The 457,871-nt window shown below is 67.1% G+C and carries 426 protein-coding genes, 6 tRNA genes, 1 other RNA gene and 5 pseudogenes (2 of these 438 only partly in view); 254 read left to right on the forward strand and 184 right to left on the reverse strand.

What is annotated here, in order from left to right:
- Positions 1–606, forward strand: the 3' portion of a protein-coding gene (locus Y900_RS20750; RefSeq protein WP_036344251.1) for a dihydrolipoamide acetyltransferase family protein. It extends 489 nt beyond the left edge of the window; only the last 606 of its 1,095 coding nucleotides appear in the window; its start codon lies off the left edge, out of view; it ends in the stop codon at positions 604–606.
- A 73-nt stretch (positions 607–679) separates the two neighbouring features.
- Here Y900_RS20750 and Y900_RS20755 read toward each other — a convergent pair whose 3' ends face one another.
- Together Y900_RS20755 and Y900_RS20760 are read right to left on the reverse strand one after the other, a co-directional pair.
- Positions 680–1,459 carry an ArsR/SmtB family transcription factor gene (locus Y900_RS20755; RefSeq protein ID WP_036344252.1) on the reverse strand — a complete coding sequence of 260 codons (780 nt, stop codon included), beginning with the start codon at positions 1,457–1,459 and terminating at the stop codon, positions 680–682.
- A 45-nt stretch (positions 1,460–1,504) separates the two neighbouring features.
- Complete coding sequence (locus Y900_RS20760; RefSeq protein WP_036344253.1) at positions 1,505–2,251, reverse strand: enoyl-CoA hydratase; 747 nt, start codon at positions 2,249–2,251, stop codon at positions 1,505–1,507.
- Between the two features lie 46 nt (positions 2,252–2,297).
- On the opposite strand from Y900_RS20760, the gene Y900_RS20765 reads away from it, so the two are divergent.
- Positions 2,298–5,624 carry an ATP-binding protein gene (locus Y900_RS20765; RefSeq protein ID WP_036344254.1) on the forward strand — a complete coding sequence of 1,109 codons (3,327 nt, stop codon included), beginning with the start codon at positions 2,298–2,300 and terminating at the stop codon, positions 5,622–5,624.
- On the opposite strand, the gene Y900_RS20770 is transcribed toward Y900_RS20765, so the two are convergent.
- Positions 5,614–6,303: a hemerythrin domain-containing protein gene (locus Y900_RS20770; RefSeq protein ID WP_036344256.1), complete on the reverse strand. Its 690-nt coding sequence runs from the start codon at positions 6,301–6,303 to the stop codon at positions 5,614–5,616. The genes Y900_RS20765 and Y900_RS20770 overlap by 11 nt on opposite strands.
- Positions 6,304–6,460: 157 nt before the next feature.
- On the opposite strand from Y900_RS20770, the gene Y900_RS20775 reads away from it, so the two are divergent.
- The 5 genes from Y900_RS20775 (at position 6,461) to Y900_RS20795 (ending at position 12,619) form a co-directional block, all read left to right on the forward strand.
- Positions 6,461–7,120 (forward strand): cysteine hydrolase family protein, encoded by a 660-nt coding sequence (locus tag Y900_RS20775; RefSeq protein WP_036347395.1) that lies wholly within the window; start codon positions 6,461–6,463, stop codon positions 7,118–7,120.
- Positions 7,121–7,123: 3 nt separating this feature from the next.
- Complete coding sequence (fdrA, locus tag Y900_RS20780) at positions 7,124–8,680, forward strand: acyl-CoA synthetase FdrA (protein ID WP_036344258.1); 1,557 nt, start codon at positions 7,124–7,126, stop codon at positions 8,678–8,680.
- A complete protein-coding gene (locus tag Y900_RS20785; RefSeq protein ID WP_036344260.1) occupies positions 8,677–10,089 on the forward strand; it encodes a YlbE family protein in 1,413 nt (470 codons plus the stop codon). The genes fdrA and Y900_RS20785 overlap by 4 nt, the downstream gene beginning before the upstream one ends.
- Positions 10,086–11,450, forward strand: a complete 1,365-nt coding sequence (locus Y900_RS20790) for a carbamate kinase (protein ID WP_081845182.1) — start codon at positions 10,086–10,088, stop codon at positions 11,448–11,450. Before Y900_RS20785 ends, Y900_RS20790 begins: the two co-directional genes overlap by 4 nt.
- 77 nt (positions 11,451–11,527) lie before the next feature.
- Positions 11,528–12,619: a GGDEF domain-containing protein gene (locus Y900_RS20795; protein WP_036344262.1), complete on the forward strand. Its 1,092-nt coding sequence runs from the start codon at positions 11,528–11,530 to the stop codon at positions 12,617–12,619.
- Here the strand turns inward: Y900_RS20795 and Y900_RS20800 are convergent.
- Positions 12,616–13,461, reverse strand: a complete 846-nt coding sequence (locus Y900_RS20800; protein ID WP_420329778.1) for a sigma-70 family RNA polymerase sigma factor — start codon at positions 13,459–13,461, stop codon at positions 12,616–12,618. The genes Y900_RS20795 and Y900_RS20800 overlap by 4 nt on opposite strands.
- Before the next feature lie 98 nt (positions 13,462–13,559).
- On the opposite strand from Y900_RS20800, the gene Y900_RS20805 reads away from it, so the two are divergent.
- Positions 13,560–13,787, forward strand: coding sequence for a DUF1059 domain-containing protein (locus tag Y900_RS20805; RefSeq protein ID WP_237752713.1), 228 nt, complete (start codon positions 13,560–13,562; stop codon positions 13,785–13,787).
- Between the two features lie 15 nt (positions 13,788–13,802).
- Here Y900_RS20805 and Y900_RS32165 read toward each other — a convergent pair whose 3' ends face one another.
- Together Y900_RS32165 and Y900_RS20815 are read right to left on the reverse strand one after the other, a co-directional pair.
- Positions 13,803–14,378, reverse strand: coding sequence for a hypothetical protein (locus Y900_RS32165; RefSeq protein WP_131536233.1), 576 nt, complete (start codon positions 14,376–14,378; stop codon positions 13,803–13,805).
- Between the two features lie 126 nt (positions 14,379–14,504).
- Entirely contained in the window at positions 14,505–15,365 is an 861-nt protein-coding gene (locus Y900_RS20815) for a cyclopropane mycolic acid synthase family methyltransferase (protein WP_036344268.1), read from the reverse strand.
- 372 nt (positions 15,366–15,737) lie between these two features.
- Between Y900_RS20815 and Y900_RS20820 the strand changes: the two genes are divergently transcribed.
- Positions 15,738–16,130, forward strand: coding sequence for a hypothetical protein (locus Y900_RS20820; protein ID WP_051660179.1), 393 nt, complete (start codon positions 15,738–15,740; stop codon positions 16,128–16,130).
- Positions 16,131–16,329: 199 nt separating this feature from the next.
- Here the strand turns inward: Y900_RS20820 and Y900_RS20825 are convergent, their stop codons facing one another.
- The gene (locus tag Y900_RS20825; protein WP_109751111.1) at positions 16,330–16,680 is read right to left on the reverse strand and encodes a hypothetical protein; all 351 of its coding nucleotides are present in this window, start codon (positions 16,678–16,680) and stop codon (positions 16,330–16,332) included.
- 69 nt (positions 16,681–16,749) lie between these two features.
- Here Y900_RS20825 and Y900_RS20830 point away from each other — a divergent pair.
- Both Y900_RS20830 and Y900_RS32460 read left to right on the forward strand, forming a co-directional pair.
- Positions 16,750–17,071, forward strand: a pseudogene (locus Y900_RS20830) (Fe-Mn family superoxide dismutase); the annotation flags it as partial.
- 17 nt (positions 17,072–17,088) lie between these two features.
- Complete coding sequence (locus Y900_RS32460) at positions 17,089–17,244, forward strand: hypothetical protein (protein ID WP_157838264.1); 156 nt, start codon at positions 17,089–17,091, stop codon at positions 17,242–17,244.
- Here Y900_RS32460 and Y900_RS20835 read toward each other — a convergent pair.
- Positions 17,216–17,908, reverse strand: coding sequence for a YcnI family protein (locus Y900_RS20835; RefSeq protein ID WP_036344269.1), 693 nt, complete (start codon positions 17,906–17,908; stop codon positions 17,216–17,218). The genes Y900_RS32460 and Y900_RS20835 overlap by 29 nt on opposite strands.
- Positions 17,909–18,197: 289 nt before the next feature.
- Here Y900_RS20835 and nicT point away from each other — a divergent pair, with 289 nt between their 5' ends.
- Positions 18,198–19,316, forward strand: coding sequence for a Nickel transporter NicT (nicT, locus tag Y900_RS20840; RefSeq protein ID WP_036344270.1), 1,119 nt, complete (start codon positions 18,198–18,200; stop codon positions 19,314–19,316).
- Positions 19,317–19,391: 75 nt separating this feature from the next.
- Here the strand turns inward: nicT and Y900_RS20845 are convergent, their stop codons facing one another.
- Positions 19,392–20,318: an undecaprenyl-diphosphate phosphatase gene (locus Y900_RS20845; RefSeq protein WP_036344271.1), complete on the reverse strand. Its 927-nt coding sequence runs from the start codon at positions 20,316–20,318 to the stop codon at positions 19,392–19,394.
- Between the two features lie 168 nt (positions 20,319–20,486).
- Between Y900_RS20845 and Y900_RS20850 the strand changes: the two genes are divergently transcribed.
- Positions 20,487–21,365 carry a phosphatase PAP2 family protein gene (locus Y900_RS20850; RefSeq protein WP_081845183.1) on the forward strand — a complete coding sequence of 293 codons (879 nt, stop codon included), beginning with the start codon at positions 20,487–20,489 and terminating at the stop codon, positions 21,363–21,365.
- 349 nt (positions 21,366–21,714) lie between these two features.
- Here the strand turns inward: Y900_RS20850 and Y900_RS20860 are convergent, their stop codons facing one another.
- Positions 21,715–21,918: a three-helix bundle dimerization domain-containing protein gene (locus Y900_RS20860; RefSeq protein ID WP_237752613.1), complete on the reverse strand. Its 204-nt coding sequence runs from the start codon at positions 21,916–21,918 to the stop codon at positions 21,715–21,717.
- Positions 21,919–22,202: 284 nt separating this feature from the next.
- Between Y900_RS20860 and Y900_RS20865 the strand changes: the two genes are divergently transcribed.
- Together Y900_RS20865 and Y900_RS20870 are read left to right on the forward strand one after the other, a co-directional pair.
- The gene (locus Y900_RS20865; RefSeq protein WP_036344274.1) at positions 22,203–22,841 is read left to right on the forward strand and encodes a porin MspA; all 639 of its coding nucleotides are present in this window, start codon (positions 22,203–22,205) and stop codon (positions 22,839–22,841) included.
- 367 nt (positions 22,842–23,208) lie between these two features.
- Positions 23,209–23,886 carry a response regulator transcription factor gene (locus Y900_RS20870; RefSeq protein ID WP_036347412.1) on the forward strand — a complete coding sequence of 226 codons (678 nt, stop codon included), beginning with the start codon at positions 23,209–23,211 and terminating at the stop codon, positions 23,884–23,886.
- On the opposite strand, the gene Y900_RS20875 is transcribed toward Y900_RS20870, so the two are convergent.
- The 6 genes from Y900_RS20875 to Y900_RS31050 all read right to left on the reverse strand — a co-directional run bounded on the left by Y900_RS20875 (position 23,859) and on the right by Y900_RS31050 (position 30,585).
- Positions 23,859–25,256, reverse strand: a complete 1,398-nt coding sequence (locus Y900_RS20875; RefSeq protein ID WP_237752714.1) for a sensor histidine kinase — start codon at positions 25,254–25,256, stop codon at positions 23,859–23,861. The genes Y900_RS20870 and Y900_RS20875 overlap by 28 nt on opposite strands.
- Positions 25,257–25,509: 253 nt before the next feature.
- A complete protein-coding gene (locus tag Y900_RS20880; protein ID WP_036344276.1) occupies positions 25,510–28,167 on the reverse strand; it encodes an ABC transporter permease in 2,658 nt (885 codons plus the stop codon).
- Positions 28,164–28,859, reverse strand: a complete 696-nt coding sequence (locus Y900_RS20885; RefSeq protein ID WP_036347417.1) for an ABC transporter ATP-binding protein — start codon at positions 28,857–28,859, stop codon at positions 28,164–28,166. Before Y900_RS20885 ends, Y900_RS20880 begins: the two co-directional genes overlap by 4 nt.
- 26 nt (positions 28,860–28,885) lie before the next feature.
- On the reverse strand, positions 28,886–29,599 hold the full coding sequence (locus tag Y900_RS20890; protein ID WP_337588783.1) for an ABC transporter ATP-binding protein: 714 nt from the start codon (positions 29,597–29,599) through the stop codon (positions 28,886–28,888).
- Positions 29,596–30,195: a hypothetical protein gene (locus Y900_RS20895; RefSeq protein WP_036344280.1), complete on the reverse strand. Its 600-nt coding sequence runs from the start codon at positions 30,193–30,195 to the stop codon at positions 29,596–29,598. The genes Y900_RS20890 and Y900_RS20895 overlap by 4 nt, the downstream gene beginning before the upstream one ends.
- 147 nt (positions 30,196–30,342) lie before the next feature.
- Complete coding sequence (locus Y900_RS31050) at positions 30,343–30,585, reverse strand: hypothetical protein (protein WP_081845185.1); 243 nt, start codon at positions 30,583–30,585, stop codon at positions 30,343–30,345.
- 613 nt (positions 30,586–31,198) lie between these two features.
- On the opposite strand from Y900_RS31050, the gene Y900_RS20900 reads away from it, so the two are divergent.
- Together Y900_RS20900 and Y900_RS20905 are read left to right on the forward strand one after the other, a co-directional pair.
- On the forward strand, positions 31,199–31,996 hold the full coding sequence (locus Y900_RS20900) for an FkbM family methyltransferase (RefSeq protein ID WP_157838265.1): 798 nt from the start codon (positions 31,199–31,201) through the stop codon (positions 31,994–31,996).
- A 389-nt stretch (positions 31,997–32,385) separates the two neighbouring features.
- A complete protein-coding gene (locus Y900_RS20905) occupies positions 32,386–33,075 on the forward strand; it encodes a response regulator transcription factor (protein ID WP_036344282.1) in 690 nt (229 codons plus the stop codon).
- Here the strand turns inward: Y900_RS20905 and Y900_RS20910 are convergent.
- Positions 33,036–34,436 (reverse strand): HAMP domain-containing sensor histidine kinase, encoded by a 1,401-nt coding sequence (locus tag Y900_RS20910; RefSeq protein WP_051660442.1) that lies wholly within the window; start codon positions 34,434–34,436, stop codon positions 33,036–33,038. The genes Y900_RS20905 and Y900_RS20910 overlap by 40 nt on opposite strands.
- A gap of 257 nt (positions 34,437–34,693) precedes the next feature.
- Here Y900_RS20910 and Y900_RS20915 point away from each other — a divergent pair, with 257 nt between their 5' ends.
- A complete protein-coding gene (locus Y900_RS20915) occupies positions 34,694–34,948 on the forward strand; it encodes a hypothetical protein (protein WP_036344283.1) in 255 nt (84 codons plus the stop codon).
- Between the two features lie 56 nt (positions 34,949–35,004).
- On the forward strand, positions 35,005–35,367 hold the full coding sequence (locus Y900_RS20920) for a hypothetical protein (protein ID WP_036344284.1): 363 nt from the start codon (positions 35,005–35,007) through the stop codon (positions 35,365–35,367).
- Positions 35,368–35,411: 44 nt separating this feature from the next.
- Here the strand turns inward: Y900_RS20920 and Y900_RS20925 are convergent, their stop codons facing one another.
- Positions 35,412–36,278: a ZIP family metal transporter gene (locus Y900_RS20925; protein ID WP_237752614.1), complete on the reverse strand. Its 867-nt coding sequence runs from the start codon at positions 36,276–36,278 to the stop codon at positions 35,412–35,414.
- Positions 36,279–36,352: 74 nt separating this feature from the next.
- On the opposite strand from Y900_RS20925, the gene Y900_RS20930 reads away from it, so the two are divergent.
- Positions 36,353–37,618 (forward strand): COG4705 family protein, encoded by a 1,266-nt coding sequence (locus Y900_RS20930; protein WP_036344285.1) that lies wholly within the window; start codon positions 36,353–36,355, stop codon positions 37,616–37,618.
- A gap of 40 nt (positions 37,619–37,658) precedes the next feature.
- Here Y900_RS20930 and Y900_RS20935 read toward each other — a convergent pair whose 3' ends face one another.
- The 5 genes from Y900_RS20935 to Y900_RS20955 form a co-directional block, all read right to left on the reverse strand.
- Positions 37,659–38,471 carry an ABC transporter permease gene (locus Y900_RS20935; protein WP_420329779.1) on the reverse strand — a complete coding sequence of 271 codons (813 nt, stop codon included), beginning with the start codon at positions 38,469–38,471 and terminating at the stop codon, positions 37,659–37,661.
- A gap of 299 nt (positions 38,472–38,770) precedes the next feature.
- The gene (locus Y900_RS20940) at positions 38,771–39,913 is read right to left on the reverse strand and encodes a sulfotransferase family protein (RefSeq protein WP_036344286.1); all 1,143 of its coding nucleotides are present in this window, start codon (positions 39,911–39,913) and stop codon (positions 38,771–38,773) included.
- Positions 39,910–40,692: an SDR family oxidoreductase gene (locus tag Y900_RS20945; RefSeq protein WP_036344287.1), complete on the reverse strand. Its 783-nt coding sequence runs from the start codon at positions 40,690–40,692 to the stop codon at positions 39,910–39,912. The genes Y900_RS20940 and Y900_RS20945 overlap by 4 nt, the downstream gene beginning before the upstream one ends.
- 3 nt (positions 40,693–40,695) lie before the next feature.
- Entirely contained in the window at positions 40,696–41,823 is a 1,128-nt protein-coding gene (locus Y900_RS20950; protein WP_036344288.1) for a hypothetical protein, read from the reverse strand.
- 181 nt (positions 41,824–42,004) lie between these two features.
- The gene (locus Y900_RS20955) at positions 42,005–42,466 is read right to left on the reverse strand and encodes an SRPBCC domain-containing protein (RefSeq protein WP_237752615.1); all 462 of its coding nucleotides are present in this window, start codon (positions 42,464–42,466) and stop codon (positions 42,005–42,007) included.
- A gap of 252 nt (positions 42,467–42,718) precedes the next feature.
- On the opposite strand from Y900_RS20955, the gene Y900_RS20960 reads away from it, so the two are divergent.
- Complete coding sequence (locus Y900_RS20960) at positions 42,719–43,693, forward strand: Fic family protein (protein WP_237752616.1); 975 nt, start codon at positions 42,719–42,721, stop codon at positions 43,691–43,693.
- 95 nt (positions 43,694–43,788) lie between these two features.
- Here the strand turns inward: Y900_RS20960 and Y900_RS20965 are convergent, their stop codons facing one another.
- From Y900_RS20965 to Y900_RS20980, 4 genes are all read right to left on the reverse strand, one after another.
- Complete coding sequence (locus Y900_RS20965) at positions 43,789–44,067, reverse strand: type II toxin-antitoxin system RelE family toxin (protein WP_036344290.1); 279 nt, start codon at positions 44,065–44,067, stop codon at positions 43,789–43,791.
- Positions 44,064–44,348: a type II toxin-antitoxin system Phd/YefM family antitoxin gene (locus Y900_RS20970; RefSeq protein ID WP_192827533.1), complete on the reverse strand. Its 285-nt coding sequence runs from the start codon at positions 44,346–44,348 to the stop codon at positions 44,064–44,066. The genes Y900_RS20965 and Y900_RS20970 overlap by 4 nt, the downstream gene beginning before the upstream one ends.
- Before the next feature lie 125 nt (positions 44,349–44,473).
- Positions 44,474–44,547, reverse strand: a tRNA-Arg gene (locus tag Y900_RS20975).
- Between the two features lie 95 nt (positions 44,548–44,642).
- Positions 44,643–44,996: a hypothetical protein gene (locus Y900_RS20980; RefSeq protein ID WP_036344293.1), complete on the reverse strand. Its 354-nt coding sequence runs from the start codon at positions 44,994–44,996 to the stop codon at positions 44,643–44,645.
- Between the two features lie 250 nt (positions 44,997–45,246).
- Between Y900_RS20980 and Y900_RS20985 the strand changes: the two genes are divergently transcribed.
- Positions 45,247–46,452, forward strand: coding sequence for an alpha/beta hydrolase (locus tag Y900_RS20985; protein WP_036344294.1), 1,206 nt, complete (start codon positions 45,247–45,249; stop codon positions 46,450–46,452).
- Positions 46,453–46,454: 2 nt separating this feature from the next.
- Here the strand turns inward: Y900_RS20985 and Y900_RS20990 are convergent, their stop codons facing one another.
- The 3 genes from Y900_RS20990 to Y900_RS21000 form a co-directional block, all read right to left on the reverse strand.
- Positions 46,455–47,129, reverse strand: coding sequence for an SDR family oxidoreductase (locus Y900_RS20990; RefSeq protein WP_036344295.1), 675 nt, complete (start codon positions 47,127–47,129; stop codon positions 46,455–46,457).
- Between the two features lie 97 nt (positions 47,130–47,226).
- On the reverse strand, positions 47,227–47,529 hold the full coding sequence (locus tag Y900_RS20995) for a hypothetical protein (protein ID WP_036344296.1): 303 nt from the start codon (positions 47,527–47,529) through the stop codon (positions 47,227–47,229).
- Positions 47,526–47,750, reverse strand: a complete 225-nt coding sequence (locus tag Y900_RS21000) for a hypothetical protein (protein ID WP_036347430.1) — start codon at positions 47,748–47,750, stop codon at positions 47,526–47,528. The genes Y900_RS20995 and Y900_RS21000 overlap by 4 nt, the downstream gene beginning before the upstream one ends.
- Before the next feature lie 110 nt (positions 47,751–47,860).
- Here Y900_RS21000 and Y900_RS21005 point away from each other — a divergent pair, with 110 nt between their 5' ends.
- Entirely contained in the window at positions 47,861–48,109 is a 249-nt protein-coding gene (locus Y900_RS21005; RefSeq protein WP_036347432.1) for a hypothetical protein, read from the forward strand.
- Here Y900_RS21005 and Y900_RS21010 read toward each other — a convergent pair.
- Positions 48,106–50,898: an aminotransferase class I/II-fold pyridoxal phosphate-dependent enzyme gene (locus Y900_RS21010; RefSeq protein ID WP_051660183.1), complete on the reverse strand. Its 2,793-nt coding sequence runs from the start codon at positions 50,896–50,898 to the stop codon at positions 48,106–48,108. The two genes, Y900_RS21005 and Y900_RS21010, sit on opposite strands and share 4 nt — an antisense overlap.
- A 231-nt stretch (positions 50,899–51,129) precedes the next feature.
- On the opposite strand from Y900_RS21010, the gene Y900_RS21015 reads away from it, so the two are divergent.
- The 4 genes from Y900_RS21015 to Y900_RS21030 are packed head-to-tail and all read left to right on the forward strand — an operon-like array spanning position 51,130 to position 58,543.
- Positions 51,130–52,614 (forward strand): wax ester/triacylglycerol synthase family O-acyltransferase, encoded by a 1,485-nt coding sequence (locus tag Y900_RS21015; protein WP_036344297.1) that lies wholly within the window; start codon positions 51,130–51,132, stop codon positions 52,612–52,614.
- Positions 52,614–54,206, forward strand: a complete 1,593-nt coding sequence (locus Y900_RS21020) for an HAD-IB family hydrolase/lysophospholipid acyltransferase family protein (RefSeq protein WP_051660184.1) — start codon at positions 52,614–52,616, stop codon at positions 54,204–54,206. Before Y900_RS21015 ends, Y900_RS21020 begins: the two co-directional genes overlap by 1 nt.
- A complete protein-coding gene (locus Y900_RS21025; RefSeq protein ID WP_036344298.1) occupies positions 54,203–56,530 on the forward strand; it encodes a glycerol-3-phosphate 1-O-acyltransferase in 2,328 nt (775 codons plus the stop codon). The genes Y900_RS21020 and Y900_RS21025 overlap by 4 nt, the downstream gene beginning before the upstream one ends.
- Positions 56,531–56,545: 15 nt before the next feature.
- Positions 56,546–58,543: a bifunctional copper resistance protein CopD/cytochrome c oxidase assembly protein gene (locus Y900_RS21030; protein WP_036344299.1), complete on the forward strand. Its 1,998-nt coding sequence runs from the start codon at positions 56,546–56,548 to the stop codon at positions 58,541–58,543.
- Positions 58,544–59,045: 502 nt separating this feature from the next.
- Here Y900_RS21030 and Y900_RS33125 read toward each other — a convergent pair.
- Together Y900_RS33125 and Y900_RS33130 are read right to left on the reverse strand one after the other, a co-directional pair.
- Positions 59,046–59,534, reverse strand: coding sequence for a hypothetical protein (locus tag Y900_RS33125; RefSeq protein WP_237752617.1), 489 nt, complete (start codon positions 59,532–59,534; stop codon positions 59,046–59,048).
- A gap of 378 nt (positions 59,535–59,912) precedes the next feature.
- Positions 59,913–60,089, reverse strand: coding sequence for a hypothetical protein (locus tag Y900_RS33130; RefSeq protein ID WP_237752618.1), 177 nt, complete (start codon positions 60,087–60,089; stop codon positions 59,913–59,915).
- Between the two features lie 461 nt (positions 60,090–60,550).
- Here Y900_RS33130 and Y900_RS21040 point away from each other — a divergent pair, with 461 nt between their 5' ends.
- The 6 genes from Y900_RS21040 (at position 60,551) to Y900_RS21065 (ending at position 69,437) form a co-directional block, all read left to right on the forward strand.
- Positions 60,551–61,006 carry a single-stranded DNA-binding protein gene (locus tag Y900_RS21040; protein WP_036344300.1) on the forward strand — a complete coding sequence of 152 codons (456 nt, stop codon included), beginning with the start codon at positions 60,551–60,553 and terminating at the stop codon, positions 61,004–61,006.
- A gap of 113 nt (positions 61,007–61,119) precedes the next feature.
- On the forward strand, positions 61,120–62,793 hold the full coding sequence (gene ettA, locus Y900_RS21045) for an energy-dependent translational throttle protein EttA (protein ID WP_036347439.1): 1,674 nt from the start codon (positions 61,120–61,122) through the stop codon (positions 62,791–62,793).
- A 53-nt stretch (positions 62,794–62,846) separates the two neighbouring features.
- Positions 62,847–67,667, forward strand: a complete 4,821-nt coding sequence (locus Y900_RS21050) for an NAD-glutamate dehydrogenase (protein ID WP_036344301.1) — start codon at positions 62,847–62,849, stop codon at positions 67,665–67,667.
- Positions 67,660–68,073 carry an acyl-CoA thioesterase gene (locus tag Y900_RS21055; protein WP_036344302.1) on the forward strand — a complete coding sequence of 138 codons (414 nt, stop codon included), beginning with the start codon at positions 67,660–67,662 and terminating at the stop codon, positions 68,071–68,073. Before Y900_RS21050 ends, Y900_RS21055 begins: the two co-directional genes overlap by 8 nt.
- Complete coding sequence (locus Y900_RS21060) at positions 68,070–68,753, forward strand: DUF8185 domain-containing protein (protein ID WP_237752619.1); 684 nt, start codon at positions 68,070–68,072, stop codon at positions 68,751–68,753. The genes Y900_RS21055 and Y900_RS21060 overlap by 4 nt, the downstream gene beginning before the upstream one ends.
- 9 nt (positions 68,754–68,762) lie before the next feature.
- The gene (locus tag Y900_RS21065) at positions 68,763–69,437 is read left to right on the forward strand and encodes a DUF1345 domain-containing protein (protein WP_051660186.1); all 675 of its coding nucleotides are present in this window, start codon (positions 68,763–68,765) and stop codon (positions 69,435–69,437) included.
- Here Y900_RS21065 and Y900_RS21070 read toward each other — a convergent pair.
- Positions 69,434–70,990 carry a glycoside hydrolase family 13 protein gene (locus Y900_RS21070; RefSeq protein WP_036344303.1) on the reverse strand — a complete coding sequence of 519 codons (1,557 nt, stop codon included), beginning with the start codon at positions 70,988–70,990 and terminating at the stop codon, positions 69,434–69,436. The genes Y900_RS21065 and Y900_RS21070 overlap by 4 nt on opposite strands.
- 9 nt (positions 70,991–70,999) lie before the next feature.
- Positions 71,000–71,410 carry a globin gene (locus tag Y900_RS21075; RefSeq protein WP_036344304.1) on the reverse strand — a complete coding sequence of 137 codons (411 nt, stop codon included), beginning with the start codon at positions 71,408–71,410 and terminating at the stop codon, positions 71,000–71,002.
- 130 nt (positions 71,411–71,540) lie between these two features.
- Between Y900_RS21075 and Y900_RS21080 the strand changes: the two genes are divergently transcribed.
- The 3 genes from Y900_RS21080 to Y900_RS21090 are packed head-to-tail and all read left to right on the forward strand — an operon-like array spanning position 71,541 to position 72,896.
- Complete coding sequence (locus tag Y900_RS21080) at positions 71,541–72,173, forward strand: HNH endonuclease (protein ID WP_036344305.1); 633 nt, start codon at positions 71,541–71,543, stop codon at positions 72,171–72,173.
- Positions 72,174–72,190: 17 nt separating this feature from the next.
- On the forward strand, positions 72,191–72,430 hold the full coding sequence (ctaJ, locus tag Y900_RS21085; protein ID WP_036344306.1) for an aa3-type cytochrome oxidase subunit CtaJ: 240 nt from the start codon (positions 72,191–72,193) through the stop codon (positions 72,428–72,430).
- On the forward strand, positions 72,417–72,896 hold the full coding sequence (locus Y900_RS21090; protein ID WP_036344307.1) for a DUF5130 domain-containing protein: 480 nt from the start codon (positions 72,417–72,419) through the stop codon (positions 72,894–72,896). The genes ctaJ and Y900_RS21090 overlap by 14 nt, the downstream gene beginning before the upstream one ends.
- Positions 72,897–72,944: 48 nt before the next feature.
- On the opposite strand, the gene Y900_RS21095 is transcribed toward Y900_RS21090, so the two are convergent.
- Positions 72,945–73,286: an HNH endonuclease gene (locus Y900_RS21095; RefSeq protein ID WP_036347444.1), complete on the reverse strand. Its 342-nt coding sequence runs from the start codon at positions 73,284–73,286 to the stop codon at positions 72,945–72,947.
- Positions 73,287–73,309: 23 nt separating this feature from the next.
- Positions 73,310–75,871: an aminopeptidase N gene (pepN, locus tag Y900_RS21100; RefSeq protein WP_036344308.1), complete on the reverse strand. Its 2,562-nt coding sequence runs from the start codon at positions 75,869–75,871 to the stop codon at positions 73,310–73,312.
- An 85-nt stretch (positions 75,872–75,956) separates the two neighbouring features.
- On the opposite strand from pepN, the gene Y900_RS21105 reads away from it, so the two are divergent.
- The 4 genes from Y900_RS21105 to Y900_RS21120 are packed head-to-tail and all read left to right on the forward strand — an operon-like array spanning position 75,957 to position 79,417.
- Complete coding sequence (locus Y900_RS21105; protein ID WP_036344309.1) at positions 75,957–76,565, forward strand: mycothiol-dependent nitroreductase Rv2466c family protein; 609 nt, start codon at positions 75,957–75,959, stop codon at positions 76,563–76,565.
- Positions 76,566–76,614: 49 nt separating this feature from the next.
- Positions 76,615–78,024: a purine-cytosine permease family protein gene (locus Y900_RS21110; RefSeq protein ID WP_036344310.1), complete on the forward strand. Its 1,410-nt coding sequence runs from the start codon at positions 76,615–76,617 to the stop codon at positions 78,022–78,024.
- Positions 78,021–78,467, forward strand: a complete 447-nt coding sequence (locus tag Y900_RS21115) for a nucleoside deaminase (RefSeq protein WP_036344311.1) — start codon at positions 78,021–78,023, stop codon at positions 78,465–78,467. The genes Y900_RS21110 and Y900_RS21115 overlap by 4 nt, the downstream gene beginning before the upstream one ends.
- On the forward strand, positions 78,464–79,417 hold the full coding sequence (locus Y900_RS21120; protein ID WP_036344312.1) for an isopenicillin N synthase family dioxygenase: 954 nt from the start codon (positions 78,464–78,466) through the stop codon (positions 79,415–79,417). Before Y900_RS21115 ends, Y900_RS21120 begins: the two co-directional genes overlap by 4 nt.
- Here the strand turns inward: Y900_RS21120 and Y900_RS21125 are convergent.
- Positions 79,370–80,302 carry an aldo/keto reductase gene (locus Y900_RS21125; protein ID WP_036344313.1) on the reverse strand — a complete coding sequence of 311 codons (933 nt, stop codon included), beginning with the start codon at positions 80,300–80,302 and terminating at the stop codon, positions 79,370–79,372. The two genes, Y900_RS21120 and Y900_RS21125, sit on opposite strands and share 48 nt — an antisense overlap.
- Positions 80,303–80,382: 80 nt before the next feature.
- On the opposite strand from Y900_RS21125, the gene Y900_RS21130 reads away from it, so the two are divergent.
- From Y900_RS21130 to Y900_RS21145, 4 genes are read left to right on the forward strand one after another with little or no spacing between them, the layout of a single operon-like run.
- Positions 80,383–80,931 carry a TetR/AcrR family transcriptional regulator gene (locus Y900_RS21130; RefSeq protein ID WP_036344314.1) on the forward strand — a complete coding sequence of 183 codons (549 nt, stop codon included), beginning with the start codon at positions 80,383–80,385 and terminating at the stop codon, positions 80,929–80,931.
- Between the two features lie 10 nt (positions 80,932–80,941).
- A complete protein-coding gene (locus tag Y900_RS21135) occupies positions 80,942–81,421 on the forward strand; it encodes a ribose-5-phosphate isomerase (protein ID WP_036344315.1) in 480 nt (159 codons plus the stop codon).
- Positions 81,422–81,424: 3 nt separating this feature from the next.
- On the forward strand, positions 81,425–82,216 hold the full coding sequence (locus tag Y900_RS21140; protein WP_036344318.1) for an Fpg/Nei family DNA glycosylase: 792 nt from the start codon (positions 81,425–81,427) through the stop codon (positions 82,214–82,216).
- A gap of 36 nt (positions 82,217–82,252) precedes the next feature.
- Entirely contained in the window at positions 82,253–83,941 is a 1,689-nt protein-coding gene (locus Y900_RS21145; protein ID WP_036344320.1) for a cation:proton antiporter, read from the forward strand.
- A 10-nt stretch (positions 83,942–83,951) separates the two neighbouring features.
- On the opposite strand, the gene Y900_RS21150 is transcribed toward Y900_RS21145, so the two are convergent.
- Together Y900_RS21150 and Y900_RS21155 are read right to left on the reverse strand one after the other, a co-directional pair.
- Positions 83,952–84,803: a hypothetical protein gene (locus Y900_RS21150; RefSeq protein ID WP_036347445.1), complete on the reverse strand. Its 852-nt coding sequence runs from the start codon at positions 84,801–84,803 to the stop codon at positions 83,952–83,954.
- Positions 84,804–84,857: 54 nt separating this feature from the next.
- Complete coding sequence (locus Y900_RS21155) at positions 84,858–86,039, reverse strand: serine hydrolase domain-containing protein (protein ID WP_036344321.1); 1,182 nt, start codon at positions 86,037–86,039, stop codon at positions 84,858–84,860.
- Positions 86,040–86,165: 126 nt separating this feature from the next.
- Here Y900_RS21155 and Y900_RS21160 point away from each other — a divergent pair, with 126 nt between their 5' ends.
- Positions 86,166–87,896, forward strand: a complete 1,731-nt coding sequence (locus tag Y900_RS21160; protein WP_051660445.1) for a metallophosphoesterase — start codon at positions 86,166–86,168, stop codon at positions 87,894–87,896.
- On the opposite strand, the gene Y900_RS21165 is transcribed toward Y900_RS21160, so the two are convergent.
- The 5 genes from Y900_RS21165 to Y900_RS21185 all read right to left on the reverse strand — a co-directional run bounded on the left by Y900_RS21165 (position 87,887) and on the right by Y900_RS21185 (position 97,188).
- Positions 87,887–89,536 (reverse strand): PecA family PE domain-processing aspartic protease, encoded by a 1,650-nt coding sequence (locus Y900_RS21165; RefSeq protein ID WP_036344324.1) that lies wholly within the window; start codon positions 89,534–89,536, stop codon positions 87,887–87,889. The two genes, Y900_RS21160 and Y900_RS21165, sit on opposite strands and share 10 nt — an antisense overlap.
- A 17-nt stretch (positions 89,537–89,553) precedes the next feature.
- Positions 89,554–91,515, reverse strand: a complete 1,962-nt coding sequence (locus tag Y900_RS33480; RefSeq protein ID WP_131536239.1) for a hypothetical protein — start codon at positions 91,513–91,515, stop codon at positions 89,554–89,556.
- Positions 91,516–91,714: 199 nt separating this feature from the next.
- The gene (locus Y900_RS21175; protein WP_036344327.1) at positions 91,715–93,118 is read right to left on the reverse strand and encodes a PecA family PE domain-processing aspartic protease; all 1,404 of its coding nucleotides are present in this window, start codon (positions 93,116–93,118) and stop codon (positions 91,715–91,717) included.
- A 296-nt stretch (positions 93,119–93,414) separates the two neighbouring features.
- Positions 93,415–95,451 (reverse strand): PE family protein, encoded by a 2,037-nt coding sequence (locus Y900_RS33485; RefSeq protein WP_157838266.1) that lies wholly within the window; start codon positions 95,449–95,451, stop codon positions 93,415–93,417.
- 375 nt (positions 95,452–95,826) lie between these two features.
- The gene (locus Y900_RS21185; protein ID WP_036344329.1) at positions 95,827–97,188 is read right to left on the reverse strand and encodes a flavin monoamine oxidase family protein; all 1,362 of its coding nucleotides are present in this window, start codon (positions 97,186–97,188) and stop codon (positions 95,827–95,829) included.
- Between the two features lie 85 nt (positions 97,189–97,273).
- Between Y900_RS21185 and Y900_RS21190 the strand changes: the two genes are divergently transcribed.
- On the forward strand, positions 97,274–98,644 hold the full coding sequence (locus tag Y900_RS21190) for a hypothetical protein (RefSeq protein WP_036344332.1): 1,371 nt from the start codon (positions 97,274–97,276) through the stop codon (positions 98,642–98,644).
- A 47-nt stretch (positions 98,645–98,691) separates the two neighbouring features.
- On the opposite strand, the gene Y900_RS30405 is transcribed toward Y900_RS21190, so the two are convergent.
- The gene (locus tag Y900_RS30405) at positions 98,692–99,363 is read right to left on the reverse strand and encodes a hypothetical protein (RefSeq protein WP_131536242.1); all 672 of its coding nucleotides are present in this window, start codon (positions 99,361–99,363) and stop codon (positions 98,692–98,694) included.
- Positions 99,364–99,500: 137 nt separating this feature from the next.
- Between Y900_RS30405 and Y900_RS21200 the strand changes: the two genes are divergently transcribed.
- Entirely contained in the window at positions 99,501–100,211 is a 711-nt protein-coding gene (locus Y900_RS21200) for a hypothetical protein (protein ID WP_036344336.1), read from the forward strand.
- Positions 100,212–100,221: 10 nt separating this feature from the next.
- Here the strand turns inward: Y900_RS21200 and Y900_RS21205 are convergent.
- Positions 100,222–100,295: transfer RNA gene (locus Y900_RS21205), tRNA-Gly, on the reverse strand.
- A 133-nt stretch (positions 100,296–100,428) separates the two neighbouring features.
- Between Y900_RS21205 and Y900_RS21210 the strand changes: the two genes are divergently transcribed.
- From Y900_RS21210 to Y900_RS31075, 7 genes are all read left to right on the forward strand, one after another.
- Positions 100,429–100,502, forward strand: a tRNA-Pro gene (locus Y900_RS21210).
- A 53-nt stretch (positions 100,503–100,555) separates the two neighbouring features.
- Positions 100,556–101,995: a trigger factor gene (gene tig / locus Y900_RS21215; RefSeq protein ID WP_036344338.1), complete on the forward strand. Its 1,440-nt coding sequence runs from the start codon at positions 100,556–100,558 to the stop codon at positions 101,993–101,995.
- A gap of 105 nt (positions 101,996–102,100) precedes the next feature.
- Positions 102,101–102,688 (forward strand): ATP-dependent Clp protease proteolytic subunit, encoded by a 588-nt coding sequence (locus Y900_RS21220; RefSeq protein ID WP_102805706.1) that lies wholly within the window; start codon positions 102,101–102,103, stop codon positions 102,686–102,688.
- Entirely contained in the window at positions 102,681–103,328 is a 648-nt protein-coding gene (locus Y900_RS21225) for an ATP-dependent Clp protease proteolytic subunit (RefSeq protein WP_036344341.1), read from the forward strand. The genes Y900_RS21220 and Y900_RS21225 overlap by 8 nt, the downstream gene beginning before the upstream one ends.
- A gap of 35 nt (positions 103,329–103,363) precedes the next feature.
- Complete coding sequence (locus Y900_RS32805; protein WP_036344342.1) at positions 103,364–103,636, forward strand: hypothetical protein; 273 nt, start codon at positions 103,364–103,366, stop codon at positions 103,634–103,636.
- A gap of 121 nt (positions 103,637–103,757) precedes the next feature.
- A complete protein-coding gene (gene clpX / locus Y900_RS21235) occupies positions 103,758–105,038 on the forward strand; it encodes an ATP-dependent Clp protease ATP-binding subunit ClpX (RefSeq protein ID WP_036344343.1) in 1,281 nt (426 codons plus the stop codon).
- Positions 105,039–105,056: 18 nt separating this feature from the next.
- Positions 105,057–105,320 carry a hypothetical protein gene (locus tag Y900_RS31075; protein ID WP_081845190.1) on the forward strand — a complete coding sequence of 88 codons (264 nt, stop codon included), beginning with the start codon at positions 105,057–105,059 and terminating at the stop codon, positions 105,318–105,320.
- Between the two features lie 6 nt (positions 105,321–105,326).
- On the opposite strand, the gene fdhD is transcribed toward Y900_RS31075, so the two are convergent.
- Genes fdhD through Y900_RS21255 form a run of 3 tightly spaced genes read right to left on the reverse strand, consistent with a single transcriptional unit; the run spans position 105,327 to position 109,378 of the window.
- Positions 105,327–106,151 carry a formate dehydrogenase accessory sulfurtransferase FdhD gene (gene fdhD / locus Y900_RS21245; protein WP_036344345.1) on the reverse strand — a complete coding sequence of 275 codons (825 nt, stop codon included), beginning with the start codon at positions 106,149–106,151 and terminating at the stop codon, positions 105,327–105,329.
- Complete coding sequence (locus Y900_RS21250; RefSeq protein WP_036344347.1) at positions 106,139–108,481, reverse strand: FdhF/YdeP family oxidoreductase; 2,343 nt, start codon at positions 108,479–108,481, stop codon at positions 106,139–106,141. The genes fdhD and Y900_RS21250 overlap by 13 nt, the downstream gene beginning before the upstream one ends.
- A gap of 36 nt (positions 108,482–108,517) precedes the next feature.
- Complete coding sequence (locus Y900_RS21255; RefSeq protein WP_131536244.1) at positions 108,518–109,378, reverse strand: hypothetical protein; 861 nt, start codon at positions 109,376–109,378, stop codon at positions 108,518–108,520.
- A 390-nt stretch (positions 109,379–109,768) separates the two neighbouring features.
- Between Y900_RS21255 and Y900_RS21260 the strand changes: the two genes are divergently transcribed.
- From Y900_RS21260 to Y900_RS21270, 3 genes are all read left to right on the forward strand, one after another.
- Positions 109,769–111,943 carry a glutamine synthetase III family protein gene (locus tag Y900_RS21260; RefSeq protein WP_036344351.1) on the forward strand — a complete coding sequence of 725 codons (2,175 nt, stop codon included), beginning with the start codon at positions 109,769–109,771 and terminating at the stop codon, positions 111,941–111,943.
- A 106-nt stretch (positions 111,944–112,049) separates the two neighbouring features.
- The gene (locus Y900_RS21265; RefSeq protein WP_036344352.1) at positions 112,050–112,418 is read left to right on the forward strand and encodes a carboxymuconolactone decarboxylase family protein; all 369 of its coding nucleotides are present in this window, start codon (positions 112,050–112,052) and stop codon (positions 112,416–112,418) included.
- Positions 112,419–112,445: 27 nt separating this feature from the next.
- Positions 112,446–113,066: a DsbA family oxidoreductase gene (locus Y900_RS21270; RefSeq protein WP_036344353.1), complete on the forward strand. Its 621-nt coding sequence runs from the start codon at positions 112,446–112,448 to the stop codon at positions 113,064–113,066.
- Between the two features lie 6 nt (positions 113,067–113,072).
- On the opposite strand, the gene Y900_RS21275 is transcribed toward Y900_RS21270, so the two are convergent.
- Positions 113,073–113,405, reverse strand: coding sequence for a rhodanese-like domain-containing protein (locus tag Y900_RS21275; protein WP_036344354.1), 333 nt, complete (start codon positions 113,403–113,405; stop codon positions 113,073–113,075).
- 273 nt (positions 113,406–113,678) lie between these two features.
- Between Y900_RS21275 and Y900_RS21280 the strand changes: the two genes are divergently transcribed.
- Genes Y900_RS21280 through trxA form a run of 3 tightly spaced genes read left to right on the forward strand, consistent with a single transcriptional unit; the run spans position 113,679 to position 116,693 of the window.
- Complete coding sequence (locus Y900_RS21280) at positions 113,679–115,058, forward strand: MBL fold metallo-hydrolase (protein ID WP_036344355.1); 1,380 nt, start codon at positions 113,679–113,681, stop codon at positions 115,056–115,058.
- A 22-nt stretch (positions 115,059–115,080) separates the two neighbouring features.
- Complete coding sequence (locus Y900_RS21285; protein ID WP_036344356.1) at positions 115,081–116,283, forward strand: NAD(P)/FAD-dependent oxidoreductase; 1,203 nt, start codon at positions 115,081–115,083, stop codon at positions 116,281–116,283.
- A 50-nt stretch (positions 116,284–116,333) separates the two neighbouring features.
- Entirely contained in the window at positions 116,334–116,693 is a 360-nt protein-coding gene (gene trxA, locus Y900_RS21290) for a thioredoxin (RefSeq protein WP_036344358.1), read from the forward strand.
- Between the two features lie 102 nt (positions 116,694–116,795).
- Here the strand turns inward: trxA and Y900_RS21295 are convergent, their stop codons facing one another.
- The 9 genes from Y900_RS21295 to iolC are packed head-to-tail and all read right to left on the reverse strand — an operon-like array spanning position 116,796 to position 125,871.
- On the reverse strand, positions 116,796–117,515 hold the full coding sequence (locus Y900_RS21295) for a dienelactone hydrolase family protein (RefSeq protein ID WP_036344359.1): 720 nt from the start codon (positions 117,513–117,515) through the stop codon (positions 116,796–116,798).
- A 26-nt stretch (positions 117,516–117,541) separates the two neighbouring features.
- The gene (locus tag Y900_RS21300) at positions 117,542–118,309 is read right to left on the reverse strand and encodes an SDR family oxidoreductase (protein WP_036344360.1); all 768 of its coding nucleotides are present in this window, start codon (positions 118,307–118,309) and stop codon (positions 117,542–117,544) included.
- A 37-nt stretch (positions 118,310–118,346) separates the two neighbouring features.
- Positions 118,347–119,228, reverse strand: a complete 882-nt coding sequence (locus tag Y900_RS21305) for a sugar phosphate isomerase/epimerase family protein (protein WP_036344361.1) — start codon at positions 119,226–119,228, stop codon at positions 118,347–118,349.
- 1 nt (position 119,229) lies between these two features.
- Complete coding sequence (locus Y900_RS21310; RefSeq protein ID WP_036344362.1) at positions 119,230–120,261, reverse strand: Gfo/Idh/MocA family protein; 1,032 nt, start codon at positions 120,259–120,261, stop codon at positions 119,230–119,232.
- 19 nt (positions 120,262–120,280) lie between these two features.
- A complete protein-coding gene (locus Y900_RS21315) occupies positions 120,281–121,183 on the reverse strand; it encodes a sugar phosphate isomerase/epimerase family protein (protein ID WP_036344363.1) in 903 nt (300 codons plus the stop codon).
- An 11-nt stretch (positions 121,184–121,194) separates the two neighbouring features.
- A complete protein-coding gene (gene iolD / locus Y900_RS21320; RefSeq protein ID WP_036344364.1) occupies positions 121,195–123,144 on the reverse strand; it encodes a 3D-(3,5/4)-trihydroxycyclohexane-1,2-dione acylhydrolase (decyclizing) in 1,950 nt (649 codons plus the stop codon).
- A gap of 2 nt (positions 123,145–123,146) precedes the next feature.
- Entirely contained in the window at positions 123,147–124,022 is an 876-nt protein-coding gene (gene iolB / locus Y900_RS21325; protein WP_036344367.1) for a 5-deoxy-glucuronate isomerase, read from the reverse strand.
- Between the two features lie 6 nt (positions 124,023–124,028).
- Complete coding sequence (locus Y900_RS21330; RefSeq protein WP_036344368.1) at positions 124,029–124,907, reverse strand: Cgl0159 family (beta/alpha)8-fold protein; 879 nt, start codon at positions 124,905–124,907, stop codon at positions 124,029–124,031.
- Entirely contained in the window at positions 124,900–125,871 is a 972-nt protein-coding gene (gene iolC / locus Y900_RS21335; protein ID WP_051660190.1) for a 5-dehydro-2-deoxygluconokinase, read from the reverse strand. The genes Y900_RS21330 and iolC overlap by 8 nt, the downstream gene beginning before the upstream one ends.
- A 103-nt stretch (positions 125,872–125,974) precedes the next feature.
- Between iolC and Y900_RS21340 the strand changes: the two genes are divergently transcribed.
- A complete protein-coding gene (locus Y900_RS21340; RefSeq protein ID WP_420329835.1) occupies positions 125,975–126,757 on the forward strand; it encodes a GntR family transcriptional regulator in 783 nt (260 codons plus the stop codon).
- Positions 126,758–126,834: 77 nt separating this feature from the next.
- Here Y900_RS21340 and Y900_RS21345 read toward each other — a convergent pair whose 3' ends face one another.
- Positions 126,835–127,608 (reverse strand): TIM barrel protein, encoded by a 774-nt coding sequence (locus tag Y900_RS21345; protein WP_192827534.1) that lies wholly within the window; start codon positions 127,606–127,608, stop codon positions 126,835–126,837.
- A 132-nt stretch (positions 127,609–127,740) separates the two neighbouring features.
- Here Y900_RS21345 and Y900_RS21350 point away from each other — a divergent pair, with 132 nt between their 5' ends.
- The 3 genes from Y900_RS21350 to Y900_RS21360 are packed head-to-tail and all read left to right on the forward strand — an operon-like array spanning position 127,741 to position 130,627.
- Entirely contained in the window at positions 127,741–128,730 is a 990-nt protein-coding gene (locus Y900_RS21350) for a substrate-binding domain-containing protein (protein ID WP_036344371.1), read from the forward strand.
- A gap of 17 nt (positions 128,731–128,747) precedes the next feature.
- Positions 128,748–129,806, forward strand: coding sequence for an ABC transporter permease (locus tag Y900_RS21355; protein ID WP_036344373.1), 1,059 nt, complete (start codon positions 128,748–128,750; stop codon positions 129,804–129,806).
- A gap of 17 nt (positions 129,807–129,823) precedes the next feature.
- Entirely contained in the window at positions 129,824–130,627 is an 804-nt protein-coding gene (locus Y900_RS21360) for an ATP-binding cassette domain-containing protein (RefSeq protein ID WP_420329836.1), read from the forward strand.
- 1 nt (position 130,628) lies between these two features.
- On the opposite strand, the gene Y900_RS21365 is transcribed toward Y900_RS21360, so the two are convergent.
- The 5 genes from Y900_RS21365 to Y900_RS21385 all read right to left on the reverse strand — a co-directional run bounded on the left by Y900_RS21365 (position 130,629) and on the right by Y900_RS21385 (position 135,246).
- Positions 130,629–131,135 (reverse strand): nitroreductase family deazaflavin-dependent oxidoreductase, encoded by a 507-nt coding sequence (locus tag Y900_RS21365; RefSeq protein WP_370505944.1) that lies wholly within the window; start codon positions 131,133–131,135, stop codon positions 130,629–130,631.
- Positions 131,136–131,176: 41 nt separating this feature from the next.
- Positions 131,177–132,154 (reverse strand): Gfo/Idh/MocA family protein, encoded by a 978-nt coding sequence (locus Y900_RS21370; RefSeq protein ID WP_036344377.1) that lies wholly within the window; start codon positions 132,152–132,154, stop codon positions 131,177–131,179.
- Positions 132,155–132,215: 61 nt separating this feature from the next.
- Positions 132,216–133,088, reverse strand: coding sequence for a sugar phosphate isomerase/epimerase family protein (locus Y900_RS21375; protein WP_036344378.1), 873 nt, complete (start codon positions 133,086–133,088; stop codon positions 132,216–132,218).
- Positions 133,085–134,089, reverse strand: a complete 1,005-nt coding sequence (locus tag Y900_RS21380; protein WP_036344379.1) for a Gfo/Idh/MocA family protein — start codon at positions 134,087–134,089, stop codon at positions 133,085–133,087. Before Y900_RS21380 ends, Y900_RS21375 begins: the two co-directional genes overlap by 4 nt.
- Positions 134,086–135,246 (reverse strand): phytanoyl-CoA dioxygenase family protein, encoded by a 1,161-nt coding sequence (locus tag Y900_RS21385; RefSeq protein WP_036344380.1) that lies wholly within the window; start codon positions 135,244–135,246, stop codon positions 134,086–134,088. The genes Y900_RS21380 and Y900_RS21385 overlap by 4 nt, the downstream gene beginning before the upstream one ends.
- Positions 135,247–135,327: 81 nt before the next feature.
- Between Y900_RS21385 and Y900_RS21390 the strand changes: the two genes are divergently transcribed.
- From Y900_RS21390 to Y900_RS21420, 7 genes are all read left to right on the forward strand, one after another.
- Positions 135,328–136,332 carry a LacI family DNA-binding transcriptional regulator gene (locus Y900_RS21390; protein ID WP_036344384.1) on the forward strand — a complete coding sequence of 335 codons (1,005 nt, stop codon included), beginning with the start codon at positions 135,328–135,330 and terminating at the stop codon, positions 136,330–136,332.
- A 101-nt stretch (positions 136,333–136,433) separates the two neighbouring features.
- Positions 136,434–137,282 carry a PfkB family carbohydrate kinase gene (locus Y900_RS21395; protein WP_237752620.1) on the forward strand — a complete coding sequence of 283 codons (849 nt, stop codon included), beginning with the start codon at positions 136,434–136,436 and terminating at the stop codon, positions 137,280–137,282.
- 280 nt (positions 137,283–137,562) lie between these two features.
- On the forward strand, positions 137,563–139,509 hold the full coding sequence (locus tag Y900_RS21400; RefSeq protein WP_036344385.1) for a 2-oxoacid:acceptor oxidoreductase subunit alpha: 1,947 nt from the start codon (positions 137,563–137,565) through the stop codon (positions 139,507–139,509).
- Positions 139,506–140,582, forward strand: coding sequence for a 2-oxoacid:ferredoxin oxidoreductase subunit beta (locus tag Y900_RS21405; RefSeq protein ID WP_036344386.1), 1,077 nt, complete (start codon positions 139,506–139,508; stop codon positions 140,580–140,582). The genes Y900_RS21400 and Y900_RS21405 overlap by 4 nt, the downstream gene beginning before the upstream one ends.
- 8 nt (positions 140,583–140,590) lie before the next feature.
- The gene (gene mobA, locus Y900_RS21410; RefSeq protein WP_081845191.1) at positions 140,591–141,169 is read left to right on the forward strand and encodes a molybdenum cofactor guanylyltransferase; all 579 of its coding nucleotides are present in this window, start codon (positions 140,591–140,593) and stop codon (positions 141,167–141,169) included.
- A gap of 761 nt (positions 141,170–141,930) precedes the next feature.
- Entirely contained in the window at positions 141,931–142,266 is a 336-nt protein-coding gene (locus Y900_RS21415; protein ID WP_036344388.1) for a transglycosylase family protein, read from the forward strand.
- A gap of 181 nt (positions 142,267–142,447) precedes the next feature.
- Positions 142,448–142,939, forward strand: a complete 492-nt coding sequence (locus Y900_RS21420) for a transglycosylase family protein (protein WP_036344389.1) — start codon at positions 142,448–142,450, stop codon at positions 142,937–142,939.
- 25 nt (positions 142,940–142,964) lie between these two features.
- Here Y900_RS21420 and Y900_RS21425 read toward each other — a convergent pair whose 3' ends face one another.
- Positions 142,965–144,131: an FAD-dependent oxidoreductase gene (locus Y900_RS21425; RefSeq protein ID WP_036344390.1), complete on the reverse strand. Its 1,167-nt coding sequence runs from the start codon at positions 144,129–144,131 to the stop codon at positions 142,965–142,967.
- 36 nt (positions 144,132–144,167) lie between these two features.
- On the opposite strand from Y900_RS21425, the gene Y900_RS21430 reads away from it, so the two are divergent.
- The 12 genes from Y900_RS21430 to proB all read left to right on the forward strand — a co-directional run bounded on the left by Y900_RS21430 (position 144,168) and on the right by proB (position 159,814).
- Positions 144,168–146,153, forward strand: a complete 1,986-nt coding sequence (locus tag Y900_RS21430) for a S9 family peptidase (RefSeq protein WP_036347456.1) — start codon at positions 144,168–144,170, stop codon at positions 146,151–146,153.
- 24 nt (positions 146,154–146,177) lie between these two features.
- Positions 146,178–147,437 (forward strand): saccharopine dehydrogenase family protein, encoded by a 1,260-nt coding sequence (locus Y900_RS21435; protein ID WP_036344392.1) that lies wholly within the window; start codon positions 146,178–146,180, stop codon positions 147,435–147,437.
- A 64-nt stretch (positions 147,438–147,501) separates the two neighbouring features.
- Positions 147,502–148,095 carry a DUF937 domain-containing protein gene (locus tag Y900_RS21440; RefSeq protein ID WP_036347457.1) on the forward strand — a complete coding sequence of 198 codons (594 nt, stop codon included), beginning with the start codon at positions 147,502–147,504 and terminating at the stop codon, positions 148,093–148,095.
- Between the two features lie 65 nt (positions 148,096–148,160).
- Positions 148,161–150,824 (forward strand): valine--tRNA ligase, encoded by a 2,664-nt coding sequence (locus tag Y900_RS21445; protein WP_036344393.1) that lies wholly within the window; start codon positions 148,161–148,163, stop codon positions 150,822–150,824.
- On the forward strand, positions 150,821–152,251 hold the full coding sequence (gene folC / locus Y900_RS21450; RefSeq protein WP_051660191.1) for a bifunctional tetrahydrofolate synthase/dihydrofolate synthase: 1,431 nt from the start codon (positions 150,821–150,823) through the stop codon (positions 152,249–152,251). The genes Y900_RS21445 and folC overlap by 4 nt, the downstream gene beginning before the upstream one ends.
- Positions 152,248–152,670 (forward strand): DUF4233 domain-containing protein, encoded by a 423-nt coding sequence (locus tag Y900_RS21455; RefSeq protein ID WP_036344394.1) that lies wholly within the window; start codon positions 152,248–152,250, stop codon positions 152,668–152,670. Before folC ends, Y900_RS21455 begins: the two co-directional genes overlap by 4 nt.
- A 71-nt stretch (positions 152,671–152,741) precedes the next feature.
- Positions 152,742–153,155: a nucleoside-diphosphate kinase gene (ndk, locus tag Y900_RS21460; protein ID WP_036347461.1), complete on the forward strand. Its 414-nt coding sequence runs from the start codon at positions 152,742–152,744 to the stop codon at positions 153,153–153,155.
- A 285-nt stretch (positions 153,156–153,440) separates the two neighbouring features.
- Entirely contained in the window at positions 153,441–156,416 is a 2,976-nt protein-coding gene (gene rne, locus Y900_RS21465; RefSeq protein WP_036344396.1) for a ribonuclease E, read from the forward strand.
- Between the two features lie 159 nt (positions 156,417–156,575).
- Positions 156,576–156,899: a 50S ribosomal protein L21 gene (rplU, locus tag Y900_RS21470; protein WP_036344397.1), complete on the forward strand. Its 324-nt coding sequence runs from the start codon at positions 156,576–156,578 to the stop codon at positions 156,897–156,899.
- A 19-nt stretch (positions 156,900–156,918) separates the two neighbouring features.
- Complete coding sequence (gene rpmA / locus Y900_RS21475) at positions 156,919–157,182, forward strand: 50S ribosomal protein L27 (RefSeq protein WP_036344398.1); 264 nt, start codon at positions 156,919–156,921, stop codon at positions 157,180–157,182.
- 86 nt (positions 157,183–157,268) lie between these two features.
- Positions 157,269–158,717 carry a GTPase ObgE gene (gene obgE, locus Y900_RS21480; RefSeq protein WP_036344399.1) on the forward strand — a complete coding sequence of 483 codons (1,449 nt, stop codon included), beginning with the start codon at positions 157,269–157,271 and terminating at the stop codon, positions 158,715–158,717.
- Complete coding sequence (gene proB / locus Y900_RS21485) at positions 158,714–159,814, forward strand: glutamate 5-kinase (protein WP_036344400.1); 1,101 nt, start codon at positions 158,714–158,716, stop codon at positions 159,812–159,814. Before obgE ends, proB begins: the two co-directional genes overlap by 4 nt.
- Here the strand turns inward: proB and Y900_RS21490 are convergent.
- Positions 159,811–160,647 carry an NAD-dependent protein deacetylase gene (locus Y900_RS21490; protein ID WP_036344402.1) on the reverse strand — a complete coding sequence of 279 codons (837 nt, stop codon included), beginning with the start codon at positions 160,645–160,647 and terminating at the stop codon, positions 159,811–159,813. The two genes, proB and Y900_RS21490, sit on opposite strands and share 4 nt — an antisense overlap.
- Positions 160,648–160,666: 19 nt before the next feature.
- A complete protein-coding gene (locus Y900_RS21495) occupies positions 160,667–161,242 on the reverse strand; it encodes a YdcF family protein (RefSeq protein ID WP_036344403.1) in 576 nt (191 codons plus the stop codon).
- Positions 161,243–161,450: 208 nt separating this feature from the next.
- Between Y900_RS21495 and Y900_RS21500 the strand changes: the two genes are divergently transcribed.
- Positions 161,451–163,493, forward strand: coding sequence for an NAD(+) synthase (locus tag Y900_RS21500; protein ID WP_036344405.1), 2,043 nt, complete (start codon positions 161,451–161,453; stop codon positions 163,491–163,493).
- A 36-nt stretch (positions 163,494–163,529) separates the two neighbouring features.
- Here the strand turns inward: Y900_RS21500 and Y900_RS21505 are convergent, their stop codons facing one another.
- Both Y900_RS21505 and Y900_RS21510 read right to left on the reverse strand, forming a co-directional pair.
- Entirely contained in the window at positions 163,530–164,351 is an 822-nt protein-coding gene (locus Y900_RS21505) for an enoyl-CoA hydratase/isomerase family protein (protein ID WP_036344406.1), read from the reverse strand.
- A 33-nt stretch (positions 164,352–164,384) separates the two neighbouring features.
- The gene (locus Y900_RS21510; RefSeq protein WP_109751114.1) at positions 164,385–165,236 is read right to left on the reverse strand and encodes a ribokinase; all 852 of its coding nucleotides are present in this window, start codon (positions 165,234–165,236) and stop codon (positions 164,385–164,387) included.
- A 55-nt stretch (positions 165,237–165,291) separates the two neighbouring features.
- Here Y900_RS21510 and Y900_RS21515 point away from each other — a divergent pair, with 55 nt between their 5' ends.
- The 3 genes from Y900_RS21515 to Y900_RS21525 are packed head-to-tail and all read left to right on the forward strand — an operon-like array spanning position 165,292 to position 168,890.
- Positions 165,292–166,542, forward strand: coding sequence for a glutamate-5-semialdehyde dehydrogenase (locus tag Y900_RS21515; protein ID WP_036344407.1), 1,251 nt, complete (start codon positions 165,292–165,294; stop codon positions 166,540–166,542).
- A gap of 19 nt (positions 166,543–166,561) precedes the next feature.
- Positions 166,562–167,440, forward strand: coding sequence for an AAA family ATPase (locus Y900_RS21520; protein ID WP_036344408.1), 879 nt, complete (start codon positions 166,562–166,564; stop codon positions 167,438–167,440).
- Positions 167,441–167,444: 4 nt separating this feature from the next.
- Positions 167,445–168,890: a vWA domain-containing protein gene (locus Y900_RS21525; RefSeq protein ID WP_036344410.1), complete on the forward strand. Its 1,446-nt coding sequence runs from the start codon at positions 167,445–167,447 to the stop codon at positions 168,888–168,890.
- A gap of 87 nt (positions 168,891–168,977) precedes the next feature.
- Here the strand turns inward: Y900_RS21525 and Y900_RS21530 are convergent, their stop codons facing one another.
- Positions 168,978–170,129 (reverse strand): PE-PPE domain-containing protein, encoded by a 1,152-nt coding sequence (locus Y900_RS21530; protein ID WP_237752621.1) that lies wholly within the window; start codon positions 170,127–170,129, stop codon positions 168,978–168,980.
- 180 nt (positions 170,130–170,309) lie between these two features.
- Here Y900_RS21530 and nadD point away from each other — a divergent pair, with 180 nt between their 5' ends.
- Genes nadD through Y900_RS21555 form a run of 5 tightly spaced genes read left to right on the forward strand, consistent with a single transcriptional unit; the run spans position 170,310 to position 173,644 of the window.
- Positions 170,310–170,975 (forward strand): nicotinate-nucleotide adenylyltransferase, encoded by a 666-nt coding sequence (nadD, locus tag Y900_RS21535; RefSeq protein ID WP_420329780.1) that lies wholly within the window; start codon positions 170,310–170,312, stop codon positions 170,973–170,975.
- Entirely contained in the window at positions 170,972–171,355 is a 384-nt protein-coding gene (gene rsfS, locus Y900_RS21540; protein ID WP_036344412.1) for a ribosome silencing factor, read from the forward strand. The genes nadD and rsfS overlap by 4 nt, the downstream gene beginning before the upstream one ends.
- On the forward strand, positions 171,352–172,020 hold the full coding sequence (gene gpgP, locus Y900_RS21545) for a glucosyl-3-phosphoglycerate phosphatase (RefSeq protein ID WP_036344413.1): 669 nt from the start codon (positions 171,352–171,354) through the stop codon (positions 172,018–172,020). The genes rsfS and gpgP overlap by 4 nt, the downstream gene beginning before the upstream one ends.
- Positions 172,010–172,777: a diglucosylglycerate octanoyltransferase gene (gene octT, locus Y900_RS21550; protein ID WP_036344414.1), complete on the forward strand. Its 768-nt coding sequence runs from the start codon at positions 172,010–172,012 to the stop codon at positions 172,775–172,777. Before gpgP ends, octT begins: the two co-directional genes overlap by 11 nt.
- Positions 172,778–172,780: 3 nt before the next feature.
- On the forward strand, positions 172,781–173,644 hold the full coding sequence (locus Y900_RS21555; RefSeq protein ID WP_036344416.1) for a DegV family protein: 864 nt from the start codon (positions 172,781–172,783) through the stop codon (positions 173,642–173,644).
- Here the strand turns inward: Y900_RS21555 and Y900_RS21560 are convergent.
- Together Y900_RS21560 and Y900_RS21565 are read right to left on the reverse strand one after the other, a co-directional pair.
- On the reverse strand, positions 173,631–174,179 hold the full coding sequence (locus tag Y900_RS21560; protein WP_036344417.1) for a YceI family protein: 549 nt from the start codon (positions 174,177–174,179) through the stop codon (positions 173,631–173,633). The genes Y900_RS21555 and Y900_RS21560 overlap by 14 nt on opposite strands.
- Positions 174,180–174,269: 90 nt before the next feature.
- Entirely contained in the window at positions 174,270–175,328 is a 1,059-nt protein-coding gene (locus tag Y900_RS21565) for an NAD(P)H-dependent amine dehydrogenase family protein (protein WP_036344419.1), read from the reverse strand.
- Between the two features lie 121 nt (positions 175,329–175,449).
- Between Y900_RS21565 and Y900_RS21570 the strand changes: the two genes are divergently transcribed.
- From Y900_RS21570 to holA, 3 genes are read left to right on the forward strand one after another with little or no spacing between them, the layout of a single operon-like run.
- The gene (locus Y900_RS21570; RefSeq protein WP_036344420.1) at positions 175,450–176,253 is read left to right on the forward strand and encodes a ComEA family DNA-binding protein; all 804 of its coding nucleotides are present in this window, start codon (positions 175,450–175,452) and stop codon (positions 176,251–176,253) included.
- Positions 176,250–177,782: a ComEC/Rec2 family competence protein gene (locus Y900_RS21575; protein ID WP_036344421.1), complete on the forward strand. Its 1,533-nt coding sequence runs from the start codon at positions 176,250–176,252 to the stop codon at positions 177,780–177,782. Before Y900_RS21570 ends, Y900_RS21575 begins: the two co-directional genes overlap by 4 nt.
- Positions 177,742–178,716 carry a DNA polymerase III subunit delta gene (gene holA / locus Y900_RS21580; protein ID WP_036344423.1) on the forward strand — a complete coding sequence of 325 codons (975 nt, stop codon included), beginning with the start codon at positions 177,742–177,744 and terminating at the stop codon, positions 178,714–178,716. The genes Y900_RS21575 and holA overlap by 41 nt, the downstream gene beginning before the upstream one ends.
- Position 178,717: 1 nt before the next feature.
- Here holA and rpsT read toward each other — a convergent pair whose 3' ends face one another.
- Complete coding sequence (rpsT, locus tag Y900_RS21585) at positions 178,718–178,978, reverse strand: 30S ribosomal protein S20 (protein WP_036344424.1); 261 nt, start codon at positions 178,976–178,978, stop codon at positions 178,718–178,720.
- A gap of 149 nt (positions 178,979–179,127) precedes the next feature.
- On the opposite strand from rpsT, the gene Y900_RS21590 reads away from it, so the two are divergent.
- The 3 genes from Y900_RS21590 to Y900_RS21600 are packed head-to-tail and all read left to right on the forward strand — an operon-like array spanning position 179,128 to position 182,626.
- Complete coding sequence (locus Y900_RS21590; protein WP_192827535.1) at positions 179,128–180,810, forward strand: circularly permuted type 2 ATP-grasp protein; 1,683 nt, start codon at positions 179,128–179,130, stop codon at positions 180,808–180,810.
- A complete protein-coding gene (locus tag Y900_RS21595) occupies positions 180,810–181,787 on the forward strand; it encodes an alpha-E domain-containing protein (protein ID WP_036344425.1) in 978 nt (325 codons plus the stop codon). The genes Y900_RS21590 and Y900_RS21595 overlap by 1 nt, the downstream gene beginning before the upstream one ends.
- Positions 181,787–182,626 carry a transglutaminase family protein gene (locus Y900_RS21600; RefSeq protein ID WP_036344426.1) on the forward strand — a complete coding sequence of 280 codons (840 nt, stop codon included), beginning with the start codon at positions 181,787–181,789 and terminating at the stop codon, positions 182,624–182,626. The genes Y900_RS21595 and Y900_RS21600 overlap by 1 nt, the downstream gene beginning before the upstream one ends.
- On the opposite strand, the gene Y900_RS21605 is transcribed toward Y900_RS21600, so the two are convergent.
- Both Y900_RS21605 and Y900_RS21610 read right to left on the reverse strand, forming a co-directional pair.
- Positions 182,566–184,119, reverse strand: coding sequence for a PepSY-associated TM helix domain-containing protein (locus Y900_RS21605; RefSeq protein WP_036344427.1), 1,554 nt, complete (start codon positions 184,117–184,119; stop codon positions 182,566–182,568). The two genes, Y900_RS21600 and Y900_RS21605, sit on opposite strands and share 61 nt — an antisense overlap.
- A gap of 27 nt (positions 184,120–184,146) precedes the next feature.
- Positions 184,147–184,977, reverse strand: a complete 831-nt coding sequence (locus Y900_RS21610; protein ID WP_036344429.1) for a ribonuclease Z — start codon at positions 184,975–184,977, stop codon at positions 184,147–184,149.
- Between the two features lie 240 nt (positions 184,978–185,217).
- Between Y900_RS21610 and glnT the strand changes: the two genes are divergently transcribed.
- Genes glnT through Y900_RS21625 form a run of 3 tightly spaced genes read left to right on the forward strand, consistent with a single transcriptional unit; the run spans position 185,218 to position 188,098 of the window.
- A complete protein-coding gene (glnT, locus tag Y900_RS21615) occupies positions 185,218–186,585 on the forward strand; it encodes a type III glutamate--ammonia ligase (protein ID WP_036344430.1) in 1,368 nt (455 codons plus the stop codon).
- Positions 186,585–187,328 (forward strand): creatininase family protein, encoded by a 744-nt coding sequence (locus Y900_RS21620; protein WP_036344431.1) that lies wholly within the window; start codon positions 186,585–186,587, stop codon positions 187,326–187,328. Before glnT ends, Y900_RS21620 begins: the two co-directional genes overlap by 1 nt.
- Before the next feature lie 29 nt (positions 187,329–187,357).
- Positions 187,358–188,098 (forward strand): TetR/AcrR family transcriptional regulator, encoded by a 741-nt coding sequence (locus Y900_RS21625; RefSeq protein ID WP_237752622.1) that lies wholly within the window; start codon positions 187,358–187,360, stop codon positions 188,096–188,098.
- A 9-nt stretch (positions 188,099–188,107) separates the two neighbouring features.
- Here Y900_RS21625 and Y900_RS21630 read toward each other — a convergent pair whose 3' ends face one another.
- Entirely contained in the window at positions 188,108–189,112 is a 1,005-nt protein-coding gene (locus Y900_RS21630) for an aldo/keto reductase (protein WP_036344435.1), read from the reverse strand.
- A 119-nt stretch (positions 189,113–189,231) separates the two neighbouring features.
- On the opposite strand from Y900_RS21630, the gene Y900_RS21635 reads away from it, so the two are divergent.
- Complete coding sequence (locus Y900_RS21635; protein WP_036347472.1) at positions 189,232–189,666, forward strand: CBS domain-containing protein; 435 nt, start codon at positions 189,232–189,234, stop codon at positions 189,664–189,666.
- Between the two features lie 3 nt (positions 189,667–189,669).
- On the opposite strand, the gene Y900_RS21640 is transcribed toward Y900_RS21635, so the two are convergent.
- The gene (locus Y900_RS21640; RefSeq protein ID WP_237752623.1) at positions 189,670–190,266 is read right to left on the reverse strand and encodes a type II toxin-antitoxin system PemK/MazF family toxin; all 597 of its coding nucleotides are present in this window, start codon (positions 190,264–190,266) and stop codon (positions 189,670–189,672) included.
- A 43-nt stretch (positions 190,267–190,309) separates the two neighbouring features.
- On the opposite strand from Y900_RS21640, the gene lepA reads away from it, so the two are divergent.
- The 3 genes from lepA (at position 190,310) to Y900_RS21655 (ending at position 193,758) form a co-directional block, all read left to right on the forward strand.
- Positions 190,310–192,244 carry a translation elongation factor 4 gene (lepA, locus tag Y900_RS21645; RefSeq protein ID WP_081845193.1) on the forward strand — a complete coding sequence of 645 codons (1,935 nt, stop codon included), beginning with the start codon at positions 190,310–190,312 and terminating at the stop codon, positions 192,242–192,244.
- Between the two features lie 62 nt (positions 192,245–192,306).
- A complete protein-coding gene (locus Y900_RS21650) occupies positions 192,307–193,008 on the forward strand; it encodes a sensor domain-containing protein (RefSeq protein WP_051660193.1) in 702 nt (233 codons plus the stop codon).
- Between the two features lie 39 nt (positions 193,009–193,047).
- Positions 193,048–193,758 carry a sensor domain-containing protein gene (locus Y900_RS21655; protein WP_036344438.1) on the forward strand — a complete coding sequence of 237 codons (711 nt, stop codon included), beginning with the start codon at positions 193,048–193,050 and terminating at the stop codon, positions 193,756–193,758.
- A gap of 60 nt (positions 193,759–193,818) precedes the next feature.
- Here the strand turns inward: Y900_RS21655 and Y900_RS21660 are convergent, their stop codons facing one another.
- Positions 193,819–195,030: a multidrug effflux MFS transporter gene (locus tag Y900_RS21660; protein WP_036344439.1), complete on the reverse strand. Its 1,212-nt coding sequence runs from the start codon at positions 195,028–195,030 to the stop codon at positions 193,819–193,821.
- Between the two features lie 70 nt (positions 195,031–195,100).
- Between Y900_RS21660 and Y900_RS21665 the strand changes: the two genes are divergently transcribed.
- Positions 195,101–195,547: a MarR family winged helix-turn-helix transcriptional regulator gene (locus Y900_RS21665; protein WP_036344440.1), complete on the forward strand. Its 447-nt coding sequence runs from the start codon at positions 195,101–195,103 to the stop codon at positions 195,545–195,547.
- Positions 195,548–195,614: 67 nt separating this feature from the next.
- Here Y900_RS21665 and Y900_RS21670 read toward each other — a convergent pair whose 3' ends face one another.
- Positions 195,615–197,585 (reverse strand): glycoside hydrolase family 15 protein, encoded by a 1,971-nt coding sequence (locus Y900_RS21670; protein WP_109751248.1) that lies wholly within the window; start codon positions 197,583–197,585, stop codon positions 195,615–195,617.
- Between the two features lie 151 nt (positions 197,586–197,736).
- On the opposite strand from Y900_RS21670, the gene Y900_RS21675 reads away from it, so the two are divergent.
- The 6 genes from Y900_RS21675 to Y900_RS21695 all read left to right on the forward strand — a co-directional run bounded on the left by Y900_RS21675 (position 197,737) and on the right by Y900_RS21695 (position 202,043).
- Positions 197,737–197,931, forward strand: coding sequence for a hypothetical protein (locus Y900_RS21675; protein ID WP_036344442.1), 195 nt, complete (start codon positions 197,737–197,739; stop codon positions 197,929–197,931).
- Between the two features lie 127 nt (positions 197,932–198,058).
- Positions 198,059–198,151 (forward strand): Ms4533A family Cys-rich leader peptide, encoded by a 93-nt coding sequence (locus Y900_RS33760; RefSeq protein WP_420329781.1) that lies wholly within the window; start codon positions 198,059–198,061, stop codon positions 198,149–198,151.
- Positions 198,152–198,273: 122 nt separating this feature from the next.
- Positions 198,274–199,311 carry a sulfate ABC transporter substrate-binding protein gene (locus Y900_RS21680; protein WP_036344443.1) on the forward strand — a complete coding sequence of 346 codons (1,038 nt, stop codon included), beginning with the start codon at positions 198,274–198,276 and terminating at the stop codon, positions 199,309–199,311.
- A complete protein-coding gene (gene cysT, locus Y900_RS21685; RefSeq protein WP_036344444.1) occupies positions 199,308–200,189 on the forward strand; it encodes a sulfate ABC transporter permease subunit CysT in 882 nt (293 codons plus the stop codon). The genes Y900_RS21680 and cysT overlap by 4 nt, the downstream gene beginning before the upstream one ends.
- Positions 200,186–200,998: a sulfate ABC transporter permease subunit CysW gene (gene cysW / locus Y900_RS21690; RefSeq protein ID WP_036344446.1), complete on the forward strand. Its 813-nt coding sequence runs from the start codon at positions 200,186–200,188 to the stop codon at positions 200,996–200,998. The genes cysT and cysW overlap by 4 nt, the downstream gene beginning before the upstream one ends.
- A 22-nt stretch (positions 200,999–201,020) precedes the next feature.
- On the forward strand, positions 201,021–202,043 hold the full coding sequence (locus Y900_RS21695; RefSeq protein WP_036344447.1) for a sulfate/molybdate ABC transporter ATP-binding protein: 1,023 nt from the start codon (positions 201,021–201,023) through the stop codon (positions 202,041–202,043).
- Here Y900_RS21695 and Y900_RS21700 read toward each other — a convergent pair.
- Genes Y900_RS21700 through Y900_RS21710 form a run of 3 tightly spaced genes read right to left on the reverse strand, consistent with a single transcriptional unit; the run spans position 202,040 to position 205,160 of the window.
- Positions 202,040–202,798, reverse strand: coding sequence for a sirohydrochlorin chelatase (locus Y900_RS21700; protein WP_036344448.1), 759 nt, complete (start codon positions 202,796–202,798; stop codon positions 202,040–202,042). The two genes, Y900_RS21695 and Y900_RS21700, sit on opposite strands and share 4 nt — an antisense overlap.
- Positions 202,777–203,490: a phosphoadenylyl-sulfate reductase gene (locus Y900_RS21705; RefSeq protein WP_051660194.1), complete on the reverse strand. Its 714-nt coding sequence runs from the start codon at positions 203,488–203,490 to the stop codon at positions 202,777–202,779. The genes Y900_RS21700 and Y900_RS21705 overlap by 22 nt, the downstream gene beginning before the upstream one ends.
- Entirely contained in the window at positions 203,487–205,160 is a 1,674-nt protein-coding gene (locus Y900_RS21710; protein ID WP_036344452.1) for a nitrite/sulfite reductase, read from the reverse strand. Before Y900_RS21710 ends, Y900_RS21705 begins: the two co-directional genes overlap by 4 nt.
- A 306-nt stretch (positions 205,161–205,466) precedes the next feature.
- Here Y900_RS21710 and hemW point away from each other — a divergent pair, with 306 nt between their 5' ends.
- Entirely contained in the window at positions 205,467–206,642 is a 1,176-nt protein-coding gene (gene hemW, locus Y900_RS21715) for a radical SAM family heme chaperone HemW (protein ID WP_036344454.1), read from the forward strand.
- 77 nt (positions 206,643–206,719) lie between these two features.
- Here the strand turns inward: hemW and Y900_RS21720 are convergent, their stop codons facing one another.
- Both Y900_RS21720 and Y900_RS21725 read right to left on the reverse strand, forming a co-directional pair.
- A complete protein-coding gene (locus Y900_RS21720) occupies positions 206,720–206,953 on the reverse strand; it encodes a hypothetical protein (protein WP_036344455.1) in 234 nt (77 codons plus the stop codon).
- 148 nt (positions 206,954–207,101) lie between these two features.
- Positions 207,102–209,321, reverse strand: a complete 2,220-nt coding sequence (locus tag Y900_RS21725; RefSeq protein WP_036344457.1) for a SulP family inorganic anion transporter — start codon at positions 209,319–209,321, stop codon at positions 207,102–207,104.
- Between the two features lie 369 nt (positions 209,322–209,690).
- On the opposite strand from Y900_RS21725, the gene Y900_RS21730 reads away from it, so the two are divergent.
- Positions 209,691–210,470 carry a response regulator transcription factor gene (locus Y900_RS21730; RefSeq protein WP_036344458.1) on the forward strand — a complete coding sequence of 260 codons (780 nt, stop codon included), beginning with the start codon at positions 209,691–209,693 and terminating at the stop codon, positions 210,468–210,470.
- Positions 210,467–212,002 (forward strand): sensor histidine kinase, encoded by a 1,536-nt coding sequence (locus tag Y900_RS21735; RefSeq protein WP_051660195.1) that lies wholly within the window; start codon positions 210,467–210,469, stop codon positions 212,000–212,002. Before Y900_RS21730 ends, Y900_RS21735 begins: the two co-directional genes overlap by 4 nt.
- On the opposite strand, the gene Y900_RS21740 is transcribed toward Y900_RS21735, so the two are convergent.
- On the reverse strand, positions 211,957–212,280 hold the full coding sequence (locus Y900_RS21740) for a type II toxin-antitoxin system VapB family antitoxin (protein WP_036344460.1): 324 nt from the start codon (positions 212,278–212,280) through the stop codon (positions 211,957–211,959). The two genes, Y900_RS21735 and Y900_RS21740, sit on opposite strands and share 46 nt — an antisense overlap.
- Positions 212,281–212,468: 188 nt before the next feature.
- Here Y900_RS21740 and hrcA point away from each other — a divergent pair, with 188 nt between their 5' ends.
- From hrcA to era, 7 genes are all read left to right on the forward strand, one after another.
- Positions 212,469–213,506, forward strand: coding sequence for a heat-inducible transcriptional repressor HrcA (gene hrcA, locus Y900_RS21745; protein ID WP_036344462.1), 1,038 nt, complete (start codon positions 212,469–212,471; stop codon positions 213,504–213,506).
- Between the two features lie 57 nt (positions 213,507–213,563).
- Positions 213,564–214,706 carry a molecular chaperone DnaJ gene (gene dnaJ / locus Y900_RS21750; protein ID WP_036344464.1) on the forward strand — a complete coding sequence of 381 codons (1,143 nt, stop codon included), beginning with the start codon at positions 213,564–213,566 and terminating at the stop codon, positions 214,704–214,706.
- A 12-nt stretch (positions 214,707–214,718) separates the two neighbouring features.
- Positions 214,719–215,477 carry a 16S rRNA (uracil(1498)-N(3))-methyltransferase gene (locus Y900_RS21755; RefSeq protein ID WP_036344466.1) on the forward strand — a complete coding sequence of 253 codons (759 nt, stop codon included), beginning with the start codon at positions 214,719–214,721 and terminating at the stop codon, positions 215,475–215,477.
- Positions 215,478–215,594: 117 nt separating this feature from the next.
- Positions 215,595–216,623 carry a PhoH family protein gene (locus Y900_RS21760; protein ID WP_036344467.1) on the forward strand — a complete coding sequence of 343 codons (1,029 nt, stop codon included), beginning with the start codon at positions 215,595–215,597 and terminating at the stop codon, positions 216,621–216,623.
- A gap of 11 nt (positions 216,624–216,634) precedes the next feature.
- On the forward strand, positions 216,635–217,171 hold the full coding sequence (gene ybeY / locus Y900_RS21765) for an rRNA maturation RNase YbeY (RefSeq protein ID WP_036344468.1): 537 nt from the start codon (positions 216,635–216,637) through the stop codon (positions 217,169–217,171).
- On the forward strand, positions 217,168–218,460 hold the full coding sequence (locus tag Y900_RS21770) for a hemolysin family protein (protein WP_036344469.1): 1,293 nt from the start codon (positions 217,168–217,170) through the stop codon (positions 218,458–218,460). The genes ybeY and Y900_RS21770 overlap by 4 nt, the downstream gene beginning before the upstream one ends.
- Entirely contained in the window at positions 218,453–219,379 is a 927-nt protein-coding gene (gene era / locus Y900_RS21775; protein ID WP_036344470.1) for a GTPase Era, read from the forward strand. Before Y900_RS21770 ends, era begins: the two co-directional genes overlap by 8 nt.
- On the opposite strand, the gene Y900_RS21780 is transcribed toward era, so the two are convergent.
- Positions 219,376–220,827 carry an amidase gene (locus Y900_RS21780; protein WP_036344471.1) on the reverse strand — a complete coding sequence of 484 codons (1,452 nt, stop codon included), beginning with the start codon at positions 220,825–220,827 and terminating at the stop codon, positions 219,376–219,378. The two genes, era and Y900_RS21780, sit on opposite strands and share 4 nt — an antisense overlap.
- Before the next feature lie 64 nt (positions 220,828–220,891).
- On the opposite strand from Y900_RS21780, the gene recO reads away from it, so the two are divergent.
- The 3 genes from recO to Y900_RS21795 are packed head-to-tail and all read left to right on the forward strand — an operon-like array spanning position 220,892 to position 222,972.
- A complete protein-coding gene (gene recO / locus Y900_RS21785) occupies positions 220,892–221,713 on the forward strand; it encodes a DNA repair protein RecO (protein ID WP_036344473.1) in 822 nt (273 codons plus the stop codon).
- Positions 221,673–222,587 (forward strand): decaprenyl diphosphate synthase, encoded by a 915-nt coding sequence (locus Y900_RS21790; protein WP_192827536.1) that lies wholly within the window; start codon positions 221,673–221,675, stop codon positions 222,585–222,587. The genes recO and Y900_RS21790 overlap by 41 nt, the downstream gene beginning before the upstream one ends.
- 1 nt (position 222,588) lies before the next feature.
- Positions 222,589–222,972 carry a hypothetical protein gene (locus Y900_RS21795; RefSeq protein ID WP_036344474.1) on the forward strand — a complete coding sequence of 128 codons (384 nt, stop codon included), beginning with the start codon at positions 222,589–222,591 and terminating at the stop codon, positions 222,970–222,972.
- 1 nt (position 222,973) lies between these two features.
- Here the strand turns inward: Y900_RS21795 and Y900_RS21800 are convergent, their stop codons facing one another.
- Together Y900_RS21800 and Y900_RS21805 are read right to left on the reverse strand one after the other, a co-directional pair.
- Positions 222,974–223,381, reverse strand: coding sequence for a Fur family transcriptional regulator (locus Y900_RS21800; RefSeq protein ID WP_036347483.1), 408 nt, complete (start codon positions 223,379–223,381; stop codon positions 222,974–222,976).
- Between the two features lie 11 nt (positions 223,382–223,392).
- Positions 223,393–223,698, reverse strand: a complete 306-nt coding sequence (locus Y900_RS21805) for an ArsR/SmtB family transcription factor (protein ID WP_036344475.1) — start codon at positions 223,696–223,698, stop codon at positions 223,393–223,395.
- Positions 223,699–223,826: 128 nt separating this feature from the next.
- Between Y900_RS21805 and Y900_RS21810 the strand changes: the two genes are divergently transcribed.
- A complete protein-coding gene (locus Y900_RS21810) occupies positions 223,827–225,236 on the forward strand; it encodes a glycine--tRNA ligase (RefSeq protein WP_237752625.1) in 1,410 nt (469 codons plus the stop codon).
- Between the two features lie 7 nt (positions 225,237–225,243).
- On the opposite strand, the gene Y900_RS21815 is transcribed toward Y900_RS21810, so the two are convergent.
- On the reverse strand, positions 225,244–227,241 hold the full coding sequence (locus Y900_RS21815; protein WP_036347486.1) for a TPM domain-containing protein: 1,998 nt from the start codon (positions 227,239–227,241) through the stop codon (positions 225,244–225,246).
- 44 nt (positions 227,242–227,285) lie between these two features.
- Between Y900_RS21815 and Y900_RS21820 the strand changes: the two genes are divergently transcribed.
- From Y900_RS21820 to Y900_RS21830, 3 genes are read left to right on the forward strand one after another with little or no spacing between them, the layout of a single operon-like run.
- Positions 227,286–228,554, forward strand: a complete 1,269-nt coding sequence (locus Y900_RS21820) for a deoxyguanosinetriphosphate triphosphohydrolase (protein WP_036347488.1) — start codon at positions 227,286–227,288, stop codon at positions 228,552–228,554.
- Positions 228,555–228,563: 9 nt separating this feature from the next.
- Positions 228,564–230,504: a DNA primase gene (gene dnaG, locus Y900_RS21825; protein WP_036347490.1), complete on the forward strand. Its 1,941-nt coding sequence runs from the start codon at positions 228,564–228,566 to the stop codon at positions 230,502–230,504.
- A 55-nt stretch (positions 230,505–230,559) separates the two neighbouring features.
- Positions 230,560–230,877 carry a DUF7155 family protein gene (locus Y900_RS21830; protein ID WP_036344476.1) on the forward strand — a complete coding sequence of 106 codons (318 nt, stop codon included), beginning with the start codon at positions 230,560–230,562 and terminating at the stop codon, positions 230,875–230,877.
- A gap of 12 nt (positions 230,878–230,889) precedes the next feature.
- Here Y900_RS21830 and Y900_RS21835 read toward each other — a convergent pair whose 3' ends face one another.
- Positions 230,890–231,138 (reverse strand): hypothetical protein, encoded by a 249-nt coding sequence (locus tag Y900_RS21835; protein ID WP_036344477.1) that lies wholly within the window; start codon positions 231,136–231,138, stop codon positions 230,890–230,892.
- Positions 231,139–231,289: 151 nt separating this feature from the next.
- Between Y900_RS21835 and Y900_RS21840 the strand changes: the two genes are divergently transcribed.
- From Y900_RS21840 to Y900_RS31815, 4 genes are all read left to right on the forward strand, one after another.
- A tRNA-Asn gene (locus Y900_RS21840) sits at positions 231,290–231,365 on the forward strand.
- Between the two features lie 371 nt (positions 231,366–231,736).
- Positions 231,737–231,919, forward strand: coding sequence for a hypothetical protein (locus Y900_RS21845; protein WP_036344479.1), 183 nt, complete (start codon positions 231,737–231,739; stop codon positions 231,917–231,919).
- Positions 231,916–232,563 (forward strand): cytochrome b N-terminal domain-containing protein, encoded by a 648-nt coding sequence (locus Y900_RS31810; RefSeq protein WP_036344480.1) that lies wholly within the window; start codon positions 231,916–231,918, stop codon positions 232,561–232,563. The genes Y900_RS21845 and Y900_RS31810 overlap by 4 nt, the downstream gene beginning before the upstream one ends.
- Positions 232,564–232,566: 3 nt before the next feature.
- Positions 232,567–233,523: a hypothetical protein gene (locus Y900_RS31815; protein WP_036344482.1), complete on the forward strand. Its 957-nt coding sequence runs from the start codon at positions 232,567–232,569 to the stop codon at positions 233,521–233,523.
- A gap of 30 nt (positions 233,524–233,553) precedes the next feature.
- On the opposite strand, the gene Y900_RS21860 is transcribed toward Y900_RS31815, so the two are convergent.
- From Y900_RS21860 to Y900_RS21875, 4 genes are all read right to left on the reverse strand, one after another.
- Positions 233,554–233,817 (reverse strand): cytochrome C oxidase subunit IV family protein, encoded by a 264-nt coding sequence (locus Y900_RS21860; protein ID WP_036344484.1) that lies wholly within the window; start codon positions 233,815–233,817, stop codon positions 233,554–233,556.
- Entirely contained in the window at positions 233,817–234,395 is a 579-nt protein-coding gene (locus tag Y900_RS21865; protein WP_036344486.1) for a cytochrome c oxidase subunit 3, read from the reverse strand. The genes Y900_RS21860 and Y900_RS21865 overlap by 1 nt, the downstream gene beginning before the upstream one ends.
- Positions 234,392–235,048 (reverse strand): hypothetical protein, encoded by a 657-nt coding sequence (locus Y900_RS21870; protein WP_036347491.1) that lies wholly within the window; start codon positions 235,046–235,048, stop codon positions 234,392–234,394. The genes Y900_RS21865 and Y900_RS21870 overlap by 4 nt, the downstream gene beginning before the upstream one ends.
- A 98-nt stretch (positions 235,049–235,146) precedes the next feature.
- A complete protein-coding gene (locus Y900_RS21875; protein WP_036344488.1) occupies positions 235,147–237,063 on the reverse strand; it encodes an acyl-CoA dehydrogenase family protein in 1,917 nt (638 codons plus the stop codon).
- Positions 237,064–237,165: 102 nt separating this feature from the next.
- Between Y900_RS21875 and Y900_RS21880 the strand changes: the two genes are divergently transcribed.
- Positions 237,166–237,894 (forward strand): VIT1/CCC1 transporter family protein, encoded by a 729-nt coding sequence (locus Y900_RS21880; protein WP_036344489.1) that lies wholly within the window; start codon positions 237,166–237,168, stop codon positions 237,892–237,894.
- A gap of 16 nt (positions 237,895–237,910) precedes the next feature.
- Entirely contained in the window at positions 237,911–238,798 is an 888-nt protein-coding gene (locus Y900_RS21885) for a bestrophin family protein (RefSeq protein WP_036344490.1), read from the forward strand.
- 28 nt (positions 238,799–238,826) lie between these two features.
- Here the strand turns inward: Y900_RS21885 and Y900_RS21890 are convergent, their stop codons facing one another.
- Both Y900_RS21890 and Y900_RS21895 read right to left on the reverse strand, forming a co-directional pair.
- The gene (locus Y900_RS21890) at positions 238,827–240,038 is read right to left on the reverse strand and encodes an MFS transporter (protein WP_036344492.1); all 1,212 of its coding nucleotides are present in this window, start codon (positions 240,036–240,038) and stop codon (positions 238,827–238,829) included.
- Positions 240,039–240,055: 17 nt separating this feature from the next.
- Positions 240,056–240,532, reverse strand: a complete 477-nt coding sequence (locus tag Y900_RS21895; RefSeq protein WP_109751117.1) for a MarR family winged helix-turn-helix transcriptional regulator — start codon at positions 240,530–240,532, stop codon at positions 240,056–240,058.
- Between the two features lie 136 nt (positions 240,533–240,668).
- Here Y900_RS21895 and Y900_RS21900 point away from each other — a divergent pair, with 136 nt between their 5' ends.
- Together Y900_RS21900 and Y900_RS21905 are read left to right on the forward strand one after the other, a co-directional pair.
- Positions 240,669–242,735: a DUF2232 domain-containing protein gene (locus tag Y900_RS21900; RefSeq protein WP_036344494.1), complete on the forward strand. Its 2,067-nt coding sequence runs from the start codon at positions 240,669–240,671 to the stop codon at positions 242,733–242,735.
- Complete coding sequence (locus Y900_RS21905; RefSeq protein ID WP_036344496.1) at positions 242,732–243,556, forward strand: CbiQ family ECF transporter T component; 825 nt, start codon at positions 242,732–242,734, stop codon at positions 243,554–243,556. The genes Y900_RS21900 and Y900_RS21905 overlap by 4 nt, the downstream gene beginning before the upstream one ends.
- Here the strand turns inward: Y900_RS21905 and Y900_RS21910 are convergent.
- From Y900_RS21910 to Y900_RS21920, 3 genes are read right to left on the reverse strand one after another with little or no spacing between them, the layout of a single operon-like run.
- Positions 243,553–244,827 carry an extracellular solute-binding protein gene (locus Y900_RS21910; RefSeq protein ID WP_036344497.1) on the reverse strand — a complete coding sequence of 425 codons (1,275 nt, stop codon included), beginning with the start codon at positions 244,825–244,827 and terminating at the stop codon, positions 243,553–243,555. The genes Y900_RS21905 and Y900_RS21910 overlap by 4 nt on opposite strands.
- Entirely contained in the window at positions 244,824–245,636 is an 813-nt protein-coding gene (locus Y900_RS21915; RefSeq protein WP_036344498.1) for a carbohydrate ABC transporter permease, read from the reverse strand. Before Y900_RS21915 ends, Y900_RS21910 begins: the two co-directional genes overlap by 4 nt.
- Entirely contained in the window at positions 245,623–246,504 is an 882-nt protein-coding gene (locus Y900_RS21920; RefSeq protein ID WP_036344499.1) for a carbohydrate ABC transporter permease, read from the reverse strand. The genes Y900_RS21915 and Y900_RS21920 overlap by 14 nt, the downstream gene beginning before the upstream one ends.
- A 38-nt stretch (positions 246,505–246,542) precedes the next feature.
- Between Y900_RS21920 and Y900_RS21925 the strand changes: the two genes are divergently transcribed.
- Genes Y900_RS21925 through Y900_RS21935 form a run of 3 tightly spaced genes read left to right on the forward strand, consistent with a single transcriptional unit; the run spans position 246,543 to position 250,280 of the window.
- A complete protein-coding gene (locus tag Y900_RS21925; protein ID WP_036344501.1) occupies positions 246,543–248,060 on the forward strand; it encodes a TldD/PmbA family protein in 1,518 nt (505 codons plus the stop codon).
- The gene (locus tag Y900_RS21930; protein ID WP_036344503.1) at positions 248,057–249,430 is read left to right on the forward strand and encodes a metallopeptidase TldD-related protein; all 1,374 of its coding nucleotides are present in this window, start codon (positions 248,057–248,059) and stop codon (positions 249,428–249,430) included. Before Y900_RS21925 ends, Y900_RS21930 begins: the two co-directional genes overlap by 4 nt.
- Positions 249,431–249,437: 7 nt before the next feature.
- The gene (locus Y900_RS21935; RefSeq protein WP_036344505.1) at positions 249,438–250,280 is read left to right on the forward strand and encodes a carboxymuconolactone decarboxylase family protein; all 843 of its coding nucleotides are present in this window, start codon (positions 249,438–249,440) and stop codon (positions 250,278–250,280) included.
- Here Y900_RS21935 and Y900_RS21940 read toward each other — a convergent pair.
- On the reverse strand, positions 250,262–251,302 hold the full coding sequence (locus tag Y900_RS21940; protein ID WP_109751118.1) for a threonine aldolase family protein: 1,041 nt from the start codon (positions 251,300–251,302) through the stop codon (positions 250,262–250,264). The genes Y900_RS21935 and Y900_RS21940 overlap by 19 nt on opposite strands.
- 61 nt (positions 251,303–251,363) lie before the next feature.
- On the opposite strand from Y900_RS21940, the gene Y900_RS21945 reads away from it, so the two are divergent.
- Both Y900_RS21945 and Y900_RS21950 read left to right on the forward strand, forming a co-directional pair.
- Complete coding sequence (locus tag Y900_RS21945) at positions 251,364–251,861, forward strand: GAF domain-containing protein (protein WP_036344506.1); 498 nt, start codon at positions 251,364–251,366, stop codon at positions 251,859–251,861.
- A gap of 54 nt (positions 251,862–251,915) precedes the next feature.
- A tRNA-Ile gene (locus tag Y900_RS21950) sits at positions 251,916–251,989 on the forward strand.
- A 263-nt stretch (positions 251,990–252,252) separates the two neighbouring features.
- Here Y900_RS21950 and Y900_RS21955 read toward each other — a convergent pair.
- The 5 genes and pseudogenes from Y900_RS21955 to mbp1 form a co-directional block, all read right to left on the reverse strand.
- Positions 252,253–253,698, reverse strand: coding sequence for an alpha/beta hydrolase (locus Y900_RS21955; protein WP_036344508.1), 1,446 nt, complete (start codon positions 253,696–253,698; stop codon positions 252,253–252,255).
- 9 nt (positions 253,699–253,707) lie between these two features.
- Positions 253,708–254,092: pseudogene (locus tag Y900_RS21960) on the reverse strand (MarR family transcriptional regulator).
- A gap of 276 nt (positions 254,093–254,368) precedes the next feature.
- Entirely contained in the window at positions 254,369–254,629 is a 261-nt protein-coding gene (locus Y900_RS21965; protein ID WP_036344510.1) for an MmyB family transcriptional regulator, read from the reverse strand.
- Between the two features lie 137 nt (positions 254,630–254,766).
- On the reverse strand, positions 254,767–254,922 hold the full coding sequence (locus Y900_RS31825; RefSeq protein WP_096311763.1) for a hypothetical protein: 156 nt from the start codon (positions 254,920–254,922) through the stop codon (positions 254,767–254,769).
- 153 nt (positions 254,923–255,075) lie between these two features.
- On the reverse strand, positions 255,076–255,306 hold the full coding sequence (gene mbp1, locus Y900_RS21970; protein WP_036344511.1) for a microaggregate-binding protein 1: 231 nt from the start codon (positions 255,304–255,306) through the stop codon (positions 255,076–255,078).
- A 182-nt stretch (positions 255,307–255,488) separates the two neighbouring features.
- On the opposite strand from mbp1, the gene Y900_RS21975 reads away from it, so the two are divergent.
- Both Y900_RS21975 and Y900_RS30410 read left to right on the forward strand, forming a co-directional pair.
- Positions 255,489–256,631 carry a zinc-binding dehydrogenase gene (locus Y900_RS21975; protein WP_036344512.1) on the forward strand — a complete coding sequence of 381 codons (1,143 nt, stop codon included), beginning with the start codon at positions 255,489–255,491 and terminating at the stop codon, positions 256,629–256,631.
- Between the two features lie 136 nt (positions 256,632–256,767).
- Positions 256,768–257,391, forward strand: a complete 624-nt coding sequence (locus Y900_RS30410; protein ID WP_051660196.1) for a cupin domain-containing protein — start codon at positions 256,768–256,770, stop codon at positions 257,389–257,391.
- A 65-nt stretch (positions 257,392–257,456) separates the two neighbouring features.
- Here the strand turns inward: Y900_RS30410 and Y900_RS21985 are convergent, their stop codons facing one another.
- The 3 genes from Y900_RS21985 to Y900_RS21995 are packed head-to-tail and all read right to left on the reverse strand — an operon-like array spanning position 257,457 to position 263,018.
- Positions 257,457–260,828, reverse strand: coding sequence for an ATP-binding protein (locus tag Y900_RS21985; RefSeq protein ID WP_036344513.1), 3,372 nt, complete (start codon positions 260,826–260,828; stop codon positions 257,457–257,459).
- Entirely contained in the window at positions 260,821–261,540 is a 720-nt protein-coding gene (locus tag Y900_RS21990; protein WP_036344514.1) for a DUF4194 domain-containing protein, read from the reverse strand. Before Y900_RS21990 ends, Y900_RS21985 begins: the two co-directional genes overlap by 8 nt.
- Entirely contained in the window at positions 261,537–263,018 is a 1,482-nt protein-coding gene (locus Y900_RS21995; RefSeq protein WP_036344517.1) for a DUF3375 domain-containing protein, read from the reverse strand. Before Y900_RS21995 ends, Y900_RS21990 begins: the two co-directional genes overlap by 4 nt.
- A gap of 1,315 nt (positions 263,019–264,333) precedes the next feature.
- Here Y900_RS21995 and Y900_RS30415 point away from each other — a divergent pair.
- Together Y900_RS30415 and purU are read left to right on the forward strand one after the other, a co-directional pair.
- The gene (locus Y900_RS30415; RefSeq protein WP_051660197.1) at positions 264,334–266,073 is read left to right on the forward strand and encodes a PGRS repeat-containing protein; all 1,740 of its coding nucleotides are present in this window, start codon (positions 264,334–264,336) and stop codon (positions 266,071–266,073) included.
- Positions 266,074–266,204: 131 nt separating this feature from the next.
- Entirely contained in the window at positions 266,205–267,119 is a 915-nt protein-coding gene (gene purU, locus Y900_RS22005) for a formyltetrahydrofolate deformylase (RefSeq protein ID WP_081845195.1), read from the forward strand.
- Between the two features lie 81 nt (positions 267,120–267,200).
- Here the strand turns inward: purU and Y900_RS22010 are convergent, their stop codons facing one another.
- Both Y900_RS22010 and Y900_RS22015 read right to left on the reverse strand, forming a co-directional pair.
- The gene (locus Y900_RS22010; protein WP_051660198.1) at positions 267,201–270,062 is read right to left on the reverse strand and encodes an MMPL/RND family transporter; all 2,862 of its coding nucleotides are present in this window, start codon (positions 270,060–270,062) and stop codon (positions 267,201–267,203) included.
- Between the two features lie 167 nt (positions 270,063–270,229).
- Entirely contained in the window at positions 270,230–270,616 is a 387-nt protein-coding gene (locus Y900_RS22015; RefSeq protein ID WP_036344519.1) for a DUF2237 family protein, read from the reverse strand.
- 88 nt (positions 270,617–270,704) lie between these two features.
- Here Y900_RS22015 and Y900_RS22020 point away from each other — a divergent pair, with 88 nt between their 5' ends.
- A complete protein-coding gene (locus Y900_RS22020) occupies positions 270,705–271,961 on the forward strand; it encodes an AAA family ATPase (protein ID WP_081845196.1) in 1,257 nt (418 codons plus the stop codon).
- Positions 271,962–272,030: 69 nt separating this feature from the next.
- Here the strand turns inward: Y900_RS22020 and Y900_RS22025 are convergent, their stop codons facing one another.
- From Y900_RS22025 to Y900_RS22040, 4 genes are all read right to left on the reverse strand, one after another.
- Positions 272,031–272,759, reverse strand: coding sequence for a TVP38/TMEM64 family protein (locus tag Y900_RS22025; protein ID WP_036344520.1), 729 nt, complete (start codon positions 272,757–272,759; stop codon positions 272,031–272,033).
- Positions 272,760–273,569: an acyl-CoA thioesterase gene (locus Y900_RS22030; RefSeq protein WP_036344522.1), complete on the reverse strand. Its 810-nt coding sequence runs from the start codon at positions 273,567–273,569 to the stop codon at positions 272,760–272,762.
- Positions 273,566–274,057: a winged helix-turn-helix transcriptional regulator gene (locus tag Y900_RS22035; RefSeq protein WP_036344524.1), complete on the reverse strand. Its 492-nt coding sequence runs from the start codon at positions 274,055–274,057 to the stop codon at positions 273,566–273,568. The genes Y900_RS22030 and Y900_RS22035 overlap by 4 nt, the downstream gene beginning before the upstream one ends.
- An 86-nt stretch (positions 274,058–274,143) precedes the next feature.
- Positions 274,144–275,802 carry a glycoside hydrolase family 183 protein gene (locus Y900_RS22040; RefSeq protein WP_036344525.1) on the reverse strand — a complete coding sequence of 553 codons (1,659 nt, stop codon included), beginning with the start codon at positions 275,800–275,802 and terminating at the stop codon, positions 274,144–274,146.
- Between the two features lie 384 nt (positions 275,803–276,186).
- On the opposite strand from Y900_RS22040, the gene Y900_RS22045 reads away from it, so the two are divergent.
- Positions 276,187–276,408 (forward strand): hypothetical protein, encoded by a 222-nt coding sequence (locus tag Y900_RS22045; protein WP_036344528.1) that lies wholly within the window; start codon positions 276,187–276,189, stop codon positions 276,406–276,408.
- Here the strand turns inward: Y900_RS22045 and Y900_RS22050 are convergent.
- A complete protein-coding gene (locus Y900_RS22050) occupies positions 276,392–276,865 on the reverse strand; it encodes an SRPBCC family protein (RefSeq protein ID WP_036344529.1) in 474 nt (157 codons plus the stop codon). The genes Y900_RS22045 and Y900_RS22050 overlap by 17 nt on opposite strands.
- 91 nt (positions 276,866–276,956) lie before the next feature.
- Between Y900_RS22050 and Y900_RS22055 the strand changes: the two genes are divergently transcribed.
- Positions 276,957–278,081: a phosphotransferase family protein gene (locus Y900_RS22055; protein ID WP_036344531.1), complete on the forward strand. Its 1,125-nt coding sequence runs from the start codon at positions 276,957–276,959 to the stop codon at positions 278,079–278,081.
- A 174-nt stretch (positions 278,082–278,255) separates the two neighbouring features.
- Here the strand turns inward: Y900_RS22055 and Y900_RS22060 are convergent, their stop codons facing one another.
- Both Y900_RS22060 and Y900_RS22065 read right to left on the reverse strand, forming a co-directional pair.
- Positions 278,256–281,144, reverse strand: a complete 2,889-nt coding sequence (locus Y900_RS22060) for an MMPL/RND family transporter (protein ID WP_036344533.1) — start codon at positions 281,142–281,144, stop codon at positions 278,256–278,258.
- Positions 281,141–281,572, reverse strand: coding sequence for an MmpS family transport accessory protein (locus tag Y900_RS22065; RefSeq protein ID WP_036344534.1), 432 nt, complete (start codon positions 281,570–281,572; stop codon positions 281,141–281,143). Before Y900_RS22065 ends, Y900_RS22060 begins: the two co-directional genes overlap by 4 nt.
- A 334-nt stretch (positions 281,573–281,906) precedes the next feature.
- On the opposite strand from Y900_RS22065, the gene Y900_RS22070 reads away from it, so the two are divergent.
- Positions 281,907–282,245, forward strand: coding sequence for a DUF732 domain-containing protein (locus Y900_RS22070; protein WP_036344535.1), 339 nt, complete (start codon positions 281,907–281,909; stop codon positions 282,243–282,245).
- Positions 282,246–282,255: 10 nt separating this feature from the next.
- Complete coding sequence (locus Y900_RS22075) at positions 282,256–282,711, forward strand: SRPBCC family protein (RefSeq protein WP_036344536.1); 456 nt, start codon at positions 282,256–282,258, stop codon at positions 282,709–282,711.
- On the opposite strand, the gene Y900_RS22080 is transcribed toward Y900_RS22075, so the two are convergent.
- The 6 genes from Y900_RS22080 to Y900_RS22105 are packed head-to-tail and all read right to left on the reverse strand — an operon-like array spanning position 282,708 to position 288,800.
- Positions 282,708–283,448, reverse strand: coding sequence for an SDR family NAD(P)-dependent oxidoreductase (locus Y900_RS22080; protein WP_036344538.1), 741 nt, complete (start codon positions 283,446–283,448; stop codon positions 282,708–282,710). The two genes, Y900_RS22075 and Y900_RS22080, sit on opposite strands and share 4 nt — an antisense overlap.
- 15 nt (positions 283,449–283,463) lie before the next feature.
- Entirely contained in the window at positions 283,464–283,877 is a 414-nt protein-coding gene (locus Y900_RS22085; RefSeq protein WP_036344539.1) for a hypothetical protein, read from the reverse strand.
- A 12-nt stretch (positions 283,878–283,889) separates the two neighbouring features.
- A complete protein-coding gene (locus Y900_RS22090) occupies positions 283,890–285,482 on the reverse strand; it encodes a dipeptide ABC transporter ATP-binding protein (protein ID WP_036344540.1) in 1,593 nt (530 codons plus the stop codon).
- The gene (locus Y900_RS22095) at positions 285,479–286,336 is read right to left on the reverse strand and encodes an ABC transporter permease (protein ID WP_036344541.1); all 858 of its coding nucleotides are present in this window, start codon (positions 286,334–286,336) and stop codon (positions 285,479–285,481) included. The genes Y900_RS22090 and Y900_RS22095 overlap by 4 nt, the downstream gene beginning before the upstream one ends.
- The gene (locus Y900_RS22100) at positions 286,333–287,274 is read right to left on the reverse strand and encodes an ABC transporter permease (RefSeq protein ID WP_420329837.1); all 942 of its coding nucleotides are present in this window, start codon (positions 287,272–287,274) and stop codon (positions 286,333–286,335) included. The genes Y900_RS22095 and Y900_RS22100 overlap by 4 nt, the downstream gene beginning before the upstream one ends.
- On the reverse strand, positions 287,274–288,800 hold the full coding sequence (locus Y900_RS22105) for an ABC transporter substrate-binding protein (protein ID WP_036344544.1): 1,527 nt from the start codon (positions 288,798–288,800) through the stop codon (positions 287,274–287,276). Before Y900_RS22105 ends, Y900_RS22100 begins: the two co-directional genes overlap by 1 nt.
- Before the next feature lie 327 nt (positions 288,801–289,127).
- On the opposite strand from Y900_RS22105, the gene crtI reads away from it, so the two are divergent.
- The 5 genes from crtI (at position 289,128) to Y900_RS22130 (ending at position 294,953) form a co-directional block, all read left to right on the forward strand.
- Positions 289,128–290,651 carry a phytoene desaturase family protein gene (crtI, locus tag Y900_RS22110; RefSeq protein WP_036344545.1) on the forward strand — a complete coding sequence of 508 codons (1,524 nt, stop codon included), beginning with the start codon at positions 289,128–289,130 and terminating at the stop codon, positions 290,649–290,651.
- Positions 290,652–290,653: 2 nt separating this feature from the next.
- Positions 290,654–291,574, forward strand: a complete 921-nt coding sequence (locus Y900_RS22115) for a phytoene/squalene synthase family protein (protein WP_036344546.1) — start codon at positions 290,654–290,656, stop codon at positions 291,572–291,574.
- Between the two features lie 129 nt (positions 291,575–291,703).
- Positions 291,704–292,429, forward strand: a complete 726-nt coding sequence (locus Y900_RS22120; RefSeq protein WP_036344547.1) for a class I SAM-dependent methyltransferase — start codon at positions 291,704–291,706, stop codon at positions 292,427–292,429.
- Positions 292,426–293,961, forward strand: coding sequence for an FAD-dependent oxidoreductase (locus Y900_RS22125; RefSeq protein ID WP_036344548.1), 1,536 nt, complete (start codon positions 292,426–292,428; stop codon positions 293,959–293,961). The genes Y900_RS22120 and Y900_RS22125 overlap by 4 nt, the downstream gene beginning before the upstream one ends.
- On the forward strand, positions 293,958–294,953 hold the full coding sequence (locus Y900_RS22130; protein WP_036344549.1) for a Rieske (2Fe-2S) protein: 996 nt from the start codon (positions 293,958–293,960) through the stop codon (positions 294,951–294,953). Before Y900_RS22125 ends, Y900_RS22130 begins: the two co-directional genes overlap by 4 nt.
- Here the strand turns inward: Y900_RS22130 and Y900_RS22135 are convergent.
- Entirely contained in the window at positions 294,950–295,885 is a 936-nt protein-coding gene (locus Y900_RS22135; RefSeq protein ID WP_036344550.1) for an NADP-dependent oxidoreductase, read from the reverse strand. The genes Y900_RS22130 and Y900_RS22135 overlap by 4 nt on opposite strands.
- Positions 295,886–295,977: 92 nt before the next feature.
- Here Y900_RS22135 and Y900_RS22140 point away from each other — a divergent pair, with 92 nt between their 5' ends.
- From Y900_RS22140 to Y900_RS22150, 3 genes are all read left to right on the forward strand, one after another.
- Positions 295,978–296,472, forward strand: a complete 495-nt coding sequence (locus Y900_RS22140; RefSeq protein WP_036344552.1) for a MarR family winged helix-turn-helix transcriptional regulator — start codon at positions 295,978–295,980, stop codon at positions 296,470–296,472.
- A gap of 44 nt (positions 296,473–296,516) precedes the next feature.
- Entirely contained in the window at positions 296,517–297,587 is a 1,071-nt protein-coding gene (locus Y900_RS22145) for an NAD(P)H-dependent amine dehydrogenase family protein (RefSeq protein ID WP_036344554.1), read from the forward strand.
- Between the two features lie 97 nt (positions 297,588–297,684).
- Entirely contained in the window at positions 297,685–299,412 is a 1,728-nt protein-coding gene (locus tag Y900_RS22150; RefSeq protein ID WP_036344555.1) for an Hsp70 family protein, read from the forward strand.
- On the opposite strand, the gene Y900_RS22155 is transcribed toward Y900_RS22150, so the two are convergent.
- Both Y900_RS22155 and Y900_RS22160 read right to left on the reverse strand, forming a co-directional pair.
- The gene (locus Y900_RS22155) at positions 299,409–300,515 is read right to left on the reverse strand and encodes a class I SAM-dependent methyltransferase (RefSeq protein ID WP_036344556.1); all 1,107 of its coding nucleotides are present in this window, start codon (positions 300,513–300,515) and stop codon (positions 299,409–299,411) included. The genes Y900_RS22150 and Y900_RS22155 overlap by 4 nt on opposite strands.
- 1 nt (position 300,516) lies before the next feature.
- On the reverse strand, positions 300,517–300,756 hold the full coding sequence (locus Y900_RS22160) for a LapA family protein (protein WP_036344557.1): 240 nt from the start codon (positions 300,754–300,756) through the stop codon (positions 300,517–300,519).
- A 101-nt stretch (positions 300,757–300,857) separates the two neighbouring features.
- Here Y900_RS22160 and Y900_RS22165 point away from each other — a divergent pair, with 101 nt between their 5' ends.
- Positions 300,858–301,580 (forward strand): SHOCT domain-containing protein, encoded by a 723-nt coding sequence (locus tag Y900_RS22165; protein WP_036344559.1) that lies wholly within the window; start codon positions 300,858–300,860, stop codon positions 301,578–301,580.
- An 11-nt stretch (positions 301,581–301,591) separates the two neighbouring features.
- A complete protein-coding gene (locus Y900_RS22170; protein WP_036344561.1) occupies positions 301,592–302,746 on the forward strand; it encodes a zinc-binding dehydrogenase in 1,155 nt (384 codons plus the stop codon).
- On the opposite strand, the gene Y900_RS22175 is transcribed toward Y900_RS22170, so the two are convergent.
- Entirely contained in the window at positions 302,743–303,366 is a 624-nt protein-coding gene (locus tag Y900_RS22175; RefSeq protein WP_036344562.1) for an MBL fold metallo-hydrolase, read from the reverse strand. The two genes, Y900_RS22170 and Y900_RS22175, sit on opposite strands and share 4 nt — an antisense overlap.
- The gene (locus tag Y900_RS22180; RefSeq protein WP_036344564.1) at positions 303,363–304,448 is read right to left on the reverse strand and encodes an S-(hydroxymethyl)mycothiol dehydrogenase; all 1,086 of its coding nucleotides are present in this window, start codon (positions 304,446–304,448) and stop codon (positions 303,363–303,365) included. The genes Y900_RS22175 and Y900_RS22180 overlap by 4 nt, the downstream gene beginning before the upstream one ends.
- Before the next feature lie 69 nt (positions 304,449–304,517).
- Here Y900_RS22180 and Y900_RS30425 point away from each other — a divergent pair, with 69 nt between their 5' ends.
- The 4 genes from Y900_RS30425 (at position 304,518) to Y900_RS22200 (ending at position 307,394) form a co-directional block, all read left to right on the forward strand.
- Positions 304,518–305,471, forward strand: a complete 954-nt coding sequence (locus tag Y900_RS30425) for a tetratricopeptide repeat protein (RefSeq protein WP_131536248.1) — start codon at positions 304,518–304,520, stop codon at positions 305,469–305,471.
- Positions 305,472–305,481: 10 nt separating this feature from the next.
- The gene (locus tag Y900_RS22190; protein ID WP_036344565.1) at positions 305,482–306,309 is read left to right on the forward strand and encodes a serine hydrolase domain-containing protein; all 828 of its coding nucleotides are present in this window, start codon (positions 305,482–305,484) and stop codon (positions 306,307–306,309) included.
- A 108-nt stretch (positions 306,310–306,417) separates the two neighbouring features.
- A complete protein-coding gene (locus tag Y900_RS22195) occupies positions 306,418–306,930 on the forward strand; it encodes a DUF3145 domain-containing protein (protein ID WP_036344566.1) in 513 nt (170 codons plus the stop codon).
- A gap of 29 nt (positions 306,931–306,959) precedes the next feature.
- A complete protein-coding gene (locus tag Y900_RS22200) occupies positions 306,960–307,394 on the forward strand; it encodes an SRPBCC family protein (RefSeq protein WP_036344567.1) in 435 nt (144 codons plus the stop codon).
- Here the strand turns inward: Y900_RS22200 and Y900_RS22205 are convergent.
- Together Y900_RS22205 and Y900_RS22210 are read right to left on the reverse strand one after the other, a co-directional pair.
- Positions 307,391–308,293 (reverse strand): diacylglycerol kinase, encoded by a 903-nt coding sequence (locus tag Y900_RS22205; protein WP_036344568.1) that lies wholly within the window; start codon positions 308,291–308,293, stop codon positions 307,391–307,393. The genes Y900_RS22200 and Y900_RS22205 overlap by 4 nt on opposite strands.
- Complete coding sequence (locus tag Y900_RS22210) at positions 308,290–309,867, reverse strand: FAD-binding oxidoreductase (protein ID WP_051660450.1); 1,578 nt, start codon at positions 309,865–309,867, stop codon at positions 308,290–308,292. Before Y900_RS22210 ends, Y900_RS22205 begins: the two co-directional genes overlap by 4 nt.
- Before the next feature lie 50 nt (positions 309,868–309,917).
- On the opposite strand from Y900_RS22210, the gene Y900_RS22215 reads away from it, so the two are divergent.
- A complete protein-coding gene (locus tag Y900_RS22215; RefSeq protein ID WP_036344570.1) occupies positions 309,918–310,499 on the forward strand; it encodes a TetR/AcrR family transcriptional regulator in 582 nt (193 codons plus the stop codon).
- Entirely contained in the window at positions 310,496–312,031 is a 1,536-nt protein-coding gene (locus Y900_RS22220) for a glycerol-3-phosphate dehydrogenase/oxidase (protein WP_036344571.1), read from the forward strand. Before Y900_RS22215 ends, Y900_RS22220 begins: the two co-directional genes overlap by 4 nt.
- Here the strand turns inward: Y900_RS22220 and Y900_RS22225 are convergent, their stop codons facing one another.
- The 7 genes from Y900_RS22225 to aceE all read right to left on the reverse strand — a co-directional run bounded on the left by Y900_RS22225 (position 312,032) and on the right by aceE (position 321,657).
- Positions 312,032–313,453: an acyl-CoA carboxylase subunit beta gene (locus Y900_RS22225; RefSeq protein ID WP_036344573.1), complete on the reverse strand. Its 1,422-nt coding sequence runs from the start codon at positions 313,451–313,453 to the stop codon at positions 312,032–312,034.
- Positions 313,454–313,507: 54 nt separating this feature from the next.
- Positions 313,508–314,779 carry a 3-oxoacyl-ACP synthase KasB gene (gene kasB / locus Y900_RS22230; protein ID WP_036344574.1) on the reverse strand — a complete coding sequence of 424 codons (1,272 nt, stop codon included), beginning with the start codon at positions 314,777–314,779 and terminating at the stop codon, positions 313,508–313,510.
- Positions 314,780–314,812: 33 nt separating this feature from the next.
- Complete coding sequence (gene kasA / locus Y900_RS22235) at positions 314,813–316,063, reverse strand: 3-oxoacyl-ACP synthase KasA (RefSeq protein ID WP_036344575.1); 1,251 nt, start codon at positions 316,061–316,063, stop codon at positions 314,813–314,815.
- The gene (gene acpM / locus Y900_RS22240; protein ID WP_005144687.1) at positions 316,060–316,356 is read right to left on the reverse strand and encodes a meromycolate extension acyl carrier protein AcpM; all 297 of its coding nucleotides are present in this window, start codon (positions 316,354–316,356) and stop codon (positions 316,060–316,062) included. Before acpM ends, kasA begins: the two co-directional genes overlap by 4 nt.
- A 99-nt stretch (positions 316,357–316,455) precedes the next feature.
- The gene (locus Y900_RS22245) at positions 316,456–317,376 is read right to left on the reverse strand and encodes an ACP S-malonyltransferase (RefSeq protein WP_081845198.1); all 921 of its coding nucleotides are present in this window, start codon (positions 317,374–317,376) and stop codon (positions 316,456–316,458) included.
- 151 nt (positions 317,377–317,527) lie between these two features.
- Positions 317,528–318,811: a PucR family transcriptional regulator gene (locus Y900_RS22250; RefSeq protein ID WP_036344577.1), complete on the reverse strand. Its 1,284-nt coding sequence runs from the start codon at positions 318,809–318,811 to the stop codon at positions 317,528–317,530.
- A gap of 56 nt (positions 318,812–318,867) precedes the next feature.
- The gene (gene aceE / locus Y900_RS22255) at positions 318,868–321,657 is read right to left on the reverse strand and encodes a pyruvate dehydrogenase (acetyl-transferring), homodimeric type (protein WP_036344578.1); all 2,790 of its coding nucleotides are present in this window, start codon (positions 321,655–321,657) and stop codon (positions 318,868–318,870) included.
- Between the two features lie 148 nt (positions 321,658–321,805).
- Here aceE and Y900_RS22260 point away from each other — a divergent pair, with 148 nt between their 5' ends.
- The 6 genes from Y900_RS22260 to Y900_RS22285 all read left to right on the forward strand — a co-directional run bounded on the left by Y900_RS22260 (position 321,806) and on the right by Y900_RS22285 (position 324,495).
- Positions 321,806–322,375 (forward strand): Rv2240c family protein, encoded by a 570-nt coding sequence (locus tag Y900_RS22260; RefSeq protein WP_237752626.1) that lies wholly within the window; start codon positions 321,806–321,808, stop codon positions 322,373–322,375.
- A gap of 83 nt (positions 322,376–322,458) precedes the next feature.
- Entirely contained in the window at positions 322,459–322,887 is a 429-nt protein-coding gene (locus Y900_RS22265) for a DUF3052 domain-containing protein (RefSeq protein ID WP_036344580.1), read from the forward strand.
- The gene (locus tag Y900_RS22270) at positions 322,884–323,342 is read left to right on the forward strand and encodes a peroxiredoxin (protein ID WP_036344581.1); all 459 of its coding nucleotides are present in this window, start codon (positions 322,884–322,886) and stop codon (positions 323,340–323,342) included. Before Y900_RS22265 ends, Y900_RS22270 begins: the two co-directional genes overlap by 4 nt.
- Positions 323,343–323,355: 13 nt before the next feature.
- A tRNA-Val gene (locus tag Y900_RS22275) sits at positions 323,356–323,430 on the forward strand.
- Between the two features lie 23 nt (positions 323,431–323,453).
- Entirely contained in the window at positions 323,454–323,834 is a 381-nt protein-coding gene (locus Y900_RS22280; RefSeq protein WP_036347513.1) for a VOC family protein, read from the forward strand.
- 61 nt (positions 323,835–323,895) lie between these two features.
- Positions 323,896–324,495: a hypothetical protein gene (locus Y900_RS22285; RefSeq protein WP_036344583.1), complete on the forward strand. Its 600-nt coding sequence runs from the start codon at positions 323,896–323,898 to the stop codon at positions 324,493–324,495.
- Here Y900_RS22285 and Y900_RS22290 read toward each other — a convergent pair.
- On the reverse strand, positions 324,492–325,172 hold the full coding sequence (locus Y900_RS22290; protein ID WP_036344584.1) for a FadR/GntR family transcriptional regulator: 681 nt from the start codon (positions 325,170–325,172) through the stop codon (positions 324,492–324,494). The genes Y900_RS22285 and Y900_RS22290 overlap by 4 nt on opposite strands.
- Positions 325,173–325,239: 67 nt before the next feature.
- On the opposite strand from Y900_RS22290, the gene Y900_RS22295 reads away from it, so the two are divergent.
- Together Y900_RS22295 and Y900_RS22300 are read left to right on the forward strand one after the other, a co-directional pair.
- Positions 325,240–326,439, forward strand: coding sequence for a CynX/NimT family MFS transporter (locus Y900_RS22295; RefSeq protein WP_051660451.1), 1,200 nt, complete (start codon positions 325,240–325,242; stop codon positions 326,437–326,439).
- Between the two features lie 38 nt (positions 326,440–326,477).
- Positions 326,478–327,407, forward strand: coding sequence for an NAD(P)H-dependent flavin oxidoreductase (locus Y900_RS22300; RefSeq protein ID WP_036344586.1), 930 nt, complete (start codon positions 326,478–326,480; stop codon positions 327,405–327,407).
- Here Y900_RS22300 and Y900_RS22305 read toward each other — a convergent pair.
- Positions 327,394–328,497: an NAD(P)H-dependent amine dehydrogenase family protein gene (locus tag Y900_RS22305; protein WP_036344588.1), complete on the reverse strand. Its 1,104-nt coding sequence runs from the start codon at positions 328,495–328,497 to the stop codon at positions 327,394–327,396. The two genes, Y900_RS22300 and Y900_RS22305, sit on opposite strands and share 14 nt — an antisense overlap.
- A 115-nt stretch (positions 328,498–328,612) precedes the next feature.
- Here Y900_RS22305 and Y900_RS22310 point away from each other — a divergent pair, with 115 nt between their 5' ends.
- The 3 genes from Y900_RS22310 to Y900_RS22320 are packed head-to-tail and all read left to right on the forward strand — an operon-like array spanning position 328,613 to position 331,863.
- Positions 328,613–329,590: an LLM class flavin-dependent oxidoreductase gene (locus tag Y900_RS22310; RefSeq protein ID WP_036347517.1), complete on the forward strand. Its 978-nt coding sequence runs from the start codon at positions 328,613–328,615 to the stop codon at positions 329,588–329,590.
- The gene (locus tag Y900_RS22315) at positions 329,587–330,654 is read left to right on the forward strand and encodes an NAD(P)H-dependent amine dehydrogenase family protein (protein ID WP_036344590.1); all 1,068 of its coding nucleotides are present in this window, start codon (positions 329,587–329,589) and stop codon (positions 330,652–330,654) included. The genes Y900_RS22310 and Y900_RS22315 overlap by 4 nt, the downstream gene beginning before the upstream one ends.
- A gap of 12 nt (positions 330,655–330,666) precedes the next feature.
- On the forward strand, positions 330,667–331,863 hold the full coding sequence (locus Y900_RS22320) for a cytochrome P450 (RefSeq protein ID WP_036344591.1): 1,197 nt from the start codon (positions 330,667–330,669) through the stop codon (positions 331,861–331,863).
- A 2-nt stretch (positions 331,864–331,865) separates the two neighbouring features.
- Here the strand turns inward: Y900_RS22320 and Y900_RS22325 are convergent, their stop codons facing one another.
- Complete coding sequence (locus Y900_RS22325) at positions 331,866–333,095, reverse strand: TetR/AcrR family transcriptional regulator (protein ID WP_036344592.1); 1,230 nt, start codon at positions 333,093–333,095, stop codon at positions 331,866–331,868.
- A gap of 134 nt (positions 333,096–333,229) precedes the next feature.
- Here Y900_RS22325 and Y900_RS22330 point away from each other — a divergent pair, with 134 nt between their 5' ends.
- The 5 genes from Y900_RS22330 (at position 333,230) to Y900_RS22350 (ending at position 338,654) form a co-directional block, all read left to right on the forward strand.
- Positions 333,230–334,138: an SDR family oxidoreductase gene (locus Y900_RS22330; RefSeq protein ID WP_036347520.1), complete on the forward strand. Its 909-nt coding sequence runs from the start codon at positions 333,230–333,232 to the stop codon at positions 334,136–334,138.
- 28 nt (positions 334,139–334,166) lie between these two features.
- Positions 334,167–335,615 carry an aldehyde dehydrogenase family protein gene (locus Y900_RS22335; RefSeq protein WP_051660452.1) on the forward strand — a complete coding sequence of 483 codons (1,449 nt, stop codon included), beginning with the start codon at positions 334,167–334,169 and terminating at the stop codon, positions 335,613–335,615.
- Positions 335,616–335,628: 13 nt separating this feature from the next.
- Complete coding sequence (locus Y900_RS22340; protein ID WP_036344594.1) at positions 335,629–336,897, forward strand: cytochrome P450; 1,269 nt, start codon at positions 335,629–335,631, stop codon at positions 336,895–336,897.
- The gene (locus Y900_RS22345) at positions 336,894–337,775 is read left to right on the forward strand and encodes a mycofactocin-coupled SDR family oxidoreductase (RefSeq protein WP_036344595.1); all 882 of its coding nucleotides are present in this window, start codon (positions 336,894–336,896) and stop codon (positions 337,773–337,775) included. The genes Y900_RS22340 and Y900_RS22345 overlap by 4 nt, the downstream gene beginning before the upstream one ends.
- A gap of 114 nt (positions 337,776–337,889) precedes the next feature.
- Complete coding sequence (locus Y900_RS22350) at positions 337,890–338,654, forward strand: spirocyclase AveC family protein (RefSeq protein WP_036347522.1); 765 nt, start codon at positions 337,890–337,892, stop codon at positions 338,652–338,654.
- A gap of 46 nt (positions 338,655–338,700) precedes the next feature.
- Here Y900_RS22350 and Y900_RS22355 read toward each other — a convergent pair.
- The 3 genes and pseudogenes from Y900_RS22355 to Y900_RS22365 form a co-directional block, all read right to left on the reverse strand.
- Positions 338,701–338,931, reverse strand: a pseudogene (locus Y900_RS22355) (VOC family protein); the annotation flags it as partial.
- Positions 338,932–338,956: 25 nt separating this feature from the next.
- The gene (locus tag Y900_RS22360) at positions 338,957–340,666 is read right to left on the reverse strand and encodes an amidohydrolase (RefSeq protein ID WP_036344596.1); all 1,710 of its coding nucleotides are present in this window, start codon (positions 340,664–340,666) and stop codon (positions 338,957–338,959) included.
- Positions 340,667–340,683: 17 nt separating this feature from the next.
- Positions 340,684–341,499 carry an oxygenase MpaB family protein gene (locus Y900_RS22365; protein ID WP_036347527.1) on the reverse strand — a complete coding sequence of 272 codons (816 nt, stop codon included), beginning with the start codon at positions 341,497–341,499 and terminating at the stop codon, positions 340,684–340,686.
- Between the two features lie 45 nt (positions 341,500–341,544).
- On the opposite strand from Y900_RS22365, the gene Y900_RS22370 reads away from it, so the two are divergent.
- Positions 341,545–342,507: a cobalamin biosynthesis protein gene (locus Y900_RS22370; protein ID WP_036344597.1), complete on the forward strand. Its 963-nt coding sequence runs from the start codon at positions 341,545–341,547 to the stop codon at positions 342,505–342,507.
- On the opposite strand, the gene Y900_RS22375 is transcribed toward Y900_RS22370, so the two are convergent.
- Genes Y900_RS22375 through Y900_RS22385 form a run of 3 tightly spaced genes read right to left on the reverse strand, consistent with a single transcriptional unit; the run spans position 342,461 to position 344,437 of the window.
- On the reverse strand, positions 342,461–343,279 hold the full coding sequence (locus Y900_RS22375; protein ID WP_036344599.1) for an SURF1 family cytochrome oxidase biogenesis protein: 819 nt from the start codon (positions 343,277–343,279) through the stop codon (positions 342,461–342,463). The two genes, Y900_RS22370 and Y900_RS22375, sit on opposite strands and share 47 nt — an antisense overlap.
- On the reverse strand, positions 343,279–343,773 hold the full coding sequence (locus Y900_RS22380) for a low molecular weight protein-tyrosine-phosphatase (RefSeq protein ID WP_036344600.1): 495 nt from the start codon (positions 343,771–343,773) through the stop codon (positions 343,279–343,281). Before Y900_RS22380 ends, Y900_RS22375 begins: the two co-directional genes overlap by 1 nt.
- Positions 343,766–344,437 (reverse strand): HAD-IA family hydrolase, encoded by a 672-nt coding sequence (locus Y900_RS22385; RefSeq protein WP_036344601.1) that lies wholly within the window; start codon positions 344,435–344,437, stop codon positions 343,766–343,768. Before Y900_RS22385 ends, Y900_RS22380 begins: the two co-directional genes overlap by 8 nt.
- 44 nt (positions 344,438–344,481) lie before the next feature.
- On the opposite strand from Y900_RS22385, the gene Y900_RS22390 reads away from it, so the two are divergent.
- From Y900_RS22390 to Y900_RS22400, 3 genes are read left to right on the forward strand one after another with little or no spacing between them, the layout of a single operon-like run.
- A complete protein-coding gene (locus tag Y900_RS22390; protein WP_036347529.1) occupies positions 344,482–345,630 on the forward strand; it encodes a Nif3-like dinuclear metal center hexameric protein in 1,149 nt (382 codons plus the stop codon).
- Positions 345,627–346,358 (forward strand): zinc ribbon domain-containing protein, encoded by a 732-nt coding sequence (locus tag Y900_RS22395; protein ID WP_036344603.1) that lies wholly within the window; start codon positions 345,627–345,629, stop codon positions 346,356–346,358. Before Y900_RS22390 ends, Y900_RS22395 begins: the two co-directional genes overlap by 4 nt.
- A gap of 2 nt (positions 346,359–346,360) precedes the next feature.
- Positions 346,361–347,446: a bifunctional RNase H/acid phosphatase gene (locus Y900_RS22400; RefSeq protein ID WP_036344605.1), complete on the forward strand. Its 1,086-nt coding sequence runs from the start codon at positions 346,361–346,363 to the stop codon at positions 347,444–347,446.
- 1 nt (position 347,447) lies between these two features.
- Here the strand turns inward: Y900_RS22400 and Y900_RS22405 are convergent, their stop codons facing one another.
- Positions 347,448–348,017 carry a type II toxin-antitoxin system RelB family anti-toxin gene (locus Y900_RS22405; protein ID WP_036344606.1) on the reverse strand — a complete coding sequence of 190 codons (570 nt, stop codon included), beginning with the start codon at positions 348,015–348,017 and terminating at the stop codon, positions 347,448–347,450.
- Positions 348,018–348,065: 48 nt separating this feature from the next.
- Between Y900_RS22405 and Y900_RS22410 the strand changes: the two genes are divergently transcribed.
- Entirely contained in the window at positions 348,066–348,686 is a 621-nt protein-coding gene (locus Y900_RS22410; RefSeq protein ID WP_192827538.1) for a class I SAM-dependent methyltransferase, read from the forward strand.
- Positions 348,687–348,705: 19 nt separating this feature from the next.
- An RNA gene (gene rnpB / locus Y900_RS30510) (RNase P RNA component class A) lies at positions 348,706–349,094 on the forward strand.
- A gap of 9 nt (positions 349,095–349,103) precedes the next feature.
- Here rnpB and Y900_RS22415 read toward each other — a convergent pair.
- Complete coding sequence (locus Y900_RS22415) at positions 349,104–350,624, reverse strand: CYTH and CHAD domain-containing protein (protein ID WP_036344609.1); 1,521 nt, start codon at positions 350,622–350,624, stop codon at positions 349,104–349,106.
- 344 nt (positions 350,625–350,968) lie between these two features.
- Between Y900_RS22415 and Y900_RS22420 the strand changes: the two genes are divergently transcribed.
- Entirely contained in the window at positions 350,969–352,333 is a 1,365-nt protein-coding gene (locus Y900_RS22420; protein ID WP_036344610.1) for a magnesium transporter MgtE N-terminal domain-containing protein, read from the forward strand.
- Positions 352,330–353,655, forward strand: coding sequence for an NRAMP family divalent metal transporter (locus Y900_RS22425; RefSeq protein WP_081845200.1), 1,326 nt, complete (start codon positions 352,330–352,332; stop codon positions 353,653–353,655). The genes Y900_RS22420 and Y900_RS22425 overlap by 4 nt, the downstream gene beginning before the upstream one ends.
- On the opposite strand, the gene Y900_RS22430 is transcribed toward Y900_RS22425, so the two are convergent.
- Genes Y900_RS22430 through Y900_RS22440 form a run of 3 tightly spaced genes read right to left on the reverse strand, consistent with a single transcriptional unit; the run spans position 353,652 to position 356,991 of the window.
- Complete coding sequence (locus Y900_RS22430; protein ID WP_036344611.1) at positions 353,652–355,652, reverse strand: 5-oxoprolinase/urea amidolyase family protein; 2,001 nt, start codon at positions 355,650–355,652, stop codon at positions 353,652–353,654. The genes Y900_RS22425 and Y900_RS22430 overlap by 4 nt on opposite strands.
- On the reverse strand, positions 355,649–356,260 hold the full coding sequence (locus Y900_RS22435) for an urea amidolyase associated protein UAAP2 (RefSeq protein ID WP_036344612.1): 612 nt from the start codon (positions 356,258–356,260) through the stop codon (positions 355,649–355,651). The genes Y900_RS22430 and Y900_RS22435 overlap by 4 nt, the downstream gene beginning before the upstream one ends.
- Positions 356,257–356,991 carry a DUF1989 domain-containing protein gene (locus Y900_RS22440; RefSeq protein ID WP_036344613.1) on the reverse strand — a complete coding sequence of 245 codons (735 nt, stop codon included), beginning with the start codon at positions 356,989–356,991 and terminating at the stop codon, positions 356,257–356,259. The genes Y900_RS22435 and Y900_RS22440 overlap by 4 nt, the downstream gene beginning before the upstream one ends.
- A gap of 151 nt (positions 356,992–357,142) precedes the next feature.
- Here Y900_RS22440 and Y900_RS22445 point away from each other — a divergent pair, with 151 nt between their 5' ends.
- Both Y900_RS22445 and Y900_RS22450 read left to right on the forward strand, forming a co-directional pair.
- Entirely contained in the window at positions 357,143–357,751 is a 609-nt protein-coding gene (locus Y900_RS22445; RefSeq protein ID WP_036344615.1) for a TetR/AcrR family transcriptional regulator, read from the forward strand.
- A gap of 10 nt (positions 357,752–357,761) precedes the next feature.
- A complete protein-coding gene (locus Y900_RS22450) occupies positions 357,762–358,544 on the forward strand; it encodes an enoyl-CoA hydratase/isomerase family protein (RefSeq protein WP_036344616.1) in 783 nt (260 codons plus the stop codon).
- On the opposite strand, the gene panB is transcribed toward Y900_RS22450, so the two are convergent.
- The gene (panB, locus tag Y900_RS22455) at positions 358,541–359,383 is read right to left on the reverse strand and encodes a 3-methyl-2-oxobutanoate hydroxymethyltransferase (RefSeq protein WP_036344618.1); all 843 of its coding nucleotides are present in this window, start codon (positions 359,381–359,383) and stop codon (positions 358,541–358,543) included. The two genes, Y900_RS22450 and panB, sit on opposite strands and share 4 nt — an antisense overlap.
- A 173-nt stretch (positions 359,384–359,556) precedes the next feature.
- Between panB and Y900_RS22460 the strand changes: the two genes are divergently transcribed.
- The 7 genes from Y900_RS22460 (at position 359,557) to Y900_RS22490 (ending at position 370,092) form a co-directional block, all read left to right on the forward strand.
- Complete coding sequence (locus Y900_RS22460; protein ID WP_036347533.1) at positions 359,557–360,951, forward strand: WS/DGAT/MGAT family O-acyltransferase; 1,395 nt, start codon at positions 359,557–359,559, stop codon at positions 360,949–360,951.
- 58 nt (positions 360,952–361,009) lie between these two features.
- Positions 361,010–362,554 carry an alpha/beta hydrolase gene (locus Y900_RS22465; RefSeq protein ID WP_036347535.1) on the forward strand — a complete coding sequence of 515 codons (1,545 nt, stop codon included), beginning with the start codon at positions 361,010–361,012 and terminating at the stop codon, positions 362,552–362,554.
- Between the two features lie 82 nt (positions 362,555–362,636).
- Entirely contained in the window at positions 362,637–364,178 is a 1,542-nt protein-coding gene (locus Y900_RS22470; RefSeq protein WP_420329782.1) for an alpha/beta hydrolase, read from the forward strand.
- A gap of 58 nt (positions 364,179–364,236) precedes the next feature.
- Positions 364,237–365,577, forward strand: coding sequence for a type I glutamate--ammonia ligase (gene glnA / locus Y900_RS22475; RefSeq protein ID WP_036344619.1), 1,341 nt, complete (start codon positions 364,237–364,239; stop codon positions 365,575–365,577).
- 43 nt (positions 365,578–365,620) lie between these two features.
- The gene (locus Y900_RS22480) at positions 365,621–368,599 is read left to right on the forward strand and encodes a bifunctional [glutamine synthetase] adenylyltransferase/[glutamine synthetase]-adenylyl-L-tyrosine phosphorylase (RefSeq protein ID WP_109751123.1); all 2,979 of its coding nucleotides are present in this window, start codon (positions 365,621–365,623) and stop codon (positions 368,597–368,599) included.
- 9 nt (positions 368,600–368,608) lie between these two features.
- Positions 368,609–369,235: a PaaI family thioesterase gene (locus tag Y900_RS22485; RefSeq protein ID WP_036344620.1), complete on the forward strand. Its 627-nt coding sequence runs from the start codon at positions 368,609–368,611 to the stop codon at positions 369,233–369,235.
- A complete protein-coding gene (locus Y900_RS22490) occupies positions 369,232–370,092 on the forward strand; it encodes a TIGR03619 family F420-dependent LLM class oxidoreductase (RefSeq protein ID WP_036347542.1) in 861 nt (286 codons plus the stop codon). The genes Y900_RS22485 and Y900_RS22490 overlap by 4 nt, the downstream gene beginning before the upstream one ends.
- Positions 370,093–370,118: 26 nt before the next feature.
- On the opposite strand, the gene Y900_RS22495 is transcribed toward Y900_RS22490, so the two are convergent.
- Entirely contained in the window at positions 370,119–370,415 is a 297-nt protein-coding gene (locus Y900_RS22495; RefSeq protein WP_036344622.1) for a helix-turn-helix transcriptional regulator, read from the reverse strand.
- A gap of 138 nt (positions 370,416–370,553) precedes the next feature.
- On the opposite strand from Y900_RS22495, the gene Y900_RS30430 reads away from it, so the two are divergent.
- Genes Y900_RS30430 through Y900_RS22515 form a run of 4 tightly spaced genes read left to right on the forward strand, consistent with a single transcriptional unit; the run spans position 370,554 to position 375,570 of the window.
- A complete protein-coding gene (locus Y900_RS30430; protein WP_051660204.1) occupies positions 370,554–372,047 on the forward strand; it encodes a proton-conducting transporter transmembrane domain-containing protein in 1,494 nt (497 codons plus the stop codon).
- On the forward strand, positions 372,044–374,608 hold the full coding sequence (locus Y900_RS22505) for a DUF2309 domain-containing protein (protein ID WP_036344623.1): 2,565 nt from the start codon (positions 372,044–372,046) through the stop codon (positions 374,606–374,608). Before Y900_RS30430 ends, Y900_RS22505 begins: the two co-directional genes overlap by 4 nt.
- Positions 374,605–374,928: a P-II family nitrogen regulator gene (locus tag Y900_RS22510; RefSeq protein WP_036344624.1), complete on the forward strand. Its 324-nt coding sequence runs from the start codon at positions 374,605–374,607 to the stop codon at positions 374,926–374,928. Before Y900_RS22505 ends, Y900_RS22510 begins: the two co-directional genes overlap by 4 nt.
- A gap of 30 nt (positions 374,929–374,958) precedes the next feature.
- Positions 374,959–375,570 carry a carbonic anhydrase gene (locus Y900_RS22515; protein WP_036344625.1) on the forward strand — a complete coding sequence of 204 codons (612 nt, stop codon included), beginning with the start codon at positions 374,959–374,961 and terminating at the stop codon, positions 375,568–375,570.
- Between the two features lie 13 nt (positions 375,571–375,583).
- Here Y900_RS22515 and Y900_RS22520 read toward each other — a convergent pair whose 3' ends face one another.
- Both Y900_RS22520 and glnA (Y900_RS22525) read right to left on the reverse strand, forming a co-directional pair.
- Positions 375,584–375,991: a DoxX family protein gene (locus Y900_RS22520; RefSeq protein ID WP_036344626.1), complete on the reverse strand. Its 408-nt coding sequence runs from the start codon at positions 375,989–375,991 to the stop codon at positions 375,584–375,586.
- A 120-nt stretch (positions 375,992–376,111) separates the two neighbouring features.
- Positions 376,112–377,548 carry a type I glutamate--ammonia ligase gene (glnA, locus tag Y900_RS22525; RefSeq protein ID WP_036344627.1) on the reverse strand — a complete coding sequence of 479 codons (1,437 nt, stop codon included), beginning with the start codon at positions 377,546–377,548 and terminating at the stop codon, positions 376,112–376,114.
- Positions 377,549–377,727: 179 nt separating this feature from the next.
- Between glnA (Y900_RS22525) and Y900_RS22530 the strand changes: the two genes are divergently transcribed.
- Both Y900_RS22530 and Y900_RS22535 read left to right on the forward strand, forming a co-directional pair.
- A complete protein-coding gene (locus Y900_RS22530) occupies positions 377,728–378,192 on the forward strand; it encodes an RDD family protein (RefSeq protein ID WP_036344628.1) in 465 nt (154 codons plus the stop codon).
- 46 nt (positions 378,193–378,238) lie between these two features.
- Positions 378,239–379,522: an HNH endonuclease gene (locus tag Y900_RS22535; protein WP_036344629.1), complete on the forward strand. Its 1,284-nt coding sequence runs from the start codon at positions 378,239–378,241 to the stop codon at positions 379,520–379,522.
- Here Y900_RS22535 and Y900_RS22540 read toward each other — a convergent pair whose 3' ends face one another.
- Genes Y900_RS22540 through sucB form a run of 6 tightly spaced genes read right to left on the reverse strand, consistent with a single transcriptional unit; the run spans position 379,523 to position 386,451 of the window.
- On the reverse strand, positions 379,523–381,316 hold the full coding sequence (locus Y900_RS22540; RefSeq protein WP_081845201.1) for an amidohydrolase: 1,794 nt from the start codon (positions 381,314–381,316) through the stop codon (positions 379,523–379,525).
- A gap of 19 nt (positions 381,317–381,335) precedes the next feature.
- Positions 381,336–382,088 (reverse strand): DUF4191 domain-containing protein, encoded by a 753-nt coding sequence (locus Y900_RS22545; protein WP_036344630.1) that lies wholly within the window; start codon positions 382,086–382,088, stop codon positions 381,336–381,338.
- 42 nt (positions 382,089–382,130) lie between these two features.
- Positions 382,131–383,063, reverse strand: a complete 933-nt coding sequence (lipA, locus tag Y900_RS22550; RefSeq protein ID WP_036344631.1) for a lipoyl synthase — start codon at positions 383,061–383,063, stop codon at positions 382,131–382,133.
- Positions 383,060–383,734, reverse strand: coding sequence for a lipoyl(octanoyl) transferase LipB (gene lipB / locus Y900_RS22555; protein ID WP_036344632.1), 675 nt, complete (start codon positions 383,732–383,734; stop codon positions 383,060–383,062). Before lipB ends, lipA begins: the two co-directional genes overlap by 4 nt.
- 13 nt (positions 383,735–383,747) lie before the next feature.
- The gene (locus Y900_RS22560; protein WP_036344633.1) at positions 383,748–384,668 is read right to left on the reverse strand and encodes a TIGR01777 family oxidoreductase; all 921 of its coding nucleotides are present in this window, start codon (positions 384,666–384,668) and stop codon (positions 383,748–383,750) included.
- A 4-nt stretch (positions 384,669–384,672) separates the two neighbouring features.
- Positions 384,673–386,451 (reverse strand): 2-oxoglutarate dehydrogenase, E2 component, dihydrolipoamide succinyltransferase, encoded by a 1,779-nt coding sequence (gene sucB / locus Y900_RS22565; protein ID WP_036344634.1) that lies wholly within the window; start codon positions 386,449–386,451, stop codon positions 384,673–384,675.
- A 165-nt stretch (positions 386,452–386,616) separates the two neighbouring features.
- Between sucB and Y900_RS22570 the strand changes: the two genes are divergently transcribed.
- Both Y900_RS22570 and Y900_RS22575 read left to right on the forward strand, forming a co-directional pair.
- Positions 386,617–386,952, forward strand: coding sequence for a hypothetical protein (locus Y900_RS22570; RefSeq protein ID WP_036344635.1), 336 nt, complete (start codon positions 386,617–386,619; stop codon positions 386,950–386,952).
- Positions 386,952–388,700 carry an SDR family oxidoreductase gene (locus tag Y900_RS22575; protein ID WP_036344636.1) on the forward strand — a complete coding sequence of 583 codons (1,749 nt, stop codon included), beginning with the start codon at positions 386,952–386,954 and terminating at the stop codon, positions 388,698–388,700. Before Y900_RS22570 ends, Y900_RS22575 begins: the two co-directional genes overlap by 1 nt.
- Here the strand turns inward: Y900_RS22575 and Y900_RS22580 are convergent.
- Positions 388,697–390,220, reverse strand: a complete 1,524-nt coding sequence (locus Y900_RS22580) for a leucyl aminopeptidase (RefSeq protein WP_036344638.1) — start codon at positions 390,218–390,220, stop codon at positions 388,697–388,699. The genes Y900_RS22575 and Y900_RS22580 overlap by 4 nt on opposite strands.
- 40 nt (positions 390,221–390,260) lie before the next feature.
- On the opposite strand from Y900_RS22580, the gene gcvT reads away from it, so the two are divergent.
- Positions 390,261–391,364: a glycine cleavage system aminomethyltransferase GcvT gene (gene gcvT / locus Y900_RS22585; protein WP_036347547.1), complete on the forward strand. Its 1,104-nt coding sequence runs from the start codon at positions 390,261–390,263 to the stop codon at positions 391,362–391,364.
- Positions 391,365–391,426: 62 nt separating this feature from the next.
- Positions 391,427–392,530, forward strand: a complete 1,104-nt coding sequence (locus Y900_RS22590; RefSeq protein ID WP_036344639.1) for a branched-chain amino acid aminotransferase — start codon at positions 391,427–391,429, stop codon at positions 392,528–392,530.
- Here the strand turns inward: Y900_RS22590 and Y900_RS22595 are convergent.
- The 5 genes from Y900_RS22595 to Y900_RS22615 are packed head-to-tail and all read right to left on the reverse strand — an operon-like array spanning position 392,527 to position 395,955.
- Complete coding sequence (locus tag Y900_RS22595; protein ID WP_036344640.1) at positions 392,527–392,970, reverse strand: pyridoxamine 5'-phosphate oxidase family protein; 444 nt, start codon at positions 392,968–392,970, stop codon at positions 392,527–392,529. The two genes, Y900_RS22590 and Y900_RS22595, sit on opposite strands and share 4 nt — an antisense overlap.
- Entirely contained in the window at positions 392,960–393,709 is a 750-nt protein-coding gene (locus tag Y900_RS22600) for an adenosylcobinamide-GDP ribazoletransferase (protein WP_036344641.1), read from the reverse strand. The genes Y900_RS22595 and Y900_RS22600 overlap by 11 nt, the downstream gene beginning before the upstream one ends.
- 2 nt (positions 393,710–393,711) lie before the next feature.
- Entirely contained in the window at positions 393,712–394,761 is a 1,050-nt protein-coding gene (cobT, locus tag Y900_RS22605) for a nicotinate-nucleotide--dimethylbenzimidazole phosphoribosyltransferase (protein WP_036344642.1), read from the reverse strand.
- Positions 394,761–395,288, reverse strand: coding sequence for a bifunctional adenosylcobinamide kinase/adenosylcobinamide-phosphate guanylyltransferase (locus Y900_RS22610; RefSeq protein ID WP_036344643.1), 528 nt, complete (start codon positions 395,286–395,288; stop codon positions 394,761–394,763). The genes cobT and Y900_RS22610 overlap by 1 nt, the downstream gene beginning before the upstream one ends.
- Positions 395,289–395,301: 13 nt before the next feature.
- Positions 395,302–395,955 carry a DUF3043 domain-containing protein gene (locus tag Y900_RS22615; RefSeq protein WP_036347548.1) on the reverse strand — a complete coding sequence of 218 codons (654 nt, stop codon included), beginning with the start codon at positions 395,953–395,955 and terminating at the stop codon, positions 395,302–395,304.
- A gap of 23 nt (positions 395,956–395,978) precedes the next feature.
- Here Y900_RS22615 and Y900_RS22620 point away from each other — a divergent pair, with 23 nt between their 5' ends.
- The gene (locus tag Y900_RS22620) at positions 395,979–397,034 is read left to right on the forward strand and encodes a glycerate kinase family protein (protein ID WP_036344644.1); all 1,056 of its coding nucleotides are present in this window, start codon (positions 395,979–395,981) and stop codon (positions 397,032–397,034) included.
- Positions 397,035–397,129: 95 nt separating this feature from the next.
- Positions 397,130–397,495: a HesB/IscA family protein gene (locus Y900_RS22625; RefSeq protein WP_036344645.1), complete on the forward strand. Its 366-nt coding sequence runs from the start codon at positions 397,130–397,132 to the stop codon at positions 397,493–397,495.
- A 39-nt stretch (positions 397,496–397,534) separates the two neighbouring features.
- Here the strand turns inward: Y900_RS22625 and Y900_RS22630 are convergent, their stop codons facing one another.
- On the reverse strand, positions 397,535–398,176 hold the full coding sequence (locus Y900_RS22630; RefSeq protein ID WP_036344646.1) for an Rv0361 family membrane protein: 642 nt from the start codon (positions 398,174–398,176) through the stop codon (positions 397,535–397,537).
- 147 nt (positions 398,177–398,323) lie between these two features.
- Between Y900_RS22630 and Y900_RS22635 the strand changes: the two genes are divergently transcribed.
- Positions 398,324–399,307 (forward strand): carbohydrate kinase family protein, encoded by a 984-nt coding sequence (locus Y900_RS22635; protein WP_036347549.1) that lies wholly within the window; start codon positions 398,324–398,326, stop codon positions 399,305–399,307.
- Between the two features lie 45 nt (positions 399,308–399,352).
- Here the strand turns inward: Y900_RS22635 and asnB are convergent, their stop codons facing one another.
- On the reverse strand, positions 399,353–401,284 hold the full coding sequence (gene asnB / locus Y900_RS22640) for an asparagine synthase (glutamine-hydrolyzing) (RefSeq protein ID WP_036344648.1): 1,932 nt from the start codon (positions 401,282–401,284) through the stop codon (positions 399,353–399,355).
- 103 nt (positions 401,285–401,387) lie between these two features.
- Here asnB and ctaC point away from each other — a divergent pair, with 103 nt between their 5' ends.
- From ctaC to Y900_RS22660, 4 genes and pseudogenes are all read left to right on the forward strand, one after another.
- Positions 401,388–402,473, forward strand: a complete 1,086-nt coding sequence (gene ctaC, locus Y900_RS22645; RefSeq protein WP_051660205.1) for an aa3-type cytochrome oxidase subunit II — start codon at positions 401,388–401,390, stop codon at positions 402,471–402,473.
- Positions 402,474–402,483: 10 nt separating this feature from the next.
- The gene (locus tag Y900_RS22650; protein WP_036344649.1) at positions 402,484–402,903 is read left to right on the forward strand and encodes a cytochrome c oxidase subunit 4; all 420 of its coding nucleotides are present in this window, start codon (positions 402,484–402,486) and stop codon (positions 402,901–402,903) included.
- 172 nt (positions 402,904–403,075) lie between these two features.
- A pseudogene (locus tag Y900_RS22655) lies at positions 403,076–403,905 on the forward strand (MmpS family transport accessory protein).
- Positions 403,906–403,907: 2 nt separating this feature from the next.
- Complete coding sequence (locus tag Y900_RS22660) at positions 403,908–404,600, forward strand: DUF2561 family protein (RefSeq protein WP_036344650.1); 693 nt, start codon at positions 403,908–403,910, stop codon at positions 404,598–404,600.
- 143 nt (positions 404,601–404,743) lie between these two features.
- On the opposite strand, the gene qcrB is transcribed toward Y900_RS22660, so the two are convergent.
- From qcrB to ctaE, 4 genes are read right to left on the reverse strand one after another with little or no spacing between them, the layout of a single operon-like run.
- Complete coding sequence (gene qcrB, locus Y900_RS22665; protein WP_036344652.1) at positions 404,744–406,438, reverse strand: cytochrome bc1 complex cytochrome b subunit; 1,695 nt, start codon at positions 406,436–406,438, stop codon at positions 404,744–404,746.
- A complete protein-coding gene (gene qcrA, locus Y900_RS22670; protein ID WP_036347551.1) occupies positions 406,435–407,589 on the reverse strand; it encodes a cytochrome bc1 complex Rieske iron-sulfur subunit in 1,155 nt (384 codons plus the stop codon). The genes qcrB and qcrA overlap by 4 nt, the downstream gene beginning before the upstream one ends.
- Positions 407,586–408,431, reverse strand: a complete 846-nt coding sequence (gene qcrC / locus Y900_RS22675) for a cytochrome bc1 complex diheme cytochrome c subunit (protein ID WP_051660206.1) — start codon at positions 408,429–408,431, stop codon at positions 407,586–407,588. The genes qcrA and qcrC overlap by 4 nt, the downstream gene beginning before the upstream one ends.
- An 11-nt stretch (positions 408,432–408,442) precedes the next feature.
- Positions 408,443–409,054, reverse strand: coding sequence for an aa3-type cytochrome oxidase subunit III (gene ctaE, locus Y900_RS22680; RefSeq protein ID WP_036344655.1), 612 nt, complete (start codon positions 409,052–409,054; stop codon positions 408,443–408,445).
- Between the two features lie 112 nt (positions 409,055–409,166).
- Between ctaE and trpD the strand changes: the two genes are divergently transcribed.
- Entirely contained in the window at positions 409,167–410,249 is a 1,083-nt protein-coding gene (gene trpD, locus Y900_RS30435) for an anthranilate phosphoribosyltransferase (protein WP_051660207.1), read from the forward strand.
- Here the strand turns inward: trpD and Y900_RS31085 are convergent.
- Positions 410,187–412,058 (reverse strand): annotated as a pseudogene (locus Y900_RS31085) (DEDD exonuclease domain-containing protein); the annotation flags it as partial. The gene trpD and the pseudogene Y900_RS31085 overlap by 63 nt on opposite strands.
- A 77-nt stretch (positions 412,059–412,135) precedes the next feature.
- On the opposite strand from Y900_RS31085, the gene Y900_RS22690 reads away from it, so the two are divergent.
- The 6 genes from Y900_RS22690 to Y900_RS22715 all read left to right on the forward strand — a co-directional run bounded on the left by Y900_RS22690 (position 412,136) and on the right by Y900_RS22715 (position 417,648).
- The gene (locus Y900_RS22690) at positions 412,136–412,357 is read left to right on the forward strand and encodes a hypothetical protein (RefSeq protein ID WP_102805459.1); all 222 of its coding nucleotides are present in this window, start codon (positions 412,136–412,138) and stop codon (positions 412,355–412,357) included.
- Between the two features lie 177 nt (positions 412,358–412,534).
- Positions 412,535–413,707 (forward strand): peptidoglycan hydrolase RipC, encoded by a 1,173-nt coding sequence (gene ripC / locus Y900_RS22695; RefSeq protein WP_051660208.1) that lies wholly within the window; start codon positions 412,535–412,537, stop codon positions 413,705–413,707.
- Between the two features lie 31 nt (positions 413,708–413,738).
- Positions 413,739–414,554, forward strand: a complete 816-nt coding sequence (locus tag Y900_RS22700) for a hypothetical protein (RefSeq protein ID WP_036344658.1) — start codon at positions 413,739–413,741, stop codon at positions 414,552–414,554.
- Positions 414,555–414,565: 11 nt separating this feature from the next.
- Positions 414,566–415,714, forward strand: coding sequence for a glycosyltransferase family 4 protein (locus Y900_RS22705; protein WP_036344659.1), 1,149 nt, complete (start codon positions 414,566–414,568; stop codon positions 415,712–415,714).
- Between the two features lie 11 nt (positions 415,715–415,725).
- Entirely contained in the window at positions 415,726–416,376 is a 651-nt protein-coding gene (locus Y900_RS22710) for a cutinase family protein (RefSeq protein ID WP_051660454.1), read from the forward strand.
- Between the two features lie 45 nt (positions 416,377–416,421).
- Positions 416,422–417,648 carry an acyltransferase family protein gene (locus tag Y900_RS22715; protein ID WP_081845204.1) on the forward strand — a complete coding sequence of 409 codons (1,227 nt, stop codon included), beginning with the start codon at positions 416,422–416,424 and terminating at the stop codon, positions 417,646–417,648.
- Between the two features lie 382 nt (positions 417,649–418,030).
- On the opposite strand, the gene Y900_RS22720 is transcribed toward Y900_RS22715, so the two are convergent.
- Positions 418,031–419,830 (reverse strand): AMP-dependent synthetase/ligase, encoded by a 1,800-nt coding sequence (locus tag Y900_RS22720; protein ID WP_036344660.1) that lies wholly within the window; start codon positions 419,828–419,830, stop codon positions 418,031–418,033.
- A 65-nt stretch (positions 419,831–419,895) separates the two neighbouring features.
- On the opposite strand from Y900_RS22720, the gene Y900_RS22725 reads away from it, so the two are divergent.
- From Y900_RS22725 to Y900_RS22745, 5 genes are all read left to right on the forward strand, one after another.
- Entirely contained in the window at positions 419,896–420,285 is a 390-nt protein-coding gene (locus Y900_RS22725) for a polyketide cyclase / dehydrase and lipid transport (protein WP_036344662.1), read from the forward strand.
- Between the two features lie 94 nt (positions 420,286–420,379).
- Positions 420,380–420,814, forward strand: a complete 435-nt coding sequence (locus tag Y900_RS22730; protein ID WP_036344663.1) for an SRPBCC family protein — start codon at positions 420,380–420,382, stop codon at positions 420,812–420,814.
- Complete coding sequence (locus tag Y900_RS22735) at positions 420,815–422,068, forward strand: ArsA family ATPase (RefSeq protein WP_036344664.1); 1,254 nt, start codon at positions 420,815–420,817, stop codon at positions 422,066–422,068.
- The gene (locus Y900_RS22740; RefSeq protein ID WP_036347562.1) at positions 422,065–422,430 is read left to right on the forward strand and encodes a hypothetical protein; all 366 of its coding nucleotides are present in this window, start codon (positions 422,065–422,067) and stop codon (positions 422,428–422,430) included. Before Y900_RS22735 ends, Y900_RS22740 begins: the two co-directional genes overlap by 4 nt.
- 106 nt (positions 422,431–422,536) lie before the next feature.
- Positions 422,537–423,280 carry a lysophospholipid acyltransferase family protein gene (locus Y900_RS22745; RefSeq protein WP_036344666.1) on the forward strand — a complete coding sequence of 248 codons (744 nt, stop codon included), beginning with the start codon at positions 422,537–422,539 and terminating at the stop codon, positions 423,278–423,280.
- Here Y900_RS22745 and Y900_RS22750 read toward each other — a convergent pair.
- On the reverse strand, positions 423,222–424,532 hold the full coding sequence (locus Y900_RS22750) for a glycosyltransferase 87 family protein (protein ID WP_036344667.1): 1,311 nt from the start codon (positions 424,530–424,532) through the stop codon (positions 423,222–423,224). The genes Y900_RS22745 and Y900_RS22750 overlap by 59 nt on opposite strands.
- 148 nt (positions 424,533–424,680) lie before the next feature.
- Between Y900_RS22750 and Y900_RS22755 the strand changes: the two genes are divergently transcribed.
- From Y900_RS22755 to Y900_RS22765, 3 genes are read left to right on the forward strand one after another with little or no spacing between them, the layout of a single operon-like run.
- The gene (locus Y900_RS22755) at positions 424,681–425,496 is read left to right on the forward strand and encodes a hypothetical protein (RefSeq protein WP_051660455.1); all 816 of its coding nucleotides are present in this window, start codon (positions 424,681–424,683) and stop codon (positions 425,494–425,496) included.
- A 10-nt stretch (positions 425,497–425,506) separates the two neighbouring features.
- Complete coding sequence (locus Y900_RS22760) at positions 425,507–426,016, forward strand: polyadenylate-specific 3'-exoribonuclease AS (protein ID WP_036347565.1); 510 nt, start codon at positions 425,507–425,509, stop codon at positions 426,014–426,016.
- Between the two features lie 32 nt (positions 426,017–426,048).
- Complete coding sequence (locus Y900_RS22765) at positions 426,049–427,437, forward strand: class II 3-deoxy-7-phosphoheptulonate synthase (protein ID WP_036344669.1); 1,389 nt, start codon at positions 426,049–426,051, stop codon at positions 427,435–427,437.
- On the opposite strand, the gene Y900_RS22770 is transcribed toward Y900_RS22765, so the two are convergent.
- Positions 427,434–428,666: a protein kinase domain-containing protein gene (locus Y900_RS22770; protein WP_036344670.1), complete on the reverse strand. Its 1,233-nt coding sequence runs from the start codon at positions 428,664–428,666 to the stop codon at positions 427,434–427,436. The genes Y900_RS22765 and Y900_RS22770 overlap by 4 nt on opposite strands.
- 37 nt (positions 428,667–428,703) lie before the next feature.
- Here Y900_RS22770 and Y900_RS22775 point away from each other — a divergent pair, with 37 nt between their 5' ends.
- Positions 428,704–429,108, forward strand: coding sequence for an Rv2175c family DNA-binding protein (locus tag Y900_RS22775; RefSeq protein WP_036344671.1), 405 nt, complete (start codon positions 428,704–428,706; stop codon positions 429,106–429,108).
- On the opposite strand, the gene Y900_RS22780 is transcribed toward Y900_RS22775, so the two are convergent.
- The 4 genes from Y900_RS22780 to Y900_RS22795 all read right to left on the reverse strand — a co-directional run bounded on the left by Y900_RS22780 (position 429,026) and on the right by Y900_RS22795 (position 433,055).
- Complete coding sequence (locus Y900_RS22780) at positions 429,026–430,585, reverse strand: alpha-(1->6)-mannopyranosyltransferase A (RefSeq protein WP_036344672.1); 1,560 nt, start codon at positions 430,583–430,585, stop codon at positions 429,026–429,028. The genes Y900_RS22775 and Y900_RS22780 overlap by 83 nt on opposite strands.
- Positions 430,586–430,589: 4 nt before the next feature.
- Positions 430,590–431,648, reverse strand: coding sequence for a bifunctional (2E,6E)-farnesyl/geranyl diphosphate synthase (gene idsA2 / locus Y900_RS22785; protein ID WP_192827606.1), 1,059 nt, complete (start codon positions 431,646–431,648; stop codon positions 430,590–430,592).
- 97 nt (positions 431,649–431,745) lie between these two features.
- Positions 431,746–432,432 carry an LppM family (lipo)protein gene (locus Y900_RS22790; RefSeq protein ID WP_036344673.1) on the reverse strand — a complete coding sequence of 229 codons (687 nt, stop codon included), beginning with the start codon at positions 432,430–432,432 and terminating at the stop codon, positions 431,746–431,748.
- Between the two features lie 23 nt (positions 432,433–432,455).
- Complete coding sequence (locus tag Y900_RS22795) at positions 432,456–433,055, reverse strand: GNAT family N-acetyltransferase (protein WP_036347569.1); 600 nt, start codon at positions 433,053–433,055, stop codon at positions 432,456–432,458.
- Between the two features lie 272 nt (positions 433,056–433,327).
- Between Y900_RS22795 and Y900_RS22800 the strand changes: the two genes are divergently transcribed.
- The 21 genes from Y900_RS22800 (at position 433,328) to Y900_RS22900 (ending at position 456,610) form a co-directional block, all read left to right on the forward strand.
- Positions 433,328–433,741, forward strand: a complete 414-nt coding sequence (locus Y900_RS22800) for an SCO2097 family morphological protein (RefSeq protein WP_036347571.1) — start codon at positions 433,328–433,330, stop codon at positions 433,739–433,741.
- A 363-nt stretch (positions 433,742–434,104) separates the two neighbouring features.
- The gene (mraZ, locus tag Y900_RS22805; RefSeq protein ID WP_036347573.1) at positions 434,105–434,536 is read left to right on the forward strand and encodes a division/cell wall cluster transcriptional repressor MraZ; all 432 of its coding nucleotides are present in this window, start codon (positions 434,105–434,107) and stop codon (positions 434,534–434,536) included.
- The gene (rsmH, locus tag Y900_RS22810; protein ID WP_081845205.1) at positions 434,511–435,707 is read left to right on the forward strand and encodes a 16S rRNA (cytosine(1402)-N(4))-methyltransferase RsmH; all 1,197 of its coding nucleotides are present in this window, start codon (positions 434,511–434,513) and stop codon (positions 435,705–435,707) included. Before mraZ ends, rsmH begins: the two co-directional genes overlap by 26 nt.
- Positions 435,707–436,900, forward strand: a complete 1,194-nt coding sequence (ftsL, locus tag Y900_RS33145; protein ID WP_036344675.1) for a cell division protein FtsL — start codon at positions 435,707–435,709, stop codon at positions 436,898–436,900. The genes rsmH and ftsL overlap by 1 nt, the downstream gene beginning before the upstream one ends.
- Positions 436,897–438,816: a peptidoglycan D,D-transpeptidase FtsI family protein gene (locus Y900_RS22820; RefSeq protein WP_081845206.1), complete on the forward strand. Its 1,920-nt coding sequence runs from the start codon at positions 436,897–436,899 to the stop codon at positions 438,814–438,816. Before ftsL ends, Y900_RS22820 begins: the two co-directional genes overlap by 4 nt.
- Positions 438,817–438,853: 37 nt before the next feature.
- Complete coding sequence (locus tag Y900_RS22825) at positions 438,854–440,395, forward strand: UDP-N-acetylmuramoyl-L-alanyl-D-glutamate--2,6-diaminopimelate ligase (protein WP_036344676.1); 1,542 nt, start codon at positions 438,854–438,856, stop codon at positions 440,393–440,395.
- Entirely contained in the window at positions 440,392–441,873 is a 1,482-nt protein-coding gene (locus tag Y900_RS22830; protein WP_036344677.1) for a UDP-N-acetylmuramoyl-tripeptide--D-alanyl-D-alanine ligase, read from the forward strand. The genes Y900_RS22825 and Y900_RS22830 overlap by 4 nt, the downstream gene beginning before the upstream one ends.
- Entirely contained in the window at positions 441,870–442,949 is a 1,080-nt protein-coding gene (gene mraY, locus Y900_RS22835; protein ID WP_036344678.1) for a phospho-N-acetylmuramoyl-pentapeptide-transferase, read from the forward strand. The genes Y900_RS22830 and mraY overlap by 4 nt, the downstream gene beginning before the upstream one ends.
- A 1-nt stretch (position 442,950) precedes the next feature.
- Positions 442,951–444,411, forward strand: coding sequence for a UDP-N-acetylmuramoyl-L-alanine--D-glutamate ligase (gene murD, locus Y900_RS22840; protein ID WP_036344679.1), 1,461 nt, complete (start codon positions 442,951–442,953; stop codon positions 444,409–444,411).
- Between the two features lie 14 nt (positions 444,412–444,425).
- Positions 444,426–446,102 (forward strand): putative lipid II flippase FtsW, encoded by a 1,677-nt coding sequence (ftsW, locus tag Y900_RS22845; protein WP_036347578.1) that lies wholly within the window; start codon positions 444,426–444,428, stop codon positions 446,100–446,102.
- A complete protein-coding gene (gene murG / locus Y900_RS22850) occupies positions 446,099–447,208 on the forward strand; it encodes an undecaprenyldiphospho-muramoylpentapeptide beta-N-acetylglucosaminyltransferase (protein ID WP_420329783.1) in 1,110 nt (369 codons plus the stop codon). Before ftsW ends, murG begins: the two co-directional genes overlap by 4 nt.
- A complete protein-coding gene (gene murC, locus Y900_RS22855; protein ID WP_036344680.1) occupies positions 447,205–448,689 on the forward strand; it encodes a UDP-N-acetylmuramate--L-alanine ligase in 1,485 nt (494 codons plus the stop codon). The genes murG and murC overlap by 4 nt, the downstream gene beginning before the upstream one ends.
- Entirely contained in the window at positions 448,665–449,654 is a 990-nt protein-coding gene (locus tag Y900_RS22860) for a cell division protein FtsQ/DivIB (RefSeq protein ID WP_420329838.1), read from the forward strand. The genes murC and Y900_RS22860 overlap by 25 nt, the downstream gene beginning before the upstream one ends.
- Positions 449,655–449,841: 187 nt before the next feature.
- Complete coding sequence (ftsZ, locus tag Y900_RS22865) at positions 449,842–451,008, forward strand: cell division protein FtsZ (protein ID WP_036344681.1); 1,167 nt, start codon at positions 449,842–449,844, stop codon at positions 451,006–451,008.
- A 30-nt stretch (positions 451,009–451,038) separates the two neighbouring features.
- Complete coding sequence (gene pgeF / locus Y900_RS22870; protein ID WP_036344682.1) at positions 451,039–451,743, forward strand: peptidoglycan editing factor PgeF; 705 nt, start codon at positions 451,039–451,041, stop codon at positions 451,741–451,743.
- The gene (locus Y900_RS22875) at positions 451,740–452,486 is read left to right on the forward strand and encodes a YggS family pyridoxal phosphate-dependent enzyme (RefSeq protein WP_036344683.1); all 747 of its coding nucleotides are present in this window, start codon (positions 451,740–451,742) and stop codon (positions 452,484–452,486) included. Before pgeF ends, Y900_RS22875 begins: the two co-directional genes overlap by 4 nt.
- 64 nt (positions 452,487–452,550) lie before the next feature.
- Positions 452,551–453,231: a cell division protein SepF gene (locus Y900_RS22880; protein ID WP_036344684.1), complete on the forward strand. Its 681-nt coding sequence runs from the start codon at positions 452,551–452,553 to the stop codon at positions 453,229–453,231.
- Between the two features lie 124 nt (positions 453,232–453,355).
- On the forward strand, positions 453,356–453,646 hold the full coding sequence (locus Y900_RS22885) for a YggT family protein (protein ID WP_036344685.1): 291 nt from the start codon (positions 453,356–453,358) through the stop codon (positions 453,644–453,646).
- 236 nt (positions 453,647–453,882) lie between these two features.
- On the forward strand, positions 453,883–454,701 hold the full coding sequence (wag31, locus tag Y900_RS22890) for a DivIVA-like cell division protein Wag31 (protein ID WP_036347584.1): 819 nt from the start codon (positions 453,883–453,885) through the stop codon (positions 454,699–454,701).
- A gap of 26 nt (positions 454,702–454,727) precedes the next feature.
- Complete coding sequence (locus tag Y900_RS22895) at positions 454,728–455,195, forward strand: phage holin family protein (RefSeq protein ID WP_036344686.1); 468 nt, start codon at positions 454,728–454,730, stop codon at positions 455,193–455,195.
- Between the two features lie 62 nt (positions 455,196–455,257).
- A complete protein-coding gene (locus Y900_RS22900; protein ID WP_036344687.1) occupies positions 455,258–456,610 on the forward strand; it encodes a TIGR01777 family oxidoreductase in 1,353 nt (450 codons plus the stop codon).
- Between the two features lies 1 nt (position 456,611).
- On the opposite strand, the gene Y900_RS22905 is transcribed toward Y900_RS22900, so the two are convergent.
- Positions 456,612–457,871: the 3' portion of a pyruvate kinase gene (locus Y900_RS22905; RefSeq protein ID WP_036344688.1), read on the reverse strand. It continues 591 nt past the right edge of the window; only the last 1,260 of its 1,851 coding nucleotides appear in the window; its start codon lies off the right edge, out of view; the stop codon is at positions 456,612–456,614.

Consider the following 457,871-nt stretch of genomic DNA (forward strand, 5'->3'; position numbering starts at 1 on the left):
CGGATTCCCGACGCGCACGCCAGCGTCCAAGTGGACGGCACGGCGCTGCTGCGCCTCCGTGACCAGCTCGAAGTGACGCCGTTCGTTCTGACGTTGCGGTTACTGATGATCGCGCTCGGGCGCCATCCCATGCTCAACGCCACCTGGGTGGAAGCCGAAGCGGGACCGGAGATCCGGTTGCACCCCGACGTTCGGCTGGGTGTCGCAGTGGCCACCGAGCGGGGTCTGGTGGTTCCGGTCGTCGACACCCGTGGACGTTCAACCCGGCAGTTGGCCGTCGCTGTCGACGAGTTGGTCGAGCGGGCGAGGGCGGGCACTTTGGCGCCAGCTCAGCTCAGCGGCTCGACGTTCACCGTGTCGAACTTCGGAGCGCTGGGCCTCGATGACGGGGTTCCGGTGATCAACTACCCGGAGGCGGCGATCCTCGGAATGGGCTCACTGAAGCCGCGGGCCGTAGTCGTCGACGGCGCGGTAGTAGCCCGGCCGACCATGACGCTCACGTGTGCGTTCGATCATCGCGTCGCCGATGGGGCGCAGGCCGCCGCATTCCTGACCGATCTGCGCGGACTCATCGAATCCCCGGAGACCGCGCTACTCGATCTGTAAGCCGTTGACGCCGAGCGTGTGGGTAGTCGTCGACGAATCGACCGTTCAGCAACGACAAATCGCACGCTCGACGTCAGGCGTGGGCGTGAAACTCCCACGGCGCGGTGGGCAATACGTCGCCGGTCTCCAACAGCGTTTTGAGATTGGCGAACACCGTCGGCCAGCCCAGCCCGACCGACTCCCGGTCCGCGGGAGACTGGAAATTCGTATGAGTCACAGTCAATTTGACGATGTCGCGGAAGGGCTCGATCTCGAACGTGACGATGCTTTCCGCGGCGGTCGGATCGTCGCTGGGCTCACCGAAGCCGAAGACCAGTCGGCGCGGCGGATCGACTTCCATCACGGTGCCGGCGACGTCGACGATGCCGGACCCGTCGGACCGGACATGCTCGACGCGGCCGCCGACCTGCCACTCCGAGACTTGCGCATGACCCCAGAACTTCGCGGTGAGCTCGGCGTCGGTGAGGGCATGCCACACCTGTTCCGCGCTGGCGTGGATGTAGGTGGTGTAGACGTAATCGGGGATGGTGTCTGACATTGCGCTCTCCTCCGCGTACTGCTTGATCGTGGCCAGGGCCGCCAGCCGAGGCTCTTCGAACTTCCAGATCCAGCGGGTCTGGAGTTGGTGGATCGGTACCGCATTCAGGTAGTGGAGCTTGCGGCGGCCATCGCGCACCGACGTCACGAGGTTCGCGCTCTCGAGAACCTCGAGGTGCTGGCTGACCGACTGCCTGCGCATGTCGAGCCCTTCGCAGAGCTCGCCGAGTGTCAGCCCGGCACGCTCATGAAGCATGTCGAGCAGCCGTCGCCGGCCGGGGTCGGCCAACGCCTTGAAGACCGCGTCCGCGTCCACGGTCGAATTATGCAGGCGATTGCCTGCCTATTGCAACAGGGCAGCTCAGCGCCGCTGCGCGGCGGCCAGTCTGGCCTTGAACTCCGGCGATTCGATGGAGGTGGCCTGCGGGCCCAGCTCGATGTCCTTGGCCGCCTCGTGGTGGTCGGTGTCGAGGAAGCCGGGGATGGCGGTTGCGCGCATCGACGCCTTCGTGGACAGCACGACCTCCCGCGGTGCGGCTGCAGGCCCAGCGGCCAGCTCGAGCGCAGCCGCGACGGGATCCTCGGCGACGGTCAGCGCAAGACCATGCCGCACCGCGGCCTCGGCGTCGAAGCGCATACCGAACAGGAGCGCCGCACGAGCGACCTGCGGGCCGACCGCACGCTGCAGCATCCAGGTCGCCCCGCCGCCGGGATGGATACCGAGCTTCTGGAACCGGGGATCGAACAATGCGTGCGGCCCCGCGATGCGGACGTCTGCTGCCAGCGCCAGATTCAGCCCGGCACCCACGGCCGCGCCGTTGACCGCCGCGATGGTCGGCAGTGTGCACCGGCCGACAGCCATGAAGCCGGCGTAGATGCGCTCGAGCCCTTCCTTGGCAGCTGCGCCGAGGGCGGACAGGTCCGCGCCCGCGCAGAAAGCCTTACCCGCGCCCGTGACCACCACGGCGTGAGCCTCGGCCTCGGCCGCCTCGACGGCATCGCGCAGCTGCTGTGACATCGCGTCGGTGACGGCGTTACGCCGGTCGGGATCGTTGACGGTGATCAGCGCGACGCGATCGACGACCTGATAAAGGACCAGGTCAGACATTGCAAGTCTCCATCTTGGGGAGGCTAGCAGTTAGGGTCGGATCATCATGGCGGCCCCGCATCAGCAACCTGTCCGGATAGCCGTCTTGGGTCCGGTCCGGGCCTGGCACAATTCGACGCCGGCTGATGTGGGCGGACCACGCCAGCGGTCCCTGCTCGCGCGACTGGCGCTGGCCAATGGCCAGGTGGTGTCGGTCGACCGACTCATCGAGGATCTCTGGCACGGCGAGCCCCCGCCGAAAGCACTGTCCGCACTTCAGGCCTACGTCTCGCATCTGCGGCGGGTACTCGAACCGGACCGCGCGCGGCGGGCCCCGGCCGAAGTCATCGTCAGCGCCGCCCCCGGTTATCGGCTGGCGCTGCCCGCTGATTCCGTCGACGCGTGGTGGTTCGACGAGCAGGTCCGCACCGCGGAGGCCGAACCCGACCCGACGCCGCGCGTTGATCTCCTCAACGACGCCCTCGAGCAATGGGCCGGTGAACCCTACGCCGAGGTGTCCGACGCTGCCTGGGCTATCGCCGAGATCGCCCGCCTCGCGGAATTGCGGCTCGCTGCAATCGAATTGCGGGCATCGGCCCAGCTGGCGCTGGGCCACCAGAGTGCCGTGATCGGCGCGCTGGAACCAGTGGTCCTCGAACACCCCACCAGAGAGGGGGCGGCCGCCATCCTGGCCACCGCGCTGTACCGGGCTGGTCGGCAGGCCGCCGCATTGGCGGTGTTGCGCAGTACCCGCGATCATCTCGCCGGCGAACTGGGACTCGAACCGGGGCGGGCGCTGCGCGATCTCGAACGCGACATCCTCAGCCACGCCGCGCATCTCGATGACGATCAACCGGCGGCCCTGTCGCTCCCGCACGCGCAGGAACACGTGCCGAATATCGCCGAACCCTCAGCGCCCCATGGGCGTTCCCGCGAATTGACGGCGATCGACGCTGCCGCCCGCGATGCCCGCCTCGGCGGCAGCCGCCTGGTGTGGGTCGGCGGCGAGGCGGGGGCCGGAAAGACCACTGTCACAGGCGCAGCCGCGGCTCGGTTGCGCGCCGCCGGGTGGACGGTCGCGGCCGGACGATGCCCTGAGGTCGACGGCGCGCCGCCGGGGTGGGCCTGGACGGAAGTGCTGCGGCACTTCAGCGATTCCTTCGCCGCTGCCGATCAACGTCACATCCGCGCCCTCGCCCCACTGCTGCACGAGGGCGACGCGGATGACCAAAGTACTTTCTGGACAGCGCATGCCGTCGCGGATGTGATCGGCCGCTCCGCCACCGTCCAACCGGTCGCGGTGCTCCTGGACGATCTACACCGAACGGACGGCCTCACCCTGGAACTGCTGCGGTTGGTCGTCCACGAATTGCAGGACCGACCGGCCCTGGTCGTGGCCACCTACCGGCCGTCGGAGTCGGGAACCGAACTGGCGGCGGCACGAGCGGCGCTCGCTGTGCGCACGGTCGCGCACCTCAGCATCGGCGGTTTGGGGGCGGAGGCGACGGCGGCTCTCGCCGCCGACTGCGGCTTGACCGATCTCACCGAGAACGAGTTGCGGTTGTTGTACGACCGCACCGGCGGCAACCCGCTCTTCGTGCGGGAACTCGCGCGGCTGATGATGTCGGAGGGACTCGATACCGCTCGGGTTGCGGTGCCGACCGGGGTGGGGGATGTGCTGCGGCGCAGACTCGTTCGTCTTCCCGGTGTGACGGTGACCGCCCTGCGTCAGGCCGCTGTGCTCGGCCGGGACATCGACGTCGATCTGCTCGCCAAACTCGCCCAACGCGATCCCGACGATGTGCTCGAGGCGCTCGAACCGGCCGTGCTGGTCGGTCTGCTGGAGGAGCCCGGTCCGGGTCAGGTCCGATTCGCGCACGCACTAGTGCGCGACACGCTGTACGAAGACACGTCCCTGCTGCGGCGCTCTCGTCTACACGCGGCCGTGCTGGACCTGCTGCTGGCCCGGTCGACGGATCCAGCAGCACTGGCCTATCACGCGGTCGCGGCCGCGACACCGGCCAGCGCGGCGGCCGCCGCCGAACTGGCGATGGCCGCAGGCCGCGACGCGGACCGGGTTGGCGCCCCTGCCGAGGCCTCCCGGCAATGGCAGGCCGCAGTCCGGATGCTGGAGCTGGCGAACCGCGCGGAGGCCGGGCCGCCGGATGTCGATCGAATCATCGAGGCCTACTGCGGCTGGGTGGCCGCAGCGGCTCGGGTCGGTGATGTGGTCGCCGCCCGCGAGGCTCTGAAAGAGGCGCTGCCGCTTGCCGATGGGTCCGACGAACGCGCCGCCCGGGTTTTGACGGCGTGGGATGCGCCGTTGATCTGGCGGGTGCGGATCAGCGATCACGCCGACGCCGATATCGTAGGCCCGCTGCAACGGGTGCTCCGCGGTGAGCTGCCGCCTGCGGTCCGGGTGCGGCTGCTCACCACGTTGTTCGCCGAGTTGGAGGGCGCCGACCATGACGCCGCGCTCGCCGCGAGCGCTGAGGCGCTCACGTTGGCGCGCGGGCTGTACCAACGAGATCCGCAGGCGAACGGCCGCCTGCTGTGTGCGGCGCTCAATGCTCGTGCCTATGCCGCGCTTGGTCCGGATCTGGCCCACGAGCGCGAGCGGCTGACCGACGAATTCCTTTCCGTCGCAGAGGCATCCGCCGCCGTCGACTACCAGGCCGTCGCGCACTGGCTGGCGTTCCTCACCGCGGCCGGCCGCTCCGATCTGGTTGCCGCCCTTGACCATGTCGACCTTGCGGTCGCCCGAGCCGGCACCGGCCAGCTAGCGCCGCTGCTGACCGTGTTGGAGGTGTTCACCGCTCAGCTGAGCGTGCTGGCCGGCCGGATCGACGACGGCGAGCGCCGCTACGTCGCGGCCGCCCGCCGGTTGGCCGAGCAGGGCACGGCCAACGGCGCGCAGATGGGGTTGGTCGGCCGGTTCACCGCCGGTCTGGCCCGGGGGGAACTGGCGCCGCTGGCCGACGACCTGCTTGCCGTGCATACCTACGTCTCGACATCCATCGCCGATGGCGCCGTGCTGGCACTGATCAGCGCCGGCATTGAGGGCGAGGCCCGGCGGATCTGGGCGAACCAACAGCCGGTCGAGCGGTCCTACTACTGGCTGGCCATGACGACACTGCGGGCGCACGCCGCCGTCGCGCTCGGTGACGCTGCCGCCGCGACCCGGTGTGCTGAAGAACTGCAACCGTTTTCGGGCCGGATGGCGGGACTGGACAACGGCAGCCTGCTGGCCGGCCCGGTCGATGATGCGCTGGGCGCCGTCGCCGAACTGCTGGGCGACGACGGCGCCGCGCAACGGTACCGGGACGACGCCGCCGCACTGCGGACTCAGCTTGCGGCCGAGGCGGCCCGGCTGGTCGACCGAGTCAGCCGCTGAACACCTCGTTCTCGAATCTCCGGTGCCGCCTGGCCAATACGGCCAAGAGCAGACGGAGAACAGGGCTGACTTCTTTGGCCACGGCCGCCCGTTCGTCGTCGGTGGCCGCCCCCACCGTTCGTGGCCCGTCGAACGTCAGCCGCCCCGTCCGCTGTGCCATCTTCTCCACGACCTGCCAATCGGCCACCGACACATGCCGGCGGATCACCGGGAAGATGTCGCGTTCCTCCTCGGCGATGTGCTCAGTGAGCAGGTTGCGCAGATCGGCCAGCTCGGCGCCCAGCAGCGCGGCGGTGCGGCGATCACCCCCGGCGACCCGGAACGCGTTCGCCCGATGCGTGATGATCTCCAGACGCGGATCCAGCGCGGCGTGGTCGTCGGTCAGCTCGGTCAGGTCGACGATGTCTTTCGCGCAGGCGTCGATCACCGGCCACAGCACGGTGTCCTCGACCGTGTGGTGGTGGTGGATGGATTCGCAGAGCAAGTCGGTGTAGCGGGCGATCGCCTGGGCGCGCCGGGTCGAGCAGCGCTGCCGGCCCTCGCCGATGTCGGTCACCGTGGCGGCCAGACGCCCGACGTCGGTGAGCATCGCCCGGTGCGCCAGCGTGATGCCGATCAGGTCGGGCTCGGGGTCATGCGGCTGGCGGGGGGTGACGGTGACGGGCTGTGGTGTTTTCATGCGACGACCATGGCCGGTCGCACTTGTAAGACACTTGCGATCGACTTGCGGTCCGTCGAGGGACATTGTTTACACCGCCGAAATGTTCACCCGCGCGATCGGCTGCCGGTTACGTTTCAATGAATCCGCCAGACCGGCCATCAGAAGGGAACCACAGTTGGCAACGATCAACGCCGAGCCCTTCCCGCTCGATATCGACATCGCGAGCACCGCGCTGGTGATCATCGACATGCAGCGCGACTTCGTGCTGCCCGGCGGATTCGGCGAGGCGCTGGGCAACGACACCTCACTGCTGTTGGCTGCCGTTGAACCGATCGAGCGGGTACTGGCCCAGGCTCGCAAGATCGGCATGCTGGTCATCCACACCCGGGAGGGGCACCGCCCCGACCTGACCGACTGCCCGCCGGCCAAGCTGCACCGCGGCGGCAAGACGTTCATCGGCGAACCCGGGCCCATGGGCCGCATCCTGGTCCGCGGCGAGCAGGGCCACGACATCATCGACCAGCTGTATCCCATCGACGGCGAACCGGTGATCGACAAACCCGGCAAGGGCAGCTTCCACGCCACCGACCTCGGCCAGATCCTGGCTGACCGCGGCATCAAGACTCTGGTGGTCTGCGGGGTGACCACCGAGGTCTGCGTCCACACCACCGTTCGCGAAGCCAACGACCGCGGGTTTGAATGCCTGGTGCTCAGCGACTGCGTGGCGTCGTATTTTCCGGAGTTCCAGCGGGTGGCGCTCGAGATGATCAAGGCGCAGGGTGCCATCTTCGGGTGGGTGGCCGACGCCGACGAGTTCATCGCGGCGACCTCCTGACGCATGGGCACCAGTTCGCGTTTCTATCCCAACCTCTACAAGGACTCGGTGTCCTTGATGACGGTGTCGGCGCGGGTGACGTCGATACCCGGCATCGAGGCCGCGTCGGTGGTGATGGCGTCGGCCACCAATGTCGACAACCTTGCCCGAGCCGGCCTCGGCGCGTTCGATGTCCGGCCCAACGATGTGATCGTCGCGGTGGCCGGCAGCCAGGAAGCCTGCGACGAAGCGCTCGCCGTGGCCGACTCACTGCTGTCGGCGTCGCCTCCCGACAGCGGCGAACAGGCGTCGGCGACCCCGACCACCAGCATCCAGATGGCCGTCGCCACCGATCCCGCGCTCAACCTGGCGCTGATCTCGGTGGCCGGCGATTACGCCGCCGCCGAGGCGATGAAGGCACTGCGGCTCGGCTTGGACGTAATGGTGTTCAGCGACAACGTCACACCGGACGCCGAGCTGGCGCTCAAGGACTACGCCCAGGCCCATGACCTGATGGTGATGGGCCCGGACTGCGGCACCGCCATCATCAACGGCATCCCGCTGGGTTTCGCCAACGTGGTGCGACGCGGCCCGATCGGGGTGGTCGGCGCCTCCGGCACCGGCACCCAGGAGGTGACCGTCCGGATCCATCAGAACGGTTCGGGGGTCTCGCACGCGCTCGGCACCGGCGGCCACGACCTGGCTGAGGCGATCGGCGGTATCTCCATGCTGCACGGTTTGGCCGCGCTCGACGCCGACCCCGCCACCACGGTGATCGCGCTGGTGTCCAAGCCGCCATCACCGACGGTGGCCGCGAAAGTGCTTGCCGCAGCCCAGGACAGCGCCAAACCGGTGGTCGTCATTTTCCTCGGCGCCGATCCGGCATCCATCACCCGTGACGGCGTGTACGGCGCGGCGTCGCTTGCGCAGGCTGCGGACATGGCCGTCGAACTGGCCGCTGGCGGGCAACCGACCGCAACCGATATCGCCATCTCAGCCGAGATGAGCCGAACCTTGAACGGTCTCGCGAGCGCGATGGCGCCCAGCCAGCGATACGTCCGCGGCATCTTCTCCGGCGGCACCTTCTGCTACGAAGCGCAGCTGATACACCACGCCCACGGCGTGACCGCCCGGTCGAACACCCCGGTGGCCGGCAACACCGCGCTGGCCGACCTCCGCACGAGTCAGGGGCACACCATCCTCGACATGGGCGACGATGAATTCACCCGCGGCAAGCCACATCCGATGATCGACCCATCGCAGAAGGACGCCCGCATCCGAGCCGAGATCGCCGACCCCGCCACGGCGGTCGTGTTGTTCGACGTGGTGCTGGGGTACGGCTCGGCCGACGACCCGACGGCAGAACTGGTTTCGATCATCGAGACCGGCGCGGCCGCGGCCCGTGCCGAGGGGCGGACCGTTGCCTTCGTCGGCTACGTCTGCGGCACCGAACTGGATCCGCAGGACCGCACCAAGGCCGTCGCCGCCCTGCAGTCGGCCGGTGTGCTGGTCGCGTCGAGCAACGCGGAGGCGGCCCTGTGGTCCGCGACCCTGGTCGTCGCGCGGGGAGGAGATCGATGAAAGAGCTTCTCCAACAGGATCTCAGCGTCGTCAACGTGGGACTGCAGAGTTTCGCCGCGAATATCACCGCAGCCGGCGGCCGGGCCACCTCCGTCACCTGGGCTCCGCCGGCGGGCGCCGACCCGGCGTTGGGCTGGACGCTGGCGACCTTGATCGGTGACCCGCGCATCGAGGCCGCCAACACCATCGCCTTCGAGCGGTACCTGGGTGCGCAACCTCGACTGGTCGACCTGGTCCGCGCCGGGGAGGTGATGGCCGGGCTCGGTCCCGGTGAACGCCGCATCCTGCATGCCGGGCCGCCGATCGACTGGCCCGACATGTGCGGGCCGCAGCGCGGTGCCATCGCCGGGGCGATCCTCTACGAAGGCTGGGCCGATGACCTCGATGCCGCCGAAAAGCTGGCGGGCAGTGGGGAAGTGGCACTCGAGCCGTGCCACGAGCACGGTGCGGTCGGACCGATGGCCGGCATCATCAGCCCGTCGATGCCGGTGTGGGTGGTGGAGAACACTGCTAGCGGGAACCGCGCCTACAGCAACCTCAACGAGGGCCTGGGCAAGGTGCTGCGGTTCGGCGCCAACTCGCCCGACGTGCTCGAGCGGCTGCGGTGGCTGGGCAGCGACTTCTTCACCACCATGCAGGTCGCGGTGCGCGGGCTCGCCGATCCCGATCTCAAACCACTGATGGCACAAGCCCTGCACATGGGAGACGAGCTGCACAACCGCAACGCCGCCGCGTCCGGTCTGCTGTTCAAACGGTTGACACTGGCACTGCTGGGATCTGATCTCGCCTCCGACGCGGTGCGGCGTGCATTGGAATTCGTCGCAGGCAACGATCACTTCTTCCTCAACATCTCGATGGCCGCGGCCAAGTCGATGTCGGACGCCGCCGCCGGCGTGCCGGGCAGCAGCATGGTCACCGTGATGGCCCGAAACGGTATCAACTTCGGTATCAAGCTGTCCGGCAACGGAAATCAGTGGTTCCAGGCTCCCGCCAATCCCGTTGACGGACTGTACTTCCCGGGGTACACGGTCGATGACGCGGCCGCCGACCTTGGCGACTCGGCGATCACCGAGACCAACGGGCTGGGTGGCTTCGCGATGGCCGCCTCACCGGCGATCGTCCAGTTCGTCGGCGGCACCCCGGCCGACGCGACCGCCAACAGCCGCCGAATGCTGTCCATCACGCTGGGCACCAACCCCGCATTCACCCTGCCGCCGTTGAACTTCGGCGGAACGCCCGCCGGAATCGACGCCCGCCTGGTCGCCGACTCCGGCATCCTGCCCATCATCAACACCGGGATCGCGCACCGGCAGGCAGGTGTCGGGCAGATCGGCGCGGGCATCACCACCGCGCCCATGGACTGCTTCACCGGTGCTCTGGCAGCGCTGGCGTCGGGACTGCAGAAGTGAGCACCGCGATCGTCGCGTTCGGCGGCAATGCGTTGGTCACCGACGCCGAACACGACTCCATTCCCCAGCAGTACGACACGGTCAGCCGCACCGTCGGCCCGCTGATCGACATGGTGGAGCAAGGCTGGAAACTCGTTGTCTCCCATGGCAACGGCCCACAGGTCGGTTTCATTCTGCGGCGTTCGGAGCTCGCCAAGGACGAGGTGGATCCCGTTCCGGTCGACTACGCCGTGGCGGACACCCAAGGCGCGATCGGGTACATGTTCGTCAAAGCCCTGCATAACGAGCTGGCCCGCCGTGGTCTGTCGCGACCGGTGGTGGCCCTCGTCACCCACTCGGTGGTCAGCGTCGACGACCCGGCCTTCACCAACCCCACCAAACCGGTCGGCTCGTTCTTGACCGAGGAGCGGGCCAGGGCGCTGGCGGAGAATCTGGGCTGGACCATCGCCGAGGACGCCGGCCGCGGCTGGCGGCGCACGGTGGCCTCACCGCGACCGACCACCATTCTGGAGACCGACGTGATCCGGCGGCTGCTCGATGACGGCGCCATCGTCATCGCGGTCGGCGGCGGCGGCATCCCGGTGGCGCTCGAATCCGACGGCACTGTCGTCGGCGTGGAGGCCGTCGTCGACAAGGACATCGCCTCGGGGCTGCTGGCCCACGAGTTGGGTGCCGACCTGCTGCTGATCCCAACCGGGGTCGCGCGGGTGGCCATCGGGTTCGGCACGCCCGCCGAGACCTGGCTGGACACCATCACCGTGCGTCAGGCCCGTGACTACATCGCGTCAGGCCAATTCGGTAAGGGGTCGATGGAACCGAAAGTGGAAGCGGTGGCCGATTTCGTCGCCGCGACGCCAGGTTCGGTCGGCGTCATCGGTGCCGCGGAGGAGATCCCGGCCATCCTGGCCGGTACGTCGGGCACCCGGATCGTCGGCGACGCGACGGCTCCCGCAGTTGATGAGAAAGGAAGTGACGCAGTGCTGTTGGCGGTCAACGGAACACTGATGCGGGGGCTGAAACTGTCACCCAACATGGCTGCCGCCGGAGCCACGTTCCTGCGGGAGGCCACCACCGAGCCGGTGTACCGGCTGTGGACGATCAACGACGAGCATCCGGCGATGATTCGCGTCACCGATGGTTCGGGCGTGGGTGTGGCCGTGGAGGTGTGGGAGGTGCCCGCGGCGGGTCTGGCCGGGATCCTGCTCGCCGAGCCACCCGGACTGTCGATCGGCAAGGTAAACCTGGAGGACGGCTCGACGGTGCTCGGCGTGATCGGGGAGCCCGCCCTGGTCGAGGGGCAGCGGGAGATCACCGAGTTCGGCGGGTGGCGGGCCTACACCGCCGCCGGCGGGGGTGTGTGACCAGAAAACGTAGCCAACGTCGGTGGTGACCGATAGCATCCGCCACACACACTGACCATTACTACGAGGGCCTTCGCATGGGTGAGCGCGAGTTCGCCATCGCTACCGCAGTGCTACGCGCGACCGGCTATTTGAATGCAATCCGCATCTTCATCGGGGTGGCGTGTATCAGCCTGGGGCTGCTGAGCTCTCTGGAGCAGATTCAATCCATCCAGCCGCTGGGACCGCACGGCCTGTTGGCGCGTGGTGTTCACCTGCTTCTGCTGTTGTCGGCCCTGCTCATCGGTGGTCTGTGGCTGGCCCGGCCGTGGCCGGGGTATCAGCGGGCGGTCGCGTTCGCCGTCTGGGGTGATGTCGCGCTCGCGGTGTCTGGTGCCACGCTTGCCGCGCCCGAGGCGCGGTTGGCGGCCACCGTCTACATGTGCCTGATCGGTGTGTTCGCCGCCGTGCTGCTGGGGTATCGGGTGCTGTTCCTGCACTGCGGTTTCGCGACCGCGACAATTCTGGCCTTCACATGGGTGGGGGTGCAGTTCGACGGGGGGCGGCCCGCCGAGCTCTCGCTGTACTTCATGCCCGCGCTGACGACCGTGGTCGTGATGCCGGCGATCGCGGCGATGGTCATCGAGGGCACCCGCCGCAGTCTCAGCGCCACTGCGTATGCGGCCAACCGTGATTCGCTGACCGGGCTGCTGAACCGGCGGGGTCTCTACGCCGAGACCGGCACCACGTGGGCTCGGAGTCCGCGCGGTTCGGTGCTTGCCGTCGTGGTGATCGACCTCGACGGGTTCAAACGGCTCAACGACGACCACGGGCACGGCACCGGTGATGCCACGCTGCAAGTAGTGGCCGCGCAGCTGACGAAGCTGATCCGCACCCGCGATATCGCCGCACGGATTGGCGGTGACGAATTCGTGCTCGTGGCAAGCCTTTTGGACGATCACGACCTGGACAGTTTCGTCAGGCGGGTGCAGGCGCTGAGGTTGCGTGATCCGAGAGGGCTGTTTCTCAGTTTCAGCGTCGGGATCACTTGGGAGCACGTCGACGGTGTAGTCGATCTCGACTCGATTCTGCATCGCGCCGACGACGCGATGTACCGCGCGAAGCGGGTCGGTGGCGGCACCGTCGTGGTGGTTGAACCGCCGGGCGCCGAGGAGCAGGCCGCGGTTTAACCCCGCGTCGCGGCGCCCTCTCGGCGGCGCACGCCGGCCAGCACGTCGGGCTCGGCGCGGAACTGAAGACGGCGTACCCGCCCGTCCTCGATGACGAAGTCAAACGCGACCTTGACCTCACCGCGGTGAATCCAGGCCGACCCGGGCCGGTCCTCGACGAAGACCGGAAACGCGGCGGCGGCGGCGCCGTTGAAGAAGCGGGCCACCTCGGCGCGGCCCTCCATGTGGGCCGGTGTGCCGAGGGCGGCCGCCGCGGCGTCCGCGGAGACCGTCACGTCGGGTGCGAGCAGTTGCAGCAGCCGGGTGAAGTCACCCTCGCGCGCCGCGGTCATGAACGCATCGACGACCTCCCAGTCGGCGAGGGCGTCCTCGGGGGATGCCGGGCGCACCTTGGCTCGCGCCCGAGACGCCAGCTTGCGGGCGGCGACGGGGGTGGTGTCGAGCATCGATGCGATCAGCTCGAAGTCCACGCCGAAGCTGTCATGCAGGACGAAGGACACCCGTTCGACGGGTGTCAGCCGGTCGAGCACTACTTGTAGCGCGATGCCGACGGTGTCGGCCAGCACCACGTCGTCGGCGGGGTCGGGTGCGGTCTCCTCGACCTCGATCGACTCGGTCGGCACCGGTGTGCGGGCTCGCAGCCGGTCGAGGCACAGCCGAGAGGTCACGGTGGTGAGCCAGCCCGCAAGGTTGTCGATCGGTTCGTCGGTGGCATGCAACCTTAGCCACGCCTGTTGGACGACGTCCTGGGCTGCGTCGGCGTCGCCCAGAATCCGCCCCGCGATGCGCTGCAAGCGCGGGCGCTCGGCCTCGAAGCCGTCGTGCAGCTGATCATCACTCACCATGGCGGTCACACTTTCGTCGTCGGTCGCGTCAACATCTTGACGCGCCCGGACGACCGGGTGTGACATCGACAGGAGGAGTTGGCCCCGTGAAGACCATGACCTGCCAAGACCTGGGTGGCCCATGCGGTTTCGAGCACCGCGGTGACACCGCCGACGACATCATCAAGGCGCAGGACCAGCACCTCAAGGATGTGGTCTCCGGTGGCGACGACTCCCATGTGCCCGCGCGCGAGGACATGAAGGGCCGCTGGCGTCACCCCATCAAGTCGATGGGGTGGTACAACGACGTCAAGAAGCGGTTCGCGGAACTGCCGGAGAACTGAGCCGGCGATAGGTCCTCAGAACCACAGGGGGGATCTGACCAAGTACGCGAAAATGTAGAGCGCTAACGGGATTTCGACGGGAAGCGCGACGACGAACACGACCGCGATGACGGCGCTGCCGACGCCGGCGGCCACCGTCTCGATGGCGCGTGCAACGGTGTTGGCTGCGCTGATGACGGCCCCCGAGACGGCGTGTTCGACGCTGTGGACCGCACGAACGACGTTGAAGTGCTGGATATCGCTGCCCAGCATGACGATACGTCCGAGCAGGTCAGTGATGTTCGGGACCGCACTTGCGTGAGCGGTCGGCGGGGCGCTGGTGGTCGTCGTGGGCAGGGTGACCGCTGCCACCGGCCTGGGCTTGGGGTCGGCGACGCCTGCCACGGTGCTCGCAGCCAACACGGTCGCCGACGTCTTCGGACGCGGCGAACTCTGGGCGGCGGGACGGGTCGAATGACTCGCCGAGACATGGTGTCGCGCTGAGGTGCCGGCACCTGCGTCGGCGCTTGCCGTTGCTGAACACGCCAGCGCTGCCGCACCGATACCGATCGTCAGCGCACCCGCGCCCAACCACGCCGAAAAACCAACCACAGCAACCCCCCATGTGCCGAACCTGCCTGCGCGTCCAGAATACGAGGACATGGTGGCCTCGGACAGCAAATTTGCGTGCTGGTCGAGGTGTGTCGGTGGTGCCGCCTCACAGTGGTCGCCGCAGGCTCACTTTTCGAGAGTGAACTGGTTGATGTCGATCGATCCGTTGCGGAACAGGTCGGCACAGCCGGTGAGGTACTTCATGAATCGGTCGTACACCTGCTGCGACTGCACCTCGATGGCCCTGTCGCGGTTGGCCGCCAAGTTGGCCGCCCAACTCTCCAGCGTCAGAACATAGTGCGGCTGCAGGGAATGGGTGCGGGTCAAGGTGAATCCGGTCTTGGCCACGTGTTCTTCGATCAGGGCGGCCGAGGGCAACTGGCCGCCCGGGAATATCTCGGTGACGATGAATTTGATGAACCGGCACATCTCGAAGGTCAGCGGCAAGCCTCGCCGGTGCATCTCATACGGGTGGAACCCACAGATGGTGTGCAGCAACATCACACCGTCGTCGGGCAGCGCGTCGTAGGTCTTCTCGAAAAACGCGCCGTACTTGCGGTGGCCGTAGTGCTCCATGGATCCGATGGAGATGATGCGGTCGACCTTCTCGTCGAAGTCCTCCCACCCTTGCAGCCGCACGTCGAAAGCGCGTCGGGTGGGGATGCGGGCCAGCCGAGCCTCCGCGGCGTCACGCTGAGTCCGGCTCAGCGTGAGCCCGATGACGTTGACGTCGTAGCGCTCGATGGCCCGCTGCATGCCGGCCCCCCAACCGCAACCCACGTCGAGCAGAGTCATGCCGGGCTCCAGCCGCAGCTTGGACAGCGCCAGGTCGAACTTGGCGATCTGCGCCTCGTCGGTGGTCATGCCGGCGCGCTCGTAGTACCCGCAGGTATAGCCCATGGTCGGGCCGAGGAAGAGGGCATAGAACTCGTCGGAGATGTCGTAGATCGACTGCATCAGGTCGAAATCGGCTTCGAGCGCAGTCACGGCGACACCCCCCAGGCTTGAGTTTGCTGACACGTTTGCCACTCAGCGTAGATGAAAGCTCCCGAGCACGCTCGGTCTTAGGGGGCGCTGGAATCCGTGTCGACTGCTAGCTAGTCTGTCGACTTAGCCAGATGCCGGATGTCGGTTGCTGTGCCGCGGGCCCGCGCCGGCCCGCCATCCAATGCCCGCGGGACGGTTTCTGTACCGTCCAGACCTTGGAACTATCGGCTCGTCGATCCCGACTATGGGTTGGTATGCGGGACGGCATGAAGGGACGGCGTGGAAGATTCGCGGACGGAATCGTTACGACATGCGCTTGCCGGAGTAGAAGGCCGTGTCCTGGACGAAGTCTGGATTCACAGACAGCGGCGGGTGGGTTACGCCGCATTGACGATCCTGCTTCTGGTCTCGATCATGCTGTGGTGCTACGGCTCGGTCGGAGACGTATCTGTACCCCGGTTCAACCGGGTGCCCGCGATCAGCACTTCCGCGCTGGCCATTGCCGCCGGGACATCCGCGCTGGCATTGAGCGTGCGGCGCTTCCGATGGTGCTGCGCGGCGGCCTACACCTGTGGCCTCTCGACGGCCATCGGCACCGGTGCTTTGTGGTGGGTGCGTACGGGACGTCCGGAGGCGCCCATGGCGTGGCTGATAATCGCGGATGTCGCCGTGGGGCTGCTGACAGCTTGCTGGCTGTCGGTCATCGTGAAGCCGATCGAACTATCGCAGCCCCAGATGCGCGCCTACCTCGGTGTTGACAGCTGATCAACGTCGAAGCTTGCAGCGTACGAGGGCTCCTCGCCCGGAAAGCCCGTCCAAATCCGGTGCAAAGATTGGACGATTTGAATCCGAACCGGAATAGCCTCTTGGATTTGATCACAACCGCGAAAGTCGCTGTACCGAAAGAGAACTCGCTGTGGTACCGAGAAGTAGCAGCAAGTGGGGCGGCACGGCAGGAGCGGTGTTATTGACGCCCTCGACCGCCTGGCGGTCCTTCGCCGATCTTGGCCCCTGGATGCACGCGAGTGCATGAGCGCCCGTGCAACGTCCCGTCGATCACGGACCCACGCATGACCGCGAGGCCACCGCCCTCATTGATGGCATCGCCTCGGCAGCAGCCGCGGTGCTTGGCCACGCCGCCCGGCTCCACCACCAGTCGTTCCACCATGCCGATGATCACGGCGTAGCCGCGGGAAGCGATGGTGAGCGTGCCGCCGACGTAGCCAACCAGCAGGAGCTTCCCGCCGTCACTTACGCGGACGTCACCGCTGGTACTGCCGACCTGGACGCGGGGGCCGGAAATGACCGTGGTCATAGTGTCGACGATACGGTGTCGAATAAACCTCAGCGTTCAGTGCATCGGGATCCGAAGCCCGCCATCGGCGATGTCCGCTACGGTTCGTTCGATAAGTTCCGCGCCCAATTCACCGCGGCCGCCAATGGTTTGCAGGGTTCCGGTTGGGCTGTGCGGGCTACGACACTCTTGGCGACAAGCTGCTGACCTTCCAACTCTACGATCAGCAGGCCGATGTCCGGTTCGGCATCATCCCGCTGCTGCAGGTCGATATGTGGGAGCACGCCTACTATCTGCAGCACAAGAACATCAAAGCCGGCTACGTGAAAGCGTTTTGGATGTCGTCAATTGGGCTGACGTCCGGAGCCGGTTCGCTGCGGCGGCGCCCAAGACCGCGGGCCTGATCTTCTAAACTGCCCCGTTTGTCTGATGGCCGACGACGACAACTGCGTCGACGGCGGATCGGTGGCGATGCGCACCGCGTGCGCTGACGCAGTGGGTGCACCGGCGAGAGCGGTGATCGAGAGTGCCGCAAGGACCGCCGCCGCCGTCGACTTCATGACCGTCGCCGTGTCACCAAGGTGAGGACCACACTGGCGGCCGCGATGACGAGCGCGGCTCCGGCCAACCAGCGCGAGGTGTTGTCCGACGTAGGCGCCGGCGCCGTCGGTGATGCAACGGGGGTGGGACTGGCCGACACCGTTGGAGACGGCTTATCTGCGGGAGACTTCGGCTCCGACCCCAAAGCCAGTGTGGGAGCTGGGTGTTCGGGTTCGGCGCCGCCGGGCGGGTTGGCCTGATCCCAGCGCACGATGGTGCCGTCGCCGTAGGTCTGGGTGGTGGGGAAGCTTGCGCTGTCGCCGGTGGGGAGCATAACTGCTACGCGGAACAGGGCGAACTGGTCGGGCGGTATCCCGGCGCCGGGTGCTGCGGTCCAGGTGATGGATTTGACGGTGCCCGCCGCCACGTTGCGGTCCAGGCGGGCGGTCCACCCCGGGATCTGTTCGGCGCTGACCTCGGTCAGGTCGGGAAGGGCAACGGTGACCTCGGTCGTGGCTGCTCCCTTCTCAGATTCGTTGGGCACTGAAAATGTCAGGATCGCGTCCCCGCCCGGGTTGGTGTGGTCGGCGTCGACGTGAACGTGTGCCCACGCGGGTGCCGCAGCCAGCGCGGCGATGGCGCCGAGTGTTGACACACCAGCGATCACACGTGCTGCCTTGCCGGTCGTGCTGTTGCTGCTGTTCCTCATTGCGGTGCGCTGGCCTTTCCCTGGGACAGTGAGAGTTTGATATCCCGGTTCAATAGTCGGCGCACTACCTCGCGCAGTTCCCTAGGAGTCTGCTGTGTGCTATCGCGAGGCGGCGTATGTCGGATATGTTGCTGTCGTTCAATGCGAGCGGTTGCGGAAACCGGTGTCATTCCGGTGCGGTCGCGCCACTGTGTCCGACGGAGCCGAGAAATTCTCGCCGCCGAAGGGAGCCAGACCCGGCCACTCGCGCTTCGCCACGACGGGGCGCAGTTCCCTTGAAGGATGACTCATGCCGGAAGATCTTCCAGCCGCCACGCCGAACGCTCTTCGACGGCTCGTCGCCGTCTGGACCAAACGGGATTGGGTACAGGTCGGTGCTCTCCTCGCGGTGATTGCAACGCTGCATATAGTCGGTTTCGGCACGTTGCTCATGTTTGTCGCCCCCAACCACTACCAGGTCGGGGCCGAGGTTTTCGGAGTCGGACTGGGCGTGACCGCCTACACCTTCGGTCTGCGCCACGCCTTCGACGCCGATCACATCGCAGCCATCGACAACACCACCCGAAAACTGATGGCTGACGGCAGCAAGCCGAAATCGGTCGGGTTCTGGTTCGCCATGGGGCACTCGGCAATGGTCCTCGTGATGGCGGTGCTGGTGATCGCGGGAACCAAAGCCGTCAGCACGCTACTCGATGAAGAGTCGCCGGTGCGTCGGGCATTGGGCCTGGGTGGGACGCTGGCATCGGGTGGGTTTCTCTACCTCATCGCCGCTATCAACATCGTCGCGCTGATGGGGATCTGGCGAGTGTTCGTCGCGCTGCGCAACGGCACGTTCGACGAGCGTGAACTCGAAGGAGCACTGGACAACCGCGGGTTCCTGGCCCGGGTCTTGCGCCCGATCATGAAGAGAATCAAGCGGCCGACCGGGATGTTCCCGGTCGGTCTGCTCTTCGGGCTGGGCTTTGACACCGCCACCGAGGTAGCGCTTCTCGCCTTGGCCGGCTCGGGCGCCGCCGCCGGCCTGCCCTGGTATGCCGTGCTCGTGTTGCCGGTGCTGTTCGCCGCCGGCATGAGCGCGATGGACACCGCGGACGGCCTGTTCATGACCGTGGCTTACGACTGGGCCTTCGCCAACCCGATTCGCAAGATCTACTACAACTTCACGATCACCGGTCTATCGGTCGCGGTGGCCCTGTTCATCGGCACGATCGAACTGGTGTCGGTGCTCCATGACGACCTCGGTCTGATCGACCCGGTGACCACATGGATCAGCTCCATCAATCTCAACAATGCCGGCTTCGCGATCGTCGGATTGTTTGCGGTCACGTGGTTGTGCGCCGTCACTTACTGGAAGGTTTCAGGAGTCGAAAAGCGTTGGCAGAGCGCTGCTTCTAGCAATGTTCTGTGACACTCTTATCGGTATCTGGGGCGGCTTGTGGGCGATAAGAAGTCTGGAGGCGGTCGGCCACGCGCGGCGCCGAGGTCACCCGATGGTCAGCCATAGCAAGCTTGCGGTCCCGGCCAGTACGCAATAGATAGCGAACGGTGTGAGAGTGCGAGTTTCGAAGTACCGAGTCAGAAATCGCACCGCAAAGTAGGCCGAGACAAATGAGGCAAGGCTCCCGAGCAAAACCTGGCCGTGAATGCCGTTGCCCAGAGGACCGAACAAATCAGGGATCTTCAGCAGGCCGGCAGCCAAGATTATCGGTGTCGCCAGAAGGAAGGAGAACCGCGCCGCTTCCTCGTGGGACAGTCCGCGCGCCATGCCGGCGACCATGGTGACGCCCGAGCGACTGATGCCGGGCAGCAGTGCCAGAATTTGGGCGCAGCCGACGAGAACGCCGTGCGGTAGTGAAAGTTGGGCGAGCCGATCGTCTACAGCGTTGCCCAGCGAACCGGATTCCCGCTGACCGGCGGAGTCGGCGGAGTTGACGGACGCCAAAGCTGGTGTGCGGCGCCGAATCATCTCGCCGCCGTACAGCACCAGGCCGTTGAGTATCAGAAAGACTGCGGCCGGAACAGGTTTACCCAGCGTTGTGCGGAACACATGCTCGAGCGCAAGACCTGATAACCCCACGGGAATTGTTGCGAGCACGATCAACCATGCCAGCCGCTCCGCCGGAGTCTGGATTCGGCGGTAGCGCACAGACGTGACGAACCCCGACACGATGCGGACCCAGTCACGCCAGAAGAAGACCAGCAGGGCTGCGGCCGTAGCCACATGTAGACCGACAATGAAGGCTAGGTAAGGCGATTCGGGGGTCGAGACATTGAGGTCGGCCGCCCACCTCCCACCGATAATTGCCGGCAGGAGGACCGAGTGACCGAGGCTGGAAACCGGGAACAGTTCGGTGACGCCTTGAAGTGCACCGACTATCAACGCTTCGGCATAGCTCAGGTGTGAACTCATGGAGATGGTTACTTTCGCGTCGGCAGACTGGGTCGGTGGCTAGTCCATGGCGCACATTACCGCGACGCTGCACGCCGAGCCCAAACCTTCTCAGCGGTCTCTCAGTGGCGCTGCTCTGAAATATCTTGGGGACGCCGGTGGTCACCGTTGCTGATTGGATAGTCGAACGTGGAGCATGGTTACGGCGTTGGGACGGCAGGCTTCGGGGTCGTCAGCATCGGTGTGTTCGTGGTGTTGGCAGTGATCGCGGCGGTGGCGATTGGAACTGCACGACATCCCGAGTGGCGTCAGGCCCTCGCCCGTGTAAGCGACGTGATCCCAATCCGCCGGATTTTGGAGTGGACGACGGCGCGGCTTGGGCCGCCTACCTTCTCGCTGCGGACTCGGTTGCAACTGCAGGGCATCGCAGGCGTGGCGCTGATCGTAGGTCTGGTCGCCGTCACGGCAATGGCTGTTGGGTTCACCGACCTACTCGACGATGTGCTGGAGGGCGACGGACTGGCGGTTGTCGATCGCCCTTCGGCGGGCTGGCTGGCCCAACACCGAGACGTGTGGTTGACCCGGGTGCTGATACCGGTCACCCACTGGGGCGGCCCGGCCGGTCAGGCGGTGTGGTTGGTGCTGGTGTGTGCACTGGCGGCGACGCTCGGCAGATCCTGGCTGCCGGTCCTGATCGGTGCCATCGGTGGCGGGGGCATCACGGCAGTGGCCCTCATCGCCAAGCATCTGGTCGGCCGACCGCGCCCACCATCGCCCTTCGCACTGATACCCGCGTCGGGTTTCTCGTTTCCCTCCGGTCATGCGACGGGTGCGGCGGCAATCGGCTTGTTGGCGGCATGGATACTGTGCCGATGGGTCGTTAGACGTTGGGCCGCACAGGTTTTGGTGTGGGCGGCCACCTCCGCCGCGATCGCCCTGATCGGCTTCTCCCGCTTATACCTGGGCGTTCATTTCGTGACCGATGTCTTCGCGGGGTGGCTGCTCGGAGCGGCTTGGGCTGTGGTGGTCGTGCTCGCCGGGTGGTGGTGGTCGGCGGTGCGTCGCTAACGCACGTGATCCTTGGGCGTCAGTCAGTTCGGGGTGGGTCACTCTGGTGTGTCGGAAAACGAGTCGTGAGCGCGGACAGCATCTCAATGACGCTGAGTCGGGTCGCGGTCACGGCGCGCAGATCGCCCTGTATTCGGAAAACATCGAGCGATCTGTTGTGGCGCGAGTGCTCGTCGAGCTGCGCTTGCAGTTTCGCGGCCTGGCCGTCAAGAGCTGTCAGTTCGCGTTCTAATTGCTCGCGGAAGTGGCCGGCCTGGGCTCGGTCAGCGGCCCAATACGCGGCGGGCTCCGCAGAATTCTCAGCAGTCATCGCCCATGTACGGTAGCCCGCCGCGCACTCCGATATCCGCTACGACCCCACAAGCTCCGACAGACGGTTGACTGCATGCCGCTCGACAAAGAGTGGGATGAAGTCGCGGATCGGACGGTCATCGAAGCGACCGTACTCTTCGTTGACGGTGCGGTTGACCTGCTCGCGACCAATTTGGGGGTAAGCAAGTGCCAGGCGCTCGACCAGCTGGTCGATGATGTGTTGCTCGGCCGGTATCCCCACGATGACCACATTGCGGGCGCAGCCGTCTGCAGGTCAAGAGGGCTAAAGACCCCAGTTGGGAGCGCCCGAGGACCGATCTGTTGAACGTCAGCCAGCAGCGAGGCCGAGCGGCGTTCAGCGTCCTCTCAGCACGGTGGTGGGATGCTCGCCGCCCGGACGTTCAGTGTTGAGCGCCCGGCCATTGAGCTATCTAGCCGTTCGTGCACTTGCGATCGACAGCTCGGGAGATTTCCACAGGGTGGCCGGCTTCCAGGTGCGGTCGCGACAAACGGTGACGGAGGAGCATGAAGATCATCGGTCGAGTGTGGGTGGCGATGATCGCCGCCGTCGCGACACTGTTCGTCGGGACAGGTACCTCGCACGCAGGTTTGGATAATGAGCTGAGTCTGGTCGACGGCGGTGGCCGCACGATGACGATTCAGCAGTGGGACACCTTCCTCAACGGTGTGTTCCCGTTGGACCGCAACCGGCTGACTCGGGAGTGGTTCCACTCCGGCAAGGCTGTCTACAGCGTGGTCGGCCCGGGTGCCGACCAGTTCGCGGGCACCTTGGAGCTGGGCTACCAGGTGGGCTTCCCGTGGTCGCTGGGTGTGGGCATCAACTTCAGCTACACCACCCCCAACATCCTGCTCGACGATGTAAGCATTTCCCCGAGGAACTTCGCGCCCTTGAACCAGGTGATCACCCCGAACCTGTTCCCGGGTGTGTCGATCTCCGCCGACCTGGGCAACGGTCCCGGTATCCAGGAAGTCGCCACGTTCTCCGTCGACGTCTCGGGCCCCAACGGCTCGGTCGCGGTGGCCAACGCCCACGGCACCGTCACCGGTGCTGCCGGCGGCGTGCTTCTGCGCCCCTTCGCCCGCCTGATCTCCAAGGCCGGTGACAGCGTCACCACCTACGGCGAACCCTGGAACATGAACTGACAAAATTGAAACTGCCCCTGCTCAGCGAATTCTCAACACTGTTGTGCCATCGTCGGCATCGTCGGAAAGCGACGAGTCGGGGCCGACCCGTGATAAACCCCTCTGGAAACGATGATTCGGTGGACTGAACCTTTGGGCATCATGCCACCTGTGATGAGTGGCTAAAGGGCGGTAGGTTGACTGCTCTGTTCGGTGGTGAGGATGGCCGGACGCCGCTCAGCCGATCTGCGCCGACGAGTCATTGCAATCGTCTCGGGTCGGGCAGCACCGCCGGCAGGCAGAAGACCCGGGGGTAAACGGGCCGCCTCGAATACCGGTCGGTTCGGCTGTATTGGACGAACCGTTCATGGATTTCGTGGAGGACGTTGTGCGCATCTTGGTCGTCGAGGACGAGCCGCGGCTGGCCGAGTTAATTCGTCGCGGTCTGGTGGCCGAGGGCTTCGTCGTGCAATTGGCCGGGGACGGTCGCGTCGGACTCGATGAGGCACTCGGCGGCGGATTCGATGTGCTGGTTCTCGACATCATGTTGCCCTCGATGAGCGGCTACGAAATTGTGCGCGAACTGCGCAAGGCCCAGGTGTGGACCCCCGTGCTGATGTTGTCGGCGAAGGACGGGGAATATGACCTGGCCGATGCATTCGACCTCGGTGCGGATGACTACTTGATCAAGCCATTCTCCTTTGTGGTGCTGATTGCTCGGTTGCGGGCACTTATGCGCCGCGGCGCACCCGCACGGCCGCCCGTCTTGCGCGTCGACGATCTCGAGCTGGATCCTGCCCGCCACCGAGTGACCCGAGCGGGCATCGAGGTGGACTTGACGCCTCGCGAGTACGGCGTGCTCGAGTACTTGATGCGGAACGCAGATACGGTCGTCACCAAAGACGAAATACTGAGGGCGGTGTGGGACGTCAACTACGGAGGGGACGACAACATCGTCGAGGTCTATGTCGGGTATCTACGGCGCAAACTCGATGTACCTTTCGGCACTCAGACCATTCATACCGTGCGCGGCGTGGGTTACCGGCTGTCCTCGGCCGGTGCGTAACTGTGGGTGTCGGCGGGCAGCGTCACCGTGACGCACGCCCCGCCTCCTGAATTTCCGATGCTGACGGTGCCATGGTGAGCGGCCACGATTTCGGCAACGATGGCCAACCCGAGGCCGCTACCACCAGCATCGCGGGTTCGGGCGGCATCGAGGCGGACGAACCGTTCAAACACCCGCTCGCGCTGGTCGGCTGGGATGCCCGGGCCGTCGTCGGCGATGCGTATGACGGCGGTGTCTCTCACTCGCTCACAAACGAGTTCGACAGTGCTGTGGGCATGCCGGGCCGCGTTGTCAACCAGATTACGCACCACGCGCGCGAGCTGTCTGCGGTCGCCGCTGACCCGGACGGCGCCGATCCGCGCCTGCACCGTCAATCGCGGGTTCCCTTGGAGGCGAACCTTTTCGGAGGCGATGATGTCGTCGATGTCGACATTGTCGGTGCGGATAGCAAGTTGATGTTCATCGGCGCGGGCTAAGAGCAGTAGGTCGTCCACCAAGTCGCGCATGCGGCGGGCTTCAGGAATCAATGTCTGGTCGACGAGTTCGGAGTCGAGCAGATCGGGTCGATTGTGGGCCAGCTCCAGCGCGGTGCTGATCGCCGACAACGGACTGCGCAACTCATGGGACACATCGGAAATGAACCTGCGCTGTGCGCTATGACCGGCCTGCAGCCGAGTCAGCATGTGGTTCATGGTCTGTGCCAGATGGGCGATCTCGTCGCCGGTCGGTGGCACGGGAACGCGTTCGTCGAGTTGTTCGGTACTGATCGTGTCGACACGAGCGCGGATGCGTTCGACGGGATGTAGCGCCCGCCCCACCAGGAAGTAGGTCGCCCAAGCGACTAGCGCAACTACGAGCGGTCCGCTGACGGCCAACAACATTCCGACGGTAGCCACCGTCGTTTCGACGGGTTCACGATCCCCGCCGACGAGGACGGTGACCGGTCCCGACGGAGTTGCTGCGCCGCGCGCAGTGACCCATAAGTCGCCGCGGTCGCCGGGCAACTGGATGCGCCCGAGTCTCACGGTTTGCCCGGGTGGCACAGCCACAGGCGCAATAGGTGACTTGGGGGCTCCGGCTGACGCGAGCCGGACCGCGCCCCGATCGTCGAGGACCTGAATGAGACCGACCTGGCCGTCGGTACTCAACAGCCCGGGGTCGAGTTCGGCGGGGCCGTCGGTGCGCATTTGTTCGACGAGTTGACCGGCGCGTGTCTGAGCCGCAGCTTGGGTGGATCGCTGCAATGTGTTGTAGAGGACGAACAGCATGGCTGCCGATGCGGCGCCCAGCCCAAGCGCCACCATGACGGCGGCCGCTACGGCCGATCGGGTTCGCACCGACCAGCGCGACAGCCGGCTCGCCACCGTGATCAGTCTTGCACGATCCGTCGTCAACTCCGGGCTGCCTTCAACCGGGGGAGATCCGTAAGCACCTGCACTTGCCGTGCCTCCTCGTTGTCAGACTGGCGCTGTCAGCCGTGCCGCGGCCGGTTCCGCGCCTGCAACGGCGGCGCGAGGTCGTGATGGTCGATTCTTCGGCACCGATGACCACACGGCCGGATGATCATGCTGATTCGTCTGAGCCCGCACACCCCGATCGGTGAATCGGTCCGTTCTATACGGGTCATTGGTCGCGAATGAGTCCGCGCGCAGGGTGGCGGGCGAACAGAACCACCGCTCCGGCACTGACTGCGACCAGAGCCCCGACCGTCACCGCCGCGGTGGCCCCCAGGTAGGCCCACGGAACGGCCACGGTGTGGGGCGGCGGGTCGAACACCCCGCTCAATACTTTGACCAGCATCACCGACAGGACTGAACCGGTGAGCCCACCGGCCACGATCCCGAAGGTGGTCAGAACCGCGGTTTCACTGAACACCATCGCGCGCAGGTGGCCACTGCGGGCGCCCAGCGCCGAAAACAGGGCGTAGATGCGGCGTCTGTCGCTCAGACCGAGTCCCAGTACGAGCGCGCCCGCCCCGACTGCCAGCACCAGCGCGAAGGATAGTTCGATGCGGGTCAGCCCCGACAGGTCCACTGCGGTCAGGCTGGACCCGACTTCGGCCCGCACTGCGTTGATGTCGGTCACGGTCGCCGCGGTCCCCACTGCGGCGCGTATGCGGGCCGCGGCCGCGGAGGTGTCGCGGCCGCCAGTATCGATCAAATAGACGTTGGGGGCCGCCGTGCCGGTGTGCGCGGCGAGGTAGTCGGCGTTGGCAACCAGGAAGCTGTCCTTGGGGGCGGTGGGAAACTCGGTGACAACCCCGGCGTAGCGGAAGGTGACTGGACGTGGTTGTTGGGTGGAGGCGTCGATGATGCGCAACGTCACGTGGTCGCCGAGACGTAGCTGGAAGTCGTGCACCGTTTCCGCCGAGAGCAAGATCGAGTCGGGCTTGGTGACCAGAGCGTTCATCTGCGCCCTTGCGGTCGATTGCGGAAAGTAGCTGTCCTGCAGTGCGGTTGCACGAGTGATCGAGTCCGGGCGCACCCCGTAGAGATCTTGCAAGTCGGTGCCGATGTAGGCGAACCGGTGCGCCATCGGTTCCACCGCACGCACCCCGGGGACCGCGGCGAGCCTGCTGGTGACTTCCGCGGGTAACGGTGCTGTCGCAGTCACGGTGACATCGGCACCGTTGGTCAGTTGGGCGTCGACTTCGGCCTGATGGCGGTAGGTGGCGTTGAATGTCGCCGTGGACACCGCGAACGAAACCGCCAAGGCGAGCATCACGATGGCACCCACCAGCGTGCGGCGCGCACGGGATATACCTGAGGCGATGGTGCCCGCCAAGTCACCGGCGAAAGGCCGCAGGGCCGAGGCGATCAGAGGGCGGCCGCTGCCGAGCAGCAGGTCGGCCAGCCGCCAGGTGAGCAGCCCGGCGCCGATCCACAGCAGCGCCGGGCCGGCGAACGCCCAGTAGGAGACCGAGATCGCTGGCACCCCTTCGGGGGCCAATACCAGCTGATACCCGCGTCCTGTGGTGGCGTGGAACACCACCGCCGCGCCACCCAGGATGATGCCGTCGATGCCCAACCGTGCCCAGACCGGCATGCTGCGTGTGTCCAGGCGCGACCGCGCGTCGGCGACGGTTCGTGCGCGCACCTCGCGCCTTAACGGCACCAGCACGGCCGCGGCCGCCACCGCCATCCCGGCCGCCGTTGCGGCCGCCGGCCACTCCACGGCGGCCGCGACCGTGCTTCCGAACCGAGGCGACCCGAAGGCCAGCCAGTTGACCGCCGCTGCGACGGCCAGCCCGGCCACCGCCCCGACCCCGCCGATCGCAGCCACCTCGGCAGCGGCCAACCCCAACAGCTGGGGAGTGGAGGCCCCCCGCGCCCTCAGCAAGGTCTGCTCGGCGCGGCGTCGGTCGGCGCCGGCGGCCGTGACAGTCGCGGTCAGCAGGGCGGCCAACACGGCACCGGGCAGCCCGAGGAACACGAACAGTACCTTCGCATAGGCGGCATCACTGCGGGCGGCGTCCAGCGCCGCACCGAGGTTGTCGCCGACGAGCACGGCCCCGGCGCTGCGCGCTTCCAGGTTGCGTGCCGCGGCACGCACTGTCGTGTAGGCGCTGCCGGGGTCGGCCGGAAGGGCATGGGCGCGTCGTAGATGGATCTGGGTGGAAAGTAGATCCGGGCGGCTGGCAGCCAGTGGATCGAACAGCTTGTGCCACTGCGTTTCTGGAAGCAGCACCACGTTGTCGGGCGGTGCGGCCGGCTGCGCGGTCGGTGCAGCACCGACTGTTTGGAACAATGAATTCGCCTGCGGCAGTTCTACGATCCCGGCCACGGTCACCGCAGCGGCAGGCAGTCCGGCACGACCGATGTTGATCGTGTCACCCGGAGCTACGTGCAGGTTGGCCGCGGTCTGCTGAGCCAACAGCACACCGGCGCCCGCACCGGTCAAGGTGCGGATCTGGTTTGGGAACAGGTTTCGGTAAGTCGACGGGACGCCTAGCACGACACCGGGGCCGGTGGTTTGTGTGCTGCCTGCGACAGTGGCCGACAACCCAACGGTTTTGGCGAATTCGACCCGCGCGTGGGCCCTCACGCCGGCTGTGGCGGTTACGAGTCGGGCTGCGGCCGCGACGTCAGCGCCGGGGGTGAACTGGACCTGCCAGTCCACAGCCACACTGTGCACCGCGCGTTGAGTCATCGTGGCTTGTGAGGTGGCCAGAAACGATCCCAACGTGGCGATCAAGGCGACCGCGACCGCGACCCCGGCGGAGGCCCCGACGACGCGGGCACGTTGACGGCGCAGCAAACCGGTGAGCCACACCGCGATCATCCTTGGTCCTGACTGCCGGTGGCAACGCGTAAGCGGCCGTCGCGCATCGTCCACTGACTGGTCAGCCGCCTGGCCACCACGGGGTCGTGAGTGGACACGATCAGCGCAGCGCTCAGATCGTCGGCGGCGCGCAGCAAGACGTCGATCACCATCGCGGCGGCGGCGTGGTCGAGTTGGCCGGTGGGTTCATCTGCCAGGATCAGCCGCGGTGTGTCGGCCAGGGCGCGGGCAATGGCGACGCGTTGCGCCTGCCCGCCTGATAGCGCGTCGGGTAACGCCTCGCTCAGGGCGTCGATGCCGAGCCTGGCCAGCGCTTCGTGAGCGCGGTCGGTGGCGACGCGCTCTGAGAAGCCGGCGAATAGCATTGGCAGGCGAACATTTTCGATCACATCGAGGTTGGGCGCCAAACTGCGGCCCTGGAATACCAGACCCACCTTTTGACGGGCCGCGTTGGACTCAGTGCACAACCATCTGACGGTTCCTGCGGTGGGTTCATCCAGACCGGCCAGCAGGTGTAACAGGGTGGACTTGCCCGATCCCGACGGCCCCGTCAACGCGATACGGTCATGGCAGGAAATCGCCACGGTCACACCGCGCACGGCCACCACAGTTCCAGTGCCCGAACCGAAGCAGCGCGTCAGCCGCTGGGTGCATACGACGGTCGACTCGTTCACTCCCGGTGCTGCCTGCATTGGTACATCTGCCTTGCGGACGTTCTTCACGACATGACCTGTCCGTCGCAGAGGGTGATAACCCGGTCGGCGCTCGCGGCGACCGCCGAGCTATGGCTGGCGATGATGATCGCGGTCCCGCCCGTAGCCAGCTCCCGCAGTACGCGCAAAACGTCGGCTTCGGTTGCGGTGTCGAGCTCTCCGGTTGGTTCATCGGCCAGCACCACCGCCGGATCATTGGCAAGCGCGACAGCCAGCCCGGCTCGTGCCAGCTCCCCGCCCGACAGCTGCTCCGGGTACGCATCGGCGCGTTCGGCGATACCCAGCGATGCCAGCAGCATCGTCGGGTGATTGCGGACGCTGCGCCCGTCGACTCGTTGGACCAACCGCACGTTCTGTTCAATGGTCAATGGCATCAACAAGTTTCGATCCTGATACACCAGTCCGACGTGACGGGAGCGAAGCGCACAACGCATCCGTTCGGACTGATGACTGATCCGCTGCCCCAGTAGCCGAACGGTGCCGCCGTCAGGTTCGTCAAGGCCGGCCAGACAGCCCAGCAGAGTGGATTTACCCGAGCCGGATGGACCGACCACCGCGACCACCTCACCGGGGTTCAGCGTCAGCGACACCCCACGCAGTGCCAGTGTCTCCTCGTCGCCGGCGCGGAAGAACCGGTACAGCGAGGCGGCCTCCATGACCGGCGCGCTGTCCTGGACGCCCGTATGGGAACGGGGCTGTACCGCTGGTGGCGTGCTCACCGCAGCCACCTGAACGAATCGGTGATCGTGCGCCATGGGTCGACGGTGTCTGATCCCGTTGGGGCGGCTAGCGTGACCGCCGCGCCGCGCCCTCCGTGAGCGTATTCGTAACGGGTGACGTCCTGACGGACCGACTTACCGGTGACCGGGTTTGGCGCCGAATCGGCCTGATAGCGGATGACGATTACCGGGCCCGCCGACCGTTGAGCGGTAGTGACGTCTGCTGTGGTGAATCCTGGCGTGTGCGCGGCGATTTCGGGCACCTCGACGGTGCGAGCGTATGTTTCGGAAGGTTGGTAAAAGCCGTCGTGTGGGGCGACGGTCATGGTGTTGTACTTGTCGCTGAAGGTGACCGTCGACCCTGAAGCGGTGCGTGCCCATCCTTCGGGGTACTTCAGCGTGTATGACCCGTCGGCAGAAGTGTAAGAGACGAAGGCCTGATTGTCGGGAATGTCGCCAGCCGGGTTCGACTCGGTAACCGGCTGTACGGCACCGGCCGAAGGCGTTGGCGCCGACGATGGGCCGCGGGCGCCGCACGCGGCGGCCACGCTGATGACTACAACGCCGCCGGCCATCGCCGCCAGCATGTGCTTCATGACAGGCATGCTCTCCTCGATTCTGATGGGATGTCGCGGCGCGGGACGCCCGGTATGGCGAAGCACCGGAATAGGTGTCCCGCGCCGCGAGGTGGCTCCGGCGGCGCAGCGGCCGAGGCTAGGCGGGGCCGATATTGTGTGGTGCCCTCAGCACGGCGCGTCGGGGACCTCGGGTCCGCCTTGGTCGCCGTGTTGGGCGTTGTCGGTGTCCGGTGCGCCCGGCTGATCGGGCGTGTCTCCGGGCTCGGGAGCGTCGCATTGTTGCGAGGTCGAAGGCGGAGGAGGAGGCGTGGGTGCGGCATGCGCCAGTGCCGCGCCGGTCCCGCCGATCGTCGCAGCGCCCAAGACCGCGCAAATTCCGGCGATTAGGCGCCCTGTGGTTCTCCTCATGCGTTATCTTTTCCTTCCTGTTCAAATCGGCCCTTGCGGTGCGCGATGAACTCACCGTGCCCGCTGCTTGCTGAACATTCGCTGTGCGCAGCTGAGGACGACGCATTGCCGGCCGCCGGCCGTGCGATGCGCTCGCAAACCGTTGTGGCACTGCGGTTCCACCGTGATCGGCCCGATTCGTATGCCCTGCGCCGAGATGGGGGTGGTGCGTCGGGTTCTTGCCAGCCGAGGGGGTTTGTTCGTCATTAGGCTCGGCAGCGCTGCCTGCTCGACCCTGTGAATTAGCCGATGATCGGCTGAAATGCTTTGGTATTCAGCGTCTTCTCAGCGCCGGCTTGCCACGGTGTCGTCGTCGGATTCGGCGATGCGCTGTGCGGTTCCGGCCGCACCGCCGACGGCCGCAGATTGGATAGTGATGATGGCTGCGCGTGTTCTGCGTGCGATGGTCCGGCTGCTGCAGACCTCAAAGGAGTCGGTACCGCTCGCCGAGAAGGTATTCCGCGGTGCACTGCTTTTACCTGTCTTTTCGTTGCTGTCCTTGCTTTTGCGGGGCCGTGCTCGGTTGGGCTGTTCGGTTCTTGTGGCGGGTCGAACGCGTTTCGGTGCCACCGTCATGTGCCGCCTGCCTGACCTCATCGCCACCTACGTATGGGTCTTTGGGGAGTGGGAACCAGATTTGACGCGGTTTATCGTCAATAGGCTCCGCGACGGTGACGTCTTCATCGACGTCGGTGCGAATGTCGGCTACTACTCTCTGCTGGCAGCACGGTCCGTAGGCGTCAACGGGAACGTGGTCGCCGTGGAGGCCTCGCCGGTGATGTTTGACCAATTGCGTCGAAATACTGGTGCTGACAGGCTCGGCGATCGCGTTCGCCTGGTGAACAAGGCCGCTGCGGCGAAATCGGGGAAGCTGACTGTGTTCTCCGGGCCACGGCACAACACCGGGATGTCGACGACGCTGTCGACGCGAGGACTTGACGTCGAGGCGACCATCGAAGCGCTGCGGCTCGACCAAATCTTCACATGCGAGGAAGCCGCGTCAATCCGGATCGTCAAGATCGATGTCGAGGGTGCCGAACCGGACGTCTTAGCGGGAATGAGCAACCTGATCGGAGTGCTTCGCTCCGATGCTGAGATCGTCGTCGAGCTCTCCCCCCAGTGGTGGCCCGACCCACACTTGCGGCCGATCGACGTGCTGCGCCCATTTGTCGATGCCGGCTTCAACGTCTACAAGATGAAAAACAGCTACAACGCATGGCGATACTTGTGGCCCAATGACGTGAGCAACGCAATCCGGGTTCGCGACGATCTCACCAGGCGAGTCGCACGACTCGACATCGTGCTATCCCGCCTCGACGGCGACTTCCTGACCATCGAACCGAGCGTCGCAGGCCAAAACCACTGGTACTGAGGACCACCGCCAGATGTCGAGTGACTCGTCAAGCCGCTTGACGCGACCAGAGGGTCCGCTTCGCGATGGTTTCTCGGAGTTCGGCTACCAGGTGGGCTACCCGTGGCAGCTGGGTGTGGGAACCGACTTCAGCTACACCAGCTCCGGCTCAGCGAATTCTCAGCACCGTTGTGCCACCGTCGGCATCGTCGGAAAGCGACGAGTCGGGGCCGACCCGTCGCGCCAGGGTCGTAAAGCCCCCGATGGAGGCCGGCGCGCCGCCGTGGAGATCCGTTGCGCTCTCGTTGACCCCGATGCGCGGAAACCTTCACCCTTAGCGGTGGCGCGTCGGCCGTTCGGGATACTGGCCGTGTGCTGTTGGTGTGTCCAGTCGAGGGAGTTTCTGCCGGGTGAAAATTCTGCTCGTCGAAGACGAACCCCACGTCGCATCCAGCCTCAAGCTTGGTTTGGGCGCGGAGGGATTCATTGTCGTTCACGCCGCAACCGGCACCGAGGGTTTATGGGAGGCGACCGAAAACCACTTCGACGTCATTGTTCTGGACATCATGGTGCCGGAGTTGAGCGGTTATGAGGTGCTCCGTCGCCTGCGTGCACGCAGCGTTTGGACTCCGGTGTTGATGCTGACTGCGAAGGACGGCGACTACGACCAGGCGGACGCGTTCGAGCTGGGTGCAGACGACTACCTGATCAAACCGTTCTCATTCGTCGTCCTGGTCGCTCGGCTCCATGCTCTGGCTCGCCGTGGTGCGCCGGAGCGCCCGGTCGTGATGACCGCAGGTGATCTCACGCTGGATCCGATGCGCCATGTGGTGGAGCGAGCCGGTACTCCAATTGACCTGAGCCCCAGAGAGTTCAGCCTTTTGGCGTACCTGATGCGCAACAAGGATGCGGTCTGCACGAAATCTGAGATTCTGCATCGTGTCTGGGATCCGCATTACGAAGGGCCCGACAACATCGTCGAGGTCTACATTCGCTACCTTCGGCGCAAGATCGACATTCCCTTCGGAGCCAACACCATCGAGACCATCCGTGGGGTGGGCTACCGGCTCGAATCCGGAGTCGTTGCGGCCGGCAGCTGAACCGTCACCACCGTCCCGCCGCCCGGTCGAGCGGAGATGGTGATGTGACCGCTGTGAGCAGCAACGATTTCGGCCACAATGGACAAGCCCAATCCGCTTCCGCCACCGCCACGCGAGCGAGAACTGTCCAGGCGCACAAACCTGTCGAACACGCGCACACGGTCGGCCACAGGAATTCCCGGACCGTCGTCGGCGACAGTCACGGTCGCATCACCGTTCTCGTTATGAATCGCCACATCGATCTGCGACGTTGCGTGACGCGCGGCATTGTCGAGCAAATTACGTACCACTCGAGACAACGCGGCAGCATCACCGTCAATCTCGACGGGATCTGCGGCGATTCGGACGGAATGCCGACAATTGCGCCGCAGACGCATTACCTCGCCGGTAGCGACCTCATCTAGGCGAACGGGCTCGCGGTGGAAGGGCAGGCCGCGTTCGTCGGCGCGGGCCAACAACAGCAAGTCCTCGACCAGAGCGCGCATGCGTTGCGCCTCGGGAACCAATGTGTCCCTGGCCAATTGGACATCTAGCAGTTCTGGATGTGCTACTGCCACGTCGAGAGCGGAGATGATCGCCGTCAACGGGCTGCGCAACTCGTGCGAGGCGTCGCCGACGAACTGACGCTGCGCGACATGACCGGTTTCGATGCGGTCAAGCATGTCGTTCATGGTGACGGCCAGAGCCGAGATCTCGTCACGACCCGGCGGGACCGGAACACGCTCGGCGAGATCAGCGCTGCTGATCGCCGCGACCCGCGCGCGCATATCGTCCACTGAGCGCAGAGACCGCCGGACCAGGCGATAGGTTGCGACAGCCGCGACGGCGACGACGACCGGCGCGGCTAGCAGTAGCAGGATGATTGCAGTCCAGACGGTGGATTCCGCCGCGTCGTCGCCGCCGGCGACCACGACAATGAACGGCCCGTGCGGTGTCGTGATCGACTGCGCGCTGATACGCATGTCGCGGTCGGGGGAGTCCGTCGGCGCCATCCCTGTCCGCAGCGTGGCGCTGACTTGATCAAGGGGCACTAACGGGGTGTCGGAGATGCTGTCGGATCGGCGGAGAACTCTCCCGTCGGGGGTGAGGACCTGCACGGCGTCAATACGCTGATCGGTGGCCAACAGCGGGTCGTCGAGGTCGTCGGGAGTGTCCTCGCTCAGGCCGGCAGACACATCGCGTACCCGTGACGCGGCAGCTGCGTCCACACCCGCAATCAGCGAACGATAGAAGATGCCGGTCAACGCCGCGCCAGTGAGCGTGAATGCGACGAAAACGACGGTTCCGGCGATGAGGGCCGAGCGGGCCGCGATACTCCAGCGAGCTGGTCGTGATCGCAGTCTCGGCAAGGGCCGCGACAGGTTGGACGTTGATATGACCGCGCCGTTCACCCCATTACTGTGCAGCAGCGTCGCGCTGACGGCAGCGATACGTGAGGCGACCTCGTAGCGGCGTCGCCGGACTGAGCGAGTCAACGTCCGGTTCCCAGCAGATCCCCATCAACCTTTGGCATTACTGCCAGGTTGAGCTCAGCATTGGCTCAGGACGTCGCAATCACACTTGCGTCGTGTCCAGCAGCCGAAGACGACTACCCAATAAGTTCGCCGGAGCGCGCAGCGTGGCCGCTCTCGCGGGTCTCACGGCAATCGCGGCGGCATGCGTTCTCACGGCAACCCAGCGCTACGACGACCCAGGCACCGTTGAGATGCCTGTCGCAGGATCGGGCAGCGCCCCGGTGAACACCAGCTACACACAGCCCGTCGAGGGTGACATGACGGCGATGAATACCGGTGCCACCGCGGTGGATACGACCACACCACCTACCGCTTTGCCGACCTCGAAGGCCGTTCCGGCAATCAAGGCGGGTCATTGACCGCCGCTCGCTCTTCCAAGGCTGGACGTCGTACCCGCGTCGCAGTCCTCGCGGTCGTGGCCGCCTTTTTGCCGATCGGGGCCATCGCCACTGCTCAGGCATCGCCGAACGTCGTAGGTCAGAAGTACTCCGATGCAAGCTCCGCGCTGTCTTCGGCCGGCTACACGGCCGTTGTGTCGGTCACGGTCGGTGACCACTTGCATTGGCCCGACTGCGTAGTCGTTCGCCAGCAAGACCGCACCGCGAAGCCTCCTCCCAACAGCGGTGGCTCCGGAACCAAGCAGACCCTCGTGTCGTTGAACTGTGACGCCGGTGTGGCCTCTGCAGTCGAGCCCGGCAATTCGTTGGGCAGCCCCGAAGGTCGCGCAGCCAAGGCGGCCGAACAGCAAGCAGCGCAACAAGCCGCCGCTGCTCAATAGATCGCACGGACCAGCGATCCTCGGTAGATGCGTTCGCTGCGCAGTCAGGCGCCGGCGGCGGTGATAATCGCGTCAGTGGCGAATCCTGCCACGACTCCGAGGAAGACTCCCCAGGCAGTCACTGCCTTGAGGTCCGAAGTACGCGCCACGGCGAGCAATTCGATGACTACATAGAGGATGGAGCCTGCAGCCAAGCCCAAAAATGCGACCGACACTTCTTCGCTGACGAAACGCTGGCCCACAAGTGTGCCGACAAACGTCGGGCCGCCACCGACGAGCCCCAGTAAGGCCAGAAATCCCCACGACGGACGTTGCCCCGTCAGCGGAGCGACGATGCCGAACCCCTCGGTGGCGTTGTGCAGCGCGAAGCCGATGACAAGCAGCACCGCCAAGGACAACTCACCCGTTGCCGCCGAGTTGCCGATCGCCAAGCCTTCGGCGAAGTTGTGCAAACCGATACCGCTCGCGATCATGATCGCCAGCCGCCTTGCGTGCGTTGTTTTCGTCGTGCCGCCAACATCCGTTGGTGCAGAGGAGATCTCGTTGGTTGCCCGGCTTCGCCTTCGCCATCCATCGACCCATACCAACCCGATAAGCCCAGTGCCGAATGTCGCTGCCAGAAGTGCGCCGTTCACGAGCGCATGGCCGATCTGTTTGGCTGCCAGCGCTCGGTCGACCGGCTCCCAAGCATGCGCTAGCACGTCCCACAGCAGGAAGACGAGAATTCCGATCGCGACCGCATTCAGGGCGGTTTTCAGGTTCGGCATCGGTGCGCGCAACCGCCCGATCGGCAGTCCTAGGAAAATCGTGAACCCGGCGAAGCCGCCGAGTAGGGCAATCTGGCTTGCCGACATGCTCCTCGCTTCGATCTTTTTCGCGATTTGTGAATCACTGATGATGGTGAGCCTCACCTAAGCACAGAGGTCACCGGCCGGGCTAGTGCCTCTCAGTGATTACTCAGCGACAGCTACCTACCGTTCGTGGCGTGACGGAGACGACGAAGACGGACACATCCAGGACCGGGCGCGACCTTCTCAGCAAGGTTCCCGAAGTCACCGTGTGGTTTTGGCTCATCAAGGTCCTTTGCACCACCGTTGGCGAAAGCTTCGCTGACTGGATCAACATGACCCTCGGCGTCGGCTTGATCACCACCGCGTTGATCTTCACTGCGGTGCTCGCCGTCGTGCTGACATGCCAGGTGATCTTGACTCGCTATGTGCCGTTTGCGTATTGGCTGAGTGTCGTCGTGCTCTCGGTGACCGGCACGCTATACACCGACATCCTCACCGACCATCTCGCCGTGCCGCTTGCGCTGAGCACAGCCGTGTTCGCCGCCGCATTGGGTGTCGTGTTTGCCCTCTGGTATTCGCGCGAGCGGACGCTGTCGATTCACAGCATCGTGACACTGCCGAGAGAGCTCTTCTACTGGCTGGCCGTGTTGATCACCTTCGCCCTCGGGACAGCCGTGGGGGACTGGACGTTGCAGCTGACCGGCTGGAGTCCAGGCATGGCTGTATTGCTGCCCGCAGGTCTGATCGGCGCCATCGCCATCGGTTGGCGTCTGGGTGCCAACGCGGTGCTGTCCTTCTGGCTGGCCTACATCCTGACGCGTCCGCTGGGCGCGAATCTTGGTGACTGGCTTGGGTTGCCGTGGTCGCAGGGCGGCCTTGGCATCGGCACTGCCATCACCAGTGCGGCCTTTCTTGTCGCAATCCTCGCGGTGGTCGGCTATCTCGCGTTCAGTCGCGTCGACGTACTGGAGACCTACGACCGCAGCCACACACCAACAGTTGCAACGAATCCCGGTCGAGAGCGTGTACTACTCGGCTATTACCTGATCCTCGCGGTGGCCACCGTGGCGCTGCTAGCCTGGGCCGGCTCGCAAACTCACGAGCGCCCCGGCAGCGAGGAGGAGCCGGACCTCCCGGCGACGAGCGCGCCGGCATTGCCGGGCAACACGGGACCTGCGAGTGCCCACTTTCCAGCGCCCGAGATCGCACGACTTCGCTCGATCGTGGATGCCGCCCAAGCGAAGGTCAGGGCCGGCGACCAGAGCGGTGCCAGAACCAAGATGACGGATCTCGAAACCGCTTGGGACGCCGATGAATCAACGCTACGGCCGATGGACGAAGCTGCGTGGCGCAATCTTGATGGCCAGATCGACAAAGCCTTGCACGCTGTGAGGGCAGCCCAGCCTGACGTTGCGAGCGAAGACTCAAGTCTTACCGCGCTGTCCAATTCGCTTGGTTGACTTGTCATCTCACACGCCGTTAGCAACAGCGCGCCATATTTCAGTGAGGTGTATCAGAGGCGGATCGTCTGCGCCAGAACGACAAAGGCCACCGGCGCGATCCGGGTTCGCGGCCGGCGCGACGTATGGCGCCACGGGCGACCAGTTCGAGCGTGACAGCGACGGCACACGTCTGGGACACCAGGATGGACAGCAGGATCAGGATTTGGACCGCACCGGCCTGGGTTGCCGAACCGGTACTCAGTAGCACGCCGACGAAGGCGCCGGGAAGCGTCACCAGACCCACCGTCCTGGTTTGATCAAGGTTGGGCAAGAGTGCGTCCGCGGCCGTAGGGCCGATCATCTCCATGCGAGCAAGCCGGTCGGTGAATCCCAGAGCGAGTAGCGCTTCGACCTCTCCGGCACGGGTGCCGAGAGTATCCAGTGCGCGACGGGCAGCCACCGAGACCGCAGTCATGGTACTGCCCAGGAGAATTCCGACGATCGGCACCAGAGCGACCCCTGTGAGAGGTACGAGACCCGACGCCAGCAACAGCGGCACCACCACGATCATGCCCGTCGCAAGTGCGGCCGCGAGCAGCCAGGAGCCATCGGACTGGCTACGGCGCGCCGCAGTGACTGCAGCGGCGACGAACATAACCGACAGCACAGCCAGAGAGGTCCCCAGACTGCGCAGCGCGGCGGTGAGAATCGCAGCCACCACGGTCAGCTGGACTACTGCGCGAACTGCGGCGCGTGGCACCGTCCACGCCGAGCCCAGCGAAGTCGACCAGTAGACCGCCGCGGCCGTGATCACCATCAGAACGCAGATGATGACCAGCGTCGGGCCCACGATATGTTGGGACAGCTGCACTCCACCCATTGTGTCGGATGGGGCCTTCACCGGTGGTTGGTCTTCGCTTGTGTCATCCGCGGGCGGCCCAACTCACTGTGGGAATCTGACGACCGGTCGTTCCTGAACCCACGACTGCACTCCGGTTCGCGAGTCGTCGAGCCATGACCCCGGGTGCTTGTCCGCTTCCGGGCACTTTGGGAGGTGGGATCCGAATCGTCCTGCTTCATAACGTCCTGCCACGGCTACTACCACCTCTGATCAGCGCGCCCGAGCCTCGCCGTTGCTAATCGCAGCTTGTGCGCCGATCATGCTGACGACTACGTCGCAAACCTTTCGTGGACTTGCTCGGCAGTCAACCCGTAGTGGTTCAGTGTGTACCTGTGCTTGGGTGCGCGGTGGCTCTCGCTGCCTTCGGCATGGGCCACATGCATGGCAGAGATTGCTTCGTCGCTTAGTGTCAGCCCGAAGTGTCGGTAAACCCCGCAGGCCACGGCGACCGGATCGGCGACGAAATCGAAGTAGTCGATGTCGCAGAATTGCCCCGGGTTGTAGTTCGTGCGCGCGGTGTTGAATAGCTCGATACCCCGGGCCCAGGTATCCAGGACATCGTGGCCGATCTGTGCCCCGAGGAACGTGTTCGACCAACCTTCGGTGCTGTGCTCTGCCAATGAACACATTGATGCCAACAGGGTTTCGGGTGGGCGGTGGCATTGAACGATCAGCGCGTCGGGGTAGACCGCCATGATCGCATCGAGTGAGAACAGATGGCTCGGGTTTTTCAGGACCCAACGTTTGTGCGGTTCGTTGAGTCCGATCAGCTGAAGGTTCCTGCGATGCCGTTCATAGGATGATGTCCAGTCTTGGGTAGCCAGCCAGCGTGTGTAAGTGGGCACGTGGGCAAGTGATTCGAAGGACACTGAGTGCAGCGACTGCCGGAGAAGCTGCCAGCATTCCTCTAGAACGTCTTCGGAGATGTAATGCAGGCCTAGGAAGTCTGGATTCTCCTGGTGGGCCTTGGCGTAGTACGCCTTGAGACTCTGATATTCGGGAATGGTATTCCACTGACCGCGCGGCGGTCGTGGCTGCGGGTACTCAGCCAGCCAGAGTTCGAGCCCCTGATGGCGGGGGTCGGCGCCGAGGAGACGGTGCAGCGCCGTCGTCCCGGTTCGGGGTAACCCGGTCACAAAGATGGGCTGAATGATTGCTACCTCGGCGTAGTCGGGGTGTCGCTTCCAGGCCGCCTCGCTCAGCAGGCGCGCCACCAATGCCGATCGCAGGTAATGGCGCGTCATGGTGGCGCCCAGCGGTGTGAAATCTGCTTCCCGCGAGTATGATTCGAGCAAGACGCTCAGGGCTTCGGTGAAATTGTCGGAGGTATCTCCGAAGTCGCTGTGGCCGGCCACTTCGGTGGCCGCGTCGCATAATGCTTCTACAGTTCCGATTTCGGTTGACGCAGTCATGCTTTGTGCTCCCCACAGTTGACGTCGACGGTCTGGCCGGTGATGCCATTGGCCAGATCGCTGATCAGAAAGATGATTGCCGAGGAGACATCGTCCTCGGTGACCAGGCGCTTGAGGTCTGATGGCGCTGCGGCGGCAGCATAGACGGCGTCGAGAGATACGCCGGAGGTTTCTGCTTGCTGCTGGAAGTAGTCCTTGAGTACCTGGCCCCAGATATAACCGGGCGCAACGGAGTTGACGCGTATTCCGCTGCCGCCCAACTCACTTGAGAGGGACTGGGACATCGCCAGCAATGCCGACTTGGCCAGCTTATACGGGCCGTACTGTGGTTCTGAATGCCGAATGACCATTGAACTGAGGTTCACAATGGATCCCCGCGATTCGGCGAGGGCAGGGCTGAAAGCCTGGATGGTGCGCAGGGCGCCGAGGACCGTCAGCTCGAAAGAGTCGCGAATATGGGTGAAAGTGGTTCCGGCGAAGGGCTTCATGGAGGGATACATGAAGGCGTTGTTGACCAGTCCATCGATCTTGCCGTAGGCGCACAAGGCTTCTTGGGCAAGTGCGTGGACGTCGCCGTCCACCGTGATGTCGGTAGGCACGGAGACAGCCCGCCGACCTAGGTTGGTTACGTTCTTGGCGACCTCATCAAGTCGGGACGCTGATCGCGCCGCTAACACCAGATCGGCACCCTCCTGGGCGCAGCGCGTGGCCAGCGTGGTGCCCAGGCCGGGGCCGACCCCCGTGATCACCACAACCTTGTCCTGCAACAGTCCCGCCATGGTTCAGCCCAGCATTCTTTCGGCAATCTGGCTCTGGCGCTGCGCTATTCGTGCCTGCCACTTCTCGACTGAAATCCTGTTGTGGTCGATGAACGGTAGAGCGCCGGCGACAGCTGAATTGCTGACGAGTTCGACCGTGGGACCGTCGGCCTCGCTCAGTTCGCGCGACAAACGTTGCCATCGAAACTGAAAATAGCCGCGACGGTGACCAAGCGTTTCGACCCAGTTGGTCACACCGGGGTTCTGGTCACTGACGACGATACGCACGAATCCATCCGGGTCGGCCTGCATCTGCGAGCCGTTCAGCGACGTCTGATGGTTGATGTAGTCCAACGAGGTGTACCACATGTTGCCCAGTTGGAAGCCCAGGTAGGGGGCATCGCTGGTCGGTATCGTGATGACGAGAGCCTGATCTGCATCGAGGTCGAAGTGCCCAGCCGAGGAGTATTGGGTGGTGAGGCCACCGGGGGTTGAGCGCGGCGCCACGGCGGTGTTGACGGGAAGGTTCAGATAGAACCACTGGGGAAACTGTAGCCAGGTCTTCACCCGATTCACCAACTGCTCTGCGGCGCTCCTGAATTGGCGCTCGATAAGTTCTGGCGTCAAGGCCGGGGGAGCGCTACCCACAGTGTCGGTTCGATGAACAGCCAACGCTCCCCGTCGTTGCGACCAGTCACCGAACACCTCTCGAATGACGAGCTGGCCGGGCCGCTGCGGGACGAATCGCCACTCGAAGTGTCCATTGGTGGCGATGTTGAGTTCGCGGTCATCAAAGGCCACCTCACTTTCCGGCACAGTGTCGTCGGTGTATTCGCCCGCCAGGTACTGGAAGCTCAAATCGGTTGTGGTTCCCCGAATTCCGTTGACGACATACTCGAATCCGGCCTGCATCCTTGTTCCGAAATACAGGGTGTCGGGGTTGTCGAGGCCCATCTTGGTGAAGGGTCCGGTGCCGGTGAGGAGAACGGGATGATCAGTGGAAGAGTAAAAGGCATGATGGGTGCATGCGGCTATGCCGCCGGCCAGATACTGCAGCCCTTCGGCAAGGTCGTTGTCGTTCTCAATGTGTGGCGCTGCTCTGACCAAGTTTTCGGCTTCGGTAATCGCCTTGGTTAGTGGGTCGGAGTTCATGTCGGCGACGCTAGTGACGGGTGTCTCGCGCGTCAGTGGGGAACGTCCACTCAGCGGAATACTTTCTGGGTAATGTTGGTTAATTCACCCCAGATTAGGTGTGTGTCCGCACGGATCGCGCGCGCTTCAGGCCTTCGTGGGTTTGCCGGAAAGTGCGTTCGTCGCTCGAAGGCGCGCTGCTTCAGGCCTTGATGTTTCTCTGGCGGGCGAAGACCTGTTCGCTGCGTTGCTTCAAGGCAAGTGCGGTGTCATCGAAGGCGCGTTTCACCCAACCTCCGGTCTCGTTCATAATCTCGTGGGCGTGGTCGCCCAGAAAGGCGTCTGTGGAGTAGTAGCGGCATCTGTTGGCATCGACGGCCTCGATGACCTGATCTCGGCGAGCGGCATAGGGGGATTCCTCGGTGGCCACCAATTCCCAGGACAGTAACCGTTCAGGCACTATCGCGCAGACGTACTCGGTATTGGTGAATGTGCCTTCCCCACGGGCATAGTCGGCCAGCAGCATCTCTACGGGGGCGCCCATGCGGAGCGTGGATACTGCGGATAGGCAGAACGGATTCCACAACGGATAGCGTTCGAGATCGACCAGTACGCGCCACACGACATCTGTGGGGGCATCGATGTCGACGGTGATCGAACGCACCAGAGTCTGCGGGTCATAGTGCGGTATCGGAAAATATGACATCGGATCGCTCCTGCGAGAAGTGCTGCGGCGGAGAGCTATCCGGCGCAGATCAATAAGGAGTCGTACCGTGCCACAGCCCGATCAACTGTGGCGCCGCCGAGGCCGCTGAGCGGGAATTTGCGCTGCGATGTGCCCGAGCTCCTTCACGCCTCCGCGCGCCAAATCGGCGAGGCCGAGTTGCCCGGTGGAAAGGCAAAGCGGAACGCGGCCGTGGTCGTGGTCAACACTGCGGCGATACAAGCAGCGGTCGCCATGTCCGAGACCGTGGACGCCGATGCGATCCGCGCGATGCACCGAGCATTGATGGTCAACGATGCCCGCCATACGCCTGGCGGGTTCCGCACCGAGCCAGTGTGGATCGGAGGTGGATCGACCCCAATCGGCGCGACGTTTGTCGGCCCGCGCCATGAGTTGATTCCTGCGGCGATCGACGATCTGATCGCTTACACGCAACGGGTCGATGTGCCCGCGCGGCCGCAAATCGCAGTGACCCGCGCACAATTCGAGACCATTCACCCCTTCACCGACGGCACCGGCCGCGCTCTGGCGCAAGCCCTACTGCGCAACAAGGGCCTGACGCGTCAGGTCACGGTGCCCGTCTCAGCCGGCCTGCTCGCCGACACCGACGCGTACTTCGCCGCGCTGTTGAGCTACCGCGACGGTGACGCCACGCCGATTGTCCAGCGCTTCTCCCAAGCCACCGTCCCGGCGATCGCCAACGGGCGACAACTGGTCCGCGAACTTCGCGAGATCCGGGAGAACTGGAACGGCGTGATCACCGCGCGGTCCGACTCCGCGGTGTGGAGGGTCGCCGATTTGTTGACCCGCGCCCAGTCGTCAACGCCGCGCTGCTGGCGCGGGAGTTGGGCATGGAGTCCACCAACGCTCACCGCTACCTCAATCCGCTCACAGAGGCGGGAATCCTCATCGAGACAACCACTGGATCCCGCAACCGAGTGTGGCGCTCGCCCGAAGTGCTCGCCGCGCTCGATGCTTTCGCCGAACGCGCCGGCCGGCGAGGCTGATACGCGAGAATTTACCTCGGACATATCTGGTCGGCAGGGGGTGTCGTCGTGCTGCTTCGGATGGTGCGTGAGCTGCATTCTCAAACCCAGGCTTCGCATGCTCATCATCGAGGCCGCAAAACATCTCGGACGTGACATTTCGGACGTGTCGATGCCGTGATAACCCAACGCTGATTTCGCGCCTATGCCACATGTGATGCAGCAGCGCGGGTACCGATGCCGGGCCATTGTCGGGGGGCTTGAACGGCAACGCGATTACTGAGTTCGGTAGGCGTCTGCTCGGCTGAACACGCCCACGACCGTGACGCGGCGATGCTCATCGTTGATGCGGTAGATCACGCGATAAGTACCTCGACGGGCACTGTGGCGATCCTCGAGTGGTGGCCGCAGACGCTTGCCAACCCGATGGGGATTGTCCAGGAGTGGACCGGTGATGAACTCGTAGGCTGCGAACGCGACAGACTCCGGAAGGGTTTCGGCCAGCTGACTTCGCACGATCGGAGCAACAACCAGTTCGTATCGCCGTTCGATCACTTCCCGGCTCGACGTGCGTGCATCGCTGCGGCAAGTTGGTCTTGGGTCTCACCTTCGCCGCGGGCCAGTTGAGCGTCGGCCTCGCTCAGGGCCCGCACCGCGGCTGAGTCGGACAGGACGGCGATGGTCTCCTCGAGTGACTCCAAATCGTCGACAGCGAGAATGACCGCAGCCGGCCGTCCATGGACCGTGACGGTGATCCGTTCGTGTTGCTCTCCGACCCGGGCCACCAACTCGGATAGGTGGGCTTTCGTCTCAGCCAACGAGGTGGTTTCTGTCATGGTCACAAGTATGACCATAAATCGCCGGTGCGTCCACGTGTGCCGAAGCCTTTGGAGCGGCCGCCGCGGGCCGAATAAACGCCGACCGACTTTATTCAGCACGACTAAATACCACCTCTGACCAGCGCCCCCGGCAGGAATCGAACCTGCGACCTAGGGATTAGAAGGCCCTTGCTCTATCCGACTGAGCTACGGAGGCAGCGCGTCGACAGTCTAGCGGTGCAGATTTGCGAGGAGGGGCGCGTGTAGCTCTGTGTGAATTGGAATCTGGCTGAGCAAAGATCCGCGGAACTGTCAGTCGGCTCCGAAACGGGACTCCAGCGCGTCCTGCAAACGGCGCACTTCCTTGAGCTTTTCACGCAGCCGCAGCACCGGCTCGGGTGTCCGAGAGGCACCCCAGCCGGCGTCGCAGCGATTGGTCCAGCGGTGCTGGGCCACCGCGATCAGTTCCTCGAGATCGTCGATCTCGGCCTGCATCAGCTCGGCGAACCGTCCAGCTTGAGCTGCGTCATTGGGGTGAATAGGCCGCGTCATCGGGGGACGCGGAAACTGCCGCGTCAGCCGCACGGGCGGACCCGCGGTGAACGTCGACTCGACACGGGCGGCCAGTCCACCGGCGAAGCTAGAAGCGGGGTCCTCGAGAAGCATTCACAAATCGTCCTGTGAATCGCTCGACGTTTCCTGTCAGATGGGTTCGTGGCCAACGCGGGGCCACCGTCTGTTCACTTTGCCAGCCCGGTTTCCTGGGCAAACGGGGTGACGGAAAAATAGAACCTGAGAATTCCTCAGGTTCAGCCGAAGTTGGGTTATGGTGTGACGACTGGCACACGCAGGCCCCTCCGCATCCGCGGTTGGCAAACGCGTTAGGCGGGCTAAGGACAAGGGGGTCTGGCAGCTCATGAGCAGTCCAATCGAGCAGGTCGCCGCGCGTTGCACGCAGGCGTTCAATACCGGGTCACTGTTGCTGCGCGGCTCGCCGGCCGCCGCCGGCTGGGTGCTGGGATGGCTCAACGCCGAGTTCGCGCCTCAGGTCCTCACCGGTCACGCACTCGCGACCGTCTCGCCGCTGCAGCGGGTCGCCTGCGCACTGGCCGTCCAGAAAGCCGACAAGGTGCTCGATGCGGCGCTGGAGGAGACCTTCGGGAAGGACTACGCCTCCCAGGTGCGGCATCCGCTCGACCAGGAGCCGGGACACCGGCCCAACGTCGCAGCCGTCCTCGACGCCATGCACCATCGACGCCGGTACGCGGCCACCACCCGGAACATCTCCTACGGCCCCCGAGGCCGCGACAACACCCTCGACATCTGGCGCCGCCCCGATCTGCCCGAGGGATATCGCGCGCCGGTTCTCATTCAGGTCCCGGGCGGTGGGTGGTCGGTGAATGACAAACGCGGCCAGGCCTATCCGTTGATGGCGCGGATGTCCGAGCTTGGCTGGATCTGCGTCACCATCAACTACAGCCGCAGCCCGCGCAACGCCTTCCCGTCGCACATCATCGACGTCAAGCGGGCGATCGCCTGGGTCAAGGCCAACATCGCCGAGTACGGCGGAGACCCGGACTTCGTTGCGATCACCGGGGGGTCGGCCGGCGGCCACCTGAGCTCACTGGCGGCGCTGAGCGCGGGGGATGAGAGCCTGCAGCCCGGCTTCGAGAACGCCGACACGAGCGTGCAGGCCGTCGCGCCCTACTACGGCGTGTATGACCTCACCACCACCGACAAGATGCATCCGCTGATGATGCCGCTGCTCGAGCATGTCGTCGTCCAGCGTCGGTTGGAAGACAATCCCCAGGTGTACCGGGACGCGTCGCCGATGCATCGCATCCATCGTGACGCTCCACCGTTTTTCGTGCTGCACGGTGAGAGCGACGCCGTCATCCCGAGTGCACAAGCACGTGATTTCGTTGCGGCACTTCGCTATTCGGGACCGGCTACGGTGGCCTATGCCGAGCTACCCAAAGCTCACCACGCCTTCGACACGATTGCGACGCTGCGCTGCCAACTCGCGGCCGAAGCCGTTGCGAGCTTCATGGGCATCGTCTACGGCCGCCATGTCGCGGCGCGCGAAGGTTCTGAGAGAGTCGCAGTCGGCTCAGCGAGCTGAGCTTAGGCCACAGTCATCAAGTAGTCCGCGGCGCCGGCGTAGACGATCGTCGACGGATTCGGGGTGACTGCGGCGTTGACGATCTTGGTCGCGAACCCCTCGACCGTCGGCAGAGCTCCCATGGTGCCATCGCCGGAGACCACGGTGAGGTGTATCCCGGCATGGTCCAGCTCGGAACGCATTGCATAGAGCGCGGTTTCGCCGGCTCGCTTGCTGGCGGCCACTCGCCCGTATCCCTTCGCCACCGCCTTGTGCGGATAGAAGTGGGCCTGATGGCTGGTGACGAATACGATCCGCGAGCCGGCCGGCATCAGCGGCATCGCCAGCAGCGCAAGGCGGCGCTGGGCGTCGCGATTGAGTCGCATCGCGTACCCCGGATCCGCGCCGATCTCCAGACCGCCCGACGCGTTGAGGATCAATGCATCCAGCCTGCCGAAGTGCGCGGTGACGTACTGCATCATCGCCTCGACCTCGACGGCGTCGGTGATGTCGGCAGCCAGAGCAGTGGCGCTGCCGCCCGCAGCTCGAATGGCGTCGACCACGTCGTTGGCCCGCTGGGCCTTCTCGCGGTAGTGCACGATCGCGTGGGTGTCGGGTGCGGGGAGCTGACGTGCGACTTCGGCTCCGATTCCTCGGGATGCACCAGTGATCAACACGACGCGGGCGGGTGGCTGCATTGCGGGTTCCTTCCGTTGCGGCTTCACCCACCGTACACGAACTCTAAGAAAAATAAGGTAAAAATAAGATAACGCTGAGGCTACGGAAGGCGTGTCGCTAGCTCGCCGCGACGGCCTCCTGTGGCCGCAGCAGCGGCACCACCAACACGATCACGATCAGCCAGCCCAACGCTGCCACCGGGATTGCCCACCCCCGCCGCATCGCCAGCGCGTGCTGGCATTGGACGGCCTTGCCTGCGAACGTCGCCTGAACCAGGTCGGAGCTAAAACCGCTGCCGCACTTGATCTGTACGCCCCATGGATCGAAATCGGGGAGATACACCGGCCACCGCAGCGCGAACAGGCCGAACGTCAGCAGCACCACTGCGACGACGGCCGCCAGGATCTGCCGAACGGTCACGTCATGCAGACATTGGCGACCAGCAGCACCGGCCACGACACGATGGACCCCAGAAACGACACCACGAGGTCGGCGCCGCGCATCGAGTGTAGATGGTCAGTGTGGGTTGACGACCACACCAGACCCACTGCGAGATAAGGGATCCCGATCAACAGGTTGATGCCGATCAGTTCCGCGATCGTCAGTTTGTAGTTCAACACCGACCGAATTTTCGTCAGCATCATGTCCTCCCGCCCCGGGTCAGGCCAATGCTAGTGAGTACGGCCGCCCGGGAGAGTCATTTGTGAGAAACTATGTTCTCAGATTTGGGGGAGGGCTTGTGGACCAGTTGATGACCAGATTGCGCCGACTGCTCAGCTACGAGATCACCGTCGAGGCAGTGATCGAAATCGCGATGTGGCTTGCCATTCCCTATCTGGTGATCGGCCTTATCTGGGGTTTCTTCCACGCCGATGCGGTGCAGCAACTCGAGGTCCAGCTCGGCCGAGTGGTGCCGGCCGGAGCCGAGGTGGGTGCCTACGGGTTGGCCGCGCTGCTGTGGCCGGTGCTGCTCCTGCTGCCGCCGCTCTGCGTGGCCTAATCGCAACCCGGCTCGAGCGCGCCGTCGCCGCTCGCCGACACCAGCGTCCGATGGCCGTTGGATTCGGCGGTCACCGCACCAGAGGCGATTTCCATCGCCTTCTCGGTGTAGACCCGGTAGCCGTAGTCGGGTCGGTAGCCGTGGATCTCGGGTGTGTCCAGGTCGCGGATGAACGCCAAGATCTGCGGGCTGAAAAGCTGCCCGGGAACCAGCACCGGGAACCCGGGCGGATACGGCGTCACGAACGTCGCCGACACCACCTGCCGGCCCCCGCCCAGCCGCTCGTCTATCTCGCTGTCGCTGAGGTATTCACAGTTGGCGTCGTTGTAGGACAGATAGAACGCCGGCCGCACGTCCCCTTCGGGCGTCTGGTCGCCGTTGCGGAACGCGGCGTGGAACCCGCTGAAGTCCGGCAGCGGGATGGACTGACGCATCAGCCGGTGTACCCGGCGTTCGAACCGGCCGCGCTCGCCGAGGCTCATCTCCGAGACGTGCTCCTCGAGTTCGCGGGCGATCTTCACCAACACCTCGACCAGGAACGCGACCGAGCTGCGCGTGGTGCCGATGTTCGTCATGAACAGAACGGTGTTTCGCGACGTCTTGTTGATCTGCACGCCATGGCGGTCCATCAGCTGCTGACGCTTGAATTGATCGCCGTCGTAGCCGGTGTTGCCGATAGACAACGTGATTCGCGACGGGTCGAGGACGAATTCATCGGCCTCCCAGGCCGCCATCATGTTGCGCAGCCCGGATCGCAGCGGCTGGGCGATGTGCGAGGGCCGGTATTGATCCGGGATCAGGTCCGACGTGCGCAGGCACGAAAAGTATTTGTGCAACAGCGGGTGGTTGTCGATGGCGTCGCGCAGCTGCATCGCATTCTCCAGCTGACGCTGGACCAGTTCGACGCCTTCGAGGGCGACTTGCCGGCGCCCCAGATCGAGCGACGCCAGGATCTGGTAGTTCGGCGACGTGGAGGTGTGCGCCATGTAGGCCTCATGGAACGACTCGGCGACCTTCTGCTCGAAGTCCTGGTCGAAGACGTGGATCATCGAACCCTGCCGCAGCGCCGTCAGTGTCTTGTGGGTGGACTGGGTGGCATACACCCGAACCCGGGCCCGGGCGGGATCCGGATGCAGTCTGGTGGCCAGCAGCTCCTCGTCCGTCATGGTGGACGAGGCATCGAGGGTCGACTCATAGTGCGCGGTGTAGGACGGATCCTGGAGCTTCTCGCGCAGCGCCTTGGCTGATGCCATCGCGGTTCGGGTGCGGTATACCGGATGGAATCGCGCGAAGGCGAACCACGCTTCGTCCCAGAGGAATACGAGGTCGGGTTTGATGGCCAGGCATTCCTCCATGACCCGCGTGACGTCGTAGACGATCCCGTCGAATGTGCAGTTGGTCAGGGAGATCATCTTGACGCGATCGAGCTTGCCGGCCGCCCGCAACGCCAACAGCTTGGACTTGATCTCGTGCAGCGGCACCGCGCCATACATCGAATACTGCTCCAGCGGATACGCCTCGAGATAGACGACGTGCGCGCCGGCCAGCATCATCCCGTAGTGGTGGGACTGGTGGCAGTTCCGGTCGAGCAGCACGATGTCGCCGGGTGCGACGAGGGCTTGGGTGACGACCTTGTTCGCCGTCGAGGTGCCATTGGTGACGAAATAGCTGTGGCGTGAGCCGTAGGTCTCGGATGCCAGTTCCTGCGCTTCACGCAACGGCCCGGTGGGATCGAGCAGCGAATCCAGGCCGCCACACGTGGCCGATGTCTCGGCCATGAACACGTCGAGCCCGTAGAAGCCGACCATGTCTTTGATCCAGTGCGAGGTGACGATCGACTTGCCCTGCGAGATCGGCAGCGCATGGAACACGCCGGTCGGTCGGTGGCTGTACTGCTTGAGCGCACTGAAGAACGGTGTCCGATAGCGCGCGGCAACCCCGTGCAAGATCGACAGGTGCAGCTCGAGCATGCCTTCGCGGGCGTGGAACACCCGGCGGAAGTGCTGGCCGAGACGCCCGGCGATGTCCTCGACCTCGATCTCGGTCATCAGGTACAGGTCGAGTTCGGGTCGCAGTTGCGCCAGTGACGTGGCCAGGATCTCGGCCCGGTCGTCGGGCGACTGGTGGTCGGCGAGTTCGCCGGTGAGCTCGGCGTCGATGAACTCCGCCAGGGTGGACAGGTCGCGGGTGGACTGATGGGAGAACCGGCGCCGGATCACCACCGCCTGCAGATTCACGTTGAGCCGGGCGGCGATCAACGCCTCGTCGCCGCTGCCCACCACAACGAGCTCGTAGATGAATTCGTCGTCGGGCCTGCGCCAGCTGCGGACCTCCTTGCGCAGCGCACGCTCCTGGGCCTCGGTCATCTTTTCAACGACGAGCACTTCGAAGTACGGCTGTTCGCGGTGGTTCGCGGGCTGGCTCTCCAGGTGCCGCGGATCGGTCGGGAACAGGTCCGCGGCGTCGACGCCGGTGTGGTCGTGGCCCGACCGGTACGACTCGGTGGTCAGTGCCCGGTTGACATGCGTGACGAGGGCGGCGAACTTGTCATAACTGCCTGCGGCGAACAGCCGCTGCACCCGGGCGAATTGCGGCGATCCCGGGAACGCCCAGTACGGCTCCAGCGGCGTGAGGTCGGTCAGCAGATCCCGGCAGATGCCGACGTACTTCTCTTTGAGCGCACCGGTGGTGGTTGTCCGCGTGAGCCGGTCGGCGGCTTCGTCGAGTCGGCACCAGGCGTCCGCCCGCAGTTGTCCGACACTGTTGTATGCGCGCGAGATATCCGCCATGCGAGGCCCTTTCACAATTCTCGGTGACCAGCGTGGCAGAGCGGGTATGTGGCGCGCACCAACTACAAGCCAACCGTGGCCGTCGATCCGCTGACGCAGGGGTGTCCACCCTGACCCGAAGACGTCCCACAATCGAGACCCGCCACCTCCGCGCGCCGACTAGCGTGGTTAGGGGCGTCCACGGTGTCGTGAACGCCGACGGTGCGGGGTGTTGAGCAGGAGGAGGGATCGATGAGCGGGACCGTCGACGTCAACGGTCTGCCGGACGAGCTCGGCCCCCTCGACATGCTGCTGCATCGCGGCGAGGCCAATCCGCGGACCCGGTCGGGAATCATGGCGCTGGAAATTTTGGACAGCACGCCGGATTGGACCCGGTTCCGGAACGCGTTCGAGAACGCGTCGCGCAAGGTGCTCCGACTGCGCCAGCGGGTCGTCGTACCGACATTGCCGACTGCCGCACCGCGCTGGGTGGTCGACCCCGACTTCAACCTCGACTTCCACGTCCGCCGGGTGCGCGTCCCCGAGCCCGGCACTCTGCGTGAGGTGCTCGACCTCGCTGAGGTGAGCCTGCAGTCGCCGCTGGACATCTCGCGGCCGCTGTGGACGGCCACCCTGGTCGAAGGACTCGAAGGCGGCAAGGCCGCCACCCTGCTGCACCTCAGTCACGCCGTCACCGACGGCGTCGGCGCCACCGCGATGTTCGCCGAGATCTATGACCTCGAACGCGAGCCGGCGCCGAGGCCTGCTCCGCCACTTCCGGTGCCGCAGGACCTCACGCCCAACGACCTGATGCGCGAAGGGCTCAACCAGTTACCCGGCGCCATCGTCGGCGGGCTGCTTGGCGCCGTCGCCGGCGGCTTGGGCGTGGTTGGCCGCGTGGTGCGCAACCCCGGCACCGCCGTGTGGGACGTCGTCGACTACGCCCGCTCCGGACGTCGGGTGGTGGCCCGCGCCGCCGACCCGTCCCCGCTGCTGCGCCGGCGCAGCCTGTCGTCACGCAGCGAGGCGATCGAAATGCGGCTGTCCGACTTACGCGCGGCCGCTCACGCCGCGGGCGGCTCGATCAACGACGCCTACCTCGCCGGGTTGTGCGGGGCGTTACGGCGCTACCACGAAGCGCTCGGCGTACCGGTGAACAGCCTGCCGATGGCGGTGCCGGTGAGCCTGCGGGCCGAGGCCGACCCGGCCGGCGGCAACCGGTTCGCCGGGGTCAACCTTGCCGCACCGATCGGCGTGGTGGACCCGGCGGTGCGGATCCAGAAGATTCGCAAACAGATGACCTCTCGGCGCGAGGAGGCGGCCATCGATTTGATGGGCGCCATCGCGCCAGTCGTCGGGCTGCTTCCCGACGCCGTCCTCGAGGCGATGAGTGGCGCGGTCATCGCCTCGGACGTGCAGGCCAGCAACGTGCCGGTCTACGCCGGCGACACCTACATCGCCGGTGCAAAAGTGCTGCGGCAGTACGGTATCGGTCCGCTGCCCGGCGTCGCGATGATGGTGGTACTGGTCTCTCGCGGCGGGTTCGCGACGATCACCGCGCGCTACGACCGCGCCTCGATCACCGACGAGGACCTGTTCGCCCAGTGTCTGCGTGACGGTTTCGACGAGGTGCTGTCGCTGGCCGGCGATCCGCCGCCGCGCGTGGTGCCCGCATCCTTCCCCGATGACGTCAACGACTCCGCCCAACCCAGCCCGAACGGATCGGTGGCTTACTGATGAGCGATACGGAGATGCGCCTGCCCGGCTCGGTTGCCGAGGTGATGGCCAGCCCCGAGGGACCGCAGATCGGGGCCTTCTTCGATTTGGACGGCACGCTGGTGGCCGGGTTCACCGCCGTCATCCTGACTCGGGAGCGGTTCCGCAGCCGTGACATGGGTATCGGAGAACTCATCACGATGATCGCGGCGGGCCTGAACCATCAGCTCGGCCGACTCGAATTCGAAGAGCTGATCACCAAGGCGTCGCAGGCCCTCCGGGGACGCGCATTGAGCGATCTGCACGAGATCGGCGACCGGATGTTCGTGCAGCAGATCGAGAAGCGGATCTATCCCGAGATGCGCGAACTGGTGCACGCGCACATGGAACGCGGTCACACCGTCGTGCTCAGTTCCTCGGCGCTGACCCTTCAGGTCGAACCCGTGGCCCGCTTCCTCGGCATCGAGAGCACGCTGACCAACCGATTCGAGGTCGACGAGAACGACGTGCTGACCGGCGAGGTGGTGCGGCCCATCCTGTGGGGCCCCGGCAAGGCCAACGCTGTCCAGAAGTTCGCCGCCGACAACGACATTGACCTCAAACAGTCGTACTTCTACGCCGACGGCGACGAGGACGTCGCGCTGATGTATCTGGTCGGCAACCCGCGGCCGACCAACCCCGAAGGCAAGATGGCTGCGGTGGCCCGCCGGCGCGGCTGGCCGATCCTGCGGTTCTCCAGCCGCGGCAGCGGCGGCCTGATGGGCCAGGTGCGCACGCTGCTCGGCGTTGGCGCGCTGGTGCCCGCCGCGACCGGCGCCATCTGGTGGGGGACGCTGACCCGCAGCCGGCGGCGTGGCCTGAACTTCTTCACCACCGCGTTCCCGAACCTGCTGTTGGCCGTCAACGGGGTGAAGCTCCACGTCCTCGGCGAAGAGAACCTGCGCAAGCAGCGGCCTGCGGTGTTCATCTTCAACCACCGCAACAACGCCGATCCCGTCATCACGGCGTCGCTGTTGCGGGACAACTGGACCGGCGTCGGCAAGAAGGAACTGAAGGACGACCCCGTCGTCGGCACGCTGGGCAAGCTGGTCGACACCGTCTTCATCGACCGGGACGACCCCAAAGCCGCCCTCGAAACCATGCACGAGGTCGAGAATCTGGTTGCGAAGGGTCTGTCGATCATGATCGCGCCCGAAGGCACCCGGTTGGACACCCGGACCGTCGGCCAGTTCAAGAAGGGGCCCTTCCGGCTGGCCATGGCCGCAGGAGTTCCGGTCGTTCCGATCGTGATCCGCAACGCCCAGGTGATCGCCTCACGGGATTCCTCGACCATGAATCCGGGCGAAGTGGATATTGTTGTGTATCCACCGCTTTCGGTCGCGGACTGGACGTTGGACGACCTGTCGGAGCGGATCGAAGGCGTTCGTCAGCTGTATCTGGACACGCTGAAGAACTGGCCGACCGACGAGGTGCCGATGCACGACATCTACCAGAAGGCGCCGGCGAAAAAGGCTGCCAAGAAAGCGCCCGCCAAGAAGGCGGCAGCGAAGAAGGCGCCGGCCAAGAAAGCCGCCACCAAGTCGCAGTCGCCGAGCGCCAAGGGCCGTCGATGACCCACACCGACCACTTGGCCGACTTCAGCACCACCGACGACGCGCTGGTGCTGGCATCGGTGTCGTCGAAGGCCGAGTTCGAGCTACTCAACGACTGGCTGCACGCGCAACGGCGGGCACACCCCGACACCAAGGTCGAGGTGCTGCGCCTGCCTGCCGGCGATCCGCCGCCCGGCGTGGTGGCCCAACTCGTCGAAGAACTGGGTGTCGGGGAGGACCGGCTGGTCGTCCCGGTGCGGGTATTCTGGGTGCCCGGTGGGCTGCCAACCCGGGTCAAGGTCGTCGGCCTGATCTCCGGACGGGACACCTACCGGCCGCCAGAAGTGCTGCAGCGCAGAATTCTTCGCCGCGATCCGTCCCGCGCACGCATCGTCGCCGGCGAACCGGCGAAGGTCTCCGAGCTGCGCCAGCAATGGCACGAGAACACCGTCGGCGACAGCCCCCGGGACTTCGCCCGCTTTGTGTTGCGCCGCGCCAGGCTCGCGATCGAGCGGATGGAGTTACGGCTCCTGGGCCCGGAATACAAGTCGCCGCAGTTGATCACTGACGAACTGATGTCCTCCACGCGATTCATGGAGGGCCTGGAGAAGATCCCCGATGCCGACCCCGCCAAAGCCGAGGAGATGCTCAACGAGCTCGCCACGGGCTGGAGCAGGTTCTCGGTCGACCTGATCCCCAACCTGGGGCGAGCGATCTTCAGCCGGGGCTTCGATCCCCGAATCGACTACGACAGCATGGAAATCGAGTCGATGCGGCGCGGCCTCGAAGACCATCCGGCGGTCTTGCTGTGGTCGCACCGGTCCTACCTCGACGGCGTCATCGTCCCGGTTGCGATGCAGGAGAACCGGCTTCCGCCGGCGCACACCTTCGCCGGGATCAACCTCTCGTTCGGGTTCATGGGTCCGCTGATGCGCCGCTCCGGCGTGATCTTCCTGCGCCGCAAGCTTGACGACCCGGTGTACAAGTACGTGTTGCGGCAGTTCGTCGGCTACATCGTCGAGAAGCGATTCAACCTCAGCTGGTCGATCGAGGGCACCCGGTCACGCACCGGAAAGATGTTGCCGCCCAAGCTCGGACTGCTCGCCTACGTCGCCGATGCGTATCTGGACGGCCGCAGTGAAGACATTCTGCTGCAACCGGTGTCGATCAGCTTCGACCAGTTGCACGAGACCACCGAATACGCGGCCTACGCCCGGGGTGGCGAGAAGACGCCGGAGAGCGCCGAATGGCTGTACAAGTTCATCAAGGCTCAGGGCGAACGCAACTACGGCAAGATCTACGTCCGCTTCCCCGAAGCGGTTTCGATGCGCCAATACCTCGGGGAACCGGGCGGCTCGATCGCCTCGGATGAGGCCGCTAAACGGCTGGCCATGCAGAAGATGGCCTTCGAGGTGGCCTGGCGGATTCTGCGGGTGACACCGATCAACGCCAGCGGCCTCGTGTCGGCGCTGCTGCTCACCACCCGCGGCCGTGCGTTGACGCTCAACCAGCTGCACCACACCTTGCAGGACTCGCTGGATTACCTTCAGCGCAAACAGAACCCGGTCACCAACAGCGCGCTGCGGCTACGAACGCCGGACGGGGTGCGGGCCGCGGTCGACGCGTTGTCCAACGGTCATCCGGTGACCCGGGTCGACGGCGGTCACGAGCCGGTGTGGCGCATCGCGCCGGAGCACGAGCACGAGGCGGCCTTCTACCGGAACACCCTGATCCACGCATTCCTGGAGACGTCGATCGCCGAACTGGCGCTGGCTCATGCCGGCCGCGCACCCGACGGAGACCGGGTGGAGGTGTTCTGGGATCAGGCGATGCGCCTGCGCGACTTGCTGAAGTTCGACTTCTACTTCGCCGACTCCGCGGCCTTCCGCGAGCACCTCGCCGAAGAGATGTCGTGGCAACGCGATTGGGAGGTCCAGGTCGCCGCGGGCGGCGACGCGGTGGACAACCTGCTGCGCGACAAGAAGCCGCTGATGGCGCACGCCATGCTGCGGCCGTTCATCGAGGCCTACACGATCGTCGCCGACGTGCTGTGTGACGCACCGAGCGACGTCGAAGAGAAGGAGCTCACCAAGATGGCCCTGGGCGTGGGCGCCCAGTACGCCGCCCAGGGCCGAATCCGCAGCAACGAGTCGGTGTCGGCGCTGCTGTTCACGACAGCGCGGCAGGTTGCCGCAGACCAGAATCTGCTGCAGGCCGGGCCGGATCTGCGGGAGCGGCGAGCGGCGTTCCTGCACGAACTGCGCAGCATCCTGACCGACATGGACCGCATCCACGAGTTCTCCAGTGCCCAGTTCTATGCCCGTGAGCTCAGGCAGCGCGAGTAGCCATACGCTGAAACGATGACCGCACCTGCCGCCAGCCGCCCCGCGGTCTGGCCGGTGCTGTCGATGGTGGCGCTGCTGGCCGGCATCACCGCCGCGGGCATCGGCGCGCTGTCTCTCGCTGATGCGTTGACGGCGACCGGACTGCCCGATCCCGGGCCCGTCACCACGCTGGGCCTGCCCTTCGTACAGGCCGCCGGCGAGATCGCGGCGGTGCTTGCGGTGGGCTCGTTCCTGTTCGCGACGTTCTTCGTCCCGCCGCAGGGCAGCGGAGTGCTCGACGTCGCCGGCTACCGCGCGTTGCGGATCGGGGTCGCCGCATCCGGGGCGTGGGCGGTCTGCGCGGCGCTGCTCGTCCCGCTGACCGTCTCCGACGTGTCGGGCCAGCCGCTGCGCGAGCACCTCAACCCGGTGCAGCTGTGGTCGGTGGCCGGCCTGGTCGACACTGCCGGCGCCTGGCGCTGGACGGCGTTCCTGGCCTTGGCGGTCGCCATCGCAGGCAGGGCGGTGTTGCGCTGGTCGTGGACGCCGCTGCTGCTGGCCGGTTCGCTGATCACGCTGGTGCCGCTCGGCTTGACCGGGCACTCCTCGGCCGGTGGATCTCACGACGTCGGCACCAACAGCCTGATGATCCACCTGCTCGCGGGCGCCCTGTGGGCCGGCGGGCTGCTGGCCCTGCTGGTGCATGCATTGCGTGACGGCGAGCATGCCGACCTGGCGGCGCGGCGATTCTCCGCGGTCGCTCTCTGGTGCTTCGTGGCGATGGGGCTCTCCGGGGTGATCAACGCGTTCGTCCGGATTCGGCTCGGCGATCTGTTCGCCTCGGACTATGGCCGGCTCGTGGTGGCCAAGATCGTCGCGCTGTGCGTGCTGGGTGCGATCGGGTGGCGGCAACGCCGCGGACCGGTGGCCGCGCTGCAGGCCGACCCGCAGGCCCGCGGTGTGCTGGTGCGGCTGGCGTCGGTGGAGGCCCTGATCTTCGGCCTCACGTTCGGCATCGCGGTGGGTCTGGGGCGCACCCCGCCGCCGCCCCCGCTGGTGGCCAACCCGTCACCAGCCGAAGTCGGGATCGGTTACGACCTGGCCGGGCCGCCCACCGTCGCGCGGATTCTGCTGGACTGGCGCTTCGACCTGGTCTTCGGCACGGCGGCACTCGTGTTCGCCGCGGTGTATCTGGCCGGCGTGATCCGGTTACGCCGCCGCGGTGACTCGTGGCCACCGGGCCGGATGTTCGCGTGGTTGCTGGGCTGCGCGGCGCTGCTGTTCACCACGTCCTCGGGTGTGGGCCGCTACATGCCGGCCATGTTCAGCGTGCACATGACGGCGCACATGCTGCTGTCGATGTTGATTCCGGTCCTGCTGGTGCTCGGCGCACCGGTGACGCTGGCGCTGCGGGCGCTGCCCGCCGCGGGTAAGGGCAACCCGCCCGGCCCACGCGAGTGGCTGCTCGACGGTCTGCACAGCAAGTGGTCGCGATTCTTCACTCACCCGGTGGTGGCCACGATCGTGTTCGTCGCCGGGTTTTACGGCCTCTACTTCGGCGGCATCTTCGACGCTGCGGCCGGCCTGCACGGTGCGCACGTCTTGATGAACCTGCACTTTTTGATCAGCGGCTACCTCTTCTACTGGGTGGTCATCGGCGTCGACCCCACGCCGCGTCCGTTGCCGGCGGTGGCCAAGATCGCGATGGTGTTCGCCTCGCTGCCACTGCACGCTTTCTTCGGCGTGGTGATGATGGGCATGGATCAGGTGCTGGGGGAGAGCTTCTACCGTTCGCTGAAGCTGAGCTGGCATACCAACCTGCTCGCCGATCAGCATCTCGGTGGCGGAATCGCTTGGGCGGCAGGCGAAATTCCGCTCGTGGTGGTGATGATCGCGTTGCTCATCCAGTGGAGCCGAAGTGATCGGCGCACCGCCAAGCGGCTCGACCGCGCCGCCGAGCGCGACGACGACGCCGACCTGACCGCCTACAACGCGATGCTGGCGAAGCTGGCGCAGCGCGAGAACAACTCCTGACCGGCTTGTCTAAACCGGATTTCCGTAGCGCCGCGGTTCGGTAGACGGCGTCGAGTCTGGTTGTGGTTCTGGGGTCGTCACAGAAAGCGACGGTTGCAGGGACGACTCCGGAAGATCGCCGATACGTTTAGGAAGATTCTCGAGGGGCCAGCCTGACCAACGGACGGCGTCAGGATCGTCGCCAGGCTGGAGCGAGGAGTTGCCTGGCCATCCTTCTTCGAGATCGAGTAGGTAGTAATACAACGCGGGATCGTCATTCTCGTTCCACGGCCCGGGGTCAACAAGCGACCGTGTGGTGTCCCGGACCAGACCCCATGTGATGTTCGACGGAGGAGCTGTGTAGACCAGGTACATCATGGGCCCCTCAGTCCACGCGTGCGAGACTCGGAAGACATAGTGACCGGGGCGGGCTCGCGGCGCGTTCTTTGCATTCTCAATTGCAATGTGCCGCAACAGATCATGCAGGACCTTCGCGGCAAATGTGCCCGTGCCGGCGAGGGAATCAGTTGATGGGCACATTGTTATTCACCCACGGCGGTGTCCAAGTCCAGTTGGGTCCGAGTTCCACTACGCCACTCCCTCCAGCAATGGGATACATCGTGATGAGCCCCTTCTGCCCGCCACCGGGCACAGTAGGGCTCCCGTTCACATTGGCCACGATCCTCATCGTCAGGCTTTCGCCAGTGTCATTGCAACTGGGTAATCCGAGTGGCCCGGACGTGCAGTGGGTCCGATTGATCGGCACCTCGTAAACGAGTGTGCCATTCGTGTTGTTGATTGGCCGACTGTGAGAGATGAGGTCTTTGAACACGTTCGGATTGATCACACCATGCCGCCAGTAGGCCTTATCGAAGCCGAAACCTTGTTGTGTTTGTGCATCGTAATAGCCGCGACGCATGACGACGTGATTGCCGTCGAGGTCGGTCGCCTCGGCAACTACGTCGTTGATTGGATAAGGGGAGGACGGCGGCGGGGCCTCCTTGAAGTCCACCGCGTGAACCCCCCGTTCTCCGGAGGCTCGATGAACCGGTGACTCGTCAACCCCGCTGTGGTGCTTGTGATCTTCGATGCAAGCTCTTTGTCGGTGGCACTTAGGGCGAAGGCGCGACCGGCGATGGCGGCAGCATGTGCTCGGGCAGCCGCGATGCGCATACCGCCTGGACGGCTGCGATCTGTCACCGCCAGATCCTCTGCCACGGTGAATCCCGCCTCGCGCGCGTCAGCGATTGCGTTGATTGCGTCGCGTTTTAGGGAATTGAGTTGATCAGCGCCGCGGCGGGCGATATCGGCGGCTTCCTGCAGGCTATCGGCGATACCTCCGATCTGAACTAGGTCGGAAAACGCTCGATGCTGGGCGGCTTCGGCGGCCTCACGATGCCACGCCGGTCCCGCCGGGGAAGAGGCTGGCTTGCCGCACTTGAGTAAACGAATCTTCCCAAAGCTCGGCGGTGCGCGTCCAATCAGCGGCGGCTTTCTGCAGGTGCTCGGTATCCCAACTCAAAATCTGCGACAAGCTGGGCACGCCGGTGGCGTCGATGGCGGGCATCTAGGCCTGCATCGGGTTGCCCAGTGCGCCGATACGCAGAGCGGAGTCAGCTTCCGTCGTCGCGAATTGTGTTGCAGACGTCGTTAGTCGGATGCCGGTCTCCTGGACGCGATGCGCCAAGACTGCTGCTGTGACTTGCACCGCTGCGTACGTGGTGGTGACTGCTGCTGAAGTTGCCTGCGTTGGCGGCGCTTGGCTTGCGACGGGGACGTGGTTGGCTAACCGAGCTGAGGATTTGCGCACTGCGCTGCGAGGGTTCGCAGGCCTTCGTCGCAAACCTCGAGATGCTCCATCTGGCGAAGTCTAGAACTGGTGCCCGGCCCCGACCAGTCACCCGTCGCTCATCCCCAGTCCGGCTTTCATCCACAGCCAGGCCCCAGCGGGGCTCGCGGGGGAATGCGGCTGTCGGGGTCCGGCGGCTCACTGGAGGCGCAACCACGCGAATCGAAAGGACCCAAGCCATGTTCGAAACCCATCTCACCGTCGTCGGCCGCATCGTCACCGATCTCCGCCGCCGTGTCGTCGGCGACCAAGAACTGATCAGCTTCCGGGTGGCCAGTAACTCCCGGCGCCGTGCGGGCGACGGCACCTGGGAACCCGGCAACTCGTTGTTCATCACCGTCAACTGCTGGGGCAAGCTGGTCACCGGCGTCGGCGCCGGCCTGTACAAAGGCGCCCCGGTGATCGTCGTCGGCGACGTGTTCACCAGCGAGTACGACGACAAGGAAGGCGTCCGGCGGTCTTCCCTGGAGATGCGCGCCACGGCGGTCGGCCCCGACCTGTCGAGGGCGATCATCCGCTTCGAGCAGCCCCCGACCAAGCCGGCCGAGCCGGTCGACGCCGAACCGCTCGCCGAGGACCAGCCCGACGCCGCCGGGGGTGTCGAGGAGACGGCTGATCTGGCCTTTTCGGCGTAGCGGAGGCGCTGGCCGCGCTGGCGTCGTCCAGCGCGGCCGCGAGGCCGACGCGTGGCGCGCCTAGGATGGTCGGCGAGCATTTCACGACGAAGACGGAAGGCACCCCCGCGGCAATGGCCGAATACATCTACACGATGCGCAAGGTCCGCAAGGCACACGGCGACAAGGTCATCCTCGATGACGTCACGCTCGCCTTCCTGCCGGGAGCCAAGATCGGCGTCGTCGGCCCCAACGGTGCGGGTAAGTCCAGCGTCCTGCGGATCATGGCCGGCCTGGATCAGGCCAACAACGGCGACGCCCTGCTGGCCCCGGGCGCCACGGTCGGCATCCTCATGCAGGAGCCGCAGCTAGACGAGACCAAGACCGTCCGGGAGAACGTCGAAGAGGGTGTGGCCATCAAGGCCAAGCTCAACCGGTACAACGAGGTGGCCGAGCTGATGGCCACCGACTACACCGATGAGCTCATGGACGAGATGGGCAAGCTCCAGGAGGAACTGGACGCCGCCGACGCCTGGGACATCGACTCGCAGTTGGAGCAGGCGATGGACGCCCTGCGCTGCCCGCCGCCCGATGATCCGGTGACGCATCTGTCCGGTGGCGAGAAGCGCCGTGTGGCGCTCTGCAAGCTGCTGCTGTCCAAGCCGGACCTGCTGCTGCTCGACGAGCCGACCAACCACCTCGACGCCGAGAGCGTGCTGTGGCTCGAACAGCACCTCGCCGCGTACCCGGGCGCCATCCTGGCCGTCACCCACGACCGGTACTTCCTGGACAACGTTGCCGAATGGATCCTGGAACTCGACCGCGGCCGCGCCTATCCATACGAGGGCAACTACTCGACCTATCTGGAGAAGAAGGCCGAGCGCCTCGAGGTGCAGGGCAAGAAGGACCAGAAACTGCAGAAGCGCCTCAAGGAGGAACTGGCCTGGGTGCGCTCCGGTGCCAAGGCCCGGCAGGCCAAGAACAAGGCGCGTCTAGGCCGGTACGAGGAGATGGTGGCCGAGGCTGAGAAGACCCGGAAGCTCGACTTCGAGGAAATCCAGATCCCGGCTCCGCCGCGGCTGGGCAGCGTGGTGGTCGAGGTCGACCACCTCGACAAGGGGTTCGAGGGTCGCACGCTGATCAAGGACCTCTCGTTCACGTTGCCCCGCAACGGCATCGTCGGCGTCATCGGTCCCAACGGTGTCGGTAAGACCACCCTGTTCAAGACCATCGTCGGACTGGAACAGCCCGACAGCGGAACCGTGCGGGTGGGCGACACCGTCAAGCTGAGCTATGTCGACCAGAGCCGAGCCGGTATCGACCCGAAAAAGACCGTGTGGCAGGTGGTTTCGGACGGCCTCGACTACATCGAGGTCGGCCAGAACGAGATTCCGTCGCGGGCGTACGTGTCGGCGTTCGGGTTCAAGGGCCCCGATCAGCAGAAGCCGGCCGGCGTGCTCTCCGGTGGTGAACGCAACCGGCTCAACCTGGCGCTGACCCTCAAAGAGGGCGGCAACCTGATCCTGCTCGACGAGCCGACCAACGACCTCGACGTGGAAACGCTGTCCTCGCTGGAGAACGCGCTGGAGAACTTTCCGGGCTGCGCTGTGGTGATCAGCCACGACCGCTGGTTCCTGGACCGCACCTGCACGCACATCCTGGCGTGGGAGGGCGACGACGACAACGAGGCCAAGTGGTTCTGGTTCGAAGGTAACTTCGGTGCCTACGAGGAGAACAAGATCGAGCGAATGGGAGCCGACGCGGCCCGTCCGCACAGGGTCACCCACCGCAGGCTCACACGCGACTAATGTTGGCGGCTGCGGACCAGCGTCGGTTCGCACGCCGATCAGGAGTCGCAGGTATGACGGTTGACCCCAAAGTTACCGAGTCACTGGGTGAGGCCTATCTCGCCACCTATCGCGGGCCGCACGGCGGGGCCCCCGACGTGGACGCCACCGACACCGGTCCACTGGTCGCGACGGCCGCCGAGCAGGCGGTGCCCCACGAGCTGATTGCCGCCCAGGAGCGGCTTGCCCGCGACCGGTCCGTCGGCGAGACACTGGTCGCGGTTTATCCCGGCGACGATCCCGGCGGGTTCGGGCCCGCGCTGCAGCTCGTCACCGACCAGGCCGCCATGCTGCTGGATTCGGTCACGGTGCTGCTGCATCGGCTCGGCGTCAGCTATGTCGCATTGATGAACCCGGTGTTCCGGGTTCGGCGAAGCGCAACCGGAGAGCTACTGGATGTGCGGCCTGCATCGATCGACGAACCGGCAGGCCCGGAGTCCGACGGGATCGACGAATCCTGGATCCACGTCCAACTCTCGCCGTCGGTGAACCGCAAGGCGCTGGCCGAGGCGGAGCGGATGCTGCCGATGGCAGTCGCCGACGCCCGGCAGGTGGCGCTGGATTCGACGGCGCTGTCCGCCGCGCTGCACGACCTCGCCCGCGACATCGACACCGACGAGGGAACCCGATTCGTCGGCCCGGACCGCAGCGACGTCGCCGACCTGCTGCGCTGGCTGTCCGACGGTCACTTCATCCTGCTTGGCTGCCAGGACTGCACGGTGCGCGACGGGGTCGCCACCGTCGTCGAATCCAGCAGGCTGGGTGTGGCGCGGTTACGCACCGAGGTGCTGCCCGAGCTCACCAACCCCGGCGATGTGCTGGTCCTGGCGCAGGCCACCATGCCCAGCTTTCTTCGCTACGGGGCGTACCCATACATCGTGGTGATTCGCGAGCACTCGACGTCAGGCGATGTGGAGCACCGGTTCGTCGGGCTGTTCACGGCGGCGGCGATGAGTGCCAACGTGCTTGACATTCCACTGATTTCGCGGCGTGTGCGCGACGTGCTGGCCATGTCGAAGAGCGATCCCAGCCACCCGGGGCAGCTGATGCTCGACATCATCCAGACCATTCCGCGCTCGGAGCTGTTCTCGCTGACCGCCGAGCAGCTGCTGGCGATGGCGACCGCCGTCGTCGACCTCGGCTCGCGCCGTCGGGCCCTGCTGTTTCTGCGGGCCGCCCAGCTCGGCCACTTCGTGTCCGCCCTGGTGTATCTGCCTCGTGACCGCTACACCACCGTGGTGCGGCTGGCGATGCAGGACATACTGGTGCGTGAGTTCGGCGGCCTGAGCATCGACTACACCGCGCGGGTCAGCGAATCGCCCTGGGCGGTGGTTCATTTCACTGTGCGGCTGCCGGACAGCTCAACACGTGAGTCGATCGACGACAGCGAGCGGAACCGCACCCGCGTGCAGGGTTTGCTCACCGAGGCCCTGCGCACCTGGGGTGACCGGCTGATCGGTTCGGCGCGGGCCGGCAAGATCGATCAGGCGATCGCCGAACACTACGCCGAAGCGTTGCCCGAGACATTCAAGCAAGCCGTGACGTCGACCGAGGCGATCACCGACATCGGCTTCATCGAAGCGTTGCATGAGGATTCGGTCAAACTGCAGTTCGAGGAAGGCGACGAGGGCAATGAGGCCTTCCTCACCTGGTACCTGGGTGGATCTACGGCGTCGCTGAGTCACCTGCTGCCGATGCTGCAGTGCATGGGGGTGCTGGTGCTCGAGGAGCGCCCGTTCACCGTGGTGCGCCCGGACGGGCTGAAAGTCTGGATCTACCAGTTCAAAATCCGGCCGGATGCGTCCATGCCTACCGCCGCCACCCAGGAGGAGTGGGACGCCACCGCGCAGCGGTTCGCCGACGCCGTCACCGCCATCTGGCAGGGGCGTGCCGAGATCGACCGATTCAACGAACTGGTGCTGCGTGCCGGGCTCACCTGGCAGCAGGTCGCGGTGCTGCGCGCTTACGCGAAGTACCTGCGGCAGGCGGCTTTTCCCTACAGTCAGTCGCACATCGAGTCGGTGCTCAACGGCAACCCGGGCACCGCGCGTTCACTGGTCACCCTCTTCGAGGCGATGTTCGACCCGGACTCCGCCGACAAGGGCCTGGACGCGCTCGCCGCGGCCGACGCGGTGGCCGCCGACATCGATGCACTGGTCAGCCTCGACACCGACCGGGTGCTGCGGGCGTTCGCCACGATGATCCAAGCGACGCTGCGGACCAATTACTTCGTCACCAGTCCCGACTCAGCACATGCGCAGAACGTGCTGTCGCTGAAACTCGATCCGCAACTGATCGACGAATTGCCGCTGCCCCGACCGAAGTTCGAAATCTTCGTGTACTCACCTCGGGTCGAGGGCGTGCATCTGCGGTTCGGTCATGTGGCGCGCGGCGGCTTGCGCTGGTCGGATCGCCGGGAGGATTTCCGCACCGAGATCCTCGGCTTGGTCAAAGCCCAGGCCGTCAAGAACGCGGTGATCGTGCCCGTCGGCGCCAAGGGCGGATTCGTCGTCAAGAGGCCGTCCGCACCCCTCGGCGATGCCGCTGCGGACCGGGATGCGTTCCGCCACGAGGGAATTGCCTGCTACCGGCTGTTCATCGCAGGCTTGCTCGACGTCACCGACAACGTCGACCGGGCGACCGGTCAGGTCATCACCCCGCCCCGGGTGGTCCGCCGCGACGGCGACGACGCCTACCTCGTCGTCGCCGCAGACAAGGGCACCGCCACCTTCTCCGACATCGCCAACGACGTTGCCCAGTCGTACGGCTTCTGGCTGGGCGACGCGTTCGCCTCCGGCGGTTCGGTCGGCTACGACCACAAAGCGATGGGCATCACCGCGAAAGGCGCCTGGGAGTCGGTCAAACGGCATTTCCGCGAAATGGGCGTGGACACCCAGAGCCAGGACTTCACCGTCGTCGGGGTGGGTGACATGAGCGGCGACGTCTTCGGCAACGGAATGCTGCTGTCACACCACATCCGGTTGATCGCCGCATTCGACCACCGGCATATCTTCATCGATCCCGACCCGGACGCGGAGCGCTCGTGGCAGGAGCGGCGTCGGCTGTTCGAACTGCCCCGGTCGAGCTGGGAGGACTACGACCCCAGCCTGATCAGTGCGGGCGGCGGGGTGTTCAGCCGCCAGCAGAAGTCGATTCCGGTCAGCCGGCAGATGCGTGCGGCGCTCGGCTTGCAGGGCGAGGCCGACGAGGTCACCCCGCCCGCGCTGATGAAGGCGATCATGCAAGCCCCGGTGGATCTGTGGTTCAACGGCGGCATCGGCACCTACATCAAAGCTGAGTCCGAATCCGATGCCGAAGTCGGCGACCGTGCCAACGACACCATCCGGGTAAATGGAAACCAGGTGCGCGCCAAGGTGATCGGCGAGGGTGGCAACCTCGGTGTGACCTCACTGGGCCGGGTCGAGTTCGATCTGTGCGGTGGCCGCATCAACACCGACGCCATGGACAACTCCGCCGGCGTGGACTGCAGCGACCACGAGGTAAACATCAAGATCCTGGTCGACTCGCTGGTCACCGCAGGCAAGGTCAGCGCCGGCGAGCGCACCGAACTGCTGGCCTCGATGACCGACGAGGTGTCGCGGCTGGTCCTGACCGACAATGTCGACCAGAACGATCTGATGGGGACCAGTCGGGCCAACGCCGCGGCGCTGCTCAACGTGCACGCCCGCCAGATCGTCGAACTCGAGGAGCGGCGCGGGCTCAACCGGGGGCTGGAGGCGTTGCCGTCGAAAAAGGAGATCCGTCGCCGCCAAGAGGTCGGAATCGGGCTGAGCTCACCGGAACTGGCGACCCTGATGGCGCACGTGAAGCTGTCCCTCAAGGATGACGTGCTGGCCAGCGAGCTACCCGACCAGGAGGTGTTCGCCGCACGGCTACCGCAATATTTCCCCAGCCAGCTGCGTGACCACTTCACAACCGAGATCCGGGGCCACCAGCTGCGCCGCGAGATCACCACGACGATGTTGGTCAACAATGTCGTCGACACCGGCGGCATCACTTTCGCCTACCGGGTCACCGAGGACACCGGTGTGGGCTACGTCGACGCGGTCCGCACGTTTGTGGCCACCGACGCGATCTTCGGGATCACCAAGGTCTGGCAGCGCATCCTCGACGCGTCGCGAGCCGGGTTGCCGGTCAACGTCTCCGACCGGATGACCCTCGATCTGCGTCGCCTGCTGGATCGGGCGTCGCGCTGGCTGCTGAACTACCGGCCGCAGCCGTTGGCGGTCGGCGCTGAGATCAACCGGTTCGCCGCGACGCTGGCTGATCTGACACCGCGGATGTCGGAATGGCTGCGCGGCGACGACAAGGCGATCGTGGCCAAGGAGGCCGGCGAGTTCGAAGCGCACGGCGCCCCGGCCGATCTGGCCTACACGGTGGCCAGCGGCCTGTACCAGTACAGCCTGCTCGACGTGATCGACATCGCCGACATCGTCGACCGGGACCCCGCCGAGGTTGCCGACACCTACTTCGCCCTGATGGATCACCTGAGCACCGACGGTCTGCTGACCGCGGTGTCCGGACTTCCTCGCGACGATCGCTGGCACGCCTTGGCGCGCTTGGCTATTCGCGACGACATCTACGGGTCGGTACGGGCTCTGTGCTTTGACGTGCTGGCGGTCGGCGAACCCGAGGAGACGGGGGAGGAGAAGATCGCCGAGTGGGAGCACACCAACGGATCGCGGGTCGAGCGGGCACGTCGCACGCTGGCCGAGATCTATGCCGACGACGAACGTGACCTGGCCACACTGTCGGTGGCGGCACGCCAGATCCGAAGCATGACCAGGACGAGCGGAACAGGGTCAAGTGGTTAACGGATTCACCACCGGCGTGCACGTGCGCTGGTCGGACATCGACATGTATCAGCACATCAACCACGCCACGATGGTGACGATCCTGGAGGAGGCGCGGGTCGACTTCCTGGCCGAGCCGTTCGCCGAGGACATCACGACCATCGGGCTGCTCATCCACGAGGTGCAGGTGCTCTACAAAGGTCAACTGCGGTTGGAAGACTCGCCGCTGCAGGTGACGATGTGGACCAAGCGGTTGCGCGCGGTGGACTTCACCCTCGGCTACGAGGTGCGTTCGCGCAATGCCGCGCCGGACTCGCGGCCGTCGGTGATCGCCGAGACGCAGCTGGCTGCCGTGCACATCAAAGAGCAACGGCTGGTGCGGCTTTCGTCCAAGCATCGGGACTACCTGCAGCGCTGGCAGCGATGACCGGCGGGCAGGAGCGGAGCGACCGGGGGCTGTCACCCCCCGAACGCGCATTGGTCATTCCGGATGCTGCCGTTCGCAGCGATCTGGCAGTGTTTGTCGAACATGCGCTGCGCCTCGACGAAGCCGCGGTGGTCCGGCTGCGGGCACGTGCCGACGGCGTGGTGACGGCCTGGGTGGCCACCGGGTTCGACGTGCTCGCGGTACGGGCAGTGGCCGGTGAGCTCAAACCCGCTGACTTGTCCTGCGGGGCTGATGAATTGGCCCGTGGCCTCCGTAATCCCGAGGTGTCCGGCCGGGTGGATCCCGGCTTTCCCATGGATTCCGCGTGGCGCGGCGCGCTGCCGCCGGACACCGGCTTCACCCACCTCGATGATGTGCCTGCCGCAGTTCTGATCGACCTGGCCCAGCGGGGTGCCGACCTGGCCAAGCAACACAGCAGCGCGCACGGACCGCCGGCGTCGCTGCTGGATCAGGACGTACTGCAAGTGAGTTCGGGTGACACCGAGGTCGGTGTGCCGATGCGGTGTGTGTTCGCCTTGACTGCAATGGGATTCATGCCGGAACCTCCGGGTGAAGACGAGATCGTCCGGGTGCGGCTGTCCCAAACGTGGTTGCGGATCGACGCGCGGTTCGGTTCGGTGTATCGCCGGCGCGGCGACCCCGCCCTGGTGCTGCGTTAGTATCCGCGCGTGGCTGACAACGTCCACGGCACTCTGCCGTTCTGGAGTCGCCCGGCCGCCCGGGTGGCGGTCGGGGGTGCGGTCGGCGCGGTCGTGACTGCCGTGCTCTGGCGCCAGAACGGCTTGCTGTCGCTGCTCGGCGGATGGACGGCGCTCGCGCTGATCTTCACCGGCTGGACGTGGCTGGCACTGTGGGGCTTCAATCACAAGGAGACCAAGCAGCACGCCAGCCAGGAGCAACCGCTGCCATGGGTCGTCACGGCGCTGGTGCTCGGTGGCGCGGCCGCCAGCCTGGTCGGGGTCTGGGTCCTGTTGGGCCGCAGCCAGGATGCCGCAGGCGGGGTCCGCCACGATGCCGGTGCGGGCTGGATGGCCGTCGGCAGCGTCGTGCTGTCCTGGCTGACCATCCACACGCTGTACGCGATCATCTATGCCAAGCATTATTTCGACCCGAAGCAGCCGGGCGGCATCGATTTCAACAGCCCGCCCGGCCAGAAAGACCAACCCTGCTTCAAGGACTTCTTCTACGTCGGCTTCGCCGTCGGGATGAGCTTCGCGATCTCCGACACCAACCTGACCTCGACGCGGATGCGGGCCACCGCGCTGGGCCATGGACTGCTGTCGTTCGTGTTCGGCTCGATCATCGTGGCGTCGGTGGTGAACCTGCTGGCCGCGGGCGTCTAGCCGGTCACGATCCACGCCGCCGAATCCGGTGGCAACTGCCCGCCGACCAATGGCGCACTGGCGGCGAGCAGCTCGCCGGCCGGCAGCTGCAGTGGGGTGCCGCCGGTGTTGAGTACGCACAACACCCCGGCCGATACGAACGCCAGCGCGTCGTCGCGCAGCTGCAGCCACTCCACGTCGAACTCGGTGAAGTGAAAGTGGCTGTGCCGCAGCCGAAGGATCGTGCGGAAGAACAGCAGTGTCGAATCCGGTTCGGCGAGTTGGCGTGCGACGGTCACGGTGGACCAGTCCGGCGGCATCGGCAGCCAGGTGTCTGGGTTGGACGAGAAGCCGAACGGCGGTGTATCGCCCGACCACGGCATCGGCACCCGGCAGCCGTCGCGGCCGCGTTCGGTGTGCTTCGAGCGTTCCCACACCGGGTCCTGCAGCGCCGCGTCGGGCAGGTCGACGTTGGGCAACCCCAGTTCTTCGCCGTTGTAGAGGAACACCGCCCCGGGTAGCGCCAGCATGACCATCGCCATCGCACGGGCCCGGGCGAGCCCGGTGGTGCCGTCGCCGTAGCGGGAGACCTCACGCTCCACGTCGTGGTTGGACAGCGTCCAGGTCGGGCTCGCGTCGGCCAGCGCCGCCGCGGCCAACGCGTTCTCGATCGCACCGCGAACGCTGGCCGGATCGAATTCGGCTCGTACCAAACGGAAATTGAAGCCCATGTGCAATTCGTCGGGCCGCAGATACTTGGCGAAGTCCGCGTTGTCGAACACCCAGATCTCGCCGATCGTCACAGCATGGGGATAGTCGTCGAGCACCGAGCGGATACCGCGGTGGATCTCGTGGACACCCTCGTGGTTGAACCGCGGATCGTGGTCGTCGAGGGTGAGCATCGCGACGTCCGGGTTCGTCATGTCCGGCAGGCCGGGCGGTTTGGCCATGCCGTGCGCGACGTCGATGCGGAAGCCGTCGACCCCGCGGTCCAGCCAGAACCGTAGTGTCTTCTCCAGATCCGCGAATACTTCGGGGTTGTCCCAGTTGAGGTCCGGCTGTTCGGAGTCGAACAGGTGCAGGTACCACTGGCCGTCGGCGACCCGGGTCCAGGCCGGCCCGCCGAACACCGATACCCAGTTGTTGGGCGGCTGGGTACCGGCCGGTCCCAGGCCGTCGCGGAAGATATAGCGTTCCCGTTCAACGCTTCCCGGTGCGGCGCCAAGCGCGGCCTGGAACCAGGTGTGCTGAGAGCTCGTGTGGTTGGGCACCAGATCCATGGTGATGCGGATGCCGCGGGCATGCGCCTCGGTGATGAGCCGCTCCAGCGCGCCGAGTCCGCCGAAGAGCGGGTCGACGTCGCGAGGGTCGGCCACGTCGTAGCCGTGATCGGCCATGGGGGAGACCATCACCGGGTTGAGCCAGATGGCGTCGACGCCGAGCTCGCTCACGTGATCGAGGTGCGCGGTGACGCCCTCGAGATCGCCGACGCCGTCACCGTTGCTGTCGGCGAAGGAGCGGGGATAGACCTGATAGAAAATCGCGTTCGTCCACCACGGGACGGCTTCGGTCATCGGTGTCCTCTAGAACGGGGAATTGACCATCGACTGCGCGGCCATCTCGAGGTAGGCCAGCAGCTCCCGCCGGTGCGCGTCATCGAGCGTCTGGGAGTCGATTGAGGCTACCGCGGTGTGCATGCACCGCAGCCACGCGTCGCGCTCGATGAAACCGATCTTGAACGGGACGTGGCGCATCCGAAGCCGGGGATGTCCACGAAGGTCTGAATAGGTACGCGGGCCGCCCCAGTACTGCTCGAGGAACATGCGCAGCCTGATCTCGGCATCGTCGAGCTCGTCGGGGGGATACAGCGGAAGCAGCACCTCGTCCTCGCGAACCTGCTCGTAGAAACGGGACACGATCGTGCGGAAGGTGTCATGGCCGCCCACGGCGTCGTAGAAGGTCTGCCCATCCCCGTCGGCCTGAGTCTCTGTCACCCCACCATTGTGTACACCTGCCTCAGACGGAGCCCACGTCACCCGATGTTCACGGATTCGACCTGCGAACACCGAACAAATAGCCGTGCGATCGCGGCGGATCCGTGGTGCACTGGTTGGCGGAGGACGCATGTCGCAGCGCAAACGGAACCGCGGTCACCGCGCCGCGGCGGGCCCGATCGGGTCCGTAGCCGGTTCCAGCCTGCACGCCGACCCTCACATACCCAGCCCGGCCGACGGATCAGTGTGGGGACGTCGCCGGGTGCTGTTGCTGAATTCAACCTACGAACCGCTGACGGCGCTCCCCATGCGCCGGGCGGTGATCATGCTGCTGTGCGGCAAGGCCGACGTGGTGCACGACGACCCGACCGGGCCGGTGATCCACTCGGCGACGCGGGCGATCGTGGTGCCGTCGGTGATCCGGCTGCGCAGCTTCGTCCGAGTCCCGTACCGGGCCCGCATCCCGATGACCCGGGCCGCGTTGATGCACCGCGATCGGTTCCGCTGCGCATACTGCGGCGGCAAGGCCGACACCGTCGACCACGTGGTGCCGCGTAGTCGCGGTGGTGAGCATTCCTGGGAGAATTGCGTGGCCGCCTGCGGGACGTGCAACCACCGCAAGGCCGACAAATTGCTGAGCGAGCTGGGCTGGACGTTGCGGCTGGTGCCGATGCCGCCGAAGGGCCAGCACTGGCGGTTGTTGTGCACCATCAAAGAACTCGACCCCGCTTGGGTGCGCTACCTGGGTGAGGGCGCGGCCTGACTGCTACGGTTTGCAACGTGAATGCTGCCGTCATCCACGGTCTATTCGTGGGCATCCCGTTTGGGCTCGCCGCTGTGCTGGCCTTGCTGTTCATCCCCGGCAAGAGCAAGCACCCCAAGACCTACAAGCTGTCCGAACCTTGGACGCACGCGCCGATCCTGTGGGCGGCCGTCGACGAGGTGGTTCCCGGCGGTGGCCATCATGGTCACGGCGCGGCCGAGGTGAACGTGGGAGGTGGAGCAAGTGGCAAGTGGTGACCACGGCACCGCGGTAGCGACCGTCGATCCGGCCAACCTGCCCTACGGCTGGGCGGTGACCACCAGCGGCCGCCTGTCCGGGGTGACCGAGCCGGGCGAGTTGTCGGTGCATTACCCGTTCCCGATCAGCCAGCTGGTCGAACTGGACGATGCGCTGAAGTACGGCAGCCGGCAGTCCAAGGCCCGCTTCGCCGTCTATATCGGCGACCTGGGTGGCGACACCGCGGCCCGGGCCCGGGAGATCTTGGCCGACGTGCCGACGCCGAACAACGCCGTACTGCTGGCGGTGTCGCCGGATCAGAAGGCCATCGAGGTGGTCTACGGCGCGGACGTGCGCGGCCGTGGAGCCGAGTCGGCTGCCCCGCTCGGGGTGTCGGCGGCCGCGTCGGCCTTCAAAGAGGGCAACCTGATCGACGGCTTGGTCAGCGCGGTGCGGGTGATGTCGGCGGCCATCTCCAGGCCGTAAACGAATTCGGCGCGCAACCGTGCGCTCAGCGCACGTGGGCGCGCCGGATCACGCCTGCAGTTCGGCGCGGATGCGCACATACCGTTCGAGGAACAGGCGTTCGTCGAGCCGCTTGCGGCGCAGCCAGCCGGTGACCTCGTCATTGCACTTGCTGGCGTTGCACGCCCCGCACGCGGGCACCACGTTGTCGATCGTGTAGCGCCCGCCCCGCGATATTGCCATGACGCAGTCCCGTTGCAGCGGTTTGCCCGTCGCCCCGCAGTACGCGCAGCCGTTCCAGGCGAGCTTCAGCGTCGCCCATTGTTCGTCGGTCAGGTCGTTGACCACCGCTTTCACCCGTCGGGTGCGTCTGCGCGCCGCGCGTGCTCGTCGGGTGTTCCTGGCTGCCATGGCCTGATCCTGGCAGCGCAGGTTCACTCCGCGTCGAAGGCGCGCGCTTTCAGTGAGCGTTCGATACCGGCCCGGCCTTCCAGCACGAGCCTGCGCAGCGCCGTCGGCAACTCGCCGGCCAGGAAGTTGTCCGCGGCGAGCAGGGCTTCGGAGCTGATGTCCCACGACGGGTACAGACCGATCACCACGGTCTGGGCCACCTCACTGGAGCGCCGCTCCCACACCCCGGGGATCGCCGCGAAGTAGCGCTCGGTGAACGGCTGCAGCAGCGCGCTCTGACCGGTCTGGACGAAGCCGCCGATGATCGCGCGTGCGGTGATGTTCGGCAGGGTGTCGTCCTCGATGACCTGCTGCCACGCCGCATTCTTGACATCGAGCTGCGGGCGGGCCGCTGCCGCCGCGGCCGCGTGCCTGCGACCGGCAGCGGTCGGATCACGCTGGGCCTCGGCATCGAGGAACGGGGTCTGCACACCGTCGCCGTCGATGTCGCCGGACGCGGCCAGCGCCGTGACGATCCGCCACCGCAGATCGGTGTCGATCACCAGACCGGGCAGATTCACCTCGGCCGGCTCGTTGTCCAGCAGGGTCGCCAGCACCGCGACGTGATGCAGTTGCAGCACCGACGTGCACAACGCGTTGACGAACGCGAGCTGATGATCCGATCCGGGCGAAGACTCCCGCGCCAGGTCCAGCAGCCGGTCGGCGAACGCCGGCCAGCCGTTGGCGCACGCCCACTGCGGATCGGCATACGAATTCAGTGCGGTCTGCGCCTGCAGCAGCAGCCGCTGTGCCACCCCGACCTCGGTCTCGGCCTGCACGCCACTCATCACCAGCGCGACGAAATCACGAGCCTTCAGTTCGGCGTCGCGGGTCATCTCCCACGCTGCCGACCACACCAGCGTCCGCGGCAGCGGCTCTTCGATATCGGCGATCCGGCTCAGCGCGGTCCGCAGCGAATCGTCGTCCAGCCGCAGCGAGCAGTAGGTCAGGTCGTCGTCGTTGACCAGAACCAGCTTGCCGCGGGAAACGCCCTGCAGCGCAGGGACTTCGGTGACGGGCCCGGAGATATCGAGCTCTTCGCGGTGCACCCGCACCAACTTGCCCGTCGTCGGGTCGTCGTCGTAGATGCCGACGGCCAGCCGGTGCACCCGGGTCTCGCCGGCCCCCGGCGCCGCACCGCCCTGATTGATCGCGAACCGAGTGAACCGGCCCTCGTCGTCGACGTCGAAGTCGGCGCGCACCGTGTTCAATCCGGTGGTCTTGAGCCACTGGCGGCCCCAGTCGGACAAGTCGCGCCCGGACGCCTTCTCCAACGCACCCAGCAGGTCGTCGAACGTCGCGTTGCCGAAGGCGTGCGCGGCGAAGTAGTCCCGCAGCCCGGCCAGGAAGTGCTCCAGCCCGACGTAGGCGACGAGCTGCTTGAGCACGCTGGCGCCCTTGGCGTAGGTGATGCCGTCGAAGTTGACCTCGACGGCGTGCAGATCCGGGATGTCGGCGGCCACCGGATGGGTAGACGGCAGCTGGTCCTGGCGGTAGGCCCATGACTTCTCCACATTGGCGAAGGTGGTCCACGCCTGGTCGTACTCGGTGGCCTCGGCCTGGCACAGCACCGAGGCGAAGGTGGCGAACGACTCGTTGAGCCATAGGTCGTCCCACCACGTCATCGTCACCAGATCGCCGAACCACATGTGCGCCATCTCGTGCAGCACTGTCTCGGCGCGGCGCTCGTAGCTGTAGCGGGTCACCTTCGACCGGAAGACGTAGTCCTCCAGGAACGTCACCGCGCCGGCGTTCTCCATTGCGCCGGCGTTGAATTCGGGCACGAACAGCTGGTCGTACTTGCCGAACGCATACGGCACCCCGAAGTTGCGGTGGTAGAAACCGAACCCCTGCTTGGTTTCGGTGAACAGCCGCTCGGCGTCCATGTACTCGGCGAGCGACGAGCGACAGAACAGCCCGAGCGGGATGTCGCCGTGCTCGTCGGTGTAGACGTCGTCCCAGCGGGCGTACGGGCCGGCGATCAGCGCCACGAGGTAGGTGCTCATCCGCGGGGTGGTGGCGAAGGTGTGCACACCGTCTTCGACAGAGACCGTCGCGCCGTTGGAGATCACCTGCCAGTGCGACGGCGCGGTCACCGTCACGTCGAACGTGGATTTGAGGTCGGGCTGGTCGAAGCAGGCGAACATCCGCTTGGCGTCCGCGGTTTCGAACTGCGAGTACAGGTACACCTCGCTGTCGACCGGGTCGACGAAGCGGTGCAGGCCTTCACCGGTGTTGGAGTACCGGCAGTCCGCGTCGACCACCAGGATATTGGTCTTCTCCAGGCCCTGCAGCGCGATGCCGGTGGACTCGTCGTATCCCGACACGTCGATGTCGCGGCCGTTGAGCACCGCACTGTGCACGGTGTCGGCGGCCAGGTCGATGTAGGTGTCGGCGCCGGGTGTCGCCTCGAATTCGACGGTGGTGGTGGATCGGAAAGTCGTTTCGGAGCCGGTCGTCAGGTCGAGAGCGATGGAGTAGTTGCCGACGGTGACCAGAGCAGCGCGCTCGATGGCCTCGTCACGAGTCAGGTTGGGTAGTGCCACGCGTCCAACCTAGCGGCAGTGGGAACAGTGTTCTATTGGAAGGAGTTGAGTTGGAAGTCTGCGTCCATCGCTGGGAGGAGCCCGCATGTCCGAGAAGTCAGTAGCCGGTTTTTGGTTCGATCCGCTGTGCCCGTGGTGTTGGATCACGTCCCGCTGGATTCTCGAGGTCGAAAAGGTTCGCGACATCGACGTCGACTTCCGGGTGATGAGCCTGGCTGTGCTCAACGAAGGACGGGACCTGCCCGAGCAGTACCAGGAAATGATGAAGAAGGCCTGGGGCCCCGTCCGCGTCGCCATCGCTGCCGAGCAGGCGCATGGCCGCGAGATCCTGTCGCCGCTGTACACCGCGATGGGCACCCGGATCCACGACCAGGACAACAAGGATTTCGATGTCGTGATCGCCGAGTCGCTTGCCGAGGTGGGACTGCCCGCCGAGCTCGCAGAGGCGGCCACCTCCGACAAGTACGACGACGAACTGCGCAAGAGCCATCACGAGGGCATGGACGCCGTCGGCGAGGACGTCGGCACCCCGACCATCCACATCAACGGCGTGGCGTTCTTCGGCCCTGTCCTGTCCCGCATCCCGCGCGGCGAGGAAGCCGGCAAGCTGTGGGACGCCTCGGTCACGTTCGCGGCCTACCCGCACTTCTGGGAGCTGAAGCGGACGCGGACCGAAGCCCCGCAGTTCGACTGATATTTCCCCTCCGGTTGCGCGCCGGCTCGGTAGGGACAATTTTTAGTCCATGACAGTGGCTGATCCGACCGAGCCGAGCGTGCAATCCGACGGCACCTACCGCGACAAGCTGGTGGCCGTCGAGCCCGGTGGCAACGAGTTCATCGCGCACGAGGATCGGCACGGGCACCCGCGCCAGCTGTTCTGGACGTGGACCTCACCCAATCTGGAGTTCGCGACGATCTTCGTCGGCGTCCTGGCGGTGGCCGTCTACGGCATGACCTTCTGGCAGGCCGTCGCCGGCATCGTGATCGGCACGGGGCTCGGCGCGATCGCCCACTACTTCCTGTCCGCGCGCGGTCCGTTGCACGGCGTGCCGCAGATGGTGTTGGGCCGCTTGGCGTTCGGGTTCAAAGGCAACGCGGTGCCCGCCGTGCTGATGTCGGTGACGGCCGGGGTCGGCTGGTTCGCCACCAACAGCGTCAGCGGTGCGTTCGCGCTGTCCACCCTCTTCGGCATCGGACCGCTGGCGGCACTGGTCATCGTCGTGCTGATCCAGACCGGGTTCGCATTCTTCGGCCACAATCTCGTCCAAGCCTTCGAGCGCTGGTCGTTCCCGGTGCTCGCGGTGATCTTCGCGGTCGCCTCGGTCATGATCCTGACCAAATCCCACTTCGACGCACCTGCGATCGACGGCGGCGTCGGCGGTCTGGGCGGGTTCCTGTTGACTGTGGGCACCGCCTTCGGCTATGCCGCCGGCTGGACGCCCTATGCCGCCGACTACACCCGGTATCTGCCGGCCACCGTGTCGACGGCGCGCACCGGGCTGTTCGCCTCACTGGGGCTGTTCCTGTCGTGCACGATCCTCGAGATCGTCGGCGCCGCATCGGTGACCATCGGCCCGGCGCTGTCCGACAATCCGACCGAAGCGTTCACCAGCGAGCTGGCCTCGCCACTGGCCAAGGCCACCCTGCTGGCCATCGCGGTGGGTGCAATAGCGGCAAATGCGATCAATATCTATTCCGGCGCAATGGCTTTCGTCACCATCGGGGTCAAGCTGCCGCACCATATCGCCCGCGCTCTGGTCACGGTGTTCTTCGGCGTCGCGGGCTTCTGCATCGCATGGTGGGCGCTGGCCGACGCCGCCGCGAGCTACGAGGCCTTCCTGCTGATCATCGCGTACTGGATCGGACCCTGGCTGGGCGTGGTGTTCGCCGACCAGTACCTACGCCGGGGCCAGCCCATCGCCGCATTCCTCTACGACCGCAGCTACGCGAACTGGGGCGGATTCGCGTCGTTCGGCCTCGGCCTGGTGGTGTCGGTGTTGCTGTTCTCCAACCAGGAGAAGTTCGTCGGCTACATCGCCAGAGCGGTACCCCAGCTCGGCGACATCACCTTCTTCGTAGGCTTCCTGATCGCCGGGGCAAGCTATCTTGTGCTATGCCGATCGAAGATCACCGCCGAACGCACCGCGGTATGACGCCGGAAGCGATGCTCGACGTCGCCTACGACGAGGCCCGAAAGGGATTGGCGGAAGGCGGAATTCCGATCGGGGCGGCGTTGTTCAGTGCCGACGGGGAGTTGCTGGGCAGCGGCCACAATATGCGTGTGCAGCTCGACGATCCGTCGATCCACGGGGAGACTTCGGCGTTTCGCAACGCCGGCCGCCAGACCGACTACCGCTCCACGATCATGGCCACCACGCTGTCGCCGTGCTGGTACTGCTGCGGTCTGGTCCGCCAGTTCAACATCGGGGCGCTGGTGATCGGCGACGCCCGGACCATCGTGTGGGGGCACCCGGAACTGGCCGAACTCGGCGTGAAGATCACCGTGCTCGACGACGACCGCTGCTTCGACATGCTCAATCAGTTCATCGCCGACAAACCGCATCTGTGGAACGAGGACATCGGAGTCGCCGAGTGATCGCCACGATCGACATCGCCCGCTGGTACGCCGGGGGAGAGCAGGCCGACGCCGTCGCCGCCGAACTCGACGCTGGGTTGCAGCAGGCCGGTTTCATCCTGGTGACCGGGCACGGCATCGATCCGGAGCTGGCCGCCGGCGTTCGGGCCGCGTCGCGAACGTTCTTCAGTCTGCCCGACGACGTCAAGCGCCGATACTCGGTGCCGGTCGGCGGCCACGGCTGGATCGCTCCGGGCGCTGAGGCCAATGCCTACGCCGAGGGCACGGAGACGCCGCCCGACCTCAAGGAGAGCTACAGCCTGGGCGCTGAAACGGCGGTCGGCGACCCCGAGGTCGACCGGATCTGGTTCGCGCCCAACGTCTGGCCCGCCGAGGTGGCCGAGCTGCAGCCGCTGGTCAACGAGTACACCGCGGCAGTGCACCAACTGGCCGACGACCTGCTGGCCCTGATGGCGCACGCGCTCGGGCTGGCGGAGAACCCCTTCGTCGCCCTGGCCGACAGGCCGACCTGGACGATGAACATCAACCACTACCCACCGGTCAGCGTGGTCGGCGAGCCCGAACCGGGCCAGTTCCGGATCGGCCCGCACACCGATTTCGGTACCGTGACGATCCTGGACCGGGAGCCCGGAGCTGGTGGGCTGCAAGTCTTTTCCGAAGCCGATGGATGGGAAGACGCGCCGTACGATCCCGCCGCGCTGACCATCAACATCGGCGACCTGCTCGAGTACTGGAGCGGGCGGCGTTGGCCGTCGGGTCGGCACCGGGTGCTGCCCCCGCAGCCGCATGCTCCCGAAGAGGATCTGATCTCGCTGATCTACTTCTACGAGGCCAACTATGACGCCCTCGTCACGCCACTGGAGCCGCCGGTCGGGCGGGTGCCCGGGCTGTCGCCGGTGACATCATCGGCGTTCATCAAGGAACGGCTGGACGCCATCACCGTTGGCTGACGTTTGGCCCGGAATCACGTCGAGATCGGCAATGTCACTCTCGCTCAACGTGATAGCGCCGGCAGCGGCATTCTCCTCGAGATGCCCGACGGACCCCGTGCCGGGTATCAGCAGAACGTTCGGCGCGTGGGCGAGCAGCCACGCCAGACCGATCTGAGCGGGCGTCACGCCACGTTCGGCGGCGATCCGAACCACTTCGGGGTTGTCGGCGACTTTCGGGAAACCGGCGAAGCCGGACCCGAGTGGAAAAAACGGAACCCACGCGATGTCGTTGTCCGCGCAGAACTGCAGGCAGTCTTCGTGGGTCCGGTCGAGCAGACTGTAGGCGTTTTGGACACATACGATCTCGGCGCCAACGGCCCGCTGCACTGTCTCCAACGCGACGTTGCTGATGCCGATCGCACCGATCTTGCCCTCGTCGCGCAGCGCGATCAGCTCGGCGAGCTGATCGTCGAGGTCCACGATCTGGTCACCGTCGGCGATCAGCCCGGGCCCGATATCGGCACGGCGTAGGTTCACCACGGGAATCTGGTCCAAGCCGAGACCATCGAGGTCGAGTTCGACGGAAGCGCGCAATTCGGCGGGCTTCTGCGCAAGCGCCAGTGGTACGTCGGCGTCTGGAACTGCCCGCGCCCCAACCTTGCTCACGATCACAAGGTCGTCGCGATACGGGGCGAGTGCGCGCCGGATTCGGCGGTTGACTTCCCCATCGCCATAGAACGAGGCGGTGTCGATGTGGTTGACGCCCAATTCGACTGCTCGGTGAAGCAACGACACGGCGTCGTCGATCGCGACGCTCTCGAGGCTCATGGCGCCGTACCCCACGCGGGCCACCGAGCGATCGCCGAGCGGGGCCGTGCCGCCGGGCGCTGATGTAGATGTCATGGCAATCCTGTCATGTCATAATCGGCAATGCGGAGGATCCTCCGCTTAATCAACCGTAACAAAACGGAGGAGCCTCCGCTATGGCGGAACGAGTGCGGGCCGACGCCCTGCGCAACCGCGAGCGCCTGCTTGAGGTCGCCACGGCGGCGTTCGCCTCCGGCGAGGACCAGGTCACGCTCGAGGCGATCGCTCGCAGGGCCGGGGTCGGAATCGGCACGCTGTACCGCCATTTCCCCAGCCGGGAGGCTCTCACGGAGGCGGTGTACCGCACCGAGTTGGCCGAGGTTGCAGCCGCGGCAACCCAGCTGGCGGACCAGCACCCGCCGGCGATCGCTCTGCGCCGATGGATGGACCGCTACGCCGAATTCGTCGCCACCAAGCGTGGAATGGCCGAGTCGCTCCGGGTGATGCTGGACTCCGGCGCTGTGCTGCGCTCGGACACCATGGCGAGCATCGTCGGGGCCGTCGACCTGCTGCTTGCGGCCGGGGTGGCCGAGGGCAGTCTGCGGGCCGATGTGCGCGCCGAAGACGTGGTGTCCAGCCTGTTGGGCATCTTCCTGACGAGCGGATCAAGCGAGCAGGCTCAGCGGATGCTGGACCTTCTCGCGGCTGGAGTGGCCGCCCGTTAGGGTTACGGCCATGCGTGTCTACCTCGGCTCTGACCATGCCGGATACGAACTCAAGCAAGCCATCATCGAGCACCTGAAAAACGGTGGTCACGAGCCGATCGACTGCGGCGCGTTCACCTACGACGCCGAGGACGACTACCCGGCGTTCTGCATCGCCGCAGCGACCAAGACGCTGGCCGACCCGGAGAGCCTGGGCATCGTGATCGGCGGGTCCGGCAACGGCGAGCAGATCGCGGCCAACAAGGTGCCCGGCATCCGCTGCGCGCTGGCGTGGAGTGTTGAGACCGCCTCGCTGGCCCGCGAGCACAACAATGCTCAGGTGATCGGCATCGGTGGCCGTATGCACCCGGTGGAGGATGCGCTGAGCTTCGTCGACGCGTTCATCAACACCCCGTGGTCAAAAGCCGAACGCCACCAACGCCGTATCGACATCCTCGACGAGTACGAGCGCACCCACGTCGCGCCCCCGGTGCCCGGCGCCCCGGCCTGACCCGTGCCGGAAGGGCACACCCTTCACCGGCTCGCGCGGCTGCACCAGCGCCGGTTCGCAGGCGCCCCGGCGGCCGTGTCGAGTCCGCAGGGCAGGTTCACCGATGCCTCGATCGTCGACGGCCGGGTGTTCACCCACGCCTCGGTCTGGGGCAAGCACCTGTTCCACCACTACGACGGCGGTCCGATCGTGCACGTCCACCTGGGGCTGTACGGCACCTTCACCGAGATGCCGGTGCCGATGCCGCTGCCGGTCGGTCAGGTGCGTATGCGGATCGTCGGCGATGAGTGGGGCACCGACCTGCGCGGTCCGACCGCATGCGAGGTGCTCGACGAGGCGCAGGTTGCGGCCATCGTGGCCCGGCTCGGGCCCGACCCGCTGCGCCGGGATGCCGACCCCGCGCTTCCGTGGGCCCGAATCTCCAAGTCCCGCAAGACCATCGGCGCCCTACTGATGGACCAGAGCGTGATCGCCGGAGTGGGCAACGTCTACCGCAGCGAATTGCTCTTCCGGCATCACCTCGACCCGTACCGGCTGGGCCGGGACGTCTCCGAGGCCGAGTTCGCCGACGCCTGGACCGACCTGGTCGAGTTGATGAAGGTCGGCGTTCGGCGAGGCAAGATCGTGGTGGTGCGGCCCGAACACGATCACGGTGCGCCGTCGTACGCCCCGAACCGTCCGCGCACCTACGTCTACCGGCGCGCCGGTGAGCCCTGCCGGGTGTGCGCGACCCCGATCCGGACCGCCGAATTGGAAGGCCGCAACGTGTTTTGGTGCCCGACCTGCCAGGTGTGATCAGCGCCGCCGGACGGCACCCGCGAGAATGCTTGTATGGAACTGATTCTCGTCGTCGTCGGCGCCATCGTCGTCGCGGCGATCGCCAAGAACCGTGGCTTGGAACCTGCCCTGATGATCGTCGTTGTTGGCATCGCCGCGTCGTTCCTGCCGGGCTTTACCGCGCCTGAACTGGACTCCCATGTCCTGCTCTCGGTGGTCCTGCCGCCGCTGTTGTACTCCGCGGCGCTGGACTTCTCGTTTCCGGCGTTCATGCGCAACATCAAGCCGATCCTCGGCCTCGGGGTGGGCCTGGTCGTGGTCACCGCGTTTGCGGTGGCCGCGGTGTCCGCGTGGCTGGTCGTGGTGCCGTTGACGTTCGCGACCGCGCTGGTGCTCGGCGCCATCGTCGCGCCGCCAGACGCGGTCACCGCCGTCGCCGTCGGCCGCAAGCTGGGCCTGCCCAAGCGGGTGATGACGATCCTGACCGGGGAGAGCCTGATCAACGATGCCGCCGCGCTCGCGTTGTTCTCGATCGCCGTCGCCCAGGTCGCGGGCACCCACACCTTCATCGCCAACCCGCTGCTGCTGTTCGGCTACAGCGCGCTGCTCGGTCCGGTGGTGGGCGTCGCGCTCGGCTACGTGACCCTGTGGATTCGCGAACGCCTCAACAGCGCCAGCCTGGAGACGATCCAAGGCCTGGTGGTGCCGTTCGCCGCCTACATCACCGCCGAGCGATTCCACGCCTCCGGCGTGCTGGCCGTGGTGGCGGCCGGGTTCATCGTCGGCAGCGGCACCCTGAGCGCCGGCTACCAGACCAGGCTGCAGGAACGCTACGTCTGGCACTCGGTGGACGTGCTGCTGGAGGCGTTCGTCTTCGCCTACATCGGGCTGCATCTGCGCTTTGTCCTGGAGGATCTGCGCGATGCCCACGAATCGCTGGCGGAGGTCGGCATCGCGGCACTGGTGGTGCTGACGATCGTGCTCGTGATCCGTCCACTCTCGGTGTTCGTGATGTTCGGCCGCGGAGTGCTGTCCCGGCACGTCGACCGCAGGCTGAGTGTGCCGATTCCCGAGGGTGGCCGCGGCGCACTCGGCGTCCGCAAACCCGGCGAGCCAAAAGGTAAGTGGCGCTCCATGATCGACCACACTGCGTTGACGTGGCAGGAGAACGTCGTGGTGTCGTGGACCGGGATGCGTGGTGTGGTGACGTTGGCCGCCGCGGCCGGTATCCCGCCGACCGTGGCCAGCGGCGAGCCGTTCCCGGAACGGGCCACCATCCAGGCGATCGCGTTCGCGGTGGCGGTGGGCACACTGCTGCTGCAGGGATGGACGCTGCCGCCGCTGATCCGCCGTCTGCACCTGTCCTCGCGGGAGGACGACCGGATCTACGACCGCGAGGAGACCTACAAGACCGAGCACACCGTGCACATGGCCGCCGACGAGGTGCTGGCCCAGTTCGAGGCCGCGCCGCCGGCGGGCCTCGACCCGCACGTGCTGACCGACATCCGCAACTGGATCGCTCGCCATTCCAAGGATGCCGATGAGATGCCCGACCCCGAGGAGCACGATCTCCGCGCGGAGGTGTTCTCCACCCTGTACCGCAATGTGCTTGCCGCACAACGTGCTGCGCTGATCACCGAACGCGACGAGGGACGCATCGACGATGAGGCCGTTCGCGCGATGCTCGACAGGCTGGACTTGCAGGAGGCCAGCGTGACCGCCCGGATGGAGAGCCGGATCTAGTTTCCCGGGGCTAGAAGTCGCCGAACCCGCCGCCGAAGTCTCCGCCACCGAAGTCGCCGCCACCCCAGCCGCTGCTGTCGCCGAGGCCGCCGCCGTCCCAGCCGCCGCCGTCGCCGCCCCAGCCACCGCCGTCGCCGCCCCAGCCGCCATCCTGGCCACCGGCGTCCAGACCCTGGTCGAAACCCTGGCCGTAGCCCTGGTCGAAACCCGAACCGAATCCGTTCTCGAATCCCGAAGCGCCGTAGTCGACGCCGTGCATGCCGGAGAACAGTGCGTCGAACAACAGCACCGATCCGACACCCCACGCGCCGGCCACCAGGGCCGTCTTCCACCACGGCTCGGAGTACCAGCCCGCCGGCACCGGACGGCCCGCGACCTGACCGCCGGGGTAGTAGTTCGGGGTCCGCTGGCTCGGTGTGGGGGAGGCCTCGATCTCGCGGCCATCGAACTGCACTCTGCGGTCCTCGGTCACCGCGCCCGCGGCCTTCTGGCCGGACACTGTCTCCAGTTCGGGGCCTGGATCCATACCCATCGCGGTGCGGGCGGCGCGCACGTAGTACAGCCCTTCGATCGCGCTTTCCTTGGCCAGCATTGCCTGCTTGGCGGTGGTGGCCTGATCGATCTGAGAGGAGGCGGCGGTGAATCGCTCGGATGCGTCGGCCAGCGCTTGGGTGGCGGCCTCGTTGTTGCCGGACAGATTGAGCACCTGGCCGCCGAGGCGCTCGATCACCCGGCGAGCATCGGCCTTTGCGTCGGCCAGCGCAGCCGCGCTGCGATTGCCCGAGGCCCGCGACGAACTCACCACCGCCAGCACGATCACGCCGATGACGACCAGGATGAGCACGACCAGCACACCATTCATGGCGTCCACAGTACCGATCCTGTGAAAGTGCTCCGGAGAACGAGAATTAGCTCGTCAGAGCACGCCGAGGGTGCGGTACACCTCGTCGCTGAGCGCGGTACTGCGCGGATCGGCATTGCATTTGGTGGCGTCGAAATAGTTCATCACGTATGCGTAGCCGATGCGGTGCTCGAGGTCGACGAACCCGTAGGAGCCGCCCGAGCCGCCGTGGCCGAAGCTGCTCAGGTTCGGGCCTGCCACACCGCGTTGATTGAGCATGTAGCCCAGGCCCCAGCCGTGATCGGCGACCCGGGGCCCGAGCACGACGTCGGGATCAAAGCCGCCCTGCGAAACCCGCACCGCCTCCAGATGATCGCGGCTGAGCACCTTTTCCTGCGCGAGCCCGTTGTAGAACGTGGCCAGGCCGAGCGCCGACACATGGCCGTTTGTGCTCGGGAACTCACTGACACGCCATCGCTCGAGCTCGTGGGAGCCCAGCTCGTCATCGGGGACAAAGCCCATCGCGACGGCCATCCCGGCCATCGGATGCTCGGCGAGTGAGGTCGGATACCCCGGTGCCTGGCCATTGGCCAGGACATCGCGAATGTGGGGCTTGTTGATCATCTCCGCGCAACGGTGGTGTTCGGCGGTAGGCAGACCGATGTGGACGTCGATGCCCATCGGTTCGGCGATCTCGGTCCGCAGGTACTGGCCGATCGTGCGCCCGGTGACCCGGCGGACGACCTCGCCGAGAATGAACCCGAAGCTGACCATGTGGTAGCCCTGGGCTGTGCCCGGCGGCCACCACGGCTCGGCGGCGGCCAGGTCGGCGCACACCCGGTCCCAGTCGGTGGTGTCGCTCCAATGCATGCGGGTGCGAGGCCCGATCACCCCTGACCGGTGCCCGAGCACCGACGCGATCGTGATGTCCTGCTTGCCGTTCGACGCGAATTCGGGCCAGTACCGGGCAACCGGGGCGTGCAGGTCGAGCTCGCCGCGATCGGCGAGCAGGTGCACACATGTGCTTGTCAGCCCTTTGGTGCCGGAGAACACGCTGGCCAGCGTGTCTTGGCGCCACCGCTGGCGCCGGTGGGCATCGGCGTAGCCGCCCCACAGATTGACCACCAGGTCTCCGTCGACCCACACGGCGACCGCTGCGCCGACCTCATCACGAGAGGTGAAGTTCGCCTTGAAAGCATCGCGCACCGCGCCAAAACCCGCGGCGCACGCACCGCCGATGGGAATGTGGTCGCTCAACGCGCCTCCTGGCCGCCGGTTATCGCCTGAATCTACGGCGGTCAGGTTAGCCAGCAAAGTTGTGAGGACGATTGGAGCGGAATCGAAACCACCCTGTAATTAGCGCCGATGCCGGCGGATTTGTTCATGTGGATTTTCCGGGCGGTTTGGCGTTCTCGCAGGACCGTACGTCACGATCCTGATGTGGAGATTCCCGATACGGGCATTCCGCCGGCGCTTGCGGGCCGGATGACGATGGCCGAGCAGTACGAATGGCATCAGAGGTATCTGCGCGCGCGCCCGGTGTCGCGGCGCAACTTCCTGCGCGGGTCGGCGGCGGCGGCAGCCGTGGCGGCGCTGGGAGCCGCCCCGTTCGGGCGCCGCGCATACGCCCAGGACGCGCCGCTGGCGGTGGCCGGCCGGCGGGTCGGCTACGGCACCGACGCCGCGAGTCAGCTGCGGCTGGCCGGCCAGTTGTCGCGCAATCCAGGCGCCACCAAGGTTTTCCTCGACCACGGCCCGACGCCCGGGCTGGGTGCGACGGTAGAGGCCGAGGTGCGCAACCTGGTGACCCAGATCCCGGACAGCAGCGGCGGGGTGCTGTCGGCCGAGCAGTTCTACGTCCACGCGCCGGTGGACGGACTGCCCGGGCGTGCCCCGCACTTCTACCGATGGCGCACCGACGACGGGTTCGTCAGCGACGTGCGCTCAGCCGCGACCGCCATGCCCAGTGCGCGAGATGCGGTGGGCTGGTTCCGGTTCACCATGATGGGGGACCAGGGGACCGACGAGACACCGCTTGCCCCGCCCGGTCTCACCCGCGGCGACTACGACGACAGCTACTACAAATCCGACAACGATCCCACCGTGTCGCACACCGGCAATGTGCTGGACCAGATCGTGGCGGCGCGTCCCGACTTCCACGTGCTCGCCGGTGACATCGCCTATGCCGACCCGTCCGGAACGGGTAAGCCGCCGCAGTTCGTCCGAAAGGGCGAGCCGCCCAAGGGTTTCGACAAGTTCAACCCTTATGTCTGGGATGTGTATCTGAACTCCATCGAGGCCAGTGCCTCGACGACGCCGTGGATGTTCGCCACCGGCAACCACGACATGGAAGCCGCCTACCCGGTGCACGGCTACGGCGGCCACCTCGCACGGCTCGACTTCCCGGGCAACGGTCCGTCCGGGTGCCCGTCGGTCTACTCGTTCACCTATGGCAACGTCGCGGTGCTCTCGCTGGACGCCAACGATGTGAGCTATGAGATCACCGCCAACAAGGGTTATTCCGGCGGTGCTCAAAATAGTTGGGTGGAAAGGACGTTGGCGGCGCACCGGGCCGATCCCGACATCGATTTCATCGTCTGCTTCTTCCACCACTGTGCCTATTCGACCACCGAGGCGCACGCCAGCGACGGCGGTGTGCGGGCCGCGTGGGTGGGGCTGTTCGACCGCTACCAGGTGGACCTGGTGCTGCAGGGCCACAACCACGTGTTCGAACGGTCCGACCCGATCCGGGGTGGCGGCCCGACCCGGGCGGCCGAAGACAATGCGATCGTCTACCCGGAAACCGACGGCACCGTCTACTACACGGTGGGGTCAGCCGGACGGCCGCGGTACAACTTTCAGCCCGGCGAACCGGAGAGCTACCGCGGCAACGTGGCGCCCGACACGTTTGTCCCCAACAGCTATGTCTGGACGACCGACGGCCATAAGCAGACCGAAGCGGTCGGCTGGTCCAGGGTGCGCTTCCGCAACTACGCCTTCATCCTGGTCGATGTGCGACCCGGCAACCTGATGAGCGAGATGGACGTGACCGCCGTCGACGAGTACGGCCGCGAGTTCGACAAGCTGACCTACCGCCGGCAGGTTCAGAAGTAGTCGAAGTGGGTTGCGCCCAGCCGATCTGGAGTTCCGTAATCGATATACATCGGCCCGAGGTTCCATGGGATGCGACCCGTGTTCGGTTTGGTTCCGGTCTGCGTCACCTCGTCGTACAGGGCTGGGCTGTTCGTGCCGTTGACGACATAGGTGTACAGCAGGGTCTGGCCGTCGGCTGAGTACACCGAGACCTTGGTTCCAGGTTTGAGGTTTGTCCCGTCGCGAGCGTCTCCGGCGACAGAGAACGGTAGATTGCCGGTCTCCCCGCCGGAGTCGACGTTGATCCTGACGGTCGTCTTCGGCTGGTCGTTGATCTGTATCTGGACGTCACCGACCGGAGTGCCGGAGACCGACCCCTTGGACGGCAGTGGGTTGGGGCCGAACACGACCAGTCCCCATGGGCCGATCAGCTTCTCGTACATCAGCATTCCGTCTTTGGTCTCGCCCGGCAGCAGCGCGTTCAGAGTCGGCCCGGAACCGACATTGGCGCCGATTCCCAACGTGCCCGCCGTACCCTGGGGCGCGGTCCCGTAGTTGTCGAACGCGTTTTCCGAGTCGGCATCGACGATCCGGATATTGCCCGGTGCCGTGATCGCCCCGCCGCCAAAGTCGATTGTCGTGGAGTAGGTGTGATAGTTGTAGAACACCGAATTCTCATCGTCACCGTAGCCGCCGCTATCGGATCCGGTCGACGGCCCAAGGTCTTTCTGTCCCACATACTTTCGTAAGATCGTCAGACCGGACGACCCGGTGTCGAGCTGTATTGGCACGACGGGGCCGCCGTTGACCGAGATGTATACGATCTCCGCGGCGCCTTGCGTCCGCAACAGGTGCACCGAGTAGACCATGCCATTGGTCTTTGCCAGGCTGATGAGATCTCTGGCTTGCGTTGCGGCGGTAGGGGATCCGAGAATTCCCACCAGAGGAACGGTCGAGTCGGCGGCGTTCAGAGCGAGGCCCGCCGCGGTCGGCAGCATCATGGTCGCCAGTAGCGACAGCTGGGCGAGTTGGTGGACGACGGGAACGCCCGTGGTGTTGGCGACTGCTGCCTTCACGCCGTCCATCGAGTTCTGCCACGTGTTGAGCGCCCAGGCCGCTTCCGTCAAAAACATCTGTGGCACAACAGAAGCGGCGCCAGCGACGATGTTGCCGGTTCCCCATGTCTTTGCTTGCAGGACACTCTGGGTCTGGGCGATCTCCTGCAACGCCAACTTCACCGCGCTGCCGGGGACGACGACTCCGTTTCCAGGGAGGAAGGACTGATTGCCGTATCCAGGATTGTCCTGCGCGGCGGCCGAGGTGGTCGAGGTGGTCGAGTCGACGGTCGCGGTCGGCTTGGCGGTGCCAACACCGACGCTGCGCTGTGCTGCGGTCGCGGGGGCGGACGTCGACTTGCTGCTGGACGTGGTCGGAATGCGGTCGCCCGCCGGTGCCCCGGCGGTTCGGGGACGCAGATGCCCGGAGCCCGTTTTCGCTCCAGACGCGGAGGAGCTCGAATCACTCTTGGTCGCCGCGGTACCCGGGTGCCCGGTATCCGCGGACGCGACCGCGCTGCCGGCGGCCATCGCAGCACCGATGCCCAGAGTGACCGCGCCTGCGCCAAGCCAGGCGTACGGTTGGCGTGTTCGGTTGTGCTTCATCGCAATTCCCCACCTAGTTATTGGCCGTCATGGCCTGAGCGGCCTGACGAGCCCCCGAACCCGCCGAGACCACCGCCTTGACCCTTGCCCGGTTTTGCGTTCTGTGGTGTGGAGGCGGTCGCGTTGCCCCCGTTGCCGCCGTTTCCGCCGGTGCCTCCGAACAAGCCGCCGTACGCACCGCTTCCCGCGGTCCCGCCCGTTGCAGTGCCGGTTCCGTCGGTGGTCGCGTTGCCGCCGTTGCCGCCGCGGCCGCCGGTGCCGAGGATCAGGCCGCCCTGACCGCCGGGCGATGCGTTGCCGGCCGAGGCGTCACCATTGCCGGTCGCTGTCGCGTCGCCGCCGTTGCCGCCGCGCCCACCAGTCCCCAAGATCGTGGTCGGGCCGCCCACATTGTTTCCGCCGTTTCCGCCCTCGCCGCCCTTGGCCGAGCCGTTGCGTGAGGTGGCTTTACCCCCGTCACCACCGGGCCCGCCCGAGCCGATGACGGCGAAACCCGCCGCACCGCCGTGGCCGCCGGTGGCGGTGGCGGCATCGGTTGCCGTTGCGTCGCCACCGGCTCCGGCGCTCCCGCCGGAGCCGACTTTGGTGCCACCGCCCTGGCCGCCGACCCCGCCGTGTGCGCCCCGGTCAGAGTCGGTGCTCGTCGACTCGGCAGCGCCGCCACTTCCCCCCGCACCGCCATTGCCGACAGTGGAGGAGCCGCCCCCGCCACCGGCGCCACCAGATGACGATGACTGAGCGGCTCTGCCGCTGCCGCCGTCACCGCCCCTTCCCGCAGTTCCTTGGATGGTGTTGCCGCCGCTGCCGCCGTTGCCGCCCACCACACTCGCGCTCACGTCTGTACTGGTGGAGTCGGCCGTGCCCCCCGAGCCGCCTAAGCCTCCGTTGCCGTAGGTGGACGATCCACCGGTGCCGCCATTGCCGCCGAAAGAACCACCGTTCTGGGAGGTGGCATCGCCTCCACTGCCCCCGGTGCCCCCCGTGCTGAAGGACGAGGACCCTCCGACTCCGCCTGCCCCACCGCCGCCTTCGCCGCTCACGGAGTCTGCGGCGCCACCGGCGCCACCGGCGCCGGCGATACCGAAGGTTGCCTTACCGCCGGCGCCACCCGCGCCGCCGGTGGGTTGGCCGTCGAAACCGTCATGGGCGCTGCCGCCGTCGCCGCCGGCGCCGCCGTCACCGCTGAACCAGCCACCGTTTCCGCCTTTACCGCCGGCGCCACCCGTCTCGACGGTGACTGCCTGACCCCGGTTGTCATCGGCACCACCGCTGCCGCCATTGCCGCCATTGCCCAGCATCGCCCCGCCATTGCCACCGTTTCCGCCCTTGGTGGCCGCCGACGTGCGATTGCCGTCGGCGTCATAGACCGCGGGGGCGCCCGCACCGCCATCGCCACCGTTACCCAGAAACAGGCCGCCGTGTCCGCCGTTGCCGCCGGCCGTGGCGGCAGTGACGAGCGTGCCGTTCTCGTAGACGGCCTGCACTCCCGCGGCGCCGTCGCCACCGTTTCCGAAGAACAGGCCAGCGTTGCCGCCGCGCCCTCCGTTGGCCCCGTTACCGCCGTTACCCCACAGCAGGCCGCCGTTGCCACCATTGCACGCACTGCCGGTGCAGTCGGCCGGCGCGTCCAGCCCGTTGCCGATCAGCCATCCGCCCGGACCTACGATGGGCCGCATGGTGCCGGCCGCTGCTGCCAGCGCGAGCGGCGGGGAGACCGACGTTGCTGACGCCTTCGAGCTGTGCCTGAAGAGCCAGATGTCGTTGTCGGTGGGTGCGGCCGGAGCCTTTGGGATGAAGGCGAATTCGATCGAGGTCAGTTGCACCTCGGACTGCGCCGGTCTCGGTGGCGTGGCACCGATCACGGCAGCCATGCCGCCGGTCAGCGCAGCGCCGGCGACTACGGCCGGCGCGAGCGGAAGCAATTTCCGCAGTGGTATCCGACGATCCAGCGAGCCACGACCGGCCACGAATACCCCCAAGCGTCATCCGCACGATTGGCGTAAGAAGTTTGCCAGGGGCTCGCGAGATGCAAGGATTAAGTTAGGGCCGGTAAGTAGCCAAGTCAAGCATTGTGGGCAATCAATTTCGACGGCGCCACATGTCGTTCACCAGGGAAGGTGTGGCCCCTGCTGCGACTCCTGCAAACAGCGGGCGAGTCGCAGGCATGCTCGTGGCTGCTCACCAGATGTCGAAGTGCATGGCGCCCAGCCGATCTGGGGTGCCGTAGTCGATGTACATCGGCCCCTTCTGCCACGGGATGTTGCCCGTGTTCGGGAACGTGCCCTGCTCGACATTGCTGTCGTAGAGCTGCGGGCTGTTCGACGGGGTGGTCGCGGTCCCCGCTGTGACGGTGTAGCTGTACAGCAACGTCTGGCCGTCCGCCGTGTAGACCGAGATCTTTGTTCCCGACTTGAGGCTGTTGGTCTGCACATCTCGGGCAGAACCGACCACGTAGTACGGGAGGCTGCCGTATACGCCACCGGAATCGACGTTCCCCTTCAGCAGATACTTGTCTCCGTCGTCAACCTTCACCACGAAGTTGCCCACTGGGCCGCCATCAATCCTGCCCCGGGACGGAAGCGGATTCGGCCCGAACACCACGACACCCCAGGAGCCGATGATGTTCTGGTACATCATCACGCCGTCCTTGAGCTCACCGGGCAACAACGCGGGGACCGTGGGGCCGTCGCCCGTGTTGGCGCCAATGCCCAACGTTCCCACTGCGCCGATCGAGGCACTACCGTAGTTCTCATAGGCTGCTTCGTCGCTGGGGTCGACGACCTTGATATTGAACTTCGAGGTGGTCGCGCCGCCGCCGAAGTCCACCGCCGCGGAGTACTCGTTGTACTTGTAGTACACCGAGATGGCGTCGTTGCCGTAGCCGCCGATGCCCCAGCCGAGCGAGGGGCCGAGATCCTTCTGCCCGACGTACTTTTGGAGGATCGTCAGGCCGGAGGACCCTGTATCGAGTTGCACGGGCACGACTGGTCCGCCGTTGACCGAGATGTAGACGATCTGCTGTGAGGTGTTGACCGTGCGCATCAGGTGCGCGGAGTAGACCATGCTATTGGTCTTCTCCGCACCGATCTCCGCTGCGGCTTGCCGTGCAGCGCTGGCCGATCCGAAGATTCCCACCAGCGGAACGGACACCTGCGCCGCGTCGAGTGCCATGCCCGCGGCTGTCGGCAGCATCAAGGTCGCCAGCAACGACAGCTGGGCTAGCTCGTGGGCGACCGGAACGCCCACCGTTCTGGCCACTGATGCCTGAACGCCGCCGATCGAGTTCTGCCATGTGTTCAGCGCCCACGCGGCTTCGGCCAAGAACATTTGTGGCACAACGGAAGCCACTCCGGCTACCAGATTCCCCGTACCCCACGTCTGAGCCGTCAGTGATGTCTGGGTGTGGGCTATCTGCTGCAACGCGAACGTCACCGCACTGCCGGGGACGATGACTTCGTTTCCGGGTAGATACGACTGTTCGCCGTAACCGGGGGAGGGGGCTGCCTCCGCGGCGGGATCGGCTTGGGCAGTGGCACTGTCGCGCTGGGACTTGGCGGCTGCCGGTTGCGACGAAACAGTCACTGCTCCAACGGTTTTAGAGCCTGTACTGCCGGCCTGGGGACGGCTGGGTGGCCTCTTGCGGCCGGCCGTGGGCGCAGTGTCGGCGCGGGGGCGCTGGTGTGCCACCCGGGGCCCGGCTTTGCCACCGGAGTCGGATGCGCTCGACGAAGTGCCTCCGGAAGACGCGCTCGCCGCGGTGTCGGCGGACGCGACCGCGCTACCGGCCGCCAGGGCCGCTCCGATACCCACCGTGACCGCGCCCGCGCCGAGCCAGGCATACGGCTGCCGTGTCCGTGTCATCGCTTTCCCCCGAGACGTCACTGCGCGCTTTTTCCGTTGGCTTTTCCGTTGTGGCCGCTCTGACCTGCCTTGCCGCCGTTGCCTGCGGCGCCCCCGTTCGCACCTTTACCGCCGCGGGCGTTGCCGTCGGTCGGGGCAGTCGCGTCGCCGCCGGCGCCACCGGTGCCGCCGGTGCCGCCGAAGATTCCGCCGTAACCGCCCTCGCCACCGCCACCGCCGGTGGCGATCTTGGTGGGATCCTCAGTGGTCGCCTTGCCGCCGGTGCCGCCGCGGCCCCCGGAACCCATGATCAGCGCGCCTTGACCGCCGGGCCCGGCGACGCCGCCCTTGGCGTTTCCGTTTGTGCTGGTCGCGTTCCCGCCGTTGCCGCCGCTGCCGCCGGTGCCCAGCACTGTTGTCGGGCCGGTCGGGTTGTTGCCGCCGGCACCGCCGTTGCCGCCGACCGCATCGCCATAGGTGGTGCTGGATTTACCCCCGCTGCCGCCGTAACCACCTGTGCCGGTGATCGCCAGGCCGCCGGTACCGCCCCGACCGCCCGTCGCCCTGGTGTAGTTGGTTCCCGTCGCCTCGCCGCCGTCGCCTGCGCCGCCGCCGGTGCCCAGCCGGGTGTTCCCGCCGTTGCCGCCGTTGCCTCCGGTGGCGTAACTGAAGGGCTGCGGATCATAAGGACTGTTCGTGTCGGGGGGCTGGACGAAAAGGTTGTTGGAGCTTGCGGCGCCACCGTCGCCCCCGCTGCCGCCGGTACCCGCGGTGGACGATCCGCCGGCACCTCCGTTGCCACCCGTGGACACGCCTTGGTCGGCCGTGCTGTTGCCGCCGGCGCCACCTCTGCCCGCCGTGCCGAGCGTGGTGGTTCCGCCGTTACCGCCGTTACCGGCCTTGCTGAGCGCCTGGTACTTGGTGGCCGTGGAGTCCGCGTTGCCACCGGATCCACCCGTGCCCCCGATACCGACGCTTGACGAGCCACCCGCACCGCCGTTGCCGCCCAACGCGGTCCACGTTCGGGAGGTGCCGTTACCGCCACTGCCGCCGTCGCCGCCGCCGCTCAGCCATGAGGATCCGCCGGCGCCGCCCGCGCCGGCATAGCTGATCTCGTTGTCGGACTTGGCATTTCCGCCAGTTCCGCCGCTACCGCCGGGGCCGAAGATGCCGCGGCCGCCTGCGCCGGCCTTGCCGCCGTTGCCATTGGCGTTCACAGCCTCGCCGGCACCGCCTGCGCCGCCGGCCCCGCCCGCGTTCAGGGAGCCGCCACCGGCGCCGCCGGCGCCGCCGGTTCCTGCGGCGTTGACGCCCGTGCCGCTACCGCCGTCGCCGCCGCGGCCACCGACACCGAAGGTCGCGTGGCCGCCGGCCCCACCTTTTCCGCCGGTGGCAAACCCGGAGGAGGTATCGGAGGCGTCGCCGCCCCGGCCGCCGTTGCCGCCGTTGCCGAAGATGGCGCCCCCCGCGCCGCCGTTGCCGCCGGCCGCACCCGTCTCGCTGACGGCGTAGCCGGTGTTGACGTCTTGACCGCCGCCACCGCCGTTGCCGCCGTTGCCGAAGAGTGCGCCGCCCGCGCCGCCGTTGCCGCCGGCAGTCGCTGCGTACTTGAGGTTCCCATTGGTGTCGTAGAACGACGCCGCACCGTCGCCACCGTCGCCGCCGTTACCGCCGAAGAGGCCGCCCCGGCCACCGTTGCCGCCGACTGTCGGTGCGGCCAGCGGGTTTCCGCCGTCGTCGGCCGCTCCGTCGCCGCTGCCGCCGTCACCGCCGTTGCCGAAGAACAGCCCTGCGCTGCCGCCATTGCCACCGTGCATGCCGTTGCCGCCGTTGCCCCACAGCAGGCCGCCGTTGCCACCATTGCAGGCTGCGCCCGTGCAGTCATACGGCGCGTCGATACCGTTTCCGATCAGCCACCCACCCGGACCGACGATGGGCCGGATGTTCGGTTTGGCAGGGGCGGTGATCGTGGCGCCGGCCGTCGAGGATGCATTCGAGTTGTGGTCGAGCAACCACAATTGGTCGTCAGAGGCGTTCGCGGGGCTCTGCGGTGCTAAGACGAACTCAGTCGACATCAAGGCCACGGCGGGGTGCGAGGCCTCGGTCGAGGGGGAACTGAGTGCGACGGCGAGGCCGCCGGTTAACGCTGTCCCAGCAAGGACTGAATAGGTCGCGACAGGCAGAACCAATTTTCGACATTGCGCAGAGCGGCGTTCGGCCACGCTAAATCCCCCCGTGTATGCAATCTTCGCTGAAACCGTCAGAATTTGCTGACAGCTCACAGACGCAAACGTAAGTTAGTTTAGGTAAAGAGCGGAGTCAAGGGTTTGGCCGGTCGCGTCGGCCTGCGCAGGCGATCGCGATCACCGACCGTGCGCGGGAGCTCCGACTGGTGATCGATCGCCGGCGGTTGGTCTCGCTACCGCCAAATGCTTTGGCAGTCAATACTATTAGGCGAACGCCGGCTCCTTCGCCATGACTTCCTTGGCCGCGCGTTCTCCGGAGCGCACCGCACCGTCCACCCAGCCGTGCATGACTCCGGATGTCTCGGTGCCCGCCCAGTGGATTCGGCCGCAGGGCTCGGTGATCGCCGGCCCGAATTCGGTGAGCACACCTGGCGGGCAATGACTGAGCATTCCTCCGCCGGAATATCGTTCGACGCTCCAGTCCTGGTCGAGGTAGGCCACCGGGGTGGCGGCCCGTTGACCGAAGCGCTCCACCAGCTGGGCCAGCACATCCTTCTTGCGTGCGTCCGGATCCATCTTTGAATACCGGCGGCCCTCGGGGCCTTCGGTGATCACACACATCACCCCGGGCCGCGGCGCGTCGGTGGAGGCGTCGATGGTCAGCGTCGCCAGCGTTCCGGGTGCGAAAGTCTGGCCCGTCAGCCCGTCTTGTCGCCAGAACGGCTCGTCGTACACGATGTTGATCTTCACGACGGCACCACTTGGGATGCGCTGATGCAGGAAGGCCCGGTCCACCGGAAGCATCGGCTCGTAGCAGATGTGGCTGGCGATCGCGATCGGTACCGCCACGATCACCCGGTGCGCCCGCACGCTCCTGCCGTCGGCCTCGACAGTGACACCGTCGCCGTCCTGAATGATCCGCCGCACAGGCTGATTCAGATGCAGCGAGCCCCCGAGCGCGGCGGCCATTTTGCCGGACACCGCCCCCATGCCGCCGACGATGCGGGAATCCTGCGACCCGTCCTTGATGCCGAGCACGAACGATGGGCCGCCGCCGGACGCCAGCTGGCGGAGCACGAACAACATCGACGTCTCCGACGCTGCCGATGTGTACAGGCCGGCAATCGCCGCTTCAAGCAAGGCGTGTGCGGGCTTGGAGAGGGTGCGGTCGATGAGCCAGGACGCGTAGGTGATGCGGTCGAGCTTGTCGGCGTTCTTGGCTTCCCACGGCGCCTCGAGGGGGATCGTCTTGCACAGCCGGGTCAGGTCCAGGAAAACCGCGCCCATGTTGAGCGCCGCCCAGGGACTCATCGTCAACGGGATGGTCCCCTCATAGCGATAGTGCTTGCCGTCGACGAGCATCATCGCTTCGCCATCGGTGTACTGCTTGTAGCTGCCGACGCCAAATTCCTTCATCAACCCGTAGATGGCATCTTGGCCCGGTCCTATCCAGGCGCCGCCCCGGTCGATCCAGATACCGTCCGGGCCCTCGACGGTGAAGGTGCGACCGCCGACGCGATCACGGGCTTCCAACAGGGCCACCGATCGGCCCGCCTGTCTGAGTCGCAAGGCAGCAGTCAGCCCGGCAAAGCCTGCGCCGACCACGCAGAAATCCACATCGGCCATGGCTCATGGTGCGCTTCGCTGTATACATCCGGTGAGCGTTTGGCAAAGTATTGACCTGCCCGCCGCACGGTCCCCCGGGAGGACGATGAGCATCGACGAATCGGTACGAACCGCCGTGGTGTTCGTGCACGGTTTGCTCGAACGCCGACCAATGGATGTCCTCGACTTATTGGCGAAGACGGCGTTGACGCCGGACGGCGACCGATGGGAGTACACCCCGCAGCCGATGGAGATCACGGACTCGTACGAGGCGCGCCGCTACGCCGCGCCGTCGGGCGTCGATCTCTATGAGTACGACTGGTCGTTCCTGATGGTGAACGGCCGGTATGCGGGCTTCATCCCCGCCCTGGCGCGGGTGTTGATACGTCGCCCCCGTCACGTGCCCGACGAGTTGTTCGGCATCTGGCGTGTGGTCGTTCTGACCGTGCTCATCCCGCTGGCCGTCATCGTCGCGCTGTTCGTCGTCGGTGGCTATTTCCTGCATACCGGGGTGGCCGGCTGGATCATCGGCGTCGCCACCAGCGTAGTGGTCCTGACTGTCGCGGTGGCCGTGTTCCGCCTTCTCCCACGAGCGTTGACCCGCAGCTTCTTGACCACGGGCTTCGTCAACGTCGCGCGCTACTTCGACATAGCACCGGAATCGCACGCCGCGAGGCGCGCGATCCGCGGCGGGCTCGTTGACCTGTTGTACACGCTGCAGCAGGGGCATTATGCGCGGGTGGTCGTGGTAGGGCACGGCATCGGCGGTTACATCGCCTATGACGCCCTCACCACGTTGTGGGCCGAGATGCACGAGCTGCGGGCCGCTTCAGGTCCGGCGCCGAGCCGGTCGACGGAGGCTGACGACTCGACCGAGGACTTCCAACGCCAGCAATTCTGCCGCTGGCAGGACCTCCGGAGGCTGGGAAACCCATGGCGGATAACTGATTTCGTGACCGTCGGCACGCCGATGGCGTTAGCCGACGTGTTCGTGGCCAGGCCGCCGATCCTCAGCGGCTGCGGTCGCGTCGACGGGCGGCGCGCACTGTTCGGCTCGTTGATCCGCCGGGGTGTGGTGTGTAGTTGTCCGCCGCTGGACCATGATTCCGGGGAGTCGACGACGTTGGGTGGCCTGTCGCCGTTCGCAGTGACCCGCTGGACGAACATCTGGTTCCCGGTGCGGCGGGGCGCGATTCGCGGCGACTGGTTCGCCGGGGCGCTGGCGCCGTTGTTCGGAACAGGCGTCCGCGATATCGCCGTCAGCGGCAGTCTCCCCGAACGGCTGACCCCCGGGCTCGCGCACACCCGGTATTTCAAGTATCCCGAGAAGGACGCTGACGGTGACTTGGCGTTCGAGCTTCGGAAAGCCCTTGCCCTCGAGGATCATTCGGGACTGGATGTGTCTGTCGGCGCGCCCGACCCCGATCCCGCGACCGTCGGCCGGCTGGTGTACCGGTCATGGCAACGCAGTATGTGATACCAGGTGTTGGCTCCGCCCATCGAGCCTGGGCCCCGTAGCCCGCGCTACGAGGAGCGGTTGCCGCGCTTGCTGCCGCCCTTGCCGGCCGCCGCTGCGGCCGACGCCGTCGGCTTCTTGGCGCCGCGGACTTTTGCAGCCCCCGGGCCAGGAGCCGTCCGGCCGCTCGACGCAATGGAGCGCCCGGTGCCGCTGGTGGCCCGTGCGGGTGTCGCGACGCGGCCGGCCGCCTTGATCTGCGCCTGCGCCGAGGAGGAGGCGCTGCAACTCTGGCCGGCGAAACACACCGGGAACTTCGGCACTCTCGGGACCTGGAACACCCTCAGCACCGGATTGACGAGGTCGGCGAAGCCGTTCCAGGCGTAGGCGGTCGCCGCGAATGCCACGACAAGGCCGCTGAGCCCGATGGCCGCAAGACCGGGGCCCGCACCGAGACCGAGACTGTTGAGGTACTCCAGGATCGAGGCCGCGAAGGCGAGGAAGTCCGGGGGCGCGGTGGTGCTGTTGGCGGCCTGGCTCGACGATGTCGAGCGGGGCGCCGCCGTCGCGACGACGGCGCTGACGGCGGTCACATCGACGGACGCCAACGCGACCGGATGCACTTCATTGCGCGGGATCGAGGCATTCGGCGGCACTGTCACCAGACCTAGGGCAACGATTGCGGCGGCGGCTGCCGCGGCATACGGACGGACAACCCTGCTCTGGAGTTCTGGGCGCATCATCACCTTTGGTCGTCGGCCCCCTACGGCGAATCGATCATGACACCGGCGCATCCGCCCTGAGTCGATTTCCCGAACAATATTTGCGCGCCCGTCAGTCCCGTTTGGGCGCTCAGCGAAGTGGACATGATGGGACGGTGAAACTGCTTCCGACCCCCGACGTGGCGCTGGCCGACTCCGACGTCGAAGACGCACTGGGCCGGGCCGTCGCGGTCATCAATCCGCTGCTCGATGTGTTGTGGTGGACCGACCCGCTCGGAATCAAGCGCCAAGACCCGCCGAACGTCGTCTCCCGGGTCCTCAATGCGGCCGATGTGCCCGGCACCTTGGCCTGGGACGATCTGGACACCGATGACCGGATCGCGTGGTGGGTGTGGCGGGTCGGGGCGCTGAACACCGTCGTGGTGGCGGTGCCCGGGCTGCTGGGAGTCATCGGACGACGACTGCCGATCCAGGACCTCCTCGGCTTCGCCAACCAAGCCATCGTGCTGTGTGCCGTGGCCCGCGAACTGGGTGTCACCGACTACCGGCGCCAGACCCGGATGCTCGCCTCGGTGCTGTGCGAGCGGGATCTGGCGGTCGTGGTGCACGACCCGGACCGGGCCTCGGCGATGGCGATCCCGTTCACCCCGCAGGGCATCGCCTCGGCGGTCTGGAAATTGGTCGGAGTCCTCGACGCCGTCGGCGACGAGCTCGGGAAGCGGCCGCACCCGCGTGCGCCGTTCCGGTATGTGGCCATGCTGCCCGGGCTGGGCGCGGTGGCCTCGTACCTCGGCGAAATCGGTGCCCTGTCCCGGGCCGCGAAGCGGGGGCGGAAGTGGGTTGACCAGCAAAAACCGCCCAGATAGGGCGGTTCGGTGGAGCGGGCGACGGGAATCGAACCCGCGTAATCAGTTTGGAAGACTGAGGCTCTACCATTGAGCTACGCCCGCGTGTTTGCGCGAGCCCAAATGTACCGGTCGACCTGATCAAATCCGAATCGGCCCACCTGGAAGCGCGTCGCCGAGGTCGATTGCCGCTGAGCAGGCATCGGGCCGTAGGATTCGGGCGCAAGAAATACAGCACCGGGGTGTAGCGCAGCTTGGTAGCGCATCCGCTTTGGGAGCGGAAGGCCGCAGGTTCAAATCCTGTCACCCCGACACGCCCAACGAAGTCCCGCAACGAGAACAAGACTGAACCGAGGAGTACCGCCGTGAAGAGCACCGTCGAGAAGTTGAGCCCGACCCGGGTTCGCATCAATGTGGAGGTGCCCTTCACGGAATTGCAGCCCGACTTCGACCGGGCCTACAAGGAGCTCGCCAAGCAGGTCCGGCTGCCCGGCTTCCGCCCCGGCAAGGCGCCGGCCAAGCTGCTCGAGGCCCGTATCGGCCGCGGTGCGGTGCTGGAGCAGGTCGTCAACGACGCGCTGCCCAGCCGCTACAGCGAAGCCATCACCGCCACTGAGGTGACGCCGCTGGGTCAACCCGAGATCGAGGTGACCAAGATCGAGGACGGCGAGGAACTGGTGTTCACCGCCGAGGTCGACGTGCGGCCCGAGATCGAACTGCCCGATCTGAGCGCGCTCACCATCGAGGTCGAGGCGATCGAGATCAACGACGAGGAAGTCGACGCCGAACTGGAATCGCTGCGCGCCCGCTTCGGCACCCTCAAGGGCGTCGAGCGGCCAGCCCAGACCGGCGACTTCGTGTCGATCGATCTGTCGGCGACCGTCAACGGCGAAGAGCTTCCCGACGCCGCCACTGAAGGCCTCTCCCACGAGGTGGGCTCCGGTCAGCTGATCGACGGTCTCGACGACGCCATCGTCGGGCTGTCCGAGGGGGAGTCGAAGGTCTTCACCACCAAGCTCGCCGCCGGCGAGCACGCCGGCGCCGACGCCGAGGTCACCGTCACCGTCAAGTCGATCAAGGAGCGCGAGCTTCCCGAGGCCGACGACGAGTTCGCCCAGCTGGCAAGTGAATTCGACACCATCGACGAGCTGCGCGAGAACCTCGTGGAGCAGGTCAAGCGCGTCAAGCGCATCCAGCAGGCCGAGAAGATCCGCGACAACGCCCTCGAGTTGCTCCTGGAGAAAACCGAGGTCCCGTTGCCCGAGGCCATCGTGCAGGCCCAGGTCGACCAGACCGTGCACAACGCGATCCACGGGCTCGACCATGACGAGGACAAGTTCGCGGAGACGCTCGAAGCCGAGGGCAGCTCGCGCGAGAAGTTCGACGCCGAAACCCGCGAGGCCGCGGAGAAGGCCGTCAAGACGCAGCTGCTGATGGACGCGATCGCCGACGACCTCGACATCCAGGTCGGTCAGAACGATCTGACCGAGCGGCTGGTGCTGATGTCGCGGCAGTACGGCATCGAGCCGGCGCAGCTGCTACAGATCCTGCAGCAGAACAACCAGCTGCCTGCGATGTTCGCCGACGTGCGCCGTGGCCTGACGGTCGCCGCGGTGGTCGAGGCGGCCACCGTCACCGACAGCGAGGGCAACGTCGTCGACACCGCCGAGTTCTTCGGCCCGCCGGCCGGAGCCGAAGACGACGAAGTGGTGGCCGACGCCGACGACGTCAACGTCGACGAGGTCGCCGAAGACGCCGAGGCCATCGAAAACGACGTTGAGCAGGAAGCCGAGAAGTCCGAATAACGCCGACAGCGAAAGCGCACTCTCCCGGGAGTGCGCTCCGCTGTGGGTTCGTTAGGGTCGGGTAGAACCAAGTCCGTAGAAAGCAGGTATCAAGTCGTGACTCATATGCGTTCGGGCGCGCCAGGGCTGAACCTCACTGACTCGGTGTACGAGCGATTGCTCGCCGAGCGCATCATCTTCCTGGGGTCCCAGGTGGATGACGACATCGCCAACCGGTTGTGCGCGCAGATCCTTCTGTTGGCTGCCGAGGATCCGACCAAGGACATCAACCTCTACATCAACTCACCGGGCGGCTCGATCAGCGCAGGCATGGCGATCTACGACACGATGGTGCTCGCGCCGTGCGACGTCGCCACCTACGCGATGGGCATGGCCGCGTCGATGGGTGAGTTCCTCCTCGCGGCGGGCACCAAGGGCAAGCGCTACGCGCTGCCGCACGCCCGCATCCTGATGCACCAGCCGCTGGGCGGGATCACCGGCGGTGCGGCCGACATCGCCATCCAGGCTGAGCAGTTCGCGCTCATCAAGAGGGAGATGTTCCGGCTCAACGCCGAGTTCACCGGCCAGACCATCGAGCGCATCGAGGCCGACTCCGACCGTGACCGCTGGTTCACGGCTCAGGAAGCGCTGGAGTACGGCTTCGTCGACCACATCATCACCCACGCGAACTTCAACGGAGCGACCAATGCCTGATTACACTGACGCGCGGCTCACGCCGCAGGGCCGCTACATCCTGCCGTCGTTCGTCGAGCACTCCAGCTGGGGCGTGAAGGAATCCAACCCCTATAACAAGCTGTTCGAGGAACGCATCATCTTCCTGGGTGTCCAGGTCGACGACGCGTCGGCCAACGACATCATGGCTCAGCTGCTGGTCCTGGAGTCGCTTGATCCCGACCGCGACATCACCATGTACATCAACTCACCGGGTGGCTCGTTCACCTCGCTGATGGCGATCTACGACACCATGCAGTACGTGCGTGCCGACATCCAGACGGTGTGCCTCGGGCAGGCCGCCTCGGCTGCCGCGGTGCTGCTGGCCGCGGGCACCCCGGGCAAGCGCCTCGCGCTACCCAACGCCCGGGTGCTGATCCACCAGCCGTCGCTCGGCGGTGTCATCCAGGGCCAGTTCTCCGACCTGGAGATCCAGGCCGCAGAGATCGAGCGCATGCGGACCCTGATGGAGGAGACGCTGGCCCGACACACCGGCAAGGATCCGGCAGTGATCCGCAAGGACACCGACCGCGACAAGATCCTCACCGCGGCCGACGCCAAGGAGTACGGGATCATCGACACGGTCTTGGAGTACCGGAAGCTCTCGGCTCAGAACGCTTGATGACGGTGCCTGCCGGGGCCTCCTAGCGGCATCCGATGTTCGCGCCCGCCGCGGCCCACCGGGTCGCGGCGTTCGCGTCGAGGCCGCAGTTCGGTTCGGGTTCGCGCTCGGCGGAGCCGGCTCAGCGACCACCCGCCTCCGCAAGCTCGGCCGGTATCGTGGAGATCGGCGAACACCAGGACGAAACACCACGGTCGGCGCAGCTCAACGCCTCTCGGTTTGGTAACAGCGGCGACACGCCAAAACGTTCCGAGGCGACGAGAGCGGTGTCAGGGGATATGTTCACCATCACGCACGAATACCACTGACGCGATTCGTCTTTATCTGTCGCACCGCGGCAGAGCAAGCGGGTAGCGTCGGGACAGAGCCCAACGCGGACTTGATAGCAACGATCGAAGACCCGGCGAAGGAAAGTAGGACCCCACCACCATGGCGCGTATCGGAGACGGCGGTGACCTGCTGAAGTGCTCGTTCTGCGGTAAGAGTCAGAAGCAGGTGAAGAAGCTCATCGCGGGTCCGGGTGTCTACATCTGCGACGAGTGCATCGACCTCTGCAACGAGATCATCGAAGAGGAGTTGGCCGACGCCGACGACGTCAAACTCGATGAGCTGCCCAAGCCGGCCGAGATCCGCGAGTTCCTGGAGAGCTACGTCATCGGTCAGGACACCGCCAAGCGCACCCTGGCTGTCGCGGTCTACAACCATTACAAGCGCATCCAGGCGGGCGAGAAGCATCGTGACTCCCGCTCCGAGCCGGTGGAGTTGGCCAAGTCCAACATCTTGATGCTCGGCCCGACCGGCTGCGGCAAGACCTACCTGGCGCAGACGCTGGCCAAGATGCTCAACGTGCCGTTCGCGATCGCCGACGCCACCGCGCTGACCGAGGCCGGGTATGTGGGCGAGGACGTCGAGAACATTCTGCTCAAACTGATCCAGGCCGCCGACTATGACGTGAAGCGCGCCGAGACCGGCATCATCTACATCGATGAGGTCGACAAGATCGCCCGCAAGAGCGAGAACCCGTCGATCACGCGCGACGTGTCTGGCGAGGGTGTGCAGCAGGCGCTGCTGAAGATCCTCGAGGGTACGCAGGCATCGGTTCCCCCGCAGGGCGGCCGTAAGCATCCGCACCAGGAGTTCATCCAGATCGACACCACCAACGTGCTGTTCATCGTCGCGGGTGCCTTCGCCGGGCTGGAGAAGATCGTCTCCGACCGTGTCGGCAAGCGCGGTCTGGGCTTCGGTGCCGAGGTGAAGTCCAAGGCTGAGATCGACACCCAGGACCACTTCGCCGAGGTGATGCCCGAGGACCTGATCAAGTTCGGGCTGATCCCGGAGTTCATCGGTCGTCTGCCGGTGGTGGCCTCGGTGACCAACCTGGACAAGGAATCCTTGGTGCAGATCCTGTCCCAGCCGAAGAACGCCTTGGTCAAGCAGTACACCCGGTTGTTCGAGATGGACGGTGTCGAGCTCGAATTCGCCAACGACGCCCTCGACGCCATCGCCGATCAGGCGATCCATCGCGGTACCGGTGCCCGCGGTCTGCGCGCGATCATGGAAGAAGTCCTGCTGCCGGTGATGTACGACATCCCCAGCCGCGACGACGTCGCCAAGGTCGTGGTGACCAAGGAGACCGTCCAGGACAACGTCCTGCCGACGATCGTGCCGCGCAAGCCTGCGCGCCCCGAGCGCCGCGACAAGTCCGCCTAGGCGTCGTACCGTCTCTACGTGAAGAGACTCCGCCACCGATCCGCGGTGGCCGCGGTAGCCGTCATTGTTGGCATGCTGGGTATCACCACGGCGTGTAGCCCCAACGAGAAGCCTGCGCCGAGCACCAGTACGACGACGACCACCACCACCCCGCCGGTAAGCACCAGCGTGCCTGCGCCGCCCTCGCCGACGGAAAAGGGCTCGGACGGTGGCGGACCCAACAGCTTCTCGCCGACGGTCAAGGCCCCGCCGCCGCCGACGGCGATTCCCGGGAACAACTGACGCCGGTCAGTGACGGATGCGGTCGGCCCGACTGTAGATGTTCATCGACTCCCCACGCAGGAACGCGACCAGCGTCAGACCCGACTGGGTGGCGAGGTCGACTGCCAGTGAGGACGGCGCGGACACCGCGGCCAGCACCGGGATGCCGGCCATCACCGCCTTCTGGGTCAGCTCGAAAGACGCTCGGCCGCTGACCAGCAGCACCGCGCCGCTGAGCGGGACGTGATTGGCTTCCAGCGCCCACCCGATGACCTTGTCGACGGCATTGTGGCGGCCGACGTCCTCGCGTACGGCGAGCAGCGCGCCGTCGGTCGTGAACAGCGCCGCGCCGTGCAGTCCGCCGGTGCTGGCGAAAACCTTTTGCGCCGAGCGTAGTTGGTCCGGCATCGCGGTCAGCACTGAAGCCTCGACCGTCGCCGGGTCGTCGCCGGGGGAGTGCTGGCTGGTGAGTCGCACCGCGTCGATCGAGGCCTTGCCGCACACCCCGCACGACGAGGTGGTGTAGAAGTTTCGGGTCACATCGACGTCGGGCATCGGTACGCCAGGGCGCAGCGTCACGTCGAGGACGTTGTAGGTGTTCACCCCGTCGGCCTCCGCGCCGCGGCAATACTGCACGGTGAGCACGTCGTCGCGCTGGGCGATGAGCCCCTCGGTCAGCAGAAAGCCCTGCGCCAGTTCGACGTCGGATCCCGGTGTGCGCATGGTGACCGTCAGCGGCGTCCCGTTCACCCGGATCTCCAGCGGCTCCTCGACCACCAGGGTCTCCGGGCGCTCGGTCGCGGTACCGTCGTAGAGGTGACTGGCCCGCCGGCGCGCGGTCACCCGGCCCATGCGGCGCCTTCCTCGGGGTCCTGGCCGCCCGGTTCCAGTCGGATGACGACCGCCTTCGACACCGGCGTATTCGACCGGGCGGCAACGTGATCCAGCGGTACCAGGGGGTTGGTCTCGGGGTAGTAGGCGGCGGCGTTACCGACGGGCGTGGAGTAGGGCACCACCAGAAAGTCCTTGGCGCGGCGCTCCTGCAACCGTCCCGCGCCGTCGGTGAACTCCGACACCAGGTCGACGCGGTCACCCTCGGCGAGGCCGAGGGACTCGATGTCGGCGGGGTTGACGAACACGACGCGACGCCCGCCCTTCACGCCGCGATAGCGGTCGTCCAGGCCGTAGATGGTGGTGTTGTACTGGTCGTGGCTGCGCAGCGTCTGCAGTACCAGTCGCCCCGACGGTACCGGCACCCACTGCATCGGGTTCACCGCGAAGTTCGCCTTGCCTGTCACGGTGGGGAACTCACGGGAATCCCGTGGCGGATGCGGCAATTGGAAACCGTCGGGCTGGCGCACCCTGCTGTTGTAGTCGGCGCAGCCCGGCACAACCGCGGCTATCGCGTCGCGGATGGTGTCGTAATCGGCGGCGAAGCTCTCCCACGGGACCGGGTGATCGGCGCCCAGCACGGTGCGGGCCAGCTGGCAGATGATCGCGACCTCGCTGCGGACCTGGTCGCTGGGCGGTGTCAGGCTACCGCGGGACAGGTGCACCATCGACATCGAATCTTCAACCGAGACAACTTGTTTGTGACCGTTCACCAGGTCGCGGTCGGTCCGGCCCAGGGTCGGCAAGATCAACGCCGTGCGACCGTGCACCACATGGCTGCGATTGAGTTTGGTCGAGATCTGCACGGTCAGCGCGCAGGTGCGCAGCGCGGACTCGGTGACCGCGGTATCCGGGGTGGCCGAGGCGAAGTTGCCGCCCATCGCGAGGAACACCGAAGCTCGACCGTCGCGCATCGCCCGGATCGCGTCGACGGTGTCGAAGCCGTGCTTGCGGGGACTGACGATGCCGAATCGGGTGTCGAGCGCGGCAAGGAACGGCTCGGGCGCCTTCTCCCAGATCCCCATCGTGCGGTCGCCCTGGACATTGGAGTGACCACGCACGGGACACACACCGGCACCGGGCTTTCCGATCATGCCACGCAGCAACAGCAGGTTGGTCATCTCGGCGATCGTCGCGACGGCATGGGTGTGCTGGGTGATACCCATGGCCCAGCACACGATCGTGCGCTGCGAGGCCGCGAGCATGCCGGCGACCCGGTCGAGCTGCGCGCGGTCGATACCGGTGGCGTCGGTGACGGTGTCGAGGTCGACCGTGCGGGCCTCGGCGATGTAGTCGCCGAATCCGTGACAGTGAGCGTCGACGAACGCACGGTCGATCACACTGCCGGGGGCACGGTCGTCGGCCTCCACCAGCAGCCGGCCCAGCCCCTTGAACAGAGCGAGGTCACCGCCCAGGCGAATCTGGACGAACTCGTCGGCGATCGGCACACCATGCCCGACCACCCCGTGGACCTTCTGCGGATCCTTGAAACGGATGAGGCCCGCCTCGGGGAGCGGATTGACGGCGATGATCTTGGCGCCGTTGGCTTTTGCCTTCTCCAGCACATACAGCATCCGCGGATGGTTGGTGCCGGGATTCTGCCCGGCGATCACGATCACGTCGGCGTGCTCGATGTCGTCGACGGTCACCGAGCCCTTGCCGACCCCGATGGAATCGATCAGCGCGGTGCCCGATGATTCGTGGCACATGTTGGAGCAGTCGGGCAGGTTGTTGGTGCCGAAGCTGCGCACCAGCAACTGGTAGAGGAACGCGGCCTCGTTGCTGGTGCGGCCGGAGGTGTAGAACACGGCCTCGTCCGGGGATGCCAGGCCGGTGAGGTGGTCGGCGATCAGCCGGTAGGCGTCGTCCCACGCGATCGGGGTGTAGTGCTGTGCATCGGGGCGAAGGACCATCGGGTGAGTGAGCCGCCCCTGCTGGGACAGCCAGTACTCGGGCTTGGCGGCCAGCTCGGCCACCGAATGACGGGCGAAGAACTCCGGCGTGAGCCGGCGCTTGGTGGCCTCCTCGGCCACCGCTTTGGCGCCGTTCTCGCAGAACTCGGCGAGCTTTCGATTGTCGTGTTCCTCGGGCCACGCGCACCCCGGACAGTCGAAGCCGTGGCGTTGGTTGATCCGTGCCAGGGTGGCCAGGGTTCGGACGGGACCCATTTGCTCCAGCGCGCGCTGCATGGTGACCAGCACCGCCTTCGCCCCGGCGGCCTCGTCTTTGCGCTCGCTGACGTTGACGGCTCGTTCGTCATAGTCGGCGGGGATGTCGCGGCCGGTGCTCATGTCCTCAAATCTAGGCCGCTGCGCCGGCCGCCGACACTAACGGGCGGACTCGGCAGTCCCCTTGTTGCCCGTCGGGCGGGCGTCGCGTGCTCGAGTCGAATCACTGGGCCGGCTGTTGGCGGTGGCTGTGGCGGACCCCGCGGCGGGAGACGAGTGCCTGGGTCGGGCTCCTGCGACGCCCCGCGCCGACGTGGGGGAGGCGGTGGCGCGCGTGGTGCTCGTGTCGACCTTGGTGGTATCGCCGGCTGCCGGGAGGCCGCTCGGAGCGCGGAGGGCCCGGACTGCGGCCGGCGCCATTGTTGCCGCGGCGGATCCGCCGGTCAGGGTGGCCGAAATGGACTGCAGCACGTTCCTGACGACGTCGACCATCATGGCGATGCCCTTGGCTGCGGCGGTCACCACCTCGGTGATGCCGGCTTGCGCGGCCGCAGCGAATCCATCCGAACCCGCTGCGGCGGCGGTCTTGATGAAGGCATCGACCACCGCGCCGAGGACCGGTAAGGCCGCCTCGGGAATGGCCGCGAGAACCGTTATCGCACCGCTGATCACGTTGGGCGCCAACGCAATCATCGGGCCGATCTGCGTCAGAATGCCCGACAGCGGTGAGCTCAGGTCGCCGCCGGCCGGCGGGGACAACAGCAGGCTGACATTGACCATTGCCTCGCCCAGTGGCGTGCCTTGAGCCAGCTGATCGAGCAACTCTGTATTGATGAACTGCATCGTTGCCGCAGCGTCAGGGTTGAACGCGGCCAGCGCGGTCATGATCGCCAAAACCTGTGGCAGGCCGAAGGGTAACGACACGCTGGGGACTGCAGCAGCCGACGCCGGCTGCAGGTTGTGCCATGCAGCAGCGCTGTCCAGGCTGGTGAGTTGGAACGCGCTAGTGTGCGTGGCCACCGGTGAGATCGGCGAACCGTGCGGATCGAGTGTCGGCGTCCCTGCCACGACGACACAGACGGCTAACGGTGCGATGACGGTTGATCGGAACATATCTACCCCCAGAGGTTGAATTCAAATCTCCCTGTACCCGGTATACGACGTTTGAATCCTTGCTGAACAAAAATTTGGCAACTCGTCAATATTTCTTTTTTAGCTGATCTACGTGCGCAAATCCCAGTTGAACCCGGTATTTGTTTGCTCAATTTTAGTTTGCGAAAAGTTGTTGCGGATCAGGCCGCATTCTGTCGTTGACGCAGGCGTAACGAGATCGGCATGGAAGCGACCTAACGTGGGCCGGTCACACGCCCGCGAGCAGACGGGGGCGTCTTGGGTGCAGAGGAAAGACAGTTGAGCGGAAACGCGGCCCGCCTTCAGGCGATCGTCAATGTCGAGGCGTACGAGCCTCCCCCTTTCAGCTTCGATCCGGGCGAAGCGCCAGGCGAGATCTTCGGCGCCAACGTCTTCACCCTGGCCGAAATGCGGCTTCGGCTGCCTAAATCGGTGTACAAGTCGGTCGTCGCGACCATCGAGAAGGGTGCGAAGCTCGATCCGGCAGTCGCCGACGCCGTCGCCTCGGTGATGAAGGACTGGGCATTGTCGAAGGGCGCGACCCACTACGCGCACGTCTTCTACCCGATGACCGGTCTCACCGCCGAAAAGCACGACAGCTTCCTGGAGCCTGTGAGCGACGGCGCGACACTCGCCGAATTTGCAGGTAAGACCCTGATTCAGGGCGAGCCCGACGCATCGAGCTTCCCGTCGGGCGGTCTGCGCAGCACGTTCGAGGCGCGCGGGTATACCGGCTGGGACGTCACCAGCCCGGCCTACATTCTGGAAAACCCGAACGGCAACACCCTGTGCATCCCGACCGTGTTCGTGTCGATGACCGGTGAGGCTCTCGATTTCAAGACCCCGCTGCTGCGTAGCCAGCAGGCGATGGGTGCACAGGCTGAGCGAATCCTGAAGTTGTTCGGCCACAAGGATTTCGATCACATCGTGTCGTTCTGCGGTCCTGAGCAGGAGTACTTCCTGGTCGACCGGCACTTCTTCCTGGCTCGTCCCGACTTGATCAACGCCGGCCGCACGCTGTTCGGTGCGAGACCGCCCAAGGGTCAGGAATTCGACGACCACTACTTCGGCGCCATTCCCGACCGGGTGCTGGCGTTCATGATGGACACCGAGCGAGAGCTGTTCAAGCTGGGCATCCCGGCCAAGACCCGCCACAACGAAGTCGCGCCAGGCCAGTTCGAGATCGCGCCGATGTTCGAGCGGGCCAACATCGCGGCCGACCACCAGCAGCTGCTGATGACGACGTTCCGCAACATCGCCAAGAAGCACGGCATGGAGTGCCTGTTCCACGAGAAGCCGTTCGCCGGTGTCAATGGTTCTGGCAAGCACGTCAACTTCTCGATGGGCAACGCTCAATTCGGCAGTCTGCTGGTGCCGGGTGATACCCCACATGAGAACGCCCAGTTCCTGGTGTTCTGTGCCGCAGTGATCCGTGCCGTGCACAAGTTCGGTGGGTTGCTCAGGGTCTCCGTGGCCTCGGCCACCAACGATCACCGACTTGGCGCGAACGAGGCACCGCCGGCCATCATCTCGATCTTCCTCGGCGCTCAGCTGGCCGACGTGTTCGAGCAGATCGCCAAGGGAGCGGCCACCTCGTCAAAGGGCAAGGGCGTCATGCACATCGGTGTCGACACACTGCCCGAGCTGCCGACCGATCCGGGCGACCGAAACCGGACCAGTCCATTTGCGTTCACCGGCAACCGATTCGAGTTCCGCGCGCCGGGCTCCGGGCAGACGATCAACGTCCCGATGATCATCCTCAACACCATCATGGCCGATTCGCTCGACTACATGGCCACCGTGCTGGAGACGGCCGTCGCAGGCGGCGAGAGCTTCGACGAGGCGGTGCAGAAGCTGCTCACCGAGATCATCACCGAGCACGGTTCAGTCGTGTTCAACGGCGACGGATACTCGGAGAACTGGCAGATCGAGGCGGCCGAGCGCGGCCTGCCGAATCTCAAGACGACACTCGATGCCATTCCGCAGCTGGTGACACCGGAGGCGATCGAGGTCTTCGAGCGGTACGGGGTCTTCAACGCCCGGGAGCTGCACAGCCGCGAAGAGGTCCGGTACGAGACATATGCCCTTACGGTCAGCGTCGAAGCCAAGTTGACCCTCGAGATGGGCTCGACGGTGATCCTGCCTGCGGCCGTTCGGTACCAGACCGAGTTGGCGCAGAACGTCGCGGCGCTGAAAGCAGCCGGGGTGGAGGCGGACACCACCTTGCTGGAGACCGTGTCCCCGCCGATTTCGGAGCTGACCGCCGCGTTGGCCGCACTCAAGGAAGCGCTGGGTGCACACGGCGGCGACACCGCAAAGGAGGAGGCCGAGCACGCGGCGAGCTTGCTGCCGCTGATGGATGCGGTGCGTGCGGCCGCGGACACGTTGGAAAGCCTTGTTGCCGACGACCTCTGGCCGCTGCCCACCTACCAGGAGATGCTCTACATCCTCTGAAGTTGCGATATCGATGCCGACGCCCGGGAATCTCGGGCGTCGGCATCGTCATCGTAGGGTCGAAAGTCCCTGCTGTTTTACATGCCTGCGACATAGGGTTGCGCGCATGACGGATCATGATCACCACTCGGATGTGCTCAGCGAACTGAACCCACAGCACCGGGCCCTGCGCCAGATGATTCCCGAGGTCTACGACGGGTTCGGTGCGTTGAGTCGGGCGGCGATGGGCGGCGGCGCGGTTGAGGCCAAGATCAAGGAACTGATCGCGATGGTGATCGGAGTCGTCCAGGGCTGCGACGGATGCATCGCCTCGCACGCCCGTGGTGCGGCCCGCGCGGGTGCCACCAAGCAGGAGGCGGCCGAGATCATCGGTGTCAGCATCATGATGCACGGCGGCCCGGCCACCATCTACGGCGCGCGCGCCTACACGGCTTTCTGCGAATTCGCCGACGCCGCTGGACCTCAGCCGTCGTAGCGCCTTGGTTTAACGTAGGAGGCGATCATGCGCACCGTCGAGGTCTTTGCCGACGTCCTGTGTCCATTCACCCACGTTGGGCTGCGGACGCTGATCGACCGCCGCGGTGACCGTGGACTGGCCGAACCACGCCTGCGTATCCGAGCCTGGCCGCTCGAATTGATCAACGGCAGCCCGCTTGACCCCGACCACGTCGGCGCTGAGATCTCGGCGCTGCGGTCGTCGGTGCGTCCCGACCTCTTCGGGGGCTTCACGCTCGATGCTTTCCCGAGAACGTCGATGACCGCATACGCGCTGGCCGCTGCTGCTGACCGCGTCGGCGACCCCGTGCTGATCGAAGGAGTCGGCTTGGCGCTGCGCAACGCGCTTTTCGAAGAGGGGCTTGATATCGGGCGAACTGAGGTGGTCGAATCCATCGCCGATCGCTTCGGCCTGGCACCTCTCGACGCGGAGTCGACGTTTGTTGCGGTCCAAGCTGATTGGGATGAGGGCCGCGCTCGGGGTGTGGTGGGCTCACCGCACTTCTTCACCGAGGACGGCGGGGACTGGTTTTGCCCCGGGCTGGCAATCAGCCGCGACGATGTCGGCAACTTCGTCGTCGCCTGGAAACAGGGCACGGAGGCGTTCGTCGAACGCGTCTTCGGCTGATCGCAGTCAGATGACGGTGCCGGGTGCACCGTTATCGCGGATCACCGGTTGCCCGATCCGCTGCCAGGCCCCCATACCGCCGACCAGGTTGTAGACGGTCAACCCGGCAGCTGTGAGTTTCGTTGCCGCCGAGCCGGATCGGTTCCCCGACCGGCACACCGCCACAATCGGCGCGGCTGTTTCGAAGGTGCGCGCGTCCAAGTCGCCGAGTCGCACATGAATCGCTCCAGGAGCGTGTCCGGCGCTCCACTCGTCGTCCTCGCGAACGTCGAGCAGGACGGCGCCGGCGTTGTTGACAAGCTCCATCGCGCCGGTGGGGTCGATCTCCAACACATTCATCACACTCGCCTTTCGCTCGAATGGCCGATCGATTTGCCGGCCGGGATGCCTGGGATGCCGGAAGGGGCGGTGTTCACCGCGGACCGTCCTGGCTTCCTTCGATAGTTACATCATATACCCATGGGGGTATATTGACGACGGGTTCAGGGCCGCAGATTGTCTGGTCCGTCACAGTTCGAAGCGTCGGAATAAGATACCCCCTGGGGTACATTATGATACCCATAGGGGTATAGCCAATATGGCGATGCCGACAGACCAAGAAGGAAGACGGCGATGATTCTGCAGCAGTACTACCTGGACTGCCTGTCCCACGCTTCGTACCTGATCGGTGATGAAACCACCGGCCGTGCAGTCGTTGTCGACCCGCAGCGTGACGTGGCGGAGTATGTGGCCGATGCCAAGAAGCGTGGGTTGACCATCGAGTTGGTGATCGAAACCCATTTCCACGCCGATTTTCTGTCCGGCCACCTGGAGCTGGCCGCGGCGACCGGGGCGAAGATCGTCTACTCCTCGGTCGCGGAGACCGAGTTCGACTCCATGGGGGTTGCCGACGGCCAGCGATATTCTCTCGGTGACGTCACGCTGGAGTTCCGACACACTCCCGGCCACACGCCGGAGTCGATGAGCGTGGTGATCTACGAGCACGCCGGCGATTCCGTTCCCTATGGCGTGATGACCGGGGACACCTTGTTCATCGGCGATGTCGGCCGGCCTGATCTACTCGCCTCGATTGGATTCACCCGCGAGGAGCTCGCCGACAAGCTGTACCACTCGCTGCACGACAAGCTGATGACGCTGCCTGACGCGACGCGGGTGTATCCCGCACACGGTGCCGGCTCGGCCTGCGGCAAGAACCTGTCCACGGATCTGTGGTCGACGATGGGTGACCAGAAGGCGACCAACTACGCGCTGCGCGCACCCGACAAGGCGACGTTCATGAGCCTCGTCACCGAGGGTCAGCCGCCCGCGCCCGGGTATTTCGTCTACGACGCCATCCTCAACCGCAAGGATCGCGGACTGCTGGATGAGACCAAGATGCCGCCCGCCATGACCTACGACCAGGTCCGTGCCGCGATCGACAGCGGCGCCGTCCTCGTGGACGGGCGAACCCCTGAGGAATTCGCCCAAGGCCATCTTCGCAGCGCGATCAACATCGGACTCGAAGGTCGTTACGCCGAGTTCGCCGGATCGGTGCTTCCGTCCGACGTCGACATCGTTCTCTTGACCGAACCCGGTCAGGAACTGGAAGGCAAAAACCGGCTCGCCCGGATCGGTTTCGACCGGGTGATCGGCTACCTGGACAAGCCTTTCGAAGTGATGTTCGAGAATCGCGGCGACGTTGCGGTTGCCTCCCGGCTGACCGCCCAGGCATTCGATCAGCGCGCCGCCGAGCTGGCCGATCTACAGATTGTCGATGTGCGCAACCCCGGTGAGGTCGCGGCGGGCGCCGTTCCGAATGCCATTGCGATTCCGGTCGGCCAGCTGCCTTCCCGATTGGATGAACTGGATCCCACCAAGCCCACCGTCGTGTACTGCGCCGGCGGCTACCGGTCGTCCGTCGCCGCGAGCTTGTTGCGGCAGAACGGTTTCCCCGATGTGAGCGACATCCTGGGCGGCTATGGCGCCTGGGACGACGCCCACCAGAACGCCTGATTTTCCGAGGAGGACAACCACCATGACCATCACAGCCAAACACCAGATCCTGATCGTCGGCGGCGGAACTGCCGGTATCACCGTCGCGGCGCGGATGCTCCGCAAGGGCTACACCGACGTCGCCGTGATCGAACCGTCGAGCAAGCACTACTACCAACCGTTGTGGACGTTGGTCGGCGCCGGACAGGCGAAGGCCTCGACGACCGAGCGCGACGAGTCCTCAGTCATGCCCAAGGGTGCCACCTGGATCACGAACGCCGCCAGTGCCTTTGCCCCCGAGAACAACACGGTGACGTGCGTCGACGGAGCGACCTACGAGTATGACGTGCTCGTCGTGAGTCCGGGCATCCAGCTCGACTGGAACCGCACCGAGGGCCTGGAGGACGCCCTGGGCCGCGACGGGGTTTCGTCGAACTACCGGTTCGACCTCGCACCGCGCACCTGGGACTTCATCCGCAACCTGCGTTCGGGCACCGCGGTGTTCTCCGTTCCGTCCGGCGCCATCAAGTGCGCCGGCGCGCCGCAGAAGATCGCCTACCTGGCATCGGACTATTGGCGAAAGCAGGGAGTGCTCTCCGACATCGACGTCCACCTGGTCATGCCGGGTGCGCGGCCGTTCGGCATTCCGGCGATCGCGGACAGCCTCGACAAGGTCATCGCCGACTACGGAATCACCTTGCACACCAATTCCGAAGTGACGTCGGTCGACGCCGCGGCGCGCAAGGTCGGCATCACCAGCGTCGCTCCCGGTGGGACGGACACCATGCTGCCCTACGACGTATTGCACGCCGTCCCGCTGCAGTCGGCGCCGGACTGGATCAAGACCAGTCCGCTGTCGACCGGTGACGCGACGGGTTACGTCGATATCGACAAGCACACGATGCAACACGTGCGGTACCCAAATGTGTTCAGTCTGGGTGACGTTGGTTCGTCGCCGAACTCAAAGACGGGTGCCGCGATCCGCAAACAGGCCCCCGTGGTCGCCGATAACATCGAGGCGTTCTTGACGAAACAGCCACTGCGGGCATCGTATGACGGTTACTCCTCGTGCCCGATCGTCACCTCGTCGCATGCGATGCTGCTCGCCGAGTTCGACTACGACCTGCAGTTGGAACCCACCTTCCCTCTGCTCAATCCGACGACGCCGCACCGCGCCTACTGGTACCTGAAGAAATACGGGCTCCCCTTCATGTACTGGAATCTGATGCTCAAGGGCCTGGCTTAGCAATTCGCTTGCAACACAGAAGACTTGCATCGCAAAGGAAAGGAATCACAATGACAACCAGCAACCTGACCGCCGCCGACTTCGAAGCGACGGTTACCGAGAATCCAGTTGTGCTCATCGACTTCTGGGCTTCCTGGTGCGGCCCGTGCCGCGCCTTCGCTCCGATCTTCGACCGCTCGTCGAAGTCGCACCCCGACGTGGTTCACGCCAAGGTCGACACGGAAGCGCAGCAGGAACTCGCCGCAGCACTGGAGATCCAAGCCATCCCGACGATCATGGCGTTTCGCGACGGCATCCTCGTCTACCGCCAGCCGGGTGCGATGCCGGCTGCCGCACTCGAGGACCTGATCACCCGGGTCAAGGAACTCGACATGGAAGACGTCCGCGCCAAGGTCGCCGCGAAGTCCTGAATGGTGTTCGGCCCCAACACCTGAACTCAATCTTTCAGCCGCGGCCGACTTCGACCTCGAGTTGCCCGAGAGCGGGACGCTCGACGGTCGTACTCAGGAGCCTCAGCTACCGGCCGGCCCGGAATCCCTGAGGTGTTCGCCGAAGAACGCGAACACCCGCTGCCAGGCGTCCTCTGCTTCGGGGCGTGAGTAGTTCATCTTCACCACGCGTTCGATGACCTTCACCGGTCGCGGGGTGTCCCAGTTGTTCATGAAGGAATGCCCGACGGTCGGATATTCCTTGATGTCGCGCGGCACGTCGTTGGTCGACAGCAGGTCTTCCAGTTTGTCGGCCGCACCCTTGAGCATCCAGTCCATGGCGCCGTAACTGGCCACGGTCGGGCACGAGTTCGGGATCGCCGAGATGTCCGAGGGCCATTCCCCGTAATTGGGGGCCGAGGCGTCGAAGTGTCCGGTCGGTGCCAGCACGAGGCAGAACCCACCGCCCATGCAGAATCCGATCACGCCGACTTTGCCGTTGCACGCCGGGTCGGCCATCAGGTGGTCGCGGGCGGCGATGAGGTCATCGACGGCGGTCCCTTTGCCCTTCTTGAACGCCTGCAGGGTGCGCACCACGCAGAGCAGCCGATTGCCCCGGTGATACAGCGCCGGGGTGATCGCGAGGTAGCCGTTGTCGGCGAACCGGTCGGTGATGCGTTTGATGTCACCCGTCATGCCCATCGCGTCGTGCACGATCACGACGCCGGGCCACGGTCCGTCGCCGGCCGGCCGTGCTTGATAGGCAGGCAGCGGGCCCGCCGGAGCGGGAAACGTGGTCTCCATGGAAGGGCATCTTGCCCGTTAGGTGATCAACTCCGCCAGGGGTTGTTGCCGGCGTCCCAGGCTTTCTGGATGTCCGGGTAGATCGACGTCTGATCGGTGGGTACCGAATTCTTCGTCATCCGGGTGCGCTCGTCGGCCAGGACCTCGGGCGAGCCGCCCTCGATGGCGTCCATGGTCTGGGCCGCGACGTCCTCGGGTGCGATCTTCGGGCCGTCGATCACCGCGGCCATATCGGTGTCGATGAACCCGGCGTGCACACCGACGACATGCGTGCCCTGGCCGTGCAACTCGATCCGCAGCGCGTTGGTCAACGCCCACTCGGCGGCCTTGGAAGCCCCGTAGGAGGCGTTGAAGGGAGAGACGAAGAAGCTGACCACCGAGAGCATGTTCACCAGTGCGCTGCCGCCCGGCTGTGCGGCCAGCACGGGCGCGAACGCGCGTGCCATCGCCAGCGTGCCGAAGTAGTTGGTCTCCATCTCGACCCGGGCGGCATCGGGATCCTCGGCGGTCAGGAACGGCGACTGCAGCATGGCGCCGGCGTTGTTGATCAACACCGACACGTCGGCGCAGGCCTGCGCCGCGGCGCGCACGGCGTCAGCGTCGGTGATGTCCAGGGCGACCGGTACCACCCGCGAATCGTCGAACGCGACGCTGCTCGGGTTACGGGCGGCGGCGTAGACCTTGGTGGCGCCGCGGTCCAGCAGCGCCTGGGTGAACGCCCGGCCGAGGCCGCGGTTGGCGCCTGTGACCAGTGCGATGCTGCCGTCGATGGCTTTGCCGTTGGTTGCGGCCATGGTCTGCTCCTCGGTGTCGGTTACCAGGGGTCAACACCTACCGGCAGGCGCGGTATTTCGCGACGTAGTCCGTCATCGTCGCCAACTGGTAGCGCGAGACCTCGTGCGCGTTCTCGTCTTCGGCGAACACCGAGGAAACCATCACGGTGTCGGACCGGTCGTAAAAGCCGATCTCGGCCAGGCCGGAGAAAAACTCCTCCCAGTCGATGTCACCGTCACCGATCTTGAGGTGCTGATGCACTCGTACCGGGCTGCCCGGCGGATTGGTGATGTAGCGCAGGCCGTGGCTGCGGTGATGGTCCATGGTGTCGGCCACGTGCACCAGCCGCAGCTTGTCGCGGGCGGCCCGCATAATGTCGCCCATGTTCCCGCCCATGTGGAAGGCGTGGCACGCGACGAAGACCATGCCGATATTGGGGGAGTTGACCCCGCGGATGATCCGCAACGCCTCCATCCCGTCCTCGACGAAGTCGTCGGGGTGCGGATCGATTCGGACGTCGAGTCCTTCGCGCTCGATGATCGGCAGCAGTTCCTCCATGGACCGGAAGAACGACCGCTCCGACTCTTCGGCTTTTTCGGGGCGGCCGGCGAACTCGGTGTTGATCACATTCACGCCGAGGTCCACAGTGATCTGGATGACGCGCTTCCAATTGCGTACCGCGGCTTCGCGAGCATCCTCGTCCGGCGCCGACCAGCGCAGTACCGGCAACACCGAGGCGATCCCGACTCCTGCGTCGGCGCAGGCCTTACGGAACGTGGCCACCAGCTCGTCGTCGGCGCGTGGGTGGTTGAAGAACGGGATGAAATCGCGATGCGGAGTCAGCTGCAGGTACTCATAGCCCAGATCGGCGACCAAGCGCGGAAATTCGAGTAGCGCGTGATCGTGGTGGAACGGGGTGGGATCCAGGGCGATCTTCATCTCACGCGCCCGCGATCGTCTCGCGGGCCACCATCGTGACCTCCACGGGCTTGCCGCTGTTCAGCGACTGCACGCCGGCCTCGCACACCGCCGCGGCGGCGTAGCCGTCCCACGCCGACGGGCCGTCCACGTAATTTCCGGTCGACGACCCGTGCCGCACGGCGTCCACCCAGCGCTGGAATTCCGTGTCGTAGGCCTGGCCGAAGCGTTCCCGGAAACCGGGCGTGATCTGGCCACCCCAGGTGCCCGGCGCGGTCTTGCGGATCAGGCCGACGTCCAAACCGATCATGGCGCTGCCCTTTTCGGCAACCACCTCGGTGCGCACCTCGTAGGCGACACCGGTGGTCACGAACAGCTCGACATCAACATGCTTACCGGATGCGGTGCGCATGATGGCGATCTGCGGGTCGGCCACCCCGTCGGGCGCACCCGGGTTGGCCGACGGCGTGATGATCTGGATGGCGATGATCTCCTCGTTGAACAGGAAGCGCGTCACATCGACCTCGTGCACCAGCGAGTCGCGGACGATCATCGCGCTGTCGAATGACGGCGGCACGGCGGGATTGCGGTGCGCACAGTGCAACACCAGCGGGCGGCCCAGCTCGCCGGAGTCCAGCATCGCCTTCAGCGCGGCGTACTCGTGGTCGAAGCGGCGCATGAAACCGACTTGGATGAGCCGCTTTCCGAGCTCGGCCTCACGTTTGACCACCTCCAACGAGGTCTCCACATCGGTGGTCAGCGGCTTCTCGCACAGCACCGGCTTGCCGTGCTCCAGGCAGGCCAGCAGTTGCTTCTCGTGGGCGGGTCCCGGCGTGGCCAGCACGACGGCGTCGACGTCCGGGTCGGCGATGGCGTCCAGCGGATCGGCGACCACCCGGCAACCCGGCAGGCCCGCAGCGATCTGCTCGGCCTTGTCCGTGAGGTAGTCGTTGACGACGGCCACATGGGCACCGGAGATCGTCGACGTCAGGCGGGCGACATGGTCGGCGCCCATGATGCCGACACCGAGTACGGCGACACGAAGGTCAGACATGGGGTGAATCTCTCCTGAACTAGAACCGGACGGACGGGACGCCGCAGGACCCGAGGTAGGTGCGGGTGCGCTTGGCGATGGGCAGCGGAGCGTCGACCTCGCACGGGTACATGTCTTGTTCGACGATCGCGAACACGTCGATGCCGAGCTTCTCGATCTCGGCGAGAAGCGGTGGCATGTCCGGGATTCCGCGTGGCGGCTCGGTCATTGCGCCGAGCTTGACGGCCTCGCCGAACGGCAGGTCCTCGGCTTCGACCTTGGCCCGCACTTCCGGATCGACCTGCTTGAGGTGAAGGTAGCCGATGCGCTCGGGTGCGCGGCGGATGATCGCGATGTTGTCGCCGCCGCAATAGGAGATGTGACCGGTGTCGAGGCACAGGTTCACGAACCCGCCGTCGGTGCCGTCGAGAAAGCGGTAGACGTTCTCCTCGGTGTCGACGTGACTGTCGGCGTGGGGGTGATACTGCGCCCGAACCCCGTACTGCTCGAACATCGCCTTGCCCAGTTCGTTCATCCCCTGGGTCTTCTTGCGCCACTGCTCGGGTGTCAGAGTTCGGTCTTCCAGCACCGCGCCGGACGACGGGTCGCGCCACATCTCCGGGATCACCACGACATGCTTACCGCCCACGGCGGCAGTCAGTTTCGCGACGTCCTCGATCTGTTTCCAGACTGCGGACCACGAATCGTCGTGATGCAGGTGTTCGAAGACCGTTCCCGCCGAAAGCTTCAGGTTGCGCGCCGCCAGCTCATCCGAGAGTTGCTGAGGATCGGTCGGAAGGTAGCCGAACGGGCCCAGCTCGATCCACTGGTAGCCCGATGCGGCGACTTCGTCGAGGAACCGGGAGTAAGGGGTCTGCTGGGGATCGTCCGGGAACCACACACCCCAGGAGTCCGGTGCTGATCCGACGACAATGGTGCTCACGATGGGCGTCCTTAGCGATCTGACGGGTTGATAAGGGGGCGTTGGACTTTCTTCCAGTCCGCATACCTCTGGTAGGCCTGTTGAGTGGAGGCCAATGTTGATTCCTGGCTGACCGGTACGTCCCACCAGCTCTGGCTGTCGGGTGCGTAGATCAGGGGATCGGTCTCCACATGAATGACGGTGACGCGCTCCGCTGCCTTGGCCGTCTTGACCGCGTCGGTGAACTCCGCGGCCGTGCCCACCTTGATGACGTCGGCGCCCAGGCTGGCGGCATTCGCGGCCAGATCGACCGGCAGCGTGTCGCCGTCGAGCCGGCCGTCGTCCGTCCGGTACCGGTAGGCGGTACCGAATCGTTGCGAACCCAGTGATTCGGAAAGCCCACCGATGGAGGCGAATCCGTGGTTCTGCACCAGGACCGGGATGATCTTGATGCCCTCCTGGACGGCGGTCACCAGCTCGGTGGCCATCATCAGGTAGGAGCCGTCGCCGACCATGACGAACACGTCGCGGTCGTCGTCGGCCATCCGAACGCCGATACCGCCGGCGATCTCGTAACCCATGCACGAGTAGCCGTATTCGACGTGATAGCCCTTGCGGTCGCGGGCGCGCCACAGCTTGTGCAGATCGCCGGGCATCGACCCGGCCGCGCACACCACCACGTCACGAGGATCCGAGAGTGTGTTGACCAGGCCAATGGCCTGATTCTGGTTGAGCGCCGCGCCGTCCTCGCAGGCGTACACCGACGACACGGCATCGTCCCACTCGGCGGCGAGTTCGGTTACCCGGGAACGATATTCGTCGCTGACGGTGTAGCCCTTGAGTGCGGGACCCAACGCGTCGATGGCTTCCCGGGCATCCGACACCATACTGACGCCGCCCTGTTTCACCGAATCCAGCGAGGCGACATTGATGTTGACGAACCGGACATCCGGAGTGTTGAACGCGGTGCGCGATGCCGAGGTGAAATCGCTGTAGCGGGTTCCGATCCCGATGATCACGTCGGCGTCGGCGGCCAGCGCGTTGGCCGCCGTGGTTCCCGTCGAGCCGACGGCCCCGACCGATTGCGGATGGTCGAAGCGCAGTGACCCCTTGCCGGCCTGGCTTTCGGAGACCGGGATGCCGGTCTGCTCACAGAACGCGGCCAGCGCGTCTTCGGCTTCCGAATAGTGCACGCCGCCACCGGCGATGATCAGCGGCTTGGTCGCGGCGGCGATGATCTCGGCGGCGCGGGTGATCACCGTACGTTCCGGCATGGGGCGGGCGACGTGCCACGTGCGTTCGGCGAACAGCGATTCCGGCCAGTCGTGGGCTTGCGCTTGCACATCCTGGGGGATCGATACGGTGGCCGCTCCGGTTTCGACCGGGTCGGTGAGCACGCGCATGGCACCCAGAAGTGCGGCGGGCAGCTGCTCGGGTCGCCACACCCGATCGAAGTAGCGTGACAACGGCTTGAACGCATCGTTGACCGTGACGTCACCAGAGGACGGCAGCTCGAGCTCCTGCAGCACGGGTGAACTGACCCGGGTGGCGAAGGTGTCGGCAGGCAGCAGCAGTACCGGCAGCCGGTTGATGGTCGCCAACGCCGCACCGGTGAGCATGTTGGTGGATCCGGGTCCGACGCTCGCGGTGACGGCCCAGGCCTCCAGGCGGTCCTTCTGCCGGGCGTACGCGACGGCGGTGTGCACCATGGCCTGCTCGTTGCGGCCCAGCACGTACTTGAGACCCGGCTGGCGACCGGCCGCCAGCGATTCGACTTCGTCCTGCAGCAGCGCCTGACCCAGGCCGGCCACGTTGCCATGGCCGAAGATGCCCAGGCATCCGGCGAAGAACTTCCGGCGTACCCCGTCACGCTCGACGTACTGGTTGGCGAGGAACCGAATGGTGGCCTGTGCCACGGTGAGTCGCACGGTACCTTCGGAGTCGGCCAGCTTCTCGGTCGACTTCGGCGCGGTCGATACCACGATCAGACTCCTTGCCCGGACGGGCTGCCCATCGGCAGCCGGGGATCGACCTGCTGGTGTTCCCAGCTGCCGCGCAGCCAGGTGTGGTTCGGGTCGTCACAGATCAGCCAGGCCCGGTTCGGTCCGGAGCCTGCCATCACGTTGAGGTAGTACATGTGGTGGCCGGGCGCGGCGATCGACGGACCGTGGTAGCCGTGCGGTACCAGCACCACGTCGCCCGAGCGGACCTCTTCGAGCACCTCGATAGGGCGCTGCGGGGTGCCGTAGACACGGTGATAGCCGAAGCCGGGGGTGCCTGCCGGGCTGTCGGCGATCTCGAAGTAGTAGATCTCCTCGAGCTGCGTCTCGACGTCGCTGTTCTCCTCATGCTTGTGCGCGGGATAGCTCGACCAATTGCCGCCGGGGGTGATGACCTCGCAGGCGATCAGCGAGTCGGCCTCGAACGTGGTTGCGGTGCCGAAGTTGTGCACCTGGCGGCTGCAGTTGCCGGCCCCGCGTAACTCGACGGCCACGTCGGCTGCCGCGACCCGGCGGTTCGGGAAGGACCGGGTGGCGCGCGCCCCACAGATCGCGAAGCGGCCTTCGCCGATCAGCGTGAACGTCTGGTCGATGCCGAGGTAGACCATGTCGGCAGGACCGTCGAAAACCGATTCGCGCCGTGACAGCTCGAATGTGTCTCCGCCACAGTCGATCCTGCCGCCCCCCGATAGCGGCAGGATCATCACCTCGGTACGGCCGGTGGTCAGCTCGATGGTTTGGCTGTCATCCAGTCCCACCACCTGCAGCGAGGACTCCGCCCATCCCGCGGACTCGGGCGTCACGTCGACGGTGAAGGGCAACTCGGCGCTGCGGGCGGGAATATAGTACTTACTGTTCATCCGTTGTCACCTCACCATCGCCACGGCTGTCGCGACCGCGGAACTCACATCGTCATCCGTCGGATACAGCAGAGTGCGGCCGACGATCAGACCCCGCACCGACGGCAGCGACAATGCCTTCTCCCAACTGGCGAACGCCTCGTCGGGATCGGCGGGGTCGCCGCCCAGCAGGAGAGTCGGCAAGGTCGTGGAGTCCATCACTCGCTCCATCTCGTCGACGACCGGCAGCTTCATCCAGGTGTATGCCGACGTCGATCCCAGCCCCTGGCTGATGTGGATGGACTTGATCACCGCATCGGGGCTCAGGTCGTTGCGCACCTTGCCGTCGACCCGGCTGGACAGGAACGGTTCGAGCATCGCAATCAAGCCGTGCGCGGCCAGCTCGTCGACGGCCTGCGCGCATGCGGCCAGGGTGGCGACTGTGCCCGGATCGGCGAGGTCGATGCGGCACAACATCTTTCCGCCGTTCATCTTCGCCGCGGCAGTTGACGCGGCGGTCGCGGCCGTCATGCGGTCGTCGAGCTCGAAACAGGCGCCGGCCAGGCCGCCGCGATTCATCGAGGAGAAGACCACCTTGTCCTCGAGTGCGCCGAGCAGCAGCAGGTCGTCGAGGATGTCGGAGGTGGCCAGCACTCCGTCGACGCCGGGGTCGGCCAGTGCCGAGCGCAGCCGGTCGAGTAGGTCGGTCCGGCTGTTCATCGCGGTGGGCCGTGCGCCGACGGCCAGGGCGCCCCGGGCCGGATGGTCGGCGGCGACGATCATCAGCCGTCCGTTGCCGCGCATGACGGGCCGGGTGGTGCGCTCCTGCCATGCCCGCGCGATCGCGGCCGGGTCGGCGACTCGCAGATCGGTGATGTCCGCGTAGTCCTTGCAGGCGCTAGACATTGACGGCCCCCACCGCCGTCTGGTCGGCGAGCTCGGCCACCTCGTCGGTGGTCGGCATCGCCGTCGAGCATTCCAGCCGTGATGCGACGATCGCGCCTGCGGCGTTGGCGTAGCGCAGCGTCTTCTCCAGCGGCCAACCACGCAGCAGGCCGTGGCACAAGCTGCCGCCGAAACTGTCGCCCGCTCCGAGTCCGTTGACGACGTCGACGTCGACCGGGGGCACCGTCACCGAGGCGCTGCGGGTCTTGCCCAGCACCCCGCGCGGGCCCTGCTTGACGATCGCCAGCTGGACGCCGAGGTCGAGTAGCGCGTCGGCAGCCTTGTGCGGGTTGGTTTCCCCGACGGCGATCTGACACTCTTCGCGGTTGCCGACAGCGACTGTCACGTGGGCCAGTGCACGCTGAACCTGCGCGGTGGCGGCGGCGGGGGAGTCCCAGAACATCGGCCGGTAGTCGAGGTCGAGAACCGTCAATGGTGTGCGTGCGCGCGCCTCCCAGGCCGCGAAATGCGCACCGCGGCTTGGCTCTTCGGACAGGCCCGTCACCGTCGACCAGTACAGCCGGGCGTTGCGCACGGCGTCGAGATCGATGTCGGCGGCGGTGATCTGCAGATCGGGCGCCGAGGGCTTGCGGTAGAAGTACAGCGGGAAGTCGTCCGGCGGGAAGATCTCGCAGAAAGTCACCGGAGTCGGGTATTGCGGGTCGATGGTGACGTAGCGGTTGTCCACGCCGAGGCGGCTCAGCTCCGCACGGACGAACCGGCCGAACGGATCTGCGCCGGCTCCGGAGATCAGCGCGGTGCGGTTGCCCAGTCGCGCGGCGGCCACCGAGACGTTGGCTGCGCTGCCGCCGAGGAACTTGCCGAAGGATTCCACGCGTTCGAGACCGACGCCGATCTGCAGCGGATAGATGTCGACGCCACTGCGCCCGATGGCGAGTACGTCGAACGGTGCGTCAGTAGTCACGTCAGCTCTCTTCAGGGCTCGGTGGGGACTTGTGTACGAGGGTGCCCCGCGTCACAGCGCTATGTCAATACTTTGTCCTGACATTCTATCTTTAGCTCAATCGATGTTAGAGTGCAGCTACTGTTGGGTTTTCGAGTTCGAGATCGGAGTCGATGTGCCGTTGCCGGTTGAACTGGACAGGTCAAGCCCCGTTCCTTTGTACTACCAGCTCTCTCAGGCGATCGAGGCGGCAATCCGTAGTGGCGAACTCGCGCCGGGCGACCGTTTCGAAAATGAACTCGCATTGGCCAAGAGGTTGACGCTGTCGCGGCCCACGACGCGGCGGGCAATCCAGGAACTCGTCGACAAGGGTCTTCTGGTCCGCAAGCGGGGCGTCGGAACCCAGGTCGTCCAGAATCCGGTCCATCGCCGCGTCGAACTGACGAGCCTGTTCGACGACCTGTCCCGGGCAGGACAGGACCCCACCACCCAACTGCTGGAATACCACGTCGGCCCGCCGAACGAGGACGTCGCGCGTGAACTGAGTCTTGCCGAGGGTCGCGAGGTCGCCTGCATCAAACGACTCCGCTGCGCCAACGGTGAGCCGCTGGCCCTGATGACCAATTACCTTCCGGTCGAGATCGCCCCGGATGCCGAGGAACTGGAACGCAGCGGGCTGTATCAGTCACTGCGTGGCCGCGGCGTCCATATCCGGCTGGCCAGCCAGCGCATCGGCGCGAGGGCGGCCAGCCGAAGTGAAGCACGACTGCTCGACGAGAAGCCGGGCGCGCCGCTGCTGACCATGGACCGCACGGCATTCGACGATTCCGGCCGCGCCGTCGAATTCGGTACACATTGCTATCGCGCCGCCCGGTATTACTTCGACACCACGCTCGTCGACCGCTGATGTTCTAGTTCTTGCGCGAACAGACAGAAACTCCCCCGAACGTTCGGCGTATCGGGGGAGTTTCTGTCTGTTCGGCGTCAGGAAAACGCGGCGCGGAACGCCGCCAGCGCCTCGTCACTGTCACCGGCCGCCCATGCCTCCAGGCCGATCGTGCCGCGATAACCCATGTCGCGCAACGCCCTTGCGATTGCGGGGTAGTGGACCTCGCCGGTGCCCGGCTCGCATCGGCCCGGTACGTCAGCCACCTGGATCTCGCCGATCGCCGAGCCGCACCGGTGCACCAGCTCCACGAGATTCCCCTCGCCGATCTGGGCGTGGTAGAGGTCGAGCATCATCTTGACGTTCGGGTGGCCGACCCCCTCGACGAGCGCGAGCGTGTCCTTGGCGCGGGCCAGGGGGACACCGGGGTGATCGACGATCGTGTTCAGGTTCTCCACGCAGAACGTCACGCCCGCGGCTGCGCCGAGATCACCGATCCGCTCCAGCGTGCGCTGCGCGGTCAGCCACATCTGCCCCGAGGCCCGCTGCCGTGGCCGGGCGGCCTGACCGTCGACGAGTTCTGCGGTGTGCAGATTCAACCGCGGCACGCCCAGCGTCTCAGCGGCTTTGATGCTCAGCTCGGCGGTCTGCACGACTTCGTCGGCGCGCGCTGGGTCGATCAGGTCGCCGTGCAGGTAGCCGGTCATCGATGAGAACCGCGCGCCGGTTGCGGCGAGTGCCGTGAGGTCCTTGTCGTGCCAGCTCCAGATCTCCACCGCGAAGCCCAGCCCGTGGATGCGTCGCACCCGCTCGAGAAGCGGCAGGTCGCGAAACATCATCTCAGCGCATACCGCCAGGTCAAAGTCGCTCACCCCGGCACCCTAGCATTTGACCTGCAGTCCGAATGTCCTAACAAAGTATTGACTTTCTGCTGTGAGCCGTATTACATCGAGGCAAGGGCGTGTCGTGGGCGACGAAGACCGCGATGGAGACAAGGAGTCGGCATGAAGTTCAATCGGCTAGCGGCCGTGGCAGGGGCGAGTGCGCTCGTGATCGGGCTGGCTGCCTGCTCCGCCACCGGCGGCAAACCGCGGGACAACGGCAGCGGTTCGGGCGGCGGCACCGTCGACACCCCCCGTGTCACCGTCGCGATGATCACCCACGAGGTACCAGGCGACTCCTTCTGGGACCTTGTCCGCAAGGGCGCAGAGACCGCGGCCAAAAAGGACAACATCGAGCTCCGCTACTCGAACGATCCTGAGGCGCCGAATCAGGCCAACCTGGTCCAGAGCGCAATCGACAGCGGCGTCAAGGGTATTGCCGTGACTCTGGCCAAGCCCGACGCGATGGCCCCCGCCGTCAAGGCGGCCGAGGCCAAGGGTATTCCGGTGGTCGCGTTCAACTCCGGCTACGACAACTGGAAAGCCATGGGCGTCCAGGAGTACTTCGGCCAAGACGAGAAACTCGCCGGTGTCGCGGCGGGCGAGCGACTGACCGCAGACGGTGCCAAGAAGGTCCTCTGCGTGATCCAGGAGCAAGGCCAGGTCGCCCTCGAATCCCGCTGCGCGGGCGTCACCCAGGGCTTCAAGGGCCAAACCGAATTGCTCAACGTCAACAGCAAGGACATGCCCTCGGTCGAGTCGACGATCACCGCGAAGCTGCAGCAGGATCCGTCGATCGATACCGTCGTCGCGCTCGGCGCGCCGATCGCACTGACCGCCGTCGTATCCAAGAACAATGCGAACAGCAAGGCCAATATCGTCACCTTCGACACCAACGCGGCGCTCGTCGACGCGATCCAGAAGGGCGACGTCCAGTGGGCCGTCGACCAGCAGCCCTACTTGCAGGGTTACCTTGCCATCGACTCGCTGTGGCTGTTCCTCAACAACAAGAACTTGATCGGTGGCGGCCAGGCGACCCTGACCGGCCCGTCGTTCATCGACAAGTCCAACATCGACGCCGTGGCCGAATTGGCCAAGGGCGGAACCCGATAGCGACCCTGGGAATAGACATGAGTACGCAAGCAGATCTCGAGATCGGTGACCGCAAAGTCGTTCGGGACGAGCGGGTAAAGGAACGGAATCGGCTGCAGCGGCTGTTGATTCGGCCTGAGATGGGCGCGGGCATCGGCGCAATCGGGATCTTCGTCTTCTTCCTCATCGTGGCCGACCCGTTCCGGCAGGCCTCGTCCCTGGCCACCGTCCTCTACGCCAGCTCGACCATCGGGATCATGGCCTGTGGCGTCGCGGTTCTGATGATCGGCGGTGAGTTCGACCTGTCGACGGGCGTGGCGGTGACATTCAGCTCGCTCGCGGCGTCGATGCTGTCCTACAACCTGCACCTCAATCTATGGGCGGGTGCCGGCCTCGCCCTGATCCTGGCGCTGGGCGTCGGGTTCTTGAACGGCTTCCTGGTGATGAAGACCAAGATCCCGTCATTCCTCATCACACTGAGCACGTTCTTCATGCTCGCCGGCATCAACCTGGCCGTCACCAAACTCCTTGCCGGGCAAGTCGCCACGCAAAGCGTCAACGACATGCAGGGTTGGGACTCGGCGCAGAAGGTGTTCGCCTCGTCGTTCACCCTGTTCGGCGTCAGCATCCGCATCACCGTGGTGTGGTGGCTGGTGTTCACCGCGGTGGCCACCTGGGTGTTGTTCAAGACCAAGATCGGCAACTGGATCTTCGCGGTCGGCGGCGATGCCGAAAGCGCTCGCGCGGTGGGTGTTCCGGTGACCAAGGTCAAGATCGGGATGTTCATGTTCGTCGGCTTCTGCGCCTGGTTTGTCGGCATGCACCTGCTGTTCGCGTTCAATACGGTGCAGTCCGGGCAGGGCATCGGCAACGAGTTCTTCTACATCATCGCCGCGGTGATCGGTGGCTGCCTGCTGACCGGTGGTTACGGCACCGCCGTCGGAGCCGCCATCGGTGCGTTCATCTTCGGCATGACGAACCAGGGCATCGTTTACGCGGGCTGGAACCCCGACTGGTTCAAGTTTTTCCTCGGCGCGATGCTGCTGTTCGCGGTGATCGCCAACAACGCTTTCCGTAATTACGCCGCCAAGAGGTGAGAGAAGTGACCGCAACCATGGATCGACCCACCGAAGAAGCCCCGTCCGGCGGCAAAGTGCCACTCGTCGAGCTGAAGAACGTCGGCAAGACCTACGGCAACATCACCGCGCTCAAAGACATCTCGCTGCGGGTGCATGCCGGTGAGGTGACCGGCATCCTCGGCGACAACGGCGCGGGCAAGTCGACGCTCATCAAGATCATCGCCGGATTGCATCAGCCCACCGACGGTGAGCTGCTGGTCGACGGCGAACCGACGAAGTTCAGCTCGCCTGCCGACGCGCTGGGCAAGGGCATCGCGACGGTGTACCAGAACCTCGCTGTCGTCCCGCTGATGCCGGTGTGGCGAAACTTCTTCCTGGGTCAGGAAATTCGTAAGAAGAGTTTCCCGTGGGCGCTGGACGCCAACGCGATGCGGGCCACCACGCTGACCGAGCTGGCGAAGATGGGTATCGAGTTGCCCGACGTCGACGTGCCGATCGGTTCGCTGTCCGGCGGGCAACGCCAGTGTGTGGCGATCGCCAGGGCCGTGTTTTTCGGGGCGCGGGTGCTGATCCTCGACGAGCCGACGGCCGCACTCGGCGTCAAGCAATCCGGGGTGGTGCTCAAATACATCACCGCCGCCAAAGAGGCCGGCTTCGGCGTCGTGTTCATCACCCACAACCCGCACCATGCGCACATGGTCGGCGACCATTTCGTGCTGCTGAACCGGGGCCGTCAGAAGCTCGACTGCAGCTACGACGAGATCACCCTGGAACACCTGACCCAGCAGATGGCCGGCGGTGACGAGCTCGAGGCGCTGTCCCACGAGCTGGGCCGCTGATCTACCGCGGCGTCAGCGCGAACAGTCGCAGCTCCCGGTCGGTCCGGGTGCGGTAGGCCTGGTACATCGGATAGGCCAGGAAGCGTGCCAAACCGGCGTCCCGCTCGGGCCCGGTCACCAAGGTGGCCGTCACCGGGATCTCGATCCCGTTGATGGCGACGACGGCCTCCGGGTTGGCCAGCAAGTTCAGGCTCCAAGCCGGGTGATGCTGCTGGCCGAAATTGCTGCCGAGCACCAGCAGGCGCTCGCCCTCGCGGAGGTAACTCAACGCCGACAACCGCGGCTGGCCGGACTTGCGGCCCGTCGTGGTCAACAGCAGTTCGGGCATCGAGGTCGGGCCGAACAAGGTGTATTTACCCTTGGTCGCCCGCAGCACGCGACGGTCCAGGGGCACGAGTGCTCTGATGACACGCGAGCCCACCGCCGTCGAGGCGAACGCGAGCGCAGGCTTGAACAGAGGCGAGATGTCTTCCCGGCCCCAGTGACCGTCAGGAAAGCGTTGCGGCATACCTGCCATCGTGCCCGATGGCCGCCCGGCGGAGGACCCGTTCAGCGCGGTGACATGCCCGCCGCCCGGTAGGCGGCATCGACATAATGCATGTTCTGCACGGCATCGTCGACGCCGATCGGCAACGGCACATGGTCCAGGAGGTGGGCGGCGAACGCGTCGAGTTGGTAGGTGTACGACGCTCGGGTGCCCAGGTGCTCCACCCGCGTTCCGCCCGGCGTGCGGATGGTGATCCGATCGTCGGTGTGCGGCTTGATGAAGTCGTGGGCAAGTGCATCACCCTTGGAGCCGACCAGCTTGACGGTGAACGAAAACGCCTCGGCGGTCATGGTGTTGGCACTGCAGCCGGTGGCGCCGGACGGGAACCGCAGCTCGACGTCGCACCACTCGTCGACGCCGGGGCCGCGCTGGGAGGCGTGGGCGGCGGTGATCGCCGGACGGCCCAGACCGCGGGCGCCGAGCTGGCGCATGATGTGCAGGCCGTAGCAGCCGAGGTCCATCAGTGCCCCGCCGGCCAGATCCAGCGACCAGCGCGGGTCATCAGGCGCGGGCGCCGGCATCGCCATCCGGACCTCCACGTGCCGGATCTCGCCTAGCTCACCGTCGGTTGCCAGTTCGAACATCCGCTGGGTCACCGGATGGAACAGGTAGTGGAACCCCTCCAGCATGCTCACCCCGGCAGCTGTGGCGGCGTCGGCGACCTGCTGTGCCTCGATGTGGTTGCGCGCGAACGGTTTCTCGGTCAGCACCGGCTTGCCCGCCTTGATCGCCGCCAGATTCCACGGGGCGTGCAGGCTGTTGGCCAACGGGTTGTAGACCACATCGACTTCCGCGTCCCCGACCACGTCGGCGTAGCTGTCTGCGATGCGCTCAACCCCGTACGTGTCGGCGAACCGGCGGGCGCGCTGTGGATCTCGGGCAGCCACCACCACGAGCCGGTGACCGAGATCCCGGGCCGGCCCGACGATCGCGTTCTCGGCGATCCGGGATGCGCCGAGCACCCCGATGCGCAGGCTCATGCAGTCCCCTCGCAGGCTCGGGCACTGCATGCCCGCTGATGGTTCGCTCCGCAAGCGTCGCTCACGCCGGCACGCCGCCCGCGACCTGCTGCAGATAGGCGACGCTGGTCAGTACGTCCCGTAACGGACCCTCGCCGGCCGGCTCGCCGTCCAGGATGGTGTCCTGCTCGAGGACGAACCAGCCGTCGAAGCCGTTGTCCCGCAAAGCCGCAACGATGCCCGCGATGTCCACGTCACCGGTGCCCAGCGGGGTGTACATGCCCTGGGCGACCGCATCGGTATAGGTCAGTTCGCCGGACTGCACCCGGGCGGCCAAGGCCGCGTCGACGTCCTTGAGGTGAGCGTGCGCAATGCGCTCCGGCACCGTGCGGGCCAGCTGCAACGGATCGGTGCCACCGATCAACAGGTGCCCGGTGTCCAGGCACAGCGAGATCGACGACCCGGCCAGCACCCGGCCCACCTCGTCGCCCTTCTCGACCATCGTGCCGACATGCGGGTGCAGCACGGCGGCGACACCGCGTGCGGCGGCGGCGGCCGCCAGCCGGTCGAGGTTGGCGAGCAGCGTCGACCACTGTTGGTCGTTCAGATCGGGCCGTGAGTCATAGCCGTCGGTACCGGTTACCGCGGCCAGTACAAGCATCGAAGCATTCACCGCCACAAGGGAATCCAGCAGGCCGGTGATATCAGGCACCGGATCGTGGTCGGCATCGTGCAGCACCACGGGTGCGAAGCTGCCGACACAACTCAGGCCGTGGCGGCCCAGCAGCGCGGTCAGCTCGCCGGGGTCGGCGGGCAGGAAACCCTCCGGGCCGAGCTCGGTGGCCGACAGGCCGGCTTGGTGCATCTCGGACAGCACCCGCTCGGGGTCGAGTTGATGACCCCAGCCGGGCACTTCGCACACACCCCAGGAGATGGGGGCTCCGGCGATCTTCACTGGCGTACCTCCTCGATGCGGACCGGTGCGCCGCGGCGCAGCGATTCGGTGGCGGCTTCGGCAATCCAGGCGACCTCGACGGCGTCGGCCACGGTGGCACCGCGCACCGGCGCGCCCTTGACGACGTCGACGAAGCCACTCAGTTCGGTGCGGAACGCCTCGGTGAAGCGGTCCATGAAGAAGTGGTGCGGCTGACCGGTCGGAAAGTCGTTGTGGGGATCGGCATTCCGTACCGGTACACCCTGGTCCCAGCCGGCGACCACGGTGTCGTTGAACCCGTGCACCTCCAGCCGGCAGTCGTAACCGCGGCCGTTGTAGCGTGCGTTGGAGATGACGCCGAGCGCGCCACCGTCGAACCGGACCACCACTGCTGCCGTGTCGACGTCACCGTATTCGGCGAACAGCGGATCGCCCTGCGCGGTGCCGGTGGCGTACACCTCGACGGCTTCCTGGCCGGTGATCCAGCGGACGGTGTCGAAATCGTGGACCGCGCAATCGCGGAAGATGCCACCCGACCCGGCGATGTACTCCATCGGCGGGGGAGCCGGGTCCATCGTGGTGCTGCGGACGGTGTGCAGCGTGCCCAGCGCGCCACGGTCCACCGCGGCCTTGGCGGCTGCGAACGCGGTGTCGAAGCGCCGCTGATAGCCGATCTGCACCGGAACGCCGGCCCGCATGATGGCCTCGGCGACCCTGGCGCTTTCGGCTGCGGTGGAGGCCACCGGCTTCTCGCAGAACGTCGGCAACCCGCGCTCGACGGCGGCCAGCGTCAGTTCCGCGTGCGCCGGGGTGGCGGCTGCCACCACGACCCCGTCGATACCCGACGACAGCAGCGCGTCGACCGAATCAACCGACCGCACGCCGTACTTCGTCGCCACCTGAGCGACGACGTCGGGACGCTCATCGGTGACGACGAGACCGTCGACCCCGTCGAGTTGGCTCAGTGTGTCGGTGTGGAAGGCCCCGATCCGGCCGAGGCCGATCACGCCGAGGGTGGTCATGGGATTCTCCGTTCGTTCTGGTCGCACAGCGCGACGTCGAGGGCTTCGGGGGACAGATCGTCGGCCAGCGCGGCGAGCACGACGTCGACTTGGCTTGGCGGCGCCAGACTTCCGATCGGCTGGTCGCGGTCCAGGTTGGTGGGGAAGGGGTAACCCTCCGCGGTGGCCACCACGGCGTTGAGCATCTCGGTCGCCGGTCGGCCGGCGGCCTTCATGGCGCGCAGCGCCGGGTACACCGAACGCACCATCGCGGTGCGGTCCAGGGCTTCCATCGCCCGGCCGAACGGCGAGGAGATCTGCAACAGGTTGGCCATCCGGCGAATCGCGGCCGAGGTGTTGGCGCCCGCTGCGTGATAGAGCGCCGGATTGAAGAACACCGCATCGCCCTTGCTCAGCGGGATCTGCACGTGATGCGTGGCGAAGTAGTCGATGAACTCCGGTGAATTGAATGCCACATAACCGCCCTCGAACAGCTGCGAATACGGCAGCAGCATGGTCGGCCCGCTCTGCAGCGGCATGGCGGTGTGGGCGACAGCTCCCTGCAGTGTCAGCGTCGGCGACAACCGGTGCACGTGCGCGGGATACTCGGCGAGCTGGCCGGGCGCGACGAATCCGAGATGGTAGTCGCGGTGCGGAACCTGTGCGGCGCCACCGGGATTGACGACGTTGACCTGAGAGGTGAGCTGATATCGCGGCCCGAGCCAGGCCTGGCAGACCAGGGCCAGCAGGTCGTTGGCGTAGTAGTCGGCGTACGCCGCGGGGGAGTGCAAAGCCAGCTTCTGGGCGGCGTTCCACACCCGGTCGTTCGCACCCGCGGCACCGAAGTGGTCCCCGGCCGCACCGCCGGTGCGCCGCTGATCGGCGATCAGTGCCGCGAAGGCCGCGCTGGCGGCGTCGACGACCGTGGCCGAGAAGGCACCGGTGAACACGACGACGCCGGGACCGTCGGCCAGTGCGGTGATGAGTTCGGCCTGCAGGGCGCGCCGGTCGACGTGGGCCATCTCCGCGGCGGCGTACACGAGGACGTTCCGCCGAACCTCGGCGGCGTGCGGGTACGCCGAGAGATCAGTCTCGCGCTCGGTCAGGGTACGCAGCTCGTCGAGTTGGTAAGCGCGTTCGGTCAACCAGGGTTGAACCCCCGCACGCACATCGGCCATGGCGAAAGTGTTGCTGTGACTCAAGCCGCAATCAACACCAGAAATCCATCAAAAACCCATCAGAAGGATAGGGTGCGAGACATGGCGCACCGCTTCAAAGTCCGCGAGATCGCCCAACAGTCCGGACTGTCCGAAGCCACCGTCGACCGGGTGCTCAACGACCGGCCCGGCGTACGGGCGGCCACCCGCGCCGAGGTGCTGCACGCCATCGAGGATCTGGATAAACAACGATCCCAGTTGCGGCTCAACGGACGTCGCTTCCTGCTCGACGTGGTGATGCAGACCCCGCGGCGGTTCTCCGACGCCTTCCGCGCCGCGGTCGAAGCCGAACTGCCCGCATTCGCCCCAGCGATGCTGCGCGCGCGGTTTCACCTATGGGAGTCCGGGTCGACAGACCAGATGGCGGACACGCTTGCCCGGATCAAGGGCAGCCACGGGATCGTGCTCAAGGCGCAGGATGAACCGGAGGTGGCCGAGGCCGTCGACCGTCTGGTCGCCGCCGGTGTCCCGGTGGTGACCTACACGACCGACATCCCGGCCAGTGCGCGCTGTGCGTACGTGGGCATCGACAACCACGGAGCCGGAACCACGGCGGCCTATCTGATGGACCAGTGGCTGGGTGACACGCCGGCGGACGTGCTGATCACGTTGAGCCGCACAGTGTTCCGAGGTGAGGCCGAACGTGAAGTGGGCTTCCGGACGGCCCTGCGCAGATCCGGCCGCGGCATCGTCGAGGTCGGCGACAGCGACGGTATCGACGCCACCATCGAACGCCTGGTGATCGACGCACTCGAGCGCAACCCCGACGTCGCAGCCGTCTACTCCGTCGGCGGCGGAAACACCGCGACGGTGGCGGCGTTCGACCAATTAGGGCGCGCGTGCCGAGTCTTTATTGCTCATGACCTCGACGCCGACAACCGGCGGCTGCTGCGGGAGGGCCGCATCTCGGCGGTGCTGCACAACGACCTGCGCGCCGACGCCCGGCTCGCGATGCGGCTGATCCTGCAGCAGCACCGCGCGTTGCCCACCGAGCCCGCGCGCCCCGTCCCGATCCAGGTGATCACCCCGTACAACCTGCCTGCCTGAACTCGGCAAGTCGTCGATTCGAAGAAACCGCGACTAGCATTCCGCGCCGACGGCGACGATGAATGGCGCCCAACTGACGAAGCACCCAAGGAGACCGACCCGTGTCACGACATCGCGCTGAGCTCGCCGCCGGCGTGACCGTGCTGGGCAATCTGGCCGTCGATGTGATCAACGGCGGCCCGAAAACGCCTGGCGGGTGCGCGTCGTTCTCCGGTGTCGCGATGGCGGCCGCGGGCGGCCCGGGCGGGATCGTGGCGCTGGCCGCCGACGAGGACCACTCGCTGTACGAGCCGCTGCTCGAGAGGTTCGGGTCGCTGATCCGGATCCTTCCTGCCGACTGCACGAGCGCGTTCCGGCTGGATTATGAGGACGTCGATCACCGCCGAATGTCGGTCGACGCCATCGGCCCGGTGTGGAGTGCGGCCGAGGTGGAGTCGGCGGACCCCGACACGACGTGGGTGCACCTCGCCCCGCTGCTGCGCACCGACTTTCCCGCCGAGACACTGGCTCTGCTGGCCCAGCGCGGCCACCGGGTCGCCTACGACGGCCAGGGTCTGGTCCGTGCCGACCAGCTCGGGCCACTGGTGGTGGACCGTCACTACCCGCCCGAGCTGTTGGATCACCTCAGCATCCTCAAGCTGGCCGAGGACGAGGCCGTCATCGTCGCCGACGGCCCCTTCGACGAGTCCACCGCCGCCCGCCTCGCGGTGCCCGAAATCCTGGTGACCTACGGATCCGAGGGCTGCGACATCTATACCGGTGACACAAAGGTTCGGGTGCCGGCCGCCTGGCGAGTCGACGGCGTGCAGACCACCGGCGCCGGTGACATGTTCACCACCTGTTACGTGGCAAATCGGGCAGCCGGGGCCGACCCGCGCGCCGCGGCCGCCGCCGCGAGTGAACTCGTCGCGGGTGAACTCGAGAAACGCCTCGGGGCGCGCCGTAACTGAGAGCTACCGGCGAGTAGCGACTTCTCTTAGAGAACGACGTTCTCGGCAAGTGACGAACGACACACTTTTGTCTCACCGCGCCGTCGATCGTGTCCGTGAGCTGTGACTTCGATGCAGGCCGCACGGCGTGTCACGAGCAAGCCCCGGTCAGCCATGCCTAAGAAAGTGCAATAATCGGTACTGCGAGTGACAGCAACTCCTGGGCTGTCGATTCCGCCGGCGCGTCCACCCGATAGCGACGCGGGATCTACACCCGGCGGACAGGACGAAAGGCGGGGACGTGGGTCCGAACGGCAACGGGGCTGCGGGCAACCGGCAGAAGCTGGAAAAAGTCGTCATCCGGTTCGCCGGTGACTCCGGAGACGGAATGCAGCTCACCGGTGACCGGTTCACCTCCGAAGCCGCGCTCTTCGGCAACGACCTTGCAACTCAACCGAATTACCCCGCCGAGATCCGCGCGCCACAGGGCACGCTGCCCGGCGTCTCGTCGTTCCAGATCCAGATCGCCGATTACGACATCCTCACCGCCGGTGACCGTCCCGACGTGCTGGTCGCGATGAACCCCGCCGCGCTGAAGGCCAACATCGGCGATCTGCCGCGCGGTGGTCTGGTGATCGCCAACTCCGACGAATTCACCAAGCGCAACTTGGCGAAGGTCGGCTACGAGAGCAACCCGCTGGAGAGCGGCGAACTCGACGACTATGTCGTGCAGGCCGTCGCGATGACCACCCTGACCCTCGGCTCCGTCGAGGCGATCGGCGCGTCCAAGAAGGACGGCCAGCGCGCCAAGAACATGTTCGCGCTCGGGCTGCTGTCGTGGATGTACGGCCGGCCGATCGAGACCAGCGAGACGTTCATCCGGGAGAAGTTCGCCCGCAAGCCCGATATCGCCGAAGCCAACGTGCTGGCGCTGAAGGCCGGCTGGAACTACGGCGAGACCACTGAGGCGTTCGGCACCACCTACGAGATCTCCCCGGCCAAGCTCGCCCCTGGCGAATACCGGCAGATCTCCGGCAACACGGCCCTGGCTTACGGCGTGATCGCCGCCGGCCAGCTCGCCGACATCCAGGTGGTGCTCGGCACCTACCCAATCACGCCGGCGTCGGACATCCTGCACGAGCTGTCCAAGCACAAGAACTTCAACATCCTGACCTTCCAGGCCGAGGACGAGATCGCCGGCGTCGGCGCCGCGATCGGCGCCTCCTACGGCGGGGCGCTGGGCGTGACGAGCACTTCGGGCCCCGGCATTTCGCTGAAGTCCGAGGCCATCGGGTTGGCCATGATGGCCGAGCTGCCGCTGCTGGTGATCGACGTGCAGCGTGGCGGACCGTCGACCGGCTTGCCGACCAAGACCGAGCAGGCCGATCTTCTGCAGGTGATGTTCGGTCGCAACGGCGAGTCGCCTGTTGCCGTGCTGGCCGCCAGCACGCCGTCGGACTGCTTCGAGGTGGCCATCGAGGCCGCGCGCATCGCGCTGACCTACCGGACGCCGGTGATCCTGCTGTCCGACGGCGCGATCGCCAACGGCTCGGAGCCGTGGCGGATCCCGGACATCGACTCCTTCAAGCCGATCGACACCAACCTGGCCGAGGCCGGCGAGGACTTCCAGCCGTACGCCCGCGACCCCGAGACGCTGGCTCGCCAGTTCGCGGTTCCCGGCACCCCCGGCCTGGAGCACCGCATCGGCGGCCTGGAGTCGGCCAACGGCTCCGGCGCCATCTCCTACGAGCCGGCCAACCACGACCTGATGGTCCGGTTGCGGCAGGCCAAAATCGCCGGCATCACGGTGCCGGACGTCACGGTCGACGACCCGACCGGCGACGCGGAGCTGCTCATCCTCGGCTGGGGAAGTTCGTTCGGCCCGATCGGTGAAGCCTGCCGCCGGGCCCGGCGCCGCGGCATCAAGGTTGCGCAGGCTCACCTGCGGCACCTCAACCCGCTGCCGGCCAACCTCGGCGAGGTGCTGCGTCATTACAAGAACGTGGTGGTCCCCGAGATGAACCTCGGCCAACTGGCGCTGCTGCTGCGCGGTACGTACCTGGTCGATGTGCAGTCGGTGACGAAGGTGGAAGGCATGGCGTTCCTGGCCGACGAGCTGGAAGGCATCATCGATGCCGCACTCGACGGGACGTTGGCTGAAAAGGAAAGCGACAAAGCGAAATTCGCCCGGCTTGCGGCAGCTACCGTGGGTACCGGCACAGATGTTGGCGCAGGAGTGAACGCATGACTGACCTGATCGGCTCGGACCTGCTGGCACCGAGCGTGTCCAAGACGGCGTGGGTGCCGACCACCGACGAGCCGCAGAAGGCCAAGGATTTCACCAGTGACCAGGAGGTCCGCTGGTGCCCAGGTTGCGGTGACTACGTCATCCTGAACACGATCCGCAACTTCCTGCCGGACCTCGGTCTGCGCCGGGAGAACATCGCCTTCATCAGCGGCATCGGCTGCTCGAGCCGGTTCCCGTACTACCTGGAGACCTACGGCTTCCACTCGATCCACGGTCGTGCTCCGACCATCGCCACCGGCCTGGCGCTGGCCCGCCCGGACCTGTCCGTGTGGGTTGTCACCGGCGACGGCGACGCCCTCTCGATCGGTGGCAACCACCTGATCCATGCGCTCCGCCGTAATGTCAACATCACGATCCTGCTGTTCAACAACCGGATCTACGGTCTGACCAAGGGTCAGTACTCGCCGACATCCGAGGTTGGCAAGGTCACCAAGTCCACCCCGATGGGCTCGCTGGATCATCCGTTCAACCCTGTGTCGCTGGCTTTGGGCGCGGAGGCGACGTTCGTCGGCCGGGCGCTGGACTCCGACCGGAAGGGCCTGTCCGAGGTCCTGAAGGCGGCGGCCCAGCATCGTGGCGCAGCACTGGTCGAGATCATGCAGGACTGCCCGATCTTCAACGACGGCTCCTTCGACCTGCTCCGCAAGGAAGGCGCAGAGGAGCGCATCATCAACGTCCGCCAGGGCGAACCGGTGGTGTTCGGCGCCAACGGCGAGTACTGCGTGGTAAAGAGCGGCTTCGGCCTGGACGTCGCCAAGACCGCCGACGTGGCAGCCGGCGACATCGTGGTGCACGACGCCACCACCGCCGACTCGGCCTACGCGTTCGCGTTGTCGCGGCTCAGCGACCAGAACCTCGAGCACACCGTGATGGGGGTGTTCCGCCAGGTCAACCGGCCGACGTATGACGACGCCGCCCGCGACCAGGTTCGGATGGCCCGTGAGGCCACCCCGCACGACCGGCATGCGCTGCAGTCGCTGCTGCGCGGTCGCGATACCTGGACTGTGGACTAGATCGAATCGTGAGCACGCCCGCCCCGCTGGCCGCTGTAGTACTGGCTGGTGGGGCGTCGCGGCGCATGGGCCGGGACAAGGCCACGCTGCCGCACCCCGACGGCGGCACCACAATGGTGGAGTACACCGTCTCCGTGCTGAGTTCTGGCTGCGCGCCGGTGTTCGTGATCGCCGCCCCCGGTCAGGCGCTTCCCGCGCTCGACGGGCAGATTGTGCGTGACGAGGTTCGCGGAGTCGGGCCCCTGCTGGCCACCGGTCGTGGGCTGCGGGCGGCCGCGGGGGCCGGGGTGGAGCGCGCCTTCGTCAGCGCCGTCGACATGCCCTTCCTGTCCACCGAGATCATCGACGAACTCGCCCGACACCGGGGTGTGGACATCGTGCTGCCATGGGACGGCCGCGACCACTATCTGGCCGGCATCTACAACACTGCTCTCGCCGACCACATCGACGCCTTGGTCGCCGTGGGGGAACGGAGCATGCGGGCGCTGGCCGAATCTGTCGTCACTCAGCGGATCGTCGTGCCGGCCAGTCGCACGCTGGCGAACGTCAATTCACCGGCCGATCTGGCGCAGCAAATCGCCGGATAAACGGCGTTCGGAGCGGATTCGGAATCGCTGGACAATGGCGATCCGCGCCGATTTCTCTATCGGGAATAGGCCGTCCTTCTGTTGCTGCAGGACTTACTGAGGGACAACACAATTCGGGCGTTCGAGGGGTCTTCGGAGCCGTTCTGTCCGCCCATCTCGGATCGACGCCGTGACGTTGCGGAGTCCGGACATGTCTCCATCGCCGTGAAGTCTGCCGCTAGCTAACGAATTTCCCGGTGCCGGTGCTGATGGGGCAGGTGGGGCGGGGTTCAATTCCTGGGAACGCCCGGGTGCGCAAATGTAGGTACGTTGCGTTATCAATAATGTGTGTCCGGGGCCACAATTTATACGTGATAAACGTCACGTTATTTACGGGCGTGTCAACAAAATGGCTGGCTGTGAAACTACTTGCTGACCTGCACAGACCGCACATAGCTTTCGCTCGTAACCATCTCGTGATCTAACCGAGATAAGCGTGTCGTTGATGTGACTTCATTTCTTCTGCTTTGTAGCGTCCTACCCGGTCCCGCAAGGGAGCAAACAACTGCAGATATGACTCCACACATTTGAACCCTGCGTGTGAGCGGGGCCGGGGAGGTCGCAACGACCTTCTGTGGATCACCGGAGAAGTGATTCCGCGGTGATGCCGGCCTCCGCTGTCGTGCCCGACCGAGACGGCGCGACCCGAAACCCGACAGTCCCACGGGACCGCATCCGTCCGACGACGGAGGTCTGGCGCGCGTACGGCGAAAGGAAAACTGTTGAACAACGTCCGCAAAACGCTCGCACGGTCCTTCGGCATCGCCGCCATCGGTGGCGCTACGGTCCTTGCCCCGATGGTCCTCGGTACCGCCACCGCTTCGGCGGACGGCATGAACTGGGACGCAGTCGCAGCGTGCGAGTCCGGCGGTAACTGGGCGATCAATACCGGTAACGGCTACTACGGCGGGCTGCAGTTCACCCTGGGCACCTGGCGTGCCAATGGAGGTTCGGGTTCGCCGCACCTGGCGTCGCGCGATGAGCAGATCCGTGTGGCGGAGAACGTGCTTCGCACGCAGGGCCGAGGAGCGTGGCCGGTCTGCGGCCGTCGAGGCTAGTAGAGCGCTCATAAGGGTGGCGCCGGGTCGATGACCCGGCGCCACCCTTATTTCACGGGCCACTTCCTTATCAAAGTTCTCAGAAAAATCAATCGACACGCCCGTAACAACTGCATCACGCGCTGCGATTCACATCACAGCGGCACACCAGTGCCCCCTTTGTCGGGAAGGGACAACACCAATGAGCACTCTGCGCAGGATCATCACCCTCTCAGTCATCTCCGCCGCTCTGGGCCTCGCCGGGTTCGTTCTGAGCATGGGAACTGCCAACGCAGACAGCGGTGTGAACTGGGACGCGGTCGCGCAGTGCGAGTCGGGTGGCAACTGGAGCGCCAATACGGGCAACGGCTTCTCCGGCGGCCTGCAGTTCAGCGACGCCACCTGGGCGGCCAACGGCGGCATCGGCAGCGCGGCCCACGCCTCGCGCGAGGAGCAGATCCGGGTCGCCGAGAACGTCGCCCGCAAGCAGGGCATGGGCGCCTGGCCGACGTGCGGCCAGGCCGCCGGAACGCCCGCTTTCGCCACCCCGGTCTCCAGCGGTGCGGCCCCCGCTCAGGGTGGAGCCTGCGCCAACGTGATGAGCGGCCCATTCAAGTCCATCGACTTCAACAAGATGTGCCAGGCCTTCCACGATCCGGGCCGCGCGATCGCCAACGCCCTCGGCCTTCACTGATTCATCGCAACGACGCCCAGCCGGCTCAGGCCGACTGGGCGTCGTCGCGGGCGGGGAGCCGAAAGGCCGACCGCGCGGCGATCGACGCCAGGTGGCGGGTCACCAGTGTCTCCGGCAGCACCACGGTGGCCCTGCTGGCCAGTGCGCTCAGCGCCGCGGGCCGCAGGTTCACCACCCGGCCGATCAGCCGTGATTCGGCGGCGATGGCGCGCACCCGGCGGCGGCGGAACGATTCGAACGCTGCGAACGCCCTCGGCAGGTCGGGGGATAACTCGACGAACGCACCCAGCACGGCGGCATCCTCCAGCGCCTGGCACCCGCCCTGCCCCAGATGGGGCCGCATGGGGTGGGCGGCGTCTCCGACCAGCACCACCGGGCCCATCGCCCAACGTCGGGCGGGGCCGCGGTCGTAGAGGTCGTTGCGCAGTACCTCGGTGGGGTCGGTGGCCGCCAGCATGGCCGGGATCGGTGCGGCCCACGATGCGAACTTCTCTTGCAGATAACCGAGCTCGCCCTGCGGCGCCGACGCGCCCTCGGCCGCGCGTTCGGTGGCGAACCAGTACGTCCGCTCGCCGCCCATGGGGACGTGACCGACCTCAGCGCCCGCGCCCATCGTCTCGCCGGCCAGGTCGGGGTCGATGGAGATCGAGGCGACGCCGCGCCAGGCCGTGTATCCGGCGTAGCGGTGAAGCAGCGGGCCGTTGAGATGGCGCGCCACCACCGAGCCGGTGCCGTCGGCGCCGACCACCGCGTCGACGTCGCGGGTCGAGGAATCCGTCAGGTGAAGCCGCATCCCGGCAGCCGTCGAGCTGAGCTCGCGAACCCCTACCCCCTCGATGACGGTTCCCGGCGACAGTGCGCCGGCCAGAACGTCGCGCAGCGCTGCGCGCTGCAGCACCACCAGCGGCTCACCCAGCGCGGTGACGATCCGCTCACCGGCCGGGCGGCGCAACCAACGGCCGTCCTTCCAGCGGATCGCGCCCGCGGTGATCCGGCCGCCCGCCGCCCGCACCTGATCGCCGAGACCGAGATGGTCGAGGGCGGCCAGGGCGTTCGGCCAGACACTGATCCCCGCACCGGACCCGGTGTCGGTGCGCTCCTCGATCACAGTGACGGCATGACCGCGCCGGGCCAGCGCCGCGGCGGTGGCGAGTCCGGCGATGCCCGCCCCGACGACTGCGATCTCGGCCATGTCCCGAACCTAACCGGCGTGTGCTACCAACGGGGCATGACCTCGGGCCCATTCGACGATCTCGACGACTACATCGCACTGCGGCGGGTTTCCGGGCTGGCGGTGTCGGCCGATGGGTCGCGTGTCGTGGCATCCGTCGCCGAACTCAACGCCGCCAAGACCGAATACATCACCGCGCTGTGGGAACTGGACCCGGCCGGTGCGGCTGCGGCCCGCCGGCTGACGCGCGGCGCCAAGGGCGAAGCCGCACCGGCGTTCACCGCCGACGGCGATCTGCTGTTCACCTCGGTACGGCCCACTGCGGACGACGACAAACCGCCGGCCGCGCTATGGCTGCTGCCCGCCGCAGGCGGGGAGTCCCTCCAGCTGGCCGAGCTGCCCGCCGGGATCACCGCGGTGCGGACCGCGCGCAGCGCAGCCGCCGTCGTCATCGGTGCCCCACTGTTGCCGTCGGCCGGCACCGTCGACGACGAGCGCCGGCTGCGGAAACTGCGCAAGGACAACAAGATCAGCGCGATCCTGCACACCGGCTACCCGGTGCGGCACTGGGACTCCGACCTGGGCCCGGATGAGACGCATCTGTTCCGCGTCGCAGCCGACGGTGAGCTCACCGACCTGACACGTGAGCCCGGGCCGGCGCTCGGTGAGGCGGACTTCGCCGTCAGCGCCGACGGCACCTTCGCGGTCGCGACCTGGCGGGTGTCCGCGCCGCGCGCTGCCCTGCGATCGATGCTGGTGCGCATCGACCTGGTGACAGGTGAGCGCTCGGTGATCGCCGAGGATCCCGCAGCCGACCTGGAACACCCGGCCATCTCACCGGACGGCACGGCCGTGGTGTTCACCCGTGAGACCGTCTCGAACCCGCACCAGGCGCCACGAATCACGTTGTGCCGCTTGGATCTACGATCCGGCGACTGGGGGCAATTGGCCACCGGGTGGGACCGGTGGCCGGCGTCCGCGACCTGGGCGCATGACGGCTCCGCGGTTCTGGTCACCGCCGACGACAACGGCCGCTGCCCGATCTTCGAGATCAGTCTGGACGGCGCCGTCCGCCGGATCACCGACGACGACTTCAGCTACTCGAACGTCACCGCCGCACCGGACGGCGTCATCTACGCGCTGCGAAGCTCCTATGCGGCGCCGCCGCACCCCGTGCGCGTCGACCCGCACGGTGCGATCAGCGTGCTGCCGTGCGTGGAATTGCCTGAGCTGCCCGGCGAATTGACCGAGACCGTCGCGACCACCGCCGACGGAACGACGGTGCGGTCCTGGCTGGTGTTGCCGTCCGGCGGGCAGGAATCCGCACCGCTGCTGCTGTGGATTCACGGCGGACCGCTGGGCAGCTGGAACGTGTGGTCGTGGCGGTGGAATCCGTGGTTGATGGCGGCCCGCGGGTACGCGGTGCTGCTGCCCGATCCGGCGCTGTCCACCGGGTACGGGCAGGACTTCATTCAGCGCGGCTGGGGCGCCTGGGGCGGGCCGCCCTACGAGGATCTGATGGCCGCCGTCGACGCCGCGGTGGCGCACCCACGCATCGACGCCGGGCGCACGGCGGCGATGGGTGGGTCGTTCGGCGGTTACATGGCCAACTGGGTGGCCGGCCACACCGACCGCTTCGCGGCGATCGTCACCCACGCCAGCCTGTGGGCGCTCGACCAGTTCGGTCCGACCACCGATGGCGCCTACTACTGGGCTCGCGAGATGACACCGGCCATGGCACAAGACAATTCGCCACACCGTTTCGTCGAGCACATCACCACCCCGATGCTGGTGATTCACGGCGACAAGGACTATCGGGTGCCGATCGGCGAGGCGCTGCGGCTGTGGTACGAGCTGCTGACCGACTCCGGGCTGCCCGCCGCCGACGACGGCACCTCGGCGCACCGGTTCCTGTACTTCCCGTCCGAGAACCACTGGGTGTTGTCGCCGCAGCACGCCAAGATCTGGTATCAGGTGGTCACCGCGTTCCTGGCCGAACACGTGCTGGGGGAGACGGCGCAGTTGCCCGAAACGCTGGGCTGACCGGCCCCCGGTAAGTTGGCCACCATGACCTCAGCGGAGCGGGAATTCGACATCGTCGTATACGGGGCCACCGGATTCGTCGGCAAGCTCACCGCCGAATACCTGGCCCGTTCCGGCGGTGACGTCCGGGTGGCCCTGGCCGGCCGATCGCCGGACAAGCTGCTGAAGGTGCGCGAAACGCTCGGCGAATCGGCGCAGAACTGGCCGATTCTGACCGCCGACGCCGCCTCCCCGTCGTCGCTGGCCGACATGGCCGCGCGCACCCGGGTCGTCATCACCACCGTCGGCCCCTACAGCCGCTACGGCCTGCCGCTGGTCGCGGCGTGCGCCGCGGCAGGCACCGACTACGCCGATCTCACGGGTGAGGCGATGTTCGTGCGGCAGAGCATCGACGACTACCACAAGCAGGCCGTCGACACCGGCGCCCGCATTGTGCATGCGTGCGGATTCGATTCCATCCCTTCGGATATGAGCGTGTACGCGCTGTACCGGCGGGCGCAGTCTGACGGCACCGGCGAACTCGGGGACACCGACTTCGTGCTGCGCGGATTCTCCGGCGGAGTGTCGGGCGGCACGGTCGCCTCGATGATCGAGGTCTTCCGCGCCTCCTCCAACGATCCCAATACCCGGCGCATGCTGGAGGATCCGTACACCCTCACCCAGGACCGGAGCGCCGAGCCCGAACTGGGTCCGCAGCCCGACCTGCCGTGGCGGCGCGGCCGCGAGATCGCGCCCGAACTGGCCGGGGTGTGGACCACGGGCTTCGCGATGGCGATGTACAACACGCGGATCGTGCGGCGCAGCAACGCGCTTCTGGAGTATGCCTACGGACGCCGGCTGCGTTACGCGGAGTACATGAGTGTCGGGTCGTCGGTCGCCGCGCCGGTGGTGTCGGCGGTGGCCAGCGCGGCCAACAACGGTGTCGTCGCGCTGGGCAGCCGGTTCTTCCGGCTGCTGCCGCGCCGGCTGGTCGAGCGCATCGCCCCCAAGCCGGGCACCGGACCCAGCGAACAGGCCCGCGACCGCGGCTACTACCGCGCCGAGACGTACACCACCACCACGACCGGCGCGCGCTACTGCGCCACCATCGCCCAGCAGGGCGATCCGGGATACAAAGCCACCTCGGTGATGCTCGGCGAATGTGGACTCGCACTGGCGCTCGACCGTGACAAGTTGTCAGATCTGCGGGGTGTGCTGACGCCCGCCGCCGCCATGGGTGACGCCCTGCTGGACCGCTTTCCCGCCGCCGGGATTTCGCTGCAGACGGTCCGCCTCGACGACTAGTGTCAGCTGGGCGTGCCGCACATCCAGCAATGGTGCCGCGCATCCAGCAATGAAGGTGGACATCATGGCCGGTCTCGACGATCTGTACAGCCAGATTCCGGTCGCGGACATCGCCAGCAGGCTCGGCGCGCCTGAGGGCGAAGTGAACCAGGCGATCCAGACCCTGGTGCCCACCCTCGTCGGCAGCATCCAGCACAACGTCGTCTCCGACGACATCGACTCCAGCTCACTCGAATCGGCGATCGCCTCGCAGGCTGGGAGCCGCCTGCTCGAGGGCGGTGTCAACGTCGACCAGGTCGACACCGGCGCGGGGGAGCAGTTCGTCGCGCGGATCTTCGGCGGCAACGACACCAACCAGGTGGCCTCCGCGCTGGCCGGTTCCGGTGCCGGCGGCGGGGACCTGATCAAGAAGCTGCTGCCGATCCTCATCCCCATCGTGCTGGCCTACCTGGGCAAGCAGGCTGGTGGCGGCTCGACCCAGGCCGGCGCGTCCGGCGGTGGGCTCGGTGACGTGCTCGGCAGCATCCTCGGTGGCGCCGGCGGCGGAGCCGGGGGCGGGAACAACCCGCTCGGCAGCATTCTGGGCAACGTGCTGGGCGGTAAACAGGGTGGCGCCATCGGCGACATCCTCGGTGGGCTGTTGGGCGGGAAAAAGTAGCGCGGATTCCGGGCGCACTGCGGGCGGTTACGAAGCAGCCCGAGGCACGTTCCTAGAATTGTCGGGTGACCACCACTGACGACTCTCGCGCCGACGCCCTCCCCAAGTCGTGGGATCCGGGGGCGGTAGAGACGCAGATGTATCAGGGCTGGGTCGATGCCGGTTACTTCACGGCTGACGCCACAAGCGGCAAGCCGGCGTATTCGATCGTGCTGCCGCCGCCGAACGTCACCGGCAGCCTGCACATGGGTCACGCCTTGGATCACACACTGATGGACGCGCTGACCCGCCGCAAGCGCATGCAGGGCTGCGAGGTGCTGTGGCTGCCCGGGATGGATCACGCCGGCATCGCCACCCAGAGCGTCGTGGAGAAGCAGCTCGCCGTCGACGGCAAGACCAAAGAGGACTTCGGTCGCGAGCTGTTCGTCGAGAAGGTGTGGGACTGGAAGCACGAGTCCGGTGGCACGATCGGCGCCCAGATGCGCCGGCTGGGCGACGGGGTCGACTGGAGCCGCGACCGATTCACCATGGACGAGGGCCTGTCCCGGGCGGTGCGCACGATCTTCAAGCGGCTCTACGACGCCGGCCTGATCTACCAGGCCGAGCGGCTGGTCAACTGGTCGCCGGTGCTGGAGACGGCCATTTCGGATCTCGAGGTCAAGTACTCCGACGTCGAGGGCGAGCTGGTTTCCTTCCGGTACGGATCGATGAACGACGACGAACCGCACCTGGTGGTGGCCACCACCCGGATCGAGACGATGCTCGGTGACACCGCGATCGCGGTGCATCCCGACGACGAGCGCTACCGGCACCTCGTCGGTCAGACCCTGCCGCATCCGTTCCTGGACCGGCAGATCATCATCGTCGCTGATGCGCACGTCGACCCCGAATTCGGCACCGGCGCAGTGAAAGTCACCCCGGCGCACGACCCCAACGACTTCGAGATCGGCATGCGGCACAACCTGGCCATGCCGTCGATCATGGACACGAAGGGCCGGATCGCCGACACCGGCACGCAATTCGACGGCCTCGACCGCTTCGAAGCCCGGGTCAAAGTGCGTGAGGCGCTCGCCGCAGAGGGTCGCATCGTCGCCGAGAAGCGGCCGTATCTCCACAGCGTCGGGCACTCCGAGCGCAGCGGCGAGCCGATTGAGCCCCGGTTGAGTCTCCAGTGGTGGGTGAAGGTCTCCTCGATGGCGAAGGCGGCCGGTGACGCGGTGCGCAACGGTGACATCGTCATTCACCCGAAGAGTCTGGAGCCGCGATGGTTCGGCTGGGTCGACGACATGCACGACTGGTGCATCTCGCGACAGCTGTGGTGGGGGCACCGCATCCCGATCTGGCACGGACCCGACGGCCAGAAGGTCTGCGTCGGTCCCGACGAGACCCCGCCGGACGGCTGGGAGCAGGATCCCGACGTCCTGGACACCTGGTTTTCCTCGGCGCTGTGGCCGTTCTCCACGATGGGCTGGCCTGAGCGCACCGCCGAGATCGAGAAGTTCTATCCGACAAGCGTTTTGGTCACCGGATACGACATCCTGTTCTTCTGGGTGGCGCGGATGGTCATGTTCGGCACGTTCGTCTCGGGCGACGAGGTGATCACCCTCGACGGTGCACGCGGTCCGCAGGTGCCGTTCGAGAACGTCTTCCTGCACGGGCTGATCCGCGACGAGCACGGTCGCAAGATGAGCAAGTCCCGCGGCAACGGGATCGACCCGCTGGACTGGGTGGAGCTGTTCGGCGCCGACGCGCTGCGATTCACCCTGGCCCGCGGGGCCAGTCCGGGCGGCGACCTGTCCATCGGCGAGGACGCGGCCCGGGCCTCGCGCAACTTCGCCACCAAGCTGTTCAACGCCACGCGGTTCGCGCTGATGAACGGTGCGGCCCCCGCGCCGCTGCCGGACATCGCCGAGCTGACCGACGCCGACCGCTGGATTCTCGGCCGTCTGGAAGAGGTTCGCGCCGAGGTGGATTCGGCCTTCGACGGCTACGAATTCAGCAGGGCGTGTGAATCGCTCTACCACTTCGCCTGGGACGAGGTCTGCGACTGGTATCTGGAGCTGGCGAAGGTCCAGCTGGCCGGCCAAGAAGCTGGGGTCGTTTCGGATACGACCGCGGTGCTGGCCGCGGTGCTGGACACCCTGCTCAAACTGCTGCACCCGGTGATGCCGTTCGTCACGGAAGCGCTGTGGAAGGTGTTGACCGGTGGCGAGTCCGTGGTGATCGCGGAGTGGCCGGCAGCGTCCGGTGTGGCCCTGGATCACGTTGCCGCCCAACGGATCGCCGATGTGCAGAAACTGGTGACCGAGATCCGGCGGTTCCGCAGCGACCAGGGCCTGGCCGATCGGCAGAAGGTTCCCGCCCGGCTGACAGGTCTCGACGCTGCCGGCCTCGGCGGCCAGGTTGCCCCGGTCGCCGCGCTGGCGTGGCTGACCGATGCGAGCGCGGACTTCAACGCCAGCGCCCACATCGAGGTGCGGCTGTCGGCGGGCACCGTCAACGTCGAGGTCGACACCTCGGGCACCGTCGACGTGGCCGCCGAACGCCGCAGGCTGGAGAAGGACCTGGCCGCCGCGAACAAGGAATTGGCCGGAACCACAGCCAAACTCGACAACGAGGCGTTCCTGGCCAAGGCGCCAGACGACGTGGTCGCCAAGATCCGCGGTCGCCAGCAGCTGGCTACCGAGGAAGTCGAGCGGATTACCGCCCGGCTGGCTGCGCTGGCATGACCGAGCCGCTGAACGGGTCCTATGAAACTCAGGCCCCCACACCCGACGAGATCGCAGCACTGCTGCAGGTGGAGCACCTGCTTGACCAGCGTTGGCCGGAAACCAAACTCGAGCCCAGCACCGCGCGCATCGAGGCACTCATGGAGATGCTCGGCTCACCGCAGCTGAGCTACCCGTGCATCCACATCGCCGGGACCAACGGCAAGACGTCGGTGGCCCGCATCGTCGACGCGCTGCTGACCGCGTTCAGTCGCCGGACCGGACGCACCACCAGCCCGCACCTGCAGTCGGCGGTCGAGCGCATCGCGATCGACAACGAGCCGATCAGTCCGGCCCGCTACGTCGAGGTCTACCGCGAGATCGAACCGTTCGTGCAGCTCGTCGACGCTCAGTCGCAACAAGACGGTGGCCCCGCGATGAGCAAGTTCGAGGTGCTGACCGCGATGGCGTTCGCCGCCTTCGCCGACGCGCCCGTCGACGTCGCCGTCGTCGAGGTGGGGATGGGCGGACGCTGGGACGCCACCAACGTCGTCGACGCACCCGTCGCCGTGATCACCCCGATCGGCATCGACCACGCCGAATACCTCGGTGACACCATCGGAGAGATCGCGGCCGAGAAGGCCGGCATCATCGGGGCGCCGCGCGGCGAGCTGGTGCAGACCGACACCGTCGCGGTGATCGGTCGCCAAGCCCCCGAAGCGATGGAAGTGCTTCTGGCCCAAGCGGTCAAGTCCGACGCAGCCGTCGCGCGCGAGGATTCCGAGTTCGCGGTCCTGGGCCGCCAGGTCGCCGTCGGAGGACAGGTGCTGCAGCTGCAGGGTCTGGGCGGGGTGTACTCCGACATCTTCTTGCCGCTGCACGGCGAGCATCAGGCCCACAACGCCGTCGTCGCGCTCGCCGCGGTCGAGGCGTTGTTCGGCGCCGGAGCTGACCGCCAGCTCGACATCGACACCGTGCGAGCCGGATTCGCCGCGGCGGCCAGCCCGGGCCGTCTCGAGCGGATGCGCAGCGCGCCGACGGTGTTCCTCGACGCCGCCCACAACCCGGCCGGCGCCGCCGCGCTGGCCGACGCGCTCACGTCCGAATTCGATTTCCGGTTCTTGGTCGGGGTGCTGTCGCTGATGGGGGACAAGGACGTCACCGGCATCCTCACCGCGCTGGAGCCGGCCTTCGACCAGGTCGTCGTCACCCACAACGGGTCACCCCGCGCGCTCGAGGTGGATGCGCTGGCGCTGCGGGCCGAGGAGATCTTCGGGCCGGACCGGGTGGCGCGGGCCGACACGCTGGCCGACGCCATCGAGATCGCTACCGCGATGGTGGAGGATTCCGCCGCCGACGAGGGGCTGTCCGGGGCCGGAATCATCATCACCGGGTCGGTGGTGACCGCGGGCGCGGCGCGCACCCTGTTCGGGAAGGACCCGCAATGAGCGAGCCCCCAGAGGCGCCCCGGCCGGATGTCACCGGCCAGGCGGCTCCGCCGGATCCCTGGAAGAGCTTCCGCGGCGTCATGGCCGGCACCCTCATCCTCGAGGCGATCGTCGTGCTGCTGGCGCTGCCGGTGGTCAGCATGGTCGGCGGCGGGCTGACCGGTTGGTCGATGGCCTACCTGGTGGGGTTCGCGGTCTTCCTGGTGCTGCTCGCCGGCATTCAGGGCAGGCCGTGGGCAATCTGGTGCAACCTGGCCGTCCAGCTGATCCTGGTCGCCGGGTTCTTCGTCTACCCGGCCGTCGGCATGGTCGGACTGTTGTTCGTGGCGGTGTGGGCGATCCTCGCCTACCTGCGCGCAGAGGTGCTGCGAAGGCAGCGCCGCGGGCTACTGCCCGGCCAGCAGCAACCTCCCGAATGACGGGTACGCTGTGCGCCGTGTCTGCGCCGGTGACGGTGCTTCAGCGAAGCGATGAGGAGGAACGGCGCCAGATGACGACCGAGCGGACCCTGGTTCTGATCAAGCCCGACGGCGTGCAGCGGCAGGTGGTCGGGGAAATCATCAGCCGAATCGAACGCAAAGGCCTCACCCTGGCTGCGCTGGAGCTCAAGCAGGTCAGCGACGAGCTTGCCCGCGCGCACTACGCCGAACACGAGGGCAAGCCCTTCTTCGACTCGCTGCTGGAGTTCATCACGTCCGGAAAGGTCGTCGCGGCCGTCCTGGAAGGGCCCCGCGCTATTGCGGCGTTCCGGCAGCTCGCCGGCGGTACCGACCCGGTCGAGAAGGCCACCCCGGGCACCATCCGGGGCGATTTCGGCCTGGAAACCCAGTTCAATCTCGTGCACGGCTCGGACTCGCCGGAGTCGGCCGAACGCGAGATCAACCTCTGGTTTCCCAACTTCTGAACGCACTTCCTGCGGCACTGTCGTCCGATTCGCCCCCGTGGTGTGGGATACTGGCTGCGGATGAGCCCTCAAAGCACATCCGGATGAAGACTTACGACGTGCGCGACCACCACCAGGTGAGGCGCCGACCGTCACAGCCGTCATTCAGCCAGGCACCGAATTCGTTCGTTATGAGCCGTTCGGAGCGAGACCAATAAACAAGCCCGGGGAGAGTTACCGGGCACATAGCGGAAGCCCTCGCGTGGCCGCGTCGAAATGACGCGCCCGGGGGCTTGAGGAGAATACGTGGCCAACGATGACCTCTATCAGGATCTACCCGAAAACCCCACCTCGTCACAGTGGGAACCCCCGGCGTCAGCCGCGGGTGACGAGTTGCCCGAACGCTTGAGAGTGCATTCGCTGGCTCGGGTGCTCGGCACCACCAGCAGGCGGGTGCTCGACGCCCTCAGCGAGCTCGACGGCCGCACCCGCAGCCCACACTCCAGCGTCGACCGCACCGATGCGGTTCGGGTGCGCGACGTGCTGGCGGCGGCCGCTCCCGCGGACATCGCCGGTCAGCCTGTCGAGGCCGCTGCGATCGTGGCGGAGGAGACCACCACCGACGTGGATTCCGACGTCCCCGAAATGCCCGACGTTTCCGAGACGCCCGACACGGCCGAGGAGCCGGAGTCGCGACTGATCTTGGAGACGGCATCCTTCGAGAACCAGACCGAGACCAGCGAGATGGTTGAGACCGTCGAGCAGGCGGCCTACATGCCGCTGTTCGTCGCCCCGCAGCCGGTCGAGGTCGAGCGCAAGACCCGGGTCGTGGTGGACGAGCACGACGACGAGGACGAGGACGACGACGAGGAGGAGTCCGCCGCCGAGTCCGACGACGACCAATCCGAACGTCCCGCCAACCGCCGCCGCCGTCGCGGACGGCGCGGTCGCGGTCGCGGTCGCGGTGAGCAGGGCGGCGCCGATGGCGAGAACGCCGACGACTCCGAGGCTGCCGACGAGACCGCCGAGTCCGGCGACGAGTCCGAGAGCGACGACGACGACAGCGACGACGAGACCAGCACCGGTGAGGGCGCGACCCGCCGGCGCCGTCGGCGGCGACGCCGCAAGACCGGCGGCGGCGACGATTCCGACAACGGATCGTCCGACGACCCGCCGAACACCGTCGTCCACGAACGTGCCCCGCGCGCCAAGGCCGAGCGTGACCCAGATGCGATCCAGGGCATCAGCGGCTCCACCCGCCTGGAAGCCAAACGCCAGCGCCGCCGCGATGGCCGCGATGCCGGCCGCCGGCGCCCGCCGATCCTGTCCGAGGCTGAGTTCCTGGCTCGCCGGGAGGCCGTCGAACGCGTGATGGTGGTGCGCGACAAGATCCGCACCGAACCGCCGCACGAGGGCGCCCGCTACACCCAGATCGCGGTCATGGAAGACGGCGTCGTCGTCGAGCACTTCGTGACGTCGGCGGCTTCTGCTTCTCTGGTCGGCAACATCTACCTCGGCATCGTGCAGAACGTGCTGCCCTCCATGGAGGCGGCATTCGTCGACATCGGCCGCGGCCGCAACGGCGTGCTCTACGCCGGTGAGGTGAACTGGGAAGCCGCCGGGCTCGGCGGCGCGCAGCGCAAGATCGAACAGGCCCTCAAGCCCGGCGACTACGTCGTCGTCCAGGTCAGCAAGGACCCGGTCGGCCATAAAGGCGCGCGGCTGACCACCCAGGTGTCATTGGCCGGGCGCTACCTCGTCTACGTGCCGGGTGCCTCGTCGACCGGGATCAGCCGCAAGCTGCCCGACACCGAACGTCAGCGGCTCAAGGAGATCCTGCGCGACGTGGTGCCCGATGACGCCGGCGTGATCATCCGGACCGCATCGGAAGGCGTCAAGGAAGAGGACATCCGCGGCGACGTCACCCGGCTGCAGGAACGCTGGACCACGATCGCGGCGGAAGCCGAGCGGGTCAAGGGAAACAAGGCTGGCGCGGCGATCGCGCTCTACGAAGAGCCCGACGTGCTGGTCAAGGTCATCCGCGACCTGTTCAACGAAGACTTCTCCGGGCTGATCGTCTCCGGCGACGACGCCTGGCAGACGATCAACGACTACGTCAGTTCCGTTGCGCCCGATCTGGTTTCGAAGCTGACCAAGTACGAGCCCGCGGGCGGCCCCGACGGTCCGGATGTGTTCGCCGTGCACCGCATCGACGAGCAGCTGGCCAAGGCGTTGGACCGCAAGGTGTGGCTGCCCTCGGGCGGCACGTTGGTGATCGACCGCACCGAGGCGATGACGGTCGTGGATGTCAACACCGGCAAGTTCACCGGGGCGGGTGGCAACCTCGAGCAGACCGTCACCAAGAACAACCTCGAAGCGGCCGAGGAGATCGTGCGTCAGCTGCGGCTGCGCGATATCGGCGGCATCGTGGTCATCGACTTCATCGACATGGTGCTGGAGTCCAACCGCGATCTCGTGCTGCGGCGCCTCACCGAGGCGCTGGGCCGGGACCGCACCCGCCATCAGGTGTCGGAGGTGACGTCGCTGGGCCTGGTCCAGCTGACCCGCAAGCGGCTGGGTACCGGGCTGGTCGAGGCGTTCTCCACCACCTGCACGCACTGCAGTGGCCGCGGCATCGTGCTGCATGCCGATCCCGTCGACACCACCCAGGCGGCCGGGCGCAAGTCCGAGTCCGGCAATGGCGGTGGTAGTGGCGGCGGCGGTGGACGGCGCGGCAAGCGGGGCAAGCGTGGCCGCGCCGAGGAGGCGCCGGTGGCGAAGGTGCCCCAGCACAGCACTGAGCATCCGATGTTCAAGGCGATGGCAGCCGCCAACGGCAAGCACGAGGATGACGAGGCCGAAGAAGAACTCGCCGACGAGATCGAGCGGGAGGCCGAGGCCGAGGAATCGGACGACACCGCCGAGCAGGTCGCCCGGGAAGTCGCCGACGAGGATCTCGATGACGACGACTCGGACGACGATGACGACGAGTCCGATGACGACGAGTCCGATGACGACGAGGACGATGAGATCGACGTCGACCTGGACGAAGACGACGAGGACCTCGACGAAGTCACCCTCGATGTCGACGACGACGAGGACGACGACGAGTCCGAGGATGACGACGAGTCAGATGACGACGAGGACGACCTCGACGACGAAGACGACTCGGAGGACGAGTCCGACGGCTACCAACCGGTCGTGACCTCGGCACCTGCGGCCCCGGCGCGCCGGCCGCGGCGCCGGTCGGCGGCTCGACCAGCGGGCCCACCGACGTCCTAGGGTCGCGGTTTGACCCTCCCGGTGCTGGTCACGTACCCTTGACCAGTTGTCGCCAGGCGTCCGTCGCCGGTGGCAGCGGGCTCAAGATCCCGCACCCCAAGACCCGCGCACGCAGCTTCGGTTAGCGCGCGCCCGCAGAGCAAGAGCGAAGGACCCACAATGGCAGGCGATAAGGTCACGTACGCAATCGTCAAGACCGGCGGCAAGCAGTACAAGGTCGCTGTCGGCGACATCGTCAAGGTCGAGAAGCTCGAGGTCGAGGCAGGCGCGTCCGTATCGCTGCCCGTCGCCCTCGTGGTCGACGGCGCCACGGTGACCACCGACGCCAAGGCCCTGGAGAAGGTCGCGGTCACCGGTGAGGTGCTCGAGCACACCAAAGGCCCGAAGATCCGCATCCACAAGTTCAAGAACAAGACCGGTTACCACAAGCGGCAGGGGCACCGTCAGCCGCTGACCGTTCTCAAGGTCACCGGAATCAAGTAGCGACAGGGAGCAATCTGACATGGCACACAAGAAGGGCGCTTCCAGCTCACGCAACGGTCGCGACTCCAACGCCCAGCGCCTCGGCGTCAAGCGCTTCGGCGGCCAGCTCGTCAAGGCCGGCGAGATCCTGGTACGCCAGCGCGGCACCCACTTCCACCCCGGCGTGAACGTCGGTCGCGGCGGTGACGACACCCTGTTCGCCACGGCCCCCGGCCTGGTGGAGTTCGGCGTCAAGCGCGGTCGCAAGACCGTCAACATCGTTCGCGCCGCGCGACCGGAGTAGGTCTGGATCGCGAGTGTGAATCCACTGCGAGGTCCAGACCCATAACTCGCACCAGATTCACACTCGACGATTGAAAGGACGCTCCGATGCCTCGTTTCGTCGACCGCGTCGTCATCCACGCCCGCGCGGGCAGCGGCGGAAACGGCTGCGCCTCGGTTCACCGGGAGAAATTCAAGCCACTCGGTGGGCCTGACGGCGGTAACGGCGGGCGCGGCGGCAGCGTAGTGCTCATCGTGGACCCGCAGGTGCACACCCTGCTCGACTTCCATTTCCACCCGCATGTCGCGGCGCAGTCCGGCACGCAGGGAATGGGCAGTAACCGCGAGGGGGCCAACGGCTCCGATCTCGAAGTGAAGGTTCCCGACGGCACCGTCGTGCTCGATTCCGATGGTCGGCTGCTGGCCGACCTGGTCGGTGCGGGCACCCGCTTCGTCGCCGCCGAGGGCGGCCGCGGCGGGCTGGGGAACGCCGCATTGGCGTCGCGGGCCCGCAAGGCTCCGGGGTTCGCGCTCCTTGGGGAGAAGGGTGAGGAACGCGAACTCACCCTGGAACTCAAGACCGTCGCCGACGTCGGCCTGATCGGGTTTCCGTCGGCGGGCAAATCCTCACTGGTGTCGGTGATCTCGGCGGCCAAACCCAAGATCGCGGACTATCCGTTCACCACCCTGGTGCCCAATCTGGGTGTCGTGTCGGCCGGTGACCACACGTTCACTGTTGCCGACGTGCCCGGTCTGATCCCCGGCGCCTCAGAAGGCCGTGGTCTCGGCCTGGATTTCCTTCGACACATCGAACGCTGCGCCCTATTGGTGCACGTGGTCGACTGCGCCACTTTGGAACCGGGCCGCGATCCGATCTCCGACATCGACGCGCTGGAAGCCGAACTGGCCGCGTATCGGCCGACGCTGCAAGGCGATACGACGCTGGGGGACCTGGCCGACCGGCCGCGGGCAGTGGTGCTCAACAAGATCGACGTGCCCGAGGCCAGGGAGCTGGCCGACTTCGTGCGCCCCGACATCGAGGCGCGCGGTTGGCCGGTCTTCGAGGTGTCGACCGTGAGCCGGGAAGGCTTGCGCGAGTTGACGTTCGCGCTTTGGGACATGGTGGCGGCATACCAGGCGGCCCAGCCCGAGGTGGTGCCGCGTCGCCCGGTGATCCGGCCGGTCCCGGTCGATCAGACCGGGTTCACCGTCGAGGCCGACCCGCACAACCCCGGCGGTTTCGTGGTGCGCGGGGTGCGGCCCGAACGGTGGATCGCTCAGACGAACTTCGACAACGACGAAGCTGTCGGATATCTCGGTGACCGGCTGGCCCGCCTCGGGGTGGAGGACCAACTTCTCAAGCGAGGCGCCAAACCCGGCTGTGCGGTCACCATCGGCGATATGACTTTCGACTGGGAGCCGCAGACCCCGGCCGGTGTCGACGTCACACCGACAGGGCGCGGCACCGATGCCCGGCTCGAGCAGAACGACCGGATCGGGGCGGCCGAGCGCAAAGAGGCCCGCCGCCACCGTCGGGAGCACGAGGACGACGCGTGAGCCAGTATCGCGACGCCGTACGCACAGCGCGCAGCGTCGTCGTCAAGATCGGCACCACGGCACTGACCACGAAATCCGGTTTGTTCGACGCCGGCCGGCTGGCGAGGCTGGTCGAGGCGATCGAGACGCGGATGAAGGCCGGCTCCGACGTCGTGATCGTGTCCTCGGGTGCGATCGCCGCCGGTATCGAGCCGCTCGGGCTGAACCGGCGCCCCACCGATCTGGCGACCAAGCAGGCCGCCGCGAGTGTGGGGCAGGTCGCGCTGGTCAACGCGTGGAGTGCGGCGTTCACCCGCTACGACCGGACCGTCGGCCAGGTGCTGCTGACCGCACACGACATCTCGATGCGGGTGCAGCACACCAACGCGCAGCGCACGCTGAATCGACTGCGCTCACTGCACGCGGTGGCGATCGTCAACGAGAACGACACCGTGGCCACCAACGAGATTCGCTTCGGTGACAACGACCGGCTCTCGGCGCTGGTGGCCCACCTCGTGGGCGCCGACGCGCTGATCCTGCTGTCCGACATCGACGGTCTCTATGACGCCGACCCGCGCAAGTCCGACGCCCGCTTCATCCCGGAAGTGACCGGGCCCGACGACCTCGGCGGGGTGGTGGCCGGTGAGGGTAGCCGGTTGGGCACCGGCGGGATGCGCTCGAAGCTGTCCTCGGCGCTACTTGCCGCAGACGCCGGAGTTCCGGTTCTGCTGGCCGCGTCGGTCGACGCCGCGGCCGCACTGACCGACGCATCGGTGGGCACGGTGTTCGCACCGCGGCCCGACCGGATGTCAGCGCGACGATTCTGGGTTCGCTACGCCGCCGAAGCGTCCGGTGCACTGACGCTCGATCCCGGAGCGGTACGCGCGGTGGTCAAGCAACGCCGGTCGCTGCTGGCCGCGGGCATCACCGGGGTGTCGGGACGGTTCTTCGGCGGGGACGTCGTCGAACTGCGCGATACCGACGGTGAGATGGTCGCCCGCGGGGTGGTGGCCTACGACGCCGGTGAGCTGACGACCATGATCGGCCGGTCGACCTCGGACCTGCCCGCCGAAATGCGGCGTCCCGCAGTGCATGCCGACGACTTGGTGGCCGTCTAGGTCGCGGAGGTCAGGCCGGACAGTTCGTCGGCCAGCAGCGCCAGCATCGGCGAACAGCCGCTGTCCACTGTGACGGTGGCCAGCGCGTCACCGCGGGTGGCGCCGCGGTTGATGATCGCGATCGGCATGCCCAGCGCGGCGGCGTGGCGCACGAACCGGTAGCCGGAGAACACTGTCAACGAGGACCCGGCCACCAGCAGTGCGTCGGATTCATCCATCAGTGAATATGCTTGGGCCACAACGTCTTTGTGCACACTCTCGCCGAAGTAAACGATGTCGGGCTTGAGCATGCCGCCGCACGACGGGCAGTCGATGAACCGGAACGACTCGGTGTCGGTGACCATGGCGTCCGCGTCGGGCGCGACGGCGATACCGCCGAGCCGCTCGGCGCGTTCGGCGAATCCCGGGTTGGCGGCCTCGAGTTCGTCGGCCAGAGCCGCGCGCGACATGGTGTGTCCGCAGTCCAGGCACACCACCTGCGCGTAGGTGCCGTGCAGGTTGATGACATTGCGGCTGCCCGCCTTGGTGTGCAGCAGGTCCACGTTCTGAGTGATGATGCCGGTGACCACCCCGGCGCGCTCCAAATGGGCCAGCGCGCGGTGCCCGGCATTGGGCATGGTCTGGGCCATGTGCCGCCAGCCCAGATGATTGCGCGCCCAGTACCGCTGCCGGAACGCCTGACTCGAGGTGAACTGACGAATCGTCATCGGATTCGCAGGCGGCGAATCCGGGCCGCGATAGTCGGGAATGCCCGAGTCGGTGGAGATCCCGGCACCGGTGAGCACGGCCACGCGCCGGCCCGCCAACAACGAGACCAGTTCGGGGCTTTCCACGCCGTCCAGAGTAGGCGGGCTAGCCGAAGTTGGTGAGCGGGCTCAGTACGTCGTGAGCGAACTGCGTGATGTTCAGCGTCGGGTTGCCGTCCGGATAGCTCACGGTGGCCAGCAGATTGGCGCCGGCGTCGACGAAATCGCCGTCAGCGCGGCCCTGATGGGTCGACGACGTCACCAGGATGATGCCCGAGGTGCCGGCTTTCTTGGCCAGCGGCACCGAGAACTGCGCGTTCTGCACCGTGCTGTTGGCCCGGTCCTCGACGATGATCCGGCTGTCGGGGAAGTTGAGAGTCAACAGCATGCGGCGCATCTGGGCGGCTTCGGTCACGCCGTTCTGCGGGTTACCACCGGTGACGATGATCGGGGAGTGCGGGTACATCTGCGCCACCGCGAGCCCGGTCAGCACGCGGCGCCGCAGGATCATCCGCATCGAACCGTCCGGCAGCAGGCCGTAGCCCAGAACGACGATCGCCGGGTTGGAGAAGTCCTTGGCGGGCACCGGTTCGGCCTGGGCGGCAGCCGGCACGATCTCGCCGATCAGCGCGGCGACAACGAGGAGCACGGCGCCCAAGGCGGCTTTCCATCGACGTCGCACTCTTCCTCCGACCCAGGTGAACTTGCTGCTTGCCTCATCGTGCGGTCGCGGACGGTCGTTACGGGAGCGTCAGGCTTCATAGCGGTTCCATAGCGCGCGCCATCGGACATGTTCGGGCGACTACCAGGTCAGGATCGAACGACACGTCGGAGGGATCCGAACGGGTGGTTCCCGTTCCGCCGCGGCAGTGACGGGCAACAATGGGGCCATGGATTTCTACTCCGCCTACCGGCACGGGTTCGTGCGGGTCGCTGCCTGCACGCACCACACGGTGCTGGCAGACCCCGCCGCCAACGCCGAGTCGGTGCTGCGGATCGCGCGGGCCAACCACGACGACAGCGTCGCGGTGACGGTGTTCCCCGAGCTCACCTTGTCGGGCTATTCGATCGAGGACATCCTGCTGCAGGACTCGCTGCTCGACGCCGTTGAGGACGCCCTGCTCGACATCGTCGCTGCGTCGGCCGATCTGTTCGGCGTGCTGGTGGTCGGTGCGCCGCTGCGGTATCTGCATCGCATCTACAACACCGCGGTGGTCATCCACCGCGGGGCGGTGCTCGGGGCGGTGCCGAAGTCCTATCTGCCGAACTACCGCGAGTTCTACGAACGTCGTCAGGTCGCGGCCGGTGACGACATGGCCGGCACGATCCGCATCGGCGGTGCCGACGTGCCGTTCGGCCCGGACCTGTTGTTCGGCGCCGACGACGTGTCCGGGTTGGTGTTGCACGTCGAGATCTGCGAGGACATGTTCGTCCCGATTCCGCCGAGCGCCGAGGCCGCCCTGGCGGGTGCGACGGTGTTGGCGAACCTATCCGGTAGCCCGATCACGATCGGCCGGGCCGAGGACCGCAAGCTCTTGGCCCGGTCGGCGTCGGCGCGCTGCCTGGCCGCCTACATCTACGCCGCGGCCGGCGAGGGGGAGTCCAGCACCGACCTGGCTTGGGACGGCCAGACGATGATCTACGAAAACGGCCGTCTGCTGGCTGAATCCGAGCGATTCCCGAAGGGGGAGCGACGTTCGGTCGCCGACGTCGACCTGGACCTGTTGCGCTCTGAGCGGCTCCGGATGGGCACCTTCGACGACAATCGTCGCCATCATCAGGATCGGTTGACGTCGTTCCGGCGCATCGGGTTCCGCCTCGACCCGCCGAGCGGGGACATCGGATTGATGCGCGAGGTGGAGCGGTTCCCGTTCGTGCCGAGCGATCCGCGTCGCCTGGAGCAGGATTGCTACGAGGGCTACAACATCCAGGTCGCCGGACTCGAGCAGCGACTGCGGGCGCTCAACTATCCGAAGCTCGTGATCGGGGTGTCCGGCGGCTTGGACTCGACGCACGCCCTCATCGTGGCCGCCCGTGCGATGGACCGGGAAGGCCGGCCGCGCAGCGACATCCTGGCGTTCACCATGCCCGGTTTCGCGACCGGTGAGCGCACCAAGAGCAACGCGATCAAGCTGTCGCAAGCCTTGGGGGTCACGTTCTCCGAGTTGGACATTCGGGACACCGCCACGCTGATGCTGACGGAAATCGGTCACCCGTTCTCTTACGGCGAGAAGGTGTACGACGTGACCTTCGAGAACGTGCAGGCGGGTCTGCGCACCGACTACTTGTTCCGGATCGCCAATCAGCGCGGCGGGATCGTGCTGGGCACCGGTGACCTCTCCGAACTCGGCCTGGGCTGGTCGACCTACGGGGTCGGCGATCAGATGTCGCACTACAACGTCAACGGTGGAGTACCGAAAACCCTTATCCAGCATCTGATCCGGTGGGTGATCTCATCCGGAGAGTTCTCCGATGAGGTCGGCGATATCCTGCAGTCGGTGCTCGACACCGAGATCACCCCCGAACTGGTGCCGACCGGTGAGGACGAGGAGATCCAGAGCAGCGAAGCCAAAGTCGGCCCGTACTCGCTGCAGGACTTCTCGCTGTTCCAGGTGTTGAGGTACGGCTTCCGGCCATCCAAGATCGCGTTTCTGGCCTGGCATGCGTGGAACGATCCCGTGGGCGGAGCCTGGCCGCCGGGCTACCCAGAAGGCAAGCGTCCGGCATACTCGCTCAAGGAGATTCGGCACTGGCTCAGTGTCTTCGCGCAGCGCTACTACTCGTTCAGCCAGTTCAAGCGGTCGGCACTGCCGAACGGGCCCAAGGTGTCGCACGGTGGATCGCTGTCGCCGCGCGGTGATTGGCGGGCGCCGTCGGACATGTCGGCGCGGATCTGGCTGGCCGAGATCGAGCAGGAGATCCCGGAGGACTGATCACGGCCAGAAATCGGCTCCGCGGCACAGGCTGAACTACAGCCTGCCGTCGATGCGCAGATCCGGGTGCACCCAGTCCGGCGAGCGGCGTTCCTTGAACGCCATGAAACCTTCGATTGACTCCGGCGAACCGAGACTGCGCTGCATACCGATCCGGTCGTAGAGGCCCAGGTAGTTGTCGATGCTCGACTTGACGACCGACCGCGCGACAGGAGCCGTGCGGCAGCACTGGGCGAGGATGTCCCGTGCCGTCTCGGCCAGGTCGTCGTGCGGAACCACCCGGGCGATCATGCCCCAGTCCAGCGCCTCGTCGGCGGTCAGCGTGCGGCCGGTGAACATCAGGTCACGCGTCCGGACCGGCCCGATCAGCCGGGCCAGCATCTGGCTGTAGTAGGTGTCGGCGATCCCGCGGTAGAGCTCCGGGACGCGGAATGTCGCGCGGTCGCTGACCACCGCCATGTCGGCGCACAACGCGATCTGAAGGCCGCCGCCCTGACACAGTCCGTTGACGGCGGCCACCACCGGTTTGGCGGACTGTCGCAGCGTGTCGAACGGCAACGCGTCCATGCCCAACGCCGCCCCGAACGTCAGCCAGTTGTCCACCCCGCCGCCGCCCATGTCGCCGCCGGGGGCGAACACGTCGCCGGTGCCGGTGATGAGCAGGCCGGCCAGATCCGGATCCGCCCCGACGTGGTTGACCGCGTATTTGATGCCGAAGTACATCGCCGGTGTCATGGCGTTGCGCGCCTCGGGACGGTCCAGGGTGCACACCCCGAACGCGCCCTCCCGGGTGAACGTCAAGAACGGAGTACCGAGCCAGTCACCCTCGGGCGGTCGCGGACTGTCGCTGTGTGTCATCGGGTGCAGACTATCGCCCCAACCGTAAAGAATTCAGTACTGGGTGAGGACGTCGTCGATCGCCTCGCTGCGCGGTGCGCAATCGCCGGCGCCGGCGATCAGGGTCGCCAGCGCCCCTGCGGCGCAGGCCCGCCGCAGTGCGCGGTCATGGCCGTCCGCCCAGCTGGACGCGAGCACGCCCGCGAAGACATCGCCTGCGCCGGTGGTGTCGATCGCCTCGACCTCGGGACTCGGGATTTCGACAGCGCCGTGCGGGCCGCGGTACGTCGCGCCGCGGGAGCCCCGGGTCACCACGAGATGTTCTGTGGTCCAACGCCAGTGCGGTTCCTCGGCTTCGTTGACGATGACGACGTCGGTGACTTCGGCCAGCTCGGCCAGACCCGGGTCGGTACTGACCGGGGAGGCGTTCACCATCACCGTCGCCCCGACGGAACGCGCCTCCCGGGCGGCCGCCACGGCCGTCGCGACCGGCACCTCCAACTGGACGAGCAGCACCTCGCAGTCGGCGATGACGGCGCGGGCGGCCGCGTTGAGCGTCAGATGCCCGTTGGCTCCGGGCGCCACCACGATCATGTTCTCGCCGTGGTCATCGACCAGGATGACCGCCCGGCCGCTGGGAACCGACAACGCCTCCACACCGTCGAGTCGAACGCCGTTGGTGTGCAGATGGGCCCGTAACTCATCACCCTCCCGGTCGGTGCCGACCGCCCCGACGAACTGCACATCGGCGCCGGCGCGGGCCGCGGCCACCGCCTGGTTGCCACCTTTTCCGCCGGGGGCGGTCACCACCGAGGAACCCAGAACCGTCTCGCCGGCATGGGGCAACGCAGTCATCCGGAAGAACTGATCGACGTTCACGCTGCCCACCACGCACACTCTTACCACCCACGTACGTTAGCCCCCACCTGCCGGTTGGTCGGGTGACCGATATCCTGGGCGGATGAGTGTCGAGACGCAGACTTCGGCTCTGGAGCTGCGCGATCAGGTTCACGACGCCGCCCGCCGCGCGAGGGTCGCTTCACGCACCCTCGGAACGCTGACCACCACCGTCAAAAATCGCGCCCTGCACGCGGCCGCGGACGCCGTACTGGCCCACGCGGACGCGATCCTGGCCGCCAATGCCGCCGACCTCGACGCCGCGCGAGCTGCGGGCACCGCGGAGGCGATGCTGGACCGGCTGGCGCTCAACCCGCAGCGCATCGACGGCATCGCCGCCGGTCTGCGTCAGGTCGCCGGACTGCCGGACCCAATCGGTGAAGTGTTGCGCGGCCGCACCCTGCCCAACGGGTTGCACCTGCGCCAGCAGCGGGTGCCGCTCGGCGTGGTCGGAATCGTCTACGAAGGCCGGCCCAACGTCACAGTCGACGCCTTCGGACTCACCCTCAAATCCGGTAACGCCGTGCTGCTGCGCGGCAGCTCCTCGGCCGCCAAATCCAACGCGGCGCTCGTGGCTGCGCTGCGCGGAGCCCTGGCCGCCGAAGGGCTGCCCGAAGACGCGGTTCAGCTCCTACCCAGTGCCGACCGCTCCAGCGTCACCCACCTCATCCAGGCCCGCGGGTTGGTGGACGTGGTGATCCCGCGCGGCGGGGCCGGTCTCATCGACGCCGTCGTGCGCGATGCCACGGTGCCGACCATCGAAACCGGCGTCGGCAACTGCCACGTCTACGTTCACTCCGCCGCCGACATCGACGTAGCCGAACGAATCATCCTCAACGCGAAGACCCGTCGGCCCAGCGTCTGCAATGCGGCCGAGACCCTGTTGGTCGACCAGGCGCTGGCCGACACCGCGCTACCTCGCCTGGTCGACGCCCTGAGCCGGGCCGGCGTCACCGTCCACGACAACCCGACTGAGGACGACCTGCGGGCGGAATTCCTGTCGATGGACATCGCGGTGGCCAAGGTGGCCGACCTCGACGCCGCCATCGAGCACATCAACACCTACGGCACCGGGCACACCGAGGCGATCGTCACCACCGATCTCGAAGCGGCGCAACGGTTCACCGAACGGGTGGACGCCGCCGCGGTGATGGTCAACGCCTCGACGGCATTCACCGACGGCGAGCAGTTCGGCTTCGGAGCCGAGATCGGCATCTCCACCCAGAAGCTGCATGCCCGCGGCCCGATGGGTTTGCCCGAATTGACGTCAACCAAGTGGATCGTCTGGGGAGACGGCCACACCCGACCTGCCTGAGCCGACAACAGGAGAATCCGTGACTGAAACCCCGGCCCGCCCGGCGCCGCTGTTCGCCGACATCGAGGATGTCGCCACGCGGCTGGCCGAGACCGGCTACTTGCCCGACACCGCCACTGCCACCGCGGTGTTCCTCGCCGACCGGCTGGGCAAGCCGCTACTGGTCGAAGGGCCGGCCGGGGTCGGCAAGACCGAGCTCGCTCGCGCCGTCGCCCAGACCACCGGGTCGGGCCTGGTGCGTCTGCAGTGCTACGAGGGCGTCGACGAGGCACGCGCGCTCTACGAGTGGAACCACGCCAAGCAGATCCTGCGGATGCAGTCCGGGTCGAACGACTGGGATCAGGCCAAGTCCGACATCTTCAGCGAGGAATTCCTGCTGTCGCGTCCGCTGCTGACCGCGATCCGGCGCACCGAGCCCACCGTGCTGCTGATCGACGAAACCGACAAGGCCGACATCGAGATCGAAGGCCTGCTCCTCGAGGTGCTCAGCGACTTCGCGGTCACCGTCCCCGAATTGGGCACGATCACCGCCTCGCGCACTCCGTTCGTGGTGCTGACGTCCAACGCCACCCGGGAACTGTCCGAGGCGCTCAAGCGCCGCTGCCTGTTCCTGCACATCGACTTCCCCGACCCCGACCTCGAGCGGCGCATCCTGCTCTCGCGGGTGCCCGAACTGCCCGAATCGCTGGCCGCCGAACTGGTTCGCATCATCGGGGTGCTGCGCGGTATGCAGCTCAAGAAGGTGCCGTCGGTCGCCGAGACCATCGACTGGGGCCGCACCATTCTGGCCCTCGGGATGGACACCATCGACGACGCCACCATCGCCGCGACGCTCGGGGTGGTGCTCAAACACCAGTCCGATCAGCAGCGCGCCACCGGCGAACTTCGGCTGAACTAGTCCGATGGCCGTCCGCAGGGTGCGTCCCGCACAGCCGCTGGCCCCGCACGGGCTGCCCGGGCATCTGGTCGGCTTCGTCGAAGCGCTACGCGCCCAAGGCATCTCAGTGGGTCCCTCGGAGACCGTCGACGCGGGACGGGTGCTGACGGTGCTCGGCCTTGGGGAGCGTGAGGCGCTGCGCGAGGGACTGGCCTGTGCAGTGTTGCGGCGTGCTGACCACCGGCAAACCTATGACGCGCTGTTCGACCTGTGGTGGCCTGCCGCGCTGGGCGGGCGCACCGTGCTGGTCGACGAAGACGCCGACGACGAGCCCCAGCAGAGCCTGCCGCCCGAGGACATCGAGGCCGTGCGGGAAATGCTGCTGGACCTGCTGGCCGACAATCCAGACATCGGCGACATGGACGAGCGGCTGGTCGCGATGATCGCCCAGATCGTTGAGGCCTACGGCCGCTACACCTCGAGTCGCGGCCCGTCGTACTCGTCGTATCAGGCGCTCAAAGCGATGGGACTCGACGAGCTGGAAGGCCGGCTGCTGGCCGGCCTGCTCGCACCGCACGACGACGACCCCAGCCCCACCCAAGAGCAGATCGCCAAAGCGCTTGCTGCGCAGAAGATCGCGCAGCTTCGGCGGATGGTGGAGAGCGAGACCAAGCGGCGCACCGCCGAACAGCTGGGCCGCGACCATGTCCAGATGTACGGCATCCCGCAGCTGTCCGAGAACGTCGAGTTCCTGCGGGCGTCCGGCGATCAGCTGCGCGAGATGCGCAAGGTCGTCGGCCCGCTGGCGCGGATGCTGGCAACCCGCCTGGCGGCCCGCCGCCGTCGATCCCGTTCCGGTTCCATCGACCTGCGCAAGACGCTGCGTAAGTCGATGTCGACCGGGGGTGTCCCGATCGACGTGGTGCTGCGCAAGCCGCGCCCGGCGCGGCCGGAACTCGTTGTGCTATGCGATGTCTCGGGTTCAGTGGCCGGCTTCAGTCACTTCACCCTGCTGCTCGTCAACGCTCTGCGTCAGCAGTTCTCCCGGGTTCGGGTGTTCGCCTTCATCGACACCACCGACGAGGTGACGCACCTGTTCGGCCCGGACGCCGACCTCGCGGTCGCGATCCAGCGCATCACCCGCGAGGCGGGGGTGTACACCCGCGACGGGCACTCCGACTACGGCAACGCATTCGTCTCGTTCACCGAGAACTTCCACAACGTGTTGTCACCTCGCAGTTCGCTTTTGGTGCTCGGCGACGGTCGCACCAACTACCGTAATCCTGCGGTCGATGTGCTGGCCCACATGGTCACATCGAGCCGGCATGCGCACTGGCTCAATCCCGAGCCACGGCACCTCTGGGGCAGCGGCGATTCGGCGGTCCCGCGCTACGAAGACGTCATCACCATGCACGAATGCCGGTCGGCCAAGCAGCTCGCCGCGGTGATCGACCAGCTGCTGCCGGTCTAGCGCGCCCACCCCTCGCCCAAACCGACGTTTCGACGGGTTTGTGCGAGTGAAGACCTGCAGAACGTCGATCTCGGCGCTGGTTCTGGCCTAGCCGGCTTTCTTCGCGGATGGCCGCGCGCTTTTTCCGGTCGCCTTCTTCGGCGCGTCGCTGCCCGACGAGTCGCTCGACGCGGCGCTCTTCTTCGCGCCGCTCGCCTTCTTGGCAGGCGTGCCGGCCTTCGGCGTCGCGGCGGCCGACGGCGTGCTGACCTCAGGCGCAGACACCGCGGGTTCGACAGCAGCCGCCGTGACGGCCTTCGGCGTCGCGCTGGCCGCTGCGGGCAGGCTGGGGAATGCCGGCAGCGGGAGGCCCGGCAGCAGCTGGGCCCTCGTCGGCGCGCTGTAATCGGCGCGGTTGTAACCCATTTCGATGAACGCGCGCAGAACTGGATCGATGGCGCCGAGAATCGGGTCGGGCACGATTCCCTTGAGCGGCATCAGCAGCGGGACTAGCGGGGTCCGAATGAGGTAGTACGTGGTGTCGCCGTGCTGTTGGTAATACGCGCTGCCGCCGGCTTTCGCGGCCTCGATGTCGGCGGCGGTGAGCTCGGTCTGGGTCTGACCGTGGACGTAGATCATCCCCATGATCGCGTTGACCGTCGCCAACAGATTCAAGGGGTAGGTGGGGAAGTCGGCCCAGCCGTCGTACTGGCGGGCGACGTCCACCGTGGTATCGCCGTTGTCTGGGGTCGCCCCGCTCACGCTGATATCGAGGACCGGAATGTACAGTCCGGCAAACCTTTCCAGAATGCCACCGTTGGGCCGGCTCGGGTTCTCGACGAGGACGAAGGTGTTGCCGGTGCCCTCGGGGTGGGCAGCTTTGTAGCGGGACAGCACCACCGCGCCCTGTGACAGCCCGAACAGGACGTCACCCTGGGGGTTGCGTGCCTCCACGTTGTGCACGCCCTGGGCGACAGACTGGTTCCACGTCTTGTCGAAGATGTAGTTGTTCGACACCGGCCAGAATCCGGCGTTGTAGGCGATGCTTCCCGCCGAGGTCGGCGTGGCGGCCGGGGTGTGGGTGCCGTCGAGCACCCGGGAGATGAAATCGCGGTACTGCTGGTCGGTGGGGGTCCATCCGATGTTCGTTCCGCGCAGATATTCGACGGTGGCGGCGGTCAGCGCCGGTGCGGACGACACCGTCGGCGTCAGTACCACCGCGACGGCCGCGGCCACAGCCGCCACACTGGTCACAGGCACAGATATCCGTCGGCTACCGAGCTTCTTCATCACAGGCCCCCTGATCGGCATAACTCGACTCGGGGAAAAGGCTACCTGAACTTCAGTGATATCCGTCACGTGCCTTTGCCGGAGCGCAGAGTCAGCGACCGATCGCGAGCGCGCGGAAACGTACCTGCGCCTCCCGTAAGCTGGTCAATCGTGGTTTCCTCGGCGCGGCGCAGGCTCGGCGTGATGGGTGGGACGTTCGACCCCATCCACAACGGCCACCTGGTCGCGGCCAGTGAGGTCGCGGACCTCTTCGAGCTGGACGAGGTGGTGTTCGTGCCCACCGGCCAGCCGTGGCAGAAGTCGCGAGAGGTGACCCCGGCGGAGGATCGCTACCTGATGACGGTCATCGCGACCGCCGCCAACCCCCGGTTCTCGGTGAGCCGCGTCGACATCGACCGCGGCGGCGCCACCTACACCAGCGACACCCTGCGCGATCTGCGCGCGCTGAATCCCGACGCCGACTTGTACTTCATCACCGGAGCCGACGCACTGGCGTCGATCCTGTCCTGGCAGAACTGGGAGGAACTTTTCGCGCTGGCGAAGTTCGTCGGTGTCAGCCGGCCTGGTTACGAGCTCAACGGCCAACACATCGTCGCCGCGTTCGACCAACTGCCCGAGGGGGCGCTGAGCCTCGTCTCGGTGCCCGCGCTGGCCATCTCATCCACCGACTGCCGGCTGCGCGCGGCCAAGAACCGGCCCATCTGGTATCTGGTGCCCGACGGCGTCGTGCAGTACGTATCCAAGCGCCGCCTCTACAGCGACCTGGGCCAGGTGGACCGTCTGTCCGTCACCACAATTGAGGAGACCACCACGTGACCGCGTCCGACGAGGCCGTCCAGATGGCAACCGTGGCCGCGCGGGCCGCCGCCGCCAAGCTCGCGCAGGACGTCGTCGTGATCGACGTATCCGGCCAGTTGGTGATCACCGACTGCTTCGTGATCGCCTCGGCGTCCAACGAGCGACAGGTCAACGCGATTGTCGACGAGGTCGAGGAGAAGATGCGGCTGGCGGGATACAAGCCAGCCCGCCGGGAAGGCACCCGCGAAGGCCGCTGGGTGCTCCTGGACTATGTCGACATCGTGGTGCACATCCAGCATCAGGAGGAGCGCAACTTCTACGCCCTGGACCGGCTGTGGCGGGATTGCCCCTTCCTGAGCGTGAACCTGGATGACGTTGAGGTGGAGGACGCTCCATGAGGGTGCGCAGGCTGGTGATGCTGCGCCACGGACAAACGGAGTACAACGCCGGAAGCCGTATGCAGGGTCAGCTCGACAGCGAGCTCACCGACCTCGGCCGGGCTCAGGCTGTTGCCGCCGCGGAGGTGCTGGCCAAGCGTCAGCCCGTCCGCATCGTGTCCTCGGATCTGCACCGCGCCTACGACACCGCGGTGGCGCTGGGGGAGCGCACCGGGCTGCGGGTGGAGGTCGACACCCGGCTTCGCGAAACCCACCTCGGTGACTGGCAGGGTATGACGCACCACGAGGTGGACGCCGTGTCGCCAGGTGCGCGGCTGGCGTGGCGTGATGACGCGACCTGGGCTCCGCACGGGGGCGAGAGTCGCGTCGATGTCGCCAACCGCAGCGTTCCGCTGGTCGCTGAATTGGTTGCCGCAGAACGTGAATGGGGCGTCGACGAGCCCGAGCGGCCGCTGGTGTTGGTGGCCCACGGTGGGCTGATCGCTGCGTTGTGCGCCGGGCTGCTCGGGCTTCCGGTGGAGAGCTGGCCGGTGCTGGGTGGGATGGGTAACGCGAGTTGGGCGCAGCTGTCCGGACACGGCGCCGACGGTGCCTCGTTCGAGGCCATCCGCTGGCGCCTGGATGTCTGGAACGCGTCGGCTCAGGTGGCCAACGATGTCCTCTGAGCGGAATGAATCCCCGGGTCGCTCCGCTCCTGCCCGCCGAGCCCTTCTGATCTTCTGCGACTCACTGTCCTACTACGGCCCACAAGGCGGCCTGCCCTCCGACGATCCGCGGATCTGGCCGAATATTGTTGCCCGTCAACTGGGTTGGGACGTCGAATTGATCGGCCGAATCGGGTGGACCAGCCGCGACGTCTGGTGGGCGGCCACCCAGGATCCGCGGGCGTGGGCGGCGTTACCCCGCGCCGGTGCGGTGATCTTCGCGACCAGCGGGATGGATTCGCTGCCCTCGCCGCTGCCCACCGCGCTGCGTGAATTGATCCGCTACGTCCGGCCGTCCTGGCTGCGTCGCTGGGTGCGCGACGGCTACGGCTGGGTACAGCCGAAACTCTCACCGATGGCGCGCCCGGCGCTGCCGCCTCATCTGACGGTGGAGTACCTCGAAATGACCCGCGGTGCAATCGACTTCAACCGGCCCGGCATCCCGATGGTCGCATCGGTGCCATCGGTGCACATCGCGCCCACCTATGGTATGTCCCATCGTGGCAGGCCCGGCACCGTCGCCGCGATCAACGAGTGGGCGGCGAAGCATGACATCCCGGTGGTCGATCTGAAAGCCGCGGTGGCCGAAGAGGTACTGGCCGGCCGCGGCAATCCGGACGGTATCCACTGGAACTTCGAAGCGCATTCCGGCGTCGCCGACCTGATGCTCAAGGCCCTCGCCGAAGCAGGCGTCCCACTCGACAACCCGCGCCACTGATCCATGGCCGTCGTCGTGGTCACCGATTCGTCGGCTCGGCTTCGGGCCGATGATGTCCGCACCGGCGGTATCCACGTTGTGCCACTGCACATCTTGGTCGACGGCCGCGACCTTCGCGACGGCGTCGACGTGACCCCGGCCGATCTGTATCAACGCGGTCATGTGACGACCGCCGGCGCGACCCCCAGTGAACTGTCCGCGGCCTACCGGGGGGCATTGGAGGCCAGCGACGGTGCCGGAGTGGTGGCCGTGCACATCTCCGGTGAGCTCTCCAGCACGCTGGGGGCTGCCGAATACGCGGCCCGTGAGTTCGACGGTGCCGTACGGGTAGTGGATTCGAAGTCGACGGCGATGGGCACCGGTTTCGTCGCGCTGGCCGCTGCACGTGCTGCGCTGGCCGGAGCTGATCTGGAAACCGTTGCTGCCGAAGCGGAATCGGCCGTGCCCCGGGTGCGGGCCTACATCGTCGTGCAGCGGCTGGACAACCTGCGCCGAAGCGGCCGGATCGGTACCGCGGCATCCTGGTTGGGCACCGCGCTCGCTCTCAAACCGCTGCTGCGCATCGACGAACAGGGCCGGCTGGTGCTGGCCCAACGGGTACGCACGGCATCCAAGGCGCAGGCCGCGATGATCGAGCAGGTCCTCGAGGTGGTGGGTGAACGGCACGCTGCGCTCGCGGTCCACCACATCGACAATCCGGACGCCGCAGGAGAATTGGCCGCGACGTTGGCGTCGGCGCTACCCGGTTGCGGCGATGTGGTCGTGACCGACCTGGGTCCGGTGCTCGGCGTGCACGTCGGCGCCGGCGCGGTGGGAATCGCGGTCGCACTCGATCCCACCCCGCCGGATCGCCTCATGCCTGTTTGAGTGCCTCGATCTCCAGGGTGATGGCGACCTTGTCGCCGACAACCGCACCGCCGGTCTCCAACGGCATGTCGATGTCGATGCCGAAGTCCTTGCGGTTCAGCACCACTGACGCCTCGAACCCGGCGACTGCGCCGTGCCCCATGCCCGGATTCACGCCGTTGAACTGCACGGGCAGGCTGATCCGGCGAGTCACACCCTTGAGAGTGAAGTCGCCTTCGAGGCGGTAGGCATCCCCGTCGGGGACCACCGACGTCGAGGCGAACGTGGCGGTGGGGTACTGCTCGACGTCGAAGAAGTCGGGCGCCCGCAGGTGCGCGTCACGCTGCTCGTTGCCGGTGTAGACCGAGGAGACGCCGATCTCGGCGGTCACCGACGGTGTGCCGTCGGCCGCGACGGTGACGGCGCCGCTGAACGCACCGAAGGTCCCGCGGACCTTGCTGACAACGAGGTGGCGCACTGAGAAGCTGATCGACGAATGGACGGGGTCGATCGCCCAGGTTCCGGTGAGGTCGGTGGCCTGAACCGCTGCGGTCATCGTGAGGTCTCCTTGATCGGCGGCGCCGTGCCCGGTGCCCGACGCCTCTCACGAAGTAACCGGACCGTGGTCCGCTTTAATTCCCTCGTGTCAGCTGGGCGCGAACCTGCCCGTGACAGGCGGCAGATCGGCCAGCGTCGCGATGCCGGGCCTGGCGGCGACGACGGCGGGCACAGCGTTGGTGACCGGCAGCGCCGTGTAGATCATGCCCAGGCCCATGAAGCCCGGCTCCGGCCAGTTCTTCGGCGGCAGGCAGTGCAGCACCGTGCGCATGTTGGGCACCCCGTACACCTGGATGACATGACCGTGCTCGAGTGGCTTGGGCGGGACGACGTGACTACCCATGATCCAGTTGAACCCGACGCTGACGACATTGCGGTCGCCCACCCAGCCACGGTGGTAGCCGTAGACACCGCCGACGGTGCCCTCCGGGATCGTCATGAAGCCGAGGTCGCTGTCGCCGGTGGCGGTGGTGAACGTGACGTCGAAGGTCATCCGGTCGAGCTTCGCGCCGATCGCGTCGGCCATCATCGCCGCGGACTCGGCGAACACCTCGCTTTCCACCCGCACACTTTCGGCCAGACCCTCGGTGTCGGGATCGCAGCCGAAGCCCATCGCGGATTGGGTGCCCGCCGACTCGTAGGTCGAACAGTCCACCGACTCGGTGATGCGGATTTCGTCGACGCGCTCGCAGGCGCCGGAGAGCACCATGCCGACCATGTTCGTCATCCCAGGGTGCGCGCCGCTACCGAAGATCGTGGAATTGCCTTGCTCGCAAGCCTTTCGGATCCTGGCCAGATCCTCGGGCGACTGCTTGCCGCCGGTGATCCACGCCGCAGACGAGCACACGTTGACGCCGGCCTCCAACAGCCGCACCAACTCGTCCACGCTGGGCCACAACGGGTTGTAGCAGCAGGCGTCCGGCTTGGCCGCCAGCAGCGCATCGATGTCGTTGGTCGCGGTGACGCCGGTGGGTTCGGGCCAGCCGGACAACTCCGCGGCGTCGACGCCGAGCTTGTCTTCGCCGTGCGCATACACCCCGACCAGTTCCAGGTCCGGCCTGCTGATGATCGCGTGCAACGACCGGCGGCCGATGTTGCCGGTGGTCCACTGGATCACCCGGATGGGGCGGTCGGTGATGGCGGTCATGGGGGTGCTCCCTGGGTGGCGAGGTTCGGACGTGTACACAGTTCCGGATTCATCCACAGGTTCGCACCGCGCAGTCCCGCACAGCGGATCTCCAGTCGCCGTCGCGCCCTACCGTCGCGGCATGCGAACCGATCAGCCGCTGGCCGGCCTGCAACGCCGCCTCCGAGGCGACCCGGCGGGTGAACCGACTGATGACGACGACGATGACGAGATCCCAGTACCCAGCTGGATCCCGGACGGACGCGCCGATCGCGGCGCGAACTGGCTCGCCGCGATCCGCGCCGATCCTGGCCGTTCGGGCGGCATCGCCCTGGCGGTGATCGCCGTTGTCGCCGTGCTCATCACAGTGTTCGCCCTGATGCGTGACGACCCGCCACCGGTGGTGTCGGCCAAGCTGCCGCCGGTGGAGATGGTGTCCTCGGCCGCCGCGCGGCCCGGACCGGATCCCAACCAGCCTGTGGTGGTCAGCGTGGTCGGGCTCGTCACCAAGCCCGGGCTGGTGACCCTGGCCCCGGATGCCCGCATCGCCGACGCGGTGTCAGCCGCGGGCGGCGCGCTGAGCGGGGCCGACACGCTCGGGCTCAACCTGGCGCGCCATCTCACCGACGGGGAGCAGATCGTCGTCGGCATCAGCACCCCGGCCGGCCAGCCGACCGCGTTCGGCAGTTCGGTCAGCGGCACACCGCCCGCCGCGTCCGATCCGCCTGCTTCGCCGGGAAAGGGCGGGCCGACCGCGCCGGTGAACCTCAACACCGCCACCGTCGAGCAACTCGATGCGCTGCCGGGGGTGGGGCCGGTGACGGCCGCCGCGATCGTGGCCTGGCGGGACGCCAATGGAAAGTTCGCCAGCGTCGACCAGCTCGGTGAGGTCGACGGCATCGGTCCGGCCCGGCTGGAGAAACTACGGGCGCTGGTCCGGGTGTGACGGACCTGGACGCCCGCCTCGATCTGCGGCTGGTGCCCGCGTCGCTGACGGCCTGGGCGGTCACGGCGGTGGCGATCACCTGGGCGGTGGGGCCGCTGCTGGCCGCGGCCTTCGCGAGCATCGGGATCGGCTGGGCTGCGCTGGCCCGGTGGCGCGGCGAACACGTACCCGTTTTTCGCACGGCCGGTGTCGCGGTGGTGGGCGCCGCGGTGGTAGGTGCCGGCTTCGCGTTGGCCGCGGCGATGCGCAGCGATGCGGCTCGCGAACACCCGATCGCGCAACGGTTCGGCGTGGTCGCGACGGTGACGGTGACACCGCGGGAGGAGCCCCGCCAGCTGGGCAGTGGACGACTGATGTTCCGTGCCGCGCTCTCGCAGTTCGACGGCGCCGAGATGACCGGCAGCGTGGTGGTTTTCGCTCAGGCGCAGGGTTTCGGTGAGTTGATGGCCGGCCAGCCGGTCCGCTTCACCGCCCGCATCAGCCGGCCGACCCGGCGCGACTTGACGGTTGCCGTGCTCAATGCGACCGGCCGGCCCACGGTGGGTCGGGCGTCGCCACTACAGCGGGCGGCCCGTGCGGTGCGTGACCATTTCGCCCGTTCGGCCCGCGACGCGCTACCCGCTGATCAAGCTGCCGTTCTGCCGGGGCTGGTACTGGGCGACACGTCCGCTGTATCAGCAACCACCGCAACGGAATTCAAAACCGCCGGCCTGACCCACCTCACCGCGGTCTCCGGCGCAAACGTCACGATCGTCTGCGGCGCCGTGCTGTTGTCCGCGGGGCTCGTGGGTCCGCGCGCGGCGGTCGGGCTGGCGGCTGTCGCGCTGGTGGCGTTCGTCATCGTCGTGCAGCCCTCGGCCAGTGTGCTGCGCGCGGCGGTGATGGGTGCCATCGCATTGGTGGCCATCGTCAGCGCCCGCCGGCGGCAGGCGGTTCCGGTGTTGGCGGCGACCGTACTCGGATTGCTGATAGCGGCACCGCAACTGGCTGTCGATGCGGGCTTCGCGCTGTCGGTGTCCGCGACCGCCGCGCTCATCGTGCTGGCCCCCGGCTGGTCGGCTCGGCTGATCGCAGCGGGCTGGCCCAAACCTCTGGCCGAGGCGTTGTGTATCGCGCTGGCGGCCCAATTGGTCACCGCACCGTTGGTGGCCGCGATATCAGGCAAGTTGAGCGTGATCGGTGTGCTCGCCAATCTGGCTGTCGCCGTGGTGATCCCGCCGATCACCGTGCTTGGAACAGCGGCCGCCGCACTGTGCTGGCTGCTGCCGCCGGCCGCCGGGCTGCTGATCCGGTTCACCGGTCCCGAGCTGTGGTGGCTGCTGCGGGTCGCGTCCACCGCCGCGGAGGTTCCCGGCGCCGCGGTGAGCGTGCCGTCCGGACTCGGTGGCGTGCTGGCTGTCGCTGGGGCGTCGCTCGCCGCGCTGCTGGTGTGGCAATGCGTGAAGGTCGGTGTCAGCCGTTGTCGGCCGCACGTGAAACGATCATCAGGTGAGCGCGACGGTAGACGGTCTGCATCTGATCCTGGGTGACGAGGAGTTACTGGTCGACCGCGCCATCGCCGAGGTGATGCGGCTGGCCCGCAATGCGTCCGGCGGCGCCGACGTTCCGGTGGACCGGTTGCGCGCGGGCGATGTGTCGGTCAACGAGCTCGCCGAACTGCTCAGCCCGTCGCTGTTCGCCGACGAGAGGGTGGTGGTGCTCGAGTCGGCCGCCGAGGCGGGCAAGGAGGCCGTCGAGCTGATCGCGACGGCGGCCGCCGACCTGCCGCCCGGCACCGTGCTGGCGGTCGCGCACTCCGGTGGTGGGCGCGCCAAAGCGCTCGCCGATCAGCTCAAGAAGCTCGGCGCGCAGGTGCATCCGTGCGCCAAGATCACCAAGGCTGCCGAGCGGGCCGACTTCGTCCGCGCCGAGTTCCGCAGACAGAAGGTCAAGGTCGACGAGGACACCGTCACCGCGCTGCTCGATGCCGTCGGCTCCGACATCCGGGAGCTCGCATCGGCGTGCTCACAGCTGGTCGCCGACACCGCCGGTCACGTCGACGCGATCGCGGTCCGGCGCTATCACAGCGGCAAAGCGGAGGTCTCCGGGTTCGATATCGCCGACAAGGCTGTGGTGGGCGACATCGCGGGCTCGGCCGAGGCCTTGCGGTGGGCGATGCTGCGCGGCGTCCCGCACGTCGTGCTGGCTGATGCCCTCGCCGAGGCGGTGCACACGATCGCGCGGGTGGGCCCGGTCTCCGGCGACCCGTACCGGTTGGCCTCAGAGCTGGGGATGCCGCCGTGGAAGATCCAGAAGGCGCAAAAGCAGTCGCGGCGCTGGTCACGAGACAAGGTGGCGACGGCGATGCGGCTGGTCGCGGCGTTGAACGCCGACGTCAAGGGTGCCGCAGCCGACGCGGACTACGTACTGGAGGATGCGGTGCGCAAGGTGGCGCAACTGGCCGCCGGAAGCGGCCGGGACTGAATCAGATCTTGTTGAAGGCCTGCGCCAGCGCGGACTTCTTGTTGGCCGCCTGGTTCTTGTGGATGACGCCCTTGCTGGCGGCCTTGTCCAGCTTGCGGCTGGTCGACACGAGCAGCTCGGCGGCCTTGTCCTTGTCGCCCTCAGCAGCGGCCGTCCGGAACCCGCGGATCGCGGTGTGCAGCGCACTCTTCACCGACTTGTTGCGCACCCGGCGCCGCTCGTTGGTGCGGATGCGCTTTTCCTGCGACTTGATGTTGGCCACGCGTTAGTTCCTCGTCTTCAAGCTTGGGGTTCGTCAGTCTTGCCGGGGCCGTCAGGCCCTCGGGCAGCGACTGCTCAGAGTACCAGTGGTGGCCCTGAACTCACAAAATGGAGGTCACTGGCCTGCCGAAACGGTGAACGTGCGGCAGCATGGGACACGTGAGCCTTCGAACCCTGCCTTCGGAAACAAACCGGTCGTCGCGCAATGGGTCGCGACAACCTCGGCGTCACGACCATATCTTCGGCGGTTACAACAACCTCGGCTCCTACGCCAAGGCCTTCGACGAGATGTTCGACAACCAGGGCAACGTCCGTGGGCCGTACAAGGGGATTTTCGCCGAACTCGCGCCGTCCGACGCCGAAGAACTCGAAGCCAGGGCCGAGGCGCTGGGCCGCGCGTTCATCGATCAGGGCATCACGTTCTCACTGTCCGGCCAAGAGCGGCCGTTCCCGCTCGACCTGGTGCCCCGGGTGATCTCCGCCGCCGAGTGGTCCCGGCTCGAACGGGGCATCACCCAACGGGTCAAGGCGCTGGAGATGTATCTCGACGATATCTACGGCGATCAGGAAATCCTGCGTGACGGGGTCATCCCGCGCCGGCTGATCACCTCGTGCGAGCACTTCCACCGGCAGGCCGCCGGCATCAGCCCGCCCAACGGGGTGCGCATCCACGTCGCCGGCATCGACCTCGTTCGCGACGCCCAGGGCACCTTCCGGGTGCTCGAGGACAACCTGCGGTCCCCGTCGGGCGTCTCCTACGTCATGGAGAACCGGCGCACCATGGCCCGGGTTTTCCCCAACCTGTTCGCCACCCACCGGGTGCGCGCGGTCGGCGACTACTCGTCGCACCTGCTGCGGGCGCTGCGCAACGCCGCGGCCACCAACGAGGCCGACCCGACGGTCGTCGTGCTCACCCCGGGGCCGTTCAACTCGGCGTACTTCGAGCACTCCCTGCTGGCCCGGCAGATGGGCGTGGAGCTGGTCGAGGGCCGCGACCTGTTCTGTCGCGACAACGTGGTCTACATGCGCACCACCGAAGGAGAGCGCCAGGTCGATGTCATCTATCGCCGGATCGACGACGACTACCTCGACCCCATGCAGTTCCGTCCCGACTCGGTGCTCGGCGTGGCGGGTCTGCTGAATGCCGCGCGCGCAGGCAACGTGGTGATCTCCAGCGCGGTCGGCAACGGCGTCGGCGACGACAAGCTGGTCTACACCTACGTGCCGACGATCATCGAGTACTACCTCGGCGAGAAGCCGCTGTTGGCCAACGTCGACACGTTCCGCTGCTGGCTCGAGGAGGAATGCGAAGAAGTGCTCGACCGGGTCGACGAGCTGGTGATCAAACCGGTCGAAGGTTCGGGCGGGTACGGCATCGTGTTCGGCCCGGACGCGTCCGAGAAGGAGCTTGCGTCCATTCGCAAAAAAGTTGCCGCCGATCCGCGCGGCTGGATCGCGCAGCCCGTCGTCCAGCTGTCGACGGTGCCCACCAAGGTGGGCGACGCGTTGGCCCCGCGCCACGTCGATCTACGGCCCTTCGCGGTCAACGACGGTGAGGACGTCTGGGTGCTGCCCGGTGGACTGACCCGCACGGCGCTGATCGAGGGGTCGCTGGTGGTCAACTCCAGTCAGGGCGGCGGATCCAAGGACACCTGGGTGCTGGCCTCCAAGACGTCGGTGGCCGCCCGCGAACTCGGCGACGCGGAGGTGGTGCGCAAGATCCCCAAACCCGGCAAGGCAGCGGTCGCCGAGAAAGGTCCCGAGTCGTCCGGTCAGCAGCAACAAGGCCAACAGCAGCAGAGCCAGCAGCAGCAACAGCAGGTGATGCGCTGATGTTGGCCCGCAACGCCGAGGCGCTCTACTGGATCGGACGCTACGTCGAGCGCGCCGACGACATCGCCCGCATCCTCGATGTGACGGTGCATCAGCTGCTCGAGGACTCGAGCGTGGACCCCGACCAGACTTCGCGGATTCTGCTGCAGGTGCTGGGTATCGAGCCGCCCAAACATCAGCTCGATCTGTGGTCACTGACTGATCTGGTGGCATTCAGCCGCGATACCGTGGGCGGCTGCTCGATCGTCGAGGCGATCTCGGCGGCCCGTGAGAATGCCCGTTCGGCAAGGGAAGTCACATCCAGTGACATGTGGGAGTGCCTGAACACCACCTACAACGCGCTCGCCGAACGGGAGCGCGCGGCCCGCCGGCTCGGCCCGCACGAGTTCTTCAGCTTCATCGAGGGCCGAGCGGCGATGTTCGCAGGGTTGGCCGATTCGACGCTGTCCCGTGACGACGGGTACCGCTTCCTGGTGCTCGGGCGCGCCATCGAGAGGGTCGACATGACCGTGCGGCTGCTGCTGTCGCGGGTGGGGGACAGCGCCTCGTCACCGGCCTGGGTGACGGTGCTGCGCTCGGCGGGCGCCCACGACACGTATCTGCGTACCTACCGCGGTGTGCTCGACGCCAGCCGCGTCGTCGAATTCATGTTGCTGGACCGGCTTTTCCCGCGGTCGATCTACTACTCGCTCAGACTGGCCGAGCACAGCCTCGACGAACTCATGCACCGTCCGCACAACCGGCTGGGCTCCACCGCCGAGGCTCAACGCCTCCTCGGCCGCGCCCGCAGCGAGTTGGAGTTCATCCGTCCGGGCGTGCTGCTGGAGTCCTTGGAGGAACGGCTGGCCGGACTGCAGACAACCTGTCGCGACGTCGGAGAGGCGGTGGCGCTGCAGTACTTCCACTCCGCGCCGTGGGTCGCGTGGTCCGACGCCGGACAGCGCGGTGCGCTTGTCATCGAGGAAGGGGAGATCTGATGTGGCGGATGCGGGTCGTGCACGCGACGGGGTACGCCTACAAGTCACCGGTCACCGCGTCGTACAACGAGGCCCGGCTGACGCCGCGCTCGGACTCCCGGCAGAACGTCATCCTCAACCGCGTGGAGACCATCCCGGCGACTCGTAATTACCGCTACGTCGACTATTGGGGCACGGCGGTAACGGCTTTCGACTTGCACGCGCCGCACACGGAGTTGGAGGTGACAGCGTCATCGGTGGTCGAGACCGACAAGCCGGAAGCTCCCAGCGATGACGTGACGTGGGACGAACTGGCCTCCGCGGCGGTCCGGGACCGGTTCGACGAGGTGCTCACTCCGACGCACTACACGCCGGCCAGCCGGCGACTCGAGCGGGTCGGCAGACGCATCATCAAAGAGAACGATCCGGTGCAGGCCGTGATCGCCGCCGCCCAGTGGGCGCACAGCGAACTCAGTTACGTTCCCGGCACCACCGGTGTGCACTCGTCGGGCCTCGATGCACTCCGGGAAGGCAAAGGCGTGTGTCAGGACTTCGCTCATCTGACGCTGATCCTGTTGCGTGGCATGGGGATTCCGGCCCGGTACGTGTCGGGGTACCTGCACCCCAACCGTGATGCCGTGATCGGCGACACCATCGATGGGCAGAGTCACGCGTGGATTCAGGCCTGGACCGGTGGCTGGTGGAACTATGACCCGACCAACGATTCGGAGATCAACGAGCAGTACATCAGCGTCGGCGTCGGCCGAGACTACGCCGACGTCACCCCCCTGAAGGGCATCTACTCCGGCGAGGGCTCGACCGATCTCGATGTGGTCGTGGAGGTCACCAGGCTGGCGTGATCGGGCGGTGGCCGGCGGGAACTGATGATCGCTTCGGCCACCAGCACCACCAGCAGCGAAATACCGAAGGCCGGGAACAGGATTCCGAGCACGACCGAGATGACCGTCACGGTGATCATCGCTTTCTTCGGGGTGTTCGCCAGGGTGGATTCGCTGGCCGGGGCGGGCAGGCCGCTGCGGCCGGTGGGACGGCGTTTCCACCACATCAGCACTCCCGTCGCCGCGCTGAGGAGAACCCCGAGGCAGGCGACGGTGGCCGAAATGCGGGTGAGCCAACCCATTTGGTTGCCCATGTGCATGGCGATCCCGAAGCTTGTCAGCCGGGACAGCGCGCCGTCCTGGGCGGCGGTGGCGTTGGTGATGGTGGCACCGGTGAACTGGTTCAGATACAACGTCCGCTGTTCGGACACCCGCTGCGGCCACCGGTTGACCACCGTGTAGCTGCCGTAGACCGTCGTGCCGTCCCGCGTCGTATCGGCCGGCGGGAAGATCGAATAGCCGGGCACCATGTGCTCGTCCTTGGCGATCCGGTCGATGTCGTTGTAGGACATCCGGGCCGCGCCCGCGGCGGGCTGCGATGAGTAGATCGGGTCGTCGGTGGCGGCCCAGGCGATGCGGCGGCCCAGGCGGTCGTAGTCCCCGAGCTTCGCCGGTGTTGAGGGAGCATCGATTTCGGTGGACGGGGTGACTGTTGCGGTCACCGCCCGCCAGTTCTCACCCCAGTACCGCGTCCAGGTCATCCCGGACAGGATGTAGCAGATCAGGATGACCGCGACGACGACCCCGGTCAGCGCGTGCACGTCGCGCCACCGCAACCGGCCGCCGGCGCGCCATCGCACGCTCAGCAGCGGTTTGGCGGCTTCGGTGGCGCGCGGCCACCACAGATAGATCCCGCTGCCGAGCAGAACCAGGATCCAGGTCGCGGTCAGCTCCATCCAGAGGTTGCCGATGCCGACCGGGATGGTGGACTCCGGATATGCGGACGGATTGATGAGGTGTCCCAGTGACGGCAACTGGACGTGTGGGCCGTCGTTGCCGAACATCCGGTGCAGCTGATTGGCCCAGCCCACAAGTCCGGACAGCTGATCGCGCTGCCCCAGATAGACGCCCGTATACGGATTGACGAACACCTGGATGACGTTGGCTTCGGCCTGTGGGTAGCCCGTGGCATCAGCGGCCGAGAAGTCCACCCGGGTCGAGGAGTTCGGGCCGTCCGGTGGGGTGACCGCCTCCAACGTGCTCCCGGTGCCCGCGTGCTCGGTGGCGGTGGCCACCTGAGCATCGAGGGGAACGGTCTGGGGTCCCTGCTCGACCACCAGCAGGTGCCGGTTGAGCAGGGCGTCCAGCGGCTGGCTGTAGAGGATCACCAGGCCGCTGCAGGCCAACACCACCAACACCGGGGCGGCGAACAGCCCCACCCAGAAGTGCAGCCGCCAGATCCGGCGCAGCACAGCCGCATCACCGCGGCGCGTCGAAGTCTCGGTCGTCGTCATCGCCCATAAGTCGGGCGACGGCGCGGCTTAGTTCCCGACGGAAACGCGGTGCAGGTCGTTGCCGATCTCGACCGGGCCGCTGAACTCGGTCGCAGCCTTGGCGCGCCACTGGTCCTCCTGGCCGGGCACCAGAGGAGGTACGTAGTGGGTGAGCACCAGTGTGCCGACGCCGGCGCGGGCCGCGGTCGCAGCGGCCTGCTCGACCGACGAGTGGTAGTCGAGGATGTCCCGGATCCGCTGGACCGGCATCTGCTCGACGAGATCCGCTCGGATCACGGTGTGCACCAAAGCGTTCGCCCCGGTGGCAAGTTCGTCGAGCCCGGCGCAGGGCACGGTGTCACCGGCCAGCACCACCGCGACACCGTCGTATTCGACGCGGAAACCGAGCGTCGGCTCGACCGGGCGGTGGTCGGTGGGCGCCGCGGTGATCCGGACGCCGCCCTCGTCCCACACCTGACCGGAGGCGTACTCGTACACCTGAATCGACGGAGGTTCGGTGATGTCGGGGTGGTGGCCGATGCGGTAGGAGATGTCGGGTGCCAACGCCGCCAGCGTCGCGTCGACGACGGCCTTGGTGCCGGGCGGGCCGATGATCGGCAGCGGGGTGGGCACGAACGTGGTGACCCAGCGGGTGGTGATCACATCGGACAGGTCGGTGATGTGGTCACTGTGCAGATGGGTCAGCAGCAGCGCGGTGATGTTGGCGGCGCCGACGCCCGCCGCGGCGGCCCGCATGAGCACCCCGCGTCCGCAGTCCACCAGGAACAGCGAGTCGCCGGCTTTGACCAGGGTTGACGGCCCGGCGCGATTCGGGTCGACCATCGGGCTTCCGGTGCCGAGCAGCGTGACGTCGATCATGGGGTTAATTACTACCCTGCCGGGCTGCGACTCGGGGGCAATTGGTCGCCGGCACGGCGGGTTTCGCCACCCGACCGCTTTTCAATGACCTATTGACACGATTCGTGCGGCTGCTGTGTCTAACTGCTGTGTTCGCGGGCATTTCGGCTGGCCAACTTTCAATAGGTCATTCATTAGTTGGAAACAGCGCAGTTACAGAGCGTGGCTACGGTGGCTTCGACCGGTGCGAGAAGGGAACACATGACAAGCACGCTCAACGGGCAGGCACACACCGACGTCCGCGAGGTCGCCGAGAAGCTGACCGCCGCGGGAGTCCGCTACGCGGCGATCAGTTTCGTCGACATGCACGGCAAGCCGAAGGCGAAGATGGTGCCGTTGGGCCATTTGGAGCAGGCCGCGAACGGGTCGGAGATGTTCACCGGGGCGGCGCTGGACGGGGTGCCGCAGGATGTCAACGATGACGAGGTCGCGCCGCACCCGGACCTCCACGCGGCGATCGTCATGCCGTTCAACCGCGAGATCGCGTGGTTTCCCGGCGATCTGTGGGTCGGTGACACCCCGTTCGAGTCGTGCAGCCGTCAGATCCTCAAGCGGGTCACCGCCGAGGCGGCGACGTTGGGCTACGCCTTCAACCTCGGCATCGAGACGGAGTTCTTCCTGCTGTCGGATCGCAACGGGGTGCCGGAGCCGGCCAGCCCCGACGACAATCTGGATAAACCCTGCTACGACCTGCGCGGCATGCTGCACAACTTCGGCGTGGTCGACGAGATCGTCGCGGCGATGAACGAACTGGGTTGGGATGTCTACTCTTTCGACCACGAGGACGGCAACGGTCAGTTCGAGACCGACTTCACCTACACCGACGCGGTGTCGATGGCCGACCGGTTCGTCTTCTTCCGGATGATGGTCGGCGAGATCGCCCGCAAGCACGGACTGTTCGCCTCGTGGATGCCGAAACCCTTCGCCGATCGAACGGGCAGCGGAGCGCATTACAACATGTCACTGGCCGACGTCGACGGGACCAATCTCTTCGAATCCACCGACGATCCGCACGGTTGCGGGCTTTCCTCGCTCGGCTACCAGTTCATCGCCGGTGTGCTGCGCCACGCACCGGCGATCTGCGCGGTCATCGCGCCGACGGTCAACAGCTACAAGCGACTGGTCAAGCAGGGCAGCATGTCCGGTCTGACGTGGGCACCGATCTTCGCCTGCTACGGCGACAACAACCGCACCAACATGCTGCGGATCCCTCGGGGCGGCGGTCGCGTCGAATGCCGTGCCGCCGACAGCGCCAACAATCCTTATCTGGGCGCTGCGCTGATGCTGGCCGCCGGACTCGAAGGGATCCGGGAGGGGCTCGACCCCGGCGCCCCCAACCGCGACAACCTCTACCGGCTCTCGGAACCGGATCTGATCGAGCGGGGCATCACCTGGCTGCCGCGTTCACTCGGTGAAGCCATCGACGCGATCGAGGCAGACTCGTTGGTGCGCAACGTGTTCGGGACGGCAATGTACGACTCGTTCGTCTCCGAGAAGAAGCTCGAGTGGGATTCCTACAACGCGCACGTCTCGTCGTGGGAGTCTGAGCGCTACCTACGGTTCTTCTGATGGGCAGTCGCTGGGAAGACCTCAACTCGGTGCAGATCGCCCACCGGCTTTCCGTCGACCCCGACACCGTGGCTCTGATTCCCGTCGGCGCCACCGAACAGCATGGGCCGCATCTGCCGGTGGGCACCGACACCATCATGGCGACCGCCGTGGCAGAGGCTGCCGCTGGTGAGCACGCTCTCGTGTTGCCTGCGATCGCATTCGGCGCCAGCTTCTTTCACGGGACCGCGCTGCCGGGCACGGTGGCGTTCGACGGGGACCAGACCGCGACGGCAGCGGTCCGGGTCGCCGAGGCGTGTGTGGACTCCGGGGTACGGCGCGTTTTGTTCGTCAACGGTCACGTCGGGAACAGCGCGCCATTGTGGTTGGCCTGCGACCGGTTTCGCAGACACCATCCTGACCGGCGCATCGGCGTCATGCAGTGGTGGGACCTGACACCCGACATCGCGGGGCGAGCCACCGAAGACGCTGTCGACTGGCACGCCAATGCCGCGGAAACCTCGCTGATGCTGGCGGTCCGGCCCGAACTGGTGGACGTCGACGCGATGCGCGATGCCGACGACCCCGACCGCACCGCGGGCACGGTGTTCCGTTATCCCGTCCAGCACGTCTCCACCAACGGAGTGACGGGGTACCCGTCGCGGGCCTCGAAGAGCTACGGCCTCCAGTTGTGGGCCGACGTCGTGGCCGCGGCGCGCGACGTGGTGATGCGCGCGCACACTGAAGTCCCACCGCTGGGATGACGGCGGATCCCGGCCGTACAATTCGCGACGTGCCGACACCGCAGGTCCCCTCACGGGTTCGCGTGATCGGACGGCCCCGCAACGATGCCGATTCGGCGGCTACGACCTCGCCACGCACCGGGATCGTCAACGCCGCGACCCGGCTGTTCTCCGAAAAGGGTTATGCGCAAACCACAATGAGCGACATCGCGCGGGCCGTCGGCCTGCAGCAGTCGTCGCTGTACTACTGGTTCCGTAACAAAGAGCAGCTGCTGGGGGAGACGCTGCTGGTGAACCGGGCACCGCTGAAGTTCATCGCCGAGGTCGGTGCCGGTTCGGGATCACCGGCAGTCAAGCTATACCGCCTGTTGCGGTTCGACACGATCCAGTTGGCGCTCTCGCCGATCGACTTCAACGAGATCCAGCGCATCGCCCATGACCAGCGCGCAGACTTCCACCAGTTCTGGACCGACTACGAGCGGCTCAAAGACTGGGTGTCCGACCTGATCGGTGCCGCGATCGTGGAGGGGAAGTTCATCGACTGCGACCGGGAGGAAACGGCCGGTTTGCTGCTGAACTTCGATGAGGGTGCGCAGAAGCGCACCCGCCTGCACACCGACGAGGGTGACCGGGTGGCCGAGGCGGTCCGGGTCGCCGAACAGGTTGCGATCATCTCGGTTCGCGGACTGCTCAAGCGGCCCAGCGAGATCGGCCGGATCAGTGCTCAGGCCGCCCAATTCGACGACACCGCGGTGGCGCTGTCGGTGAGCCAAGCCTCGTCGCAGTCGTGACCGCCGGGGTCACTCCCGTGCCGAGGACACCCAATTCGGATCGATGGATCGGTGGCCGGACACGCTGGCGCCGGCCGCCTCCAGGGCGACCACTTGATCGGGGTTCAGCTGCACCGACAGCGACGCGGCGTTCTCGTCGACGCGGGCCGCGCGTCGCGTGCCCGGGATCGGCACCGACGCCACACCGAGGACCTCGGCGCGCTGCCGCAACCACGCCAGGGCGACCTGCGCCGGCGTCGCGCCCACCTCGTCGGCGATCGAGGTGACCACCTGCACCACGGCAAGATTGGCGTCCAGGACGTCTTCGGCGAAGCGAGGGATGCGGCTGCGGAAGTCTCCGGCCGAGGACAGGTCGGCCGCCGACCGGATGGTCCCGGTGAGGAATCCACGCCCCAGCGGCGAATACGGCACGAAACCGACGCCGAGTTCGGCAGCCGCCGGCACCACGTGGCGTTCGACGTCGCGGCTCCAGATCGACCACTCGCTCTGGACGGCGGCGATCGGGTGCACCCCGGCCGCGGCGCGCAACTCGTCAGCAGTCACCTCCGACAGGCCGAGGTGGCGTACCTTGCCCGCGGTAACCAGTTCGGCCATCGCGCCGACCGTCTCCTCGACCGGCAGCGACACGTCGCGGCGGTGCATGTAGTAGAGGTCGATCACGTCGGTGCCGAGCCGGCCCAGGCTCTCGTCGGCGCAGCGCCGGACGTACTCCGCGTCACCGCGGGCCTTGAGCTTGCCGGTCGTCGGGTCGCCGTCGATCCCGAACTTCGTCGCCAGCGTGACCTCGTCGCGGCGGCCGGCCAGAACCTGGCCGATCAGTCGTTCGTTGGCACCGCCGCCGTAGACGTTGGCGGTGTCGATGAAGGTCATCCCGACGTCCAGGCAGTGATTCAGGGTCGCCAGTGACTCGGTGTCGTCGACCGCGCCGTAGACCGGCGTCAGCGCCATGCCGCCGAACCCGATCGCGCTGACCGTCAAGCCGTCGCCCAACTCCGTCTTCGGCAAGGTGCCCATGCAGATCTCCTCGTGTCTCGTGGTCGGCCTGTTCTGTCTTAACGCAACCGTTGCGGTTTGCTTCCCCGGCGCTCTCACAAGCCTTAACCTGGTGTGACATCCATCACAAGGGGGTGGCGATGCGTATCGCCGACATCCTTCGCAGTAAGGGAACGACGGTGGCCACGATCACCGAGACCACGACGGTCACCGGCCTGCTGGCCGAGCTGGCCATTCACAACATCGGCGCCATGGTCGTCGTCGGCCCGGACGGCGGCGTGGTGGGCATCGTCTCGGAGCGCGACGTCGTGCGCACGCTGCACGATCACGGTCCGGATCTGCTCCGCAGTGCGGTCGCCGACATCATGAGCAAGGTCTTGGTGACATGCTCGCCCGACGACCAGATCGACGACCTGAGCGCGCTGATGACGCACAACCGGGTGCGGCACGTGCCGGTGATGCAAGGCGGGCGCCTGGTGGGCATCGTCAGCATCGGGGACGTCGTCAAGAACCGGATGGAGCAGCTGCAAGCCGAGCAGGAGCATCTGCAGGCCTACATCACGCAGGGCGGATAGCGGCTAACTCCAGGAGTATTCGGCACGCAGCCGCGCAGCGACCAACTCGAAGGTGTGCGGATCCAGAATCGCGCCCTCGCGGCGGATGCCCTCTTCGGGAACGTCGAGCACCCGGTCCAGCCGCACCCAGCTGGGTCGGCCCTCGTAATCCCAGCCGCCCGAACCGATCGCGATCCAGTTACGGTCCTCGGCGTGGTGGGCCTGGCTGGACAGCATCAACCCGAGCAGCGTCCGGCGATCCCGGCCGACCACCAGCACCGGGCGGTCCTTGCCCTTGGTCGGGTCATCCTCGTAGACCACCCAGGTCCAGACCACCTCGCCGGGGTCGGCTCGCCCGTCGAGATCGGGCGCATAGACCAGTCGGCGGGCGCGATGCGCGGTCGGGACACTGTTGTCGGTGACCGGTCGGCCCGCGGTGATTGCGGCAGGCTGATCGATCGGGGTGGTGCTGGCCACCAGAACTTCGATACCCAGCCGCAGACCCTGCTGGATGGTCCGCGGTACGGCCTGGGGTATCGGCAACTGTCGAATGAACTTGGGCGCCTCGTTGAAGACGAGGTGCTCTGCCAGTCTCTGAAACGTCCTCCACTGCGACGCCATTCTGACGAGCATAGGCGGATCGCGCGAGCCTCGCGGCGCGCGATTGTGCCGGGCCGGGCCCTACTCGATACGCTGGAGACGCCCGAGGGCCCCCTCGAAGTACCACCCGACCAGGAGATTTCCCATCAGCAGTTTCGCCGACCAGACGTTCACCGCGCCGGCGCAGATTCGGAACTTCTGCATCATCGCCCATATCGATCATGGGAAGTCGACGCTGGCCGACCGGATGCTGCAGCTCACCGGTGTCGTCGATGAGCGGTCGATGCGCGCGCAGTACCTGGACCGGATGGATATCGAGCGGGAACGAGGCATCACGATCAAGGCGCAGAATGTGCGCCTGCCCTGGGAAAGCAACGGCGAGCAGTACGTCCTGCACCTGATCGACACCCCGGGCCACGTCGACTTCACTTACGAGGTGTCACGCGCGCTGGAGGCCTGCGAGGGCGCGGTGCTTCTGGTCGACGCCGCCCAGGGCATCGAAGCGCAGACCCTGGCGAATCTGTATCTCGCGCTGGACCGCGATCTGACGATCATCCCGGTGCTCAACAAGATCGACCTGCCCGCCGCCGACCCGGACCGCTACGCCGGTGAGATCGCCCACATCATCGGCTGCGAACCCAGCGACGTGCTGCGGGTGTCCGGCAAGACCGGCGAGGGCGTGGCCGAACTGCTCGACGAGGTCGTGCGTCTGGTCCCCGCACCGACCGGCGACGCCGACGCGCCGGCTCGGGCGATGATCTTCGACTCGGTCTACGACATCTACCGCGGCGTGGTCACCTACGTCCGCGTGGTCGACGGCAGGATCACCCCCCGCGAGAAGATCAAGATGATGTCCACCGGCGCCACCCACGAACTGCTCGAGGTGGGCATCGTCTCTCCGGAGCCCAAACCCACCGAGGGGCTGGGGGTCGGTGAGGTGGGATATCTGATCACCGGCGTGAAGGACGTCCGGCAGTCCAAAGTCGGTGACACGGTGACCAGCGCGCGGCACGGCGCCACCGAAGCTCTGACCGGGTACCGCGAGCCCAAACCCATGGTCTACTCGGGGCTGTATCCGGTCGACGGCTCGGACTATCCGAATCTGCGTGAGGCACTCGACAAGCTGCAACTCAACGACGCCGCGTTGACCTACGAGCCGGAGACGTCGGTGGCGTTGGGCTTCGGGTTCCGCTGCGGCTTCCTCGGCCTGCTGCACATGGAGATCACCCGGGAACGCCTCGAGCGCGAGTTCGACCTGGACCTGATCTCCACCTCGCCGAACGTGGTCTACCGGGTGATCAAGGACGACGGCAGCGAATTGATCGTGACCAATCCGTCGGACTGGCCGGAGGGCAAGGTTCGCGAAGTTTATGAGCCGGTGGTGAAATGCACGCTGATCGCGCCCAGTGAGTTCATCGGAACCATCATGGAGCTGTGCCAGTCGAGGCGCGGCGAGCTCGGTGGCATGGACTACCTGTCGCCCGAACGTGTCGAGCTGCGCTACACGATGCCGTTGGGGGAGATCATCTTCGACTTCTTCGACGCGTTGAAATCGCGCACCCGCGGGTATGCCAGCCTGGACTATGAAGAGTCCGGTGAGCAGGAGGCGGCGCTGGTGAAGGTGGACATCCTGCTGCAGGGTGAGGCTGTCGATGCGTTCAGCGCAATAGTGCACAAGGATTCGGCGCAGGCCTACGGCAACAAGATGACCACCAAGCTCAAGGAGCTGATCCCACGCCAGCAGTTCGAGGTGCCGGTGCAGGCTGCTGTCGGCTCCAAAATCATTGCCCGCGAGAACATTCGGGCGATCCGCAAGGACGTTCTCGCCAAGTGCTACGGCGGTGACATCACCCGTAAGCGCAAGCTGCTCGAGAAGCAGAAAGAGGGCAAGAAGCGGATGAAGACGATCGGGCGGGTCGATGTTCCTCAGGAGGCGTTCGTCGCCGCGCTGTCCACCGACTCGGCCGGGGACAAGGCCGGCGACAAGGCCAAGAAGTAGGGGGCGAGGGCTCAATCACACGCGACCAAGCTGTCGTTCGGGGGCGATCGATCATTGGTGCCGTGATCGGCGTTGCTGCGCTGGCGGGGTGCGCGAGCACGGTCGACGGTTCGGCGGCGCGTCAGGATCAGAGTGTTGTCCTGCGCGATCTGTCCGAAGTGTTGCCCACCGGCGCGGAGGTGAGCCGAGCAGCAGGAAATCCGTTGTCCGACAGTGAATCTCCAACCGTCGGCGGGATTGATGCCCTGCCCAACGGAATTCGCGACAATGCCGCCGCCAACCCTATCGAATGTCTCGGTCCAGCCACACCCTTCATGCGCGTGGTGTACGAGGTGGGTGACGTGCGCCGGGCCGCCTGGCAGGAATTCTCGAACTTCGGCGGCGGCCAAACCGTTTCCAGCGTGGATGCCGGTGTTGTCCAATTCGCATCCGATGCCGAGGCGCAACGGATGTTCGGTGCTTTCGTCAATCAATGGAAGGCGTGCGAGGGCAAGACGCTGCGTTCCGCCCTGCCCACCCCGGCCGGCGCCGAGATGCGCCAAAAGGTCACCGACGTGAGAGTCGATGGTCCGGTGTTGTCTGCGACGGTGGTCAACTCCGACAACCAGGGCGACGCGTCGTTCCCCACCGAGCGGGCCATCGGGCTGGCGGCTGATTGCGTGGTGGACGTGGACGCCGCGGTCACCGGCGGTCAGCGGCGACCCTCGGGCCGGGCCGTGAGCCTGGCCCGAACCATGCTGGACAAGGTCACCCACGGACGATGATCGGTCGTTGACCCACCGGAGCGGGTTGTCGGGGGGACAATGTCGAGCGTGAGCCGCGTGCCCGTGTTCTGCGCTGCCGTCCTGGTCAGCGTGCTGCTGTCCGGTTGCGTGTCCACCGTCGGTGGTACGGCACTGCGCGGCGAGAGCACCGGCCCCGGGTCCGTTGACGTCCCCACCCTCACGGAGTCCGACCTCGACCGGGTGCTGCTGGGCGCCGGCGAGGTGAACGGCATCATGGGCGCCACCGGGATCCGGATGACCGCGTCCTCGCAGGACATGAGCGACAACTCCGACGGGGTGTCCGACGTCGACTGCCTCGGAGCGATCTACGGTGCCGAACAGATGGTGTACCAGGGCAGCGGCTGGATGGCGGTCCGCGACCAGGTGCTCCAGGAGCCGACCGCCGACAATGCGCACTGGGTCGAACAGATCGCGGTGCTCTACCCGTCGAATGAGAAGGCCACGGCGTTCGTCGACAGGTCGCGCACCACGTGGCAGAAGTGCGGCGGCACGTCGATCGACATCGACAACTCCGACGTGCACTCCACCTGGAAGATCGATAGTGCGGATGTGAGTGGCGACATCCTGACCCAGGTCTCCACTCAGCGCAACGCCGGCGGATGGGGCTGCCAGCACGCGCTGACCTCGGCGTCCAACGTGGTGATCGAGGCATGGGCGTGTAGCAATTCCATCGCCGACGAGGCCAGTGCCATCGCGGCGGACATGGTCAAGAACGCCGCGACGAAGTGACCGTTCGGCTCTAAAAGGCCTGGTGCGTAACCACATTCGCGCCCGTGCAACTCGGACTGATCAGCTGACGCGGTGGCCGACGAGGAAGGCCAACAGTGCCAGCACCGCCAGGGTCACCATCACCACTGCCAGCGGCAGGGCGGTGTGCTCTCCACCCAGGCTGACCAGCGGTGAGACTGCGGCGCCGAGTCCGAATTGCAGCGCGCCCAGGCCGGCCGACCCCGTGCCGGCCGCGCGGGGGACGGCAGCCAGCGCCAGCGCGGTGGCATTGCCGAGGATCAGGCCCTGGGATGCGACGGCCACGAAGATCGGGATGGGAATTAGCCAAGCCGGTGCCCCGGTGAGAACCAGACCGAGTAGGACGAGCGTGGCGGCCATCGTCAGGCCCAGGCCAACACCCAGCAGCGTCGCGGTGGCGATGCGCTGGTTCAGCCGCGCCGACAGCGAGCTGACGCTGACGATGCCCAGTGCGTTGGCGCCGAATGCGACGCCGTACTGCGTCGGGGTGAGCCCCACCATCACCTGATAGACGAACGGTGAGGCCGAGATGTAGGCCATCATCACCGAGAAACCGAACGCGAAGGCCAGCGTGTTGGCGATGTAGGCCCGGGATCGTAGCGCTCGCCACGGCGAGATGCCCTGTGCAGCATCAGCTTTCAGTTCATCCCTGCGATGAGCGGGGTGTGACTCGCGCACCACGGTCACAGTCGCGACCAGCATGGCCACCGTGAGGCCGCAGACCACCCAGAGGATGCCGCGCCAGCCGACGGGGCCCACCAGCAGTCCGCCGGCGAACGGTGCGACCACCGGCGCGACGCCGCCGACGATCATCATCAGGCTGAACGCCCGGCCCGCGCTCTTGCCGTCCGCCAGGTCGGAGATCACCGCGCGACCGATCACCATGCCCGCGGCACCGGTGAAGCCCTGGGCGAACCGGGCCGCGATGAGGATGGCGATGTTCGGAGCGGTGGCGGCGACGACGCTGGCCAGCACGCACAGCAGCGCACCGACGATCAGCGGGCTGCGTCGGCCGAGCCGGTCGGACAGGGGGCCGAACAGCAATTGGCCGAACGTCAGTCCGAGCAGGAACGCCGTCAAGGTCAGCTGCACGGCCGTGGCGCTGGCCTGCAATTCGGCGGTCATCTCGGGGAAGGCAGGGAGATAGAGGTCGGTGGCCACCGGTGCGACCGCATTGAGCAGCGCGAGTACCACCAGCAGCCACGGCGAGATCGCGGTCTCGTGGGTCTGGGCGTCCCGGGTGGCGGTCGTCATGGAAGAACCTCATCTAGTTAGTTATGAGAAAATAACTATCAAACAATAACTAATGCGCTAGGATTTGTCCATGGAAGGTGAGTTGGCCGATCTCGCCGAGGCGATCATCGGAGTGGCGCGGGAGCTTCGACTGCGCCTCGACAGCACAGCCGCATCGGACGCCGACATCGTCGAGTTGACAGCGTCGGAAGCCCACCTGATGCGGCACATCGACCACCACCCGGGCGTCACGCCCAGTGACCTCGCCCGGGCGACCGGCCTGCAGCGCAGCAACATGTCCACCGCGCTCCGAAGCTTGGAGAACCGCGGCTTCGTCGAACGCCGTGCCGATCCGCATGACGCGCGCGGCGTGAATCTGTACCCGACCGATAGGGCTGCCGAGAACCTCAAGCGCCTGCGACGGCAGTGGGCCCAGCTGATGGACAACGGGCTCCGGGGAGACCGGCAGGGCGCCGCGGCTGCGAAGGCACTCCTCGAACGGGTCGAGGCGGCTCTGACGGCCGACCGGTTGGGGTGACGACCTCTGCTACATCTGCCTGTTTGTAGGCCATCCGCCTACATCTGCCTGTTTGTAGGCCATCCGCCTACATCGGGGCGTTGGCCGGCTGGAACACGCCCGTGCTGTCGGCCTCTTCCTCGGCGCGGATCACGTGCACCACGGCGTTGATCAACGCCAGGTGGGTGAACGCCTGCGGGAAGTTACCCAGATGCCGGCCGGTGCGCGGTTCGATCTCCTCGGCGTACAGATGCAGCGGGCTCGCGAAGGACAGCAGCCGTTCGCACAGATGCCGGGCCCGGCTGACCTCGCCGATCTCGACCAGTGCAGACACCAGCCAGAACGAGCAGATCGTGAACGATCCCTCCTCGCCGGACAGGCCGTCGTCGGTCTCCTCGACGCGGTAGCGCAGCACCAGCCCGTCCTCGGTGAGCTCGTCGGCGATCGCCAGCACCGTGGCCCGCACCCGCGGGTCGTCCGACGGCAGGAACCGCACCAACGGCACCAACAGCAGTGACGCGTCCAGGGCGTCGTCGCCGTACCGCTGGGTGAGGACCCCGCGGTCGTCGACGCCGTGTGTCAGGATGTCGGCCTTGATCTCCTCGGCGATCGCCCGCCACTGCTGCGCGTAGCTCTTCTCGCCGACCAGTTCGGCCAGCTTCGAGCCGCGATCCAGCGCCACCCAGCACATCACCTTCGATGAGGTGAAGTGCTGCGGTTCGCCGCGCACCTCCCAGATGCCGCGGTCGGGTTCCTTCCAGTGCTTGATCGCCTCTTCGACCTGCTCCTTGAGCACCGGCCAGAGCTGATCGGAGATCTGTTCACGCGACTTGGCGTGCAGATACACCGAGTCCAGCATGGTGCCCCAGATGTCGTGCTGCATCTGGTTGTAGGCGCCGTTGCCGATGCGCACCGGCCGGGCGTTGTCGTAGCCGGACAGGTGGTGCAGTTCCTCTTCGACCAGTTCGCGTTCGCCGCCCACGGCGTACATCACCTGTAACGGGTGCCGTTCGCCGTTGTTGGCGCCGGACACGTCGGCGATGAAGGCGAAGAAGTCGTCGGCCTCACGATCCAGACCGAGGGTGTAGAGGCCCCACAACGCGAACGTCGAGTCCCGTACCCAGGCGTAGCGGTAGTCCCAGTTACGTTCGCCCTGAGGCGTTTCCGGCAGCGACGTGGTGGACGCGGCCAGCAGCGCGCCGGTCGGTGAATACGTCAGTCCCTTGAGCGTGAGCGCGCTGCGCTGTAGGTACGACCGCCACGGATGGTCGGGGAAATCGCCGATGTTGATCCACTGGCGCCATGCCTCGCTGGTCTGCCACATCTTGTCGGCGGCTTCTTCATACGTCTGTGGCGCCGGATGCTTCGACCAGGACAGCGCGACGAAGACGTTGTCGCCTTCCTTGAGGCGGGTGCGGGCGCGCGCTTCGCGGCCCTCGAGACCGATCCGCAGGTTCGTGGTCAGCCTCAGCGTGGGATTCGCGTCAGGGTCCTTCCTGGCCCGCGCGATCGCCTCACCGTAGGCGTTGGCCGAGTACTCCCAGGCGGCGTTGACCCGGCCGTAGTCGAAGGACGGCTCGCAGTTCATCACCACTTCGACCGTGCCGCTCACACAGCGCACCGTGCGCAGCAGGATGTGCTCGGCATCCCAGTCCATCGGGGTGCGCCGGTGCGTCCGCGACCGGGCCTCGATGTCGTGCCACGGGCCCATCACGAGTGCTTCGCGCACGATCAGCCAGCCGGTGTGCGTCTGCCAGGTGGTCTCCAGAATGAGGCTGCCGGGCAGATAGCGGCGGGCCGCCGGCACCGACACCCCGTATGGGCCCAGTCGGAAGTGCCCGGCGCCGCGGTCCAAGATCGCCCCGAAAACGCTGGGGGAGTCGGGCCGGGGAACGCACAGCCACTCCACGGCGCCGGCCGACGAGATCAGGCAGGTGTTCTCGCAATCGGAGAGGAAGCCGTAGTCCGCGATCGGCGGGAACGGGTTGCGCAGCGCAGCCGGCGAGGCATAGGGCACCGGTGCGGTCACGGACAACGGCGCGGGCGCCGCGACGCGCACGGCGTCGGTGTTCTCACCGGCTGGCTGGGCTTGGAGGACCATCTGGACATCATCGAACGCCGACCCTGTTGCCGTCTACTTATGCCCCGATCCGTGGCTTTGCTGTTACCGCGGCACAGAGCCGCTGGCAGGCACCGCCTAGGCTGGAGCAATGCAGGGAGTGCTGAGCTGGTGGGACGGCGTCGAACTGTGGTTGTCCGGGCTGGGTTTCGTCGTTCAGACCATCATCGTGATGCCCGTCGTTCTGCTGCTCGCCTACGTCATCGCGGTGGTGATCGATGCGCTCCTCGGCAACGGCATGCGGCTGGTGCGCCGGGTGCGTCACGCTGACCGGCGGCAGGAGTGACCGGGATGCCGCGATCACGCGTCACGCTCGCCCTGGTGGCCCTGCTGGTCTTGATCATCGTGGTGTGGCTGGTCAACCGCTGATACCTCCGCTGGTCGGCCATCGGAACTCTGTTAAGCTTCCCGCCATGCATTCGGCGACCGGTTACGGCGAGGGCCACATTTTGGCCCTCATTGCCGTTGGCCCGTTGGCTGTTGCTGATGTTGCATGTTGTCGCTGACACCGTTGTGCCCGTCCGCGGTCTGGTGTCGGTGATGGTCGTTGACACTTCGTTGTCCAACATCGCCATTCCGTTGCGACGGGGCTCGATTCGCCCGTAACCCGCAATGAGAAAGGCCAGTAATGCCCAAGATTCACCTTCCCGGTCGCCGGTGGGGTACCGCCGTCGCGTTGGCGACGACCGCAACGGTGCTCGCCGCCTGCGGAGGCGGGTCCAGCGACGTTCCCGGTGGCGGCAACCAGTCGAAGGCTGACACCACCCTCACCCTGGTGGCCTATGCCGTCCCCGAGCCCGGCTGGAGCAAGATCATCCCGGCGTTCGCCGCCACCCCGGAAGGCAAGGGCGTCGCAGTGACGACCTCCTACGGTGCCTCCGGCGACCAGTCGCGTGGTGTGGTCGACGGCAAGCCCGCCGACATCGTGAACTTCTCGGTCGAGCCTGACGTCACCCGCCTGGTCAAGGCGAACAAGGTCGCCGCCGACTGGAACAAGTCCGTCACCCAGGGCATCCCGTTCGGTTCGGTTGTGTCGCTGGTCGTCCGAAAAGGCAATCCGAAGAACATCAAGGACTGGGACGACTTGCTGCGGCCCGGTATCGAGGTGGTCACGCCGAGCCCGCTGAGTTCGGGATCGGCCAAGTGGAACCTGTTGGCGCCCTACGCCGCAAAGAGCAACGGTGGCAAGGACGCACAGGCCGGCCTCGACTTCGTCAACAAGCTGGTGACCGAGCACGTCAAGACCCGTCCGGGGTCCGGCCGGGAGGCCACCGACGTGTTCCTGCAGGGCACCGGAGATGTGCTGATCAGTTACGAGAACGAGGCGATCAACACCGAGCGTCAAGGTAAGCCCGTCGAGCACGTCATCCCGCCGCAGACGTTCAAGATCGAGAACCCGGTGGCGGTGGTGACCACCAGCGCCCATCTGGACAAGGCGACCGCGCTGAACAACTACCTGTTCACGCCGGAAGGCCAGAAGATCTGGGCACAGGCCGGTTTCCGTCCGGTCGATCCGTCGGTGGCCGCTGACTTCGCCACCGACTTCCCGACGCCACAGAAGCTGTGGACGATCGCCGATCTCGGTGGCTGGAGCACGGTCGATCCGGCACTGTTCGACAAGGACAATGGCACCATTACGAAGATCTACAAGCAGGCCACTGGATGACAGCAGCTATCGAGCCAAATCCTCAGGCGGTCCGGCCCGAGCTCACCCCGAGTGAGCCGGGCGGGCCGTCCGGCTTCCTGGCCCGTAGGCACGGCACCACCAGCCTGCGGGTCGGTGCCGCGTCGATCTGGCTGAGTGTCATCGTGCTGCTGCCGCTGGCCGCGATCGTGTGGCAGTCGGCCAAGGGCGGCTGGCACGACTTCTGGGCGACCGTCACTTCCAACGCGGCGCTGGAGTCCTTCAAGGTGACGCTGACGATCTCGCTCGGCGTCACGGTGGTCAACGCGGTGTTCGGGCTGCTGGTCGCCTGGGTGCTCACTCGCGACGACTTCCTAGGCAAGCGGTTGGTCGATGCCGTGATCGACCTGCCGTTCGCGCTGCCCACCATCGTGGCGAGCCTGGTCATGCTGGCGCTCTACGGGCCGAACAGCCCGATCGACTTGCACCTGCAGCACACCAAATGGGGTGTGGGCGTTGCCCTCCTGTTCGTCACGCTGCCCTTCGTGGTGCGTTCGGTTCAGCCCGTGCTCCTCGAACTCGACCGCGAGGTCGAGGAGGCCGCCGCGTCGCTGGGCGCGACGAACTTCGTCATCTTCACCAAGGTGGTGCTGCCCGCGTTGTTGCCGTCGCTGCTGTCCGGCGCCGGTCTGGCGTTCTCGCGTGCGATCGGCGAGTTCGGCTCGGTGGTGCTGATCGGTGGCGCGGTACCGGGGGAGACCGAAGTTTCGTCGCAGTGGATCCGAACCCTGATCGAGAACGACGATCGCTCCGGTGCGGCGGCGATTTCGATTGTGCTGCTGGTTGTCTCGTTCATCGTCTTGTTCATCCTGCGCACCATCGGTTCACGAGCCGCCAGGCGGGAGGAGCTCTCGGCATGATCCCGTCGCCCCTGGTGCGCTATCTGACCCGTTACGTGGCGCTCGCCTACATCGCGGTTCTGGTGCTCGTGCCCGTCGGCCTGATCCTGTGGCGGACGTTCGCGCCCGGCTTCGGTGCGTTCGTCGAATCCATCACCACGCCCGCTGCGATTTCCGCACTGCAGTTGTCGCTGCTGGTGGTGGCGATCGTGGTGCCACTCAACGTGGTCTTCGGCGTTCCCACCGCACTGGTGCTGGCGCGCAACAAGTTCCGCGGCAAATCCGCGCTGCAGGCTGTCATCGATCTGCCTTTCGCGGTGTCGCCGGTGGTCGTCGGTGTGGCGCTGATACTGCTGTGGGGCAGCTCGGGATTGTTCGGGTTCGTCCAGAACAATGTGGGCTTGAAGATCATTTTCGGCTTCCCCGGCATCGTGCTGGCCAGCATCTTCGTCACCGTGCCATTCGTGATCCGCGAGGTCGAACCGGTTCTGCATGAGCTCGGCACCGATCAGGAACAAGCGGCGGCGACGCTGGGATCCAGCTGGTGGCAGACGTTCTGGCGAATCACGCTGCCGTCGATCCGGTGGGGCCTGACCTACGGCATCGTACTGACCGTCGCCCGCACCCTGGGCGAGTACGGCGCGGTGATCATGGTGTCCTCCAACCTGCCGGGCACGTCACAAACCCTGACCCTGCTGGTCTCCGACCGCTACAGCCGTGGTGCCGAGTACGGCGCCTACGCCGTTTCGACTCTGTTGATGGCCGTCGCGGTACTGGTCCTGGTCGTCCAGGTGATTCTGGACGCCCGGCGGGCCAAGGCGAGCGAGTAATCCCACTAGGAGAACGACTCTCATGACCAATGCCATCACCGTCACGGGCGCGAACAAGCGTTACGGCGACTTCGCTGCCCTCGACAACGTCGACTTTGTGGTGCCGGCCGGGTCGTTGACCGCACTGCTCGGCCCCAGCGGATCGGGAAAATCGACACTGCTGCGTGCGATCGCAGGGTTGGATCAACCCGACACCGGCACCATCACGATCAACGGACGGGACGTCACCAACGTACCCCCGCAGCGCCGCGGAATCGGTTTTGTGTTCCAGCACTACGCCGCGTTCAAGCACCTGACCGTGCGGGAGAACGTCGCATTCGGATTGAAAATTCGCAAGAAGCCAAAAGCTGAGGTCAAGGCGAAGGTCGACGACCTGCTCGAGGTCGTCGGACTGGCCGGCTTCCAAACACGTTATCCCAACCAGCTTTCCGGCGGTCAGCGCCAACGGATGGCGCTCGCCCGCGCGCTGGCCGTCGATCCTGAGGTGCTCCTGCTGGACGAACCGTTCGGTGCTTTGGACGCCAAGGTCCGCGACGATCTGCGGACCTGGCTGCGGCGACTGCACGACGAGGTGCACGTCACGACGGTGCTCGTCACCCACGACCAGGCCGAAGCCCTGGACGTGGCCGACCGGATCGCGGTGCTCAACAAGGGCCGCATCGAACAAATCGGCTCACCGACCGACGTCTACGACAGCCCGGCCAATGCGTTCGTCATGTCCTTCCTCGGCACGGTGTCGTCGCTCAACGGAATCCTGGTGCGCCCGCACGACATTCGGGTTGGTCGAAATCCGGAGATGGCGATCGCGGCGGGGGATGGCACGGCCGAGTCGACCGGAGTAACCCGTGCCACCATCGATCGGGTGGTGTATCTGGGCTTTGAAGTACGCGTCGAATTGACCAGCGCCACCAACGGGGCGCCGTTCACCGCGCAGATCACCCGAGGCGACGCCGAGGCCTTGGCGCTGAAAGAGGGCGACACCGTCTACGTGCGGGCCACCCGGGTCCCGCCGATCGCCGGCGAGGTCCAGGTCGCGGCCAGTTAGGCTGCGATCCGGTTCGCGACGGCGGTATCGAACCGGTCGAGCACAGTCTCGGCCACCAGCCGATGCGCGCCCAGTGGGCTGACCATGGACAGGCCTGCCGCATCGGCGATCGCGGCCACCCGGTCGGTGATGCGGCCCGGCGCGATGAACCAGGGCGCCACCACGATCCGCCGTGCGCCACTCTTGCGTAGCAGCTCGATCCCGTCCGGCACCGACGGCTGGGGCCCGGTCGCGTAGGCGACGTGCACTCCCGACCATCGGGCACCGCGGCCCAACGTGACGGCGAGCGCCGCGGTCCGGGCGTTGGCGGCGGCATGGGAGGAACCGACCGCCACCACCAGCACGCCGAGACCGCGCTCGAATTGATGAATCTGGTGCTCCGCCAAGCGTTCCCGCATGACAGTCACAAGGCGCGGATCCTCACCGAGGGTGTCGGCCTGGATCACGTCGGCGCCGGTGTCAGCGATCATCGCCGGGATGTCGACGCGGGCGTGGTAGGCGCTCGCCAACAGCAGCGGGGTGACGACCGCCGGGCCGTCGAGTGTCCGTAGGACATCACTCAGATTCGGGGCGTGCTTCTCGCAGAACGCCACTCGCACGTCGAGTTCGGGACGCAGCATGCGGATCCGCTCGGCCACCGCGTACGTGGTCACCGCGGAACGCGGATCGGCACTGCCGTGCGCGGTGAGGATGAGCGGTGGGCAGGAGCGAAGCGACCCGGGAGTCGACACCGTCACGAAACGTGAAGCCCGCATTCGGTTTTCGCCAGGCCCTGCCAGCGTCCACTACGCGGGTCGGCGCCCTCGATCGGCTTGGCCGTGCACGGTGCGCAACCGATCGACGGATAGCCTTCGTCGACAAGCGGATTCACCAGCACGCCGTTGGCCTGGATGTAGGCGTCCATGTCCTCATCGGTCCACGCGGCCAGCGGGTTGATCTTCACCAGCTTGAAGCCTTCGTCGAAGCTGATCAGCGGCGCGTTGGCGCGAGTGGGCGCCTCGACCCGACGGATGCCGGTGACCCAGGCGGTGTATCCGCCCAGCGCCTTGCTCAGCGGCACCACCTTGCGCAGCCGGCAGCATTCGCCCGGATTGCTGGCGAACAGGTCCTTGCCCAGCAGCTGATCCTGCTCGGTCACACTGTGCTCGGGCGTGACGTTGACGACGTGGATGTCGTACACCGCTTCGACCGCGTCGCGGGTACCGATCGTCTCGGCGAAGTGGTAGCCCGTGTCGAGGAACAGCACGTCAACGCCGGGGCGCACCTTCGAGGCCATGTCGACCAGCACCGCGTCCTGCATGTTGGAGGCGACGACGTAGTCACCACCGAAGTGCTTGTCGGTCCAGGCCAGCAGTTCGAGCGCGCCGGCGCCGTCGAGTTCGGCCGCGCCACGTTCTGCAAGCTCCCGCAGCTCGGCCTCGGTCACTCTGTCCACCCCAATGCTCATCGCAACTCTTCTTCCTGTGCCCGTACGGCCCATTGGGCGAAACGCTCTCCGTCGCTTCTTTGTTTCACGAAGTTGCGCACCACCCGCTCGATGTAGTCGCCGAGCTCGGTGCTGGTGACCTTGTGCTGGCGCAGTTTGCGGCCGAAACCGCTGTCCAGCCCCAGGCTTCCGCCCAGGTGCACCTGGAATCCCTCGACCGAATTGCCGTCACCGTCGTCAACCATCTGGCCCTTGAAGCCGATGTCGGCGACCTGGATGCGGGCGCACGAGTTGGGGCAGCCGTTGATGTTGACAGTGACCGGCACATCGAGCTGGGAGTTGAGATCTGCCAGGCGCTCCTCGAGCTCCGGCACCAGCACCTGGGCCCGGTTGCGGGTCTCGGCGAACGACAGCTTGCAGTACTCGATGCCGGTGCAGGCCATCAGGTTCTTGCGCCACGACGACGGCCGTGACGGCAGCCCGAGGGCGTCGAGGGCGGCGACCAGCTCGTCCAACTTGTCATCGGCGACGTCGAGAATGACGAGCTTCTGGTACGGCGTGAGGCGGATCCGGTCGGAGCCTGCGGCCTTGGCCAGGTCGGCGACCTTCGTCAGGATCGTGCCGGTCACCCGGCCCGCGATGGGGGCGACGCCGACGGCGTTGAGCCCGTTCTTCTGCTTCTGGATGCCGACGTGGTCGATCGGGTGCTTCAGCGGCTCCGGGGCGGGGCCGTCGAGCAGCTTGCGGCCCAGGTATTCGTCCTCGACGACTTGGCGGAACTTCTCGACTCCCCAGTCCTTGATGAGGAACTTCAGCCGCGCCTTGCTACGCAGTCTGCGATAGCCGTAGTCGCGGAACACCGAGGTGATGGCCTCCCACACCTCGGGGACCTCGTCGAGCGGCACCCAGGCGCCCAGGCGCTGAGCGAGCATCGGGTTGGTGGACAGTCCGCCGCCGACCCAGATGTCCAGGCCCGGCCCGTGCTCGGGATGGTTGACCCCGATGAAGGCGATGTCGTTGACCTCGTGCGCGACGTCCTGCAGGCCCGATATCGCGGTCTTGTACTTGCGCGGCAGGTTGGAGAACGACGGGTTGCCGACGTAGCGGCTGACGATCTCGTCGATCGCCCACGACGGGTCGAGAACCTCGTCCACCGATTCGCCGTTGAGCGGGCCGCCGAGCACCACACGCGGGCAGTCGCCGCACGCCTCGGTGGTCTGCAGCCCGACCGCGGCCAGCCGCTCCCAGATCTGTGGCACATCCTCGATCTGGATCCAGTGGTACTGCACGTTCTCGCGGTCGGAGATGTCGGCGGTGTCGCGGGCGAACTCGGTGGAGATCTCACCGATCGTCCGCAGCGCCGCGGCGCTCAGCGCGCCGCCGTCACAGCGCACCCGCATCATGAAGGACTTGGCCTCGAGGATCTCTGCGTTCTCGTCACCGGTCCAGGTGCCGTCGTAGCCCTGCTCACGCTGGGTGTAGAGACCCATCCAGCGCATCCGGCCGCGCAGATCGTTCTTGTCGATGCTGTCGAAACCGGTCTTCGAATACGTGTTGATGATGCGATCGCGGACGTTGAGCGCGTCGTCGTCCTTCTTGAACTGCTCGTTCGGGTTCAGCGGCTCGCGCTGACCCAGGGCCCACTGGCCCTCACTGCGTGTCTTCGCCGCGGCCTTGGTCGGCTGGGTCATGAAATGTGCTCCTCAATGTTCAAGGAGCTGGCGTTCGAATCGCGCGAATCCACCGGTGAGCTGTTCCGGCGGCGCAGATCCGGTCAGCCAGCTGAAGTACAGGTGGGCGGGTCTACGAGGTCAAGCCAGACAACAGCAAGTACAGACGCGCTTGAAATCGACATGCCGCCGCACGACCAGCGCAGGACTGCGCAGGGTCTGGGGGGCTGTCATGCGGGCCATTCTGCCACGAACCGCGCCGATAGCTCTAACCGGGCCGAATTTTGACTCGTCGTGAGCGAAAGTCGGCTCTGGGACACTGAACGGATGTCGGTCCGCCCCGCACCGACCGCCCTACCGGAACTCGCACTGACTCCCGGAACGGCGTTCGGCATCTACGTCCACGTGCCCTTCTGCGCCACGCGGTGCGGGTACTGCGACTTCAACACCTATACGGCCGCCGAGCTCGGCGGCGCTTCGCCCCAGGGTTGGCTGAGCGCGCTGCGCTCCGAACTGGAGTTGACCGCCGCCCTGCTGGGTGAGGTGTCCGTCGACACGGTCTTCGTCGGTGGCGGTACCCCGTCGTTGCTCGGTGGCGAGGGGTTGGCCTCGGTGCTCGACGCGGTCCGTGCCAACTTCACGATGGCCGCACAGGCGGAAGTCACCACCGAGGCCAACCCGGAGTCGACGTCGCAGGCGTTCTTCGACGAGATCCGCGCCGCGGGCTACACCCGGGTGTCGCTGGGCATGCAGTCGACCGCGCGCCGGGTGCTGGCGGTGCTGGACCGGACCCACTCGCCGGGCCGGCCGTTGCAGGCCGCGGCCGAGGCGATGGCGGCCGGCTTCGAGCACGTCAACATTGACCTCATCTACGGCACACCAGGGGAGACCGATGACGATCTCTCGCGTTCGGTCGATGCTGCGCTGAGCGCCGGCGCCGACCACATCTCGGCCTACGCCTTGGTTGTCGAGGATGGTACGGCGCTGGCTCGCCGGGTGCGCCGCGGCGACATCGAAGCCCCCGACGACGACGTCCTCGCCCACCGTTACGAATTGCTCGACCAGCGGCTGGCGGCGGCGGGGCTGAGTTGGTACGAGGTGTCCAATTGGAGCCGTCCCGGCGGTGAGTGCCGGCACAACATCGGCTACTGGAACGGCGGGCAGTGGTGGGGTGCGGGTCCCGGAGCTCACGGGTTCGTCGGCGACATCCGGTGGTGGAACGTCAAGCACCCCAACGCTTATGCCGAACTGCTGGCCGACGGGCGGCTGCCGGTGGCAGATTTCGAGCGTCTAGGTCCCGAGGCCCGCCACATCGAGAACGTGCTGTTGGGAATCAGGTTACGCACCGGCTTGCCGGTCGCCGTGCTGACGGAATCCGAACAGTCGCGCGCAGGCCGGGCGGTGGACGACGGGCTGCTGACGCGGGGCGGAGAGCGGTTGCTGCTCACCGACCGCGGCCGGCTGCTGGCCGATGCCGTGGTGCGCGACCTCCTCGACGACTGAGCGCCGGATACGGCAAGGCCGCGGGGGAGCCTTTGGGGGTAGGCACATCCCGCGGCCTTGCCCGGCATACCTGCCGGTTAGCCCAGCGCCCACAACGGGATGCCGTTGAACCCGAACGCCTGCTGAGGCGAGGTGGCAGGAGGCGTGGCGTGAATTCTTGCGTGGCCCTGCTTCTGGCACATTGTGGCACCACCCTTGTCCAAGCAGTCCATCGGGTTGGGCGATGCGCTTGCACTCGGCGCGAGGCTGACGGCCAGCGCCGCGGCACCGGCGGCGACGAGTGGGGCGAGGCGGCGGAGTGTGATCGTCATTGATCGTCCTTTCTTCTTCCGGGAGAGAAACCCTGGGGGGATTAGGTTTTCGTTGACTCTTCCCGATATCTCAACTCTATGTGCTGCGGGCGAGCCGGTCACGGGGTTCATATCAGAGTCAAATCTATTGATGGCCAAACGAACTCAATCATCGAACGGCAATCCCGTTGTTCTGCAACGACAGCGCTGGGCTGGGCTCGACATGAAGAACCCGGGCACTGCCGATGTCGTAGAACAGGCCGATGACCTTCAGCCGGCCCTGCTCGTGCAGGTCGTGGATCAGCGGGTGACCCACCAGGGTGTCGACCTGGACGGCAACACTGACCATGCTCAGCTGGTCTGCGGTGCTGAAGCCCTGCTCGGCGGCCGATTGCGCTATCGGGTGCCGGCCCTCGTCGAAGGTATCCAGAGCCGGCTGAGCGTACTTCAGCCAGGACCGGAGGTGTTCCTCGCCGGGTCGGCGCGGCGCCCCGACGCCTTGCTCCCGCAAGGCGGCATGCATTGCGCCGCAGGAGGAATGGCCGCACACGACGATCGACGACACGTTCAACCTCCCGACCGCGAAGGCGATCGCCGCTTCCACGGAATAGTCGTGCTGGTCGGCGGGCACGAGGTTGCCGACGTTGCGCACGGTGAACAGGTCACCCGGCCCGCTGCTGGTGATCGCGTTGGGCACGATCCGGGCGTCGGTGCACGTGATGAACAACGTCTCGGCGGTGTTGGTGTGCGCCAATTTCTCCATGTGCGGCCGGATGTGGGGAGCAGTCCTGCGGTGGTACACCTCGACGCCGTCGAGAACGGACTGGCCTGCGGTGTCGCGCCGTTCATGGCCGATGGTGGTCAGCGGGTCCTGCCACGAACTCCACGGCACGATGCCGAGCCGCTTGTCGATCATTCCGAAGGAGCGCTGGGGCGGCCCGTCCAGCGCGCTGCTCAGTTCGACCGAGCCCACTTCCTGCACCAGAACGCTGCCGCCTGACGCCTCGTGCTGCCGCTGCCAGTCCTCGATCACCTGGTGTGCGGCGTGGTCGATGAAGTCCACCGAAATCTCCAGTGTGACGCGCACACCGGGAGGCACCGACGCCAGTGTCTTGTGCAGCTGAGGCAGCGACAGGAACGTGGCCGATCCTTCCACGGCGACGCGCCAATCGTCGTTGTCATCGTCGGCCGGCTGGGCATGGATCCTGGCGCGTGCCACTCGCCAGACCGTCAGCACGACCGCCAGCGCCAGCCCGAGCAGGACACCTTCGAGCAGGTTGAGGAAGACCACCCCGGTGATCGTCACCAGATAGACGGCGATATCGCCGGTCCGGCGTGCGGTCTTGATGTGGCTGAGCTTGACCAGCTGAATGCCGATGACGATGAGCAACCCGGCCAGCGCCGCGGTCGGAATCTGCTGGGCCAGACCGGCGAACGGCAGGGCGAAGACCAGCACCCACACGCCGTGCAACATCGCCGACGCACGGGTTTTGGCGCCCGCGGTCACATTGGCCGAGCTGCGCACGATCACACCTGTGATCGGCAGTCCGCCGACGGCGCCCGAGACGACGTTGGCAGCGCCCTGTCCCACGAGTTCGCGGTTCAGATTCGACCGCGGGCCGTCCTGCATGCGGTCCACGGCGACCGCGGTGAGCAAGCTCTCGACGCTGGCGATGAGTGCGACGGTGATTACGCCCGTGGCGAACGCGCCCCAGTTACCCTCCGGCAGGCCCGGTGGCTTCAAGGCGTCGAGCAGTGAACCGTTGAGCTGGATGCGCGGCACATTCATCGCGAAGAGCACCGACACCGCGCTGGCGCCGACGATCGCGACCAGCGGCCCGGGCACCTTGCGAATCTTCGCCGGCATCCAGCGCCAGCTCACCAGGATCCCGATCACCAGGAGCCCGACGGCCAACCCGGCGTGATCGGCGGCGAGCAACTGACCGGGCAGTTCGGTGATGTTGCGCCAGGCCGAGCTCTCGGAGCTCCCGCCCAGCAGGACATGGACCTGCTGCAGCGCGATCGTGACGCCGATGCCGGCGAGCATGGCGTGCACCACCATCGGTGAGATCGCCAGCGCTGCGCGGCCCACCCGGCTGACTCCCAGCAGTACCTGGAGGATGCCCGCGCAGACGGTGATTGCGCAGGTCACGGCCCAGCCGAATTCGGCCACCAGGCCCGCGACGATCACCGTCAACCCGGCGGCGGGACCGCTGACCTGCAGCGGCGACCCGCCCAGGGCGCCGGCAACCACACCGCCCACGATCGCCGCGATCAGCCCCGCCAGCACCGGTGCATCGGAGGCGATGGCGATGCCAAGGGACAGCGGTAGGGCCACCAGGAAGACCACCAACGAGGCCGGTAGGTCGTAGCGCAGGAGGGTGGACATCCTGCCCGGGTCTTCAGAACCCTCGAGTGGCGCAGTTGAACGCTGCAAGGCCAGACTCCTGTCTGCGTATGCGAGATCTATTAATTGACAGTCGATTCACGGATCGTTCCGCCGAATCGAAACGAATTCACAAGCGCGACAGTAGGTGTGGCGAAAGACTGTCTTCAAGGAATCCATATCGGATCCATATCTGCGGGCACTCGGCGCGGCCGAGTCGTGACCAAAGTGTGTCGCGTCTAACAGATTGTTGCGGAATGCTCTGGCCGCGAACGCAATACGACAACGCCTTCAGTAGGGCCGCGACCGGGCAAGATATGAAACAGATATGGGGTCCATGACAGATTCATGTGTTTTCCCCAGAATCGAAGTATGGCTATACCGGTCGCACCGTCAACGTCTCGTCCCCTCCGCCCCCGTCAGGCCATCCTCGGGCAGCTTCCGCGCATCTCCCGCGCCGACGGTTCGCCCATCCGCGTACTTCTCGTCGACGACGAGCCGGCGCTGACGAATCTGGTCAAGATGGCCTTGCACTACGAGGGCTGGGAGGTGGAAACGGCCGGCGACGGTCGTGACGCCTTGTCGAAGTTCCGGGAGTTCGAGCCGGATCTGCTGGTGCTCGACATCATGCTGCCCGACACCGACGGACTGCAGATCCTCAAGATGACGCGGGAGACCGAGGGCTATACGCCGACGCTGTTCCTGACGGCGCGGGATTCGGTGATGGACCGGGTGACGGGGCTGACCGCGGGAGCCGACGACTATCTGACCAAGCCGTTCAGCCTCGAGGAGTTGGTCGCCCGGCTGCGGGGCCTGCTGCGCCGGTCCAAGGCCACCACCGCGCCCGAGGACGAGGTGCTCAAGGTGGGCGATCTTGTGCTGGACGGGCCGAGTCGTGAGGTCACCCGGGGCGACGAGCAGATCTCGCTGACCACCACCGAGTTCGAGCTGCTGCGGTATCTGATGCGCAACCCGCGTCGCGCTGTCACCCGCGCCGAGATCCTGGACCGGGTGTGGAACTACGGCTTCGGCGGCCGGTCCAGCATCGTCGACCTCTACATCTCCTATCTGCGCCGCAAGGTCGACGCCGGGCGCGAACCGATGATCCATACGGTGCGCGGTGTCGGCTACATGCTGCGGCCGCAGCGGTGAGGCCGGCCACCCACGGCGAGAGGCGGTGGCGTCCGCGTTCACTGCGCAGGCGGTTGGTCATCTGGGTCTCGGCGATCAGCAGCGTGGCGATGATCGCCATCGGCGCGGTCGCGGTGATGAGTCTGCGCGACGAGGCGATGAGCCTTGCCAACAGTCAGGTGTCCAATTCGCTTGCCGCGTTCAGCTATTCGTATTCCAAGGCCAAGCGGTTCGGGGACATCGAACAACCAGCGGACGACGGCAGCGCCGATCACGGTGATTTCGACGAGTTCCCGGGCCAGGGGCCGGGCACGGTGATCGCGATGCTGCGCGACGATCGGGTGGTCTACGCCAGCGCGTTCACCGACGGCGAACCCGTCCCGGCTCCGCCGGACGCACTGCGCGCATTGGAGAAGATCAACTGGGCAGGCGGCGATCCGCAGACCGTCGAACTCGGCGACATGGGGTCGCATCGGGTCGGGCACCGGGATTTCCCGGGCGGCGAGCGGCTGGTGTCGGCGGTGTCGCTGGATCTGGCGAACAAGACCGTCACGGGCAAAGGTCTGACCGTGGTGATCCTGGTGGTCGTCGCTGTGGCGCTCACCGCGTTGGGAACGATGATCGTGGTGAACTACGCGTTGCGGCCGCTGCGGCGCGTCGCGGACGTCGCCGCCAAGGTCGCCGACCTTCCCCTGGACCCCACCGACTACCGGATCACCGCCCGGGTGAGCCCGGCCGACACCGACCGGGCCAGTGAGGTCGGGGTCGTCGGTCATACCCTCAACCGGCTGTTGTCCAATGTCGATTCCGCGCTCGGCGATATCGCGGCGTCCGACCGCCGAACGCGCCAATTCCTCACCGATGCCAGCCATGAACTGCGCACACCGCTGGCCGCGATCCTCGGTTACGCCGAACTGACCCGCCAGGACAGCGACTTGCTGCCGCCGACCACCGAGTACGCGCTGGCCCGCATCGAGGCGGAATCACGCCGGATGGCGTCCTTGGTGGCCGACCTGCTGCTGCTGTCGCGCCTCGACGAGGGCGGTGACCTGGAGCTCGAAGACCTCGACCTGTGCGACGTGGTCGCCGACGCGGTGAACGACGCTGCGGTGAGTGCGCCGGACCATCAGTTCATGATCGACCTGCCCGACGAAGCCATCTGGGTTCGTGGCGACCGCGCCCGGTTGCATCAGCTGCTGGCGAACCTGCTCGGCAACGCGCGGGTGCACACCCCCGCGGGAGTCACGGTCAACACATCCCTCACCAGGGGCGGCGGCGGGCGGGTGGAACTCGTCGTCAGCGACGACGGTCCCGGCATACCCGAGGAGATCATGCCCAATCTGTTCGGCCGGTTCGTCCGGGCGGACAAGTCGCGGTCGCGCGAGCTGGGTTGCAGTGGGTTGGGGCTGGCGATCGTCCTGTCGATCGTGGAAGCCCACGGCGGCACGGTGAGCGCGCAATCCCGCCCGGGCAGAACTCAATTCACGGTGAGCCTGCCGGCCGCCGGTCAGCTGGCCGAGAACTGGTCGGCGACGCCGCCGTCCATGTCGTAGACCCGGGCGTGCAGGACCGTGCGATTACGCAGCGCGGCCCGGACCGCCCGGTGCAGGCCGTCCTCTAGGTAGATCACGCCACGCCACCGGACCGCGTGCGGGAAGAGGTCGCCGTAGAACGTCGAGTCTTCGGACAGCAGGCGGTCCAATGCCAGCACCGTCGTCGTCGTGACCAACTCGTCGAGCCGGATCTGTCGCGGCGGAATCTGCGACCAGTCGCGGTAGGAGAGGCTGTGCTCGGGGTATGGCTTGCCGTCCCGAACGCCTTTGAAGATCATCGGGCCGTCGTCCCTGCCGACCGACCCCGCGTCACCATTCGAGCAAGGCTAGTCGCTGCAGGCCCCGACGTCAGCGGTGGGCGAACATCCGTGCGCACGTAACACCGAGCCGGTGGCACTCCGAGTGCGCGGGTGCTAAATGTGGGCGTTTGTGTCCGTAAAATGGAGACGACTTGGAGGTGTACCAGATGGGAAGTGCTGACGACCGTCGCTTCGAGGTGCTCCGTGCCATCGTCGCCGACTTCGTGGCGACCAAAGAACCGATCGGTTCCAAAGCCCTCGTCGACCGCCACAATCTGGGCGTATCCAGCGCAACGGTGCGCAATGACATGGCGGTCTTGGAAGCGGAGGGCTACATCACCCAGCCCCACACCAGCTCGGGGCGAGTGCCCACCGAGAAGGGCTACCGCGAGTTCGTCGACCGCATCGACGACGTCAAACCGCTGTCGGGCTCCGAGCGCCGAGCGATCCTGCAGTTCCTGGAATCCGGCGTCGACCTCGACGACGTGCTGCGGCGCGCGGTGAAGCTGTTGGCCCAGCTGACTCGGCAGGTCGCGATCGTCCAGTACCCGACGCTGTCGACCTCGACGGTGCGGCACCTGGAGATCGTGGCGTTGACGCCGGCCCGGCTGTTGATGGTGGTGATCACCGACTCCGGCCGGGTCGACCAGCGCATCGTCGAGTTGGGCGACACCATCGACGACCACCAGCTGTCCCAGCTGCGCGAATTGCTCGGGCAGGCGTTGGAGGGCAAACGGCTGGCGGCGGCGTCGGTTGCGGTCGCCGACCTGGCCGCGCGGCTGGATGGGTCGGGCGGCCTCGGCGATGCCGTCGGCCGGTCGGCCACGGTGCTCCTCGAGTCGTTGGTGGAGCACAATGAGGAACGTCTGCTGATGGGCGGCACCGCCAACCTGACCCGCAACACCGCCGACTTCGGGGGATCGCTGCGTTCCATCCTCGAAGCTCTTGAGGAACAGGTCGTGGTGCTTCGCCTGCTGGCCGCCTCACAGGAAGCGGGTAAGGTCACGGTGCGCATCGGTCAGGAAACGGAGGCCGAGCAGATGGCCGGAACGTCGGTCATCAGCACGACCTACGGCAGCTCGGGCACCGTGTACGGCGGCATGGGTGTTTTGGGACCCACCAGAATGGACTATCCGGGAACTATCGCCAACGTCGCAGCTGTTGCGATGTACATCGGCGATGTCCTAGGGCACCGAGCCGGGTAGCCGGCGACATTAGACATGCGAGCCGGCTAACCGGCGGGGAAATTCGAAAGGTCAACAGTGGCACGGGACTACTACGGCTTGCTCGGGGTGAGCAAGGGCGCCAGCGATCAGGAGCTCAAGCGCGCCTATCGGAAGCTGGCCCGCGAATACCATCCCGACGTCAACCCCGACGAAGAAGCCCAGCACAAATTCAAGGAGATCAGCGCCGCCTACGAGGTGCTCTCCGACCCGGAGAAGCGGCGCATCGTCGACCTGGGCGGCGACCCGCTGGAGGGCGCCGCGGCGGGAGCCAACGGGTTCAGCGGCTTCGGTGGTCTGGGTGATGTGTTCGAGGCGTTCTTCGGCGGCGGCGGTGCGGCGCGCGGCCCGATCGGCCGGGTGCGGCCCGGTTCGGACTCGCTGCTGCGGATGCGCCTGGATTTGTCGGAGTGCGCGACCGGGGTGACCAAGCAGGTGACCGTCGACACCGCGGTGCTCTGTGATGTGTGCCAGGGCAAGGGAACTCACGGTGACTCCACGCCCGTAGCCTGTGACACCTGCGGCGGACGCGGCGAGGTGCAGACGGTGCAGCGTTCGCTGCTGGGCCAGGTCATGACCTCCCGGCCGTGCCCTACCTGCCGCGGCGTCGGCGAGGTCATTCCCGATCCCTGCCACCGGTGTGCCGGCGATGGACGAGTGCGTGCCCGCCGCGACATCAGCGTGAAGATTCCGGCCGGTGTCGGTGACGGCATGCGGGTTCGGTTGGCCGCGCAGGGCGAGGTCGGCCCGGGTGGCGGCCCGGCGGGCGACCTGTACGTCGAGGTCCACGAGCAGCAGCACGACATCTTCGTCCGCGACGGTGACGACCTGCATTGCACCGTGTCGGTGCCGATGGTCGACGCCGCGCTCGGTACCTCGGTCACCGTCGACGGGATCCTCGACGGGCTGACCGAGATCGTCATCGCGCCGGGCACCCAACCCGGTTCGGTGACCACGCTGCGCGGGCACGGTATGCCGCATCTGCGTTCCGGGGTCCGGGGTGACCTGCATGCGCACATCGAGGTGACGGTGCCGGGCAAGCTCGACGCCCGGGCCAAGGAACTGCTCACCGAGTTCAAGACCCGCAGCCACGCCGAACCCGAGGTCAAATCCACACACTCCATGGCAGGCAACACCGGCGGACTGTTCAGCCGGCTGCGCGAAACATTCAGCGGCCGTTAGGCTCCGGCTTCCGTGGCCGACACACTGTTTTTCGTCGACGCCATTCCGGTGGTGGGGCAGCGTGCTGTCGTCGACGGCGACGAGGGTTTCCACGCCGCGACGGTCCGACGCATCCGGCCCGGCGAAACTCTCGTCCTGTCTGACGGCGAGGGCACCCTGGCCCGCTGCGAGGTGGACGAGACCACCAAGCGCGGGTTCTCGGCCCAGGTGCTTGAGCGCTGGACGCTCCCGCGTCCGCATCCGACGGTGACCGTCGCGCAGGGCATTCCGAAATCGGAGCGCTCGGAACTGGCGATCGAGCTGGCCACCGAGGCCGGTGCCGACGACTTCATCGCCTGGCAGGCCGACCGGTGTGTGGCGCGCTGGGACGGCGAACGCGCCGAGAAGGGCCTGCGCCGGTGGCGGGCGGTGGCGCGGTCGGCGGCGCGACAATCGCGGCGAGGCTATATCCCACCTATCGACGGCCCGGTCGCGACGGCTGCACTGACCGACCTGGTCGCCCAGCGGGTCGGGGCCGGCGGACTGGTTCTGGCTCTCCACGAATCGGCCGACCGCCCGCTGGCTGAACTGCCGTTCGCCCAAGCGGCGTCGATCATGCTGATCGTGGGCCCCGAAGGTGGGATCAGCGACGCCGAACTCGAGCGGCTGGCTGAGGCCGGGGCAACCGCGGTCCGGCTGGGTCCGACGGTGCTGCGCACCACGACTGCCGCGGCGGTGGCCCTCGGCGCGTTGGGGGTGTTGACCGGGCGCTGGTCGCATCAGCGTCGGTAGCGGTCGGGCCACATCGGAAACCGGACTGTGGGTTGACCAGTGGGAGGTGCGGCGTTCGGACGGTAAACTGGTGTTTTCGACCTAACCGGAACCCAGGAAGCAGGCTTCGAAGACCACGTGACGCCCCGCGAGACGACCGCTGCTCGCCCTGATGACAGCCAGGTGCGTAGCAGCATGACTGTTCCGCCCGACCTCGTCGTGGGCCTGCTGGGTTCCGCTGACGAGAATTTGCGCGCACTCGAACGCACTCTGTCGGCCGATGTCCATGTCCGAGGCAACACCGTCTCCCTGTCCGGTGAGGCGGCCGATGTCGCGATGGCCGAACGGGTGATCTCCGAACTCATCGCTGTTGTGGCCGGTGGTCAGACGCTGTCTCCGGATGCGGTCCGTCGCAGCGTCGGGATGCTCGCCGGAGCGGACAACGAGTCACCGGCTGAGGTGCTGACGCTGGACATCCTGTCCCGGCGCGGAAAGACCATTCGGCCCAAGACGCTCAACCAGAAGCGCTACGTCGACGCCATCGACGCCCACACGATCGTGTTCGGCATCGGTCCGGCGGGCACCGGCAAGACCTACCTGGCGATGGCCAAGGCGGTCAACGCGCTGCAGACCAAGCAGGTCACAAGGATCATCCTGACCCGGCCCGCGGTGGAAGCCGGTGAGCGCCTTGGGTTTCTGCCCGGCACGCTGACCGAGAAGATCGACCCGTACCTGCGGCCGCTCTACGACGCGCTGCACGACATGATGGACCCCGCCGCCATCCCGAACCTGCTGAGCACCGGGGTGATCGAGGTCGCGCCGCTGGCATTCATGCGTGGTCGTTCACTCAACGACGCGTTCATCATTCTCGATGAGGCGCAGAACACCACCGCCGAGCAGATGAAGATGTTCCTCACCCGGTTGGGGTTCGGCTCCAAGATCGTGGTCACCGGTGACATCACCCAGGTCGACCTGCCCGGCGGCGCCAAGTCCGGTCTGCGGGCGGCGATGGACGTGCTCGACGGCATCGACGACATCCATTTCGCCGAACTCACCAGCGCCGACGTGGTCCGCCACCGCTTGGTGTCGGAGATTGTCGACGCCTACGCCAAGGCCGAGCAGCCGACGCTGATGAACCGCTCCCAACGTCGGTCGACGCGGCGCTAGGGGCATCTCACATGACCATCGAGGTATCCAATGAATCCGGCCTCGACGTTTCCGAAGAGGAACTGATCAGCGTCGCGCGCTTCGTGATTCGTCGCATGGACGTCAATCCGGCCGCTGAGCTGTCGATGGTGTTGCTGGACACCAACGCGATGGCCGACCTCCACATGCGCTGGATGGACCTGCCCGGCCCCACCGACGTGATGAGCTTCCCGATGGACGAGCTCGAGCCCGGCGGTCGCCCGGATGCGCCCGAGCCGGGGCCGTCGATGCTCGGTGACATCGTGTTGTGTCCGCAGTTCGCCGCCGATCAGGCCACCGCTGCCGGTCACAGCCTCGGTCAGGAACTGGCGCTGTTGACCGTGCACGGCGTGCTGCATCTGCTGGGCTATGACCATGCCGAGCCGGATGAGGAAAAGGAGATGTTCGACCTGCAACGCACCCTTCTCGAAGAGTGGGTGGCCGAGCAGGTCGAGGCATACCACCAGGATCGGCAGATCGAGAAGGACCGTCGACTGCTCGACAAGTCACAGTTCTTCGACGAACCGTGACGGGCTGGAGTTCGCTGCTCGGTGCGATCGCGCTGATAGCGCTGGGCGGTTTGTTCGCCGCGATCGATGCTGCCATCAGCACCGTGTCGATTGCGCGGGTCGAGGAGCTGGTGCGCGACGAGCGACCCGGCGCCCTGCGGCTGGCCAGGATCATGGCCGAGCGGCCGCGGTACATCAATCTCGTTGTGCTGCTGCGCATTGCGTGCGAGGCCGCCGCGACGGTCTTGCTGGTCGCCTTCCTGTGGGATGACCTCGGTCTGACCTGGGGCCTGGTGGCGGCGGCGGGCATCATGACGGTCGCCAGCTTCGTCGCGATGGGGGTGGGCCCGCGCACCATCGGCAGGCAGAACGCCTACACCATTGCCTTGACGTCGGCCGTTCCGCTGCAAGCGATCTCGGTTCTGCTCACTCCGATCAGCAGGCTGCTGATCGTGCTCGGCAATGCGCTCACCCCGGGCCGCGGCTTCCGCAACGGACCGTTCGCCTCCGAGATCGAGCTGCGTGAGGTCGTCGACCTGGCACAGCAGCGCGGCGTGGTGGCCGACGACGAACGCCGAATGATCCAGTCGGTCTTCGAACTCGGCGACACCGCCGCACGTGAGGTGATGGTGCCGCGCACCGAGATGGTGTGGATCGAGAACGACAAGTCCGCCAGTCAAGCGACATCGCTTGCGGTGCGCAGTGGGTATTCGCGCATCCCGGTGATCGGAGAGAACGTCGACGATGTGGTCGGCGTGGTCTATCTCAAAGACCTTGTGCAGCGCACCTATTACTCCTCGGACAGTGGCCGCGGCACCAAGGTGACTGACATCATGCGACCGGCGGTGTTCGTCCCGGACTCCAAACCGCTCGACGAGTTGTTGCGTGAGATGCAGCGCGACCGCAACCACATGGCCTTGCTGGTCGACGAGTACGGAGCCATCGCCGGCCTGGTCACCATCGAGGACGTCCTGGAGGAGATCGTCGGCGAGATAGCCGACGAGTACGACACCCGCGAAGTGGCGCCCGTCGAAGAGTTGGGCGACAACAAGTTCCGGGTGTCGGCCCGCCTGCCGATCGAGGACGTCGGCGAGCTCTACGACATCGAGATCGCCGACGATCTCGACGTCGACACCGTCGGCGGTCTGCTGGCCCTCGAGCTCGGCAGGGTGCCCCTGCCCGGCGCCGAGGTGGTCTCGCATGGGCTGCGTCTGCAGGCCGAAGGCGGCCGCGACCACAGAGGGCGGCTTCGCATCGGCACCGTGCTGGTCAGCCGGATCGAGCCGGAAGGAAGCGACGAGGATGACTGACGCTGCGCAGAGTGAATTCCGGTCCGGCTTCGTCTGCTTCGTCGGCAGGCCCAACACCGGCAAGTCGACGCTGACCAATGCGCTGGTCGGAACCAAGGTGGCGATCACATCCAACCGTCCGCAGACCACCCGACACACCATTCGCGGCATCGTGCATCGCCCCGACTTCCAGATCGTTCTGGTCGACACTCCCGGCCTGCACCGCCCGCGCACGCTGCTGGGCAAGCGGCTCAACGACCTGGTCCGCGACACCTACTCGGAAGTCGACGTCATCGGGCTGTGCATTCCCGCCGACGAGAACATCGGACCCGGCGATCGATGGATATACGAACAGATCCGCGACGTCGCCCCCCGCACAACGCTTGTCGTCATCGTCACCAAGATCGACAAGGTGTCCAAGGAGCGGGTGGCCGAACAGCTGGTCGCCGTCCATGAACTGGTCGGCGACACCGCGGCCGAGATCGTGCCGGTGTCGGCCACGCGGGGGGACCAGGTCGACATCCTCATCGATGTGCTGGCCGGCCAGTTGCCGCCCGGCCCGGCGTTCTACCCCGACGGGGAGCTCACCGACGAGCCCGAAGAAGTGTTGATGGCCGAGCTGATTCGCGAGGCGGCACTGGAAGGGGTTCGCGACGAGTTGCCGCACTCGTTGGCGGTGGTCATCGAGGAGATCGAGGAAAGGTCGGGGCGGCCGGCGGATGATCCCCTGATCGATGTGCACGCGGTGTTGTATGTCGAGCGGGACAGCCAGAAGGGCATCGTCATCGGCAAGGGCGGTGCTCGGCTCAAAGAGGTTGGGACGGTGGCCCGTACGCAGATCGAGAAGCTGCTCGGCACCAAGGTCTATCTCGATCTGCGGGTCAAGATCGCCAAGAACTGGCAGCGCGACCCCAAACAGCTTGGCCGGCTGGGGTTTTAGCTCTCGGTGGGCACCGGGGTGTTCCACCAGATCTCGGGTTGCTTGTTGGCCCACCCGTTGATGGCTTCCAGCTCAGCCGCCAGGGAGATCAGCAGCGGCTCACTGTTGGCCGGGCCCATCAGCTGCACGCCGATCGGCAGGCCCTCGGAGGTGAAGCCGGCCGGAACATTGATCGACGGCCAGCCCAGCAGATTCCACGGGAACGTCACCGGGCACGCCGCGATCATCGCGCGGTCGGTACCCATGGGCCCGAGGCGGTCGAACGTGCGGGCCGGCGGAGGCGGCTGCGCAGTCGTCGGCGCCAGCACGACGTCGACGGAGCGGAAGATCTGCCCGACGCGGCGGTGCAGCTTCGGTTCGCTGGCGCGGGCGCGGCGCAGCATCGAGCCAGACAGCAGCCGGCCCATCCGCATGTTGGACTCGGTGCGGGGGTCGAAGGCGACGTCGTCACCAAGCCGGTCGGCCCACTCCAGCAGCCCGGCGGTGGACCGGGGTAGGAACGTCAGCGGCAGCCGCAGGCCGTAGTTGGGGTTGCCTGCCATCACGGTGTGGCCCAGCAGGCCGAGCTGCTCGGCGATCCCGCTGAGCGCGACCCTGATCTCGGGATGCAGCCTGGCGGGAAAGAAGGTGAACGGAAAGCGGGTCGACAGCGCGATCTTCAATGGACCCGGGGCGGCCCCGACGGAGTCGGTCATCCGTACCGGCGGTGGCGTGAACGGGTCGTCATCGTGGTTGCCGGAGGCGGCGTCGAGCACGAGCGCGGCGTCGGCGACCGTGCGGGCCAAAACCCCGTTGACGGTGATCCCGTTGAACGGGTCATGGACCGGCCAGGTCGAGATGCGGCCGCGCTGCGGCTTGATACCGACCAGGTGGGTCCAGGCGGCCGGCACCCGGACGCTGCCCGCGCCGTCGGATCCGATGGCCGCGGCGACCAGGCCTGCCGCGACGGCGGCGGCGCTGCCGCCCGACGAGCCACCGGGAGTGTGCTTGCGCGACCAGGGATTACGGGTATGGCCGAAGGCGGGGCCGCTGGTGAACGGCCATTGGCCCAGTTCGCAGCAGTTGGTCTTGCCGACGATCACCGCGCCCGCCGCGCGCAGCCGGCGGACGACTTCGGAGTCCTGTGTCGCCGGGCGCACGGGTCCGGCCGTTCCGAACGAGGTCGGAACGCCGGCGATGTCGACGTCGTCCTTGACCGCGATGGGGATGCCCAGCAGCGGGGCCTGCTCGCCGGCGGCGCGCCGTCGATCGGCCTCGGCGGCATCGGCGAGTGCCGATTCGGTCAGCACCACCCGGAAGGCGTTGAGCGTGGATTGGCTGGCGGTGATCGCACGCAGCGACCGGCGGGCCAGTTCGGTGGACGTGACCGTGCCGCTGGCCAACTGATAGAGCTGCTCACCAATGGTCGGAAACCGCGGTGGCCTGCCCAGACTCCGGTGAGCTGTCATGGCGACGTCGAGACTAACGGCGCGCGTCCGCCGGTATGTCGCAATGCAGTGGGAAACTGGTCGGATGCGGCTGTACCGGGATCGGGCGGTCGTGCTGCGCCAGCACAAGCTCGGTGAAGCCGACCGTATCGTCACCTTGCTGACCCGCGACCACGGTCTGGTCCGCGCGGTTGCCAAGGGCGTGCGCCGTACCCGCAGCAAATTCGGTTCCCGGCTGGAGCCGTTCGCCCACATCGATGTCCAGCTGCACCCCGGTCGCAACCTGGACATCGTCACCCAGGTGGTGTCGATCGACGCCTTCGCCACCGACATCGTCAGCGACTACGGCCGCTACACCAGCGCCTGCGCGGTCCTGGAGACCGCCGAGCGGCTCGCCGGGGAGGAACGCGCCCCGGCGCCGGCGCTGCACCGGCTCACAGTCGGGGCATTGCGGGCGGTGGCCGACGGTGCCCGCAGCCGCGAGCTGGTCCTGGACGCCTACTTGCTGCGGGCCATGGGGATCGCCGGCTGGGCGCCGTCACTGACCGAATGTGCCCGCTGCGCGGCGCCGGGACCGCACCGAGCGTTCCACATCGCCGCTGGTGGCAGCGTCTGCATGCATTGCCGTCCGTCCGGCTCGACGACACCGCCGCAGGCGGTGCTGGATCTGATGTCCGCGCTGCACGACGGCGATTGGGAGCTTGCGGAGGCCTCGACGCCGTCGCACCGCAGCCACGCCAGCGGCTTGGTGGCTGCGCATCTGCAGTGGCATCTGGAACGCCAGTTGCGCACTTTGCCGCTGGTGGAGCGGGTCTACCGGCGGGCCGCTGACCATGGGATGGAGATGTTCAGGCAGGATGAGCCATATGGCGATGAACCGGGTGACCAGCTCGTGGCGGGGGGCTGAGCGCAGGCGGAAAGAGACCTTTCCGCAGCTGCCCCCGGCGCCCGACGACTACCCGATGTTCCCGGACACCTCTGTGTGGCCGGTCGTATTTCCCGAACTGCCACCCGCGCCGGACGGCGGTCCGCGCCGGCCGCCCCAGCACACCTCCAAGGCCGTGCCGCCGGCGATCCCGGCCACCCAGATGCCCAAGCACGTGGCCGTCGTGATGGACGGCAACGGGCGATGGGCCACGCAGCGCGGGTTGAGCCGCACCGAGGGCCACAAGATGGGCGAGGCGGTGCTGATCGACATCACCTGCGGAGCCATCGAGATCGGGATCCAGCACCTGTCGGTGTACGCGTTCTCCACCGAGAACTGGCGGCGCAGCACCGAAGAGGTGCGGTTCCTGATGGGCTTCAACCGCGAGGTGGTGCGCCGGCGCCGGGAGAACCTGGATGCCATGGGGGTCAACATGCGCTGGGTGGGGTCGCGGGCTCGGATGTGGCGCAGCGTGATCAAGGAATTCGACATCGCCGAGAACATGACCGTCGGCAATGACGTCATCACGGTGAACTACTGCGTGAACTACGGCGGGCGGGCCGAAATCGCCGAAGCGGCAAAGCAAATCGCGCGTGACGCGGTGGCCGGCCGGGTAGATCCGGAGCGGGTGAACGAGGCCACGATCACCGAGCACCTGCACCGGCCGGACATTCCCGACGTCGACCTGTTCATCAGGACGTCGGGGGAGCAGCGGGCAAGCAACTTCATGCTCTGGCAGGCCGCGTACGCCGAGTACGTGTTCCAGGACAAGCTGTGGCCCGATTACGACCGGCGCGACCTGTGGGCGGCCTGCGAGGAGTACGCCGAACGTAACCGGCGTTTCGGCCGGGCCTGAGATGGGACTCGACACCCGGTTGGCCGATGCACTGAGCGCGGTCGTGCCGGTGGAGGTGGAGTCGGACGGTGCGCTGACGGTGCGCTATGACGGCACGTTCGCCTCGCTGCGGACGGTCACCATTGCCGAGGACATCGAGATGGTGTCGGTGACGCAGGTCCTCGGCTGGGATCTGCAGCCGACTGCCGACCTTCGCAAACGTGTTGCCGCGCAAGCACAGTTGACGATGCTGGGGACGGTGACGCTCGTCGAGTCCGGTAAGAAGGGCGACATCATGCTGCGCTACAACTTTCCCGGCGATGGGCTGGCCGATCATGCGCTGCAGACGCTGGTGCTGATGGTGCTCGCCGGCGGGGCCGACGCCCGTCGCGCGCTCGTCGACTAACTCAGCCTCGGCACTGCCCGCAGGTGCCAAATAGCTCGATCGTGTGGCTGACGTCCGAAAAACCATGCTCGGCAGCCACTTCCGCGGCCCAGGCTTCAACTTCGCGGCCGCTGACCTCCACCGCTGCACCGCAACTGCGGCACACGAGATGATGGTGATGGTCCGCGCCGGCGCAGCGCCGGTAGACCGACTCCCCGGTATCGGTGCGCACCATGTCCACCAGCTCGGCCGCCGACAGTGACTGCAGCGTCCGGTACACCGTGGTCAGCCCGATGTTCTCACCGCGGCGGCGCAGCTCGTCGTGCAACTCCTGCGCCGAGCGGAACTCGTCGACGGTGTCGAGCAGCGCGATGATGGACGCCCGCTGACGAGTGGCGCGCACCCCGCCCGCGCCGGCGCGCGGACGGATGTCTGCTCCGGTCACGAGTGCCCCTCGCCGGCGTGGCTGATGGCGGCGACGACGATCTCGGCCAGGTGCTCATCGACCAGCCGGTACATCACTTCCCGCCCGGATCGCTCGCCGGCGACCACTCCGGCCGCCTTCAGGATTCGCAGGTGCTGGCTCACGAGGGGCTGCGGGACGTCGAGGGCGTCGACGAGCTCGTGCACGCACCGCCGGGACTCCCGAAGTTGCAGAACGATCGCGATACGCACCGGGGCGGCCAGCGCGCGCAACAGTTCACCGGCGCGTTCCAGCAGCGCAGCATGGTCGGTGGCGGTGGTCATTGCGCACCTCCCCGTTATTGGAAACGATTTCCAGTTGGCTAACACTTTTCCATGCATGATCACGCATGTCAAAGGGTCCGGTGAGAGGTCGCTAGGCTATGGGACTGTTGTCCGTTCACAGAACAGGAGTGGCACCCACCGTGGCGTCCGTCATCGATTCCGTCGTCAACCTGGCTAAGCGTCGTGGCTTGGTCTATCCAGCCGGCGAGATCTACGGCGGGACCAAATCGGCATGGGACTACGGCCCACTGGGTGTGGAGCTCAAGGAGAACATCAAGCGGCAGTGGTGGCGGTCGGTGGTGACCGGCCGCGACGACGTCGTCGGCCTGGACAGCTCGATCATCCTGCCGCGCGAGGTGTGGGTCGCCTCCGGTCACGTCGAGGTGTTCAACGATCCACTCATCGAGTGCCTCAACTGCCACAAGCGCCACCGTCAGGATCACCTGCAGGAGGCGTACGCAGAGAAGAAGGCGACCAAAGACAAGGTCCCAGTGGACCCCGAATCGGTCGCCATGACGGAGATCGTCTGCCCGGACTGCGGCACCAAGGGCCAGTGGACCGAGCCCCGCGAATTCAACATGATGCTCAAGACCTACCTCGGGCCGATCGAAGCCGAGGAGGGCATGCACTACCTGCGGCCGGAGACCGCGCAGGGCATCTTCGTGAACTTCGCCAACGTGGTGACCACCTCGCGCAAGAAGCCGCCGTTCGGCATCGGCCAGATCGGCAAGAGTTTCCGCAACGAGATCACCCCCGGCAACTTCATCTTCCGCACCCGCGAGTTCGAGCAGATGGAGATGGAGTTCTTCGTCGAGCCCGCCACCGCACCCGAGTGGCACCGGTACTGGATCGACACCCGGCTGCAGTGGTACATCGACCTCGGCATCAACCGCGACAACCTCAGGCTCTTCGAGCACCCCAAGGAGAAGCTGTCGCATTACTCGGCGGGCACCACCGACATCGAGTACAAGTTCGGTTTCCAGGGCAACCCGTGGGGCGAGCTCGAAGGCATCGCCAACCGCACCGACTTCGATCTCAAGACGCACTCACACCATTCCGGCACCGACCTGTCGTTCTACGACCAGGCCGCCGACACCCGCTACGTCCCGTACGTCATCGAACCCGCAGCGGGACTTACCCGTTCGTTCATGGCGTTCCTCGTCGACGCCTACGCTGAGGACGAGGCGCCGAACGCCAAGGGCGGGGTGGACAAGCGCACGGTGCTGCGATTGGACCCGCGGCTGGCGCCGGTGAAGGCGGCGGTACTACCGCTGTCGCGGCACGCCGATCTCAGCCCGAAGGCCAAGGATCTGGCCGCGGAGTTGCGCAAGAACTGGAACATCGAGTTCGACGACGCCGGTGCGATCGGCCGCCGCTATCGCCGCCAGGACGAGATCGGCACGCCGTACTGCGTGACGGTCGACTTCGATTCCCTGGAGGATCACGCGGTGACCGTCCGCGAGCGCGACCAGATGACGCAGGAGCGCATCGGCATCGACTCGGTGGTCGACTACCTGGCCACCCGGCTGAAGGGCTAGAAGCGGCCTAGAAACGGCCGCCGCCGCCCAGCATCCCGCCGCCGTCGGAGCCGCCTGACGATCCGCCGAAGGTCGTCGACGACCATCCGCCGCCACCGCCGAATCCGCCGCGCATACCGCCGGACAAGATGTTGCCGAGGATGATGCCGCCGATGACGGCGCCCATGTTCGACGAACCGCCAACGCCGCCATAGTGATTCATATAGGTGCGCTGCGCGGACTGGACGTCGTTGTTGGCCAGCTGCTGAGCTTGGGCAGCCAGCATCGACGCACCATTGGCATGCGCGATCGCTTCGGTGACATTGGTCTTCCGTTTGGCCTGCGCGGCCTCGAGTTGGCGCACCGCCTCGTTGAGCCGGGTGCGGGCCTCGGGCCCGACACTGCCGCGGCGGGTGTCGACGTAGTCGGCCACCGAACGCACCCGCGACTGCGCGGTGAACAGTGCCTGGTCGTAGGACCGGCCCAGCCGTTCGGCGTTCTCGCGTTCCTCGGCCACGCTGGCCAGTAGCCGGTCCAGATCGGCGTCGGCCTGGGTCAGCTGGGTGAACGCCCCCAGCGGGTCGGCAGATCCGTTGGTCTGTGCCGCGGCCACCGCCGCGACCGCGGCGTCGCGGGCGGCCGTCAGCTCGGCGGTGTTGGACAGTCCGCCCTGGGTCAGCTGAGCCACGGCCTGGTTGATGCCCTGCTGGGTGTCGGCGATCGCCGCAGGCAAGGTAGCGACCGCGCGCCTGATATCGCTGGCCGCGCTGTCGACCGCATCGAGCATCGAACTGGCCTGCTGCAGAGCGGCTTCCGCGCCGCGCACGCAATCGACCAATTCGCTCTGCTCGCCGGCCACCGGTTTGGCCACCAGCTCGCGGGCCCGGCTGATCGATTGGTCGGCGAAGTCCAGCCGTTCCTTGGCGGCGGCGGCGTTGCGCGCCACCGAAACCAGCGCCGACTCGGCGAATTCGGTGTGCAGCTGTGCCAATGTGCCCTCGGCGGGATCGATGCGGGCGCTGACGTCGACCAGCTTCTGGGTCAGTATGTCCAGCCGGTCGGGTGCGTTGATGACGAGATCTCGCAGCTGATGGAACGCCTGGGTCTGGGCGTCCAACTCACGGTTGGCCCGCGCGGCGGCGACCACCACCCGGGTGAGCAGGTCGCGGCGCTCGGCCGGGGTTTCGGGCACCGCGTCGTCGAGCTGTTGGCGCACGGTGAACGCCTGTTGCAGGGTGGCCTTGGCGTTCTCGACGGCGCGTGCGAAGGGTTGGGTCTGCTGCTCACCGAATTCCTCTTCTGCCAAGGTCAATTCGTTGGAGCTCGTGCGAACGGCATTGTCGACGTCGACGACGATCGAGCGGGACAACTCGTCGAGTGCGTCGACTGGAACCGAAGCCAGGGCATTCGGATCGGTGGGGTCGACGCGCTTGGCGGCGGCCACCTCGGCCTCGTGCCGCTTGCGCCGCCGCCGGCGGCTCCACACCAGCAAGACCACCACCGCCAGCACGATGACGCCCAGAATGATCACCAGCGGCAATAGCGCGAAGCCGCCGGCGCTGGTGGTCTTGGCCGCCAGGCCGTCGGCCGCCGCGATCGCGGCGCCCGCCCAGTCGCCGTTGTGCAGGGCGGGCTCGATCTTGTCGTGGCGCAGGTCGTCGATTTTCGCGCCGCCGGCCGCCGCGGTGGGTACCAGGAAGGCGTAGGAGCGCTGCCCGGTCGCGACCGCCAGAATCGCGTCCTGGTTACTCAGATCGCTGGCCACGCGGGTTTCCTCGGTCCAGCCCACCGCACTCTTGGGGGCGAAGGAGTCGACGAAGACCACCCACAACCGCACCTTCCGCTCGCGGTAGAGGGTGTCGACGGCGTTCTGCACGCTGGCCAGTTGGCCGCCGGCCAGGACGCCGGCGTTGTCGGTGACGTAGTCCGGCAGCCGAAACGGCGGCTCGGCCGTCGCGGCGGGTGCCACCAGAGTGGCGGTGGTCAGGATGGCCGCGAGCAGGCTGAACAGACGAGCGAGGCGCAAGACCGTCAAATGTAGTGGGGCCGGTGCTGGCAGACTGTGCGTCGGTGACAACGAATGAGCACGGCCACTACGACGAGGCCGACCGTGAGCGGGTGGTGCACGAGCCGCCGAAGACTGCCGGGTTGCCCGGTACGTCGACGGAGCACCGCACCGACTTCGCCCGCGACCGTGCGCGCGTGCTGCACTGCGCCGCTCTTCGCAGGCTGGCCGACAAGACTCAGGTGGTCGGTCCGCGGGAGAGTGAAAACCCGCGCACCAGGCTGACGCATTCGCTGGAGGTCGCCCAGATCGGGCGGGGGATGGCGCTGCCGCTGGGATGTGACGCCGACCTGGTGGATATGGCCGGTCTGGCCCACGACATCGGCCACCCGCCGTACGGCCACAACGGGGAACGTGCGCTCGACGAGTTCGCGGCCGCTTGCGGGGGCTTCGAAGGCAACGCCCAGAACTTTCGCATCCTGACCCGCATCGAACCGAAAGTGCTTGATGCACAAGGGCGCAGCGTCGGCCTGAACCTGACCCGTGCGGGGCTGGACGCTGTCACGAAGTATCCGTGGTTTCGTGAACGGGGCGTGCGCAAGTTCGGCTTCTACGAAGACGACCGCACTCTCGCCGAGTGGGTGCGAGACATTGCGCCGTCGCGACGCCCGTGCCTGGAGTCCCAGGTGATGGACTGGGCTGACGACGTGGCCTACTCCGTGCACGACGTCGAAGACGGCGTGGTGTCGGGCCGGATCGACCTGCGGGTGCTGGCCGACTCCGACGCCGCGGCCGCTCTGGGCACGTTGGGCAAGTCCAGCACGATCGCCGCCGTCGATCTCGAGGCCGCCGCCCAGCGGTTGTCCCAGCTGCCGGTGGTCGCCGGGGTCGGCAAGTACGACGGCACGCTCGCGGCGTCGGTGGCACTCAAGCGGCTGACCAGTGAACTGGTCGGCCGATTCGCCTCCGCGGCGGTTCGGCTCACCCACGAGGTCGCCGGGCCGCAGCCGCTGGTGCGCTATCAGGCGGATCTACAGGTACCCGCGACGGTCCGCGCCGAGGTGGCGCTACTCAAGACGCTGGCGCTGCAGTTCATCATGTCCGACCCGCGGCACCTGGAATTGCAGGCGCAGCAACGGGAACGCATCCACCGGGTGGCGAACTGGCTGCTCGACGGCGCGCCCGCGACACTCGATCCGGTGTTCGCTCCGGAGTTCACCGCCGCCGCTGACGATGCCGCGCGGATGCGGGTGGTCGTCGACCAGCTCGCGTCGTACACCGAAGGCCGGGTGGAGCGCATCGACGCGCACATCGCCGGTGGACCCGCGTCCTAGACTGTGCCGATGACGACAGCGGTGAGCGGAGGTGGAGACCGCAAGGGCCGGATCTCCGAACGCGACATCGCCGCGATCCGCGACCAGGTCCGCATCGAGGACGTCGTCGGTGACTACGTGCAGTTGCGCCGGGCCGGTGCTGATTCGATGAAGGGTCTGTGCCCGTTCCACGACGAGAAGTCGCCGTCGTTCCACGTGCGGCCCAACCACGGTCATTTCCACTGCTTCGGCTGCGGCGAGGGCGGCGACGCCTACGCCTTCATCCAGAAGATCGAGCACGTCAGCTTCGTCGAGGCCGTCGAGATGCTGGCCGACCGCGTCGGCTACACCGTGACCTACAGCGGCGGCGGCACCAGCGTTCAGCGCGACCGTGGCAGCCGCAGCCGGTTGATCGCCGCGAACGCTGCCGCGCAGGAATTCTATGCTGCCGCACTGGAATCCGAGGAGGCTGCGCCTGCGCGGCAGTACCTGACCGAGCGGAATTTCGACGCCGCGTCGGCGCGCCAGTTCGGCTGCGGGTTCGCGCCGTCGGGATGGGATTCGCTGACCAAGCATCTGATCCGCAAGGGCTTCGAGTTCAAGGAGCTCGAGGCGGCCGGGCTGTCGCGTGAGGGCAGGCGCGGGCCGATGGATCGCTTCCACCGCAGGCTGCTGTGGCCGATCCGCACCGCCAGCGGTGAGACCGTCGGCTTCGGCGCCCGCCGAATCTTCGCCGACGACCAAATGGAAGCCAAGTACGTCAACACGCCCGAGACCGTGCTCTACAAGAAGTCCAACGTGCTGTTCGGGATCGACCTCGCCAAGCGCGATATCGCCAAGGGGCATCAGGCCGTCGTCGTCGAGGGCTACACCGACGTGATGGCCATGCATCTGGCCGGTGTCACCACCGCGGTCGCCTCCTGCGGCACCGCGTTCGGAGACGAGCACCTGTCGATGCTGCGGCGGCTGATGATGGACGACAAGTTCTTTCGGGGCGAACTGATCTACGTCTTCGACGGCGACGCGGCCGGGCGTGCGGCCGCGCTCAAAGCGTTCGCCGGCGAGCAGAACCTGGCCGGACAGAGCTTCGTGGCGGTGGCCTCGGAAGAAAAATTGGCCGGGATGGACCCGTGCGACGTCAGGCTCCATTTCGGCGACGGCGCGCTGCGCGACCTGGTGGCACGGCGCACGCCGCTGTTCGAGTTCGCGATCCGCACGGCACTGGCCGAGCACGATCTGGAATCCGCCGAGGGCCGGGTGGCGGCGTTACGCCGCTGCGTGCCGATGGTCGCCCAGATCAAAGACCCCACACTGCGCGACGAGTACGCCCGGCAGCTCGCCGGCTGGGTGGGTTGGGACGACGTCGCCCAGGTGATCGCGCGGGTGCGCGAGGAAGCCGGTCACAAGCCGGCCGGGCGCGACAACAAGCGCGCCGCGCCCGCCCGCACCAAGGTCACCGACGCCGGGGCCCGGCGTCCCGACCCGCGCGACCCGACCCTGTGGCCGCAGCGGGAGGCGCTCAAAGCCGCCTTGCAGTACCCGGCGCTGGCCGGCCCGGTGTTCGACTCGCTGACCGTGGAGAGTTTCACCCACCCCGGCTACGCGGCGGTGCGGATCGCGATCGAGGCCGCCGGCGGGACCTCGTCGGGCATTGTCGGAGCCCAGTGGATCGATACCGTGCGCGAACGTGCCGGTGCGCCGCTGACCGAAGGCCTGATCACCGAGCTCGGGGTCGAGGCGATCCGGGTCGAGGAGGAAGAGAAGCTGCCGCGGTACGTCGGCGGCGTGCTGGCCCGCCTACAGGAGGTCTGGGTGGGCCGTCAGGTCGCCGAGGTCAAGTCCAAGCTGCAGCGGATGTCGCCGGTGGAGCAGGGCGACGAGTACCACGCACTCTTCGGTGACCTGGTCGCGTTGGAGGCGTATCGGCGCAGTCTGCTGGAACAAGCCAGCGGCGATGACCTCACTGCGTGAAAACTCCCATCGGGTTATGGTTAACGCGCTGCCTGTCTCCGGCGAAAGGTCAGATATGACTACCGCGAACTCTCGTGCCCGGCGTATCGCCACCTTCGGTGCGCTTGCCGTGGCCGTGGCTGCGGTGCCGGCCCTGGTGGCACTGGAGCACTCCACCCCGTCGACCACCACGGCTACCGGCGGCACCTGCCTGGCCTGGTTCGGGTCGCGCGGCGACGGGCAGTGCCTGTCGTACTCGAACAACAACGTGAGTGTCGGAACCCCGCAGCTCGGCGTCTACGGTCCCAACGCGGGGTCGATGCCCGGTGGCGGTGTCGGTGTGAGCACCGGCCCGCTTCTGCCGGGTCAGACCATCAGCATCCCGATGGGCTAGGTTTCCCGGCTCCTATTTCTCCGACCGCTGCGGCTCGACGACGGTGGTGTTGGCGTCGATCTCGGTCAGCGTGACCATCTTCGGGTCCGGATCAGGTGACACCCGGTCGGCGAGCTTGCGGCGTCCTGCGTCGATCACGGTTTTGGTGGCGGGATTGTCGGTGATGGCGCGGTAGGTGCCGACGATCTGCTCGTAGCGCTTACGGCCAGCCTTGGTGCCCAACACATAACCCACGCCGAGCACGGCCAGATACTGGATCACTGGGTTCCCTTCCTGAATTCTCGCCCCTCCATCCTGCCTGACGTACCTGTGTTGGCGCGCGCCCGCCGGTTTGGCATCCGGGGTCCCCGGTAAGCTAGAGTCACTTTCCGGTCCGCATCAGCGCGAAGGCACTCACGCGGGCAGCAGATAGTCCCCTGTAGCTCAATTGGCAGAGCTTCCGACTGTTAATCGGACGGTTCTTGGTTCGAGTCCAAGCGGGGGAGCCAGGTCAAAGGCGTTTCCGCGATCCCGAGGGGATAGCCTTGGATGCGGTCACCGCCCCGATCGCACCGGGCCGCCGCGCAACCGCAGGCCGGTCCCGGGAGGTCCGAAGCTGAACGCCATTCGCGCGAACAACGTGAAACACAGTGACGCGCAATAACTATGGGTGTCGCCGCTGTGTTCGGCACCGCCTGCGGAGCAACCGGCATCCGGGCCGTCAATTCAATTGAGCTTTCATCGAAGTCGCGGCGGGGTGCGGCATCGATGCATTTTCGATGTGTTCCTGGCGGCCAGCGCATATTCGAACCCTCAAAGAAGCCGTCGTTACGTTCGGGTGGTCCTCGACCACGCATGCAACGCAGAAGCAAGGTAAACCATGGCAAGTGGTTTGAGCGTCCTGGCGGAGAGCGCCGGCCGATACGTTCATTGGGGCGTCATCCAGATATCGGTGACCAATCTGACCATCATCGCCGTGATGATGCTGGTTTTCATCCTCGCCCTGGTGATCCCATTCCCGTCGCACGGCGAAAGCGCCGACGATGAACGTGGGCCGCAATGACGACCACCGCCACCGAGCCGCCGCAAGCCCCCGCGAGCGAAACGTCGAACTGGACGACCCGAACTCGTAAATGGATCGTCGGCCTGGTTCCGCCCGGCCAGGCGCTGCCCGACAGGCAGCCGGTCTACGTCGCGTCATGGATCTATGTCTTCGGGGTGCTGACGCTGGCAGCGCTGGTCATCGTAATCGCGTCCGGGTGCGTACTCGCAGTGGGCGGCCCAATGTGGTGGCACGTATCCGGACTGGGGCACTACACCAATTCCGTGCATCTGTGGAGCGTGCAATTGCTCTTCGGATTCATGGTCATTCACCTGTGGGGGAAATTCTGGATGGCGGCCTGGCGCGGCGGGCGGTCGTGGACATGGATGACCGGCGTTGTGCTGTTCCTCATCTCGATCGGGACCTCGTTCACCGGGTTCCTGGCTCAGTCCAACTTCGACTCGCAGTGGATCGCCGGTCAGGCCAAGGACGGCTTGAACTCGGTCGGTGTTGGTGCCTGGTTCAACGTGCTCAACCCGGGACAGATGTTGATGTGGCACATCGTCTTGCTGCCCCTGATCGTCGTCGTCATCACGCTGGTGCATGTGATCCTGGTCCGGCGCCACGGAGTTGTGCCTCCTATCGACGTAGTCGGGGAAGGCTGAGCCATGGCTAGGAGAACGCCAGATTCGCACGACTTTCCCACCCGGTCCTACGATCTCGTCAAAGAGTTCGCCGTCGCGCTTGCGGTGGTGCTGGTCCTCAGCATCGGGCTCGCCGCAATCTTCTCCTCGCCGGACGAGAAGCCCGTCACCATGTTGGGCTGGGCCCAGGCCGCGCCGGATGACGTGGTCGCCACCGCGGTCGGTGAACTCGCGGGCACGACCACCAGCGCCGGCTACGGCCCCCCGTACAACAGCGCCTCCGAAGGCCAGAAACTCGGGCCCCTGCCGCTGCAGAAGTTGGGCGGTGTCCGGCTTCCCGTGGATTCCGCAAGCCTGGTGCTGGATCCGCTCAGCGGCATCGCCAACAACCCGAACCTCACCGCCGCATTGCAAGAGTGGAACGCTGCTGCGCCTGACCAACGCACCAAGTGGGCGACCGATTACTCGGATGCCATCGGCACCGCGGCCGCGGACGATCAACCGGCCACCGGGGCGGGTGGCGATCCTGCCAAGGTCGCCCCTGGCGAGTACGGCCCGGTGCCGACGCTGGCGAGCGCATTCCTCGGAGTCGCACAGACCGGCGGCCTCGAAGGCGCGCTGACCTCGTCGGGCAACTTTTACGGCGGCGACGCAACCCGCTCGCTGCTGCTGCTCTCCGACGGCGCCTACCTCGAGGATCAGGCTCGCGCCAAGCATCTCGCCGGCGACCAGTGGGGAATGATGAATGAAGTGGGCAATGCCCCTGGCCAGCCATGGATGTGGCTATACACCTTCTGGTACCAGGTTCCGCCATTCTCGACGTCAGGTAATGCCGACGCGCTGGTCTGGGGCACGATGATGCTGCTGACACTGTTGCTGCTGTTCGTGCCCTTCATCCCCGGGCTGCGTTCGATCCCACGGTGGATTCCGATTCACCGGCTGGTCTGGCGGAACTACTACCGCCGCATCAAGACGTCGTAGCGGTCGCGTGCGCTGCGCTCGCGCCTCGCGTCACAGCCACAGGTACAGGCCGGACAGCAGCGCCCACAACGCCACGCAGTAGACCTCGAACGCCACCCGCAGCGGGATCGGCGCATGCCGTAACTCCATGAAGTCCAGGCCCACCAGCCGCACCTTGATCGCCGCGATCGCCAGCACCGCGATCGCCACCAGCGAGCCGGTGCCGTGCTCGGCACCCAGCGCGAACGACGCCAGCGTGGCGGCCACCAGGATCAGCCAGCTGACGCCGGCCCGGTTACGCATCAACTGCAGCATCAGCTCACCAGGTACAGGAGAGGGAACAGGACGATCCACAGCAGGTCGACCAGGTGCCAGAAGCAGCCGCCGCCTTCGATGACCGCCAACCGGGTCGCCGACAGCTCGGTGCGCCGCGTCTGGGTCATCATCGCCGCCAGCACCACGATGCCGATGCAGACGTGCAGCATGTGCAGGCCGGTGAGGATGAAGTAGTACAGGTAGAAGTGATTGACGCCGGCAGTGTGCCCGTCTCGAACCAGCAGGACGTACTCGGTCACCTTCAGCGCCACGAACACCACGCCGCAGCCGGCCGCGATCACCAGGGCCCGGGCGGCGATCGCCCTCGCGCCCGTTCGCAGACCACCGATCGCTGCCACCACGAACAGCGAGCTGGTCAACAGCACCAGCGTGTTGACCAACCCGATGTTGACATGCAACGTTTTACGGGCGGCGTCGAAAACCTCTGGCGCCTTTGATCTTTCGACCATGAACGTGGCGAAAAAGGCCGCGAACACCAGCATGTCGCCGAGCAGGAAGACCCAGGTTCCCTGTTCGCCCGGGATGCGGCGGCCGGCGGTGGTGGTACCCGCCGTCATGCTTGTTCGGCGCGTTGCTGCGCCTTGATGCCGCGGTTGAGCACGTAGGTGGTGCTGAACATCCACACCGTCAGCGCCAGCCCGGGGATGTAGAACGCGAACACCCCGTGCCAGGCCAGCGGGCCGTCGTTGAACACCACCACCACGCAGCCCGGCAGCGACAGCAGCGCCACCCACAGGTTCAGGTAGCCGTACCAGCGGGGGAAGGTCTGCGGTTCGGTGCTGTCGATGAACGACGCGATCGCCAGCGTGATGTTCTGCATGATGATCGTGCCGACGATGCCGATGAACATCAGCCAGAACACGTCGTTGAGCGCCTGGGTGATCTCCGGCGACCTGCTCTCGGGCCGAAACGCCGCCGCGGCCAGCACGAGGAACGGGAACAGCAGTGCGGGAACGAATATCGTCGCCGCGAACAACTGCGTCATCGACAACATGCCCCAGCGTCCTTCGACGCGGCGGATCCGCAGCACGATGGTGGCCAGGAAGGGCAGGGCGATCACCGATGTCATCAGGCAGCCTGCGATACCGATGCGGACCCAGATCTTGTGGTCGATGAAGAAGTCGGCGACCTCCGTCGGCGACAACACCGGGGAGATCGGCGGGAACAGCCGCGCCAACCCGGACATGCAGGTGCCGTACAGCACGATCATGATCGTTCCGCACCATGCGCCGATGCGCTGCAGCGTGAGCTCCACGGCCGCGACCTTACCGAGTCACACCAGTAGTTTTGTCAAAAGTGTCAAAACCGTCAGTCGAGGATGTTCTCCGGGTGCAGCATCTCCGCGTACCGCAGTTGTTCGGGAATCCCGAATCCGTCGACCAGCAGCTCGGCGTGCGGCCGAAGATCGCGGCAGCGTTGGTTGATGCCGCGGGTCACGGCCTTGGCCCGCTCGGTGGACAGGAACCGGTGCTCGATGAACCACGCCTTGTCATCCTCGATCACCGACAGGGCGTACAGGTCGCACACCATGCCGAGGATGTTGCGGGCGTCCTCGTCCTCGCAGGCGTCTATACCAGCGACGAAGGCCTCGAGCACAATCCGGTCGATGTGCGCCTTGGCGGTGTGCAGCACGTGATCCTGCACGGAATTGAAGGCGTCGAACGCAGACATCTCCTTGGACTTGCGTTGCAGCCGGCGCGCCACCGATGCCAGCAGGTACTCCTCCCGGTCCTCGAACATCTTGACCTGGGTGCCGCGGTTGAACAGGCTGCCCTCTTCCTCGTTGTCCTGGCGGGAATCGAGGATGGTCTGCATGATCGCCTCGGCCGCAGTCCTTTTCAGCACGCGGTCGCCGGCGAAGTTGGCAGCGAAGCGCACCCACTCCACCGGGCTCATCCCCTTGATGTCGTCGGCGTAGGCGGTCAGCAGTTCCTTGGCGACCAGTTGGGTGAGCACATGGTTGTCGCCTTCGAACGTGGTGAACACGTCCGTGTCGGCGCGCAGCGCGATCAGCCGGTTCTCCGCGAGATAGCCTGCGCCACCGCATGCTTCGCGAGCCTCCTGGATGGCGGTGCTGGTGTGCCAGGTGTTGGCCGCCTTCAGCCCGGCCGCCCGGGATTCGAGCTCGCGCTGTTCCTCGGCGTCGGGGTTGTCCGAGGTCTGCAGGTCGTGCAACCGGGCCACCAACTCGTTCTGGGCGAACTGCAACGCATAGGAGCGGGCGATCAGCGGGAACAACCGGCGCTGGTGCACCAGGTAATCCATGATCAGCACTTCGTCGTCGTCATCGGGTGCACTGAACTGCTTGCGCTGCAAGGCATATCGCACCGCGATGTCCAAGGCCACCCGCCCCGCGGCCGCCGCGCTGCCACCGACGGTGACCCGGCCGCGGATCAGGGTGCCCAACATGGTGAAGAAACGCCGGTTCACGTTCTCGATGGGGGACGAGTAGGTGCCGTCGGCGGCGACGTCGCCGTACTTGTTCAGCAGGTTGTCGCGGGGGATACGGACGTTGTCGAACATGATCCGGCCGTTGTCGACGCCGGGGAGGCCGCCCTTGTAGTGGCAATCCGAGGTGGTGATGCCGGGCAGGTCATTGCCGTCCTCGTCCCGCAGTGGAACGACGAAACAATGCACGCCGTGCGATTCGCCTCCTGTGATCAGCTGTGCGAAAACCGCTGATACCTTTGCGGTTTCGGCCGCACCGCCGATATAGTCCTTGCGCGACGTCGGCGTGGGGGAGTTGATCACGAACTCCTGGGTCGCCGGATCGTAGGTGGCGGTGGTCTCCAACGCCTGGACATCGCTGCCGTGCCCGGTCTCGGTCATGCCGAAGCAGCCCATCAGGTCCAGGTCGATGATGCGCTGGACGTAGGCCTTGTGGTGGCGCTCGGTGCCGAGGTTCTCGACGGCGCCGCCGAACAAGCCCCACTGCACGCCGGCCTTGACCATCAGCGACAGGTCGGACATCGCGAGCATCTCGATGCGAGTGACGGCGGCGCCCACATCACCGTTGCCGCCGTGCTCCTTGCGGAAGCCGTCCTCGGCGGCGCCTTTGGCCGCCATGATCTTCATCTGCTCAGCCACCTTCGCGCGGGCGATGACGGTGTTGGGCGTGTAGTGCGGCCGGAAGACTTCGGTGGAAAGTTCCTCTCGCACGGCGTTCTTGACGTCTCGCCAACGGCCGTCGAGCGCGTTCCGGAGGTGCTCCGCAGTGGTGGTCATGGCATGAAGGTATCCACGCAGCGCATTTGGCAAACGCGGATGTGGCAAACACAGGCGAACCTCAGTGGATGTGTCGCGACGGGCTGGCGTTCAATGGCGCGTATGGCCGAGTCCGAGGGGGTCCCCGAACCGGGACACCTGCCCCACGACATCGATCACTCCCACCCCGACGTCACCGGAGGCTGGCTGCGTGCGGCGACCTTCGGGGCAATGGACGGATTGGTCTCCAACAGCGCGCTGATCGCCGGCGTCGCGGCCGGCGCCGGGGCCCACACCGTGGTGCTCAGCGGTGTCGCCGGATTGCTCGCGGGCGCATTCTCGATGGCGCTCGGCGAATATACGTCCGTCACTACCGCCAACGAACAGATCGACTCCCAGGTACGCATCGAACGGCGCTCGTTCGAGCGACATCCGCACGCCGAACGGGACGAACTGGTGTCGATGTTGATGGACATGGGGATGTCTGAGGCCACCGCGCGTCAGGCCACCGAGGAGATTCATCGCGACGAGGAACAGGCGGTGCATTTCCACCTGTCGCAGGAGCTCGGCGTCGACCCGCGGGAGAAGCCGTCCCCGGTGATCGCGGCGGTCTCGTCGTTCGTGATGTTCGCCCTGGGTGCGATCATCCCGCTGCTTCCATACCTGTTCGGTTCGGACAAGCTGTGGCTGGGTCTGATGTGCAGCGGAGCCGGACTGTTGGTGGCCGGTGCGGTGGCCGCGAAGTTCACCAAGGGCTCGATGTGGCTCGGCGCCGGACGACAATTGGCGTTCGGCGCCATCGCGATCGCCGCCACGTATGCGGTCGGAAATCTCGTCGAAGCCACCTTGTGAGCAATACGCTGGCGCGGTGATTCGTAGCGTCGGGAAGCTCGGCCCATTGAAGGTGTCGGGCCTCGTGTGGTGGCAGATGCGCTGGGACCTGCTGGCGATCATCGTGGTGGCTGCGATCTTGATCCCCATTCCCGACCCCACCCAGATCGATTACGCCTCGGCGGTGTTGTCGGTGTTGGGTATCGGCGCTTCGGTGTTCATCGGCTTCCGTAACACCACCGCCTACAACCGGTGGTGGGAGGCCCGAACGCTGTGGGGCAACGTCATCATCAACTCGCGCGCCACCTACAACACGCTGTGCGCGGTGGACTCCGGTTCCCCGGAGATGGCGGATGTTCTGAGCCGGATGCGTCGCCGGCAGGTGCGCTATGCCTGGCAGCTCGCCGCGGACTTGCGCAAGATCTCAGCGGTGGCGGGCGTCGCCGATCTGACGCCGGAAGATCCCGCCGACATCGGCGCCACCGATCTGATGACCCGCCAAGCGGTCGACATCCAAACCCTTTCGGCGAACGGACATGTCGACAACCAGGCCCGCGTGATGCTGATGAACGTCAACACCGCTCTGGTGAGCGCCCAGAGCGGGCTGGAGCGTATCCGCAACGAGCCGATTCCGCTCCAATACGAGGTCTTCGTCCGCGGACTGGCGTGGTTCTTCGCGATCATGGCATTCAGCAGGCTCGACGGCTCGTCACACCCGTACGCCGGGGTGATCATCGGCCTGCTGCTGATGGCGGTGTTCATCGGCGCCGAGCGACTCGGGCACTTCATCGAGCAGCCCATGCAAAACGGAATCTTCGACATCGCGATGTACCGGTTCTGCGGCGTGATCACCGGCGACCTGTTGGGCAGGGACCATCCGCTGGCTCAGCCCAGGGAAAGCGCGAAGGCCACCATCTGGATGTGAGTGCTCACGGCGTTGAGCAACAACGGTTTCAGCTGTCGCTGCCGATGGTCACCGCGGTGGCCTGCTCGGTGATCTCCTCGATGTCATCTTCCTCGGTGTCAATAGCGCCCAAGTGGCGGGCAGTCAGCGCCAGCACCCCGGCCCCGAGTAGCACCGCACCGGCACCGACCCAGAACGGCAGGTGCACGCTGACCCGCTCACCGAGCACGCCGGCCAGCCAGGGTGCGACGGCGGCGCCGCCGAAGCGCATGAAGCTGTAGGCCGCGGAGGCGACACCGCGTTCGACGGGTGCAGCCTTCATGACCGTTTCGGTGATCAGCGTGTTGTTGATGCCGATGAACAGGCCGGCGATCACCACACAGGTGGCCAGGATGGTCTTGTTGTCGGTGCCGACGGCCATCACGACCAGGAGTGCCGAGAAGCACAGCAGATTCAGCAGCAGCACCCGGACGGTGCCGAAGCGATGCTGCAGGCGGGGTGCCACCACCACCGAGGTGAACGCGAGGCACAGACCCCAGCCGAAGAAGATCAGCCCGATCTCATGTGCGTTCATGTCGAGTGGGAACGGGGTGAACGCCAGCAGCGTGAAGAAGCCGAAGTTGTAGAGCAGTGCGGTGACCGCGACCCCGAGCAGGCCCCGGTGCCGTAGCGCGCGAAACGGGTCGGCCAGTGTGGTCATCCGCTGCGGGCGCGGCGTCTCGGGCAGCAGCAGCGCCGTAACCACCAGGGCGATGGTCATCAGCACCGAAACCCCGAAAAATGGCCCACGCCAAGAGATTCCACCCAGCACGCCGCCGACCAGTGGGCCGACTGCGATGCCGAGCCCCAGCGCGGCTTCGTAGAGAATGATCGCCTGGGCGACCGATCCGCGCGCGGAGTTGACGATGGTGGCTAGCGCGGTCGCGATGAACAGCGCATTGCCCAGTCCCCACAGTGCGCGCCAGCCGACGATGCCCATCACGGTGTCGCTCATCCCGGCGAGTCCGGCGCCGGCGATGATGATGACCAGGCCGAGCAGCAGCGTGCGCTTCGGGCCGATACGGCTCGACACCACGCCGGTGACCAGCATCGCCACGCCCATGACAGCCATGTAGCTGGTGAACAGCAGCGACACCTGCGACGGCGTGGCGTTGAGATTGTCGGCAATCGGTTTCAGGATCGGATCGACGAGTCCGATGCCCATGAACGCGACGACGGATGCGAACGCAACGGCCCAGACGGCCTTGGGTTGGCGCCACATGAGTGGCTCACTCCTCACTACTTCGGTGACGTGTCGAGGTCGTCGAGGAGGCGATGCAATGCTCCGACGGCGGTCGACAGGATTTCGCGGTCCTCGTCCGAGAGGCGCTCGATGCGCGGATCGATCACTGCGGCGCGGTCCGCGCGGACCTGGGTGAGCATTGTCTTGCCCTCAGGGGTGATGCGAATGCGGACCGCACGCGCATCGTCGGGATCAGGGGTGCGGGCCACCAAGCCGGCATCCTCGAGACGCCGGACCTGCGTGGTCATCGTCGGCTGCGAGCAGTGGTCGAGCTCGGCCAGATCGGAGATGCGGGCCTCGCCCTGGTCGTCGATCGTGCTCAGCAGCCGGGCCTGCGCCCACGGCAGCGGCAGCCGGATCCGCTGGGTGGCCAGCCGGTTGAGCCGGGCGACGACGGTGAGCAGCTCAGACCCCAAGCCCGCGTGCGACGTGGACGCGGCGCCGGGGTGCTCCTGGGTGGGCGTCGGAGTCATACCTACCATATTTACATAGAAATACTATGTTGTCTCCCGGCTGGCCGGTGTCATTTCTCACAGCATTCCCACAGGCGGCCCTGGCCGCGGCAGGCCGAGACCCCGAGCAGCCCGCGGCGACTGGCAGAATCAGGTGATGACCGCGACGAGACCGGAGGCCCCTGCGCAGCAGCCCTCCCGATCGTCGCTTGCTCGCCATCGAACAGGATCGCTGTCACCCGTCGAGATGGCGCAAGCCTCCGTGATGGCCGCGTTGGCCGCCGCCATGGCGATCATCTCCGTCGTCGTGCCGTTCGCCGGGGGACTCTCGCTTCTCACCACGGTGCCGATGGGACTGCTTGGATACCGGTACCGCCTGCGGGTGTTGGTCGCGTCGACGGTCGCGGCGAGCGTCGTCGCCTTCCTCATCGCCGGGATCAGCGGGCTCATGGTGGTGGTCAACTGCGCCTACGTCGGTGGGTTGGCCGGCATCATGAAGCGCCGGCGGCGTGGCACCCCGACGGTGATCGCGGTGGGCCTGGTCGCGGGCGTGGTGTTCGGTTTCTTCATCATCGCCGCATTGACCGTGCTGGTTCGGCTGCGCACGCTGACGTTCGAGGCGATGACGGCCAACTTCGACGGTGTGGTGTCGGTGATGTCGCGCTTCGAGCCGTTCCGGCCTGCCGCCGAGGACGCGCGGCACATGTTCGGCGTCGCCTTGCAGTATTGGCCTGCGCTGCTGATGGTCTACGCGATGTTCTCGATCATGGTCGTCACCCTGGTGGGGTGGTGGGCGTTGTCGCGGGTGCTGGACCGCTTGCGCGGCATTCCCGATGTGCACAAGCTCGAGACGCCCGACGAATCCGGCCCGGTCGCACCGGTTCCGGTGCGCCTGGTCGACGCCGGGTTCCGTTACCCCAACGCCGCGCGCGACGCGCTGCGACCCGTGAGCTTGTCGGTCGACGTCGGCGAGCACGTGGCGATCACCGGTGCCAACGGCTCCGGCAAGACCACGCTGATGCTGCTCCTGGCCGGACGGAGCCCTACCTCCGGCACGATCGAGCGGCCCGGTTCGATCGGACTGGGTAAGCCGGGCGGGACCGCGGTGATCCTGCAGCACCCCGAAAGCCAGGTTCTGGGAACGCGAGTCGCCGACGACGTGGTGTTCGGACTGCCGCCAGGGACGCACACCGATATTCCGGCTCTGCTCGACGAAGTCGGCCTGGCGGGCATGGAGGAGCGCGATACCGGCGGACTGTCCGGCGGTGAGCTGCAGCGACTCGCGGTGGCCGCCGCGCTGGCCCGCACGCCGTCGATGCTGATCGCCGACGAGGTCACCAGCATGGTGGACCAGCGCGGCCGTGAGGCATTGCTGACCGTGCTGTCCGGTCTGACCGAACGCCACCGGATGGCGTTGGTGGCGATCACCCACTACAACAACGAAGCCGATACCGCCGACCGGATCGTCGATCTCACCGAGTCGCTGGACAACACCGACATGGTCGAAAGCGCTGCCGCGCCGACGGCGACGATCAGTGCTGCGCCGCGCGCCGCCGAACCGGTGTTGCAGCTCGGCCATGTCAGCCACGAATACGCCGCGGGTACACCGTGGGCCAAGCCCGCGCTGACCGATGTCAACTTCACCGTCCACGAGGGCGACGGCCTTCTCATCCACGGCGGCAACGGTTCTGGCAAGTCGACCCTGGCCTGGATCATGGCGGGCCTGACCACGCCGACATCCGGCGTGTGTTTGGTGCGCGGGCGCCCCGCACCGGAATGCGTCGGCGAGGTGGCCATTGCTTTTCAGGCCGCCCGGCTGCAGTTGATGCGCAGTCGCGTCGATCTGGAAGTTGCTTCCGCAGCCGGTTTTTCACCCCGCGACACAGCCCGGGTGCACGCCGCGCTGGCCAAGGTCGGCCTGGATGCCTCACTGGCCGGGCGTCGCATCGACCAGCTCTCGGGCGGGCAGATGCGCCGGGTGGTGATTGCCGGCCTGCTGGCCCGCTCGCCGCAGGCACTGATTCTCGACGAGCCGTTGGCCGGTCTCGACGCAGCCAGCCAGCGTGGGCTGCTGCGGCTACTGAGCGATCTGCGCCGCAACAGCGGGCTGACCGTCGTGGTGATCTCGCATGATTTCGTCGGCCTCGAGGAGCTGTGCCCACGCACTCTGCATCTGCGCGACGGTGTGCTCACCACCGCACCGACCGCGGAGGAAGTGTCGTGACGACCGCCCGCCAGCCTCGCCCGGTGGTGCTGCTGCGTCCGGTGCCGGGCACGTCACCGATACACGAGCTGTGGGCCGGCACCAAACTGGTTGTGGTCCTTGGTTTCTCGGCCCTGTTGGCGTTTTATCCGGATTGGGTGCCGATCGCTCTGGTCGCGATCCTCATCGGCACCGCGATCCGCATGGCCCGCATCCCGCGCGGCGTGCTCCCGTCGGTACCCAAGTGGCTGTGGTTGCTGCTGCTGCTCGGTGCTGTGACCGCGGCGCTGGGCGGTGGAGCGCCGGTACTGCATCTGGCGTCCCACGCCTTCGAACTCGGTGGCCTGCTGAAGTTCGTGCGCATCACCGTGGTGGCGATCGTGCTGCTGGCCCTGGGGATGATGGTGTCGTGGACGACGAACGTCGCCGACATCGCGCCCGCGGTGGCGCGGCTGGGCAGGCCGCTGAAGTTCTTCCGCATCCCGGTTGACGACTGGGCGGTTGCTCTTGCCTTGTCGCTGCGGGCTTTTCCGATGCTGCTCGACGAGTTCCGGTTGCTTTACGCCGCGCGACGGCTGCGGCCGCGGCCGGTACTGACCAGTCGCCGGGCCCGGCGCCGGCGGTGGGCCATCGAGATGGTGGACCTGATGTCGGCCGGCGTCACAGTGGCGCTTCGGCGCGCTGACGAGATGGGGGACGCGATCACCGCGCGCGGTGGGACCGGCACGATCTCGGCGGCGCCGTCGGGGCCCAAGCGTGCCGACTGGGTGGTTCTGGCGATCTGCGCGCTGGTGGGCGTGGTGTCCGTCGGCCTGCAGGTGACGGTGCTCGCCGGTATCTAGCGCGACGCCGCGGTATTGGCCGCCTGCTGGGCGGATGCCAACGCCTGGTCGACGGGTGTTCTGCCCAGGAACATTTCATCGAAGTACGGCTTGATCGCCTGATATCCGGCGGCGAAGCCCGGTCCGCCGGGCGCGGCGATGCGCGGGCCGTCGAGCACCCGGAAGAACGGCGTCACGTCGACGCCCTTCGCTGACCAGTAGTCGAAGTACTCCTGCTGGGCAGACAGCACTGCCGGGATCGCGGCGCCGTGGCGGCCGACGTAGGAGTTGCCACGGTCGCCACCCAGCCAGGCCAGCACCTCGCGCACCGCGTCGGGGTGAGGGCTGATGGGATTGCCTGCGGCGACAATGCCGTTGGTCACGCTGACCCGTCCCGCCGGTCCGGCCGGCAGCGGCGCCACGCCCCAGCGGAACGTCGCCTGCTCGGCGATCTGGGCCAGGTTGTAGGTGCCTGACTGGAACAGCGCCATCCGCCCGGACAGAAACTGGTTGCGGGAGAAGTCGCCGTTGTCGTTGGTGTCCGAGGCGGGCGGGGCGACCCGGTCGGTGTTGATCAGGCCGATGACGTAGCGGAACGCGGTGGCGGCCTGCGGGTTGTCGAAGGCGAACCGGTCCCCGGCGGAGAACACCCCGCCCGCCGAGCCGATGTAGTTGAGGTAGATGGCCTGTAAGTCGTTGGCGGCGTTGTACGCCCACTGCCTGCCGTGGGTCAGGCGGGTGAGCAGGGGGCGCAGGGTGTCGATGCCCGGGTCGGGATCCCAGCGCAGCGAGTTCAGTGCGGCGGGGTCGACGCCGTCGGCGGCTAGCAGATCGGCGTTGTAGTACAGGGCGATTCCGGCATCGGTCAGTTGTGGCACGCCCCACAGCGCGCCGCCCCGGGTGAATTGCGCGATCACCGACGGATCCCAGTCCAGGCTCGGCGCCACCGACATCAGCCGATGGTTGTCGGCGTATTCGGCGAAGTTCGCGTTGTTGAGCCAGAAGATGTCGTCGGCGCCGCCGCCTGCGACATCGGTCCGCAGGGTGGTGAAGTAACTGGCGTAAGGGACGACGTTGGTGCGCACCTCGATGTCCGGATGCGTGCGGCTGAATTCGGTGAAGGACTCGGCGTAGGCTGCCGCCACCTGCGGGTCCCACAGTCGCACGGTGATCACGGTCGTGCCCGACGGTCCGCCTGTGCGGCCCAGCACCACGGCAGAGGAGAACAGGACCACAGCGACCGCGATCAGCCCGGCCAGCATCCGGGTGGAGAACCGTGGCGGCCAGCTCATTTGAGCCCGGTGACGACGATCGAGCGCACGATCTGACGCTGGAACACCAGGAACAGCGCGATCAGCGGGACGATCGCCACCGTCGTCGCCGCCATCACCAGCGTCCACTGGGCGTTGTACTGGGTCTGCAACCCCGCGGTCGCGACGGTGAGCACCCGCCAGGCGCCGCCGCTGGTGATGACCAGCGGCCACATGAACGAATTCCATTGACTTACAACGGTGATCAGGGTCAGGGTCACCAGGATCGGCTTGCTGGCCGGCAACACCACGTGCACCAGCACGTCGAGGGTGTTGGCCCCGTCCAGCCGGGCGGCGTTGACCAGGTCGGCGGGGATTCCGCGAAAGTACTCGCGCAGCAGGAAGATCGCGTAGGGGGAGCCGAACACGAACGGCAACACCAACGCCCAGAACGTGTTCCGCAAGCCCAGCTCGGCCATCATCAGATACAGCGGCACCACGGTCACCGTGCCGGGGACCATCAGCGTCGCGATGTAGATCCAAAACATGGCGTCGCGGCCGGTGAACTCCAGGCGGGCGAACGCGTAAGCCGCCAGGACCGAGAACGTCAGCTGCGCCAGCGTGATGATCGCCGTCATCAGTGCTGTCACCGCCAACGCCCGGCCGAATCCGGCATCGCCCAAGGCGCTGTAGTTGGCCAAGGTCGGCGGGCTCGGCAGCGACAGCGGAGTTCCGGTGGCGAACTGCTGCGCCGAGGTGAACGAGGTCAACAAACCCAGCCCGAACGGTGCCAGGGTGATCACTGCACCGGCCAGCAGACCCAGGTAGATCAGCGCATTACGTGAGGTCATAGCTGATCCGGCGACGGAAGTAGAGGTGCTGGACGATCGTCGCGCCGACCAGGATGACGAACAGCACCAGTGCCATGACTGCTGCCCGCCCGATCGCGGCGGCGCCGAACGCCTCGGCATAGATCCGGTGCGCCACCAGATCGGTGCGCCCGGCGGGCCCGCCACCGGTCAGCGCGTACACGGTGTCGAACACCTGCGCCGCGCTGACGATGCCGGTGACCGAGACGAAGAACAGCGTGGGCCGCAGCATCGGCAGCGTGATGTGCCAGAACCGCTGCCGGCTCGTCGCGCCGTCGAGTCGGGCCGCGGCGTGGATCTGCGGCGGAATCGCCAGGATCCCGGCGAGGAAGAACAGCGTCACGTAGCCGACGTTCATCCACACCGTCACCGCCGAGACGACCGGCAACGCCAGCCCGGGATCGGTCAGCCACTCGACGCGACGCCCCAACACGGTGCTCACCGCGCCGTCGGTCGGCGCCAGGATCCAATGCCACAGCACCGCGACCGCCAGCGGCGAGCACACCCACGGCACCACGTACACGGTGCGGAACACGCCGCTGCCCGGCAATTCGCGGGACAGCAATGCCGCGGCAAACAACCCCAGCAGGATCTGCACCGGAACAACGATCGCGATGAACGCCAGTGTCACCAGCAGGGAGTTGCCGAAGCCGGCGTCGGTGAGCACAGAACGCCAATTATCCAGTCCCACATAGCGGATGGGGCCCAGAAGATCCCACCGGTGCAGGCTCAGCCACAGCACCACCAGCATGGGCAGCAACAGGAAGCAGACGACCCCGAACAGGCTCGGTGCGAGCAGCGTGTACCCCAGCAGGGTCGAGCGCACACGCCGAGTCGTCACCTTGGCCATTAAAGCGGGTCACCGAGCCGCCCGTTACCGTGTAGCACGTGAGTCACCGTGACGTTGACGCCGACTTTCTGGCCCTGCCGCGCCATGCGCTCGCCGACGCTGCCCTGTCGGCGGCCCACGCGGCCGGCGCCAGCTACGCAGATCTGCGGATCCACGCGATCACCAGCGAGGTGGTGCAACTACGCGACGGCGAGCTGCAGAGCGCGGTCACCGACCGGGAGATCGGGCTGGCAGTGCGGGTGATCGTCGACGGCACCTGGGGGTTCGCCTCGCACGCCGAGCTGGCCCCCGAGGTCGCCGCCGACACGGCGCGCCGTGCGGTCGGTGTCGCCACCACGCTGGCGCTGCTGAACGCCGAGCGCATCGAGTTGGCGGCCGAACCGGTGTACAGCGACGTGACGTGGGTGTCGAACTACGGGATCGACCCGTTCACCGTGCCGACCGCCGACAAGATCGCTCTGCTCGGGGAATACTCCGGTCGCTTGATGGCCTCCGACGGGGTCGATCACGTCTCGGCGATGGTGATGACCGTCAAAGAGCAGACGTTCTACGCCGACACCTTCGGCTCGTCGATCACCCAGCAGAGAGTGCGGCTGCAGCCGGCGCTGGAGGCGGTGGCCGTCGACGCGACCGCCGGCAGCTTCGAGTCGATGCGCACGCTGGCCCCGCCGACCGCCCGCGGCTGGGAGGCGGTGGTAGGCGACGAGGTCTGGGACTGGAGTACCGAACTGGCTGAGCTGCCCAGCATGCTCGCCGAGAAGACCAAGGCGCCGACGGTGGTTGCCGGGCCGACCGATCTGGTGATCGATCCCACCAATCTGTGGCTGACCATTCACGAATCCATCGGCCACGCCACGGAATACGACCGGGCGATCGGCTACGAAGCCGCCTACGCGGGTACCTCGTTCGCCACCCCGGACAAGCTGAACACGATGCGCTACGGCTCGCCGGTGATGACCGTGACCGCTGATCGGACCGTCGAATATGGTTTGGCCACAATCGGATACGACGACGAGGGGGTGGCAGCCCAGAGCTGGGATCTGGTGCGCGACGGCATCTTCGTCGGTTACCAACTCGACCGGGTGTTCGCGCCGCGGTTGGGCCACACCCGATCCAACGGCTGCAGCTATGCCGACTCCCCACACCACGTCCCGATCCAGCGGATGGCCAACGTCTCGCTGCAGCCCGGCGCGGAGGATCTGAGCACCGATGACCTGATCTCCCGGGTCTCGGACGGCATCTACATCGTCGGCGACAAGTCCTGGTCGATCGACATGCAGCGCTACAACTTCCAGTTCACCGGCCAGCGGTTCTACCGGATCCGCGACGGACGGCTGGACGGTCAGTTGCGCGACGTGGCGTATCAGGCCACCACCACCGATTTCTGGAATTCGATGGAAGCCGTTGGCGGGCGCCAGACCTGGCGTCTCGGCGGGGCGTTCAACTGCGGCAAGGCCCAGCCCGGTCAGGTGGCCGCGGTCAGCCACGGCTGCCCGTCGGCGTTGTTCCGCGGGGTGAACGTGCTCAACACGCGCGAGGAAGCGGGCCACGCATGATCCCCGCCCAGCAGGTCGTCGAGTTGGCATTGCAGGCCGCCGGCCAGTCAGGTCGGGCCGACGAGACGATCGTGATCGTCACCGATCGGGCCGAGGCCTCGCTGCGGTGGGCCGGGAACTCGATGACCACCAACGGTGTTTCGACCACCCGGTCGACCACCGTCATTTCGATTGTACGCAAAGGCAATACGTCGCATACAGGTGCGGTCCGCAGCAGTGACGTGAACCCCGCTGCGATCGCGGTGTTGGTGGCCGCTGCCGAACACGCTGCCCAGGCCGCTCCCGACGCCCGCGACAATGCGCCGCTGCTGACCGGTAGCGGTACGCCCGACGACTGGAACGAGTCGATCCCGGAGACCGGGGCGGGCGTGTTCGCAGATGTCGCCGAATCACTGTCCCGCGGCTTCGGGCGCACCGACCGGTTGTACGGGTATGCCCACCACGTCGTCGAGACCACGTTTCTGGCCACCTCGACCGGGATCCGCCGCCGCTTCACCCAGCCGACCGGAACCGTCGAGATCAACGCCAAACGCGACGGTGCCAGCGCATGGGCGGGCATCAGCACGCCATGGTTCGCCGACGTGCCCACCGACACGCTGCTCGACGATCTTGCGATGCGCCTCGGCTGGGCCAACCGGACCGTCGAGCTGCCGGCCGGCCGCTACGAAACCGTGATGCCGCCATCCGCGGTGGCCGACATGATGATCTACCTCGGCTGGTCGATGGACGGTCGCGGCGCCGAGGAGGGCCGGACGGCGTTGTCGGCGCCCGGCGGCGGCACCAGGGTCGGGGAGAAACTCACCGAACTGCCGCTGACGATGTACTCCGATCCGTTCGCACCGGGCCTGGAGTGCGCGCCGTTCGTCGCGGCCACCAGCGGTTCGGAGACGGTCTCGGTGTTCGACAACGGGCTCGACATCGGGCGGGTGGACTGGATCCGCAACGGCGCCATCAACGCACTGGCCTACCCGCGCGGCGCGGCCGCCGAGTTCGGGACGACGGTCGCGGTACCCGCCGACAACCTGCTGATGACCGGCGGCAGCGCCGAGTTGGCCGACATGGTGGCGGCCACCGAGCGCGGGCTGCTGCTGACCACGCTGTGGTACATCCGCACCGTCGACCCGACCACCCTGCTGCTGACCGGGCTGACCCGCGACGGGGTCTACCTGATCGAAGACGGCGAAGTCACCCGGGCGGTCAACAATTTCCGCTTCAATGAGAGCCCGTTGGATCTGCTGCGCCGCGCCACCGAGGCGGGCGTGCCCGAGCAGACGTTGCCGCGTGAATGGGGCGACTGGGCGACCCGAGCGGTGATGCCGACGCTGCGAATCCCCGACTTCCACATGTCGTCGGTGAGCCAGGCGCAATAATCGGCAGATGGCCGATGATCTCGACGCTGTCCTGACCCAGCTGGTGGTGCAATCACCGGCCGACCTGCAGCGGCTGGTGGGACTGATCCGCACCACCTGTGGCGACACCCTCTCGTTGACTCCGCTGCCTGCGCAAACGCCGGTGAGCGCGCCCGAGTCGGACGCCGAGAAGGTGGTGGCTGAGTTCGCCGAGCAGTTCAGCGTGGACGTGTCGGCGATCTCCGACCGTCAGCGGGAAGCGCTGACCGGTGCGCTGGGTGCGGCGAGCTTCGCCGCGGTGATCCAGATGTTCTTCGCCGACTTCCTGCCGCGGGTGCGCAATGGTCTGGAGGTACTCGGGTTGCCGGTCGGCTGGGTGCCGGAGGCGCCGATGTGGGATCCGGGCATCGATGCCGGTGACATGTTGTTCAACCAGCTGCTGCCCGGGGTGGCGCGGCTGCGGTCTCTGGACCCGGTCACCACCGAGGTGGTGCGCCTGCGCGGAGCTGTCGCCCACAACTGCCGGCTCTGCAAATCGCTACGCGAGAGCAAGGCTTTGGACGCCGGCGGCAGCGAATCGATGTACGACGACATCGAGCACTTCGAGTCCTCCGAACTGCTGAGCGATGCGCACAAGGCGGCGCTGCGTTACGCCGATGCGCTGATCTGGTCACCGGCGCGGATCAGTCCGGCGGTGGCCTCCGGTGTACGCGAGCACTTCTCGCAGGAGCAGGCCCGCGAGCTGACCCTGGACGTGATGCGCAACGCCAGCAACAAGATCGCGGTGTCGTTGAAAGCCGATCAGGCCCGCGTCGCCGACGGCACCGAGCGCTACCTCATCGACGAGGACGGTCAGACCGTCTTCGCCTGAGCGAGCGCGGCCAGAGCGGCGTCGACGTCGGTGTCGGTGGTCGCCCACGAACAGACGAACCGGGCGGCGGGCTTGTGCGGGTCGGGGACGTGCACGGCGAAGTGTTGTCGCACGGCGGCCAACGCGTCAGCGGGCAGGTCGACGAACACTTCGTTGGCGTCGGTGGCCGACGCCACGTGCAGGCCGAGTTCGGTCAAGCCTGAGCTGAGCTTGCGAGCCATGGCATTGGCGTGGGCGGCGGTCTCGAGCCAGGCGCCGTCGGTCAGCATGGCCTCGAATTGCGCTGCGACATAACGATGTTTGCTGGCCAGGTGGCCGATCTGCTTCTGGACGAACTCGATACCGGTGAAGCGCTCGGGGCGGCGCACCAAGATCGCGTCGCCGAACAGCATGCCGTTCTTGGTGCCGCCCACCGTCACGATGTCGGCGTCGCCGACGGCGTCCAGAGGCGAGGTGCCAAGGGCCGCAATGGCATTGGCAACGCGGGAGCCGTCAACATGGACCAGCAGGTCGAGCTCGTGCGCGTGGTCGACGAATGCCGCGATCGCCTCGGGCTGCCAGACGCGACCGTTTTCGGTGGACTGGGTGATGGTGACGATGCGTGGTTGAGAGTGGTGCACCTCGCCGCGGCGGGTGATGCGACGATCCAGCAGAGCCGGGTCGATGAGGCCGTCGTCGCTCGGCAGCGCGATGAGGCTGGCGCCGGAAACCCGGACGGGCCCGCCGGCCTCGTCGAGCAGGCTGTGGGCGACGTCGCTGCAGAGGATTTCGTGCCAGGGCCGTACGGCGGCGGTCAGCGCGATGATGTTCGCGCCGGTGCCGGTGAAGGCGAACAGAACATCGGCGCCGGGGGAGTCGAAGGCGTCCCGGATCCGGTCGGCCGCGCGGTGAGTGATGGGGTCACCGCCGTAGGACATGACAGCGCCGTCATTGGCGGCCTGGATCGCCTCGAGGGCCCGGGGGTGTGCGGGAGCGGCGTTGTCGGAGGCGAAAGCGCTGGAAGGGATCGGCACAGTCACCATCGTGCACCGCAGGGTGAGTGAAAGTGTTGCCGGCCGGTGCTCGCGCCGGGAGACTGGTGCGATGTCTGAAGCCGAACCCCACAAGACGGACACCACCGCAGGGCTCTCACCGCTGGCCGGCCAGCTGGAGAAGGTCGCTGAACAGCTCGGGGTGAAGTCGGTTCTGGTGATGCGCTCGGAACCCGATTCGATGGTGGTAGCGGCGACTGCCGGTGAGGCCACTAAGCACTACACGGTGGGAGCGGCCGGCAAGAAGGCCCGTGACGACGGTTCTCGGGTGCCCCTCTACTGCGAGAAGGTGGTCGACGCTGACAGCCCGCTGTTCGTGCGGGATTCGCGCGAGGATGCGACATTCGCCGGCAATGAGGACGAGACAGAGTTCGGCCTGCACAACTATCTGGGCCTGCCGGTACACGACGCATCGGGAAACGTGGTGGGCACGGTCTGCGTGCTCGACGATTCCGCGCGCGAGTACACCGACGAGCAGCGCGAGCAGCTTTCGGCGCTCCGCGGTGATGTCGAAGCGGTACTGCGCAATGACGGCACCGCCCTGGGCTGAGGCCGACCTTGTACCTCGGGGCGATGCGGACGTGCGACGATAGGGTCCGCACAAGGGGCGGTAGCTCAGTCGGTTAGAGCCGTGGACTCATAATCCATTGGTCGCGGGTTCGAGCCCCGCCCGCCCTACTTCAGAGGCTGTTTTTCAAGACCGATTCTTTATAGGGATCGTTCATGCATCGTTTATGCCGGTCGGCTGGGGCCAACGGCTGGACTTGATGACCTGCGCCCAAGGGCCGCGTACAGCCGTCAGAGCATCCGTCGGTGAAAGGGTAAGACGGGATTGGCCTCCGAGCTGGTTCTGCCAGTCGGCCGTGTTGGCAAGGTCATGAAGTCGCGGAGAACCGGCGGGCTGTTGGTAGGCCCAAAAGCGACGCTAGAGACCCAGGCGACTACTTCCCGGCGGCTTGTACGCTCGGCATTGCGACGGACGGGCCGGGTGGCGACGCTGCTTGTGGTGTCAGCCCAGGTAAGGGGACTCTTGGTACCCCGGGAGTGCCGAGCCGTCCGGCAAGCCACGGCAGTGCAGCGCCAAAGGCCTGTGCCGCGAAGGGCCAGTCGTGCCTGCCTGGCTGCGTCACGACGGTGCATCGAATTCCGTGCGCGCTGCCCAGCCCGCAGAGCGTATTGGCGGCTAGGTCTTGGCCCTCGGGGTTGGCGGCGGGATCATGGACACCGTCGGTGGCAACGTCCATTCCGGCCTCGGTGAGAGAGCGGTGCTGCGGCTGGGGGTTACCTGGGATGTCGAACCAGCCGGTTACCGCGCTGTAATGGCCGTGGCTGGTGATGACTGCGCCCGGGTCGAACGCAGCGTATGCGTCGGCGTTGCCCCCGAACAGTGTGCCGATGGTCTGCGTCTTGTCTCCGACATTGGGGGCGATGTCGCCAGCGATGTCGACAAACGCGCTGAACATGTCGGGATGCATCACGGTCAGGTCGACTGCGCAGGTACCACCCATCGACCAACCGAGAATACCCCAGTTCGCCCTGTCTGCGCTTACCCGGAAGTTCGAAATTAGGTACGGCACTACGTCTTTGGTCAGATGGTCGGCGGCATTCCCACGACTTCCGTTGACGCATTCGGTGTCGTTGTCGAATGCACCGGTGGCATCGACGAATACCAGCACCGGAGCATTGCCGCCATGCACGGCAGCGAAGTCGTCGACGATGTGTATCGCATGACCGGCCCGCAGCCAGTCGGCGGGGGTGTTGAGTGCTGAGCCGATCATCATCACCGTCGGCAACCGGGGTGCCGGGTTGCTGTCGAACCACGCCGGGGGCAGATATACCAACTCCCGGCGGTGATGGAATCCCGATGCATTGTCGGGGATCGCCACCGGGACGACGACGCCCTTGGCCGGCCGGACACCTTCCAGTTGCATCATGGTCACCGTGGCCCGGTCGATCTGGTCCGGTAGTGGGCCCGCGGTGAGCTGGTTCCAGGCGGTGTGGGCGGTCGGGAAGTAGCCGACCCAAAGGTTGACCGCGAGCGCGGCGCTGAGCACACATAGCGGCACGGCCAGGACGGCCAGACCGCGCCGCCACCACCGCGTGCTTCGCCAGCCCAGCGCCAGCCCACCCACCGCCAGGCCGATGGCCGCGATCCAAACCCACAGCACCGGCGGGGCCGGGTCGCCGGCCACGCCCAACCCGTCGATGTACCAGTGTGCCCACGCCGCTAGCGCCACACCGCCGGCCATACTCACCGGAAGCCACAACCGCCGCCAGCGCCGAGACCGCCAATTGATCGCGCATCCCAGCACCACCGCGGTGATCGTTTGAACGGCTGTCGGCAGCCAGCCATGGATCAACGACAGGTGACCGATGAAGTGGCGCACAGTCAGCCCTCAGTCCGCGTCGAGGTACACGGCCGGCTCACCACTGGCAGCGGTAAATGCCGTGAGGGCGGCAACCAACCCGTGGCCTTGTCGCGCCGGCATCTTTTCGCCCATGCCGGCGATTTCGGCGCGTCGGCGCGCGGTGACCTCACGCAAGACCGCATCTCCGCGCCGGGTCAGCTTGACCACCAACTCCCGGCGGGAATTGGGATGTGGCTTCCCGGCCCGACCTCGACAGGATCTCCAGAGTGCGAAACTGCGGGATGGTAATGGTGTCCTCGACCGGAGCGATCGAACCGGCCGAAATAGCCACGAGAGATCGCGACGCCATCAGCAATGCATCAGTGGTCGCACCCAGCGAGTCATCGGTCGCGATCGTTTGGGCGACAGCCATGCCAGCTCCTTCCCGAACGCGCTTACCCGTAGCCGCAGCTGCGGACTCCCTCCTGACCGAGCCATATTACCCATGGCAATTATTTCATAGTGCTATTGTCTGACCGCCGTCGGCTCGCCGTCGGCGGTTGTCTAGGCGTAGCGGGGGCGCAAGCAGGGTCTGTGTACGACCGGATCGGTCGGGTCCGGAGCTGGCCATCCTACGAAGACCGCACCATCTTCGAATTCGGCTGCGGCACCGGCGGGTTGGCTGCCACGATGCGGAAGTTACGGCGGACTACTCCGCCGAGGTCAGTCCGACGCGGTGGTCGGCGTTGATTCGGTGTGTAGAGCCGATGCGTGTTCGGGCATGTTCTCGGTCACGGCCCAGGATGCGGGGCAAGCTCAGCGCGTCCGCCGAAGCCGTGGCGGGCTCGGCGGTGTGCTCAGTCAGTGCCAGCCTGGGCCCAGCGACGACTTCCATTGATTCGTAGGTCAATTCGAGTGATCCCACGACAGAGTTCTTGAACCGCTTGACACCTCCGCGATGAGTGCGCACTTCGTGAGCGCCTCACCACTTCAGCAGGTCCCAGACGCAAACGATGTCCCGAGACACCTGTCAAAGGTGTCTCGGGACATCAGAAGTCGTTCAGTGTTTCCGGATTACGGGCGGTTCGAAGGCGCCGCGATGCGGCGCTAGAACCAGACTTTTCGTCCCCCGACCGGGCGCCCGACTGCTCCGAGGATCCACAGCACGAGGCCGACTACGACGAGGATGCCACCGATGGTGTAAAGGATCGATAGGCCGGTGAAGTAGCCGATCAGAAGGAGGATGATGCCGAGGACAATCATGTTTCATCCGTTCGTAGAGCGTGTGTAGCGATGTAGTACTGCGCCTAGGGAATTGCCGGATCTGTCATTTTCAAACCGGCTCCCAAACAGCCGTCGAGGATGCGTCGTGCGGCAAACCTCGGCCGCGCAACGCATCCCCGCGTCACAGCTGAATTACTCGGCGGCCTTCTGGCGCGCCTCGGCGGCCTGCTCCGCGGTGCGGGCGGCCTCGGCTTCGGCTTCCTTCTTGGCTACATCGCGCGCGGCCTCAGCCTTGTCCTGCTGAGCGCGACCTTCTTCACGCAGATCGTCCTTGTCGGTGACGATGCCGATAACTTCCTTCGCCTTGCCCTTGACGTCTTCGACGACGCCTTTGACGGCTTCTTCGGGTCCGCTGTCGCCCATGATCGTTCCTTCCGTTCAGGTCAGGTGTACAGCGCTATATACCCGCCATCAGCGAAGGTTCAATCGTCAACTTCTGTGATGCCGCGCACCGTCGTAATCGTGAATCGGCGGAAGGTTCCGGCCGGCGTTGGACGTTCCTATGATCTGAACCGTTGAATGTCATCAGAAACGAGGCACCCCTAATGGTCGAAAACCTTCCTGACAAAGCTCTTGAGCTGCGTTCGCTGGTGACGTCCGACGGCAAACTCGAACTCTCGTTGCAGGAGGTCGACGTTCCGTCGCCCGGCGACAACCAAGTAGTGGTGCGGGTCGAGGCCGCGCCGATCAACCCGTCAGACCTGGGCCTGCTGATCGCGACCGCGGACATGAGCACCGCGACCGTGACCGGCACACCGGAACGTCCCGTCGTCACGGCCTCCGTACCGGAGCGCTCCCTTGCCGGCCTGGCCGCGCGACTCGACAAGTCTCTCCCGGTGGGCAACGAGGGGGCCGGCACCGTGGTGGCCGCGGGGTCATCCGAAGCGGCCCAAGCCCTTATCGGCAAAACCGTCGGGATCGCGGCCGGGGCGATGTACTCCCAATACCGCGTGGTCGACGCGCCGATGTGTCTGGTCCTGCCTGACGGAGCCACGCCCCGCGACGGGGCGTCGTCGTTCGTCAATCCGCTGACGGCGCTGGGCATGACGGAAACCATGCGCCGCGAAGGACATTCGGCGCTGGTGCATACCGCTGCCGCATCGAATCTCGGGCAGATGCTGGTCAAGATCTGCAAGAAGGACGGCATCCCGCTGGTCAACATCGTCCGCAAGCCCGAACAGGGACAGCTGCTCACCTCGCTCGGCGCCGAGTACGTCCTGAACTCGACGTCACCGTCGTTCACCGCCGATCTGGTGGAGGCACTCAAGGCAACGTCGGCCACTCTCGCGTTCGACGCGACCGGCGGCGGCACCTTGGCGAGCGACATCCTCAATGCCATGGAGGTAGCGGCCAGCGCGAAAGCAGGGGAGTACTCGCGCTACGGGTCGGATGTCCACAAGCAGGTCTATATCTACGGCGCACTCGACACCAGCCCGACCGTGCTGACCCGGAACTTCGGAATGTCCTGGGGGATCGGCGGTTGGCTGTTGACCCCGTTCCTCAAGACCGCCGGTGCCGAGACGATCGGCCGGCTGCGCGCCCGCGTGGCCGCGGAGCTGACCACGACGTTCGCCAGCAACTACACCCGTGAGGTGTCGCTGGCCGGCATGCTCAAGCCCGACGCGTTCACCGAATACGTCAAGCGCGCGACGGGCGAGAAGTTTCTCGTGACCCCGCACGACGCCTGATGTTCGTTACGAATAAGTCAAATAACCGCAGGCTGGCGGCCTGCCTCGGTTAGGCTGCGCTCTGGCCCTCCGCCGGGGTGTGGCCGGAGGGGAGTTTGCTGTCATGGATCCTGTACGCACGCGAGCAATCGTCCGAGTGACGGCGGCCGCCGTCGCGCTCGGACTGGTAGTCGCCGGCTGCGGTAAGGATGAGGGGAAGTCGTCGTCGACGACGAGCACCACGACATCCACGACGACGTCGACCACCACCGCTGCGGCCACGACAAGCGCTGAAGCCACCACGCCCGCGGGTACGCCGGACTACGCGACGCTGCTGGTGAAGCCGGCTGACATCCCGCAGGTCGGCAATACGCCGTGGGCGGGCGACGCCCCGAAGACGACGCTGACCCCGCCGCCGCCGGACGTCTCGCAGACCTATACCTCCGGAACCGACGCCATCAACATCTCGGTGATCGTCAGCGACGACGCCTCCCAGGCTGCGACCGGCCTGACTGGCGCCGCGAACAGCGTGCCCAGCCAGGTGACCGGGTCCCCGGTACCGCTGCCCGCGGTCACCCCGGATGCCACCGTCACAATCGGTACGTCGGTGGACGGCAAGTCGGCGATGGCCGCCCTGCTGTTCACGGTTGAGCGCACCGTCGTGGTGGCGATCTTCAGCAGCGCACCGGGCGACCTCAACCCGGTGCCGCAGGACTTCGTCGAGGCCGTGGGCAAGGCTCAGGTTGCGGCGATCCAGCAGAACCTGCCCAACCTGAAGTAACTCAGCACCAACCGCAAAAGGTCAGAGGCGTTGTGCCCCTGACCTTTTTGCGTTGCGCTGTGGCGCTACACCCCGGCCGGCACCCGGTCCCGTGCGGCCGAACTCCGCATCTCGGCACGCAAGGTCGTGAAGTCCGAAATCGTCTTGGACACCACGGTCGCCACCGGGCGGGCGTTGCGGCTGCTGGCCTCGGTCTTGGACACCATGATCACGCTGTCGATGTATGGCTGAATCGTGGTGGCGTTCTGCACCGTCGCTACGATGACGAGCTGGAAACCGAACTTGCGGAAGGCCTGCAGCGCCTGCTGAGCGAACTGCGGGTCCGACTTCGAGAAGGCCTCGTCGAGCATCAACTGCGCGAAAACCGGCTTGTTGTCCGAACTCTCAGGACTTGCCAGGTTGAAGCTCAACGCCCCGGCGAGGCAGAACGCCATCAGCTTTTCCTGCTCGCCGCCGGAGTTGTCGCCGGCGTTGCTGTGCGTGCGGATCAGCTCCTCGGTGCGGACGTCCCACTCGGCGCAGTCGAAGGTGAACCGGTTACGGACGTCCAGCGCGTCACGGGTCCACGCCTTGTCCTCCGGCGCTGTCGATGCAAGCCGGTTGCGCAGCCGCAAAATGTCGGCGTACTGGTCCAAGATCGCCTGTTTGTCACCCAGGCCCACCTCGGCGATGCGCCGCGAGATGGCCCGCACGATCTCGGTGAGCTCCGCCACCGCGGTCAGGCTGCGTGGCGTGGCCCGCAGCGTCAGCCGGGTACCGCTGTTGAACTCGACCGCGCCCAGACCCGTGTTGACCCGGTCGATCTGCTCGCTGATCCGCCGCGCCTCCTGCTCGGCCACCCGGTGCAGCGTGAGGATCGCATCGGGCGCCTGCTCGGTGACCAAGCGCATCATCCGCTCGTAAGCATCGGGCAGTTCGCGCTCGTCGATGTGCCGGCACAGTGCCACGTAGTCATGCACCCGCTCGTCGAACACGTCGCTGTCGTTGGGAATCGCATCGGGGAACGCGGTGTCGAAGGTGTTCAGGATGCGAGCCAGCTCATCGTATGAGCGCCTGCGACTTTCGCGCAGCTGCTCGCGCTCACGGCGAATCGTGTTGAACACGGCCTCGCGGTGCGGCTCGGGATTGAGCACCTCCAACGCCACCGGCACGAGGGCGGCGTAGCGGTTCAGCAACTCGGTCAGCGGTTCGGAGACGAACGCGGGCGCCAGCCGATCCTGCAGCTCCAGCAGCTGGGTACGCCGGGCGTCCAGGTCGTCGCGGCGGGTCTGAATGGCCCCGCGCCGCGTCATCAGCGTCTGGATCTCCTCCCAGCACTCGTCGGCGCGCGCGGTCAGCGCCTCGATGTCCGGGTTGTCGGCCAGCAGGAGCTCGAACTGCTCGCGCAGCCGGTCGGCGTGCCCGTCGGCGGTATCGCTGTCGACCTGGTTCCACTGCGGGAACTGCTCGCAGATCGCCTTGCACGCCGCTGCCCGATCCCGCCACTGCTGACGCTGCGCGGCGATATCGTCGGCCTTCCGACGCGCCTGCTGGTACAGCTCTTCGGCATTGGCGAGGTCGACGGTCAGCGCGTCGATCTTCGCCCGAACGTCGCCCTGGTAGATGTAGTCGGCCTGTTTGAGCGGACGACGGTCATCCTTGATGGCGAGCCGATCGGAGTCCTTGTACAGGCCCGTATCAGTGACCGCGCGGCGAAACCGGGAGAACACATCCGGGGTGTCCACACAGATGTGGTCGCCCGCGGCGGCGATGACGTCGGCGGCCTCGGCCGCGCACGGATGCGTCGGGTCGACGACAAAAAGCTTGCCGGCCAACGTGTTCGGTTCGGCGTCGACCGGTTCCGCGCCGACCAGCGAGGCGCGGACGTGGTGCAGCTGCAGCCGTCCGCCCATGTTGGTCTCGTTGACGAATCGCAACACCGCCGAATAGCGGTCATCGGGCACCAGAAGTCGCAGGCCCACACCCCGCAGCACCTTCTCCACGGCCACCCGCCACCGGCTCTGGTCGGGCCGCAGGTCCATCAACTCGGCAATGTAGGGCAGCTCACCGGCGTCGACACCGACTGCCGCACAGATGTGTTCGCGCATGGTGATCGCGAACTCGGGCAGCGCCGACCCGACGTGCTCGACGCGCTTGAGCTCCTTGGCGGCGTCGTCGCGGGCGATCCGGGCGGCCTTCTGCGCGTACTCGGCATCGGTGGACGCCTCGCGGCCCCGATCCAGTTTGGCCAGCAGTTCGGTGACCTCGGTGGCGAGTTCCTCACGCAGATTCCAGAACTCGTCGGCGGTGTCGGGGATGTCGATGTCCTGGGCGGCCAGCATCGTCTCGTAGGCCGCCCGGCGCCGCGACACCTGTTCGGCCTGCGCCTCCGCGCCGGCCACCTGGGACTGCAACGGCCCAAGGCTGGCACTGGATCCGCTGATCTGCGCGTTGAGCGAATCACCCTCGGCCTTGGCCAGATTCAGCTGCCGGGTGACGTCTTCGTACTCGTTGCCGAGCTGATCGATGGTGGCGTCCAGCGACTGGATCTGCGGCCCGCACTGCGTGAGCCGGACATGGTCGGTGTAGGCGCGGACCATCGGCTGATCCACCAGATCGATGATGCCCAGATCGGACGACTCGGAGGCGTAGCGCTGCTGGATCTTCTCGATGTCGCCGAGGATCTTGCGCTTCTTCTGGGCGACGGCCAGCAACTCGCGGGCCTCCACCAGCGGATCGATCTGCTTGAGCGCCTCGGGCAGGCGGGTCAGGCTACTTGGTTCGTCGAGCATGAATTCGCGCACGAACTGTTCCAGCCCGCCAACGCTTTTCAGCGACTTCGCCTTGCCGAGCAGCTGCTGGGCGGCATCGGAGGCGCGGATGCCGATGGTGGCGTACAGCTGGGCGAGGTACTGCGACTCCACCTTGGTGGAGAACCGCCACTCGTCGTCCTTGAACACCCCGGAGTCGAATCGCCCTGCCGCCCAGCGGTTGCAGACGTCCTCGATGTCTCGGTCACCGTCGGCGAGCACGAACCGGCTCGATGAGTCCGAGCGGGACTCGCCGGTCAGCCATTTCAGGACCAGGCCGGTGACCGTGCGTCCGGTGTTGCTGCGGTAGCTGACCGCGATGGCCGACCACGCCGTGCCGTCGCCGCGCAGATACATCACCTTGCTGGCGCCGCCGTCGCTGCGCTGACCCCAGGCCCCGCGCACGTACTTGTCGACCGTGCGCCGGCCCGCGCTGGATCCGGCCGCGGTGTTGTCGCCGGAGGCGTTGAAATTGCGCCGGTTGAATGGCAGGAAGCCCAGCGAAATCGCGTCCAGCAGTGAGGACTTCCCACTTCCGGACGCTCCGGCGATCAGGGCGCCGCCTTCGCTGAACGGGATGTCGTGGTAGCCGTCGAACACACCCCAGTTGATGACCTGCAGCCGCGACAAGTGGAACTGTTCAGCCATCGAGTGCGGTCTCCTGTTCATTGCGATCCGGGGATGTGCCACCGGACAGCAGCATCTCGAACTGCTGCTGCAATTCGGCTATCACCGATGCGGTCATCACGGCGTTGATCACCGGACTGACGGTGTAGCTGTCTTCGTCGTCGCGGGTCTTGCGCAGGATCTCCAGTCCGGCGAGTCGCGCGATGGCCGCGTCGATGCGGGCGGAGAAGGTCACGGTGTCGCGGTCGACGTCGTTGAGTACACCGGAGAACAGCCCGTGCACTTCCTCGCGGCTGATCAACACGGCTTGGCCGCCGGCGGCGCGCGACATCTGCGCCAGGTGCAGCGCCAGGATCGAGTCGTAGGTGCCCAACGGCTCGCGACGCAAAAGCTTGGCGCCCCTGGCGGATTCGTAACGAGCCTGCTCGACGAACGCGACTCCGCCCATTTCGTAGCCACCCTCGACCACGCGCAGCATCAGATCGAGTTCGGAGAGCCGCACCGACAGTAGCGCACGGTATTCCAGCACCCAGCTGTACAGATCGGCATCACCCTCGGCGCTGATGTAGCGGCGCGTCAGCAGTTGCTGCAGCGCCCAACAGGCCCGGTCGGGCAGCTCGCTCACGTCGCCGTCGAACCGCGGGCGCCGCTGATTCGGGGTGCGCGCGGTCTGGTCGACCTGAGGTAGTGAGCTGAACGCCGTGATATCGACGTCGGAGATGTCGTTCGTCATGCGCTGGCTCCCAACAAGCTGGAGATCGGTTCGGTGAAGACCAAGTGGGGGACCTCCATCTCACGGTCCCGTCCGTCGAGCGACTGGAACCGGACGGTGACCGGTGTGTTCGAGGCGGGGTCCGTCTGTGATGGTTGTTTGAGCGCCCACGACCACAGCACGATGACGTGACCCAGGTACGCGGCATCGAGCATCTGCACCGCGTCGGGCAGCGAGACCGAGCGCCCGGCGTCGAGCGCGGTGTTGATCATCTCCGACATCGCCGGGGCGTCGACCTGGGTGGTCAGCGCGGCGAAGCTGGTCAGGTCCAACTCGCCTTCGGAAGCCTGAGCCGGCCTGGGCGACGACAGGTCGCCGATCCGGAAGCTCAGTGCGCCAACCGAACTGATGGCGTGCCGGGCCAGGGGGAGTTCGATGTCGAGCCGCGAGTCGGTCAGCGAACTCTTGAGCAGGGCGCGGGCGGCGCCGATCGCGTCGCTGAGCTGACGGGCCACGCCGCGGCTCTGCTCCAGGGTCCCGAATGCGGTGAACCGCTTGACCCGCTGCGCGCAGCGCTGCTGGATCCGCTCCACCTCGTCGATCTGCTGGCCGACGAGCTCGAAGAATCCGGCCATCACCCTGCGCAACGCCGGGTCGAGGGCGGGCAGCGCGTGGGCGACGTCGGCGACGTCGGCCTCGAACTCCGCGCGCTGGTCCGGGTCGTTGATCATCCGGAGGAAGGCGCGGTGCGAATCGCGGCCCTGGGAGTCCCAGGCGGCCTGGTAGTCGGCGTACATCTGGCGCTGCCGGTCGCGGTAGGCCAGGTTGCTGTCGATGGGCTCGTCGAGCGCGGCGGTGGCCCGCTCGATCATCGTGCCGTACTGGCCAATGTCGGTGATCAGCCGTTCCATCTGCAACGCGATGGCGTGGGCCTCGTCGTACATGTCGGTCATGTCGACGTCGGCAGAGCGGTCCAGCTCCTCGCCGCGTTCCAGCGCATCCAGTTCGGCGTGCAGGGCGGCGATCTCAGCCTGTATTCCGGCGCGGATGCGGATCGGGTCGTTGCCGACCCGCAGCGCGATCTGCTTGAGGCGCGCGGCGATGCCGTTGATCGACCCACCGGTGGCGATGGTGTCCTCGCGGCGCAGCCCGCGCAGGAAGTCCAGCGCCCTTCGGGCGTCCTGGGTGAGGTAGCAGAGGTTGCGCTCGACGCCGCTGCGCTGGTCGGCCACCCGGTGCAGCCAGCCCTGGCTGGCCCAGCTCTTGATCAGGCCCAGGCCGGACTGTTCGCCGCCGGGCCGGCCCAGTTCGTCGAGGTCGCGCTCAAGTCGCACCACCAACTCGGTCTCGCTGATCTCGCCTCCGCTGAGGTGGCGTTCCATCAGAGTGGCGTATCCGCCCAGGTTGAGCGTGGCCAGCAGCCGGATCGTGGGGGAGCCCTGGATCTCGCGGTTGATATCGAGGAGGTCGACGGCCGACAGGGTGCTGTCGTCGTCCACTTCATCTCCTTCGCGGCGTAGGTGCTCGGACGGTCCAACATAGGGCACGGCGCGGACATCGCCGGGCCCCACGGGTGGGTGTCGGCCGGGTGTCGCAGAATGCCCGTCACAGCCGTCCCAGGAGTGCTCGCGAGCCTCGTTGGTAACAGCGTGGCCGCAATAATCAAGGGTCTACTGCCACCACAATCCGCCGCTTGCTGACCCCACGCCGTCGAGAAATGCAGGCAACGGCATCCGAGTCGGCCTCCGGCGTCCGCTCCGGCACCGACAATTGATCATGAAAGTGCTCTCACACCGGTCACTGGATGGGCCGATCGAACCGTCTGAAGTCGGCATTATTTCGGCGCACCGGAACGCTCATATTTTGCGACTTTTTGTGCTAAGACACGGATGTGTAGGCCGGTATCGCTCGCTGCTGTCGTCGTTATTACAGATTAATGACAATGGACTGTTTTGGCGATTGCTGGAAAACCGGCTCGAGATTATCGCGGTTTGCGGTCGGTCGGCTGCCGATCGTTCGGCGGTCCGGGCTCCTCAATCCAGTGCTGCGCGACCTCCCGGGCGAGTGTTCGGGACACTCGGATGGTCGCCGAAGCCAGCACACACCAGGTACATCAATCAGACCAGTTCGCAGCGGTTCAGGTGACGCGGTGACCGGCATGGCAGCCGGCGCGGGTGTCACGCCGGCTGACACGGAGGGCGGATGCTCTCGACCAAGCGGCAGTCCTCAGAGTGTCAGCGGTCGGTCGCTCGACCCGTTTGCGGATCCGCGGGTGTCGGGGACGCATCCCGCAAAAGACAATTTGCTCCGGTGTGAATATGTGATTGTTGACACAGCGTTATAAGTCCTCTAATGTTGCATCTAGTCAGGTTTGTGAGGATCGATTCGATCTACTACCGCTCCGAAATTGTATAGCTCGCGAGGGAGCTTCCAAGGGCGGTCCATAAACCATCAAGCGAATCGATATCGACACCATTCGCCGCACGGCAATCGCTGTGCCGATGTTCTGACTTCCTATCGAATTCGTCTTGTGCGGCGCTCGTGCCATCCGGCGTCGCTGTTCGCGGTGGATTCGCCACATTCTGCCGGTCGCCGATCGGCTCTCTAGCTTTGCGTTGTCAGTTCGATTGTCGAGCGCAAAGGCCATCGAATGATGCGGCCGTCTCCGTGGCGCGCTCAATGAGTCAACGAACGGAGCAACTCGGTCCACCACCCCTTCGACGTCAATCGGCCCAGTGTGGCCACACCGCAAGAAATGTAAGTAGGAGCAAGAAAATGAGAAAATACGTCTTCCCCTGTGCAACCGGAATCGCCATGGCTGGAACGGGTTTCGCGCTCGCGTTCGGAGCCGGTGCCGCGCAGGCCGCGCCTGCGTATGTCGCTCCGTTGTCGCCGGCGAGCAGCTCGGCGTCCACAACGTCAGGGCTCAACTGCCTCATGATGGGATCGGGGTGTTCGGCCGCCAATGGGGTGCAGGCCAGTGCGTTCGCAATCACACCGAATTTACCGACCCCCAATTTCCTGGCGGCTTCGGTATTCAGCCCGGGCAGCGTTAATCAACCGTTCTACGGACTCATCGGGCTCGCTGGGCAGATTCCGATTGTCAATATCTTCATCGCGAACGGTACGAATGGTGCCGCAGGCACCGGTGTAAACGGTGGGCGTGCCGGATTGTTGATCGGTTATGGCGGTATCGGTGGTTCCGGCTCGGCCGGATTGGCCGGTGGTAACGGCGGAGCTGGCGGGCTGTTCTTCGGCAACGGCGGCGGCGGGGGCGCGGGCGGAACCAGTGCCGCGGGCGGCAATGGCGGAAACGCCGGTTCCCTGGCGCTGTTCGGGCACGGTGGAAGCGGTGGCACGGGCGGCAACGGCACAGCGGGCAACGTCGGCGCCTCCGGTGGCGGCGCAGCCGCAGACGGTTCGACCGGCGCACCCGGCACAACAGTGGGCGGCACCGGCAACAACGGGGTGAACCCGACGCCTGGCGGCCCCGCGGGCTCTCCTGGTGACGCGGGCGGGACAAGCACCGTCACCGGTGGGAACGGCACGGCCGGTGGAGTCGGTAATCCCGGTGGTGAGGGTGGCGCCGGTGGAGCAGTCGCCGGCGGCGCGCCGGTGGCGACCGGTGGTAACGGAGCCGCAGGCGGCAACGGAACCGACGGCGCCAACGGCGGTGCAGGTGGCGCAGGCGGAGCCTCGTCCACCACAGCGGCCGGCGGAGTGGCCAACGGCGGCACCGGCGCCAACGGAGGCAACGGCGGAGCTGGCAATACGAACGGTGGGGTCGGCGGTGCCGGCGGCGCCGGGGTGAGCACGACCGGCGTCGGCACCGGCGGAACCGGCGGCAACGGTGGCAACGGTGGGACCGGCGCTGCCGGCCAGCAGGGCGGAACCGGAAGTGCGGGCGGAACCGGCACGAATGGGACCGCAGGCACCACAGTCGGCGGCAATGGCACCGCGGGCGGACCCGCAGGGGTCGGCGGCAACGGCGGTCGTGGCGGGCTCTTGGGGACCGGCGGTGCGGCCGGTAACGGCGGCACTGGCGGGACCGGTGGAGCTGGCGGCACGGGCCAAGCAGGTGGCGCAGGTGGCACAGGCGGCACTGGCGCGGCAGGCGGTACCGGAGGTAACGGTGCCGCAGGCGGCAACGGTGGCGCGGGCGGTGCCGGCGGTTCCGGCACGGGTGCCGGCGGCACCGGTATAGGCGGCGTCGGTGGTACCGGGGGATCCGGTGCTACTGGTGGAGCAGCCGGCGCGGGTGGATCCGGCGGCGCGGGTGGTGCAGGCGGCACGGGCGGCACGGGTGCGGCGGGTGGTACCGGCGGAACCGGCGGTAACGGCGCTGCAGCCGGCACCGCTGGTCGCGGCGGACTCTTCGGCCGCCCGGGCCATACCGGCACTGCGGGCAGCACTGGTGCGAACGGCGCGACCGGCGGGACCGGGGCGACCGGGGCCACTGGTGGGACCGGCAACACCGGGCCGACCGGTGGGAGCGGCACTGCGGGTGCCAACGGCACCAACGGCGCCCACGGCGCCCACGGTGCGTCGTCATAACCACGACGGCGGCTCCTCGCTGAGAGGTCGCTGCTGATCGGATGCTCGGGGCGTCGGCTGAAGCCGGCGCCCCGAGTGCGTCCTGGCCTGTTCGCGCAGACCGAAACAGCCAACAAGGAAGGCGAAAAGTCATGGCTCGCAATGGCTCAACCACATCCATCGGGGGTGTACATCCCCAGCCGGCAAGCGCGGCGTCAGCGAACACTGACGTCGGACGGCTACTTTTACGCTGCGCCGACCGCCCCGGCCTGGTGTCCGCCGTCAGCACGTTCCTGGCCGGTGCCGGGGCCAACATCGTGTCGCTGGACCAGCATTCGACCCGCCACTCCGGCGGTACCTTCATGCAGCGCACGATCTTCCATCTTCCCGGGCTGTCGATCGCACGCGATGCGATGCGGCGCGACTTCGCCGCGGACATCGCCGCGCGGTTCGAGATGGACTTCAGCCTGACCGAGGCGTCGACACCCAAGCGGGTGGCCATCATGGCATCGACCGCGGACCACTGTCTGCTGGATCTCCTGTGGCGCAATCGTCGTGGCGAACTGGACATGTCGGTGCAAGCGGTGATCTCCAACCACCTCGACCTGGCCGAGCAGGTACGACCGTTCGGGGTACCGTTCGTGCACGTGCCCGCGGGGCGGGCAGATACCGAAAACCGCCAACTCGACCTACTCGGCGGCAACGTCGATCTGGTGATATTGGCGCGCTACATGCAGATTCTCACGCCCCGGTTCCTCGAGCAGGTCGGTTGCCCCCTGATCAACATCCACCACTCGTTCCTGCCCTCGTTCGTTGGGGCTGCACCCTATCGCCGGGCGAAGGAGCGTGGAGTCAAACTCGTCGGGGCCACTGCGCACTACGTGACCGCAACTCTCGACGAGGGACCGATCATCGAACAAGACGTTGTGCGAGTAGACCACCGCCATGATGTCAGCGACCTGACCCGCCTGGGTGCTGACGTCGAACGCGCGGTTCTCTCGCGAGCAGTGCTGTGGCACTGCGAAGACCGCATCATCCGCGACGGAAACCAGACGATCGTCTTCTGATCCTGGGGCAGCACCAGTCGTCGGCGTCGATGCCCACACTGACGGAGTCGGGGCGTCGAGTCACAGCAGAGCGAGCGCCGGCTAGCGTAGCAATTGACCGTGCGGCCGAGTGGACAGCGGCCGTGATCGCACGACGCGCGGCCACCAGAACCATGGACCCATCAGCGCCGCGATCGCCGGCGTCATGAATGCCCTCACGACCAGAGTGTCGAACAGCAGCCCGAGCCCGATCGTCGTGCCCACCTGAGCCACCACCACCATGGCGCTCACTGACATCGAGATCATGGTGAAGGCAAACACCAGGCCTGCCGCGGTCACCACCGATCCGCTGCCGCCCATCGCGCGAATGATGCCCGTGTTGATGCCGGCCGGTATCTCTTCTTTCATCCGGGCGACCAGCAGCAGGTTGTAGTCGGCGCCGACCGCCAACAAGATGATCACGGCCATCGCCATGACCATGAACTGCAGCTCGATACCCAGGATGTGCTGCCACAGCAGCACCGAAAGCCCGAACGACGCTCCGAGCGACAGCACGACGGTGCCGACGATCACCGCCGCGGCCACGATGGCTCGGGTGATCAGCAGCATGATGATGAAAATCAGCGACAGTGCGGCCACGCCGGCGATCAACAGGTCGTACTTGTTGCCCTCCTGCATGTCCTTGAAGGCCGATGCGGTGCCACCGAGGTAGACCTTGGAACCTTCCAGGGGGGTGCCTTTGATGGCTTCGAAGACGGCGTTCTTGATGGCGTCGATGCGGTTGATGCCGTCAGCGGACAGCGGGTCGTCCTCGTGCGAGATGATGAACCGGACGGCGTGGCCGTTCGGGGAGATGAAATTCTTTATGCCGCGCTTGAATTCGTCGTTGTTGAAGATCTCCGGCGGCAGGTAGAACGTGTCGTCATTCAGTGAATCATTGAACGCAGCACCCATCGCCGCCTGGTTCTGGCTCAAGGCGGCCTGCTGATCCTGCTGGCCGGCCTGGGTGGCCTGCTGGGTCAGCATCATGATGCGCATCCGCTTCATCGACTCGATGGACGAGTTCATCAGCGGAATCATCTGCGGCATAACGGCATCGAGCGCGTGCATGTCCGGCAACAGCTGCTGGATGTCGTCGCTCATCTTGTCCACGCCGTCGAGAGTGTCGAAGACCGACCGGGTCGACCAGCACAGCGGGATGTCGTAGCAGTGCGGCTCCCAGTACAGGTAGCTGCGGATCGGGCGCAAGAAGTCGTCGAAGTCGGAGATGTGGTCACGCAGTTCGGCGATATCCTGGGCAGTCTTGTCGGTCTTGCCCACCATGTCGTGCGTGACGCCGCTCAATTCCTGCATCAAACCGATCATCTGCGTCATCGTGTTGATGGTTTTCTGCATGTCCTGACCCTGCACCAGCATGTCGGCCATCCGGTCCTGCATGTATGACCGGTTCATCGTCTGACTGGTGCTGCCCATGCTCATCTGGGACGGAATCGTGCTGTATTTCAACGGTTTACCGGCAGGACGGGTGATCGACTGAACCCGGCCGATTCCGGGCACCTTGGCGATCGCCTTGCTGATCTTCTCGATCACCAGGAAGTCGGCCGAGTTGCGGACGTCCTTGTCGGTTTCCAGGAGCAGCATCTCGGGGTTCATCCGCGCGATGGGGAAGTGCCGCTCGGCGGCGGCGAAGCCTTCGTTGGCGGGCAGGTCGGCAGGCAGATACTTCCGGTCGTTGTAGTTCGGCTGATAGCCCGGCAGAGTGATCAGTCCGATCAGGGCGATCATCACCGTCGAGAACAGGATGGCGGCGGGCCAGCGCACCACAGCCGCACCGAGGCGCCGCCAGAACCGAATCCGCATGGCCCGCTTGGGCTCGAGCAGCCCGAAGCGGCTGGCCACCGTGACGATCGCCGCGCCCAGCGTCAACGCCGACACCACCGCGACCACCATGCCGACGGCCAGTGGAACACCCAGCGACTTGAAGTACGGCAGTCGGGTGAAGGACAAGCAGAACGTCGCGCCGGCGATCGTCATGCCTGAGCCCAGCACCACGTGCGCGGTGCCGTGGTACATCGTGTAGTAGGCGTCTTCGCGGCTCTCGCCGACCGATCTGGCCTCTTGATATCGCCCGATCAGGAAGATCGCATAGTCCGTTGTCGCCGCTATCGCCAATGTCACCAATAGCTGGGTTGCGAACGGCGATAGACCTATGAGGTTGTGATAACCCAGGAAGGCGACGGCGCCACGGGTCACCGTCAGACCCAGGATCAGCATCACCAGCACCAGCCCGACGGTGATGAATGATCGGTAGAAGAACAACAGCATGATGACGATCACGCCGATGGTGGTCATCTCGATGATCCGGATGCTCTTGTCACCGGCGTGCTGCTGGTCGGCCTGCAGCGCGGGGCCACCGGTGACGAAGACCTTGACGCCCGGCGGGGGTGACAGGCCCTTGACGATCTTCTGGACCGCCTCCACCGAATCGTTGCCCAGTGTCTCGCCCATGTTGCCGGCGAGCGCCACCTGCACGTAGACGGCCTTCGAGTCGGCACTCAGCGCCCCGGCCTCAGTGAGTGGATCGCCCCAGAAGTCCTGGATGTGCTGCACGTGCGTGGTGTCGGCCCGCAGCGCGGCGATCATCTGGTTGTAGAAGTGGTGCGCGTCGTCGCCGAGGGGCTGGTCGCCTTCCAGCACGATCATCGCCGAACTGTCGGAGTCGGACTCCTGGAAGACCTTGCCGGAGCGCATCATCGCGATGACCGACGGCGCTTCCTTCGGCGACATCGACACCGCTCGCAGCTTGCCGACTTCTTCCAGCTGTGGAACAGAAACGTTCAGCACCACGATCAGCCCGAGCCAGCCAAGGATGATGGGCACCGCCAAGCGGCGGATCCACTTGGCCAGCGCCGCTCGCTGCGGTGGCTCGGTGTGGACCACGCGTTCTTCGATAGGGGTGCTCACCAGGCCCCCTTCGGCTCAACGCCCCAGCTGAGCACCTCGGCGCTAATCCTCCCGTGCGGTAAAAATACTTAGATAGTCATACCAGACTGCGGGCTTCCTGTGTGAGGTCGGTAACGGCGTTCCAGGCGCGCTGGGAGTGACCCGCCGGCATACACGGCGCATGCGCGCTACAGCGCACCCAGATCGTCGGGCACGTCGACGGCGTACTCCTGCAGAGTCTCCAGCGGCACCACATCCAGGGTTCGCTCGTGAGTGCAGGCGAGCACGACCGGCGCGGCGTGCCCGTCGGTGTGGGCGCGCAGCCAGTTCAGCGCTGTGACACACCACCGGTCGCCGGGCGTCAGGCCGGGAAATCGATATTGCGGCATCGGGGTGGACAGATCGTTGCCTATGGAGCGCTGGTGGGCGAGGAATTCGGCGGTCACCACCGCGCAGATGGTGTGCCGGCCGGCGTCCTCGAGGCCAGTCGAACAACAGCCGTCGCGATAAAAACCGGTCATCGGATCGGTTCCGCACGGTTCGAGGGGGCCGCCCAGGACGTTGCGATCAGCCATGTGAGCCAGTATTCCGTGGCGCGGGATGCGATGGGGCTTGTCGGGGGTTGTTACCAGAAATGACTAGTTGCACCGGGTCGGGCCGTCGATGGCGCGACCCGTCCTGAGAGGCCGAAACGCCGAACTTGCTGCCGTGGCGACGTTGCTGCGGCGGACCGCTGACGTGCGGCAAGGCTGTGTGATCCGGCTGCGCGGCGAGCCCGGCATCGGCAAGAGCGCGATGCTGCACGCGGTCGCGCGGCACGCGGCCGCGGCCGGTTTCGCCGTCGGTTTCGGCAAGGCCGAGGAACTGGATCAAATCTCGGCATGCGCCCCGCTGCTGGTCGCGTTGCGGTCCGGCTCGAAGCCGTTGCTGGACGCCGACACTTTCGCGGGTCTCGCACCGCTTCATCACCAGCCGGTGTGGCTCGTCGACCGCATCGCTTCGCTGCTCGACGAGATCTCGGCCCGCAGTCCCGTTCTGATCGTCGTCGATGACGCTCAGTGGGCGGACCCGGTAACCCGATTCGCCCTCGAGACGTTGCCTACCCGTCTCGCCGAGGCGCCGGTGGTCTGGCTGACTGCCAGCCGTGACGTCGGTACCGAGTCCACCGGTGCTCTCGACGACATCGACCGGCACGAGGTGGTGCTGGGGCCGCTGACCGGCGCCGAGCTGGATGCACTGGCGCGCGACTACCTGGGTGGCCCTGCCGAGGGGCTTACACATCGACGCCTACATGCGTTGGGCGGCAACCCTTTTCTGGCGGTGCAACTGTTGTCGGGAGTGGCCGCGGCACCCAGCGCGGGGTCGGAGACCGAGGACATCCCGCCGGCGTTCGCCGATGCGATCGACCACCGCTTGCGCTCGCTCCGTCCAGGCACCGCCGAGCTGGTCGAACTCGCGGCCGTCTGGGGCAGGCCGCTCGACCTTTCCGACGCCGCCGAGTTACTCGGCGGCCTGTCCGTTGTGGCGATCACGGCGCAGCGGCGCGAAGCTCACGGGCGCGGCCTGCTGGCCGAGGATCGCGACCACGTCGCGTTCGCCCACGACCTGATCCGGGAAGCGGTTTACGAGACCGTGCCCGCAGCGGTTCGCCGCGCTCTGCACATGCGGTGCGCCAGATATCTGGTGGCGTCGGGCAAGGGCGTGGTCGCGGCAGCGCCGCACGCCCGCGCCGCCGCCCGCCCGGGCGATTACGAGGTGGTGGAGATCCTTCGTGGTGCTGCCTGCGGTATCGGCCGACAAGCCGACCGCCGAGGCGCCGGCCAAGGCCGAGGAATCGGCAACGCACGCCGCGCCCCAGGCCGCGGCAAAACCGGTGCGGCACAGGGCGGTGGCGTCGAGTTCTGCGGGTACGAGCGGTGACGGTAAGTCCAACTCGGCCGCCGGGGCCAAAGGGCCGCACACGTCGGGTGGTCGCGGACACAGCGGCCGCTAACCGGGAGTGGGTCTGTCCTCACCCCCGGGGAGGGGCCCACCCTCGCGCCGCCCACGCCAGCCGCGATAACCGCGATGGGCGGCGAACGCCCCGATGATCGCGGTGATACACCACACCGCGATCGCGGTATAGCCCAGTGGCGATGACAGGTCCGAAATCGACGCGCCCAGCGCGGTATAGACGAACGCGCGCGGCGCAGATCCGACGAACGCTCCAACCGCCATCTGCCACAACGGCATTCCGAACGCGCCGAATGCGTAGGACGCCAGCGCATCGGAGATACCCGGCACGAACCGCTGACCGACCACCGCCCACAGGCCGCGGCGCTGGATCTGCGAGTCGATGCGGGCCGACCAGTCGGGGCCGAGCAGAACTCGGGCGCTGTCGCGGCCGGCTCGCCTGCCCAGCAGGGCGGCGATGACCGCCGTCAAGACCGTCGAACCGAGAGTGACGAACGTGCCCAGCAGCGGCCCGAACAACACGCCACTGCCGGCGGCCAGCAGCGGGCCCGGAACGAACACGGCGGCCAATCCCGCCGACACCACGACGTAGACCAGGGGAGCGGCGGGACCCGTCGCCGATACCGCGGCGCGCACACCCGCCGGGTCGATGACCTTGGATACGGCAACGAGATAGAACAGCGTCAGTAGGGCCGCGACGAACAGCACGAGCCGCAGCATGTGCGGCCACCGTCGGGTTGCGGGCAGTTCGGGATCGTCGGCCATTCAGTCTTTGTAGTAGACGATCTGGTGACTGGTGGCCAGCAGGGTCCCTGTGCGGCCCCAGATCTGCGCGGTCTGATCGAAGTATCCGCGGGCGAACCGCTGGGCGTGCGCAGTGGCCAGGACGTAGTCGGAACCCTGCTCGGCGAGTTCGGTGCCGTCGACGTGGAAGTAGGTCGTCAGCGAGATGGTGCCGGCCGGCAGCATCCGACCCCGGCGCAGGAACACTCGCGGGTAGAAGACGTCGGTGAGCGCGCTCAGCGCGGCGAAGTCCAGCGCGCGGGCCGGGCGTTGTCGCACCCACAGCGTCGTCGTCGATGACGAACTTTCCGCCGCGTCGGTCGGCACCCCACCCTCGATGTAGTGCATGTCGTAGTTGCGCATCCACGGCACGGGGCCGGGAACCGTTGTGTGCGCGATGCTTTCGGGATCGGGCGCATCGGGCATCGTGAGTTCGGTGTCGGACCAGGCATCCCGGCGGATCCCGAAGACTGCCGTGGCCGTGGTCGTGACTCCGTGGTCCTGAGAAACCTCGGCGATCCAGTGCTGATTGGTCCGGTTGGTGCGGGCGGCGCGCACGGCGATGTCGAATGTGCCGTCGGTCACCGGCGCCAGATAGTTGACGGTCAGGGCGACGGGTTCGCCGATCCGGTCCGGGTGCTCGGCGATCGCACGCACAATCGCGGCAGCCGTCACCCCGCCGAACGGACCCACCATGTTCGCGTACTCCGGCGTGGTGCGACCGGTGGAGGTCCCGATGCCCTTGTCGGACAAGCTGATTGCGGTGTCGAAAGGGTGAGTGGTCGTGGTCATCGACTCGTCTTTCCGGTCTCGGCCGGGCGGGCACCGGGGCCCGGCCGCGGCTCGGTGTCGTGGGCGGTCAGTAGGGTGTGGTCGTCGGGGCATCGCAGAACCAGTTCGACGGGATGGCCGCAGTCCCGATGCACGACCTCGACCGGTGGACCGGCCGCGTCGGCCTCCCACTTGTCGCCCCAGTGCATCAGCGCGATCACGGCCGGCAGCAGCTCGCGGCCCTTCTCGGTCAGCCGATACTCGTGACGCTCCCGCTGGCCGGGCTCCTGATAGGGCACCTTCCGCAATACGCCCGCTGCGACGAGGGTGTTCAGGCGGTCGGTGAGAACCTGGCGGGGACAGCCGATGCGGTTCTGGAACCGCTCGAAGCGCCGGGCGCCGTACAACGCCTCGCGTAGTACCAACAGGGTCCACTTCTCGCCGACGATGTCCAGTGCTCGCTTGACCGAACAGTTTTCGGTACTGATCAGGTCGCGGTCGACGGGCACAGCGGTAAGAGTAGCAGAGTCTGAATTATAGACTCAGCACGTGACGCCGAACGCCACACCCGAGTGACATTCGCAGGCGAGTGGCCTCAGACCAGCGTGGCCTTCAGCGACGACAGGTCGGTCTTCATCAGCACGACGTTGTAGTTGCCCCACAGCGACATGTTCCAGTACAGCGTGCTGTCGTCCGGATTTCCATTGCTGTCGACCAGCTTTCCGGTGCCCGACCACGGATGGATCATCGGCGCGTACAGGCCGGGGTAGGTCGCCGAGGTCGCCACTGTGATCGGAGCCGACCACTGACCATTGGGCTCGTCGGCGTACCGGAGCTCGACGTTGTTCTGGCCGTTGGCATACATCATCACGTACTTGCCGAGATAGTCGTTGTACTGAACCGACATCTCGCTGACGTTGCCACCCGTCTTGGCGCCGAACAGGCCGCCGAGCATCCCGCCCAGCACATTTGGGTTGTTGGCCCAGTCGATGACGGGTCCGAAAAGCCCTGCGGAATGAGTGGAATCGCCGATGACCGGCGTGGCCGCGACGGGCTTGCCGGTCACCCAGGTGCTCGTGGTCGCGTTCCAGTACTGGTACTTGGCCAGGTTGTTCACGTCGTCGACGGAGACCCGCGAGAGGTAGGCCGAACCGGCGCGGCCGGACGGAGTGCCGAAGGCGTAGAGGTACTGGGTGTCGCCGGGTGCAACCTGGTCGGCGGGCTCCAGCACGTACGCCGCCTGCTGGAAATTCTGGTTGCCGGGGACGTAGGGGTGAGTGGAACCGAACCAGCTCGCCGAGCGGATGGTCGACCCCTGCAGCACCCACTTGTCGGTGGCTTGGTCGTACATCGAGATGGCCGAGTAATTGGTGGTCCAGCGCCCTGGGGTATCCCATGACTTGACCGACATGTAGTTGACGTACTGCTGGTTGTTGACCGAGACGGCCGATGTCGGGATGACGGTCACCTCGGAACCCAGGAACGGAAATAGCACGCCGGAGTTGCGCGGGATGAACTGGTAGGCGTAGCCGGTCTGTAACAGCGAAAGGCCGTTGCTCAGGTTGTGGTCCTGGCTGAGGAGCAGGACGTTGGAACGCCAGTCGCCGGTCTGGCCCGGACCGCTGAAGGTGTCCCCGAACGCCAGTTGGATATTGCCGGTCAGCCCGTTCTCCCACATGATGCCGAGGTCGGTTCCATAGATTCCGAAGCCGGCGGTGTTGTTCGTCTGCGGCCATCCGATGCCGGGGTAGGCGTTGTTGGCCTGTCCGGTCACCCAGCCGACCGGATACGACGGGATGGTGGTCGGCGGCGAGGTCACCACCGCGGCGGTCGATACGGCCGCGCTGGCAGCAGCCTCGCGTTTGGAGTTGCCCATTCCAGTCGAACTGGTCGTCAGGCTGACCGCCGACAGCAGCCCGGTGACGACCTTGGGTGCGGTCGGCTTCGCAGCGGCGCTGACCGCGCTGGCCGTCGGGGCGGCGGCATCAAAGGCCTTGCTCGTGCTGCGTGCGGTCAGCTTGTTCGAGGTGCGGGCCGACGATGCGGTGGCCTTGGGCTTCGACGGTCCGGACGAGCCGGCGCCGGACGAACCAGTGCTGGACGAACTGTGCGACGACGAGCCCGAGTCGCCCGAGCCGGACCCCTCCGCCCACGCCGCGCCGGCGCCGGCGAGGATCGCCACCCCGACACCCAATCCCACTGCCAGGCCGCCGATGCGGCCCACATATGCCGAGGCATTATTCGTCGAACCCATCACTGCTTCCCCTTAGAAAACGCTGAGAAGACGGTACCGCACCCGGCAAACCTCGTGGCGGACTCGGAGTCACAAGTCTGCAAACAAATTCACTGGGCATGCAATGACGAGAAGCCGGTCGGCTCGGGTGATCACGGCATACAGCCGAACGTCGCGGCGAACCCGCCGGCCTACGTCGCGGAGCCACGAGGAAACACCACGCTCGGAACGAATGTTTGCCAATTCCGCCAGTCCATGGCAAAATCTCCGCCTGAACAGGCATTCAGGCCTATCTAAGGCCCCCGGCGAGGGCGAGATCGCCGCCTTCGGTAAAGGATTTTCATGAATTCGCCCTCTGTTTCTGCACGTTTCGCTGCGGTCATCGGCGGTGCTGCACTCGTTGGCATGGCGTCGTTTGTCGCGTCCTGCAGCAAGAACGAGAACCCGGCTCCGTCGCCGTCGGTCTCGACCACGACGCCCTCGACTTCACCGAGCCCGTCGGCGACACCCACCGAGAAGGGGCTCAACCCCTCGAACCCCAACAAGTTCAGCCCGACGGTGATCGCTCCGCCGGCGCCGACCGACTCGGGCGGCAATCACCACCACGGACTCAACGGGATTGGCTGAGTTCGCGCGCGATAGCGGCGTGGTACCGGTCGATATTGGCCAGGTTGACGATTCGGAAGAATCCGTCGGGCATCGGCGCGTCCTTGGGTGCCTCGATGGTCATCGTGCGGGTGAACAGCGTGATGTCCGGGCCTGGCGTGGTGAAGTGGTACTCGACGGTGATCCGTCCTTCCATACCGCCATTGCCCTCTCGGTCGTGGCCCAGCCGGCCCACCGACGTGAACACCCACAGTTTCGGCCGCACGGCTATCGCCAAGTGCCACGTGAAGATCCGGTCCCAGTCGGGCCCGCCCTCTTCCCACGTGTCGCCGACGGCCAGCGGGAGCGTGTCCAGCTTTCCGACGTAGTTGCTGCCGGGGTAGGTCTTGGTCCAGTTGGCGGGATTGGTGACGAAGTCGTAGATCGTCTCCGGTGATTGGCTGAAGGCCGTCTCCGAGCTGGTGGTCACGATGCCCAATTGCCTTGCCTTTCATGTCGGCTGTGCGCGCAGTTTACACTTCCTCTCGAATTTGTAACTACGCGCGCCGCGGTGGCGGTATGGTCCAGCAGTGCGATCAGCTGCACGCTTCGGCGTTCATCTCGGCCGCGGCGTGCGGCGTCTTGCTCTCGACGGTGCCCTCGGCGGCACGCGGTCGTTTCCGCGCCGGATCGTCGACCTGACGCCGACCGCGCTGTCCGCGATCATCGGCCGCCCCGTCGACTCGGTGGCCGTCCTGGACGGCGCAGCCGGCACGTCGAGTCGTGCCCGCCTCGGCCTCACCGGCGCCGACGTGCCGCCATCGGTGTTCGTGAAGATGACCGCCGCGACCGCCGCAATCAGAATGCTGGGGGAGCTGGCCGGACTCGGGGAGACCGAGGCTCGGTTCTACCGTGAGCTGGCACCTGAACTCGGAGCGGGGCTTCCGCGGTCGTACGGCTCGACATTCGACGCATTGACGGGCCGCTACGTGATCGTGCTGGAGGACATGTCCCGCACGCCGTGCGAATTCCCCGACACCCTGCACCCGCTGTCCACCGACCAGATGGGTCAAGTCGTCGAAGCGCTGGCCCGACTGCACGCGACGTTCTGGGGTCGGTTACCGCAAAAGTCCGGTGGCGGTGGCCAATTCGGCTGGCTACTGGCCCCGTCCGGTGACCCGGCCAATCTCATCACACCCGCGGTGATGCGTGCCTCCGCGCACCGGCTGGCCGGTTCTACGACGATACCCGTGCAGACCGGCCGCTATATCTGGGAGAACTTTCCCGCCGTCGCCGAACTGATCGACAGCGGCCCGCACACCGTCTTGCACGGCGACTCCCATCCCGGAAACACGTTCTTCCGCAACGGACATGCCGGATTGCTGGACTGGCAGGTGGTGCGCCGCGGTCATCCGTCGCGCGACCTCGCCTACGCGATCGTCCTCGGCACCCCCGTCGCCGACCGCGGGACTGTCGAGCGTGACCTACTTGATCGATATCGCAATGCACTGGCGGACCGGGGAGGCCCGCACTTCGACCGTGATGAACTGTGGACGCGATACCGGCAAGCCGTTGTGCACCCGTATCTTTCGGCGCTTGGCACTGCGGGCCTCGGTGGCATGCAGTCCGAAGGCGTTGCCATGGAGGGTCTGCGGCGCGCGGTGACGGCACTCGGTGAGCTCGAGACCGTCGACGCGCTTCAACGCGGGCGGTGAGCTTTCTTGAGGCAGTTCATGGTGACGGAGGCGAGGCCCTGACTGACCCGCCGACCCCGTCGTGTTGATGTCGGTCCACGGTCCTTCAGGGCTGCTGCCAAGGATGACAGCGACGTCATGGCCGGACTTGCCGATGTGCCAACGACGACTCGCCAGGTGAAATCGCTGCGCTGATCAGGGCGAGCTGCCGGGCGCGTTCGCGTCCGCGGGCCGCCGTTCCGCCGCCTCCTGCGGCGTCGGCCACGACTCCGGCAGAGGGCGCTGACGCACCCGCTGCGGCCACCAGAACCACCGGCCCAGCAGAGCCGCGATCGACGGCGTCATGAACGACCGAATCACCAGGGTGTCGAACAGCAGGCCCAAGGCGATCGTCGTGCCCACCTGGCCGCCGACCCGAAGGGGACTGACCGCCATCGAGGCCATCGTGAAGGCGAAGACCAGGCCGGCCGACGTCACCACCGATCCACTGCCGCCCATCGCCCGGATGATGCCGGTGTTGAGCCCGGCGTGGATCTCTTCCTTGAACCGGGCGACCAGGAGCAGGTTGTAGTCCGATCCGACCGCCAACAGGATGATCACCGCCATCGCGATGACCAGCCAGTGCAACGGCTGGCCCAGAATGTGTTGCCACAGTAGGACTGACAGCCCGAACGACGCACCGAGCGACAGCACCACCGTGCCGACGATCACCGCCGCCGCCACGACGCTTCGGGTGATCACCAACATGATGATGAAGATCAGACACAGCGCCGCGATACCGGCGATCATGAGGTCGTAGTTCGCGCCCTCCTGCATGTCCTTGTAAACCGACGCCGTGCCGCCGAGATAGACCCTTGAGCCCTCCAGCGGGGTGCCCTTTATTGCTTCGAAAGCGGCGTTCTTGATCTTGTCGATGTGTGAGATGCCTTCCGGCGTCGCGGGATCTCCTTCGTGGGAGATGATGAACCGCACCGCTTTTCCGTCCGGCGAGACGAACATCTTCAGGCCGCGCTTGAACTCCGGGTTGTCGAACACCTCGGGCGGCAGATAGAAGGAGTCGTCGTTCTTCGATGCGTCGTACGCCTGCCCCAATGCCGTGGCATTCTGCTGCATGGCGTCCATCTGATCCTGCAGCCCACCCATTGTCGACTGCATGGTCAGCATCGTGGTCTTCATGGTCTTCATGGTCGCGATCATCGGCGGCATGACCTCGAGCATCTTGGGCATCAAGACGTCGAGCTTGTCCATGTCGACCACCAGTGCCCCGAGATCGTCACTGAGCGTGTCGATTCCGTCGAGCGAGTCGAAAATCGATCGCATCGACCAGCACAGCGGGATGTCGAAGCAGTGCGGCTCCCAATAGAGGTAATTGCGGATGGGCCGGAAGAAGTCGTCGAAATCGGAGATGTTGTCCCGGATCTCGTTGGTGTCGGCCACCATCTGCTTGGTCTTGCCCACCATGCTGTGGGTGATCCCGACCATCTCCTTGGTCAGCGCCAGCATGCGCTCCATGGTGTCGATGGTGACCTGTAGCTCGTCACCCATCTTCAGCATGTCCTTCATGCGGTCCTGCAGATAGGACATGTTCATCGTCTGGTTGGTGCCCTGCATGCTGATGATGAACGGGATCGAGGTGTGCTCGATCGGGGTGCCGAGCGGACGCGTGATCGTCTGCACCCGACCGATGCCCGGAATGTGGAAGACGGTCTTGGCAATTCGGTCGATGACGAGCATGTCGGCCGGGTTGCGCACATCGTGGTCGGTTTCGATCAGCAGGAGCTCGGGATTCATTCGGGCCTGCGGGAAGTGCCGGTCGGCGGCTGCGTAACCCTGGTTGGCGGGGATGCTGCCGGGCAGGTAGTAGCGATCGTTGTAATTGGTCTTGTATGACGGAAGTGCCAGCAGCCCGATCAGCGACAGCGCGATCGAGGCGACCAGGATCGGTCCGGGCCAGCGGACCACCGCGGCGCCGACTCGTCGCCAGGTGCGGGTGTTCATCTTCCGCTTGGGCTCGAACAGGCCGAACCGGCCGCCGATCGAGATGACGGCCGCGCCGAGGGTCAGCGCCGCGATGACGACGACGAGCATGCCGATGGCCAGCGGGAAGCCCAGCGATTGAAAGTACGGAAGCCGGGTGAAGTGCAGGCAGAATGTCGCGCCGGCGATGGTCAAGCCCGAGCCCAGGATCACGTGCGACGTGCCGTGATACATGGAGTAGAAGGCCGTCTCGCGGTCCTCACCGGCCAGTCTCGCCTCGTGATAACGGCCGATCAGGAATATCGCGTAGTCGGTCGCGGCGGCGATGGCCAGGGTGGCGAGCAGGTTCACCGCGAACGTCGACAGGCCGATGAGTTCGTGGTGGCCGAGGAAGGCGATGACCCCCCTGGCCGCGGTGAGCTCGGTGAACACCATGACGAGCACGAGGATCACCGTCGTGATAGATCGGTAGACCAACAGCAGCATCACGAAGATGACGCCGATCGTGATGGCCTCGATCAGCTTGACCGCCGAGTCGCCCGCGTTGTGTTGGTCGTGGCTCAGCGCGGTCGGTCCGGTGACGTAGACCTTTATCCCAGCGGGCGGGGGATTGTCGTTGACGATCTTGGTGACCGCGTCGATCGACTCGTTGGCCAGGGCCTCGCCTTGGTTGCCGGCCAGGTAAAGCTGGACGTAGGCGGCTTTGCCGTCCGCGCTCTGGGATCCGGCAGCGGTCAGCGGATCGCCCCAGAAGTCCTGGATGTGCTCGACGTGCTTGGTGTCCGCGCGCAGCTTCTGCATCAAGCCGTCGTAGTAGTGGTGCGCCTCGGGGCCCAGCTGGTGATCGCTTTCGAGCAGCACCATCGCACTGCTGTTGGAGTCGAACTCCTGAAAGTCCTTGCCGACCTTCTTCATCGCCTTCATGGACGGCGCGTCGTCGGGAGCCAGCGAGACCGTGTGCTCCTGGCTCACCTGTTCCAGCGACGGAACCGCGACACTGAGGACGACGACCAGGCCCAGCCACAGCAGGACGATCGGCACCGAGAACGCCCGGACGAACCGGGGGATCAATGGATTCTTCTTGGGCGGGGTCTGCAGGTCGATCATGCGGACTTCACCAGGCAGAAGGTCTGGGCATTGACACCGGTCGAGGTCTTCTCGTCCTTGAGCACGCCGTCGACGAGGATGCGGCACCCGATCGTGTCGGTGTCGCCCTGGGCGACGATGTTGGCGCTGGCAGCCGGGGCGGTCGTGGTGAGCGTCAATGACCAGGGCAGCGCGATGTCACGGGCGATCTGCGGTTGCGCGTCCAGGTCGAGATAGTTGATGGTTGCCACAGCGCCTTCGGGGCCAAAGATCTGATAGGTCACTTGCTTGGGGTTGAACGGCTTGGTGTCGTTGGCCAGGCCGCTGCCGGGACGGGTGAGCTCGGTCTTTCCGAAGACACCGTGCAAGCGGAAGACGCCGAACGTGGCGATGGCGACCACAACCACGATGAGCAGCGGTATCCACGCCCGCCTCAGTGCCTTGACCATAGGATTTCCCGACGAAACTACGACGCCGGCACGGACAGCGCGGTGACTCCTTCGGCGCCGTTCGTGAGCGCGGCCGTCCGTCCCATCTCAACCCCGTTTTCTTGTATGTCGCGACAGCTTAGCTGACTTAACGTAAGAGATTAGCTCACTTAATTGATCGGACGATACCCCCCGGTAACGGCTGCAATCGATTCTCCCTCGGCCTTCGTGCCCGAGGTCACATCGCCGGCCAAGGTCCGCTGTGGTCACACTTGCCGAGAGCCGATTTCACCGTCGCGGCCAATTGTGCGGGATGGCTCTTGCGACGGTGTTTAGCTGCCCTACAATCTTGCCCATGAACGTTACGAGGCTTGCCATGGTCGCCGCTGCGGCCGTCGCGGCGCCGATTGTGCTGGCCGCGCCGTCGCACGCCGACCCCGACACCGATTTTGCCAATCAGTTGCACACGTTCGGGATCTACGGGCCTCGTGACTACAACGCGTGGATCGGCAAGATCACCTGCAAGCGTCTGGCCACCGGCCTGGACAAGGACGCCTACGCCTCGGCGAAGTTCCTGGTGACCAACCTGCCGCTGGGGACCAACCAGGGCCAGGCTCTGCAGTTCCTCGGCGCTGCGATCGGCACCTACTGCCCGGACCAGGTCGGCGTTCTGCAGAGGGCGTCCGCCGGCTAGCAGTCGCGCGATGGCAGGCCCCGTCGACCGGGTCGTCGCACAGGACGTGCCCGGCGCACCCGACGCGGTGCGCGCCCACTACGTCGATCTGAACAACGTCAAAGACGTGCACCCCCTGGTGGTATCGGTCGAAACGCTGTCGCACACGGTCACCGACGACGGCTACGTCCACGTCTATCGGGTTCGTGACCGCATCCCGCTCGGCATCGCGACCCTTCCGATCACCTACACGGCCCGACTCGAGGTGCCCGAGTCCGGTCCGGTTCGCACCGAGGCCCGCCAGTTCCCGGCCGTTCGGCTGGACTCGGTGGTGTCCTTCGATCCGATACCCATCGGCACCCGGCTGACCGAACGCATCCGGTTCACCGCGCCGTGGCCGCTGCTCGGTATCACCGTGCGGCAGGCAGTTGACGCCCACGAGGAGATGCTGGCCGGCATTCGCCGCCACTTCGAGGCCTCGGGTTAGCCCGCCGTCTTGCCGTTGTCGACGTTGTAGACCGCGCCGTGGATGGTCGTCGCATCGTCGCTCGCCAGGAACGCGATCACCTTCGCCACATCGGCGGGCGCCATCATCCCGCGGGGCGCGGCGATGCGCATGATCAGATCCCAGTCCGCATCCTCGGGGGTCTTGAACTCGGTCACCTGAGGGGTGAGCATGCCGCCCGGGCAGATGACGTTCACCCGCAGCTGTTCTTTGGTGTATTCGATCGCCAAGGCCTTCGTCATTCCGACCAGCCCGTGCTTGGCTGCGCAGTAGGCGGCTGAATACACCTCACCCTCGATGCCGGCGATCGAGGCGACGTTGACGATGTTGCCGCCCACCTCCAGCAGCTTCGGCAGCGCCGCGCGGGTCAGATAGAACGGGCCGTTCAGGTTGACGGCGAGGTCGTAATCCCAGTCCTCGTCGGTGACCGACGTGGTGCGCCGCATCTGGTGAAAGCCCGCCGCGTTCACCAGCACGTCGAGCCTGCCGAAGCGGTCGACGCACTGCGCCACCGCGTCCTGACAGGCCTGTGCGCTGGTGATGTCGACCGACGAATATGCGCCGCCGGGAACGGATTCGAACACCGTCGCCATCCGCTCGGCGTCGCGGGCGATGCCGAATACCGACGCTCCTCGCTCAGCGAATACCTGCGCCGTCGCGGCCCCGAGGCCCGACGACGCCCCGGTCACCAGAGCGACCTTCCCGTCCAGCTGTGTCATAACCCGACCCTTCGCTCAAGCGTGTACGTCGCGAAGTCCCTTCGCGTTGCGTAGTCCCGAGCAGTTGTAGCACCCAACGCAGCCAACGCAGTCGGTGCATCTCACACAGCCGACGCAGGCGGTGCAACCACGGCATGCCACGCAGGCCAGGCACGCCACGCAGGTGCGCAGCCGCACCGAGAAAACAGAGAGCACGCTGCCGGCGATGAGCGCGCTACCGGAGGTGGCCACCGAGCCGACAACGAGGGCGCTCCCTGCGGTGGCGATGGATCCGACGACGGCGGCGCTGCCCGCGGTCGCCATCGAGGCGTTGATCGCCGCACTGCCCACGGTGGCGATGGACCCGGCGACGACCGCGCTGCTGATGGTGCTGACCGAGCCGGCCACGGTGGCCGCCTCGGAGGGTTCTGTGACGGCAAGTGTTTTCACGCCGCGAGCATGTCAGCCCGCGCGCGGTCGTGCTGGCGGTACGGCCGCCAGCAGCGCCCGGGTGTACTCCTGCTCGGGCGCAGCGAGCAGGTCGGCGGCGGGTCGGTATTCGACGGTGGAGCCACCACGCAGCACCAGCACGTCGTGGCTCATCCGTTCCACGACCGCCAGGTCGTGAGAGATGAAAAGGTAGGTCAGGCCGAGGTCGCGCTGCAGGTCGGCGAGCAGATCCAGCACCCGGGACTGGACCGAGACGTCGAGGGATGCCGTCGCCTCGTCGAGGATGACCAGTTCCGGTTCGGCCGCGAGCGCCCGGGCGATACTGACCCGCTGCCGCTGGCCCCCGGATAGCTCATGCGGATAGCGCGACGCGAACTCTCCCGGTAGGCCGACCAGCTCCAGCAGTTCGGCCACCCGCTCGGCGCGGGCGTGTTTGCCGCGCCGAATGCCATGCACGGCAAGGGGTTCGGCGATCGCCGAGCCGATGCGGGCGCGTCCGTCGAGCGCCGCGAACGGGTCCTGCAGCACCAGGCTGATCCGGCGGCGGAGCGACTTCTCGTCGGTCCCGCGCACCCTGAGAATGTCTACTCCGTCCAGCGTCGCCGTGCCCGAGGTGGGGGTGACCAGTCCGGTCAACGCCCCGGCCACCGTCGACTTGCCGGACCCGGATTCGCCGACCAGGCCCAGGGTGGTGCCGCGCCGGATCTGGAACGAGACGTCCTCGACGGCCGTGATCTCGCCGAATCCCACGTGGAGTTTGTCGACGTCCAGCAGGACGGCGGCATCGGCGGGCGCCGGCGGCGGCCCACCGGCACCGATCACCGGTCGCGCGTCGAGCAGTTCACGGGTGTAGGCATGGCTTGGTGAGTCGAAGATGCCCAGGATCGGCGCCTGTTCCACCGACACCCCGTCCTGCAGCACCGCGACGGTATCGGCGACCTGCCCGACGAGGCCCAGATCGTGGCTGATCCATACCACCGCGGCGCCGAAATCGCGTTGCAAATCCTTGATCAGGGTGACGATCTGCGCCTGTGTAGTCACGTCCAGGGCGGTGGTTGGCTCGTCGGCGACCAGGAGTTCGGGGTCGCAGGCCAGCGCGATCGCCACCATGACTCGCTGCCGCTGACCGCCCGAGAGCTGATGCGGGTAACTGTCCAGGCGACGGTCCGCCTCGGGAAGCCCGACGGCTTCCAGCAGCTCGAGCGCACGCTGCCGGGCGCTGCGCCGGGTCAGGTTCTTGTGTGCTTGAAGGGATTCGGTGATCTGACGCTCCAGCGTCAGCAGCGGATTGAGTGACGTTCCGGGGTCCTGGAACACGAAGCCGATACGGCCGCCGTGCACGCTGCGCAGAACTCGAGGTTTCGCACCCACCAGCTGGGTCGCGTGCGAATCATCGCTGGCCGCAAGCTGACTCGAGCCGGTCGTAACCGCGCCCGGGGTGTCGAGCAAACCGGTGGCCGCCAGTGCGGTCATCGTTTTACCGGAGCCGGATTCGCCGACAATCCCCAACGTCTGCTCGGGCTCGACGTCGAATGAGATGCCCCGCACGATCTCCCGGCGGCCGAGTCGCACCCGCAGATCGCGCACACTGAGCACGGGAGTCATGAGCCCCGCCCGGCTTCGGTTGACGTGCGCTGCTTGGGATCCAGGACATCGCGGAGCCCGTCGCCCAGCAGGTTGAACGCCAGCACGATCACGAAGATCGCCGCGCCGGGGAACACCGCCACCCACCATGCCAGCGTGACGAACCCCTGCGAGTCGAAGATCATCCGGCCCAGGCATGGCTGCGGCGGTTGCAGTCCGAGCCCGAGAAACGACAGGGCAGCCTCGGAGAGGATCGCGAACGCCAGCGACAGCGACGTCTGCACGATCAGCGGCCCGGCGATGTTGGGAAGTATGTGGCGAGCCAGGATGTAGCGGTGCGGGCTGCCCATCGAACGTGACACCGCCACATACGGTTCGACTCGCACGCCCAGGGTGCTGGCCCGGGCAACCCGGGCGAAGATCGGCGTATAGACAACGCCGATGGCCAGCACGGTCGTGGTCAGCCCCGGACCGAGGACGGCGACGATGGCCAAGGCCAGCAACAGAACCGGGAACGCGAACATCACGTCGACGCATCTCATCAACACCGTGTCCGCCCAGCCGCCCCGGTAGCCGGCGAGCAAGCCGACACCCACGCCGACGACGAGAGCGAATGCGACGCTGACGACCGCGACCTCCAGTGACGCCCGGGTCGCGACCAGCACCCGGGAGGCGATGTCGCGGCCGAGTTCGTCGGTGCCGAACCAGTGTGCGCCGCCAGGAGCCTGCAGAGCATTCGGCACATCGACATCGTTGACACCCGACGGAGCAAGCCACGGTGCACCGAGTGCCGCGACCATGATGGCCAGCAGCAGTATCGCACTGACCAAGGCAACCGGATTGCCAAGCAGCAAGCGCCAATTCGATACTCTCATGACAGCCGGATCCGTGGATCGACCACCGCGTACAGCACGTCGACGATCAGGTTGATCAGCAGGAACAGCGCGGCGATCAGCAGCACCGCACCCTGGATCACCGGATAGTCGCGGGCGGCTACCGCGTTGAAGGTCAGCCGCCCCAACCCCGGCCACGCGAAGACCACCTCGACGACGATCACCCCGCCGAGGATGGTCGCCAGCTGGATACCGGTGATGGTCAGCACCGGAACCAGCGCGTTGCGCACGATGTGCCGTGACGTGATCACCATAGGTGCAAGTCCCTTGGACCGGGCGGTGCGCACGTAGCCGGCCTCGGCGACTTCCAGCACCGCGGACCGGACATATCGGGTCATGATCGCTCCGGCCACCAATCCGACCGTGAGGCCGGGCAATACGATGTGTCGCAGCCACCCGCCAGGGTCCTGCAACAGCGGCCGGTACCCGGATGTGGGCAACCAGCCCAGTGTCGAGGCGAATAGGCCGATCAGCAGGATCGCCATCCAGAAGTCTGGGATCGAGACACCGAATTGGCTTGCCACGCGGACGATTCCGTCACCTGGTCGGCCGCGGTGCAGAGCCGAATAGATGCCCGCGGGCAGCGCGATCAGGAGAGCGATCACGATGCCGACCAGCGCAAGGGACATTGTGGCGGGCAGCCGCTCGAGCAGTGTTGCGGTCACCGGTTCGCCGTTGCGGAAGCTGACCCCGAGATCACCTGTCAGCGCCGCGCCGGCGTAGGAGAAGAACTGTGCGACCAGCGGGCGATCGAGACCGCTGGCCGACCGCAGGGCTTGGTAGGCCTCCGGTGTGTACCGGGTGCCCAATGCGATGCGCACCGGGTCGCCGGGCACCAGGTGCAGCAGCGCGAACACCACGACAAGCACACCGAACATCACCACAGCCGAATACAGCAGCCGGCGCAGAAGGAACGCGATCACGCCGCACCACCTCTCGTCAGGTGGGCTGAGCGAAACCTCACGGCCCCGTCGCGTCGGGCGTCATATCCGGCCAGGCTGGTCGACCACGCCTGAATGACCGAGGGGTTGTAGAGGTAGATATAACTGGCCTTGTCGGCGATGATCGTCGCGGCCCGGGCGTACTCGTCGTGGCGACGCGCACGGTCGGTCTCCTCGCGCGCGGCGTCCAGCAGTCGGTCGACAACCGGGTCGGAGAATTTCTGCGCGTTGCTCGAGCCGCCGGTGTGGTGCTGGGCGTAGTAGAAGTCGTCGGGATCGATGTTGCCGAGCCACCCCATCATCAGCATGTCGAAGTGGCCGCTGTTCTGTTCGTCGAGCCAGGTCGCGAAGTCGACGGTGCGAATGCTGACGTCGATGCCTATCCCGGCAAGGTTGTCGGCGATGATCTGCGCCGCGGTGACCGTCTCCGGGTACTCGCTGGTCACCAGCATGTCCAACTTCTGGTTGCCGACCCCGGCCTGCCGGAGAAGATCGCGGGCGCGGCCCTCGTCGTGGCGGTAGCGGTCGTACGGGGTGTACCACGGGTTACCTTGGGGAATAGCAAGCTGATTCGCGGTCGCGGTCCCGTAGCTGGTGGCTTGCACGATCGACGCCCGGTCGATGCCGTAGGCGATGGCTTGCCGTACCCGTTCGTCATTCCACGGTGCGCGTGCCTCGTTGAGCGCCAGGTACCAGTAGTCGTTGGACGGGGTGACGGCCAGGTGGATCGAGTCGTCGCCCTTCAACTGCTCGACACGCTGCGGCGGAATGGCGTCGGTCCAGTCGATCTCACCGGCTTGGAGTGCCGATAACGCCGTCGACGGTTCGGAGATGAACCGGAACGTCACACCCGGAACTTTCGGGGCGCCTCCCCAGTAGCTTTTGTTCGCGGTCAGGGTGATCGAGTCGCCGCTCTTGCGTCCGGTGAAGGCGAACGGTCCGGTGCCCACCGGATGCGTTGCGATCTGGCCGCTTTCGACGTTGCGACGCTGCACGATCGCCATCCCTTTGAAGCCGCCGAGATTCGTCAGCAGGTTCGGGGTGGGGTGTCGTACGTCGATGACGACGGTCTGCGGATCCGGTGCGCGCACGTCGCGAACGGCGCTGAGTTTGTCGACGTTGGCGAGTTTCCCGTCGATGATCCGCCGGTAGGAGTAGACGACGTCGGTGGCACTGAACGGCGAGCCGTCGTGCCAGCTCACTCCCGGGCGGAGGTGAAAGGTCCAGGTGAGTTGGTCGGGGGAGACCTGCCAGGATTCCGCGAGCGCCGGTCGCATCTCGAGGTTCTCGTCGGGCTCGACGAGGGTGTCGAACACGTTCTCCAGCACCTCGAAGGAGAAGTACGCGGTGCTGCGCTGGGGGTCGAGCTGGTCTGGCTCGCCGGCGATCGCCGCGGTGATGTTGCCCGCCGACGCTCCGCCCAGATCAACCCGCGAACCCGTCGAACACGCCGCCAGCAGCCCGATCATTACGAGGGCAGCGGTCAGCACCGCTGGTCTTCTCATGATGGGTGCGAGTTTCCCGAACCATTGATGGGTAAACGCCGTCGCTGCGATAATCGACCGGGGTGGGGAACCGTAACCGGATTACCCCGGCCACCTGGACTTTCTCGCCGACGTGCGTGCCGGTCTGCCCGGGCGGGACCCGCCGCCGGAGACCCGGCAGGAAAATTACGCGTGCGTGACAAACGCCCGCGACCGCAGCGAGGAGCCCGTTACTCGCATTGAATGGAGGCCAGACCGAAGCCAGTTGATTGCATGTGCATCCGGCGGGGTATCGCTTGGGGGCTCGGCCGGGGCGAACCCAGCCCTCGGCGTGGAGAGGAGCGTTTGATGCGTACCGTCCCGGGCGCCACTGATCATGTCGTGGTCGTGGGTGCGGGCCTGTCAGGGCTGTCGGCTGCTATGCAATTGGCCGGTCGCGGGCGATCGGTCACCGTCGTCGAGCGTTACCGGTTCCCCGGCGGTCGGATGGGGCAGGCCGACATCGCCGGCTACCGCATCGACACCGGGCCGACCGTGCTGACGATGCCGGACATCATCGAGGACGCGTTCGCCGCCGTCGGTGCATCGATGACCGACCATCTGGACCTCGTGCAGGTCGCCCCCGCCTACCGGGCCACCTTCGCCGATGGCCGCTCGCTGGACGTGCACCCCGACGCCGCAGCGATGGCGGCCGCCATCGAGGAGTTCGCCGGCCCGGATCAGGCCGCCGGCTACCAACGCCTCCGTGCCTGGCTCACCGAGCTCTACCGGTTGGAGTTCGACGGCTTCATCGCGTCCAACTTCTCCTCCCCGCTGTCGCTGCTGACCCCGCAGTTGGCCCGGCTGGCCGCGATCGGCGGATTCCGCGGCTGGGAACGCATGGTCGGCCGGTTCATCACCGACGAGCGCGTCCAGCGGCTGTTCACCTTCCAGGCGCTCTACGCCGGTGTCCCGCCGCAGCAGGCGCTGGCCGCCTATGCGGTGATCGCGTACATGGATACCGTTGCGGGCGTGCACTTCCCGCGTGGTGGCATGCGTGCGGTTCCCGAGGCGATGGCCGCCGCGGCCGAAGCGGCCGGTGTGCAGTTCCGTTACGGGTCGACCGTGGACGCGCTCGAACGCAGCGGCTCACGAGTGACTGCGGTGCGTACCGGCGACGGTGAGCGGATCGCTTGTGACGCCGTGGTACTCACCACCGAGCTACCGCTGACCTATCAGCTTCTCGGCCGTAGACCGCGGCGTCCGATCAAGGTGCGGCCCGCGCCGTCCGCAGTCGTCGTGCACGTCGGAGTGCCTGCGGTCGGTGAGCGCCTGCTGCACCACAACATCAGCTTCGGGCATCAATGGTCTCGCACGTTCGACGAGATCATCCGGGATGGCGCTCTGATGAGCGACCCGTCGCTGCTGGTGACCAGGCCCACCGCGGGCGACCCGAGTCTCGCGCCGCCCGGTCGTGATCTGCTCTATGTTCTGGCCCCCGCGCCGAATCTCCAAGTGGGCAAGGTTGATTGGGCTTCGGCCGGGGACAGCTACGCGCGCCAGGTGGTGGCCACCGCCGCCGACCGGTTGATGCCCGGGCTCGCCGACGATGCCGAGATCCTGGACGTCGTCACCCCCGCCGACTGGGCCGCGCAGGGCATGGCCGCCGGCTCGCCGTTCGCGCTGGCACACACCTTCGCCCAGACCGGACCGTTCCGGCCGGCCAACATGGTCCGCGGCATCGACAACGCCGTGCTGGCCGGCGGGTCGACCGTGCCCGGTGTCGGCATCCCCACCGCGATGATCTCCGGGCGGCTGGCCGCCGACCGCGTCACCGGGGCCGTCGACGACCCGTCCGCCAAACGCACCATCGTCGGGTCGGGAAGCAGGTAGCGATGATCCACACCGAGTTGCATGCCGCGGGCATCGACGATTCGCGACTGGTCGAGTCCTACCGCTACTGCCGGCGCCTCAACGCCCAGCACGGCCGGACCTACTTCCTGGCCACCCGGCTGCTGGCCCCGTCGCAGCGCCCGCCGGTGCACGCCCTCTACGGGTTCGCCCGCTATGCCGACGACATCCTCGACGACATGGACGTCGACGCCAGCACCGCCGACCGTGAGCGGCGCCTCGACGAGCTGTCGGACAAGTTCTTCAGCGGTGACGAGACGGAGCCGGTGCTGGCCGCGGTGCTGCACACCGCCCGGACCTATCAGATTCCGCGCGATCTGTTCGACGACTTCCTGACCTCGATGCGGATGGATCTCACCGTCACCGACTATCCGGATCGTGCCGCGCTGAACCACTACATGCGTGGCTCTGCGGCGGTGATCGGTCTGCAGATGCTGCCCATCCTCGGCACCGTCGGGCCTGCCGAGGAAGCTGCGCCGTACGCCGAGGCGCTGGGCAATGCCTTCCAGCTGACCAACTTTCTGCGCGACGTCGACGAGGACCTCGCGCGCGACCGCATCTATCTACCCGCAGACGAGCTCGCCGCCTTCGGCGTGGACCGCGACGTGCTGACCTGGTGCCACCAGAACCGCCGCACCGATCCGAAGGTGCGTCGCGCGTTGGCCGCCCAGCACGACATCGCCCGCGGTGTGTACCGGCAGGCGCGCAAGGGGATCGCCCTGCTCGCCCCGCAGTCGAGGCCGTGCGTGACGACCGCGTTCACGTTGTACTCCGAGATCCTCGATCGCATCGAAGCCATCGACTTCGCGGTGTTCAGCCGACGGGCCTCGGTGTCCATCGGACGACGCCTGCAGGTGTTCGCGTCCGGATTGGTCCGGGCCCACCATGCCCGCGGCGCCGCCTGATGGATGGCAGTACCTGCTCCCGTGGGACATCTCGATGAAAGACGTCGTGTGGGGTTGGGCGATGGTCGCCGTTGTGCTGTTGTTGTGGGTACAGCAGCGGCCCCTTAGCGATGATCCAGGAGATCTGTCATGACCGTAACCAACCGCGGCCTGGATCGCGCCGAGGTGCCCGGCGCCTTCGACATCGGCGCGCACGCCTACGACAAGCTGGTCGGCGCCAATCCGGGATACCACGACCACCTGCGGATCTCCGCGCGACGGATGCGGATTCCGGGCGGCGGGCGCGGCTTGCGGTTGCTGGACGCCGGCTGCGGCACGGGTGCCTCGACGGCCGCACTGCTGGACGCTGCCCCGCATGCCGAGATCGTCGCCGTCGACGCCTCGGCGGGCATGCTCGCCGAGGCGAGTGCGAAGTCGTGGCCGGATTCGGTCCGCTTTGTGCACAGCCCGATCGAGAGGATCGCCGACGCCGGCGTCGAAGGTCCCTTCGACGGCATCCTCGCGGCATACCTGTTGCGCAACCTTGCCGATCCGGACGCGCAGTTACGGACCTTCCGGGAGATGCTGCGACCCGGCGGAACACTGGCCGTGCACGAGTATTCGGTGCGTGATTCCCGCGCCGCCTCCGCCATCTGGAACGCGGTGTGCTGGGGCATCATCATCCCGTCCGGCTGGCGGCAGACCCGCAATGCCACCCTGTATCGGCACCTGTGGCGCAGCGTGAACACGTTCGACGGCGCGGCCGCCTTCCAGCGCCGCTTGACGGCAGCGGGTTTCGCCGGCGTGCACAGCGAGACGATGCCCGGCTGGCAGCGTGATATCGTGCACACCTTCCTGGCGGACGCTCCGCGATGATCGACCCTCGTCGCGTCGCCCACCCGGCAATCGCCGGTGTGCCGCACGCCCACGCGCTGCCCGCCACACCTCACGTCGTCGTGGTCGGTGGTGGAATCGCCGGCCTGTCGGCGGCCACCGGGCTGGCCGAACGCGGTGTCTCCGTTGACCTTCTGGAGTCGCAGCACTACCTGGGCGGGCGGGTCGGCGGCTGGACCGAGCAGCTGCCCGACGGCTCCCAGGTGGCGAACAACCGCGGCTTCCACGCGTTCTTCCGGCAGTACTACAACCTGCGATGGTTGTTGCGCCGAACCGATCCGGAGCTCGAGCGGCTGCAAGCGGTCGAAGACTATCCGCTGGTCGACGGCGAAGGCCGGCGCGATACCTTCCGCGGCCTGCCGAAGGCCCCGCCGTGGAACGCACTGGCCTTCGCGCTGCGCAGCCCCACTTTCCGGATGCGGGACCTGATGCGGCTCAACGCCGTTGCCGCGGCCCCGCTGGCCGCGGTGTCCGTACCGGACATCTATGAACAGCTCGACGGACTCGACGCGGGCACCTTCCTGACCGACATCAACTTTCCCGTCGCCGCCCGCCACCTCGCCTTCGAGGTGTTCGCCCGCAGCTTTTTCGCCAGGCCGGAGCGGCTCTCGGCGGCCGAACTGGCGACGATGTTCCACATCTACTTCCTGGGCTCCAGTGAGGGATTGGTCTTCGACGTCGCCGCGTCGAATTTCGACACCGCGCTGTGGGCACCGTTGGGCCGGTATCTGATCGAACACGGTGTTCGGGTACGTCGGGGAGTGGCGGTGGAATCGGTGACCCGCGGCAGCGCCAAGGCGCTGCAGGTACGCGATTCCACCGGCGCGACGACCGACGCCGACGGCGTGGTGCTGGCCACCGACGTCGCTGCCCTGCAACGAATCGTGGCCGCCTCGCCGGGCCTCGGCGACGAGGGCTGGCGTCACAACGTGGCACAGATGCAGACCGCGCCGCCGTTCATGGTGCAGCGACTCTGGCTGGACCGTCCGGTGAACTCCGACCGGCCGGCCTTCCTGGGTACCGGCGGTCTCGACCCTGTCGACAACATCAGCGTGGTCAGCAGCTACGAAAGTCAGGCCGCCGAATGGGCTCGCGCACATCATGGTTCGGTCGTGGAAGTGCATTCGTACTCGGTGGGTGAGGAGCCTGACGTCGACGGCCTCCGTGAGCGCATGCTGGCCCGGCTGCACCAGCTCTACCCGGAGACCGCGGCGGCCGGCATCGTCAAGGAGACACTGCTGGTCCGCGACGACTGCCCGTTGTTCTCCCCGGGTTCCTTCGCCAACCGGCCGACGGTCAACACCCCGGTCCCCGGCCTGACGCTGGCCGGCGACGGCATTCGCATCGATCTGCCGGTCGCGCTGATGGAGCGTGCCGCCACCACCGGATGGACGGCCGCCAACCAACTGCTGGCCGGCTGGGGGATCTCCGGGCACACCCTGCACACCGTGCCGGTGCACGGACGCTCTCCGCTACTTCGGCGGCTGGCCGGCCGGGAAAGGCGCGCGTCATGAGCTTCCGGTCGCGGATGAAATCGATTCCGCTGCACGTCATCCCGAAAGCGAACTGGGCGGGGCAGCGACCCACCTATCAGGACGCCCAGCCGGCGCTGATCGCCGCCGCGCTGCGCCGCGCCGAGGGCCGGCCCAGCGGCAACTGGTATGTCTTCGGCGCCAGCACCGACATTCGGGCCAACCGACCGTTCGGTACCCGAGTCGGTGGACTCGACATCGTGGCGTGGCGGGATCAGCAGCGCCGCTTGCACGTCGGGCCGGCAGCCTGCCCCCACCTGGGCGCCGACCTTGCGACCGGAAAAGTGGAGTGTGGCGGCCTGATCTGCCCATGGCACGGACTGCGGCTCGAGGGTGGCCGCGAATTCGGCTGGAAGCCGCTGCCCGCCTACGACGACGGAGTCCTGGTCTGGGTCCGGCTGGACCGGGTGGGCGGCGAAGCGCCGCTCGACGCCCCGGTGATCCCGGTCCGTCCCCGCGGGCCGCGGCTGGCCGCGGTCACCCGCCTGGACGGCGTGTGCGAACCGTCGGACATCATCGCCAACCGGCTCGACCCCTGGCACGGCGCCTGGTTCCATCCGTACTCGTTCACTCAATTGGAGGTGCTGAGCGCCCCGGCGGTCGACGCCGACGAGGACGCCGACCGATTCCTGGTGGCCGTGACATTCCGGATGGGACGTCTCGGTGTCCCGGTGATCGCGGAATTCACCGCCCCGGAGCCGCGCACCATCGTCATGCGGATCGTGGACGGCGAGGGTACGGGCAGCGTCGTCGAAACCCACGCAACACCGATGGGGCCGGGGCGCGACGGGCGCCCACGCACAGCGGTGATCGAAGCCGTTGTCGCACAATCTGATCGCACCGGATTCCATCACTCGCTGCGCGTGGCACCGCTCATCACCCCGTTCATGCGCCTGGCGGCCACCCGGCTGTGGCGTGACGACCTCGCCTATGCCGAGCGGCTCTACGCCCTGCGCGACAACACCTCCGGCTAGGCAGGCGTCAGGATCGTCTTGCCGGGCAGCCGGCCGGCGTCGGCGTCGGCGTGCACCGCGGCGATCTCGGCCAATGGTCGGCGATCGGCGACGTCGATCGTCAGTTGTCCGGCATCGACGCGGCCGACCAGATCGGCGAGTTGGGCGGCGTCGCTGCGGACGAACACCCGTTGGCTGCGCAACCCACGCCGCGGAGTCTCCGGCCCCGAGGTCATGGTGCCGACGTAATGCCCGCCGCCGGCCACCAGGCCCGCCAGTGCCTCGGTCTCCTCGACCGTCGTGCCGATCAGATTGAGCACCACGTCGAACGGCGCTCCGTCGGCGACCGGGGTGGCCGTGTAGTCGAGGTAGCCGATCAGATGGTCGGCTCCATAGCCGCGGAGCCGTTCGGCTGCAGCCACTTTCGCGGTCGCGGTGACCACGGCACCGGCCTGCTTGGCGAGCTGGACCGCGTAGCCGCCGACCGCTCCGCCCGCGCCGTTGATCAGGATCGTCTGCCCGGCCGTCATGCCGGCCACCTCGAACAAGGCCTGCCAGGCGGTGAGAGCGACGGTCGGCAGGGCGGCGGCATCGGCCAGCGGCACCGACTCCGGCGCGGCGGCCAGTGCCTCGGCCGGGGCGACCACGTACTCGGCGGCCGCGCCGCGGGCAATCATGGGCAGCAAGCCCACGACTGCGTCGCCGACCTGCCACCCGCTGACCCCGGCGCCGAGTTCGGCGATCGTGCCCGCCACGTCGATACCCGGCACGTGCGGGAAGGTGATCGGAAAGACGTCCGACAGGTAGCCGCCGCGGATCCCGGCATCGACCGGGTTGAACGAGGTCCCGGCGACCCTCACCAGGACCTCGCCGGGGCCGGGTGCCGGCCGCTCGATGTCCCCGTACTGCAGAACGTCGCTGTCGCCGTACCGGTGGTAAAACGCTGCCTTCATGGTGGTCTCCTCGGTTAGTTGCTTCGAACTCGAAGCAGTTACACATGCGGTAACTTGCTTCGAGTTCGAAACATTCCCGGTAGGATCGGTCAATGGCCGAGGCGCTCCACCCGTCGCAGATGCGCACCTACTTCGCGCTCACCGAAGCGGCGAGCCTGCTGCAGTACGCCGTGCAGCAGCAGCTACAGGCCGAGGGCGGATTGAGCTACGTCCAGTTCGAGATCCTGGCCAAGCTCGTCGACGCCGGCCGGCCGCTGACGATGACCGAACTGGCCGACGGCGTGGTTTACAGCCGCAGCGGGCTGACTCATCAGGCCGGAGTTCTCGAGGCCGACGGGCTGATCACCCGTGCGCCCAGCACCGTCGATCAGCGCGCGACCGTCGTGACGATCACCAAGGCGGGCCGCCGCCGACTCGACAAGGTCCTTCCCGGCCACATCGACGTCGTGCGCGGACTGCTGTTCGACACCCTGTCGGCGCAGGACGTCCGCACCCTGGGCAACCTCATGACGCGCGTCCGCGACCACATGCGGGAGCAGCCGCCCCGGTCCGCCGCGCCGCGCAAGAGCCGCGGGTCCGCGCACTGAGACAACGGCCCTGACGCCGGCGACAACCGGGCTAGCCTCCGTGCATGGCCAAGCGTGTGGTGATCTGGGGTACGGGTTTCGTCGGCCGGATGGTCATTCCTGAAGTGCTGGAGCATCCCGACTTCGAACTGGTCGGCGTGGGCGTCAGCAACCCGGCCAAGGTGGGTGTCGACGTGGGGGAGATCTGCGGCATCCCCCCCGTGGGCATCGCGGCCACCGACGACGTCGACGCGCTGATCGCACTCAAGCCGGACGCGCTGGTGCATTACGGCCCGACCGCGGCGCAGGCCGATGCCAACATCGACCTGATCGGCCGCTTCCTGCAGGCCGGCATCGACGTCTGCTCGACCGCGATGACGCCGTGGGTGTGGCCGAAGATGCACCTCAATCCGCCCAACTGGATCGACCCCATCACCCGGGCGTGCGAAGAGGGCCAGTCGTCATGCTTCACCACGGGCATCGACCCCGGCTTCGCCAACGATCTGTTCCCGATGACGCTGATGGGCCTGACCTCCCAGATCACGTTGGTCCGCGCCTCCGAGTTGCTGGACTACACCAACTACGAGGGCGACTACGAGTTCGAGATGGGCATCGGCCGCGAACCGGAGTTCACGCCGCTGCTGCAGAACTCCGACATCCTGGTGTTCGCCTGGGGCGCGACGGTGCCGATGATCGCCTACGCCGCCGGCATCGAGCTCGACGAGATCACCACCACCTGGGACAAGTGGGTCACCCCCACCGAGCGCAAGACCGTCAAGGGCGTCATCCCGGCCGGCCACGTCGCGGCGGTCCGCTTCACGATCAACGGCGTCTACAAGGGCGAGACCCGCATCCAACTCGAGCACGTCAACCGCATCGGTCAGGATGCCGCCCCGGATTGGCCGTCGGGCACCCAGGACGACGTCTACCGCGTCGACATCCAGGGCACTCCCAGCATCTTCCAGGAGACTGCGTTCAGGTTCACCGACGGTTCCGGGCGCGACGCTGCGACCGCGGGCTGCCTGTCCACCGGGCTGCGCGCGCTCAACGCCGTACCGGCCGTCAATGACCTGCCCCCGGGCTGGGTCACCCCGCTGGACCTGCCCCTGATTCCGGGCCGCGGCACTATTCGCTGAGTAACGTCCGGCGGCTTCGGATCGACATCTTTGGTGAATCCGAAGACTGGGGCTACCCGCCTGCTCACGTTGCAGGCTGGTGCCCGGATTGGACGACATGACAGACCCAACACGGCCGGCGGTCGGACTGTCGGTCGGCGCCACCACACTGGCCGCTGTCACCCCGGATAACGCCGTCACCGGTCCTGCCGTTGTGACGCTGCCCAATGGCGCCGTGATCACCGACTTCGTCGACCGCGTCGGCGACCCGGTCGGGATCGTGGCGCCCGACGGCTCGATGCATCATGCAGAGACTTTGCTGGCCGATGCGCTGAGGTCGCTGGCTTACGCCGCCACGAGTGGCCGACCGCTGCCGCCGACCGCCGCGATCACGTACCCCGCGCACTGGCGGCCGGCCGCCGTGGACGGGCTGCGGCGCGCGATCCGGCAGGTTCCCGAGTGGTCGGGCGAGGAGCCGCTGTTCATCCCCGACACCACTGCCGCGCTGACCGCGCTGGCCGCCAATCCCGGGCTGCCGACCCGCGGTGTGATCGCGCTGTGCGATTTCGGCGGCACCGGCACGTCGATCACCCTCATCGACGGCGCCACCTCTGCACCGATCGCCCCGACCGTGCGGCACCTCGACTTCTCCGGCGACCTGATCGACCAGGGCCTGCTGGCGCACGTGATCGCGGAACTGTCGGTAGGCGGAACGCTCGACGTGACCGGCACATCGGCGATCGGATCGCTGACCAGGCTGCGGGCCCAGTGCCGAGCGGCGAAGGAGCGGTTGTCGACCGTCACGGTCACCGCGCTGCCCGCGGAGCTGCCCAACTTCCGCGGCGACGTCCGGCTCACCCGCACCGAGCTCGACGGAGCGATGGGCCACGCGCTGAACGACTTCGTCGCGGTCGTGCAAGATACCCTGGCCCGGAACGGGGTGCGGCCGAGCCACCTGGCCGCGGTGGCCTCGACCGGCGGCGGCGCGGCGATCCCGGTGATCACCACGACCCTGTCCGAGCATCTGCGTGTTCCGGTGATCACCACTGCCCGCCCCTCCCTCACCGGCGCCATCGGCGGAGCGCTGCGGGCCGCCCGCGGGCCGGCCGACGACAGCGCCACGGCGTTGGCCCCGGCGGCCCCGTTCGTCCCGGTGGCGCCGTTCGAACCGGCGCCCGGCCCGGCCACCGGTGCCGCGCTGGCCTGGTCGCAGGCGCCCGACGTGCCGGACCTCGAGTCGGCGGTGGATCCGCTTCCGGTGGCTGCCGCCCGCCCGCTACTGGATTTCGAGCCGGACCAAGAGCCGGAGGGGGCCGCTGCCGCCGCGCCCGCGTGGTACCGGCGACCGATGCCGGTGGTCGCCGCCGCACTGCTGGTGATCCTGATGGCCGGTGCGGGAACGGCGGTCGCGCTGAGCGCCGACAGCAGTCCCGACCCGGTGACCCCCACCCCGAGCGTTACCACCACTCCGCAAGCCGCGCCCGCCCCGGCCGCGCCGACCGGCGAGCCGTCGTCGGCGCCGGTGCAGAACCAGGCGGTGCAGCAGGCGCCTGCGCCACAGACGGCGGTGCAGCAGGCACCCGCACCGGTGACCGTGGTGCAACAGGCGCCAACACCGCCGCCGGTCACCACCGAGGCGCCCCCACCGCCGCCTGTCACCGAGACGCAGACGACCACGGTCGTCACCACCGAGGTGTCCACGCCACCGCCGGTGACGCAGACCGAGACGCAGACGGTCCCGCCCCCGACGCAGCAGCCTCAACAGCCGCCGCGGTTCATCCCGACCATTCCGCCGATCCCGACGATTCCCGGTCTGCCGCAGATATTCGTGCAGCCGCCGGCCTAGGCGGTGCGACGCCGCTTCTCCAGCACGACAAGCCCCAGCGGGATGGACATCCGCGCCGGTGCCGCCGCCAGCTGAGCGGCCAGGGCGGCGTGAAGTTGGTCGACGAATTCGCGCCGGCGCGTGCTGCGCCGGTCGCGACCCGCCCCCGCCTCGGCGTCCACTGCGGCGGCGAGTGTCGGAAACATCGAACCGCGAAGGAAGTCAGCCCAATTCGCGCCGAGGGCGTCGGCGTCCTTGTCGCTCTGGAACTGCGACCAGAATCGGTCCTCGCCGTCGAACAGTTCCACGTCCTCGATCGAGAGACCCTCGAATCGCCCGGACGGGTGAAACGGCGCCCGAAAGTCCTTCTCGTCGCGGCCCGTCGACGGGATCGACATCCGACGCATTTCCTCGGCCGTGATCAGGCCATCGCGGACGAACTGGTGCAGGGCCGTCATGATGGCCTCGAAGGCGGCTTCGAATCCGGACGTGCCATCCGGCTTGAGGCCGACGGTCAGCACCAGCAGCCGACCCCCTGGCGCCAGCTCCCGACCGCGGAAGGCGACGAAGTCGCGCCAGTCCTCCGCGGCTTGGCGGGCGTATGCGCGGCGGGCTTCCCCGTCGGCGCTGTAGGAGATCTCGACGTGATCGGGGATGGGCATCGGCACCCGGCGCAGCCACTGGACCGCCCAGGAACTCCAGCCCAGCGCGATGCTGTCCGACGGCAGGATCTGGCTGTAGAACGAGCGGCCCACCACCGAGGCGTAGGTGGCCGAGTCCTTTTTCAGATAGCTGTCCTGATCGTCGGCCAGCGTGCTGAACAACGTGGTGAAGTCGTTTCCGGGCACGTCGGTGTGAGCCACCAGGATGGCGTGGTCGGAGCGGGTGCGCTTGCGGATGACGGTGATGGCCGCGCCGATCGGAAGCAGCGAGTTGTACCCCGTTGCCGCGCCGTAGTCGACGATCGCGATGGGCTGCGGTGCCCGGGGAATCGCGACGATGCGCGCGGCTTCTTCGAAACGTGCTGTCGCGGTGCGTAATCCGGCTGCCTGCAGGCGTGACGACTCGGTATAGGTGTGGCTGCCCATCGGCTGAGGGCGCACCACGATGCTCGATTCGCGCACGTCAGTTCCTGCGGCGGCGGTGCAACAGCAACCCGACCAGCAGACCCACGACCGCCATCGCGGTCAGCAGCAGCCACATCGGCGATTCGACGGTGATCCACAGGACGTGCACCCGTTGGCGGTCGCGATTCTGGGTGATGAAGACTGCCGCCAGGACCACCAGGATGATGGCCAGCCAGTAGCGCAGAGCGAACCGCCGCACCGCACCTCCGGTGGGCTTATCGTCGTCCTCCCTGGACATCGCAACCTCCCCGTTGGGTCAGAGGCTTGACGTTAGTCGCTGGCCGCGGATTCGGCGGAGAAGTCCGGCCGCGGCGCTTGCGGCGTGACACACTTTCCGCCATGGCCGGCACCAAGACTGTGTCCCGCATCCTGATGGCCTCGGGGATCCTGATGATGGTGGTGGGCGCCGTCGGCTTCTTCGTCGTGATGATGCTCAACGCTTTCGTGCTCGACGAATTCGATGCCTATGGTGAGGTGCCCGTCCCGGGATCGGGTGAGGTGCAGCTGCCGGCCGGGCAGGCGCAGATCAGCTTTCACACCTCGGTGACCGGTTCGCCGTCGAGCGGATTCCCGCTGCCCACCTTGCGGCTGAACATCGTGCCGCCGGACGGTGTTGCCGACCCGGTGCTGACCGAAGATCACGGCACCTTGACGACGGTCAACAGCGACACCCACATCCGGATCTGGACGGCCGAGATTCCCGCCGCAGGCACCTACCGGATCCGCACCGAGGGCCAGGTGAACGGCTACATCAACCCGCGACTGGCCTTCGGCAAGGAAAGCGGCTCCGGCTACCTGCCGTGGGTCTTTGCCGGCGTGTTCGGGCTGGGCCTGGTGGATCTGATCGTGTCGCTGGTCCTGCGTCGACGCCGGGTCACCGACCCGCCGTTCGCCTTCGTCGCCGACGCGCCGCCGCAGCCCTTCAATGCGACCGTTACCTACCCTCCGTCAGACCAGGGGGTGCGCCTCGAGCAGCTGAAAACGCTCGCGGCACTGCGGGATTCCGGTGCGCTGACTCAAGCTGAGTTTGACGCAGAGAAGCGCCGGATTCTCGGCGAGTAGGCTCGGACGCCGTGAAGGCTGTCAGCTGCGTGCACGGAAACTTGTCGGTGGTCGATCTGCCCGCACCCGAACCGGCCCACGGCCAACTGGTGCTCGATGTCGCCAGCTGTGGCATCTGCGGATCGGACCTGCACGCCAAGGGCGATGCCGACGAGGTGAGTCGCACTACGGCGGAGATGGGCTACCACCACTTCATGCGCAGCGATACCCCGGTGGTGATGGGCCACGAGTTCGCCGGGGAGGTCGCCGAGCGCGGGCGTAAGACGCCGAAGGCGTTCAAAATCGGAACGCGCGTGGTGTCCTTCCCGCTGGTCCGCGCCCACGGCGGCGTGCACCTGACCGGGCTGTCCCCGCTCGCGCCCGGCGGATACGCCGAGCAGGTTCTGGTGCAGGCGGCGATGACGTTCGCGGTGCCCAACGGGCTGTCCCTGGACATCGCGTCGCTGACCGAGCCGATGGCGGTCGCACTGCACGCGGTTCGGCGAAGCGAGATCACAAAGCGCGACACCGCTATCGTGATCGGTTGCGGGCCAGTCGGTTTGGGCATCATCTGCCAGCTCAAGACGTTGGGGGTGAGCACCATCGTCGCCAGCGACTTCTCGGCAGGCCGCCGGGAGCTGGCCGCCCGCTGCGGTGCGCACATTGTGGTCGACCCGAAGGTGGACTCGCCTTACGAGCAGGCCGGATCGGCGGGCCTGACCGATGCCACGGCGCTCTACGAGATGGGTATGAGCGCCATGGAGAAGCTGCGGAAGCTACCGGGCTGGCAGCACGTCTACCGCGTTGCCGACGTATTGGGCGCTGCCACGCCCAAGCGGCCGGTGATCTTTGAATGCGTTGGTGTGCCCGGCGTGCTCGACGGGATCGTCGGCGCGGCCCCGCTGAACTCGCGGGTGGTCGTGGCCGGGGTGTGCATGGGCACCGACCAGCTGCGGCCGTCCATGGCCAACGCCAAAGAGATCGACCTGCGATTCGTATTCGCCTACACGCCATTGGAATTCCGCGACACCCTGCACATGCTGGCCGACGGCAAACTCGACGCGTCTGCTTTGGTCACCGGCAAGGTCGGGCTCGGGGGTGTCGCGGCGGCCTTCGATGCGCTGAGCGACCCGGAGGTACACGCGAAGATCCTCGTCGATCCCCGCAGCACCGCTACGGTGCCCTAAGACCCGTTCTTGACCCAGTCGTCGTAGTTCACCAGTTCGTCGCCGATCCGCGTGGTGTCGCCGTGGCCGGTGTAGACCACGGTGTCGGCGGGCAGCTTGCCGAGCTTGTCCTTGATCGACCCCAGGATGGTCGGGAAGTCGGAGAACGAGCGACCGGTCGCGCCGGGACCGCCCTGGAAGAGGGTGTCGCCGGAGAACACCGCGCCCAGGGCCGGGGCGTAGAGGCAGGTGGAGCCGGGGGAGTGTCCCGGGGTCGCGATCGCGTGCAGCTCGATGCCGTCGGCCTTGAGTACCTGGCCGTCCGCTAAGGTGCCGAACTGCTTGTCGCCGTGCGTCATCCGCCACAGCATGTCGTCGGCCGGATTCAGCAGAATCGGCGCGTCGAGGTCGGCCGACAGTTGCGGCGCGACGGTGATGTGATCGTTGTGGCCGTGAGTGCACACCACCGCGACGACGTGGCGGTTGCCGACGGCGTCTTCGATGGCCTTGGCGTTGTGGGCGGCGTCGATGACGATGACCTCGGAGGAGTCACCGACGATCCAGATGTTGTTGTCGACTTCCCAACTGCCGCCGTCGAGTTCGAAGCTGCCGTGGGTGACCACCCGCTCGATGCCGCTCACAGGATCACCACCGAACGCAGGACTTCGCCGGCGTGCATTTTGTGGAAGGCGTCTTCGATGGCATCGAGGCCGATGCGTTCGGACACGAATTTGTCCAGCGGCAGGCGGCCCTCGCGGTAGAGGCTGATCAGGGTGGGGAAGTCCCGTTCGGGCAGGCAGTCGCCGTACCAGGACGACTTGAGCGATCCGCCCCGGGAGAAGAAGTCCACCAGGGGCATGTCGAGGCGCATATCCGGGGTCGGAACACCCACCAACACAACGGTTCCCGCGAGATCGCGGGCGTAGAAGGCCTGCTTCCAGGTTTCCGGGCGCCCGACGGCGTCGATGACCACGTCGGCGCCGAAGCCGTCGGTCAGGTCCTGGATGGTCTCGACCGGGTCGAGATCCTTGGCGTTGATGGTGTGGGTGGCGCCGAACTCGCGCGCCCACTCCAGCTTCTTGTTGTCGGTGTCGACGGCGATGATCTTCTTCGCGCCGACCAGAGCGGCGCCTGCGATCGCGGCATCACCGACACCGCCGCACCCGATGACCGCGACGGTGTCGTCGCGGCCGACGTTGCCGGTGTTGACCGCCGCGCCGAGTCCGGCCATCACGCCGCAGCCGAGCAGGCCCGCCACGGCGGGGTCGGCCTCGGGATCGACTTTGGTGCACTGTCCTTCGTGGACCAGCGTTTTGTCGGCGAAGGCGCCGATACCGAGCGCGGGGGTCAGTTCGGTGCCGTCGGTCAGCGTCATCTTCTGGGCGGCGTTGTGGGTGTTGAAGCAGTACCAGGGGCGGCCGCGCTTGCAGGCGCGGCACTGCCCGCACACCGCGCGCCAGTTCAGGATCACGAAGTCGCCGGGCTCGACGTTGGTCACTCCGGCGCCGACCGACTCCACGGTGCCGGCGGCCTCATGGCCGAGCAGGAACGGGTACTCGTCGTTGATCCCGCCTTCGCGGTAGGTCAGATCGGTGTGGCAGACGCCGCAGGCGATGACATCGACGACCACCTCGCCGGGACCCGGGTCGGGGATCACGATGTCCACCAACTCGACGGGCTGCTTCTTCGACCGGGAGATCACCCCGCGCACTGTCTGACTCATGGGCCAAACACTAGCGCGGCGGATGCCGAATGTGCCGTGCGTGTCCCGTTGGGGAGCTACGGTGAAGGCTTGTTCACCGCGATCCGTCAAACCCGGTCCGACCTGCTGGTCACCGCCCGCGCCGCGTACCGCGGCGGCGATTTCGAGACCAGTTATGCGAGCTTTTCCCGGGCCGGTGCGGTCGGCCCGCTGACCCTGGACGATCTCGATGCGATGGCGACGTCGGCGGGGCGGCTCGGGCACGGCCGCGAGGCGATGCGGATGGGCGAACTCGTCTTCCTGCGGCTTGTGCGGACCGACCCTAATGCGGCGGCGGGCAAGGCGGTCGAGCTCGGCTCGGCGTGGTTGTCGAACGGTGAGGTGGCCGTCGGTGAGGCATGGATCCGCCGGGCACGCGGACTGCTCGCCGATGCGTCGCAGGTTGCCGTGTCTGCCCGGCTGGCCCATCTGGAAGCCGTGCTGACGGCGCTCGGTGACGATGCCGATCTTGCCGCGGAACGGTCGGCGGTCCTGCGGGAGATGGCACTGGAGCCCGGGACGTCGGTCATGGGGCAGGCGTACCACCGGCTCGGTGATATCCGGCGCCGCCGTGGTGACGTGGATGGGGCGTTCGCGGCGTACGCCCGAGCGCTCGAATCCGGCGTCGTGCCCCAGCCGGGAGAAGCGCTATTGCGCTGTGCGCTGGGGGATGTGGACACCGCGAGAGCCCAGGTGCGGGCGGCGATCGCGACGTCGGACTCGCGGGAGCTGCCGCGGCTGCTGCGCGGAGGCGTCGAAATTGCTTTGGCTGCAGGCGAAGTGGATGAGGCTGAGGGTTACCTGCGTGAGCTGGAGTCTGCTTACGGCGACGACACGGTGTTGCGGGGGGCGGTGCTGGTGCGCCGTGGCCGGTATCGCGAGGCACTGACCGTGTTGCGGGCGGCGCTGCGAGAGCCGCGGTTGCGGCAGTCGGCGGCCGCACGGGCCGAGGTCCACGCGTGGATCGAGCGGGCCTACGCCGGTCTGTTGACCGCATCCGCGTAGCCTGCTCGGGATGGCCACGCCACTCGACTCGATTGCTGACTGGCCGGTTTCGGCCGCCTCCGCCGCGGTGGTCGGGGCGACCGGGGTGCTGGCCGAGTACGGCGACGTCACGCACCAATTCCGGCTCGCGTCTGTGACCAAGCTGCTCGCGGCGCGCGCTGCGCAGGTGGCGATCGAAGAGGGTGTGGTGGAGCTGGACACCCCGGCGGGCCCACCCGGCAGCACGGTGCGGCATCTGCTGTCGCACGCCTCGGGGCTGGCGATGCATTCCGCGGAGGTGATGGCAGAGCCCGGCAAACGCCGGGTCTACTCGAACTACGGCTTCCAGGTGCTGGCCGAGACGATCGAACGGAACTCGGAGATCGAGTTCGGCCGGTATCTGGCCGAGGCTGTCTTCGAACCGCTCGGCATGGCGGGGTCGCGACTGGAGGGCGGCGCGGAGGCGGCCGGCTACGGCGGGGTGTCGACGGTGGCCGACCTGGAGGCGTTCGCGGCGGATCTACTGGCTCCGAAGACAGTGTCGGCGCAGCTGCACGAGCAGGCGATCAGCGTGCAGTTTCCGGGTCTGACGGGGGTGTTGCCCGGGTTCGGGGTGCAGCGGCCCAACGACTGGGGGCTGGGTTTCGAGATTCGGGACGACAAGTCACCGCATTGGACCGGCTTCGCGAACTCACCGCGGACGTTCGGTCACTTCGGCCAGACCGGCACCTTCATCTGGGTGGAGCCGGAGCTGGCGTTGTCGCTGGTAGTGCTCACGGATCGGGATTTCGATGAGTGGGCCAAACCGGTCTGGCGGGCGATCTCTGATGAAGTTCTGAGAGTGTACGGAGCGCACTAGCGCAACACAGGCCCCACAAGGCACAATAGACACGCACGACACTATTGCAACTCGGTCACACCAGGTCGTTGGGGAAGACGTCCCTCGTAGAGCCGAAGGAGCAAGGTGATGCGTGCGTCGAACCAGTTCGCCGATGCGACGACTGGCGTGGTGTACATCCACGCCTCTCCCGCAGCGGTGTGCCCACATGTCGAGTGGGCGCTGTCGTCGACCCTGAATGCCAGGGCGAATTTGAAGTGGACCCCACAGCCGGCCATGCCTGGGCAGCTGCGGGCGGTGACCAACTGGGTTGGTCCCGTCGGCACCGGTGCCCGACTGGCGAACGCGCTGCGCTCGTGGTCGGTCCTGCGGTTCGAGGTCACCGAGGATCCCAGTGCCGGCGTGGACGGCGAGCGGTTCTGCCATACGCCGCAGCTCGGTCTGTGGGCAGGCACGATGAGCGCCAACGGCGACATCATGGTCGGCGAGATGCGCTTGCGGACCCTGATGGCCTCGGGCGCCGACACGCTGGCTTCCGAGTTGGACTCGGTGCTCGGCACGGCCTGGGATGAAGCGCTCGAGCCGTATCGCGATGGCGGTGACGGCGGCGAGGTCAGCTGGCTGAGCAGGGGCGTCGGCTAGTACGTGCTCAGGCGCCTAACCTGAGTCGCATGGTCCATCTCCACGTTGAGAAGACGATCGCTGCACCGGCCGACAAGGTCTTCGCATGGTTGGCCGACCCGGCGAATTTGAAGACCGCACCGCTGATCGTCACGGCTGAGTGGGCGCGGGATTCCCCGCCCCCGGGCCTGGGCGCGATCCGAACCGGCTTCGCGATCGGCTTGTGGTTCCGCGAGGAGATCATCGCCTTCGACCCGCCGCACAGCTACACCTACCTGATCGTCGGATCGGTTCCCGCGTTCGACCATGAGGGTGGCACGCTGACGTTCACCCACGAAGGTGATGGCACTCATGTCGACTGGGTGAGCACCTACACTCACCCGATTCGTGGCGGCGGCAAGGCGATGGAGACGCTCAGCGCGAAGCTGTTGCCATGGAACTTCTCTGCTGTCCTCGACGCGTGCGCGAAAGCGCTGGAACCTTAGACAGGTTCCGGGACGAGAAGTTTGAGCGCGGCGGGAACCGCCGAAATCTCGGCGGGCAGCGGGCAGACGTAGTCGCCGTCGGCATAGGCGTTGATGCCGGGGGAGTCGACCGTGATTGTGCGGGCCCGGTAGGTACTTACTTCGTCGAGGTTCACATGCGTGCCCTTGAACACCGTGGGAAACAACCGAATCAGCTTGGTGCGCGAGGATGCGCGCACGATCGTGATGTCCAGCAACCCGTCGGAGTGATCGGCACCTGGACAGATGAGCATGCCGCCGCCGTAGCTCCGGGTGTTGCCGAACGCGGCCAACGTCAGGTCGGCGACGATCTCTCGCTCGCCGTCGAGCACCAGCCGAAAAGGCAACGGCCGCAACTGGGAAATCTCTGCCACCAGCGCGACGTTGTACCGCATCCGGCCGTGCGGCCAGCTCATCCGATTCACTCGATCGCTGACCAGCGAGTCGAAGCCCGTCGCGGCGACCGTTCCGAACCACGTACTGGACTGGTCGGCACCCTTGATGTGCCCGAGGTCGACGGTCTCGGTGTGCCCGGCTGCGATCACGTCGACCGCAGCCACCGGGTCTGCCATGGGTAACCGGTACTCGCGGGCGTGGTCATTGCCGGTGCCGGCCGGCACGATGCCGAGCGGAATATCGGTGCGCGCCAGCGCCTGGATCGCCAGGCGGATCACACCGTCGCCGCCGATCACCACCAGCGCGTCCGTCTCACGGGTCAGCGCCTCGTCGACCAGCTGACGGGCGTGGGCAGCGTCGCGTCCGACGATTCCGGTCACGTCGATCCCGAGTTCTTGGAAGCGGGCGACCGCCAGTTCCCCGGCATGGGGCGCATTGCCGTGACCGGACTTGGGGTTCGTCAGGACCGTGACGCGAGAGATCATGGAATCAGCTTGCCCGGGTTCAGGATTCCCGCAGGGTCGACAGCCTGCTTGACCGCCCGTAGCACCTTCGCGCCCAGCTCACCGATCTCCGCTCCCATCCACGGCCGATGGTCCGCGCCGACGGCATGGTGATGGGTGATAGTGCCGCCAGTACGCGAAATCGCATCAGAGGCAGCGACTTTGGCTGCAAGCCATTGCCGGGTGACATCGCCGCGCTGGCCCGCGACCACGGTGAAATAGAGCGACGCGCCGGTGGGATACACATGCGAAATGTGGCACATCACCAACGCCGGTGTCCCGCTTTCGGCCAGCGAAGATGTCAGCGCGTCGGTGACCGCAGCCTTGAGCGCCGACAGGTTGGACCACGTGGTCGCCGTCTCCAGCGTCTCGCACAAGGCCCCCGCCGCCAGCAGTGAGTCGCGCAGATACGGTGCGTCGAAACGGCCATGCTCCCACGCGCGCGCAGGAGCCTCGCCCAGGGAGGTGCCGCCCTGGGCCTGCAGAACCGCGCGGGTCTCGGCATGCCGGCTCTCGGTGTGCGCGGCGCTACCTTCGAACAAGGTGATGCCCAGGCAGCCGCCGGTGATGCTCTGTTCGCCGATGCTCCCGGTGGTGGCCAGGTTCACGCCGGTCTCGGCTTCATCGGACAACCGCACGACGGTGGGTCCGGTGCCGATCTGGGTGACCGCCCGCAGAGCGGCTGCGCCGGTGGCGAAGTCGGGGAACGACCACGCCTCGTAGCGCACCGTTTCCGGGACGGGATGGACTCGCAGGCGCACCCGCGTGATCACACCGAAGACCCCCTCGGAACCGGAGAAGAGCTCCCGAAGATCGGGTCCGGCCGCGGTCTCCGGCGCCCGGCCGAGGTCGAGCACGCCGACCGGGGTGACCACCGTCAACCCCCGGATCATGTCGTTGAATCGGCCGTAGCCGGCGGAGTCCTGCCCCGAGGACCGGGTCGCGGCGTACCCGCCGATCGTGGCGAACCGGAAGCTCTGCGGAAAGTGCCCGAGCGAGAAACCGTGTTCACCGAGCAGTCGCTCGGCGTCCGGCCCGGTTACCCCGGCGCCGAGTTCGGCCTGCATCGAGGTCTCGTCCAGCGAGTGCAATGCGTTGAGCCTGCGCAGGTCCAGTGCGATGACGGCGGCGAAGTCGCCGCGGATCGGGTCCAGTCCGCCGACCACGCTGGTCCCGCCGCCGAACGGCACTACGGCGATGCCGTGCGTAGAGCAGTAGCGCAGGACGGTGGCGATTTCGTCCTCGGTGCCGGGCAGTAGTACGGCGTCGGGCGCATCCTGATGGGTTTGCTTGCGGCGCAACAGGTCCAGAGTGGACTTGCCGCCCGCGTACAACAGCCGGCCGCGGTCGTCGGTACGCACGTGTTCGGCCCCGACGAATTCTGCGAGCGCATCGCGGTGCGCGTCCGGCAATGCCGACGGGCGCACCTCTACCTCGTCGATCGAGGGTGCGGGGATCTCACTCGCGGTGACGCCGAGCGCCTGCTCGAGCAGCGCCTTGATGCCGTCGGAGAGGGGCTTGGCCGCTTCGGGATCGCCCCAGGCATTCCAGGCCATCGGGGGAACAAGGGTGCGGGCGTCATCGCTCATGCGTTACAGTATTACAGATGCTGTCAATCAGTAACGACGAATCGGTGGACATCGGCGACCGGATCATGGCCGCCGCCGCAAGCTGTGTCCGGGACTTCGGGGTCGAGCGGGTCACGCTCGCCGAAATCGCACGACGAGCCGGTGTCAGCCGTCCGACGGTGTATCGCCGGTGGCCAGACACCCGCACCATCGTGGCTTCGCTGCTCACCGAACGGATCACCGGTACCTGGCGCGCCGTCGCACCGGGGGCGGCCGGCCGCGGCGGCCTCGTCGAGCGGATTGTCGAGGTGGCCCGTCGCCTACGGGACGACGAACTGATCACCTCGGTGCTGCGATCAGCCCCGGACTTGGCGATGACGTACATCGCCGGACGGTTGGGCACCAGCCAGCAGATCCTCATCGACCTCCTCGTCGACGCACTGCGGGAAGCCCAGGCCGACGGCAGCGTGCGGACCGGCGATGTCCGTCAGTTGTCGGCGATGGTGCTGCTTATCGGTCAGTCCGCGATCCAGTCCGCCCAGATCGTCGAACCCATCCTCGACGCCGACGCCCTGAGCGCCGAGCTGTCGCACGCCCTGAACGGATACCTCGCCCCATGAGTGACCTCACCGCCCTCAACGCCACCCGCCGAACCGCCGACCTGACCGAACTCGGCGACGGCGCCCAGGTCGACGTCGTCGTGATCGGCGGCGGCATCACCGGGACCGGCATCGCGCTCGACGCCGCCAGCCGCGGCCTGTCCGTGGTGCTGGTCGAAAAGCATGACCTGGCGTTCGGCACCAGCCGGTGGAGTTCCAAGCTCGTGCACGGCGGGCTGCGGTACCTGGCCACCGGCAACGTCGGGATCGCGCGGCGCAGCGCCATCGAGCGCGGCATCCTGATGACCCGTAACGCCCCGCACCTGGTGAGCGCCATGCCGCAGCTCGTTCCCTTGCTGCCATCGATCGGACGCGGTCAACGCGCTTTGATCCGAACAGGTTTCGTGGCCGGTGATGCGCTGCGGATCCTGGCGGGCACCACGTCGTCGACTTTGCCTCGATCACGGCGGGTTGGTGTGTCGCAGGCGTTGGGGATGGTCCCGACGATTCGACGGGAAGGTCTCGGCGGCGGACTGTTGGCCTATGACGGTCAGCTGATCGACGACGCCAGGCTGGTGGTCGCCGTGGCGCGTACCGCCGCCCAGAACGGCGCACGGATCTTGACCCGGGTGTCGGCGGCGGCCGCCAGCGGCGCCTCGGTCCGGTTGATGGACGAAATCACCGGCGAATCGCTGGATGTGAAGGCCCGCGCGGTGATCAACGCGACGGGAGTGTGGGCCGGCGAAGTGGACGCGGCAATCAAGCTGCGGCCGAGCCGGGGAACGCATCTGGTGTTCGACGCCGGCTCGTTCGGGAATCCCACTGCGGCGCTGACCATTCCGATTCCTGGCGAGGTCAACCGCTTCGTTTTCGCGATGCCCGAACAGCTCGGTCGCGTCTATCTCGGGCTGACCGACGAGGACGCGCCAGGCCCGATTCCCGATGTGCCCGAACCGACACCGGACGAAATCCGCTTCCTGCTCGATACGGTCAACACCGCGCTGGGGACAGCGTTGACGACCGCAGACGTCAAGGGCGCATACGCGGGGTTGCGCCCGTTGATCGACACGGGTGAGGGCAGAACCTCTGACTTGTCGCGCGAACACGCCGTGATCGAGTCGAGCAACGGCGTGTTCAGTGTGGTGGGTGGCAAGCTCACCGAATACCGGCACATGGCTGAGAGCGTCCTCGACCGCGCCCTGGCGGCACGTGCGATGACCGCGCAGCCGTGCCGGACCCGGAACCTCCCGCTCGTCGGCGCGGCCGCCAATCCCGTTGCCACGCTGCGTACAACCAGCGATCTGCCGGGCTCCCTGGTGGCTCGTTACGGTGCCGAGTCGCCCAATGTCATCGCGTCGGCGCGGTTGAGCAGGCCCACAGACCAGGTAGCCGACGGAATCGACGTCACCCGTGCGGAATTCGAGTTCGCGGTTACCCACGAGGGCGCGTTGAGTGCCGACGACATCCTCGACCGGCGCACCCGGATCGGCCTGGTGGAGGTCGACCGGAACCGTGCGCTCGCCGCCGCGCAGGAGTTCCTGGCCACCGCCTGACTACAGCGGGATGTTCTTATGGCGTCCGCGCCGGGCCGGTGCCTCGGCGAGGGCCTGCGTCAGCTTGCTGCGGGTGTGGGCCGGGTCGATCTTCTCGTCGACCACGCCGATCTCGACCGCACTGTCCACGCCGCCAGCGATCCGCTCATGCTCGGCCGCCAATTCCTCGTGCAGGGCTTCGCGTTCGTGATCCGGGGCGGCGGCCAACTTCTTCTTGTGCAGGATGCCGACAGCGGCCTTGGCGCCCATGACCGCGACCTCGGCATCCGGCCAGGCGAACACCTTGGTGGCGCCCAACGAGCGCGAATTCATCGCAATGTAGGCCCCGCCGTAGATCTTTCGCGTCACCAGGGTGACCCGGGGAACCGTTGCCTCACCGAAGGCGTGCAGCAGCTTCGCGCCGCGGCGGACCACGCCACCCCACTCCTGGTCCACACCGGGCAGGTAGCCGGGGACGTCGACCACGACGACCAGCGGGATGCCGAAGGCATCGCACAGCCGCACGAAACGCGCGGACTTCTCGGCGCTTTCGGAGTTCAGGCAGCCGCCCAGACGCAGCGGGTTGTTGGCGATGACGCCGACGGTGCGACCCGACAGCCGACCCAGGCCGACGACGATCGACGGTGCCCACTTGCCCTGGAATTCCTCGAACGGGGTGTCCGCATCCAGCAGTGCCTCGACCAGCGGGTGCACATCGTAGGCGCGGCGGGCCGATTCCGGCAGCAGCGCGTGCAGGTCGGTGTCACCGGCTTCGGCCTTGCTGCGGTCGAAATGTCCCTGCTGAGAGAACAATCCGACCAACCGGCGACCGCGCTCGTAGGCGTCGAGTTCGGAGTCGGCGACGATGTGGCACACGCCGGACTTCTTATGGTGGGTATCGGGGCCGCCGAGGGAGGCCATGTCAACGTCCTCGCCGGTCACGCTGCGCACCACGTCGGGTCCGGTGACGAACACCCGGCCCTCCTGGGCCATGATGACGATGTCGGTCAGGGCGGGGCCGTAGGCCGCGCCGCCCGCGGCGAAGCCGACCACGACCGAAATCTGGGGGATGTAGCCCGAAGCGCGGATCATGGCTTCGAAGACCAGCCCCACCGCGTGCAGCGCTTTGACGCCCTCGGCCAGTCGCGCGCCGCCGGAATGCCAGATGCCCACGATCGGGCTCTGCTCCTCGATGGCGGTGTCGTAGGCGGTGACGATGTGCTGGCAGCCCTCCACGCCCATGGCGCCGCCCATGACGGTGCCGTCGGTGCAGAAGGCGATCGTGCGCACACCGTTGACGGTGCCGGCGGCGGCCAGCACACCGGAGCGGTCACGTTCGTGCAGCAGCTGCACGCTGCCGTCGTCGAAGAACGTGGACAGCCGCAGCAGCGGGTCGCGAGGGTCGAGGGATTCGCCGACCGTCTCAGGGGCCATGATCGTCATCTAAACCTCCATAGTGCGCGGATGTCGGTCAACGCTGTCGAGAGTCACTGGAGCTCAGTACTTCCCGAAGGCGATCGCGACGTTGTGACCACCGAATCCGAACGAGTTGTTGATCGCGTACTGGTAGTTGCCTGGCCGGGGTTCACCGGCCACCACGTCCAGATCGATCTCCGGATCGAGGTTCCGCAGGTTGAGCGTGGGCGGCACAACGCCGTCCCGCAGCGCCAACACGGTGAGGATCGACTCCACCGCGCCGACGGCGCCCACCGAGTGACCCAGCGCCGATTTGGGCGCGTAGACGGCTGGCCGGTGATTGCCGAGCGCATTGTTGATCGCCTTGCCTTCCGCGACGTCACCCACCTGGGTGCCCGTCGCATGGGCATTGATGTGATCGATGTCAGAGGGCTCGAGACCCGCGAGCTGGATTGCCCGGGTGATCGCGTGTCCTGCCTGCTCCCCGTTCGGATCGGGCGCCACGATGTGGTAGCCGTCCGAGGTGATGCCTGCCCCCATGATGCGCGCGAGGATGTTGGCCCCGCGGGCCTTGGCGTGCTCCTCGGTCTCGATGACCAGGAGCGCACCGCCCTCGCCGAAGACGAACCCGTTGCGGTCCTTGTCGAACGGGCGGCATGCGCCGGCCGGGTCGTCATTGGTGGTGGACAAGACAATTCGCATCTGAGCGAAGCCGGCGATCGGCACCGCTTCGATCTTGGTCTCGACCCCACCGCACACCGCGATGTCGGCTTCACCGAGAACGATCTGTCGCCATGCCTGGGCGATTCCCTCCGACCCCGAGGCGCACGCCGAGACCGGGGTGATGACTCCGGCCTTGGCCTTGAGTTCGAGGCCGACGGCTGCTGCGGCAGCGTTGGGCATGTACATCTGAACCGCAAGCGGCGACACCGCTTTAAGGCCTTTGGCGCGCATCCCGTCGTAGGCGAACACCAATTCCTCGGTGGAGCCCATGCCGGTGCCGATCGACACCATCAGCCGCTTCGGATCCACCTCGGGTGAACCGGCGTTCTGCCACGCGCGCCGACTGAGCACCGTGGACATCTTCTGCAGATAGGACAGCCGACGAAGTTCGACGCGAGTCAGCTCACCGTCGAACTCCTCGACCAGATGCCCCCCGATGCGGACAGGCAGGTCGTACTTCTCGACGAATTCGTCGTTGAGAAGCCGGATCCCGCTCTGCCCGTCCAACAGCCGCTTCCACGTGCTGTCGGCATCGGATGCCAGGGCGGTCGTCATCGCAACACCCGTGACGACCACGTTGGGGAAGCCGTTCCCCGTCGATAAACGCGACAAACGCGTCAACCCTGCCATTGCTTTCTGCTAATCCTTTCCCCCGGATCGGTGTCAGTACCGCCCGAAGGCGAGCGCGACGTTGTGCCCTCCGAATCCGAACGAGTTGTTGATCGCGTACTGGTAGTCGCCGTAACGCGGTTCTCCCGCAACGACATCCAGGTTGACCTCCGGATCCGGCGTTTCGTAGTTCAGCGTCGGTGGGATGACGCCGTCGCGCAGGCTCAGCACCGTGAGAGCCGATTCCAAGGCGCCGACGGCGCCGATGGAATGGCCGAGCGCTGACTTCGGCGCGTACACGGCGGCATGCTCGCATCCGGCGACCCGGATAGCAGTTGCCTCGGCGGTGTCACCGATCGGGGTTGCCGTTCCGTGTGCGTTGATGTGGTCGATGTCCTTGGGGGACAAGCCCGCCGTCTCCATCGCCCGCTTCATCGCAGCGCCTGCGCGCAGACCGTCTGGTGACGGAGCCACCATGTGGAAGGCATCCGAGGTGATGCCCGCACCCATGAGCCGGGCCAGCGGCTTGGCGCCACGGGCCTTGGCGTGCTCCTCGGTCTCGATGATCATCATGCAGCCGGCTTCGCCGAAGACGAACCCGTCGCGATCCTTGTCGAACGGGCGCGACGCACCTGCGGGATCGTCGTTGCGCGTCGACATGGCGCGCATCATCGAGAACGCAGCGATCGGCAGCGCTTCAATGGTGCCCTCGACACCGCCGACGACCGCGAAATCCGCGTCGCCCATGACGATCTGCCGCCACCCGTGGGCGATGGCCTCCGACCCGGATGAGCACGCCGACACCGGGGTGATGACCCCGGCGCGGGCGCCCAGTTCCAGGCCGGCGACCGCGGCCGCACCGTTCGGCATGACCATCTGAACGGCCAGCGGCGAGACCTTGCGGATCCCGCCCTCGTTCATCGCGTCATAGGTCTCGACGATCTTCTCGCCGCCACCCAGACCCGTGCCGATCACCACCGTGAAGCGGTCCGGGTCGACCTCGGGCTTACCCGAGTTCTCCCACAGCCGTCGGGATAGCACCAGAGACATGCGTTGCACGTAGGAATTGCGACGCAGTTCGACACGGGTGAGGTGGCTGTCCATGTCCTCGACGAGGTGGCCGCCGATACGGACCGGCAGGTCCCACTTGTCGACGAAGTCGTCGGTGAGCTCGCGAATACCGCTGTCGCCTGCCAACAAGCCCTTCCACGTGCTCTCGATATCCGTGGCGAGCGCCGTGGTGGCCTCGACGGCGGTCACGACAACGCTAGGGAAACCGCCGTTAGCAGTGGAAGGCCTGCTCATTCGCCCGCGAACTTCTCGCGCAGGGCGGCAGCAGCCTCCGGGTTCTCCTCTTCGAGCTTCTGGATGTAGGAGACGACGTCACCGACGGTGCGCAGACCGGCGAGGTCTTCGTCGGGGATCTTCACGCCGTACTTGTCCTCGGTCTGGACAGCGATCTCCACCATCGACAGCGAGTCGATGTCCAGGTCGTCGACGAACGACTTCTCCGGGGTGACCTCAGACGGCTCGATGCCGGTCACTTCTTCGATGATCTCGGCGAGACCGGCGATGATTTCATCCTGAGAGGCGGGCACAGTGGCTCCTTCGTAATCGGTTGTGCTACTTGGGTTCTTGATTTGTTTTGTTACTTCGTAACGGGCTTGCTATGTGGTTGTCCTGGTCGGCCGGGGCTTTTAGAGCTCGGTGAGTCCGTCCAGGTCTGCGGGGGTCTTGATCGCACGGTTGGCGACTCCCCGAAGTTCTCGTTTGGCGATTCCGGCCAGAGTGCCCGCGGGCGGGAACTCGACGATCGCTGAGCCCTCTGCGTTCTCAAAGAGCCGGCGCAGGGTGTCGGTGCACAGATCCCAGCGCACCGGGCGGGTGAGCTGCGCGACGAGCTTCTCCATCGCGTCTTGCGCAGACGCTACCGGCTGACCGTCGGCATTGCTGAGCAGCGTGGTGGTGGGCTCGTTGGTGGCGACCTCGGCGGCCGCGGCGGCGTAGCCGTCGAGCGCGGACGCCATGTAGCGGGTGTGGAACGCGCCTGCGGTGGCCAGCTGGCGTACGCGCGCCTTGGCCGGCGGATCCTCGGCCAGCTTCTCCAGTGCCGCGACGGCGCCGGCGGCCACGATCTGGCCTGCGGCGTTGCGGTTGGCGGGGATCAGGTCGAGCGCCTCCAGGCGGGCCAATACCTCGGCCTCGTCGCCGCCCAGGATCGCGGACATGCCGGTCGGTTCGACCGCGCAGGCCTTGGCCATCTCGGACCCGCGGACGGCGGCCAGCTTGACCGCGTCGTCGGGCGAGATGACGCCGGCGATCGCGTATGCCGCGATCTCGCCGACGGAGTGACCGGCGACGACGGTCGTGTGCTCGGCCAGCGTGCCGCGCTTGGCCAGCTCGGCGTTGGCAAGCAGGGTCGCCGCGACGACCAGCGGCTGGGTGACCGCGGTGTCGGTGATCTCGTCAGCAGTTGCGGTGGTGCCCAGGCGGGCAAGGTCGAGACCTGCGATGTCCGACCAGGTCTTGATCTGATCGGCCGCGCCGGGCAGCTCCAGCCAGGGCTCGAGCATGCCGGGGGTCTGCGAGCCCTGTCCGGGCGCCAGCAATGCGATCACGGGTTCATGAGGCACTCTTTAAGAGAACACTGTGAAACCGGATCTGCACGGTGTAAGAGAATATGAACCTCGTCTTAGGTTTTTGTGGAGGTCCCACAAAAGTGCATGTGATGCGACGTCCCCGATACCTCACCGCGATCTACTGCTCTTTTCAGACGTTGCCCGTACTTCCGACCAACGGCGCTGTGAGTTGTGCGACAGAACTGTTTGCCGTGGTGTTGGGGGGCGCAGGATAGCCCAGACGGCCCACTGTGGACGCCACCCGCAGGACGTACGCGTCGCGTGGCACGGTGGGATCGCGACCGGTGAAGTCGGCGATCCGCTTGAGTCGGTAGCGGACCGTGTTTGGATGAACGAACAATTTTCTGGCGCAAGCTTCGATCGCGCCGCCGCTGTCGAGGTAGGCGTCGAGGGTCTCCGACAGCGCCGGTCCGGCATCGGCAAGGGGCCGCATGATCTCGGTGTGCAGTGCTGCGACCGCCGAGGCGTCACCGAGAAGGGCTCGCTCAGGCAGCAATTCGCGCGCCAGCACCGGACGCGGCGCGCCGGTCCACCCGACGACGGCGTTCATCCCGGATATCGCCTCGCGGGCACTGTGGTAGGCCGCGGTGAGCATCGGGGCGGTCGGCCCGATCACCACTGGGCTGTCGGAGTAGGCGTTGATCAGGTCTTTGAAGAACTTGTCGGTGGGCCCGAGCGGACCGGAGATGATCCCGATCAGCCAGGTGCCGTGCACGTCGGCCAGCGCCGCCCGGTTGTGCCGTGCGGCGATCTCACGGACGTCTTCGCTGGCCAACTCCTCCCGTCCGGGCGGCGGGGTACCGACCACCACGGTCGCCGGCGCGGTGGTGTCCCAGTTCAGCGCAGCCGCCCGGGACAGCAGTTCCTGGCCGGTGTCACCGCGGACGACGGCGTCGACGACGCTCGCCTCCATCCGGCTGTCCCAGGACCCGCGAGCCTCGGCGGCGTCGGCGTAGGAGGCTGCCGCGGCGAATGCCAGGTCACGGCTGTAGCGCAGGATGCCGACCGCCAGCGCGGTGCGCTGCTCGTCGTTGCGGCCCAGCGCGGGGACTGCGACCTCGAAGTACTGCATGCTGACGCGAACCATGTCGACGGTTTGGGCCAGCGCGATCCGCCGGGTCAGGTCCTGCGGGACCAGGGCGAACGCGTCGGCGGTATAGCCCACATTGCTCAGCGGGTTGCGGATCCACTCGGCGAAGTTGACCACCGCGGTCTGTAGGACCAGCTGGACGCTGGCGCGCTGGGAGGCTTCCAGTTCGCCGAAGAACGGCAGGTGCTCGTGCATGGCCTGCACGGCCTGAGTGGCCAGCCTGCCGGAGTACTGCTTGAGCCGGCGCAGCGTTGAATCAGGCACGTTCTCCAGCAGCTCCAGGGCCGACGGCGGCAGGGGCTCCAGGAGCGGGTTGTCACTCACCCCTAAAAGCTACGCCGATTTTCTGGATGTTCCCACCAAATGCGGCCGGAGCCCGCCTACGCGCTGCCGGTGTCGACGAACGAGACCTCGGCGGCCATCACGTCGTCGATCCGGTACTCGCGCGCCGCGGCGATCGCGACCGACGGGTCGATCTCGCCGTCACGGGCCAGCGCCTCGAGCACCGCCACCACCACTGATTCGGCGTCGGTGTTGAAGTACCGGCGAGCGGCCGGCCGGGTGTCGGAGAAGCCGAACCCGTCGGTGCCCAGCGTGACGTAGGTGTTGGGCACCCACGGTCGGATCTGCTCCGGAACCGCTCGCATCCAGTCCGATACCGCGACAGCGGGGCCCGCGGTATCGGCCAGCGCCTGCGTCACGTACGGCGTCCGCGCCGTCCGGTCCGGGTGGCGAAGCAGCTCCTTCTCAACCGCGACACCATCGCGGTTGAGTTCACCCCAACTCGTCACCGACCAGACGTCGGCCGCGACATCCCAGCGCTCGGAGAGCATGTCGGCGGCTCGCAGCGCCTCGGGCATGGCGACCCCGGACGCCAGGATCTGCGCGACGTTGGATCTGGACTGTTGTGCTGCCCGGTACCGGTAGATGCCACGCAACAGGCCCTCGGGGTCGAAGTGCTCCGGCTCCGCAGGCTGGGCGTACGGCTCGTTGTAGATCGTCATGTAGAAGTAGACGTTCTCCGGGTCCTCGCCATACATCCTGGCCAGGCCGCTTTCCACGATGTAGGCGATCTCGTAGGCGAACGCCGGGTCGTAGGCCACCACCGCGGGGTTGGTCGAGGCCAGCAGCAGCGAGTGCCCGTCGGCGTGCTGCAGGCCTTCGCCGGTCAGCGTGGTGCGCCCGGCGGTCGCGCCGAGCACGAATCCGCGGGCCATCTGATCGGCGGCCGCCCACAGCCCGTCTCCGGTGCGCTGGAACCCGAACATCGAATAGAAGATGTAGATCGGGATCATCGGCTCGTTGTGGGTGGCATACGAGGTGCCGACAGCGGTGAACGACGCCGTCGAGCCCGCCTCGTTGATGCCCTCGTGCAGGATCTGACCGACTTCACTTTCCTTGTAGGCCAGCATCAGCTCGGCGTCGACGGCGGTGTACAGCTGGCCGTTGCGGTTGTAGATCTTCAGGCTCGGAAACCAGGAATCCATGCCGAAGGTGCGTGCCTCGTCGGGAATGATCGGGACGATTCGGTGCCCGATCTCCTTGTCCCGCAACAGTTCTTTGAACGTGCGCACGGTGGCCATGGTGGTCGCCACCTGCTGTTGGCCGGACCCCTTCTTCAGGGCCTTGTACACGTCGCGCGGCGGCAGGGTCAGCACCTTGGCCTTGGTGCGGCGTTCGGGCAGAAAACCGCCCAGCGCGCGGCGCCGGTCGATGAGGTAGCGGATCTCCGGCGCCTCGGGGCCGGGGTGGTAGTACGGCGGCAGGTAGGGATTCTCTTCGAGCTGCTCGTCCGACACCGGAATGCGGATGGCGTCGCGGAAGTCCCGAAGATCTTGCAGTGCAAGCTTTTTCATCTGGTGGGTGGCGTTGCGGCCCTGGAAGTGGGCGCCCAGTGAGTACCCCTTGATGGTCTTGGCCAGGATCACGGTGGGCTGGCCCTTGTGCTCCATCGCCGCGCGATAGGCGGCGTAGACCTTGCGGTAGTCGTGGCCGCCGCGCTTGAGGTTCCAGATCTCGCTGTCGCTCATGTCGGCCACCAGTGCCTTGGTCCGTGGGTCGCGGCCGAAGAAGTGGTCGCGCACGTAGGCGCCGTCGTTGGCCTTGTAGGTCTGGTAGTCGCCGTCGGGCGTGGTGTTCATCAGGTTGACCAGCGCACCGTCCTTGTCGGCGTGCAGCAGCGCATCCCACTCGCGGCCCCACACCACCTTGATGACGTTCCAGCCGGCGCCGCGGAAGAAGGACTCCAACTCCTGGATGATCTTGCCGTTGCCGCGCACCGGTCCGTCGAGGCGCTGCAGGTTGCAGTTCACCACGAAGGTCAGATTGTCCAGACCCTCGTTGGCGGCGACCTGGATCAGACCGCGACTCTCCGGTTCGTCCATCTCGCCGTCGCCGAGGAACGCCCATACGTGCTGATCGGAGGTGTCCTTGATGCCGCGGTCGGCCAGGTAGTGGTTGAACCGCGCCTGATAGATGGCGTTCATCGGGCCCAGGCCCATCGACACCGTCGGGAACTCCCAGAAGTCGGGCATGAGCCGCGGGTGCGGGTAGGACGGCAAACCGCCGCCGGGGTGGCTGTGTTCCTGGCGGAAGCCATCGAGTTGATCCGCGCTGAGTCGTCCTTCCAGGAACGCACGCGCGTAAATACCCGGAGACGCGTGGCCCTGGATGAAGATCTGATCGCCGCCGCCCGGATGGGCCTTGCCGCGGAAGAAGTGGTTGAAGCCGACCTCGTAGAGCGCGGCCGACGAGGCATAGGTGGAGATGTGCCCGCCCACGCCGACGCCGGGGCGCTGAGCGCGGTGCACCATGATCGCAGCGTTCCACCGGATCCAGGCACGGTAGCGGCGCTCGACGTCCTCGTCGCCGGGGAACCAGGGCTCCAGCTCGGTGGGAATGGTGTTGACGTAGTCGGTTGAGGTCAACGCGGGGATGGCGACCCGCTGCTCACCGGCGCGCTCGAGCAATCGCAGCATCAGGTAGCGCGCGCGGGCCGGGCCCGAACGGGCCAGCAGGTCGTCGAACGACTCCAGCCATTCCGAGGTCTCCTCGGCGTCGATATCGGGCAGATACGACGCGACGCCTTCGCGGATCACCCGTACTCGATCGGAATCGCTTGGGCTGCTTGAGTTTTGGGCCAGATCGTGGCGCGCGAACTCGGTGGTCAACTTCAGCTCCTTAGTAGCTGGCACAGGTTTTGCACCCTCTACCTCCTATCGTGCCGCAATCGGGGCAGTACCGACGAGTAGTCAACCCAGGGGTTGGTGAATTCTTCGCAGCGCGCCGGGGGGAGCTCGTACCCGGTAACCTGCCGGGGTGCTGATCAGACATGCGCGCGAGCTCCGGATCGGCGGGCTGCTGGTCGGCAGTGCGGCGGCGGTGTTGGCCGGCGTGGTGGGCTGCACCAGCGTGACCGGCGGTCAGCCGTCGGCCAACGGGCGCGACGCCCCGGCCTTCCGGACCTCGATGTCGGTGTCGGTGTCGGAGTCGGCCGCCTCGTCCAGCGCACGCGAATCCGAACGGCAGGCCTCGCTGACCACCCAGGCCATGCACGACACCTGCGAGACGCTGTCCACCTCCAGCGCCGACGCGATCGACGCGGTCAACGCCTACGTGAGCGCCTTCAACCAGGCCACTCCTGATATCGCCGCGACCGAAGGCCCGGCGGTCGACGCGCTGAACAAGAGCGCCGAGGCCGTCGCCGCCAGCATCACCGACGCGATCCCGGCTGACCTGAAAACCGCGTTCACGGAGTGGGTCGACGGCGCGCACTCCACAGCCAGTGCAATCACCGGACACGCAGGTCCGGCAGAGTTCAACAAGACCATTCAGGACCTCAACGACACGAGGTCGAACGCGTTGAGCTTGTGCGACGCGACGTACTGATTCCGACCGCACGGCGAGTAATCGTCGTCGTCGTGCGACGATAGGCCTTAGACAGCCGACCCTGATTCAAGGAGGTTCCGACGGTGGTCGCGGAGGGTGGCCCCCCGAGCTACGCCCAGAAGCTGGGTATCCAAAAAAATCAGGTCGTGCAGGAGCTGGGCTGGGACGAGGACACCGACGACGACATCAGGGTCGACGTCGAGGACGCCAGCGGCGGGGAACTGCTCGACGAGGATGCCGACGAGGTGGTCGATGTGGTCCTGCTGTGGTGGCGGGACGGCGACGGTGACCTGGTGGACCGGCTGATGGATGCGATCGCACCGTTGGCCGACGACGGCATCATCTGGGTGGTGACACCCAAGACCGGCAAGCCCGGCCACGTTCAGCCCGCCGAGATCGCCGAGTCGGCGCCCACCGCGGGATTGATGCAGACCAGCTCGGCCAATCTGGGGGACTGGATCGCCAGCCGGCTGGTGCAGCCGAAGTCGAAGGCGGCCGGGAGGCACTCGTGACAGCTGGGGTCGGATCCGATGCCCCTGACTTCACGCTCAAAGACCAGAACGGTCAGCCCGTCACGCTCAGTGACTTCCGCGGCGCGAAGAACGTGCTGCTGGTGTTCTTCCCGTTGGCGTTCACCGGCATCTGCCAGGGTGAGCTCGACTACGTTCGCGACCATCTGGACGAGTTCGCCAACGACGACACCGCCACGCTGACGATCTCGGTCGGGCCGCCGCCAACCCACAAGGTCTGGGCCACCCAGAGCACGTTCTCCTTCCCGGTGCTCTCCGACTTCTGGCCGCACGGTGCGGTGGCGCAGGCGTACGGGGTGTTCAACGCCGACGCCGGCATTGCCAATCGGGGCACCTTTGCGATCGACCGCGGCGGCGTCATCCGGTTCGCCGACTGCAAAGAGCCGGGCGAGGCGCGCGATCCATCGGTTTGGACGCAGGCGCTGGCCGCCGTGTAACCTGCCCGGGCACGGGCGCGTAGCTCAGTGGTAGAGCTCTGGTTTTACACACCAGCGGTCGGCGGTTCGATACCGTCCGCGCCCACCAAGTTTTTCCGTAGCATCCGCATCATGCGGCTCGACCATGTTGTCTTGTGGACCGAAGACATCACCAAGGCCATGGATTTCTACTCGCGTGTCGTCGGACTGGAGCCGGTGCGCTTCGATGAGTTCCGCACCGGCGAGGCGCCCTTCCCAAGTGTGCGGGTCTCGGCCGACTCGATCATCGACCTGTCGCCGGACAAGGGCGGTACCCAACACCGCGTCAACCACGTGTGCCTGGCGATGACCAAAGCTGAGTACGACGCCCTTGACCAACGCCTGCAGGCGGAAGGGATCGACACCGGTGACCGGCTGGCGCCGACGTTCGGTGCCCGCGGCTGGGGACCGGAAGGCATGTACTTCCCCGACCCGGACGGCAACGTCATCGAGGCCCGCTATTACGACGACTAGGTGTTCAGGACACCGAAGTTCGTGCGTATACGGTTGCGGTCTAGGAAAGGAGAGCGGACGCATGTGGATTGCTCCAAGGAGTACCGCCGTTGCCGGCGCGGTTGTGGCGCTGGTGGCGTTGTCGGCGGGCTGTAGCAGCAACTCGAGTTCGCCGCCGCACACCTCGGGCTCATCCACGTCGGCGAGAAGCAGTGTCGTAGCGCCGAATCCGGGACAGCCCGTTGATTACACGAAACTCTTGATCAAGCCGACCGACATCGAGGCGCCGATGACGTTTACTGCCGCGCCGCCTGTTTCGAACCCGGATGGCCGGCCCGGCGCTGCGATTACGTTCAGCGGGCCAGAGAATTCCCGGGTCATCACCGACACCGTCTTGGTCTTCGCGGATCCCGCCGCCGCGGCCAACGCTCTCGACTCTGCCAAGAAGGCCCTCGGCAGCACGGTGAACGGGACGCCCAAACCTGTGGACATCGGCACTGGAGGTACGAAAGTCGAGGGGAATTCACCCGACAAGTCCAAGGGGAAGACGGTGTTGCTCTTCACGGAGGGGAGAGCATTCGTCACGATCGACTTCGACGCGCCCGCCGAGTTGTTCCCGCCCCCGGAATTCGTCACTCAGCTGGGGCAAAAACAAGCTGCCGCCGTCAAGAACGGCCTCTAGCGGTCCGAAATGCCTTGGGCTGGAAGCTCACCGATGAGTTCGTCGAGGAAGTGCCCGGCTTCGGTTCCGGCCCGATCGGCGTCCTGCTCGGCAATGGCCTCGATCAGTGCGGCGTGGCCGACATCCGGGTCCATCGCGCTGGTGATGGCAACACTTTCGGTGACTGCTTCGGTCAGTCCCCGGTACAACTCGATGAGCACCGCGTTGTGTGATGCGCGGACGACCGCGAAATGCAACTGCGCGTCGGCCCGGGAGAATTCGGCCCGGTCGGCGCCGCCGTGCAGAGCGTCACGGCGGGCGAGCAATTCCTCGAGCTCGGCGAGGTCGTCCTTGGTGCGGGCAGCGGCGGCCAGTCGCGCCCCCTCGACCTCGAGGCACCGGCGCACCTGCAGTACCTCACGCAGTTTCGACCCGTACATCCGGCTCAGGGCGCCGGAGATCTCGCTGGTGGCCCGTACGTAGGTCCCGTCGCCCCGGCGGACTTCGAGGATGCCGCTATGGGCCAGCGCACGGACTGCTTCCCGCACGGTATTGCGCCCGACGCCGAGCGCCGTCGCCAAGTTCGGCTCGGTGGGGATCCGCGTTCCGACCGGCCATTCACCGGTGGTGATCGACTGCCGCAGCTGGTCGATGGCATGGTCGACCAGTCCGGCGGGGCGCGCGGCGGCTAACGGCATCAAAACCCTTTTCATCCGATCATGGGATGTATGACACGATAGCGCGGTGAGCCGCTACGAGCACGACCTGAGCCTCGAACTGGACGGCGCTTGCGAAGTGCCTCCCGTCGGGCGGGTCGTCGGCGGCGCGGTCCTGATCGTCGCGGTCGTCCTCACCGCGCTCAATCTGCGCCCCGCGGTCACCAGCATCGGGCCGGTGCTCGGCGACATGCAGCGCGCCCTCGGTGCGTCCGCGGTCTGGGCCGGCGTGCTGACCACACTGCCCGGATTGTGCTTTGCCGGAGCGGGATTGGCGTCCGCGGCGCTGTCTCGCCGGTTCGGCCTCGGCCGATCTATCAGCCTGGCCCTGGCCACGCTGATCGTCGGACTGCTGGTCCGCGTGCTCGACGGGCCGTACGTGGTGATCGGCGGAACCCTGGTCGCGACCGCGGGCATCGCCGTCATCAATGTGCTGATCCCGGTGGTGATCAAGACGTCGTTCCCCGCCCGGCTCGGGCTGATGACCGGCATCTACACCGCGGCCCTGCAGGGCGGCGGCGCGCTGGGCTCGGCCGTCACCCCACCGCTGGAGAACATCTCCGGCGGATGGCGCCCGGCGTTGGGCGCGTGGGCCGTGCTGGCCGTCGTGGCGTTGGTGGTGTGGCTGATCGCCGCGCGCCGGGTCGAGAGTCCCGCCGACTCCACCGATTCCGGCGGCCGCCGGTCCCTGATCCGGAATCCCTTGGCCTGGACCGTGACGCTGTTCTTCGGAACGCAATCGCTACTGGCCTACATCATGATGGGCTGGTTGCCCGAAGTGTTCATCGACAGTGGGGTGAGCAAGTCCTCGGCGGGTCTGCTGGTCGGGCTGCTCTCGGTGATCGCCGTGCCGATCAGCCTCGTCCTGGCGCCGATGGCGGCGCGTGCCACCCACCAGAGCGGCTGGATCGCCGGGCTCGGGGCGTGTGGTTTTGCCGGTGTCATCGGGATGTTGATCGCTCCTGACTTCAGTCCGCTGCTGTGGAGCGTGCTGATCGGCATCGGCATGAGCGTGTTCTCGTTGGCCCTGACCGTGATTGGATTGCGCGCGCGTACCCCAGAGGACACCGTGGCGCTGTCGTCGATGGCGCAGGGCTTCGGCTATCTGCTGGCCGGAATCGGCCCCTTCCTGTTCGGCACGCTCCATGATCTGACCGGTGGCTGGACGGTGCCGTGGATCATGGTGCTCGGTGTGTATGTGGTGCAGATGGTCATGGGTGTGCTGGCCGGTCGCAACCGCTACGTCTGAGGAGATGCGCAGTGCTGTCGACGGACTGGTCCCACGCGATGGGAATCGACGTGCCGATCGTCAACGCCCCGATGGGTGGCGCCGCCGGTGGCGCCCTGGCGGCGGCGGTGTCCACCGCCGGCGGCCTCGGCATGATCGGGATGGGAAGCTCGGCGACCGCCGAGAAGCTCGCGGCGGAACTACCGCATGTGTCGAACATCAACCGGCCCTTCGGCATTGGCTTGGTCGACTGGGTGACGGCCGGCCAGCCGGACCTGCTCGACACCGCGCTGGCCGCCCGCCCTTCGCTGCTGTGCATCAGCTTCGGTGACCGGTGGGAGTGGGTGAGCCGTGCGCATGAGGTCGGCGTGCTCGCCGCAACCCAGGTTCCCGACCTGCTCACCGCGCAGCGCGCCGCCGATGCGGGCGTCGACGTGGTGATCGCCCGCGGTAGCGAGGGCGGCGGACATGGCCGGCCCCTCGTCGGCGCGTTGCCATTGCTCACCGAACTTCTCGACCACCTCACGGTTCCGGTGCTGGCGGCCGGCGGGATCTCGTCGGGCCGCGGGGTGGCTGCGGTGCTGGCAGCTGGTGCGTCGGCGGCCTGGCTCGGGACCGCCTTCACGGCGTGCACCGAGTCGCTGCTGTCCGACGCGACGCGTGCCCAGCTGTTGGCAGCCGACGGAACCGACACCGTCACCACCCGTGTTTTCGACGTCGCGCTGGGCTACGCGTGGCCGCCTTCGCTTCCAGAACGGGTGTTGCGCAACGCCTTCAGCGATCGGTGGGACGGCGACGAAGGCTCACTCGGCGCCGAAGCGGCCGCGGAACTGGCCCAGGCCATCGCTGCCGAGGACTTCACCCGGTCGCCGATCAATGCCGGCCAGGGAGTCGGGGCGCTGACCGCGGTCCGGACTGCCGCCGACGTGATCGGCCAGCTCGGTAGCGAAGCGGCCGAGTTGCTGTCGCGCTGGGCTATGCCGGATTGAACGCCTGGCGGGGGATGGTCAGCGGCAGATCGACCGAGCTGACCAGACCCGGCTCCGCCTCGACGACATAGGGGATGGCGTTGACCACCCGCATCGCGGTGGCCACCATTGCGCCGGCTCCCGAGGTCATCGATTCGATACCGGCCTTCTTGCGGTCCCGCAGTGTCACGTCGAACGTGCAGTCGATGTCCGGCGTTCCGGTGATCACCACGCGATAGCCCAGCGCGTTCGGCAGTGTCGGCCAGTTCGGCGCGACGTCGGGAGCCAGCCGCGTGACATGCTCGATGACGATCGCGTCTCTGCCGTCGACAATGCCGATCGCCTGCATACGCAGCGCGCCGCAGGTACCCGCCTCGACGGTGCCCATGGCCACCTCCAGCGTCCGCTCCGTCACCGCGCGGTCGAATGTCTCACGCACCGAATGCAATTCAACGCCGAGCGCGTCGGCGACCATGCGGAGCTGGCCGTGCCATTCGCCCGCGATCGCGCCGGGGAAACTGATCCACGGTTGATACTCCAGCGGCCTGCCGAAGCCCAGCGCATCGCTCATGATGTCCGGCACGCCGTAGTCGTCGTACAGCCCGATCTCGTAGGAATGGATCTTCTCGATCCGCGATGACTGGGTCGAGAGCACGAGCGGAAGGTAGTCGGCGGCGAAGCCGGGCTCGATGCCGGACGCGTAGAGCGTCACCTGACCCTGCTTGGCCGCGGCGGCGATCTGGTCGCGCCATTCGGCCGGCTCGTAGGCGTGCGGGTTGACCAGCCGGGTGGTGCTGGTCGTGACGACATTGATGCCCGCGCCGAGCAGCTTCACGTAATCAGGGATCGCCAACGCGTCACGCTCCGGCCCGCTGGCGGCATACACGACACAGTCCGGCTTGAGCGCGATCAACGCGTCGGCGTCGGTGGTGACCGCCAGGCCGATCGGCTCGCCGTTGGCCAGCTCGCCGGCATCGCGACCGTCCTTCTCCGCGGAGTGGACCCAGACGCCGACCAGGTCGAGGTTGGGGCGCTCCTGAATGGCGCGGATCGCGATAGACCCGATACCGCCGGTGGACCACACGACCACCCGGTAGCTGCCACCAGCCATGACTGCCTCCAAAACCTAACCTTTGATCCGGAACGTAACAGTCGCTCGTCGGCATGGTCAAGGAACCGGGCAAAGCGAAGCAGGAAGGAACAAAGTTTAGGTTATGGTGGCCCTGATGTTCACGTTGCGGTTCGACATGCGCGCACCGGCGGGCTCGGCACCGACGGCCGATCTCTATGCGGCCGCGGTCGACATGTGCGAGTGGGCCGAAGACCGCGGGGCCGTCATCGCCGTGCTGTCCGAACATCACGGCACCGACGACGGCCATCTACCGGCGCCGCAGCTGCTGGCTGCGGCAATCGCCGCGCGGACCAAGCACCTGGCGATCCTGCTGGCCGCGGTCCCCATCACCTTCTGGGATCCGGTCCGTCTGGCCGAAGAGATCAGCGTTCTGGACATCATCAGTAAGGGCCGGGTCTCCTACGCGCTCGGCATCGGGCACCGGGTCGAGGAGTACGAGCACTTCGGCATCGATCCGCACGGCCGCGGAAAGCGCGCTGATGAGTTACTCGATCTGCTGCGCAGACTGCTGCGCGGGGCGCCGGTCGACCACGACGGTCGACGGGTCCGGGTGATGCCGTCGCCATTCACACCCGACGGTCCGAGCCTGGTGATCGCCGGTGGCAGCACGGCCGCGGCCCGTCGCGCGGCCCGACACGGTCTGGGTCTCATCTCTCAGGTCGCCTCACCGGATCTCCGTGCGCTCTACGAAACCGAATGCCGGGCCAACGGATTCGAGCCCGGCATGGCGCAGTTCCCGGTCGACGGTGTCCCGACAACGGTCTTCGTTGCCGACGACCTCGACGCCGCGTGGCAGGAACTCGGCCCGTATCTCCTCCACGACGCGGTGACCGCGGCGTCCTATCGGCACGACGACTCGGTGGCCAGCATCTCCCGCGCGTCGACGGTGCCCGAACTGCGCGACGCCGATGGTCCCTACCGGATCTTCACCACCGACGAGGCGACCGAATACATCCGCGGCGGCAGGCCGCTGCCGCTGCTGCCGTTGTGCGGTGGCCTGCCACCGGACACGGCGTGGCGATATCTCGACCAGGCCGTCACCGCGAGCCGCAACGCCCGGGAGAAGCCATGACACTGCGAGTCGTTGTCTGGGCGACGGGCGGTGTCGGGTCGATCGCCATCGACGCGATCCGGGGCCGGTCCGATCTGGAGCTGGTCGGGGTGTGGGTGCACTCCGCGGCGAAGGTCGGCAAGGACGCGGGGGAGTTGGCCGGCGGCGATCCGATCGGTGTCGCGGCGACCAACGACGCCGCCGAACTGATTGCGCTACAGCCTGATTGCGTTGTATACGCCGCAAGCGGACCGGATCGCGACGCGGGCGCGATACCGCACTATCTGATGCTGCTCGAGGCGGGGATCAATGTGGTGTCGACATCGTCAACCAGCCTGGTGTACCCGCCGGCCTACTACTCGCCCGCGTGGCGCGGTCAGCTGGAACGGGCCGCCGGCGCGGGAGATGCCTCGTTCTACGCATCAGGAATCTTTCCGGGATTCGGATCCGATCAGCTCGCGCTGCTGCTGTCGACGCAATCCAAGACGATCCGCACGGTGACAGTCACCGAGGTCGCGCTCAACGACCACTATCCCGTCGCCGACGTGATGATGAACGGGATGGGCTTCGGCCGCCCTCTCTCGTTCGAGCCGCTTCTGCAGACCCCTGGCTTCATCGAGATGGCCTGGCGGGCACCGATTCACCTCATCGCCGCCGGACTGGGTGTCGAGATCGAAGAAGTACGGGGAACTCTCGACCGCCGTCTCACCGACCGCGGCATCGAGGTGGCCTTCGGGACCATCACGGCAGGCACGTGCGGCGCGGTGAGAACGCGGGCGGCGGGCGTGGTCAACGGTCGCGAAGCCATCGTCGTGGAGCACATCATCCGGATGGCGCGTGGCGTCGCTCCCGACTGGCCGTCATCGGAATTCGACGCCGACTACCGCGTCGACATCGAGGGTGACCCGGACATCCACTGCGCCATGAACGTCGGGGCCGCCGAAGGACATCGCGCCGGCCACGCCGCGATGACCGCCACCGCGATGCGGGTCGTCAACGCGGTTCCCTACGTCGTGGCGGCGCCGGCCGGCCTGCTCAGCTCTCTCGACCTGCCCACCACCCTGCCGCGCAATGCGATCGACTGAGAGGAGCGACGAATGACCGGCGCCAGTGCCGTGGACCTGTACTACGACCCGTTCGACTTCGCGATCGACGATGACCCGTACCCGATCTGGAAGCGGATGCGCGACGAAGCGCCGCTCTATGTCAACGAGAAGTACAACTTCTATGCGTTGAGCCGGTACGACGACGTCAGCCGGGAACTGCACAACTGGGCGACCTACCGGTCGGGACGCGGCACCACGATCGACGTCATCATGAGCGGTCTCGAGGTGCCGCCTGGTGTCATTTTGTTCGAGGATCCGCCGCTGCACGATCTGCACCGGCGATTGCTGTCGAAGGTGTTCACGCCGCGGCGGATGGAAGCGATCGAAGACCGGGTGCGGGGATTCTGCGTGCGGGCCCTGGATGCGCTGGCCGGCGCCGAGCGTTTCGACGTGATCGCGGACTTCGGTGCTCTGATCCCGATGCGGACGATCGGCTACCTGCTGGGCATCCCCGAAGAAGGCCAGCAACACATCCGGGACAGCACGAACGCCGAAATCGGCCTGAAAGACGGCGCGTTTCAATCGGTGTCGGCCAGCGCGTTCGAGAACGCATACCAACTGTTCGCCGACTACATCGAGTGGCGGGCCGAGCACCCCTCCGACGATCTGATGACCCAGCTGCTCAACGCGGAGGTGGAAGAGGACGGTCAGCTGCGACCACTGACCCGTCTGGAGGTGCTGACCTACACCAGCATGATCGCCGGCGCCGGCAACGAGACCACCACGCGCCTGATCGGTTTCATCGCCCAACTGCTGGCACAGCACCCCGATCAGCGCCGCGAACTGGTGGCGGACCACTCCCTGATCCCCGGGGCGATCGACGAGGTGCTGCGCTACCAGGCGCCGTCACCGGTGCAAGCCCGCTACGTCGCTTGCGACACCGAACAGCACGGCCAGCGCATTCCCGAAGGATCGATCATGTTGCTGCTCAACGGCTCGGCCAACCGAGACGAGCGGCACTATCCCCGCGGCGAGGAGTTCGACATCCACCGCACCGGCGCCCACCTCTCCTTCGGGCAGGGGTTGCACTTCTGCCTCGGCTCGTCGCTGGCGCGGATGCAGGCCCGGGTCGCGCTCGAGGAGATGCTCAGGCGCTGGCCGCAGTGGGATGTCGACCTCGAGAACGCCGCGATGGCGCACACCTCCAGCGTTCGGGGCTGGGGCACGCTGCCGATGATCGTCGGCTGATCTCAGTCGCTGCGCGTCGCGACGCCGCGCAGCGAGGTGTCGCGGATGTGGATCAGTGCCGCTCGCGTCCCGGTGTCACGCAGGATGTTCTCCGGGATCCAGCCGAGGCCGATCACGGCCCGCGCGAGCATCTCGGTCGACGGACCGTCGATCGTGAGCTCGCCGGAGTTGATCCCCTCGGCGAGAAGCGTTTCCATCTGACCGACCCGCGTCGAGAACAACCAGCCGGGATCCCGGGTGTCCGGCGGTGACTGCCGCATCCACGCCAACTGGATGCGGAACTCGTCGCCGAACCGGTCCAGCACGTTGGTGTGGATCCAGGACACGGCGTCGAGCTTCTCCAGCGGTGACGAGTCCGAGCCCAGGACGCCGGTCCACCCCGGCTCCATCTTCTCGCCGAACGCCCGCATGATGTCGGTCAGCAGGTGATCTTTGGACCCGATCAGCCGGTACACCGTTCCGGTTCCCATGCCCGCCGCGGCGGCGATGTCCCGGATCGACGTGAATTCATAGCCCTTGCGGCCGAACTCGGCCCGGGCGACCGCCCGGACGCGGGCGGCGTCGTCTTCCGGGCCGTCAGCTGTCTGCCAGGACCGCACCACCTCGTCGGCGGCGCGGAATGCGGCCGATGCGTCGAGCTCGGCATCGCTGACCGCACGAGTGGCAAGGCCTTGCAGCATGATCGTGCACAGCAGCGCGGCGACCTTGTCGGGTCCGGCGTCATTTCGGATGACGTCGAGGCCGACGTGCAGCATGGTCTGGACGAAGCGGTCGGCGAGGATCGCGATGTCGACGTGCGATCCGATGTGACCGCTCCAGCGGGCGGCCCGCAGCGTCTGCAGGGTGGCCTGCAAGGTCGCAGAGGGACGCTGCCGGGCGAGGGCCGTCAGATCCGGGTCGTCGGACGGGAACTCGTAGAACGTCATCTGCAACGCCGCCCGGTGGGTCACCGCGCACTGGGCAATCGCCGAACCGAGCTCGACCAGACGGTCGAATGCCGATGTCGATCCGGCGTCGTCGAGCCGCTGCTCAGCCTGCCGGGCGATCTCATCGAGGTCGTCGTGATAACGCCGCAGCAACTCGACGAAGATCGCTTCTTTCGATTCGAAGTGGTGGTAGAGGCTTCCGGGCAGAATGCCTGCGGCGTCGGCGATCTCCTGCAGCGACGTCCGCAGTCCCGAGGTGGCGATCAGTGCGGCGGCGGACTGAAGTATGTCGCTACGCCTGCTCACGGCACCTCCAACCCGGACCGGATGTTTGGTAACGGTAGCAGAAGTGCGTGGCCCGGCATCGTTGACGAGGGGTTTGCGGCTGGGTACTGTCTGAACAAAAGTTAGGTTTCACGCTACATGTCCGAGTGGGGTCCATGTCGAGCACGTCGATGTCGGGTGAACGCCGCAGTGTCGTCATCACCGGCGCTTCCCGCGGGCTCGGTCTGGCGTCGGCGGCGAATCTCTACCGGCGGGGTTGGCGTGTGGTCGCGGCGATGCGCTCGGTGGACACCGGTATGAAGGTGTTGCGAAAGGCCACCGGGGCCGGCGACGACGATCCGAGACTCGTCGGCGTCAGCCTCGACCTGACCGATCCGGGTTCGGTGACCGCCGCGGCGCGGACCATCGAGAATGCGGTGGGCGCACCGTACGGGCTGGTGCACAACGCCGGCATCTCCGCGGCGGGCATGGTCGAGGAGACGCCGACCGAACTCTGGGAGCGAATGTTCGCGACAACGATCTTCGGCCCGGTGCTGCTGACCAAGGAGCTGCTGCCGTCGATGCGCCGAGCCGGCGCCGGCCGCATCGTCCTGGTGTCCAGCCAGGGCGGAGTTCGTGGAATGCCGGCTACCGCAGCGTATTCCGCGGTCAAAGGTGCCCTGGAGAGGTGGGGGGAGTCGATGGCCGGCGAGATCGCACCGTTCGGCATCGGTGTGACGGTCGTCGTCACCGGCACCTACGACACCGAGATCATCACCGATGCGGGCACCACCGATTGCCGTGACCTGCAGGGCGTGTACGCCCGCCACCACCAGACCATGGACAAACGAGGCCGCGCCGCGATGAAGATGGCGGCGCGTTCCCCGGACAAGTTCGCCACGGGCCTGGCCAAGGCGCTCGACAGCAGGAAGCCCTTCGTCAAAACGGCGATCGGTCCGGACGCGCGAATGTTGGTGATCGTCAACCGGATATTGCCGTCGGCCGGACTGCACCAGATGACCCGGTTGATGATGGGTATTCCGCGGTTCGGCGCCATGAGATCAGGAGATACCCAGAGTGGCTGACAGCGCAGGCGTCCGCTTCGAAACCAAGATGATGATCGACGGCGCCCTGGTCGACGGTCAGGCGGGGACCTTCACCAACATCGACCCGGCCACCGAAGAGATACTCGGCGAGGTCGCCGACGCGTCGAAAGCCGACATGCGCCGGGCCATCGACGCCGCGCGGCGCGCGTTCGACCAGACGGACTGGTCGACCGATCATGCTTTCCGGCAACGGTGCCTGCTGCAATTGCAGGAGGCGCTGGAATCCGAACGGGAGGAGCTGCGCGAGGAACTGATCCTCGAGGTGGGCTGTCCGCGCGCCATCACCCACGGTCCCCAGCTCGACGCCCCGCTGGCCGACGGGCTGCGCTACCCGGCCAAGCTGATCGACGAATATCCCTGGGAGACATCCCTGGGCGACACGGTGGTGTCGGTCACGGGGGTGAACACCACCCGCAAGGTCTGGCGCGAGCCGGTTGGCGTGGTCGGTGCGATCGTCCCGTGGAACTTCCCGTTCGAGGTCGCCATCCACAAGATCGGCCAGGCACTGGCGACGGGAAACACCGTCGTCCTCAAGCCCGCGCCCGATACGCCGTACAACGCGACCCGGCTGGGCCGGCTGATCGCCGAGAACACCGACATCCCGGCGGGTGTGGTGAACGTCGTCACCGCGTCGGACCACCTCGTCGGTGAAGAGCTCACGCTGTCGCCGAAGGTCGACCTGATCTCGTTCACCGGTTCGACGGTCGTCGGGCAGCGGATCATGGAGAAGGGCGCCGCCACCATGAAGCGGCTGTTCCTCGAGCTCGGTGGAAAATCGGCGACCATCGTCCTCGAGGACGCGGACTTCGCGCTCGGGTGCATGATGGGCATCGCTCCGTGCATGCACGCCGGCCAGGGCTGCGCCAACCCCACCCGATTGCTGCTGCCGCGCTCCCGCTACGACGAGGGCGTGGAAATCCTGCGCGGCATCTATGAGGGTGTCTCCGCGGGCGACCCGCAGGACCCAGGCACGCTGTGCGGCCCGGTCATCTCCGACCGCCAGCGCAGCCGCATCCGCGGCTACATCGAGAAGGGTGTCGAGGAGGGCGCCACGCTTGTGGTCGGGGGCGCCGAGGCGCCGGCCGGGATGGACAAGGGATTCTTCGTCATGCCAACGCTATTCGTCGATGTCGACAACTCGATGACGATCGCGCAGGAGGAGATCTTCGGCCCGGTGTTGTCGGTGATCCCCTTTGACGACGCAGACGACGCGGTGCGCATCGCCAACGACAGCCCCTACGGTCTGGCCGGCAATGTGATGGCGGGCTCGCTGGATCGGGCTCTGTCGGTGGCCAGGCGGCTGCGGGCGGGCTTCATCGGTCTGAACGGCACCGCGGGCTACGGCGCCGACACCCCGTTCGGCGGCTACAAGGCCAGTGGCGTCGGCCGACAAAACGGCATCGCCGGATTCGACCAGTACACCGAGATCAAATCGGTTGCCTACCCTGCGAATTGAGGAGTCTTTTGCTGTGACCGATTTCGACGTGGTGGACTTCTTCACCGATCAGTCTCTGGTGCCCGACCCGTACCCCTACTTCGACCATCTGCGAGCGAAATGCCCGGTGACCCCGGCCACGGGCTTCAACGTGCTGGCCGTCACCGGATACGACGCCGCGCTGAGTGTGTACCGGAACCCGGCGTTCTCGTCGTGCGTTTCGGTGTCGGGACCGTTCTCCGGCATGCCCATCACCCCGGGCGAGAGCGACGACGTATCGGAGTTGATCGAAAAACACGGCCCCAGTGCGCCGATGTCCGAACACATCGCGGTGCAAGATCCACCGCGGCACACCCGGACACGCAGCCTGATGAACACACTTCTCACACCCAAGCGCCTCAAAGAGAACGAAGACTTCATGTGGCGGCTGGCCGATCAGCAGCTGGACACCTTCCTGGCCAAGGGTGAGTGCGAATTCCTGACCGACTACGCAAAACCGTTCTCGCTGTTGGTCATCGCCGATCTGCTGGGTGTACCGGCCGAAGACCACGAGGAGTTCAAGCTCGTTTTCGCCGATCAGATCGTCGGCGAGGTGGGCAAGGACGCGCCGACATCCCATAATCCGCTGGAGTGGCTGAACGAGAGGTTCTACCGCTACCTCGACGAACGCCGGCGCGCCCCGCGCGAGGACGTTCTCACCGGTCTGGCGCTGGCCACATACGAGGACGGGTCGACACCCGAGCTCGACGACGTGGTGAACCTTTCGACATTCCTGTTCGCCGCCGGTAGCGAGACCACGACGAAGCTGGTCAGCTCCGCGGTCCGGTTCATCGGCGACACTCCGGGTTGCGAAGAGGCGTTGCGCCACGACCGCAGCAAGATCCCGGCCTTCCTCGAAGAGACGCTGCGAATGGAAAGTCCCGTCAAAGCGCACTTCCGAATGGCCCGCACCACTACCACGATCAGCGATGTGACGGTCCCGGCCGGAACGGTCGTGATGATGCTGCCGGGTGCGAGCAATCGCGATGCGAACAAGTTCGAGAACCCGCACGAGTTCCGCGCCGACCGGCCGAACGTCCGCGAACACATCGCGTTCATCCGCGGGGTGCACTCGTGTCCCGGCGCGCCACTGGCCCGCGCGGAAGGCCGGATCTCACTGAACCGGATCCTCGATCGCATGACCGGCATCACGATCTCGGAAGCCGACCACGGCCCCGCCGAGAACCGGCACTACAGCTACGAGCCGACGTTCATCATGCGCGGGCTCAGCGAATTGCACATCACCTTCGAGGAGAACCGATGACCGGAAAGCTGGACGGCAAGGTCGCTTTCATCACCGGGGCGGCGCGGGGCCAGGGCCGTGCCCACGCGATCGCGATGGCACGAGAGGGTGCCGACATCATCGCGGTCGACATCTGCCGGGACATTCCCTCGAACCCCTATCCGTTGGCCACCCCGGACGACCTGTCGGAGACCGAACGGTCCATCAAGGAGACCGGTCGCCGGGTGCTGGCTAGGGTGGCCGACGTCCGCGAGCGCCACGAGTTGCGCGACGCTGTCGAGGCGGGCGTGGCCGACTTCGGCAGGATCGACATCGTCGTGGCCAACGCGGGCATCCTGCCGATGGCGATGGGACGGCCGCACGATGCGATGTCGTTCGTCGACGCCAGCGATGTAGATCTGCTCGGCGTGATGAACACCGTCGCGGTAACCGTGCCGCACCTGCCCAACGGGGCGTCGGTCATCATCACCGGGTCGACGGCGGGCATGATCCGCGGCACCACCGACAACCCGAACATGGGACCCGGCGGGCGTGGCTACGGGTGGAGCAAGCGGGTCATCATCGAGTACGTCGAAGAGATGGCGATCGCACTGGCGGACAGGATGATTCGGGTCAACGCCATACACCCGACGAACTGCAACACCCATCTGCTGCAGAACGACGGGATGTACAGCATGTTCCGGCCAGACCTGACACAGGCGGGCCAGCAGGCGACCCGTGAGGACGCCGAACCGTTGTTCACGATCTTCCAGGCGATGCCGATCCCATACATCGAGCCGGAGGACATGGCCAACCTCGGGGTGTTCCTGGCCAGCGACGACAGTCGCTACATCACCGGACAACAGATCCGGGTGGACGCCGGCTCGCTGCTCAAGTGGCCCAACGGCCCCGGGGGATAGGAACACAGCGATGGGTGCGGTAATCATGCTCGGCGCGCTGTTCGGCCTCATTGTGCTGATCTTCGGACTGGTCATCTATCTCGATCCGGAAGCGCGCGACCGGTGACGCCGGTGATGATCGCCGGCCAGACCTTCGCCTACGTCGGCGGATTCGTCCTGCTGGCCGTCGGTGTCTTCCTGAGCGTGCGGCGCGGGCGAATTCACCCCCTGCTGCTGGTGTCGATCTCGGCGATCTCGTTCTCATGGATCGAGGCGCCCTACGACTGGGCGATGTACGCCCAGTTCCCGCCCGCCCTGCCTCGCATGCCGTCGTGGTGGCCGATGAACATGACCTGGGGTGGCGGGCTGCCGTCCGCGGTGCCGATCGGGTACATCTCGTACTTCGTGTTTCCCGCGCTGATCGGCGCCGCCATCGGCCGGCGGCTGGTCGAGCGGTTCGGCTGGCGCAGGCCGCAGACGCTTCTGATCTCCGGCTTCGGCGTCGGCTTCTGCTGGGCGCTGTTCTTCAACGCGGTGATCGGCGCCCAACTGGGGGTGTTCTATTACGGCTACGTGATTCCGGGGCTGGCGATCTTCGAGGGCACCAAGCATCAGTATCCGATCTACGACTCGGTCGCGATGGGTGTGCAGATGATGGTGTTCGCCTACCTGCTGGGCCGCACTGATGACCAGGGGCGCAACGTGATCGAGGCGTGGGCCGACAAGCGGTCGCCGAGCAGGGTCGGTGCCGGTGTCCTGTCGGTGGTGGCGGTGATCGTCGTGGGTCATCTCCTGTACGGGGCGGTGTTCGCTCCGCACCTCGTCACGAAGCTCGCCGGCTACGTCACCGTCGGTCCGACCGAGCAACTGTTCCCCGGCGTGCCGAATCAGCCGCGGTAGATCACCACGTGCTGCTGATGAAGACGACGCTGGGCGGCGCCGCGGTTCAGCCCTGAGCCGCCGGCGCGAAGAACTCCAGCGTGATGCCGTCCGGATCGCGGAAGCTCAGCCCGGAGCCGTAGTCTGCGTCCACGATTCCGCCGTGGCCGATGCCCAGCTCGTCGAGGCGGGCTTGCCAGCGCTCGAGGTCGGCGCGCTCCGCGCAGCCGAAGCCGACGTGATCCAGGCCGACGTTGTGCTCGCTGAACGGGCGATCCGACGGGGCAGTGGTGTGTTGCAGGCACACCCTTCTCATGGTGGGTCTAACAACACGTATGACGGGGATGGTCCGCCAAGTGTTCATGCGGACCGGGATCGGTGCCCGTGACCGCGGCGACGAACGTAGCCAGATCGATACGCTCGCCGCTCAGCCATGTGCCGCTCACAGTGGCCTTGTCCGCCAGTTCGGCGGGGTCCACCGCGTAGGGGTCGGCGGCCAGTTCGACGAAATCGGCGAGCTTGCCCACCTCGAGGGAGCCGATCAGATTGTCGCGGTGCAGCGTCCGGGCGGCGTTGATGGTGTGTGCCCGCAGGGCGTGGTCGAGGCTGATGCATTGCTCGGCACCGTGAACGCTCCCGGCCCGGGTGCGCCGGGTCACCGCGGTCTGGATGTTGAGCACCGGGGTCGGCGGCGACACCGACCCGTCGTTGTGCAGCGAGACCACCGCGCCCGAGGCCACCGCATCGGCGAAGGCCCCCCATGTGCTGCCATGCTCGTGATCGAAGATCTGCCCGTCCAGCAGATCGCCCCAGTAGTAGTACTGGAACGGCGCCATCGAGACATGGACGCCGAGGCGTGCTGCCCGGTCGAACTGTTTGCGGGTGCCCGCCCCGAGATGCTCCAGACGCCAACGATGGTCGCTGCCGACCAGATTGTGGCGATGCAGTGCGCCCTCATAGGCGTCAAGCGCCAAGTCGATGGCGAGATCGCCGTTGGCGTGGAAGGCCATCTGCCAGCCGGTGGGAGCAGCGACGTCCAGGACGGTGTCGAGCTGCTCGAGGGTGTAGTTCATCGACTGCGGGCCGCCTGCCACCGCCGGGTCGATGCCGGCGGTTCTGGTTGCCTCGGTGCTCAGATAGGGAAAGGAGATCGCGATGTTGCCGATCCACGGGGAGCCGTCGGTCCACAGTTTGACGCCTTGCTTGACCAGGAGTTGCTCAGCGACGCTGAAGCTTTCGACGTTGTTGTAGGTGTCGGTGGTCGACATCTCCCACATGCTCACCCGAAGCGGGCAGGACGGACTTGCGGCCAGCGCTTCGTAGGCGCCCTTGAATTTCGGGTCGTAGGTCATGTCGGAGGTTGAGGTGTACCCGCCGCGCGACATCCAGGCGTAGTACTCGGCCGCGCTGACCAGCGGGTTGCCCAGCTGGGCCAGGACCGGCCCGGCGACGGCGAGCAGCGCCGCGGTTTCGAATCCCTGACCGTTGAGGCTGCCGTCTGGATTTCGGCCGAAGTGAGCGCCGACCGGATCGGCAGGCGGATTGACATTCCAGCCATGCTGTTTCATCACGGCGGTGTTGAAATACGCGCCATGGCCGGAATTGTCGGTGACAACGGCGATTCGGTCGCCGAAGATCCGGTCGAGTTCGGGGGCCTTCGGGGAGGGACGCTGGTGCAGCAGTGCGTCGAAGCCGGCGAACAACAGCGGGGTGGCCGGGTCGGTGGTGGCGATCGCATCGGCGAAGATCTTCTCGATGTCCTGCCAAGTCGGTGCATCCCACGGTGCGATCGACCGGGCCGGCGGCTGGGTGGCGACCCCACTCATTACCGGATGGCTATGCGGTTCAACGAATCCCGGCAACAGAGCACCCGCACCGGTGTCGACCACCTCGGCGTCCGGGCACCGCGCCTGGCATTGCGCCAATGACCCGACCTCAGCGATCACCCCGTCGGCGACGGCGACGGCCTCCGCGCGCGGCTGATCGGGATCCATCGTGATCACCGTTGCGGCGGTGAGAATTCTGCTGGACATGTGGCCCCTCATTGGTTTCAGACGATGCACTGTCCGCGGCGCGCCCTGGCTCGCATGTCCCAGAGGTAGAGCTGGTACCCGAGAATCCAGGTCTGGTGCGGGATCAGGCGGTCGGCGAGCCGCAACGCGGCGAGCAGCCACTCGAAGCGGCGCTGCTGTCCGGCGCTCCACGGCAGCCGCATCATTGCCCGGAATTCGGACGGCAAGAAGCCGACGGTGGCGAACAGGTTGAACCGGCCGAGGGTCTCTCGGATCGGGAACGGCATGAATGCCATTCCCGCAACGCCTTTCAGATGCTCACGGACCAGCGGATCGATCGACAAATCGTCCAGTGACCGCTTCCAGTACTCGTCGAAGGCGGCGCGGTCGGCCGGCCACATCCCCTCGCGTACCTGCAGCGTGGTGCCGAGCCGGCTGGCGTCGGCGTACACCGCGTCGGCGGCGGCGGCGTCGAGCGGGCCGTAGAGGAACTCGTGCTGGTCAACGTAGTAGCGGTACAGGCAGGCCGCCACCCACAGCTGGAGTTTCGGGTCGAAGGCACGGTAGGACACCGGGCTCGACGCGGTGGAGCGAACCTTGGCGTGCGCGGTGTCCACCGCCGAGCGGATCAGGGCTCGGTCGGCGTCGGTGCCGATGGTGGCCGCCGCGAGATAGGTGCCCGTGGTGCGGGCCCGCTTGATCGGATGCTTGTACACGTTGCCGCTGTCCACCGGGCTCTCGAGAACGCCGTAGCCGACGCCGGGGTGGGCCAGCTGCATGATGACGTTGGCGGCGGGCGCCAGCACCGCGGCCGGGTTGAGCAAGTCCGAGACCCGCGTCGGGGGTCGCGTCATCGCGGCCTCATCAGGGCAGTACATCACGTGTGAGAGAGTGCCGGGGTGTTTGCGCGCAGACGGTACCGCGGTGTCGGCATCCTGACGGCCCAGCTGGCGGATCTGGCTTTCGGCGATCCCGTGCACGGCCATCCGGTGGCGGGGTTCGGTTGGTGTGCAGCCGCACTCGAAAAGTTGACGTACCGGGACAGCCGGGGGGCCGGCGCGGTGCACACCGGTGTGCTGCTGGGCGGGCTGGTCGTGGCCGGCACGCTGCTACAGCGCGCAACCCGCGGCCCTGCGCTGGCGGCCGTGACCGCCGCCGCCACCTGGGCCTCCCTCGGCGGGACGACGCTGGGGCGCACGGGCGAGAAACTGGCCGACCTGCTGGCCGCGGGCGACATCGACGGTGCTCGGGCGCTGCTGCCGTCGCTCTGCGGACGCGACCCGTCGGCACTGGACACCGACGGACTGGCCAGGGCGGCTCTGGAGTCGGTGGCCGAGAACACCTCCGACGCGCACGTCGCGCCGCTGCTCTGGGCGGCGGCCGGGGGAGTACCGGGTGTGCTCGTCTACCGCGGAGTCAACACGCTGGATGCGATGATCGGGCACCGCTCGCCGCGCTATAGCCGATTCGGTTGGGCGGCAGCACGTCTGGACGACATCGCGAACTTCGGGGCGGCGCGGGTGGCCGGCGTGCTGGTGGTGTTGTGCGCTCCGCTGGTCGGCGGTTCACCGGCCGGGGCGCTGCGGGCGTGGCGCCGTGACGCCGCCAGGCACCCCAGTCCGAACGCCGGCGTGGTGGAGGCGACATTCGCCGGCGCGCTGGGTGTGCGCCTCGGCGGCCCCACCCAATATCACCACCAACTGGAGATCCGGCCGACACTCGGTGAGGGTCCCGTCCCGGGCATCGAAGACCTTCGTCGTTCGGTGCGCTTGTCCCGGCTCGTTCAGCTCGCCGCCGCGGTCGTTGCGGTCGGGCTCACTGCCGGCGGCCGTAACGGTCGGCGAGCTTGTCCTCGACGGTGACCGGTGCCGCCGGATTATGCTTGGCTGCGGAGTTCTCGCGTCGGCGCGCCTTGATCTCCGAATACACGAAGTAGCCCAGCCCGATCGGGGCCACGATGCCGAAGGCGATCCACTGGATGCCGTACGACAGGAACGGTCCGGCATCCAGGTGCGGTAATTCGGCGATGCCGAGGCCGCCCGGCTGATTCTCCACCAACTGCAGATACGAGCCGGCCACCGGCACCCCGGTGGTCGCGCCGGCCAGCTTGGTGTCGATCGCGTAGAGCTGGGTGAAGCCGCCTTCTTTGAACGGCGGTTTGTCGGGCGGCGCGGTCTCCGAATCACGCAGCCGCGCAGTGATACTCACCGTGCCGGTCGGCAGCGGCGCGATGTCGGGCACCTTCGAGCCCTGGACGGCGAGCACGTAGCCCCGGTCCACCAGAACCGTCGGACCGCCGTCGACAGCGAACGGCACCAGCACCTCGAACGCCGGCGCGCCACCGACCACCCGCAGCCGGGCCAGCACCTCGGCGGACGGGACGTAGCGCCCGGTTGCGGTCACGCGCCGCCACTGATCCTCAGGAGCCGACGAATCCTGGTGCGGCAGAAATGTTGTCACCGGAACCGGCTCAGCGTTGAGCGAGGAGGCGATCTGATTGTTCTCGCGCGATGTCTTGGTGTTCTTGCCCAGCTGCCACGGCGCCAACACGGTGAAGCAGAGGTAGGCGAACGCGACGACCACCAGCGCCAGGGCAATCCAGCCCGGGCGCAGCAGGAACGTCCAGCGCTTCATCAGCCGGTCAGACCCTCGCCGGCCAGCTGTTGGTCGACCCAGGCGTGCAGACCCGGCAGAGCCGCGTCGATGACGGTGAACGTCTCCTCGAAGTCCGTCGGGCCGCCGTAGTACGGGTCGTCGACGTCGTCGGCATGCGCACTTGAGCGGGGGTCGAACGAGCGCAACAGCCGAACCCGCTCGGGTTCGACCCCGAGGTGCGTCAGCATCCGCAGATGATTGCGTCCAAGCGCGACGACGAGATCGGCGGCCAGGTGGTCGTCGCTCACCTGCGCCGCGCTGTGCTCGGTCGGATAGCCGTGCTCACGCAGGACGGCGTTGGCGCGTTCGTCGGCCGGATCACCGGCATGCCAGTCGCCGGTGCCGCCACTGGTCACCCGGACAAGGTGGCCCAGGCCGCGCTGCTCGATCTGGTGGGCGAACATCTTCTCGGCCATCGGCGAGCGGCAGATGTTGCCCGAGCAGACGAATGTGACATGCAAGAGCTCAGACACCGAGCACCTCGCGTAGCGCCGTGACGGTCGGAACATGAGCGGCAGCGGCCTCGGCCAGCTGCGGTTCGCGGAAGTCGTCGGCGCCATAGCCCCAGCCCACCACGACCGTGTCGATGCCGTGCTCGGCGGCACCCTCCACGTCGTGGGCGCGGTCGCCGACCATGATCACCCGCTCGGGCAGCGGCTGGAGTTGACCCAGCGCGTGGGCGAGCACGTCGGCCTTGCTGGAGCGGACACCGTCGATACTGGCGCCGGCGATCACATCGAAGTAGTCGGCCAGTTCGAAATGCTCCAGGATCCGTTGCGCCGTTGGCTCGGCCTTCGAGGTCGCCACCGCCAGGCGCACGCCGGCCGCCCGCAGGTCGGCCAGCAGCTGCGGAATGCCGTCGAACAGGCTGTTCATCGCCCAGCCCCGGCTGGTGTAGTCGGCCCGGTAGGCCGCGATCGCTTCGTCGGCACGATCGCCGAGGCCGAGTCCGCCCAGCGTCTGATGCATCGGGGGCCCGACGATCCGGCCGGTCAGATCGCCGCCGGGCGCCTCGGCCCCGACCGCGGCCAGCGCATGCCGGAAGCTGGCCACGATGCCCTCTGCCGAGTCGGTGAGGGTGCCGTCGAGATCGAAGATCACCAACTGCGGGCGGGTGTCGGAAGCCGTGCTCGTCACCGGTCCATTGTGGCCGATCGCTGCGCACTACTGTTCTTGGCGTGGTGGAGCACACGGCGACGGGCGTCAAACTGGCGGAGATCATCGCCGTGCTCGACGACGCCTACCCGCCTGGTCTCGCACAGAGCTGGGACTCCGTCGGCCTGGTGTGCGGCGATCCCGACGACGTCGTCGACTCGGTGACGGTGGCCGTGGACGCCACCGCCGAGGTCGCCACGACGGTCGGCCCGCGCGGTTTGTTGCTGGCGCACCATCCGTTGCTCCTGCGCGGAGTGGACACCGTGGCGGCCAGCACCCCCAAGGGCGCGCTGATCCACCAGCTCATCCGGGCCGGTGCCGCGCTGTTCACCGCCCACACCAACGCCGACTCGGCCAATCCGGGAGTGTCCGACGCGCTGGCCGAGGTCCTCGGGCTGACGGTCGACAGCGTGCTCGACCCGATCAGCGCGCGCTCCGACATCGACAAATGGGTGATCTTCGTCCCGACCGCCGACGCGAGCGCCGTCCGCGACGCCGTGTTCGCCGCCGGCGCGGGCCACATCGGCGACTATTCGCACTGCAGCTGGAGCGTGGCGGGCGCCGGGCAGTTCCTGCCGCTCGACGGCGCCGCGCCTGCCATCGGAACGATCGGGTCCCTCGAGCGGGTGGACGAGGACCGCGTCGAGATGGTGGCGCCGGCCCGGCTGCGATCCCAGGTGCTTGCCGCTGTTCGGGCGTCCCACCCCTACGAGGAACCGGCGTTCGACGTGCTACCGCTGGCCGCCCTGCCCACCGGGGTGGGTATCGGCCGGATCGGGACCCTGGCCGAACCGCTGCGGTTCGCCGATTTCGTCGCCCGCGTCGGCGCTGTACTGCCGCAGACGACGTGGGGGGTTCGGGCAGCGGGGGATCCCGACGCCCCGGTCACCCGGGTGGCGGTGTGCGGGGGAGCCGGCGACTCACTGCTGAGCGCCGCCGCCGCCACGGGAGTGGACGCCTACGTCACCGCCGACCTGCGCCACCATCCCGCCGACGAGCACCGCCGCGGCAGTGATGTCGCGCTGGTCGATGTCGCGCATTGGGCCAGCGAGTATCCGTGGTGTGCGCAGGCCGCCGCGGTGCTGCGCGACCATTTCGGGGCGGCGCTCCCGGTCCGCGTCTGCGACCTGCGCACCGATCCGTGGAACATCGAATCACCGAAAGGCACTTCGTGAAAGCTGAACTGGCACAGCAACGGTCGCTACTGGAGCTGGCCGAGCTGGATGCCGAGTTGGGGCGGCTGGCCCATCGGGCGGCCAACCTGCCCGAGCAACAGGAGTACGACACTGCCCTGGGTGACCAGCAGGCATCCGCCGACCGGATGGCGGCCCTGGCGATTGCGATCGAGGACATCGACGGCCAGGTGGCCCGATTCGAGTCCGAGATCGACGGCGTGCGCCAGCGTGAGGACCGCGACCGCAAACTCCTCGACTCCGGCACCGTCAACCCCAAGCAGCTCGAGGAATTGCAGCACGAGCTCGACACGCTGGAGCGCAGGCAGGCCAGCCTGGAGGATTCGCTGCTCGAGGTGATGGAACGACGCGAGCAGCTGGCCGGTGAGCAATCCGAGGAGCAGGCGAAAGCCGGTGCGCTGCAAGCCAATCTGACCACTGCCGGACACAACCGCGACGAAGCGCTGTCCGACGTCGAACGGGTGCGCGGTGAGCGCGGGGCCCGGCGCGACGCGATCGTGGCCGGACTCGACCCGGACCTGGTTGCGCTCTACGAGCGGCAGCGGACCACATCGGGTGTGGGCGCCGCACGGCTGCTGGGGCGCCGGTGCGGAGCGTGCCGCATCGAGCTGGATCGCGGTGAGCTGGCCAGGATCTCCGCGGCGCCGGAGGACGAGGTGATCCGCTGCCCCGAGTGCCAGGCGATCCTGCTGCGCATCGGTGGGGCATAGCCGTGCGTGTTCTCATCGAGGCCGACGGCGGGTCCCGGGGCAACCCCGGGCCGGCGGGATACGGCTGTGTCGTGTGGTCGGCCGACCACCGGACCGTGCTGGCCGAGCACGGCCAGGCGATCGGCGTCACCACCAACAATGTCGCCGAATACCGCGGGCTGATAGCAGGTCTGGAGGAGGCCCGCCGCCTCGGCGCCGACGAGGTTACCGTGTCGATGGACTCGAAGCTCGTCGTTGAGCAGATGTCCGGCCGCTGGAAGGTCAAGCACGCTGCGATGGCCGAGCTGCACCAGCAGGCGCGCGCGCTGGCCTCGACGTTTGATTCGGTGACCTACCAATGGATTCCGCGCGAGCGGAACTCTTACGCCGACCGGCTGGCCAACGAGGCGATGGACCGCGAACAGCAGGCAACCGTGGCCGACCCGCCCGCCGGTGCGCTCGCCGTGCCGCCCGCGGCGTGGACCGGTAACCAGGGCGCGCCGACCCGCATGCTGCTGTTGCGGCACGGCCAGACCGAATTCTCCCGGCAGCGAAGGTATTCCGGCCGCGGCAACCCTGAACTCACCGACACCGGCCGGCGCCAGGCCGAGGCCGCGGCCAACTACCTGGCCGGAGGCGGCGGCGTCGACGCGGTGATCAGCTCGCCGCTGCAGCGTGCCTACGACACCGCGTCGGCCGCCGCCGCGGCGCTGGGCCTGCAGGTGACGGTCGACGACGACCTGATCGAGACGGACTTCGGTGCCTGGGAAGGCCTGACGTTCGCCGAGGCGAGGGAGCGCGATCCGGAGTTGCACGGCAGTTGGTTGCGGGACACCGGTCTGCGCCCGCCGGACGGGGAGAGCTTCGTCGACGTCGAGGAACGGATTCAGCGAGCGCGCACCCGCATCATCGCCGAGAATCCCGGCGCCACCGTGCTGGTGGTATCCCACGTGACGCCGATCAAGACCCTGCTGCGACTGGCGCTCGACGCCGGGCCGAGCATTCTGCACCGGTTGCACCTGGACCTCGCGTCGCTGAGCATCGCGGAGTTCTATCCCGACGGCGGGGCCTCGGTGCGGCTGGTGAACCAGACGTCGTATCTGGCCTGAGCTAATCCCGCATGTGCACGCGTTCGCCGTGCGGGCCGAACAGGATGATGGCCTCCACCGGGCCGTCGACGGCACCGAACCAATGCGGTGTCCAGGTACTGAACTCCACGGCTTCACCGGGCTCGATGACGAAATGCTGCTCGCCGAGTATCAGCTGCAGGCGTCCGGAGAGAACGTAAAGCCATTCCTGCCCTTCATGAGTGGGCAGTTCGGCCGGCGCGGTGCGCCGGCGCGGGTTGATCCGGATCTTGAAGGCCTGCGGGCCGCCCGCCCCGCTGTGGCGGGTCAGCGGCCAGTACGTGACCAGGTGCCTGGTATGCGACGCCGCCCGCACCCGGGGGTCGGCGGCCGGGGGTGCGCCGAGCAGTTCGTCGGCGCTGACCGACAGCGCCGCGGCCAGCCGGGGCAGGTGGTCGAGGGCCAGCCGGCGCTTGCCGGATTCCAGCCGGCTCAGCGTGGAGACGTCGATACCGGCCCGGGACGCGACGTCCTCCAATGTCAGACCGAGCCGGCCGCGCAGTTCCCGCAGCCGTCTGCGCACCCGCAGATCGACGTCATCGTTTGCCTGCATGGCAAAAGACATTGCCATTCCTGGGGTGGCACCGGCAAGCTGATGAGCATGACTGCTGATCACCACACCCACTGGGAGACGCGCTACGCGGAGAAGCCACGGATCTGGAGCGGGCGCCCCAACGCGCGCCTTGCCGAAATCGTCGAACCGCTGACGGGTTCGCGCGCACTGGATCTGGGCTGCGGCGAGGGCGGCGATGCGATGTGGCTGGCCGAGCACGGCTGGCACGTCGTCGCCGTCGACGTGTCCACCACCGCGCTGGCCCGCGCGGCGGAAGACGCTGCGGCGCGAGGAGTGTTGGAGCGCATCGACTTTCAACAGCACGACCTGACCCAGACGCTGCCCGAGGGGCCCTTCGATCTGGTGTCGGCGCACTTTCTCCACACCACCCTCGAGATGGACCGGTCCGCCATCCTGCGCCGCGCGGCGGCGACGGTAGCGCCTGGCGGAACGCTGCTGATCGTCGACCACGGTGGTGCGCCGCCATGGGCGCCCGAGGAGGTTCAGCACCACGAATTTCCGGCTCCGGACGTTGTGCTGGCCGGCTTGGCCCTCGACGACACCGAGTGGGAGAGGGTCCGGGTGGGGACCGCCCAGCGCGAGGTGGTCGGGCCCGAGGGTCAGGACGCCACCCTCGACGACAACATCATCCAGCTACGCCGTAAATGAGCTACCGTGTTCAGGCGAACGAGTTGGCCGGGCGGCCGCGACGCAAGTCGAGGAAAGTCCGGACTTCACAGAGCAGGGTGATTGCTAACGGCAATCCGAGGTGACTCGCGGGACAGTGCCACAGAAAACAGACCGCCGTCCGTCAGGGCGGTAAGGGTGAAACGGTGCGGTAAGAGCGCACCAGCATTCCGGGTGACCGGAATGGCTTGGTAAACCCCACCCGAAGCAAGGCCAAGAGGCCGCACCTGGTGCGGCTGCGCAGGCGATCGAGGGCTGCTCGCCCGAGCCTGCGGGTAGGCCGCTCGAGGTACCCGGTGACGGTGTGCCCAGATGGATGGTCGCCGCCGTCCTGCCCCGGTCGATCAGGGCAGGAAGGGACAGAATCCGGCTTACAGGCCAACTCGTTCGCTCACCGCGTCAGTGCGATTTCTTGAACGTCTTCCGCAGTGCGCTGAGCGCATCGTCGAGCTGTTCGCGGCAGCGGTTCGCGAGGTCGTCCTCCTGCTGATAGAGCAGGCCGTAGGTGAAGGTGTCCTCGCCCGCGGCGTGCGCCGCCAGCGACTGCTGGGCCAGATGTGTGCGGCTGACCACACTGTCCTGGTGGTCGCCCAGCAGAGTCTGGATGGTCTTGGCCCGGTCCGATACCTTTGGCTCGCCGGTTGCCGCAGCGACATACCGGAGTCGCTTGGCGCCCTTGCGAATTCGGTGCAACGCCTCGTCGCGGTCCTCGGTGGCCTGGGCGGCGTTCTTGGCCGCCTTGTTCACCCGCTTATATGCCGAGTCGATGCTGACCGGCTTGGGCTCCTCGCCCGGTGCCGCATGCGGTGGCTGGGCGGCCACCAGTGCCTCCAGCGCGTCGAGCAGCCGGAAGTACCGGGTCGATCGCATCGCCGCCAGCGAGCGCCGCAGGCCGGCCTGATAGCTGCGCTGAGCCCCGGACACCAGACGCTCGTAGACCGGGCCGCGGACCAAGTCGGCAGGCAGTGCCTCCAGTGCGGCCTCATACCGTTCGGCGAGCACCTCTGCATCACGGGCGACACCCAGCACACCGGCAAGTTGTCGCAACTCGTCGAGGATCCAGGCGTCGTCGCTCAACCCGAAGGCGTCCTCGGAGGCCTGCAACAAGCTGCGGATCTTGCGGCTGGTCACGCGCATTTGATGGACCGAGTCGTAGGTGTCGGCCCGCACCGCGCGGTCCCACACCAACAGTTCGCCGACCTGCTCGGCGACCGCCTGATGCACCGGGTCGCGGGACGCCTCGTTGTCGTCGGGCACCTCGGCGGCCGTACCCGCCGTCTCCAGCACTTTCGCGAGCTTCGATCCGTGGCCTGCCGGCACCGCGCCGGCGTCGAGCAGCCGATTGCTCAGCCGCTTCAGGAGGTCGCGCCCGCCGTCGGCCTCACCGTCGACCAGCTCCAGCTCCCACTCGTGCCAGCGCTGTTCCTCCCCGGCCTCGCCGCCGCTCCCGAGCGCCCACGCGCTCACCTCGTCGTCGCAGAACTCGGCCAGCGCCGCGTCGTCCCCGTCGTAGAGCATCACCACGTTGCGGGTCGTCGAGATCCGGGCCACCGGGGCCAGCGGGTGGTCCCGCACCACGGCGAGCACGATGTCCAGTAGATCGGTGGGCACCGAGTCGCCGCCCTCTGGGGAGCTGTCCAGCGGCGCATGCACCTCAGTTCGGGCGTCCGGCCCGGCGGGCAGCTTCAGGTGCCAGCCCGCATCGGGGCCGCCGGTGCGGCGGCGCAGCGTGATCCGATGGGCGTTGAGATCGCGACGCTGGGTGTCGAAATACACCGCGTCGAGCGATTGCGCGGGCTGCCGCTCCACGCGTGCCACCGCCGAGAGCCCGTCGAACGACGGCAGCGTCGCGCCGGTGGGGACGTCGAACTTTCGCTCCACCTCGACATGGCGATTTTTGCCCGCAGTACCCGAACCCATGCCGCCTAGGGTGTCATACCCAGGTGAACAGGATGCCGTCGTCACGAGCTGAAGGCGAGCTGTGAGCTGACTGGCACTTCCGGCGTGGGGGGCGTCTGTTGGGTACTATTCGACCGTCGTCGTGACCGCACGATCCTCAGGAGGTGATCACCGATGCTTGGTGAACCTCCGAGTAGTCATAGTCGCTGACAGCTGGCGCTCGTCGCGCTGCCGTCCACTTTTCCTTCGTCATCGTTCCTGAATTCGCCGCTGGCTCATGTGTCGACGGCTGCCGCCGGGCGTTGCCCGCCGGCAGCCGGGCCGACTGGGTGAGCGTGGCATCCGTGTCGGTAGGAGTGCGTGAAATGTCCGATGTACTAGGCGCTTTGAGCGGTGCGGGCAATGGCCTGCGCAGGCGGGGAGCTGTGCGTGCCCAGCGGATGTCGACCCGCCGGGGTGTCCAACAGGCGGTGGTGTCGGTGGCCGGACTGGTGAGCGCGCCGGTGTCCAATCAGGCCGGCCAACTCCTCGGCCGGGTGGTCGACCTGATCGCCCACATGCAGCCCGAGGAACACTATCCGCCGGTGACCGGATTGTTGGTGCGGGTGGGCTCGCGGCGCAGCTTTCTGCCCGCGGACGCCATCGGCGAGATCACCCCCCGAGCTGTGCGATTGCGAACCGCGCGAATGGATCTGCGTGACTTCGCCCGGCGCCCTGGTGAGGTGCTTCTCGCCGAGGATGTCCTGGACCACCAGCTCATCGATCTGGAAGGCCGCCAGGTGTTGCGCGCTGCCGATCTCTACCTCGCCCGGATGGGTGACCAGTTCCGGCTCGTCGGGCTGGACGTCAGTTTCGCCACCCTGCTGCGCCGCCTCGGGCCGCGGGTCTGGCGGGGGAGGCCGACGCCGGAACGGGTCATCGACTGGGCGGCGGTGGCACCGTTCGGTGACGTGACCGCGTCGCCGTCGGTGGTGCATCTGCGCACCACGGACGAGCAACTGCGCCGCCTCGCTCCGGCCGACCTGGCAGATCTGCTCGAAGATCTGGCACGGCCGGCCCGCCAGCAGCTCCTGGACCGGCTCGGTCCCGACGCGGCCGCCGACGCGCTCGAGGAGATGGAACCCGACGAGTTGGAGGCGCTGCTGCGGGAGGCGCCCCCCGAGCAGGCCGCTGTCCTGATCGCTGCGATGGAGCCCGACGAGGCCGTCGACGCGTTGCGCGACCTGTCCTCCGGCGAGCGCGAAGAGCTCCTGCGCCGGATGCCGCAGCAGTCGGCTCAGGAGCTGACTGCGCTGCTGACCTACCCGGAGGACACCGCGGGCGGATTCATGACGAGCGTCCTGGCGCGCGCGTCGATCACCAACACCGTCGGCGAGGTGGAACGCATCGTCGCCGGGCACCGCGAGCACCGAGCGGAGATCGACGGCATCCTCATCTACGACGAGGACGGCTTCCTCGTCGCCGACCTGCCGTTGTTCGATCTGATCGCCTATCCCGACGACAACACGATCGCCGAGGTGCTCGATGCCGAGGGTCACCCGCCGCCGTTGACGGTGTCCTCCGACGCCAATGTCGGTGAGGTTGCGACGCAATTGGTGAAGACCAGGCGGGCGTCGTTGTTGGTGGTCGACTCCGACGGCTGCCCGATCGGACGAATCCTGGCCGACGATGTGCTCGACGCGCTGCTGCCCGAGCGGGGCCGGTTCCACTTCCCGAGGTTGCTGTCATGACCGCCGAAGACACCCGCCCGGTTGTCACACCGCCGACGCCGGTCGAAGGGGGCTGGCGGCACCGCGCGGCCAGCGTCGTCACGCGGGTGCCCGGCGGCGCCCGAGTGCTGGGCTATCTGGCGATCGCGGGGCCCGGCCTCATCGCCGCGAATGCCGGCAACGATGCCGCCGGGATTGCCACCTATTCCAGCGCCGGTTCGCAATTCATCTATCGCACACTGTTTTTCATGGTGTTGGTTACGGTCGCCCTGGTCCTGGTTCAGGAGATGTCGGTGCGGCTGGGCACCTTCACCGGCAAGGGGATCGCGGCGCTGATCCGCGAACAGTTCTCGCTGCGACTGACCGCCGTGGCCTTGGTGTGCATCCTGCTGGCCAACACGGGACTGGTGGTCAGCGAGTTCGCCGGTATCGGCGCGGCGTTCGAACTCGTCGGCGTCAGCAGGTATTGGGTGGTGCCCCTTGCCGCGGTACTCATCTGGGGACTGGTTCTATTCGGCTCCTACCGGTACGCCGAGCGGATCTTCCTCGTCCTGTCACTGGCGTTCTTCGCCTACCCGGTGGCGGCCATCCTCGGACACCCGGACTGGAAAGACGTGGCGACCAACCTCGTCGTGCCGCATTTCGAAATGTCCAGTGAATTCCTGCTTCTGGGGGTGGCACTGATCGGCACTACGGTGTCGCCGTACATGCAGTTCTATGCCGCCGCGGGAGTGGTGGATCGCGGCGTGGGTCCGGACAACTTCCGCAGTGCGCGGATCGACGCGGTCGTGGGCGCGGTGTTCGCCTGCGTCATCTCGATCACCATCATCATCGCCACCGGCGCCACCATCGGCGGGCGAGGACCGCTGGATTCGGCTCAGGAAGCCGCCGAGGCACTGCGCCCGGTCGCAGGCAACGGTGCGGTCGCGCTGTTCGCGGTCGGCCTGCTCGGCGCGAGCGCATTGGCCGGGGCGGTGGTTCCGCTGTCGAGCAGCTACGCGATCAGCGAGGCTGTCGGTGTGGAACGTTCGGTGTCGCGGCGATTCACCGAGGCGCCACTGTTCCTGGGGCTGTTCACCTTTCAGATCGTGCTGGGCGCCGCGATCGCGCTGACCCCGGTCAACCTGATCAGCCTGCTCATCGGTACACAGGTGCTGCAGGGAATCATCACGCCCGTCATCCTGGTGTACATCCTGGTGCTGACGAATCGGCGCTCGGTGCTCGGCGACGCGGTCAACCCGCCGGTGTTCCGGGTCGTCGCCACCATCGCGGTGGTGGCCGTCAGCGCGATGTCGCTGCTGCTCCTCGGCTGGACAGTGCTTGGCTGGTTCGGGGTGACCTAACTGGCCAGCTGACCGGCGAACTCGCCGGCCTGATCCCAGGCCCGGCGTTCGGCGGTGAACGCCTCGGCTTGCTGGGTCCGGAACTCGGCGATGCCGTCGGCGTTCAGTGTCAGGAAGCGCTGATAATCAGGCATCGAGAACGTGCCGTCGGCGATGTCGACGGAACCGCGGCCTGCGGCCATGTCGGCGCGCAGGTCCAGCAGTTCCTCGGCGCTGACCGGATAGAAGCTGATCCGGTCGAAATAGCGCAGCAGCCAGGGGGTTCCGGGCTCGAACGAGCGCGAGTCCTGCGGATGGCGGTGGTTCCACACCTGCGTGGTGCGGCCGACGAACTGGTAGCCGCCCGGCCCTTCCATGCCGTAGATGCACAGATAGGCCCCGCCGATCCCGACGGCGTTCTCCGGTGTCCAAGTGCGTGCCGGGTTGTACTTCGTGGTCACCAGCCGGTGGCGGGGATCCAGCGGCGTGGCCACCGGGGCGCCGAGGTAGACGTCGCCGAGGCCCAGCACCAGATACTGGGCGTCGTAGACGGTGTCGTGCACCCGCTGTACATCGGTCAAACCGTTGATGCGCCGGATGAATTCGATGTTCCACGGGCACCAGGGGGCGTCGGCGCGCACACCGTGCATGTAGCGCTGAATGGCCTCGTGTGTGGCGGGGTCGTCCCATGACAGCGGCAGACTCACGGTTCTGCTGGGTACCACCAGCTGGTCGGTGGCGGGGAGTGACTCCTCGGTTCGGGCCAGCAGCTCGACCAACTCGGGCGCGCCCAGCACGGCCGGATCGAACTGAACCTGCAACGATCGCACGCCCGGGGTCAGCTCGGTGACACCGGGAACTGCGCTGGCTGAGAGTGATTCGTACAGCACGTGTACCCGGGCGCGCATGGCCAGGTCGAGCACCATGGGTCCGTATTCGACGAGCACGCCGCCGTCGCCGTCACGGCGCACGGTCACGTCGGTGCCTTCGGCGCCGACAAATCGGGTCAGCACACCGTCGTCGGCGTCGCTGGAGGTCGAGATGACCAGCGGCATCGACGCCCGCCGGTCGGCGCCGATACTGCCCAGTGACGGAGCCCGGTCGGCACGGACCGGGACGAACCGCACGGTGTCGCCGGGCGCCATCTGTCCGAGCTTCCAGCGGTCGCCGCGCACGACGGTGACCGGGCAGACGAACCCGCCGAGGCTTGGGCCGTCCGGGCCGAGCAGGATCGGGGTGTCGCCGGTGAAGTCCAAAGTTCCGACGCAGTAGGCGTTGTCGTGGATGTTCGACGGATGCAGACCGGCCTCGCCGCCGTCGGTGCGGGCCCACTGCGGCTTCGGGCCCACCAGGCGGACACCGGTCCGATCGGAGTTGAAGTGCACCGTGTAGTCCGTGCCGACGATCGTCGCCATGTCGGCGCGGGTGAAGAACTCCGGTGCACCGTGCGGGCCTTCGGTGACCGCGAGTTGCCAGCGGTGACCGATCGCGGGCTGCTCGTCGATGCCGGCGCGGGCCGGCCGGGCCGTCGCCGGTCCGGGATCGTCACCGACCGTCAGCCTGTCGCCGGTACGCAGCGCGCGACCCTCGTGACCGCCGAAACAGCCCAGCGTGAACGTCGCTGTGCTGCCCAGGTATTCGGCTTCACCAACTCCGCCGGCGATCAGTACGTAACAGCGCATACCCGGGCCGCCGACCACCCCGATGTCCAGCACCCCGCCCGGCGGTATCGGCACCGACTGCCACTGCGGCACCGGCTCGCCGTCGAGGGTGACCGGAGCGGCCGCCCCCGTGACACACACCCGGGCACCATCGGGGAAGCTCAGTGCGGGACCGGCTTTCGTGCATTCGAGGCCGGCGGCCCCTTCGGCGTTGCCGAGCACCCGATTGCCGACGCGGAAGGATAGATCGTCCATCGGCCCCGACGGCGGCACGCCGACATGCCAGTACCCGACGCGGCCGGGCCAATCCTGGACGGTGGTCAGCAGACCTGGCCGCAGCACTTCGATGCTCGTCATGAGTCGGTGATCACCATCCGCACCGGGGTGGGGTCGAATCCGTTGCAGGGGTTGTTGATCTGCGGGCAGTTCGACACCAGCACCAGCGTGTCGGTGTCGGCACGCACCGTCAGCGACTTACCCGGCGCCGACAGGCCGTCGACGATGCCCAGAGTGCCGTCGGCCTCGACGGGCACGTTCATGAAGAAGTTGACGTTGGAGACGATGTCGCGCTTGCCCATTCCCCACCTGGCGGCTTCGGCGAGGAAGTTCTCGGCGCAGGCGTGCTGATGCACGGTGTGATGGCCGTAGCGCAAGGTGTTGGATTCCTTGGAGCAGGCGCCGGCGATGGTGTCGTGGTTACCGACCTCGTCGGCGACGATCGTCACCAACGGCCTGCCGTCGGCAGCCCGCAGCACCGAGCCGGTGGTCAGGAAGATGTTGCGCTGCGCGGCGATGGTGGCCTGGGCGCTATAGCGCCCGGCCGGATCGACCAAATCACCGGTGACGGCGTAGAACAGCGTGTCCACCGCCTGATTGCCGTGTAGATCGATGATCTGCAGGCACTGGCCGGCCCGCAGGATGGCCGACCACGGAGCGCAGGCCGCGACGATCTCGTCGAGAATCATTGTGCTGCCGCCCACGTGGTCTCGGTGTTGAACAGAGCTCGGAGGTATTCGGGATCGGTGTTCACCGGGGTGGTCAGCTCCTCGTCGGCACGCCAGGCCACGATGTCGAGTGCGGTCACGGCGGGCTGCGGGTCCAACGGGTGGGCGGTGTTGACCACGGCGACGACGACGGGCAGATGGATCAGCAACTCCACCGCTGCGCCGGGACCGGCCGACCCGGTGAACGTCAACGCCCCGGTGCCTTCGACTCGAACACCTTTGAACAGCGTCGCCGACGGTGCGACGTCGCGAATGTCCATCCCGTGCTTAAGCGCGGCCAGCAGCATCGTGGGTTGGCCGGCGGCAGGCAATCCGCACAGCAGGTCGTGGTGGCCGGAGCTGTCGGCCACAACCGTCGCCAGCACGCGACCCTGATCGGACAGCAGCGGATGGCCCACCCCGAGGTAGGCCTGCCACGGCACCTTCATCGTGTCGGCGACATTGAGCCGCTCCCAGGAGGCGTCGGCCCGGAACAGCAGCAGGTGCGCGCAGGCGCCGCCGTCGGGATCGGCCAGGCGCAGGCGGGTACCGCGGCCGAGCACCCGGGTGGCGTAGGACTCCGCGGGCACGGACTCGGCCCAGAGCAGCCGGGCGCCGTCGATACCTTCGGGCAGGACGGGCACCCGCATGTTGGCATCGCTCGCCAGGGAACGCGCGTGTGAGCGGGCGCCGTCGGTCGACGCGGTTGTCATCGTGGCACTCCTGAGTCAGCCGATTACCTGTCAAGTGAAAGTTTTCTCAAGTGCCGTTCCCGGCGAATGTCGCCGGTGTAACGACTGGGTTGACTGGATTTCGATCAAGTGACAGGTATTTCGCCGCCGACGGCGGGTGCCAGAATGACGTATGCGCAGCCAGGGCCATGACGGGCGCGGCCGGCCCCGGCTCGAACAGTCCCGCAGGCCCGGCAGCACCGCTCGCGAGGAGATCCTGGACGCCGCCGCCGAGCTGTTCACCACGATCGGATACGCCGGGACGTCGACCCGGCGGATCGCCGACGCAGTCGGTATTCGCCAGGCATCGCTCTACCATCACTTCGCGACCAAGGACGACATCCTCGAAGCTTTGCTGGCCGGAACGGTCGACGAGGCGCTGCGGCTGGCCGGCGAGTTGCTGACCGGTCCAGGGCCGGCCAGGGCCAGACTGCGCGCACTGGTGATCGCGGACTGCTCGCAACTGTGTGCGAGCCGCTGGAATCTGGGTGCGCTGTACCTCCTGCCCGAATTGCGCATCGAGCGGTTCGCGCAGTTTCGTGCCAGTCGTGAGGAGTTGCGGTGCCGCTATCGCGCGCTGGCGGCGCAGGTGATAGCCGAGTGCGACGGGATCGTCGATGCCGACGACCTTCCGTTCCGCCTTGTCGAGTCGGTGATCAACCGGCGCTCCGACAACGAGGAGTGCACGCCCGAGGCGCCCGTCGTGATCGCCGATGCCGCTCTGCGAATCCTTGGTTGCTAACGTTCCGGCCGTGAGCGACTACCAGACGTTGTCCTTCGATCAGGCCGGTCCCATCGCGCGGATCGTGCTGAAGCGGCCCGAGGCCGCCAATGGCATGAACGACGTGATGACCGCCGAACTGGCTCACGCCGCGGCCCGCTGCGACGTGGCGGAGATCAAGGCCGTCGTCCTCACCGGAGCCGGCCGGTTCTTCTGCGCCGGGGGAGACCTCAAGGCGATGGCGGCATCCCCGTTGGGTCCGGGCAGGTTCGTCAAGGGCATCGCCGACGACCTGCACCGCGCGATCTCGACGCTGGCCCGGATGGATGCCGTGTTGATCACGGCGGTCAACGGCGTGGCCGCGGGCGCCGGGTTCAGCCTCGCGGTGGCCGGGGATCTGGTGCTGGCCGCCGACAGCGCGTCGTTCACGATGGCCTACACCAAAGCCGGGCTGAGCCCCGACGGCAGCTCCTCGTACTTCCTGCCCCGAATCATCGGTGTGCGCCGCACCCAGGAGCTGATGCTCACCAACCGGACGTTGACGGCGGCCGAAGCCGCCGACTGGGGTCTGGTCACCGAAGTGGTCCCCGCTGACGATCTGGCGGCCCGCGCTCAGGTGCTGGCCGAGCAGATCGCTTCTGCGGCAAAGGGTTCCGGTGCGGCGGTCAAGAAGCTGATGCTGACCACGTTCAGCAGTGGTCTCGAGGAGCAAATGGAGCTGGAGGGCCGGCTGATCGCGGCGTGTGCGGACAGTGTCGACGGCCGCGAGGGCATCGACGCCTTCCTCAACAAGCGCGCGCCCGAGTTCGGCTAGAAGCTGTGCTCCTCGGCCGGGAACGCACCGGTCGCCACCTCTTCGGCGTATTGCGTTGCCGCGCGGCGTAATTCGCCGCCGACATCACCGAATCGCTTGACGAACTTGGCCGTCTTGCCGCTGGTGAGTCCGGCCATGTCCTGCCAGACCAGCACCTGCGCATCGCAGTTGGGCCCGGCGCCGATGCCGATGGTCGGGATCGTCAGCTTGCCGGTGATCTGGGTGGCCAGCTCGGCGGGCACCATCTCCATCACCACGGCGATGGCACCGGCCTCCTGGACCGCGATCGCGTCGTGAATGGTCTGCTCGGCGGCGTCGCCGCGGCCCTGGACGCGAAACCCGCCCAGCCCGTTGACGCTCTGCGGGGTGAAGCCGATGTGGGCGACCACCGGGATGCCTGCGGCGCTCAAGGTTGCGATCTGCTCGGCGACGCGCTCACCGCCCTCGAGCTTCACCGCGTGGGCGCCCGTGTCCTTCATGAAGCGGGTCGCGGTGCGCAGGGCCTGGGTGGGCCCTTCCTCGTAGCTGCCGAACGGCAGATCGGCCACGACGAGCGCATGCTCCGCGCCGCGGACGACACCGCGAACCAGGGGGATCAATTCGTCGACCGAAACCCGGACGGTGGTGTCGTAGCCGTAGACGACGTTGGCCGCGGAATCGCCGACCAGCAGCACCGGGATACCGGCTTCGTCAAAGGCGCGGGCAGTGGAGTAGTCGTACACCGTGAGCATCGCCCACTTGTGACCCTCGGACTTCCACTTCAGCAGATGGTGGGTGCGGACCTTGGTGCGCGAAACAGGCGACGAAGAAGCGCCGCCGTAGACCGTCTGTTCAGACATCTTTGTCCCTAGTGATCGTCTTTGCCGATCCTCGAGGCCCATTCGGGTCCCCGGGTTCGCTTGACGCCATCAAGTGTGCCACCACCGCACACAAAGGTGAACGAACAGTGAAGTGGACTTTCTCACACCTGGTCTCGGTGGTCCGGCATACGATCGGCGACATGGTGCAACACCTGCAGCGACTCAGCGGCCTCGATGCCAGCTTCCTCTATCTCGAAACTCCGTCACAGCCACTGCATGTGTGTTCGATCCTGGAGCTCGACGCGTCCACGATCCCCGGCGGTTACAGCTTCGAGCGGCTACGCGACGAATTGGCCTTGCGCGTCAAGGCAATTCCCAATTTCCGCGAACGGCTCGCCAACAGCTTCCTCAACCTCGACCATCCGGTGTGGGTGGAAGACGAGCACTTCGAGATCGACCGCCATCTGCACCGCATCGGCCTGCCCGCGCCGGGCGGCCGCGTCGAGCTGGGGGAGATCTGCGGCCACCTGGCCTCGCTGCCGCTCGATCGCCGACACCCGCTGTGGGAGACCTGGGTCATCGAGGGCGTCGGCGGTACCGATGCGCGCAACGGCGGACGGCTCGCGGTGCTGACGAAGGTCCACCACGCCGCGGTCGACGGGGTGACCGGTGCCAATCTGATGTCGCAGCTGTGCAGCACCGAACCCGACGCCCCGCCACCGGCCCCGGTCGACGGACAAGGCGACACCAACCAACTGCGCATCGCGCTCGGCGGGCTGGGCCGGTTCGCCAGCCGGCCCCTGACGCTGGCCACCAAGGTGCTGCCCGCCACGGTCACGACCGTCGTCGACACCGTGCAGCGCGCGGTCGGCGGCCGGGCGATGGCGGCCCCGTTCGCGGCGCCGCAGACCAAGTTCAACGCCAGCGTCACCGCCCATCGCAACGTCGCGTTCGCCGAACTGGACTTCGAGGACATCAAGACGGTCAAGAACCACTTCGGCGTCAAGGTCAACGATGTCGTGATGGCCCTGGTCGCCGGGGTGTTGCGGCAGTTCCTGCTGGACCGCGACGAACTTCCCGAGGCGTCGCTGGTGGCCATGGTCCCCGTGTCCGTGCACGACCGCTCGGACCGGCCGGGCCGCAACCAGGTGTCCGGCATGTTCACCAAGCTGGAGACCCACATCGCCGATCCGGCCGAACGGCTGAAGGCCATCGCCGAGGCGAACACCACCGCCAAGGAACACAGCTCGGCGATCGGGGCGACCCTGCTGCAGGACTGGAGCCAATTCGCCGGGCCGGCCGTGTTCGGCATCGCGATGCGGGTGTACGCCAGAAGCCGGCTGACCGAAGCGCGCCCTGTGCACAACCTCGTTGTGTCCAACGTGCCGGGCCCGCAGATTCCGCTGTACTTCCTCGGCGCCGAAGTAAGCGCGATGTATCCGCTGGGGCCGATCTTCCACGGCTCCGGTTTGAACATCACGGTGATGTCACTCAACGGCAAACTCGACGTCGGATTGATCAGCTGCCCCGAACTGCTGCCAGATCTCTGGGACCTCGCCGACGACTTCGCCGTCGGCATGAAGGAACTGCTCGACGCGACCAGATGAGCTGCCCGGGTGGGTCGGTGTGCAAGGCACCGCCGCCGAGCATGGCAGCATGTTTGCCATGAGGCTTGCCAGGAGATCACGCGCTGTCCGCACCGCCCTGGTGCTCCCCGCCGTGGCCACGCTCGTCGTGAGTGCCGGCTGCAGCTCCACGGTGTCGGGGATGGCCGTGCTCGCCGGACCGCAGGTCGGGCAGCCCGTGCAATGGGGCCCGTGCCGGGTGGCCGGTGGCGGCGGCGGCAACGCGTTGCCGATCCCGGCCGGGGCCGAGTGCGGCAAGATCGCCGTGCCCGTGGACTACGCCAAGCCGGACGGCCCGGTGGCGACGCTGGCACTGATCCGTTTCCCGGCTACCGGTCAGAAGATCGGCTCGCTCATCATCAACCCGGGCGGCCCTGGCGAGTCCGGCATCGAGGCCGCATCCAGCATCGTGGAGAACCTGCCCAGCTCGGTACGGCAGGGCTTCGACTTGGTCGGCTTCGACCCGCGCGGTGTCGGTTCGTCGACTCCGGCGCTGTGGTGCAACTCCGACGCCGACAACGATCGCCTCCGGGCCGATCCGCAGGTCGACTACAGCCCCAAGGGCGTGGAGCACATCGAGAACGAGACCAAGGCCTTCGTCCAGCGCTGCGTCGACAAGATGGGCAAGGACTTCCTGGAGAACGTCGGCACGGCCAACGTCGCCAAGGATCTGGATGCGCTGCGTGCCGCCGTCGGCGACGACAAGCTCACTTATCTCGGCTACTCCTATGGCACCCGGATCGGCTCGGCGTACGCAGAGGCGTACCCGGACAAGGTGCGGGCGATGATCCTCGACGGTGCGGTGGATCCCAACGCCGACCCGATCCAGGCCGACATCGATCAGGCCGCGGCATTCCAGCAGGCCTTCAACGACTATGCCGCCGACTGCGTGAAGGATCCGAGCTGCCCGTTGGGCAACGACGCCAACAAGGCCGTCGACGTCTACCGCAGCCTGGTGGACCCGTTGGTCGACAAGCCACTGCCGACCTCCGACCCGCGCGGGCTGGGCTACAGCGACGCGATCATCGGCACGATCATGGCGCTTTACTCGCCGAATCTGTGGCGGCACCTGACCCAGGGCCTGACCGAGATGACCAACGGCCGCGGGGACACCATGCTGGCGCTGGCCGACATGTACATGCGCCGGGATGCCAGGGGCCACTACACCAACGCCACCGACGCGCGGATCGCGGTCAACTGCGTGGACCAGCCGCCGATCACCGACCGGCAGAAGGTGGTCGCGGAAGACAAGAAGATGCGCGAGGTGGCGCCGTTCATGAGCTACGGCGACTTCACCGGGCACGCCCCGCTGAGTACCTGCGCCTTCTGGCCGGTGCCGCCGACCAGCACGCCGCATGCGGTCAAAGCGCCAGGGCTGCCCCCGGTGCTGGTCGTTTCGACGACCAACGATCCGGCGACGCCGTATCAGGCGGGAGTCGACCTGGCCAAGCAGCTCGGCGGAGCACTGCTGACCTTCAACGGAACTCAGCACACGGTGGTCTTCCAGGGCAACACCTGCGTCGATAACTACGCCGCCGCCTACCTCGTAGACCTGAAGCTGCCCCCGCCCGGAGCCACGTGCTGACGCGAATCACCGGGTGTTCGACCGCATCTGAGATCGGAGTGTGACCGGCTCGCCGTCATACCGACCGCGCGGCCGTGGGACGATGAACGCCATGCGACGCACGAGCCGGCTCGGCTCGGCTGCGTTCTTGGGTTCACTCTGTGTTTCACTGGCGGCCGGTGTCATGGCCCCGCCGGCTGTTGCCGCCCCGAACCCCGGAGCCGGTCAGACGACAGCGCCACAAGTTACGTGGGGAAGCTGCCAGCGTTTCCTCGGCGACAACGCCCATGATCTGCCGAGTGCGCAGTGCACCGCCGTACCCGTGCCGATCACCGCCGCCGATCCCACTGGGCCACAAGCACAGTTGGCGGTCATCAAGGTACCGGCCAGCGGCCAGCGCATCGGTGCGCTGTTCGTCAACCCGGGTGGACCCGGCGCCTCGGCGGTCGACTCGGCCGCCGGAATGGCGTTCGCGTTGGCAGGCAGTCCGATCAGCGAGCAATTCGACATCGTCGGATTCGATCCTCGCGGGGTGGGCTACTCGACGCCGTCCGTGCGCTGCCGTACCGACGCCCAGTTCGACGCCTGGCGCAAGAACCCGATGGTCGACTACAGCCCCGCCGGGGTGGCCGCGATCGAACAGATCAACCGCGACTACGTCAAGGAATGCGCGGACAAGATGGGTACCGCATTCCTGGCCGGCGTCGGAACCGATTCGGCCGCAAAGGATATGGACACCGTCCGTCAGGTCCTCGGCGATGACCGGATCAACTATCTCGGATTCAGCTACGGCACCGAGCTGGGCACCGCGTACCTCGAGAAATTCCCCGACCGGGTTCGCGCGATGGTTCTGGACGGGGCGATCGATCCCGCCCAGAACACGGTCGACTCGATCATCGAGCAGATGACCGGTTTTCAGGTGGCGTTCAACGACTATGCCGCCGACTGCGCCAAGTCGGCGGGCTGCCCGCTCGGCACCGATCCGGCGCACTGGGTGGACCGGTACCACCAGCTGGTCGATCCGCTGGTGACGAAGCCGGCCACGACATCCGACCCGCGAGGCCTGAGTTACCAGGACGCCATCACCGGTACCTTCAACGCGCTGTACACCCCGCAGTACTGGAAATTCCTCACCAGCGGGCTGTTGGGACTGCAACGCAAGACCGACGCCGGTGATCTGCTGATGCTGGCCGACGAATACCAGGGTCGCGATCAGTACGGTCACTACAGCAACGGGCAGGACGCGTTCAACGCCGTCCGCTGCGTCGATAGCCCCACTCCGACCGATTCGGCAACGTGGGCCGACATCGACCGCCGCACGCGCCAGCTGGCGCCGTTCCAGGCCTACGGTCAGTTCACCGGCCAGGCGCCGCGCGACATGTGCGCGTTCTGGCCGGTGCCACCCACCTCGACGCCGCATCCCGCGACTCCCGCACCGCCCGGCAGTGTCGTCGTCGTCTCCACGACGCACGACCCCGCCACGCCCTACGAGGCGGGGGTCAACTTGGCTCGAGAACTCAACGCACCGTTGATCACCTTCGACGGCACTCAGCACACCGCCGTGTTCAACGGGAACCTATGCGTCGACTCGGCGATCGTGAACTACTTCGTCGACCAGACGGTGCCGGGCAATCTGCGCTGCTGATGACGACTGCAGCAGCGCCGTAACACGGAATTAACACCCGCTGCATACGCTCGCATTCATGGACCGCCAGAAGGAATTTGTGCTGCGCACGCTGGAGGAACGCGATATCCGGTTCGTCCGGCTGTGGTTCACCGACGTGCTCGGTTTCCTCAAGTCGGTCGCGATCGCGCCCGCCGAGCTGGAAGGCGCGTTCGAAGAGGGCATCGGCTTCGACGGATCGTCGATCGAAGGCTTCGCGCGGGTCTTCGAATCCGACACGGTCGCGCGCCCGGATCCGTCGACGTTCCAGGTGCTGCCGTGGACGACCAGTGCGGGCCAGCATCACTCGGCGCGGATGTTCTGCGACATCACGATGCCCGACGGCTCGCCGTCCTGGGCCGACAGCCGCCACGTGCTGCGCCGTCAGCTCGCCAAGGCCAGCGACCTCGGCTTCTCCTGCTACGTGCACCCCGAGATCGAGTTCTTCCTGCTCGAGCCCGGCCCCTACGACGGCTCGGTGCCCGTCCCCGCCGACAACGGCGGCTACTTCGACCAGGCCGTGCACGATTCGGCGCCGAACTTCCGCCGCCACGCCATCGACGCGCTGGAGCAGATGGGCATCTCGGTGGAATTCAGCCACCACGAGGGCGCGCCCGGCCAGCAGGAGATCGACCTGCGCTACGCCGATGCGCTGTCGATGGCCGACAACGTGATGACGTTCCGCTACCTCGTCAAAGAGGTGGCACTCGGCGAGGGCGTGCGGGCGTCGTTCATGCCGAAGCCGTTCGCCGAATACCCGGGCTCGGCGATGCACACCCACATGAGCCTGTTCGAGGGTGAGACGAACGCCTTCCACAGTCCCGAAGATCCGCTGCAGCTCTCCGACGTCGCGAAGTCGTTCATCGCAGGGATCCTCGAGCACGCCAGCGAGATCAGCGCGATCACCAACCAGTGGGTCAACTCCTACAAACGGCTGGTGCACGGTGGTGAGGCGCCGACCGCGGCGTCGTGGGGCGCGTCCAACCGTTCCGCGCTGGTGCGGGTGCCGATGTACACCCCGAGCAAGGCGTCCTCGCGTCGCATCGAGGTACGCAGCCCCGACTCCGCCTGCAATCCGTATTTGGCGTTCGCGGTGCTGCTGGCAGCCGGGCTGCGCGGTATCGAGAAGAACTACGTCCTGGGGCCTCAGGCCGAGGACAACGTGTGGACGCTGACCCCGGAGGAACGCCGCGCGATGGGCTATCGCGAGCTGCCGTCCAGCCTGGGTATCGCCCTGCAGGAGATGGAGAGCTCCGAGCTGGTCGCCGAGGCGTTGGGCGAGCACGTCTTCGACTACTTCTTGCGCAACAAGCGCGCGGAGTGGGAGGAGTACCGCAGCAACGTCACGCCGTACGAGCTGAAGGCGTACCTGTCCCTGTAGGGGAGAGCGTCGCGACGCCGGGAATCGCTGTTGCGATACCGTCGTGCACGTGGCCAAACCAGCGACGCAGCGCCCGCGCGTACCCCGTGTGGGTCGGCTCGGTCTGGTCGAGCCATCCGCCGCCGCCGACCTGGCCAGGTTGGGCTGGGACACCGACGACCATGTCGAGTTGTTGTGGTCACTGTCGCGTGCACCCGACTCCGACTCCGCCTTGCAGACGATGGTCCGGCTGGCCGATGCGCTGGATGACGACTGGCCACAGCTCAATTCCGCGCTGCTGAAGGATCGCGGTCTGCGTGGCCGGTTGTTCGCGGTGATCGGCTCATCGCTGGCCTTGGGTGATCACCTGGTGGCCAACCCCGATTCGTGGCATCTGCTCTCCGGTGACGTCACGCTGCCCGATCCCGCCGAGTTGCGGCGGCTGTTCGATGACTGCATCGCCGAATTCGGCACGGAGCCAATGACGGTCATGCCGGCGCTGCGCGTTCTCTACCGGGATCGGTTGCTGGTCCTGGCCGCCCTCGATACGGCCTCCACGGTGGAGAACGAGCCGGTGCCGGCGTTCTCCACGATCGGTGAACATCTCGCCGACATCGCCGACGCCGCCATGGGTGCGGCGTTGAAGGTGGCGAGCGCGACGGTGTGCAAGGAAGGCGCTGAGCCACCGCGGCTCGCGGTCATCGCGATGGGCAAATGCGGTGCGCGCGAACTGAACTACGTCAGCGACGTCGACGTCATCTTCGTCGGTGAGTACGCCGATTCGGTGAGCACTCGGGTCGCCGGGGAGATGATCCGGCTGGCGTCGGACACCTTCTTCGAGGTCGACGCCGGCCTGCGTCCGGAAGGCAAGCAGGGCGCCCTGGTGCGGACCCTCGAGTCGCACCTCGCCTACTACCAGCGATGGGCCAAGACGTGGGAGTTCCAGGCACTGCTCAAAGCCCGCCCGGCGGTCGGGGACGCCGAGCTGGGGAAGCAGTACATGGCGGCGATCATGCCGATGGTGTGGAGCGCCTGCGAACGTGAGGATTTCGTACCCGAGGTGCAGGCCATGCGCCGGCGGGTGGAGGCGCTGGTGCCTGCGGATCTCCGCGACCGCGAGATCAAGCTCGGGACGGGCGGGCTGCGCGACGTCGAATTCGCGGTCCAGCTCTTGCAATTGGTGCACGGGCGCACCGACGAGTCGCTGCACGTCTCCTCGACGGTTCCTGCGCTGGCGGCACTGGCGGCCGGAGGCTATGTCGGGCGCGACGATGCGGCCAACTTGACCGCATCGTACGAATTCCTGCGGCTGCTGGAGCATCGGCTGCAATTGCAGCGCCTGAAGCGAACTCACACGTTGCCGCCGCCGGACGACGAGGAGTCGCTGCGCTGGCTGGCCCGAGCGGCGCACATCCGGCCCGACGGCACCCACGATTCGCTGGGCGTGCTGCGGGCGGAGCTCAAGCGCCAGAACGTGCGGGTGTCGCGGTTGCACGCCAAGCTGTTCTATCAGCCGTTGCTGGAATCGGTCGGTCCATCGGTGGAAGGCCTTGCCGCAGGCTTGAGCCCGGAGGCCGCCGAACGGCAACTGGCCGCGCTGGGGTACGAGGGCCCGCAGTCCGCATTGACCCACCTGAGTGCGCTGGTCAACCAGAGTGGCCGCCGCGGCCGGGTGCAGTCGGTGCTGTTGCCGCGGCTGCTGGACTGGCTGTCGGACACGCCCGATCCGGACCGTGGGCTGCTGGCCTATCGGCGGATCAGCGAGGCAATGGCCGAACAACGTTGGTATCTGGCCACTTTGCGCGACGAAAGCGCGGTGGCCAAACGCTTGATGCGGGTGCTGGGAACGTCGGCCTACGTGCCAGATCTGCTGATGCGTGCGCCGGAGGTCATCCAGCAGTACGCCGACGGTCCGTCGGGTCCCAAGCTGCTCGACGTCGATCCCGAGGTTGTCGGCCGGGCGTTGGTCGCATCCAGTGGCCGCCATGTCGATCCGATGCGGGCCATCGCGGCGGCACGCACCCTGCGGCGCCGGGAGCTGGCGCGGGTGGCCTCGGCGGATCTACTCGGCATGCTCGAAGTCCGCGACGTCTGTGCGGCGTTGACCTCGGTCTGGGTGGCGGTGCTGCAGTCGGCGCTCGAGGCGGTGGTGCGGGCGAACACCCGCGACGGCGGCGAGGCGCCGGCCAAGATCGCGGTCATCGGGATGGGCAGGCTCGGGGGCAGGGAGCTGGGTTACGGGTCGGACGCCGACGTGATGTTCGTCTGCGAGCCCGGTCCCGGCGTCGAGGAGTCCCGTGCCCTCAAATGGTCGGTGCTGATCGCCGAACAGGTGCGCGCACTGCTCGGAACGCCCAGCGCCGACCCGCCTTTGGAAGTCGACACCAACCTCCGGCCGGAAGGGCGTCAGGGCCCGCTGGTGCGCACCCTGTCCTCGTACGAGGCTTACTACGCGCAATGGGCGCAGCCGTGGGAAGTGCAGGCGCTGCTGCGTGCGCATCCGGTAGCCGGTGATCAGGATCTGGGACTGCGTTTCGTGTTGATGGCAGACAAGACGCGCTACCCGGCTGGCGGAGTATCGGCCGAAGCGGTGCACGAGATTCGGAGGGTCAAGGCGCGGGTGGACGCCGAACGACTGCCGCGCGGCGCCGACCCCAATACCCACACCAAGCTCGGCCGCGGTGGCCTTGCCGATGTCGAGTGGACCGTGCAGCTTCTGCAGCTGCGCCACGCCCACGAGGTGCCGTCGCTGCACAACACCTCGACGCTGGAGACGCTGGACGCCATCGGCGCCGCCGAACTGCTGGGCGAGGACGACGTCGACCTGTTACGGCAGGCCTGGCTGACGGCGACCGCAGCCCGCAACGCGCTCGTTCTGGTCCGCGGCAAGCCGACCGACCAGCTGCCCGGGCCCGGGCGGCAGCTCAACGCCGTCGCGGTGGCCGCGGGCTGGCACAACGACGACGGCGGAGAGTTCTTGGACAACTACCTGCGGGTGACACGGCGGGCAAAAGCCGTGGTGCTCAGGGTCTTCGGAAGTTAAGGGTCGGGGATGGATTTTGAATATGGCGTCATCAGCGCCGACGAGCACGACCGGGTGAAGGCGTTGCACGAACCGCTCGCGGAGGCGCTGCGCAGGCTCATCGATGCCAGCCTGCACAGCGGGGCCGACGCCGAGACCATTGCGCAGGCGCGGCAGACCATCGACGAGGTGAGCGAGACACTCGAACGCACCCCGACCGACCGGCCTCGGATACTGCGTCACGAGGAGTCCGGTCTTCCGGTGGTGTGGCGCAATCCTGCTGTAGGCCGGCACAATCCGCTCGCTCCGCCGATGATCACCCACCACGAGGACGGCCGGTGCTGGACCGAGTTCACGCTCGGGCCGGTGTATGAGGGACCACCCGGGTTGGTGCACGGCGGCATTTGCGCGCTGCTGCTCGACCAGCTCTTGGGCGAGGCGGCCACCAGCCAGCTCAGCAAGCCGAAGTTCACCGGCACGATCACGCTGAGATACCTGCGGGGAACACCGCTGGGACCGCTGCGCGGCGAGGCGTGGCTCGAACGAACCGAAGGCTATAAGACCTACGCGCGCGGATTCCTCAGCGACGCAGAAGGACCGACCGTAGAAGCAGAAGGAGTCTTCATCATGCCGGCGTGGGCGAGGGATGCACAGTGAAATTCTATGTGAGCGTTGCGTTTCTGGAGACCCGTGAGATCGTCGAGATCGCGAAGGCCGCCGATGACCTGGGCTATGAGGGCCTCGGCATTCCCGACCATGTGGTGAACCTGGAAACGCTGTCGACCCCGTACCCGTACACGAAGAACGGCGAGCGGCGCTGGCAGCCGTTCACCGACTGGCCCGACCCGTGGGTGCTGGTCGGTGCGCTGGCACAGGCCACGCAACAGATCAGATTCGTGACCACGGTGTACATCCCGGGGATGCGGGATCCGTATTCGGCGGCGAAATCCATTGGTACTGCGGCTTATCTGGCCGACGGCAGGGTGGAGCTCGGTATCGGCGTCGGCTGGTGCGAAGAAGAGTTCACCCTGATGGGTCAGCAGTTCGCCAAGCGCGGCAAGCGGACCGACGAGATGATCGAGCTGATGCGTGCGTTGTGGCAGCCGGGCTGGACCGAGTTCGACGGCGAGTTCTACAAGACTCCGAGACTGGAGATGATGCCGACGCCGCCGCACATCCCGATCTACAGCGGCGGATTGTCCGACATCGCGCTGCGCCGGGCTGCCCGCCTCGACGGTTGGATCGGTGACCTGATCAGCCTGGACCAGGCGATCCTGCGGGTCGACAAACTGCGCGAGTTGCGTGCCGAAAAAGGGCTCGGCATGGACGGTTACGAGATCCTGACCCCGCTGACCGATGCGTTCACGATTCCGCACTACGAGCGCGCCGCGGCGGCGGGCATCACCGGCATCGTGACGATGCCGTGGATGTTTTACTCCGGCCCTGACGCCTCGACCGCCGACAAGATCGATGGGATGCGCCGGTTCCGTAAGGATTTGGCACTGGACGCCTAGCGTCGGTGTAGGTGGCGGGCCTGCTGTCAGCTCGCGCCGTCCGGGTCCTTCGGCTCATGCAGCACCGCCAGGATCTCGCCGACGCGATGGCCGCGTTCGACGGGATGCCTCAGTGGACGATCCGCGCGGATGCGGTAGTAGTTCCGCCGGCCTTCGCGTAGCCGGTCCAGGTAACCGGCCTCGACCAGATCGCTGACGATGCGCTGTGCGGCGCGTTCGGTCACGCCGACGCGTTCGGCGACGTCCCGTAGGCGGATCCCGGGGTCGCGGGCGATGCACAGCAGAGTGTGAGCGTGGTTGGTCAAGAACGTCCACTCCGCCATGCGCGAATTCTAGTTCGGCATTAACAAGACCGGAAATCTCCCGCGCCTGTTAGGGGTGTGCCCCAACTCGACCCTGTCTGACGACGCACGTTTCGCGAAGCTTGACACACGTATTCTAATACACGTAATTTGTGTCGCATGTTGGTCAACGTGAACGCGCTTCTTCCCGCAGTGACGGTGACACCTGGGCTGTTCGCACTGGTAGCGGCCCTGCTGGCCGGGCGGCGATACCGTTGGCTCGGGTACTCCGGGGCGTTTGTCGCCGGAACGGGCTTCCCCATCGCCTGCGTACTGGCCGTGTTCGCCGGTGTCGGGATGGGCATCGACCGGGTCGCCGCGGTCCTGTTGCTCCTCGTCTTCGGCGTGAGCACCGTCGTCCAGGCGTTCGCGATCCGCTACCTCGCCGGCGATCCCCGGGCGGGCAGGTTCACCGCGGGGGCGTCCCTTCTCACATCCGCCTCGGCCGGGATGGTCACCGCGACGACGCTGCCCGGGCTCGCAGTGGGCTGGACCCTGGCCGGTGTCGCACTCTGTCTGCTGCTGGGGATGTACTGGCATCTGCCCGCCGCTCGGGACGGGGTTCGGCGGACCGCCATCGCGTTCCTCATCGGTGACCTGGCCCTGTGGGGCGTGGTCGTGATCGTCACCGCGCGGTGGGGTGTCTCGGACCTGCGTGCGCTTGCCGACGAGGCGCTCTCCGGGCCGCTGGTTCCTGTCGTCGGCTGCCTCGCGGTGGTCGCCGCCCTTTCCCGCTCCGCTCAGGTGCCCTTCCACAAGTGGCTGCCGGCCACCTTGGCGGCGCCGACTCCGGTCTCCGCCTTGCTGCATGCGGGTGTCGTCAACGCCGGCGGGATCCTCCTGCTTCGCCTCGCCCCGCTGGCCTCCGGCGATACGGCCCGCGCACTGACCATCGTGGCGGGTGCCACCACGCTGGTGTACGGGGCGGTCATCATGCTGGTGAAACCCGATGTCAAAGGGGCGCTTGTGAATTCGACGATGGCACAGATGGGCTTCATGATCCTCACCTGCGGACTGGGACTGTGGGCCGCGACGATCTTCCACCTGGTCGCCCACGGGTTCTACAAGGCGACCCTGTTCCTGTCGTCCGGATCCGGCGTCGCTCGGCGGCGCCGCGCGGCCTTCCATCCGCGCCCACCGGCGATGACCGCTCGACGGCGCCTGCTCAATGGAGCGCTCGCGACGGTCCTTCCGGGCGCCGCGCTCTATGCGGCGACCATGGTCATCCCCATGTCAGCCGGCGGGCAGCACGCCGAGCAGGCGCTGCTGATCTTCGCCTGGGTCACCGGCGCCGCGGCGACGTGGGGTTGGCTGAGACACCTCAGAGGCCCGGCAGACCTTGTCATGGTCCTGGCTGTGCTGCCTCCCGTAGCCATCACCTACCTCGGACTGACCTCAGCCGCAACGCATTACCTGGCGCCCGCCCTGCCCACCGCGATGCCGTCGGCACTGTCCTGGCCCGTCCTCGCCGCCGTGGTGACCATCCTCGCGGCGGTGGCGGCGGTGCGCTGGTCCCCGGGAACGTCGCTGCACCGCGCGATATACGCCAGAGCACTCAGCGCCGGATACATCACCTCGCCACTGCTCGCCCCGTCGAGAGGAGCACGTTCGTGACCGCCACGGAATCGACCACCATCGAGGGCCGCCGGGCCCGCCTCCGCAGTGATGTCGCACTCGCTGCCCGGGTGTTGCCCACTCACTACCCGCTGGAGACGTTCATCGCGGTGAACCCGCTCGCAGGGCTGGAGAACATGCCCTTCGACCAGGCGATCCGGCGCGCCGGCGACGTGTATGGCACGCCAGGTATTTTGCGCATCAAGGACTTCCGCAAGATGCATGGTGCTGGTCGAGTCACAGACGCCGATCTCGATGCTGCGCTGAGTCGCCGCTATCCCAATCTTGCCGGCGCCGAGCCGCTGCGGTTCGGGGGGCGCGACCTGAGCCCACTCGAATTGATGAGAGCCGATCTGCTGCACGGCGTGGGCTGCCTCGAACCGGTGCGCCGCTACCGGACCCGCTCCGAGGAACTCGCCCCGCAGCTCGCCGATACCGTCGACGCGCAGACGGCCAAGTGGTGCACGGCTTTCTTCGGTGCGGGTGCATGGCCGATGCCGGGCCGGGAGAGCGGTTTCTACTCGGCATGGCGGGCGCTGGCTCCCCGCGATCCTTCCCTGAAGCGCGCGGTGCGAGCACGGCTCCGCCGGACATCTGAGCGTGCGGAAGACGCCGCGCTGACGGCACTGGAGGCGCTCGGGGTAGGTGACGACAGGCGCATTGCCTACCTGCAGGCGCATCTCTCCCGGCTGCCCGGGTGGGCAGCGCACATCCACTGGGGTAGCGGCAAGTCGGTGGGAATCGATCTCACTGACTACGCCGCCATGCGACTGGCATACGAGAGCGCGCTGCTCGCCGTCGATCACTCGGACCGCCCCGCAGATCGCCCGGTCGCGACACCGCCGTCGGCGCGGGAACGAGCCGACCACATCGCCACGGTCCTGGGACTCGTCGGAGTCAGTGACGACGAACTATCGGTGGCCGCACGGGTACTCGCGGCAATGCCGGTGACGGCGCGAGAGCCCCTCTGGCAGAGTGCCTTTGAGTCCCACTATCGCGGCGGGCTGCTGCGCGCGCTTGACCGTGCCGCACGAGATCTGCACCGTGAGCACATCCACACCCAGGTGGTGACCTGCATCGACACCCGCTCCGAGGGGCTGCGACGTCACCTGGAGTCGCTGGGCGGATATCAAACGCTGGGATTCGCCGGGTTCTTCGCTGCCGCCATCCGTTTCACCGATCTGATGGGCGGAGTCGCCAGCGACCTGTGCCCTGTCCTCATCGCGCCCAGCCACGAGATCTCTGAGCTCGCATCTGCCGACGGCACGCACCAAGCGGAGCGCCGGATGTCGGGTGCGCGGCGCCTGGCGGGGGCCGAAGCGGCGTTCCACACCGCCAAAGAGGCTGTGGCAGCGCCCTTTACCCTTGCCGAAGCCGCCGGTTGGGCCGCCGCCCCGCTGGCCGCGGCGAAGACGCTGACGCCCGCGCTCAGCGGCGCGATCCGCCGGCATCTGCACACTCTGGCGGTGCCGGAAGCGGCGACGGTGCTCAGCGTGGACGCCATGCCGCTGGCCGAGCGGGTGCTGTTCGCCAACGTTGCGCTCGCCACGATGGGTTTGGTCGACGGCTTCGGCCGGCTGGTGGTGCTCTGCGCACACGGAAGCTCATCGGAGAACAACCCGTACCAGGCAGCGCTGGACTGCGGTGCGTGCGGGGGACAGGCGGGCGGACCCAATGCCCGGACCGCGGTGGCGATACTCAACGAAACCGAGGTGCGCCGGGAACTGCGCGGCATGGCAATCGACATCCCGGACCAAACCTGGTTCGTCGCGGCCCAACACGATACGACCAGGGACCGGATCCAGATCTTGGACCGCCACCTGATTCCGGCGACGCACCAGGAGGACGTCGCGCGATTGGATGTCGACCTGGCTCATGCGGGAGCCGCATTGGCAGCCGAACGCTGCGCGACACTTCCCGGTGCGCGCCGCGTACGCACACGGGCGCGGGCGGCCCGTCACGTCAGCACCAGATCGGTTGACTGGGCACAGGTTTACCCCGAATGGGGGCTGGCCGACAATGCCGCGTTCATCGTCGGTCCCCGTGATATGTCGGCCGGCCTCGACCTCCAACGGCGGACGTTCCTGCACTCCTACGACGCCGAGGTCGACGCGGACGGCAGTGCTCTGGAGACCATCATGACGGCCCCGCTCGTCGTCGCCCAGTGGATCAACTGCCAGTACTACTTCTCGGCCGTCGCGCCCGATGTGTTCGGGGCCGGCACCAAGACCGTCCACAACGTGGTCGGTAGCGCCGGCGTCATCAGTGGGCACAACGGTGATCTACGACTGGGACTGCCCTGGCAATCCATTGCCGACGGCAGCAGGCTGCGGCACGAGCCGATGCGGCTGCTCGCGGTGATCCAGGCTCCGCTGTCACGGATCGACACCATCATCGACCGCAACCCGATCCTGCAGCGGTTGTTCGGAAATGAGTGGGTCAGCCTTGCCGCCAGGCCGAGCGCGGAAGCTCCGTGGCAGCAGTGGACCCGCACGGGATGGCGGCCTTGGTTCGAATCCTATTCCCTACCAACTGTTCTCGATGAAGAGAGGGTCTCATGACTACATCAGCACTCACCAAGATGATCAAGGTCGAGGTGGTGGTTCCCGGCAGCGACGCCGCCGCTGTCCGGGAACTGATCCAAAGTGTCGGCGCCACCGGGTACACCAGCGTGTCCGGCGTCTCAGGGCTCGGGCACCACGGCTACCGGCAGGGCAAGCTGCTGTTCAACCAGCAGGCGGCGCTGGAACTTCTGATCACCGTGGTCCCGGAGGGCAAGGCGGACGCGTTGCTGGCCGGGCTGCGCTCTCTGCTCGACGCCTGTCCCGGAGTGATGTTCGTGACAGAGACCTATGTCAGCCGACCCGAGTACTTCTGCTGAATCCGTATCACCCAGAGAAAGGATCACAATATGTCCAACCCGATGAACACCTGGCATCGTCTGCGGGCCGGCAACGAGAAGTTCTTCGTCCCGGTTCGAGGCGGCCAGCGCGAGCCTGCCCTGCAGGCCCCGATCGCTGCGGTATTCCGTTGCGCGGATGCAGCTGTCGGCAGCGAGATGATTCTCGGGCAGAGTTGGGGCTCGCTGGTCGATGTCAGCACCTGGGGTCATGTCATCGACGACGGTGTCCTGGCCACCATGGAGTGTGCCGTGGACACGCTGGAAGTACCGCTGATCGTGGTGCTGGGCCACGCGGACTGCCGCGCCATGCGTGCCGCGATGAGGGCCTGGGATGACGCGGTGATTCCCGAGGGTGCAACCCGCATTGCCGTGCAGCAAGCACTGTCGTCCATCGTGCGCCGGGGTGCCAGCGCGGACTCCGTCGATGGGGTCACTGCCGCGCACATCGTCGAAACCGGCGTGGCGCTGATGGAGCGATCTCCCATCATCTCCCAGCGGATCGACGCGGGGAAGTGCGGGATCATCTGTGTGACAACCGATCCGGTGAGCGGTCAGTTGCGCACCCATGCGGCCATCGGACCGGTGGGTGAGGTACCCGACACGCTGCTGGAATGCGTGTGACAGGTGCTGACGGTCACCGGCGAAGCCGGCCACCCTGTACTGCGAACGCGCCAGGGCCGGAGAAGGCCAGCAGGAACAGTGCGAAGCAGTACAGAACAGCGAGCTCGCCCTGGTTCTGAATCGGCAGCAGGCCGTGGGGTAGATGCTGGGTGAAGTAGGCGAACGCCATCTCACCGGAGCCGACGAGCGCGGCGATGCGCGTGAACAGGCCGAGCGCCACGAGCAGGCCGACGACGAGTTCGATCACACCGGCCCACCAGTACGGCCAGCTTCCGATCGGGGCTGCGCCGCCCTGGGAGATGGGCCATGCGAACAATTTCACCGCGCCGTGTATGGCGAAGAGCAGGCCGATGACAATCCGGAATATTCCGAGGACGGGGGAGTGATAGCCGCCGAGTCGCGCGTCAAGGGTTTGTGCCATACGACGACAATACTATTCGGACTACGGTCCGGATAGGCGTCGCCCGGTAACGTGCAACGAGGGAGCCCACCCGCCCCGTGGAGGGGTGAGTGGGCTCCGTCGGTCTTGCGCGGCGTCGACTTACACGTCGTAGTACAGCGCAAACTCGTACGGGTGAGGGCGGATCTGAACGGGCATGATCTCGTTCTCACGCTTGTAGGAGATCCACGTCTCGATCAGGTCGGTCGTGAAAACGCCTCCCTCGGTGAGGTATTCGTGATCAGCCTCGAGACGGTCGATCACCGCCGACAGGGACGTCGGCGCCTGCGGGATGTTGGCGGCCTCTTCCGGCGGGAGCTCGTAGAGGTCCTTGTCGACCGGCGTCTGCGGCTCGATCTTCTTCTTGATGCCGTCCAGGCCGGCCATCATCATCGCCGCGAACGCGAGATACGGGTTGCCCGAGCTGTCCGGTGCGCGGAACTCGAGACGCTTGGCCTTTGGGTTGTTGCCGGTGATCGGGATACGCACCGCGGCCGACCGGTTGCGCTGGCTGTACACCAGGTTGATCGGGGCCTCGTAGCCCGGCACCAGGCGCTTGTAGGAGTTCACCGTCGGGTTGGTGAACGCCAGCAGCGACGGCGCGTGATGCAGGATGCCGCCGATGTAGTGGCGGGCGATGTCCGACAGACCGGCATATCCCGACTCGTCGTGGAACAGCGGCTTGCCGTCCTTCCACAGCGACTGGTGCACGTGCATGCCCGAACCGTTGTCGCCGAACAGCGGCTTCGGCATGAACGTGACGGTCTTGCCTGCCGCCCACGCCGTGTTCTTGACGATGTACTTGAACAGCAGCACGTCGTCGGCCGCATGCAGCAGCGTGTTGAACTTGTAGTTGATCTCGGCCTGGCCGGCGGTGCCCACCTCATGGTGGCCGCGCTCGATCGTGAAGCCGGCGTTCTGCAGGTTGGTGGTGATGTCGTCGCGCAGGTCGACGTAGTGGTCGTACGGCGCCACCGGGAAGTAGCCGCCCTTCGGGCGCACCTTGTAGCCGCGGTTGGCCGAACCGTCGGCCTCGAAGGGCTCGCCGGAGTTCCACCAGCCGGACTCGGAGTCGACCTCGTAGAAGGTGCCGTTGATCTTCGAGTCGAAGCTCACCGAGTCGAAGATGTAGAACTCGGCCTCGGCACCGAAGTAGGCGGTGTCGGCGATGCCGGTGCTGATCAGGTAGTTCTCCGCCTTGCGGGCCACGTTGCGCGGGTCGCGCGAGTAGGCCTCACGGGTGAAGGGATCGTGCACGAAGAAGTTGAGGTTGAGCGTCTTGGCGGCACGGAACGGGTCGATGCGTGCGGTGACGGGGTCCGGAAGCAGCAGCATGTCGGACTCGTGGATCGACTGGAAACCGCGCACCGACGAACCGTCGAACGCCAGGCCGTCCTCGAAAACGCTCTCGTCGAACGCTGAGGCGGGGATCGAGAAGTGCTGGACCACGCCAGGCAGATCGCAGAACCGGATGTCGACGTACTCGACTTTTTGGTCCTTGATCAGCTTGAACAGGTCGTCAGCTGTCTTTTCTGCCACTTACTAACTCCTTCGGTGCAGCCGGTTTGACGCAGATATCGGCACGTGGGTTTGTTAACCCGCGGCTGACGCTATGGATCTGATGTTGCACGGTCGTCAAGCTCATGTTGCGCCGACGTTACGCAATGGACCTGCGGCGCTGGACAGGGGGATGCCGCAGGTCCGCATATCCTGGGGCCATGGCACGCGAACTCGGATCCTGGCTGTCCGGACCGGAACCGGTGAAGCCGGGTGACGATGCCGGGTGGCCGGGCAAGGAGCTGGGTCTGCCGGAATCCGGGCCTCGTTCGCTGGCGCGGATGGGCCGGCGTTTCCTGGCACTGCTGATCGACTGGCTGATCGGTTACGGCCTGGCGGCGCTCGGGATGTCGCTGGGGCTGATCAGTATCTCGGTGCTGTCGACGGCGGTCCTGGCGATTTGGTTCGTGCTGGGCGTGCTGTCGGTACGACTGTTCGGATTCACTCCGGGGCAGTACGCGCTGGGGTTGATGGTGATCCCGGTCGACAACCGCCAGCACGTCGGCAGTGGCCGGGCGATCGCCCGGGGATTGTTGCTCGCCTTGGTGATCCCCGGCTTGTTCACCGACGCCGACGGGCGCGGGCTGCAGGACCGGCTGACGATGACGGCTGTCGTTCGGCGCTGACGCTTCTTGTCGGGTCGTGTCGGGGCCGGATGGCATAATCGAACACATGTTCGATGAATTACTCGATATCGACCTGGCTGCCGCGGAGTCGGAGCTGGTCGAACGCATTGCGGCGATGGAGCGGCTGAAGTCCGCCGCCGCCGCGGTGCAGGCGCGGTTGACGGCCGCACTCGACAGCGGGCGGCGTGCCGCGGAGGCGGTGGCCGGGGTTCCTGCCGCCCGGCGGGGTCGCGGGGTGGCGGCCGAGGTGGCGCTGGCCCGGCGGGATTCGCCCAGTCGGGGAAACCGGCACCTCGGATTCGCCAAGGCGTTGGTATACGAGATGCCGCACACGCTGGCCGCTTTGGAGAGCGGGGTGCTGTCCGAGTGGCGGGCCACGATTGTCGTGCGTGAGTCGGCCTGCCTCGATGTCGACGATCGGCGTCGGCTCGATGCCGAATTATGTTCGGATCCGGCCGCTTTGGAGGGTGTGGGGGACAGCGCGTTGGCCGCCGATGCCAAGGCGATCGCCGATCGGCTCGACCCGCACGCAGTGGTGGACAGGGCGGCGACGGCGGAGACCGAGCGCAACGTCACCATCCGCCCCGCCCCGGACACGATGACCTATGTGACGGCGTTGCTGCCGGTGGCGCACGGAGTGTCGGTGTACGCCGCGCTCAAGCGAGAAGCCGATATCAGTTGCGATGCTCGCTCCCGCGGCCAAGTCATGGCCGACGCGCTGGTCGAGCGCGTGACGGGACGGCCGGCCGATCAACCGGTCCCGGTAGCGGTCAACGTGGTGGTCTCCGATCAAATGCTCCTCGGAGCCGAGCAGGGCGCGGCGGTGATCGCCGGTTATGGCTCAATGCCCTCATCGGTGGCTCAGAAGATGATCATGAACACGGTGACCGATGAGCGTTCCCGCGCGACGCTGCGCCGGCTGTACGCAAACCCGGACAGCGGCGCACTGGTCGCCATGGACTCGCGGTCGCGGTTGTTCCCGAAAGGCTTGGCGGAGTTCATCGAACTGCGGGATCAGCGTTGCCGAACCCCATACTGCGATGCGCCGATTCGGCACCACGACCATGCGATACCGCACTCCCGCGGCGGTGCCACCAGCGCCGAGAACGGGCAGGGCCTATGTGAGGCATGCAACTATGCCAAGGAGTCGCCGGGCTGGCAGGTGATCGCCGGTGTCGGCGAGAGCGGCGTTCACACAGCGGAATTCATAACCCCGACCGGGGCGCACTACCACTCTGCGGCACCACCGATGCCGGGCACGCCGAAGATTCCGAGGAGCGCCGCGGAGGTGTATCTCAACGGTGAGCTGGTGCGGGTGATTGCCGCCTGACTAGACCTGGTGGCGGACCTGTCCGTTCATCATCGTCATCGTGACGGTCGCACGGTGGATGTCGTGCGGGTCGATCTCGAAGATGTTGGAATCCAACACGATCAGATCGGCGCGCTTGCCCACCTCGACCGAGCCGACCTTGTCGTCGAGTCGGATCTGGTAGGCGGCGCCCATCGTGTTGGCGTGCACGGCCTCGGCGACGCTGAGCTTCTGATCGGCCGGCGCCAGCGCGGGCGCATGGGGCTCGCCGATCAGCTGGCGGGTCACCCCGATCTGGATGGAATCGAGCGGCCTGTAGGTGGAGAAGTAGCCGGCCGCGGGCCAATCGGTGCCCAGCGAGATCCGGCCGCCGGACCTCAGGATGTCCTGCACGCGATAGAACAACTCCTGACGGGGTTGGCCGTATCGCGCTGCCATGTTCTGCATGGTGTCCGGGTCGGCCGACATCCAGTTGGCCGAAAACTGGCCGGTCACACCGAGTTTGCCGAACCGCCGACTGTCGGGATCCTGGACGTACACCAGATGGGCGATGGTGTGCCTGCGGTCACGCGGCTGGTTGACCGCGATCGCCGCCTCGATCGAATCCAGCGCGGTGCGAGCCGTCCGCTCGCCGCAGGCGTGCACATGAACATCGAAGCCGGCCGCGTCGACCTCGCGTACCAGCTGGCGCCACTGTTCCGCTGCGAACGGCGAGCCGCCGATCGAATCCGGTTTGTCCGCGTACGGCTCGATCAGCCACGCGGTGTATCCACCCTGGGTGCCGTCGCCGATGATCTTCACCGCGCCGACTGTCACAAGTTCTGTCGAGATCCGGTTGCGGATATCGGTCAGCTTCGCCACGGCGTCGTCGACCGGTGGCGCTTTCACGCTGTACGACGCGACGACCCGGAACGGCAGCTCGCCGCGCCGCTCCAGATCGGTGTACAGGGCGATCAATGCGCCCTGATCCTCGCCGATCGGCGGCACCCCGGCATCGAAGACCGAGGTGATCCCCGCCGCCGAGGCCTTCGGTAGCCATGACTCCAGCAGTGTCTGCATCGAGTGCGGCGAGATCGGATCGACGGCGTTCACCAGGCTCAGCACCGTGTCGACTTCGAGGAGATACCCGGTGGGATCGCCGTGCTCGTCGCGGACGTAGTAACTGAAGCCGGGAATCGGGTCCGGGGTGTCGCGGCCGACGCCGGCGATGTCCAGAGCGGTGCTGTTGGCCCACATGCTGTGGCCGTCAATGGCGAAGAAGAACCCGGGCCGGTCCGGCAGTACCCGGTCCAGCTCCTGACGCGTGGGCCCGTCCGGCCCGAACATGTCGACGCGCCAACCGAATCCGCGCACCGGGCCGTCCCGATGCTCCGCTGCGTACGCCGCGATCGCGGCGAGTGCGTCCGCCCCGGTGGGGACCTGCAGGTCGACGCCACTGGTCAGAAACGAGCCGAGGAAAGGATGGATGTGACCCTCGACGAACCCCGGCAGCATCAGGTTGCCCTTGAGGTCAACGACGCAGGTCTCCGGGCCCTCCAGCGACGCCGCGCCGGCGTCGTCACCCACATAGGAAATGGTGTTGCCGGTGACCGCCACCGCCTGCGCCCACGGATGTGCGGGCGACACGGTGTAGATCTTGCCGTTGCGGTACACGAAGTCCGCGTGCTTCTGGCCCACCGCAGCGGGCGGTTTCGCACACGCCGCTGCTGCCGTCGCGACGGCAGTCACAGCAGCAGCACGAAGCGCGGTCCGGCGTGTCAGATCGCCGGACCCCAACGCGCTGAAGTGCGGCGCCCACTCACAAGCAGTACAAATGACATCCCCCCGAAACTGGTCAGCGCCTGCGCACGGTGCGTTGCACGCCCTTCATCTTGGCCTGTGCGGGCAGCGGGCCCTTGGGCATCGCGGCCGGACCCATCCGGGAACCCAGCGCGACGAGCTTGGACTCCAGCGAGTCCATCTGCTTGACGGTGATGTTGGCAGGCAGCTTGGTCAGATGTCGCTCCAGCTTCGCCAACGGCACCTCGCCCTCGCCGTTGCCGACGATCACGTCGTAGATCGGGATGTCGCCGATCAGTCGCGCGGTGCGCTTCTTCTCCTGCGCCAACAGCGGCCGGACCCGAGCCGCGGAACCCTCGGCGACGAAGATCACGCCCGGTCGGCCGATCACCCGGTGCACGGCGTCGAAGTGGCCGGTGGCCGCAACCCCCGGCGTCACCCGCCACTTGCCGCGCAGGTTGTCCAGTGCCCAGGCCGCGGCACCCGTCTGCCCCTCGGCCTTACGGAACACCGACTTCTGCGCGCGCCGCCCGAAGATGATGAACGCCACCAGGGCCCCAAGCACGACGCCGAGCACGATCAGCAGGTAGAGGGTGATCCCGCCGGCCAGCACGCCGGCGACCACCGACGCGGCCACGATCAACACGAACGCGCCGATCATGTAGGGGAGCAGTCGCTTGTCTTCCTTGCGCTGCATCTGGAACGCCTGCCACAACTGGCTGCGGCGCTGCTTGGCTGCGGCCTTGCTGGCGGCCTTCGCCTCGGCCTTGGCTGCCTTGTTCTCGGCAGCGTTACGGGTTTTCGCCATAACTACCAAGAATACGGAACGGTGATCAGCGGTAGGCCGCGGTCACCGCGATAGCTTGTGCGCATCCGCGGCCTGCTGGTACAGCCGGCCGGCCCGATAGGAGGACCGCACCAACGGACCGGACAGCACCCCGGCGAAACCCAGCCCCTCGGCGTATTCGGCCAGCGCGACGAATTCCTCCGGCTTGACCCAGCGCTCCACCGGGTGATGACGCACTGAGGGCCGCAGGTACTGGGTTATCGTGACGATGTCGCAGCCTGCACCGTGCAGGTCGGCCAGCGCGGTGTGCACCTCGTCGATGGTTTCGCCCATGCCGAGGATCAGGTTGCTCTTGGTGACCAGACGCGCCGCGCGGGCAGCAGTCAGGACATCGAGGCTGCGTTGGTAGCGGAACGCCGGGCGGATCCGCTTGAAGATCCGTGGCACGGTTTCCACGTTGTGCGCGAACACTTCTGGGCGCGAATCGAACACCTCACGCAGCAAGGCGGGCTCGCCGTTGAAGTCCGGGGCCAATAGCTCGACGCCGGTGGCAGGGTTGAGCGCCTTGATGGCGCGCACCGTCTCGGCGTACAGCCACGCCCCGCCGTCGGGCAGGTCGTCGCGGGCGACACCCGTCACCGTCGCGTAGCGCAATCCCATCGCCGCCACGCTCTCGGCCACCCGGCGCGGCTCGTCGCGGTCCAGTTCAGCCGGCTTGCCGGTGTCGATCTGGCAGAAATCGCAGCGGCGCGTGCACTGCTCGCCCCCGATCAGGAACGTCGCTTCCCGCTCTTCCCAGCACTCGAAGATGTTGGGACAGCCCGCTTCCTCACACACGGTGTGCAGCCCCTCGCGGCGCACCAGACTCTTCAGAGCGGTGTACTCCGGACCCATGCGCGCACGGGTCTTGATCCACGGCGGTTTGCGCTCGATCGGGGTCTCGGCATTGCGGACCTCAAGGCGCAGCAGCTTGCGGCCTTCCGGTTCAATGCTCACGTCGTCAATGTTACGGGCAGGCGGCCGTCGAGGGCGTCACACACCGCGTCGGCCACCCGGGCGCGGACGTCGTCGACGCCGACGCGGCGGCCCAGTTCCGCCGTCAGCGAAGTCACTCCGGCATCGGTGATGCCGCACGGGACGATCGTCGAATACGCGCGCAGGTCGCAATCGCAGTTCAGCGCGAACCCGTGCATCGCGATGCCGCGGGCCACGCGGACCCCGATCGCGGCGATCTTGCGAGCAGGGCGGGGACCGGTCGCGGGCAGCCACACCCCGGAGCGCCCCTCGACCCGGCCGGCGTCCACGCCGAGATCGGCGCACACCCGAATCAGCGATTCCTCAAGGCGCCGAACATAATTCACCACGTCGAGCGGTTCGGCCAGGCCGATCACCGGATAGCCGACCAGCTGTCCAGGGCCGTGCCAGGTGATCTTGCCGCCGCGATCGGTGTCGACGACGGGTGTGCCATCCATGGGCCGTTCGTGGGGTTCGGTGCGCTTGCCGGCGGTATACACCGCCGGGTGCTCCAGCAGCAGCATCGTGTCGGCCCCGCCTGCCACCCGGGCATCGGCCAGCTCACGCTGCAACTCCCAGGCGGCCTGGTAATCGACGGTGCCCAGATCGCGGACGGCGACGCCCGCCGAGCTGGACCGGATGGACTGACGCACCTGTTCGACGCTACTACCCCTGGGCGGACGTCGTGGCGTAGGCCAGCGCCTCACCGATGGTGTTGTGGTGGAACACGAACCCGGCCCGTTCGAGGGCGGCGGGGATCGCCCGCTGGCCGTCGAGCAGGCCCTCGTCGGCGAACTCGCCCAGCAGGGTGCGCAGGGCGAACCCGGGTACCATCAGCGGCGTCGGCCGGTTCAACGCCCGGCCCAGCGCGGCGGTGAACTCCGAATTGGTCACCGGAGCGGGTCCGGTGAAGTTCACCGGACCTGACAGGTCGCTGTTGTTGATCACGAACAGCAGCGCGCGGATCTCGTCCTCCAGGCTGATCCACGGCATGTACTGCCTGCCGTTGCCGATCCGGGCGCCAAGCCCGAGGTTGAACAGCGGCCGCAACCGGGCCAGCACACCGCCGCCGGGGGAGAGCACCAGGCCGGAGCGGGCGAGCACCACCCGGGCGCCGGCGTCCTCGGCCGCCAGTGCCGCGGCCTCCCAGTCCAGGCAGAGCCGGGACAGGAATCCGCCTCCGGCAGTGGCGGTTTCGTCGACCACCTGGCTGCCGGTGTTTCCGTAGTACCCCACCGCGCTGGCGTTGATCAGCGTCGGCACCCCGGCGTCGGCGACGGCCGCGGCGATCACCTCGGTGGGGCCGATGCGGCTGTCGCGCAGGCTCTGTTTGAACGAACCCGACCACCGCTTGTCGCCCACGTTGACGCCGCAGAGGTTGATCACCGCGTCGACGCCCTCGAGGCCCGACGGATCGAACTCACCGCTGTCGGGATTCCAGTGCAGCTCGTCGCCGTTGGCCGGCGCCCGGCGCACAATGCGCAGCACACGATGGTCAGCGGCGCGCAGCGCCGACACCAGTGCCGAGCCGATCAGGCCGGACGAACCGGCGATCGCGACGACGAGCCCGCCCGTTGGTTGGCTCATGGCGTCACAACCCCAGGTCGGCCTCGAATGCCCCTTCTTCGAGACGCCGCTTGACGGTGGTCAGGAATCGGCCGGCATCCGCGCCGTCGATCAGCCGGTGATCGTAGGTCAGCGGTAGGTAGCAGATGGAGCGCACGCCGATCGACTCGTTGCCGAAGTCGTCGACGATCACCCGGGGCCGCTTGACGATCGCACCGGTGCCCAGCATCGCCGCCTGCGGCGGCACCAGGATCGGGGTGTCGAACAGGGCGCCCTGGCTGCCGATGTTGGTGATCGTGAACGTGCCGCCGGACAGCTCGTCGGGCTTGAGGTTGCCGCTACGGGCCCGCTCGGCGATGTCGTGGATGGCGCGCGCCAGCCCCGCCAGGGAGAGATCGCCCGCGTTGTGCACGACCGGCGAGAGCAGGCCCTGCTCGGTGTCCACCGCGAAGCCGAGGTTCTCGGCGTCGTAGTAGGTGATCTCCTTGGTGTCCTCGTTGTAGCTGGCGTTGATGTTCGGATGCGCCTTGAGGGAGTCGATCACCGCGCGGGCGATGAACGGCAGGTAGGTCAGGTTGACCCCTTCGCGCTCGGCGAAGCTCGTCTTCGCCTTGGCCCGCAGCGCCACGATCTTGGTCATGTCGACCTCGTGGGTCTGGGTCAGCTGCGCGGTGGTCTGCAGCGATTCGCGGGTCTTCTTGGCGGTGATCTGCCGGATCCGGTTCGCCTTCTGCGTCGTGCCGCGCAGATGTGCCAGCGGTGACGGTGTCGCCGCGGCGGCGGGAGCGGACGGCGCCTTGGCGGGAGCGGCGGCGGGCTGCTCCGGCTTTGCCGTCTTCGCCTCGGCGGCAGCCAGCACATCCTGCTTGCGGATGCGGCCGCCGACGCCGGTGCCCTTGACACTGGCGAGGTCGATTCCGTTCTCGGCGGCCAGCTTTCGCACCAGGGGAGTGACGTAGGGGCTGCCGTCGGACGCGTCGCCGTCCTCGGCGGCAGCCGGCGCGGGGGCCTGCTTGGGCTCGGGCTTCGGCTCCGGCTTGGGTTCAGCCTTCGGCTCGGGCTTGGGTTCCGGCTTCGGTTCCGGTTTGGGTTCGGGCTTCGGCTCTGTCTTGGGTTCGGGCTTCGACTCGGCCTGTGGCGCGGCGCCGGCATCCCCGATCCTGCCCAGTTCGCCGCCGACGGCGACGGTGTCGTCCTCCTCGGCGGTGATGGACAGCAGCGTCCCGGCCACCGGTGACGGGATCTCGGTGTCGACCTTGTCGGTGGACACCTCGACCAGCGGCTCGTCGACCTCGACGGGGTCGCCGACCTTCTTCAGCCACCGGGTCACGGTGCCCTCGGTGACCGACTCGCCGAGTTCGGGCATCAGAACCGGCGTCGCAGAACCCGACGACTCCGAGGATCCCGACGACTGTGCGGGCTCCGGCTCCGGCTCCGGTTCGGGCTCCGGCTCAGGTTCGGGCTCCGGCTCAGGTTCGGGCTCCGCCTGGGTCTCCTCGGCGGGCCTTTCCTCCTCGGCGGGAGCGTCAGACGACTCGGCCGGGGCGGACGACTCGGACTGCTCGCCGGCTTCACCGATCACCGCGAGCTCGCCGCCGACCTCGACGGTGTCGTCCTCCTGCGCAACGATCTTCGTCAGCACACCGGACGCGGGAGCGGGAATCTCCGTGTCGACCTTGTCGGTCGACACCTCGAGCAGAGGCTCGTCGACCTCGACGGTGTCGCCCTCTTGCTTCAGCCACCGGGTGACGGTCCCCTCGGTGACGCTCTCACCGAGTGCCGGCATCTGGACGGAGACGGCCATTGTGTTGACTCCCTCGAACGGTCAGTCGTGCGGGTCGGACTTCTGGCATACCACAGCGTCGTGTACCCATCCTGTCATTGCCGGGCCACCCGCACGCACTCAGGGCGACGTGTGATTTCTCTGGCACCATCGAAGGGAAGGACCGCCGGAAGGAGTGCATCGGAGTTGGGGCTGTTCGACAGGTTCCGGGCTGCTCGCCGGGCTGATTCCGTGCTCGCCGCCGACCGGCGGCACTTGCACGAATGGGCTGCGCAGCGCACCGGGGTGGAGGCCTTCGTCGAGCCCGAGACCAGCGTGACCCCGATGACCGTCGTGCTCGTGGCCGCCGACGGTGAATGGACCCGTCGCCCGGCCGATGGCCCGGTCGGTGCCCGCCGGCTCGGTGAAGAGCTCGGAATTCCCGTCTATGACGTGCAGAAAGTCGGTTATCCGCAGCGGATGCGCGACTATGACGCTCGGCGGCGGATCGAACGCCGCCGGCAACGAGACCTGGAGACGTGATGACCATGCGCTATGTCGACAGCACCGACGGGACCCGTCTGGCGGTCTACGAGGAGGGCAATCCCGACGGCCCGACCGTGGTCCTGGTCCACGGCTGGCCCGACTCGCATGTGTTGTGGGACGGCGTCGTGCCCCTTCTGGCGCACAAATTCCGGGTCATCCGTTACGACAACCGCAGTGCCGGAGCCTCCGAAGGGCCCAAGTCGTTCTCGAAATACCGGATGGCCGACTTCGCCGACGACTTCGCTGCCGTCCTCGCCGAACTGAGCCCCGGCGAGCCGGTCCATGTGCTCGGACACGACTGGGGATCGATCGGCTTCTGGGAGTACTTGGGCCGGCCGGGCGCCAGTGACCGGATCGCGTCATTCACATCGGTGTCCGGACCGAGCCTGCACCACCTCATGCGCTACATCCGCGATGGGCTCAAGAAGCCGTACCGGCCGAAACGGTTCGCCCACTCCCTGGCTCAACTGTTGCATCTCACTTACACCTTGCCGCTGTCGATTCCGGTGCTGGCGCCCTTGGCGCTGCGACTGTCCGCGGGAGTGCTGAAGGCGGGAATCACACTCGGCATCCCCCGAGACCGGCTCCACCACGGCGGCACGTTCGCCGACGACGCCGCAAGAGGTGCAAAGATCTACCGCGCCAACGCTTTACCCGCGTTGGTCCATGCCCCACGGGATCTGTATGTCGACGTTCCGGTGCAGCTGATCGTCAACATCGACGACCCCTACGTGCGGCCCTACCTCTACGACGAAACCCAGCGCTGGGCCTCGCGGCTGTGGCGCCGCGAGGTGCGGTCCGGGCACTGGTCGCCGTTCTCCCATCCGCAGGTGCTGGCCGCGGCGGTCACCGAACTGGCCGAGCATCTGGACGGCAAACCGGCCGACCGTGCGCTGTTGCGGGCCCAGATCGGCAGGCCGCGGAAGGACTTCGGCGACACTCTGGTCTCGGTCACCGGAGCAGGCAGCGGCATCGGCCGCGAGACCGCGCTGGCCTTCGCCCGTGATGGCGCCGAGTTGGTGATCAGCGATATCGACGAAGCCGGCCTCAAGGACACCGCGGCCAGGATCGGCGCGCTCGGCGGAATCGCGCATCCCTATGTGCTCGACGTCTCCGATGCCGACGCCGTGGAGCGGTTCGCCGACGAGGTGTGTTCCACCCACGGCGTGCCCGACATCGTAGTCAACAACGCCGGCATCGGGGTGGCCGGCGCCTTCTTGGACACTCCCGCAGAGCAATTCGACCGAGTGCTGGACGTCAACCTCGGCGGTGTGGTCAACGGCTGCCGGGCCTTCGCCCGTCGGCTCGTCGAGCGCGGCACCGGCGGCCACATCGTCAACGTGGCGTCCATGGCGGCCTACTCACCGTTGAAGGGACTGAACGCCTACTGCACGTCCAAGGCGGCGGTGTACATGTTCTCCGATTGCCTTCGTGCCGAATTGTCCTCCGCTGGAATCGGATTGACCACGATCTGCCCGGGCATCATCAACACCAACATCGTGTCGGCCACCGAGATGATCGCACCCTCGGGCAAGCGGGCCGCTGTGGCGACCCGGCGCGCGCAGCTGGAGAACATGTTCGACCGGCGGGGTTACGGCCCGGACAAGGTGGCCAAAGCCATCGTCACCGCGGTCAAGAAAGACAAGGCGATCCGGCCGGTCACGCCTGAGGCGTACCTGCTCTACGGGACGTCGAAGGTGCTGCCGCAGGGGATGCGCAGCATCGCCCGGGCCGGCGTGGTCTAGCCGTTCGCGGCGATGTCCTCCAGGACGGCGTACATCGTCCGGGTCGGCACCCCGGTGCCGCCCTTGGGCGTGTAGCCCCACGGGCCGGAGGTGTTGTAGGCAGGCCCGGCGATGTCGATGTGCGCCCACTGCACGCCGTCGGCGACGAACTCCCGCAGGTACACCCCGGCGACCAGCATGCCGGCGAAGCGCTGCGAGCTGACGTTCGCCAGATCGGCGACAGACGACTTCAGGTCGTCCTTCAGCTCGTCGGGCAGCGGCATCGGCCAGGCGTTTTCGCCTTCGGCCTGCGAGATCCGGGCCACCCGGTCGCGGAAGTCCTCACTGCCCATCACACCCGGGGTGCGGCCGCCCAGCGCGACGGTCTGCGCGCCCGTCAGCGTCGAGGTCTCGATCAGGTAGTCGGGCTGATCCTCGCACGCCCGCACGATCGCGTCGGCCAGGATCAGCCGGCCCTCGGCGTCGGTATTGAGCACCTCGACGGTGATGCCGCCGTACTGGGTCAGCACGTCACCGGGGCGCTGCGCGGTCGACGACGGCATGTTCTCGGCCATCGGCACGGTCGCGATCACGTCGATCGGCAGCCCCTGCTTGGCGGCCAGCACGACCGTGGCGATCACCGCCGCGGCGCCACCCATGTCGGAGGTCATGTGGTGCATCGACGCGGCCGGCTTGATCGAGATGCCGCCGGTGTCGAAGGTGACACCCTTGCCCACCAGGGCGACGGTCTTGCCGCCCTTGCCCTTGGCGCCGCGGTAGGCCAGCCGCACCAGCCGCGGCGGGCGCGACGATCCCTTGCCCACTCCGATGATGCCGCCGTAGCCGGCCTTGGCGAGTGCCTTCTCGTCGAGCACCTCGACCTTCAATCCGGCGGCTTCACCCAAAGCCTCTGCCCGCTTGGCGAATTCACCGGGGAACAGGTGGCTCGGCGGGGTGTTCACGAAATCGCGTGCGGTGGCCACCGCGGTGGCGATCGCGGTGGCCCTGGCGGCGTCCTTCTTGGCGCCGGCCGCGGTGCTCAGCGCGATGATCTTGCTCAGCGCAGGTTCCTTCGGCGCGGTCTTCGCACTGCGGAACTCGGTGAACCGGTAGCTGCCCAGGATCAGGCCCTCGATCGCGGCTTCCAGGTCCAGCTCGGTCAGCGTGGTGATGACGGTGTCGACCCCGGACAGCGAGCGGGCCGCGACCCCGGCCGCACGACGGATGACGTCGGCCGGCCACTCGTCGCGCGGAGTGCCGAGCCCGACGGCCAGGACGCTGCCGACCGCGAGCGACGGCACGTGCAGGCGGGTGACCTGCTCGGCGCCGCCCTTGGCGCCCACTGCGCGCAGGACCACACCGATTTCGCCGATCGCCTCGGCGTCCAGGAACGGCCCGCCGACGACCGTGGGGGAGCCGTCGCCGTCATCCCCCTTCACGCCGCTGACAACCGGGACGATCAAGACCGCCGACTGCGCGCGCTTGGGCAGCGAGGTCGCGACGGTGACAGTGGGGGCGGCGTATCCAGGTTCGGTGCTCACGAGGGTTCACAGTAGACGCGGGGCACTAGTGTTGTTGGCCGTGACCGACACATCGGAACTCCTGTACGGGCCGCTCGACAGTCAGCACCGCGAACTCGGCGCCACCTTCGCGCCGTTCGGTGGCTGGCTGATGCCGGTGTCCTACGCCGGCACGGTCGGTGAGCACACCGCCACCCGCGAGGCCGTCGGCCTCTTCGACGTCAGCCACCTGGGCAAAGCTCTGGTGGTCGGCCCGGGCGCGGCTGAGTTCATCAACTCCACGCTGACCAACGACCTGCGCCGGATCGGTCCCGGCAAGGCCCAGTACACCCTGTGCTGCACGCCTGAGGGTGGGGTGATCGACGACCTGATCGCCTACTACGTCAGCGACGACGAGATCTTCCTGGTGCCCAACGCCGCCAACACCGCCGCTGTCGTCGAGGCGCTGCAAGCTGCTGCGCCGGAGGGTATTTCGATCACCGATCAGCACCGCTCGTATGCCGTGCTGGCGGTTCAGGGCCCGCGCTCCGCCGACGTGCTGGCCGCGCTGGGGCTGCCCACCGACATGGACTACATGGGATACGCCGACGCCACGTACTCCGGTGTGCCGGTGCGGGTGTGCCGGACCGGATACACCGGTGAGCACGGTTACGAGCTGTTGCCGCCGTGGGACTCCGCACCCGTGGTGTTCGACGCGCTCGTCGCCGAGGTGCAGTCCGCAGGCGGACAACTCGCCGGTCTGGGCGCCCGCGACACCCTGCGCACCGAGATGGGCTACCCGCTGCACGGACACGAGCTGTCACTGGACATTTCGCCGCTGCAGGCCCGCTGCGGCTGGGCGATCGGCTGGAAGAAGGACGCGTTCTTCGGCCGCGACGCGCTGCTGGCCGAGAAGCAGGCCGGCCCGCGCAGGCTGCTTCGGGGCCTGCGGGCCACCGGCCGCGGCGTGCTGCGTCCTGACCTGACCGTGCTGAACGGCGCAGTGCCGGTGGGTGTCACTACGTCGGGCACGTTCTCGCCGTCGCTGAAAGTCGGTATCGCCCTTGCCCTCATCGACACCGACGCCGGGATCGTCGACGGCGCTCTGGTCACCGTCGACGTGCGCGGCCGCCCGCTCGAATGCGAAGTGGTCAAGCCGCCGTTCGTCGAGGTCAAAACCCGGTAGCGGCGGGCAGGAGCGAAGCGACCCGGGGAAATCGGCTAGCCGGCCGGTCTACAATTTCAGCTATGACCACCCCCCTCGAGTTCACGGTTGAGCGCAACGCGAATCCGGCGACCGACGAGGTACGGGCTCAGATTCTGGCCGACCCTGGTTTCGGGCGGTTCCACACCGACCACATGGTGTCGGTGCTCTACACCGACGAACTCGGTTGGCACGACGCCCGTGTTGTCCCGTACGGCCCGATTGAACTGGACCCGTCGGCCATCGTCCTGCACTACGCGCAGGAGATCTTCGAAGGGCTCAAGGCCTACCGGTGGTCGGACGGTTCGATCGTGTCCTTCCGGCCCGAGGCCAACGCCGGGCGGCTGCGCGCCTCGGCTCGCCGGCTCGCCATCCCCGAACTGCCCGAGGAGCTCTTCGTCGAATCGCTGCGCCAGCTGATCGCCGTCGACGGCCAGTGGGTGCCGCCCGTCGGTGGCGAGGCGTCGCTGTATCTGCGGCCCTTCGTGATCGCCACCGAACCGGGCTTGGGCGTGCGGCCGGCGTCGGAATACCGCTACCTGGTGATCGCCTCGCCGGCCGGCGCCTACTTCAAGGGCGGGATCAAACCGGTCAGCGTCTGGCTGTCCACCGAATACGTGCGGGCCAGCCCGGGCGGCACCGGCGCGGCGAAGTTCGGCGGCAACTACGCCGCCTCGCTGCTCGCGCAGGCCGAGGCCGCCGAGCACGGGTGCGATCAGGTGGTCTGGCTCGATGCGATCGAACGCCGCTACATCGAGGAGATGGGCGGGATGAACCTGTTCTTCGTCTTCGGCAGCGGCGGTTCGGCGCGGTTGGTCACCCCGGAACTGTCCGGCTCACTGCTGCCGGGCATCACGCGCGACTCTCTGCTGCAACTGGCCAGCGACGCCGGATTCGCCGTCGAGGAACGCAAGATCGACGTCGAGGAGTGGCGCAAGGGCGTGGCCGCGGGGGAGATCACCGAGGTGTTCGCCTGCGGCACGGCCGCGGTGATCACCCCGGTCTCGCACGTCAAGTTCGGTGACGGCGAGTTCACCATCGCCGATGGACAGCCGGGCGAGGTGACGATGGCTCTGCGGGACACCCTCACCGGCATCCAGCGCGGCACCTTCGCCGACACACACGGCTGGATGGCCCGGCTCAGCTAGGCCGGCGGGGCTTCGACTCGCTCGAATCGACCGGTCTTGGCGCCCAGCCTGATCCGGTATACCGATCCCCGGCGCAGACTCGAGTGGTCGGGCGGAGGCTGCCCTTCGGGCAAGGTCAGCAGCGGCATGATCCGCTCGATCAGCAGGGCCAGGCCGGCGTCCCAGTCCGGCCCCCGGCACTCCTCGAAGATTCCCCACGCGATGACGCTGCGCCAGTTCGACAAGTCGTCGACCTGCTCGACCTCTACGCATACCTGCGGATGAGTGCGCATCGCGCGCAGCTTGGCGCCGTCCATTGCGTGGCCGTAAACGTAGGTGCCGTCATAGACGTAGGTGACAGGAACGACGTACACCTGCCCGTCGCTGATGCAGCCGAGTCGCGCGACCACCTCGGCGTGCAGGATCTCCTCGATCTGCCGATGGTCGAGCTCACCCAGCATGGATGACCAATCCGAGGGCCGTGAGCGTCGTCGTCAGCTCCACCACCGCACCAAGCACATCTCCGGTGATACCACCGAACCGGCGCACACAGTGCGTCGTCAGAGCAACCGAGGCCGCCAACGCCGTCAGCACGACCACCGGGCCCTGCCAGAGTCGAGGGGTCGCCACCGTGGCCAAGCCGGCGACCAGGACCGCCCACGCCAGCGCGATCGCCAGCGGCTGAGTGCCTGCGACCTGCGCTCCCAGCGAGCTGCCGGCTGCCGCAGGCACACCGCGCCGGCAGGCCAGCACCGCCGCCACCCGGCCCGCGGTCAGCGCGGTGACGACCGCGAGCGCACCGGTCCAGCCCGACGGGAGCGCGGCGAACGCCAGCGCTTGGGCGGCCACCACCACGAGGACAGCCGCCACTCCGAACGGCCCGGCCGTGCCGTCGCGCATCACCTGCAACGCGCGCTCGGGGGGGCCGTAACAGCCCAGCGCGTCCACGGTGTCGCAGAGGCCGTCGATGTGCAGACCGCGAGTGATCAGCAGCAGCGCCGCGACGGTCAGCAGCCCGGGCAGGGCATGGTGCGTGCCGAACGCCCAGTCACCGGCCCACAGGACCGCGGCAGCGGCCGCGCCCAACACCGCCCCGACCACCGGCAGCGCCGTCATCGTCGACCGGCCGAATACGGCTCCCCGCAGGGGAACCGGCACCACCGTCCCGAACGCGAAAGCCGTTGCCAGCGAACGGAACACGGTCAGTCTGCGGCGCGGTCGGAGACGCCGGCGTCCGAGAACGTGGCCATCGAGGCCAGTGTCGCGACAGCTGCCCGCAGCACCGGCAGGGCCACTGCCGCGCCGGTGCCCTCACCGAGGCGCAAGCCGAGGTCGATGATCGGGGCCAACTCCAGGTGGGCCAGCGCCAGCGTGTGCGCGGGCTCCGTCGACCGGTGTCCCGCCTGCCACCAGGCCCGCGCGCCGGGGGCCATCCGGTCGGCGACCAGAGCTGCCGCGGTCACCACGACACCGTCGAGGAGCAGCGGTGTACGCCGCACCGCGGCCTGCGCACAGAAGCCTGCCATCGCCGCCAGGTCTGCTCCGCCGCAGGTGCGCAGCAGCCCGACCGGGTCAGGCCGGAACTGACGACCGCGGAACATGGCGTCGCGCACCGCCGCAACTTTGCGAGCCCACGCCGCATCGTCGATGCCGGTGCCGCGGCCCACCACCGCCACCGGTTCGGTGTCGGTCAGCGTGGCGATCAATGCTGTTGCAGCCGTGGTGTTTCCGATGCCCATGTCGCCCGCGATAAGTAGGTCGGCGCCGGCGTCCACCTCGTCGTCGGCAAGTCGGCGTCCCGCCTCCAGTGCGGCCACTACCTCGTCGGCGCTCAGCGCATCCTCGAGCGCGATGTTGCCGCTGGACCGGCGGACCTTGTGCGCGCCGATCTCGTCGGTCAACGGCTGCTCGCAGTCCACTGCGATATCGACCACCCGCACCGACGCGCCCGCCACACCGGACAGCACGTTGATCGCCGCGCCGCCGGCATCGATGTTGGCCACCATCTGCGCGGTGACCTCCGGCGGATATGCCGACACCCCGGTCCGGGCGACGCCGTGGTCACCCGCGAACACCACAACCCGGGCTCGCTCGAATTGCCTGGGCGGACAAGCTCCTTGGCACGCGGACACCCAGACCGACAGATCCTCCAGGCGGCCCAGCGCGCCGGTGGGTTTGGTGAGGATGTCCTGGCGACGCTTGGCCGCCGCGGCGGCACGGGAATCTGGCGGGGAGACCGCGGGAAAATCCATCAGCTCAACGCTTTCGTCGGTTTGACCCAGACCGGCAATCCCGCAACCACCAGGACCACCTGTTCACAGCACTGGGCGAGTCGTTGGTTGAGTGTGCCGAGTTCGTCTGTGAAGCGCCTGCCAGAGGCAGTCGCCGCCACCACGGTCAACCCCACCTCGGGGCTGACCAATGCCAGCCGCCCGGTGAACGTCTCGACCGCGCCGACGAGCTCGTCGACGTCGGGCGTCACCGACCCACCGTCCCAGCCGCGGCGATCGAACGTGGCCGTCAGCCAGCCGCCCAGATCGTCGACCAGAGTCGCCGTGCCCGGGCTGTCGCGCAAAACGGCTGCCACATCGGCGGTTTCGACGGTGCGCCAGGAATCCGGCCGACGCTCGCGGTGCACGGCCACCCGGCGCGCCCAGGACGGGTCCGAATCGGCGGCCGCACCGGTGGCGATGTAGCGCACCTCGGATTCATCGGCCAGCGCCGTCTCGGCCCAGCATGACTTGCCCGACCGGATTCCGCCGAGCACCAGAGTGCGCACCGACCGGCGGGACTCAGACAACCTTGGCGCCGCGCTCGACCTGCGGTCGCGGCGCGCGCATACGGCGGATCTGGGAAGCCCGGCCGGCGGCGTACATCCCGAGCTTGAAGGCGCCTTCGTCGTTGTTCGGGAACTTCGCGTCGACGGCCTTCTTCACCTTGCGCCCCAACAGGATTCCGTCGATCGCCATGACCGCCATCAAGACCAGCATCGCGGGGGAGATGAACAGCTGGACCTGCGGCACCGCCAGCATCACAAAGATCAAGCCAAGAGCGGACGGCATGAACAGCCCCAGCACATTGCGCCGGGCGTCGACGATGTCGCGGGCGTACCGGCGCACCGGTCCCTGGTCGCGGGCCAACAGGTACGCCTCGTCGCCGGACATCATCCGCTCACGCCGATCGTTCATCGCCGTGCGACGCTGATCCTTCTCGGCGCGGCGCTCCTCTTTGGTGAGGGTGGAGCGCATCTCCTTGCGGCGCTTGCGCGCCTCGGCAGAGGTCATCGGCGCGGGGGCGACCGGTCCGCGGCGCTTGGCCGTGGCACTGCGCTTCGGGGTCGGCTTGCCCTTGGGCGCGGTGGTGCCGGCCACCGCGGCAGCCTCATCGACCTCGACCGGTTCGGCCTTGGCGGCACCTTCGTCGTTCTTGCGGCCCAGCAGCTTCACGCCTGCCAGGTTACCCTGCACGAATGCGGGTGCTGATCGCGCCGGACTGCTACGGCGACAGCCTGACCGCCGTCGAAGCCGCCCAGTCCATCGCCGCCGGCTGGCGTGAGGCCAGACCCTCCGACGAACTCGTCCTGGCGCCCCAATCCGACGGCGGCCCGGGCTTCGTCGGCGTGCTGGCCGGCCGGCTCGGCGAGGTCCGTCACACCCGGGTGTCCGGACCGCTGGACGACGACGTCGACGCCGAATGGGTCGACGATCGTGCCGCGTCGGCCGCTTACATCGAATGCGCCCAAGCCTGCGGCCTGACGCTGCTTCCCGGTCCGCCCACCCCGGCCAGTGCGGTCGCCGCCCACAGCCGCGGAGTCGGCCAGCTGATCGACGCCGCGCTACAGGCCGGCGCCGCGACGATCATCGTCGGCCTCGGCGGCAGCTCCTGCAGCGATGGCGGGCGCGGGATGATCGAGGCGCTCGGCGGCCCGGAACAGGCCAGGGCCAGGCTGGCGCAGGTCGATTTGATCGCCGCTACCGACGTGGAACACCCGCTGCTGGGTCCGATGGGTGCGGCGCGGGTCTTCGGACCCCAAAAAGGCGCCGACCCCGACACCGTCGAGACCCTCGAGCAGCGGATGACGGCGTGGGCCCTCACGCTCGACGCACTGGCTGGAAAGGCGATCAGCCCGTTGCCCGGCGCGGGTGCGGCCGGGGGACTGGGGGCCGCGCTGCTGGCCCTGGGCGCGCGCCGCGAATCCGGAGCGGCCGTCATCGCCGAGCACACCGGACTGGCCGCCGACGTCGCGAACGCCGACGTGATCATCACCGGGGAAGGACGCTTCGACGACCAATCGCTGCACGGCAAGGTGGTCAGCGCACTCGCCGGCGGCGCGCGGGCCCGCGGTGTACCGGTGATCGTGCTGGCCGGCCAGGTCACACTCCCGCCCGCGGACCTTACTGCGGCGGGAATCACCGCAGCGCACGCGATCGCCGACTACGCCGGGTCGGTGCAGGTCGCGATTGACGACGCCGCCGCTCAGCTCACCGGCCTGGCCCGCCGGACCGCCGCCGGGCTGGTCGGCTGAGGGCGGGGCCATCGACTCGGGAATAGCGCCCGGACAAGGTACCGTTGACGAAGTGGGTAAAACCCGCAAAGACATCTGCTTTTTAGGGAGACGCAATGACTGTTTCCGATCAGTCGACCGAGACCACGACCGAGACCCACGGCGCGATCCTGACCGACGCCGCGGCCGCCAAAGCCAAGTCGCTATTGGACCAGGAAGGTCGCGACGACCTGGCGCTGCGGATCGCCGTCCAGCCCGGTGGCTGCGCCGGCCTGCGCTACAACCTGTTCTTCGACGACCGCACCCTCGACGGTGACCTGGTCAGCGAGTTCGGCGGGGTCAATCTGACCGTCGACCGGATGAGTGCCCCCTACATCCAGGGCGCGACCATCGACTTCGTCGACACCATCGAGAAGCAGGGCTTCACGATCGACAACCCGAACGCCACCGGCTCCTGCGCCTGTGGCGATTCGTTCAACTGATCACATCTTCTCGCTCGTCTAGCCAACGGCCGTCCAGTCTCAGAACTGGGCGGCCGTTCGCAGTAGATACGAGCACACCAGCAGCTGATTGCCCTGGCGCAGCAACTGAGCCACGCCCTGCTCCTCGCCGCGGTTGCCGCGGCTCCCGGACGACGCCACCTTCATGGTGAACAACACCTGCGCCTGATAGTTCGACCACGGGACGATCGAATCGATCGAGGTCACCTCGGCGCCGGCGAACTGTCTGCGGAACGCGTCGCTGGCCAGCTTGGCCAGCGCCAGATCAGATTTGCGGTCCTTCACCCCGTCGTACATGCCGCACAGGTTGTTGCGCGCGATGGTCTCCGTGTCGCCCTTGGACAGCGCGGTCAGGTAGTTGGAGATCGACGACTTGGCCGCCGCCTCGGTGAACCCGCCCGCGGCCGTGGTGGACTCCCCGGTGCGGATCGTCAGGACAGCGGCAACGACGGCGGCCACGACGAGCACGGTCAGCAAGCCCAGCCACAGCGCTGTGCGGCGCTTGCGCGGCGCCGGCGGGTAGGCCACCGGCGGTGGAAGGGCGCCGGGATAGACGCCGGGATAGGGAACCGGCGGGATCCCGCCCGGCGGGCCGAACGGCTGCTCCGGGTACGGCTCGCCCTCGGCCCCGGCCTGCTGATGCGGCGGAATCGGGCCAGCCATCGATAAGTCTCCTGCGGTCGGTGGAGGCCAAAACTTCAAGCACCCGCCGCGGCGGGGCCGATGCCGGGCCATATAGTCGGCTCTTGTACGCAGGCTAGCGCACGGCCTCGGTGCTAGTCCCATTAGCGAATGAAGGGCGGACACAACGTGGCGATCGCGGTGACCGGATCCATTGCCACCGACCACCTGATGCGGTTTCCCGGGCGGTTCTCCGAACAACTCCTCGCTGAGCACCTGCAGAAGGTGTCGCTGAGCTTCCTGGTCGACGATCTGGTGGTCCACCGCGGCGGCGTCGCGGGAAACATGGCCTACGCGATGGGCTTGCTGGGCGGCAACCCGCTCCTGGTTGGTGCCGTCGGCTCTGACTTCGACGAGTACCGGCAGTGGCTGGAAGCCCACGGCGTGGACACCAGCGGCGTGCTGGTGTCGAAGACCGCCTACACAGCGCGGTTCGTCTGCACCACCGACGAGGACATGGCCCAGATCGCGTCGTTCTACCCGGGCGCAATGTCCGAAGCCCGCGACATCAAGCTCGCCGACCTCGTAGAGCGAAGCGGCGCACCGGAATTGGTGATCGTAGGCGCCAACGATCCGGAGGCGATGTTCCTGCACACCGAAGAGTGCCGCAAGCTCGGTCTGGCATTCGCCGCCGACCCCAGCCAGCAGTTGGCCCGGCTCTCCGGCGACGAGATCCGCCGCCTCATCGACGGCGCCACCTACCTGTTCACCAACGACTACGAATGGGACCTGCTGCTGCAGAAATCCGGCTGGTCCGAAGCCGAGGTGATGAACCAGATTCAGCTGCGCGTCACCACGCTCGGCCCCAACGGCGTCGACCTCGTCGGCCGCGACGGCACCTTCATCCACGTCGACGTCGTTCCCGAGACCCAGAAGGACGACCCGACCGGTATCGGCGACGCGTTCCGCGCCGGATTCCTCACCGGCCGCGGCGCCGGCTTGAGTCTGGAACGAGCCGCGCAACTGGCCTCGATGGTCGCCACGCTGGTGCTGGAGGCGCCGGGCCCGCAGGAATGGACGTGGGACCGCGACGCCGCGATCGCGCGCATCAAGGGCGCCTACGGTCCGGAAGCCGCCGACGAGATCGCCGAGGCGCTGGGCGCCGACAGATAGCGGCCGAGGCGCTGGGCGCCGACAGATAGCGGCCGAGGCGCTGGGTTAAAGCTGCACCGGGTAGTGCGGTTCGCCGATCACCGGCACCACGCTCTGCTCGACGAAGATCGCGTGCCACAGCATGAAGATCAGCACCGTCCACAGCCGCCGGCTGTGATCGCCCTCACCGGCGCGGTGCGCGTCGAGCATGGCGCGGACGGCGGTGCGGTCCACCAGATGATCGGCCTGCGACGCCTCGATCATCCCGTATGCCCAGTCCATCAACTCACCAGAGCGCAGCCAGTGCCGGATCGGCACCGGGAAGCCGAGTTTCGCGCGGTTGAGCACGTGCGCGGGCACGATCGGCTCCAGCGCGCGGCGCAACGCGTACTTGGTGGTGGTGCGGGTGATCTTCTGATCGAACGGCAGCCGGGAGGCGACCGCGAACACCTCGGGATCCAGGAACGGCACCCGCAGCTCCAGCGAATTGGCCATCGTCATCTTGTCGGCCTTCACCAGGATGTCGCCGCGTAGCCAGGTGAACAGATCGATGTGCTGCATCCGGGCGACCGGATCCCAGGCGTGCGACTGGGTGTAGATGGGCGAGGTGACGTCGGTGTGGGTCCAGTCCGGGCGGAAACCGGGCAGCACCGCTCGTAGTTGCTCGTCGGAGAAGCTGCGGGCGTTGCCGTAATACCGCTCTTCCAGTGTCAGCGAGCCACGGTGCAGCAGGCTCTTGCCGCGCAAACCGTCCGGCAGCGGCTTCGACGCCCGGCCCAGTGACTTGCGGACCGGCCGGGGGAGGTAGTCGAAAGGCTTGAGCGACAACGGTTCCCGGTAGATCGTGTAGCCGCCGAACAGTTCGTCGGCGCCCTCGCCGCTCAGCACCACCTTGACGTGCTTGCGCGCCTCGCGGGCGATGAAGAACAACGGCACCAGGGCCGGATCGGCCACGGGTTCGTCGAGATACCAGACGATCTCGGGCAGCGCGGCCACGAACTCGGCCTGGCTGACCACCTTGGCCACGTGCCGCGCGCCGATAGCCTCGGCCGAGGCGACCGCGACGTCGACCTCGGAGAAGCCTTCGCGCTCGAAGCCCGTGGTGAAGGTGATCAGGCGCGGGTTGTGCCGGATGGCCAGCGCGGCGATCGCGGTCGAGTCGATACCGCCGGACAGGAACGCCCCGACGGTCACGTCGGCGCGCATGTGCTTGGCCACCGAGTCCTCCAGGACCGCGGTGATCTCGTCGTAGCGGGCCTGCTCACTGCCTGCCGTGAACGCAGTCGCACTGAACCGCGGCGCGAAGTAGCGGCTCACCCGCGGCTGGCCGCCGGGGCGGATGACCGCGTAACAGCCCGACTCGAGCCGGCGCACCCCGCGGTGCAGCGTCTCGGGCTCCGGGACGTACTGCAACACCGTGTAGTGCTGCAGCGCGCGAACGTCCAGCCCCTCGTCGAACCCGATCTCCGCGGCCAGCCCGAGCAGACACTTCTTCTCACTGGCGACCGCCGTGCCCGCCGACCCGGTCGCCATGAACAGCGGCTTGATGCCGAAGGGGTCGCGCGCGCAGAAAAGCTCGCGGTTCTTGGTGTCCCACAGCGCGAACGCGAACATGCCGCGAAGCCGGCCGAGCGCCTCGGTGCCCCAGTGGTGGTACGCGGCCACGATCGCCTCGCCGTCGCCGTCGGTGGCGAAGACGGCGCCGAATTCGGCACTCAGCGCCTCACGCAGCTCGAGGTAGTTGTAGATCTCGCCGTTGAACACCAACACGTAGCGCTCGGGTTCTTCCGGCGGACCCCAGCGCAGCGGCTGGTGGGAGTGCTCGATGTCGATGATCGAGAGCCGGTTGAAGCCGAGCACCACCTGATCATCGGACCACGTGCCCGGTTCGTCGGGCCCCCGGTGGCGCATCAGGTGCGACGCGCCCGCCACCGCCTCGACGCTTACTTCGGTGACAGGGCTTGCAGGGTCGGTAACCAGGGCAAGCAGTCCACACACCGGCCCCAGTATGCCGTAACTCGCGGATGTGTCGGGCTGGGTGTTCGGGCGTGGTCTACGCTGCGTAGTATTCGATGCGCGGAAAGTTCCCGCGACGACGAAAATGCGGTGTGGGCCCCAGTCCCCAGTATCAGGAGGCGCCAACGTGAAGACCCGCGGTTCCCGGTTCCGGGTGCTGGCGCTAGCCGTCACCTTTGGTGCGCTGGCGCTGACCCTCAGCGGGTGCAGCTGGCAAGAAGTGTTCGGTCTGGGCTGGCCCAAGGGCATCACCCCGGAGGCGCACACCAACCGCGACCTTTGGGTCTGGTCGGTCATCAGTGCCTTCGTCGTCGGCATCATCGTGTGGGGCCTGACCTTCTGGGCGATGGCATTCCATCGCAAGAAGAAGAACACCCCCGACGATGCGCCGCTGCCGCGCCAGTTCGGCTACAACATGCCGTTGGAGCTCGTGCTCACGGTCGTCCCGTTCCTGATCATCTCGGTGCTCTTCTACTTCACCGTGGTGGTGCAGGAGAAGATGATGCACCGCGACCCGAACCCTGAGGTCGTCATCGACGTGACCGCCTTCCAGTGGAACTGGAAGTTCGGTTACCAGAAGGTCGACTTCAAGGACGGCACGCTCAACTACGAGGGTGCCGACCCGGCGCGCAAGGCCGCGATGGTCTCCAAGCCCGAGGGCGTCGACGAACACGGCGAGGAGAAGGTCGGCGCGGTGCGCGGCCTCAACCCGCAGGACCGCACCTACCTGAACTTCGACAAGGTCGAGACCGAGGGCACCAGCAACGAGATTCCGGTGCTCGTGCTGCCGGCCGGCAAGCGGATCGAGTTCCAGGTCGCCTCGGCCGACGTCATCCACTCGTTCTGGGTGCCGGAGTTCCTGTTCAAGCGTGACGTCTTCCCGAACCCGGAAGCCAACCACACCGAGAACAAGTTCCAGATCTCCGAGATCACCGAGACCGGAGCGTTCGTCGGGCGCTGCGCCGAGATGTGCGGTACGTACCACTCGATGATGAACTTCGAGGTCAGGGTGGTCTCGCCCAATGACTTCAAGGCCTACCTGCAGCAACGCATCGCGGGCAAGACCAACGCCGAGGCGCTGCAGTCGATCAACCAGCCACCGTTGGCGACCACCACGCACCCGTTCGACACCCGTCGGGGGCAGCAAGTGATCCCGCAGGCGAGCAAGTAGGGGACCGCAGATGCATATTGAAGCCAGGCTCTTCGAAATCCTGACCGCGTTCTTCGTCCTCGCCGCTGTCGTCTACGGCACGCTGACCGCGATCTTCCAGTACGGCGGCATCGAGTGGGCCGGCACCACCGCACTGGTGCTCACCGCGGGTCTGTCGCTGATCACCGGAACGTTCTTCCGGTTCGTCGCGCGCCGCCTCGACACTCGCCCCGAGGACTACGAGGACGCTGAAATCAGCGATGGCGCAGGGGAGTTGGGCTTCTACGCGCCGCACAGCTGGTGGCCGATCCTGATCGCGCTGGCCTTCTCGACCGCTGCCGTCGGCGCCGCGCTGTGGTTGCCGTGGCTGATCGCGGCCGGCGTCGTCTTCGTGATGGCCGCCGTGTGCGGTCTGGTGTTCGAGTACTACATCGGCCCCGAGAAGCACTGAGCCGACGCGAAGGTCACAATCGAGACATCACGTGGCTCTTCAGGCGCGCTACGTCGTATCCGGCCCGGCGGTTGGGTAGGGTTTTGCCAGGGCAACGGGAGCCGTCGGCGCGCTGTGTGTCAATCCTTGGCCCGCGTGCCGCGGTGATGTAGTCGAAAGAGGACAGGCGAGCATGAGCGGGCCGAATCCGCCGGATGAGGAGTCGGGCGAGGTGGGTGAAACACCCACCGGTACAGGTTTTGAGGCCTATTCTGCGCCCGAGTCCGAGCAATACACCGCAGGGCCATTCATCGCGCCGGATCCCGCGCTGTACGACTACGACAGCTACGAGGCGGGTACCGAATACGTCGAGGAGCCGCGGCCGCCACGGTGGCCGTGGGTCGTCGGCATCACCGCCATCGTCGCCGCCGTCGCGTTGGTGGTGTCGGTCTCGCTGTTGGTGACCAGCACCGACACCAACAAGCTGGCGACTCCGGCGACGACGACGACCGTCAAGCCGCCGCCGGTCCAGGACGAGATCACCACCACCACGCCGCCACCGCCGCCGCCCCGCCGACCACCACCACGCCTCCGCCGCCCCCGCCGCCCCCCGAGACGGTGACGGTGACATCGGAACCGCCCCCGCCGCCCCCGCCACCACCACCCCCGCCAGCGACGACGGAGGCACCACCGCCCGTGACCACAACGACAGCGCCGCCGGCACCGGCCACCACGTCGACACCTCCGCCCGGACCGCGTCAGGTCACCTACTCGGTGACCGGCACCAAGGCGCCCGGTGACATCATCTCGGTGACCTACGTGGATGCCTCCGGTCGCCAGCGCACCCAGCGCAACGTCTACATTCCGTGGTCGCTGACCGTGACACCGATCTCGCAGTCCGACGTCGGCTCGGTGCAGGCTTCCAGCCTGTTCCTGGTGAGCCGGCTGAACTGCTCGATCACCACCAGTGACGGCGTGGTGCTGTCGTCGAACCAGAACAACGCCGCGCAGACGAGTTGCTGATGATGACTACAGACACAGACACAGAAGACCGCCGGTCACCGGAGACCGTGGACCGGCTGCTGGTCGGGGTGTGCGGCGCGATCTGGCTGGTGCTGCTTGCGGTCACGGTGATCGCGATCGTGGCGCTGGTCGACATGAGTCGCGGCCACTCCGCGAACGCGGGCGGCTCCGACACCCCCTGGCTGCTGTACAGCATCATCATCGTCTCGGCGGTGATCATCGTCGGTGCGATCCCGCTGCTGATCCGGGCCCGTCGCACCGCGCTGAATGATTCGCGCCAGACGCCGGAGCCGGCCAAGGCCGCGCCGCCACGGCCCACGTCCGCGCCCGCTGCCCCGGCACGCGGCACCGAGGCGCCGACCGAGAAGCTGAAGGTGTTCGGCTCGACCGTGGACCCCTACGAGCGATACCAGCCGGACTTCGCCCAGTCGTCGGCGTCGCGGCGGGCCGATCCGCTGATCCCGGCCACCGAATTGGACCGGCTGTGGCTGCGCTGCACGGTCATGCTGGCCGGTGCGATCGGGCTGGCGCTGGTCGGGGTATCGACCGCGACGTACCTGATGGCGGTGGACAACGACACCGCGGCGTGGGTGGGACTCGGCCTCGCCGGGGTCATCACCATCGCGATGCCGGCGATCCCTGTGACTTACCTGCGGCAGCTGCACGGCGCGGTGGAAGAGGCCCTGCCGGCCTAGTTTTCGCGGTCGGTGGATGTGGCGTGTGCATGTCTTCGTTGACTGAGCGTTGAGGTCTCATATGCGCGAGCTGGATGACACGTGAGCGCTCATTCAACAAGAGAACCCCGGGCCCTGTGGACCCGGGGTTCTCTTGGTTGGCGCTAGTGGTGGTGGCCGTTGCCACTTCCGTTGCCGTTGCCATTCCCGTTGCCGCTGTACTCGCTGTCCTGCCACTCACGCAGGGCGGTGAGCGTGCGGTGCTCGGCGGCGTGTGCGGCCTCGTTGAGCGCCGCATCCTCGGACGCCGGATCGGCGGTGAGGAAGCTGCCGTGACCGGTTCGGCCTCCGGAGCCCAGCTTGTTCATCCGCTTGGGCAGAGCCGCTCCCTGGTACTCCAGGGGGAGCGGGTGACCGTGCTCGTCGACCGGGCCGAGCGGCTGGTGCAGCTCGACGTAGGCACCGTGCGGCAGGCGCTTGAGGATGCCGGTCTCGATGCCGTGCTCCAGCACGTCACGGTCGCTGCGCTGCAGGCCGACCGCCCAGCGGTAGGCGATGAAGAACACCAGCGGAGGCAGCACCAGCGAACCGATGCGACCGATCCACGTCGTCGCGTTCAGCGAGATGTGGAACTTCAGCGCGATGATGTCGTTCATCGCGGCCAGCGTCCAGACCATGTACAGCGCGATCGCCATTGCACCGATCGCGGTCCGCGTCGGAGCGTCACGCGGGCGCTGCAGCAGGTTGTGGTGCGCGGTGTCCCCGGTGAACTTCTTCTCCAGGAACGGGTAAGCGATCAGCAGCCCGAACACCAGACCCATGACCAGCGCCACCCAGAACGCCGCCGGGATGGTGTGGTGGCCGAGGTAGAGCTCCCACGGCGGGAAGATACGGGCCAGGCCTTCCGTCCACATCATGTAGAAGTCGGGCTGGCTGCCTGCCGACACCTGAGACGGCTTGTAGGGGCCGAGCTGCCAGATCGGGTTGATCTGTAGCAGGCCACCCATCAGGCCGAGGATGCCGACGGTCACCGCGAAGAACGCACCGGACTTGACCGCGAACACCGGCATGACGCGCACGCCGACGACGTTCTTCTCGGTGCGGCCGGGGCCGGGGAACTGGGTGTGCTTCTGGAACCACACCAGCGCCAGGTGAACACCGATGAGCGCCAAGATGATTCCGGGGATCAACAGGATGTGCAGTGCGTACATCCGGGGGAGCAGGGTGCCCACCGCGCTGCACTGGTAGCCCACCCCGCCGCAGGGGAAGTCACCACCGAACAGCGCCCAGTGCAACCAGGTTCCGACGATCGGCACGCTCATGGTTATCGACGACAGCGCTGCACGAAGGCCGATGCCGGACAGGAGATCGTCGGGCAGCGAGTAACCGAAGTACCCCTCGAACATGGCCAGGATCAGCAGCAGCGAACCGATGACCCAGTTGGCCTCACGTGGCTTGCGGAAGGCGCCGGTGAAGAAGATGCGCGCCAGGTGCACCATGATCGCCGCGGCGAACAGCAGTGCGGCCCAGTGGTGGATCTGGCGGACGAACAGGCCGCCGCGCACCTCGAAGCTGATGTCGAGCGCCGAGGCGAACGCCTTCGACATCTCGACGCCCCGAAGCGGTTGGTACACACCCTGATACGTCACTTCGGCCATCGACGGGTCGAAGAACAGCGTCAGGTACACGCCGGTGAGCAGCAGCACGATGAAGCTGTACATCGCGATCTCACCCAGCAGGAACGACCAGTGCGTGGGGAAGACCTTGTTCAGCTGCCGTCGAACCGCGGCCGACGGGTGGTAACGGGAGTCGATGGCGTCGCCCTGCTTGGCCAGGGCATCGTTGAGTTTCGGACTCATGATGTGCGCTCCCAGAATGCGGGTCCGACGGGCTCGGCGAAGTCACCGTTGGCGACCAGATACCCGTCCTTGTCAATGGTGATCGGCAACTGCGCCAACGCGCGCGCAGCCGGACCGAAGATCGGCCGTGCGAAATGCAGTGCATCGAACTGCGACTGGTGGCACGGGCACAGGATGCGATAGGTCTGCTGCTCGTACAGCGAGGCCGGGCAGCCCAGGTGCGAACAGACCTTGGTGTAGGCGAACAGGTCACCGAAGTTGAAGCTCTCCTGGCCCGCACGCTTGACGACCTTGGCCATGTCGACCGGTTTGATGCGGATCAGCATCACCGGATTGCGCACGCCCATCGCGATTTCGCTCAATCGCTCGTGGCTCTCAACGGTGGTGCCGTCGCCGTCGCTCTCCCGCCACGGGAACACCGTCTCCATGCCGCCGGCGTCGATGTCCTCGGGTCGCAGCTTCACGAACGGCGACTCGCCCGGCAGGCCGGTGGCGCGCGCCAGGAAGATGGTCTCGCCGGCGAAGCGGGGGGTCCACCCCGAGGTCCACAGCACTGCCTTCTTGCCTTCGGCGGTGGGAACCACCGGCTTCCACGGGTTCTTGATCAGGCCGCCGATGAACGCCACCAAGGTGCCTGCGCCGAACGCGCCCATCCCGATCCCGAGCGACAGCCCAACCAGCTTGCGCCGCTTGATCGTCGAGCCTTCGAGTGCGTCGTTGAGGTTGGCGACGACGGTCTTGCGCTGGATCAGCGGCGAAGCGCCGTCGTGGCGCTCCTGGACCGAGATCTCCTCGGGGATGAACTTCTTCTGGTAGAGCACCGCGCCAATGCCGATCGCCAGGATCGACATGCCGAAGGTCAACCCGTAGAGCGGGGTGGCCAGCTCGGACAACTCGAAGTTGTTCGTGCCGTCCCACTGCCACGGCCAGAACAGGAACACCAGCAGCAGCGCCAAACCGAACAGGCCGCCGAGCAGCAACCAGATCGACACCAGACGCGCTGCGCGCTTCTCGGCTTTGGTTCCTTCGACCGGCCAGCGCGGGTCCTTGACGATGGTCTCGACGCCGTCCATCCGGCCGCCGAGCTCGACCAACTCCTCGCGAGACATCCCAGCGAGTTGCTCGTCGGTGGGCTGATTCACGTCACTCATGAAGATCTCGCTCCGATCCACAGCGCCGCCGCGATGACGGCCACCATGCCGATGATCCAGGCCGCCATGCCCTCAGATGAGGGGCCGAACCCGCCGAGGCCGTAGCCGCCGGGGTCCGGCGCGCGGGTCGCCATCCGCACGTAGGCGATGATGTCCTTCTTCTCCTCAGGAGAAAGCTGGCGGTCGCCGAACTTGGGCATGTTCTGCGGGCCGGTCAGCATCGCGGTGTAGATCTGGGCCGGGGTGGCCGGCTCGAGGTCGGGCGCGAACTTACCCGACGACAGGGCGCCGCCCTTGCCGGTGAAGTTGTGGCACGAGGCGCAGTTGAGCCGGAACAGGTCGCCGCCGCGGGCGACGTCGTTGCCGAGCAGCGAGTGGTCGGCGATCTGGCCGTTCGCGTCGCGGGGGACCAGCGGTCCGCCGCCGTTGGCCTGGACGTAGGCGCCGAGCGCGTCGATCTGGGCCTCGTCGAAGACCGGGTCCTTGCGCGGAGCCTGGGCTTCGCCGCGCATCGCCGGCATGCGGCCGGTCGACACCTGGAAGTACACAGCGGCTTCGCCGACGCCGATGAGGCTGGGACCGCGGCCCTCGACGCCCTGGAGGTTGGCGCCGTGGCAGGTGACACAGGACGTGTCGAACAGCTGCTTGCCGGTGCGCAGCAGTGCGGACTGCGATTCGTCGGCCACCGCGACCTGCGGTGTGGGTGTCAGCGTGGCGGCCAGGCCACCAGCGACACCGAGCCCGACCAACAGCAGTACCGCACCGGTCAGGCGGCGACGAAGCCGGCGACGCGACTTGTCACGCGTCGCCGAAGACTCCACCCGCGCCGATCTCTTGAGCATCGAACCCCTTCTCATCGGATGAAGTAGATCGTCGCGAACAGGGCGATCCACACGATGTCGACGAAGTGCCAGTAGTAGGACACGACGATCGCCGCAGTCGCCTGCGCAGGCGTGAACTTGCTCATCGTGGTCCGCAGCAGAAGCAGGACGAATGCGACGAGACCGCCGATCACGTGCAGGCCGTGGAAACCGGTCGCGAGGTAGAACACGCTGCCGTAGGAGCTGCCCGCGATGGTCGTGCCGTGAGTGACCAGGTGGTAGTACTCGTAGCCCTGTCCGAGGACGAAGAACAGTCCCATCAGGAAGGTGATCACGTACCAGCGGCGGAGCCCGTAGACGTCACCCCGCTCGGCCGCGAACACACCCATCTGGCAGGTGAACGACGATGCGATCAGCACCAGCGTCACCGGAACCGCCTGATACAGGTTCAGCTCGGTGGGCGGTGGCGGCCATACACCGCCGGCCTGAGCACGGGCAGTGAAGTACATCGCGAACAGTCCAGCAAAGAACATCAGCTCACTGGAAAGCCATACGATGGTGCCAACACTGACCATATTCGGCCGGTTCAGCGAATGTACGCGCGATGTGATCGCAGTTCCCGAAGTGCCAACAGCGCTCGTCACAACAAGAAGTATGACGCTTTGTAGTTGTCGAGGTACAGCCAGGGGGCCAATTGGTCACATCTGTCGGAAAACTGACGTGTGGACATGCCCTGCGGCATGGGAACATCGGCCCGTGACTCACCCCCATTCCCCGCCCGGCGCAGACTCGCCGGATACGTCATGGCCGCAGGTCCTGGACCGGTTGACGGCCAGCCTGGAACTCGAGCCGGGGCAGGCGAGTTGGGCGATGGACCAGATCATGGGTGGCGTCGCGACGCCGGCTCAGATCGCCGCCTTCGGCGTGTCGATGAAGATGAAGCGCCCGACCGCCGCCGAAGTACGTGAACTGGCCGACACCATGCTCGGCTACGCGCGCATGGTGCCCACCGACACGATCGGCACCGACACCGTCGACCTCGTCGGCACCGGTGGCGACCGCGCCAACACCGTGAACCTGTCGACGATGGCGGCCATCGTGGTTGCCGCCGCCGGAGTCCCCGTCGTCAAGCACGGCAACCGTGCGGCGTCGTCGAAGAGCGGCGGGGCCGACATGCTCGAGGCCCTCGGGGTGCGCATCGACCTCGGTCCCGACGAGGTGGCCCGCTGCGTGGCCGAGGTGGGCATCGGGTTCTGCTTCGCGCCGGTGTTCCACCCGTCCTACAAGTTCGCCGGCCCGCCGCGCCGCGAGATCGGCACCCCGACGGTGTTCAATCTACTTGGTCCACTTACCAATCCGGCCAGTCCGCGGGCGGGCCTGATCGGGTGCGCGTTCGGCGATCTGGCCGAGGTGATGGCCGGGGTGTTCGCCGCCCGCCGCAGCAGTGTGCTGGTGGTGCACGGCGACGACGGTCTCGACGAACTGACCACCACGACCACCAGCACGATCTGGCGGGTGCAGGCGGGCACCATCGACAAGCTCACCTTCGACCCGATGGGATTCGGATTCGCCCGGGCCCGCATCGAGGAGCTGGTCGGGGGCGAGGCCGAGGAGAACGCCCGGGAAGCGCGCGAGGTGCTCGGGGGCGCCAAGGGACCCGTGCGGGATGCGGTGATCCTGAACGCGGCGGGGGCGATGGTCGCCCACAGCGGACTATCCAGCCACGCCGAATGGCTGCCGAGCTGGGAGGACGGGCTGGCCCGCGCCGCGGAGGCGATCGACTCCGGGGCGGCCGAACAGCTCCTGGCGCGTTGGGTGCGGTTCAGCCAGCAGCGCTGAGTCCAGCCGCTGCGCCTGTTCGGCTGCCAACCGCGCCGAGCGCGCGGTCGCGGCCCACTGCGCCCACGGTCCGGCCGAGGCTAGTGGTGACGCCAAACCCGTTGTGGCACTGACGATTCGCACACCCGCGCCATTCATCCACCGTGCGATCAGGGTGGTCTCTTCGACCAGCGCGCCGCCCAGGGGTGCCGGCCGGGGGAGCACCACCTGCGCGCCTGCCTGGAGGGCTTCGACCACGGGCATCGGGGGAACGCGACGGGGGGCGACGCCGGCTCCGGCCAGCTGTCCATGCCGGATCACCGCCAACTGCCAACCGCCCGCACCGTCCGGCGCGGCGGCGACGAGTTCTTCGACGGCGCTGAGAGACCGCAGCCGCTGGCCCCGCCACAGCACGTCGACAGCAGCCGCGATGTGGTCACGCAGCCGCCCCGCGCTCTCGTAGCGGGACTTCTGCGCCAGTGCGCCGACCTGTTCGACGGCCGCACCGATCGCGGCGTTGTCCAGGCCCCCGATCAGTGCGGCCGCCAGCTGCGGAGCCGTCGCGTACTGCTCGGCGGTGATGCCGCGCGGCGCGGGGCAGGGGGAGACTTCGCGCTCCGGACAGGATGGTCCGTGCTCGGCCGCGCGGCCGATACGGCTGGTACAGGTGCGCACACCGGTGAACCGGGCGATCAGCGCCGCGGTGTCGAGGGCGTCGGCCCGCGACCGGAACGGGCCGATCGCCCGGTCGTGCCGCGGCTCGCGGACCACCGAGAGTCGCGGGAACGCCTCGTCGGTGAGCGTCACCCACCACCAGCGGTGCGGAAAGCGGGACCGGCGGTTGTACGGCGGTGCGTGCGCGGCCAGTAGTCGGAGCTCACGCACCCCGGCTTCCAGCCCGTGGGCGCATTCGACATGGTCGACCGCCGTCGCCAGGGCCACCATCTCCTTCATCCGGCCGCGCGGGTCGGCGCCGTTGAAGTACTGGCCCACCCGGCGGCGCAGGTCGGTGGCGGTGCCGACGTAGAGCACTTCGCCAGCGGGTCCGCGGAACAGGTAGACCCCCGGCCGGTGCGGCAGGTTGCGGGCCAAAACCCGTTTGCTCCGTTGGGCGTTCGAGATGTTGGGCAGATACCCGCGCAGATCGGTGTAGGTGTGCACGCCCTGATTGCCGACCCGCTCGATCAGCGCGTGCAGCACATCGACGGTGGCGCGGGCGTCGTCGAGCGCGCGGTGGGTCGGTTTGGTGGCCGAGCCGACCAGCGCGGCCAGCGTGGACAGCCGCACGCTGGGCGCCTCCTCGCGGGTCAGCACGCGGCGGGCCAGTCGCACCGTGCACAGCACCGGCGGGCGGGGCCAGGGGATTCCGCACTGTTCGGCCGCGGATTTCAGGAAGCCGATGTCGAAGCCGGCGTTGTGGGCAACCAGCACGGCGCCACGGGCGAATTCGAGGAACATCGGCAGTACAGCGGCGATGGTCGGCGCGTCGTGGACCATCGCGGTGGTGATCCCGGTGAGCTGAACGATCTGCGGTGGGATGGACCGCTGCGGGTCCACCAGGGTGGCGAACTCGCCGAGCACCTCACCGCCGCGGACCCGGACCGCGCCGATCTCGGTGATCGCATCGCGGGAGCCGTCGGCCGATGCGGTGGCCCGCCCGCCGGTGGTCTCCAGGTCGACCACCACAAATGTGGTCTCCCGCAGCGAGACGTCGGCCGCGGGGTCGACGTCGGCGAAGCTCAGCTGCGCATCGATCGGTGTGGCCGCCACGGCAATTGACGGTAGGCAGGCCCACCGACAACGGCGGTGTGCCACTCCGCAACCGATCACCCTTCCAGTGACGGGACGGGCGGATTTGTCGGTGGCCGGAGATAGCGTGCGGCCAACTCGATAGAAGGAGTCCCGAGATGGGAATGGAGCCAGCCGAACCGGTCGTCATCGACTGCGACGACTGTGCGGTGCGCGGCCCTGGTTGTCGCGACTGTGTGGTGAGCGTATTGCTCGGTGTCCCGGAAACTTTGCTGGAAGACGAACGAGCGGCCCTCGAGGTGCTTGCTGAGGCGGGTTTGGCGCCGAAGTTGCGGCTGGTGCCGATCCACCGCACCGGAGGACGGGGGCTGGCCAGCTAGCGCCGAGACCGCGTCCTGCTAGGTTGGTTGGCAGGTTGTGACTGGTGTGGCTTGGGTGGCTGAGAGTCTGCTGAATTTCCGTCCCACGTTTGGACAACGCCGATGCCATTTCGTAACCTGTTCGAGACCTAAGGCACTCGATGCATCAACGTCGACGGCACTTAAAGGAACGCAATTTTGAGCTCTGACCGCAGATACCTGACTAAACGCGTTCTCAAACGCCCTCTAGTTGGTGGGATTGCGGGCTTCTTTGTCCTTTCCGCCGTTATCTCCGGCGCCTCGCACGCCGACCCCGCCGAAGACGGTGTGGCCAAGCTGAACGAACTGTCACGACAGGCAGAACAGCTCACCGAGTCGATGCATTCCGCTCAGCTCGATCTTGACAAGAAGCTGCAGGCTGAGAGCGTTGCGGAGAAGAAGCACACGGACGACCTCGCCGCAGCTGACAGCGCAAAGGCCCAGTTGACGACCTACCAGGGTGCGGTCGACAAATTTGCTGCCGCGGTTTACATGGGTGGTCGCACCGACGGCCTGAACGCCATCCTGACGGCCGAGTCGCCGCAGGGCCTGATCGACAAGATGGCCGTGCAGAGGGTGATGGCCACCGAGATGGCCGCCCAGATGCAGAGCTACCGCCAGGCGAACGAGCAGCTGCGCCAGGCCGAGGCCGAATCCGCCAAGTCGGCGGACGAGGCCAAGACGGCCGCCGAGCAGGCCGCAGCGGTCCGCGCCGACCTGCAGCGCAAGCAGTCTCAGCTGCAGGTGCAGATCTCGGTCGTCAAGTCGCGGTACCAGACGCTCACCCCGGAGCAGCGCACCGCGCTGGCCGCCCCCGGACCGGTGCCGCCTGCCGACATCCTGGCCGCCCCCGCGCCTGCGGGCCTGCCGCCGCTCAACGATGTGCCGCCGCCTGATGCGCTCCCGCCGGCACCGGACGCCCCGCCGCCGCCGGACGCCGCCCAGGTCACCCCGATGGCCGCCGTACCGACGCCCGGCGCCGGTGGTGAACAAGGCGCGGTCGCAGTGCAGGCGGCGCTGACCCGAATCGGCGACCCGTACGTCTGGGGTGGATCCGGTCCCAACCAGTTCGACTGCTCCGGTCTGGTGATGTGGGCCTTCCAGCAGGCCGGCATCTTCCTGCCGCACTCCAGCCAGGCGCTGGCCGCAGGTGGTCAGCCCGTCCCGATGGACCAGATGCAGCCCGGCGACGTGGTGAACTACTACTCCGACGCCTCGCACTCGGCGATCTACATCGGCGACGGGATGATGGTTCACGCCTCGACGTTCGGGCGTCCGGTGATGATCGCACCGGTCAACAACGCCCCGATCTACAACGTCCGTCGCTACTGACGTACCCCGGCGGCGCGCATTCGCGGCCGTCCTGGCCGTCGTTCTCATCACCGAATTGCTCGGTGGCTCGGCACTGGTGGCAGCGCCGTCGGCAACTCCGCCGTCACCGCGTTCCGCGGTCCCCGCACCGTCGCCCCTAATCGTCGGCGACGGTCGCACCGTGCGACTGATCAGTCTCGGTGGAGACCGCACCGACGGCCTGCTCACTCGCATCGGCGGGGACATCGGTGCCGCCGTCGCCGCCGTCGAGAAGTTCTGGGGCACCGACTGGGATCGCGAGATCGTCGTCATCGCCACCGGCTCACAGCAGGATTTTCTCACCCAAGCCGGCCTGGATCCGCGCGGCCAGTGGCAGGACATCGCCGCGGTCTCGGTCGCCGAACAGGTCGATTTTGCGCACCATCGGGCCAGTGGTCAGCGCATGGTGTTCGCCCCCGGTGCCGTCGCGATGAGCGATCAGGCGTTGCGAATCGTGTTGACCCACGAGCTGTTTCACCTCGCCGCCCGCGCCGACACCGCGCTGGACGCCCCGCGCTGGCTGGTCGAAGGGGTGGCCGACTTCGTGGCCCGCCCGCCGACACCGCTACCACCGGGTGCTGCCGCGGATACCGCACTACCCGCCGACGCCGACCTGGACGCCGCCGGACCGCAACGTGTACACGGCTACGACCGGGCCTGGTGGTTCGCCCGGTTCGTGGCCGACACCTACGGCGTCGACGGGTTGAGAAGGCTCTACACCGAAGCGTGTGGGCCCGGCCACGGCGACTTCGCGACGGCCGTGCACCGCGCGCTGAACACCGATACCACCGAGCTACGTGCCCGCTGGGCGCAGTGGCTGACCGGCTAGCGTGTACGGCGATGACGCGAGTCCTGCTGGTCACCAATGATTTTCCACCCCGCCGGGGCGGTATCCAGTCCTACTTGGAGCAGTTCGTCGGACGGCTCGCCGACAGCGGCGAACATCAGCTCACCGTCTACGCCCCGACGTGGAAGGACGCGCAGGCCTACGACCGGGCGGCCGGCTACCGCATCGTGCGCCATCCGGGCACGCTGATGCTGCCCGAGCCCGGTGTGGACCGCCGGATGCGCGAACTGATCCGTGAGCACGACATCGACACGGTGTGGTTCGGGGCCGCCGCCCCGCTGGCGCTGCTCGCAGGCCGGGCCCGCGACGCCGGCGCGCGCCGGGTGGTGGCCAGCACTCACGGCCACGAGGTGGGCTGGTCGATGCTGCCGATCGCGCGTTCCGCGCTGCGCCGCATCGGCGACACCACCGACGTCGTGACGTTCGTCAGTCACTACACCCGCGGCCGGTTCGCCTCGGCGTTCGGGCCCGACGCCGCGCTGGAGCACCTGCCGCCCGGCGTCGATACCGAGCGCTTCCGTCCGGACCCCGCGGCCCGGGCCCGCCTGCGCGGCTCCTACGGCCTCGGCGAGCGGCCCACCGTGGTGTGCGTGTCGCGGGTGGTGCCGCGCAAAGGCCAGGACATGCTCATCAAAGCGCTGCCCGGCATCCGCCGCCGGGTGCCGGACGCAGCTTTGGTGATCGTCGGCAACGGGCCCTACGCCGACGACCTGCACAAGCTCGCCGCGCAGGTGGGCGTCACCGACGATGTGGTGTTCACCGGGGCGGTGCCCGGCGCCGAGCTGGCGGCCCACTACGCGATGGCCGATGTCTTTGCAATGCCTTGCCGCACAAGGGGTTCCGGGCTTGATGTGGAGGGTCTCGGCATCGTCTTCCTGGAGGCCTCGGCGGCGGCCGTGCCGGTGGTGGCCGGGAACTCCGGTGGTGCGCCCGAGACCGTGAAGGACCGCGAAACGGGACGGGTGGTGGACGGGCGTTCGGTCGAGCAGATCACCGAGGCGGTCTCGGGCATCCTCGACGACCCCACACTCGGTGCGCGGATGGGGGAGGCCGGCAGGCGGTGGGTCGAGGCGGACTGGAACTGGGCGGCGCACACCGCGCGGCTTTCCGAACTCCTGCGCGTGGCCGACCACGCCGTGTGACGATGCTCCAGATGAGCAAAACCCGGGTCGCCGCGTTCGGTGCCGTTCTGGCCGCAGTTGCAACCCTGGTCGGACCGGTCGGCGCCGCTACGGCCGACGACTGCCCCGGCGTCGAGGTGATCTTCGCCCGCGGCACCGGTGAGCCGCCCGGCCTCGGGCGGGTGGGGCAGGCCTTCGCCGACGCGCTCGCGCCCCGCCTGGGCGGGCGCAGCATGGGCACCTACCCGGTGAACTACCCGGCGAGCTTCAACTTCCTCGCCGCAGCGTCCGGAGCCGACGACGCGGCCGCCCGCATCGCGGACATGGGGGCGCGCTGCCCGCAGACCACCCTGGTGCTCGGTGGGTTCTCCCAAGGCGCCGCGGCGGTGTCGATGCTGGCCGGTGTCCCGCCGGTTGGGCAGCGGATCGGCAGCATCGGCTCGGCTCCGCCGCTGCCGCCGGCCGCCGCCGGTCAGATCGCGGCCGTCGCGGTGTTCGGCAACCCGGGGGCCCGGTTCGGCTCCCCGCTGTCTAGCACCGGCCAGTTCGCCGGCCGCGCCATCGACATCTGCAGTAGCGGCGACCCGATCTGCTCGCCCGGCCTCGACCGCGCCGCCCACAGCAACTACGAGCTGCCGCCGTACCCAGATCAGGCGGCAGGCTTCGTCGCAGGCCTGCTCTGACCCGCGGCTCAGCAATTTCACGGGTGGGCTGGCTACCCTCGCGGCGTGCTGGCCGGCCCGAACCTCGACCAACGCAGCGGCCCATCACAGCCGGTGCGCGGGCGGCCGGCGTCGCTGACCGGGCTGCGCGCCCTGGCCGCGCTGCTGGTGGTCGGCACGCACGCGGCGTTCGCAACCGGCATGCTCTCCCACGGCTACCTCGGGCTGATGTCCGCGCGGATGGAGATCGGGGTGTCGATCTTCTTCGCGCTCTCCGGTTTCCTGCTGTTTCGCCCGTGGGTGACCGCGGCAGCCGCCGGCACGGGCGCGCCGTCGACTCGGGCCTACGCGCAGCGTCGGCTGCGCCGGGTGATGCCCGCCTACGTCGTCACCGTGCTGCTCGCGTACGGCGTCTTCGCCTTCTATTCGACCGGCCCCAACCCCGGCCAGAGCTGGTCCGGTTTGATCCGCCACCTCACATTGACCCAGATCTACACCAACAACTATCTGCTGACGTCGCTGCACCGAGGCCTGTCGCAGACGTGGAGCCTGGCCGTCGAGGCGGCGTTCTACGCCGTGCTGCCGCTGCTGGTCCACCTGCTGCTGGTGGTGCTGTGCGGCGATCGGTGGCGGCCGGGGCGCCTGCTCGCGGGGCTGGCAGCCCTGGCTGCGATCAGTCCGGTATGGCTGATCGTCCTGAACAGCACCGACTGGCTACCGAATTCAGCAGGCATGTGGCTGCCGGCTCAGCTCGCCGCATTCGCCGGCGGGATGGCGGTGGCGGTACTGCAGACGACCGGGGTGCGCTGGCGCGCCGGGCTCGTCATCCCGGCCGCCGTGCTGCTGTATCTCCTGGTGTCTACGCCGCTCGCCGGTGCGGTGACCAGGGCGCTGCTCTACGCCGTGATCGCGATGCTCGTCGTGGCCGCGCCGACGTTGGCCGCGGGCGGGCTTTTCGATCGGCTGCTCGCCAGCGGGCCCATGGTCTGGCTCGGTGAGATCTCGTACGAGATCTTCCTGCTGCACGTCCTGGTGATGGCAATCCTGTTCGGCGCGGTACTGGGTTGGCCATTGTTCACCGGCTCACTGCCGGGCCTGTACTTGTTGACGCTGGGTGCCACCGTCCCGCTGGCCTGGCTGCTGCACAGGCTCACCGGGGTCGCTACGTGCCGGTGCCTGGGCAGCCGTCGAACGCGTTGCCCGTCCAGGTGGGATGTGCCTTCATGTTCTCGGCGCACCATGCGGCGCCGTCCTCGGTCGTGCTCTTCCACTCATACGCCTGTTGGTCCTTGAGCGCCTGCTGCCCCTCTGGAGAGGCCGCCGAGTTGCCGGCCTTGCCTGCTGTCGCCACGGCGGCGTTGCAGTTCAGGAAGAGCAGCATGGTGTTGTTCACCTGCTGGAAGTTGGTGCCCTTGATCCACGGTGCCTTCTGCGACCGGGTGACGATGCACTTGTCGGTGGGCAATTCGGACCCGACGCGCCCGCCGACGACGACGGTCATGCCTGACCCGCTCAGCGAACTCGCCGCGTCGGCGTATGTCTGACCCGCGTAGCCGTCGGCCGATGCCACCGGGGAGACCAACATCGCTGTTGACGCCATGACCGCGCCGGTGACACCGACAAGAACTCTGCTCACCATGTTCGTACCTCTACCCGTATCCGACGCGCTGCGGAGCTATTTCGCATAGATCGCTGCGATCTCGTCGGCGAACTTCTCCGCAACCACATTGCGCTTGACCTTCAGCGTCGGAGTCAGTTCGCCGGTCTGTACCGTGAAGTCCTCCGGCAGGATTCGGAACTTACGAATCGATTCGGCATGGGAGACATGCTGATTCGCGTCCTTGACGGCCAACTCGATCTCGGCGACCAGATCCGGATCTGTCCGCAGGTCACCTACCGACGCGCCGGCGGCCTTGCCGTGCTGGGTCTTCCACGCGTCGAACGCCTCGGGGTCGATGGCGATCAGGGCGCCGATGAACGGCTGGTTGTCGCCGACGGCCATCGCCTGGCTGATCAGCGGATGGGCCCGCAGGGCGTCTTCGAGCACGGCGGGGGCGACGTTCTTGCCGCCCGCGGTGACGATGATCTCCTTCTTGCGGCCGGTGATCGACACGAAGCCGTCGGCGTCGATGCCGGCCAGATCCCCGGTGTGGAACCAGCCGTCGACGATCGCTTCGCCGGTCGCCTTCTCGTTGCGCCAGTAGCCGTCGAACACGACGCCACCCTTAACCAGGAGCTCGCCGTCTTCAGCGAGCGCCATGCTGTTGCCCGGCACCAACTTTCCAACCGTGCCGACCTTGAGCTCACCGATGCGGTTCACCGTGATCGCCGCGCTGGTCTCGGTCAGTCCGTAGCCCTCGTAGATCGACAGCCCGGCTCCGCGGTAGAAGTGGCCGAGTCGCTTGCCCAACGGCGCGCCGCCCGAGATCGCGGCATGGCAGTCACCACCGAGGGCTGCCCGCAGCTTGCTGTACACCAGTCGGTCGAACACTGCGTGGCCGAGCTTCAGCAGCAGGTTGGGGCCAGCGCCGGCCAGAGCCTCGCTGTAGGCGATCGCGGTCTTGACGGCCAGCTCGAAAACCAGGCCCCTGCCGCTGTTACGGGCATTCAATTCGGCTGTGTTGTAGACCTTCTCGAACACTCGGGGCACCGACACCACGATCGTCGGCTTGAACGACTGCAGCATCGGCACCAGGTTCTTGATGTCGCTGGTGTAGCCGAGCGTCACCTTGTTGGCGAACGCCGTCATCGACAAGGCGCGCGCCAGCACATGCGCCAACGGCAAGAAAACCAGCAGCCGCTCGTGCTGGCGCAGCAGCGTCGGGAAACACGTTGTGGTGCCGCGGGTTTCGAACAGCAGGTTGGCGTGGGTGAGCTGGACGCCCTTGGGTCGGCCGGTGGTGCCCGAGGTATAGATCAATGTCGCCGGGTCGGCCGAACGCAGCGCCGTCAGCCTGCGCTCCAGCTCTGCCGGGTCCGCGCCGGCGGCGGCCTGGGCCAGCTCGTCGAGCGCGGTGGGGCCCGAGGACTCGATCCGCAGCGCCTTGCGAAGGTCCGGCAGCTCGTCCTGGAGTTCTTTGACCATCTGAGCGTGGGACTCGGTCTCGGTGAACACCAGGACCGCGCCGGAGTCCTGGAGTACCCAGCGGACCTGGTCGGCCGAAGACGTCTCGTAGATGGGCACCGTCACCCCGCCGACCGACAGGATCGCGTAATCGAGAATCACCCACTCGTAGCGGGTCGCCGACAGGATCGCCACGCGGTCGCCGGCCTGCACGCCTTCGGCGATCAATCCCAGCGCCGCCGAGCGGATCTGGGCGGCGACCTCGCCGCACGTCACATCGGTCCAGCCGCCGTCGACCTGCCGCTGCACGATTACGTAGCTCGGATCGGTGCGCTCGTGGTCGTACACCGAGCTGACGACATTGTCGTGCTCGCCGACGGTGAACGACGCCGGAACGTTGTACTCACGCATGTCAACAGCGTAGTCACCGGCAGCCGGGCACCCTGCCCGTGGACCCGATATGTGAAGCTGTTGGCATGAACAGCATCCAGGTCGCCGACGAGACGTTTGTCGCGGCAGATCCGGCGGCGGTCGGGCGCGCGGTCGCGGACCGCGCGAGCTGGCGGCGGTGGTGGCCGGACCTGCGCCTCGAGGTCGTCGAGGACCGTGCCGACAAGGGCGTGCGCTGGACGGTGACCGGCCCGCTGACCGGGACCATGGAGATCTGGCTGGAGCCGGTGCTCGACGGCGTGCTGCTGCATTACTTCCTGCACGCCGAGCCTTCCGGGGTCGCCGCCTGGCAGCTGGCCAAGATGAACTTCGCGAAGCTCACGCATCGGCGCCGGGTGGCCGGTAAACGGATGGCGTTCGAGGTGAAATCCACGCTGGAGGCGTCCCGCCCGGTGGGCGTCGCACCCGCCACCTGATATCAGGTCAGACCCTCGAGCGGGAGGGTACCTTTGTGGCCGAGGGAGCGGACCCTGTCGGGTTTCGCAGCGCAAGCGATGGGAATTGGCAACAGTGGCTGACAAGACGGCGCAGACCATCTACATCGACGCGGACCCCCGCACCGTGATGGATGTCATCGCCGACATCGGGTCGTACCCGCAGTGGGTTTCCGAATACAAGGAAACCGAGGTCATCGAGTCCGACGACGCCGGCTACCCGCTGGTCGCGCGCCTGGTTCTGGACGCCGCCGTTCTGAAAGACACCATGGTGCTGGCCTACGAGTGGCCCGCCGACCGCAAGTCGGTGCGGTGGTCATTGGTTTCAAGCTCGCTCTTGCGGGCACTCGACGGCGCATACACGTTGCAACCCAAAGGTTCTGGAACCGATGTCACCTACGAGTTGTCGGTGGATCTGATGATCCCGATGATCGGCCTGCTCAAGCGCAAGGCCGAGCGTAGGCTGACCGACACCGCGCTCAAGGACCTGAAGAAATGGGTCGAGGCCTGAGTGACTGATCGGGCCCGGATCAGTTTCTTCGTCGGCAAAGGCGGCGTCGGCAAGTCGACGCTGGCCTCGGCGACGGCGGTCCGGGCGGCGCTGGCCGGTCAGCGGGTGCTGACCGTCTCCACCGATCAGGCCCACTCGCTCGGCGATGTTCTCGGGGTGGTGGTCCCGCCGACCGGGGCCCGCGAGCCGGTGCGGATCCTCACCGAGGAGGACACCGACGACACCGCCGGCGGTCACCTCGACGCGCTGGCACTGGACACCCTGGCCCTGCTCGCAGACAGATGGCGGGCCGTCGCGCCGGTGCTGGCCGCGAGATTTCCGGAGTCCGACATCAAAGACGTTGCTCCGGAAGAGCTTTCCGCCCTACCCGGCATCCAGGAGGTGCTAGGGCTGGCCGAGGTGGCCGCGCTGGCCGACTCCGGCCGGTGGGACTACGTCGTGGTCGACTGCGCCTCGACTGCCGATGCGATGCGGATGCTGACGCTGCCTGCCGCCTTCGCGATGTACGTCGAGCGCGCGTGGCCCCGGCATCGCCGGCTCAGCGCCGCCGTCGACGGCATGCACGCCGCGGCCACCGTGGCCGTGGTCGAGGGCATCAGCGGGGCCGTCGAAGAGTTGTCCGCCCTGCTCACCGATGCCGAGCGGGTCAGCGCCCACCTGGTGCTCACCGCTGAGCGGGTGGTGGCCGCCGAGGCGGTGCGCACCCTGGGCTCGCTGGTGCTGATGGGTGTGCAGGTCGCTGAACTGATCGTGAATCAGGTTCTCGTCCAAGATGATTCGTACGAGTACCGCAATCTTCCCGACCATCCGGCGTTCGGCTGGTACGCCGAGCGGATCTCCGAACAGCAATCGGTGCTCGACGAGCTCGCCGCCACCATCGGCGACGTGCAACTGGTGCTGGCGCCCCACCTGGCCGGTGAGCCGATCGGTCCCAAGGCGCTCGGACAACTACTCGACAGCGTCCGGCGACGGGACGGCTCGGCGCCGCCCGGGCCGCTCAAGCCGGTGGTGGACCGCGAATCGGGCTCGGGGCTCGATGCCGTCTACCGCATGCGGCTAGAGTTGCCGCAAATCGATCCGGGCACCCTGACACTGGGCCGGGTCGACGACGACCTGATCATCGGCGCCGCGGGGATGCGGCGCCGGGTACGGCTGGCGTCGGTTCTGCGGCGGTGCATCGTGATGGATGCGGCCCTGCGCGGTACCGAGCTGACCGTGCGCTTTCGACCCAATCCGGAGGTGTGGCCCGCGTGAACGGCCCGCACCCCGACCTGGGGCCCGAACTGCGGGCCTTGGCCCAGGCGATCCTCGACCGGCTCGACCCGGCCGTGCGGGCCGGTGCGGCAATGGCATCCGGTGGCGGGCAGGCCAAGTGCCAGCAGGTGTGGTGCCCGGTGTGTGCGCTGGCAGCGCTGGTCAACGGCGAACAACATCCGCTGCTGACCGTTGTCGCCGAGCACAGCGTGGCACTGGTGACGGTGATCCGGACGATCCTCGACGAGGACGGCACGAGCCCATCCGATCCGGACCGCACACCCGCGGATCGACCGGACCCGGATTCGCCGGAGCGCCCCGGCAGCCGCTACCAACACATTCCGGTCAGCGTCGAGGACTGACGCTGGCCGCGCCCTGGTGATCCGGTGAGAACCGGGTGCGACCTGTGGTCGGTGTCCGTGGACCTGGGTAGAGTTGCACGAAAGCGTGCGGTGATCGGGAGGCTCCATGTGGTACTGGCTGTTCAAGTACATCTTCATGGGCCCGTTGCTGGCTCTGTTAGGTAGGCCGAAAGTCGAAGGACTGGAACATCTTCCAGACCACGGCCCGGCAATCCTTGCCAGCAATCACCTGGCGGTGGCGGACAGTTTCTACCTCCCGCTGGTGGTCCGGCGACGGATCACGTTCCTTGCCAAGTCCGAATACTTCACCGGCACCGGCATCAAGGGCTGGTTCACCCGGTGGTTCTACACCGTGGCCGGCCAGGTCCCGATCGATCGCACCGACGCCGACGCCGCGCAGGCGGCACTGACCACCGCCGAGCGACTGCTGTCGCAGGGCAAGCTGATGGGGATGTATCCGGAGGGCACCCGCTCCCCGGACGGCCGGCTGTACAAGGGCAAGACCGGACTGGCGCGCCTCGCGCTCGAGACGCAGGTCCCGGTGATTCCGGTCGCGATGATCGGAACCGACGTCGTCAACCCGCCGGGATCGAAAATGTGGCGCTTCGGCCGGGTGACCGTGCGCTTCGGCAAGCCGATGGACTTCTCCCGGTTCGACGGGCTGGCCGGCAACCGCTTCATCGAGCGGGCCGTCATCGACGAGGTCATGTACGAGCTGATGGAGCTGTCCGGTCAGGAGTACGTCGACATCTACGCCGCGACGTTGAAGAACAGCGAGGAACCCGGGGGCCCTAAGCAGGGTGGACCAGATCAGCCACCGGCGCGGATCCCGCAGTCCGCCGCAGGTTAGCGATCGGCGTGGTCACCGTCAGCCCCGCGACGACGATCACTGCCAAGGCCCACCAGACATAGGACATCCCGAGCAGCTGGCGCCACCACGACGCCGACTCCTCGTGATGCTGGGGAAGCAACTCCAGCGGAACCCACACCATCAACGCCACCCCGACACCGGTCACCACGCTCAGCGCGATGTTGCGCCGTCTGTAGGCGGCTACCGCCGCCGTGATCACCGTCGGCAACGCCCAGACCCAGTGGTGTGACCACGACACGGGCGAGACCATCAGCCCGAAGAGGGCCACGCACATCAGCGCCAGCGTCGGCTCATCGCCCGACTTACCGCCATCCGCGGGGGCAGCGGCCAGTACCCGCCGCACAGCCCAGACGGTCAGGCCCAGGACGGCGAAGCAGGCCAGCGTCCAGAGGATGAAGTGGGTGCTCTTGTCCAGGCCGAGGCGGGCCAACGCGCCCGCGATGTTCTGGTTGGTGTTCAGCGCCGCACTGCCGATCCGGTCGGTGTGGCGGATCGTGGTGGTCCAGTACTCCAGCGAATCGCGCCAGGCCAACGCACAGCCCAGCAGACTGGCCGCGACGAACGTGCCGGCCGCGGTCAGCGCGGCGCGACCATCGCGACGCAACAGGAAATACAGAAGGAAGACCGCCGGAGTCAGCTTCAGCGCGATTGCCACCCCGAGCAGCATCCCCCGCGGCCAGGGAGTGCGGCGCGGAACGCAATCGGCGATCACCAACGTCATCAGCACAACGTTGATCTGGCCGAACGCGAAGTTGGCGTCGATGGGTTCCAGATACATCACCGCCAGCGCCACCAACCCCGCCGACAGCCAGGCCCGGCGCAGCCACGCCGGCTGCCGGGTCAGTGTCGAGGCCGGCCACACCGCCAGCCGAGTCAGCACGATCCAGGTGGAGACCAGCAGCAGGACCAGTGTGATCACCGTGATGGTCACGCTCGCCACCGACAACGGCACCCAGGCGAACGGACTGAACACGATGGCCGCCAGCGGGGGATAGGTGAACGGCAGACCCAGCCCGATCGTGGTGCGGAATGTCGCGTCTCCGGAGTAGAGGGACTGGCCGTGTAGCCACGCCTGGCCGCCCATCCGGTAGACCTCGATGTCGATCCGGTAGGGGATATGCCCGAACAGCAGCCAGCCCGCATAGACCAGGAGCGCGACGATCGCGACCTGCGTTACCCGCCACCCGGCGACCAACCAGGGCCGCGCCGAACTGCCCACGTCGCTACTCATCTCGCAAACCAGACTATCTCCGGCGCCGCGACGCGCCGGGGGGTATCCCGGCCGTGCCGGGCCCATCGGCGCGCGTCGGCGCGTATCTTCACGTCCCGTGCCCTACCACCTGCACTTCGACGTCGTCGCCCCCGGGCGCGTGCCGTTGATGTGGTGTCTGATCGCGTTCATCCTCACGTTCTTCGTGACACGCACGATCGTCCGCTACATCCGGCACAACGCCGACAGCGACGCTCCCCGCAAATGGTGGCAGCCGCGCAACATCTCCGGCCACGGCGGCCTGCACATCCACCACGCCGTGTTCGGCATCATCCTGGTGATGATCTCCGGAGTCGCCATGGTGACGATGGCCACCGAGGGTGGTATCAGCGAATTCACCGCTGCGGCAATCATTTTCGGCATCGGCGCAGCACTGGTTCTCGACGAGTTCGCGTTGATCCTGCATCTGGAGGACGTCTACTGGGCAGAGGACGGCCGCGCCTCAGTGGACGCGGTGTTCGCCGCGATCGCCGTCGCCGGCCTGCTGATCATGGGTTTCAACCCGCTGTCATTCTTCGACATCGGGATCTGGCGAGCCGACGATTCCGTCGGCGCGCGCGCACTGGTCGTCGTGCTCGCCGTGCTGACGCTCGCGCTGGCTGTCGTGGTGCTGCTCAAGGGCAAGGTGTGGACCGGCCTGATCGGGATGTTCATCACGCCGCTGCTGGTCATCGGTGCGATCCGGCTGTCCCGCCCGCACGCCCCGTGGGCGCGGTGGTTCTATCAGGACCACGAGCGCAAAATGCACCGCTCGCTGGAGCGGGAGCGCTACATGCGCCGCCCCGTCGTGCAGGCCAAGCTGTGGTTGCAGCACATCATCGCCGGTGAGCCGAGTTTCCCGGCTGACGCCGAGGTCGACGCCGAGCTCGACAAGGAGATTCACGCTGCGCCCGCACCGCCGCACCGGGTCGAGGCGAAGGGATAGGGTGCGGCCGGTGCGGTACTTCTACGACACGGAGTTCATCGACAACGGTCGGATCATCGACCTGATCTCGATCGGCGTGGTGGCCGACGACGGACGCGAGTTCTACGCGATCTCCACCGAGTTCGACCCGGACTCCGCAGGCCGGTGGGTGCGCACCAACGTCTTGCCGAAGCTCCCGAGCCCGTCGTCGCAGCTGTGGCGCTCGCGGCGCCAGATCCGCGAGGGCCTCGAGGAGTTCCTGGGCATCGACGGCGACGAGCCGATCGAGCTGTGGGCCTGGGTGGCCGCCTACGACCACGTCGCGCTCTGCCAGCTTTGGGGGCCGATGACCAGCCTGCCGCCGCAGATCCCGCGGTTCACCCGCGAGCTGCGCCAGTTCTGGGAGGACCGCGGCAGCCCGCGGATGCCGCCGCGACCGCAGGACACCCACGACGCCCTGGTCGACGCCCGCCACAACCGGCGCCGGTATGTGCTGATGACCACCGGGATCGACCTGGGTGTGACGCCGGTCAGCCGGTAAAAGGGGATGCGCGGCCCGGTTACCATGGACGGGTGAACTGGACCGTTGACGTACCGATCGAGCAGCTGCCGTCGCTCCCGCCGCTCCCGGCTGACCTGCGCGGACGCCTCGATGCGGCGCTGACGAAGCCGGCGCTGCAGCAGCCCAGCTGGGATCCCGAGCAGGCCGCCGCGATGCGTACCGTCCTCGAGAGCGTGCCGCCGGTCACCGTGCCGTCGGAGATCGAGAAGCTGAAGTCGCAGCTGGCCGATGTGGCCCTCGGCAAGGCGTTTCTGCTGCAGGGCGGCGACTGCGCCGAGACCTTCGTCGACAACACCGAGCCGCACATCCGCGCCAACATCCGCACCCTGCTGCAGATGGCCGTCGTGCTCACCTACGGCGCGAGCATGCCGGTGGTCAAGGTGGCCCGAATCGCGGGCCAGTACGCCAAGCCGCGTTCCTCGGACACCGACGCGCTGGGGCTGAAGTCCTACCGCGGTGACATGGTCAACGGTTTCGCCCCCGACGCCGCCGTGCGCCAGCACGATCCGTCGCGGCTGGTCCGTGCGTACGCCAACGCCAGCGCCGCGATGAACCTGGTGCGGGCGCTGACGTCGTCGGGATTGGCGTCGCTGCACGCGGTGCACGACTGGAACCGGGAGTTCGTCCGGACCTCGCCCGCCGGTGCCCGCTACGAGACGCTGGCCGGCGAGATCGATCGTGGCCTGCGCTTCATGACGGCCTGCGGTGTCAATGACCGCAACCTGGACACCGCCGAGATTTACGCCAGCCATGAGGCGCTGGTGCTGGACTATGAGCGTGCGATGCTGCGGATGGACGCCGAAGCAGCAGGCGGGCCCAAGCTGTACGACCTGTCCGCGCATTACGTCTGGATCGGGGAGCGCACCCGTCAGCTCGACGGCGCCCACGTGGCGTTCGCGGAGGTGATCGCGAACCCGATCGGCGTCAAGATCGGCCCGACCACCTCACCGGAACTGGCGGTGGAGTACGTCGAGCGGCTCGACCCGAACAACGAGCCCGGCCGGCTCACGCTGGTCAGCCGGATGGGCAATGGCAAGGTGCGCGACGTGCTGCCCCCGATCATCGAGAAGGTGCAGGCGTCGGGGCATCACGTCATCTGGCAGTGCGACCCCATGCACGGCAACACCCACGAGTCCTCGACGGGCTACAAGACCCGCCACTTCGACCGCATCGTCGACGAGGTGCAGGGCTTCTTCGAGGTGCATCGCGCGCTGGGCACCCATCCCGGCGGCATGCACGTCGAGATCACCGGTGAGAACGTCACCGAATGCCTCGGTGGCGCGCAGGACATCTCGGATTCCGATCTGGCCGGGCGCTACGAGACGGCGTGCGATCCGCGACTGAACACCCAGCAGTCACTGGAGCTGGCGTTCCTGGTCGCGGAGATGCTGCGCGACTAACCGATCAGGCTTTGCAGGTTGGTGCCGAGGGCCCAGCCTGCCGCGGCCATCCCGCCGGTCAGCAGCAGCACGATCAGGGTCCAGAACATCAGTGACCGACGGGCGCGTTGCCGTTCCCAGATGAACTCACCGATGTCGATACCGGCGAATTGACTTGCCAATTCCGGAGTCTCGTCGTCCTCGGCGATCGGCCGCCAGTCCTGTGGGTCGCGAATGAGCTGACGGGTGGGATTCTTGACGGCGGGTGGCGGCGGCAGCGGCGGCGCGGTCTGCGCGGGCACCTGCTGCGGCGCGGGGTGGAAGTCGACGGTCGGCCGGCTGTGAAACGCGGTGGCCGCGGCGTGCTGCGCGGAGTTCCTCGGCGCAGGCACCCGGAACTTCGGCAGCGCCAACTCCACGGCGATCGCGTCCAGATCCTCGGCCATCTCCGCCGCGTCGGCGAACCGGGCCTCGGGGTCGCGCGCCGTTGCGCGCGCGATGAACTCGTCGAACTGAGGCGGCACCCCGCTGATCGCCGCACTGGGCGGCGGGACATCGTGGTCCATCCGCTGATAGGCCACAGTCAGCGGATTGTCACCGGTGAACGGCGTTGCGCCGGTGATCAATTCGTAGGCCAGCACACCGACGGCATAGACGTCGCTGCGCGCGTCGGCGGCTCCGGTGCTGACCTGCTCGGGGGACAGGTAGGCGGCCGTGCCCAGAATCACGCTGGTCGAGGTGATCCCGGCCTCGGCAACCGCGCGAACCAACCCGAAGTCGACCAGTTTGACTTCGCCGTCGTCGGAGATCAGCACGTTCTCGGGTTTGACGTCGCGGTGCACCAGACCGGCGCGATGTGCGGTCGCCAGTCCGCCCAGCAGCGGCCGCAGCACCGCTGCCGCCGCGTGCGGGGGCATCGGCCCGCGCTCGCGCAGTAACTCGCGCAGCGTGCCGCCCTCGATCAGCTCCATCACCAGAAAGGGGTGACTGCCGTCCAGACCCTGGTCGTAGACCGCGACCAGCCCGGGGTCCTTCAACCGGGCCACCGCGCGGGCTTCTCGCTGGAAGCGGGTGAGGAATTGGCTGTCTCCCGCGTACCGCGCGTCCATCACCTTGAGCGCGACCGGACGGTCCAGACGCACGTCCAGACCGCGGTACACCGTGGACATGCCGCCGGTGGCGATCTTGGCGTCGACGCGGTACCGGTCTTCCAGCAACACGCCGTTGAGGGGGTCCGACGTCACCGACACATGGTATGCCGCGGCCGAACAGTTCTAGACTGGGCCGGTGAGCAGCATTCCCGCCGGCGAAGACGTGCTGGATCCCGACGAGCCCGTTTACGATCTGCCGGCGGTCGCCGCGTTATTGCACGTCCCGGTGACCAAGGTGCATCAGCAGTTACGGGAAGGCCATCTGGTCGCGGTGAAACGCGGCGGGGTCCCGATGATCCCGAAGGCCTTCCTCAACGCCGAGGGTGAGGTGGTGAAAAGCCTGCCCGGCCTGCTGGCGGTACTGCGCGACGGCGGCTACCGCGACACCGAGATCCTGCGTTGGCTGTTCACCGCCGACCCGTCACTGACGATCACCCGCGATGGGTCGCGTGAGACGGTCAGCAACGCTCGCCCGGTGGATGCGCTGCACGCTCATCAGGCTCGTGAGGTGGTTCGGCGCGCCCAGGCGATGGCGTACTGACTTTCAGCGAGTACCAGGCCGCCAGAGCGCACGCGGTGGCCAGCAGCACATGGATCCACGAGTACATCCCGTGTGAGCCGTCCGGTTTGAAGATCACCATGATCCACGTGGAGAACCCGGCGATCAGGGCGATCGCGGTGCGGGATTGTGCCAATGCCGACAGCACCGCCAGCGGCCAGGTGTAGTACCACGGCAGCGCCGCGGGGACGAAGAGCACGACGACCAGCATCGCCCACGCGATGCCGGTCAGCGCTTCGCGGTCGTCGTGGCGAAACCGCCACCACAGCAAGGGAAGTGACACGGCGATGATCGCGATGCCGACGATCCGGGTGACGTCGAGTACCGCGTAGAAGTTGACCGGCATGAACAGTCCGCCGATGGCGTTGGTGAGGTTCGCGACGGCCGTCGGGATGGTCAGCCAGTTGATGATCTTCACTGATCCGGCCAGCGCCGTCAGCCAGCCCAGACCCACCCCGGCGACCCAGGACAGCACGGCGAACACCACGACGAAGATTGCCACCGACGCCGCCGATGCGGTCGTGAAAGCTCTTGGCGCGGTGTATTTCTTCCGCTCTCGCAGATGCCGCATCCACACCCACACCATGAACGGCAGGGCCAACACCGCAGTCGCCTTCACCGCCACGGCGATCGCGATCAGCGCGGCCCCGGCGGCGTGGTGGCGGGCTAACGTCAGCGCGATGCCGGCCATCATCAGGCCGACCATCAGCATTTCGTTGTGCACGCCGCCCATCAGGTGAATGATCACCAGCGGGTTGAGAGCGCAAATCCACAGTGCCACCGCGCCGTTCGCGCCGATGTGACGGGCCACCCGGGGCGCCGCCCAGATCAGCATTGCCAGCCCCGGCAGCATGCACAGCCGCAGCAGCATGGTGCCGGCCACCACATGGTCGCCGACCAGGGTGGTGACGAACCGGGCAACCAGGATGAACGCCGGGCCGTAGGGCGCAGTGGTGGTGGTCCAGATCGGACTCACGTTGTCCAGCAACGAATTCTGGTTCACCACCGGTCCGACGGCATACGGGTCGAGACCGTCGCGCAACAGCGCGCCCTGCGCCAGATAGGAATAGGTGTCCCGGCTGAACAGCGGAACGCTCAACAGCAGGGGAGCCAGCCAGAATCCGGCGGTCGCGATCATCGCGAAATCGCTGATCTCGGCGTCTTCATCGACAACTCTGCGGCCCACCCACAGCCAGGCGACCAGCATCAGGACGACGCCGACCCACAGCAGCACCGATGACACCACCAGGCCATGGCCGAATCGCAGCCAGGACAGGTGCATCGACTCCAGCAGTGGGTCGTGCTGGCGGGTGCTGCCCGCGCCGAGCCCGCCGAGGGTGAGCAGGATCGCGCCGAGGAAACCGAGCAGAGCAGGGCGGCCCTCGTCAGCGGCGGTGAACGCCGCAATGCGCGCGAGGCCGGCCCGGCTGGTCGGTGTGGTGGGTGTGGTGGCGGACATGGGCCTAGGCGGACCGGTTGGCGGCCAATCTGGCGAGTTCGGTCAGACCTGCCTTGGCCGGTGCGTTGATGGGCGAGCTCTCCAGCAGGCTCAGCGCCCGGTTGGTCAGCAGTTCGATGCGCCCCTCCACGGCGGCCAGCGCGCCCACCGACTCGATCACGTCGCAGAGTCGGCGCACATCGGCGTCGGACAGCTCGGTGCCGATCCCGGCACGCAGCCGGTCCGCGGCGGCCGAATCCGAGGCGGTGGCCCGCTGCACGGCCTCGGCGAGCAGCACGGTGCGCTTGCCGGACCGCAGGTCGTCCCCGGACGGTTTGCCGGTCACGGCGGGATCGCCGAACACCCCGAGAACGTCGTCGCGCAGCTGGAATGCCACACCAAGGTCGGTACCGAGTTCGTAGAAGATGCGCTGGACGTCGGGCCGGTCTGCGGCGGCCGCGGCCCCGAACTGCAGCGGCCGCGAGATCGTGTAGGAGGCGGTCTTGTACGTGTTCACGTTCATCGCCGACTCGATGGACTCCGCGCCGCTGGATTCGGCGACGATGTCGAGGTACTGACCGCCGAGCACCTCGGTGCGGATGTCCGACCACACCCGCCGGACGCGACGCCTGCCGTCGTCGTCCAGATTCGCCGCGGCGATGATGTCGTCAGCCCACACCAGGGACAGGTCACCCAGCAGGATCGCGGCCGAACGGCCGAACTGCTCAGACGAGCCGCGCCAACTGCTGCTGCGGTGCAAGTCGGTGAAGTGGACGTGCACCGTCGGCCAGCCGCGCCGTGTCGCCGAATCGTCGATGACGTCGTCGTGCACCAGTGCACAGGCGTGCAGCAGCTCCAGCGCCGAGAACAGCCGCAGCGCGTCGTCGTCCACCGGAAGATCGGGATCGGCGGTGACGGCGCGGTAGCCCCAGTAGGCGAACGCGGGCCGCACTCGTTTTCCGCCCCGCAGCACGAAATCTTCGAGGGCGCCGATCAGCCCGTCGTAGTCGGTGCCGATGTAGGCGGCGTCGGCACGGCGGCCGGCCAGGTACTTCCGAAGTTGGTCGGTGACGGCGCCGGCCAGCTGGACGGCAGACGGAGCTGCTTCGACGCTCAGCGCAGCGCCCCTTTCTGTGTACGACCCGCCGGGAGATCCGGGTGCAACCAGACTAGAACGTCGGCTAACTGTCGGCCTGATCGGAGTTGGCGAATCGCGGCGAACGGTCCCGGCTGACCCAGGCCAGGCTGCCGATGACGCCGCACACCGCGAGCGCACCGAGTCCGAGCCAGAGCGCCGCTCCGGTGAACGACCTGGTGCTGGGGTCGGTGGCGCGGGCCTGGGCACTCATCGTCGACACCACGCCTGGCTTGAGCTTCCACTCGACGACGTCGGTGTCGAGGCGGTCGCCGTTGGTCGACGTCACCTCGCCGGGGAAGGAGACCGTCAGCGAAACGTCAGCGTCGGTGTCGGTGACGCTGGTCAGATCGACCCGGCCTTCGAGGATCACCAGATTGCCTGCCCGCCGCAGCGAGATGTCCACCCCGGCGGCCTCGCGATTGAGGTTGGCCAGCTGCGGCACCTCGGCGAAGCTCAGGTTCGAGAACACCGCTTCGGAGCCGACGAAGTCGTCGGACTTGTACTTCGACACCGAGATCTTCTGGCTGAACGGCACGTTGAGGTCGAACTGCGGCCCCTGATCGTCTGAGTCGCGGGCTTTGGCCGCGGCGATGATCTGACCCGAGACCTGGTCGTCCGGCGACACCGTGATCGAGGCGTGCACTCGCACGCAGCCGACGGCCAAGGGCGCGATGATCAGCAGCAACAACGCCAGGGCGCGTAAGCGCAGGCGGCGGGATGGGTCGCGCACGTGGGTATCGTGCCAGATCCGCGCTACAGCGGGAGGCTACGACCCAGAATCGCGAACGCCCGGGGATCGCCGGCGAAGTGGTAGCCGCGGATCACGTCGGTGAAGCCGAGCCGCCGGTACAGCCGCCAGGCACGGTTGGCCTCGCCGATGATTTCGGGAGTCGACAGCAGTACGTGGGACTCGCCGCGGTCGGCCAGCAGGCGTCGTGCGAGCGCTTCACCCAGTCCTCGGCCCTGGGCGCTTGGGTGGATGTGGAGCTCGGTCAGTTCGAAGTAGCTGCTGGTCAGCCTGCTGATCTCGTCGGCGGGCACGCCGATGCGGTGCAGCCCGGCCACCACCTGCTGCTGCCACCACTGGTCGGGGGCACCGCAGTAGCCGTAGGCGATACCGAGCAGGGGAGCGGCCGACAGTTGCGCGGTCCCGGGCTCGACAGCGGGTGCCACGTCGGCTTCCACGGCGGCGACGGCTTTCCACCCGTGCCGGCGGGTGTGCTCGAGCCACATCGCCGCCCGCTGGCCTTCGGTGCCGCGCGGGTAGCGCATGGCGTCGACGTACACGCTCAGTGCGTCGTGAAGACGCTGCGCCATGTCGGTGGGCGACAGATCGATGAGGAAAGTCGCCAACGCCACGATGCCTTTCTGTCTGCCGATGGATCCGGGGGTGCATGGCCATTATCAGTGCACTAGCGACCCGGCTCTGCCGCTGCTGTGGTGACCAGGCCCTTACGTGGTGGTGGCGGGGACAGAACAACGCCTGGACACGGCTACAATCGGGTGGACCAACTAGGTGGTACGCCGCACATCTAGCTCGTATCATTTGGTTAGTCGCCCCGTAGATTGCTGGGCAGCCAAGTTCTATCGGAATCGTGACCGGCCGTGTCGGCAAGGAGGGACGAATGCCACTCTCCGATCATGAGCAGCGCATGCTCGATCAGATCGAGAGCGCTCTCTATGCCGAGGACCCCAAGTTCGCCTCGAGTGTGCGGGGCGGAACTCTGCGGGCCCCCTCCACGCGCAGACGATTGCAGGGCGCCGGCCTGTTCGTGATCGGTCTGGCGATGCTGGTTGCCGGGGTTGCGGTCAAGGCCTTGTGGTGGACCGGCAGCTTCCCGATTCTGTCGGTGATCGGCTTCGTCGTGATGTTCGGCGGCGTGGTCTTCGCCATCACCGGCCCGCGTGTCGCCGGCGGCCGGGACCGCTCGAGCCCGTCGTCACCGTCGTCCGGTTCGCGTCAGCGCCGGCCGAAGAGTGGCGGCGGATCGTTCACGAGCCGCATGGAGGATCGCTTCCGGCGTCGTTTCGACGAGTGATCGTCAACGTCTCGAATACGGGGTAGCCGCTTCGGCTGCCCCGTTTTTGTTTGCCTGGACCCCGCTCCGGCAGTTCGCCCTGCGCGATATCGACACGAGGGATGTCGATCCGCCATCTGAGTGACCGCGGTGTCGATCTCGACGCGCGCTGATCACCCCCACTTCGCCCCACCGGTAGTTGACCTGCGCTTTTGTGGGTCTAGTCGACGGCTCAACGGCTCGGGGCGGGGCAGAGGTGGCAGGGAGTGGCGGATGTCGATCGAAAACAAGCCATTATGTGGAGCAAAGTGGGGGATTGTGGGGTATTGTGGCGGTTAACGGAGCGACGGCTCCGGGGCGTGAGGGCAAGGAGATGTGCACAGCATGTTTCTCGGCACGTACACGCCCAAGCTCGATGACAAAGGGCGGCTGACACTGCCCGCCAAGTTCCGCGACGCATTGGCAGGAGGGTTGATGGTCACCAAAAGCCAAGATCACAGCCTTGCCGTCTACCCACGTTCGGAATTCGAACAGCTGGCCCGGCGGGCGTCGCAGACCTCGCGCAGCAACCCGGAGGCGCGGGCGTTCCTGCGCAACCTGGCGGCCGGCACCGACGAACAGCACCCCGACTCCCAGGGCCGGATCACGCTGTCGGCGGACCACCGCCGCTACGCCAACCTGTCCAAGGAATGCGTGGTGATCGGCGCCGTCGACTTCCTCGAGATCTGGGACGCCCAAGCCTGGCAGGAGTACCAGGAGACCCACGAAGAGAACTTCTCCGCGGCCAGCGATGAAGCACTCAGCGACATCATCTGAGCTGGCCGCCCAGCCGGAGGTAGCCCGTGCATCGTGGTCTCTGCCCGAACCGACCCTGACGTACTTCCCCAACGCCAGGTTCACCTGTTCGGACAGGGACCTCGATGCAAGGGCGGACGGTGCCCGATTCGGTGCGAGGCTGCACCTAGAACCCGGAGGTTCCGTCGTGGTTGACCAATCCGACCGCGAATCAGGGCATGGGCACATCCCCGTCCTGCTGGATCGGTGCGTCGAGATCCTCGGCCCCGCGCTGACCCGCCCGGATGCGATCCTCGTCGACGCGACCCTGGGTGCCGGCGGCCATTCCGAGCGCTTCCTGACCGAATTCCCCACGTTGCGCCTGATCGGGCTGGACCGTGACCCGGGTGCCCTGGCCGGTGCGCGAGAGCGGCTGGCCCCGTTCGCCGACCGGATCACCTTGGTGCACACCCGATACGACGGCATCGCCGAGGCTCTTGCCGAAGCCGGCTGGGAGGCAACCGAATCCATCGACGGTGTGCTGTTCGACCTCGGTGTTTCCTCGATGCAGCTCGACCAGGCCGAGCGCGGATTCGCCTACTCCAAGGACGCGCCGCTGGACATGCGGATGGACACCGACGCCCCGCTGACCGCCGCGGAGATCCTCAACACCTATGGCCGCGCCGAACTGACCGACATCCTGCGTCGCTTCGGCGAGGAGAAGTTCGCCCACCGCATCGCGGGGCTGATCGTCGAACGACGCCAGCACGCGCCGCTGACCACCACCGGCGAACTGGTCGAGATCGTCTACAAGGGCATCCCGGCGCCGGCGCGCCGCACCGGGGGTCACCCTGCCAAGCGAACCTTCCAGGCCCTGCGGATCGCGGTCAATGCCGAGCTGGACTCGCTGACGGCGGCACTGCCCGCGGCGCTTGCCGCGCTGCGTCCCGGCGGGCGGATCGCGGTGATGTCCTATCAGTCTCTGGAGGACCGGATCGTCAAGACGACGTTCGCCGCAGCAACCGCCTCCCGGTCGCCGGCCGACCTGCCCGTCGAATTGCCCGGCTATGAGCCGGAATTCAGCGCGATCACCCGCGGTGCCGAACGCGCCGACGCCGCGGAAATCGAACGGAATCCACGCAGTGCACCGGTTCGGCTACGGGCGCTGCAGCGCGTGATGTCGGTCAACCGGGGACGGGGAGGAAACAGCTGATGAAGGTGGGGCGCAAGCCAGCCGGCCCGGCGGATCGCAAAGAGGCCAAGCGGGACAAGAACGAACCGACCAAGTCGGCCAGGAAGAAGGCGGGCGCAGGCACGGCCACTGCCCGTCGCCGCGGCACCGAGGCACCGGCACGGGGCGGACGTGCATCGGCCCGCCGCCCGCACGAGCCGCGAGCACTGCGGCAAGGACCGCAGACCGCGCCGGTCGCACGGCCCACCGAACGTCCCACCCGGGCGAAGAACGTCAGTCAGGCCAAGGCGCGAGCGAAAGCGCGTAAGGCGAAGGCTCCCAAAGTCATTCGGCCACCACTTCGCGACCGGCTGATCGCCCGGCTGGCCGGTATCGAGCTGCGTCCGCACACGCTTGTCGCCAAAGTTCCGTTCGTGGTGCTGGTGATCGGGGCCTTGGGTCTCGGGCTGGCCGTGACGCTGTGGCTGTCCACCGACGCCGCTCAGCGGTCCTACCAGTTGGGCACCGCCCGGTCCACCAATGAGGCGTTGTCCCAGCAGAAGGAAGCCCTCGAACGCGACGTCCTCGAGGCGCAATCCGCGCCCGCGCTGGCCGAGTCCGCGCGCAATCTGGGCATGATCCCGTCGAAGGACACCGCGCATCTGGTTCAGGATCCGACGGGCAACTGGACCGTGGTCGGCAAGCCAAAGCCGGCCGAAGGGGTGCCGCCCCCGCCGTTGAACAGCAAACTGCCCGACGACAAGCCGCTGCCGCCTCCCGCCCCCGTGCCGCCCCCGGTGGCCGCGCCGAAGCCGGGAAGTTCACCCGAGGTTCCGGTGCGTGTCGCACCCACTCCGCTCGGTGGTCTGCCGTTGAATGGTGCGATGCCCTTCGGCGTTCCCTTGGCAACCTTGCCCGGCACGGTTCTCGCACCCGGCGCTGTCCCGGCTCCCGGCACTGTCGCACTTCCCCCCGCGGCGGCGCAGGCGCCGTTGCCCGGCACGCTGGCGGTCCCGGCTCAGGCGCCCGCGCCCGCGCCGGGCCTCGTGCTCGCACCGGTGCCCGCACCCGCTGACGCAGCACCGCCCGCTGCCGCGCCGCCCGCTGCCGCGCCGCCCGCTGCCGCGCCGCCCGCTGCCGCGCCGCCCGTGGCCGCGCCGCCCGTGGCCGCGCCCGATGCCCCGGTTGCGCCCCCGGTCGATCCGCCCGTCGCGCCCGCCGGAGCCGGTCAGTGAGTCGCCGGGATTCCAAACGGCAGCGCACCTCTGCGGGCAAGGCTCAACCGGATCCCGGGCCCGGGCGTCCGGCAAAAACTCGTCGCACCCGTGAGATCATCGAAAGTGGTTCCCGCACAGCGTCATTCATCTTTCGCCACCGCGCGGGCAACATCGTCATCTTCCTAGCCCTCGGCGTGGCCGCCACCCAGCTGTTCAACCTGCAGGTGCCACAGGCCGCCGGCCTGCGTGCCGAGGCTGCCAGCCAGCTCAAGGTGACCGATGTCGAGAAGGCGGTGCGCGGCAGCATTGTCGACCGCAATTTCGACAAGCTGGCCTTCACCATCGAAGCCAGGGCGCTGACCTTCCAGCCCGCCAAGATCCGCAAGCAGCTGACCGAGGCGAAGGAGAAGTCGCCTTCCGCACCGGATCCCGACAAGCGGCTCACCCAGATCGCCACCGAGGTCGCAGGCAAGCTCGACAACAAGCCCGATGCGGCCACCCTGCTCAAGAAGCTGCGCAGCAACGAGACCTTCGTCTACCTGGCCCGCGCGGTCGATCCGGCGATCGCCGACGCCATCATCAAGAAGTTCCCCGAGATCGGCGCCGAACGCCAAGACCTGCGCCAGTACCCGGGTGGCGCCTTGGCGGCCAACATCGTCGGCGGTATCGACTGGGACGGCCACGGTCTGCTCGGCCTCGAGGACTCGATGGACTCGAAGTTGTCCGGCACCGACGGCTCCATCACCTACGACCGTGGCTCCGACGGTGTCGTCATCCCCGGCAGCTACCGCAACAAGCATGACGCCGTCAACGGCTCCACCGTCCAGCTGACCCTCGACGACGACATCCAGTTCTACGTCCAGCAGCAGGTCCAGATGGCCAAGGACGCTTCCGGCGCCAAGGACGTCTCCGCGGTGGTGCTGGATGCGAAAACCGGTGAAGTGCTGGCGATGTCGAACGACAACACCTTCGACCCCAGCCAGGACATCGGTCGGCAGCAGGACAAGCAATTGGGCAACCTGCCGGTCACCTCGCCGTACGAGCCGGGATCGGTGAACAAGATCGTCACCGCGTCGTCGGTGATCGAATACGGGCTGTCGAACCCCGACGAGGTGCTGCATGTGCCCGGCTCGATCAACATGGGCGGCGTCACCGTGAATGACGCGTGGAGCCACGGCGTGATGCCGTACACCACCACCGGCGTGTTCGGGAAGTCGTCCAACGTCGGCACCTTGATGCTCGCGCAGCGGATCGGGCCGGAGCGCTACTACGACATGCTCGGCAAGTTCGGTCTCGGGCAGCGCACCAATGTGGGTCTGCCCGGTGAGAGTTCGGGCCTGGTGCCGCCGATCGACCAGTGGTCGGGCAGCACGTTCTCGAATCTGCCCATCGGGCAGGGCCTTTCGATGACCTTGCTGCAGATGACCGGGATGTACCAGGCCATCGCCAACGACGGCGTGCGCATCCCGCCGCGGATCATCAAGGCCACCGTCGCCGCGGACGGCACACGCACCGAAGAGCCGCATCCCGCCGGCATCCGCGTCGTGTCGCCGGAGACCGCCCGTACGGTGCGCAACATGTTCCGCGCGATCGTCCAGCGCGACCCGATGGGTTACCAGCAGGGCACCGGGGCGCCGGCCGCCGTCGACGGCTATCAGATCGCAGGCAAGACGGGAACGGCCCAGCAGATCAACCCGGCGTGCGGCTGCTACTACAGCGACGTCTACTGGATCACCTTCGCCGGCATGGCGCCCGCGGACGATCCCCGCTACGTCATCGGCATCATGATGAACAATCCGCAGCGCAACCCGGACGGAACGCCAGGTCACTCGGCCGCGCCGCTGTTCCACAACATCGCCGCCTGGCTGCTGCAGCGGCAGAACGTGCCGCTCTCGCCGGATCCCGGCCCGCCGTTGATCCTGCAGGCCACATAACCGGGTCACGGTGCCGGCTGGGTAGGGTGACAACCCAATGACCAACGCCCTGCGGCCCCGCGCCACGCCGGCGCTGACCTTGCCGACGCTGGCCGCCCGGGTCGGCGCGGTTCCGGCTTCTGGCGGCACGATGCCCGACGTGCGAATCACCGGAATCACCCTGCGCGGCCAGGACACGGTGGCCGGTGATCTGTTCGCCGCGTTGCCCGGCTCCTCGGCCCACGGCGCGCAATTCGCCAGGGCCGCCGTCGATGGTGGGGCCGTTGCGGTGTTCACCGATGCCGACGGCGTCGCGGTCATCCACCGTCTGTTCGGCGAGTCGGCACCCATCCCGGTCCTGCTGCATCCGCAGCCCCGCGCCGTGCTCGGTGAACTGGCCGCCGCGGTCTATGGGCACCCGTCGGACCGGGTTGTGGTCGTCGGCGTCACCGGAACCTCCGGCAAGACCACCACCACCCACCTGATCGAGGCGGGCTTGCGATCGGCCGACCGCGTTCCGGGGCTCATCGGCACCGTCGGTGTCCGGATCGCCGGGGAGGACGTGCCAAGCGCACTGACCACCCCGGAAGCCCCGGCGCTGCAGGCGCTGCTGGCCGTGATGGCCGAGAAGGGCGTCGACACCGCCGTGATGGAGGTCTCCAGCCACGCGCTCGAACTCGGTCGCACCGACGGCATCCGGTTCGCTGTCGGCGGTTTCACCAACCTGTCCCGCGACCACCTCGACTTCCATCCCACGATGGCCGCCTACTTCGAAGCCAAGGCGCGGTTGTTCGACCCGGCCTCCCCGGCACACGCCGCGGTCTCGGTGATCTGCGTCGACGACGACGCGGGCCGCGACATGGCGCGCCGGGCCGACGATTCGGTGACGGTGTCCGCCGACGGCCACCCGGCGGATTGGCGAGCCGAGGACATCACTGTCGTCGACGGCGGTGCCCAGGAGTTCACCGCGGTGGACCCCGCCGGTGTGCATCACCGGCTGCGGATCCGCCTGCCCGGGCGCTACAACGTCGCCAACGCGCTCCTGGCACTGGCGATGCTCGATGCCATCGGGGTGTCACCGGAACAGGCCGCACCCGGGCTGCGCGCGGCGGCCGTGCCCGGCCGGCTGGAACCGATCGACCGGGGACAGGACTTCCTCGCGGTCGTCGACTACGCCCACAAACCCGGTGCGCTGCAGGCGGTGCTGGAGACTCTCAAGCCCGCGCAGGGCCGGCTGGCGGTGGTCTTCGGCGCCGGTGGCGACCGCGATCCCGGCAAGCGGGAACCCATGGGCCGCATCGCTTCCGAGCTTGCCGATCTGGTGATCGTCACCGACGACAACCCCCGCAACGAGGACCCCGCAACGATTCGGGCCGCGATCATGGCCGGCGCCGGAGGTGCCGACGGCGCTGAAGTCATCGAGATCGGGGACCGGCGCGCGGCGATCCGGCATGCGGTGGGCTGGGCCCGTAGTGGCGACGTCGTGGTGATCGCGGGCAAAGGTCACGAGAAGGGCCAGACCGCGGCCGGTCAGACCCGGCCGTTCGACGACCGCGCCGAGCTCGCGGCCGCCCTCGACGCGCGGGGAGGGGACGCGTGATCGCGCTGTCCGTCGCGAGGATCGCCGAGATCGTCGGCGGCGAACTCGCCGACATCAGCGCGGACGCGGCCGCCAAGCGGATCGTCACAGGGACCATCGAATTCGATTCGCGCGCCGTGGGTCCGGGTGGTCTGTTCCTCGCACTGCCGGGCGCCCGCAGCGACGGACACGACTTCGCCGAGGCCGCCGACGCCGCGGGTGCGGCCGCGGTGCTCGCGGCCCGGCCGGTGGGAGTTCCTTCGATCGTGGTGCCGCCGGCGGTGGCGGCCGACGCGGGAGCCGGGGTGCTCGAACACGACGTCGACGGCTCCGGTGCCGCCGTGCTGGCCGCGCTGTCGAAGCTGGCCGCGGCGGTCGCGGCCGAACTCGTGGCGGGCGGTCTGACGATCGTCGGGGTCACCGGATCGTCGGGCAAGACGTCGACGAAAGATCTGATCGCCGCGGTACTGCGCCCGCTGGGCGAGGTCGTTGCCCCGCCCGGCTCGTTCAACAACGAACTCGGTCTGCCCTGGACCGTGCTGCGGGCGACCGAGGACACCGACTACCTGGTCCTGGAGATGTCGGCCCGCCACCTCGGGAACATCGCCGCCCTGGCTGCGATCGCGCCGCCGTCGATCGCGGTGGTGCTCAATGTGGGCACCGCGCACCTCGGCGAGTTCGGCTCGCGTGAGGTGATCGCCGCCACGAAAGGCGAACTGGTGGAGGCAGTTCCGGCCTCCGGCGTGGCAATCCTGAACGCCGACGATCCACTGGTGTCCGCGATGTCGGACCGTACCGCCGCCCGGGTGGTGCGGGTCGGGCAGTCCGAGGCGGCCGACATCCGCGCCGAGAACGTCCAGCTCGACGAACTGGCCCAGCCGCGTTTCACTCTGCTGAGCCCGGCCGGCTCAGCCGAGGTGCGGCTGGCCGTGCACGGCGAGCATCAGGTCGGCAACGCCCTGTCGGCGGCGGCGGTGGCCCTGGAATGCGGCGCGACTCCGGAGCAGGTGGCCGCCGCACTGGCGACTGCAGGGCCGGCGTCGCGGCACCGGATGGAGGTGCACACCCGCGCCGACGGCGTCACCATCATCAACGACGCCTACAACGCCAACCCCGACTCGATGAAGGCCGGACTGCGGGCGCTGGCCGTGATGGCCCGTTCGGGCGGGACACGCCGCAGTTGGGCGGTGCTCGGTGAGATGGCCGAGCTGGGGGATGAGTCGATAACCGAGCATGATCGTGTCGGCCGGCTGGCGGTGCGCTTAGATATCAGTCGACTCGTCGTCGTCGGAACCGGGAGGCCCATGAGCGCCATGCACCACGGGGCGGTCATGGAGGGATCCTGGGGTTCGGAATCCACCATGGTCGCCGACACCGACGCTGCCCTGGCGGTGTTGCGTGCCGAACTGCAGCCCGGTGACGTCGTCCTGGTGAAGGCCTCCAATTCGGCGGGCCTCGGCTCGCTGGCCGAAGCCCTGCTCGACGAGGGCGCCTCATGAGACTGATCCTCGTCGCCGTCGCGATCGCGCTTGCGGTCTCGATCCTGCTGACGCCTGCGCTGATCAAGCTGTTCACCCGCCAGGGTTTCGGCCACGAGATCCGCGAGGACGGGCCGCCGAGCCACAAGACCAAGCGCGGCACACCGTCGATGGGCGGCGTGGCGATCATCGTCGGGATCTGGGCCGGCTATTTCGGCACCCACCTGGTTGGTCTCGCGCTCAACGGCGACGGCCCGTCGGCCTCCGGTCTGCTGGTGCTTGGCCTGGCCACCTCGCTCGGCGCGGTCGGATTCGTCGACGACCTGATCAAGATCCGCCGCTCCCGCAACCTCGGCCTGAACAAGACCGCCAAGACGGTCGGGCAGATCACCGCCGCCGTGCTGTTCGGCATCCTCGTGCTGCAGTTCCGGAACTCCGATGGGCTCACACCGGGCAGTCCCGAGCTGTCCTACGTGCGCGAGATCGCCACGGTCACACTGAGCCCGCTGCTGTTCGTGCTGTTCGCGGTCGTGATCGTCAGCGCGTGGTCCAACGCCGTGAACTTCACCGACGGCCTCGACGGGCTGGCCGGCGGCAGCATGGCCATGGTCAGTGCCGCGTACGTGCTGATCACGTTCTGGCAGTACCGCAACGCGTGCGCGACCGCCCCCGGACTGGGCTGCTACAACGTGCGTGACCCGCTCGACCTGGCGCTGCTCGCGGCAGCCACCGCCGGGGCGTGCATCGGTTTCCTGTGGTGGAACGCCGCACCGGCCAAGATCTTCATGGGCGACACCGGGTCGCTGGCGCTTGGCGGGATGATCGCCGGCCTGTCGGTGACCAGCCGCACCGAGGTACTCGCGGTGGTGCTGGGCGCGCTGTTCGTCGCCGAGGTGACCTCGGTGGTGGTGCAGATCCTGGCGTTCCGCACCACCGGGCGGCGGGTGTTCCGGATGGCGCCGTTCCACCATCACTTCGAGCTGGTCGGCTGGGCGGAGACGACGGTGATCATCCGGTTCTGGTTGCTCACCGCGATCGCCTGCGGCCTCGGCGTGGCGCTGTTCTACGGCGAGTGGCTGTCGGCCATCGGGGCCTGACATGCCCGGGCTGGAGCCGCTGACCCCAGGGGCGCAGGTGCTGGTGGCCGGCGCCCGGGTGACCGGGCGTGCGGTGGTGTCGGCACTGGCGTCGCTCGACGTGCACATCTGGGTCTGCGACGACAACGCCGAATCATTGCAAGCATTGGCCGACAACGGAATCCATGCGATCACCCCGGCCGAGGCGGTCGTGTCCATCAGTGACTTCGCCCTGGTGGTGACGAGTCCGGGTTTTCCGCCGACCGCGCCGGTGCTGGCCGCGGCCGCCGGGGCCGGACTGCCGATCTGGGGTGATGTCGAGCTGGCCTGGCGCCTCGATGCCGCAGGTCACTACGGTCCGCCGCGGCGCTGGCTGGTGGTCACCGGCACCAACGGCAAGACAACGACGACCTCGATGCTGCACGCCATGCTGGTCGCCGATGGCCGCCGCGCGGTGTTGTGCGGCAACATCGGCGACCCGGTTCTGGATGTGTTGGATCAGCCGGCGGACATCCTGGCGGTGGAGCTGTCGAGCTTCCAGTTGTTCTGGGCTCCGTCGCTGCGCCCGGAAGCCGGGGCGGTGCTCAACGTCGCCGAGGACCACCTGGACTGGCACGGGTCGATGGACGCCTACGCCGCCGCGAAGGCCCGGGTGCTCGACGGCCGGGTCGCGGTCGTCGGTCTCGACGACCCGGTTGCCGGCGGTCTGCTGGCGGGCGCGGCCGCACCCGTGAAGGTCGGGTTCCGGCTGGGGGAGCCGGATGTCGGGGAACTCGGCGTCCGCGACGGCATGCTCGTCGACCGCGCGTTCGCCGGCGATCTCGAACTGGCCCCGGTCGAGTCGATCTCGGTGGCGGGTCCGGTCGGTGTCCTCGACGCCCTGGGCGCGGCGGCGCTGGCCCGCTCTGTCGGCGTCGCGCCCGCGTCGATTGCCGACGCGCTGACCGACTTCCGGGTCGGGCGACATCGTGCCGAGGAGGTCGGCGTCGTCGCCGGGGTGGCTTACGTCGACGACTCCAAGGCCACCAACCCGCACGCTGCGCAGGCCTCGATCACCGCGTATCCGCGGGTGGTGTGGGTGGCGGGCGGCATGCTCAAGGGCGCGTCGGTCGACGACCTGGTCGCCCGGGTGGCGGACCGGTTGGCGGGTGCGGTGCTGATCGGTCACGACCGCGCGGTGGTTGCCGACGCGTTATCGCGACACGCGCCCGATGTCCCCGTCATCGAGGTGGTGACGCGGGAGGATGCTGTGGTGCATGAGACCAATGAGTCAGGTGTTACTCATGAGACTCGAGTGGTCGACGCCTCCGCTCCGGGCCTGGGCGCCCGGGTGATGACCGAGGTGGTCGCCGCCGCAGCGCGCCTGGCCCGCACCGGCGACACGGTGCTGCTGGCCCCCGCCGGCGCGTCGTTCGACCAGTTCACCGGCTACGCCGACCGGGGCGACGCGTTCGCCGCCGCCGTGCGCGCCACGGCGCGGTAATCGTCGTGCCCACGATGTTCTCCCGGCTGCGCCGTCGCGGTTCGGCCGACACCGACACCACTGACACCACTGACACCACCGACTCCGCGGTCGAGGCCGACATCGACGCGGTGCAGACCGCCGACGGGGACGCCGAGACCACCACCGCACCGGTAGCTGCCGCCGCGGCGCCGGCCAAGCACCGGTTCGAGGTGCACCGCAGGTTCGGCGCCTGGCTGGGCCGGCCGATGACGTCGTTTCACCTGATCGTGTCCGTGGCCGCGTTGCTGGTCACCCTCGGCCTGACGATGGTGCTGTCGGCGTCGGGTGTGCACTCTTACGACGAGGACGGCTCGCCCTGGGCGATCTTCGGCCGCCAGGTTCTGTGGACGGTGGTGGGTCTGCTCGGCTTCTGGATCGCGCTACGCGTACCGGTCAACTTCCTGCGCCGAACCGCGTTCTCGGCGTTCGCGATCACCGTCGTGATGCTGGTGCTGGTGCTGATTCCCGGCATCGGCCACGAGTCCAACGGTGCTCGCGGCTGGTTCGTCGTCGCGGGGCTGTCGATGCAGCCCTCAGAGCTGACCAAGATCGCGTTCGCCATCTGGGGCGCGCACCTGCTGGCTACTCGCCGCTTGGAGCATGCGTCCCTGCGTGAGCTGCTGATCCCGCTGATTCCCGCTGCGGTGATCGCGCTGGCCCTGATCGTCGCCCAGCCCGACCTCGGGCAGACCGTGTCGATGGGCATCATCCTGCTGGCCCTGCTCTGGTATGCCGGTCTCCCGCTGAAAGTGTTCGTCAGCTCACTGGGGGCTGCGGTCGCCGCCGCGGCCGTGCTGGCGGTCTCCGAGGGCTACCGATCCGACCGGGTGCGGTCCTGGCTGGATCCCGGTGCCGACGCGCAAGGCTCGGGATACCAGGCTCGCCAGGCCAAGTTCGCGCTGGCCAACGGCGGCGTGTTCGGCGACGGGCTGGGTCAGGGGACCGCCAAGTGGAACTATCTGCCCAACGCCCACAATGACTTCATCTTTGCGATCATCGGCGAGGAGCTCGGCTTCGTCGGCGCCTTCGGGCTGCTGGCCCTGTTCGGGCTGTTCGGCTACACCGGCATGCGGATCGCCCGGCGATCCGCCGACCCGTTCCTGCGGCTGCTGACTGCGTCGGCCACCATGTGGGTGGTCGGCCAGGTGTTCATCAATGTCGGCTATGTCATCGGTCTCCTGCCCGTCACCGGAATCCAACTGCCGCTCATCTCTGCCGGCGGAACATCAACGGCGACAACGCTGTTCATGATCGGACTGATGGCCAACGCGGCCCGTCACGAACCGGAGGCGGTCGCCGCACTGCGTGCCGGCCGCGAAGACCGGATGAACCGCATCCTGCGGCTCCCGCTGCCCGAACCCTATGTGCCCTCCCGGGCGGAGGCGGTGCGCGACCGGCTGCGCGGCAGGCCGAACGCGGCGAAAGCCGCCAAGCCTGCGCGGCCGGCCCGCCCGGCCAGGCCGGAGAAGAAACCGGCCAAAAAACCGGCCCGCACAACCAAGTCCACCCGCGACCGTGCCGCTCTACCTGCCAAAACCAGGACGGCCCAGCGACCCACCCGACGCTCAGGGCATCATGGTGACGCTCCGCGTAACAGCGCGCAGCAGCCGAAAGAGGGAAGCAGTCGCGCACGGCGGTCCCGCACATTGGAAGGTCAGCGTTACGGGTGAGTGACTCGGTGTCGGTTGTGCTTGCCGGTGGAGGCACCGCCGGGCATGTCGAACCGGCCATGGCGGTGGCTGACGCGCTCAGAGCGCTGGACGCGGACATCCGGATCACTGCTTTGGGCACCCCGCGCGGTTTGGAGACCCGGCTGGTGCCCGAGCGTGGCTACGACCTGGAACTCATCACCCCGGTGCCGCTCCCGCGCACGTTCAACGGCGACCTGATGAGCCTGCCGCTGCGGGTCTGCCGGGCGGTGCGGGAAACCCGTACCGTGCTCGACGACGTCGCCGCCGACGTGGTCATCGGATTCGGTGGGTATGTCGCCGTTCCGGCCTACCTGGCGGCACGGCGCCGTCGCATTCCCGTCGTCGTGCACGAAGCCAACGCGCGCGCCGGCATTGCCAACAAACTCGGCGCACGCAGCGCCCGCAAAGTGCTGGCCGCCGTACCCGATTCGGGGCTGCGGCACGCCGAAGTGGTGGGCATGCCGGTGCGGGCGTCGATCACCTCGCTGGATCGGGTCGGGCTGCGTGCGCAGGCCCGCGAGTACTTCGGTTTCGCCGACGACGCCACCGTGCTGCTGGTGTTCGGCGGTTCGCAGGGCGCGGCGTCGATCAACCGCGCGGTGTCGGCGGCCGCGGCTGATCTGGCCGCCGCGGACATCGCGGTGCTGCATGCCCACGGCCCGAAGAACACCCTCGACCTGCGCAGCACCCAGCCGGGCGAGCCCCCCTACGTCGCGGTGCCCTACCTGGACCGGATGGACCTGGCCTACGCCGCCGCCGACTTGGCGATCTGCCGGTCGGGCGCCATGACGGTGGCCGAGGTGTCGGCGGTCGGGTTGCCCGCGGTCTACGTCCCGCTGCCCATCGGCAACGGCGAGCAGCGGCTCAACGCGCTGCCGGTGGTCAACCCCGGCGGAGGGCTGCTGGTCGAGGATGCCCAGCTCACCCCCGAGTTCATCGCCCGCGAGGTGGTCGGCCTGCTGACCGACGCGCCGCGACTGCAGGCGATGACAGCGGCCGCCGCGCGGGTCGGACACCGGGACGCCGCGCAGCGGGTCGCCGCGGTGGCCCTCGACGTCGCTCACGCGGGGAAGGGCCGCCGATGAGCGCGCCGACGGCTCCCCGGGAGCTGCCGCCGGAACTGCAGCGCGTGCACATGGTGGGAATCGGCGGCGCGGGGATGTCGGGCATCGCCCGGATTCTGCTGGACCGCGGGGGATTGGTGTCGGGTTCCGACGCCAAGGATTCCCGCGGTGTGGTGGCGTTGCGGGCGCGTGGCGCGGTGATCAGCATCGGTCACGATGCGGCCAATCTCGATCTGCTGCCCGGCGGCCCGACCGCGGTGATCACCACCCACGCGGCGATCCCGAAGACCAATCCCGAACTGGTGGAGGCACGCAAGCGGGCGATCCCGGTGATCCTGCGCCCGGTGGTGCTGGCCAAACTGATGGCCGGTTTCCGCACGCTGATGGTCACCGGCACGCACGGGAAGACCACGACGACCTCGATGCTGATCGTCGCGCTGCAGCATGCCGGGCTGGATCCGTCGTTCGCCGTCGGCGGCGATCTCGGCGAGGCGGGTACCAACGCGCACAACGGAAGTGGCGACTACTTCATCGCCGAGGCCGACGAAAGCGACGGCTCGCTGCTCGAATACACCCCGGATGTGGCGGTCGTGACCAACATCGAGGCCGACCACCTCGACTTCTTCGGCAGCGCCGACGCCTACACCGCGGTATTCGACGCGTTCGTCGAACGCCTGGCGCCCGGCGGCGCCCTGGTGGCGTGCGCGGACGATCCTGGTTCGGCCGCACTGGCCGAACGCAGTGCGGCCCTTGGGGTTCGGGTCTTGCGCTATGGGGAAGGCCCGGCCGACGGACTGGCCGGTGCGCTGATCGGCTGGGAGCAGCACGGCACCGGTGCGGTCGCCCACATCCAATTGGCCGGCGAGACTCATCAACGGGTGCTGCGGCTGGCGGTGCCGGGCCGGCACATGGCACTCAATGCCCTGGCCGCGCTGTTGGCCGCGGTCGAGGCCGGTGCGCCGATCGGCGAGGTGCTCGACGGGTTGGCCGGGTTCGAGGGGGTGCGGCGGCGCTTCGAGCTGGTCGGCACGGCCGACGGGGTGCGGGTCTTCGACGACTATGCCCATCACCCGACCGAGGTCAGGGCCGCGCTGACCGCGCTGCGGGCGGTCGCCCAGCAGGACCGGACCGGTCACCCAACGATCGTCGGCGCGCGCAGCATCGTGGTGTTCCAGCCGCATTTGTATTCGCGCACAAAGACTTTCGCACGTGATTTCGGCACCGCGCTCGACACCGCCGACGAAGCGTTCGTACTCGACGTCTACGCCGCGCGTGAGCAGCCGATCGCCGGGATCAGCGGTGCGACGGTGGCGCAGCACGTCAGCGTGCCGGTGCACTATGTCGCCGACTTCTCGGCGGTGGCCGCGCAGGTCGCCGCGTCGGCCCGCCCGGGTGACGTCGTGGTCACCATGGGCGCCGGTGACGTCACGATGCTGGGGCAGGAGATCCTGACGGCGTTGCAGGCCAAGGGAAATCGATCGTTGCCGGGGCAGAACCGGTGAATGGGCCGGAGGCGGGGGAGGACGGGGTCGAGGCCCCGCCCATCCTGCCCAAACCGACAGACGCGCGCGAGAATCCGGGTGACGACGACGGCACCGCCGATCCCGACGACGGCGCGCCGGCGGCGCCCGAGGCCGAAGCGCCCGAAGTCGTCGAGGGGCCCCGCATGCGGGAGCGCCGCGAGCGTGCCGAGCGGCGCGCCGCGCAGCTCCGCGCCACCGCGATCGAAGAGGCGCGCCGGGAGGCCAAGCGCCGGGTTCGCGGTGAGGCCACGGAAGCGCCGAAACCTTTGGGCAAGAGGACTGTCCGCGGTCTGCGGTTGTTCATTTGGCTGATCGTTCTCGTGATCATCAGCGTCGGGCTGGGATTGATCCTCTATTTCACGCCGGTGATGTCGGCGCGCTCGCTGGTGATCACCGGGATCGGCGCGGTGACCCGCGAGGAGGTCGTGGACGCGGCGAAGGTCCAGCTGGGCACCCCGCTGCTGCAGATCAACACCGACCAGGTGGCCGATCGGGTGGCCGGCATCCGGCGGGTGGCCAGCGCACGGGTACAGCGTGAGTATCCGTCGACGTTGCGCATCACGATCGTCGAGCGAATCCCGATCGTGGTGAAGGACTATCCCGACGGTCCGCACCTGTTCGACAAGGACGGCGTGGATTTCGCGACGGCGCCGCCGCCGCCCGGCCTGCCGTACATCGACGTCGACAAGCCCGGTCCGAGCGATCCGCCGACGCGGGCCGCGCTCGAGGTGATGACCGCGCTGCGCCCGGAGGTGGTGGGTCAGGTCAGCCGGGTGGCCGCGCCGTCGGTGGCGTCGGTGACGCTGACCCTGACCGACGGGCGCACGGTGGTCTGGGGGACGACGGACCGCACCGAGGAGAAGGCGGAGAAGCTGGCCGCGCTGCTGACCCAGCCGGGCAAGGTGTACGACGTCTCGAGCCCGGATCTGCCGACGGTCAAGTAGCCGGTCGGCGCAGGCCGGTGAGGAAATTCGCCCGCGACACCCCGGCGCGCCTCCCACATCCGGGCACCACCGGCCATACCGTTCTGGTTGCACGGCACTACTTGACATAACTCTAAGCCTCTGGTTGAGGTTGAGGGTTTGCCAGAAGGGCCGAAGACCCGATCCCCACCTGGGAGGAAGACAGACGATGACCCCCCCGCATAACTACCTCGCCGTCATCAAGGTCGTTGGCATCGGCGGCGGCGGCGTCAACGCCGTCAACCGCATGATCGAGCAGGGACTCAAGGGCGTGGAGTTCATCGCGATCAACACCGACGCCCAGGCGCTGTTGATGAGCGACGCCGACGTCAAGCTCGACGTCGGCCGCGACTCCACCCGTGGTCTCGGCGCCGGCGCCGATCCCGAAGTCGGCCGCAAGGCCGCCGAGGACGCCAAGGACGAGATCGAGGAGCTGCTGCGCGGCGCCGACATGGTCTTCGTCACCGCCGGCGAGGGTGGTGGCACCGGCACCGGTGGCGCACCCGTAGTGGCCAACATCGCCCGCAAGCTGGGCGCGCTGACCGTCGGTGTGGTGACCCGGCCGTTCTCCTTCGAGGGCAAGCGCCGCTCCAACCAGGCCGAGAACGGCATCCAGGCGCTGCGCGAGAGCTGCGACACCCTGATCGTCATCCCCAATGACCGACTGCTGCAGATGGGCGACGCCCAGGTCTCGCTGATGGATGCCTTCCGCAGCGCCGACGAGGTGCTCCTCAATGGCGTGCAGGGCATCACCGACCTGATCACCACCCCGGGTCTGATCAACGTCGACTTCGCTGACGTCAAGGGCGTCATGAGCGGTGCGGGCACCGCCCTGATGGGTATCGGCTCGGCCCGCGGTGACGGTCGCGCGCTCAAGGCCGCCGAGATCGCGATCAACTCGCCACTGCTGGAAGCCTCGATGGAAGGTGCTCAGGGCGTGCTGCTGTCGGTGGCCGGCGGCAGCGACCTCGGCCTGTTCGAGATCAACGAGGCCGCCTCACTGGTGCAGGACGCCGCGCATCAGGATGCCAACATCATCTTCGGCACCGTGATCGACGACTCGCTCGGCGACGAGGTCAGGGTCACGGTCATCGCGGCCGGGTTCGACTCCGCCGGCCCGAGCCGCAAGCCGGTCGTCGGGGCGGCCGGTGCCGCCACCGGGGCGCAGCCCATCGCGCCCGGTGCGGCAGGCAAGCTCAGCTCGTCGCTGTTCGACCCGATCGACGCCGCGAGTGTGCCGGTGCACACCAACGGTGCGACGGTGAGCATCGGTGGCGGCGACGACGGCGGAATCTCCGACGACGACGTCGATGTGCCGCCGTTCATGCGGCACTGACGCTTTCCGCGCTGCCGCAATACTGGGTTTGTGACAGTCATCCGTCGCGTGACCACCACCCGTGCCGGTGGTGTCTCGGTCCGACCGTTCGACACCTTCAATCTCGGTGACCACGTCGGCGACGATCCGAAAGCGGTCGCCGCCAACCGCACACGGCTGGCCGCGGCGATCGGGCTGCCCGAGGACCACGTGGTGTGGATGAATCAGACTCACAGTGACCACGTCACCGTCGTCGACGGTCCGCGTACCGACGCCGTCGACGACACCGACGCGCTGGTGACGACGACGCCGCGGCTCGCCCTGGCGGTGGTGACCGCAGACTGCGTGCCGGTGCTGATGTCCGACGCCAGCGCCGGGGTGGTGGCCGCCGTTCACGCCGGCCGGGTGGGGGCCGCCGGCGGTGTGGTGCTGCGCACCCTGGACACCATGCTGGCCAACGGTGCTCACATCGAGGACATTTCGGTGTTGCTCGGCCCGGCCGTCAGCGGCGCCAACTATGAGGTGCCCGAACAGATGGCCGCCGACGTCGAAGCGCGGCTGCCTGGCAGCCGGACCCGGACCGCGAAAGGCACGCCGGGACTGGATCTGCGGGCCGGAATCTTCCGGCAATTGCGGGACGCCGGGGTCAAAGCCATCGACGCCGACCCGCGCTGCACGGTGGCCGACACCAAGCTGTTCAGCCACCGCCGCGACGCCCCGACCGGTCGCCTGGCGTGTTTGGTGTGGATGGAATGACGAGCCCGACCGACCGGGAGGCCGAACTCGCCACCGCCCTGGCCGCACTGACCGACCGGCTCGCGGCGGCTGCGCGCGCCGCCGGACGCGACGTCGCCGACATCGACCTGCTGCCGATCACCAAGTTCTTCCCGGCGACCGACGTCGCGATCCTGTGGCGGCTGGGTTGCCGGGTGTTCGGTGAATCCCGCGAACAGGAGGCCTCGGCCAAGATCACCGAGGTGGCCGATCTCACCGGTGCCGGCGACCTACGTTGGCACATGGTCGGTCAGATCCAACGCAACAAGGCCAAAGCGATTGCGGCATGGGCGGATACGGTTCACTCGCTGAGTACCACCAAGGTGGCCACGGCGTTGGACCGCGGCGCCGCGCTGGCCATCGAGGAGGAGGTGCGCAGTGCACCGATCACCGTGTTCGTCCAGATCAGCCTCGACGGGGACACCTCACGCGGCGGTGTGGATATCGGCGATCCGGGCGCCGTCGACGAATTGTGCGCCCTGGTCGCCGAGGCGGACGCGTTGCGGCTGGCCGGGCTGATGGCCGTCCCGCCGCTGGGTGCCGACCCCGACGCGGCGTTCGCGGCGCTGGCCGACGAGCATCGCCGGATATTGCGCAATCACCCTGGTGCGACAGCGTTGTCGGCGGGGATGTCCGGCGACCTGGAGGCGGCGGTGCGACACGGATCTACGTGTGTGCGTGTCGGAACCGCGCTTATGGGACAACGTCCTCTAACGTCTCCCTGAGTAGTCACTCCAGTCACATCTTCATCACAGACACCGCACTTCCCGCTTTCAGAAGGGTCCAGCGATGAGCACTCTCCACAAGGTCAAGGCCTACTTCGGTATGGCCCCGATGGACGACTATGACGACGAGTACTACGACGACGATGACCGCGGCGCTCACCGCGGTTACGCCCGCCGTGAGCGCTTCGCCGACGATGAGTACGAGCGCCCGGGCCGCTTCGACGACCGCGACCCGCGGATGGGTCGCGAGTACGAGGATCTCCGGGACCCGCGCGAGGCCGACTACGCACCGACCGGTGGCTTCCGCGCCCAGTACGGCGACGAGCCGCGGTTCCGTCCGCGCGAGTTCGAGCACCCCCACGACATGCCACGCTCGTCGCGGTTCGGCTCGCTGCGCGGTTCGACTCGCGGCGCACTGGCGATGGACCCGCGCCGGATGGCCGAACTGTTCGAAGCCGGCAGCCCGCTGTCGAAGATCACGACCCTGCGCCCCAAGGACTACAGCGAGGCCCGCACCATCGGCGAGCGCTTCCGTGACGGCCAGCCGGTGATCATGGACCTTGTCTCGATGGACAACGCCGACGCCAAGCGGCTGGTCGACTTCGCCGCCGGTCTGGCCTTCGCCCTGCGCGGGTCGTTCGACAAGGTCGCAACCAAGGTGTTCCTGCTGTCGCCGGCCGACGTCGACGTCAGCGCCGAGGAGCGCCGGCGGATCGCCGAGGCGGGTTTCTACAGCTACCAGTGACCGACGGCGGTGGTCCGACGTCTGAGGGCGCCCCAGGTCTTAGGTAGGCTGACTGCGTCGCGCTGGCCTGAAACCAGCGATGTCGGCAATGTCACATCCGCTGTTGATTAAGGACCGGCTTTAGTTGTCGCTGTTCTTCGAAATCCTTGGCTTCGCGCTGTTCGTGTTCTGGCTGCTGCTGATCGCGCGGGTCGTCGTCGAGTTCATCCGGTCGTTCAGCCGGGATTGGCATCCGCGAGGGCTCACCGTGGTGATCCTCGAAATGATCATGACGATCACCGACCCACCCGTGAAGCTGTTACGTCGACTTATCCCGCAGCTGACCATCGGCGCGGTCCGGTTCGACCTGTCGATCATGGTGCTTCTGCTGGTCGCGTTCATCGGAATGCAGCTGGCATTCGGCGCGGCCGCCTGAGTTTGGCCCCCTCGGCGAAAGAGCGCGCACGGTACCCCAACGGCCGGCGAATCGCGATGAGCCACGCCGAGTCGGAGGCCACAAAAAATTGAAATTAGCTCTTAATTATCGGTCTCCGAGGCGACCGGCGGTTCTGGTGTGACAGGATGGACGCCAGTTACAGTACGGACCGACGAACGTTCGACACGTTCTAGACTTTGCACCCGTTCAACCGTTCAGACCCGAGGGGGCAGATGATGCCACTTACACCGGCCGACGTGCACAATGTGGCGTTCAGCAAGCCGCCCATCGGCAAGCGAGGCTACAACGAGGATGAGGTCGATGCCTTCCTCGACCTGGTGGAGAACGAGCTGACCAGGCTCATCGAGGAGAACTCGGATCTGCGCCAGCGGGTCGCCGAGCTCGACCAGGAGTTGTCGTCCGCCCGCTCCGGCGGCGCTGTTCCGCAGCCGACGCAGGCCATTCCGATGTATCAGCCCGAGCCGGAGCCCGAGCCCACCCCGGCGCCCGCACCGCAGGCGGCTCCCGCCCCGGCGCCGAGCCCTGCCGCCAGCGAGGAGCAGGCCATCAAGGCCGCTCGGGTGTTGGCCCTGGCCCAGGACACCGCCGACCGGCTCACCGGCACGGCCAAGGCCGAGGCCGACAAGCTGCTCGCCGATGCGCGCAGCAATGCCGACCAGATCCTGTCGGAGGCCCGCCACACCGCGGAGACCACGGTCGCCGACGCCAAGCAGCGCGCCGAAGCGCTGCTCAGCGATGCGCAGAACCGTTCGGAGACCCAGCTGCGGCAGGCGCAGGAGAAGGCCGACGCCTTGCAGGCCGACGCCGAGCGCAAGCACACCGAGATCATGGGCACGATCAACCAGCAGCGGACTGTCCTCGAGGGACGGCTGGAGCAGCTGCGGACGTTCGAGCGCGAATACCGCACCCGGCTTAAGACCTACCTGGAGTCCCAGCTCGAGGAGCTGGGTCAGCGTGGCTCGGCCGCACCGGTCGATTCGGGCGCTTCCAGCGACGGCGGTGGGTTCAACCAGTTCAACCGGGGCAACAACTGAGCGCTGCGCGCGCTGGAGGTTGATCGATGCTGATCGTTGCGCTGGTGCTGGCGGTGATCGGCCTCGCGGCCCTGGTCACCGCGGTCGTCACCAGCAATGAGCTGGTCGCATGGGTGTGTATCGCGGCCAGCGTCGTCGGAGTGATCCTGCTGATCATCGATGCGATCCGGGAGCGCCAGCAGCGACACGTCGATGAGGTGGAGCCGGCGACCGCGACGACTCCCGACGAGTCGGTGGAGTCCTCGGCGACCGCCGAGACCACCGCCTACTCGGAAACCGACGAGACGGTCGACACGACCTATTCGACGTTCGACGCCGACTACCCCGAGGACGAGGCGCCGGCGGCGGCCGAGCCTGAGACGGCCGAGGACGCCCCCGGCGAGCCAGCCGAGCCCGATGAAACCGTCGCTGACGAAGCCGAATCTGAGGGCGAGACCGGATCGGTCGCGGATGAGCCCGAGGAGCAGAAGTCCGGCGAGTCCGGCTCACGCTGACCTTTTCGTGACCCTTGCGGGGCGCTCGGTCGATCGGGTGTTCACACGGGTAAAAGGGATCCATGGGCATCCACTACTCGAGCATCATCGACCATCCTCGTGACGAGGTCTTCGCCTGGCACACCCGGCCCGGCGCGATGCGGCGACTGGTTCCGCCCTGGCAACCGATGCGCGTCATCGCCGAAACCGAATCGCTGGCCGACGGTCGCGCGGTCCTCGGTCTGCCCGGCGGCCTGCGCTGGGTGGCCCGGCACGATCCCTCCGGCTACGACCCGCCGCATCAGTTCGTCGACGTGCTGTCCTCGGATGGGCTGATGACGCTGCCGCCGCGGATCATCGGGTGGTGGCGGCATACGCACACATTCGCCGACGCCGGGGCCGGCCGTACCGAGATGCGCGACGAGGTGGACACCACGGTGCCGGGCACTGCGCTGCGCTCGACGTTCGTCTATCGACACCGCCAGCTGGCAGATGACCTCGCCGCCCACCGGGATGCGCGGCAGGCCGGTGCCGGCCAGTTGTCCGTCGCCGTCACCGGGTCTACCGGCCTGGTCGGTACCGCGCTCAGCGCTCTGTTGTCCACCGGCGGGCACCGGGTGATCCGGCTGGTCCGCCGCGAACCGGTCCGTCCTGACGAAAGGCGTTGGGAGCCAAGTGCTCCCGCGCCCGATCTGCTCGCGGGGGTTGACGTTGTCATCCATTTGGCAGGCGAATCGATCGCCGGGCGTTTCACCGAGGAGCATCGCTGCGCGATCCGCGACTCCCGCATCGAGCCGACCCGCAGGCTGGCCGAGTTGGCCGCCGGCGCGAGGGTGAGCGCATTCGTCAGTGCTTCGGCGATCGGGATCTACGGGTACGACCGCGGCGACGCCGAGCTATCCGAGGACAGTGCGCGCGGTGACGGTTTCCTGGCCGACGTGGTCGCCGACTGGGAGGCCGCCACTGAGCCCGCCGCGACCGCAGGGGTTCGGACCGTCTGCGTGCGCACCGGCATCGTGCAGGCCGCCCGGGGCGGCACGCTGCGGCTGATGCGCCCGCTGTTCGCCGCCGGCCTCGGTGGCCGCTTGGGCAGCGGCGAGCAGTGGCTGTCGTGGATCGGCCTCGACGATCTGCTCGACATCTACTATCGCGCCGTCTATGACGAGGCGATGGCGGGTCCGGTCAACGCGGTCGCGCCGAATCCGGTGCGCAACAAGGCCTATACGAAGGCACTCGCGGCGACGCTGCATCGCCCTGCCGTCTTGCCGGTGCCATCGCTCGGTCCACGACTGCTGCTGGGTAAGCAGGGGGCCCGGGAACTGGCCGAGGCGAATCAACGCGTGCTGCCGGCCAATCTGGCGGAGCTGGGCCACCGGTTCCGGCAGCCGGAGGTCGGGGGCGCCCTGGCCCACGAGCTCGGGCACGACCCCGGGTAGCTCAGTCGGTGGCCCGCCATGACTGCAGACTGCGCAGCAACGAACTCTTCTTGTGCTCGTGGCCGGCCATCCGCCCAAGCACGTCGTCGAGCGTGACGACCGCGTCGGTGATGTAGGGACCCTTGTTGAGCATCACGCACTCGGCGCGCTCCGCCATCGCTGCATCGGTGATTTCAGCCCGGGATGGAAGCCCGGTGGTGGCGAGCTGCTCGAGCACCTGAGTCGCCCAGATCACCGGCAGGTGAGCGGCTTCACAGAGGCACAGCGTCTCCTCCTGCAGCTCCGCCATCCGTTCGTAGCCGACCTCGACGGCCAGATCACCGCGGGCGATCATCACCCCGACCCGGCGTCGACGCATCGCGGTGAGCAGCAGCCGCGGCAGATGCTCGAAAGCCAGCCGGGTTTCGATCTTGAGCACCACTCCGAGATCACGGTCACCCAGGCGGTCCAGTTCGTCGAAGAGGCGGATGACGTCGGCGGGTTCGCGAACGAACGACAGCTCGACGAAGTCGGCCAGCTCGACCACCGTCGCCAGGTCCGCGATGTCCTTGTCGGTCAGTGCCGAGATCGGAAGGTCGGTGTCGGGGACGTTGATTCCCTTGCCGGCCCGCAACTTTGCCGTTCCGTGTGCGGGGCGCTCGATGCGCACGTCGAGGGCGTCGGCGGTCACCGCGACCACCACGCCGCCGAGCTTCCCGTCGTCGAAGAACACGCGTTCGCCGACCTCGGCGGTGTCGAAGAGCTCGGGCAACGTGCAGCCGATCCGCGGCGGCTGGCCCTCGTCGACCGGCGCCGGTGTGCAGTCGCGGGTGACCCGTACGACATCGCCCGCCGCCAGTCGCAGGCTCTGCTCGACGGCGGGTACTTCGCCGACTTTGGTGGAGTCTTTGCGGCGCCGCTTCTTCCCCGAGTCGCTTCGCTCCTGCCCGCCGGCCTTGAGAACCGTGCCGGTGCCCACATACGTCGTCTTCTCGGTGGTGACGACGAAGCCGCCGGGCGCCGCCGCGGCCAGCAGCAGCCGTCGCTTCGACCCGCGGGTGTCGCGCAGCACAAGTTCGTCGCCCTCGGCGCGGTTGGCCAGCCAGTCCGCTTTGACCGGCAGGATGGCCAGATCCGGCTCCGGCGGGCGGGCCGGCCGTCGCGCCGAGGTCAGCCAGCCGCGCCCGGCGGCGACCACTTGACCCTGGGCGTTACGGGTCGGCCGAAGGCGCACCACCCGGGGTCCCGGCTCCAGCGGGCCGGTGCGCAGTTTCGGGCCGCC

Source organism: Mycolicibacterium aromaticivorans JS19b1 = JCM 16368 (assembly GCF_000559085.1).
Lineage (GTDB): Bacteria > Actinomycetota > Actinomycetes > Mycobacteriales > Mycobacteriaceae > Mycobacterium > Mycobacterium aromaticivorans.

What these genes read in the sequence shown, in the direction of transcription:
- Y900_RS20760 (WP_036344253.1), bottom strand. Translation starts at nt 2,251, where the DNA reads ATGTCTGACCTGGTCCTTTATCAGGTCGTCGATCGCGTCGCGCTGATC.
- Y900_RS20765 (WP_036344254.1), top strand. Translation starts at nt 2,298, where the DNA reads ATGGCGGCCCCGCATCAGCAACCTGTCCGGATAGCCGTCTTGGGTCCG.
- Y900_RS20770 (WP_036344256.1), bottom strand. Translation starts at nt 6,303, where the DNA reads ATGAAAACACCACAGCCCGTCACCGTCACCCCCCGCCAGCCGCATGAC.
- fdrA (WP_036344258.1), top strand. Translation starts at nt 7,124, where the DNA reads ATGGGCACCAGTTCGCGTTTCTATCCCAACCTCTACAAGGACTCGGTG.
- Y900_RS20785 (WP_036344260.1), top strand. Translation starts at nt 8,677, where the DNA reads ATGAAAGAGCTTCTCCAACAGGATCTCAGCGTCGTCAACGTGGGACTG.
- Y900_RS20795 (WP_036344262.1), top strand. Translation starts at nt 11,528, where the DNA reads ATGGGTGAGCGCGAGTTCGCCATCGCTACCGCAGTGCTACGCGCGACC.
- Y900_RS20805 (WP_237752713.1), top strand. Translation starts at nt 13,560, where the DNA reads ATGACCTGCCAAGACCTGGGTGGCCCATGCGGTTTCGAGCACCGCGGT.
- Y900_RS20825 (WP_109751111.1), bottom strand. Translation starts at nt 16,680, where the DNA reads ATGACCACGGTCATTTCCGGCCCCCGCGTCCAGGTCGGCAGTACCAGC.
- Y900_RS32460 (WP_157838264.1), top strand. Translation starts at nt 17,089, where the DNA reads ATGGCCGACGACGACAACTGCGTCGACGGCGGATCGGTGGCGATGCGC.
- Y900_RS20835 (WP_036344269.1), bottom strand. Translation starts at nt 17,908, where the DNA reads ATGAGGAACAGCAGCAACAGCACGACCGGCAAGGCAGCACGTGTGATC.
- nicT (WP_036344270.1), top strand. Translation starts at nt 18,198, where the DNA reads ATGCCGGAAGATCTTCCAGCCGCCACGCCGAACGCTCTTCGACGGCTC.
- Y900_RS20845 (WP_036344271.1), bottom strand. Translation starts at nt 20,318, where the DNA reads ATGAGTTCACACCTGAGCTATGCCGAAGCGTTGATAGTCGGTGCACTT.
- Y900_RS20865 (WP_036344274.1), top strand. Translation starts at nt 22,203, where the DNA reads ATGAAGATCATCGGTCGAGTGTGGGTGGCGATGATCGCCGCCGTCGCG.
- Y900_RS20880 (WP_036344276.1), bottom strand. Translation starts at nt 28,167, where the DNA reads ATGATCGCGGTGTGGCTCACCGGTTTGCTGCGCCGTCAACGTGCCCGC.
- Y900_RS20885 (WP_036347417.1), bottom strand. Translation starts at nt 28,859, where the DNA reads ATGCAGGCAGCACCGGGAGTGAACGAGTCGACCGTCGTATGCACCCAG.
- Y900_RS20895 (WP_036344280.1), bottom strand. Translation starts at nt 30,195, where the DNA reads ATGAAGCACATGCTGGCGGCGATGGCCGGCGGCGTTGTAGTCATCAGC.
- Y900_RS31050 (WP_081845185.1), bottom strand. Translation starts at nt 30,585, where the DNA reads ATGAGGAGAACCACAGGGCGCCTAATCGCCGGAATTTGCGCGGTCTTG.
- Y900_RS20900 (WP_157838265.1), top strand. Translation starts at nt 31,199, where the DNA reads ATGTGCCGCCTGCCTGACCTCATCGCCACCTACGTATGGGTCTTTGGG.
- Y900_RS20940 (WP_036344286.1), bottom strand. Translation starts at nt 39,913, where the DNA reads ATGACTGCGTCAACCGAAATCGGAACTGTAGAAGCATTATGCGACGCG.
- Y900_RS20945 (WP_036344287.1), bottom strand. Translation starts at nt 40,692, where the DNA reads ATGGCGGGACTGTTGCAGGACAAGGTTGTGGTGATCACGGGGGTCGGC.
- Y900_RS20950 (WP_036344288.1), bottom strand. Translation starts at nt 41,823, where the DNA reads ATGAACTCCGACCCACTAACCAAGGCGATTACCGAAGCCGAAAACTTG.
- Y900_RS20970 (WP_192827533.1), bottom strand. Translation starts at nt 44,348, where the DNA reads ATGACAGAAACCACCTCGTTGGCTGAGACGAAAGCCCACCTATCCGAG.
- Y900_RS20980 (WP_036344293.1), bottom strand. Translation starts at nt 44,996, where the DNA reads ATGCTTCTCGAGGACCCCGCTTCTAGCTTCGCCGGTGGACTGGCCGCC.
- Y900_RS20985 (WP_036344294.1), top strand. Translation starts at nt 45,247, where the DNA reads ATGAGCAGTCCAATCGAGCAGGTCGCCGCGCGTTGCACGCAGGCGTTC.
- Y900_RS20990 (WP_036344295.1), bottom strand. Translation starts at nt 47,129, where the DNA reads ATGCAGCCACCCGCCCGCGTCGTGTTGATCACTGGTGCATCCCGAGGA.
- Y900_RS21000 (WP_036347430.1), bottom strand. Translation starts at nt 47,750, where the DNA reads ATGCTGACGAAAATTCGGTCGGTGTTGAACTACAAACTGACGATCGCG.
- Y900_RS21005 (WP_036347432.1), top strand. Translation starts at nt 47,861, where the DNA reads ATGACCAGATTGCGCCGACTGCTCAGCTACGAGATCACCGTCGAGGCA.
- Y900_RS21010 (WP_051660183.1), bottom strand. Translation starts at nt 50,898, where the DNA reads ATGGCGGATATCTCGCGCGCATACAACAGTGTCGGACAACTGCGGGCG.
- Y900_RS21015 (WP_036344297.1), top strand. Translation starts at nt 51,130, where the DNA reads ATGAGCGGGACCGTCGACGTCAACGGTCTGCCGGACGAGCTCGGCCCC.
- Y900_RS21020 (WP_051660184.1), top strand. Translation starts at nt 52,614, where the DNA reads ATGAGCGATACGGAGATGCGCCTGCCCGGCTCGGTTGCCGAGGTGATG.
- Y900_RS21025 (WP_036344298.1), top strand. Translation starts at nt 54,203, where the DNA reads ATGACCCACACCGACCACTTGGCCGACTTCAGCACCACCGACGACGCG.
- Y900_RS21030 (WP_036344299.1), top strand. Translation starts at nt 56,546, where the DNA reads ATGACCGCACCTGCCGCCAGCCGCCCCGCGGTCTGGCCGGTGCTGTCG.
- Y900_RS33130 (WP_237752618.1), bottom strand. Translation starts at nt 60,089, where the DNA reads ATGCCCGCCATCGACGCCACCGGCGTGCCCAGCTTGTCGCAGATTTTG.
- Y900_RS21040 (WP_036344300.1), top strand. Translation starts at nt 60,551, where the DNA reads ATGTTCGAAACCCATCTCACCGTCGTCGGCCGCATCGTCACCGATCTC.
- ettA (WP_036347439.1), top strand. Translation starts at nt 61,120, where the DNA reads ATGGCCGAATACATCTACACGATGCGCAAGGTCCGCAAGGCACACGGC.
- Y900_RS21050 (WP_036344301.1), top strand. Translation starts at nt 62,847, where the DNA reads ATGACGGTTGACCCCAAAGTTACCGAGTCACTGGGTGAGGCCTATCTC.
- Y900_RS21060 (WP_237752619.1), top strand. Translation starts at nt 68,070, where the DNA reads ATGACCGGCGGGCAGGAGCGGAGCGACCGGGGGCTGTCACCCCCCGAA.
- Y900_RS21070 (WP_036344303.1), bottom strand. Translation starts at nt 70,990, where the DNA reads ATGACCGAAGCCGTCCCGTGGTGGACGAACGCGATTTTCTATCAGGTC.
- Y900_RS21080 (WP_036344305.1), top strand. Translation starts at nt 71,541, where the DNA reads ATGTCGCAGCGCAAACGGAACCGCGGTCACCGCGCCGCGGCGGGCCCG.
- Y900_RS21095 (WP_036347444.1), bottom strand. Translation starts at nt 73,286, where the DNA reads ATGGCAGCCAGGAACACCCGACGAGCACGCGCGGCGCGCAGACGCACC.
- Y900_RS21105 (WP_036344309.1), top strand. Translation starts at nt 75,957, where the DNA reads ATGTCCGAGAAGTCAGTAGCCGGTTTTTGGTTCGATCCGCTGTGCCCG.
- Y900_RS21110 (WP_036344310.1), top strand. Translation starts at nt 76,615, where the DNA reads ATGACAGTGGCTGATCCGACCGAGCCGAGCGTGCAATCCGACGGCACC.
- Y900_RS21115 (WP_036344311.1), top strand. Translation starts at nt 78,021, where the DNA reads ATGACGCCGGAAGCGATGCTCGACGTCGCCTACGACGAGGCCCGAAAG.
- Y900_RS21125 (WP_036344313.1), bottom strand. Translation starts at nt 80,302, where the DNA reads ATGACATCTACATCAGCGCCCGGCGGCACGGCCCCGCTCGGCGATCGC.
- Y900_RS21130 (WP_036344314.1), top strand. Translation starts at nt 80,383, where the DNA reads ATGGCGGAACGAGTGCGGGCCGACGCCCTGCGCAACCGCGAGCGCCTG.
- Y900_RS21135 (WP_036344315.1), top strand. Translation starts at nt 80,942, where the DNA reads ATGCGTGTCTACCTCGGCTCTGACCATGCCGGATACGAACTCAAGCAA.
- Y900_RS21145 (WP_036344320.1), top strand. Translation starts at nt 82,253, where the DNA reads ATGGAACTGATTCTCGTCGTCGTCGGCGCCATCGTCGTCGCGGCGATC.
- Y900_RS21150 (WP_036347445.1), bottom strand. Translation starts at nt 84,803, where the DNA reads ATGAATGGTGTGCTGGTCGTGCTCATCCTGGTCGTCATCGGCGTGATC.
- Y900_RS21160 (WP_051660445.1), top strand. Translation starts at nt 86,166, where the DNA reads ATGTGGATTTTCCGGGCGGTTTGGCGTTCTCGCAGGACCGTACGTCAC.
- Y900_RS21165 (WP_036344324.1), bottom strand. Translation starts at nt 89,536, where the DNA reads ATGAAGCACAACCGAACACGCCAACCGTACGCCTGGCTTGGCGCAGGC.
- Y900_RS33485 (WP_157838266.1), bottom strand. Translation starts at nt 95,451, where the DNA reads ATGTCGACTGAGTTCGTCTTAGCACCGCAGAGCCCCGCGAACGCCTCT.
- Y900_RS21185 (WP_036344329.1), bottom strand. Translation starts at nt 97,188, where the DNA reads ATGGCCGATGTGGATTTCTGCGTGGTCGGCGCAGGCTTTGCCGGGCTG.
- Y900_RS21190 (WP_036344332.1), top strand. Translation starts at nt 97,274, where the DNA reads ATGAGCATCGACGAATCGGTACGAACCGCCGTGGTGTTCGTGCACGGT.
- Y900_RS30405 (WP_131536242.1), bottom strand. Translation starts at nt 99,363, where the DNA reads ATGCGCCCAGAACTCCAGAGCAGGGTTGTCCGTCCGTATGCCGCGGCA.
- Y900_RS21220 (WP_102805706.1), top strand. Translation starts at nt 102,101, where the DNA reads ATGCGTTCGGGCGCGCCAGGGCTGAACCTCACTGACTCGGTGTACGAG.
- Y900_RS21225 (WP_036344341.1), top strand. Translation starts at nt 102,681, where the DNA reads ATGCCTGATTACACTGACGCGCGGCTCACGCCGCAGGGCCGCTACATC.
- Y900_RS32805 (WP_036344342.1), top strand. Translation starts at nt 103,364, where the DNA reads ATGTTCGCGCCCGCCGCGGCCCACCGGGTCGCGGCGTTCGCGTCGAGG.
- clpX (WP_036344343.1), top strand. Translation starts at nt 103,758, where the DNA reads ATGGCGCGTATCGGAGACGGCGGTGACCTGCTGAAGTGCTCGTTCTGC.
- fdhD (WP_036344345.1), bottom strand. Translation starts at nt 106,151, where the DNA reads ATGGGCCGGGTGACCGCGCGCCGGCGGGCCAGTCACCTCTACGACGGT.
- Y900_RS21250 (WP_036344347.1), bottom strand. Translation starts at nt 108,481, where the DNA reads ATGAGCACCGGCCGCGACATCCCCGCCGACTATGACGAACGAGCCGTC.
- Y900_RS21265 (WP_036344352.1), top strand. Translation starts at nt 112,050, where the DNA reads ATGACGGATCATGATCACCACTCGGATGTGCTCAGCGAACTGAACCCA.
- Y900_RS21270 (WP_036344353.1), top strand. Translation starts at nt 112,446, where the DNA reads ATGCGCACCGTCGAGGTCTTTGCCGACGTCCTGTGTCCATTCACCCAC.
- Y900_RS21275 (WP_036344354.1), bottom strand. Translation starts at nt 113,405, where the DNA reads ATGAATGTGTTGGAGATCGACCCCACCGGCGCGATGGAGCTTGTCAAC.
- Y900_RS21280 (WP_036344355.1), top strand. Translation starts at nt 113,679, where the DNA reads ATGATTCTGCAGCAGTACTACCTGGACTGCCTGTCCCACGCTTCGTAC.
- Y900_RS21285 (WP_036344356.1), top strand. Translation starts at nt 115,081, where the DNA reads ATGACCATCACAGCCAAACACCAGATCCTGATCGTCGGCGGCGGAACT.
- trxA (WP_036344358.1), top strand. Translation starts at nt 116,334, where the DNA reads ATGACAACCAGCAACCTGACCGCCGCCGACTTCGAAGCGACGGTTACC.
- Y900_RS21295 (WP_036344359.1), bottom strand. Translation starts at nt 117,515, where the DNA reads ATGGAGACCACGTTTCCCGCTCCGGCGGGCCCGCTGCCTGCCTATCAA.
- Y900_RS21300 (WP_036344360.1), bottom strand. Translation starts at nt 118,309, where the DNA reads ATGGCCGCAACCAACGGCAAAGCCATCGACGGCAGCATCGCACTGGTC.
- Y900_RS21305 (WP_036344361.1), bottom strand. Translation starts at nt 119,228, where the DNA reads ATGAAGATCGCCCTGGATCCCACCCCGTTCCACCACGATCACGCGCTA.
- Y900_RS21310 (WP_036344362.1), bottom strand. Translation starts at nt 120,261, where the DNA reads ATGTCTGACCTTCGTGTCGCCGTACTCGGTGTCGGCATCATGGGCGCC.
- iolB (WP_036344367.1), bottom strand. Translation starts at nt 124,022, where the DNA reads ATGAACAGTAAGTACTATATTCCCGCCCGCAGCGCCGAGTTGCCCTTC.
- Y900_RS21330 (WP_036344368.1), bottom strand. Translation starts at nt 124,907, where the DNA reads ATGTCTAGCGCCTGCAAGGACTACGCGGACATCACCGATCTGCGAGTC.
- Y900_RS21340 (WP_420329835.1), top strand. Translation starts at nt 125,975, where the DNA reads ATGTTAGAGTGCAGCTACTGTTGGGTTTTCGAGTTCGAGATCGGAGTC.
- Y900_RS21350 (WP_036344371.1), top strand. Translation starts at nt 127,741, where the DNA reads ATGAAGTTCAATCGGCTAGCGGCCGTGGCAGGGGCGAGTGCGCTCGTG.
- Y900_RS21355 (WP_036344373.1), top strand. Translation starts at nt 128,748, where the DNA reads ATGAGTACGCAAGCAGATCTCGAGATCGGTGACCGCAAAGTCGTTCGG.
- Y900_RS21360 (WP_420329836.1), top strand. Translation starts at nt 129,824, where the DNA reads ATGGATCGACCCACCGAAGAAGCCCCGTCCGGCGGCAAAGTGCCACTC.
- Y900_RS21365 (WP_370505944.1), bottom strand. Translation starts at nt 131,135, where the DNA reads ATGCCGCAACGCTTTCCTGACGGTCACTGGGGCCGGGAAGACATCTCG.
- Y900_RS21370 (WP_036344377.1), bottom strand. Translation starts at nt 132,154, where the DNA reads ATGAGCCTGCGCATCGGGGTGCTCGGCGCATCCCGGATCGCCGAGAAC.
- Y900_RS21380 (WP_036344379.1), bottom strand. Translation starts at nt 134,089, where the DNA reads ATGACCACCCTCGGCGTGATCGGCCTCGGCCGGATCGGGGCCTTCCAC.
- Y900_RS21385 (WP_036344380.1), bottom strand. Translation starts at nt 135,246, where the DNA reads ATGGCCGATGTGCGTGCGGGGGTTCAACCCTGGTTGACCGAACGCGCT.
- Y900_RS21390 (WP_036344384.1), top strand. Translation starts at nt 135,328, where the DNA reads ATGGCGCACCGCTTCAAAGTCCGCGAGATCGCCCAACAGTCCGGACTG.
- Y900_RS21405 (WP_036344386.1), top strand. Translation starts at nt 139,506, where the DNA reads ATGACTGACCTGATCGGCTCGGACCTGCTGGCACCGAGCGTGTCCAAG.
- Y900_RS21420 (WP_036344389.1), top strand. Translation starts at nt 142,448, where the DNA reads ATGAGCACTCTGCGCAGGATCATCACCCTCTCAGTCATCTCCGCCGCT.
- Y900_RS21425 (WP_036344390.1), bottom strand. Translation starts at nt 144,131, where the DNA reads ATGGCCGAGATCGCAGTCGTCGGGGCGGGCATCGCCGGACTCGCCACC.
- Y900_RS21430 (WP_036347456.1), top strand. Translation starts at nt 144,168, where the DNA reads ATGACCTCGGGCCCATTCGACGATCTCGACGACTACATCGCACTGCGG.
- Y900_RS21435 (WP_036344392.1), top strand. Translation starts at nt 146,178, where the DNA reads ATGACCTCAGCGGAGCGGGAATTCGACATCGTCGTATACGGGGCCACC.
- Y900_RS21440 (WP_036347457.1), top strand. Translation starts at nt 147,502, where the DNA reads ATGGCCGGTCTCGACGATCTGTACAGCCAGATTCCGGTCGCGGACATC.
- folC (WP_051660191.1), top strand. Translation starts at nt 150,821, where the DNA reads ATGACCGAGCCGCTGAACGGGTCCTATGAAACTCAGGCCCCCACACCC.
- Y900_RS21455 (WP_036344394.1), top strand. Translation starts at nt 152,248, where the DNA reads ATGAGCGAGCCCCCAGAGGCGCCCCGGCCGGATGTCACCGGCCAGGCG.
- ndk (WP_036347461.1), top strand. Translation starts at nt 152,742, where the DNA reads ATGACGACCGAGCGGACCCTGGTTCTGATCAAGCCCGACGGCGTGCAG.
- rplU (WP_036344397.1), top strand. Translation starts at nt 156,576, where the DNA reads ATGGCAGGCGATAAGGTCACGTACGCAATCGTCAAGACCGGCGGCAAG.
- rpmA (WP_036344398.1), top strand. Translation starts at nt 156,919, where the DNA reads ATGGCACACAAGAAGGGCGCTTCCAGCTCACGCAACGGTCGCGACTCC.
- obgE (WP_036344399.1), top strand. Translation starts at nt 157,269, where the DNA reads ATGCCTCGTTTCGTCGACCGCGTCGTCATCCACGCCCGCGCGGGCAGC.
- Y900_RS21500 (WP_036344405.1), top strand. Translation starts at nt 161,451, where the DNA reads ATGGATTTCTACTCCGCCTACCGGCACGGGTTCGTGCGGGTCGCTGCC.
- Y900_RS21505 (WP_036344406.1), bottom strand. Translation starts at nt 164,351, where the DNA reads ATGACACACAGCGACAGTCCGCGACCGCCCGAGGGTGACTGGCTCGGT.
- Y900_RS21515 (WP_036344407.1), top strand. Translation starts at nt 165,292, where the DNA reads ATGAGTGTCGAGACGCAGACTTCGGCTCTGGAGCTGCGCGATCAGGTT.
- Y900_RS21525 (WP_036344410.1), top strand. Translation starts at nt 167,445, where the DNA reads ATGGCCGTCCGCAGGGTGCGTCCCGCACAGCCGCTGGCCCCGCACGGG.
- gpgP (WP_036344413.1), top strand. Translation starts at nt 171,352, where the DNA reads ATGAGGGTGCGCAGGCTGGTGATGCTGCGCCACGGACAAACGGAGTAC.
- octT (WP_036344414.1), top strand. Translation starts at nt 172,010, where the DNA reads ATGTCCTCTGAGCGGAATGAATCCCCGGGTCGCTCCGCTCCTGCCCGC.
- Y900_RS21555 (WP_036344416.1), top strand. Translation starts at nt 172,781, where the DNA reads ATGGCCGTCGTCGTGGTCACCGATTCGTCGGCTCGGCTTCGGGCCGAT.
- Y900_RS21560 (WP_036344417.1), bottom strand. Translation starts at nt 174,179, where the DNA reads ATGACCGCAGCGGTTCAGGCCACCGACCTCACCGGAACCTGGGCGATC.
- Y900_RS21565 (WP_036344419.1), bottom strand. Translation starts at nt 175,328, where the DNA reads ATGACCGCCATCACCGACCGCCCCATCCGGGTGATCCAGTGGACCACC.
- Y900_RS21570 (WP_036344420.1), top strand. Translation starts at nt 175,450, where the DNA reads ATGCGAACCGATCAGCCGCTGGCCGGCCTGCAACGCCGCCTCCGAGGC.
- Y900_RS21590 (WP_192827535.1), top strand. Translation starts at nt 179,128, where the DNA reads ATGGGACACGTGAGCCTTCGAACCCTGCCTTCGGAAACAAACCGGTCG.
- Y900_RS21595 (WP_036344425.1), top strand. Translation starts at nt 180,810, where the DNA reads ATGTTGGCCCGCAACGCCGAGGCGCTCTACTGGATCGGACGCTACGTC.
- Y900_RS21600 (WP_036344426.1), top strand. Translation starts at nt 181,787, where the DNA reads ATGTGGCGGATGCGGGTCGTGCACGCGACGGGGTACGCCTACAAGTCA.
- Y900_RS21605 (WP_036344427.1), bottom strand. Translation starts at nt 184,119, where the DNA reads ATGACGACGACCGAGACTTCGACGCGCCGCGGTGATGCGGCTGTGCTG.
- Y900_RS21610 (WP_036344429.1), bottom strand. Translation starts at nt 184,977, where the DNA reads ATGATCGACGTCACGCTGCTCGGCACCGGAAGCCCGATGGTCGACCCG.
- glnT (WP_036344430.1), top strand. Translation starts at nt 185,218, where the DNA reads ATGACAAGCACGCTCAACGGGCAGGCACACACCGACGTCCGCGAGGTC.
- Y900_RS21620 (WP_036344431.1), top strand. Translation starts at nt 186,585, where the DNA reads ATGGGCAGTCGCTGGGAAGACCTCAACTCGGTGCAGATCGCCCACCGG.
- Y900_RS21630 (WP_036344435.1), bottom strand. Translation starts at nt 189,112, where the DNA reads ATGGGCACCTTGCCGAAGACGGAGTTGGGCGACGGCTTGACGGTCAGC.
- Y900_RS21635 (WP_036347472.1), top strand. Translation starts at nt 189,232, where the DNA reads ATGCGTATCGCCGACATCCTTCGCAGTAAGGGAACGACGGTGGCCACG.
- Y900_RS21640 (WP_237752623.1), bottom strand. Translation starts at nt 190,266, where the DNA reads ATGGCGTCGCAGTGGAGGACGTTTCAGAGACTGGCAGAGCACCTCGTC.
- Y900_RS21655 (WP_036344438.1), top strand. Translation starts at nt 193,048, where the DNA reads ATGTCGAGCGTGAGCCGCGTGCCCGTGTTCTGCGCTGCCGTCCTGGTC.
- Y900_RS21660 (WP_036344439.1), bottom strand. Translation starts at nt 195,030, where the DNA reads ATGACGACCGCCACCCGGGACGCCCAGACCCACGAGACCGCGATCTCG.
- Y900_RS21665 (WP_036344440.1), top strand. Translation starts at nt 195,101, where the DNA reads ATGGAAGGTGAGTTGGCCGATCTCGCCGAGGCGATCATCGGAGTGGCG.
- Y900_RS21675 (WP_036344442.1), top strand. Translation starts at nt 197,737, where the DNA reads ATGCAGGGAGTGCTGAGCTGGTGGGACGGCGTCGAACTGTGGTTGTCC.
- Y900_RS33760 (WP_420329781.1), top strand. Translation starts at nt 198,059, where the DNA reads ATGCATTCGGCGACCGGTTACGGCGAGGGCCACATTTTGGCCCTCATT.
- Y900_RS21680 (WP_036344443.1), top strand. Translation starts at nt 198,274, where the DNA reads ATGCCCAAGATTCACCTTCCCGGTCGCCGGTGGGGTACCGCCGTCGCG.
- cysT (WP_036344444.1), top strand. Translation starts at nt 199,308, where the DNA reads ATGACAGCAGCTATCGAGCCAAATCCTCAGGCGGTCCGGCCCGAGCTC.
- cysW (WP_036344446.1), top strand. Translation starts at nt 200,186, where the DNA reads ATGATCCCGTCGCCCCTGGTGCGCTATCTGACCCGTTACGTGGCGCTC.
- Y900_RS21695 (WP_036344447.1), top strand. Translation starts at nt 201,021, where the DNA reads ATGACCAATGCCATCACCGTCACGGGCGCGAACAAGCGTTACGGCGAC.
- Y900_RS21700 (WP_036344448.1), bottom strand. Translation starts at nt 202,798, where the DNA reads ATGCGGGCTTCACGTTTCGTGACGGTGTCGACTCCCGGGTCGCTTCGC.
- Y900_RS21705 (WP_051660194.1), bottom strand. Translation starts at nt 203,490, where the DNA reads ATGAGCATTGGGGTGGACAGAGTGACCGAGGCCGAGCTGCGGGAGCTT.
- Y900_RS21710 (WP_036344452.1), bottom strand. Translation starts at nt 205,160, where the DNA reads ATGACCCAGCCGACCAAGGCCGCGGCGAAGACACGCAGTGAGGGCCAG.
- hemW (WP_036344454.1), top strand. Translation starts at nt 205,467, where the DNA reads ATGTCGGTCCGCCCCGCACCGACCGCCCTACCGGAACTCGCACTGACT.
- Y900_RS21720 (WP_036344455.1), bottom strand. Translation starts at nt 206,953, where the DNA reads ATGACGATCACACTCCGCCGCCTCGCCCCACTCGTCGCCGCCGGTGCC.
- Y900_RS21725 (WP_036344457.1), bottom strand. Translation starts at nt 209,321, where the DNA reads ATGTCCACCCTCCTGCGCTACGACCTACCGGCCTCGTTGGTGGTCTTC.
- Y900_RS21730 (WP_036344458.1), top strand. Translation starts at nt 209,691, where the DNA reads ATGGCTATACCGGTCGCACCGTCAACGTCTCGTCCCCTCCGCCCCCGT.
- Y900_RS21740 (WP_036344460.1), bottom strand. Translation starts at nt 212,280, where the DNA reads ATGATCTTCAAAGGCGTTCGGGACGGCAAGCCATACCCCGAGCACAGC.
- hrcA (WP_036344462.1), top strand. Translation starts at nt 212,469, where the DNA reads ATGGGAAGTGCTGACGACCGTCGCTTCGAGGTGCTCCGTGCCATCGTC.
- ybeY (WP_036344468.1), top strand. Translation starts at nt 216,635, where the DNA reads ATGACCATCGAGGTATCCAATGAATCCGGCCTCGACGTTTCCGAAGAG.
- era (WP_036344470.1), top strand. Translation starts at nt 218,453, where the DNA reads ATGACTGACGCTGCGCAGAGTGAATTCCGGTCCGGCTTCGTCTGCTTC.
- Y900_RS21780 (WP_036344471.1), bottom strand. Translation starts at nt 220,827, where the DNA reads ATGACAGCTCACCGGAGTCTGGGCAGGCCACCGCGGTTTCCGACCATT.
- recO (WP_036344473.1), top strand. Translation starts at nt 220,892, where the DNA reads ATGCGGCTGTACCGGGATCGGGCGGTCGTGCTGCGCCAGCACAAGCTC.
- Y900_RS21790 (WP_192827536.1), top strand. Translation starts at nt 221,673, where the DNA reads ATGGCGATGAACCGGGTGACCAGCTCGTGGCGGGGGGCTGAGCGCAGG.
- Y900_RS21795 (WP_036344474.1), top strand. Translation starts at nt 222,589, where the DNA reads ATGGGACTCGACACCCGGTTGGCCGATGCACTGAGCGCGGTCGTGCCG.
- Y900_RS21805 (WP_036344475.1), bottom strand. Translation starts at nt 223,698, where the DNA reads ATGACCACCGCCACCGACCATGCTGCGCTGCTGGAACGCGCCGGTGAA.
- dnaG (WP_036347490.1), top strand. Translation starts at nt 228,564, where the DNA reads ATGACGACAGCGGTGAGCGGAGGTGGAGACCGCAAGGGCCGGATCTCC.
- Y900_RS21830 (WP_036344476.1), top strand. Translation starts at nt 230,560, where the DNA reads ATGACTACCGCGAACTCTCGTGCCCGGCGTATCGCCACCTTCGGTGCG.
- Y900_RS21845 (WP_036344479.1), top strand. Translation starts at nt 231,737, where the DNA reads ATGGCAAGTGGTTTGAGCGTCCTGGCGGAGAGCGCCGGCCGATACGTT.
- Y900_RS31810 (WP_036344480.1), top strand. Translation starts at nt 231,916, where the DNA reads ATGACGACCACCGCCACCGAGCCGCCGCAAGCCCCCGCGAGCGAAACG.
- Y900_RS31815 (WP_036344482.1), top strand. Translation starts at nt 232,567, where the DNA reads ATGGCTAGGAGAACGCCAGATTCGCACGACTTTCCCACCCGGTCCTAC.
- Y900_RS21860 (WP_036344484.1), bottom strand. Translation starts at nt 233,817, where the DNA reads ATGCTGCAGTTGATGCGTAACCGGGCCGGCGTCAGCTGGCTGATCCTG.
- Y900_RS21865 (WP_036344486.1), bottom strand. Translation starts at nt 234,395, where the DNA reads ATGACGGCGGGTACCACCACCGCCGGCCGCCGCATCCCGGGCGAACAG.
- Y900_RS21870 (WP_036347491.1), bottom strand. Translation starts at nt 235,048, where the DNA reads ATGATCGTGCTGTACGGCACCTGCATGTCCGGGTTGGCGCGGCTGTTC.
- Y900_RS21875 (WP_036344488.1), bottom strand. Translation starts at nt 237,063, where the DNA reads ATGACCACCACTGCGGAGCACCTCCGGAACGCGCTCGACGGCCGTTGG.
- Y900_RS21880 (WP_036344489.1), top strand. Translation starts at nt 237,166, where the DNA reads ATGGCCGAGTCCGAGGGGGTCCCCGAACCGGGACACCTGCCCCACGAC.
- Y900_RS21890 (WP_036344492.1), bottom strand. Translation starts at nt 240,038, where the DNA reads ATGTGGCGCCAACCCAAGGCCGTCTGGGCCGTTGCGTTCGCATCCGTC.
- Y900_RS21895 (WP_109751117.1), bottom strand. Translation starts at nt 240,532, where the DNA reads ATGACTCCGACGCCCACCCAGGAGCACCCCGGCGCCGCGTCCACGTCG.
- Y900_RS21900 (WP_036344494.1), top strand. Translation starts at nt 240,669, where the DNA reads ATGACCGCGACGAGACCGGAGGCCCCTGCGCAGCAGCCCTCCCGATCG.
- Y900_RS21910 (WP_036344497.1), bottom strand. Translation starts at nt 244,827, where the DNA reads ATGAGCTGGCCGCCACGGTTCTCCACCCGGATGCTGGCCGGGCTGATC.
- Y900_RS21915 (WP_036344498.1), bottom strand. Translation starts at nt 245,636, where the DNA reads ATGACCTCACGTAATGCGCTGATCTACCTGGGTCTGCTGGCCGGTGCA.
- Y900_RS21920 (WP_036344499.1), bottom strand. Translation starts at nt 246,504, where the DNA reads ATGGCCAAGGTGACGACTCGGCGTGTGCGCTCGACCCTGCTGGGGTAC.
- Y900_RS21930 (WP_036344503.1), top strand. Translation starts at nt 248,057, where the DNA reads ATGATCCCCGCCCAGCAGGTCGTCGAGTTGGCATTGCAGGCCGCCGGC.
- Y900_RS21935 (WP_036344505.1), top strand. Translation starts at nt 249,438, where the DNA reads ATGGCCGATGATCTCGACGCTGTCCTGACCCAGCTGGTGGTGCAATCA.
- Y900_RS21940 (WP_109751118.1), bottom strand. Translation starts at nt 251,302, where the DNA reads ATGGTGACTGTGCCGATCCCTTCCAGCGCTTTCGCCTCCGACAACGCC.
- Y900_RS21945 (WP_036344506.1), top strand. Translation starts at nt 251,364, where the DNA reads ATGTCTGAAGCCGAACCCCACAAGACGGACACCACCGCAGGGCTCTCA.
- Y900_RS31825 (WP_096311763.1), bottom strand. Translation starts at nt 254,922, where the DNA reads ATGATTGTCCTCGGCATCATCCTCCTTCTGATCGGCTACTTCACCGGC.
- mbp1 (WP_036344511.1), bottom strand. Translation starts at nt 255,306, where the DNA reads ATGGGCGACAGCGGACCCGAAGAAGCCGTCAAAGGCGTCGTCGAAGAC.
- Y900_RS21975 (WP_036344512.1), top strand. Translation starts at nt 255,489, where the DNA reads ATGGTCGAAAACCTTCCTGACAAAGCTCTTGAGCTGCGTTCGCTGGTG.
- Y900_RS21985 (WP_036344513.1), bottom strand. Translation starts at nt 260,828, where the DNA reads ATGGCTGAACAGTTCCACTTGTCGCGGCTGCAGGTCATCAACTGGGGT.
- Y900_RS21990 (WP_036344514.1), bottom strand. Translation starts at nt 261,540, where the DNA reads ATGACGAACGACATCTCCGACGTCGATATCACGGCGTTCAGCTCACTA.
- Y900_RS30415 (WP_051660197.1), top strand. Translation starts at nt 264,334, where the DNA reads ATGGCTGGAACGGGTTTCGCGCTCGCGTTCGGAGCCGGTGCCGCGCAG.
- purU (WP_081845195.1), top strand. Translation starts at nt 266,205, where the DNA reads ATGGCTCGCAATGGCTCAACCACATCCATCGGGGGTGTACATCCCCAG.
- Y900_RS22015 (WP_036344519.1), bottom strand. Translation starts at nt 270,616, where the DNA reads ATGGCTGATCGCAACGTCCTGGGCGGCCCCCTCGAACCGTGCGGAACC.
- Y900_RS22020 (WP_081845196.1), top strand. Translation starts at nt 270,705, where the DNA reads ATGGCGCGACCCGTCCTGAGAGGCCGAAACGCCGAACTTGCTGCCGTG.
- Y900_RS22025 (WP_036344520.1), bottom strand. Translation starts at nt 272,759, where the DNA reads ATGGCCGACGATCCCGAACTGCCCGCAACCCGACGGTGGCCGCACATG.
- Y900_RS22030 (WP_036344522.1), bottom strand. Translation starts at nt 273,569, where the DNA reads ATGACCACGACCACTCACCCTTTCGACACCGCAATCAGCTTGTCCGAC.
- Y900_RS22040 (WP_036344525.1), bottom strand. Translation starts at nt 275,802, where the DNA reads ATGGGTTCGACGAATAATGCCTCGGCATATGTGGGCCGCATCGGCGGC.
- Y900_RS22045 (WP_036344528.1), top strand. Translation starts at nt 276,187, where the DNA reads ATGGCGTCGTTTGTCGCGTCCTGCAGCAAGAACGAGAACCCGGCTCCG.
- Y900_RS22060 (WP_036344533.1), bottom strand. Translation starts at nt 281,144, where the DNA reads ATGATCGACCTGCAGACCCCGCCCAAGAAGAATCCATTGATCCCCCGG.
- Y900_RS22065 (WP_036344534.1), bottom strand. Translation starts at nt 281,572, where the DNA reads ATGGTCAAGGCACTGAGGCGGGCGTGGATACCGCTGCTCATCGTGGTT.
- Y900_RS22070 (WP_036344535.1), top strand. Translation starts at nt 281,907, where the DNA reads ATGAACGTTACGAGGCTTGCCATGGTCGCCGCTGCGGCCGTCGCGGCG.
- Y900_RS22075 (WP_036344536.1), top strand. Translation starts at nt 282,256, where the DNA reads ATGGCAGGCCCCGTCGACCGGGTCGTCGCACAGGACGTGCCCGGCGCA.
- Y900_RS22080 (WP_036344538.1), bottom strand. Translation starts at nt 283,448, where the DNA reads ATGACACAGCTGGACGGGAAGGTCGCTCTGGTGACCGGGGCGTCGTCG.
- Y900_RS22090 (WP_036344540.1), bottom strand. Translation starts at nt 285,482, where the DNA reads ATGACTCCCGTGCTCAGTGTGCGCGATCTGCGGGTGCGACTCGGCCGC.
- Y900_RS22095 (WP_036344541.1), bottom strand. Translation starts at nt 286,336, where the DNA reads ATGAGAGTATCGAATTGGCGCTTGCTGCTTGGCAATCCGGTTGCCTTG.
- Y900_RS22105 (WP_036344544.1), bottom strand. Translation starts at nt 288,800, where the DNA reads ATGAGAAGACCAGCGGTGCTGACCGCTGCCCTCGTAATGATCGGGCTG.
- crtI (WP_036344545.1), top strand. Translation starts at nt 289,128, where the DNA reads ATGCGTACCGTCCCGGGCGCCACTGATCATGTCGTGGTCGTGGGTGCG.
- Y900_RS22115 (WP_036344546.1), top strand. Translation starts at nt 290,654, where the DNA reads ATGATCCACACCGAGTTGCATGCCGCGGGCATCGACGATTCGCGACTG.
- Y900_RS22120 (WP_036344547.1), top strand. Translation starts at nt 291,704, where the DNA reads ATGACCGTAACCAACCGCGGCCTGGATCGCGCCGAGGTGCCCGGCGCC.
- Y900_RS22125 (WP_036344548.1), top strand. Translation starts at nt 292,426, where the DNA reads ATGATCGACCCTCGTCGCGTCGCCCACCCGGCAATCGCCGGTGTGCCG.
- Y900_RS22130 (WP_036344549.1), top strand. Translation starts at nt 293,958, where the DNA reads ATGAGCTTCCGGTCGCGGATGAAATCGATTCCGCTGCACGTCATCCCG.
- Y900_RS22135 (WP_036344550.1), bottom strand. Translation starts at nt 295,885, where the DNA reads ATGAAGGCAGCGTTTTACCACCGGTACGGCGACAGCGACGTTCTGCAG.
- Y900_RS22140 (WP_036344552.1), top strand. Translation starts at nt 295,978, where the DNA reads ATGGCCGAGGCGCTCCACCCGTCGCAGATGCGCACCTACTTCGCGCTC.
- Y900_RS22145 (WP_036344554.1), top strand. Translation starts at nt 296,517, where the DNA reads ATGGCCAAGCGTGTGGTGATCTGGGGTACGGGTTTCGTCGGCCGGATG.
- Y900_RS22150 (WP_036344555.1), top strand. Translation starts at nt 297,685, where the DNA reads ATGACAGACCCAACACGGCCGGCGGTCGGACTGTCGGTCGGCGCCACC.
- Y900_RS22160 (WP_036344557.1), bottom strand. Translation starts at nt 300,756, where the DNA reads ATGTCCAGGGAGGACGACGATAAGCCCACCGGAGGTGCGGTGCGGCGG.
- Y900_RS22165 (WP_036344559.1), top strand. Translation starts at nt 300,858, where the DNA reads ATGGCCGGCACCAAGACTGTGTCCCGCATCCTGATGGCCTCGGGGATC.
- Y900_RS22180 (WP_036344564.1), bottom strand. Translation starts at nt 304,448, where the DNA reads ATGAGTCAGACAGTGCGCGGGGTGATCTCCCGGTCGAAGAAGCAGCCC.
- Y900_RS22190 (WP_036344565.1), top strand. Translation starts at nt 305,482, where the DNA reads ATGGCCACGCCACTCGACTCGATTGCTGACTGGCCGGTTTCGGCCGCC.
- Y900_RS22195 (WP_036344566.1), top strand. Translation starts at nt 306,418, where the DNA reads ATGCGTGCGTCGAACCAGTTCGCCGATGCGACGACTGGCGTGGTGTAC.
- Y900_RS22200 (WP_036344567.1), top strand. Translation starts at nt 306,960, where the DNA reads ATGGTCCATCTCCACGTTGAGAAGACGATCGCTGCACCGGCCGACAAG.
- Y900_RS22205 (WP_036344568.1), bottom strand. Translation starts at nt 308,293, where the DNA reads ATGATCTCTCGCGTCACGGTCCTGACGAACCCCAAGTCCGGTCACGGC.
- Y900_RS22210 (WP_051660450.1), bottom strand. Translation starts at nt 309,867, where the DNA reads ATGGCCTGGAATGCCTGGGGCGATCCCGAAGCGGCCAAGCCCCTCTCC.
- Y900_RS22215 (WP_036344570.1), top strand. Translation starts at nt 309,918, where the DNA reads ATGCTGTCAATCAGTAACGACGAATCGGTGGACATCGGCGACCGGATC.
- Y900_RS22220 (WP_036344571.1), top strand. Translation starts at nt 310,496, where the DNA reads ATGAGTGACCTCACCGCCCTCAACGCCACCCGCCGAACCGCCGACCTG.
- Y900_RS22225 (WP_036344573.1), bottom strand. Translation starts at nt 313,453, where the DNA reads ATGACGATCATGGCCCCTGAGACGGTCGGCGAATCCCTCGACCCTCGC.
- kasB (WP_036344574.1), bottom strand. Translation starts at nt 314,779, where the DNA reads ATGGCAGGGTTGACGCGTTTGTCGCGTTTATCGACGGGGAACGGCTTC.
- kasA (WP_036344575.1), bottom strand. Translation starts at nt 316,063, where the DNA reads ATGAGCAGGCCTTCCACTGCTAACGGCGGTTTCCCTAGCGTTGTCGTG.
- Y900_RS22280 (WP_036347513.1), top strand. Translation starts at nt 323,454, where the DNA reads ATGCGGCTCGACCATGTTGTCTTGTGGACCGAAGACATCACCAAGGCC.
- Y900_RS22285 (WP_036344583.1), top strand. Translation starts at nt 323,896, where the DNA reads ATGTGGATTGCTCCAAGGAGTACCGCCGTTGCCGGCGCGGTTGTGGCG.
- Y900_RS22290 (WP_036344584.1), bottom strand. Translation starts at nt 325,172, where the DNA reads ATGCCGTTAGCCGCCGCGCGCCCCGCCGGACTGGTCGACCATGCCATC.
- Y900_RS22300 (WP_036344586.1), top strand. Translation starts at nt 326,478, where the DNA reads ATGGGAATCGACGTGCCGATCGTCAACGCCCCGATGGGTGGCGCCGCC.
- Y900_RS22305 (WP_036344588.1), bottom strand. Translation starts at nt 328,497, where the DNA reads ATGGCTGGTGGCAGCTACCGGGTGGTCGTGTGGTCCACCGGCGGTATC.
- Y900_RS22310 (WP_036347517.1), top strand. Translation starts at nt 328,613, where the DNA reads ATGTTCACGTTGCGGTTCGACATGCGCGCACCGGCGGGCTCGGCACCG.
- Y900_RS22315 (WP_036344590.1), top strand. Translation starts at nt 329,587, where the DNA reads ATGACACTGCGAGTCGTTGTCTGGGCGACGGGCGGTGTCGGGTCGATC.
- Y900_RS22320 (WP_036344591.1), top strand. Translation starts at nt 330,667, where the DNA reads ATGACCGGCGCCAGTGCCGTGGACCTGTACTACGACCCGTTCGACTTC.
- Y900_RS22330 (WP_036347520.1), top strand. Translation starts at nt 333,230, where the DNA reads ATGTCGAGCACGTCGATGTCGGGTGAACGCCGCAGTGTCGTCATCACC.
- Y900_RS22335 (WP_051660452.1), top strand. Translation starts at nt 334,167, where the DNA reads ATGATGATCGACGGCGCCCTGGTCGACGGTCAGGCGGGGACCTTCACC.
- Y900_RS22345 (WP_036344595.1), top strand. Translation starts at nt 336,894, where the DNA reads ATGACCGGAAAGCTGGACGGCAAGGTCGCTTTCATCACCGGGGCGGCG.
- Y900_RS22350 (WP_036347522.1), top strand. Translation starts at nt 337,890, where the DNA reads ATGATCGCCGGCCAGACCTTCGCCTACGTCGGCGGATTCGTCCTGCTG.
- Y900_RS22360 (WP_036344596.1), bottom strand. Translation starts at nt 340,666, where the DNA reads ATGTCCAGCAGAATTCTCACCGCCGCAACGGTGATCACGATGGATCCC.
- Y900_RS22365 (WP_036347527.1), bottom strand. Translation starts at nt 341,499, where the DNA reads ATGACGCGACCCCCGACGCGGGTCTCGGACTTGCTCAACCCGGCCGCG.
- Y900_RS22375 (WP_036344599.1), bottom strand. Translation starts at nt 343,279, where the DNA reads ATGAAGCGCTGGACGTTCCTGCTGCGCCCGGGCTGGATTGCCCTGGCG.
- Y900_RS22405 (WP_036344606.1), bottom strand. Translation starts at nt 348,017, where the DNA reads ATGCAGGCAAACGATGACGTCGATCTGCGGGTGCGCAGACGGCTGCGG.
- Y900_RS22410 (WP_192827538.1), top strand. Translation starts at nt 348,066, where the DNA reads ATGACTGCTGATCACCACACCCACTGGGAGACGCGCTACGCGGAGAAG.
- Y900_RS22415 (WP_036344609.1), bottom strand. Translation starts at nt 350,624, where the DNA reads ATGGGTTCGGGTACTGCGGGCAAAAATCGCCATGTCGAGGTGGAGCGA.
- Y900_RS22420 (WP_036344610.1), top strand. Translation starts at nt 350,969, where the DNA reads ATGTCCGATGTACTAGGCGCTTTGAGCGGTGCGGGCAATGGCCTGCGC.
- Y900_RS22425 (WP_081845200.1), top strand. Translation starts at nt 352,330, where the DNA reads ATGACCGCCGAAGACACCCGCCCGGTTGTCACACCGCCGACGCCGGTC.
- Y900_RS22430 (WP_036344611.1), bottom strand. Translation starts at nt 355,652, where the DNA reads ATGACGAGCATCGAAGTGCTGCGGCCAGGTCTGCTGACCACCGTCCAG.
- Y900_RS22435 (WP_036344612.1), bottom strand. Translation starts at nt 356,260, where the DNA reads ATGATTCTCGACGAGATCGTCGCGGCCTGCGCTCCGTGGTCGGCCATC.
- Y900_RS22440 (WP_036344613.1), bottom strand. Translation starts at nt 356,991, where the DNA reads ATGACAACCGCGTCGACCGACGGCGCCCGCTCACACGCGCGTTCCCTG.
- Y900_RS22445 (WP_036344615.1), top strand. Translation starts at nt 357,143, where the DNA reads ATGCGCAGCCAGGGCCATGACGGGCGCGGCCGGCCCCGGCTCGAACAG.
- panB (WP_036344618.1), bottom strand. Translation starts at nt 359,383, where the DNA reads ATGTCTGAACAGACGGTCTACGGCGGCGCTTCTTCGTCGCCTGTTTCG.
- Y900_RS22465 (WP_036347535.1), top strand. Translation starts at nt 361,010, where the DNA reads ATGAGGCTTGCCAGGAGATCACGCGCTGTCCGCACCGCCCTGGTGCTC.
- Y900_RS22470 (WP_420329782.1), top strand. Translation starts at nt 362,637, where the DNA reads ATGAACGCCATGCGACGCACGAGCCGGCTCGGCTCGGCTGCGTTCTTG.
- glnA (WP_036344619.1), top strand. Translation starts at nt 364,237, where the DNA reads ATGGACCGCCAGAAGGAATTTGTGCTGCGCACGCTGGAGGAACGCGAT.
- Y900_RS22485 (WP_036344620.1), top strand. Translation starts at nt 368,609, where the DNA reads ATGGATTTTGAATATGGCGTCATCAGCGCCGACGAGCACGACCGGGTG.
- Y900_RS22495 (WP_036344622.1), bottom strand. Translation starts at nt 370,415, where the DNA reads ATGGCGGAGTGGACGTTCTTGACCAACCACGCTCACACTCTGCTGTGC.
- Y900_RS30430 (WP_051660204.1), top strand. Translation starts at nt 370,554, where the DNA reads ATGTTGGTCAACGTGAACGCGCTTCTTCCCGCAGTGACGGTGACACCT.
- Y900_RS22510 (WP_036344624.1), top strand. Translation starts at nt 374,605, where the DNA reads ATGACTACATCAGCACTCACCAAGATGATCAAGGTCGAGGTGGTGGTT.
- Y900_RS22515 (WP_036344625.1), top strand. Translation starts at nt 374,959, where the DNA reads ATGTCCAACCCGATGAACACCTGGCATCGTCTGCGGGCCGGCAACGAG.
- Y900_RS22520 (WP_036344626.1), bottom strand. Translation starts at nt 375,991, where the DNA reads ATGGCACAAACCCTTGACGCGCGACTCGGCGGCTATCACTCCCCCGTC.
- Y900_RS22530 (WP_036344628.1), top strand. Translation starts at nt 377,728, where the DNA reads ATGGCACGCGAACTCGGATCCTGGCTGTCCGGACCGGAACCGGTGAAG.
- Y900_RS22535 (WP_036344629.1), top strand. Translation starts at nt 378,239, where the DNA reads ATGTTCGATGAATTACTCGATATCGACCTGGCTGCCGCGGAGTCGGAG.
- Y900_RS22545 (WP_036344630.1), bottom strand. Translation starts at nt 382,088, where the DNA reads ATGGCGAAAACCCGTAACGCTGCCGAGAACAAGGCAGCCAAGGCCGAG.
- Y900_RS22560 (WP_036344633.1), bottom strand. Translation starts at nt 384,668, where the DNA reads ATGAGCCAACCAACGGGCGGGCTCGTCGTCGCGATCGCCGGTTCGTCC.
- sucB (WP_036344634.1), bottom strand. Translation starts at nt 386,451, where the DNA reads ATGGCCGTCTCCGTCCAGATGCCGGCACTCGGTGAGAGCGTCACCGAG.
- Y900_RS22575 (WP_036344636.1), top strand. Translation starts at nt 386,952, where the DNA reads ATGACCATGCGCTATGTCGACAGCACCGACGGGACCCGTCTGGCGGTC.
- Y900_RS22590 (WP_036344639.1), top strand. Translation starts at nt 391,427, where the DNA reads ATGACCACCCCCCTCGAGTTCACGGTTGAGCGCAACGCGAATCCGGCG.
- Y900_RS22595 (WP_036344640.1), bottom strand. Translation starts at nt 392,970, where the DNA reads ATGCTGGGTGAGCTCGACCATCGGCAGATCGAGGAGATCCTGCACGCC.
- cobT (WP_036344642.1), bottom strand. Translation starts at nt 394,761, where the DNA reads ATGGATTTTCCCGCGGTCTCCCCGCCAGATTCCCGTGCCGCCGCGGCG.
- Y900_RS22620 (WP_036344644.1), top strand. Translation starts at nt 395,979, where the DNA reads ATGCGGGTGCTGATCGCGCCGGACTGCTACGGCGACAGCCTGACCGCC.
- Y900_RS22625 (WP_036344645.1), top strand. Translation starts at nt 397,130, where the DNA reads ATGACTGTTTCCGATCAGTCGACCGAGACCACGACCGAGACCCACGGC.
- Y900_RS22630 (WP_036344646.1), bottom strand. Translation starts at nt 398,176, where the DNA reads ATGGCTGGCCCGATTCCGCCGCATCAGCAGGCCGGGGCCGAGGGCGAG.
- ctaC (WP_051660205.1), top strand. Translation starts at nt 401,388, where the DNA reads ATGCGGTGTGGGCCCCAGTCCCCAGTATCAGGAGGCGCCAACGTGAAG.
- Y900_RS22650 (WP_036344649.1), top strand. Translation starts at nt 402,484, where the DNA reads ATGCATATTGAAGCCAGGCTCTTCGAAATCCTGACCGCGTTCTTCGTC.
- Y900_RS22660 (WP_036344650.1), top strand. Translation starts at nt 403,908, where the DNA reads ATGACTACAGACACAGACACAGAAGACCGCCGGTCACCGGAGACCGTG.
- qcrB (WP_036344652.1), bottom strand. Translation starts at nt 406,438, where the DNA reads ATGAGTCCGAAACTCAACGATGCCCTGGCCAAGCAGGGCGACGCCATC.
- qcrA (WP_036347551.1), bottom strand. Translation starts at nt 407,589, where the DNA reads ATGAGTGACGTGAATCAGCCCACCGACGAGCAACTCGCTGGGATGTCT.
- qcrC (WP_051660206.1), bottom strand. Translation starts at nt 408,431, where the DNA reads ATGCTCAAGAGATCGGCGCGGGTGGAGTCTTCGGCGACGCGTGACAAG.
- Y900_RS22690 (WP_102805459.1), top strand. Translation starts at nt 412,136, where the DNA reads ATGGGAATGGAGCCAGCCGAACCGGTCGTCATCGACTGCGACGACTGT.
- Y900_RS22705 (WP_036344659.1), top strand. Translation starts at nt 414,566, where the DNA reads ATGACGCGAGTCCTGCTGGTCACCAATGATTTTCCACCCCGCCGGGGC.
- Y900_RS22710 (WP_051660454.1), top strand. Translation starts at nt 415,726, where the DNA reads ATGAGCAAAACCCGGGTCGCCGCGTTCGGTGCCGTTCTGGCCGCAGTT.
- Y900_RS22720 (WP_036344660.1), bottom strand. Translation starts at nt 419,830, where the DNA reads ATGCGTGAGTACAACGTTCCGGCGTCGTTCACCGTCGGCGAGCACGAC.
- Y900_RS22725 (WP_036344662.1), top strand. Translation starts at nt 419,896, where the DNA reads ATGAACAGCATCCAGGTCGCCGACGAGACGTTTGTCGCGGCAGATCCG.
- Y900_RS22745 (WP_036344666.1), top strand. Translation starts at nt 422,537, where the DNA reads ATGTGGTACTGGCTGTTCAAGTACATCTTCATGGGCCCGTTGCTGGCT.
- Y900_RS22750 (WP_036344667.1), bottom strand. Translation starts at nt 424,532, where the DNA reads ATGAGTAGCGACGTGGGCAGTTCGGCGCGGCCCTGGTTGGTCGCCGGG.
- Y900_RS22755 (WP_051660455.1), top strand. Translation starts at nt 424,681, where the DNA reads ATGTGGTGTCTGATCGCGTTCATCCTCACGTTCTTCGTGACACGCACG.
- Y900_RS22780 (WP_036344672.1), bottom strand. Translation starts at nt 430,585, where the DNA reads ATGTCCGCCACCACACCCACCACACCGACCAGCCGGGCCGGCCTCGCG.
- Y900_RS22800 (WP_036347571.1), top strand. Translation starts at nt 433,328, where the DNA reads ATGCCACTCTCCGATCATGAGCAGCGCATGCTCGATCAGATCGAGAGC.
- mraZ (WP_036347573.1), top strand. Translation starts at nt 434,105, where the DNA reads ATGTTTCTCGGCACGTACACGCCCAAGCTCGATGACAAAGGGCGGCTG.
- rsmH (WP_081845205.1), top strand. Translation starts at nt 434,511, where the DNA reads ATGAAGCACTCAGCGACATCATCTGAGCTGGCCGCCCAGCCGGAGGTA.
- ftsL (WP_036344675.1), top strand. Translation starts at nt 435,707, where the DNA reads ATGAAGGTGGGGCGCAAGCCAGCCGGCCCGGCGGATCGCAAAGAGGCC.
- Y900_RS22825 (WP_036344676.1), top strand. Translation starts at nt 438,854, where the DNA reads ATGACCAACGCCCTGCGGCCCCGCGCCACGCCGGCGCTGACCTTGCCG.
- mraY (WP_036344678.1), top strand. Translation starts at nt 441,870, where the DNA reads ATGAGACTGATCCTCGTCGCCGTCGCGATCGCGCTTGCGGTCTCGATC.
- murD (WP_036344679.1), top strand. Translation starts at nt 442,951, where the DNA reads ATGCCCGGGCTGGAGCCGCTGACCCCAGGGGCGCAGGTGCTGGTGGCC.
- ftsW (WP_036347578.1), top strand. Translation starts at nt 444,426, where the DNA reads ATGTTCTCCCGGCTGCGCCGTCGCGGTTCGGCCGACACCGACACCACT.
- murC (WP_036344680.1), top strand. Translation starts at nt 447,205, where the DNA reads ATGAGCGCGCCGACGGCTCCCCGGGAGCTGCCGCCGGAACTGCAGCGC.
- ftsZ (WP_036344681.1), top strand. Translation starts at nt 449,842, where the DNA reads ATGACCCCCCCGCATAACTACCTCGCCGTCATCAAGGTCGTTGGCATC.
- Y900_RS22875 (WP_036344683.1), top strand. Translation starts at nt 451,740, where the DNA reads ATGACGAGCCCGACCGACCGGGAGGCCGAACTCGCCACCGCCCTGGCC.
- Y900_RS22880 (WP_036344684.1), top strand. Translation starts at nt 452,551, where the DNA reads ATGAGCACTCTCCACAAGGTCAAGGCCTACTTCGGTATGGCCCCGATG.
- wag31 (WP_036347584.1), top strand. Translation starts at nt 453,883, where the DNA reads ATGCCACTTACACCGGCCGACGTGCACAATGTGGCGTTCAGCAAGCCG.
- Y900_RS22895 (WP_036344686.1), top strand. Translation starts at nt 454,728, where the DNA reads ATGCTGATCGTTGCGCTGGTGCTGGCGGTGATCGGCCTCGCGGCCCTG.
- Y900_RS22900 (WP_036344687.1), top strand. Translation starts at nt 455,258, where the DNA reads ATGGGCATCCACTACTCGAGCATCATCGACCATCCTCGTGACGAGGTC.